The sequence below is a fragment of the Bordetella ansorpii genome (genome assembly GCF_900078315.1).
GTDB classification, from domain to species: Bacteria; Pseudomonadota; Gammaproteobacteria; order Burkholderiales; family Burkholderiaceae_B; genus Bordetella; species Bordetella ansorpii.
The window spans coordinates 459,506-903,190 of record NZ_FKBS01000025.1 but is presented as its reverse complement, the minus strand read 5'-3'; the positions used below and the strand labels follow the sequence as shown (position 1 = coordinate 903,190).

Here is a 443,685-nt window from a genome sequence, read left to right as displayed (position 1 = left end):
GGGGGGGGGGCGCGGTTACGGGGGCTGTTCATGCGGCGAAGCGAAGGCATCTTAGTGGCTTTTGCCGGGAGGGCCTGTGCCGTCATGCTCGTTCTGGTAACGAAGCTTGACGCGATGCAAAGGACGATGGGTGGCGGGTGCCCCCTGGGACGAGCATGAGAGTGGTTGACTGGGCGTGGCCGACAAAATAATATAACCCCCTAGACTATATTTGCATCAAGATCCCATGTCCCATACCACCCGCCAGAAAGACAAGCTGATCGCCCGCGTGCGCCGCATGCGGGGCCAACTCGAAGCCGTCGAGCGCGCGTTGGATACGGGAGAGTCCTGCATCGAGGTGCTGCGCCAGTTGGCATCGGTGCGCGGCGCCGTCACCGGACTGACGGCCGAGGTCATGGCGGACCACCTGCAGGAGCACGTGGTCGACGAAGACTCGCACAGCGCGCGGCACCAGGCGGGCGATGAACTGGTCGAGGTCATCCGCGCGTACCTGAAATAGGGCGCGCCACGTTGTCTTGCCGGACCTGTGAAGGCCCGGGTACCGCCGAAGGATCGGCAAGGAGTCTTCCCATGAGTACCGTGCAATCGCTCGGCCATGATCATTTTTTCCTCAGCAGCGACCACCAGCGCAACGAGCGCAAGGTGTGGCTGGTGATCGCCTTGACGGCCGCCATGATGGGGGCCGAGATCGTGTGTGGCACGATCTACGGCTCGATGGCGCTGGTGGCCGATGGCTGGCATATGTCCACGCACGCGGGCGCCATGCTGATGACGGCGCTGGCCTATCGGTATGCGCGTCGCCATGCGCGCGATCCACGTTTCACGTTCGGCACCGGCAAGCTGGGCGACCTGGCGGGCTTTGCCAGCGCCATCGTGCTGGTGTTGATCGCGTTGCTGATCGGGTGGGAAAGCCTGGTGCGGCTGGCCAACCCGGTGCCGATCAGCTTCGGGCAGGCCATCCTGGTGGCGGTGATCGGGCTGGGGGTGAACCTGGCGTGCGCGTGGCTGTTGAAGGATGACCATGGGCATCACCATCACGGGCATGCGCATGGGCACGATCATGGTCATGGTCATGGACATGCCGCGCACACGGCAGCGCATCCGCATGCTCACGGCCACGGCGCGCATGCGCATTCAACGCCGGCGGTTCCAGATAAGGTCCGCGACAACAACCTGCGCGCCGCCTACCTGCACGTGCTGGCCGACGCGCTGACCTCCGTGCTGGCCATTGTGGCACTGCTGGTGGGACGCAGCTATGGCTGGCTATGGGCCGATCCGCTGATGGGCGTGGTGGGGGCGCTGGTGATCGCGCGTTGGTCGTGGGGCTTGATCCGTGACACGGGCAACGTGCTGCTGGATGCCGTGCCGCAGGGCGACGCGGTGCGCCGCGACATCCGCCAGGCGGTCGAGCCCACGGGCGCGCAGGTGACGGACCTGCATGTGTGGCAGGTGGGGCCGTCGCGTTACGCGGCCATCGTGTCGCTGGCCGCGCAGGCCCCGCACGATCCAGCCTTCTACAAGGCCCGGCTGGCGCACATGGAGCAGCTGGCGCACCTGACGGTGGAAGTGCAGCCGCTGGCGGGCTGAACGGCATGCATCATGCAGGCATGGCGCGTTTCACCGCGCAGGCGAGGACGCGTCCACGGACCCGGTGCTCGCCTGTTGATTCTTCTGGCCGATTGCCCGACCCCTCCGTCCGGTCAAACGCCCAGATGCTTCGCCAGCGTGGCCGGGTCCGTATTGGTGCCGCACAGCAGCACGCCCACGCGCTTGCCGGCCAGTTCGGCCTTCAAGGGCCCCACCAGCCCCGCCGTCGCGGTGGCGCAGGCCGGTTCCACGGCCAGCTTCATTTGATCGAACAGCAGCCGCATCGAGGCGCGGATCTCATCGTCGCTGACCTTCACCAGGCGGTCGACGTTGCGGCGGCACAGGTTGTAGCCGTACTGCTCGGTGTGCGGCGCCATCAGGCTGTCGGCGATGCTCTGCATCGCGCCCATCTTGATCGGGCCGTCGGCCAGGAAGCTGCGGTGCATGGCGTCCGCGCCCTCGGGTTCCACGCCATACACCTGGCAGTGCGGCGCGATCAGCTTCACCGCGGTGGCGATGCCGGAGATCAAGCCGCCGCCGCCAATGGGCACGATGACCGCGTCCAGCTCGCCGGCCTGCTCCAGCCATTCCTGGCCCAGCGTGGCGGTGCCCAGCACGGTGCGGTAGCCGTTGAAGGGATGCACGAAGAAACGGCCTTCCCCGGCCTCGATCCGGCGCACCGTGTCGAACGCGGTCTGGCCGTTTTCGGCCAGCACGACCTCGGCGCCGTACTGATGGCACAGCGCCACGCGCGCCGGGCTGGCGGTCTTTATCATGACGACCTTGGCCGATACGCCCAGGCGCATCGCCGCATAGGCCACGGCCACGGCATGGTTGCCGGCCGATACGCACGTCACGCCCGCCGCGCGGCCGGCTTCGTCCAGCGCCAGGATGTTCGAGAACGCGCCGCGCGCCTTGAAGGTGCCGCTGGCCTGCAGCAGCTCGAACTTGAAGTTCAGCCGCGTGCCGGGCATGGGCTCGAAGTCGTCCCGCTCCTGCGCGGGCGTGGTCCGCACCCAGGGTTGCAGTTGCGCGCGGGTCGCCGTGATGGCCGCGAGGTCGGGTTGGGTGGTGGTGTCGTAAGGCGAGGTCATGGGTACAACAACTCCGATGGAGGTCAACGCAGGCCCAGCTTGCCGCGCACGCCGATCAGGGCGGCGATGCTGATCACGGCGGCGAAGATCAGGTAGAAGCTGGGCGCGTAGGGATTGCCGGTGGTGGAGATCAGCCAGGTGATGATGAAGGGCGCGAAGCCGCCGAAGATAGTGACGGCAATACTGTAAGCGAGCGACATGCCCGTGGTGCGGGTGCGCGTGGGGAACAGGTCGCTCAACAGCGCGGGCAGCGCGCCGAAGTAGCCCGACAGCAGCACGCCGATGACGATCTGCACCGCGATCATGGTGCCGAACGTGGGCGACTGCGCCAGCATGTGCAACAGCGGATAGATCACCACGCCGAACAGCACCGCCGACACCAGCATGATGCCGGTGCGCCCATGCTTGTCCGACCAGCGCCCCACCAGCGGCGCGCAGATGAACTGCACGATGCCGGTCACCAGCGTGGCCGCGAAGGCCGCCGATTGCGGGATCTTCAGCGTCTTCACCGCGTAGGTCGGCATGTACAGCACCAGGTATGTGGCCACCGTGCCCAGCACCACGGTGCCGATGGCCAGCAAGAGGCGCAGGCGGTTGTGGGAGAACGTGTCGGCCAGCGGCGTCTCGTTGGGGCCGGCCGCCAGGAAGTCGGGCGTCTCGTCGATGCGGGTGCGGATGTAATAGGCCACCGGCCCGATCAACAGGCCGAAGAAGAACGGGATGCGCCACCCCCAGCTTTGCAGTTGCTCGGGCGTCAGGTATTGCGTGAGGCCCGCGCCGAAGCCTGCGGCCAGCAGCGTGGTCAGGCCCTGGCTGGCCACCTGCCAGCTGGCGAAGAAGCCGCGGCGGTTGGGCGTGTGTTCGGCCAGGAAGGCGGTGGCGCTGCCGAACTCGCCGCCCGCCGAGAAGCCCTGGATCATGCGCGCGATGACGATGCCGATGGGCGCCCACAGGCCGATGGCGTCGTAGGTGGGCATGATGGCGATCAGCAGCGTGCCCAGCATCATCAGCATGATGGACAAGGTCAGCGTGGCGCGGCGGCCGACGCGGTCGGCGTACACGCCCAGCACCAGCGCGCCCAGCGGCCGCATGAAGAACGAGACGCCGAAGGTGCCCAGCGTCAGCAGCAGCGAGATGGTGTCGTCGCCCGTGGGAAAGAACAGCTTGGAGATGGTGACGGCGAAGAAGCCGTAGACCACCAGGTCGAACCATTCGAGCGCGTTGCCGATGGAGGCGGACGCGATGATGCGGGCGGAGGACGGCGGCTTTCTGCCGGAGGCCGTGAGGGTGGCGGTGTTCATGTGATTATGGTTTCCCCGAGGGAGCGCGTGCGGCTAGGGTTGCGCCAGGTTGTCGATGACTTTGTCCAGGAACGCCGCGCACCGCGTGATCTGGTCCAGCGCGACGAATTCGTTGGGCCGGTGCGCCTGCTGGATGTCGCCGGGGCCGCAGATCACCGACGGAATGCCGGCGCGCTGGAACTGGCCGGCCTCGGTGCCGTAGGCCACCTTGCGCGTGTCGCGGTCGGCGGTCAGCGCGCGCACCAACTGCGTGATGGCGGCCTGTTCGGCGGCGTCCAGCGAGGGCGCGCCGGCCAGCGCTTCCAGTTCGATGGCGGCGTTGCCGTGTTCGGCGCGCATGCGCGGCAGCAGTTCGTTGTTGGCGTAGTCCTGGATGCGGCTGAAGAAGCGCTGCGGATCGGCGCCCGGCAGATTGCGGTGCTCGAACTCGAACTGGCACAGTGCCGGGATGGTGTTGACGGCGATGCCGCCCTGGATGGTGCCGACCTGCGCGGTGCTGAAGGGCACGTCGAAGGCCTGGTCGAAGGGGCCGTCGCGCCGCATCTCGTCGGCCAGGTCGCGGATGAAGCAGATCAGCCGCGCGGCGTACTCGATGGCGTTCAGGCCGCGCGGCGTCAGCGATGAATGCGCCGCCTGGCCGCGCACGCAGCAGCGCCATACGTTGATGCCCTTGTGCGCCACGATCACGCGCATCGACGTGGGTTCGCCCACGATGCAGCCCTCGGGCTGCACGCCGCGCGCCTTCAGGTCGGCCAGCATCACGGGAGCGCCCAGGCAGCCCAGTTCTTCGTCGTACGACAGCGCGAAATGCACGGGTCTGGACAAGCGCGTGGCGGTCAGGCGCGGCACCAGTGACAAGGCGGTGCCGATGAATCCCTTCATGTCGCAGGTGCCGCGGCCGTACAGCTTGCCGTCGTGGATCCGGGGGGTGAACGGGTCGTGGTCCCATTGCTGGCCGTCCACCGGCACGGTGTCGGTGTGGCCGGACAGCACGATGCCGCCCTGGACGTTGCCGTCGTGCGCGGGCACGGTGGCGTACAGATTGGCTTTGGCGCCGCTGTCGTCGTGGCTCAGGTGGCAGCCGATGCCGGCGCGGCGCAGGTCGTCGCGCACCATCTCGATCAGGCCCAGGTTGGAGTTCCGGCTGGTGGTGTCGATGGACACCAGGCGCTGGATCCAGGCGACGGCGGCGTCGGTGGGGGTGTCCTGATGGGCGGCATTCATGAGGCGCTCCTGATCTGTGCGACGGCCTCGATCTCGACCAGCGCGCCGGGCAGCATCAGGTCGGCGCGCACGGTCGAGCGCGTGGGCAGCGTGGCGTTGCCGAAGAACTCGCCATAGGCCTGGTCGAACGCGCGGAAGTCTTCCACGCGGGTCAGCCACACGGTGGTCTTGACGATGTCGGCGCGCGACAGGCCCTCGCTGGCCAGATGCCGTTCCAGGTGTTCGAGGCAGGTGCGGGTCTGCGCGGCCACGCCCTCGCCGACGATGCGGAACCCTTCGCCGAAGGCCATCTGGCCCGAGACGAACACCAGGGCGCCCGTGCGGCGGGTCAATGAGAACTTCGGAAGCGGGATGTCTGTCATGGCGGGCTGCGGCGCTGAAGGGGATCGTCGGTCCAGCATAGTCACGTGCCGGCCCGCGCGCTTCTGAGCGAACGGCAGGTTTGTTTGCGCGGCGGGCAGGCGATGCTGCATGGCCGCATGATTGCGGGTTTACCCGCGAGTGATGGCGCGGCAGCCGTCGTGTGCTTGACGCTGGCGAAAGCGTGCCGCTAACGTCTTCGACATGACCCCAGACGCCTTCAGTGCCGTGCAGCATCCCGTGGTGGGCAGCGGGTTGCACGCCTACGTGCCGCACTCGTTCGAAGTGACCGATATCGCCGCCACCGGCTCGGCCTGCTTCATCGCGTCGCGGCCGGTGGGGGCGGGCATGCAGGGCTACCGCGACACGCTGGTGTTCGGCGCGGGCCTGTCGGCCAGTTGGGCCGAGGTGGCGCGGCCAAGGGATATCGAGGAACAGTACGACTGCAGCGGCGCGCTGAAGATCCATCTGCGCCTGGCGGGCGAGTCCGCCATCACCGATGGCCGCGAGCCGGTGCACGCCATCGGCGCGGGGTCGTGCAGCGCGTTGTTGCAACCCTGCGGCGCGCGCAAGATCGAGGTGTTCCGCGCCAGCGACCGCGAGCGCTCCGTCACCGTCTCGTGCACGCGCGACTACCTGCTGCATGAACTGGGCCTGGATGCCGAACGTTATGGCGGCGCGCTGGCGCGTTATCTGGCGGGCGGGCCCGATCCCTTCGCGTTGTTCCATGCCAGCCTGTCGCTGGGTCTGCGGCAGGCGGCACAGAGTTTTTTCGAGACGATGGATGACCGCGTGCAGCGGCGGCTGCGATTGCAGTCCAGCACGCAGGATGTGCTGCGGCATTTCTTCGCGCTGATGCGCGAGGCCGACGAGGCGGTGTGTCCGCCACGGCCGCGCGACCAAGCCATCGCCGAACGCGTGGCGCGGCGCCTGGCCGATGCGTTGCGCGAGCCGCCCAGCCTGCAGGAGCTGGCGGACCAATCCGGTGTCAGCGTGTCCAAGCTGGCGCGCACCTTCAAGGCCGTGCAGGGCGTGACCTTGTCGGAGTATCTGCTGGCCGCGCGCATGCGCCATGCGATGGCGCTGATACGCCAGGCCCGCCTGCCGGTGACGCAGGTGGCGCTGGAAGTGGGCTACGACCACGCGGGCAATTTCTCCACCGCGTTCCGCCGGCACTACGGCATGTCGCCGCGGGATGCGGCACGCGGCTGAGTGCTCTGTCCATCGAACGAAAAAAGCGTCTCGTGCCTGACCGGCACGAGACGCTTTTCGATGACGCGGGATGGATCAGCGCTGCGCGGCCTTGAACGCCAGGCGGTACTGATGCAGCAGCGGCTCGGTATAGCCGTTGGGTTGCGCCAGGCCTTCGAACACCAGCGCGCTGGCGGCGCGATAGGCGATGGAGGCGTCGAAGTCCGGCGCCATCGCGCGGTAGTGCGGGTCGTTGGCGTTCTGCTGGTCGACCACGGCGGCCATGCGCTGGAAGGTCTGCTCGACCTGCTCGCGGGTGGTGATGCCGTGGCGCAGCCAGTTGGCGATGTGCTGGCTGGAGATGCGCAGCGTGGCGCGGTCTTCCATCAGGCCCACGTTGTTGATGTCGGGCACCTTCGAGCAACCCACGCCCTGGTCGATCCAGCGCACCACGTAGCCCAGGATGCCCTGCGCGTTGTTGTCCAGCTCGCGCTGGATGTCTTCGGCGGACCAGTCGGACGGATTGCCCACGGGCACCGTCAGCAGGCCGGACAGCAGTTCGTCGCGCACGTCATCCAGCTTGGTCTTTTCCAGTTCCCGCTGGACGGCCTGCACGTCGACCTGGTGGTAGTGCAGCGCGTGCAGCGTGGCGGCGGTGGGCGAAGGCACCCAGGCCGTGTTGGCGCCTGCCTTGGGATGGCCGATCTTCTGTTCCAGCATCGCGGCCATCAGGTCGGGCATGGCCCACATGCCCTTGCCGATCTGGGCGCGGCCGCGCAGGCCGCAATCCAGGCCGACCAGCACGTTGCTGCGCTCGTAGGCGGTGATCCAGGCGCTGGACTTCATGTCGCCCTTGCGCATCATCGGGCCCGCTTCCATGGACGAGTGCATCTCGTCGCCGGTGCGGTCCAGGAAGCCGGTGTTGATGAAGGCCACGCGCTCGGCGGCGGCGGCGATGCAGGCCTTCAGGTTGACGCTGGTGCGGCGCTCTTCATCCATGATGCCCATCTTCAGCGTGTTGCGCGGCAGCTTCAGCAGGTCTTCGACGCGCGAGAACAGTTCGCTGGCGAAGGCCACTTCGGCCGGGCCGTGCATCTTGGGCTTGACGATGTACACCGAGCCGCTGCGCGAGTTGCGGCGCGCCTGCAGGTCGTGCAGCGCGGCCAGCGAGGTGACCACGGCGTCCAGGATGCCTTCGGGCAGTTCGCGGCCATCGCGGTCCAGCACGGCCGGGTTGGTCATCAGGTGGCCCACGTTGCGCACGAACATCAGCGAGCGGCCGTGCAGCGTCAGCGTGCCGCCGGCGGGCGCGTGGTATTCGCGGTCGGCGTTCAGGCGGCGCGTGAAGGTCTTGCCGCCCTTGCTGACCTCCTCGGCCAAGTCGCCCTTCATCAGGCCCAGCCAGTTGCGGTAGACCAGCACCTTGTCGTCGGCGTCGACGGCGGCGACCGAGTCTTCGCAGTCCATGATGGTGGTGAGCGCGGCTTCCAGCAGCACGTCCTTGACGCCGGCGGCGTCGGTGGCGCCGATGGCATGCTGGCGGTCGATCTGGATCTCGAAGTGCAGGCCGTTGTTCTTCAGCAGCAGGGCGTCGGGCGATTGCGCATCGCCCTGATAGCCGGCGAACTGCGGCGGGGTCTTCAGGTCCGTGGACTGGCCGTTCTTCAGGGCCACGGACAGCTTGCCGTCCTGCACGGTGTACGCGGTGGCGTCGGTGTGCGAACCCTGGGCCAGCGGGGCGGCGCCATCGAGGAAGGCGCGCGCGCGCGCGATGACGGCCTGGCCGCGCTGGGCGTTGTAGCCTTTGCCGGCCGCCAGGTCGCCTTCCTGCGAGATGGCGTCGGTGCCATACAGGGCGTCGTACAGGCTGCCCCAGCGGGCGTTGGCGGCGTTCAGCGCGTAGCGCGCGTTGGACACGGGCACCACCAGTTGCGGACCGGCCTGCTGCGCGATTTCGGTATCGACGTTCTGCGTGCCGGCCTGCACCGAGGCGGGCTGCGGCTGCACGTAGCCGATGGTTTCCAGGAACTTGCGGTAGGCGGCGGCATCGGCGATGCGGCCCGGACGGGCGCGGTGCCATTCGTCCAGCTTCTGCTGCAGCAGGTCGCGCTGGGCCAGCAGGTCGCGGTTGCGCGGGGCCAGGTCGTGCGCCAGCTGGGCGAATCCCTGCCAGAAGGCGGCGCTGTCCAGGCCGGTGCCGGGCAGGGCTTCGTCTTCGATGAAGCGGTACAGGACGGTCGCCACTTGCAGGCCGTGTTGCGGGGTGCGGTCGGTCATGGATGTCTCGAGGCTTGGGGGCAGGGGTCGGCCTGCCCCGTGAACGGGAATGTGCGTCGCAGTGGAGCCTGGCGCCGCGCGGGGATCGCGCGGTGCGCTCTCGTTATGGCAGCCATGATGGCCTTGGCCGGCCCTGGATGTCCATAGTTCCGGCCACTGGTCATACCAGTTTATGAGGCCGGTCAGTCGCGTGAATTCCGATTTCGTGCTTTGATTTCAATAAGTTGGCGTGCCGGGCCTGCTTGGGTGGCTCGATGGGTGAGCCGCGGTCATACCAGTGTGGTCTGCCGCGCGGAGCGGGGCCGGCGCGGGCAAGGAGAAGAACATGGATATGGAAGTGGCCGGCCGGCCCCGCCCCGTGGCGGACGAGGTGGCCGAACGCATCGAACGCCTGATCGTGGACGGCGTGCTCAAGGCCGGACAGGCGCTGCCGTCGGAGCGCCGCCTGACCGAGAAGCTGGCCGTGTCCCGCAGCGCGCTGCGCGAGGGGCTGCGGCTGCTGCGCGCGCGCGGCATCATCCATACCGCGCAGGGCAAGGGTTCGTACGTGGCGCAGATCTCGCAGGTGGACGCGGGGCCGCTGGTGCATCTGTTCAATTCGCAGCCGCGCACGCTGTACGACCTGCTGGAGGTCCGTTCGCTGCTGGAGGGAGAGTCGGCGCGCCTGGCCGCCCTACGCGGCACGGATGCCGACTTCATCATGATCCGGCGGCGCTACGAGGAAATGGTGGCCGCGCATGGGCAGGATACCGACATCGCCACACATGCCCACCTGGACCATGCCTTCCACCTGGCGATCTGCGAGGCCTCGCACAACGCGGTGCTGGTGCACACGCTGCAATCGCTGACCGATCTGCTGCTGGGATCGGTGTTCGCCTGTGTGAACAACCTGTACCACCGCGCGCCGCACAAGCGCCAGATCGACAGCCAGCATGCGCGCCTGTACAAGGCCGTGGTGGGCCGCCTGCCCGACCAGGCGCACAAGGCCGCCACCGAGCACGTGGACAGCGTCCGGCAGAGCCTGGCCGAGATCGAGCAGGAAGAGCAGCGCCTGGTGCGCGCGACGCTGCGGCTGGAGGGGTGGGCCTGAGTCTGGCCCCGCTGTGACGGCGGCTACGTCACTTTGTTCGACGTGTTCTCTCATGGCGTAGCGGTGCCGTGCATCCTCACGCGTATCGGGATCTATTGGTCATCCTCGATGGTGGTTTGGCGGGCCAGGAGCTGTAGTATTGCAATGCCTCGGGGCGCCTGCACATGCTAGGATCAAAAAGTAACCAAAGGAACCGTCATGCCTGCCAAGGCTCCAGCGAAATTTGCTAAAAAGACCGCGTCCAAGGCGACGCAGCAATCGTCGCAACGAGGCAGGATGGTGCGCATCCTGACTACACAGGAACGTGTTGCAGATATGCGTGCGTTTGGGCAGGAACAGGGCAGCTCCAAGGCTGCTGCGTTGTCCTTCCTGCAACGCGCTGGCATCGTTACTCCGACTGGAAAGCTGACCAAGCCCTTCCGCGCTGCGTAATGGCTGCCGCCTGGTCTGCATACGAGTATCAACCGAGTTTTGTCCTCGGCTTTCATGGCTGCGACAAAGGCGTGGGCGAAACACTCCTTCGCGGTCGGGAGCCTCATCTGAAACACTCGGAGCAGAAGTACGACTGGCTCGGACACGGCATCTACTTCTGGGAAGGCAACCCGGGCCGCGCGATGGATTGGGCGGTGCAACGCAAGAAAGAAGGCAAGATCAAGACGCCTTTCGTTCTTGGCGCAATCATTGATCTGCGCCATTGCCTTGACCTGTTCGACCATGATGGATTGGTGCAGGTCAAGGAAGCCCACCGGATCTACATTCGGCTCTCAGAGGCTGCCGGTACGGAAGTCGCGAAGAATGTCGGGAAATCTCCGGACAAGGCAGGCCGTGCCTTGGACTGCGCAGTGATGAACACCTTGCACGAGTATCGTGAATCAAGGCGAGAGCCAGCCTACGACTCGGTGCGCGGCCCCTTCCTCGAAGGGGATCCTATCTACCAGAATGCTGGTTTCTTGAGCAAGAATCACATCCAGCTCAGCGTGCGCAATACGGACTGCATCAAGGGCTATTTCCGTCCGGTTCATGGTAGGGCGGGTGCTCTCTAGCCATTTGCCGTTCGTTCGCCGGCAATCCTCTCCTGGTGTCGTGACTTGGTTTTTTGAGGACGTCCTTAGTCAGATCAACGTCCCCGCCAGCGCCGCCGCCACCAGGATCACGCCTACCCACAGGTTGGCGCGGAACAGCATGAAATTGCGGTCCGGGCGCTGCAGGTTGAAGATGGCCAGTTGCCATCCCAGGTGCGCCGCCAGCGCCAGCATGCCCACGTAGTAGCCCCAGCCCAGGCCCATGGCGTAGCCGCCCCAGGTCCACAGCGCCAGCGTGGCCACATAGAACCCGCCGATCCACAGCTTGCCCTGGTCGGCGAAGCGCATGGCGGTGGAGCGCAGCCCCAGGCTGCGGTCATCGCGCACGTCCACATAGGCGTAGATGCTGTCGTAGCCGATCTGCCATAGCACCGCGCCCAGCCACATCGCGATGGCGGCCAGCGGCACGATGTTCTGCGTGTCGGACCAGGCCATCAGCATGCCCCAGTTGAAGCAGATGCCCAGCACGGCCTGCGGCCAATAGGTGATGCGCTTGCAGAAGGGATAGATGAAGACGAAGGGCAGCACCGCCACGGCCAGCCAGCGGCTCATGCCGTTGATGAAGAACAGCAGCGACGCGCACACCAGCAGTTGCGCCACCAGGAACACGATGGCCTGTTTCATGGTGATCTGGCCGCTGGTCAGCGGGCGGAAGCGCGTGCGTTCGACGTGCTTGTCGATGTCGCGGTCCCACATGTCGTTGACGGTGCAGCCGATGCCGCGCATCAGCAGCGCGCCCAGCGAGAACACGATGAGCCGGCCCAGGTCGGGCAGGCCGCCCGCCGCCTGGATCAGCGCGGCGATGCAGGGCAAGAGCGTCAGCCAGGTGCCGATGGGCCGGTCCATGCGGCACAGGCGCATATAGGGACGCCATGAGCGGGGCAGCCAGCGTTCTACCCAGTCGTTGAGGACGATGTCGTTGAGGTCGGGGGTGGTGGACTGCTGCACGCTCGATCGGATTCGCAAAATGGAGGCGCGGCCGCGCGCGCCAGGGGGCGCGAGCGGCCGCCAGGGACGCCGCGGCGTCAGGCCTGCTGTTTGATCAGCTGGCCCAACACGGCGATGCCGGCCCGGATCTTGTCCTCGGGCACCGTGGCGAAGCTCAGGCGCAGTGTATTGCGGCTGGGCGTTCCGGCATAGAAGGGGGCGCCGGGCACGAAGGCCACGTTCCGCTCGATGGCCCGCACCAGCAACTGCTGGCTGTCGACGTGGGCGGGCAGCGTCACCCACAGGAACATGCCGCCCTCGGGGCGCGTCCAGCTGGCTTGCGCCGGGAATTCGCGCTGGACGGCGTCCAGCATGGCGCTGCCCTGGGCGCGATAGATTTCGCGCACGGTGGGCAGGTGCCGGGCCAGGAAGCCTTCCTTGACGATTTCATGGACGGCCATCTGCGTCAGCGTGGGCGTGTGCAGGTCGGTGGCCTGCTTGGCCTGTACCAGTTTGTCGATGATGGCGCGCGGGGCGGCGATGTAGCCCAGCCGCAGGCCGGGCGCCAGCACCTTGGAGAAGCTGCCCAGGCGGATGACGGTGGCGCCGCACTGGCCGCCCAGGGCCAGCAGGCCAGGCTGGGGCTCGCCGGCGTAGCGCAGTTCGCCGTAGGGATCGTCCTCGACCAGGGGCAGGCCCAGGCGCGCGGCCTGCTGCACCAGCGCCTGGCGGCGTGCCAGGCTCAGCGTGCGGCCGGTCGGGTTCTGGAAGTTGGGCAGGGCGTACAGGAAGCGGCCGCCCTCGGCCAGTTCGGGCGTCAGGGCCTCGGGGATCAGGCCGCCCTCGTCGGTGGCGACGGGGACGAAGCGCGGCTGGTACAGGCTGAACGACTGCAGCGCGCCCAGATAGGTGGGGTCCTCGACCAGCACCTTGCTGTCGCGGTCGATCAGCACCTTGCCCAGCAGGTCCAGCGCCTGCTGCGAGCCGGAGACGATCAGGATCTGGTCGGCCGTGACGCCGCTGGCGCCCTGGCGGTTCAGGTCCTGCGCCACCCATTCGCGCAGCGGGGCGTAGCCTTCGGTGGGGCCGTATTGCAGGGCGGCGCGGCCATTGGTGGACAGTACCTTGTCGAATGCCGCGCGTACCACCTCTACCGGAAAGCCTGCCGGCGAGGGCAGGCCCCCGGCGAACGAAATGACCTCGGGACGCTCGGTGACCTTGAGGATTTCGCGGATGGCGGAACTGGTGAGCTGATTGGCGCGTTCGGAGAACACGCACGCGGGTTCGAAAGGCTTGTCCATGGTTGTGCCTGGGGAGAAAAAAGATCGCGTTGTGCAGAAATTGCGCAACCATTCTCCCACAAGGCCCGGCGCCGTCCCGAGGCCGGAGCCGGTGCACCGCGTGCGGTTTTGGCCGGTACAGTTGCGCGGCGGCCACGTCGGGCCTGCGCAATTCCGCTAGAATCGCCCGATGTTCGCCGCCACCGCCATTTCCGCCGACTCCAAGCCGCAGCTCTATGCAGAGCTGGCGTCGCAGATGCGCGGACTGCTGGACGGCGAGCACGACCCGATCGCCAATGCGGCCAATTTCAGCGCGCTGGTGTGGCAGGCGGTGCCCGACATCAACTGGTCGGGCTTCTACCTGTTCGACGGCACCGAGCTGGTGCTGGGCCCCTTCCAGGGCAAGCCCGCCTGCGTGCGCATCGCGCTGTCGCGCGGCGTGTGCGGCGCCGCCGCCAGCACCCGCCAGACGCAGGTGGTGCCGGACGTGCATGAATTCCCCGGCCACATCGCCTGCGACGCCGCCTCGCGCGCCGAGATCGTCGTGCCGCTGGTGCACGGTGGCGAACTGATAGGCGTCTGGGACGTCGACAGCCCCATTCCGGGCCGTTTCGACGACGCCGACCGCCAGGGCATGGAAGCCCTGTGCGCGATTTTCATCGATAGCCTGGGCACGGCAGCCGCCGGCCTGAAAGCCAAAAAACAGCAGCTCATCTGACCGGAGCTCGCTGTTCCGTCGGATGGGCGACGGGACAGCGGCGAAGGCGCCGAGGGCTGGTTGGGCGCGCGACTCCACTTCATTCACGAGCACATCCGCACGGTACGACGACGGTCTGTATCGCAATGGAGTGTTCATGTCTACGCAATCGCAAATGTCTTTCCAGGGTGTCTGGATTCCGTTGGTCACGCCGTTCCGTGACGGCATGCCGGACGCCGCCGCGCTGCGCCGCCTGGTGCGGCATTACGGGGGGCAGGGGGTGTCTGGCTTCGTGGTGTGCGGCAGCACGGGCGAAGCCGCGGCGCTGGAAGAGGACGAACAGCTGTTCGTGCTGGACGCCACGCTGGAGGCCGCCGGCGACCTGCCGGTGATCATGGGCTTGAGCGGCGCCAGCCAGCCGCGCCTGCTGCGGCGGCTGGCGGCGCTGCGCGAGCGGCCCATCGCCGCGGTGCTGTCGGCCGCGCCCGCCTATGTGCGGCCCGGCCAGGCCGGCGCCATGGCGCATTTCCTGGCGCTGGCCGATACGGCGCACGTGCCGCTGGTGCTGTACGACATCCCGTACCGCACGGGCACCACGCTGGATACCGGCACGCTGCTGGCGCTGGCCGAGCACCCGAACATCGCGGCTATCAAGGACTGCGGCGGCTCGCTGGACAAGACCCTGGCGCTGATCGCGCATGGCGGCCTGCAGGTGCTGGCGGGCGAGGATCTGCAAGCCTTCGGCACGGTGGCGTTGGGTGGGGCGGGCCTGATCGCCGCGGCGGCGCACGTACGCGCCGATCTCCATGTGGCCATGTTCCAGGCCCTGCGGGCGCAACAGCTGGAGGTGGCGCGGCGCATCTGCCTGGCGCTGGCGCCGGTGATCCGCCTGCTGTATGCCGAGCCCAATCCCGCGCCGCTGAAGGCCTTGCTGTGTCGCCAGGGTTTCCTGCGCGACGAGCTGCGGGCGCCGATGATGCGGGCGGCCCCGGCGCTGGGGCTGCAGCTCGAGGCAGCGGTGGCCGAGCTGGACCGGCGGTATCCGCCCGCGGTGTGAGGGCGCGCGCCGGGAAGGCGGCATGCCGGAACGAGGCCACGCGGAGCGGAGGCGGCCGCCGGCATGGCGTGCCCAGATGGATGGCATGGCCGCCCATGACACGGAATCATTTGGTAATCATTGTCATGCACCACCGGGCCTGCAATTGCTTATCATCCGCCGTTTCCGATGGCGGCGGCATTACAGAACATGGCGCAAGCATTCGAAGCCCTGACGGCATGGCAGGTCATGCTCTACGGGCTGGTCTTCTTCGGCGGCATCTACCTGGTCTTCGGGCTGGCGACGGTGCTGCTGACGCAACGCGTGCTGCCCGCGCTGGGCATCGGCGCGCCGCTCGATACGCGGCCGTTGGCGCCTGGCCAGCTGCGCCGCGAACTGACCCAGTCGGGCGTGTCCATCCTGGTGTTCGGCCTGGGCATGGTGTTTCCGTGGGGCTTCCTGCAACTGGGCTGGGCGCGGCTCGAACCCCACGCCAGCGCCGGGCGCATCGCGCTGGAGATCCTGGCGCTGGTGGCCTGGAACGACGTGCACTTCTGGATCAACCACCGTTTGCTGCACACGCGCTGGCTGCGGCGTTTCCATACGCCGCATCACCGCTCCATCGTGACCACGCCGTTCTCGACCTACAGCTTCCATCCCGTCGAGGCGATCATGCTGGGCAACGTGATCCTGCTGCCGATGGCGGTGCACGACTTCAGCTTCTGGTCGCTGCTGTCGGTGCCGTTGTTCAGCCTGTTCTTCAACTGCGTCGGCCACGCCAACTACGACTTCTTTCCGCGGGTGTCGTACGCGCACTGGTTCGCGGCCAGCCGCCGGCATCATCTGCATCATGCCTGCTATCACGGCAACTACGGATTCCAGTTCACCTTCATGGATCGCCTGTTCGGCACGCGGCTGAAGGAAGATGCCGCGCAGGCCCGCATGGCGCAGGGAGCACGCGTTGCGCCGTCTGCCTAGCCTGCGCAACCGGCGCGATTGGCAGAGCGTGGCCTACCTGGCCGCGCAGCCGGCGCTGGCGGCCTGGCAATGGGTGCATGGGCTGAGCTGGCCGTTGTACGGGCTGATGCTGTTCCTGACGCTGGGCGTGGGCGTGATCCACCACAACCACGCGCACCGGCGCCTGTGGCGCGGACGCCGGGCCAACCGCGCCACCGACTTCTGGCTGACGCTGCTGCAGGGCCATCCCACGTTCGTGTTCCATGCGGCGCACAACGCCAATCATCATCGCTACGTGCACGGCCCGCGCGACGCGGCGCGCACGTACCGCTTCGGCGGCGACACCAACCATCTGCTGGGCTACCTGCTGCATCCGGTGCAGGCGGCGTGGGTGCTTTACCCGCTGTTCTTCGCCAGCCTGCGCCGCCTGCGTGTGCGCAGCCCCGGCGCATGGCGCTATTGCCTGGCGCAATACGGAGTGTGGCTGGGCTTGTGGGGCGGCCTGCTGGCGGCCAATCCATCCAAGGCCGTGGTGCTGGTGATCCTGCCGCAACTGCACGGCCTGCACTGGCTGCTGGCCACCAATTATCTGCAGCACGCGCACGCTGACGGCGGTCCGCAGCGGCGCTGCCGCATGAGCTACGCGCGCAATTTCGAGGGCCTGGTGAACCCCCTGCTGTTCAACATCGGCTTGCACACCGCGCATCACGAACACGGCCGCATGCATTGGTCGGAACTGCCGCGCGTGCATCGCCAGCAGTATCGTCACCGCATACCGGCCGAATTGATCGAGCCAGGACTGGTGCGGTACATGCTGCGTGTCTATCTTGTCGGACTGGTGGTGCCGCGCTGCCGCACCCGCGCGCAGATGCACCCCGGGTCCTTGCCCATTTCCATCGACTTGCAGGAGCGACCTTCCGGCCATGCCCATCGCCTTTGAACGCGTCTATCTGGAAAGCGCCGGCTATTTCATGCCGGGCGAACCCGTGTCCAACGAAGAGATGGACGATTACATCGCGCCCTTGAACCGCGCGTCGGGGCGCATCAAGGCGCGCATCCTGGCCGAGAACGGCATCCAGAAACGCTATTACGCCATCGATCCCGAGGGCGCCACGCGCCATTCCAATGCGCAGATGGCGGCGGGCGCGATCCGTGACTGCCTGGCGCGCACGGGCCGCGGGCTGGACGAGGTGTCGCTGCTGACCACCGGTTCGTCGGGCGGCGACCTGCTGATGCCCGGCCTGGCCGGCATGGTGCAGGGCGAACTGGCGGCCCCGCCGATGGAGACGCTGTCGGCGCACGGCATCTGCGCGGCCGGCGTGGCGGCCATCCAGGCGGCGGCGCAGGGCCTGGAGCTGGGCGGCCACGCGCGCGCGCTGGCTGTGGCCAGCGAGATGCCGTCGCGCCTGTTCAAGCGGTCGCGCTTCGCCGCGCAGGATTACAACGCGGATTTCGACGCGCACTTCCTGCGCTGGATGCTGTCGGACGGCGCCGGCGCCCTGTTGCTGGGTACGGCTGGCGGCGCGGTGCCGGGTGCTTCGCAGGGCGTGCGCCTGCGCCTGAAGTGGGTGCACCAGCGCTCGTTCTCGGGCGACTATCCGGTGTGCATGCAACTGGGGCAATCCCTGGACAAGCGCTCGCACCTGGACTATTCGTCGTGGAGCGAGGCCGAGGCGCAGGGCGCGCTGCTGCTGCGCCAGGACATCCGCCTGCTGCCGCACCTGTTCGACATCGGCATCCACGAGTACGCCAAGCTGGTGCACGAAGGCTGGGTCGAGCCCTCGCGCATCGACCATTTCCTGTGCCATTACTCGTCGGCCAAGTTCATTCCCGTGGTGGAAGACCTGCTGGACAAGGCCGGGCTGTCGATTCCGTCCGAGCGCTGGTTCAGCAACCTGACGTGGCGCGGCAACACGGGGGCGGCGTCGATCCTGATCATGCTGGCAGAGTTCCTGGAGACCCGCACGCTGCGGCCAGGCGAGCAGGTGCTGTGCTATATCCCCGAGTCGGGCCGTTTCACGGCGGCCTACATGCTGTTCGAGGCCGAGGATGCCGCCGCGGCATTGCCGAAGGTCCGGCCGGCCGACCTGGCGGCGGCTTCGGCCGAGGCGTCGGCCTTGATCGGCTCGGCGGCCGCGGCGGCGCTGGACACCGTGGTGGCGGCGCCCGTGCCGGACTCCGCGCCGGCCGTCGACCCCGACCCCGCTACCGAGCCGGTTCGAGAGACGGCTATCGCCGCGGGCGCTGCCGCCACCGTGGCACCGGTCGCCGCTGGCCCCGAAGCCGATGCGATCGCCCCGCCGCATGACCCCGAGACCGCGCCCGACGAACTGGCGCCGCTGCTGGCCGAGCTGGCTTCGATCTGGCACGACTACCGCTCGCGCGTGTGGCGCACGCCGATGGTGCGCAGCCTGCGCGAAGGCCGCTTCGGCACCGACGACTATCTGAACTGGATGGCGCAGTGGGTGCCGCAGGTGCGCGAAGGCAGCAAGTGGATGCGCGAAGGCGCGGCCTCGTTGTCCGAACGCTATGCCGCGCTGGCGGCGTTGATCGGCCTGCATGCCGGCGAAGAACAGAACGACTTCAAGATCCTGTTCCAGGACTACCGCAACGCGGGCGGCCAGATCGAGGATATCGACCAGTTGCGCCGCAATCCGGGCGGCGAGGCGCTGAACGCCTATCTGCACGGCCTGGCGGCGCGCAAGGACCCGATCGGATTGCTGGGGGCGATCTACATCATCGAAGGCACTGGCCAGCGCATCGTGCCGGCGCTGCTGCCGCTGCTGAAGGCCGCGCTGCCCCTGCCGGCCAACGCCTTCAAGTTCCTGGAGTACCACGGCCACAACGACGAGCATCACCTGGCGCGCTGGCTGGCCGCCGTCGAGATGGTGCTGCTGGTGGAAGAACAGGGCGCGGCCCGCCGCATCGTGGACACCGCGCGCCGCACGGCTTCGCTGTACCTGATGCAGTTCGAGCACATCACGGAGCAGTGAGGATGAGCCCCACCCCCGAATTCCTGAGCCGGCCACACGATCCGGCCGATCCCGATCCCTGGCTGGCGCTGTACCTGGACCGCAGCACGCCGTTGCCCGACGACGTGAAGCAGGCCTGGCTGGAGGATTCCAGCAGCGCGTCGCGCCAATACCTGCTGCCGTTCCTGAGGCCGCTGGCGCGCGCCTGCATTATTCTGCTGCAGGTGATCAAGACCTTCATGCCGCGGCGCTGGTCGAAGTCGAAGCTGCTGCATCGCATTCTGGCGTGGGGGCTGGAGCACTTCGTGTCGCCGCAGGCCAACTGGCTGATCCTGCGGCACTTTCACCTGGGCGCGCAGGTGCTGGCCTTCATCGCGCGCAATTCGCCAGTGCCCGTCACCACCACGCCGCTGGAACCGCGCGTCATCGCGGACCTGCGCGACGAGATGTTCGTCAAGCACGACCTGAACCTGTTCAACTTCGTGATCCGCCTGAACCAGGCGCTGCGTGACGCGGGCACCGACCTGCATGCGCCCGATCGGGTGGATTTCTCGATGCTGCGCGATCCCGGCCTGAAGCTGTCGGACATGCCGAACCGGCGCCGCAACTTCCTGGACCTGCAAAGCGCCATCGAGCTGTTCACGCCGATGTATCAGCTGCTGCTGACGGACAACGACTTCTGGCGGGCCGCCAATTCGTTGCAGCTGGACGAGACCATCGGCGTGTATGCCGCGCGGCTGATGAGGGCGCCGGAGCACCTGGTCCTGGTCAACAACAAGCATCCGCTGGTGCCGATGTCGACGCTGCGCGCCGGGCACCGCCTGGTGCTGCATGGCCTGTCGACCGAGATGCTGTATTGCCTGTTGCAGCGCGCGCAGGCGGAACAGGCCGAGCGGGATGCGCAGGGCGATAGCCGATCGCCGGACGAGGCGCCGCTGGGCGCGCCGATGACCGGAAGCGCGGTCTGATCGCAGCGCATGCCGGCGCCGCCCGGTCGCGGCGTTCGGTGCGGCGCCCGCACGGCACCACGCACGAAGCGCCGCGCCCCGATGGCACGCCGTGCAACACCGCGTTCACGCCGGCGCGTGGCCGCGCCGCATGAAGTAGAGGGCCGGCACGCCCAGCGCCAGCACCGCCAGGCCCAGCAGGGATCCCATGCCCGCATACACCGCGCTGGACCACACCAGGCCGGCGCAGGTCAGCGCCAGCAGGATGGGTGTGAGCGGATATAGCGGCACCTTGAAGGGGCGCGGCAGGTTGGGCTCGCGCTGGCGCAGCTTGATCAGCGCCAGCGCCACCAGCATCATGAACAGCCAGAACACCGGCGCGGTGTAGGCCACCAGCGCCTGCACCGAGTTTTCGGCGAAATGGCCGACGGCCACGAGCGCCAGCGTCATCACGCCCTGAACCAGCAGGCCGTTGGTGGGCGACTGGCCTCGTTCGCTCCAGCCCGATAGCTTGCGCAGGCCGGGCAGGTCGCGGCCCAGCGCATGATAGACGCGTCCGCCGGTCAGGATGGTGCCGTTGATGGTCGTCAACGCGCCCCAGCTGACGGTCAGCGCCAGCAGCACCGCGGCATACGGGCCGGCCACCAGTTGCATGACCTCGCTGCCGACGGCTTGCGTACGCTGCAGGCCGCCCAGGCCGAATATCTGCAACAACGCCAAGTTGACCAGCAGATAGGCGCCGACCACGATCGCCGTGCCGATCAGCATCACGCGCACCACGTCGCGCGCCGGATTGCGCAGCTCGCCGCACAGATAGGCCGCTTCGTTCCAGCCGCCGTAGGTCAGCAGCACGAAGACCATGCCCATGCCCAGCGCGCCGGCCAGGCTGGTCTCGATGGGCATGGGTGGCGGGGGAGGCGGCATCTCGGTGCCCAGCGACATCAGGCCCGCCACTACGATGGCGGCCAGCGACGCCACTTCCAGACCGGTCAGGAGCAATTGCAGCCGCTTCGATGGCGAGGTGCCGATCATGTTCAGCAGGGTCAGCACGATGATCGATATCATCGCGTGGAGGGTGACGCCATGCGTACCCAGCGGCAGCAGCTGCTGGGCGTACTCGCCGTAGATGAAAGCCACGGTGGCGATGGCGCCGGTCTGGATGACGGTGCCGCGCGCCCAGCCGAACAGCAGCGCGACACGCGGGCCCCAGGCCCGGGTGAGATAGTGGTATTCGCCGCCGGAATCGGGATAGGCCGAGCCCAGTTCGGCATAGCACAGGGCACCGATCAGCATCACGGCGCCGCCCGCCAGCCACATGGCGATGTACATCGGCACCGAACCGGCGTTCTGCGCCACCAGGGGCGGAAAGCCGAAGATGCCAATGCCCATCACCACGCCGACCAGCACGCCCACGCCATCGGTGACCGACAGGCCATGGGAGCGGTCCGCTGTTGTCGTCATGGCGGCCGTCATGCGGGAATCTCCGCGCGGTTTTTCAATGGGAGGGGGAAGGCAGGCACGGCAGTCGGCCAGGCCGACATGGGGCAAACAGACATCCGACTTTCTCCGGGAGGGCCCCGCGTCCTGATGTTGAACGGACCGGCAGGCGCGTTTCTGACAACAGACTGAAAAAATCACAGACCGAGCATACCGGGGAAAGGTTCAAAAAACAGTTTTCCAATTGCGCTGGCCCCGCCGGGCATCGAACTGCCGAGAGGGCCTGCCGGTCATGGCTTTTGCCCAATTCTCCGGAGATGGCCGCCGGCTTGCGGGGATGGAACAGGGGGCGCAAGATACGGCGGGACAAAACCACAGACCGCGCAGGCTATAGGCCAGACGCTTCGAGGAGACAATGCGCATGACCGCAGACAAGGCGGCGCCGTCCGCGCCCGCAGCCCGTTATGACTACGTGATCGTCGGCGCCGGCACCTCCGGCTGCCTGCTGGCCAACCGCCTGTCGGCCGATCCGGCCGTGCGGGTGCTGTTGCTGGAGGCCGGCGGCCCGGACAACTGGCACTGGATCCACATTCCGGTGGGCTACCTGTACTGCATCGGCAATCCGCGCACCGACTGGTGCTACCGCACCCAGGCCGATCCGGGCATCGCCGGACGCAGCCTGGGCTATCCGCGTGGCCGGGTGCTGGGCGGCAGTTCGTCGATCAACGGCATGATCTACATGCGTGGCCAGCGCGCCGACTACGACGGCTGGGCGGCGTTGGGCAATCCCGGCTGGAGCTGGGACGATGTGCTGCCGATGTTCAAGGCCAGCGAGGATCATCATGGCGGCGCCAGCGAGTTCCATGGCTCGGGCGGCCAATGGCGGGTCGAGCGCCAGCGCCTGACCTGGCCATTGCTGGACGCGTTCCGCGACGCGGCGGCCCAGGCGGGCGTGCCGTCCGTCAACGATTTCAATCGCGGCGACAACGAAGGCTGCGACTATTTCGAGGTGAACCAGAAGCGCGGCGTGCGCTGGAATGCGGCCAAGGCTTTCCTGCGGCCGATTGCCGGGCGGCCGAACCTGACGGTGACCACCGGCGCTCAGGTATCGCGCGTGCTGTTCGAGGGCCGCCGCGCCGTGGGCGTGCGCTACCGCCAGGGCGAGGGCCCCGAGCAGGACGTGCGGGTGTCGCGCGAGGTGGTGCTGGCCTCGGGCGCCATCGGCTCGGCGCAGCTGTTGCAGGTGTCGGGCGTGGGGCCGGGGGCGTTGCTGCAGGCGCATGGCATCCCGGTGGTGCACGACCTGCCGGGCGTGGGCGGCAACCTGCAGGACCATCTGCAATTGCGCCTGGTGTACCGCGTGCGCCGGGCGCGCACGCTGAACATGATGGCGGCCACGTGGTGGGGCAAGGCGGCCATGGGCCTGCACTATGCCTTTGCGCGCCGCGGCCCGCTCAGCATGGCGCCGTCGCAGTTGGGGGCTTTCGCGCGCACCGGTCCGGATCAATCACGCGCCAACGTGCAGTATCACGTGCAGCCCTTGTCGCTGGACAAGTTCGGCGATCCGCTGCACGCCTTCCCGGCCTTCACGGCCTCGGTGTGCAATCTGCGGCCCACCAGCCGCGGACACGTGCGCATCGCCTCGCCGGATCCGCGCGACCCGCCCGAGATCCTGTGCAATTACCTGTCGACCGAGGCCGACCGCAAGGTGGCCGCCGACAGCATCCGCCTGACGCGCCGCATCGTGGCCCAGCCGGCGCTGGCGCGGTTCGATCCCGAGGAATACCGGCCCGGCCCGCAATTGCAGACCGATGCCGACCTGGCCCAGGCCGCCAGCGAGATCGGCACGACGATCTTCCATCCCGTGGGCACCTGCAAGATGGGCAACGACGCGCAGGCAGTGGTGGACGCGCAGCTACGCGTGCATGGCGTGGAGGGCCTGCGGGTGATCGATGCGTCGATCATGCCGACGATCACGTCGGGGAATACGAATTCGCCGACGTTGATGATTGCGGAGAAGGGGGCGCGGTTGTTGCGGGAGGCGGTTTGACCATGACGCCATGCACTGCCGGCATCAGCCCGGCTGGTGGGTTCGGAGCCAGTCCTTGAGGGCATCGTTCATGCGGGTCTGCCAGCCTTTCCCTGTCGCCTTGAACGCCTGGATCACTTCCTCGTCGAATCGAATCGTCGTGGCGGTCTTGCGCACTTGACTGGTGCTGCCTACGGGACGGCCACGGCTGCGTTGCACGATCTGCTCAGGAGTATGGACGCGCGCGAATTGGCCAGACATCGCCTGATCCACGCTTTGCAGCAGCGCGGCCTCGAACTCAGCCAACTCGGGATCAATTTTCTTGGGCATCGAACTTCTCCTTCATCTGGGCCAAGGTGGCGGCGGAGATATTGTCCAGGCACCACCGCGCTTTCCGAGGCCGGCGCGCATCCACCGAACCTTCCGGCAGCCTCCGGAGCCTGGAATGACATCGCCAGCTTCGGGATGGACGGCGATCCAGTCGACGAACGCCTCGCGTTCGCTGTCCGTCCAGATCCTGTCGGCCCAAGTCAGGAATACACGGGTTTCAATCACAGTCATCATAGTTTATTTGTACTAACAAATAAATGTCCGGCCGATGTCGTGCATTCTTGCGGGCCGTCGAATTCGGGGCGACCGCATCGAAGCGCTCGAGCGCGCGTCGCGACCTGTCCGGCGGCCCAGGCTGCTATAGTCCGCCGCAAAGCCGCGCGCGGGCGCGGCCCTGCGCACAAATCAGACTCCCGGCATGCCCCAGACCATAGAAATCGTGGCGACAGCCCTGTTCGCCATTGCTGTTCTTCACACGTTCTCCGTGTCGTTCTTCGCGCGCCTGGCGCATCGCGACGGACCCCATGCGGGCATCTGGCACATGCTGTCCGAGGTCGAGGCGGTGTTCGGCGTGTGGGCCTTCGTGCTGCTGGTCTGCATGGCGTTGCTGGGCGGCACGCACAGCGCCATCGAGTACATGGACACGCGCAACTTCACCGAGCCGCTGTTCGTGTTCGCCATCATGGTGGTGGCCGCCAGCCGGCCGATCCTCGAACTGGTCAGCCTGCTGCTGCGCGCGGCGGCGCGGCTCCTGCCGGTGCGCCGGGAACTGGCGACGTTCTTCGTGGTGATGGCGCTGGTGCCGCTGGGCGGTTCGTTCATCACCGAACCGGCCGCGATGACGCTGGCCGCGCTGCTGCTGCGTGACGGCTATTTCCGCGTATCCGGCCGAGCCGGTTTCAAATACCTGACGCTGGGCGTGCTGTTCGTCAACGTGTCGATCGGCGGCGTGCTGACGGCCTACGCCGCGCCGCCCGTGCTGATGGTGGCCAGCACCTTCGGCTGGGATACGGCTTTCATGGCCCAGCACTTCGGCTGGCGCGCGGCCGTGGCCGTGGTGGCCAATGCGTTCGTCCTGACGCTGGTCTGCCGCGCGGCGCTGCTGGAGGGCTCGGTGGGCACGGGCAAGGGCGTCGATGCGGACGACGGCGACACGTCCCGTGCGCCCGTGCCGGCCTGGGTCATGCTGGTGCACCTGCTTTTTTTGGCCGGCGTCGTGCTGACGGCCCACCATCCCGCCGTCTTCCTGGGCCTGCTGATGATGTTCATCGGGTTTGCCGAGGGCTACAAGCGTCATCAGAACCGCCTGCTGATCAAGGAAGGCCTGATGGTCGGTTTCTTCCTGGCGGGCCTGGTGGTGCTGGGCGGCCTGCAGAAATGGTGGCTGCAGGACCTGCTGGGCGGCCTGTCGCCCCTGGTGCTGTTCGGCGGCGCCACGGCGCTGACGGCCATCACCGACAACGCCGCGCTGACCTATCTGGGGTCGCTGGTGGAAGGCACCAATGACGTCTGGCGCTACATGCTGGTGGCGGGCGCAGTCACGGGCGGCGGACTGACCGTGATCGCCAATGCGCCCAATCCGGCCGGGTTTTCCATTCTGAAGAACCACTTCCCGGATGGCAGCATCTCGCCCGGCAGGCTGTTCGTGTGCGCATTGGCCCCCACGGCGGTGGCTGCCGTGATGTTCCTGATTTAGCCCGGGCTTTGTAACCGGGCAGGACTTTGCCGCGACTGCCGGTAGCCGCGTAAAAGCCCTGTCCGAATCTTCGGGCTAAAATTCCAGACTTGCCGTGATTTTTCCGGCTGTTCGTCCGCGCGCCCGCGCATGCCCCGCCCATCGGCTGGCGGTTCCGGTCGCCAGGCTTTCTGCAAGTGTTCGCCCAATGCCCATCTACGCTTACAAATGCACCGCGTGCGGCCATGCCGAAGACGTGCTGCAGAAAATGTCCGATGCTCCGCTGACCGTCTGCCCGTCCTGCGGCCAGGCGGCCTACGCCAAGCAGGTCACCGCCGCCGGCTTCCAGTTGAAGGGCTCGGGGTGGTACGTGACCGACTTCCGAGGCAACGGCTCTCAGCCGGCTGCCGCCAAGCCGGCGTCCGATGGCGCCGCCGCCGCGCCCGCCACCTCACCGGCTGCCCCCGCCGCCGCACCCGTGGCGCCCGCCACGCCCGCTCCGTCGTCGTCCTCGACCTGATGGCCGGGCGCAGCGGCATGTTCAAGAAATACTTCATCACCGGCCTGCTGGTGTGGGTGCCCCTGGCCATCACCATCTGGGTGCTGAGCCTGCTGGTCACCACGCTGGAAGGCTTCGTGCCCGGCTTCCTGACCGCGCAGTCGCTGTTCGGCGTCGACATCCCCGGCTTCGGCTTCGTGCTGGTCATCCTGGTGGTGCTGGGCACGGGCGTGCTGGCCGCCAACCTGCTGGGCCGCAGCCTGCTCGAGCAATGGGAGCGCCTCTTGGGCCGCATCCCGCTGGTGCGGTCCATCTACAACTCGGTCAAGCAGGTCAGCGACACCGTGCTGGCCCCCAACGGCCGCGCGTTCCGCCAGGCCGTGCTCATCCAATACCCGCGTGCCGGCTCGTGGACCATCGCGTTCCTCACCGGCGCGCCCAGTGGCGAAGTGGCCTCGTACCTGCCAGGCGAACACCTGAGCGTGTACATCCCCACCACGCCGAACCCCACCTCGGGCTTCTTCCTGATGATGCCGCGCGACCAGGTGGTCGAGCTGCAGATGTCGGTCGACGCGGCCCTGAAGTACATCGTATCGATGGGCGTCGTGGCCCCGCCGCCGCAGTCCGGCGTGCCGCCCGAGTCCGTCCCGCCGGTTCCCGGAGCGCCCGCCGCGCCCCGCGCCGAACCCTGATCCCACTGCTACGCTGAACAAGTTCATACACGGAGTCATCCCGCAATGCGTACCTGCTACACCGGCCAGGTTTGTCGTGACCATCTCGGCCAGACCGTCACCCTGAACGGTTGGGTGAACCGCCGCCGCGACCACGGCGGGGTCATCTTCATCGACATGCGCGACCGCGCCGGCCTGGCCCAGATCGTGTTCGATCCGGACAATGCCGAAGCCTTCAGCACCGCCGAACGCCTGCGCAACGAGTTCTGCATCCGCATTACCGGCCTGGTGCGCGAGCGTCCCGCCGGTACGGCCAACGCCGAGCTGGCCTCGGGCGAAGTCGAAGTGCTGTGCCAGGAAGTCGAGATCCTGAACGCGTCGGTCACGCCGCCGTTCCAGCTGGACGACGACAACCTGTCCGAAACCACCCGCCTGACGCACCGCGTGCTCGACCTGCGCCGTCCGCAGATGCAACGCAACCTGATGCTGCGCTACCGCGTGTCGATCGAAGTGCGCAAGTTCCTGGACGAGCTGGGCTTCGTCGACATCGAAACGCCGATGCTCACCAAGAGCACGCCCGAAGGCGCGCGCGACTACCTGGTGCCCTCGCGCGTGAACGCCGGCCACTTCTTCGCGCTGCCGCAGTCGCCGCAGCTGTTCAAGCAGATGCTGATGGTCTCGGGCTTCGACCGCTACTACCAGATCACCAAGTGCTTCCGCGACGAAGACCTGCGCGCCGACCGCCAGCCTGAATTCACCCAGATCGACTGCGAGACCTCGTTCCTGAACGAATTCGAGATCCGCGAGATCTTCGAGGGCATGATCCGCCACGTCTTCAAGGTCGTGCAGAACGTCGACCTGCCGGCGCCGTTCCCGCAGATGACCTGGACCGAAGCCATGCAGCGCTACGGTTCGGACAAGCCCGACATGCGCGTCAACCTCGAATTCACCGACGTCACCGATGTGATGGGCGATGTGGAATTCAAGGTGTTCGCCTCGGCCGCGACCACCGCCGGCAGCCGCGTCGTCGCGCTGCGCGTGCCGGGCGGCGCCGCCATGCCCCGCAGCGAAATCGATGCCTACACGCAATTCGTGGGCATCTACGGCGCCAAGGGCCTGGCCTACATCAAGGTCAACGAAACGGCCAAGGGCCGTGACGGCCTGCAATCGCCCATCGTCAAGAACATCCATGACGCCGCGATCGCCGAGCTGCTCAAGCGCACCGGTGCGCAGGATGGCGACATCCTCTTCTTCGGCGCCGACCGCGAGAAGGTCGTCAACGACGCCATCGGCGCGCTGCGCGTGAAGATCGGCCACAGCGAATTCGGCAAGAAGACCGGTCTGTTCACGGCCGGCTGGAAGCCGCTGTGGGTCATCGACTTCCCGATGTTCGAATACGACGAGGAAGAAGGCCGCTACACCGCTGCCCACCACCCCTTCACCAGCCCCAAGGATGGCCACGAGGACTTCCTGCAGACCGATCCGGGCCAGGCGTACGCCAAGGCCTACGACATGGTGCTCAACGGCTGGGAAATCGGCGGCGGCTCGGTCCGTATCCACCGCGAGGAAGTCCAGAGCAAGGTGTTCCGCGCCCTGAAGATCGGCGCCGAGGAAGCCCAGGAGAAGTTCGGCTTCCTGCTGGACGCCCTGCAGTACGGCGCGCCGCCCCACGGCGGCATCGCCTTCGGCCTGGACCGCATCATCACCATGATGGCCGGCGCCGAGTCGATCCGTGACGTCATCGCCTTCCCCAAGACGCAACGCGCCCAGGACCTGCTGACCCAGGCCCCGTCCGCCGTCGACGAGAAGCAACTGCGCGAGCTGCACATCCGCCTGCGCAACGTCGAAGCGAAGTAAGCCGCGCGGCGGCCGCCCCGGGGGTGGCCGCCGTCCCGTGGTTCAGAAGGGCGCCGGTCTTCCATGTCTCTGTTGCGCGTCGTCAGCTATAACATCCACAAGGGCCGCTCGGCCCTGGGTGGCCGTGAGTCGCTGAACGAATTGCGGCTGGGACTGTACGGCCTGCGGCCCGACCTGGTCTTCCTGCAGGAAGTCCAGGGCCGCAACGAAACCGCCACCGTCATCGACCAGCAGCACCAGTCGCTGGCGGCCGCGCTGCACATGCAGGTGGCCTACGGCCGCAACGCCATTCGCAATCGCAGCGACCACGGCAACGCGTTGCTGTCGCGCTTTCCCATCCTCGATTTCGAAAACCAGGACATCTCCGACCACCGCATGGAGCAGCGCGGGCTGCTGCACGCGCGCATCGACGTGGGCGGCACCAAGGTGCACTGCTTCGTGGTGCACCTGGGCCTGTTCGCCGCCAGCCGCTCGCGCCAGATCCTGGCGCTGACCGAGCGCATCGCGGCGCAGGTGCAGTCGCACGAGCCCATCGTCATCGCGGGCGATTTCAACGACTGGGGCGACAAGCTGGCGCCGCTGTTCGTGCAGCAACTGGGCCTGTACGAAGTGTTCTCGAATGCGCCCCGCTCGCATGGCGGAGAGTTGCCCAAGCTGCGCGATTCGGTGCGGCGCCTGAGCCAGGTATTGCGCGGCACGGCGCAACACCCGGGGATGATGGAGCGCAACAACCAACTGGGCATGGGCGGCGCCTATTGTCCGGTGCCGCCGCCGCGCACCTTTCCCGCGGTGTTTCCGTGGTTTCGCCTCGACCGCATCTACCAGCGTGGCTTCGCCGTGCGCAGCGCGCGCGTGCTGCATGGCCGCCAATGGTCGCGCCTGTCCGATCATGCCCCCTTGCTGGCCGAGCTGGAACTGCCTTGAAGAACACCAACATCGGCCTGACCTGGGTCGACGGAAACAGCGTCAGGCTGTTGCAGAACGGCGCGGATTTCTTTCCCGCGCTGTGCGGCGCCATCGACCGCGCGCAGACCAGCGTGCACCTGGAAACCTACATCTTCATCCCTGACCGCACCGGACGCCGCGTGCTGGAAAGCCTGGAAGCGGCCGCGCATCGCGGCGTGAAGGTGCGCGTGGTGCTGGATGGCTTCGGCAGCAACGACACCGCGCAGGGCGTGCAGGCGCGCATCGTGACCGCGGGCGGGCAGTGCCGCATCTTCCGTCCCGAGCCGCGCTGGTTCGGCAAGCTGGCGTTCTCGCGGGCGCGGCTGCGGCGCCTGCACCGCAAGACGGCGGTGATCGACGGCGAATGCGCCTTCGTGGGCGGCATCAATATCGTCGACGATTTCGACGACGTGGAGCCCAGCGAGGATGCGGGCGCGCCGCGGTTCGACTTCGCCGTCGAGGTGTGCGGCCCGCTGGTGTCGGACATCGTCTACGCGCAGGAACTGATGTGGGTGAGGTTGAACTGGGCCCGGCTGCGCCGCCATCCGCGCGAGTGGCGCCACATGCGCCTGATCAAGCCCGTGCACGTCGACGCCCCGCCCGCTGGCACGCAACGCGCCGCGCTGGTGCTGCGCGACAACGTGCGCTTTCGCCAGACCTTCGAGCACGCGTACCTGTACGGCATCCGCCATGCGCGCGACCAGATTCTGATCGCCAACGCGTATTTTTTTCCGGGACGGCTGTTCCGTAAAGCCCTGCTGCAGGCCGCGGCGCGAGGCGTGCGTGTGCGCATGCTGCTGCAAGGCAAGCCCGAATACCGCATGCAGTACTACGCCACGCGTGCGCTGTACGACCAGTTGCTGGCGGGCGGCATCGAGATCTACGAGTACATGCCGGGCTACCTGCACGCCAAGGTGGCGGTGATCGATCAGATCGCCAGCGTGGGTTCGTCCAACCTGGATCCCTTCAGCCTGCTGCTGGCGCGCGAGGCCAACGTGGTGATGGACGATCCTCCGTTCGCGGCCGAGCTGCAGCAGCGGCTGGAATACGCCATCGAGACCGGCAGCCGCCTGGTGGTGCCGCAGGAGTACCTGAAGCGCGGCTGGATACGGCGCGCCGTCGATGCGATGAGCTACGCGATGTTGCGCCTGGGCGTGGCGCTGACCGGAAAGTCGGGGCAGTACTAGCGGGCCCGTACTGACGGCGGTCAGGCCGGCCGCCGGTCCGTGTCGCTGGCCAGTTGGGCGTGCCGCGACGAGATCGCCTCGGCCGCCACGCGCATGCGCTCGATCACATGATGCAGGCGTTCGGGCCCCAGCCGGTCCGCCATGGCGGTGACCGTGACGGTGCCCAACGCCGCGCCATCCTTGCCCGGTATCGAGATGGATACCGCGCTGGTCCCCGGCATGATGCCTGCCTGCTTGTAGGCCATGCCGCGCGAACGCGCCAACGCAACGCGCTCGCGCACGTGCCCGGTGCTTTCTCCCAATGCCGCCAGCCGTGCGGCATTCTGTTCTATCAGCGCCAGGCTTTGCGCCTCGGGCATGCTGGCCAACAGGATTTCGCCGGAGACGCCCGCGCCCAGCGGACGCCGCACGCCGACCTCGATGGACAGGACCTGGATGGGATGGCGTCCTGTGTGCCGGCCGATGCAGATCGAATCCGCACCGTGGCGGATACTGAGGAACACCGTATCCCCCACCTGGTCCGCCAGGTCGCCGAGATAGGGATCGGCCACCGCCAGCAATGGGAAGCGCCGCGGGCGCGCGAACCCGAGCAGGTTGATCTCCGGGCCGATCAGGTACCGGCGCGTGCCGGGGTCCTGTTCGACCGCGCCTTCCTGGACCAGGGTCTTGAGCAGGCGATGCACGGTGGGACGGTTCAGTCCGGAGAAACGCACCAGGTCGACCAGCCGGACACCATGCTCCTTGCCGCATGCCACCAGCCGCATGATGGCGAACGCACGCCGTACGGTTTGTGCGCCGGCCGGCGTGTCTTCGGCGGGCGGCGCGTTCATTCGCGATGTTCGGGCATCAGGGATTTCGGCGTCTGCCGGATGGCCTGTTTGGTGACGATGGCCCCCAGCGTCGCGTAGTTCGGTCCGCCGATACGGCAGACCGGACGCAGTTCGCGCGTGTCGATCTTGCCCGCGTGGATCAGTGCATCGCGGATATGGAACAGCAGCACTTCGGCCACGTAGAACTCTGCCCCCGTGTCGCCGAATGGCGTGACGCTGTGCAAGCGGCATTCTAGGCTGATGGGGGCGTCGGCCAGGCGCGGCGTCTCGATGGCCTCGCCCGGCAAGACGCCCAGGCCCAGCAGGTCCGCCTCGCTGACATGCGGTGGATGTTCTTCCGCGCTGGCATGCAGGGCGTCCAGCAGGGTCTCGTCGCCGATGTTCACCACGAAGTGCCGGCGTTCGAGGATGTTGTTCGCCGTGTCCTTGCGCTGGCCCGCCTTGCGGCCGATGTTCACGCCGATCATGGGCGGCGTGTTCGACACGAAGGTATAGCAACTGAAGGGGGCCAGGTTGACGACGCCCTCGGCGTTCAGGCTGCTGATCCAGGCGATCGGGCGCGGCACCACGATGCCGCTCATGAGCTTGTAGGTCTGCTCGGGGTCCAGGTTACTGGCGGAGATGCGCATGTTGTCTCCCATGCAAGTCCGTATGTTGGACTCTATGTTTTCGAGGCTTTTGCTGCCTTGAGTATTTTCCCGAAAAAACAGGTGCTTAAAGACAGCGCTTGATCCATTCAAGATGGGCAACATGGGAATAGGTTCAGTATCTGGACTTTTATTCGAATTTTGCGTTGTCGCTGCGGCGGCGGATTTCTAGAGTGGAGGCACAACAACAGTCCGACGAACAGGCATAGGAGACAGCCGATGACTCGCCGCATTTTCATGCAGGCCTGCGCCGCCATGGCGCTGGGCACTTTCACCCTGGTTGCGCAGGCCGCATGGCCCGACAAGCCCGTCCGCATCGTCGTGCCTTACCCGCCCGGCGGCAACGTGGACGTCGCGGCGCGATTGATCGCTCCGGGTCTGCAGGCCGCGCTGGGCCAACCCTTCATCGTCGAGAACAAGCCCGGCGCCGGCGGAATGATCGCGGGCGAGGCTGTCGCACGCGCCGACCCGGATGGCTACACCCTGTTCATGGCTGCCAACGGCCCCTTGCTGTATTCGCCGTTGATCTTCAAGCGCGATGCCTACCAATGGGATCGCGACTTCGCGCCCATCAGTTCGATCTCGTATACGCCGCTGGTGTTGCAGGTGCGCCCCGGGCTGCCCGCCAAGAGCGTCGCCGAACTGATCGCGCTGGCCAAGCAGGAGCCCGGCAAACTGAACATGGCGTCGCCTGGCGCGGGCACGACCAATCATCTCGTCAGCGAGATGCTGCAGGCGCAGACCGGCGCCCGTTGGACCACTGCGCAATACAAGGGCAATGCGCCGGCCACCACCGATCTGCTGGGCGGCCAGGTGGATTTCAATTTCGATCAGGTCTCGGTGGCGCTGCCCTTCGTCAAGGAAGGGCGCTTGCGTGCGTTGGCCGTGACCACGTCCCAGCGCGTGCCGCTGATGCCCGACGTGCCCACGTTTGCCGAGGCGGGGGTGCCGAACATGGAGGCCTCCACGTTCACCGGGTTGCTGGCGCCCAAGGACACGCCCGCCGACATCCTGGCGAAGCTGAGCAAGGCGCTGGGCCAGATCCTGGCGCAGCCCGACATCGTCAAGCGCTTCCAGGAACTCGGCGCCGAGGCGCGCGGCAGCTCGCCCGACGCATTCGCCCGCTATCTGGCGGCGGAAGACGCGCGCTGGACTCCCATCATCAAGCGTGCCGGCATCACGGCCAACTGAACACGCGCCATCTGGATCGACGACATGACACGACGCAGCATCTATGCCGAAGGCTTCAGCCACAAGAACCCCATTCCGGCGGCCTGCCGGGTAGGAGCGATGCTGTATTCCGGCAGTATCCAGGGTACGGATCCCGCCGACGGCGCCTACGGCGACACACTGGAGCGACAGTGCGAACTGATGTTCGACCACGTGCGGCGGATCGTCGAGGCCGGCGGTGGATCGCTGGACCGGATCGCCAAGATGACGGTCTGGATGCGCGACCGCGGTCAGCGCGCGGCGCTCAACGCCGTGTGGCTGCGCGTCTTTCCCGATCCGCAGAGCCGGCCCGCGCGCCACACCATGCGCGCGGACCTGGATGGCGACAAGCTGATCGAATGCGACTTCATTGCCGTGCTGGATTGAGGAGAAGGAACCATGCCGCAGTACCACGCTTTCCAACCCAATCCGACCACGCCTGCGACCCGGCTGCCCGCCCGCGCCTGCGACAGCCAGTTTCACGTATTCGGTCCCGCCGACCGCTACCCCGTGCGTGCCGGCGCCGCCTACGAGATGCCCAGCGCCACGATCGAGGTCGCGCTGCGCCTGCATCGTCTGCTGGGTATCGAGCGGGGCGTCATCGTGCAGGCGACGACGTATGGCGCGGACCATCAGGTCGTGCTGGATGGCCTGGCCGCCGCGGGGCCGGATTACCGTGGCTGCGCCAACGCCGTGGCGCTGACCGAATGCGACGATGCCTACATCGCCCGGCTGCATGATGCCGGCGTGCGAGGCGCGCGCTTCACGCGGCAGGGATTGGGCATCAGCATGCAGCAGGCCGACTTCGATCGTGCCATCGCGCGTATCCGCGAGCTGGGCTGGTACGCGAAGTTCCAGCCCGAGCCGGACGGCATGATGGCGCAGCTGCGCCAGTTCGAGCGCCTGGACATTCCCGTACTGATCGATCACATGGGACGTGCCGATCCCGCGGCGGGCGAGGCCGACCCCACACGTCAGGCGCTGCTGGCGCTGCTGGCGCGAGGTAATTTCTGGGTGATGCTGTCCCTGACGGAAAAACTGTCCAAGACGGGGCATCCCTGGGATGACGTCCTGCCGCTGGCGCAGGCGCTGATCGCCGCCAATCCCGACCGGGTCGTGTGGGGCAGCGACTGGCCGCATCCGGTGTCGGCCAAGCCCACTCCCGATGAGGGCCAACTGGTGGACCAACTGGCGCGCTATGCGGGCGACACCGCCACGCTTCAGAAAATCCTGGTCGACAATCCGGCCACCCTCTTTGGATTCGACGCATGAAACTGCTTTCGTTCGAACATGCCGGCCGCGTCGGCTTCGGCGCATTGATGGACCCTCGGACAGGCATCGTCGACCTGAGCCGCCAGGGCTATGCCGACTTGCGCGATGCCCTGTCGCGCACCACGACGGTTGAACTGGAGCGTCTGGCCGGCTCGCTGCCCGCCACGCTGGCGCTGGATGACGTCCGCCTTTTGCCGCCCATCCTGGCGCCCGAGAAGATCATCTGTGTCGGGGTGAACTACGGCAAGCGCAACGAGGAGTACCGGGACGGCAGTGCGCCGCCGGCCTATCCCAGCGTGTTCCCGCGGTTCCCCGGCTCGTTCGTCGGCCATGGGCAGCCCCTGCTGCGCCCACCCGAGTCCGATCAACTGGACTACGAAGGCGAGATCGCATTGATCATCGGCAAGCCTGGCCGCCGGATTGCCGCGGCCGATGCCTGGAGCCATGTGGCCGGCCTTACCTGCCTGAACGAGGGCACGATCCGCGACTGGCTGCGGCACGGCAAGTTCAATGTGACCCAGGGCAAGAACTTCGACGCCAGTGGCTCGATGGGCCCCTGGATGGTCACCGCGGACGAGTTCGATCCGGCTGCGCCTCTCACGGTCTCGACGCGTGTCAACGGTGAGCTGCGCCAGCAGGACAGCACCGACAACCTCATGTTTCCGTTCGCCGAGCTGATCCGCTACATCTCGATCTGGACCACGCTGCGGCCGGGTGACGTGATCTCGACCGGCACGCCAATCGGTGCGGGCGTGCGTTTCACGCCGCCCCGCTTTCTCGTGCCCGGCGACGTGGTCGAGGTCGAGGTCTCGGGCATTGGCGTGTTGACCAACTCAGTGGCCGACGAATCGGCCCAGCCCACTTGAGGAGCCGTCATGCTCAACGATGACGACCGCGCGCGCGCGGCGCAATTGCTGATCGAGGCCGAGCGCACCTGCCAGCCCACCACGCAACTGGACGAGGCCTTTCCCGGCATCGAGATCGCGGATGCCTATGACATCCAGAAGCGCATCATCGACCAGAAGTTGGCCGCAGGCGCGCGCCTGCGCGGGCACAAGATCGGACTGACCTCCAGGACCATGCAGCGCTCCGTCAACATCGACGAGCCCGACTACGGCCATCTGCTGGATACGATGTTCCACCAGGACGGCGACACGATTTCGACGCAGCGGATGATCGTTCCGCGCGTCGAAGTGGAGCTGGCCTTCGTGCTGGGCAAGCCCTTGCGCGGCCCGGACGTGACGTTGTTCGACGTGCTGGCCGCGACCGATTACGTGGTCCCCGCGCTGGAACTGCTCGACGGCCGCAGCAAGTATCCGCGGCGCATCGTGGACAACATCGCCGACAACGCCGCTTGCGCCGGCATCGTCCTGGGCGGCCGGCCCGTCAAGCCGATGGACATCGACCTGCGCTGGGTCGGGGCGTTGCTGCTGAAGAACGGCGTGATCGAGGAGTCGGGCGTGTCGGCCGCGGTATTGGGGCATCCCGCCCTGGGCGTGGCCTGGCTGGCGAACAAGCTGGCCGAACACGACACCGGCCTGCAGGCAGGCCATGTGGTGCTGGCGGGTTCCTTCACACGCATGGTGGCCGTTGAGGCGGGGGATACGCTGCATGCCGATTACGGCCCGCTGGGCAGCATTTCCGTGCATTTCTCCTGAGGCTGTCCATGAAACTTCCGCTCAACGCCTTCAAGCGGGCCCTGCACGCGCAGCGGCACCAGCTTGGCCTGTGGGTGACGCTGGGTCATCCGTCCAGCACCGAACTGGTCGCGGCCAGCGGTTTCGACTGGTTGTTGCTGGACACGGAGCACACGCCGGTCGTGCTGCCGACGGTCATGGCGCAATTGCAGGCTGCCGCCGCGTATGACGCGCATCCGGTGGTCCGGCCGTCGTGGAATGACAAGGTGCAGATCAAGCAGTATCTCGATATCGGCGCGCTGACGCTTCTGCTGCCTTATGTCCAGAACGCCGAAGAGGCCACGAATGCGGTGGCGGGCATTCGGTATGCGCCGCGCGGCATGCGCGGCGTGGGTGGAACCATGCGGGCCACCCGCTACGGCCGGGTGCCAGACTACATGCGGCGTTGCGAAGAAGAGCTCTGCCTGCTGGTGCAGGCGGAAACGGGCGAGGCGTTGGAGAGTCTGGAGGCCATCGCCGCTGTCGATGGCGTGGATGGCGTCTTCATCGGTCCCGCGGATCTGGCCGCCAGCCTGGGCCATCCGGGCGAGCCGGGGCACCCCAAGGTGATTGCCCGGGTCGAGGATGCGATCACCCGCATACGGGCGGCGGGCAAGGCGCCAGGCGTGCTGACGACCGACGAGGCCCTGGCGCGGCGCTATATGGCCGCGGGCAGCCTGTTTACCGCGGTCGGGGTGGACGCCGCCATCCTGGCGCGGCATTGCGACCAGCTGGCGCAACGTTTCGGCGTATCGCCGCCCGGCTGAATGCCGGGCGCCTGATGGATGGCACGGATTGGCTTTGGCGGTTGCCGGGGGCTGGCGCGATCAGCGGCCCGGCTTTTGTACCCACAGCCGGTCCGTCAGCCCCAGCGCCAGCGCCGTGCCCGCCAGGATGATGCCGGCGCCCGACAGGATGCGCGAGGTCAGCGCCTCGTCCAGGAACCACACCCCCCACAGCACGCCGAACACGGGCACCAGGAAGGTGACGCTGACCGCGGCCGTGGGGCCCACGTTGGCGATCAGGCGGAAGAACGTGATGTAGGCGATGCCCGTGCACACCACGGCCAGCAGGATGACCGCCTGCCAGGCGGCGAACGAGACAGGCTGCGGCGGCCAGTTCCAGATGGCCAGCGGCATCAGCACCAGCGCGGCGGCGGTCATGCTGCCGGTGGCGTTGGCCAGCGCGTCCACGCCGGCCAGATAGCGCTTGGTGGCATTGGCCGCCACGCCGTAGAACAGCGGCGCGCACACCGCGGCCAGCACGGCCGGGCCGGTGCCGCCGGCATGGAACTCCAGCTTGTCCCAGACCAGCACCACGATGCCGGCCATGGCGACGGCCAGGCCCAATTGCCGGCGCGCCGGCAGACCGTCCTTGAGCCACAGCCAGCCGATCACGGCGCCCCACACGGGCGTGCTGGCGTTGGCCACCGACAGGAAGCCCGCGCCCAGCGACTTGGCCGCATAGGCGTACAGCAGGAAGGGAATGGCCGCGTTGAAGATGCCCACGCCCAATACCGCGGGCCAGCGCGCGATGATGCTGGGCAGCTTGCCGCGCAAGGCAGCCAGCGGCAGCAGGAACAGCGCCGCCAGGCCCACCCGCAGTTCCATCAACGCGGCCGGCCCGAATTCCGGCACCGCGATGCGGATGAACAGGAAAGAGCCGCCCCAGACGGCGGCCAGGAAGAGAAGATCGAAACCGTCGCGTCGGGTCATGGTGAATGTGGGCGAGGCCTATCGGGTGATGACATTTTTCATCTTGATGCGGTGCGCCAGCGCGGCGCCGGCCAGCGACAGCACGATACACATCGCCAGGCCGGCGCGCACGCCGTCCAGCACCGAGGTGTGCGAGATGGCGATGCCGACCAGCGCCGTGCCCGCCGCGCTGCCCACGGCGCGCGTGGTCTGCACCAGCGCCGAGGCCACGCCGACGTCGCGCCGTTCGCTCAGCATCTGCATGAACAGCGTCAGGTTGGGCAGCAGGAAGCCCAGCGCGGTGCCGTTGACGAAGAAGGCCGCCAGGATCCACCAGGCCGGCGTGCCGGCGCCGATGACCAGCACCATGGCCGCGCCCGCGGCCAGCAGGCAGTTGCCGAACACCATCAGGCGTTGGGGCTCGGATTGCCGGGGAAACAACCGGCCGTTGATCAGGCTGCCCACCGAGATGGCGGCCACCAGCGGCGTCAGCAGCAGGCCCGCCTGGCTGGGCGTGTAGTTCAGCTCGTGCTGTAGCAGCAGCGGACTGAAGAAGATGAGCGTGAACATCACGGCGCCCACGGCCACCGAACAGAGATTCAGCAACTGCTGCTCGCGGCCGCTGAGCACGCGCAGCGGAAAGATGGGGGAAGGAAACCGCTTTTCGTAGGGCACCAGCACCACGGCGGCCGCGATGCCGGCCAGCGCCAGGCCCAGTCCCAGGCCGGGATTCGCCGTGTCGCCGGGGGCGAACGCGATTTCCATCGCGGCCAGCGGTGCGCCCACCGCCACGACCAGCAGCACGCTGCCCAGCCAGTCGATGCGCCGGGTTTCGCCGGCGGCCGCGCGGGGCCGGATCGTCGGGAAATAGCGCGCCAGCAGGAACAGCGCCACCGCCCCGGCGATCGGCGAGATGAAGAAGGCGGCGCGCCAGCCCAGCGCCTGGGTGGCGGCCCCGCCCAGCACCGGGCCGATGCCGCTGGCCATGGCGAAGGCGGCCGATACCAGCGCCATCCAGCGCACGCGTTGCTTGGCGTCGGGGAAAAGATCGGCCGGCGCGGCGAAGGCCGTGGCGATCATCATGCCGCCCGCGATGCCCTGCAGGGATCTGAAGGCGATCAATTGCGGCATGGTCTGCGCCAGCCCGCAGGCGATGGAGCCCAGCGACACCATGATGACCGACGCCAGCATCAGCGGCTTGCGGCCATACATGTCGCCCAGGCGGCCGAAGATGAGGATGGAGACCGCGGTGGCCAGCAGGTAGCCCGTGCCTACCCATGCGTACAGCGCCATGCCGTTGAGCGCGGCGGCCACGCGGGGCAGCGTGGTGCTGACGATGGTGGAGTCGAAGGCCACCAACACCACCGTGGCCGCCACGCCTGCCATGGCCATCAGCAGGTCACGGCGTGAGCGGGTGGGCTCGGTGGTGGAATCGGGGGGCGATGCGGGAGGCGGATGCGAACCTGCTGGCGGCGTGTTCATCCCGCCAAGAATATCACCGCCGACCCGCCGCCCGAAGCGCTATCGGAACAGAGAGTGATAGCCCACCAGGATCACGACCACGGCCAGCGCCATCGCCCAGGACCAGCGCGAATTCGACAGGCCGCGCGGTTCGGGTTCGGGGGGCGGAGGCGGCGGCGCCAGGCGGGGCTGCCGGGCCATGTACTCGATGAAGGCGCCGAAGAACTTGTCGACGATCTTGCCGCCGGCTTTCATGACGGTGGGCTCGCCCAGCTCGGCCAGCTTGCCGCCGGCCATCGCGGCCACGGTATAGCTCAGCCGCGTGCCTTCTTCCTTGGGTAGCAGCGTGACCTGGGCGGTGCCGATGGCCAGGCCGGCCGCCAGGCCCTTGCCTTCGAAAGCCAGCGTGCAGCCGTTCGGTGCGTCGACGTCGGACAGCAGGATTTCGCCTTCGTAGTCGGTTTCGAATCCGGCCACCTTGGTGCGTATCACCAGGCCGTATTCAGTGGGACTGCGTTGTTCCACCTTGATGCAGCCGGGCAGGCAGTGCTGCAGCACGACGGGATCGACGAGGGCATCCCAGGTCTGGTGGGGCGAGGCAGGAATCCATTGGGCATCTGCAATGCGCATGGTTGTCTCCTTTGTCAGGACGGCCTTCAGTGGGCCGTTGACAACCATTCTGGTCCTAAATTGCGCGTGTGGCTACTGCGGACGTGGCGAGATCGTATCGTCCGGTGTCGCCTGGGGCTGGGACAGCACGGTCAGGACGGCGAGCATGACGACGTAGTAACTGACCGACCGCATGCCGCGGAACATCAGCTCCGTCAGGCCGAATATCGCGAAGCCCAGGCACAGCGCCAGGCCCATCGCGGCGGCGGTGCGCGCCGCCTGGGGATGGTCGCGGCGCATGCGGCGCAGGAACAGACAGGCGGGCGCCAGGTACAGAGCCAGCATGCCCACGGCACCGGGCAGACCGTGCAGGGCCATCGCCATCAGCATGTCGTTGTGCGTTTCACCGAAACCTTCGGCTACATATGGGGATACCTCGCCTTTCGCGGCGCGTTCCTTCAATTCCTCGACGAACTTCACGCCGTTGCCCACCCCTGTCCAGGGGTGCGCCTGGAACATGGCCCATGCCGATCGCCATAGTTGCAGGCGGATACACATGGAGGTGTCGGCGGTCTGCTGGGTTTCGCATTGGCGCACTTCCTTGAAGCCCAGCGCTACGCGGTCGCGCAACCCGTTGTTGGCGGCGCCGACCGCGCCCAGCAATGCCAGGGCGGCAATCAGGATGCCCAGTGCGCGCAGGGGGTGACGCACACGGCGGCTGAGCGCCAGCGCAACGATTGCGAACAGGGGAAATGCCATCCAGCCGGTGCGGGTCTGGGTCAGGATGAATCCCAGCAAGGTCGCGCAGCCGACGGCGATCTTGAGCGATTTCTCCAGTCTGGGGCTGCGCGTCAGCGGCCATTCCAAACTGTAGAGCGCCATCACGCCGGTCAGCAGCATCAGATTGCCATAGCTGACGGCGTTGAATTGCGGAGTGACAGGGCGTGCGAAGTCGGGCCAGGACAGATACAGCACCACAGCGAATGATGCCGCGCCCGCCAACACCAGCCCCCACGCGAACTGCCGCAACACTCGGACGTCCAGCAATAGCAGCCCGGCGATCAGCAGCGGGAAGGCCAGGGATATGCGCAGCGCGCGTTCGATTTCGGTTGCACGCCACGTCTGCGTGGCGCCTTGGCTCCATAGCGTAGCGGCCAGCGGCAGGCAGAGAGCGAGGATGAGCCACCCATAGGGCCGCAACTGCTTCCAGGCCGCTTTGGGCCTGGCAGCCGCCAGGGCGATGCAAATCACCGCCATCGCATAAAAGAAAGCGCTGGACCCGCCGACCGTCAGCATGCCCAGCGGCATCAGCGCGGCGAGTAGTGCGGGCGGTACGGATGCCGAAGTGTAGTGATGATCTGGTAAACGGTGATAATCTGGCATCGGGCACGCGGAGACGAACAACAGGCAATGAGTCCGCATCATCTGTGGTGCGCGGAGTAGCAGAGTATAGCTGTGCTCTGTCGTGCACGATGCCTAAATGCAACACAGTCGGGAAAAGCGTGTCCTTTGGTTTGTAAATATCCAATTACAATGCGTGCGGCACCGCTTTTGTCAAGAGAAGTGGGCGCAAGCTGTCAGTTGGCTTGCCGTATTGCGAAGTTCTTGTAAAGAAGTTGGCTAATTGCGAATAGTTTGCAATGAGCTGTTCGCGGATGTTGGCTATGATCCTCGCTTTTTCGACTGCGGTTGCCAGCGGGGCGCTTGTGCCCTGGCAACGGCCCGTTCCGCGGACAAATCTCTCGTAGCTGCGTCACCGCCTATTCCGTCACTCAGGTTCCTCGTTCCACATTTCCATCACAAGAAGAAATTCCCAGGGTCAAATCCTTGGCACAGCGAGTCTGAGCCGCACCAGCATCCATTCCCGAGATGACGTATCTTCCCAATCGCCGATTCGGCAGAATTCATGAGCTTTTATTACTGTCGACGCCTTTTTCCCTGGGGTTGGGTTGGTTGGTCACCAATGCCGTGCCGTTCATTCTATTCTGGTCCGGTACAGCATTGCTCAGTCCCAATCAAGGCCAGAAAGCCGCGCTGATCACGACTACCATCGCTTATGTGCTCAGCCATTTTTCCATGAAATGGCTGCGGATAATTTATCCAGGCGGAAGGCTTTCTGCATTCATCGCGCCGCAAATCATATTCATCTATGGTTTGGCGATAGTTTCGGTTTTTTTGCTGCGCATCGAAGTTTCCCGATTTCTGCTGATTGCCAGTGGAGTTCTGGCATTGTTGTGGCTGCATATCGAATACGTATTCACCGAAAAATATACTCGCCTGAAACTGGCTGTCATTCCCGGCGGCAGTTATATCGATGAACTCATCGACCTTGAATGGGTGGACGCGCGGCGCCTGGAATCGCTGGACTTGCAGAACCGCCGTTATGACGGCGTCGTGGCTGACTTCGACAATCTGACAGCGGACATCGAGCGTTTTCTGACGCAGTGCGCGCTGAACCGCATTGCGGTCTACAACTCGCGGCAGATATATGAGTCCCTGACCGGCCGCAGCCGCATCGACCACATGTCGGAAAACAACATCGGATCCTTGCTGCCGTCGGTGCCCTACGAGATGGCGAAATGGGTCATGGACATGGCCATCGTCATTGTCCTGCTGCCGTTGGCGCTGGCCATCAGCCTCGTGGTGGCAGTGTTGATCCGCCTGGAAAGCCCTGGGCCGGTCATCTACACGCAGAAACGGATCGGCCTGGGGGGAAAACCGTTCACGATCTACAAGTTCCGCAGCATGCGCTTCGATCGCGCTGCGCCCGCGCAGTTTGCCGGGGAAGACGATCCGCGCATCACCCGGGTCGGCAGGATCATCCGGAAACTGCGTTTCGACGAATTGCCGCAGTTCCTCAATATCCTGAAAGGCGATATGAGCCTGATCGGACCTCGGCCCGAACAGCCGGCGTTCGTCGAGGAATACAACGAGAAGATTCCCTTCTACAACTACCGGCATGTCGTCAAACCCGGCATCACGGGCTGGGCGCAGGTGCGTCATGGATATACCGCAAGCGCGGATGAAACCCGGGTCAAGATCGAACACGACTTCTACTACATCAAGAACTGTTCGGTGGCGCTGGACGCGATCATCGTGATCCTGACCATCAAGATCATGATGACGGGATTCGGCGCACGGTGAGCCCCGTGGCCGCGGGCTTTCGGGCGGCTACAATGGCAGGCTAATTCGGGCAGGGACTGCGGCGCCGCGAATTTCCGGTCGCCCGCGTTCCAACTCCCTCCATGGCAACTCAAGCTCGCCGCGGCCGCCTGCCGCGGCGTTGGAGTCGGACATACATGACATCACCTCAGCCGCTGACCCAGCAGTCTGGGCACAGCCTCGATTTTTTCAACCTGGCCCGGCTGGTCTGGCGCAAGAAGTTGCTCATCCTGTTCTGTGCCATCTTCACGACGGCGGTAGGTGCGCTCTACGCTTTCGTGCTGAGCACGCCCGTCTACCAGACCCGCATCTACTTTCTGCCGCCCCAGACCGGCGATTATTCGCCGCTGAACGTCGGCCGCGGCAAGGAAGTCGGTCTGTTGCCGTACACCCAGGAAACCGTCTTCAAGTACGCCACGGATCGGCTTGGATCGTCCGGGCTGCTGCAGCAGTTCCTGCGCGACCGAGAGCCGGCACTGGCCAAATTGCCGACGATTCCGGCCAAGGAGTTACTGCGCAACGACTGGCGCATCACGGTCGAGGCGCCGAATCCGCGCGGCCGCAATCTCTATGCGCTGACCGTGTCGGGTCACAGCGTCGACGAGTCCTACGATGGGTTGCAGCACTATCTCAAGCTTTTGCAGGAAAGCACCAGCAAGGCCCTGATGGCGGACGCGGGCGATGACATCAACTTCCTGAAGGAGAATGCGCAACGCACGATCAACGAGATGCGCATGGTTGCCGAATCGCAGCGCAAGGATCGCATCGCGCAATTGCAGGAGGCTATTCGCGTGGCGTCCGCCGGAGATCTGCGTAATCCCGACATCAGCGTGCCGCAGCCCGGCTCGCGGACCGGCAACTCCCTCATCGATGCCAGCCAGGCCCGGCTGCGTCCGTACTATGCCGACAGCGGCGATCTGTACAACCGGGGCTTGCCGTTGCTGTCGGCGGAGCTCAAGGCCATACAGGCCCGTAACGAGGACGACCCGTTCATCCCTGGCCTGCGTATCAACGAAAGCGAATTGCGTCAGCTTTCGGAGATCAAATACGATCCCGCCGCCATTCGCGCATTCCGCCTCGATGGCGACATCGTTCGGCCGGATGCACCTGCCCGCCCCAACAAGCCCTTGATCCTGTTCCTGGCGCTGCTGGCCGGCCTGGGCATGGGCGTGGGGTATGTGCTGTTGCGAGCAGTGATCGAGAACGAATGAGGTCGCCGCGCATGTTCGCTGGTTGCTCCGGCGAAGACACCGACAGGTTGGGAGCGCAGGTATGAACGCCATCGACTTCAGCGTCGTCATGCCAGCCTACAACAGCGCGGCCACGTTGGCTGATTCCATTGACAGTGTTTTGGCGCAGACGCACGGCAATTTCGAGCTGATCGTCGTGGACGATTGCTCCCGCGACGAGACGCCGCGGATCCTTGCCGAGTACTGCCGGCGCGACGCCCGGATCGTCGCGATCCGGCAGCCGCAGAATGGTGGCGTGGCTTTGGCGCGCAATGCCGCCATCGAGGCGGCGCGCGGGCGCTACCTCGCCTTCCTGGATTCCGACGACCTCTGGCTGCCGCGCAAGCTGGAGGTGCAGGCGCGCTACTTCGCAGAAGGGCATGCCGTACTGCACGCCAGCTACATCCGCTTCGGCCACGGCCGCGAGCAGGTCGTGCAGGCGCGGTCGACGGCCACGTTCCGGGATCTGCTGCATGGCAATTTCATCGGCAATCTGACCGGCGCCTATGATGTGGAGAAAGTGGGCAAGATCTACCAGGACCGCATCGCGCACGAAGACTACAAGATGTGGTTGGATGTGCTGCGCGCGGCCGGCTCGATCACCGGCATTCCCGAGGTGCTGGGACGTTATCGCGTGGCGGCGCAGAGCCTGTCCGGCAACAAGTTGAAGTCGGCCATCTGGACCTGGCGCCTGTATCGTCGCCACTTGCACCTGGGGGTCTTCGAGGCCGCGACGTGCTTCGTCTCCTATGCGTGGCGGGCCACCCGAAAAAGAATGTAGGTGCACGCCCCATCATCCGGCGGCAGTTTCAACCGACAGCAAGGCTACGAATGGTCCGTGACAGCAATATCGTTCCCGTAATCCTGTGTGGGGGCTCCGGCACCAGGCTGTGGCCCATGAGCCGCAAAAGCCTGCCCAAGCAGTTTATTCCGCTGGCGGGAGACCGAAGCTTCCTGCATGCGACTTTGCTGCGCGCGCGCGCCCTGGCCGAACAGCCGGCGCTGTGCATCGCAGCGGAGGAGCACCGTTTCCTGGTGGACGCCAGCGTGCGGGAAGCGGGCGGCCAAGCACGTATCCTGCTGGAACCTGCCACACGCAACACGGCCGCGGCCATCTGCCTGGCATGCCTCGATACCGACGGCGATGACATCCTGGTCATCATGCCTGCGGACCACTACATTCCCGACGCAGAGGCGTTCGCTCGCACGATGCAGGCTGGCGTCGACGCGGCGAAACAGGACCGCCTCGTGGCCTTCGGCGTGTTCCCGGCCTTTCCCAGTACCAGCTACGGCTATCTGGTCACCGAGCCGCAAACCGATCCGGCCGCGGTACGCAGGGTGCTCCGGTTTGCCGAGAAGCCGTCTCGTGACGTCGCGCAGTCCATGATCCTGGAGGGAAACAGCTACTGGAACTCGGGCATCTACGTAGGCCGTGCGCGCGTACTGATCGAAGCTTTTGCACAACATGCGCCCGACGTCCTGCTGGCTTGCCAGGAAGCCATGCGCCAACCGCAACGCGATGGCGCCTTCGTGCGCCCGGATGCCGACCGCTTCAAGGCCTGCCGCAGCGACAGCATCGACTATGCTGTCATGGAACACACCGACAAGCTGCTGCTGGTGCCTTTCAATGGCGCCTGGAGCGATGTGGGCAGTTGGGACAGCGCCGCCGAGCTGATCGAACCCGATAGCCACGGCAACCGCGCCAGCGGCAATCATCGCGTGGTGGACGCCAGCAACACGACCGTCTGGGCCACCAGCCGGCTGGTGGTCGCATTGGGTACGCGGGACCTGTCCATCATCGAGACGCCCGACGCCGTGCTGGTGGCGGCCGCGGGCCATTCCGAGCAGGTCAAGGCGGTCGTGGCCGCGCTGGAGGCCGACAACGTGCCCGAGGTGGCCGCGCACCGCAAGATCTCGCGGCCCTGGGGCTGGTACGACACCATCGACGCGGGCGAGCAGTTCCTGGTCAAGCGCATCATGGTGCGCCCGGGCGCGTCACTCAGCCTGCAGAAGCACCATCACCGCGCCGAACACTGGGTCGTGGTCAAGGGCGTGGCCGAGGTCACGCGGGGCGAAGAATGCTTTCCGTTGCAGGCCAACGAGTCGACCTATATCCCGATCGGCGTGGTGCATCGCCTGCACAACCCGGGCGAGGGCGAGCTGGAGATGATCGAGATCCAGACCGGCGACCATCTCAGCGAGGACGACATCGTCCGCTTCGAGGACAACTACGGCCGCAAGTGATCACGTGCCCGTCAGGCGGTTCCTGACTTTGCGCGCCAAGCCGCTGAAACGGCTGCCCACGTAGGCGGCCAGCATGATCGGGGGGTGGCAGCGTGCATCGATGGCGCGCAGCGCCCTGTGATTCTTCTTCAGGAATCGAACGGTGTTGTAGAGTGAATACCACTCGTACCGCAGGCGGCTCCTGCCACGGGCACCGCCGGTGGCCACGCTGGGGGGCAGGTTGGTTTGTGTGGCCCGTGTCTCCAGCACGATGCGGGCACCCTTTGCCCGGCAAGCCACCAGGAAATCGGTTTCCTCGCGGAAGCAGTTTCCGATATAGCCCGTGTCAAAGCGCAAGGCACGCACCGTATCCAGCCGCGCCAGAAAAGCCGCTTGGCATATCGGTATTTCCAGGCCGGACGGCGCTCGTACACTGACGTCGAAACGCAGGCCCGGCAGATACGAGATCTCATCGGCCTGGTCGCTCCACCGGCGGCGCGCCTGCAGCTCGGCGTCGCTTTCGCCGTTCAGCAGATACAGGGCTGCCGCCCCGACCAGGTCGGCCTGCGTAGTGTGCAGCGTTTCCAGAAGGCAAGCCATGGCGCCTTCGCTGAGGAGGGAGTCGTCATCACCGAAATACACGAACTCGGTATCGGCGAGTTCCAGCCCGCGGTTCTTCGAGTGAGTCTGTTTGCGGTTTACGTCGTTGCGCAGATACTGGATGCGGCTGTCCTGCCGCATCAGGGCGGCAGCGACCTGTGCGGTGTCGTCGGGCGAGCAGTCATCGACCAGTATCAGTCTGTTGACTTCCGGTTGAAGGTACGAAGGGATCGTCCGTTCAAGCAGGTGTGCCCGGTGATACGTCGGCACGATCACCGTGACGTTTCGGGAGGCGGCGGTGGCGAAGTTTGTCATCGACTTTCTTGAGCAGCCAAAAGGCAGCGAGGAAGATCAGTGCCTTGATGGCAGGCACGATGAAATAGAGCTGTGTTTCTCTGGGGACCAGCAGCAGAAACGAAAACGTATAGGAGAAAAAGAACAGTCCGGGGGCACCCCGATGCGCGATGGCATATAGCCATCGCATGATGCAACCCGTGAAGACTCCTGCAATCCATGGCCCGACGTAGATCGAATAAAGCATGGCTTCACCCACCGCTGAGCCGCCGATACCCATGCCTGCGTCGTACATCTTCGGGTTGGTCAGGCTGGCGACACGGTGCGACAAGCTCAATGTCTCCACACCGAATATGCGCATCGAATCGGCATCGTGCCAGGGAAAGAGGGCCCGCGCCATGTCCATGAACAGCGCGAAAGTGCTGCCCAGCGCGTCGATCCATGAGAACTTGTCGAGATTCTCGGTCACGCCCACCATGAACAGCAGGGTCGTACCCTGGGAGTAAAGGAAATTCACCACGGAACGGCTGATCAGCAGAGGGTCGAAATCGGTTGCGAGGCCGACCCGCGAGCGGCCCAGGAAGTCGGCGAAAAGCACCAGCACGACCAGTGACGCGGCAAAGCCCCAGAAAGGCACGCGGATGCGCAGGGTCGTGACCGCCAGCCAGCACAACATGATGAGATAGGCCAGCGGAATGCCGCGCGCGCCTGTGATGCTTTCGAAGACACAGAAAGCCATGCCCAGCATAAAAAAAACGAGGATATAGATGAGTCGAGGCCGTGAGGCGAGGACGGCGAATACGGCGATGATGAACCAGCCTCCGAGGTTGTACAGCGGGCCTCCTGGCGAACTTCCCAGGTAGAGGTCGAGATAGCTGCCTGCCTGGTAGATGCGCAAATTCTCCAAGGCGCGATATAGGAAGAAGGGTAGCAGGACGATCGCCAAAGCCGTCGAGTAACGGCGGAACCCTTCGTTCCGGTCGACAGCCAGGGGTGAAAATCTCGGCAGGGGCAGCATCACGCCGCTGAGAAACAGCCCGATCGCACCCAGCGCGATGCTCAGCTCATCTGGTTCGATGAGACCGTAGATGAACCAGTCGGCGCGGTTGTAGTCGAGGTAGTCAACGATCTGCGCTCCCAGGAAGCGTCCTGCGAGAAACATCGTTGCTGTGAGGCTGAAAAGAAAAAAAGGATTGAGCCAGCGAGTGCCTACCTGGGAACAATGGAGAATGAACAGGCCAATCGTCGCCATCAGCACGATTTCCTGCAATGCAGGTAAGGGCCAGATGATCAGCGCCAGGTTTGCCAGGGCGAGGAGGATGGCTACCGCCCGGAGATATGCGGTCATTGTTGTTTCCACAAGAACAGCAGCCAAGCTGATCCCAGCAGCACGGCGTTGGCAACGAGATACCCCACGGCGGCACCGGCAACGTCATGGCGTGCCGCCAGCAGCCACGTCAACAGCACGAATGAAGACGAGAAAAGGAGTTCCAGCAGCCAGGAGACTCCCAGTCTGCGCGTGTAGATGAAATAAATCACCAGAGGCATGGCCGCGATTTTCAGGATATCGCCCAGAAACTGTATCCACAGCACGTCTGCAAGCGGTGTGAATTCGGGTGAGTACAGCAGTAACACCACCTGGTGCCCAAAATACTGGATGACCAGCAGGCCGGCCACCGCCGCACCGGATACCGCCAGAAGATAGCGTCTCATCTGCCCCAGCAGGGCGCTGCGGGGGGCATCGGTGCGGAATATGGCTGGCATCATGACGAAACCCACGCCCGCCTGAGCCACGGCCATCACTGCGTCGGAAATGCGGAATAGGCCCTGCCACAGACCGCTGGCGGAAGCCCCCGCATCCGACAGCATGATGTGGCGCACGAGGATGATACTGCTGGTTCCGATGACCGCCGGGGCAATGGCGATGCCGACGTAGGGAGCGAGACTGCGCACCGAGGCCTTCAGTCCGGGTTGTGCGCTCACGATGTAGCGTATGCCCCGCCAGCGGGCTCCGATGATCCAGCACAGGCACAGCAGCCCTGCAGATGCAACCAGGGCCATGACCACCGATGACAATGAGTCCTTCCGGATCAGCAGCGCCATCATGCCCAGCGAGATCAGCCCGCCGAGCATCAGGATCACCGCATTGAGGCGGGAATGGCCGGCGGCCAGGGCCGTCGACTGGATGTGCAGCGAAATGGCATATGCCAGCGCGAACAGGTAGACCGACACGCTTCCGAGATACGCGCTGCCCTCGACCAGCTCTGTACCATTGATGACGCCATGCGCCATGGCGATCAATACCGGGAAGACCACGACGTATACCAAGCCGGCTCGCAGCCAGGCCGCGCGCCGTGCATCGTCCTGGTTCGGATCGGCCAGTCGGGAGATTAGGCCTTGAGAGATGCCCCCGTTGGCGAACGCGCTATAGAGCATGGTCAGGCTGAGGATGTTGCCCCAATAGCCGAACCCCACCACGCCGATGTTCAGCGCGATGATCTTGTTCACGGCCAGGCCACTGATCAATTTCAGCATTACGCCGCTGGCGGACAGGAAGATGCTGAGCAGCATGGCGGAATCAGGCGCCCAGTTGCTTGAGGATGGCCTCTAGCCGCCTGGCTTGCGAAGCGGTGGAATAGAACTGGCTGTACGCCTGCCACGCGATAGCCCGGCTGTCGGACGGGGCATGTTGCAGGCAGGCCAGCGTGCGGGTGGGCAGGTCTGCCTCGTCGCCAACGACGTCCAGCGCGCGGCTCAGCGTGGCATCTTCCTGCAGCGCTTCGTAGCCCACGCCCGCATTGGGCAGGGCGACGACCGCCAGGCTGTACGACAGCGCTTCTGCCACCTTGGTCTTCATGCCGCTGCCCCATTTGACGGGGGCGAGGTAGGCCGTGGCCGAGCGGAACAGCAGATCCATCTGCGCCACGGAGGGCGAGTCATGGCAGGTCAGGCCCGGGGCATCATCCAACGCCAGCTTGCCGAGATTGGCGCCGGCCGCCACGAAGGCGATGCGCTCATGTTCGGCGCGCCCTTGGTTCACGGCCTGCGCGACGCGCACGAAGATGCGCAATGAGTCGACGTTCGGCGGGAAGCCGAAATGGCCGGTGAACAGGACGGTCGGCCGCGTGGGCGCGGCCGCCTGCACGCCGGCATCGGGGGCTTTCACCGTGATCGGCAGCACCGCCTGGCGGGTAACCGGGCCGAACATGCGAGCGTACAGCTCGGCATCCGTGCGCGTGATGAACGTCAGGGCATCGGCGCTGCGGCAGCAGGCTTCGGCGCCGCGCACCGCATGGGACTCGATGCCGGCCAGCAGGCGGCGCAGGCCCGACTTGCCGGCGCTGCGTTGGTCATGCAGGTCGGCTTCGACGTTGTCGCTGACCATCACGAATTTCTTGTCCGGATAGCGCGCGCGCAGCATGCGCATGATGCCGCCGCACCGGGTGTTGTGCAGGAACACGACGTCGGCGTCCGCGCAGTGCCGTGCGATGGCGCGATGGTAGAGGCCCAGGAAGGTCGGGCGAAGCAGGACGCGCGCCGCCACGTCCAGCAGACGGTTCTTGGCGAATTCGATCTGCTGGATCTGGGGGTGGCGATAGCCGGCCGATGCGCCCGTCATGCGCTTGCTCAGCACCCTGACAGCGCGCACGGGCGCGGCCTCGGCCAGGCCCTGCACCAGTGACCGCAGGTAAAGACCGCCGCCGGAAAGCTCCTGCAGCCCATTGGGGGAGATCACAGTGACTTGCATCATGCTTCCATCGCCGCGGCCGCCTTGATACGGGCACAGAATGCTTCTATCGGGAAATTCACTTTCACGTATGCCTTCATGGCGGCGCCGTCCGCATGCTGGCGGAAATGCGTGACAGTAGCACCCAGATCAGCCAGCAGGGTGCCCGCCTCGTCGGGCAGGCGTGCCACCCAGGGCACCTTGCGTTCCAGCAGCAATCCACAGGCGCCCAGCGGCCGGCCCATGACGGGCACGCCGGCGGCCAGGGCTTCCAGCGTCACCAGTTCAAAACCCTCGAACAGGGTGGGCAGGATGAATACGTCGATGCGGTCGTAGAACGCCTGCATGTCGTCCGCGCCCAGGCCCTGCAGCACGTCGACGTTGGGATTGTCGCGCAAGGCCTGTGGCACGTGGCCGATGGCGGCCAGCACCAGGCGCACGTCCTGCCGGCCGTTGATGCGCTGCGCCAGGTCGATCAGGAAGTCGACGCCCTTGCCGTACTCCAGCCTGCCGGCGAAGCCCAGCCGCACGGGGCCGGCGCCGAAGCGCGGCGCCGGGGGGGCTTCGGAAACCAGCACGCCGTTATAGGCCACGCTGCATTTGGCGGGGGCGATACCCTGTTCCGAGACGACGTAGCGTTGCAGGGCATCGGAGACGCACACCACATGCCTGCTGCGGCGCATGGCGCAGACCTCGAGCTTGCCCATCAGCCGCATGCCGAGCATCCGTCCTGTCCTGCCTCGCATGGCGGCGACGTAGCCCGATGCCGAACCATGCATGATCACCGCGTCAGCCGGGTAGAACGCGGCGTACGAGCCGTTGGAAATCACCTTGAACGCGCCATCGCGCCGTCTCAGCCGGGACAGGTGGACCGAGGCGAAAACCGGAAACACGAACTGGGCGATCCGGGGGTTGCGCAGGAGCGGGGGCAGCACACGCGCCTCGTCGATGATCTCGACGCGCTCACCGTCGGCGCGCAGGCTGCGTGCCAGCAGATCGGCTACACGTTCGACGCCGCCGCGGCTGGCGGTGCCGAAGCGGGAAACGATGTGGACGGTGCGGCTGCCGGGCTGGGATGCGGGTCGAGCGGAAGGGGACGGGCGTCCATTCATGCGATGTCGTTCGTCAGTAGGAGTGTCGTCGCGTTTTCTTGCGGTTTGCCCAAGGAGGGGCAGGCATTGCCATGTACAGGTTCGTGCCGGATAAAATCCGCCAAAAGGTGGTTTTGGCTGTCCGCAGCAGCACCGCAGGCCATTGGCGCCGGGAGCGCCGCTTTTTTCGGTCCCCAATTGTAAGGGAAGCCGAAGCGGGCTCGCGCGGGCTCAGCCTCGGTCCTGGCCGGGCGCCCGGCGCATCGCGTTCCCGCCAGCCCGGATATGATGGCGCGTTGCCGGGTTTACGGTGTGCCCGGTTGGCGCGGGCACCGGCGTCCGGCAGGCGGGATCTATACATCGATAACGGTTTGGATACATGGCATCTACTCTTCTCGTAACTGGTGGTGCGGGCTACATCGGCACTCACACCCTGGTGGCGCTGATCGGCCAGGGCTATCGCCCTGTCGTGCTGGACAATTTCTCCAACAGTTCGCCGGTCGCGCTACAGCGCGTGCAGGCGCTGACAGGGCACGCGGTCGATCTGGTGCAGGGGGACGTGCGAGATCGTGCGACGCTGGACGGCGTGCTGGCGCGGTGCCGCGATATGGGGCAGCCCGTGCAGGGCGTGCTGCACTTCGCGGCCAGCAAGGCCGTGGGCGAGTCCGTGCGCAATCCGCTGGCGTACTACGACAACAATGTCATGGGCACTGTTAGATTGCTGGAAGCCATGCTGGCTGGCGGCGTCAAGCGCTTCGTGTTCAGTTCCTCGGCCACCATCTACGGCCAGGCGGACCAACTGCCCTATACCGAGGCTCACCCCGTCGGTCCCTGCAATCCCTATGGCTGGTCCAAGGCCATGGTCGAACAGGTGATGCGTGACGTGTGCGCGGCGCATCCTGATTTTTCGGCCATTGCACTGCGGTATTTCAATCCGATCGGCGCGCACGAAAGCGGCACGCTCGGCGAGGATCCCGCCGACGAGCCCAACAACCTGTTTCCCTACATCACTCAGGTGGCGATCGGCGCGCGGCCACATCTGCGCGTGTTCGGCGATGATTACGCCACGCCCGACGGTACCGGCGTGCGTGACTATCTGCATGTCTGCGATCTGGCCGAGGGCCATGTCAAGGCGGTTCAATACCAGGAGCAGTCGGGCAGGCAGGGGTTTCAAGCGTTCAATCTGGGCACGGGCCGCGGTAGTAGCGTGCTGGATCTGGTGCGCGCGTTCGAGCGCGTCAATGGCGTGAGCGTGCCGTACGTCGTCACGGAGCGGCGCGCGGGCGACATCGCCGAGGCCTGGGCGGATGTGTCCGAAGCCGAACGCGAGCTGCGCTGGGTCGCCCGTTACGACCTCGACCGCATGTGCCGCGATGGATGGCGTTGGCAGAGCCAGAATCCGAACGGATACCGTGACGCAGGCGCGCAGCGCGCCGATGCACGGGTAGCCGGCTGACGCGATGCCTCTTCGCATTCTCATCGTCCGCACCTCCTCGCTCGGAGACCTGGTGCATATGCTGCCGGCCATCTCGGATATCGCGCGCCATGTGCCGGATGCCCGGATCGACTGGATCGTGGAGGAAGCATTCGCCGAAATCCCCAGCTGGCATCCCGCCGTGAACGAGGTCATCCGCGTGGCGCATCGCCGCTGGCGCAAGGCCTGGTGGTCGGAGCAGGTGCGCGCCGAGCGCCGCGCCCTGGCGCAGCGGCTGCGCGCCGAAACCTATGACGTCGTGCTGGACATGCAGGCGCTGATGAAGTCCGCCTGGCTGGTGCGCCAGACGCAGGGCGTGCGCCACGGCCTGGACTGGCGGTCGGCGCGCGAACCCCTGGCATCGCTGTTCTACAACGTTCGCCACCGCGTGGAGTTCTGGCAGCCTGCCGTGCTGCGCCAGCGCAAGCTGGCCGGGCTGGCCCTGGGCTACGAGCCCGTCGGCAAGCCCGATTTCGGCCTGGAGCAGTTCGCGCGCCAGGCCACGCAGGCCCAGCAGGATGCCGGCGCGCAGGCCGCGGGTGGCCGCGTTCATCTGGGTAGCCGCGATCCCGGCTATGCGGTCATCATGCCGTCGGCCAGCCGGGACGACAAGCTGTGGCCCGAGGAAGACTGGCGCGCGGTGTTCCGCCGCCTGCGCGATGCGGGCTGCACGCTGCGCCTGTTGGCCGGCAACGAGCAGGAAACGCACCGCGCCCGCCTGCTGGTGGCCGGCATGGACGGCGTCGAGGTAATGCCGCGCATGGACCTCACCTCGGTGGCGCGGCTGCTGGCCGGCTCGCGCATGATGGTCGGCCTGGACAGCGGCCTGACGCACCTGGCCGCGGCGCTGGGACGCCCGACCATCGGTATCTATCGGGCGTCCACGCCGGTGCGCACGCCGCTGGTGGGATCGAACTATACGGCCAGCCTGGGCGATCGCGGCGCTTCCCCCTCGCGCGAGGCGGTGATGGCCTCGGTGGAACAGGCCCTGGCGGCGGTTTGAGATGATGGCTCGCGCGCCTGCGGCCTCTGATGGCGTTCGTCCGGGGGCATGGCTGACATGAGCCGTGGCGTCTATACGCTGCTGCTGCGCTTGTTGGCGCCGCTGTTGTGGCTGCTGATGTGGCGCCGCGCGCGGCGGGCGGGCGGCCAGTGGGGCATTCTGTCGGCGGGCCGTTTCGGCGGCGCGGATGCCGTCGCGGCGCCGGTCGGCGCATCGTTTGACACACCCGTCTGGGTGCATGCCGTCAGCCTGGGCGAAACCCGGGCGGCCCAGCCGCTGGTGCAGGCGCTGCTGCAACGCGGTCTTCCGGTATTGCTGACCCATACCACCGCCACCGGCCGTGCCGAGGGCGCGCGCCTGTTCGCCGGCGCACTGGCGGTGGGCCAGTTGCGCCAAGCCTGGCTGCCCTACGACCTGCCCGGTTCCGTCGCTCGCTTCCTGGACCGCTACGCGCCGCGTTGCGGCCTGCTGATCGAACGCGAGGTGTGGCCGAATCTGCTGGCGGCGGCGCGGGCACGCAAGGTGCCCGTGGCCCTGGTCAGCGCGCGCTTCTCGGCGTCTTCGTTGCGGCAGGCCCGCTGGCTGGGCAGCGCGCTGCGCCAGGCCTTGGGGGGCCTGGATCGGGTGCTGGCCCAGACCGAGGACGACGCGCATCGCCTGCGCCAGGCCGGCGCGCTGGCCGCCACGGTGACCGGCAACCTGAAATTCGACCTGACCTTGCCCGCCGCGCAGGTGGCCGCCGGTCAGGCCTGGCGTCAGGCGCTGAACCGGCCCGTGATCGCCCTGGCCAGCACGCGCGAAGGCGAGGACGCGCTGTTCATCCAGGCTTTGCTGGCGCACCGGGACGCCGCCGGCCAGGCGCCGCTGTACCTGCTGATTCCGCGCCATCCGCAGCGCTTCGACGAGGCGTACGTGCAGTTGCGCGCGGCGGGCCTGGCCACGGTGCGCCGATCGGCGGGGGACTTGCCGCCAGATGCGCGCACCGCCGTGCTGCTGGGCGATTCGCTGGGCGAGATGGCGTTCTACTACGCAGCCGCGGACGTGGCCGTGGTGGCGGGCAGCTTCGCGCCGCTGGGCGGCCAGAACCTGATCGAAGCCTGCGCGGCCGGCACGCCGGTCATCGTCGGCCCGCATACGCGCAACTTCGCGCAGGCGGTCGAGGACGCACTGGCGGCCGGCGCGGCCCTGCGCGCCCGGGATGCGGGCGAGGCGGTCGACATGGCATTGGCCCTGCTGGCCGACACGCCGCGCCGGCAGGCGATGCGGGGCGCGGCGCAGGCGTGGACGCGTGCGCATGCCGGGGCCACGCAGCGCACGATGCAGGCGCTCGAAGGCTGGTTCGGGCCGCGCTAGGGCGGCGCTGCGGATCCTCTCGATGCTTGCGGATATCGCCGTGGCTCGACCCCAGCCGTGCCAGTGCCGGCGTATCCATCGAGACCGGCACGGGGCATCACACTGACACCTCGAGCAGCCGGGAAATCGGACGGCAGGCCGGTGCGCGGGCGCTGGCCAAGGCTGGGCTACTATCGAACGGGCCGCGAGGGGCTGGAGGGTATTCGTCGGGTCTCGACGAGACTGGCCCCATTTGCTTCCGATGATGCAGGTTGTCCAGGAGATGCGCGTGATTTCCAGAAAGATGTGGGTTCTGGCGTTTGCGGTATGGATGCCGGGCGTGGGGGCGGCTGCGCCCACAGCGTCTCCATCGGCCGATTGGCAACTGACCGGCGAACAACTCGTCATGGCGGGCATCGACGGCTCGCTGGCGCCGGAATTCCATGATGAGAAGCGGCCCGAGCTGCAGGTGATGGTGTCGTCCAGCCGCGCGGCGGCCTTCATGCTGGGCGTGGCCAGCTATACCTACGGCACCCGTTGGTGCAAGGCCGATGGCCTGGGGCAGGAAGACTTCGCCAAGGTGGTGGAAACGCTGGGCAGCCTGCCGGACGACCGCTTGAAGATGCCCGCGGCGCCGTTGGTCGCGCAAGCCCTGGCCAGGCATTTTCCCTGCAAGCGTTGACGTCCATATCCAGCCGCATGGGTTTTGCGGGCCCGGGGTTTTCCCAGGCCAGGCTGATGTACCAGACGGATTGACGCGCCTATCTGGCGGGCGGCAGCACCGTGACGCGATCCGCGTTCAATTCCTGGTTGAGGCGGCCGGACATGCGGCCGTCGTCGTTGGGCGGCTGGCCCAGCCAGCCCTGGCTCATGGCGTAGGCCCACAGATTGGCCAGCAGGATCAGCACGAACAGGATGCGCATGGCGGTTCTCTACGGGGCGTCGGGCGCCGCCGCCCAGGCGGCCAGGCCGTCCAGCACGGGGCTTTCCAGGTAGACGGGCGTGGGGGCGGGACCCAGCGCCGAGCAGGCCTGGGCCAGCAGGCGTTCGGTCTCGGCCTGCACCTCGGGCCAACCCCCGCCGGCCACGTAGATGTCGGGCATGCTGCCGTAGCGGTCGCAGCCGGCCAGCCACTGGCGCACCACGGCGCCGGCCTGCGCGGCGGCGATGCCGGTGGCGATGGCCTGGTGCGTGTCTATGGGATAGGCGCTGACCTGGCCGTCCGCCAGCGGCAGATTGGCCGTGCCCTTGTTCAGCGCGTTGCGCATCATGGCCGGACCGGGCAGGATCAGGCCGCCCGGAAAGACGCCGTCGTCGCCGACGGTATCGATGGTGGTGGCCGTGCCGAAGCAGGCCAGCACGAAGGGTTTGTGCGGCCGCGGCAGGCGCGTGTACGCGCCCAGCATGGCGGCCCAGCGGTCGGCGCCCAGCTGTTCGGGGCGTGCGTAGCCATTGACCAGGCCCAGGGCGCGCGGTTGCGCGCGCAGCCAGGTGACCGGGCAGTTGGCGGGCAGCGCCGCCGCGATGGCTGCGCCGCGCGCCTGGCCGGCCACGTTGACGCCGACCGCGCGTTGCGGCGATCGAGGCTGGACGGCCAGCCAGTCGCGCAGCGCGTCGGGATCGAGGTTGTCGAACGCGGTGACGATGGCGTGGCGCCGCGGGTCGGAGGGATCGAACCAACCCACCTTCAGGCGGCTGTTGCCGGAGTCGATGAGCAGGATCATGCTTGCGGCCGGATGGAGATTTCACCGACGGTAATCGGCAGGGTGCCCGTGGGCGTGGCGATCAGCAGGCGGCCCTGGGCATCGACGCCCTGCGCCACGCCGCCGTTGAGCACGGCGCCCTGGTCCAGCACGTTGACGGCTCGGCCGGCCAGCGCGTCGACCCGGGCGAAGCGGGCCGGGAAGGCGCCCGCCAGCAGGCTGGCGGCCTGCGAGAACGTGTCGTGCAGGGCGCAGGCGACGGCGCACACCACGTCGGCGGGGCCGACGCCCACGGTGCCCGAGGCCTCGGCGATCTGCGACCAGTCGGCCACCTGGCGCTGCAGCGCCTGCGACAGTTCGGCGGCATCGAGCAGGTTCACGCCCACTCCCGCGATGACGGTGTGGCCGGCCTCGGGGCCGCCGGCGTTGCGCGAGGATTCGATCAGCACGCCCACCAGCTTGCCATCCCGCCACAGCACGTCGTTCGGCCACTTGACGCAGACGTCCGGCGCGGCAGCGCCGGCCAGGCCGCGCAGGCCTTCGCAGATGGCCATGCCGGCCAGGGGCGACAGGGCGGGCAGGGCGGCGGGCGGCAGGTACACGTCGAAGGCGCACGAGAACACCAGCGTGGCGCCGGGCCGGCTTTTCCAGGGACGGCCGGCACGGCCTCGGCCGTTCTCCTGCACGTGTGCGCCCAGCAGCCAGGGCTTGTCGCCCGTGGGGGCGTTGCGTGTGCGGGCCAGCAGGTCGGTGTTGGTGCTGCCGGTGCGGTCCAGCCATTCGACGTGCCGGAAGGCGGGCAGGCGGTCGGACAGCGTGCGCGCGAACGCGTCGGGCGCGGGCAGGTCGGCGGTGAAAGCTTGGACTGACATGGCGGCGATTGTAGGGCACGGGCGGCAGGCGCGTGCCGATTCATACCGGAGGATAAGTGTCTCTTAATCCCGTGGCGATTATCATGGGGAATCGCCATCGTCCGGCCGCCCATGCCCCGTTCCGTCCCGACCGCCACGCACCCCCCGGCCCCCGTCCGCCAAGACGGGGGCGCCTGCTATCTGGCGGGCGACTGGAGCATGCAGGCCCTGGCCGAGCCCGGCGTGGCCGCCGCCCGCCGCCAGGCGCTGGAGCGCCTGGGCCCAGGCCTGCGCTGGGACCTGAGCGCCGTCGAGCGCCTGGACACCATCGGCGCACACCTGATCTGGCAGGCGTGGGATTACAAACTGCCCGACCGCCTGCGCGGCACCGACGGGCAACGCGCCGTGTTCGACGCCCTGAACGCCAACCGCGGCGAAATGCGCCCGCCCGAGCCGCCGCCGCACGACCGCCTGGAATGGATACGCGGCATCGGCGATGCCCTGGGCCACGGCCTGCGCAACGGCAGGTCGCTGCTGACGATGCTGGGCCAGCTGGTGCTGGACGTCGGCGGCCTGCTGCGCCATCCCCTGCGCGGCCCCTGGCGCGAGATCTCCGCGCAGGTCTATCGCATGGGGGCGCAGGCGCTGGGCATTACCGCGCTGGTCGGTTTCCTGATCGGGGTGGTGCTGTCGTATCTGTCGGCGCAGCAGTTGCGCACTTTCGGCGCCGACCGCTTCATCGTGCAACTGCTGGGCGTATCCATTGTGCGCGAACTGGGGCCGGTGCTGGCCGCCATCCTGGTGGCGGGACGGTCCGGTTCGGCCATCACCGCGCAGATCGGCGTGATGCGCGTCACGCAGGAGCTGGACGCCATGAGCGTCATGGGCATCGCGCATGGCCAGCGGCTGATCCTGCCGCGCGTGGTGGCGCTGGCCGTGGTCATGCCGCTGCTGGTGCTGTGGACCGATGCGCTGGCGCTCTTGGGCGGCATGCTGGCCGCCAAGGCGCAACTGGGTATTTCACTGGCATGGTTCGTCGACGGCCTGTCGCGCGCCATTTCACTGGCCAATTACGGCATCGGGCTGCTCAAGGGGGCCACCTTCGGCATCGTGATCGCGCTGGTTGCCTGCCATTTCGGCCTGCGCATCGAGCCCAACACCGAAAGCCTGGGCCGCGGCGTGACCACCTCGGTGGTCACGTCCATCACCGCCGTCATTCTGGTGGATGCCCTGTTCGCCATCGTCTTCAGCTCGGTGGGGATCTGATGGGCGCCCTGGCCAACGCCCCGCCGCACTCCGACGTCGCCATGACGCAGGCGCCAGTGATCGCCGTCAACGGCCTGCGCACCGCCTTCGGCGACCACGTCGTGCACGAGAACCTGAACCTGGCCGTGCTGCCGGGCGAGATCCTGTCGCTGGTGGGCGGTTCGGGTTCCGGCAAGACCACGCTGCTGCGCCAGATCATCGGCCTGGAGCGGCCCGCCGCGGGTAGCGTGCGGGTGCTGGGCCGCGAGCTGCACGAGTTGTCGCCCTCCGAGCTCCGCAGCCTGTCCCAGCATTGGGGCATGTTGTTCCAGGCCGGGGCATTGTTCTCGGCGCTGTCGGTGTTCGACAATGTGGCGTTGCCGCTGCGCGAGCTGCGCGCCTTGCCCGCCGACCTGATCTGCGACGTGGTGATGTGCCGGCTGGCCATGGTGGGCCTGACTGCCCAGGACGCCGACAAGCGCCCGTCCGACCTGTCTGGCGGCATGGTCAAGCGTGTGGCCCTGGCGCGCGCGCTGGCGCTGGATCCGGGGTTGCTTTTCCTGGACGAGCCCACGGCAGGGCTCGATCCGCTGCGCTCCGACGAATTCGTCGCCCTGGTCCGCTCGCTGCACGCGCAACTGGGTTTCACGGTGGTCATGGTGACGCACGATCTGGATACGCTGGTGGCGCTGTCCTCGCGCATCGCCGTGCTGGCCGAAAAACGGGTGATCGCCTGCGACACCATCGACAAGGTGGTGCAGGTCGATCATCCATTCATCCACGAGTTCTTCCTGGGCGAGCGGGGCCGCCGCGCGCTCGGAGACTTGGTACCGAAGGAAGCGGGTCATGGAAAACCGTAGTCATGCCTTGCTGGCGGGGTTGTTCACGCTGGTGCTGCTGGCCGCGGCGGCGTTGGTGGCGGTGTGGCTGAGCCGCGACCGCTCGCAGCAGGCCATTTACGAAATCATCTCGTCCACGGCCGTCACCGGCCTGACGGCGCAGTCCGGCGTGCGCTACCAAGGCGTGCCGGTGGGCAAGGTGCAGGCGCTGGCGCTCAATCCCGAGCGGCCCGGACAGGTGCGCATCCGCATCGGCGTCGCGCCGAACACCCCCATCACCGAGTCCACCTGGGCCGAGCTGGGCGTGCAGGGCATCACCGGCGGCGCCAACGTCGAGTTGCGCGATGACGGCGCGCATCCCACGCTGCTGACCACCTCGGCCCAACATCCCGCCGCGATTCCGCTGCGGCCGGGCTTCTTCGACCGCGTCCAGCAACGCGGCACGGCGGTGTTGGAAAACGTGGACCGCGCCACGCAACAGCTCAGCCAGTTGCTCAGCCAGCAGAACGTGCAGGCCATGACCGCGATGCTGCAGAACGCCGCCGACATGTCCTCGCAATTCAAGCAGGCCAGCCAGGACCTGGGCCCGCTGGTGCGGCGCCTGGATTCCGTCGCCGACGAAATGAGCGGCGCGGCCAGGCAGGCCAACGGCTTGATGATCGACGCCCGCCAGGCGCTGGCTCGCCTGGATGGACCCAACGGCCCGATGGCCGCGGCCACGCAGAGCATGCAGCAGATCGCCTGGGCCGCCGCCCGCCTGGACAACGAAACCCTGCCGGCGCTGTCGCGCATGGCCACCGGCGTGAACGGCGCCGCGCGCACGGCGCAGTCGGCGCTGCGCCGCGTGGGTGACACGCCGCAGTCGTTCCTGTTCGGCCCGCCGCCGGTGCAGGCCGGCCCTGGCGAACCGGGATTCGCCGGATTCGGTCAGGGGCCGCAATGACACCGCCGTTCCAACGCACGCTACCTATGCCGCCACTCATGCTGAAGATGAAACGATCCCTCGCCATCCTGGCCGTGACGCTGGTCCTGGGCGGTTGCAGCCTGGGCAAGACCGGCCCCACGCCGACCCTGTACGACCTGGGCGCCGACCAGCGCCCCGCGCCCATGCTGGCCGCGCGCGCGCCGCTGTCGTTGTCCTTCACCACCGTGCCCACGCTGGCCGACGTCGGCATGATCTGGCGTATCGGCGACAGCGCCAGCCCGCGCGCCTACGCACAGGCCCGCTGGGCGGCGGCGCCGTCCGAACTGGTGCGCCTGCGCCTGGCCGAGCGCCTGTCGCGGCAAGGCGCCGTGCTGCCCGAAGGGGCTTCCGGCGTGCCGCAACTGCAGATTTCGCTGACCCGCTTCGAGCAGGTCTTCCAGCCCGACGGCGGCGCCAGCACCGGCCAGTTGGCCATGCAGGCGGTACTGTTGTCCGATCGCCGGGTGGTGGCGCAGCGCCGCATCGAGCGCGCGGTGCCCGCATCTTCGCAGGATGCGGCGGGTGGCGCCTCCGCGCTGCGCCAGGCCACCGACGAGGCCGCCGACGAACTGGCGCAATGGTTGGCGCAGGCGATGCCGGCGGCCACCAGCACGGCGCCGGGCGCCGCACGCCCACGTTGATGCTTTCCTGGCCGCCTGTCGGCCGTTTCGTTTTTCAAGCCAAGCAATCGCACTCATGTCTGCTCGTACCGAAATCGAAGGTTTTACTGGCGCCGCCGGGCGCATCGACTGCGCGCTGGATTGGCCCGAAGGCCAGCCGCGCGGCTGGGCGCTGATCCTGCATCCGCATCCGCTGCAGGGCGGCGCGCGCGACAACAAGGTCGTCACCACGCTGGCGCGCGCCTGCGTGCAGCACGGCCTGCTGGCCTTGCGGCCCAACTTCCGCGGCGTGGGCGCGTCGGCCGGTGAATTCGACCGCGCCGTCGGCGAGACGCAGGACATGCTGGGCCTGGTGGCCCAGGTGCGCGAGCGCTTTCCGGAACTGGCCCAGGCGCCCTGGGCGCTGGGCGGCTTCTCGTTCGGCACGGCCGTGGCCGCGGGCGTGCAGGCGGGCCTGGCGCAGGCCGGCGATACGCACCTGCCCGCCGCGCTGATGCTGATGGGCGCCGCGGTGCAGCGCTTCCAGCCCGCCGACCTGACAGTGCCCGAAGAGACGCTGATGGTGCACGGCGAGCAGGATGAAGTCGTGCCGCTGGCCGAGACCATGGATTGGGCGCGGGCCCGCAATCTGGCCATCGTGGTGGTGCCGGACGCATCGCACTTCTTTCATGGCAAGCTGCTGGTGCTGCGCCGCCTGGTGGCCGAGCGCCTGCAGGTGGCGTTGCCCTGACGCCCATCGCGGTGCAGCATGCGCCGAGCCCGCATTTCAAGGGCTTTGGCGCGTGCGGGTTCCGTCTACATTGCGTTGTATTTTGCGGGGCTCGGGAACATTTGAGCCCCAGGCCGATCGCATAGGCTGCCATAATTGCAGCCACTTTGCCGCAAGGCTTGCTCTACCTCCGGATATCGTTGCCGATGAACAAATCGTCCCAGACCGCTGTTTTTTCCGTTGCATTCGCGCGCCGCGCACTGGCTGGCGCCCTCGCCTCGGCCATGCTCGCCACCGCGCTGCCGGTGGCCGCGCAGCAACAACAGTCCCCCGCGCCCGCCTCGACGCAGCCGGCCAATCCGACGCCCGCCACGTCCTCCAAGACGACATCACCCACTTCGCTGCCCTTCACCGATCCCTCGGCCCCGCAGGTCGGCGACCTGGCCACGGTGCCCGCGCCCACCATCGCGGCCAAGGCCTGGATCACCGTCGACGTCAACAGCGGCCAGACGCTGGCCTCGTCCAATCCGGACATGAAGATCGAGCCGGCTTCGCTGACCAAGATCATGACGGCCTACGTCGTGTTCAACGCGCTGGAAGAAAAGCGCCTGACGCTGCAGCAACAGGTGCCGGTGTCGGAACACGCCTGGCGCACCGGCGGGTCGCGCATGTTCATCGAGCCGCGCAAGCCCGTCACGGTCGACGAGCTCAACCAGGGCATGATCGTGCAGTCGGGCAACGACGCCTCGGTGGCGCTGGCCGAGGCCGTCGGCGGCAGCGAGACCGCCTTCGCCGCGCTGATGAACCAGGAAGCGCAACGCCTGGGCATGCGCAACACGCACTTCATGAACGCCACGGGCCTGCCCGATCCGCAGCACATCACCACCGCGCGCGACCTGGCGGTGCTGGCGTCGCATCTCATTTCCGATCACCCTGATTTCTTCCACTACTACAAGCAGAAGGAATACACCTACAACAAGATCACGCAGCCCAACCGCAACCGCCTGCTGTGGGCCGATCCTTCGGTGGACGGCATGAAGACGGGCCATACCGATTCGGCCGGTTACTGCCTGGTCACCACCGCCATGCGCGGCGACCGCCGCATCCTCACGGTGCTGGTCGGCGCCGACAGCGAAGCCACGCGCGCCGAGGAAAGCCTGAAGCTGCTGAACTGGAGCTTCCAGAACTTCGACACGATCAAGCTGTACGGCCAGAACCAGCCCGGCCTGGACGCGCGCGTCTGGGAAGGCAAGGCCGAGTCGGTCAAGCTGGGCCCGCCCAACGCGGTGTGGCTGGCCGTGCCGCGCGGCAAGGGCGGCGAGATCAAGCCCGTGGCGCAGCGCACCGATCCGCTGGTCGCGCCCATCACCAAGGGGCAGCAGGTCGGCACCGTGCAGCTCACGCTGGATGGCAAGACGCTGCGCACCGAACCGCTGGTGGCCCAGGAAGACGTCGAGCGCGCCGGCTTCTTCGGCCGCATGGGCGACATGGTCAAGCGCTGGTTCCAGTAAACGCGGCGGTACGGCGGCTGTTCCACAGGAGCGGTTCCATGATTGCAGGCATGCCGGGCGACAGCCAGGTGTATCTCAATGGTGAATTCATGCGTGTGGACGAGGCGAAGATCTCCGTCCTGGATCGCGGGTTCATCTTCGGCGACGGCATTTACGACGTCGTTCCCGTCTACCAGGGCAAGCCGTTCCGCATCGATGGCCACCTGGACCGCCTGCAACGCAGCCTGGCGGCGCTGCGCATCGCGCCGCCCCTGGACCGCGCGGGCTGGGCGGACCTGGTCCGGGAACTGGCGGCGCGCTGTCCCGATCCTTATTGCATCGTCTACCTGCAGGTCACGCGTGGCGTGGCCAAGCGTGACCACGGTTTTCCCACCGCCGCCATCGCGCCCACGGTGTTCGGCATGGCCACGCCGTTCACCCCGCCCACGGCCGAGGCGCTCGCCCGGGGCATGACCGCCATCAGCATCGCCGATGAGCGCTGGCTGCATTGCGAGATCAAGTCGATCTCGCTGTTGGGCAACGTGCTGGCCAAGCAGCAGGCACTCGAGGCCGGCGTGGACGAGGTCGTGCAGTTCCGCGACGGCTGGCTGACCGAGGGGTCGTCGTCCAATATCTGGGTGGTGTCCGGCGGCACGCTGCTGGCGCCGCCGCGCGACAACCTCATCCTGGAAGGCATTCGCTACGGCCTTCTGGCCGAACTGGCGCAGGAAGCCGGCGTGCCGTTCGAGGCGCGCCGACTCTCGCGCCAGGAAGTGCTGGCTGCCGACGAGTTGCTGGTGACCTCGGCGGCCCGTGAAGTGCAGCCGTTGCTGATGCTGGACGGCAAGCCCGTGGGCGATGGCAAGCCCGGCCCTGTTTTTGCCAGGTTGCGTGCGGGTTATGATGCCCGCATCGCCGCGCGCTAGGCCCTCGCGTGCGTTTCGCACCGGGCCGTCCCGCGCGGCCCGCGCCATCCTCCGCCGCCGGGGCTTTCCCCGGGCTGGCCAAGCGGCCCTGCCAGGCTCACGCAACGATGAATATCCCGCCCGAAGATTCCCTGATCGAATATCCGTCCGACTTCCCCATCAAGGTCATGGGCAAGCAGCATCCGGATTTCGCGCAACGGCTGACCGAGGTCGTGCTGCAGTTCGACCCCGGTTTCGACGCCTCCTCCGTCGAGATGCGTCCCAGCAAGGGCGGCAACTACCTGGGCCTGACCTTCACCGTGCGCGCCACCTCGCGCGAGCAGCTCGACGCGCTGTACCGCGCGCTGCATGGCCATCCGATGGTGTCCATCGTCCTGTAGGCGCATCGGGTCCGTGCAAGCCGTCACCAAGTGGCTGGACCGTCCGGCCGACTATCTGCCGGTGTGGCGCGCCATGCGCGACTACACCGAGGAACGCGCCTCCGATTCCGACGACCAGATCTGGCTGTGCGAGCACTCGCCGGTCTATACGCTGGGCCAGGCCGGGCTGGAAAGCCATCTGCTGAAGGCCAACGGCATTCCCGTGGTGCATTGCGACCGCGGCGGGCAGATCACGTATCACGGGCCTGGCCAACTGGTGGCCTACGTGCTGCTGGACCTGCGCCGCGCGCGCCTGTACGTGCGCGAATACGTGTCCCTGCTGGAAGAGGCCGTGATCGGCACGCTGCGCGAGTTCGGCGTGCAGGGCGCCTGTAGGAAGCCGGGTGCGCCCGGCGTCTACGTGCCCGATCCGCAAGGCGGCGACGAACTGGCCAAGATCGCCGCGCTGGGCATCAAGGTGCGCAACGGGCATGCGTACCACGGGCTGTCGATCAACGTGGACATGGACCTGGCGCCGTTCCTGGGCATCAACCCCTGTGGCTACGAGGGGTTGCGCACCGTGGACATGGCCTCGTGCGGCGTGCGCGCCGACCTGGCCGAGGTCGGCGCCAGCGTGGCCCGGCGCGTGACGCCGCAGATTTCCGGCGAAGGGTTGTGCGGGTAGCCTGTCAGGCCGTTTCCGACGACGCCTCGGGCGTCAGCCACCCCTTGTAGCGCACGATCCGGCCCGTCCACGGATGGGCGATTTCCACGTCGAAATGGAAGCGGCCGTCTTCCTCGTACTCGAACGCCTTGCCGCCCGGCGCCAGGAACAGCGGCATCGGCATGCCCAGGAAGGTCCAGCGGCGCACCACCAGCTTCAACTGGCCGTCCTCCACCAGCACCGCCAGCGACACCACGACGGGCCCGAAGCGCTCGGTGATGAGGTTTGCCGATGCGCCTTCGCCTGCCTCCTGTACGCTGCTGAACGATTTGCCGCCGAACGTGCGGCGCCACACCTCGGCCATGCCGCGCGTCTGCAGGGAGACCTGCACGGGGACGTCCGCGGACGCTTCCGGAAATCCATAGATGGAAGCCAGCATGCGCGCCAGCGGACGGTTGCCGCGTTCCACGCTGGCCCGGCCCGATGCCGTCAGGCCCGGGCCGATGTCGTGCATGGCGCGCAGCGTGGGCGGCAGGGCGTGCCACGCGTCGCCCATCACGCGGCGATACAGCGGCAGCGCGCGATCGCTGCCGCGACGCTCCCGCCGACCCGTGTGGATGGCGCGCGGGGCGAATTCGGTTTCGTAATCGGACAGCGACACCGCGCCCGTGGCAGGCCGCGCGCCGGCGGCCGGCACGATGCCGGCCAGTTGCTTGCGCACCAGGGCCGCCACCGCCATCGCCGGAATGAAGGGGCCATCGTTGCCTTCGGCCAGCAGATGCCACTCGCGCACGACGGCCAGGCCGTTGGCGTCCCGCCCGGCCACCTGCACGAACATGCCGCCGCGATGCTCGCCCCAGCGCAGGATGTTGACGGCCTGGTGGAACAGCCGTGACGCGGGTTCAAGCGTGCGGACCAGCTTCCAGCGTACCAGCCATGCCAGGCCGCTGAGCAGGCGATGCAGCAGTTCGGGCGCCGGGCCCGCGCTCATCCAGACGGTGCGCAAGCTGGGAAACCGCGCGGGCAGCACCTGCAGATCGGGGACATCCACCAGGGTGAAGCGCCGGCTGTGCAGCGGCAGCCGGCCCGGCGGCGCGATGGTGTAGCGCATGGCGTCGGTCAGGGCATGACCCACGGCAGACCGGCCATCGCGCTTCACTGACACTGGCTGTCCGGCATAGCCGGCGATGGCGCGGATCACGTTCAGTCCCACCCCCGCGTAGGGGGACGGGGCGATGCCCGCGTGCACCGACTCCAACTGCGCCATGCCCTCGGACAGCCGGTCCACGACCGCCGCCGTCAGCACGGGGCAACTGCTCAGGCCCGACAGCACGAAGACGCCCTGGTTGCGCGCCTGCGCGTCGAAAGCGCCGATGCCCTGCACGAATGCGCTGCCGTCGGCCAGGTCCAGATAGTTGATGCCCTGGTCGATGCAGGCGCGCACCACGCGGTAGGGATCGTCGCCGTAGTCCTGGAAGGGACCGGTGGCATCGACCACGATGCCGGCGCCCGCGCCGGCCAGTTGCCGCGGTACGTCGCCGTCGCGATCGAAGCGCATCGGCACCAGCTTCGCCCGCGCGGGCAGGGCAGTGCAGAATGCCGCCGCCTTGGGCAGCGAGCGGCCGGCAACCACGATCGTCAGCCGGGCATCGTCGGCCAGCAGTTGCGCCAGCCGGCCGCCAAACGTGCCATAGCCGCCGATGATGAGCAGGGTGGTGCGCGGATCGTTCATGGATCTTCCTTTTTCTTGTGCGGGAACGAATACCCGGCCGTCCGCGCCGGGCAGACGGGTCAGGGGGCGTCGCCGGCCGGTTTGCGGCGCGCGCGGCCCAGCGCGGCGCTTTCCTCGACCAGCGGGCGCCCCACCGGACAGAAGGTGGCGATGAAGCTGTGCAGTGTGGCGATCATGTTGTCGTCGGCCAGGCTGTAGTGGACGAACTGGCCTTTCTTCTCGCTGCGCACCAGCCCGGCGTTCTCCAGCACTTTCAGGTGCTTGGACAGCGCCGGCTTGCTCATGTCGAAGCGCTGCGCGATCTCGCCGGCGGTCAGCGTACTGTTCGACAGATAGGCCAGCACCTTGCGTCGCGGTGCGGACGCCAGGGCTTCGAAGACGGCATCGATCTGCATAGTTAATTAACTAATTAGCTAAATATTGACGTACTATAGCACCACGCGCGGCCGCTGGCCGCCTCCGGAGCCCCTCATGCAGACGCAACCGAACGACGGCGACATGAACAACGGCGACATCTGGCTGGTCTACGACGGCGAATGCCCGCTGTGCCGCACCTACTGCAAATACGTCCGCATCCGTGCGGCGGCGGGCCGCCTGCACCTGGTCGACGCCCGCCAGCCCGGTCCTTTGATGGACGAAATCACCGCCGCCGGCTTGGACATCGACCAGGGCATGGTGGTGAAACTGGGCGGCCGCCTCTACTACGGCCCCGACGCCATCCACGTCCTGACCTTGCTGAGCACCCCTTCGGGCCTCTTCAACCGCGCCACCTACCTCTTCTTCGGCTCAGAGCGCGCCGCCGGCATCTGGTACCCCATCAGCAAGGCCGTCCGCACCCTAGTGCTGAAGGTCATGGGCATCCGCTACATCGAGAACCTGAAACGCGCGCCGGAAACACACGGCTGACCCCGCAACGACGCGCAATCGCGAGTCCGACACACTATCTCGATCACTCCGCCCTCGACCCCACTCTGACCATTCATTACTTATCCTCAATGGCCCAACTCATCCCGGGCCAGGCTGGATAATTGCCAGACGAATTTGTTTTCTATCGGCGATTAGCGATTCTGCGAGCCGCAGCCTCACCGGAGAAGTCGCGCCCGCAGCGCGAGAGCGCGAGGACGTGACTACGCAGGTGTGGCTGCGGCGCTAAAGAACCCAAATCCCCAACAGCAACAAAACCCTCCCCAAGAACTCCACCCGTCCCCGCTTTGAAGAAAGGGGCCCCGGGGCTACCCCCGGGAAGACCCTGTACACTAGCTTTTTTGCACGCAGGCGCAGGCACCCCTGCTTCCGCCCCGAAGGTACCCAATGTCCACGACTGGCGAATCCCCCACTTCCGTAGACCCGCAGGCCGCCGCGCCCGCAGCCGCCTACGATGCGACCCAGAAGCAGAAGTCCCAGGCAAAGACCGCACGCATTCCCATCAAGATCGTGCCGGCCGAGCGCCTGAAGAAGCCCGAATGGATCCGCGTGCGCGCGGCCTCGCCGGGATCGCGGTTCTACGACATCAAGCGCATCCTGCGCGAGCACAACCTGCATACGGTCTGCGAGGAAGCCTCGTGTCCGAACATCGGCGAGTGCTTCGGCAAGGGCACCGCCACGTTCATGATCATGGGCGACAAGTGCACCCGCCGCTGCCCGTTCTGTGACGTGGGGCATGGCCGCCCCGATCCGCTGGACACCAACGAGCCCGCCAACCTGGCGCGCACCATCGCGGCATTGAAGCTGTCGTACGTGGTCATCACCTCGGTCGACCGCGACGACCTGCGCGACGGCGGCGCGGCGCACTTCGTCGACTGCATCACGCAGATCCGCGAACAGTCGCCCTCCACCCGCATCGAAGTGCTGGTGCCCGATTTCCGCGGCCGCCTCGACCGCGCGCTGGCCATCCTGAACAGCGGCCCGCCGGACGTGATGAACCACAACCTGGAAACCGTGCCGCGCCTGTACAAGCAGGCCCGTCCGGGTTCCGATTACATGCACTCGCTGAAGCTGCTGGCCGAGTTCAAGCAGTTGCATCCCGAGGTGCCGACCAAGTCGGGCCTGATGCTGGGCCTGGGCGAGACCGACGAGGAAATCCTGCAGGTGATGCGCGACATGCGTGCGCACAACGTCGACATGATTACCATCGGCCAGTACCTGCAGCCGTCCGAGCACCACCTGCCGGTGCTGCGCTACGTCCATCCCGACACCTTCGCGATGTTCGAGCGCGAGGCCTATGCCATGGGCTTCTCGCACGCCGCCGTGGGCGCCATGGTGCGCTCGTCGTACCACGCCGACGAACAGGCCCACGCCGCCGGCGTCAACTGATCCCCGCCTGATCCGTCCGACGAACGCCGCCACTTCTCGCGAATGGCGGCGTTTTCATTTTCTGTTTTCCCTTTCGCTGACGGGCAGCCTGTCCGTTGAACAGGCGTATGCTGCATGGCAGTGCTTCTTTGCCGCCGGGCCGCCCCAAGGCAAAAATGGCCCCCTCGGGGGGCAGCAAGCCGAAGGCGCGGCGTGGGGGTATTTTTTCGTTTCGCCGGGCCCGGACCGGTCATGCACAGAGGAAGATTCGCCATGAAATACCGCCGACTCGGCAGCAGCAATCTGCAGGTTTCCGCGCTTTGCCTGGGCACCATGATGTTCGGGGAACAGACGCCGTTCGAAGAGGCCCGCGCCATCGTGGCCTCGGCCCGCGAACACGGACTGAATTTCATCGATACCGCCGACGTCTACAACCAGGGACGGTCGGAAGAGGTGGTGGGCCAATTGCTGGCGGGCCAGCGGCACGAGTGGGTGCTGGCCAGCAAGATCGGCAACGTCTTCACCAAGGCGCCCAACCAGTCGCACTATTCGCGCCAGTGGCTGACGCAGGGCGTCGAGGGAAGCTTGAAGCGCATGGGCACCGACTACATGGACATCCTGTACCTGCACCGCGACTTCCATGAAGAAAATCTGGAAGAGGCGGTATGGGCGCTGGGCGACCTGATCCGCGCGGGCAAGCTGCGCAGCTTCGGCGTGTCCAACTTCCGCGGCTGGCGCATCGCCGAGATCGTGCGCCTGTGCGAACAACTGGGTGTGCCCAAGCCGGTGGTCTGCCAGCCCTACTACAACATGCTCAACCGCAATCCCGAGGTCGAGATCCTGCCGGCCTGCGCGCATTATGGGCTGGGCGTGGTGCCGTACAGCCCCATCGCGCGCGGCGTGCTGACGGGCAAGTACGCACCGGGCCAGGCGCCGGCCGCCGACACGCGCGCGGGCCGTGGCGACAAGCGCATCCTGGATACCGAATTCCGCGAAGAGTCGCTGCTGATCGCGCAGCAACTGGTCGACTACTGCCGCGACCGTGGCGTGCTGCCTGGCCATTTCGCCACGGCGTGGGTGCTGGCCAATCCGGTGATCTCGTCCGTCATCGCCGGGCCGCGCACGCTGGCGCAGATGGAGGACTACTACGGCGCGTTGGACGTCACGATCTCGCCGCAGGAAGAGGCCCTGGTCAATGGCTGGGTGGTGCCGGGCCATGCGTCCTCGCATGGATACAACGATCCCAGCTATCCGTTCTTCGGCCGTCCGGTGGCGGTGGACGAGTAAGCGCCGGGTTCGTGGCCTGGCCTGCGCCAGCGGCGTGGGCCAGACTTGCGTGGGGCGGACGGCATTGACCGTCTCTTGCCGGTTGCGGCTTCAATCCGCCTGGCGGGCGTTCGGGCTTGTCCACAGCACATCGGGCTGGCCGGCCACGCGGTTCAGATGGCGGGCCACCACGAACATCAGGTCCGACAGCCGGTTCAGGTATTGACGCGAGGCGGCCTGCACCGTTTCGGTGTGGGCCAGCGTGACCACCGAACGTTCGGCGCGGCGCGCCACGGTGCGCGAGATATGCGCCAGCGCGGCCGCCCGGCATCCCCCGGGCAGGATGAATTCGCGCAGCGGGGGCAGGGCGGCGTTGTAGTGCGCCAGCCGCGCGTCCAGACGCGCCACCTGGGCATCGGCCAGCGCCACATGGCCGGGAATGCTCAGTTCGGCGCCCAGATCGAACAGGTCGTTCTGGATGGCGCGCAGATCGGCCGCAACGTCGTCGGGCAACGTCTCGGCGCACAACACGCCCAGCGTGCTGTTCAGTTCGTCCACGTCGCCCAGCGCGGCGATGCGCGGGGCGTCCTTGCCGGTGCGCGTGCCGTCGCCCAGGCCGGTGGTGCCGTCGTCGCCGGTGCGGGTGGCGATCACGGAAAGACGGTTGGCCATGCGGGTCTCCTGGTGGGATGAAGGGGGCAATCCTAGCATCGCAGGGTGTCTTGTAATCCCCTGTAGCGCCAATATAAGACCCGATGCGGATCGCAACCTGCCTCGTGCGCTATGCTGGACGCTGACATGCAGGAGGGTTTGCGCATGAATTTTTCTTTTCGACAACACGCCGCCACCGCGGCGATCATCGTGGCCGCCGCCGTGGCGCCCGCGGCCCATGCCCAGCAGGCCAGCGCGAGCGGGGAAGTGCGTCGGGTGGACCAGGCAGGCGGCAAGGTCACGCTGAAGCACGATGCCATTTCCGACCTGGAGCTGCCGGCGATGACGCTGGTGTACCAGGCCGATCCGGCGCTGCTGGCCGGCATCAAGCCGGGCGACAAGGTCAGCTTCACCGCCGAACGCAAGGACGGCAAGTACGTGGTGACCAAGATTTCGAAATAACCCCGGCGTCTTCATCGGGCGTTGGAACGGTTGTGCGGCGGGCGATCCGCGCCAATGCCCGCCCGGGAAATGCAAAAGGCCTGGACCGAAAGATCCAGGCCTTTTGCATTGTTGCGCCGTCTGGCAGGGCGGCGGTGTGAGCGTGCGCGCTACAGCACGTAGCGCGCCAGGTCCTGGCTGCCGGCCGTCTCGGCCAGTTGCTCGTCCACGTAGGCCGCGTCGATCGTCACCGTGTGCGCGCCGCGCGTGCTGGCGTCGAAGGACAGGTCTTCCAGCAGCTTTTCCATCACCGTGTACAGACGGCGGGCGCCGATGTTCTCGGTGCGTTCATTCACCGAGAAGGCCAGCTCGGCCAGACGCGCGATGCCGTCGTCGGTGAATTCCAGCGTGACGTCCTCGGTGGCCAGCAGCGCCGTGTACTGCTTGATGAGCGACGCATCGGTGTCGGACAGGATGCTGATGAAATCCTTGGCGGTCAGCGAATCCAGTTCGACGCGGATGGGGAAGCGGCCCTGCAGCTCGGGGATCAGGTCGGACGGGCGCGCCAGGTGGAACGCGCCGGAGGCGATGAACAGGATGTGATCCGTGCGCACCATGCCGTAGCGCGTATTCACCGTGGTGCCCTCGACCAGCGGCAGCAGATCGCGCTGCACGCCCTGGCGCGACACGTCGGCGCCGCCGCTTTCCTGGCGCGCGGCGATCTTGTCGATCTCGTCCAGGAACACGATGCCGTTCTGCTCGACGTTGGCCACGGCCACCGCGCGCAGGTCTTCCTCGTTGACGCGCTTGGCGGCTTCTTCCTCGACGATCAGCTTGAAGGCTTCCTTCACCTTCATCTTCTTGGGCTTTTTCTTGTCCTTGGCCAGGCCCGCGAACATGCCGCGCAACTGTTCGGCCATTTCTTCCATGCCGGGGGGCGTCATCACGTCCATCTGCGGCATGGGCTGGGCGACTTCGATCTCGATCTCGAGATCGTCGATCTTGCCTTCGCGCAGGCGCTTGCGGAAGGTTTGGCGGGCCGTGCCGTCTTCACCGCGCTCGGGGTCGCCGGTGGCGGTGCGGGCCGGCGGCAGCAGCGCGTCGAGGATGCGGTCTTCGGCCGCGTCTTCCGCGTGGCTGCGTACGCGGCGCATCTCGATCTCGCGCGTCTGCTTGATGGAGTATTCGGTGAGGTCGCGGATGATGGTGTCCACGTCGCGGCCCACGTAACCCACCTCGGTGAACTTGGTGGCCTCGATCTTGATGAAGGGCGCGTTGGCCAGCTTGGCCAGGCGGCGCGCGATCTCGGTCTTGCCCACGCCGGTGGGACCGATCATCAGGATGTTCTTGGGATGGATCTCGTGGCGCAGGGGTTCGGCGACCTGCTGGCGGCGCCAGCGGTTGCGCAGCGCCACGGCCACCGCGCGCTTGGCGCGGTTCTGGCCGATGATGAACTTGTCGAGTTCGGAGACGATCTCTCCGGGAGTCATGGTCGATGCGGACATGTGGAATTCCAGAGTGGCGGGCAGGGCGCGGGCCGATGGCCGCGCGCCAGCGGGCGGCCGGGGCTTATTCGCCCAGCGTTTCGATCACGTGGTTCTGGTTGGTGTAGATGCACAGGTCGCCGGCGATTTCCAGCGACTGCTTGACGATGGCTTCAGGTGCGAGTTCGGTGTTGCGCAGCAGGGCCAGCGCGGCCGATTGCGCATAGGCGCCGCCAGAGCCAATGGCGGCCAGGCCGTGTTCGGGTTCCAGCACGTCGCCGTTGCCGGTGAGCACCAGGGTGTGCTCGGCATCGGCCACGATCAGCATGGCCTCGAGGCGCCGCAGCACGCGGTCGGTGCGCCAGTCGCGCGTCAGTTCGACGGCGGCGCGCATCAGGTGGCCCTGGTGCTTTTCGAGCTTGGCTTCGAAGCGTTCCTGCAGGGTGAACGCATCGGCGGTGGCGCCGGCGAAACCTGCCAGGATCTTGTCGTGGTACAGGCGGCGGATCTTGCGCGCCGTGCCCTTGATGACGATGTTGCCCAGCGTGACCTGTCCGTCACCGCCCAGCGCGACGCGGTTGCCGCGGCGGACACAGATGATGGTGGTAGCGTGAAATTGTTCCATGCGCTTTCCTTCCGTTGAGGGAAGTACGTGGGGATGGCGCGGGGGATTTCAAGCGGGGGTGGAACCCCAGGCATGCAATGCCCGGAGCGGAACTCCCGTGCCGGCACGCCATGTGGCGCGCGTCCGGCATCCTGGCGCCGCCTTCATCGTTCGATGCTACGAGGAAATGGCGGGTGGCGCCACCCGAGGGCGCAGCAAAAAGGCCATACCGATGTCGGCATGGCCTTTCCTGGGTGTTGCGGCAGCAGTGACGGGAAATTAGTCGCCGTACAGCTTCTGGCGCATTTCGCGGCGTTCCTGGGCTTCCAGCGACAGGGTGGCCGTGGGACGGGCCAGCAGGCGTGGGATGCCGATGGGCTCGCCGGTTTCTTCGCACCAGCCGTATTCGCCGCTGTCGATGCGGGCGATGGCCTGTTGCACTTTCTTCAGCAGCTTGCGTTCGCGGTCGCGCGTGCGCAGTTCCAGCGCATGCTCTTCCTCGATGGTGGCGCGGTCGGCGGGATCGGGCACGAACTGCGTTTCGCGCAGGTGCTCGGTGGTTTCGCCGGCGTTGGCCAGGATGTCCTGCTCGAGTTGCTTGAGCCGTTCCTTGAAGAACGCCAGTTGGCGGTCGTTCATGTAGTCGGCCTCGGTCATGGCCAGCAATTCTTGTTCGCTGGGCAGATCAATCGCCGTTTCGTTCGCCGACTTGCTTGATTTCTTGGTTGCTGCCTTGGTAGCCATGAAAACACTCCAAATGATCGGTCCGGACGCGGTGCGAGTCGCACCGGCTGGATCGTATAACCTGTTGTAGCGGCGCTAAGCGATCCTCGCACTACGTTCTTGTACTTTGCGTTGCGCTATTTCGCGCAGCGCCTGCCTGGACGGGATCAGCCGGCCAGGCACTGCTCCAGGCCACGGGTGAAGATTTCCTGGGGCAGCTTGCGGCCGATGAAGACCATCTTGGTGTTGGGCTTCTCGGACGACGTCCAGGGTTTGCCGGGTTCGGCGCCCATCATCATGTGCACGCCCTGGAACAACATGCGGCGGTTGATGCCCTTCATGTACAGGATGCCCTTGTAGCGCAGCAGGTCGGGACCGTAGACCTGCACCACGCCGCCCAGGAATTCTTCCAGGCGTGCCGGATCGAAAGGCTTGTTCGAGCGGAACACGAACGCGCCGATATCGTCGTTGTGATGATGGTGGTGATGGTGATGCGGGTGATCGCAGTGGTCGCCGCAATCGTCGCCATGATCGTGGTCGTGATCATGCGCCGCGTCGGGGTGGTCGTCGGCCAGGAAGTCGGGATCGATGTCCAGGATCGAGTTCAGGTTGAAGCCGCTGATGTCGATGATGGACTTGAGATCGGCCTCGCCGAAGTGCACCGGGGTGATCGGCGCGCGCGGGTTGATCTTCAACAGGCGGGCGCGCAGCGCTTCGTAGTCGACGTCGTTGACCAGGTCTTTCTTGGAGACCAGGATGCGGTCGGCGAAACCGACCTGCTTCTGGGCCTCGTCCTGGGCATCGAGCGTGGCCATGCCGTGCTTGGCGTCGACCACCGTGACCACCGCGTCCAGGCGGTAGTATTCGGCGATGTCGTCGTCCATGAAGAACGTCTGGCACACCGGGCCGGGGTTGGCCATGCCGGTGGTTTCGATGATGACGCGTTCGAACGTGAGTTCGCCGGCTTCGCGCTTGGCGCGCAGCTCGGACAGGGTGCGCATCAGGTCGCCGCGCACGGTGCAGCACACGCAACCGTTGGACAGCTCGATGATCTCTTCGTCGCGGTCTTGCACGAGAAGGTCGTTGTCGATGCTTTCCGGCCCGAATTCGTTTTCGATGACCGCGATGCGGCGACCGTGGTATTCGGTGAGGATGCGTTTGAGCAGGGTCGTCTTGCCGGCACCGAGAAAGCCGGTGAGGATGGTGACGGGAACCATTTTGTCCACACTGCGCGGGGTATTCATGGCGAAGCTTGCAAGCTAGTTTCGGGGGCTCGCGCAAGGCGCGCCGCCGAGTGGTGGGACCGACGAATCGCCGACCGGACGCAGGATTACAGCACAGTCGGGGGCACTGGGCAAACCCCTGGAAGACCCTGCAATGCCAATCGGCAATTTACGGCAATATCCGGCCATATTTCGCGCCGAATGCCGGGAGAACACGGCAAATGGGGGCGGAGTGCGAAAATTCAAGAGGGGGATTTTCCGCGCGTTTCGCCGCCCGTGGGACGCGAGGCCGTTCGGGCAGAAACAGCAAGCGGCGTGCCTGGCAGAAGAGGGCCGGGATCGCAGGCCTATCGACCCTACAGGGGCGCCCGCCGCCTCAGTGCGTGTGGGCGTGGCCGTGATGGTGGCCGTGTTCGGCCGGCGCGTCTTTCTGGCACTGCGGGCACAGGGCGCGGATTTCGGTTTCGTGCGTGGCCAGGGCGTAGCCCGTCTGCGCCACGCGCTCGGCCAGTTGGCGGCTCATGGCGGGGTCGCTCAGTTCGGCCACCGCCCCGCAGCGGGTGCAGACCACCAGCAGATCGTGCGGCGCGCCGGCCGCGTCATGACAGGCGCTCCAGGCGTTGACCGCATCCAGGCGGTGCACCAGGCCTTCTTCCATCAGGAAGTCCAGGGCGCGATAAACCGTGGGCGGCGCGGCGCCGGGATGCACTTCGCGCATGGCTTCGAGCAGCTCGTACGCCTTCAGGCTGCGGCCGTGGCGCAGCAGCAGTTCGAGGACCTTGCGGCGGATGGGCGTCAGACGGCGGCCCCGTTCGGCGCACAGGGTCTCGGCCAGGGCGAGTTGCTCGCTGACGGCATCGGGCCGGGTGGTATCGGACGGGGCAGGCATGGTGGCGTGAATGGCGTGTTGGCTGCGGCGCGGACGGGCGCCGCCAAAGCCGGACGGTAGCAGAAATAGCCGTGTCGCGGGAAGCGTGCCGGATCGCTAACTTGTTATGATATAACATAAAATTTCCCGCCTACGCCTTCCTTGCCGCCGCTTTCCATGCTTCTGCATTCTTCCGCTTCTTCCTTCGCGCGAGTGCGCGCGGCGCGTCCTGGATGGCGCCTGGCCCGGCTGGGCGTGGCGTTGCGGCGCCGCCTGGCGGTGCTGGCCGCCGGTCTGTGCGTGGCGGTGGCCGCGCCCGCCGCGCTGGCGCATCCGCACATGTGGATCGACGCGCGCGCCACGCTGGTGTTCGATGCGCAGGGCCGCATGGCGGCTGTCCAGCAGCACTGGCGTTTCGACGAGATGTTCGCCGCGTACGCCGCGCAGGGCCTGCCCACCGAGAAGGACGGCAGCCTGTCGGCCAAGACCATGCAGGCCATGGCCGATGACTGGATGCAGGCGCTGGGCGAGCCGATCTCGCATTTCTTCACCACCGTCGAGGTGGATGGCCGCAAGCAGGCCTTCGGCAAGCCGCGCGAGGCCCGCGTCACGCGCGATGCCAAGGGCCTCTTGGCGCTGTCGTTCGTGCTGCCGCTGGCCAAGCCCGCGGCGCCGGGCGCCAAGGGCGTGCAGGTCGACGTGTTCGATCCGACGTATTTCGTGGCGTATGCCTTCGACGAGCCCGATGCGGTCACGCTGCGGGCCGCGCCGGCGGGCTGCAAGGAGTCCTATCGTTCGCCCAAGCCGCTGGACTGGAAGACCATGCAGGAACTGGCCGCCATCCCGGCCGACGCCGATGGGCTGCCCGAGGAACTGCTGGCCATCACCAAGGGCCTGACGCATCGCATCGAGGTCGCATGTTCGTAAGGCGTGGACGGGCCGGCGCGTGGGCAGCCGGCATGATGGTGGCGCTGCTGGCCGTGGCGCCGGTGATGGCGCTGGCGGCGCATCCGTTCGGCGTGCCCGAGGCGGGCGGCGCGGGCGGTGGCGGATCCGGCTGGCTGTCGGGCGTGTTCGCCCAGGTGTCGGTGTGGCAATCGCATTTCTACCGCCAATTGACCGGCGCGATGCGTGCCTGGCAGGCCGAGGGCGGCGCCGGCTGGACGCTGATCGGGCTGTCGTTCGCGTATGGCATTTTCCACGCGCTGGGACCGGGTCATGGCAAGGCGGTGATCTCGGCCTATGTGCTGGCCAACCGGCAGACGGCGCGCAACGGCGCGGTGCTGGCGATGATTTCGGCGCTGGTTCAGGCGCTGGTGGCGATCGTGGCGGTGGCCGTGCTGGCCTGGCTGCTGAACGTCACCGCGGCCACCATGAACCGCGCCACGCAATGGCTGGAAACCGCGTCGTTCACGCTGATCGTGGCCTTGGGGCTATGGCTGGTGTGGCGCAAGGCGGTACGGCCGCTGGTGCGGAGCTGGCAGCGGCGGGGGCAGGCGGATCGGTCGATGCGGGAGCATCCGCATGCACCTATGCAAGATCGTGGCCATGTGCATGCTCATCCTGACGCGCACCCGGCCCATCTGCCCGCGCATGCCCACACCCCTGCGCACCACCCCACCCACGTCCATGACGACGACTGCGGCTGTGGCCACGCCCACGTGCCGGATCCGCGCGACGTCGAAGGCGCGCCGACCCTGCGCCGTTCGATCACGGCTCTGCTGGCGGTGGGGCTGCGGCCCTGCAGCGGGGCGCTGATCGTCCTGGTGTTCTCGCTGTCGCAGAACTTCTTCGGCGCCGGGATGGCGTCGGCCCTGGCGATGGGCCTGGGCACCGGCCTGACGGTGGCCGCGCTGGTGATGATGGCGGTGCTGGCGCGCGACACGGCCGGGCGCTTCAGCGCGGCCATGTCGACCGTATGGGCGGCGCGCCTGCGATATCTCATCGAGGCGGCCGCCGCGGTCGCCGTACTTGCCCTGGGGGCGCTTCTACTGGGCGGGCAACTGGTTACGGCTTAGTGCTTTCCCATCGATGCGCCGGCATGATGCATGCGTGCCGGCGGTATCCGTGGGTGTGCGCACCGGCGTCCTGCCCGATGCCTCGGGCCACTGGATGGACGCTCCTGACGCCGTACGAAGCCCCTTGCGGCGCTCCATGGCGGCGGTCCGGCTTTGACTGGACCCGGCGCCGGTCTCCACGCCGCTACGACTGGCGTGCCGACCGACGCTGACGCCGCTTCCCGCTGTTCCGATCCCTTATGTGCGAGCTTTATTTGGCCTGTTTCAGGTTTCGGCCGCTCGTTCAGGTAATAGTATGTTATATCATTGCTGAACTTGACCTGAAACAACATAACAGAAAGAGGAACCCCCATGCATCGCAGTCCCCATCGCCTCGGCCTGGCTCTGGCCGTGGCGTTCAGCGCGCCCCTGGCCGACGCGGGCGCGCAGACCGCCAACCGCGCCGAGACGGCCGAACAGACCGAGGCCGACGGCCGCCGCGCCACGACGCTGGCCCCTGTCACCGTGACGGCCAATCCGCTCGGGCAGGACGCGAACAGCATGGCGCAGCCGGCTCTGGTGCTGGATGCGGCGGAGCTGACGGTGCGCCGCCAGGGCACGTTGGGCGGCACGCTGGATGGATTGCCGGGCGTGCATGCCGACACTTTCGGTGCGGGCGCGGTGCGCCCGGTGGTCCGTGGCCAGACCGCACCGCGGGTGAAGGTGCTGTCCGACGGCAGCGAAGTGATGGACGCGTCGGGCGTCTCGCCCGACCACGCCGTCACCGTCGAACCGCTGCTGGCCGAGCGCATCGAGGTGCTGCGCGGCCCGTCGGCGTTGCTGTATGGCGGCGGCGCCATCGGCGGCGTGGTCAACGTGGTGGACCGCAAGATTCCCACCGAAGTGCCTGCCAAGGGCATCGAGGCGGAAGTCGAAGTCCGCGGCGCCACCGGCACCAAGGAGCGCGCCGGCGCGGCGGGCATCACCGCGGGCAGCGGCGATTTCGCGGTGCGGGTCGAGGGCCTGAAGCGCCGCACCAGCGACTACCGCGTGCCGGACTGGTCGGACAGCAAGGTGCTGGGCTCGTACAGCGAATCGTCGCAGGGTTCGGTGGGGATGTCGTGGATCCGTCCGCGCGGCTATGTCGGCGTGGCTTTCACCGCGCTGGAAAGCAAGTACGGTCTGCCCGGGCATAGCCACGAGTACGAAGGTTGCCACCCGCACGGCTCGCATCTGCACTGCGGGGGGCATGACGACCACGACCACGAGGAAGAGGGCGAGGAAGGCCACGAGGACCACGACCACGATCACGCGCACGGCGAGGAGCAGGCGCCCTATGCCAAGCTGCGCAGTCGCCGCTTCGATCTGCGCGGCGAGTATCTGGACCCGTTCGCCGGATTCGAGAAGGTGCGCTTCCGTGGCGGCCTGACCGAGTACCAGCATGACGAGATCGAGGGCGGCACGGTCGGCACGCGCTTCAAGAACCGTGGCTACGACGCGCGGCTGGAGTTGACGCACAAGCCGTGGATGGGCCTGCACGGCGTGGTCGGCCTGCAGTCGTCCTACAGCGATTTCCGCGCCGAGGGCGAAGAGGCTTTCCTGCCGCGCAGCAAGACGCGTGGCCTCGGGCTGTTCGTGCTGGAGGAATACCGCGTGGGCCAATGGCGCTTCGAGGGCGGCGCGCGCCAGGACTGGCAACGCGTCAAGCCCGAAGGCGACCTGTCCGACTCCGACAAGTCGGCCACTTCGCTGTCGGCGGCGGCCATCTGGGACTTCGCGCCCCAATACTCGCTGGCCCTGTCGGTGTCGCGTTCGCAGCGCCTGCCTTCGGCGCAGGAACTGTACGCGGATGGCGTGCACCTGGCCACCAACACGTACGAGCTGGGCAACGCCAGCCTGGACAAGGAGACCTCGCGCAACATCGACCTGACGTTGCGCAAGCACGCGGGCGACACGACGTTCACCGTCAGCGCCTTCCACAACCGCGTGCGCAACTACATCTACGCCAACACGCTGGACCGCTATGAAGACTTCCGCCTGATCGAGTACACGCAGCGCGACGCCGAGTTCGTGGGCGTCGAGGGCGAGGTGCGGCACCGCTTCACCAACGTGCTGTCGGCGGCGGTGTTCGGCGACTACGTGCGTGGCAAGCTGACCAGCGGCGGCGGCAATCTGCCGCGCATTCCGGCGGCGCGCCTGGGCGTGCGCGCGGATGCACGCTGGCAGCAGTGGTCGGGCGGCGTCGAGTACTACCACGTGTTCCGCCAGGACGACATCGCGTCGTACGAGTCGGATACGCCGGGCTACGACATGGTGAACGCCTCGCTGGCCTACCGCACCCGCGTGGGCGCGGTCGACTACGAGATCTACCTGCGCGGCAACAACCTGCTGGACAAGCTGGCGTACAACCACGCGTCGTTCATCTCGCGCGCGGCGCCGCTGGCCGGCCGCAGCGTGCTGCTGGGCGTGCGCGCGACGTACTGATCAGGACTTGCGGCCAGCGCGCGGATGCGCCTGGTCGTAGGCCTTGGATAGATGCTGGAAATCCAGCCGGGTGTAGATCTGGGTGGTGGAGATGTTGGCGTGGCCCAGCATCTCCTGCACGGCGCGCAGGTCTTGCGCCGATTGCAGGACGTGGCTGGCGAAGCTGTGGCGCAGCACGTGCGGATGCACGTGCGCGGGCAGGCCGGCCGCCTGCGCCAGCGCGGCCAGCCGGGCCTGCACCACGCGCGGCGAGATGCGCTTGCCGCGCGCACCCACGAACAACGCCGCGGCGTCGTCCGGCGTGCCGCCGGCCGCCAACTGGCCGCGCACTTCCAGCCATTTGCGCAATGCGTCCAGTGCGGCGCTGCCGACCGGCACCGAGCGGCGCTTGCCGCCCTTGCCCAGCACGATGACTTCGGCCGAGGCCAGGTCGAGCCAGCCGCTCGATTCATAGCCGGATTCGCGGGTGTATTGCCTATCCAACCCGGTCAGTTCGGACAGCCGCAAGCCGCTGGAATAGAACAGTTCGAAGATGGCCGTATCGCGCGCCGCCGCGGGATCGTTCGACGGATGTCCGGCGGCATGGTCGAGCAGGCCCTGGGCCTGTTCCACCGACAGAGCCTTGGGCAGGCCGCGCGGCGCCTTGGGCGCGCGCACGCCTGTTGCGGGGTTGCCCGGCAGGTCCGCCTGCGGCGCCCACCATTGATAGAAGCCACGCCACGCGGCCAGCAGGCGCGCCAGGCTGCGCGGGCCCAGGCCCTGGGCGTGCAGGCGCGCCACGAACTGGCGGATGTGGCCGTTGGACAGGCGTTCGAGGGGCAGATTGGCCTGCCGGGCCAACTCGGCCAGGCGGCGCAGGTCGCGCGCGTAGCCGTCCAGCGTGTGGTCGGCGTAGCGGCGGTGGGTTTGCAGGTGGCGCAGCCAGGCCTGCATGGGATCGGCCTGGGCGGCGGACGGTTCGGTCGTCATGGGCGGCCCTGGCGGTGATGGCATCAGCCGGCTGGCTCGGCCAGTCGGTTCAGGGCAGCCGAGGCCAGTTGCCCGATGGATTCGAGAAAGGCCGTGCCCATCTCGGGATCGAAGCGCGCCGGGTCGTCGGAACCCAGCACCAGCAGGCCCACGCTGGCGGTATCGTCGGCCGGGCGCAGCGCGACCAGGGCCAGCGAACGCGGCTTGGCGGCCAGCCATGCGGCCGCCTCGAACTCGGCGTCATTGCCGCAGTACGGTGTTTTCAGGCTGTCGGCGAAGGTGCGCACGTCCGCCGAGACGGCGCCGGCGTATCCGTTGTCCGCCGACAAACCGGGCAGGTTCCACAGGCGCAGCGCGATGTGGTCGATGTCGAATTGCTCGGCCAGGCCCATGGCGATGGCGCCGGGCAGCAACTGTGCATCGCGCTCGGCCAGCAGCCGCTGGCTCCATTGCGTGATGCGCGCGCCGATGGATTCGTTGGTGGCGGCGTTGCGCATCATCTCGTTGATGCGCCATTCCAGGTCGCGCACGCGCTCGCGCAGCGTGAGGATCTGCCGCTCGCCCAGCGAGATGGTCTGCGTGCCGTGCGGATGCGGCACGCGCATCGCGGCGAAGACCTCGGGGTGCAGGTCGGGGAATTCGGGGTTTGCGTGCAGGAAATCGGCGATGTCCTGCGGGGAGAAGGAAGAGGTGGTCATGGGTGCCGGGTCAGCGGTTCAGGGCCAGGGAGAAGACCAGCTTGTCGATGTCGATCTGGCCGGCGAAGACGGATTCGGCGGGGCCGGTCATGCGCAACTGGACGCCATCCCACGCGACCGTGAGCACGCCGCCGCGAGTCTGCACGCGCACCGGGCTGGCCAGCAGGCCGCGCCGGATGCCGGCGGCCACCGCCGCGCAGGCGCCCGTGCCGCAGGCCAGGGTTTCGCCGGCGCCGCGTTCGTACACGCGCAGCCGGATGTCGTGCGTATCGACCACCTGCATGAAACCCGCGTTGACGCGCTTGGCAAAGCGCGGATGCGATTCGACCAGCGGGCCGACGATGCCCACGAGGGCGGTGTCGACGTCGTCGACCACCTGCACCGCGTGTGGATTGGAGATGGCCACCAGCGACAGTTCCACCGTGCCGGATGCGCCCAGATCGAGCGGCCAGAGCGTGTCGTCGTGCTGCGGGCGCGAGGACAGGCCATCGGTGTCGAACGGCAGCGCGGGCGGGTCGAAGCGGGTGGCGCCCATCTCGACAGTGACCTGCGCGTCGTCGCCTTCGTCCAGCACGATGACGCCGGTGGCGATCTCGGCGCGCAGCGGGTTGCGGTCGGACAGGCCCTGCTCGTGCACGAAGCGCACGAAGCAGCGCGCGCCGTTGCCGCAGTGTTCGACCTCGCCGCCGTCGGCGTTGAAGATGCGGTAGCGGAAATCGGCGTCGGGACGGGTGGCGGGCTCGACCAGCAGGATCTGGTCGGCGCCCACGCCGAAATGGCGGTCGGCCAGGGCGCGGGCGCGCTCCGGTGTCATGTCGATGGTTTGACGCACGCCGTCGAGCACGACGAAGTCGTTGCCGGCGCCATGCATCTTGGTGAAGTTCCAGATCATCGGAAGATTATCGCTCAATCCGGGCAGGCGGCATGCCGCCCGGCCGCTGTTCAGTACAGCTTGGGTTCGCCTTCGGGGCGCGTCTTGAAGCGCCGGTGCACCCAATAATATTGGGACGGGCATTCGAGAACCCAGGACTCGATCTCGCGGTTCAGCCGCGCGGTGGCGTCTTCGAGCGAGTCCTCGCCGGGAAAGTCGGCCAGCGGCGGCAGCACGCGAACGCGGTACTTGCCGGTGGCAGGGTCCCAGAAATCGACGATGGGCAGCACGGCGGCGTTCCATTTGCGGGCCAGTTGCGCGGTGGCCAGCAGCGTGGCGGCGGGCACGCCGAAGAACGGCACGAATACCGAGCCGGTGCGGCCGAAATCCATGTCGGGCAGGTAATACACCGCGCGCAGTTCGCGCAGGTGGCGGATCAGGCCGCGTACGCCGTCCTTGCGGTTGACCAGCTGCACGTCGTTGAATCGGGCGCGGCCGGCCAGCACGATGGCGTCGATGGCCGGGTCGCGTTGCGGGGTGTACATGGTGGCGCTGCTGGGAATGATCATGCTCAGGCGCGTGGCCGCGGCATCCAGCGAGGTGAAATGGGGCGCCAGCAGGATGACGGGGCGGCCCTGTGCCCGCAGCTCGGGGATCTGTTCTTCACCTTGCAGCGATACGGTGTCGCGGATGACGGCCGGGTCGCCGTACCACAGCAGTCCACGGTCGACGATGGATTGGCACAGGGCGCGGAAGTGATCGCGCAGCCATTGCTCGCGCACGGTCTCGGGCTGGTCGGGAAAGCACAGTTGCAGATTGCGGCGCACGATGCCGGCGCGCCGGCCCGCCAGGCGCATCGCGACCCAGGTCAGCGCGCGGCCCGCGCGCTGGCGGCCAGCGGGGCTCATGCGGCCGAACCAGCGGAACAGGGCGGTCAAGGCCCGGATCTTGAAAGCGGTCATGGGATCAGGAGGCCTCGGACGGCGTGGCGGCCGGCGCTTGCGCGCCGGGGGCGGGCGGTGCGCCGCGCGGGGTCTTGTAGCGGTTGTAGCCCCACAGGTATTGATGCGGGAAACGTCGGATCAGCTGCTCCATCACGCTGTTGAACAGCGCGGCCTGTTCGGCGGCGTCCTTGGGCAGCGGGCCCGGCACGCGCATGTGGTGCACGCGCCAGCCGCGGCCGCCGGGCAGGCGCTCGCCGGCCGAGAGGATGACGGCCACGCCGGTCTGCGCGGCCAGCTTGCCGGGCAGGGTCATGGTGTACGCGGGCCGGCCGAAGAAGGGCACCCAGACGCCGTCGCCCACGCCCGGGGCCTGGTCGGGCAGCAGGCCGACGGCCTCGCCGCGCCGCAGGGTGCGCACGAAATCCCGAACGCCCTGCAGGGTGGCGGGCACGGCCTTGATGCTGGAGGTGTTGCGGGCGGTCTCAAGCACCGGCGCCAGGATGGACTTGCGCGGCGGGCGGAACATGACCGTCAGCGGAAGCAACTGGGCGGTGTAGCGCGCCGCGATGTCGAAGCTGCCCAGGTGCGGCGTGAGGAACAGGATGCCGCGGCCTTCGGCCAGCGCTTCCTGGACGATGGCGTCGTCATCGGACACGACCTGCCGCATGCAGGCGTCGTGCCGGAACCAGACGCGCGGCAGCTCCAGGATCATGGCGCCGATCTCGCCGGCCGCGCGGCGCGCGAAGGCGGCATCGGGATAGCCGGCCTGGGTGGCGTTGGCGCGCAGGCGCGTGCGGTATTTGCCGGGCCAGGCGTAGATCAGGCGGCCGACCAGGCGGCCCGCCGCGTGCAGGACGGGCAGGGGCAGGGCGGCGGCCAGGCGGACCAGGGAGAGCAGCATGCGGTGAAAGACGTTTTGTAACTGGGAGGTCAGGCAGGCGCACGCGCGCGGGTAAAAAAGGCGCGCGAGCATGAACCTGTCATTTTCGCCTAAAATGCCCAGCAGTCGCCGAGTTAACCGACAACTTGCGGAGCGACGGCAGGTTCCGTTTCGGCTGGGCCCGCCAAATCCGCTAAAGCGTCGCGCCCAGATCAATAGTCCTTTGCAGGTTGCGGTCCGGGGTGCAGCGCGCCCGTTCAACCTGTGTGAGCGCCGGTGCGGTACCGGCGCCATAAAGGATTACCTGTGGCCAACAACGATTTCCTCTTCACCTCCGAATCCGTTTCGGAAGGTCACCCGGACAAGGTCGCCGACCAGATCTCCGATTCCATCCTGGACGCCATTTTCGAGCAGGATCCCAACGCCCGCGTGGCAGCCGAAACGCTGTGCAACACGGGTCTGGTGGTGCTGGCTGGCGAGATCACCACGACCGCCAACGTCGACTACATCCAGGTCGCGCGCGACACGATCCGCCGCATCGGCTACGACAACACCGAATACGGCATCGACTACAAGGGTTGCGCCGTGCTGGTCGCCTACGACAAGCAGTCGCCCGACATCGCCCAGGGCGTCGATCGCACGTCCGAGGACTACCTGAACCAGGGCGCTGGCGACCAGGGCCTGATGTTCGGCTACGCCTGCGACGAAACGCCCGACCTGATGCCCGCTCCGATCTGGTACTCGCACCGCCTGGTGCAGCGCCAGAGCGAACTGCGCAAGGACGGCCGCCTGCCGTGGCTGCGTCCGGACGCCAAGTCGCAGGTCACGTTCCGCTACATCGACGGCCGTCCGGCCGAGGTCGACACGGTGGTGCTGTCCACGCAGCACGCGCCCGAGATCTCGCAGCCCGAGATCCACGAAGCCGTCATCGAGGAAATCATCAAGCCTTGCTTCCCCGAAGGCCTGATCACCCCCAAGACCAAGTTCCTGGTCAACCCGACCGGCCGTTTCGTCATCGGCGGCCCGCAGGGCGATTGCGGCCTGACCGGCCGCAAGATCATCGTCGACACGTACGGCGGCGCTTGCCCGCACGGCGGCGGCGCGTTCTCGGGCAAGGATCCCTCGAAGGTCGACCGCTCGGCCGCCTATGCCGCCCGCTACGTGGCCAAGAACGTCGTGGCCGCCGGCCTGGCGCGCCAGTGCCAGGTGCAGGTGAGCTACGCCATCGGCGTGGCCGAGCCCATCAACATCACGGTCTACACCGAAGGCACGGGCGTCATTCCCGACGACGAGATCGCCAAGCTGGTGCGCGAGCACTTCGACCTGCGTCCGAAGGGCATCGTCAACATGCTGGACCTGCTGCGCCCGATCTACGCCAAGACCGCGGCCTATGGCCACTTCGGCCGCAGCGAGCCCGAGTTCTCGTGGGAAGCCACGGACAAGGTGCAGGTGCTCAAGCGCGCCGCTTGATGTTGCAAGCATGAATGGCCTGCCGCGAAACGCGGCGGGCGATGGGGCGGACCTTCGGGTTCGCCCTTTTTGTTTCGTGGAGGTGGATTGCGTTGTCCAGCTGCCGGAATGGGTAGCTGTCGCGGCATGGCGAGTGTGAATATGCTTGAGTGATCTATATCACTAAGTGGCATAATCAACTGTTCATGCGATCCGACATGCGTGTCTACAAAACCAGGCCATTCGCCAAATGGGCCAGCCAGGAAGGACTGACGGATTCGGCCTTGCTGGCGGCGGCGGCGGACATACGGATGGGTCTGGCCGACGCTGAGTTGGGCGGGCATGTGATCAAGAAGCGCGTGGCTCTGCCTGGTCGAGGTAAGCGCGGTGGAGCACGGACATTATTGGCTTACCGCCGCGATGACCGTTTCTTCTTCATCTATGGTTTCGCCAAGAACGAGCGTGACAATATCGACGAACGGGAACTGCAGTCGTTGAAGCGGTTATCAGGAATCTTGTTGGGTGGCGGTCTTCCCAGTTGCTGATGGCCATCGCGGCGGGCAGATTGATCGAGGTAAGAAACAATGGCCAGCCGATTGTTGAAGACGTTGCAAGACACGGCGCAGGACTTCGCCGAGGTGGGCCTGATCGACGCGCAGACCATGCGCGAATTCGATCCGTCCATCCTGCCTCCCGTGCGCGATTACACGGCGTCCGAGATCAAGGCGCTGCGTTTGCGTCATCGTGCCAGTCAGGCGGTGTTCGCCGCTTATCTGAACACCAGCGCATCCACGGTCCAGAAATGGGAGCGAGGGGACAAGCACCCCAACGGCCCTTCGCTGAAATTGCTTGATCTGGTGGCCCGCAAAGGCCTGGAAGTCCTGCTCTGACCCGCTCGGTTCACCACGCCGCGTCGCCCGCTTCGCGGCGCAGGTGGCCGGCCAGCCGCTGCGACAGGAAGTCCACGAAGGCGATGGTCTTGGCGGGCAGATTCAGGCGTTCGGGGTACAGCGCGTAGATGTCGGCAGGCGGGGTGGCCCAGTCGGGCAGCACTTCCTGCAACTGGCCGCCGCGCAGATACGCGGCCGTCTCCCATTCCGAACGCATCACAATGCCGTGGCCGTCCAGCGCCCATTGCAGGGCACTCTGGCCGTCGTTGGCGCTGAGTGCCCCGCGCACCTTCACGGTTTCGCTGCGCTGGCCGCAGCGCAGGTGCCAGGTGCCGTAGGCCACATTGTCCTCGCGCAGGACGATGCAGCGATGGCGCGTCAGGTCGCCCGGCGCGCGGGGCTCGCCGTGCGCGCGCAGATAGGCCGGCGAGGCGCACAGCAGGCGGCGGTTCGAGGCCAGCTTGCGCGCGGTCAGGCGGGCATCGGGCATCTCGCCGAAGCGCACGCCGACGTCGTAGCGCTCGTCCAGCAGGTTGATGGGACGGTCCGTCAGTTGCATCTGCACCTCGACCTCGGGATATTGCCGCGCGAAGTCCGACACGGCCGGCACGATGTGCGCGCGGCCGAAGCCGAACGTGGCGTTCAGCCGCAGCAGGCCGCGCGGCTCGGCGCGCGTGCTGGACACGCTGCGTTCCAGCGCCTCCAGTTCGGCCAGGATGCGGCCGCCGCCCGCCAGGTAGATTTCGCCTTCGTGCGTGACGCTGACCCGCCGCGTGGTGCGGTTCAAGAGGCGCACGCCCAGGCGCCGTTCGAGATTGGCCAGCCGCGTGCTGACCGCGGGCGGCGTCACGCCCAGTTCGCGCGCGGTGGCGGACAGGTTGCCGTGGCGCACCAGCAGGGAAAAGAACGCGAGATCGGAAAGGCCGTCCATGCGAAGCATTCTGCGTGCAGATTATTCAATTCAATTGAATAAAGGTTTATCCAGGCATTAATTATAAGAATAGAACAGGGATATACACTGCCTTGGACCATTCAAAGCCGCCGAAGAACAGGCGGTTCCACAAGAGGAGACAAGCGCATGAATCACGATTTCCCGTCTTTACGTTCCATCGCGGCGCTGGCCGCCTGTGCCGTCGCCGCCGTGTCTGCACTGGCCGCCGCGCCCGCGCGGGCCGAGACCTTTCCGCAGCGTTCCATCACCCTGGTCGCGCCGTTCGCGCCCGGCGGCAGTGTCGACATCGCCGCCCGGCTGATCGCCGATGCCTGGGGCAAGTCGCTGGGGCAGACCGTGGTGGTGGAAAACCGCGCGGGCGCCTCGGGCAACATCGGCATGGCCGCCGTGGCGCGCGCGAAGCCGGACGGCTACACGCTGGCCATCAACACCATGTCGCTGGCGATCAATCCCTCGCTGTTCAAGGACATGCCGTTCGACACGCTGAAAGACCTGCGTTCGGTCGGCACGGTGGCCACTTCGCAGCACGTGCTGACGGTCACCAACGGCCTGCCGGTATCCAGCGTGGCCGAACTGCTGGCCTACGTGCGCGCGCGGCCCGCCAACGAATTGAGCTTCGGTTCGGCGGGCTCGGGCAGCACGTTCCACATGGCCGCCGAGCTGTTCAAGTCGGTGTCCAAGACACAGATCCTGCACGTGCCCTACAAGGGCGGCGGCCCCGCCATGGTGGACACCATCAGCGGGCAGGTGCAGATGAGTTTTCCGGTGCTGTCGGCGGCCAAGCCGCAGGTCGACGGCGGCAAGCTGCGCGCGCTGGGCGTGACGGGCAAGACGCGTTCGCCCCTGTTGCCCGACGTGCCCACCATCGCCGAGTCGGGCCTGCCGGGCTACGAGTTCAATACCTGGTTCGTCGTCAGCGCGCCCGCGGGCACGCCGCAGGCGGTGGTCGACACCTTGAACGCCAGGCTGGCACAGGCCCTGCGGACACCAGCGATGACGCAGCGGCTGGGCAAGGAAGGTTTCGAAGCCTGGATCTCGACGCCGTCGCAGACCGACCAGATGGTGGCCGGCGAGCTGACGCGCTGGGCAGGCGTCATCAAGGACGCGGGCATCACGCCCAATTGATGGACATCCGCCCGCCGCGCGGCGGGCTTGCACGAAGGAATCGACCATGCCCGGCATGACGCTCTACGACAAACTGGTGGCCAGCCATACCGTGGCCCGGCTGGATGCCGAACACGTGCTGCTGTACGTGGACCTGCACATCATGAACGAGTACACCAGCCCGCAGGCCTTCAGCGGCCTGGCGGCACGCGGACGCCACACGCTGCGGCCGGGGCAACAGATGGCGGTGGTCGATCACATCATCCCCACGCATCCCGTGCCGGCCGCGCTGCGCACCATCCAGGACGAGGCCTCGGCGCTGCAGGCGACCAACCTGAAGCGCAATTGCCGCGAACATGGCGTGGCCCTGTTCGACACCACCGATCCGCTACAGGGCATCGAGCACGTGATTGCGCCGGAACACGGCATGATCCGGCCGGGCATGGTGGTGCTGTGCGGCGACAGCCACACCACCACCTACGGCGCGCTGGGCGCGCTGGGCTTCGGCATCGGCACGTCAGAGGTCGAGCACATCCTGGCCACGCAGACCCTGGTGTACCGCGTGGCGCGCAATCTGCGCATCCGCGTCGATGGCCGGCTGGGCGCGGGCGTCACCGCGAAGGACCTGGTGATCCACGTGGTGCATCGCATCGGCGCGCAGGGCGCGCGCGGCCATGCGGTGGAGTATTGCGGCACGGCCATCGATGCCTTGTCGGCCGAGGCGCGCATGACCCTGTGCAACATGACGGTGGAAGCCGGCGCGCGCGCCGCGCTGATCGCGCCCGATGCGACCACCGTGGACTACGTCTGTGCGCACGCGCCGGATCTGCGCGGCGAGGCCGGCGAGCCGGCGCGCGCCTACTGGGCGACGCTGCATTCCGATACGGATGCGCGTTTCGACATCGAACATCGCATCGACGCCGCGTCGATCGCGCCGTACGTGACCTGGGGCACCAGCCCCGACCAGGCCATGCCGGTGGACGGCTGCGTGCCGGATCCTTCCGCAACGCATGACGCGCTGGCGCGCATTGCCTTGCAGAAGGCCGTGGACTACATCGGCCTGGCGCCCGGCACGCCGATTGCCGGGGTGCCGATCGACCGCGTTTTCATCGGCTCGTGCACCAATGGCCGTATCGAAGACCTGCGCGCCGTGGCCGAGGTGGTGCGTGGCCGCAAGGTGGCGCCAGACGTGCGCGCGATGGTGGTGCCGGGGTCGGGCGCCGTGCGCAGGCAGGCCGAGGAAGAGGGCATCGCCGCGCTGCTGGCCGAGGCGGGTTTCGAGTGGCGCCAGCCGGGCTGTTCGATGTGCCTGGCGATGAACGACGATGTGCTGCGGCCCGGCGAGCGGTGCGCGTCCACCACCAACCGCAATTTCGAGGGACGCCAGGGGCGCGGCGGCCGCACGCACCTGATGAGCCCGGCGATGGCGGCGGCCGCCGCGTTGACGGGACACATCGTCGACGTGCGGACGTTGCCGGGGCGAGCGTAGGCCGGGATGTCAGGACGCGTATTCCTGCCACGACGGCCGTTGCGGCAATCCGCGCGGGCGTCCCTGCTCTACATGCCTACATGCGCGCACCGCCCGTCGTACGGCGGGCCATGCCTGGCGCGCAACAGCGGCCCGCCATGCTCCCGCCAAGCGCCTTCAGGCCAGACCGAACACTATTTCGAGGATCTCTCATGACCGACTCCGCCCGCATCGAGGCCGTGGCCGCGCCGCTGCCCTACAGCAATCTGGACACCGACCAGATCATGCCCAAGCAGTTCCTGCGCATCATCGACAAGGCCGGCCTGGATCGTGGCTTGCTGTATGACCTGCGCTTCGACGAGACCGGCGCGCCGCGCGCCGATTTCGTGTTGAACCAGCCCGCGTGGCGCGACGCCGGCATCCTGGTGACCGGCCCCAACTTCGGTTGCGGCTCCAGCCGCGAGCACGCGGTGTGGGGCTTGCAGCAATCTGGCATCCGCGCCATCATCGCCGCGAGCTATGGCGAGATCTTCTACTTCAACGCCATGAACAACGGCCTGCTGTTGGTCACGCTGGCGCCCGCGGAAGTGGATGCCTTGCTGGGCCTGGTGGGCGATCCCGCGCGCAATCGCGTCGCCATCGACGTGGCGGCGGGACAGGTGCACGGCGCCGACGGGTGGCGCGCCTGTTTCACCCTGGCCGAACGGCATCGCCGCATGTTCGCCGAGGGCCAGGACATGGTGGGCGCGACGCTATCGCAGCTGGCCGACATCGAGGCCTTCGAGGCCGGCCATTGGCAACGCCATCCCTGGATGCAGGACGTGGCCGCGAAAATGCGCCGCCGGCTCGACCAGGCTCAGGAGACTTCCGCATGACCGCGCTTTTCGATCTGCCCCTGCAACGGATTCGCGCCAACGGCATCGAGCTGGCCGCGCGTATCGGCGGCGAAGGCCCGCCGATGCTGCTGCTGCACGGCCATCCGCAGACGCACGCGATCTGGCATCGCATGTGGCCGACGCTGACGCGCCATCGCACCTGCGTGGCCGTGGACCTGCGCGGCTATGGCGACAGCGCCAAGCCGCCGGCCTCGGCGGATCACGCGGCGCATTCCAAGCGCGAGATGGCGCGCGACATGGCCGAACTGATGCGCGGCCTGGGCCACGAGCATTACGACGTGCTGGCGCATGACCGCGGCGCGCGCGTGGCGCATCGCCTGGCGCTGGATCACGCCGGCAGCGTGAAGCGCATGATGCTGCTGGACATCGCGCCCACGCTGGACATGTACGAAGGCACCAACCGCGCCTTCGCGCAGGCGTATTTCCATTGGTTCTGGCTGATCCAGCCGGCGCCGCTGCCCGAGACCATGATCGAGCGCGACGGCGAGTTCTACATTCGTTCCATCATGGGCGGCCGGCCGGGCGGTCTGGCGCATTTCACCGACCAGGCATTGGCCGAGTACGCGCGTTGCGCGCGATTGCCGGGATGGGCGACCGGCATCTGCGAGGACTACCGCGCGTCGGCCACCATCGACCTCGAACATGACCGCGAGGGCAGACAGGCCGGCGAGCGGGTGAGGGCGCCGCTGTGCGTGCTGTGGGGCGAGCGCGGCGCGGTGGGCAGGAACTTCGACGTGCTCGGCCTGTGGTCGGCCGTGGCCGAGTCGGTGTCGGGCAAGGCGTTGCCGTCGGCGCATTACCTGCCCGAGGAAGTGCCCGATGCGGTGCTGGCCGAGGCGGCCGGATTTTTCGGTTGGCGGGGCTGAGCAGGTAGCGCATCCTGGCCCGCGAGCGGACGGCCTTCAAAGGGCGCTGGCATGGACGGGTGAAATGCCCGTGTTGAAAGCATTGCTTTCAAGTGATCGTACAACTTGTTGTGCAAAAGCCCCGTTCTATCCTAGGGATACGCGGCAGGCGTTGGATTTTTGATTTTTAGGTTGTATGATGACTGACAGATCGTTGCAGTGCGCTTCGGCAGCAGGCGGCGAGTCTCACCCGATTCCAGCGCCGTGCCCTTGCGCGGCACCCCTCCGAATCCCGATCCTTCCCTGGAGACTGAATTGACCACCCCGTTTGAACTGCGCGAAATCCTGTCCGATGGCCTGCTGTCCTTCCCCGTCACCGACTTCGACGCCGAAGGCCGCTTCAACGCGCGCACCTACGCCCAGCGCCTGGAATGGCTGGCTCCCTACGGCGCCAGCGCGCTGTTCGCCGCTGGCGGCACGGGCGAACTGTTCTCGCTGTCGGGCAGCGAATACGGCGACGTCATCCGCACCGCCGTGCAGGGCGCGCGCGGTCAGGTGCCGATCCTGGCGGGCGCGGGTGGCCCCACCAACACCGCCATTGCCATGGCCCAGGAAGCCGAAGCCGCTGGCGCCGCCGGCCTGCTGTTGCTGCCGCACTACCTGACCGAAGCCAGCGAAGAGGGCATCGCCGCCCACGTCTCGCAGGTCTGCCAGTCGACCAGGCTGGGCGTGGTGTTCTACGCCCGCGCCAACTCGCAGCTCAACGCCGAGACGCTGGCTCGCCTGGCCGACAAGCACCCCAACCTGATCGGCTTCAAGGACGGCCTGGGCGACATCGAGAAGATGGTCCGCATCCGCCGCAAGCTGGGCGATCGCTTCTCGTACCTGGGCGGCCTGCCCACCGCCGAGGTCTACGCCGAGGCCTACCGCGCGCTGGGCGTGCCGGTGTACTCGTCGGCCGTGTTCAACTTCATCCCCAAGACTGCCGTCGAGTTCTTCCGGGCCGTGTCGACGGGCGACACCGACACCACCGGCCGTCTGCTGGACTCGTTCTTCCTGCCCTACCTGGACATCCGCAACCGCCGCAAGGGTTACGCCGTCAGCATCGTCAAGGCCGGCGCCAAGCTGGTCGGCCACGATGCCGGCCCGGTCCGCGCGCCGCTGACCGACCTGACGGGCGAAGAGATGGAACAACTGAAGGCCCTGATCGACAAGCTGGGTCCGCAGTAAACCCGTCGAACTGCCGCGGCAGAGGCAAGCCCTATTCGCCGTAGACGCGCGGCGGGTAGGGCTTTGTAATAAGGGCCGCAACCCCGGTGGTAAGCTGCCAGGATGCCTGACGTTTTCTCTCCCGAGGACGCCGCCGACGCCTCGTCCCGCGCCCTCACGCCCACCGATTCTCCCTGCGTGGCGATCTGCTCGACGCTGTTCGACGAGGTCTGCCGCGGGTGCGGGCGCACGGCCATGGAAGTCGCCAACTGGGTCTTCCTGGACGACGAAGAGAAGCGTGTCATCTGGGCGCGCATCAAATCGCAGGGCTATCCAAGGCGCGGGTAAGGGCCTTGCCCGCGTGGTCCGAGTACGCGTAAACCTTGTCTTAGACATGTCATGTAACCCAGGCTAAATGCCGGGATTGTTCATTGCCGGGGCTCTGCCATGCAGATCGTTCTCGTCACGGACGCATGGCGTCCTCAGGTAAACGGGGTGGTCCGCACCTGGACCACGATGCTGCAATTGCTGCGCGAATGGGGTCACGAAGTCATCGTGGTCAGTCCCGAGGGCGGACGCACCGTTCCCGCGCCGTCCGAACCCGATCTGCGCCTGTGCCTGCAACCCGGCCGCCAGTTGCGCCGCCTGCTGGGCGACGTGGTGCCCGACGTGCTGCACATCGCCACCGAAGGCCCGCTGGGCCTGGCCGCGCGCCGCATGGCGCTGCGCCGCGGCTGGCGTTTCACCACGGGGTTCCACACCATGTTCCCCGACTATCTCGAAGCGCGCATGGGCATTCCGGCCTCGCTGCCGTGGCGTTTCATGCGCTGGTTCCATCGTCCGTCGCAGTGCGTGCTGGTGCCCACGCCCACCGTGCGCGACATCGTCGCCAGCCGTGGCCTGACCAATCTGCGCGTGTGGTCTCGCGGCGTGGACGGCAAGAAGTTCCAGCCGGGTCCGCGTGATTTCCTGGCCGACCTGCCGCGCCCGATCTTCCTGTGCGTGGGCCGCGTGGCCAAGGAAAAGAACCTGGATGCCTTCCTGGAGCTGGACCTGCCCGGCAGCAAGGTGGTGGTGGGGGCCGGTCCCGACGAGGCGCGCCTGCGCCGCAAGTTTCCGGACGCGCATTTCGCCGGCGCGCAGCCCGACGAGATGCTGCCGAAGTACTACTCGGCCGCCGATGTGTTCGTGTTCCCCAGCCTGACCGACACCTTCGGCCTGGTGATGCTGGAAGCCATGGCCTGCGGCACGCCGGTGGCGGCTTTCCGCAGTGAGGCGCCCATCGCCGTGGTGCAGCAGGGCCTGACCGGCTGCCTGGACGACGACCTGGCGCGCGCCTGCCGCAGCGCGCTGGAGCTGGACCGCGGCGCCGTGCGCGAGCACGCCGTCACGCGCACCTGGGACGCCATCGCCCACGACCTGCTGTCGGCCTTCGTGCCGCTGACGCCGGCCACGGTGTTTTCCGAACCCAAGCCGCAAAGCGCCGCCTGACGACCGGTGTTTCGCCGCCGCCCTTCGAGGGCGGCCAGGCTGACGGGCGCGGCGCGGCGACCTCTTTTGCCGAGGCTGCCGCGCCGCGTTTACAATACGTCCCGATTCCTGAGGAGCGCTGCGACGACTTCCTCCGCGGCCTCTGCGCCGCGCGGTTCGCCAGGCTCAGGAAACCTTGTTCAGGCGTTGCCCCCGTGCAGCGCCGCAGCAACGGCGCTCACCTCTGTCGCATCGGACGGCAAGGTGGGCACCTATCTATCCAGGGTGTTCCACTCGTTCGGCCGGTTGCGCGCCGTTCGAAATCTCTGGAGCCGATACACCATGAACGCAATCACTGAAAAGCCCGTCGACGCCATCGTCGCCGACATGTCGCTGGCTGGCTGGGGCCGCCGCGAGCTGGCCATCGCCGAAACCGAAATGCCCGGCCTGATGGCCATCCGCGAAGAGTTCGCCGCCAGCCAGCCCCTGAAGGGCGCGCGCATCGCCGGCAGCCTGCACATGACCATCCAGACCGGTGTGCTGATCGAGACGCTGGTGGCCCTGGGCGCCGATGTGCGCTGGGCATCGTGCAACATCTTCTCGACGCAGGACCACGCCGCCGCCGCCATCGCCGCGACCGGCACGCCCGTGTTCGCCGTCAAGGGCGAAACGCTGGAAGACTACTGGAAGTACACCCACGCCATCTTCGAGTGGCCGGGCGAGCAGGCCAACATGATCCTGGACGATGGCGGCGACGCGACCCTGCTGCTGCACCTGGGCACCAAGGCCGAGAGCGACATCTCGGTGCTGGCCAAGCCGGGCAGCGAAGAAGAGCGTGTGCTGTTCGCCTCCATCAAGGAAACGCTGCAACGCGATCCGAAGTGGTACTCGACCCGCCTGGCGCAGATCAAGGGCGTGACCGAAGAAACCACCACCGGCGTGCATCGCCTGTACCAGATGTCGCAGAAGGGTGAGCTGGCCTTCGCCGCCATCAACGTCAACGACTCGGTCACCAAGTCCAAGTTCGACAACCTCTACGGCTGCCGCGAATCGCTGGTCGACGGCATCAAGCGCGCCACCGACGTGATGGTCGCCGGCAAGATCGCCGTGGTCGCCGGCTACGGCGACGTGGGCAAGGGTTGCGCCCAGGCGCTGGTCGCCCTGCGCGCCCAGGTGTGGGTCACCGAAATCGACCCGATCTGCGCCCTGCAGGCCGCCATGGAAGGCTTCAAGGTCGTCACGATGGACGAGGCCGCCAAGCACGCCGACATCTTCGTCACCGCCACCGGCAACTACAACGTCATCACGCGCGCCCACATGGACGCGATGAAGGACCAGGCCATCGTCTGCAACATCGGCCACTTCGACAACGAAATCGACGTCGCCGGCATCGAAAACCTGCAGTGGGAAGAGATCAAGCCGCAGGTCGACCACGTGATTTTCCCGGACGGCAAGCGCATCATCCTGCTGGCCAAGGGCCGCCTGGTGAACCTGGGTTGCGCCACCGGCCACCCTTCGTTCGTGATGTCGTCGTCGTTCGCCAACCAGACCATCGCTCAGATCGAACTGTTCACGCGCAACGAGGCCTACACCAGCGGCCAGGTCTATGTGCTGCCCAAGCACCTGGACGAGAAGGTGGCGCGCCTGCACCTGAAGAAGCTGGGCGTGAACCTGACCACGCTGAGCAAGGAACAGGCCGACTACATCGGCGTGTCGGTAGAAGGTCCTTTCAAGTCGAACCACTACCGTTACTGATCGGCAGCCTTCCTGTAGCAAAATAGGGGAACGTACCCGCGCCATGTCCGGCGCGGGCGTTCTTCCGATGATTGGAGCCCGCTCATGATGACCTTGATACTCGTCTGGATCCTGAATGCCGTCGCGCTGTTGGCGGTGGCCTATCTGCTGCCGGGCGTCACGGTGGCGAGCTTCGGCTCGGCGCTGATCGCGGCCGTGGTGCTGGGCCTGCTCAACATGCTGGTCAAGCCGGTGCTGACGTTGCTGACGCTGCCCATCACCATCGTCACGCTGGGTCTGTTCCTGATCGTGCTCAATGCCCTGCTGTTCTGGTTCGCCGGCTCCATCCTGCGCGGCTTCCAGGTCAACGGTTTCTGGTGGGCGGTGGCGGGCGCAATCCTCTACAGCATCATCGCCGGCCTGCTCTCCAAGTTGATTCCTTCCTGATGAACGACCACACCACCCCTGCCTTCAGCCTGGAGTTCTTCCCGCCGCGAGACCTCGCGGCGCAGGAACGCCTGGTGCGCGCGGCCAAGCAGATGCTGGCCATCCAGCCGCGCTACGTCAGCGTCACCTTCGGCGCGGGCGGCTCCACCCGCGCCGGCACCGCCGACACCGTGCGCACGCTGCGCAACCTCGGCTGCGACGCGGCGCCCCACCTGTCGTGCGTGGGCGCCTCGCGCGATCAACTGCGCGAAATCCTGCAGGCCTACCGCGACGAGGGCGTGCGCCGCGTCGTGGCGCTGCGCGGCGACCTGCCGTCCGGCATGGGCGGCGACGCCGGCGAGCTGCGCTACGCGCGCGACCTGGTCGAATTCATCCGCGCCGAAACCGGCGACTGGTTCCACATCGAAGTGGCCGCCTACCCCGAGATGCACCCGCAGTCGGGCTCGGTGAAAGCCGACCTGCAGCACTTCGTGGACAAGGTGAATGCCGGCGCGGATGCAGCCATCACGCAGTACTTCTTCAACGCGGACTCGTACTTCGACTTCGTCGACCGCGCACAGGAGAAGGGCGTCACCCTCCCCATCGTGCCGGGCATCATGCCCATCACGAACCACAGCCAGTTGCTGCGCTTCTCTGAAATGTGCGGCGCCGAAGTGCCGCGCTGGATCCGCCTGCGCCTGGCCGAATACGGCGACGACAAGGCTTCCATCCGAGCCTTCGGCGTCGAAGTCGTCACCCGGCTGTGCGAAACGCTGCTGGAGGGCGGCGCCCCGGGCCTGCATTTCTACACCCTGAACTCGGCGGAAGCGCCGCTGGGTATCTGGAAGGCGCTGGGTCGTTGACAGGCCTACGAAGACGCCCGGTGTTCAGGGGGTCTTCACGTATTTCGGATCAGGAAAAGAACCTTCGCATCTGGACCAGTATGGTGTCGAGCGTTTGCGGGTCCAGCGTGTCGACCCGTGTGCCCAGCCGACTCTTGTCGATGGTTCGGATCTGCGCAATCTGCGCAAAGCCCGCTCGGCCGCCAGCCAGGGTGGGAGTCCGTAGGGCATTGGCCGTGCCCTTGGAGGTCAGGGGCACGACGGTGACGAGATTCCAATCCGGCTTGTGATTCAGGATGTCCGGCGATAGCACCAGCAGGGCCTGACTTTTCCTTGCTCACGTTGGCAAGGATTCAGAATTACCCCGACAAACTTCCGTGTTTAAAGCACTGCTAATGCTCCTTTGGCGGTCTTAGTAGACGAGGTGGTCTTCATCCAGTGTGTCGGTGATCAACGAGAGATCGGCGGCATTGGTCGCAATTATGTCGTCGGCTGTAGAAAACACAAAGCATCGTGGATCCACCGGCCTATTCTTTTTAAGACGATGGAGTCCACTTAGACGCCAGCCCCGGTTCGTCCGCAGTGCCGCGCTGGCCAATTGGAGAAGGGGCAGTCCCCGAAGGGGACCGAGGGCGCCAGGTGGCGCGCCCGAGCCCGACGACTTGGCCGGTGCGGCACTGCGGACGGACCGGGGCGACTCAAGAACTCAAATCCTCACCACTGAGAAGATCAGATCTCCTTGAGCAGCACATCCGTCGTCCGCAGCGTCACCGCCACGCCCGTCAGCGTCGGATTCACGCACCCCATCGCCGGCATCACGTTCGTGCCCACGATGAACAGGTTGTCGTGGTCATGCGCGCGGCCGTCCTTGTCCACCACCGAGGTCTTCGGATCCGCGCCCATGATCGTCGTGCCCATGATGTGCTGGCGATCCTGGTGGTTGGTGTCCATCTTGTCGATGCGGCCGTTGATGAGCGCCGCCATCTTTTGCAGATCCTTCACCGCGAAGTCGCGGCCCGCGTTCCAGTAGTCGTCCACGCTGTAGTAGATCTCGGGCAGCGGCAGGCCCAGCGCGTCACGCTTGGTCTTGCTGGGCGTCACGCGGTTCTGCGGCAGCGGGTTCGTCTCGAAGTCCACCGCGAAGTTCAGCGAGCGCGCCGAGATGGTGCGGATCTCTTCGTTCAGCTTCGAGCCGTAGACGCCCTTCTTCATCAGGCCGTCGGCGATCGACGACGTGGCCACCGTGTTGCGCAGCTTGGTCTTGTAGCTGGGGATGGTCTTGCGGAACTCGCCGTCGCGGTAGTTCATGTAGACCAGCAGTTCGGTGGGGCCCTGGCCGGGCCACAGGTCTTCGGACGCCATCACATTCATGGCGATGCCGGTGTGGCCCATCAGGTTGCGGCCGACCTGGTCCGACGAGTTGGCGATGCCGTTCGGGTACTTCTCCGAGGTCGACATCAGAAGCAGCTTGGGACTTTCGATGCCGTAGGCGGCCAGCACGAAATAGCGCGCCGTCATGCGGTGTTCCGAGCCGTCCGGCTTCTTGTAGCGCACGGCCACGATCTTGCCGCGGTCATCGGCTTCGATCTTGTAGACCACGCAGTTGTCCAGCACGCGCGCGCCGTGGCGCTCGGCCTCGTCGACGTGACGCGTGCCGTCGTACTTGGCGCCGCTGGGACAGACCGGGTTGCAGTTGTTGTTGCCCGAGCAGATCGGACGATCCTTGTAGGCGCGGGTGGCTCGGCCGTTCGGTTCGTAGATCGGGTGGTAGCCGCCGACTTTCAACTGCTCGGCCAGGCGCTGCTGGAAGTAGGGAATCGGCAGGCCTTCCATGGGGAAGGGCTTGGAGCGTGGTGGAAACTGCTCGCCGCGGCCCCAGCCGCCTTCGTCCTGGCCGTTCACGCCGGACACGCCCAGCTCTTCCTCGGCCTCGTTGTAGTAGGGCTCCAGCTCGTCGTACGTCATGGGCCAGTCGCGGCCCTGGCCGTACAGCGTCTGGATCTTGAAGTCGTTGGGGATCATGCGCCACAGCGCCGAGCCGAAGTGCCAGGTGGTGCCGCCGACCACGCGCAGGTATTTGGTCGGGTACTTCACCGGGCCGCTTTGCTGCAGGTAGTCGCCGTAGGTGGAGGGGATGTGCGGCGGATTCGGGAAGGGCGAGCCCGCGCCTTGCAGCTTGATGTTGGTCAGCGACAGCTTGATCGGGGCGTTGCGGAAACGCTCGACGATCTCGCTGCGCGTGACGCGCGGGCCGGCTTCGAGGATGGTGACGGATTTTCCGGCTTTCGCGACGCGCGCGGCGAGCACGGAGCCCATCACGCCGGAACCAATGACCAGCAGATCAGTATCGTAGTCCATTATTTTTCAACCTTGACAGTGACGGACACGGGCTTCGGACCCCAGCTGTTGGGGCCGCGCCCGTACGTCGGCACGACCAGGATGTCCCGGGTCGGGTCGTACATCAGCGCTTCTTCGTAGGCGAACAGTTCGGCCTTCTCGTCCTGGCCGACCACGCCCAGGTACAGGGCCTGGATGATGCCCTTGGCCTTGGTATCCAAGGCCTTGTCCACGTCCTGCAGCGCCAGGTAGTCGTCCACGTGGTGCAGCTGCCTGTCGGCCACCAGCTTGTTGACCGAGGCCGCGACCTGGTCCAGGTCGGGCATGCGCTTTTTCAGTGCGTCGTAGCAGCGTTGCGCCATCATCGGGCTGACTTCCTTCGCGGTGAGGAAGCGCGAGGCCTGCAGGAAGGCCGCGGCCTCGGCCGATGCGGCGCCGCCGGTTTCAGCGGGCGCTGCGGCGGCCATCAGCCGGCGCACCGGCACGCTGGCCAGGGCGCCGCCCAGCACGCTCCAGGCGATGGTGTACTTGACCAGCGCGCGGCGCTGGGTGTTGATCGGGGTGTCGCCCTCGGCGAACCCGTTCTGAGTGAAATCTTTCATGGTTCAGGCCTTCTTGTGCGAACGACGGCGGCGGGCAATCAGCAGGATCAGGATGAGCAGCACGGCCACGGCGGCCACCGGCACGCCGATGCGCGCGATGCCCAGCAGCGGCGAGGCGGGTCCGCCGGCGCGCGAGGTGGCGACGTCCTGCGCCGTGACGGGCTTCTGGCCCGGCTGGCCGAAGCTGGCCAGCACGTAGTTGCTGACGTCGGCGATCTGCTGGTCGGTCAGGCGCTCGGTGTAGGACGCCTGCGGACCGAAGCCGGGCATCTCGATGTCGCTCTGGCCTTCGATCTTGCGGTGCACGCCGTACAGGATCGTGGCGATCAGATTGTCGGGGCGCGCGGCGCCGACGGCGCTGTTGTGATACAGCGAGGGATAAGACGTGGTGCCTTCGCCGCGCGCGCCGTGGCAGGTCGCGCAGGTGGCCGTATAGACCTTCCAGCCCGGGTTCGCGTCCTGCACCATGTTGCCGCGCATCCGGGTCTCGGCGTCAGACGCCTTGCCGAAGCTGTCGCGCGACGGCTCGTTGGCCGTCTTGATGGGCGTCGTGTCCTTCAGGTAGGCCACGATGGCGTGCAGGTCGGCGTCGGTCAGGAACTGCAGGCTGTTCTCGACGGCCTCGGCCATGGGGCCGGCCGCCTGGCCGCGGCCTTCGGCGTGGCCTTCGCGCAGGTATTGGTACAGCTCCTGGTCGGTCCAGCCGCCGATGCCGGCGGTCTTGTCGGACGTGATGTTGGGCGCGTACCAAGCGCCCAGCGGGCCGCCGGCCAGGGGCAGCGAGGTGTCGGCGCCCATCAGCGCGGTGCGCGGCGTGTGGCACTCGGCGCAGTGCGCCAGCGCGTTGGCCAGGTAGTTGCCGCGGTTGATTTCCTGCGACTTCGACGCGTCGGGCGCGAAGGGCTTGCCCGTGTTGTAGATCAGGTTCCAGCCCGCCATCGAGGCGCGCACGTTGAACGGGAAAGGCAGGCGGGTCTCGGGCGCCGCCTTTTCCACGGCCTTCACGTCGTTCATGAAGTAGGCGTACAGCGCCGAGACGTCCTGGTCGGTCAGCTGCGCGTACGAGGTGTACGGCATGGCCGGGTACAGATGGTGGCCGTCGCGCGCGATGCCTTCGCGCAGGGCGCGGGCGAAGTCCTGCTCGGTGTAGTTGCCGATGCCGAACGGCTTGGAGGGCGTGATGTTGGTCGACCAGATCCGGCCCATGGGCGAGTCGATGGCGTAGCCGCCGGCAAAGGGTTCGCCGCCCTTTGCGGTGTGACAGGCGACGCAGTCAGCCGCGATGGAAAGATACTTGCTGTCCAGGATCTCCTGCTGGCTGGCCTGAGCGGGCGCGTCGGCCGCCGATGCCAGCGGACCGGCCGCCAGCAGGAGCAGAGCACAGGAATACTTGAGGATTTGCCGTTTGGACTTCCACATGGGATAGACAACCAATCTTGGTGGTTATGGCAACAGGGAAGCGTTACAGCAGGCAGGCGGAGGGGGCTTTCGCCGGTCGGTCGGGCGCTACACCGGTGCGCATGGGGACGGTGGAGTACGCGATATATGTTGCATGTAAATTATTAGCATGCAATATATTTTCTCGTGAGGGGAGTCTATCGATGGAAGCTGACAGTCTCCCTAAACGCTCTTTGTTTGTTCAAGTTGTCAATACGTGGAATCCATATATCGGTGGACTCTTTGCCTTGACGGGGTATTTGCGACAGGGGCGGTGTCCGTGGGGTGGGCGTTGGTTTGTTTGGGGGATTTGAGTTCTTGAGCGTCGGAGGCACGACTGCGAATTCTCGTCCTCGCGCTGCCGCGCTGCGGGCGCGAACTCTCCGTCATGCCTCCGACTCAAGGTGTCTCAATACCAGCGGCAGCAAAACCTCTGGTTCTTCCAGCGGGCAGCCTGGGGAGTGGTGGGTTTGAGTTCTTGAGTTTGGCCGGCCCAGGATTGCGCGATCGTTTCCACGATGGCCCAGGGTGTCGATCGCCGCATTGCGTTGCGGGTAGCCGCAGGCGTGCCGGAGAAGTCGCGCCCGCAGCGCGGTAGCGCGAGGACGAGACTTCGCAGGTACGGCTGTGGCGGTCAGAAGAACACAGAGCGATGCCGCAAGCACCAGATGGTCCACGCACAGCCAAGACGCACAAAGCCGACGCGGGCAATCACCCAACGTCGGCCTTGTACAAAACGCAACCTGCTTCCGAAGCGGCGCAAGACGCTGAACCGCGCCCGGTTCAGGACCTCAGTCCGCGTACACCCCCGCCTTGCGGATCAGCGGGCCCCATTTGTCGATTTCCGACTTCAGCCAGGTCTGCAAGCCTTGCGGAGTCTGCTTCTCGGCCGGGACGATCTCGGCGCCCAGGTCGGCCATGCGCGTGGCGAAGGGGGGATCCTTCAGGGCCGTGCGCAGGGCTTCGTTGAACTTGGCGATGACCGGCGCGGGCGTGCCCTTGGGGGCGTAGACGCCATGCCAGACCTTCATTTCGAAGCCCTTGATGCCTTGCTCGGTCAGCGTGGGGGCGTCGGGCAGGGCCTTGATGCGCTCCAGCGTGGTGACGCCGTAGAAGCGGACCTTGCCCGCCTGGATGTGTGGGATGGTCTGCGTGGTCTGGTCGCACAGCACGTCGACCTGGCCGCCCAGCAGGGCGGTCAGCGCCGGGGCCGTGCCGGAGTAGGGCACCGTGGTGAACTGCGTGCCCAGCGCTTCCTGCAGCAACATGCCGCACAGTTGCGACACCGCGCCCAGGCCCGCGTTGGCCAGGTTCAGCTTGTCGCCCTGCTTCTTGGCGTAGGCGATGAAGGCGGGCATATCGTTGGGCGGCAGGTCCTTGCGGCCCAGCAGCGTCATGGGCACGTCGGCCACCTGGCCCACGTAGTCGAAGTCGGTCAGCGGGTTGTACGCCAGCTTGCGGTACAGGGCGGGCGCGGTGGCCATGCCGTTGTGATGGATCAGGAAGGTGTAGCCGTCGGGCGCCGCCTTGGAGACGTAGCTGGCGGCCAGGGTGCCGCCCGCGCCGGTGCGGTTTTCCACCACGATGGGCTGGCCCAGCGTCTTGGACATGGAGGCGCCCAGCGTGCGCGCCACGACGTCGGTCGGGCCGCCCGCGGCGAAGGGCACCACGAGCGTGATGGGGTGATTGGGGTAGCTGGTTTGCGCGGATGCCTGGAAGAAGGCGGCGCAGCCGGCGGCCAGCAATGCGGCGCGCAAAGCTGCGCCGCGGAAGGGAAAGCCCATGTCTCGCTCCTGTTGTTGATCTTGGCCGGAAGCACGGCGCGCCGCGATCACGCGGCCGTGTGGCGCTGCGTCAAGTCTAGGGAAAGGCGTGGCCGCGCGGAATTCGAACCTGTCGAAGCCCGTCTTCGGTTCTGGATAATCGGGGAAAACGACTATGCAGATCAGGCCGCGTGGTGGACAGCGCGGGCAGGCCCGCATGGGGAGGCCTGCCGGAATACGCGAGCCGACGGTGCCCGCACGGAAGCGGGCCATCGTGAGATCGACAGGAGCGGGCTACTGCACCTGCGGGCTGCCCGCGTCGTCCTGCGCCAGCACCTGCGGCGCCTGGTACGCCGTATCGGATTGGGCGGCGGGCGCCACGCGCACCGGCTGGTGCACGCGGCCGGCCGGGGCCAGCGAATCGGGGCCGTTGGGGGCCGTCCAGGCGGGATCGGGAATCTCGGCGAACACCTGGCGCAGGCGGTCGCCCCAGGTCGAGCGGATCATGTCGAAGTATTCGTTGTCTTCGTCGATGTTGGCGAAGTGCGTGACGCGCAGCGCGTCCGTCTCGTACACCAGCAGGTCCAGCGGCAGGCCGACCGAGATGTTCGAGCGCAGCGTGGAGTCCATCGAGATCAGCACGCACTTGGCGGCCTCGTCCAGCGAGGTCTCGGGGTCGAGCACGCGGTCCATGATGGGCTTGCCGTACTTGGATTCGCCGATCTGGAAATACGGGCACTCGGGGCTGGCCTCGATGAAGTTGCCCGCCGCATAGACCTGGAACAGGCGGCAGGGCTCGTTGCCGATCTGTCCGCCGAAGATGAGGTGCACGTTGAACTCGACGCCCTGGTCGGACAGGGCCTCGGCGTCGCGCTTGTGGACCTCGCGCACGGCCAGGCCCACGCGGCGCGCGGCTTCGAACATCGTGGGCGCCTGCCATAGCGAATCGGGATGGCTGGCGTCGCACTGCGCCAGCGTGCTCAGCACCGCCTGGCTGATGGCCAGGTTGCCCGAGGTCATCAGCACCATGACGCGTTCGCCGGGTTGCTCGAAGACCTTCATCTTGCGATAGACGCTGATCTGGTCCACCCCGGCGTTGGTGCGGGAGTCGGACAGGAAGACCAGGCCGGAGTTCAGGCGGGCGGCGACGCAGTAAGTCATGGCGGCACGGAAGCGGGGCGGAAAAGTGCGGCCATTTTAGGCACAAGGGGCTGCTTTGGCGTGACGTTGTTGCGCGGGTGTCACTGTGCCGGGCGGGCCGGTCCGCCCTGCACAGGTCCCGAAGGTTTGCCCGCCGCGAAATCAGGTCACGCTGGGTGACTGGGAAAAATCGGTGGCGGGTTGGTCGGGCATGGCTTGATACGGCGCGGCCTGATGCTGCGCGGACGGATCCGGCATTGAAGGATCGGACACCGATGGTTCAGGCGCTGCGGGGATGGCCGCCACCGTGCTGGCGGCCGACGGCGCCGCCTTCACCACCCGATGCACGAACTGCAGCTTGCCCACCACCGCGGTGGGCAGCACGAAGGGGTAGAAGTCGCGTTGCCCCATGCTGCGCGCCAATTCGTTCATCACGCCGGTCAGTTCGACCCACGCGTTGACCAGGCCGAGGAACTGTTCGCCACCCGGGTCGGTGGGGTCGTACAGCGCATCCACCGTGAACGGATCGTAGGGCAGTTCCACGGTGTTGCGGCCCACCCCGAAGCTCAGCGCGGTGTCCAGCGTGTCCATCATGTGCAGGTAGTGGGCCCAGGTCTCGGCCCAGTCTTCCCAGGGATGCGACGAGGCATACGTGCTGATGAAGCGCGTGTCCCAGTCGGGCGGCGGACCCTGGTCGTAGTGCACCTTCAGGGCTTCGCCATAGTCGGCGCGTTCGTCGCCGAACACCTGGCGGAAGCTGTCCAGCCAGGTGGTGCCGGCCACCAGGCGGTCCCAGTAATAGTGGCCGATCTCATGGCGGAAGTGGCCGACCAGCGTGCGGTAGGGCTCGTGCATCTGCTCGCGCACGCGCACGCGGTAGGCGTCGTCGGCTTCCAGGATGTTCAGCGTGATCAGGCCGCTGGCGTGCCCCGTCATGGGCGGCTTGCCGTCGGCGTCTGGCGCCAGGAAATCGAACATCACGCCGCCGTCGCCCTGCTCCTCGGCGCGCTGCACGGGCAGGCTCAGCGTCAGCAACTGCGCGACCAGGCGGCGCTTGGCGGCTTCCACCTTGAACCAAAGGAGGCCATTGTCGCCTTCCGACAGATTGGGGATGGTGCGGTTCAGTGCACAAGCCACGCACAAGGTGTCGGGCGAGTCCGCCGGCACCAGCCAGTTGCACAGCGCCGGGCTGGCGTAGTTGGCGCAGCGTTTGTATGCCTTGCCGCGCTGGCGGTTGGCCGGGCGCCAGGTGTCGGGCTTGTTCCCCGGGGCCAGCGCCACCACGCGGCCGCGCTCGGGGTCGTAGCCCAGCTGGTTGTGGCAGTTCAGGCATTCGGTGTTGTCGAAGAACACCGGCTGCCCGCACGTGCATTGATACAGGCGCGTGCGCGTGGGGCGGCCCTGGCCGCGCCGGCCGCCCGCCAGTTGCTGGCTGATGGAATCGAAGAAGCTGATCATGATGTCGCTCGGGCCTCCGGTTCGCCACGGTCAGCAGGAAGCGTGCCGGGCAGAGGCACTGTATCGCAGCGCCGGGAAACTCAGGTGACCGCTGTGCTCAACTCGTTATCGTCGGTGACGGCGGCCGGCCACGCCGCGGGCAGGTCCAGGCCGTCGGGCAGGTCGTCCCAGGGCGCCACGGTGACGCGCACTGACAATTGATGGCCGCCGCCGCCGTGGATGACGCCACGCATTGGCGTGACGTCGCCATAGTCGCGGCCATGGGCCAGGATGACGTGGTCGAGCGCCGGCACCACATCGTTGGTGGGGTCCAGGTCGAGCCAGCCGCCGTTGATGGCCAGGCCGGGGCAATGCACCGAAACCCATGCGTGCGAGGCGTCTGCGCCGACCAGCCGCGGCTTGCCCGCAGGCGGCCTGGAGACCAGATAACCGCTGACGTAGCGCGCGGCCAGGCCGAGGGCGCGCAGGCAGCCGATCATGACGTGGGCGAAGTCCTGGCACACGCCGACGCGCTGCGTGTAGGCATCGAGTACCGGAGTGTTGATCTGCGTGCTGGCCGGCGCATAGGTGAAATCTTCGTGGATGCGGTGCATCAGCTCCAGCGCCGCTTCCGCCACCGGGCGGCCGGGCGGGAACGAAGGCAGGGCGTAATCGCGCAGCTCGTCGTGCAGGGGAACGAACGGGGACGGAAACGAGAACTCGGCCTCGGCCGCATAGGGCGCGCCCGCCAGGTAGCGCAGGCGCAGCGCCGCCTCTTCCCAGGGGGCGCACGCCTGGGCGTCCAGGCCCGCGTGGCGGTTGGCCACGGTGACGCGGCTGCTGGCGCGCACCAGCAGGGCTTCGTGGGGCACGTACAGGGCGAAGACGTTGCGCCAGTTGCCCAGCGCATCGGGGCCGGCCTGCGGGCGGCTGGGTTCGGGATCGACGTGCAGCAGATGGCCGTCCAGCGTCTGCCAGGCGTCGTGGCGGGGGCGCAGGTAGGCCAGGTGATGGGCCAGTTCGACCGGCGCCTCGTAGCGGTAGGCGGTTTCGTGCACCACGGCCAGGGTGCGAAAGGCGACGGGCGGGGAAAGCATGGGATCCGGTTCAGCGCGATAGGGAAAATGGGGCCTGCGCCGCGTCGATTTTCACATATTTCCCGGGCTGCCAGCTGTCACCATGCCAACAGCCGGGGGCCGAACACCGCTCCCAGGATGGCCGGTGCCGCCATGCCGGCCACGTACCAGACCGCCCAGAATGCCACGCTCATTTCCGGACAATGCAGGCAGTACGCGACGGTCGCGGTCGCGCCGGAAAGCAGGCCGGCCGCGGCGCCCGCCGCGCGCAGATGCGTGGGCGCCAGGCTTTTCATGGCTCGGCATGTGGCGATGAAAGCCGGCACGGACAGCAGCAGGATGTTGAACGGGCAATCGCGCCAGGACGTTCCCATCACCAGGGCCAGGCGTTCGGAGGCGGGCGCCTGCGCGACGCTCATGGCAGCGGCTATCCAGAGGATCAGGATGGGCACCGCAAGCATCAGCCACCACGCGCCGGCAGAGAGGCCCGGGCGCGACAGCCGGGCTGCGATGCACAACGCAAGGGCGGCGAGGACGGCAGGGAACGCGACCTTCGCCCAGAACAGCGGCGTGCCGGCGATCCCGGCAATATCGGGTCTGATGCCGAAGATCAGCGCGGCCATCAGGGCCGCGGCGACTCCGCCCAGGGCGGTTGCCAGGCCGAACCGGCCCTCTGCGCGGGGCCGGCGCGTGGGTCCGGCATTGGCCGCAAGAAATGAAATGACGTCGTCGGTCTTCATGATGCACCCCGCATTTTTGCGGCAAGGGATTTGAGTCCGCGGTGTATGCCCACCTTGACCGCGGATTCGGAAAACCCGGTAAGTTTCGCCGTTTCGGTCACGGAGAGTCCTTGCAATTTGACGTGGACGAGGGGCAGGCGGTGCCGGTCAGGCAACCCGGCCAGCAGCTTCTCGACATCGCGCCGCGCCATGGCGGCCTCTTCATCGGATTCCGAGAAAATGTCGGCATCGTCGTCCAGCGGGTCATGCAACGCTTCCCGCTGCGCGCGCCGCCTCAGGAAGTCGGTGACCTTGTAACGCGCAATGGCGTGGATCCAGGCGGTCAAGGGCTGGTCGGCAAGATAGGTGTGCCGGCCATTGTGGACCGCGATGAGGACCTCCTGCACGATATCCTCGATGTCGTCGGGCATGCGGAAAAGCCGCTTGCGCAGGTAGGCCCGCAGGTGCGCGCCCAATGCCTGCAGAAACGCATGATACGCGCGGGCGTCGCCGTCCAGCCCCGCGAGGAACAGCGCCTTCAAGCGCAGTTCGGCGGCTGCCGGCGGGGCTTGTCGTGAGTGCATCACCATCGCAGTATCCTCGGCGCCAGGATGGTCCCTATGGCCATTACGGCAGGTATTGCGCAGACATGCCATGCGTCCACCATGAACCAGGGAGAGGCCGGCCGGAACAGCGTATACACGAACACGCCCTGTGCGCCAGCCAGCAGGCCGATGCCCGCGCCGGTCAGCGCCAGGCGCGTGGGCGCCAGGCGTTTCATCGCGTGCATGGCGGCGGCCAAGGCGGGCAGCGACAGCAATACGATACCCGCCAAGCCTCCGATGCCGGTTTCTCCGAGCGGTAGCCTCAGGCGCAATTCCGCCGGCGTGGCCATTTTCAGCGCGACCGTGACCGCCAGCATGGCGGCGACCGGCGCAAGCGCTTTCAGCCAAGCCCTGCGCGACGGATATCCCGGGCGCGCCAGCCGGTCGGCCAAGGTCAGCGCGGCCGCGATCGTTCCCAGCGGGAACGCGAGCTTGATCCAGAAGCCCGCCGTCAGCATCTGCTCCGGCATGTCGCTGCCGATGCCGTAGACCCCCGCCAGCACCGCCGTGTTGCCCGCCAGTCCCAGCACCAATGCGCGATTGAGCGCCCTGGACACGGCGTTGGGGCTGACGGGCGCGAGGTCCGTCGCCAGCCGGGAGATGAGATCCTGGGTCTGCATGGCGGCCGTGCGTCAGTGGCGCGGCCGCAGGCTGCCCAGCCAGCCGTCGATGCTCGCCTTGCCGGGACCCCACGCGGCGATGCCGAGCGCCAGGGCCGCCCAGGTCAGGTGCACGGGCCAGCCATCGGGCACCGTCACCTGGATGATGCAAGTCATCAACAGCAACGCCAAGGCTGCGAGACGCGTACCGAAACCTATCACCAGCAGAACAGGCAGAGCGATCTCCGCGCATCCGGACAGGAAGGCGAACAGTTCCGGGTGGGGGTAGGGATAGGGCCCCCCTGGCAAGTGAAGCTGGAAGTCCTCGAACAACGCGGTCGCGGTGTCGTTCAGTTGCAGAAAGCCTTGCCATTTCAACATGCCCGATTTCCAGAACGGCACGGCCAGCGCCAGGCGCATCAGAAGCGGGGCGAGCCAAGGCGCGGCAAAGCGGTGCAGGAGCTGGCTGCCGGCCAGCAGGGGATTGCGTCGCAGGGCAAGCTCCTGCCCGCCGTTCGGGTTGGTATATTGCATCATCACTCCTTGTAAGCCAGGCAGGTAAACACGCCGCAGGCAAGCATGCCGCCCAGGTTGCCCTGCAGATCGAAGTCGGAAGCCTGCCCATAGGCGTCGGCTGCTGCCGCGGCCAAGGGCGCACCGCTCATCAGCGAAGAGAGAAAGGCCGCTCCGCCCGCGGGCAGACGAGACACCAGCACCTCGTATGCAGGCCGGGTCACCAGGGCGTCCTCGGCCTCGTCCGAGCAGATCGGCGTGACGTCGCCGTCGCGCTTGTTCATGGTGAAAATGGACAAGGCCGGGAAGCGTGACTGCACGATCCTGGCGGCGGGGTGGGGGCGAAACCGGATATCCGGCAAGTCGGCCGGCTCGATGGCCGCAATGGCCCCAGCGTCCAGGACGGGTGCGTCGGCCGCATGGTAGGCATCGAGCCAGGCACGCTCGATGCGTGCCGTGTCGGCCAGCCAGGGCATGTCGCGCGCGTATTCGTAGGACTCGACGAAGGCCGGAAAATCCCGTCCGTATTCGAACAGCAACGGGGAACGGGGCGGACAGGCCCGGACATGGAACCGCGCCATGGCGCGGAAGAAATCCACGCCGGTGATACGTTGCGTCGCCGGATAAATGGCTGCCAGGGCGTCGACCAGACTGGCCATCACGTTGTTCCGGTAGACGTTGTAGCGATCGGTCACGTCCCGGCCGGCATGCGCGACCACGTCGGCGGGCACCGGCTGGCGGGGGGCCATCAGGCCCCGGGCGAAGTCCGCGTGCGGGCAGGCGCTGTCGCGCGGGGGGACGTTATGCATACGCTGCCTGCGGCATCGTTCTTGGACTGGCCTGCATCATGATGCGGCGGGCCGCCAATGCCTGGTCCCGCAGCACGCTCCAGGCCGGCAGCGCGCTATCCCATTCCACCAGGGTCGGCCGGGGGCCGGCAAGGCCGATGGCATATCGGTACAACTGCCAGACCGGCTCGGCAACCGTGCAGTCGTGGCTGTCGATCAGCAGGGGTGCTGCGTCGTCATCGTGGGCGGCACGGTGGCCGGCCAGGTGCATCTCCTGCACGTGCGCCATGGGGAAGGCGTCCAGATAGGCGAAGGGCGAATAGCCGTGGTTGGCGGCCGATACGAAGACGTTGTTGACGTCCAGCAGCAGTCCGCAGCCCGTACGCCGGGCCACGGCGAGCAGGAATTCGGTTTCCTGCAGCGTCGATGACGCGAACTCGACGTATGTGGATGGGTTTTCCAGCAGGACCCGGCGTTGCAGTACGTCCTGTACCTGATCCAGGTGATCGCACACCCTGTGCAGCGTGGCTTCGGTGTACGGCACGGGCAGCAGGTCGTTGAAGAAGGTGCCGCCGTGCGAGGACCAGGCCAGGTGTTCCGAGACCAGCACGGGCTCGCAGCGGCGCACCAGATCACGCAGGCGCGCCAGGTGCGCCGCGTCCAGAGGATCCAGGCCGCCGATGGACATGCCCACCCCATGGACCGAAACCGGATAGGCCTGGCGCAGGGTCGCCAGCATCAGGTGGGCAGGTCCGCCCGCCCCCATGTAGTTCTCGGCGTGGATTTCGAAGAAGTCGACTTCCGGTCCGGCCGCGCGGATATCGGGCAGGTGCTGGTGCTTGAATCCCGCGCCGGCCAAGGCGCTCGGCTGCCCCTGCGCCAGTGACAGGCCGTCTTGGCTGGCCGGAGTGTACGCAGGGGCGGTCATGGGACGCCCCGGATCAGGACTTGATCGGGGTGAGCGAGCCGTGGCCGCCGCCGGGCACCTGGATGCTCGTGCACGTGCCGCCTTGCACGAATTTCCAGGCATTGCCTTGGTAATCCATGGTGGACGTCCCCTGGCAGGTCGTGCCGGGACCGGCGGCGCAGTCATTCTGGCCCTTCAGGGCGACGCCATAGCATTTTTCTTTCTTTGCGGCGATCGCGGCGTTGGCTTCTTCCTTGGTCAGGGGCGCGGCGTTGGCGAAGGAGGCGAAGACGCCAGCAAAGGCGCTGGCGAGGACGGCGGAGGTGACGACGGTTTTCGCGGACATGGAGTTCTCCGGTAGTGAAGGACGAGGTATCCATCGTGGATACCTAGACTAGTTCGACGCAACGGGAGAACGGGTTACAGCGATCTGGAAATTTTTTTGCGTGCCAGGCCGCGCCTACGCCGACAACGACTGCAACGCCTCGGCCGAATGGCTGAAATACCGCCGGCTGATCTCATCGGACAGCGCGCCGGATGCCGTCTCCAGCTGATGCGCCAGCGTCAGCACCGTGTCGTACCGGCCATCGTCGCCGCGCTGGCATAGCGCGGCCAGCGAACAGCCCGTATCCGGCGGCGGCAGCAACCCCAGCAGGTCTTCGGCAGGCCCTGCCGCGCTGGCCGGCAGGCGCGGCAGATGATCGCGCAGCCGGCCCAGCGTGCACGCCGCCGAGCGCGGATTGGCCGCGTCCAGCACCAGCAGGTTCAACAGCGCCGGTATCTCGTGGCGGCCCTGGTAATAGGCGCGATACGTGATGGCGCTGTCGTACAGGTTCAGCAGCAGGCTGAAGCCGCCTTCGCGCAGCACGGCGTTCTGCACGAACAGGGCTTTCAGCAGGCCGGCCATGGCGCCCAGGCGCTCGGTATGGCGGCCGATGGTCAGCAGGCGCCAGCCATCGTCGCGCGTCATGTGGTCGGTCTGCGCGCCCGTGATGGCCGACAACTGGCGGCTCAGGCGCCGCAGGCCACGCATCACGTCCGACGCCGAGCGCTGCGGCGGCACGGGCGCCTTGTCTTCGCCGGCCTCGGGCTCCACGCCGTCCGCCGGCGCGTCTTCCTCGGTCAGCCGGCTGCGGTAGCGTTCGCCGGCCTTCACGATCAGGTTCCAGTGTTCCGGCGACAGGCGGTCGCGGATCTGGCCGGCGGCATGGCTCATGGCCGCCAGGTTGCGGCCGAAGCCGCGTTGCGGATCTTCCGAGGCCAGTTCGGCCACCAGCGTGTGTTCGAACACGCGCAGCGAACGCGGCAGCGCTGCCGGCACCAGTCCACCGCGCACGCACAGGCCGGCCAGCGCGTCGAAGACGGGCTCGGGGTTGTCCAGGTCGCCGTTGATCCAGGTCAGCGTCTGCGCGGCCAGCCGCACGTCGCATTCGATGCGCTCGGCGTAGCGGCCCATCCAGAACAGATTCTCGGCCGCGCGGCTGGAGACCGGGCGGCGCGCGTGCACGATCTCTTCCGGATGCATGCGCGCGGGCAGCATCGAGAACAGGTCCACCGTGCCCGACGTGGTGACCCAGGTGTCCAGGCTGCTGCCGCCACGCTGCATCGACACCACCTGCTGCTGGCGGCTGGCGATGCGCGTCAGGCCGCCGGGCAGGATGCGCCAGCCGCCTTCGCCGTCGGCGATGGCGAACACGCGCACCATGGCCGCGCGCGGCACGATGTGGCCGGCCGTCCAGGTGGGCGCCTGCGACAGCGGCAGGTAGTCCTGCACGGTAAAGGCGTCGGGGTCGGCCTCGATGCGGGCGCGCAGCGCGGCAAGCTCCGCCGCGCCCGCATCGCTGCCGATCAGCGGCTCGAAGGCCGCGCGCTGGCGGCTGCCCGGATAGGTGGCCTTGATGACGCCGCGGCCCAAGAGCGGCAGGGCCTGTTCGCGCGCGGCGGTCTCGCCGCACCACCAGGAAGGCAGCGAGGGCAGCAGCGGCTCTTCGCCCAGCAGGCGGCGGCCGATGGCCGGCAGGAAGCCGTTGATGGCCGGCGATTCCAGGAAGCCGGTGCCCAGCGAGTTGGCCACCAGCACGTTGCCGGCGCGCATCACCTGCAGCAGTCCCGGCACGCCCAGCGCGGAGTCGCTGCGCAGCTCCAGCGGATCGCAGAAGTCGTCGTCCAGGCGGCGCACCACGGCATGCACGCGCTCCAGGCCGTGCAGCGTCTTCAGGAACAGCTGGTCGTCGCGCACCGTCAGGTCGTTGCCCTCGACCAGCGTCAGGCCCAGATAGCGCGCCAGGTAGGTCTGCTCGAAATAGGTTTCGTTGTAGGGGCCGGGCGTCAGCAGCACGATGCGCGGCGGGGTGCGGTCGGCGGGGCTGAGCCGGTGCAGCATGTCCACCAGGCCGCGGTAGCTGGCCGCCAGGTGCTGCACGCGCAGTTCCTTGAAGGCATCGGGAAACTGGCCCGAGATGCTCAGGCGGTTCTCCAGCAGGTATCCCAGGCCCGACGGCGCCTGCGTGCGCTGCGAGACCACCCACCAGCCGCCGTCGTGGGCGCGCGCCACGTCGAAGGCGGCGATGTGCAGGTAGATGCCGCCCGGCGGCAGATGGCCGCGCAAGGGCCGCAGATAGCCGGGGTGGCCATGCACCAGCGCGGGCGGCAGCAGGCCTTCTTCCAGCAGCGTCTGCGGGCCGTACACGTCGGCCAGCAGCCGGTTGAGCAAACGCGCGCGCTGCGACAGGCCCTGCTCGATGACGCGCCAGTCGGCGTCGTCGATGATGAAGGGCAGCAGGTTCAGCGACCAGGGACGAGAGCGTCCATTGGCGTCGGCATACACGTTGTAGGTGGTGCCGTTCTCGCGGATCTGGCGGGCGACGTGGTCGGCGCGGTGATCCAGTTCACCGAAGCCGTCGGTGCCCAGCAGTTCGAAGAAACGCGCCCAGGACGGGCGCAGCACGGTGCCGCCGCCGCTTTCGGCATCGGCGGGCACGCGCAGTTCGTCGTAGTGCCCGGGACGTTGCGGCAGGGCCGCGTGCGCCGCCAGGGAGGCGACGTCGCGTGAAGGATCGGTCTGGAAAAGCAACTGCGGCATGGCGGTACGTAAAGTCGGCAGGCCGGGCGTATCGGGCCCGGCCCCGGATCAGTCGTGCCGCAAGTCCAGTGTGAAGGGGAACTCGCGGCCCGGTACGGCCGGCTCGGGGTTCAGGCGTCCCGGCGTATGGCCCATTCTCTGGAACCGCGCCAGCCGCCGGCTTTCCGCCTCGTAGGCGTTGATCGGCAGCACGCCCGGGTTCAGCCCGCCCGGATGTTCGACATGATACTGGCAACCGCCCAGCGAGCGCTGCGACCAGGTGTCGACGATGTCGAAGGTCAGCGGCACGTGCACCGGGATGTTGGGATGCAGCGCCGAGGGCGGCGACCAGGCCTTGTAGCGCACCCCGGCCACGAATTCGCCCGCGCGGCCCGTGGGCTGCAGAGGCAGCGCCCGGCCGTTGGCGGTAATCACGTAGCGGCTGTCGTTCAGGCCCGACACGCGCACCTCCAGGCGTTCCAGCGAGGAATCGACGTAGCGCACGGTGCCGCCGATCATGCCTTCCTCGCCCATCACGTGCCAGGGCTCCAGCGCGCCGCGCAGTTCCAGTTGCATGCCGCGCGCGGCGATGTCGCCGTACAGCGGGAAGCGGAATTCGAAGTGCGGGGCGAACCAGGCCGCGTCGAAGGCGTAGCCGGCTTCGTTCAGGTCGGCGATGACGTCCTCGAAATCCATGCGTACGAAGGCCGGCAGCATGAAGCGGTCGTGCAGCGCGGTGTTCCAGCGCGACAGGCGGGCGGCATAGGGCGTCTTCCAGAAGTGCGCCAGCAGGCCGCGCAGCAGCAGTTGCTGGGCCAGGCTCATCTGGGCGTGCGGCGGCATTTCGAAGGCGCGCAGTTCCAGCAGGCCCAGTCGGCCCGTGGGGCCGTCCGGCGAATACAGCTTGTCGATGCAGAACTCGGCGCGGTGCGTGTTGCCCGTGACGTCGATCAGCACGTTGCGCAGCGCCCGGTCGATCATCCAGGGCGGCACCTGGCCACCGTTGCGGTCGAGCTGCTTGCGGATCTCCTGGATGGCGATTTCCAGTTCCAGGATCTGGTCGTTGCGGGCTTCGTCGATGCGCGGCGCCTGGCTGCTGGGGCCGATGAACAGGCCCGAGAACAGGTACGACAGCGACGGATGGTTGACCCAGTACGACAGCAGGCTGATCAGCACGTCGGGCCGGCGCAGGAAGGGACTGTCGGCGGGCGTCTTGCCGCCCAGAACGAAGTGGTTGCCGCCGCCGGTGCCGGTGTGCTTGCCGTCCACCATGAACTTCTCGGGGCACAGGCGCGTCTGGAAGGCGGCTTCGTACAGGAACTCGGTGTGGTCGACCAGCTCGTCCCAGTTGGACGCGGGATGGATGTTGACCTCGATGACGCCGGGATCGGGCGTGACCTGCAGCACCTTCAGGCGCGGATCGCGCGGGGGCTGATAACCTTCCAGCACGATGCGCAGGCCCAGGCGGGCGGTGGTGGTTTCGACCGCGGCCAGCAGTTCCAGGTAGTCTTCCAGGCGCTGCAAGGGCGGCATGAAGACGTACAGAACGCCGTTGCGCGCCTCGGCGCACATCGCGGTGCGGGTGATCCACGAGGCGGATTCGAAGCGGTCGGGACGGCGGTCCAGGGGGATGTCGTGCGCCGAACCCGGGCCTTGTCCGCCGGGAGTGCCCTGCCCGGCGCCCGTGCCCGCGCCGTTGCCGTTGCCGCCGCGATGGCCCGCCGCGTTCGCCGCGTCGCCCCGCACGGTGCTGCTGGCCGAGCCGGGGTGGCCGACGTTCGCCGCCAAGCCCCGCTGCTGCGGCCGCAGTTCGGCCAGTCCGGGCAACGGACGCCGCGCATCGAAGGGATCGCGGTCCAGCACCGTCGGCCGGTCGGTATCCGACACCCACGGCAGCGAATCCAGCGGCAGGCGGTAGCCCATCGGCGAATCGCCCGGGAACAGATACATGCGCTCTTCACGGAAGAACCACGGACCGGTGACCCACGACGGGCCGCCCAGCGCGGGGCCTTCGCCGCGTTTCAGCGGCAGGGCGTAGCCCACCACCTTGTCCAGTTTCTGCTCGAACACGCGGCGCAGGCGGTCGCGTTCCAGTTCGTCGTCCAGGCGGGCGTCGAAGGGATCCACGTTGACCGGCAGGCGCCGCTCGCGCCACAGGAAATAGAAGACGTCTTCATAGCCCGGCTGCACGTGGTCGGCCGGCAGGCCCAGCTGGGCGCACAGCTCCAGGATGAAGCGGCGCGCGTCGGCCTCGGTGTGGCGGCCCGGGCGGCGCTCGTCGGCGAACAGCGAGGGATCGGCCCAGCAGGGTTGGCCGTCTTCGCGCCAGTACACCGACAGCGCCCAGCGCGGCAGTTGCTCGCCCGGGTACCACTTGCCTTGGCCGAAATGCAGGAAGCCGCCGCTGCCGTAGCGTTCGCGCAGCCGCTGCACCAGTTCGATGGCGTAGCCGCGCTTGGTGGGGCCCAGCGCGGCGGTGTTCCACTCGGCCGCGTCGCGGTCGGTGGTGGCCACGAAGGTGGGCTCGCCCCCCTGGGTCAGCCGCACGTCCTGGCGGTCCAGCGCGTCGTCGATGTGATGGCCCAGGTCCTTGATGGCCTGCCATTGCTCGGCGCTGTAGGGCTTGGTGACGCGCGGCGACTCGAAGATGCGCGTCACTTCCATGGCGTGGTCGAACTCGACCTCGCATTCGTCGACCGCGCCGGTGACGGGCGCGGCGCTGCCCGGTTCGGGCGTGGCGGCCAGCGGAATGTGGCCTTCGCCCGCCAGCAGGCCCGAGGTCGGGTCCAGCCCGATCCAGCCGGCGCCCGGCAGGAACACCTCGCACCAGGCGTGCAGGTCGGTGAAGTCGGACTCGGCGCCGCTGGGGCCGTCCAGCGACTTCACGTCGGGGGTCAGCTGGATCAGGTAGCCGGACACGAAGCGCGCGGCCAGGCCCAGGTGGCGCAGCGCCTGCACCAGCAGCCAGCCCGAGTCGCGGCACGAGCCCGCGGCGCGCGACAGCGTTTCCTCCGGCGTCTGCACGCCGGGCTCCATGCGGATCAGGTAGCGGATTTCCTTGTGCACCTGCTGGTTCAATCCGACCAGGAAGTCGACGGTGCGCTGTTCGCTGGCATCCACCCGCGACAGGAAATCGGCCAGCAGCGGCGTGACGGGATCCGGCTTCAGATAAGGGGCCAGATCGCGTGCCAACTCGTCGCCGTACTGGAAGGGGTAGTTCTCGGCCGACGACTCGAGGAAGAAGTCGAACGGGTTGTACACCGCCATCTCGGCGACCAGGTCGACCGTGATCTTGAACTCCCGCGTCCTGCCCGGGAAATTCAGGCGCGCCAGGTAGTTGGAATAGGGATCCTGCTGCCAGTTCAGGAAGTATTCCGACGGCTCGATCGTCAGCGAATACGACAGGATGGGCGTGCGGCAATGCGGGGCGGGGCGCAGGCGCAGCACCTGGGCCGACAGGCTCACCAACCGATCGTACCGGTATTGCGTCACATGCTTCAGCGCTACGTGGATCGTCACAAGGCTCTCCGGGCGGGGGGCGGTGCGAGGGATTGGATACCAGTGTCTTGACGGCTTTATTGCTGCCGCACGTCGATCTGGACGGAAACGCTCATCGACTCTTCGCCGCCGCCGTTGCGCACGCCGCGCACCGGCGAGGCCGAGTCGTAGTCGCGCGCCACGGCCAGCCGGCAATGCCGGTCGGAGGCGAAGGCGCGGTTGGTGATGTCCAGGCTGGTCCAGCCGGCCTCGGGCAGCCACACGTCGGCCCAGGCGTGGCTGGCCGCCACGTCGCCCGCCGTGTAGTAGTAGCCACTGACGTAGCGGCCGGGCACGCCCAGCCCGCGCACGCAGGCCAGGAACAGGTGCACGTGGTCCTGGCACACGCCGTGGCCCAGCGCCAGCACCTCGCCCGCGGCGGTGGTGACGTCGGTGATGCCCGGCTCGTAGGCGACGCGGTCGCAGATGGCCTCGGCCAGCGCCATCACGTCGGCGGGTCGGGTCAGGCCGCCAGGCACGGCGTCGCGGCAGAATCGCGCGATGGTTTCGTCGCTTTGGGTCAGCCGGGTGGGCACGCAATAGGCGTGCAGCGGCAGGCGGCTTTCTTCCCCGCCGTGGATCTGGCCATTCTGCAGCGGATCGATCTCGATCTGGCCGGTCACGCGGATTTCGATCTCGCTGTGCGGCTTGTTCAGCACCAGCGTGTGCGTGACGTTGCCATAGGCGTCCACCTGTTCTTCCAGCGGGCCGGGCGCGGCGACGTGCCAGCGCAGCGCGCGCTGGTGGTCGTCGGGGCGCGGCGTCAGGCGCAGGGTCTGGATGGTGTAGCTGACCGGCGAGGTGTACTGGTAGCGGGTGGTGTGCTTGATCAGATGCTTCATGGGGCTCTCCGGTCAGGCCGACAGCGGCACCAGGAAATCCTGGCTGATGCGGTTGCCCAGGTCGTTGATGCGGGCCAGGAATTTTTCCAGGAAGCGGTGCAGGCCGCCGCGCAGGATGTCCTCGACCCGGCCGTATTCCAGCTCCGCGCGCATCATGCCGGCGCGGCGCTGCGTCTCGGCCGACCGGCCGTTGGACACCTGCGCCAGGTCGCCGGCCAGCGCGCTGACGGACGCCAGCAGCGAGCGCGGCATGTCGCCGCGCAGGATCAGCAGCTCGGCCACGCGGTCGGGCGTGATGACGTCCCGGTATACCTTGCGGTAGATCTCCAGGCCGGACACCGAGCTCAGCAGCGCCGACCAGCGGTAGAACTCGCTGTACAGGCCGCTGCCGGGGGGCGGGTCGGCGCGCGTGCCGCCGTCTTCGTCGCGTTCGTGGAATTTCACGTCCAGCATGCGCGCGGTGTTGTCGGCGCGCTCCAGGTTCATGCCGATGCGCAGGAAGTGCAGGGCCTCGTCATCGAGCATGGTGCCCAGCGTGACGCCACGCGCCAGGTGCGAACGGAATTTCACCCATTCGAAGAATTCACCGGGATTGCGCTCGGGCAGGCCGCGGTCCAGGTGCTTGAGCAGGTCGAGCCAGGTCGTGTTGTAGGTTTCCCAGACCTCGGTGGTCAGGCTGCCGCGCACCGCGCGGGCGTTCTCGCGCGCCGCCCGCAGGCAGGAATAGATGGAAGAGGGGTTCTGCGCCTCGCGCACCATGTAATGCAGCACGTCCTGCGGCGTGACGCCGGTGTAGCGCGCGTCGTAGCCGCCCTGCAGCTCGGAGATGCGCAGCACGGCGCGCCACGAGCCTTCCAGCGTTTGCGCGTCCTGCGGCAGCAGGGACATCTGCAGGTTCACGTCCAGCATGCGCGCGGTGTTCTCGGCGCGTTCGATGTGGCGGCACATCCAGAATAGATTGTCGGCGGTGCGGCTCAGCATGGGGACCTCCAGCCTGCGTGGATTTTGAATAAGGTCATCAGTCTTCCAGCACCCAGGTATCCTTGGTGCCGCCGCCCTGGCTGCTGTTGACCACCAGCGAGCCTTCGACCAGCGCCACGCGGCACAGGCCGCCGGGCACGGTGCGAATGTCCTTGCCGCACAGCACGTAGGGCCGCAGGTCGACGTGGCGCGGAGCCACGCCCGATTCCACGTAGGTAGGGATGGTCGACAGCGCCAGCGTGGGCTGCGCGATGTAGTTGGCGGGATTGGCGCGCACGCGTTCCTTGAAGGCTTCCACTTGCGCCTTGGTCGACGACGGCCCGACCAGCATGCCGTAGCCGCCCGCGCCGTGCACTTCCTTGACCACCAGCTCGTGCATGTTGGCCAGCACGTGCGACAGTTCGTTGGGCCGCGAGCACTGCCAGGTGGGCACGTTGGACAGGATCGGTTCTTCGTTCAGGTAGAAGCGGATCATGTCGGGCACGTACAGGTAGGTGGACTTGTCGTCGGCGATGCCGGTGCCGATGGCGTTGGCCAGCGTGACGCGGCCGGCGCGGTACACCGACAAGAGGCCCGGCACGCCCAGCACCGAGTCGGCGCGGAACGACAGCGGATCCATGAAGTCGTCGTCCAGCCGGCGGTAGATCACGTCCACCCGCCTGGGGCCGCGGGTGGTGCGCATGTAGACGGTGTTCTGTTCGACGAACAGGTCCTGCCCCTCGACCAGTTCCACGCCCATCTGCTGGGCCAGGAAGGCGTGCTCGAAGTAGGCCGAGTTGTACATGCCCGGCGTCAGCACCACCACGGTGGGGTCTTCGATGCTGCGCGCGGCCACTTCGCGCAGGTTGTCCAGCAGCAGGTCGGGATAGTGGGCGACGGGCTCGACCTTCACGCGCGAGAACACGTCGGGCATCAGCCGCATCGACATCTTGCGGTTTTCCAGCATGTACGACACGCCGGACGGCACGCGCAGGTTGTCTTCCAGCACGTAGAACTCGCCCTGGCCGGCGCGCACGATGTCCACCCCGGCCACGTGGCAGTAGATGTCCTCGGCCACGTCGATGTCCTGCATCTCGGGGCGGTACTGGGCGTTCAGGAACACCTGCTCGGCCGGCACCACGCCCGCGCGCACGATGTCGTGCCCGTGGTAGATGTCATGGATGAACATGTTCAGCGCGCGCACGCGCTGCTTCAGCCCCAGGTCGAGGCGCCGCCATTCGTCGGCGGGGATGATGCGGGGGATGAGATCGAACGGGATCAGGCGTTCGGTGCCTGCCGCGTCGCCGGCCACCGAGAAGGTGATGCCGACGCGCCGGAAACTGAGGTCGGCCTCGAGCTGCCTGGCCGCCATGACGTCGGCGGGCTGCTGCGCCAGCCATTCGGCATAGGCGCGGTACTGGGGGCGCACGTTTCCTTGGCCGTCGAGCATCTCGTCGTAGGCCGCCGGGGGGCGGGGTGCAGCGTCGTGCATGGCTCCTCCTTGATGCGCGCCAGACGACGCCTGGCCGCGCCCGCCCTTTGCCGGGGACGGTACATGATCACCCATTATGCCTAGCAACCCGCATGCCAGCCATGACTGGATGTTGGCGCGCATGACAGTGGTGCATGGGAGGCTTTGGGCGAGCCTTTTGCACCGTTTTGGGGAGGGGGTGTGGCCGGGATGGTGCGTTCCTGGAGGCGGTTGATCCGGGTTCTTGAGTCCGCCGTCATGCGGCAGCGGGGACCGCGACGACCAAGTCGGCGGGCTCGGGCGCGCCAGCAGGCGCCCTCGGTCTCGCTACGCGAGACTGCCCCTTCTCCAATTGGCCGTCACGGTCCCCGCTGCCGCATGACGGCTGCGTTCAGGACATGCCGCGGATGCTTTCGCATCGAGATCGGGGGAGGAGGGAGAATAGGGGCGTCGAATGACGTTGACGTGAGTGTTTGGCTGGGAGTGGCCGTGCCCGTGACGGCCAATTGGAGGTCGGGGAGCCCCGAAGGGGCCGAGGGCGCCTCGTGGCGCGCCCGAGCCGACCGACTTGGCCGGCGCGGGTGCGGCCGCTCCCAGCCAAACACGCCTTCGAGCGAAAGCCGTGCCTATATCTTGGAGACCCTGACTTTAATAGAGATCCTGACCGCGTTCACCGCAAAATGAACTGGCTTCCCGCGTTGATCCCCGCCGCCGGCGCGGCGCCCAGGGGGGCGCTGGGCAGCCAGCCGTCCGGGGTGAGGATGGCGTCCAGGGGGACGTCGTGGGGGGCGGCGCGGTAGTCGGGGGGCAGGCGGCCTTCGGTCCAGGCGATGCCGATGGTGACGTAGTCGTGGCCCGCGGAGGTCAGGGCGGCCAGGGTGCGATCGTAGTAGCCGCCGCCGTAGCCCAGGCGGTCGGCCGTGTCGGTGTAGCCCAGGGTGGGCACCAGGATGATGTCGGGTTTACAGAGATCCCCGTCGGATTCCGGGATGCCGAAATGGCCCTCTCGCAGGGGAGTGCCGGGCGTCCAGTTGCGGAATTCCAACGGCTTGCCCAGCGCCGCGATGCGCGGCAGGCTGACTTGCACGCCGGCCTCGACCCATTGTTCCAGCAGCGGACGCAGGTCGGGCTCGTCGGCCATGGGCCAGTAGGCGGCCACGGATTGCAGGCGGCGCCCCGAGGCGATGGCCGCATCGCGCGCGGCGTTGAACCAGCTGAACAGCCTGCCCCGCAGCAGCAATCCCCCTCGCGAGCGGGCGGCCTCGGGCATTTCCGCCCGGGCTTGCCGCAATCGCGTGCGCAATGGGACTGCTGTATTCTGTTCGGGGTTTTGAATCGGCATGCGGGGCGTGGTGGTTCGATGCGCAAACGCCTCGCGGGCGTTCGGCAAAAGATTTTCGGGATGGGCTATGCAGCGGGATCGTCAATCGGGACCTTATCAGAAATCCACCATGACGGTCCCACGGCCGCGCGGCGCATCATTCTTCCAACCCCACGCTTTCCGGCGTTGGCTGCCCGCGCTGGCGCTGGTGTCCACCGCCTGCTCGTCTGTCGACGCGCAGCAGCCCGCCCAGGCGCCCGCCGCCAAACCCGTGGCCACCGCCTCGCCCGCGGCGACGCCTGTCGCCAATGCCGGCGTGCTCGAGCAGCAGGCGCAGAGTCAGGCCCAACTCCAGCGTCCCATTTCCGTGCCGCGCGTCGAACTGGCCGGCCTGCCGCCGTCGCCCGACGACAGCGCGCGCCAGGCCGTGGTGTCTTCCCGCGAAGCCATGACGCGCAAGCAGTGGTCGGCCCTGGGCCTGTCCGCCAGCCAGGCCGGCAATGATCCGCTGTCCATCTACGCCCAGTACTGGCTGCTGCGCTATCAGCTCTGGAGTCCGCCGGGCGGCCAGCGGCCGGTGGCGGCGCTCAACCGCTTCCTGCAGGCCAACGCGGGCAGCTACCTGGAAGACAAGCTGCGCACCGACTGGATCATCGTCGCCGGGCGCAGCGGCGATTTCGAGACCGTGCAGGCCCTGGGCGAACCCAAGGTCTCCAACACCCAGGTCGGCTGCACCCGGGTCGAGGCCCTGCACATGACCGGCAAGCGCGCCACCGCCGCCCAGGCGCTGGCCGTGTTCCAGCCGGCCACGGCGTGCTGGGCCCTGTTCGACCAACTGGTGGCCGACCGCGTGCTGGGCTGGGACCAGATCCAGCCCCTGGTGCGCGACGCCGTCGAAGACAATGACCTGACCGACGCCAACAAGCTGGGCGCGTATATCTTCGAGTCCGGCGACCAGAAGGCATTGGCCACCCTGCTGAAAGATCCCATGAAATGGCTGGTGCGGCAGAGCAAGTCGCCCGTCGGCCGCAACGAGAAAGAACTGGTCACGCTGGCCCTGGCCCGCCTGGCGCGTTCGGACATCGGCGTGGCCGATTCATACCTGCGCCGCGAATGGGAAAGCCGCCTGCCCAAGGCCGACGTGGCGTGGGTGCGCACGCAGTACGCCCTGATCGCCGCGCTGAACCTCGACGAACGCGCCCACCGTTGGTACCGCGAGGCCGGCGAGTCGGTGCGCATGACACCCTATAACCATGCCTGGCGCGTGCGCGCCGCGCTGCGCGAGGCCAAGATCGACTGGAGATGGGTGTTGGCCTCCATCGGCCAGATGCCCGCCACGCAGCAGGCCGAGCCCGCCTGGGTCTACTGGAAGGCGCGCGGCCTGGCCGCGCAGGGCCACGGCGAACAGGCGCGCGTGCTGTATGCGTCCATCGCCGGCCAGTTCAATTTCTACGGCCAGCTGTCCGCCGAGGAACTGGGCCGCAAGATCGTGCTGCCGCCGCAGCCGCTGCCCGTCACCGACGCCGAGATGGCACAGGCGCGCGCCAACCCCGGCCTGGTGCGCGCCGTGCAACTGTTCCGCCTGGGCTGGCGCGCCGAGGCCGTGCCCGAATGGAACTTCACGCTGCGCGGCATGAACGACCGCCAGTTGATGGCCGCCGCCGAGCTGGCCCGTGCCGAAGGCATCTTCGACCGCGTGGTCAACACCTCCGACCGCACGTCCAACGAATTCGACTTCACGCAACGCTACATCGCACCCTTCGAGGGCCGCGTCAGCGCCAAGGCGCGCGCCATCGACCTGGACCCGGCCTGGGTCTACGGCCTGATCCGCCAGGAGTCGCGTTTCGTGATGGACGCGCGCTCGCACGTGGGCGCCTCGGGCCTGATGCAACTGATGCCCGCCACCGCCAAATGGGTGGCGCGCAAGATCGGCATGGAAGACTTCACGCCGGCCAAGGTGCACGATTTCGACGTCAACACCGAGCTGGGTACCAATTATCTGAACATGGTGCTGCGTGACCTGGACAACTCGCAACTGCTGGCCAGCGCCGGCTACAACGCCGGTCCGCGCCGGCCGCTGAACTGGCGCGCCACGTTCACGCAGCCGGTCGAGGGCGCCATCTTCGCCGAGACCATTCCGTTCACCGAAACCCGCAATTACGTGCAGCACGTCCTGTCCAACGCCACGTACTACGCGGCGCTGTTCACCGGCCAGCCGCAATCGCTGAAGGCGCGCCTGGGCAAGGTGTCGCCCACGGGGTCGATGGCGGCGGCGGAATTGCCTTGATGATGTTTGCTGTGATCGGCATGGCGCGCACGCTGCCCCTCGGGGGCATGGCAGTGGGCGCCCTGGCGCGTCAGCCCGAGGGCGATCAGGCATGACGGGCGCTTCAGATCCCGCCGTCGACGGCCTGCAAGCCTACGTCGTGGGCGGCGCCGTACGCGACCAGATGCTGGGCCTGCCCGCCGGCGACCGGGACTGGGTGGTGGTGGGCAGCACGCCCGAAGAGATGTCCCGTCGCGGCTTCGTACCCGTGGGCGGCGATTTTCCGGTGTTCCTGCATCCCCGCACCAAAGAGGAGTACGCACTGGCGCGCACCGAGCGCAAGTCGGGGCGCGGCTATCAGGGCTTCACGTTCTACACGGGCGCGGACGTCACGCTGGAACAGGATCTGCTGCGCCGCGACCTGACCGTCAACGCGATGGCGCTGACGCCGGACGGCGCGCTGGTCGATCCCCTGGATGGCGCGTCCGATCTGAAGGCGCGCGTGTTCCGCCACGTGGGCGAGGCATTTTCCGAAGACCCCGTCCGCATCCTGCGCCTGGCCCGCTTCGCGGCGCGCTTCGGCGATTTCACCGTGGCCGAAGACACCATGGCGCTGTGCCGCGTCATGGTCGAGGACGGCGAGGTGGATGCGCTGGTGCCCGAGCGTGTCTGGAAGGAAGTGGCGCGCGGGCTGATGTCCGAGACGCCTTCGCGCATGTTCGATGTGTTGGCGCAGTCCGGTGCGCTGCCGCGCGTGATGCCGCAGTTGGCCGGGCGCGAGCAGGTCTGTATGGACATCGATCACGCCGCGCGGGCCGCGCTGGAACTGCCTGGCCGGTATGCCCTGCTGTGCCGCCTGACGCCCGAGCGCGATGCGCTGGGCAAGCGCCTGCGGGTGCCGACGGAATGCGCCGATCAGGCGCGCCTGCTGCCTGAATTGCTGGATGGGCTGTCAGGCGGCGCGACGCCCGAGGGCAGGTTGGCCGTGCTGGAACGATGCGATGCGCTGCGCAAGCCCGAGCGTTTCATCGCGTTGTTGCGCGCGGCCGCCGTGGTCGCGCCGACGCTGGATACCGGCGCCTGGCGCGGATGGATGGAGGCGATGCGTGGCGTGGACGCCGGGGCCATCGCCAGATCCTGCGCCGGTGATCCGGCGAAGATCAAGCCGGCGCTGCGGCAGGCGCGGCTGAAGGCGCTGGACGCCTGAGCCGTTCGCCTTCCGCAAGTCATTCTTGCGAAAAGGGCGGGAGGTGTGCCCGGTCCGGCAGGATCTCGGCCGCGAGCCATCGCAGATACTCGCCGATCGCCGCGTCGTCACGCTTGCAATACGACCATTTCAGGTGCTTGCGCACCTGGATGAAGCCCGCCTGCTTCAGGATGTCGAGGTGCCGGCTGGCCGTGGGCTGTGCGACATCCAGCGCCTGCGCGATCAACGTCATGCAGACACCATATGCGGCAGGATCGGCCGACCACTGATGCGAGAAATGTGCGTCGGGTTGCGCCAGCAGCCGCAGGATCGCCAACCGCGATTCACTGGCCATGGCTTTGATTTGTATGAGTCTGTCCATGCCCGCTATCATATAGTCAATTAGCTATATGACTATATGAGGAAGCCGGACATGCTGCTCGAACTGCCGAACACCGTGAACATCGAGGGCAATGCCATCCGCTGGGGGACCATCGGATCGGGGCCGCCGCTGGTCGCCATTCATGGGACGCCGTTCTCGTCCCAGGTCTGGCGCCACATCGTCCCGCACTTCTCCGACCGCCGCACGGTCTATTACTTCGACCTGGCGGGATATGGGCAATCCGAGATGCGCCCGGGCCAGGATGTCTCCCTGGCCATGCAGAACCGTGTGCTGGCCGGATTGTTCGCCGAGTGGGGGCTCAGCCGTCCGGACGTCCTGGCCCATGATTTTGGCGCGGCGACGGCCCTGCGCGCCTATTACCTGAACGGCCTGCGCTACCGCTCGCTGACGCTTTTCGATGCCGTGGCGCTGGCGCCGTGGGGGTTCGCCCTGGTCCAGCACGTACGCCAGCACGAAGCGGCATTCTCGGGAATGCCCGATTACATGCATCGGGCGGTGTTGAAAGCCTATCTGCAGACGGCGGCGCACACTCCGCTTTCCGGGCAGGCGCTGGATATCTACAGTGCCCCCTGGCTAGGTTCGGTCGGACAGCCTGCGTTCTACCGGCAGATCGCCCAGATGGACCAGGCCTTCACGGACGAGATAGAGGGGCTGTACCGCAAGATGGACTGCCCCGTCACGGTCATGTGGGGGCAGAACGACGAGTGGATTCCTTACGAACAGGGCGTGGCCCTGGCCGCGCGGATCTCCGCGGAACCGTGCATGCCGATTCCCGGCGCGGGACATCTGGTGCAGGAAGACCATCCCGAAGCCATCGTGGCCGCTGTCCTGAAACGGCTTGGCGATTAGCGCCGCGTTTCCACCGGGCCCGTTGCCCAGCCTTACAGGCCGCCCAGCCGGTCCCCGCGCGCAAACCCCTGCAACGGCCCGGGCATGTTCTTGCCCACGGCCAGCACCTTGAACAGTTCTCCCATCTCGGCTTCGGACAACAGCCGCTGCACCGGCGACACCATCGCGGCATAGGCGCGCACATCGGCGGGATCCTGCTCGGCCATCAACGCCATCAGGCCGGCATTCATCAGGAAGCGCGCCTGCGAGGTGTAGCCCAGCACCTGTAGGCCGCCCGCCAACGCCGCGTCGGCCATGGCGGTGAAGTCCACGTGCGCGGTGATGTCCTGCAGGCCCGGCGCGGCGAAGGGGTCGGCGTGCGCGTGGTGGCGCAGGTGGCACATCAGCGTGCCGCCCGCGCGCTGCGGGTGGTAGTACTCGTGGCGCGGAAAGCCGTAGTCCAGCAGCAGCGCCGCGCCGCGCGTCAACCAGCCGCCCAGTTCGCGTATCCACGCCTCGGCCTGCAGGTTGATCTCGGAGACGTACCCGGGCAGCGGCGGCATGCGCGGCGTGACGGCCTGGGTGAGCGCCGCGCTGGCGGGCCGGTCTTCCCAGACGAATGCGCCGGCTTCGTCCAGCGCCACGCCACGCTCTTGCACGGCGGCCTGTTCGCTCCAGCGGAACAGCGTGACGGGCATGGCGTCCAGTACTTCGTTGGCCAGCACGCAACCTTCGAAAGCGCCAGGCAGCGCGTCGAGCCACTGCACGCGGTCGCCGTAGGCGGCCAGGCGTTGCTGCTGGCGTCCGCGCAGGTCGGCGGATACCTCGACGATGCGGTATTGCGCGGGCACGCCCAGGCGGTCGAGTTCGGTCAGCACGCCTTCGGCCAGCGCGCCGCTGCCGGCGCCGAACTCCAGCACGGTCGAGGTGCCCGAGTCTTCCAGCACCTGGCGCACCTGGCGCGCCACGGTGAACGCGAACAGGGGCGTCAGTTCGGGGGCGGTGACGAAGTCGCCAGAGGGCAGGCCGTCCGTCTTGTCCTGCGAGGCTTCGGCCAGTTTCACCGCGCCCGCGGTGTAGTAGCCCAGGCCGGGCGCGTACAGCGCCTGGCCCATGAAGGCGTCGAAGGGCAACCAGCCGCCTGCCGACTGAACCGAGGCGCGCAAGGCGTGCGCGACATGGTTGCTGTGGGCCTGGGCGTCGGGATCGAGAGGGGGAAGGGAGGAGGGAGCGGTGCGTGGCATGGCGGATATTTTCCCATGCCGAGGCAGAGGCGCCCAGGATGCTGGCGCCCGGCAAGGCCGCAATGCGCGCGATGCCGTCGCTGCCCCCAAAGAAAAAGCCCCCGCCATCTGCATGGCGGGGGCCGGTATGACCTACTGGCTGGGCTTAGTCGCGGCTGCCGGCGAAGCGCTTGCCGCCGGCGGCGGGACGCTTGTCGAAGCTCTTGGCCGGACGGCCTTCGAAGCCGCCTTCACGCTTGAAGCCGTCGCCACGCGGGGCGAAGCCACCTTCGCGGCGCTCGCCGAAAGACTTACGTTCGCCGCCGAAGCCGCCTTCACGCTTGAAGCCATCGCCGCGCGGGGCGAAGCCACCTTCGCGGCGGTCGCCGAACGATTTGCGCTCGCCGAAGCCGCCTTCACGCTTGAAGCCGTCGCCGCGCGGGGCGAAGCCACCTTCGCGGCGGTCGCCGAACGATTTGCGCTCGCCGAAGCCGCCTTCACGCTTGAAGCCGTCGCCGCGCGGGGCGAAGCCACCTTCGCGGCGGTCGCCGAACGACTTGCGCTCGCCACCGAAGCCGCCTTCACGCTTGAAGCCGTCGCCGCGCGGAGCGAAGCCACCTTCGCGGCGGTCGCCGAAAGACTTGCGCTCGCCACCGAAGCCGCCTTCACGCTTGAAGCCGTCGCCGCGCGGAGCGTAGCCACCTTCGCGGCGGTCGCCAAACGACTTGCGCTCGCCGCCGAAGCCGCCTTCACGCTTGAAGCCGTCGCCACGGGGAGCGTAGCCACCTTCGCGGCGCTCGCCGTCGAAGGAGCGCTGGGGACGATCGCCGTCGAACGAGCGCGGCGCGCCGTCGCGCGGGGCCCAGCCGCCTTCACGGCGCTGGCCGCCGAAGCCGCCGGGGCGCTTGCCGCCGTTCGGCTTGCCGTGGCGCGCGTAACCGCCACCGCCGCCCGAGGACGGACGCGGCGTGCGCTTGGGTTCCAGGCCTTCGATGGTTTCAGCCGTCAGCGATTGGCCGGTGTACGACTCGATGCGGCGGATCTTGTGGCGCTCGGAGTGCACGGCCAGCGTGTAGGCCAGGCCATCGCGGCCAGCGCGGCCGGTGCGGCCGATGCGGTGCACATAGTCTTCGGCCTGCATCGGCAGGTCGAAGTTGATGGCGTGGCTGATGCCTTGGACGTCGATGCCGCGGGCAGCCACGTCGGTGGCCACCAGCACGCGGACCTGGCCGCGTTGCAGCTGGGTCAGGGTGCGGGTGCGCTGGCGCTGGTTCATGTCGCCGTGCAGGGCAGCGGCGGCGAAACCTTGTTCGGACAGGCGGTCGGCCAGTTCGTCCGCGCCGCGCTTGGTCGACGTGAAGACGATGGCCTGGTCCAGGCGGACGTCGCGCAGCACGTGGTCCAGCAGCTGCATCTTGTGCGAGGAGTCGTCCGCGTACAGCAGGCTCTGCGTGATGTTGGCGTGCTTCTCCTTGGCGCCAGCCACTTCGATACGCTGGGGATCGCGCATCATGCGGGCGGCCAGCTTGGCCACCGTGCCGTCCAGCGTGGCCGAGAACAGCAGCGTCTGGCGGGTTTCCGGCAGGCGGCTGATGATGGTCTCGATGTCTTCGATGAAGCCCATGTCCAGCATGCGGTCGGCTTCGTCCAGCACCAGGGTGTGCACGGTGTTGAGCTTGACACGGCCGGCCTGCAGGTGATCCAGCAGGCGGCCCGGGGTGGCGACCAGCACGTCGACGCGGCGCGACAGCGCCTTCAACTGCGCGCCGTAGGGCATGCCGCCCACGACGGTGGCGGTGCGCAGGCCAGGCAGGTTGCGGCCGTAGTTCTCGGTGGCTTCGGTGACTTGCAGGGCCAGTTCACGGGTCGGAGCCAGCACCAGCACCTGCACGCCAACGCCGCCGTTGCCGGGCTGTTGGGCGATGCGATGCAGGGCGGGCAGCATGAAGGCGGCGGTCTTGCCGCTGCCGGTCTGCGAAGAGACCATCAGGTCGTGGCCAGCCAGGGCTTGCGGGATGGCTGAAGCCTGCACCGAGGTGGGGGTGGTGAAACCGGCGTCCGACAGGGCCGACAGCAGAGTGGGCGCCAGGCCCAGTTCTTCGAAAGACATAACTTTCCCTTGCCGCGAAAAGCAGCATATGCGCCGGGCCGGCCTATGAGGGTAGGTGGCCGGGATCCAGGCAGCGGTTGACGGAGCATCGTGCCGACCGAATCAACCGTGCGCGGATTGCGTTCCAGTGTGGCGAACGCGGGGCGAAAGGAAAGAGGTCAGGAATCGATGTTGTTCGGCATCGGGCCTGTTTTGGCAGTCGTGCCGGCCCATGGGGAGGGGCGCCGGTCTTGGGCCAATCTTGGCTGTCTGCTGGCAAGTTGCGTTTCGTTGCGCTAACTAAAAAAGATGCCGAATCATGTTTGTGCAGCGCGACAATCATAACCTGAATTTCCAACGCCTGTCATCTGTTCGCAGCAATTGCAACTGGAACATGCCCGAATTGTTGTTTTGGCGCCCGTTTGGTTGAAGGGGGGGCAACATCCCGCTGGCCAGGGGGCGCGCAAATATCACTCTCGGGTTTGCGGGCAATCTTCCCCGCAAGTATCGTCGCCGTGCGGGTCCCGAGCGGTCCTGCCTCTGTCTGGATTCCTCTGGTTTTCGCCTGTTTCTGGAGTTGCCATGTCTCTTCCGAATGCCCTGTTCCTGGCCCGCCGCGACGACGCGATCGACTATGTCGGGGGCGAGGGTGACGCCGTGCGCAATCTGTTCGAGTTCGGCGGCATCACGGATCTCGATCTCGGCAATCTCTACGCCATCGTCACGGCGCAGGAGTTCGATTTCGACCAGCACGAGTTGTCGCCCCTGCAGGCCGATGCGGATGGCGAACTGTTCGAACTGCCCGAGGACCTGGTGGCTGCCCTGGCGGACATGGACGAGGCCGATGTCCAGCGGATCGCGCTGGAATGGTCTCGCACCGAAGAACTGAACTGCGACGAGCAGGACCTGATCCCGCTGGTCCAGGCGCTGGCCTCGCTGGCCCGCGCGGCGGGCGGCGAGGACCGGGTCTATTTCATGCAGTGATCATCGCGGCGTGCGGCGGTCAGCCCGGCAGCAGGTTGCCCTGCGCCTCGCCCTGCACGCCGCCCCGGCCGGTCGACCAGTCGATGGGCGCCTGCCCCTGGTCACGCAGCCATGCATTGGCCTTGCCGAAGTGGCCGCAACCCACGAACGGCTCCGGCCCGCGCGTGGCCGACAGCGGCGAGGGGTGGTTGGACGTCAGCACCAGATGGCCCCCTTCGGGCGGCAGCAGGCCGCGCTTGGCCTGCGCGTGCGCGCCCCACAGCATGAACACCTTGGGAGCGGGGTCGGCGGCGACGGCGGCGATCAGCGCGTCGGTCACGCGCTCCCAGCCGCGCTTGGCATGCGCGCCGGCCTGGCCGTCTTCCACCGTCAATGAGGTGTTCAGCAGCAGCACGCCTTGCGCCAGCCAGCCCGACAGGTCGTTGCCCGACACGGCGCTGCCCGGCTCGTCGCGCGCGATTTCCTTGCGCATGTTGCGCAGGCTGGGCGGCGTCTTGCAATCGTCCGGCACCGAGAAGGCCAGGCCCTGTGCCTGGCCGGGGCCGTGATAGGGATCCTGCCCGAGAATGACCACCCTCACCTGATGCGGCGCCAGATCTTCCAGCGCGCGCAGCGGCCGCGCCGGATACACCGTGGCGCCATCGGCCAGGCGCTGTTCGACGTACGCGATGACGGCCTGCAGGGCCTGCGCCGGTTCGGGCGACGCGAGCGCGCGCTTCCAGGCGCCGGGAAGCTGCGCCGCGTGGTCGGCCAGGGTATGGGGGACGAGTCGGTTGTCGATGGGCATGGCGGGATTTTTGCACAGGCGGATTGCGGTCGACCTGTGGAGGTACCACCGGGCACCCGCATCGCGGGGGCGCTGCGGCCGTGCCGCCCTGCCCGGGGGAGCGCCGATGCTGTGCGAGCGAGTCTGGCGGACCGGCGCTCAGGCCGGCAGCGCCGCCAGGAATCTCCGCAATATCCCCGCCGAATAGACGCTGGCCACCTCGCGCAGAAAAGTGGCGAAATCCACCGGCGCGTCCTGATCGGCGCAATCGGAGATGGTGCGCAGCACGGCGCAGGGCACGCCGAATTCGTGGCAGACCTGCGCCACCGCCGCGCCTTCCATCTCGACGCACAGCGCATCGGGCAGGGCGCCGCGCAGTTCGCGCACCACGGCGGCATCGTTGACGAACCGGTCGCCGGTGGCGATCAGCCCACGGTGCAGGCCGGCCGTGCCGCCGCCCTGGGTCAGGAATTCGGCGGCGCAGCGGTGCAGCAGCGCGGCCAGGGCTTCGTCCGCCGTGAAGTGCGACGTTTGCAGCAACGGCACTTCGTAGCGCGGAAACAGGGGGCTGGCGTCCAGGTCGTGCTGCACCAGGGCATTGCCGACCACCACGTCGCCGACGCGCACGTCCGCGCCCACGCCGCCCGCCACGCCGGTGAACACCACGCGATCCACCGGGAACTCGCGCAGCAGCGTCGCGGTGGTGGCGGCCGCCGCCACCTTGCCGATGCGCGTCAGCGCCAGCACGCAAGGCTGGCCGTGCAGCATGCCGTGGTGATAGTCGCGCATGCCGACGCGGCGCGTGGAGACAGCCGGGCCCATGTCGTGCAACAGGTCGCGGATCTCATCGGGCAAAGCGGCCAGGATACCGAGCATGGCGGATTCCGGTGGAAGAAACGCCGCATTATCCCGCACGCGGCCGGCGTCAGCGCATCACCAGCCCGCCGTCCACGAACAGCACCTGCCCGGTCATGAAGCCGCTCCAGTCCGACGCCAGGAACAGCACTGGTCCGGCTACGTCCTGTGGCCTGGCGATGCGGCGCAGCGGCGTGGCGGCGATCAGCGCATCGCGGAACGACGCCTGCGTGCCGGCGCTGGCCGAGGTCGGGTAGACCAGGCCGGGCGCCACGCAGTTCACGCGGATGCCGAAGGGGCCGAGTTCCGCCGCCAGGTTGCGGCTGAACGCCACCAGCGCGGCCTTGGCTGTGGTGTAGTCGTGGTACGGCACCACGGGATGTTCGGTCAGGTTGGTGGCGATGTTGACGATGCAGCCCTGCGCGCGGCGCTTGAAGTGCGGCAGCGCCGCGCGGCACACGTGATGGGCCGCGCCGACCGCGCCGTCGAACTGCGCTTGATAGTCCCGCCAATCCAGGTCGTCGAACACCTTGCGCTGCCGCGGATCGAAGGCGTAGGCGCGGAAGGCATTGTTGACCACCACGTCCAGCCGGCCGGCCTCCTGCACGATGGATTCGATCATGGCGTGCACGGCCTCGGGCACGCTGACATCGGCCTGCAGGCCCCAGGCATCGCCGCCCAGGGACTGGCATTGCGCCACCACCGCATCGGCCGCGGCCGTGTTGCTCAGGTAGTTCACCACGACCGTGGCGCCCTCGCGCGCGAAGCTTCGCGCGATCTCGGCGCCGATGCCGCGGCTGGCGCCCGTCACCAGCACCACCTTGCCCGCGAACTTCATGGCGGCGTTCATCTCAGCGCTCCGGCAGCAGGCTGGCATCGACCACGCCGGCCACGTCGATCGGGTGCTGGATCAAACCCAGCGCGCGGTAGGCGTCGGCCGCCTTCTGCAGCGAGGGAACGTCGAATGTGCCCAAGGCGCGCCCCGCCGCCTGCGCCGAGGCATTGCGCGCGCGGATCACTTCCAGGTTCACTTCGCGGTCGGTGCCGTCGATGGCACGTTTGGCGGCGATGGCCGCCGCTTCTTCCGGCTGCGCGATCATCCACGCGGCGCTGTCGCGATAGGCCTTCAGGAACGCGCGCAGCAGGGGCTGGCGCTGTTGGTAGACCTGCTCGCGCACCACGAAGAGATCGCTGGACACGTTCAGCGAGTCGCGGACCTCCATCACGTCGACCTCGCCCAGCCCGCGGCGCCGGCCCACCAGCAGCCCGGTGTCGGTGGCGGCGGTGGCATCGACCTGGCCCTGCAGCAGCGGCGCGAAGTTCAGCACGCCGGTCACCACGATCTCCACGTCCCGCTCCGTCAGGCCGGCCTGGTGCAGCATCACCAGCAGGTTCTGGCGCGTGCCGCTGGACAGGCTGTAGACGCCGATGCGCTTGCCCTTCAGGTCCTCCGGCCGCGTGATGTTGGCGGACTTGCGCGACACGACGTTGAAGACGTTCTGCGGATAGATGTCGTAGATGGCGCGCAGCTTCTCGCCCTTGTCCAGCGCCGTGAACAGCGAGCCGGGGTCGGTGAAGGCCACGTCGGCCTGGCCGCTGAGAATGTTGCGGATCGCGTCGCCGCCGCCCGCGCCGGGCAGATAGGCCAGTTCCAGTCCCTGTGCCTTGAAGAAACCCTTGTCGGGTTCGGCCAGCAGATTGGTGATCTCGGAGATCGGCTTGCTCCAGCCGGCCAGCGTGACCTTGCCGAGTGCGGCCTGCGCGCATGCGGCGGCGGGCGCCAGCGATGCGGCGGCAAGGCCGGCCGCGCCGGCCAGCAACGCGCGGCGTTGGGGGGAAGAGAGCATAGCGGAAGTCCCGTGGATCATGGTTGTTGCTCGGCGTAAGGGCGCAGCAGGCGCCGTTCCAGCAGCAGCGTGGCCTGATAGCCCAGCAGGCCGATGGCGGCGATGGCCGCCAGAGCCGCGAACATCAGCGGCGTATCCATCATGCCCTGCGCGGCAATGATGACCGCGCCCAGCCCACGGCTGGCGCCGATGAATTCGCCGACGACGGCGCCGACCAGGGCCAGCACCAGCGCCACGCGCAGGCCCGCCAGAATGCCCGGCAGGCCGGCGGGCAGCTTCAGGCGCAGCAGCGTCTGCCCGCGCGAGGCGCCCAGCATGCGGAACAGCTGCACGCGGTCGGGGTCGACCTGGCGCAGGCTGGTCAGGGTGTTTTCCATCAAGGGAAAGAAGCAGATCAGCGCGGTCATCACCACGGTCGGCGCCAGGCCGAAGCCGAACCACAGCACGAACAGCGGCGCCAGCGCCAGCTTGGGCACCACCTGGCTGACGATGACATACGGCTTGAGCATGCGGTCCAGCATCGCCGATTCGGCCAGCGCGATCCCCATCCCCAGACCGGCCAGGCCGCCCAGCCCCAGGCCCAGCAGCATTTCCGCCACGGTGGCGCCGATGTGCGGCCAGAGGTAGCCGGTGGACAAGACGGTCCACAGCGTGCGCGCCACGGCGGAGGGCGCGGGCAGCACCAGCGCCGACAGGCCGGCCTGGCGCACGGCCAGTTCCCAGGCGGCCAGCAGCACGATCAGCAGCGCCACGGGCAGCAGGCGGGATTGCAGCACCGGCCTCATGGGCGGCCTCCGGTCATGGCGCCGTAGACCTGCGCGCAATAGTGGTTGAACGCGGGTTCGTGGCGCATCGCCTGCGCCCGTGGGGCGGGCAGCGCCACGGCGACGTCGGCCACCAGGCGGCCGTGCTGCATCACGGCCACGTGGTCGCCCAGGTAGACGGCCTCGGCGATGTCGTGGGTGACGAACAGCACGGTGGTGCCGCGTGCGCGGCACATGCGCAGCAGGTCGTCCTGCAGTTCGCCGCGCGTGATGGCGTCCAGCGCGGCGAAGGGTTCATCCAGCAGCAGCAGCGCGGGATCCAGGATCAGCGCGCGCGCCAGCGCCACGCGGCTCTGCTGGCCGCCGGACAACTGGCGGGGGTAGTGATGCGCATGGGCGGCCAGGCCCAGCAGGGCCAGCAGGCCGTGGGCGCGTTCGATGTCCGCGGGCACGGGCCTGTGTTGCAGCGATACCGGCAGCAGCACGTTGTCGATGACGTGCCGCCACGCCAGCAGCGTGGGGGCCTGGAACACGTAGCCCAGGTGCGGACCCGTGGCGGCCGGCGTGCCATCCGCGCGTTGGATCCGGCCCGATTGCGGTGCCATCAGGCCTGCGGCCAGTTTCAGCAGCGTGGTCTTGCCGCAGCCGCTGCGCCCGACCAGGCAATGGAAGGCGCCGGTATCCAGGCGCCAGTCGACGCCGTCCACGATGGGCGGGCGGCCGGGGTAGCCGTAGGCGACCTGCTGCAGGGAGAGGAACGGCGCCGTCATGGCAGGCTCATGGCTCGTACCGCGCATAGGGTTCCGCGGCGGATTCGGCGGATTGCTCGATCTCGGTCATGCGCACCAGGTCCCGCAGGTTGAAGCGGCCGTCGTGGTGCCAGCCGGCTTCGGGCATGCTCATCGATCCCAGCGCGCTGATGCGTGTGACACCCGCGGCGCCCAACTGGTCGGCCAACTGGTACAGCTCTTCCGGCGTCGCGGCCACGCCCGCGGTTTGCAGGTAGGGGGCCAAACCGGCCAGCGCGGGCACGACCTCGTCCAGCGCGTCGATGGCGGCCACGGCGACGCTGCGCTGCAAGGCCGTCGGCGCCAGAGCGCGCGCCGTCTCGGTGTACGACACGCTCCAGGCCGCGTCGGGTTCGCCCAGCAGGGCATCGCCGGGCGGCAGCGTCCATTCGATCGATTGCCGCCATTTGGCGACGCCGGCCGATTCTTCCAGGTCCAGCGCGCGGCGCGGAAAGCGCCGTTGCAGGTTGGCAAGCTCACCGGCCAGGTATCCCGCGAAGTCGCGCGGCGACACCGGGCCGCCGCGTTGCACGTAGAAGATGTGCGGTGAATAGCATCCTTGCTGGTCGTAGCGCATCACGTCCCATGCGGCGCGGCGGGCCAGCACGGGCGCGTTCACGGCGTCCAGCGCGCTGGCGCTGACCACGCCGAAGCCCAGCTTGTGGCCGTGCGCCAGAAACCGCGCCGTCACCGGCAACCGCCGCTGGATGGCCTGCAGCGCCTCGTTGCCGCCGTAGGCCACCACGGTATCGGCCTGCGCATACAGCGCATCGGCCTGTTCGCCGCCCGCGCCGCGCCACCACACCACGGCCAGGCAATCGGCCAGGGGCGGATGCACCTCGGCCAGCAGACGGGCGAACCAGCCGGCGAACAGCGGCTCGGCGCTGGGCAGCTTGCCGATGCTGCCCGCCTTGACCAGCAGGCCGCACACCAGGCTCCATAACGCCAGCGCGGGCACGTTGCCGGCCCAGCTGTGGGCCAGCAATCGCGGGCCATGGGCGCGCACCGCGCCCCCCTTGGGCGTGGGCTGGAAGCCGTCGAGCACCTTGGGGTTGGCGAAATCCTCGGCCACGAAACGATGTAGTTGCGGCGCGCGGAAGGTCCTGAGAAAGCCGGTCAATCCCAGGCGAACCATCTCGGCGTCGTAGCCGCTGACCAGCGGCAGCAGCGCATCCGCCTGCCGGCGGTAGGGATCGTTGCCGTCGAGCAGGCGCGCGATGGCGCGGTCGATGACGGTAATGATCTCCGACACCGTCATCGTCTTCAGGTGCCGGGCGCTGGCCTGCTTCACGCGCTCGGCCAGCGCCTGCATCTGCGGGGCGGACAGCACGGGCACCGCCACCTCCAGTCGTTGGCCGTCCCCCGAGAAAGGCAACATCTGCCATTGCACCTGATCGGCGCCCAGGCCCGGCAGGTAGCCGGCTTCGATTCTGCGTAGGCTCATGCCGCCGCCGAGCGCACGAATTCTTCCACTGCCAGCGAGCATCCCTTGGCCTGCGCGCCTTGCGCGCGGCCCAGCAGCAGGAATCCGCCTTCGGCCGGCTCGCCCACGTCCTCGGTCAGGATGGTGCTGACGGAATTGAAATTGCCCAGGTCGCAATGCGCCAGGATGCCGCGTTCGCCGGCGGGCACCGTGCGGCCGGTGGCGGGATCGACCAGCCGCCAACGGATCCAGTGTGGACCCGACTTCACCGACGGCACGGTGGCGTTGCCGTCGTCGTAGAACTGCGTGCTCAGCTCCGTCATGCCGTACATGTTGATGCACAGGGCGCGCGGCACGCCCAGCAGTTCGGACAGTTCGGTGTAGAAGGTGTCCAGCGGCAGGTCGCGCGACTGGCCCTTGTAGCCGCCGGTGTCCAGGATGCGGCTGCCCGGCGGCAGGCGGAAGCGGCGGCCCGCCGCGCGCAAGGCATCGATCACGTGCACGAAGCTGAAGCTGGCGCCCAGCAACGCATAGGGCTCGCCGCTTTGTTCGGCCTGCTCCAGGCGCTGCCACAGGGCGTCCAGGTCGATGCCCTGCGGCGACATGAAGTAGCGGCTGTCTGCCGTGCCGAAGGCCGTCCTGGCCAGCGCCAGGTAATGCGCCAGCGACGAGTTCGGCATGGCGGTCTCGTCCGGGAACAGGATGCCCATGGGCAGGCGCGCGACGCCCTGCATCACGCGCTGCGCGAAGTTGCGCGTCATCGACAGGTCGTACACGTCCAGGCGCGGATGGAAGTGCCGGCCGCGCAGGTCGGCGCGCGTGGTTCCGCTGGTCATGAAGACCCGCTCGTCCGGCATGGGCGGCTCGCAGCGCAGTTCCATCGCCTTGAAGGCGTCGATGGGCACGGCCGGGATGTCGCTCCAGGTCCTCACGGTACGAACCGTGGCGCCACGGCGCTGGCAGAAGCTGCGGTAGGGCGCGTTGGCGGCGTACTGGTAGGCGAACAGGCGCAGCGCGATGTCGTCGAACTGCGCGTCGGTGCAGCCGTCCTGGGCGATGAATTGGAGCAGGTCCGCAACCAGCGGTTGGGCGTGAGTCATGGGCGTTCGTGTTCCTGTACAGGGAAACTCCGAAGCCCGCCTGCGCCAGGGCGCGCGTGGGGCGCCATCCTGTTCAGGTCGATGCTCTCCTTACGCCGGTATGAGCCGGGTCAAGTTCGCGGGTCTGAATCTCAGCACTGGCGTGCACCCCGGAGCAGGTCCATCTTAACCCGCAATGCAGCGGAGCGCGGCCAGGCGATTGCGGCCTGCATCCGGCGGGCCGGTACGCACGACGCCTCGCGTGGCTGCGGTCAGGCGCCGCAGCGTTCCGTCGCAGGCTTGCGACGGGCACTCGTGCGGTACTCCGTCGGAGATATCGACAGATGCTGGCGAAACAGCTTGGCCAGGCGGTCGCCGCTGCCCAGGCCCGTCCGGCGCGCGACCTTGTCGGCCGGCAAGTCGGTCTGCAACAGCATGCCGCATGCATTCTCCAGCCTGACGCGCAGGATGAATTCGGTGGGGGTGACGCCAATCTCGTTCTTGAAGCGGCGCAGGAAATTCCGCTCGCTCATCGCGACGGCTTGTGCGACATCCGCGACCGAGATGCGGTTTGCGGAATTGGCCCGCAGGTGATGGACCGCGTTGCGGATGAGCTGGCTGGCGCGCATTTCGCGCGCCTCGAACTGTCCGCCCGTCATGCCACGGCATGCCGGCGATGTCAGGCAGGCGACGATCTTCCGGGCGATTTCGCACCCTACGTCCTGGATGACGATGGCCAGGGCCGCCTCCAGCACGCTTTCTTTTTCATTCCCGTGCATGCCGCAGGGGGCGCCAAGCCGTTGCCGGCCTTCGGATTCGGAGGCACACATTCGTGACGTCGCCGGTGCTTCCCGCCGATCTCGCGGGAGCGCCTGCCGCAGCCATACGTTCAAGGTCTCGTCCAATCGGGTTTCTTTCTGGTCACCCCCCAGGATGAATGTGGCATGTAACGCGGTGCCATCCAGGCGGGGTGTGTCGGTCCAGATCCGTACGCCGGAGGAAGAACGGATGGGGCCGCCGTTGGGTGAATACAGCCTCAGGTCATACCGGTCCACGACTGCGGAATCGGTGCGTCCCAATTGGTTGGCCAGTTCGAACACCGAGGCCAGCTTCCCCAATGGCATGATGGGAAAGCCTTCAAGCAACAATACGGCGACGCGGTCCTGCCGCCGGTCCTCATGTTTGCGTGGACCTCCACTCACATTTTCCTCAGACTAGAAATTCCACATACTTTCTGTATGTCGCGATGTTTGAAAATTTCTGGCTTTCGGGATCAGCATAGGAGTGGAATTTGCGCCGCAGCTTGGAAATGTCTGATTTCGACTTAGTATTGACGGATCCAGTCAAGGCGTCCGATCCTTCTGGAATACGGTTCTTTCGTATTCGGGGGAATATCTCCGGATCGGTTTTTCTGTATTTCTTTTAATGACAATCGGGAGCCCGTGTCCCGCTCGTGGCCGACGCCCGCCCATCAGGCGGATCGAGGAAATTCCGCCAGGTTTAATTCACAGATAAGCCTGCCGCAGCTCGCGAGTTCGTTCTTCTGATCGGCGGTCAGCGATGCGATACGGGCAGCCAGCGTTTCGGTGATCCCCAATTGGTGCATGGCCTGTTCCTGGTCACTGCGCAACATGTGTTGCGCGATTTCGATATAAGCGCGGTTGAAATCCCGGATTTCCCGCGCCCAGGTATCTTGATGCATCATTGCCTCCGATTGGAAAGATGTCCGGGCCGCGTGGGCGGGACCCGCTTCATGTCGGACTCTATCCAATGCGAACTGGCGGTATATGAAAAAACCTAGGTGGAATCCGTCAAACAGGCATTATCGGAATGGCTTCGCTTCGGTCCGGGCGCCACGCAGGGCCGATGCGCGGGCATTGCGGGTCGGATTGTCAGGGGCAGCCAAAGTGATTGTCGGGAACAAGGGCTCGCATGCCAGCCGTGGACGGCCTGCGCATGAGCAGCGGCCAGGCCTGCCTGCGGGAGGGATCGGCGATTACAGCCTGGCATTGAGGAGGATCGGCATGACCCTGGCATTTGGCGCGATGAACCAGGAATGGGGCCAGGCCGACGGCCTGTTCCGTTTCGAGAGAATGTGGCTGGAGCCGTTCGGCAGTCGCCGACGGCGGCAGCCCGATCGTGCATCTTTGTCTGGCCCGGCCACTTGCCATGATCGACGGGCGGGACGCGGAGACATCCCCGCAAAAGCCGTGCGGCTTCCCCCGATGCGTTTCTTCATGAATGTCTGCCGTTGCCCCGGGCAAACGTGGGTTTCCGGAGGGGGCGCCATGAGACGCGCCAGGCCCTGATGCGCGTCCGGGGCTGGGGCTAATCCCAGGACAACGCGTTCATCGCCTCGACCAAACGGTCGCGGTAATGGGGCAGCAGCTCGGGCATGCGGGCTTGCCGTTCGTGCCACTGCGCGGTTTCGGTACCCCTGGCCACCCTTGGAGCCGCCCATACCGCATCCGGAAAATGCCGGTCGCCACGCCAGCGCGGAATCACGTGCCAGTGCAGGTGCGGCACCATGTTCCCCAGCGCGGCGAGGTTGACCTTGTCGGGGTGCAGCACGTCGCGCTGCGCCTGTTCCACGGCATAGACCGCGCGCATCACGCGTTCGCGGTCGGGCACTGCCAGCGCCGTCATCTCGGGCACGTGGGCGTTCCACACCACGCGCGTGAAGCCGGGATAGTCGGCGTCATCCACCTCGATCACGCGCAGGTGATCGCCGCGCCACAACAGGGCGCCGCCGTCCTGTTGGCACAGCGGGCAATCGGCGTCTTGAGTACTCATGGAGAAATCCTGGGTCCGTGCGATGCGCTCAGGGCATCGCCTTGCGGTATTGAACGAAGCCGGAACGGTCGGCGATGCGATCGTACAGCTGCATGGCGGTCTCGTTGGTCTCGTGCGTCAGCCAGTACACGCGCGAAGCATCATGGCGCCGCGCGTCGGCGTAGACGTGTTCGATCAGCGCGCGGCCCGCGCCGGTGCCGCGCACGTCCGGCGCCACGAACAGATCCTGCAGATAGCAGTAGTCGCCTTGCGTCCACGTGGAGCGATGATAGATCCAGTGCACCATCCCGATGGCCTTGCCGTCCAGCACGGCCAGCGCGGCATTCACGGGTTCGGCGGGGTCGAGAAAGCGCTGCCAGGTGCCGCGCGTGACGTCGTCCGCGATGTCGACGCGATAGAACGATCGATAGCCTTTCCACAGCGGCAGCCAGGCATCGAAGTCGTCGGAGGAAACAGGACGGATCTGCAGGTCGGACATGGGTGTGTTGGCGGTCAGAGTTGCGATTCGAGGGCTTGCACCACGTGACGCAGGACTTGCAGGCGGGCGTGGCGCTTGTCGTTGGCCGAGATCAGGTGCCACGGTGCATGGCCGCTGTCGGTGCGGGCCATCATCTCATTGGCGGCATCGGCATACGGTTGCCACTTCTCGCGGTTGCGCCAGTCGTCGGGCGTGATCTTGAAATTCTTGAACGGCGAGGCCTCGCGTTCCTGGAAGCGTTCGAGCTGTACGTCGGGCGTCACCGCCAGCCAGAACTTCAGCACGATGGCGCCACTGTCGGCCAGTTGCCTCTCGAAATCGTTGATTTCGCCATAGGCACGCTGCCATGCCGTGGGCGGCGTGAACTTTTCCACCCGCTCGACCAGCACGCGGCCATACCAGGAGCGGTCGAAGATGGCGACACGGCCATGCGAAGGGATGCGGCGCCAGAAGCGCCACAGGTAGGGTCGGGCCAGTTCGTGCGGGGCGGGCGCCGATACCGGCGTGATGTCGAACTGACGGGCGTCCAGTGCCTGCGTGACGCGCCGGATGGCGCCGCCCTTGCCGGCGGCGTCCTGGCCTTCGAACACCAGCACCAGCGAATGCTTGTCGAACTTCGGCGATCGCACCGCGCGCGCCAGCCGGCCTTGCAGCAGGCCCAGTTCGGTGTCGTACTCGTCCTTGTCGGCGTGCACCGCATAGTCCAGCCTGGCCAGTCGGTCGGTGATGCGCGGGCGGGCCGGCGTGCTCGGTTGCGACACACGGGGCGCGCCGCGCCGGCGCAGCGCGCGCAGCACGGTCTCGGCGGTGCACACGGTACGCATGGATTCGTCGGCGCTGGGCACGATCACCCACGGGGCGTACGGCACGTCGGTATGCGTCAGCGCCACCTCGGCCGCCGAGCGCAGCCGCTTGAATTTCCTGGCGACCTTGCGATCGGCCGGCGTGACCTGCCACGAGGTCTCGGGGCTGGACAGCAGTCGCTCGGTACGTTCGGCCTGCGCCTTGGCCGATAGGTGATACCAGAGCTTGATCACCTGCACGCCATTGGCGGCCAGCTGCGCCTCGAAGGCCCGTACGTGCGTGGCGTGGCGCTCCAGCGTGTCGGCATCGGGATGCTTGCGCGCGGCTTCGCGCAGCAAGGGCTGATACCAGGAGCCGAACACGATGCCGATGCGGCCGTTTTCGGGCAGTTCGTTCCAGTAGCGCCACAGCGGCGGGCGCTGCGCTTCGGATTCGGCGGGCGGGCCGAATGCCATGGTGTGGATATGGCGCGGGTCCATCCATTCGTTCAGCAGATTGATCGTGGCGCCCTTGCCGGCGCCGTCGATGCCGGCCACCACGATGAGCAGCGAGCGGTCGGCTTTCTTCAGCAGGTCGTACTGCGCTTTCAGCAGCGCGGTGCGCAGGCGTGCTTCCTGGGTCTTGAACTTGTCCTTGGGCAGGACGGGATCGGTTTCCGCTTCGCTGAACATGAGGGCAGGGCACCTTGCTGGGGATGGGGATCCAGGGATGTTGCGGGATATCTTGCGTGGGCGCAAGGCCGCATGGGCCGCCAGCGAGGGGAGCCGGCACGCCAGGGGGGGCTGGCGGACAGCCGCGGGAAGGGAGGATGCGTATAAGCCGCAATGGATGAAAGCGTGCGTTGCACGACCTGGATGCCGGCATGGCGGATAGTGTGTCGAGTCCTCCTGGACTTCGCAGCAAGCCGCCATGACCCGGCACGACACTCTCTATAAACGCCTGTTTTCGCATCCGGCCATGGTGCGTGCCCTGTTGACGGGTTTTACGCCAGGTAAATGGACCGAGCCGCTGGATTGGTCGACCCTGGAGAAGATGCCGGCCGAATTCGTCGCCGAGAATCGCCGGACGCGGCGCGGCGACATGGTCTGGCGCGTGCGCACACATCAGGACGGCCAACCGGTCTATCTGTTGCTGGAGTTTCAGTCAACGGTGGACAGGCGCATGGCGTTGCGCATGCTGACCTACCTGGGGTTGTTGTGCGAAGAACTGTCGCGTCAGACAGGGAACCAGCCTTTGCCGCCGGTCCTGCCGATGGTGCTTTATAACGGCCAGACGCGTTGGCTGGCGCCGCTGGACAGCGGAACCTTGTTCGGCGCCTATCCGGATTCGCTGCAACCTTACCGTCCCCGCCTGCGCTACCTGCTGATCGACCAGCGGCGTGTCGCGCGGTCACGCCGTCTGCCAGGCGCCAACCTGGCGGCGGCGTTCTTCCAGATCGAGAGCGGCGCGTCGCTCGAAGTCTTCGCCGTCGCGGTGAATACGTTGCACCAAGGCACGAAAATACCGGGAATGACGGAATTGCGCCGTGATTTGGTCCTATGGTTGGCGGCACATCGTCCGTTGGCCGAGCAGGCCCTTATGCTCCTCGAATCCGATGACTCCAAGGAGAGCAAGACCATGCTGCTCAAACGTGCACAAGCCGACGCGATCAGGGCCATGATCGGCCAGATGGCCCATGACGCCCTCGAAGAAGGCGAGCGGGCCTATGTCGAGAAAGGTTTGCAACAGGGCTTGCAACAAGGTTTGCAACAAGCCCGCTTCGAACTGGTCGAACGGATGCTTGCGCACCGCTTCGGTCCGCTGTCCGACACCGTGCGCGACCGTCTGGCCGCCGCCTCCGCCGAACAGTTGCAGGACTGGGCCATCGCCCTGCTCGAGGCACCCGACATCGATACGGTCTTCGCGCATTCCGCGCATTGACCGGTCCGCCAGCGCGGGGTCGCCCGATAAGGCAACCCCGCGCTGCTTCAATCGTACGACCGCACGTCGTCGATCACCTTTCCATCATTCGGCAACGACTGCGGCGTGGCCCATTCCACTTCGGCACGCAGCTTGGTCACCTCCCGCACGGTCTGCGCAATGCTGGCGGCCAACTCCGGCGTGCCCGAGCCGTTTTCGATCTTCAGCGTCATCAGGTCGCTGCCCACCTTGCCGCTGATCACCAGCCGCGCGCGCCCGACGCCGGCATGGCGCGCCACTACCTCGGCCACCTGCGACGGATGCACGAACAGGCCACGCACCTTCGTCGTCTGATCCGCCCGCCCCATCCAGCCCTTGATGCGCGTGTTGGTGCGGCCGCAGGGCGACAATCCCGGCATCACTGCCGACAGATCCCCCGTCCCGAAGCGCACCAGCGGATAATCCGGATTGAAGGTCGTGATCACCACTTCGCCCACTTCGCCGGCCGGCACGGGCTCGCCCGTGCCCGGTCGCACGATCTCCAGGATCAACTCCTCGCCCAGCACCAACCCGTCGCGCGCCGGCGTCTCGAACGCGATCATCCCCAGGTCCGCGCTGCCGTACGCTTGGTATCCGGCCACGCCGCGCGCCAGCAGCCAGTCGCGCAGCGACGGCGGAAAGGCTTCTCCCGAGACCAGCGCATGGCGCAGCGACGGCAGGGCGATGCCCAGCTCATCCGCCTTTTCCAGGATGATCTTCAGGAAGCTCGGCGTGCCCACGTAGCCATGCGGCGCGAGGTCGGCAATGGCGCGCACCTGCTGCTCGGTCTGGCCGGTTCCGCCCGGAAACACCGTGCAGCCGATGGCGTGCGCCGCCGTCTCCATCATCGAACCCGCCGGCGTGAAGTGATACGAGAAGCAGTTGTAGGCCAGTTGCCCCGAGCGAAAGCCCGCTGCATACAAGGCCCGCGCGAAGCGCCAGTAATCCGGGCGCGCACTTTCGGGTTCATAGATGGGGCCGGGCGAGGCAAAGGCCCGCATCGCCTGCCCCCAGCCGATGGCCGAGAAGCCGCCGAAGGCCTTGCCAGGCCCGGGCTGCGCGTCGCTGCCACGGCTTTGCTGCTGCGTTTCCAGCAGTTCGTGCTTGCGCAGCACGGGCAACTGCGACAGGGCCTCGCGGCTGGTGACGCCGCGCAGGTCGATGCCCTGCAATTGCCGCCCGATGGCCGGGGCGCTGGCCGCCGCGCGTTGCAGGGCCTGCGGCAAGGCCGCCATCAGGCCGTGTTCGCGCGCGGCCGGGTCGCGGGTTTCCAGGGTATCGAAGAAGTCGGACATGTGAGCGCCTTTATGCGATGCGGATGCGCCGATGTGGAAAATGGGATTCAGGCCAGCCAGCGTTTGCGGCGGCGGTAGAACTTCTGGTCGCGGAAACTCTTGCGCTCGCCGCTGGCGATGCCCAGGTAGAACTCCTTGACGTCCTCGTTGCGCGCCAGGTCGCCGGCTGCGCCGTCCATCATCACGCGGCCGTTCTCCAGGATGTAGCCGTAGTCCGCGTAGCGCAGCGCGATGTTGGTGTTCTGCTCGGCCAGCAGGAAACTGACACGTTCTCGTTGATTCAGGTCACGCACGATCTCGAAGATCTCTTCCACGATCTGCGGCGCCAGGCCCATCGAGGGCTCGTCCAGCAGGATCATGTTGGGGCTGGCCATCAGCGCGCGGCCGATGGCCGTCATCTGCTGCTCGCCGCCCGACGTGTAGCCGGCCTGGCTGGCGCGGCGCTGCTTCAGCCGTGGAAAGTACTGGTACACCTTGTCCAGCGAGGCGGACACTGCGCCACGGCCCTGCCGCGTATAGGCGCCCGTCAACAGGTTTTCCTCGACGGTCAGGTGCGCGAAGCAGTGCCGGCCTTCCATCACCTGCACCACGCCACGCCGCACCAGTTCGGCTGGCGACAGCCGCTCGATGCGTTCGTCGCGATAGCGGATGTGGCCTTTGGTCACGTCGCCGCGCTCGGCCTTCAGCAGGTTCGACACCGCGCGCAGCGTCGTGGTCTTGCCTGCGCCGTTGGCGCCCAGCAGCGCGACGATGCGGCCTTCGGGCACCTGCAGCGATACGCCCTTGAGCACCAGGATGACGTGGTTGTAGATGACCTCGATGCCATTGACGTCCAGCAACACTTTGTCCGGCATGGCCGCGGGCGCCGGCGCGGCGCCGGAAGCGGGTAGGGATTCCATCGCGATTCCTGTAGGGTTTCGGCGCGCCGCCGGCCGAGGCCGGCGGCGGCCCGGAACATCAGCCTGCGCAGTTGCGCGGGCTGATGTTCTTCTCCTTGGCGTACTTGGCCGCCATTTCCTTCACCAGCGGGCCGACCACGTTCTTGTCCGCCTGATACCAGTCGGACTTCACTTCGAACTTGGCGCCGTCCCACTGCGCGATGCGCGCCCAGTCGCCGCCCGTGTGATCGGCGCAACTGGTCTTCACCGGCCGCATGATGTCGCCGAAGCCCAGCTCGTTGAGCCGCTCCTGCGTCAGGTTCAGGTTCTCGAAGCCCCAGCGCACCTGTTCCGGCGTCAGGGCTTTGCCCTTGCCGTATTTTTCCTGCGCCGTCCGGATGGCCTCGACCTGCAGCATCGAGATCATCATGCCGCGCGTATGCGCGATGGTGCCCAGCGTGTTCTTGGCGGTGCTGTCGCTGCCCTGGCCCTTGTCGTAGACGAACTTCTTCAGGTCGGCGTGCACCTTGCCGCTGGCCGCGGCGCTGTTGTGGATGGTGACGGTGTTGTAGCCCTTGGCCACCTGCCCCAGATCCTTCACGTCGCCTTCCGAACCCGCCCACCAGATGGCATACATCTTGTCGCGGGGATAGCCGCTGGCCTGCGCTTCACGAATCGCGGTCGGCGTCATGATGCCGGCGCTCCACAGCAGCACATACGCGGGCCGCTGCTGGCGCACCTGCAGCCACGTCGATTTCTGCTCGACGCCCGGCGCCGTCACGGGATACAGCAGCAGTTCGAACCCTTGCGCCGCGGCGCGCTTCTGCAGCAGCGGAATCGGCTCCTTGCCATACGGCGAGTCGTGATAGACCAGGGCAATCTTCTTGCCCTTCAACTTGTCCATCCCGCCTTCCTTCTTGGCAATATCCTGGATCATCACGTCGGCCGCGGTCCAGTAGGTGCCCAGCAGCGGGAAGTTCCACTCGAACACGCTGCCATCGGTGGACTGCGACAGCCCGTATCCGACGGTCTCGACCGGAATCTTGTCGACGATGGCCTTGTCGCTGACGGCGAACGTGATGCCGGTCGATTGCGAATCGAACCCGGCGGCCCCCGTGCCACGTCCCTTCAACCGCTCGTAGCACTCGACGCCGCGATCCGTGGCATAAGCCGTCTCGCACTCCTCATACGTCAGCTTCACGCCATTGACGCCGCCGTCTCGGGCGTTCACCAGCTTCAGGTAATCCAGCTTGCCATCCGCCCAGGGAATCCCCAGCGGGGCAAACGATCCGGTGCGATACACCAGCAGCGGAATGAACTGCTCATCGGCCACCGCCGGCGCAGCCGCCGCCAGCGAGCCCAGGACGGCCAACGCGGCCGCAGCGGATTTCAGATTCAGGCGCTTCATAGTCGTTGTCTCCGGGATGTCCGGTCTATCTGCCGGGTTTGTTTGGATACTTCGTTACTAGATTGAGCTGCTGTTTCGATGGAACGAGTTGTTTGTTGCTGCTGCGGGTATCTGAGTTCTTGGGACGCATCGCTGTGGCTGGAATGGGCCGCGCCGGCCAAGTCGTCGGGCTCGGGCGCGCCACCAGGCGCCCTCGGTCCCGCTACGCGGGACTGCCCCTCCTCCAATTGGCCGTCACGGCCCATTCCAGCCACAGCGATGCTCAAAACATCTCCACATAGCGGCCATCACACCCCCCTTGTTGCGAGGGGCTGTCAGCCTGGGTTGAGATAGGCGAAGTTCCTGCTCTTGCATCGTGAAACCCTTGCCACCACCCTCTCATTGCAAGCGGCCAACCAACGGAAGCCGCTCATGAAATTTCCTCCAACCTGCCACCACCGCCGCCAAGCACACCTCCCACTCCCCCAAGACAGTCTCCACAAAGGTGCAGGCCCTTTTGATTCATGAGTCAGTCGGCAACCCGAGGCCTCGACGGCCAATTGGAGGAGGGGAAGCCGCGTAGCGGCCGAGGGCGCCTGGTGGCGCGCCCGAGCCTGACGACTTGGCCGTCGAGGCCTCGGGTTGCCGGCTGACGCCTCAAGAACCCAAAACCGAAACCCCCAACAAGCAAACAACCCCTCCGCAAGAACCTCACCAGGCTTTCAATGAGGAAACGGCCACATCCTCAACTTCTCTTTCCCGATGCTCCACAGCCTTGCCAGCCCATGCGGCTCCGCGATCAGGAAGAACACGATCAACGCCCCGAACACCATGTGCTCGATGTGCGCCGCCGTGTCCACCGACAGTGGCAATCCCAGCATGTGTGGAATGTTCGTCAGCGCAACGGGAACCAGCACGATGAACGCCGCCCCGAAGAAGCTGCCCACGATCGACCCCAGCCCGCCGATGATCACCATGAACAGCAACTGGAACGAGCGCGTCAGGTCGAAGGCCAGCGGCTCCCACGAGCCGAGATGGATGTAGCCCCACAGCGCGCCCGCCACGCCCACGATGAACGAACTGACCGCGAAGGCCGACAGCTTCGCGTACATCGGCCGGATGCCGATCACCGCCGCCGCCACGTCCATGTCGCGGATCGCCATCCACTGGCGGCCGATCGCGCCGCGCACCAGGTTCTTGGCCAGCAGCGTGAAGACGGCGACGAAGGCCAGCACGAACAGGTAGCGCTGCGTCGCCGTCTGCACCGGCAGTCCGAAGGCCGTCATGGCGGGCACCGACACGCTGCCCGATGACGAATAGTTCGTGAAGAACGGGATGCGCAGGAAGGCCCAGTCCACGAAGAACTGCGCGGCCAGCGTGGCCACCGCCAGGTACAGGCCCCGGATGCGCAGGCTGGGAATGCCGAAGACCACGCCCACCAGCGTGGCGAAGCAGCCGCCCACCAGGATCTGCAGCACCAGCGGCGTGCCGGGCAGGCGCACGCCCAGGTTCCAGGCCGCGTAAGCGCCCACCGCCATGAAGGCGCCCGTGCCCAGCGAGATCTGGCCGCAGTAGCCCACCAGGATGTTCAGCCCCACCGCCGCCAGCGACAGGATCAGGAAGGGAATCAGGATGGCGCGCAGGAAATAGTCGCTGGCCAACAGCGGAATGCCCACAAACGCCACCGCCAGCAGCAGGAAGATGAAAATGCGGTCCTGGCGGATCGGGAAGATCTGCTGGTCGGCGCGGTAGCTGGTCTTGAACTGGCCGTTTTCGCGGTAGAACATGTTTTTATCCTCAGATGCGGTCGATGATCTTCTCGCCGAACAGCCCTTGCGGCCGGAACAGCAGGAACACCAGCGCCAGCACGTACGCGAACCAGATTTCGATGCCGCCGCCCACCAGCGAACCCAGGTAGACCTCGGACAGCTTTTCGCCCACGCCGATGATCAGCCCGCCGATGATGGCGCCCGGCACCGAGGTCAGCCCGCCCAGGATCACCACCGGCAACGCCCGCAGCGCCGCGGTCGACAGCGTGAACTGCACGCCGAACTTCGAGCCCCAGATGATGCCGGCCACCAGCGCCACCAGGCCGGCCACGCTCCACACGATCACCCAGATACGGTTCAGCGGGATGCCGATGGACTGCGCGGCCTGGTGGTCGTCGGCCACCGCGCGCAGCGCCCGGCCCGTGGACGTGTACTGGAAGAACAGCGCCAGCGCCGCCACCAGCAACGCCGCCACCAGGGCGGCCGTCAGGTCCTCCAGGTTGATCAACAGGCCGCCCTCGAACATGCTCTCCAGGATCACCGCCGGATCCTTCGGCATGCCCACGTCGATGGAGTACACCGAACTGCCGAACGCGATCTGTCCCAGTCCATCCAGGAAGTAGCTGATGCCCAGCGTGGCCATCAGCAGCGTGGTGGCCTCCTGGTTGACCAGATGGCGCAGCACGAAGCGCTCCACCGCCATCGCCAGCAGGAACATGATGGCCGCGCTGACGATGAAGGCCAGGATGTTGGCGACCAGCATGTTCTCGAAGCCGAGCCAGCGCGGAATCCATTCGGAGAACCGCGCCATCGACAATGCCGCCACCAGCACCATCGCGCCCTGTGCGAAGTTGAAGACACCGGAAGCCTTGAAAATCAGCACGAAGCCCAGGCCGATCAATGCGTACAGCATGCCGCTCATCAGGCCGCCGAACAGCGTTTCCAGGAAAAATCCCATCGTCGTTCCTCGTCCTCAGTGCGCCAGCGCGGCTTCGCCGCCCACGCCCAGGTAGGCGCGGATCACGTCCGGGTCGGCGCGCACCTCGTCGGGCGTGCCGTCGCCGATCTTCTTGCCGTAGTCCAGCACCACCACCCGGTCGGAGATGTCCATGACCACGCCCATGTCGTGCTCGATCAGCACGATGGTCGTGCCGAACTCGTCGTTCACGTCCAGGATGAAGCGGCTCATGTCCTGCTTCTCCTCGATGTTCATGCCGGCCATCGGCTCGTCCAGCAGCAGCAGTTTGGGCTCCATCGCCAGCGCGCGGCCCAGATCCACCCGCTTCTGCAGGCCATAGGGCAGGCGACCCACCGGCGTCTTGCGATAGGCCTGGATCTCGAGGAAGTCGATGATGTTCTCGACGAATTCGCGGTGCGCGATCTCTTCGCGCTCGGCGGGGCCCCAGCGCAAGGCCTGCGCCAGCAGTCCGCACTTCATGCGCAGGTTGCGCCCGGTCATGATGTTGTCCAGCACGCTCATGCCCTTGAACAGCGCCAGGTTCTGGAAGGTGCGCGCGATGCCCATCTCGGCGGCGCGGCGCGGATTCATGCGCGAGAAGCGCTCGCCGCGCAGCATGATGCCGCCTTTCTGCGGCGTGTACACGCCGTTGATGACGTTGAGCATCGAGCTCTTGCCCGCGCCGTTCGGACCGATGATGGCGCGGATCTCGTGCTCGCGCACGTTGAAGGAAATGTCGGTCAGCGCTTTGACGCCGCCGAAGGACAGCGAGATGCCCTGCATGTCCAGCATGACGTCGCCGATGCGTTGCGTGTGTTGTCTGTCAGTCATGTCAATGCCTCATGCAGCCAAGCAGCACCCGCTGTGCATTCAACGCAGTGGGCGTGATCGGGGACGCGGCGGATCCGGCTCCGCCGGTCCGCCTGCGTCGCCCCCTGGGGGCGCGCGTCAGCGCGTAGGAGGGGGTCATCACTTCATGCCGCCTTTGCCGTGATGGCGGGAAAGGTCTTCACGGGGCAGATCCGCAGGTCCGCCGAGATGCGGCCCGTGCGGCCGTCCTCGTACTTCACCTCGGTCTCGATGAACTGGTTCTGCCGTCCGCCGTACAACGCGTCCACCAGCACCGCGTACTTCTGCGCGATGAATGCGCGCCGCACCTTGCGGGTGCGCGTCAGTTCGTCGTCGTCCGGGTCCAGTTCCTTGTGCAGGATCAGGAAGCGCGCCACCTGAGAGGCCGCCAGCCGCGCGTCGCCGGCCAGGTCGGCGTTGACCTTCTCCACGCAATCGCGGATCAGCTCGTACACGGCTTCCTTGCCGGCCAGGTCGGTGTACCCCGCGTACGGCAGGCCGCGCCGCTCGGCCCAGTTGCCCACGGCCTCCAGGTCGATGTTGACGAAGGCGCATGCCTCGGACTTGCCCGCGCCGAAAGCCACCGCCTCCTTGATGTACGGAAAGAACTTCAGCTTGTTCTCGATGTACTTGGGCGCGAACAGGCTGCCGTCGGCCAGCTTGCCGACGTCCTTGGCGCGGTCGATGATCTTCAATTGCCCGTCGCTGTCCAGATAGCCCGCGTCGCCCGTATGGAACCAGCCCTCGGCATCGCGCGCCTCGCGCGTGGCGTCGGGGTTGCGGTAGTACTCCTTGAACAGGCCGGGGCTTTTCACCAGGATCTCGCCACTGTCGGACACGCGGATCTCCACGCCTTCCACGGGCGGTCCCACGGTGTCGTCACGCACCTGGCCGTCGGCCTGCACGCACACGAACACCGAGGTCTCGGTCGAGCCATACAGCTGCTTCAGGTTGATGCCGATGGAGCGGTAGAACACGAACAGGTCCGGCCCGATGGCCTCGCCCGCCGTGTACGCGACGCGCACGCGGCTCATGCCCAGCGCGTTGCGCAACGGGCCATACACGGTGATGTCGCCCAGCAGATAGCAAAGGCGATCCCACGGATTCACCGGCTGTCCATCCAGGATGCGCGTGCCCACGCGGCGCGCCAGTTCCATCGCCGCGTGATACAGCTTGCGCTTGAGGTAGCCCGCGTCTTCCATGCGGATGGTGACGTGCGTCAGCAGGCCTTCCAGCACGCGCGGCGGCGCGAAGTAGTAGGTGGGGCCGATGTCGCGCATGTCGATCGCCACCGTCTCGGGCGACTCGGGATGGTTCACCGTGAAGCCCGACACCAGCAACTGCGTGTACGAGAACATGTTCTGTCCGATCCAGGCCGGCGGCAGATAGGCCAGCACGTCTTCGCGATCGGTCAGGCGCTCCATGTCGGCCACCGCCCGGGCGCGGTCGATCAGCGCATGGTGCGTCAGCACCACGCCCTTGGGGCGGCCCGTGGTGCCCGAGGTATAGAACATCGCGGCCGGGTCGTGCGGTTGTACGGCGGCGGCGGCCTGGTCGTAATGACCGGGATGCTGGGCCGCGTATTGCGCGCCCAGTGCCTCCAACTGCTCGTACGCGCACAGCATGGGATCAGAATAGTGGCGCAGTCCGCGCGGATCGTCGTACACCACGTGCGCAAGCGCGGGGCACTGCTCGCGCACTTCCAGCATCTTGTCGACCTGTTCCTGGTCCTCGACCACCGCCACGCGGATCTCGGCGTCCTGCAGCACATACACCATTTCCTGCGCCACGGCGTCCTGGTACAGCGGCACGGGAATCGCGCCCAGCGCCTGCGCGGCCATCATCGCGATGTACAGGCGCGGCCGGTTCTCGCCGATCACGGCGACGTGCATGCCGGGACCGATGCCCAAATGGGCAAGGCCATTGGCCACCAGGCGGGCGTGATGCGCCACGTCCTGCCAACTGAGCGTCTGCCAGATCCCGAGATCCTTCTCGCGGATGGCCGGACGCGCGCCGCGGACGCGGGCGTGCTCCTGCAGCAGCGCGGGAAAAGTCTGCGCCGCCGCCGGCACCGACGCGGGTGCGGGCGTTGTATGTGCCACGTTGTCTCCTCCGGTGCATTGCGCCTGTCGTCCTCAAGCGGAGCGATACTCGGGCGCGCCCAGTTCGTTTTTAGATTTACGGCAGGACTTAAGGTATAAGGTTACGCAGCGCTCAACTGTCGTTATCGCGACATTCGACGACAATCAAGGGTATTCCCCATGCAAATCGCCGACTCCCTGCAATTGGCTGCCGCCTGGTTCCGTGTCCTCGACGCGAACCAGCAGGCGCGCGTCGAGCGCGACATCGCCGTGCAGCAGGTGCAGGTGGGCGCCATCATCGAACGCAAGGGCGATCCCGCGCTGGTATGGATCGGCGTACTGGCCGGCCTGGTGCGCGTGTCGGTGGGCAACTCCGACGGCAAGGTCGCATCGCTCACGGGCGTGCCCGCTGGCGGCTGGATCGGCGAAGGTTCACTGCTCAAGCGCGAGGTGCGCAAGTACGACGTGGTGGCGCTGCGCGATTCCGTCGTCGCGCGCCTGCCCGCCGCCACCTTCGACTGGTTGCTGGACAACAGCATTCCCTTCAACCGCTATCTGCTGCATCAACTGAACGAGCGCGTCGCGCAGTTCATCGGCAAGGCCGAGTACGACCGCCTGCTCGATCCCGATGCGCGCGTGGCGCGCTGCCTGGCCGAGCTGTTCAATCCCTTGCTTTATCCGGGCATGGGCATGCGCCTGGCCATCACGCAGGAAGAGGTCGGCTACCTGGCGCGCGTGTCGCGTCAGCGCGTGAACCAGGCGCTGCGCAAGCTCGAGGATGCAGGATTGCTGACCGTGGAATACGGCGCGGTGCGCGTGCGCGATCTGGACGGCTTGAAGCGCTATGGATCGGATGTGTTGCGGGATGCGGCGGTGGTGTGATGTTCAGGCGAAATCCACCGGCCGGATAGTGACTTGTACACGTGAGGGGCAAGCTCGATATCCGCTGCGTCGGGCACGAATACGGCATCATCGATCTTTCGAGCGATGTTCACCAGCAGCGCGATAGTCTTCGTCGCCCTGGACGAATGAAAGCTGGCGATGATGGCGAATGGACAGCAGATACACCACGGATTCGGCATCTATCGCCATGTAAAGCATCAGGTAGTCACGATGCACATATTCCCTCAGTGCCACTGATGCGCCAGCGGGCAGCGCGGAAAGCCGAGCCAATGCCTCGACCGATTGCGGCGGATTGTCCGGATATCGACGGCCAATCCGCGGAAAGCGTCTCAAGTTTGGAATGACCGTACCGCGTAGTTCCGCAAGCAGGTCATCGAAGGCAAATGCGGCGTCTGCTTCCGTCAGGAAGGTCTCGATGGCATCCAGGCGCTCAAGAAAACTTTCGGTCAGTTCGACATGGTGAAGCTTATCAGCCACGTTTGACCGACTTCGTTCTTGCCAAGGTTTCGTTGGCGGCTACCGCTCTGCGTTTCTGCAGGCCGGCAAGAGCATCGTCCGCCGCAACGGTGCGCCCGGCGGCGATGTCGGCCAGTCCCCGTCTGGCGTCCTCGATCAGCAGCAGATGGATGCGTTCCTGCTCCAGGCGGTGGTAATAGTCCAGGCGATCCGCGTCGATAAGTGCCACGTAGCTTTCACCGTTCTTGGTGATGATTTTTTCTGCGCCAGCCTTGGCCTGGTCAGCCAATTCGGAGAGGTTCGCGCGTGCCTGGGTGAATGGCACGATGTCTTTGGTAGAAAACCCCATGGCGGCTCCTGGCGATCAAAGATTACAGAATCCTGTGCATTTTAATCCTTTCGCAGGAGCTGCTCAATTAGGCAAAAAGGTCTCTGTGCCGGCGATATCCCGCCGTCGATGCCCCGCCTGGATACGCCGCCACTACCGCCGGACCGTGCTTCAGTTTTTGCCACGGGCCCATGCATCGATACACGACTGTTCTCCAGCACATATCCAGAATCCGTCGCATTCAGCCTGGATGGCTCTCCCTACGACGTCATCGCCAGGCGCACGGCCAGGGTGGCCATGACCAGCGCGATCAGGCCGTCCAGCACGCGCCAGGCGCGGGGGCTGGCCAATAGCGGCGCGCACAGCCGGGCGCCCAGGCCGAGCACGGCCAGCCACAGGGCGCTGGCGGTCAGCGCCCCACTGGCGAACGCCATGCGGGCATCGCCGAAGCTGTGCGCAAGCGTGCCCACCAGCACGATGTCCAGCCAGAAGTGCGGATTGACCAGCGTGAAGCCCAGCGCCCCGAGCAGCGCCGCGCGGCGCGTGGTGGCGCCCTTGCTGGCGGCTTGCAGGCCATTGCCTGCCCGCAGGGCCCGGCGCGCCGATTGCAGCGCATACCAGCCCAGGAAGGCCACGCCGCACACCAGCATGGCTTCGGTCAGCCACGGTGCGGCGTGGGTCAGCACCTGCAGACCCAGCACGCTGCTGAAGATGAACAGGGCGTCGAGCAGGGCGCACAGCGCCAGGATGCTGCCCAGGTGCGCGCGCATCAAGCCTTGCCGCAGGATGTAGGCGCTTTGCGCGCCGACCACGGCGAACAACCCCAGGCCCGTGGCGGTGCCACTGAGCCAGGCACTGAACAAGGGGGGAAGGGCGGCGGTGAACGGCATGGAGGACTCGGCTTCTTCTGGTGTGGCTTTGCGCGGTCGCCTCGACATGAAGCGCCCTGCATGATCGGCATTCTGACCGTCCGCCGTGGTGAAATACAGCTAATTTCCTTAATGCATATTAAGAATTGCTAATCTAATGCAGATCGATCACGGAAACCTGCGCGCGCTGGCGGCGGTGGTGCGCGAGGGCAGCTTCGAACGCGCCGCGGCGGCCCTGCACGTCACGCCCTCGGCGGTATCCCAGCGCATCAAGACGCTGGAAGACCGCATGGGCCGGTTGCTGGTGCAGCGCACCGTGCCCGCGCGGGCCACGCCGGACGGCGAGATCCTGGTGCACCTGGCCGAGCAGACTGCCTTGCTCGAACACGACGCGCTGGGCCGCATGGGCGTGGGCGACGAGGCCCCGCGCGCCAGCATCCCGGTGGCGGTCAATCACGACAGCCTGGAGACCTGGTTCGTCGACGCGGCCATCCGTTTTTCGGCGCGCGCCAATGCCACGCTCGACATGCTGTCCGAAGACCAGGACCACACGGCCGCGCTGCTGCGCAATGGCTCGGTGCTGGGCGCGGTCACCACGCTGTCCGAGCCCGTCCAGGGCTGCCGCATCCACGCGCTGGGCAGCATGCGCTACGTTGCCACCTGCACGCCGGAATTCCATGCGCGGCACTTCTCGCAGGGCGTCAGCGCGCGCACGCTGGCGCAGGCGCCGGTGCTGGTGTTCAACCGCAAGGACGCGCTGCAGGCGCGCTTCGCGCGCCGCATCATGCGGGGCGCCCCGTGGCAGCCGCCGGTGTGGTGGCTGCCGTCCACGCGGGCCTTCGTGCAGGCCACGCGCGGCGGCCTGGGCTGGACCATGAATCCGCTGATGCTGGTGCAGCCCGAGATCGAGGCCGGCACGCTGGTGCCGCTGCGCACGCGTGCCTGGGAAGACGTACCGCTTTACTGGCAGCATTGGCGGGTAAACTCGCAGGCGATGAACGCCCTGACCGACGCGGTCCTGGCGGCCGCCCGTGTGCTGGTCCGGCGGCGTTGAACCCGCCCGGCATGACGCCGGGCCTGACAAGACGGAGACCCTTCCTCATGACGATCCGCAATTTCGCCGTGGCCGCTGCCCTGAGCCTGTGCGCCGCCGCCACCGCCTGGGCCGGCAGCGACAAGGCCGGCCAGATCCAGGTCGACGACCCGTGGGTGCGCGCCACCGCGCCGGGTCAGCCCAACGGCGCCGGCTACCTGACTATCCGGAACGCGGGCCAGGCTGCCGACCGCCTGATGGCGGTGAAGTCCGACGCGGCCGGACGCATCGAAGTGCATACCATCGACAACGAGAACGGCGTGGCGCGCATGCGCGCGGTCGAGGGCGGCGTGGAAGTGCCCGCGGGCGGCGAAGTGAAGTTCGCGCCGGGCGGCTACCACGTCATGTTCATGAAGGTGAAGGGCGCCTTCAAGGAAGGCGCCGACGTGCCCGCCACGCTGACCTTCGAGAAGGCCGGCAACGTGGCGGTGAGGTTCAAGGTGCAGCCGCTGTCGTACCACCCCGCTGGCTCGGGCGGCCACGACATGGGCGGCCACGACATGGGCGGCATGAAGGGCATGAAGCACTGAGGCGGTCTGTGCGGCCCGGCGTCGTGCAAGGTCGGTAAGACGGGACGAGTCGCCTGGCCCGCCCCGCCGCCGCGGGTGGCCGCGCGTCATCAGGCCGGCGCGATACCGGCCACGCTGCGTATCACTCCAGCTTGATGCCGGCCTTCTTGATGACCTGCGCCCACGTGGCGCGTTCCTCGGCGGCATAGCGCGAGAAGTCCTTCGGCGCCATCGGCATCGGCTGCACGCCCATGTCGGCCAGCTTCTGCGCGATCTCGGGCGACTTCATCGTGGCCTCCAGTTGCGCGGACAGCTTCTGCACCACGTTGTCAGGCAGGCCCGCCGGACCCACCAGTCCTTGCCAGGCGTAAGCCGTGAAATCGGCCACGCCGGCCTCGGCCATGGTGGGCGCATCGGGCAGGGCCGACACGCGCTCGGGAGTGGCCGAGGCCAGCACGCGCAGCTTGCCCGCCTTTACGTTGGGCAGGCCGGCCGCCAGGTCGATGAACATCATGTCTACTTGTCCGCCCAGCAGGTCCTGGATGGCGGGCGCGGCGCCCTTGTAGGGCACGTGCAGCATGTCCACGTTGGCGCGCTGCTTGAACAGTTCCAGCGCCAGGTGGTGCGGCGAGCCCGCGCCGGCCGAGGCGGCCGTCAGTTTGCCCGGCGTCTTGCGCGCGGCCCGCACCACGTCGTCCACCGACTTGAAAGGCGAGTCGGCGCGCACCGCCAGCAGTAGCGGGAAGCGCGCAATGCCGCCGATGTAGGTGAACTTGGTGGGGTCGTAGGACAGCTTGGCGTACAGCGAGGGATTGAAGGCCAGCGTGCCCGTGTCGGCCGTGCCGATCATGTAGCCATTGGGTTCGGCGCCCGCGATGGCGGTGGCGCCCACGATGGTGGCCGCGCCCGGCCGGTTCTCGACGACGATGGTCTGGCCCAGCGGCTTTTCCATGCCGCTGGCGACGGTGCGCGCCACCACGTCGGCGCCGCCGCCGGCGGGGTAGGGCACGATCCAGCGGATCGGTTGGGTAGGCCATTGCTGCGCGCCGGCGGCAGTGGCGAACGACAGGGCGGCAAGCGCCAGCAGGCGCCTCGCAAAGGTGCGCATGGGGTGTCTCCTCGTGCGGGATTGGAATGATGAATCGTTATCGGCGGACGGCTTGGGCCGTCTCGCGCAGGCCGCCATTATGCGCCGCCGCGGGGCGCGCGGCGACTGGGCGCCACGCGATGCCTCGCGCCGTGGACAGCGCTGCCAAGGGGGAGGGGCTACGCCGCGCCGTAGTCCCGCGCGCCGAACAGCGCGCTGCCGATGCGGATCTCGGTCGAACCTTCCTCGATGGCCAGCTCGAAGTCGCCGCTCATGCCCATGGACAGGCGGTCCAGGGACACGCCCTCGATGCCGTCGCCGCGCAACTGGTCGCGCAGTTGGCGCAGCCGCGCGAAGCAGGCGCGCACGGCCCGCGGGTCGTCGGAATTCACTGCCAGCGTCATCAGCCCCTGCACGCGCAGCGCGGGACAGTCGCGCGCCACGGCGCGCAGCAGGGCGGGCAGTTCGTTGGGCTCCAGACCGAACTTGCTGGGCTCGGGCGAGGTCTTCACCTGCACCAGCACGTCCAGCGTACGGCCCTCGGGTTCCAGCCGGCGCTGCAAGGCCTCGGCCAGTTCCAGGCGGTCCAGCGATTGCACCTCGAAGGCATCGCGCGCCGCGTCCTTGGCCTTGTTGGTCTGCAGATGGCCGATCATCACCCAGTGCAGGCCCAGGTCGGCCAGCGGGCCGGCCTTCTGGCGGATCTCCTGCGTCTTGTTCTCGCCGAAGCGGTGCAGCCCCAGCGAGGCGGCCTCGCGCACCGCGTCGGCGTCGAAGGTCTTGCTGACGGGCAGCAGCGCCACGCTGTCGGCGGGACGCCCGGCCCGCTCGCAGGCGGCGGCCATGCGCGCGCGGATCGCGGCCAGACGGCCGGCCATGGAGGTCGCAAAAGAGGTGCTCATGGATGTGCTGCCACCAGAAACGAGGGTGCCCCGAGGGCTCGTTCCCCGATTATCCCACCAAGGCGCGCCCGCGTTGACCCTGCCTGGGCACAGGCATAGAATCGGCCGCAATTCATCTATATCTAAACTTCCTTCTTCCGGCCCGCGTGCCCGTTCCGCGCGCCCTACCTTTCTTCGCCGCCCACCATGTCCGCCGCAGCGCCGCAATATCCCTTCGCCGTCCCTTTCCAGCAGCAGTACATCCCCCCGATCCGTTCCCTGATGCCTTACGCGCTGCGCCCGGGCACGGTATCGCTGGCCGGCGGCTATCCCGCGCAAGAATTGTTCGACATCGAAGGGCTGAGCGAAGCCTCCACCCAGGTGCTGGCGCGCCTGGGCTCCTGCCTGCAGTATTCCAACATCGACGGCCAGGCCAGCCTGCGCCACCAGCTCGCACGCCTGTCCGGACAGCGTGGCGTGGCGTGCGATGCCGATACCGAACTGGCCGTCACCGGCGGATCGCAGCAGGCCATGGCCCTGGTGGCGCGCGTGATGCTGCAGCACGGCGATCACGCCATCGTCGAGAACCCGGCCTTCCCCAACACGGTGAACGCGCTGTCGTACACCGGCGCCACGGTGCATACCGTGCCGTCCGGTCCGCTGGGCATCGACGTGGATGCGCTGGACGAGCTGGCAGGCCGGGTCAAGCCCAAGATCGTCAGCGTGGTGGCCTCGTTCTCGAACCCGTGCGGCGCCACGCTGGCGCGCGCGCAGCGGCAGCGCCTGCTCGAGCTGGCGGCCAAGCACGAGTTCCTGATCGTCGAGGACGATCCCTATGGCGAACTGCGTTTCGCCGGAGAGATGATTCCGCCCATCATGGCGCTGGCCGAGGGTGAGCAGCGCAACCGCGCCGTGTACATCTCCAGCATGTCCAAGACCATGGCGCCCGGGCTGCGCACCGGCTGGCTGGTCGCGCCCGCCGAGGTGCGCCGCCGCTGCGTGGCCGCCAAGGCCGCCGACGACATGGCCTGCCCGGCCTGGATCCAGGAAATCGTCGCCCAGTACCTGGCCAACGACCGCTATGCCGTGCACGTGCCGCGCATCCGCGAGGCCTATGGCAAGCGCTGCGACGCCATGGCCCGGGCGCTGGAGCGCGAGATGGCCGGCCACATCGAATTCATCAAGCCCGAGGGCGGCATGTTCTTCTGGGCGCGCCTGACCGGCGAGATCGACGCCACGCGCCTGTTGCCCTACGCCATCGAGAAGGAAGTGGTCTACGTGCCGGGCAAGGCGTTCTACGCCGACGAGGCCGGCGCCGACCGCCACGCCATGCGCATGTCGTTCGCCACCATGAACGAGGAACAGATCGCCCTGGGCATCCAACGCCTGGGCCTGGCCATGCAGGCCTGCGAGGCCGGCGAACCGACCTCGATCGTGCTGCCCTGAGGCCCGCGGTGGGCCGCTGGCCCCGCTCCTGGATATAAGCAACCCTGCCAGGGAAATTTGGCGGCGCGGCCCACTGTCGCTAAGCTTCTTGCATCGCGGCGGCGCCATCCGGCCCGCCTACCGAAGGAGAAGCAACATGAATATCCTGAAAACGGCACAGGTCTTGCTGGGTACGGCCCTGGCAGTCGGCGCGTTCGGCACTCAGGCCGCCACGCTGGACGTGGTCAAGCAGCGCGGCGCCGTCACTTGCGGCACCACCACCGGCTTTGCCGGGTTCTCGGCGCCCGACGACAAGGGCACGTGGAAGGGCCTGGACGTCGACCTGTGCCGCGCGGTCGCCGCCGCCGTGTTCGGCGATGCTTCCAAGATCAAGATCGTGCCGCTGAATTCGCAGCAGCGCTTCACCGCCCTGCAATCGGGCGAGATCGACGTGCTGACGCGCAACACCACCGTCACGCAGCAACGTGACACCGCCCTGGGCATCATCCACGCGGGCGTCAATTTCTACGATGGCCAGGGTTTCCTGGTGCCCAAGTCGCTGGGCGTGAAGAGCGCCAAGGAACTGAACGGCGCGTCCATCTGCCTGCAGACCGGCACGTCCAACGAGAACACGCTGGCCGACTGGGCGCGCGCCAACAAGGTCACGTACAAGCCCGTGGTGATCGAGACTTTCGACGCCGTGGTCAGCGCCTTCGCCTCGGGCCGCTGCGATGTGTTCAGCACGGACGCATCCGGCCTGGCGTCCATCCGCATCTCGAAACTGCAGAAGCCCGATGACTACGTCGTGCTGCCCGAGATCATCTCCAAGGAGCCGCTGGGCCCCTTCGTGCGCCAGGGCGACGATGCCTGGCTGAACGTGGTGCGCTGGTCGCTGTCGGCCATGATCGAAGCCGAGGAATACGGCGTCACCTCGGCCAACGTCGACGAACAGCTCAAGAGCGAGAACCCGAATGTGCGCCGCATCCTGGGCGTCACCCCCGGCGCCGGCAGGAACCTGGGCCTGGACGAAAAGTGGGCGTTCAACATCATCAAGCAGGTGGGCAACTACGGCGAGAGCTTCGAGCGCAACGTGGGGCAGGGCAGTTCGTTGAAGATTCCGCGCGGTTTGAACAAGCAGTGGACCGACGGCGGCCTGATGTACGCGCTGCCGATCCGCTGATGAGTCTGCGGCAATAGCCGGCGACCGCGGTCAGTCCACGGCCAGGCCGGCATCGGTCGGGGCGTCGGACAGCCGTCGGGGCAACGTCAGCGTGACCCGTGTGCCGGTCGTCCGCGCCTCGATGCTCACGGCGCCGCCCAGGATGGCCGCGCGTCGGTCCATGTTGCGCACGCCCGCCCCGCCCTGGCCCGTGCCCGCGCTCGGGATGCCGTCGTTTTCGATGACGATGCGCGCGGCGCCCTGCTGGCCGGCGTCGCCACGCACCGAGATGCACGAGGCGGGGCCGTGGCGTACCGCGTTGGTGACGGCTTCCTGCACGATGCGCATCACGTGCAGCGCATGCGTAGGGGTGACGCCCGCAATGTCGGGCAGCCGCATCATCGACCATTCCAGCGCTACGCCCAGACGCTTGAGTTGGGGTTCGAGCCGTTCGCGCAGGCCCGACAGCGCCGCCACGAGTTCGCGGTCGCCGATGTCCATGGAGTGAATCACCAGGCGCAAGTCATCGAGCGCTTCGCGCGCGGTGCGCTCGATGTCGGCGGAGCGTCCTCGTTCGGCCTGCGCGATGATCGACGCCAGGTGGCCACTGAGCCCATCGTGCAGGTCCATTGTCAGCCGGTGGCGCTCTTTGCTTCGCACGCGGCAGACCGCTTCGTTGCGCTCTTGGTCGTGCAGGCGGCGCAGTTCGGCCTCGCGCTCGGCCAGCCGCCGTTTCAGCAGGGCGTTGGCGCCGTCCACGCGCATCAGGCTGCGGCCCAGGCGGCGCATCAGGATCACCGCGATCGCCACGATCAGCAGTTGCCGGTAGTACAGCGAAAGCAGGATCGGACCGTCCAGCGCGCCGGCGATGATCGCGCCATCGTGCAGCGTGGCCAGCGAGAAGAAGCAGAGAGGCAGCAGCAGCAGCCAGGCTTCACGCACTTTCTTCACCAGCGCACCCCAGGCCGAGATGGCTGCCGTGATCAGCGGCGAGGTCACCATGATGGCCGCCACGCCGACCGCCATGGCGCTGGCGGGCGCCGCGCCCGATGCCATGACGAGCAGACCGGCGCCGGGCACGGCCGCCACGCTGGCGCACAGCCATAACGGCGGCTTGGTGCCGTTGATCTTCAGCGCGATGACGTGAAGGATGAACATGCTCGACATGTTGACCATGAGAGCATAGGGTAGCCAGTCGAACACGTCCGGTATCACGTCGCGCAGGAGTCCCACGTACGAGACCGTGGAAACGCCATGCAGCAGGAACAGCCAGCCGTACAGGGACTCCTGGGGCCGGTACAGCCAGGCCATAAGTGTCGCGATGGCCAGCAGCAACTGGCAGGCCAGCACCATCATGCGCGTGTGCTCGAACAGAAAGATCCGCATGCGGTAATACGGCGCGACCTGCTGTGCGGTCCCCACATACAAGGCCGACAGATAGCCGGGCGTGATGCCGGGGGCTTCGAGCAGGATGTCGATTTCGTGGCGACCCGCAGCCAGGTGGCGGCCCGACAATGGCACCAGCGCTGAAACACCCAGCGTGATGCCCGGGATCAGCGAGTCCGTCCCGGTGTCCTGCACCGTATCGCCATCCAGTGCGATCACCGCACGGTAGCTGAGCATGGGAATGAACAGATAGAGCGGCTGGGCGGGCGCGTCGGCCAGTTCGAAGGCCATGCGGTAGCGGCCCTGGGCGCGCGGGCGATCCTGCGCGTGGGGCAGGCCGATTTGCCGGGGTGGCTCGTCCTCCTTGGAGAACGTGGCGTGGCCGATCCTCAGGGCAGCGGAGGGCTCGGGCAACGTCAGCCACAGCGGGGCGCTGGCGATCACCGCTGCCAGCACGGCCAGCAGGGCGCCGAACCATCGTTGGATCATAGCCATATCAAGCCCAGGCGCGAGGCCTCGAAGACGGCCTCGGACCGGTTGCCGACCTGCAGCTTGCGATAGATGTTCTTGATGTGTACGGGTACGGTCTGGCGCGACAGGCCGAGCTGTTCGGCCACTTCGGCGTAGGTCAGGCCCTTGGCGATACCGCGCAGGATGTCCATTTCGCGTGGCGTCAGCACGGCGGCCTGTTGGACGCGAGGTCCAGGCGGGACTGGCGCGGGCTGGCCGCGCTCGCCCAGGCGCCGCACGATGACGCGTGCGATCGACGAGGAAATCGGCGAACGGCCGGCGCGCAGTTCCTCGATGGCTTCGATCAGTTCGAGGGCGTCGATGTCCTTGAGCAGATAGCCTGTGGCGCCCGCCTCGATGGCCGCGATCACGATCTCGCTGTCGGCCAGCGCCGAGATCACCATGGCCTCGGCCTGGGGGCGCAGCGCTCGCAGCCGACGGATGGCCTGGATGCCGTGGCCGTCCGGCAGGCACAGGTCGGCGATCAGCAGGTCGATGGGCTCGCTGTCCAGGACGGCCATGGCCTCGCCGAGCGTGCCGCAGGCCGCCACCAGATGGCCGTCCGCCCATTCCGACAGGATCGCCGTGAAGCGCAGGCGCAGTGATTCGTCGTCTTCGAGTAACAGCGTGCGGCAGCGCGTGGCGGGGCTGCCGGGAGCGCTGTCGGTACGAGTGCGCACGGTGCCGCAGTCCATCGGGCCTACCCTTTTCATGGTATGGGCCGGCGTCGAACCGGCGTTTAACATTGTTACCTTTCAAGTTTGTCATGGGCAGGATGGCTTGTCATCCCGTCCGTCACGATGAAAAGGATTCCATGTCCGCGGCCGCAAGAAAGTCCCGGCTTTTCCTGATGGCATTCATGGCGCCGGCTTTCGCGCTGCTGATCGCGTGTTCCGATCGCAACTCGGCCAGCGACGGCGGTCCGCCCGAGCCCGCGGCATCGGCCAAGCCCAACATTCTTTTCATCGTGCTGGATGACCTGGGCGTGGACCAGATGGCATCCTACGGTTACGGCGGCGTTGCGCCCGCCCGCACGCCCAACCTGACCGCCATCGCTCGGGCGGGCGTGCAGTTCCGCAACGCTTGGGCCATGCCCGATTGCACCCCTACGCGGGCCACGTTCTTCACAGGGCGCTATCCCTCGCAGAACAATGTGCTGAACGCGCTGGTGGCCACCGATCTGGCCAATTCCGCGGTCTCGCCCTATGAGGCGACGTTGCCCAGGCTGTTGAAGACCCAGGGCTATGCCAGCGCCCTGATCGGCAAGATGCACCTGACGGGGTCGGACCTGAACGGCGCGGTCAGCCTGCCGTTCGGCTATGACAGCATGTGGAAGCTGGGCTGGGACTATTTCGACGGCTTCCTGGACGGCGCGCCCTACAACATCGACACCCGCGCGGGCCTGGCGAGCAAGGGCGCCGACGTCGATAGCGGTCCGTATACCTGCGGCTTCGTTCCGACCACCCGTATCGACGCCGCCAACGGTGCCGATTCCGGCGCGTGCTATTTCGCTGGCGGCACCTGCATGCAGATGTCGATCGGCGGGGACGTCACCACGCCGGGCCGCACCTGCATGGAGCGCGGCGGCATCCTGGATCCGAACCAATCCTGCCGGGCCACTGCGCCCAGCTACATCGACTTCTCGGCACAGAACGGCTACTACACGGGCCGCTGGGTCACGAGCACCGCCGACGGCAATGGCCGCGTCGCCCCGGCCTCCGAGGCGTCCTCGCGCGGCTACCGCAGCATCCTGGAGACCCAGCGTGCCATCGACTGGGCCGCGCGGCAGCCTTCCGGCCAGCCCTGGATGATGACGGTGGGCTATGCGGCCATCCACGCGCCCCTGCAGGTGCCGCCAGTGGCGCTGATCGCCGAAGGCACGCCGGGCCGCAACGACGACCTCGTCTGCTCGCCGCGGGCCGAGGCCGAAGGCTTGCCGAACCTGGCGCAGGCCGCCGCCGTCGTGGACGACCACCTCATCACCAACCTGATGATCGAGGCCGTGGACCGCAAGATCGGTGACCTGCTGGTCGGCTTGAAGCTGGCCACGTACCACGACGACGGTACGCTGAACTACCAGCCCGCGCGGACCAACACCCTCGTGGTCATCGTGGGCGACAACGGTACCTACGTGAACAGCGTCAAGTTCACCTCGCCCGGCAAGTTCGATCCGACGCGCGCCAAGGCTTCGCCCTACCAGACCGGCGTCTGGGTGCCGCTGCTGGTGGCCGGCCCGATGGTCGCCTCGCCGGGACGCGAAGTGCCGCACATGGTGGGTTCGGTCGACCTGTACCGCCTGTTCGCCGACGTCGCGGGCGCCGACGCGAACACGGGCGTCGTGGCGGGCCGCCCGCTGGACGCGCAACCCATGCTGGCGTACCTGACCAGCGCGCAACAAGCCGCGATCCGCAGTACCAACTTCACCGAGATGGGCACCAACCTGAAGGCGATCGGGTCGGAAGGCAACGAATCTCCCTGCGTGGTTCCTGCCGCCGGTAACGTCTGCACCACGCTTTTCCCGCAGAAGGGCGTGTGCCTGGCCCAGGGCGGCATCTGGTATGGAGACAACCTGTCCAGCGACACCAGCGGCCTGCCGGCCGAGGGATTCCGCAATTGCTGCCAGGTGCAGGCGTATCGGCTGGACCTGGGCGAGACGACCACCTTCCTGCCCACCGCCACCAAGGCCGTCACCGACGGCACCTACAAGCTGGTGCGCCAGACCCGCAACCAGTGCGAGCCTGCCATGGGCGCGGCCGCCGATCCCAAGGACTACCGCTACAGCGCCACGGGTTACGACGTCACCGACGAGCTCTACCAGACCGATACGGCCACGCCCGATCCCGTGCTGGACAAGGAGGGCAGCCAATTGGCGCTGGCGCCCGCGCCTCTCGATACCTCGACCCTGAGCGCCGCGCAGCGGCAGATCTATGCCGCGCTCGAGACCGAGATGGATCGGCACGACGCCGTGGCCCGCTACAACCGCGACTATGACAGCGTCAATTGCCCGGGCGACGGCAACCGCGACATGGTGGTGGACCGGAAAGACCTGGACAACTGGCTGGAACTGAGCAAGTTGAACAACGGCAATTCGAGCTGGTACGACCTGAACCACGACGGCAAGACCGACGAGGCCGACCGCCAGATCATCCAGAACAACCTGGGCAGAACCTGCCATAACAGCTAGGCGACACTGATGACCTGCTTCCTTTTTTCCAAGCCTGTCCGACGATCCTCCCGCGCCGTGCGCCTGGGCCTCGCTGTCCTTGCCGCCGCCTGCCTGGCTGCCTGCGGCGGCAAGGACAGCGGCGACTCGTCCGCCGACACCCCCACGACGCCGCCGGTGGCAAACGCGAAGCCCAACATTCTTTTCGTCATCATGGACGACGTGGGCATCGACCAGATGTCGAGCTTCGGCTATGGCGGCGCCACGCCGCCGCCCATGCCGAACATCGACGCCATCTCGCAGGCCGGGATCAAATTCCGCAACACCTGGTCGATGCCGGAATGCTCGCCGGGGCGGGCTGCCTTCTTCGTCGGCCGCTACCCGCTGCGCACCCATGTCTATCAGGCCATCGGCCCCAATGACCTGGCCAACTCGCAGATCAGCCCCTATGACCAGACCGCGCCCAAGCTGCTCAAGCAGGCGGGATACGTCAGCGGCATGTTCGGCAAGTTCCATCTGGCCGGGCCGGAGAACAACCAGGCCGGCAATTCGACGCCGGCCCAACTGGGTTGGGATTACTTCTACGGCTGGATCGGCGGCCTGCCCGGTTCGATCGACACCACCGCGGGCGGTGCCCATGCGCAGGGCAGCAAGGTCTGCGGCTTCGACCAGAGCCGTATCGGCGGCGCCTGCTATCACGCCGACGGCACCTGCCAGAGCGTGCCCGCCGCCACGCTGACCCGCGACGCGCCGGGCCTGCAGTGCCTGACCCAGGGCGGCGTGTTCGCCAGCGGGCAGGCATGCGGCGCCAGCGCGCCCGCCGGCCTGAACTTCAGCCAGGAGAACGCCTACTACGTGTCGCCTTTGGTGATCGTCTCCGACGGCAAGGTCGAGGAGGTGCCGCTGACCGATGCGCGGGCGCGAGGCTATCGCACCACGATCGAGACCGACGCCGCCATCCGGTGGATCAAGTCGCGTCCGGCGGACCAGCCGTGGATGGCTACCGTCAGCTACTCGGCGGCGCATACCCCCTGGCAGCAGGCGCCCGGGGCGCTGGCGCCGCGTACCGGCGCGGGTGCCGGGGGCGACGTGATCGACACGCTGGATTGCACCAGCAACGCCGCCGGACGCATCATCCAGAACCAGATGACCGAGGCCATGGACACCGAGTTCGGACGCCTGATGGTCGAGACCGGCCTGGCCACGCGCAATGACGATGGCTCGCTGGCCTACGATCCGAAGGCCAGCAATACGATGATCGTGATCGTGGGCGACAACGGCACGCTGGGCTACACGGTGAAGGCGCCGTTCAACCAGTCGCTGGCCAAGGGGACGTCGTACCAGACCGGCGTCTGGGTGCCGCTGATCGTGGCTGGCCCGAAAGTGGCGCAGCCGGGCCGCGAAGTGGCGCACATGACCAATACGGTCGACCTGTTCCAGCTGTTCGGCGAACTGGCGGGCCTGGACGTGCCCGGCAACGTGCCCCGCACCATCGATTCCGCGCCGATGCTGCCGTACCTGTCCAATCCCGGCCAGGCCAGCGTGCGCACCCTCAACTTCACGCAGGCCGACCTGAACCTGCAGGCCAACGGTGCGACGAACTCGCCCTGCGTGATCAACCGCGATGCCAGCAATGGCACGGGGGGCACCTGCACGCAGATTCCCGTCTCCAAGAGCGTCTGCGAGGACAATGGTGGCGTCTGGTGGGGGGCGGGCTACACCGACGCCAGCGTCGTGCCCAATGGCGGGGCGGGCTATACGCGATGCTGGGAGGCCAACCAGGCCATCTACAAGAACGATGCCGCCAGTCCGCTGATCACGGTGCTGACCCAAAGTTCGGTGGGCATCCGTGACGACGATTACAAGGTCGTGCGCACCACCCTGGTCGACTATGACTCGGTCAACGACACCAGCAAGACCGTGTCCACCAACGAGTTCTACGAGGTGGACGAGGCCCCTGGCGCCCCCAAGATCGAGGATCCCTCCTCCAACAACCTGCTGGCTGGCACGCTCAGCGCGTCGCAGCAGAGCGCCTACGATACGTTGACGGCCAGGATGGACGAGATATTGGCGTCCGAGCCCGAATGTCCGGGCGACGGCAACAAGGACGGCGTGGTCGATTCCACCGACGTCGACAACGCCGTGCGCCTCATCCAGGATTGGGGAAAGTCCAGTGTCTATGACTTCCCGGCGGGTGCCCTGTACGACGGCAAGACCGACGCTGACGACCTCTCCGTCGTGCAGCGGAACATGAACGTGACCTGCCCGAAAAGCCATGCGCGCTATTGACAAGAAGCGGCTGGCCGGCGCCGCCGCGCTGATCATTCTCGGGGCCGCGGGCTGGCTCACCGCCCGAGCCGTGTCCACGCCGGCCACGCCGCCCGCCATCGCGGTCCGCCCCATCCTGGGCAACGGCGTCGACACGCCCAGGGACATGGCCTGGGTGCCGGGCGGCGCCTTCCTGATGGGCAGCGACAGCAAGCTCGCCGTGGCCAACGAACGTCCCGCCCATTCTGTCCGGGTACGCGGTTTCTGGATGGACGTGGCCGACGTCACCAACGACCAGTTCGCCGAGTTCGTGCGGCAGACCGGCTATGTGACCACCGCCGAACGCAAGCCCGACTGGGATACCGTGCGTGTGCAATTGCCGCCTGGCACGCCCCGTCCGCCGGATAGCGCGTTGGTGCCCGGCGGCATGGTGTTCACCGGGGCCAGTGCGCCGGTGCGGCTGGACGAATACTGGAAATGGTGGAGTTTCGTGCCCGGTGCGAACTGGCGCCGTCCGCAAGGCCCCGCCAGCGACATCTCCGACAAGGGCAGTCACCCCGTGGTGCAGGTCAGCTACGAGGATGCCCAGGCGTATGCCAAGTGGGCGGGCAAGCGCCTGCCGACCGAGGCCGAATGGGAGTTCGCCGCGCGCGGCGGACTGGAGCAGGCCAACTATGTCTGGGGCGACGAGCTGGCGCCCGGCGGCAAGAAGATGGCCAACTACTGGGATGCGGGCCAAGGGGCCTTTCCCGTGATGCCTGCCGATGCCAAGGTCGGGGCGCCGGGCACGCAGCCCGTCAAGACGTTCCCTGAAAACGCCTATGGCCTGTACGACATGACCGGCAACGCCTGGCAGTGGGTGGCCGACTGGTATCGCGCCGATTACTTCGCACGGCAGGCCGGCAAGTTGGCAAAGGGCGGGGCGATCGACAATCCCGCCGGCCCCTCCGACAGCTACGACCCGACCGATCCCGGGGTGCCGGCCAACGCGCCGCGGCGCGTCATACGGGGCGGTTCGTTCCTGTGCAACGAGAATTTCTGCACGTCATACCGTCCCAGCGCACGGCGCGGCGCCGATCCTGACAGCCCGATGTCGCACCTGGGCTTCCGGCTGGTGCAGGACGCTGCGCCGCCCCCGTCTATACCGGGCGGTACAACGCCGAAATCTTGACGAACGCCGCCTGCAGCTCCCGCGTGCCGCCCTGGAACACCACGGGGCGGCCTCGGTGCGGGAACACCACCAGTCGTTTCGAGAACAGCAACGGAATGAACCGGGCGAAGTGGATGTCCTGCCAGGCAATGTCGCGTGGCCGGATCCAGCTTTGGTGCAGGCCGTTTTCGTCGATGGTGGTGACGGAGGTCTGCATGTACAGGGACACGAATCCCAGGGCCAGGAAGCACAGCGCCACGAAGCCCGCCATGAACCAGTTGGCATGCTCCTGGGGCATGCGGATGGCGGCGCTGATGGCTTGCACGCCAACGGTGGCCAGCACGATCCAGGCCAGGATGCGTACCCAATCGGGCCAAGCCTGGCCGGAAAGCGGGAGCGGGCCGATTTCGTTGAGCAGCGCTGCGTGTTCCAGGTTGCTGGGGGCGGATGACGCGTCGGTCATGATGCGGGCGGGTTCCTCGTCGCGTAAAACAGGCCGCAGGGCGGGGACGCCGCCCATTCTACGAAAAACCGCGCCGCCCGGCGTGATTTGTTTCTGTCAGGCGGCGCGTTTGGCCGCCACGGCGTTGCCAGCCCGGCTGCCGCCTGCGCGTTGCAGGTAGGCCGAGATCCATTGGCCCGTGTCCACCACCGCGTCGAAGTCCACGCCCGTCTCGATGTCCAGGCCGCGCAGCATGTACAGCACGTCCTCGGTCGCCACATTGCCGGTGGCGCCCTTGGCATAGGGACAGCCGCCCAGGCCCGAGGCCGAGGCGTGGAAGATGCCGATGCCGACTTCCAGCGACGCCAGGATGTTGGCCAGCGACTGGCCATAGGTGTCATGGAAATGACCCGACACGCGCGCGGGGTCGATCACCTGCGTCACGGCGCTCATCACCTCGCGGACGCGGCGCGGCGTACCCACCCCGATGGTGTCGGCCACGTCGACCTCGTCGCAGCCCAGCGCCATATAGCGGCGCACCACGTCCACCACGGCCTCGATGGGCACCTCGCCCTGGTAGGGGCAGCCCAGGGCGCAGCTGATGCTGCCGCGCAGGCGCACGCCTGCGGCCTTGGCCGCTTGCGCCACCGGTTCGAAGCGGGCGATGGATTCGGCGATGGAACAGTTGATGTTCTTCTGCGAGAAGGCCTCGCTGGCGGCGCCGAAGATCACCACTTCGTCGGCGCGGGCCGCCAGGGCGCCTTCCAGGCCCTTCATGTTGGGCGTGAGCACCGAATAGATCGTGCCTGGACGGCGCGCGATACCGGCCATGACCTCGGCCCCGTCGGCCATCTGCGGCACCCATTTGGGCGACACGAAGGACGCAGCCTCGACGTTGGCGAAGCCGGCGGCGGACAGCCGGTCGATCAGCTCGATCTTCACCTCGGTGGGCACGAAGGTCTTTTCGTTCTGCAGGCCGTCGCGGGGCGCGACTTCGACGATCTTGACGCGGGTGGGCAATGCCATGGGGAAATCCTGTCTCGGGGATGAAGGGCCGGGCGTGGGCACCCGTTTTCCTCAATAGTAGTCCCGCCGGGGCGGCTGCGTCGCGCCGCGAGGCCGGGCCCGGCTATTTCAGGCGCTGGAAGCGGCCGCCGTCGATGCGGGCCACGTAGCCCGTCAGTTCCAGTTCGAGCAATTGCGCCTGCAGGGTGGACGTGTCCAGGCCGGTGCGTGCCTGCAGCGTATCGGGGTGCAGGGGGTCGAAGCCCAGCGCGCGCAAAAGGGGATGTTCGGCGTGGTCGTCGGCGGGCTCATTGGAGGCCGGCTTCGCCGGGGGCGACATGGTGTCCGACCTTGGCTGCCGCCTGCTCTTGCGGCCGCGCGGCGGTTCCGCGGGGGCGACGCCTGTCGACCCCAGCTCATCGGTGATGTCCTGCGCCGTCTCGACCAGCTTGGCGCCCTGGCGGATCAGGGCATGGCAGCCGCGCGACAGCGGGGAATGGATCGAGCCGGGAATGGCGAAGACCTCGCGTCCACCTTCGGCAGCCAGCCGCGCGGTGATCAGCGAACCGCTCTGCTTTGCCGCCTCGACCACCAGCACGCCGCGCGCCAGGCCGGCCACCAACCGGTTGCGTTGCGGAAAATGGTGCTTCAGCGCAGGCGTGCCCAGCGGCAGTTCGCTGACCAGCGCGCCGTGGGCGGCGATACGGTGCGCCAGGTCGCGGTGGCTGGCCGGGTAGACCCGGTCGATGCCGGTGCCCATCACCGCCACCGTGCCCGCGCCGGCCTCGCCGGCCAGCAGGGCGCCCTCGTGCGCGGCGGCGTCGATGCCCTGCGCCAGGCCGCTGATCACGCACCAGCCGTGGCCGGCCAGGTGCCTGGCAAAGGCCCTTGCGTTGTCCTCGCCGCCGGGGGTGGCGCTGCGCGCGCCGACCACGGCCAGGCCGGGGGTCGTCAGCCGTGCCGGGTCGCCCGTCACGTACAGCAGCACGGGCGGATCGGCGATATTGAGCAATTGCTGCGGATAGGCGGGATCGGACAGCGTCAGGATGTGGCGGCCGGGCTCGGCCACCCATTGCAGGGTGCGTTCGATCTGCGCCAGGACCTCGTCGGAGGGCGGCCCGGCCAGCTGGATCGCCAGGTTCTGCGGCACGTGGCGCGCCAGCGTGGCGGCGCCGTGGTCGTAGATCTGCTCGGGCAGGCCCAGGGCCGCCAGCAGCGTATAGGCCGTGGCCGGTCCCACCCCGGGTTCCAGGGACAGGCGCAGCCAGGCGGAAAGTTCGGCGGGGGAGTGCGACAGGGGCATTGAAAAATCGGGCGGGACGGCACGAGCCGCAGGCCTCGGACCGGGGAAAGACGCACAGTGTCGCATGGGCCAACGCTGCGCCGACGGGGCGGCGTGCTGGAAACGCGCACCTCGCGCTATGCCGTTTTTAGCGGAAAACTATTAGAAATCAAGCCTCTGATCAACTATGATGTAACACCAAGGTTTCCGACATACGTCTTTTTTCCATGGCACTGCTTCCCATCCTCCGTTTCCCCGATCCCCGCCTGCACAAGAAGGCCAAGCCGGTCGCGGTGGTGGACGATCGTATCCGGAAGCTGGTCCGCGACATGGCCGACACCATGTACGAGGCGCCCGGCGTGGGGCTGGCGGCCACCCAGGTCGACGTACACGAACGCGTCATCGTCATCGACGTGTCCGAGGAAGGCAATCAGCTGCGCGCGCTGATCAATCCGGAAATCGTCTGGAAAAGTCCCGAACTGCAAACCTACGAAGAGGGTTGCCTGTCCGTTCCGGGGATCTACGACGAAGTCGAACGCGCCGCCCGCATTCGCTGCAAGGCATTGGACGAAAACGGCAATCCTTACGAATTCGAGGCCGAGGGCCTGCTTGCGGTTTGCGTGCAGCACGAAATCGATCATCTCGACGGCAAGGTTTTCGTCGAATATCTTTCGCCGCTCAAACAGAACCGCATCAAAACCAAAATGAAAAAGGCCGAGCGGGATACGCAGAAGGCCTGAATATCTTTTTCAGCGTCGCGGGAAGGAGCTGCCTCAGGGAAGGCGACAATCCTGCATCTCCCCCTGTTGCAAAAATCCGACTATCGACAGAAGGCGCCTGCAAACCAGGCGCCTTTTGTTTTGTTAGCTCGCACCCGTACTCCAGGCCATGCCAATCCTGGAACGGTTTTTCAAGGCCGGGATGAGATTCGGATCATGCCGTTCGTGATTTTCTATTTTCTTGATGTCCATTACCCATTTGAGGTATGGACGGTTTTTCTTGCGTCCCGATAGACTCGTTCGCCCTTAGCGATTGGCCGTCTGCCGGTTAATCAAGGCTGGTATGGGCATATACCTCACGAAGGCATTTACGGAGCAATTCATGGATTACAAGGTGGGCCGCCGGACGCTGCCGGCACTGTTGAGCATTGCCATTCTGAGCCTGGCCGCTTGCGGCGGCGGCGGTGGCGATGATGACGATCAGTCTTCTGCCAATCCTCCTTCCACATCGGTTCCGTCCACGCCTACGGCCGCTACGCGCCTGACTGGCACGGCCGCCACAGGGGCCGCGCTGGCCAATGTCTCCATCACGCTGACCGACGTCAATTTCAAGACGCTGACGGGCAGGACCAACGACGACGGCTCGTTCGTGTTCGACATCTCGGGCGTACAGGCTCCGTTCGTGCTGGTCGCAGCCGACCCCTCGGGCCGTTCAGTACCCATGGTGTCGCTGTTGACCGAAGTGCCTGCCGTGACGGGACCGAATCCCACTGCCGTAGTCAATCTGACGCCGCTGACCACTGCCGTGGCCGCACTGCTGGTCGAGTCGGGTGATCCCATTGCATTGACCCGGGATCCCGCGCTGCTCAACGTGTCGCCCGGCACGCTGCAGGGCGCCATCTCCGCCTTGAAGGCCGTGTTGGCCGACATCCTGTCCGCCAACGGTGTGCCTGCTGATTTCGATCCGTTCAACACCCCCTTCACCGCCGACCACAGCGGTGTGGATGCCGTCATCGACGCGCTGTCGTTGCAGAACACGCCCAACGGGCTGCGCATTGCTTCCATCGGCGACCCCTCCGCCGGCCGCGTGCTGAGCCAGAAGGCGCTGTCCGCCAACGGCTCGCTCGGCGAAAAGCTGCCCACGCCGTCCGTGGCCGCCAACTACCTGGCGGCCCTGCCAGTCGCGCTGCAAAGCTGCCTGGCCGACGGCAGTATCGGCGCCAATGAGGCCGCGTGCGGCACCGCCCTGTCGTCCAGCTACCGCTTCAACGGCCTGGCCAGTTTCCTCGATGCGCACATCGAGGCCGCCGCTGGCGTCACGGCCGTGGGCATGCCCAAGACGTTGACCTTGCTGAACGAAGGTAAGCGCGCCCTGGTCCAGATCCCTTACACGCTGGCCAACGGCACGACGGGCACGTGGACGGAATTCGTCGTCAATACGCCCAACGGCGGCTGGCAGATCCACGGCAATCAGCAGATCTATGAAGTGCGCCTGCGCAGCTTCCTGATGCGTAGCCAGACGCTGTCCGCGCCGGGCCAGTTCATCCTGGAGGCGGGAGTGCAGATCGGCATCCCCTACGGTGGCATGATCGATGGCCAGGAGGTGACGTTCGCGTCTGTGTCCGGTCCCGGTATTGCCGGCAAGGCCTGGCTGGCGCCCCGCACTGCGAACGGAGCGAGTTCGTTGGCACTCGTCATGGACTCAATCGATGAATTGCCCAACCCGATCCAGTTGCGTGTCTTCGACACCGCGCTGTATCGCTGGTCCTGGATGCCGTTCTTCGAGGACGGGGCCTACACCGCGCCGCGTTTGCCTGGCATCTACAACCGCGTCAGCCGCGTTTACGATGCGGCCACGATTCCCCCGTACTCGGCTTACACCGTGACTTTCTTCAATATAGAAGGGGTAAAGATCGGCGAGAACCAGGTGATCAATCCGGCGCTGCCCATGACCGCAGATGTCGGCCGCACGCTGAACGCCTGGCGTGAGTTGACCGACGAGACGGTGGCGTCCGTGCTGACGCCCTCGGGATCTCAGGCTGGCGATGTCCCGTCGGTGAAGCTGTCGTGGACGGAGACCTCCATCAACGGCGTCAACGTCACGCCGCCCCTGGCGACGACTCAGGTCAAGTCCACCGATCAGATGACGGGTGCCATGGTTCATGGCAACCGCCTCCGTGGCGACATGCCTACCGTGGCCAACGACGTCTACAGCCTGAGCGTCACGGCCGGCGTCCCGCAGAACGGCACCGTGTCCATCTGCGACCCCGCATGCAGCTTCCTGGCCCTGAACCCCGGTACGTCGCGTTCGGTTGAACTCAGCGGCCTGCTCAATGAAGCGTCGATCTACGACATCTTTTCGTTCTATACGCCCTTTCCTTCCGCACCTTGATTGAGATTGCCGGGACACCTCCGTGTTCCGGCGCAGTGAACCGACAAATGGCGCACGCAAACCGTGCGCCATTTTTCTTGATACCGGACGGTTACTCGCAGGTTCGCCACCCGCCAAGGCAGTTTGGCTGGGTTGGTTTGCGAATAATGTGGCGATGACGCCGCATTCGTGCGGGCCAGAATGTAACAATTCGGTTCGCATTTCGTATTGTGTTGTAACGTGTGCGAAATTATCAATAGGATGAGGCCGGTTTCATGGATGTCTCGCATGCACGCTACGACGCGCTTGTGCATGCGTTATACGAGGCCGCCTTGCATCCGTCGGCCTGGCGCGGCTTCTTTGCCGAACTGAACCGCGCCATCGAGGCATCCGCCGTTCTGCTGGCCCTGGACAAGCGCCAGGGTGTCCTGTCTTATCTCGACGGGCTTGATCTTCCTTCTTCCGGCCGGTCGCGCCGCCTGCAGCAGGGTGAACGCTTCGATCCGGCGTCGCCGATGCTGGCGCCATATGCCCTGGGCCAGTGGCTCCATGGCGAGACATTCGCCGCCAATGACCTTTTCCTCCAGGAACTGTCGGTGCCCGATGGCGCGCGCCATTCATCCGGCTGCAAGCTGCTGGACGACGATGCGGCCTGCGTGTTCTTCTGCGTGTTGCGCGACCCGGGTCGGCCACCACTGGGCGTGGAGGAAACGGGGTTTCTCGAACGCCTGACGCCGCATCTGCAACGGGCGGCACAGCTGCAGAGCCATCGTTTCGTGACGTCGACCAGGGCGCTGACCGGACATGCATTGCTCAACAAGCTGCGCCAGCCGCTGGCGCTGCTGGGGCCGGATGGCACGGTGGTGTCGATCAACGACGCGTGCAGGCGCCTGCTGGAGGCGACCGCCTTGCTCGCGTCGGCGGGCGGCATGCTCAAGTTGCCCGACCCGTTCCAGCGGCAATTCAACGAAGGGTGTGGCGCCTTGGTGGCCAGCCTGGGCGATGGGGCCGGCCTGTCCGCGGGCTATCGTTCCATGCAGGTCGCCTCGCCCGATTTTCCCGAGTCGGGCAGCGATGTGCTGTATGCGTTCTATACGCTGTTGATGCCGGAGCAACTGAACGATGTCTACGGCGTGCAGCCCCTGATCCTGGTGCTGTTCCACCATCCCGCCACGGCGGCGCCACTGGATGCGGAGTTGCTGGCCCAGACCTTCGACCTGACGCCGTCCGAGCTTCGTGTCAGCCGCATGCTGGCGGGCGGGTGCACCGTGAAGGAAATCGCCGCGCGAGCCGGCGTGCAGCACGACACGGTACGCAAGCAATTGCAGTCCATCTATCGCAAGACAACCACCAGCCGGCAGGCGGATCTGATCCGGCTGATGCTGCAACTGCCGTCCAACGCCTTCCTGGCGTGACGGGGACTTGCGCGCGTAGCAGAAGAATTTTGTAACAATGTTGCGCCGCTCCGACGTTTTAGTCGAATCGTCACGCAAAGCACAAAATCTTTCGCAATACTTGTCCGCAGATCCCGGAAGACCGCAGGCATGGGTCTTTTCCGAGTGCCCCCCGCGCCCCTGAATGCGCAATGAAGGCGATCGTCCGTACCGCCTCCACATCATGAGCCGCGATCGCGCTGGCCCCGCTGCCCGGGCCGTTCCTTGGTAGTGGTTCCCACACGCGGTTTCTCCTGATGATGCGATACGTTCCGTCCTGCACCTTGGCCGTGCGCGGTATTTCTGCGCGCCTGCTCCGCACCCATCCCAAGCGCGCCGCCGCGCGTTCCGCGGCCGTCTTCGCCGCCACGCTTGCCTGCCAAACGGCCGGCGCCCAGGAGGTATACGGCAATGCCGGCTTCCTGGGCGCCGGCATCGGTTATGCCCAGGGCATTTCGGAGTCGTTCACCGTGCGCGCCGATTTCAGCACCATGGGCACGATCAAGCACAGCGGCACCACCAACGATTATGACTACGACGGCAAATTCCGCAGCAACCAAGCCATGGTGTACGCGGATTGGTTTCCCTTCGACGCGGGATTTCGCCTGACGGCCGGCATCGGCTGGCGCGAGATGACGGGCTCGGCCGAGGCACGGCCCGACGAGAACGGCCGTATCCGTATCGGCGATACGCGCCTGCGCTACCGGGAGGGCGATCGGGCCCGCGCCAGGCTCGATTTCCCGAGGATCGCGCCTTACCTCGGTATCGGCTGGGGCCACAACGTCGTGCAGCGCGAGAAAGGATGGGGTTTCATCGCCGACATCGGCGTGCTGTTCGGCAAGCCCGACGTCAATATCGATGTGACCCCGGCGTTGTACACCCGCCTGGGCATCCGCTCGGGCGATGCCCAGCGCGAAATCGACAAGCAGCGCAACAAGATGCAGGACGACGCAAACTCGCTGCGCTTCTTCCCGCAGGCCTACGTGGGCGTGTCGTACACCTTCTGAGTCCGGTGCAAGGCGTGATCGCGGTATAAATCGGGCTGGATGCCATCGCGCCCCGTGCGCGGTGGCGCACTCTCGATTTTCATACCTGCCCATGCGCCTCGTTTTTGCCGGAACTCCCGAATTCGCCCGTATCGCCCTGGATGCCCTGCTGGCCGCCGGGCATGAGATCCCGCTGGTGTTGACCCAGCCCGACCGCCCCGCCGGCCGCGGACTGAAACTCACGCCCAGCCCGGTCAAGCAGGCGGCCCTGGCGGCTGGCATCGAGGTGGCCCAGCCGCGCAGCTTGCGCCTGGATGGCCGCTATCCGGACGAGGCGGCCGCCGCGCGCGACCTGCTGACCCGTGTCGCGCCCGAGATCATGGTGGTGGCCGCATACGGCCTGATCCTGCCGCAATGGACCCTGGAACTGCCTCCACGCGGCTGCCTCAACATCCACGCCAGCCTGCTGCCGCGCTGGCGCGGCGCCGCGCCCATCCAGCGCGCGATCGAGGCGGGCGATGCGCGGACCGGCGTGACCATCATGCAGATGGACGAGGGCCTGGACACGGGCGACATGTTGCTCGAACACGTCGTGCCGATCGGTCCGCAGCAGACCGCGGCCGAACTGCATGACGCCCTGGCCGAAGCGGGCGGGCAGGCCATCGTCGAGGCGCTGGCGGCCTTGCAGAACGGCGGGCTGACGGCGCACAAGCAGCCTGAAGCCGGCGTCACGTATGCCGCCAAGCTGGACAAAGCCGAGGCCGCGCTGGATTTCACCCAACCGGCCGAGACGCTGGCGCGCCGTATCCGGGCCTTCAACCCCGTGCCGGGCGCCACGCTGCGTCTGCCTGGGCTGGCCGATCCCGTGAAGGTGTGGCGTGCGCAGGCCCTGCCGGACAGTGCCGCTGGCGCCGAGCCGGGCAGCGTGCTGCGCGTGTCCGCCCAGGGCGTGGACGTGGCCACAGGGGCGGGCATGTTGCGCTTGCTCGAGCTGCAGAAGGCGGGCGGCAAGCGCCAGCCGGTGGAGGTGTTCGTGCAGGGCTGGCAACCGGCATAAGGCAGGCTGCCAGCGCGAGCCGCCGGGCTGGCACGGCCTGGCCGGGGCCGGCTGCCCTGGACGCTACGTCAGTTGCGCCGGGATATCGGCCACTTTCAGGAACAGCGCATCCGGAGATCCGGCACGTAGCGCATCGACGTGGTTGTAGCCCCAGGCCACGCAGCCCACCCGCACACCGGCCTGCCGCGCGGCGTCGATGTCGCGCAGTTCATCTCCGACCAGCACCAGTTGCCGCGGCGGCACGGCGTGGCGCGTCAGCAGGCGTTTCAGCTTGGCCGGCTTGCCGAACATGTCGGTGCCGCATTCGTAGTCGTCGAACAGCGGCTCGACCTCCGGACCCAGCACGCGCCGCACGTTGTCCAGCGAGTTCGAGCTGACCACGGCCAGCCGGACACCCGCGCGCTTCACCTGCGCCAGACTGTCGGCGATGCCGTCGAACAGCCGCACCTCGCCGGGGCCGGCTTCGGCCATGCGCTGGCGCACGTGGATCATGATGGCCGGCAGCTTCCAGAAGGGCACGCGCAGCATCTTCAGGATGTCCTGGGCGCTGCAATGGCGCATCTGCTGGCGCTCCTGCGCGCTGGGCTTGCGAAAGCCATAGCGGTCGGCCACGTCGTCCAGGATGCCGTCGAACCACGGCAGGGTGTCGGCCAGCGTGCCGTCGAAATCGAAGGCCGCGATCTCTGGCTTCAAGCGGTTTCCCGTGCGGGCTGCGGGCCGTTGCGGCGGATCCATTGCAGGATCGGCGCCAGTTCCTCGATGGCCGGGGCGGCGGCCACCACCCGGGCGGCATCGGTCCAGGGATAGGGCAGGCCGGTCAACCATTCGAGCACCGCTTCGCTGTCGCGCTCGGGCAGCGCCAGCATGGTCTCGATGGTGATGACCAGCTTGCTGGCCAGGTGCGGCTCGCGCTGGAAGGTCCAGTCGTAGCGGCCGCAGCCCACCCGCGCCTGGCCGGTGGCCTTCTCGGTCATCCCGACGATCCAGTCGCAGTCGTAGGTGTCCAGCACCGCGCCGTCTTCCGGCCGCGACAGATAGAACGTGTAGACGTTGTCGTAGGTCTGCCCGAAGCGGCGGACCAGCGTGTCGGTGATGGCGTCGCGGCCACGCGATTCGGGCGGGAATGCGATGGCCTCGGTGCGCAGCGCCATCTTCAGCAGCGCATCGGGCGCGAAGGCGCGCGTCATGTACCAGGGCCGGTTCTCGTCCTTGGCGTGAAAATAGTCGCGCAGCACGGCGGCGCTGTCACGCGCCTGGAGGGATGTTTTCAATGTTCGCCCTTTGCGATCCATTTGGACACCGTGGGAGCAGAGTAGGCGGCGAAGCGGTCGAGCAGCGCCGCGGGATCGGACTCGATCGTCAGCATGGCGCGGTGCTGCTCGCGCACGAAGGCTTCGTCGACGGTGTGGTCCAGGAAAGACGCCAACTGGTCGTAATAGCCGGCGATGTTGAGCAGGCCGCAGGGCTTGGCGTGCATGCCGAGCTGCGCCCAGGTCCAGGTCTCGAAGATCTCTTCCAGTGTGCCGGCGCCGCCGGGCAGCGCGACGAAGCCGTCGGACTCCTGCGCCATCAGTGTCTTGCGCTCGTGCATGGACTGCACCACGCGCAGTTCGGTCAGGCCGTGGTGCGCCAGTTCCTTGCGTACCAGCGATTCGGGGATGATGCCCAGTACGCGGCCGCCTTCGGCCAGCACGGCGTCGGCCACGGCGCCCATGATGCCGACGCTGGCGCCGCCGTACACCAGCCCCAGGCCGCGCCGCACGAGTTCGCGGCCGAAGGCCTGGGCCTGTTCGAGATAAACCGGTTGGCGGCCGCTGTTCGAGCCGCAGTACACGCAGATGTTCTTCAGAGGCATGGGAGGCGCCGGCGGGCTACGCCGGTTACAAAGTCGGAGAGAGACGCAAGAATGATTAACTAGTTTACGCAACTCGCCCGGCCTGCCGGCCGCGCTGCCCCACGGGCGGGGCGTTTCCGGCGCGCTTTCGGCCGCAAGAATTCGACACAGCACAAAAAAACGCCGTCGATACACTGGGTTGTTCCAGGCGTCCGGAGCGAGAAGGGACGCCTTCACCAGCCAGGAGTCAACGACATGAAACAGTCCACCCAGACCTCAGGTTCGTTCGATATGGACGTGCAGGCGATCCGCGCCAAGGCGCGCCAGGACATCGAGTCGGGCGCCGTCACCGACACCTATCGAGCCGACCGTGAAACGGTACTGAAGCTGCTGAACGAGGCGCTGGCCACCGAGGTGGTCTGTGTGCTGCGCTACAAGCGCCACTACTTCATGGCGCGCGGCCTGAACGCCGAGCCCGTGGCCGCCGAGTTCGCCGAGCATGCGGCCGAAGAGCAATCGCATGCCGACCGTCTGGCCGAGCGCATCGTGCAGCTGGGCGGCGAGCCCAACCTGTCGCCCGAGGGCCTGACCCAGCGCAGCCATTCCGAATACGTGGAAGGCACGACGTTGCAGGACATGATCAAGGAAAACCTGATCGCCGAGCGCATCGCCATCGACAGCTACCGCCGCATGGTCGACTACGTGGGCGACAAGGACTCGACCACGCGCCGCCTGCTGGAAGAGATCCTGGCGTCCGAGGAAGAGCACGCCGACGACCTGTCGGATTTCCTGGAAAAATGATGGCGCGAGCGAGGCCGGGACGCGTGTCCTGTAGGCGGCTGGCGGCGGACTACAGCAGGGCGTCGTAGGGCGCCTGCTTCAATGCCGCGGGGCACTGCTGCGGCGGCAGGTCCGCTGCCAGCGCAAAATCCGGGAATTCGAAACCCGGACCCACCGTGCAGCCGGCCAGCGCGTACTCGCCCGCCGGGCGCGCGGCCTGCCAGGCGCCCGCGGGCACGACCCGCACGGGCAAAGTATCGGCATCGACCGCGCCCAGCCGCCAGGTAACCACCTGCGTGGCCCCGGGCAGCAGCACCAGCAGGTCGACCGGTTCGCCTTCGTAGTGATGCCAGGCCTCGTCGGCCTCGACGCGGTGCCAGCGGCTGCACGCGCCGCGCGGCAGCAGGAAGAAGATGGACGTCAGCGCGCTGCGCGCCTGGCCGTCCGGCTGGCGCAGCACCGTCAGCCCCGAGCGGAAGATCTCGCGATACATGCCGCCTTCGGGATGCGGCTGCAGACGCAGCCGTTTCACCAGTTCCTGGGCGCGCTCGGGTGGCGTCACAGCGCCTCGCCCCACAGATCGTATTCGTCCGAATCCGTGATGCGCACGCGCACGATGTCGCCCGCGGCCAGCGGACGGTCGCTGTCGACGTAGACACAGCCGTCGATCTCCGGCGCGTCGGCGGCGGAGCGGCCGACGATGTCGCCGTCTTCGTCGGGGCCGTCGATCAGCACGTCGATCTCGCGGCCTACCTTTCTCTTCAGGCGCGCAGCCGAAATGGCCTGCTGGTGCTCCATGAAGCGTTCCCAGCGTTCCTGCTTGACCTCGTCCGGCACGGGGTCGGCCAGCGCGTTGGCAGGCGCGCCTTCCACCGGCGAGTACTGGAAACAGCCCACGCGATCGAGCTGGGCTTCGCTCATCCAGTCCAGCAGGTACTGGAAGTCTTCCTCGGTTTCGCCGGGGAAGCCGACGATGAAGGTCGAGCGTATCGTCAGGTCGGGGCAGATCTCGCGCCAGCGCTTGATGCGGGCCAGCGTCTTGTCCTCGAAGGCCGGGCGCTTCATCAGCTTGAGCACGCGCGGGCTGGCGTGCTGGAAGGGGATGTCCAGGTAGGGCAGGATCTTGCCTTCGGCCATCAGCGGAATCACCTCGTCCACGTGCGGGTACGGGTACACGTAGTGCAGGCGCGTCCACACGCCCATTTCGGACAGGGCCACGCACAGTTCCGTCATGCGCGTCTTGACCGGGCGGCCGTTCCAGAAGCCGCTGCGGAACTTCACGTCCACGCCGTAGGCGCTGGTGTCCTGCGAGATGACCAGCAGTTCCTTCACGCCGGCCTTGACCAGACGCTCGGCTTCGCTGAGCACGTCGCCCACCGGACGGCTGACCAGGTCGCCGCGCATCGACGGGATGATGCAGAAGCTGCAGCGGTGATTACAGCCTTCGGAGATCTTCAGGTAGGCGTAGTGGCGCGGCGTGAGCTTGATGCCCTGCGGCGGCACCAGATCCACATAGGGATTGTGGTTCTGCACGGGCGGCGCGGCCTGGTGCACGGCCTGCACCACTTGCTCGTACTGCTGCGGGCCGGTCACGGCCAGCACGCTGGGGTGCACCTGGCGGATGGCCGATTCTTCCACGCCCATGCAGCCCGTGACGATCACGCGGCCGTTGGCGGCGATGGCCTCGCCGATGGCTTCCAGCGACTCGGCCTTGGCGCTGTCGATGAAGCCACAGGTGTTGACCACGACCACGTCGGCGTTGTCGTAGCTGGGCGTGATCTGGTAGCCCTCGGTGCGCAGCTGGGTCAGGATGCGTTCCGAATCGACCAGGGCCTTCGGACAGCCCAGCGACACGAAGCCCACGCGCGGCACGTGGCCGTTGGCGGCGGCTGCGGCGATGGCGTCGCCCAGTTGCTTGCCGGTGTCATTGCCGGATGCCGTGTCGGCGGCGGGGCCGTTGCCGGCGCGGGATTTTTCCAGGATTTCCAATCTAGTTCACCGTAGTGTTCGTGTCGTCCGCATGCCAGGGCGGCAGGTCGCGCAGGGTCTCGGGGTGGAGGATGGCCACGCGCAACAGGGTCTTGGCCGCGCCCGACGGATTGCGGCGGCCTTGCTCCCAGTCCTGCAGGGTGCGCACGCTGACGCCGAGCAGTTCCGCGAAGTCTGCCTGGGGCAGGCCGACGCGGCTGCGGGCGTCGCTGATGTGCGACGGCTGCCACCGGTCGGCATGCGCCGGTGGGGCTGCTTTCTTCATGGTTCGTTCGTGGGTTGGGGGCGCGCTTGTCGGCGACTGTGCGCGGCCACCCGGGAGATTCGGGCCATCGTGCCGTAGGAGTGACCTTTGGGGCGACGAGGGGCAACGGAGGATTATACGGCATTGCCGTAGGCGAGAGCGATTCTCACCTGTGCGGGAGACCGAAGCTTCCTGGATCAGGTCTGTGGCGCCACGCAGGCTACGCGGACGGACGCGGGAAACGCCTTACCGCGAGCCGCTTCGGGCGCGCTTGCGCGCCACCGCCGGTGACGCCGTCAGTTCGTCGAACACTTGCTTCACGCACTCGGTGAAGCGCGTCGCCAGGAAACTGACGGGCAGGTGATCCGACGTGGCCGCATAGCTGTGGAACAGCACCTTCTCCGAGAACGGAATCTCGCACACGTCCGGCATGCGCAGCGCGCGCGCCACGATGGCGCTGACGATCGACACCCCCAGACCCTTGCCCACCATGGCGCATATCGTGGGCGCGTAGGGCGTCTCGATGGACATGATCCGCTTGTCGTCCGGAAAATGCCGGTCGATCTCAATGCGGTTGATGCTGCCGCCGGGTAGCGAGATGAAGTTCTCGTGCGCGAAATCGGCGGGGCGCAGGATAGCGTGGCTGGCCAGGCGGTGCGCGCGGCCCACCACGCCGACGCCGCGCGCGGAATTCAGCGTGTCGAAGCGCACGCCGGGCAGCTCGGTGCGCAGCGAGCAGAAGCCGATATCGCAATGACCCGTGACCACCCACTTGGCGACCACATCGGAACGGCCCTGGTTGATGACGACCGGGATGTCGCCGTGGTCCTGGCGGAACCGCAGCAGGGCGTCCGGCAGCACATATTGCGTGATCGATCCCACCGCGCCCACTCGCAGCACGCCGGTGCCGCGGCGCCGGATCGAGTCGGCGCTGTCGCCCAGCGATTCCAGGCCGATGAAGGCGCGTTCCACGTCGGCATGGAACGCCTCGGCCTCGGCGGTGGGGATGAGCTTGGTGCCGATGCGCTGGAACAGCGCGAATCCCACCGAGGCCTCCAGCAGCGCGATCCACCGGCTGACGTTGGGCTGCGAGGTATGCAGCAGACCCGCCGCCGTGGTCATCGAGCGCGTCATCATCACCGCGCGAAACGCTTCCACCTGTTTGAAATTCATCCGCTGATCCGTGTGCGCGGCAGGGACGGCCGCAACGTGGAAAAAGCATATCAAATTTGTATGAGAAGCTGTAAATCTATGATTTGACGCATAAATTGCCCGGTTCCACACTGATCCCATTCTCTACAGCCGAAGACAGACATGGAATCGAAAGTCAGCCGCCGCCTTACCCAGCCTCCTGCTCCCGAGGTCATCCAATACATCTTCCAGCCGCGCACCAGCCGCGAATTCTTCACCGCCAACTTCGGCATCCTGACGCGCATCAACCTCGCGCACCTGCTGATGCTCGACCGCCAGGGCATCCTCGAACATGGCGTGGCGCAACGCCTGGCCGAAGCGCTGCTGCAAATGCGCGAGGCCGGGCCGGACGCCGTGCCACTAGATCCCGCCCGCGAGGATGCCTATTTCAACTACGAAGCCCACCTGATCCAGCAGGTCGGCCAGGACGTGGGCGGCCGCCTGCATACCGCCCGCAGCCGCAACGACATGAGCGCCACGAACGACCGCATCCGCGCCCGCGACTACGCGTTGCGCATCGGCGGCCTGCTGGCGGACATCGTCACCGAGGCGCTGGACCAGGCCGAACGCTATGCCCACCATGTGATGCCGGGGTACACGCACATGCAGGCGGCGCAGCCGATCACCTATGGCTATTACCTGGCGGCGCTGGCCGATGCCTGGTCGCGCGACCTCGGCCGGCTGCTGCACGTGTTGCAATCGCTGGATGGCTGCCCCCTGGGCGCCTGCGCGCTGGCGGGCACGTCGTTCGGCATCGACCGTGCCTACACCAGCGAGATGCTGGGCTTCAGCCAGCCCCTGGCCAATGCGCTGGATGGGGTGGCCTCGCGCGATTTCGCGCTGGAACTGAGCGCGGCGCTGTCGGTGCTGGCGGTAACGTGCAGCCGCATGGTGCAGGACTTCTATATCTGGTCCACGCCGGAGTTCGGCTACCTGTCCTTTCCGGACAGCATCGCCAGCACGTCCAGCATCATGCCGCAGAAGAAGAACCCGGCCGTCCTGGAGTACCTGCGCGGCAAGACCGCGCACCTGATCGGGCTGACCTCGGCGGCGCTGACCGCCGTCAAGTCCACGCACTTCACGCATTCGGGCGACAGCAGCCGGGAAAGCACGCGCACCTGCTGGGAAAGCTGCGAGGAGACGCTGAAGTCGCTGGCCCTGGTGAAGCTGCTGGTGCAACGCGTCGAACCCGACCGCCAGCGGATGGCGGCGCGCGCGGCGGACGATTTCTCGACCGTCACGGACCTGGCGGACCTGTTGGTGCGCCGCGCGGACATGTCGTTCCGCGATGCGCACCACATCATCGGCGCCGTCGTGCGGCGGGCGCTGGATGCGGGCCAGGGCGCCAGCGCGATATCGGCGGACATGATCGACGACGCCGCGCTCGAGCAAGTGGGCCGCAAGGCCGGCCTGCCGTCGCCGGACATCGCGGCGTGCCTGGACCCGCAGCGCAACGTGTCCGCGCGGCAGTCGCTGGGCGGGCCGGCGCCGCACGCCGTGCTGGCGCATATCGCGCGGCGGCGGTCCGCCGTCGGCCAGGCACGCCAGGGCTTCACGGCAATCCAGCAACGCATCGACCAGGCCGACCAGGCGCTGGACCAACAGGCCAGGGCGCTGGCCGCCTGATCGCGGAGCCTGCCGCGAGAGGACTTTTCTAAGACACACAGACAAGGGGAAACATCATGTGGAAACGCCATTTGGCGCTCGCCGTACTATCGGGCGCCTGCCTCAACGTGCAGGCCCAGGCCGACTATCCGAACAAGGCCATCGAGCTGGTGGTGCCGTTCGCCCCGGGCGGCACCGTGAACCTGACCGCGCGCATGCTGGCCACGCGCATGTCCGAGGCGCTGAAGCAGCCCGTCATCGTGGAGAACAAGCCGGGCGCGGGCGGCAACATCGGCGCGGGCTATGCCGCCAAGGCGCGGGGCGACGGCTATACATTGCTGTACGCCACCATGGGCAACCAGGTCATCCAGCCGCTGGTCAGCAGGAACCTGCCGTATTCGCCGTCCAGGGATTTCGTGCCCATCGCCCTGTTCGCCACCGTGCCCAACGTGCTGGCCGTGTCCGCCGATATCCCCGCCAAGACCATCGGCGAGCTGGTGCAGTACGCCAGGCAGAATCCCGGCGAGCTGAACATGGGGTCGGCCGGCATCGGCTCGGTGAACCACATGGTGGGCGAGCTGTTCATGTACCGGGCGGGGGTGAAGTTCTCGCACGTGCCGTACAAGGGAGCGGGGCCGGCCGCCACGGACCTGCTGGCCGGGCAGATCCAGGTGCTGTTCGTCAATCTGCCCACCGTTCAGCCCTATCTGAAGTCCGGCAAGATCCGCATCCTGGGCGTGGCCAGCGATAAGCGCGCCACATCCATGCCCGACGTGCCGACTTTCGCCGAGGCCGGAGTGAAAGGCGCCGAGACCGAATCGTGGTCGGCGTTGATGGCGCCGGCGTCCACTCCGCCCACCGTTGTGCAGACGTTGCAGGAGACCGTCACGGCCATCACCCGCGATCCCGCCTTCGTCAAGATGCTGGAAGAGCAGGGCGCGCAACCCCTGGCGGGCGGCGGACAGGAGCTTCGGGCCCTGATCGAGGCGGATACCCGGCGGTGGCAGGAGGTCGTGCGGCACGCGGACATCCAGCTGGACTGAGCCAGGCGATGGGCCTGTCACCGGGTGGACGCACGGCCGTGTTTCAATAGTGCCTACGCCCCACGCCTGATCCGGCCCCGCGCGGCCGCCTGCCGACCCATGACTCCCGCTACCCTGCTTGCCGGCCGCAAGGCCATCGTCTTCGACCTGGACGGCACTTTGCTGGACACCCTGGCGGACATCCGAGAAGCCATGAGCGATGGCCTGATCGAATGCGGCCATCCCGCCCTGCCGGCCGACTACGTGCTGCCCAACCTGTACGGCGCGTTTCCGGCGGCGCTGACCTCGATGATGGCCGAGCGCGGCGTGCCCGAATCCGACTACGCGGCGGTCATCGCCGCCTATGGCCGCCACTACGAAGCCCGCGCGCATCGCAGTTCGGTGCCGTATCCCGGCCTGATCGAGTTCCTGGACGATTGCCGGCAGCGCGGCGTACGCCTGGGCGTATGCACCAACAAGAGGCATGCGCCGGCGCTGCAGGCCTTGCAGCAGACCGGCATCCTGCCGTACTTCGACCACGTATCCGGCTGCGATACGGTCGAGCGCCCCAAGCCCGATCCGCTGCCGCTGCTGCAGGCCCTGCAGGTTCTGGGCGCCGCGCCCGCCGAGGGGGCCTACCTGGGCGATACCCACGTCGACGCGCAGACGGCCAGCCGCGCCGGCGTGCCGTTCCTGTACTTCCGCTCGGGCTACGGCAGCCCGCTGGTGCACGATTACCCCATTGCCGCCAGCTTCGACGCCTACGCCGAGTTGATGGCCGGCGACGAAATGGTCGCCTGACGCAATTCCCGGCCCGTGCCCCTCGCGGGCGGCCCGTCGCGGTGGATTTCTGTCTGCCGCACGCCTCGCGTCGGCCAGTCCGCCCGTGCTCCAGCTACCATAGCGGTCTTGCATAAGCATTTCTCGCCATGTCGCTGCCATCTTCCGAAGCCCGTTCCTGGGCGCCGCCCCTGTCCCGTACCTTGTTGGCCGCCGCTTCCGCCGTGCAGGCCGTGGGCGAGGGCGACTCCCTGACAGAGGCGCTGGCGCGTATCGACCCGCCGCTGCGGCCCAGTGCACAGGCCCTGGCCTTCCACGCCATGCGCTACATGGGGTGGGCCGACGAGATCGCCGCCGAGATGGTGCGCAAATCCCCCGGCGCGCTGTTCGATGCGCTGCTGTGCACCGCCCTGACGCTGTTGCGTCCGGCGGGGCAGGAGCCCGTGCCCGGCATGCCGGTCTATGCGCCCCATACGGTGGTCGACCAGGCCGTCGAGGCCGTCGCCAACTCGCGCCAGCTGGTCACCTACAAGGGCCTGCTCAACGCCTGCCTGCGCCGGTTCCTGCGCGAGCACGAGGCGCTGGAACGTGCGGTGGCGCAGCAGCCGCGCGTGCGGTGGAACCACCCCAACTGGTGGATCGAGCAGGTGCGCCACGATTATCCCGACCAGTGGCAGCAACTGCTGCTGGCGGCCAATGTGCCGGCGCCGCTCACGCTGCGGGTCAACCGGCGGCGCGCCACGCGCCAGTCGGTGCTCGACGCCTTCCAGGCCCAGGGCATCGCGGCCACGCCCGTAGGGCAGGATGGCTTGGTCCTGGCCCAACCGCGGCCCGTTACCCAACTGCCGGGTTTCGCGGAAGGCTGGTGGTCGGTGCAGGACGCCGGCGCGCAATTGGCCGCGCCATTGCTGGAACCCCGTGACGGCATGCGGGTGTTGGACGCCTGCGCCGCGCCGGGCGGCAAGACCGCCCATCTGCTGGAACTGGCCGACGTGGAGTTGCTGGCGCTGGATACCGATGCGCAACGGCTGGAGCGCGTCGGCGAGAACCTGGCGCGCCTGGGATTGGCATCCGACCGCGCGAAACTGGCCGTGGCTGACGCATCCCACCTGTCGGCATGGTGGGACGGCAAGCCCTTCGACGCCGTGCTGGCCGACGTGCCCTGCACCGCCTCGGGCATCGTGCGCCGCCATCCCGACATCCGCTGGCTGCGCCGCGCCGACGACGTGGCCCGCACCGCCAGGCTGCAGGCCCGCATCGTCGATGCGTTATGGAAAACAGTGGCGCCCGGCGGACGCCTGCTCTACGTGACCTGCTCGATCTTCCCGGCCGAAGGAGAGGCGCAGGCCGAGGCCTTCGCGCGCCGGCATCCCGATGCACGGCGCCTGCCGGCGCCCGGCCAGTTGCTGCCGGTTGCCATCGGCGCAACACCCGAGCAGCAGCACGACGGATTTTTCTACGCGTCGTTTGCCAAGCAGTCCTGAATCCCCAAGAATAGGTGGCATGTCCGCGCGCATACGCTGCAAATTCATGATTTCACGCTTGTTTTCCGTGCTGTTGTTTGCAATCGTGCTCTTGCCGCTGGGTGTGGGCCAGGTCGCCCATGCCGCCGATCCCCATGTGATGCGCATCGATCCGGTCGTGCGCGAGGGCAAGCTCGAGATCGACGCCGACGTGCGGTTCGAACTCAACGACCAACTGCGCGACGCCGCCCAGCGCGGCGTGCCCCTGTATTTCACCGCCGACGTGGTCATCACCCGGTCCCGCTGGTGGTGGCTCGACCGTACCGAGGTCGAAACCAGCATGACCTGGCGCATCGTCTACAACGCGCTCACCCGGCAGTGGCGCGCGGGGGCGGACGAACTTTCCCTGCCCGTGGCGTCGCTGGACGAGGCCATGGAGATGGTGCGCAACATCCGCCACTGGCAGGTCATCGGCACCGACAAGCTCGAGCCGGACGTGCGCTATAGCGGCCAGTTGCGCGTGCGGCTGGATACCTCGATGCTGGCCCGGCCGTTCCAGGTCAATGCGCTGAACAGCAGTTCCTGGTCGCCGGCCACCCCCTGGACCGACTTCTCCTTTTCCCTGTCGCGATCGCCCCACGATCCCTCATGAGACGCTTCCTTCGCATCGCCCTCATCATTGGCGCGATCAGCGGTTTGTCCCTGATGGGCCTGCTGGCCTGGTCGACGGGCAACGCTTCGCGTTTCGCGCGCTACTACGACACGCTGCTGGTGCTCAACGGCGTGTTCGCCTTCGCCCTGTTCGTCTGGGTCGTGGCGCTGACGGTGAGGCTGGCGCGCCAGATCCGGCGTCGCCAGTTCGGGGCGCGGCTGACCGCACGGTTCGCGCTGGCCTTCGCGCTGATCGGCGTGGTGCCGGGTGCGCTGATCTACGTGCTGTCCGTGCAGTTCATGTCGCGCTCGATCGAGTCGTGGTTCAACGTGCGGGTCGACAGCGCGCTCGAGGCCGGCCTGAACCTGGGCCGCGCGGCGCTGGACTCGCAACTGGCCGACCTGGATGCCCGCGCGCGCGGCATGGCCGCCGAGCTGAGCAACCTGAACGACGCCGACATCCCATTGACCCTGACCCGCCTGCGCGAGAACAACGGCGTGCAGGAAGCCATGGTGTTCACGGGCAGCGGCCGGCCGCTGGCGTTTTCCACCAACCAGTACGGCCAGTTGCTGCCGCCCACGCCGCCGCCCGCCGTGCTGAACCAGTTGCGCATGGCGCGCAACTATTCGGCCGCCGAGGCCGATGATCCCGTCAAGTCCGACGCCGATGCGAGCCTGCACCTGCGTGTGGTGGTGCCGCTGGCCGTGCCCGCGCGCATCGACGGCATCCTGGGCGGCCCGGCCGAGCCGCGCTGGCTGCAACTGGTGCAGCCCGTGCCCGAGCAGATCGCCCACAACGCCAACCGCGTGCAGCAGGGTTTCCGCGACTACCAGGAGCTTGCCCTGTCCCGGTTGGGGCTGCGCAAGCTGTACGGCATCACCCTGACACTGGCCCTGTTGCTGTCCGTGTTCAGCGCCATCGCGGTCGCCCTGTCGCTGTCCAAGCGGCTGGTGCGGCCGCTCTTGCGGCTGGCCGCGGGTACGCAGGCGGTGGGGGTGGGCGATTACCGCCCGCTGCCCGAACCGCCCGAGCGCGACGAGGTCGGCCAACTGACGCGCTCGTTCAACGCCATGACCCGCCAGCTCGACGAAGCCCGCCAGATGGTCGAGAGCAACCGGCGCCAGCTGGAACGCTCCAACGTCTATCTCGAAAGCGTCATGGCCAACCTGTCGTCGGGCGTGCTGGTGTTCGACGAAGGGTTCCGCGTCACTACCGTGAACCAGGGCGCGCAGACCATTCTGCAGGCGGACCTGCGCTCGGTCATCGGCAGGCCGCTGGAAACGGTGGATGGCATGATCGAGTTTGCCCAGGTCATCCGGCAGGCCTTCGCCGGGCACGCGGCAGTGGGGTCCGAGCGCACCCACTGGCAGCAGCAGTTCGAGGTGCGGCCGGGCCAGGGCGAACCCGTGGCGCTGCTGGCGCGCGGCACGCATCTCAGCGTGGACGGCCGCGGCAACGGCTACATGGTGGTGTTCGACGACATCACCGAAGTCATCTCGGCCAATCGCACCGTGGCCTGGGGCGAAGTGGCGCGCCGCCTGGCGCACGAGATCAAGAATCCGCTGACGCCCATCCAGCTATCGGCCGAACGCCTGGCCATGAAGCTGGCGGACCGCCTCGAGCCCGCCGATGCCCAGATGCTGACGCGCGCCACCAATACCATCGTCAATCAGGTCGGCTCGCTCAAGCAGATGGTGGACGACTTCCGCGAGTACGCGCGTACGCCGCCCGCGGTGATGCAGCGGGTGGATTTCAACTCTCTGGTGGGCGATGTCCTGGCGCTGTATGGCTGGGGCGAAAGCGGCGAGGGGCCGCGTCCGCTGAACCTGGACGTGCAACTGGGCTCGGATCTGCCCGAGATCGAGGGCGATTCGACACAACTGCGCCAGGTCATCCACAATCTGCTGACCAACGCGCGCGACGCGGTGGCCGAGCAGGGCGAGGCGGGCCGCGTGCGCGTGTCCACGCAGTTGGTGCAGAGCGAACAACCCGACGGATCGAAGCAGTGCGCGGTCCGTTTCATCGTGGCCGATACCGGTCCCGGCTTCCCGCCGCAGGTCATGCAAAAGGCTTTCGAGCCCTACGTGACCACAAAGGCCCATGGAACTGGGTTAGGATTAGCCATCGTTCGCAAGATCGTTGACGAGCACGGAGGGCGCATCGATCTTGCCAATCGTAAAGAGGGCGGGGCTCGCATATCGATCCTGCTGACGCGCCTGGCGCCACCATCCGATACTATGGTGGACGCGGCACGTCGAGAAAAGGATAATGCGGCGACGCAATAGGTGAGAGGTATATGGCCAGAATCCTGGTAGTGGACGACGAAATCGGCATTCGTGAGCTCCTGTCCGAGATCCTGTACGACGAAGGACACACGGTAGAGCTTGCTGAAAACGCAGCGCAGGCGCGCTCTGCGCGGCAGCGCATGCGCCCGGACCTCGTGCTGCTGGATATCTGGATGCCGGATACCGATGGGGTCAGCCTGCTCAAAGAGTGGGCCTCGCAAGGGCTGCTGGACATGCCCGTGATCATGATGAGCGGCCACGCCACCATCGACACGGCAGTCGAGGCCACGCGCATCGGCGCCATGGATTTCCTGGAAAAGCCCATCACGCTGCAGCGCCTGCTCAAGACCATCGCCACGGGCCTGGCGCGTGGCCGTGCGCCGCACTCGGCCCCGGCCGTGCATGCCGCCCCGGCCACGGCGCTGCCGACGGACGACGAGCTCGACACGCCCGCGCCCACTGCCCAGGTCAACGATGCGCCGGCCGTATCCAACGGCCAACTGGGCAATATCTCGCTGGACCAGCCGCTGCGCGAGGCGCGCGACGCCTTCGAACGCATCTACTTCGAATACCACCTCGTCCGCGAGAACCACAGCATGACCCGGGTTTCCGAACGCACGGGCCTGGAGCGTACCCACCTGTATCGCAAGCTCAAGCAATTGGGCATCGAGTCCGCGCGCAAGCGTAGTACATGAAGATCCTCATCATGGGCGCCGGCCGCGTGGGTACCAGCGTGGCCGAGAACCTGGTGTCCGAGCAGAACGACATCACGGTCATCGATTCCGATCCCGCCCAGTTGCGTTACCTGCAGGAGCGCTACGACCTGCGCGGCTTGCAGGGCGACGGCACCCAGGTGTCGGTGCTCGAGGCCGCCGGCGCGGCCGATACCGATCTCTTCATCGCCTGTGCGGCGTCCGACTCGGCCAACATGGTGGCCTGCAAGATCGCGCGGCAGATGTTCAACATCCCGCGCCGTATCGCCCGCATCCGCATGCCCGAATTCGCCGACCATCCCGAGCTGATGGGCGACGAGGGCTTCTGCATCGACGCGCTGATCAGCCCCGAGCGCAGCGTCACCACCTATCTGCACAGCCTCATCGAATTCCCCGAAGCCCTGCAGGTGGTCGAATTCGCCGACGGCCGCGTCAGCGTGGTCACGGTGCGCGTGGGGCAGGGCAGCCCGATGGCGCACCTGCCCGTGGACAAGCTGCGCGAGGCATGGCCCGACGTGACCGCTCGCGTGGTGGACGTGCTGCGCGGCGGTCGTCCCCTGCACGCCGGCAGCGGCACCGTGGTGGCCCCGGGCGACGAGGTCGTCATCGTGGTCGACACCCGCCATGCGCGCCGCGCGGTGCGCCAGCTTCGCGAGGCCGAGAAAAGCGTGCGCCGCGTGATGATCGCCGGCGGCGGCAACATCGGCCTGCGCCTGGCGCGCCAACTGGCCGAAGAGAACTACAGCGTGCGCATCGTCGAGCGCGACGAGAAGCGCTGCCTGTACCTGGCCGCCGAGCTGCCCGACAACGTGCTGGTGCTGCATGGCAACGGCACCGACGAGGCGCTGCTCGAACGCGAGAACATCGACGACATGGACACCTACCTGGCGCTGACCAGCGACGACGAGGACAACATCATGTCTTCGCTGCTGGCCAAGCGGCTGGGCGCGCGCAAGGTCATCGCGCTGATCAACCGCCAGGCGTATGGCGAGCTGATGCAGGGCAGCCATATCGACATCGCCGTCTCTCCGTCGCAGGCCACCATGAGCGAGCTGCTGCGCCACGTGCGCCGTGGCGACGTGGTGGGCGTGCACCGCCTGCGGCAAGGCGTGGCCGAGGCGCTCGAGGCCGTGGCGCACGGCGACCGCTCCACCTCGCGCGTGGTAGGCCGCGCCGTCGGCGAACTGCGCCTGCCCAAGGGCGCCAGCATCGGCGCGCTGGTGCGCGGCGACGAGATCCTGCTGCCCGACGACGACACCGTCATCGAACAGGACGACCACGTGGTGGTGTTCGTGCCCTCGCGCCAGCAGATGCCGAAGGTCGAGAAGCTGTTCCAGGTTTCGGCCTCGTTCTTCTAAGGTCCCGGGCATGGCGCTACTCGTTGCGAAAATGGCCTGGGATTGCACGCTTGCCGGGGCATGCGGCGCCTTGCCCCTTGGCCAGGCGGAGCGCGCATGAAACGGCTGCTGGCGACTTTCCATGTGCTCAGCCTCACCATGCTGGTGTTCGCGCTGACCATGCTCATCCCGCTGGGCGTCGCTTTTTTTGGCGGCGATGCCGGCCTGAATGCCTTCTCGCGCGGCTTCCTGCTGGCGTTGGTCATCGGCGGCCTGCTGTGGGCGGGTACCCGGCATGCGCGCAGCGAGCTGCATGCGCGCGATGGTTTCCTGCTGGTCGTGATCGTGTGGGTCGGCCTGCCTCTGCTGGCCGCCATACCGTTCCTGCTGTACTTTCACAACGCGGGCATGCCGTTGTCGTTCACCGACGCGTACTTCGAGGCCATGTCCGGATTGACCTCGACCGGTGCCACGGTGTTGACGGGGCTGGAGCACCTGCCCGAGTCCATGAACCTGTGGCGCGCCACACTGGTGTGGATCGGCGGCATGGGCATCCTGGTGCTGGCCGTGGCCATTCTGCCGTTGCTCGGGGTGGGGGGCCACCAGGTCGTGCGCGCGGAAACCCCTGGTCCCATGAAGGACGAGCGCCTGACGCCGCGCATCGCCAGCACCGCCAAGGCGCTGTATGCCGTCTATTTCGGCATGTCCATCATCTGCCTGTTTGCCTACCGCGCGGTGGGCCTGCCGTGGTTCGAGGCGTGGTGCCATATGGCCACGACCATGGGCCTGGGCGGCTTCTCGACCTGGGACGAAGGCTTCGCGCATTTCGATTCCGTGGCGGTCGAACTGGTGGCGATGGTCTTCATGCTGCTGTCGGGCATCAACTTCGCCACCCACTTCAACGCGTTGCGGCAACGTAGCGGGCGCGCCTACTTCCTGTGTCCCCAGACGCTGCCCTACCTGGGACTGGTGCTCGGCACAGGCCTGCTGATATCGGCCTTCCTGTATGCCGAGGGCGTCTACAGGGATCCGCTGCTGGCGTTGCGCTATGGCATGTTCAACACGATATCGGTGGCGACGACCACCGGCTATGCCAACGTCGACTACACCGCCTGGCCATTGTTCGCGCCGCTGACCATGTTGCTGTTGTCGGCTTTTGCCACCTCGGCGGGGTCCACCGGCGGAGGTGTGAAGATCATCCGGGTGATCCTGCTGATCAAGCAGTCACGCAACGAACTGGTGACGATGCTGCATCCGCACGCGGTCAGTCCGGTGCGTATCCACGGCAGGGTCATCGATTCGCGGGTGATGTCTTCCGTACTGGCATTCATGCTGGTCTACGGCTTGTCGCTGGCGTTGCTGACCGCCATATTGATGCTCTCGGGCATGGACCCCGTGCTGGCTTTCTCGGCCGTCATGGCCATGATCAACAACACCGGCCCCGCTCTCGGGCCGTTGGGCCCCATGGGCAGTTTCGCCACGCTCAACGATTTCCAGACCTGGGTGTGCACCTTCGCCATGTTGATCGGCCGCCTGGAGTTCCTGACGGTGCTGGTGTTGTTCACGCCGATGTTCTGGCGCAAGTAGTCGGCACGGCCCTGCACGGGCGGGAGAGCGGACATGAGGGTGGACGATTGCGTGGGTATCCTGTTGGCGGGCGGATTCGGCCGCCGCTATGCGGCCCAGGCACCGGGTGTGGACAAGTTGCTGGCGCGGCTGCCCGACGGCCGGCCCGTGGCCGTGGCGGCCGCGCAGGCCCTGTTGGCGGTGCTGCCGTGTGTGTACGCCGTGGTGCGGCCCGAAAGCGCCGAGCTGGCCCGCCTGCTGGCCAGCGAGGGGTGCCGGGTACTGCCTGACGAAGCGGCGCGGCAGGGCATGGGCGCCAGCCTGGCCGCCGCGGCGTCGGCGCTGATGCGCGAGTATCCACTTGCTCCTTCCCCGCAGGCGGGCGCCGTTTCATCGGATCCGCCAGGGCCGGACCGCTGCCTGGTGGCGTTGGCAGACATGCCCTGGGTACGCCCCGGCACCCTTCTTCATCTGGCCCTGAACAGCCGGGGGCATCTCATCGCGGCGCCGGAATTCCAGGCCCGACGCGGCCATCCCGTCGTCTTTGCAGCGGCGCTGTGGCCCGAGCTGGCCCGGCTGTCGGGCGATACCGGGGCGCGGGAGTTGCTGGGCCTGCATGGCGTGGAACGGCTCGCGGTGGACGACCCAGGCATATTGGCCGACGTGGACCTGCCCACCGACCTGCGGCCAGGCATCTAGAGGCGTCCCGTAGCTGGGGGCCGGATTTCGCCCGGAAGCGAGACCAAGCGGTAGTGGAAAACCCTAGATATCGATTTCCCACCCGGAGCGGGCAACCTTGCCCAGACTCGCTCTGCACGAAGTGCACGGCCGAAACCCGCATATTTCAACGAGTGTAAGCGCTTGCTTTCATTGAAATAACGAAATATCGTCGTGTTCGCCGATGTTGCGGATATTTGTCACGATTGTTCGGCGTTTTGCCACATAACTGCGGCTATCATGCGTTCATTCCCCTAGACGCCCCCGGCACCCGGCCTGCTCCGGACTTTCGCCCGCGGCGCATCCGCAGCACAACCCTCTAGGAGCCGGTGATGGAACAGATCCCGTTCACCACGTCAGCCCCCAACACGTTGGGTATCGAACTCGAACTGCAATTGATTCATCCGGGCACTTTCGATCTTGCCGCCGCCTCGGACGAACTGCTGGCCCAACTGGCCAACCATCCCATCGCGGACCGCGTCAAACCCGAGATCACCCGCTCGATGATCGAGCTCAATTCCTCCGTGCACGAGCACCCCATGGGGCTGCAGGCCGAGATGCGCGAGATGCGCGACGTGCTGTGCGAGGCGGCCGACGCCGTCGGCGTGCTGGTGTCGGGGGGCGGCGCCCACCCGTTCATGCGCTGGCAGGATCGCGCCATCCATGACAGCCCCCGTTTCCAGTACCTGGCCGAGATGTACGGCTATCTGGCGCGCCAGTTCACGGTGTTCGGCCAGCACATCCACCTGGGCGTGAGGTCGGGAGACGAGGCCATCCGCATGGTGCACGGCCTGTCGCCTTACGTGCCGCATTTCATCGCGCTGTCGGCCTCGTCGCCGTATTGCGAGGGGGTCGACACCCTGTATTCCTGCTGCCGCCTGAACGCGGTCAACAGCTTCCCGCTGTCGGGCCACATGCCGCCCGACGTGGCCGACTGGTATCGCTTCGAGGCCCACATTTCGCAGTTGCGTTCGACCGGCCTGGCCGAAAGCATCAAGGATCTGTACTGGGACATCCGGCCCAAGCCCGAATTCGGCACGGTCGAGATCCGTGTGTGCGACACGCCGCTGACCGTCGAACGCGCCTGCCAGCTGGCGGCGTTCGCGCAGGCGCTGGCGGTGCTGGTGTCGCGCGATCCGGCGCCGGGCGACAAGGCTTGGCTGGCTTATCGCAGCAATCACTTCCAGGCGTGCCGTTTCGGCCTGCATGGCAGCTACGTCACGCCGAACGGAGAGCGCGTGCGCCTGCAGGATCATGCCCGAGCCCTGTTGGAACGCCTGATGCCCATCGCGGGCGAACTGGGCACCACCGACATGCTGGTGGCGCTGCGCGACGAGATCCAGCGCGGCGGCAACGATGCGCGCTGGATGCGTGGCCAGTTCAACCGGGCGCGTGAATTGCCGCTGCTGGTCGAGACTCTGACGCGCGCGTGGCGCAATGGCCGCGAGGGCGTGCAGGTGGTGGAGCCGGTGCCGGCGCGTCGGCGTATCCGCGCCACGTCGGAGCCACTGCCGCATAGTCCCTTGGTGAACGACGCCCTGGCGCACGATGTGCAGGCGTTGGCCACCCCGGAAGTGGCGGGTACGCGCAACTGGCAGAATCGGTTGCATTGAAGGAAAGGCAGGCCGGCGGGTTTGGACCGGGTCTGCGCAGTCCCGCCGCTCTTTCTTGGTGACGCCAGCCAATGGATACGTGCTTCGGCGGTGCCTGCCAGCCTCGGCCGCCTCGCCTGTCCGGGCGGCGTCCTCGGCAGAGGTGGGTTGTTATCCGCCGCGCCGCCCACCGATCGCACTGACCGACAGCCGCGTCTCGCCCGGCGTGGCGCGATGCATGGCGGCGCGCCAAGCATGGCCGTAAGCCACTTCGATGGATAGCGCGATGCGGCCATCCGGCCCGCGCTGCGCCGCCAAAGCCTCGCACAACCGATCACGCCAGGCGCGGCCAGCCAATCCCGCGCGTCGTCCCAGCGACGGATTGCCGCCCAGCGCGCGCACGTCTTCCAGCAGGCGCTGTGGCGTTTCGTAGGTCAGCGTCAGCACTTCCTGGTCCATGACGGGATCGGAAAATCCGTTCTCCACCAACAGGTCGCCGAAGTCGTGCATGTCCACGAAACCGGGCGTGGCGGTTTGCAGTCCCGCGTCGGCCAGCGCCTGGCGCAGTTCGCGCAGGGTGCCGGGGCCGAGACAGGAAAACATCGCCAATCCTCCCACGCGCAGGATGCGGCGCCATTCGGCCAGCACCGCGTGCGGCGCGGGATGCCAGTGCATCGCCAGGTTGGACCAGACCAGATCCAGGGACTCGGGCGCCAATCCGCTGGCGGCCAGGTCGGCCTGCACGAAGCGGGTGTCGGGCTTGCCGCCGCGCGTCAGTTTGCCCAACCAGGCGCTGACACCCGACGGCGCATGGCGGCTACGCGCGTGGGCCAGCAGTGGCGCACAGGCGTCCAGGCCGGTATAGGCGGCCTGCGGGTAGCGTTCGCGCAGCAGGGGCAGGTTGTCGCCCGCCCCACAGCCCGCGTCCAGCATCTGCGCGGGCTGCAGGCGGATGTACTGCAGGCGGCCGAGCATGCGCTGGGCGATCTCGCCATACAGGAACTGGGCGTCGGACAGGTCGCCGCGGCGGGCGAACTGGCGGATGACGTGTTCGGGCGACAGGGGAAGGGTGGGCAGGACGGAAGGCTGGGACATTTCTATCGCGCTGCCCATGACGGGGCGCGCGTCTGCGTGATCTGATGGGGGCCCGGCGCCTGCTTGCGCGATGACGACGACTCCCGATGCCACCCATTATTGCCCATCCGCTTGCCGATACGCTGCGTAATGCCTTACGGGCATGGGGTCTTGTCTGGCGGCGGCTGGCGGCGCGGACGGGGTCGGCCTGCCCCGCATGCGGAGGCACCGCGCGCGGCGGGCGCCTGTGCGAGGCCTGCGCGGAGGACGTGTTGAACGGCGTGCTGGACCCCGACGTCCTGCGATGCGCGCGGTGTGCCCTGCGCCTGTCCGCGGCGACCTTGCCGCGCGACCTGCCCGCCGGCGTGTGCCTGTGCGTGGATTGCCTGCTGCATCCGCCTGCGTTCGCGCAGGCCGTGGCCGCGTTCGACTACGAGCCGCCTTTCGACAGCCTGATCCAGCGCTACAAGGGCGAGCATCGCTACGTGATGGCCGGCGCGCTGGCACACCTGTTGTATTGCGCCTGGATGGCGGAGGACGGCGACGCGCCCGCGGTGCAGGCGCTGGTGCCGATTCCCGCCAGCCGGGCCTCGCTGCGGCGGCGCGGCTTCAATCCCGCGAGCGAGCTGGCGGCGGCCCTGGGCGCGCAGGCAAGGCTGCCCGTACTGCGCACCGCCTTGAGCCGGCGCCGCGAGGATGGCCGCCGCCAGGCGTCGTTGGGACGCCGTCAACGCGAGTCGGCGGTGCAGGGCCTGTACGCGTGCCGGCGTTCGCTGTCAGGCCTGCACGTGGGCTTGGTGGACGACGTGATGACCACCGGCAGCACCGTGGACGCCGCGGCGCGCGCGCTGTTGCAGGCGGGGGCTGTCCGGGTGACGGTGCTGGTGGCGGCGCGTACGCCGGCGGCGCCGTCCCGCGATTGAGGATGCGGCAAGATCCCGCCGGCTGGCAAAATAGGGCCTTTCGTTCCTTGGCGTGTCCCGCCGAGCCGCAAGCGCCATGTTCCACGTCGTTCTCGTCTGCCCCGAAATCCCGCCCAACACGGGCAATGTCATCCGGCTGTGCGCCAACACGGGTTCACAGTTGCACCTGGTGCGCCCGCTGGGGTTCGACCTCGACGATGCGCGCCTGCGCCGCGCGGGGCTGGACTATCACGAGTGGCAACCCATGCAGGTGCACGACACGCTGCAGCAGGCGCTGGCGGCCACGGGCGCGCCGGCCGGGCGCATCTACGCGCTGACCACCCGCACCGAGCACAGCGTGGCGACGACGGCGTTCCTGCCTGGGGATGTCTTCGTGTTCGGCCGCGAGACGGCAGGGCTGTCGGACGAGCACATGGCGTGCTTCGCGCCTTCGCAGTGCCTGCGCCTGCCGATGCGGCCGGGCCAGCGCAGCCTGAACCTGTCCAATGCCGTGGCGGTCACGGTATTCGAGGCATGGCGCCAGCAGGGCTACGAAGGCGCAGTGTGAGCGGCGCTGCCGGCCAGAGCGTCGTGAATCGACGCGCGCCTGTCCCAAGCCATCAGTTGATGCTGTAGCCACGCCCCAGCAGGCAGGCGCCGATCGAGCGCGTATACGAATCCGTCTGCGCGCCCGTGGTCCATTGCGTGGCCTGGTTGGGATCGAAGCCACTCTGGTTGGCGGCCCAGCGCTCGCACTCGCCACGGTCGCGGGCCTGCTGCGACGGGCTTTGGCCGCGTGCAGGGTAGGCGATCACGTCGGCCGAGGCCACGCGTTGCGGCGGGGGCGGCGGAGCCACGTACACCGGCTGCGGCGCCACATAGACGGGCGGGGGACCGTAGTACACCGGCGCCGGGGCATAGACATAGCTGGGACGCGAGCTCAGTGCGAGGTAGGTGCCGGCGGCCGCCAGGCCCAATGCACCGCCCACGACCCAACCGGCGCTGGGGCCGTGCCAGCCGCCACGGTAACCGTGGTGGTAATAGCCCCAGGCCGAAGCCGTGTTGCTGAACGAGGCAAGCGCCAGGGCGAGCGCCGCGCCTGCGATGCGCAGAGTATGAATCTTCATCTTGAAACTCCTGAGCCGGCGCCGGGGGCGTGATGCGCGTCCGCCGGTCGGCTGTGGATAATGTACCCAGGCACGGCTGTCGCGCACCTGTTTGGCACAGGAATGCGACAGCCCGGCGCATTTAGGGGTTTCAGTCGGTTTCAATGGGGTCGGATGCCTCGTTTCCTATCGCATTGCCCCATTGCGTGTCGCGGCGTCTCGCGTTATTCCAGCGACAGGTTCAGGCGGGTGATGACTTCATCCCAACGGGCCTTTTCATCGCGGATGCGGCGGGTCAGGTCTTCGGGCGTCGACCAGGCGGGCGTGAAGTATTGCAGCGCCAATTGCTTGCGCACCGCGTCGCTGTTGATGATGTTGGCCAGTTCGCGATTCATGCGTTCGATGACTGGCGTGGGCGTGTCGGCCGGCGCCAGGATGGCGTTCCAGGAAATGGCCTCGAATCCCGGATAGCCCTGTTGCGCCATGGTCGGAATGCCGGGCAGCGCATCGCTGGGCGCAAGGCTGGTGATGGCGAGCGCCTTCACCTTGCCGCTGCGCACCTGGGGCATGGCGATGGCGGGCACCATGAAGCCGGCCTGCACGTCGCCGCCGATGATGGCGGTGATGATCTGCGGGAAGCCCGGATACGGAATCTGCACGAGGTCGATGCCGGCCTCGTGCTTGAACATCTCCATGGCCAGGTGGGCCGAGCTGCCCGGCCCCACCGAGCCGTAGTTCAGTGCGCCGGCGCGGGTGCGCGCCAGCTTCACGAATTCCTGCACGTCGGCCGCCGGCAGGCTGTCCGGCACCGTCAGCACGTTGGGGCTGGTGGCCACCAGCGTGATCGGCGCCAGGTCGGTCAGCGGATCGTACCCCAGCGTCTTCTTGTACAGCGTGGGCGCCGTCACCAGCGGCCCGTTGATGGTGTAGAGCAGCGTGTAGCCGTCCGGCTTGGCCTGCGCCACGAAGCGCGTGCCGATGTTGCCGCCCGCGCCGGGTTTGTTGTCCACCACGATCGACTGGCCCAGCGCCTGCCCCAGCGGCTCGGCGATGGTGCGCGCCAGCAGGTCGGGCGACGAGCCCGGCGGGAAGGGCACCACCAGGTGCACGGGGCGGTCGGGCCATTCGGCGTGCGCTACGGCGGGCAGCACGGCGGCGGCGATCAGGCTCAGGCAGGCGCGGCGAAGCAGCCGGCCGGCGCGCGTGGCGAAGGACATCGGGGGGTCTCCTTGGGGCGGCGGTCGTGTCGTTCTTGGTGTGTGGGTTTTGCGGAACGCGGGTTCAGTCGGCCGGATGCTCGTGGCGCGCCTCGCGCGCCAACAGGGCCGATACGGCCGTCATGGGCGCCACGCCGTCGAACAGCACGGCGCAGACGGCCTCGGTGATCGGCAATTCGACGTCGAGGGAGCGGGCGCGTTGCATTACCGCGCGGGCGCAGCGTACGCCTTCGGCGGTGATGCCACTGGCCAGAATCTCGGCCAGCTTGCGGCCAGCGCCGATTTCCAGGCCCACGCGGCGGTTGCGCGACAATTCGCCGGTGGCCGTCAGCACCAGGTCGCCCAGGCCGGTCAGGCCGGAGAAGGTCTCGGGCTGCGCGCCCAGCGCGACGCCGAAGCGGCTGATCTCGGCCAGGCCACGCGTGATCAGGGCGGCGCGGGCATTGGTGCCCAGCGCCAGGCCGTCGGCGATGCCGCAGGCCACGGCGATGACGTTCTTCAGGGCGCCGCCCACTTCCACACCGACCACGTCGGCGCTGGCGTAGACGCGCATGGCGCCGCCGTGCAGGGCCGCGATGGTCAGGTTGCTGACGTCCGGCAGGGTGCTGGCGGCGGTGAGCGCCACTGGCAGGCCCTGTGCGACTTCGCGCGCGAAAGAGGGGCCGGACAGCACGCCGCCGCGCCAGCCAGGCAGGCCGGCCAGCGCGTGCTGGGCGATTTCATGGGGCAGCCGGCCGGTGTCTTCCTCGAACCCTTTGCAGGTCCAGACCAGCGGCGCGTCTTCCAGGCCATGGCGCGGCAGGCGCTGGGCCAGGTCGCGGCACAGGGCGTCCAGGCCCGCCACCGGCACGCCCAGGATGATCAGGCCGGGCTCGGGCCCGGCGTGAAGGAAAGCAAGGGCGTCGTCGATGTCCGCGCTGAAGCGCAGCGCGGGTGGCAGGGCGACGCCAGGGAGATAGCGCGCGTTTTCATGGTCGCGCGCCATGGTGCCGACGCGCGCGGCATCCCGGGCCCATAGCAGGGTGGGATGGCGGCGCGCGGCGGCCGCGGCCAGCGCCGTGCCCCAACTGCCCGCACCCAGTACCGCGACGCGAGGCGTGCGAGCAGACGGAGCAACCATGGCCGCCGTGCCGCTTACTGGCGCGTGGCGCCCGGGGGCAGGATGATGCCGGCGTCGGCGCCGTTGGTCTGCTGCTCTTGCTGCAGTTCGGCGATGCGCTGCTCGTACAGGGCCTGGAAGTTGACTTCGGCCAGGTGCAGGGCCGGCAGCGACGTGCGGGTGATCGCGTCGGCGACGTTGGCACGCAGGTATGGGTAGAGCATGGTCGGGCAGACGATGCCCAGCAGCGGATCCATCTGTTCGGCCGGGATGTTGGCCAGTTCGAAGATGCCGGCTTGCGTGCCTTCGACCAGGTACAGCACCTTGTCGTTGATGCGGGTGGTGACGGTGGCCGTGACGGTCGATTCGAACACGGTTTCGGCCAGGCGCTGGCCGCCGACGTTGATGCTGACTTCGACCTGCGGGGTTTCCTGTTCCAGGAAGACGTGCGGCGCGTTGGGCATCTCCAGCGAGAGATCCTTCAGGTAGACGCGTTGCAGATTGAACGAAGGCGCGTCTGCTTGCTGGGTGTTTTGGTCCTGGTCAGCCATGGTGATTCCGGTTGGTGGGGTCGATTGGAAGGGTCTTGCGCGTCAGCCGTTGAGCAGCGGCTGCAGGCCGCCGGCGCGGTCCAGCGCCTGCAGATCGTCGCAGCCGCCGACATGGGTGTCCCCGATGTAGATCTGCGGCACCGTGCGGCGGCCGGTGCGGGCGATCATTGCGTCGCGTTGGGCCGGGTCCTGGTCGATGCGGATGATCTCGAGGTCGGTCACACCCCGTTGCTCGAGCAGCGACTTGGCGCGCGCGCAATAGGGACAATAATCCTTGCTGTACATGACAACTTTGTTCATGGTTTCTCCGGCTTCGGGGGAAAGTGCCGTTTTCAGCCCTTCTGGGTGACCGGCAGGCTGGCCGCGAACCAGGCCTTCATGCCGCCTTCGAGGACGGCCACGTCGGTGTAGCCCTGCGCCTTCAGGCGCGAGACCATGCGGGGGGCGTCGCGGCCCTGTTCGCATACCAGGATCAGCGGCTTGTTCTTGGGCAGGTTACCCGCTTTCTGTTCGAGGTCGGCGGCCGGCAGGCTGCGCGCCTGCGCGATGTGGCCGGCCTGGAACTGTTCGGAGGGACGCACGTCGACCCACACGGCATGGCGCTGGTTGACCATCTGGATGGCTTCGGCGGTGCTGATGCCGCCGCCCGCGCGGCCGCGGCGCAGCGTCGGCACGGCCAGCATGACGCCCGACACCACGGCCACGGCAACGATGAAGATGTTGTTCTTTTCGAGCAAGAATTGCAGAAGATCCACGAGGTATCCTGAAGTGTGGCTTGAACCGGTGCGGCGTGAAGCGTGAAGGGCGCCCCGGGGGCGCCGAAGTCGGCTGGTACCCTGGTGCGAAATACAGCGCGCCGTGGGTAAAGCCGAGGCAAAATCGCTCAATTATAAAATGAGCGCATCACTGACCGATTTTTCACTTGTTCCCGCGCCCGACGCGGCTTCTTACCATGCACAAACTCGTACTGATGCGCCACGGCGAAAGCCAGTGGAACCTCGAGAACCGTTTCACCGGCTGGACCGACGTCGACCTGACCGACACCGGCCGCGAACAGGCCCGCCGCGCGGGTGAATTGCTCAAGGCCGAAGGCTACGCCTTCGACGTGGCGTTCACCTCCGTCCTGAAGCGCGCCATCCGCACCCTGTGGATCGCGCTGGACGCCATGGACGCCATGTACACGCCCGTGGGCAACTCCTGGCGCCTGAACGAGCGCCACTACGGTGCCCTGCAGGGCCTGAACAAGGCCGAGACCGCCGCCCAGTACGGCGACGAGCAGGTCCTGATCTGGCGCCGCGCCTACGCGATCGCTCCCGAGCCCCTGGGCCTGGACGACCCGCGCCACCCGCGTTTCGATGCGCGCTACGCCCGCGTGCCGGCCGACCAACTGCCCGCCACCGAGTGCCTGAAGGACACCGTCGACCGCGTGCTGCCGTTCTGGAACGACTCGATCGCGCCGGCCATCCGCGCGGGCCGCCGCGTGCTGGTCGCCGCGCACGGCAACAGCCTGCGCGCGCTGATCAAGTACCTGGACGACGTGTCGGACGAGGACATCGTCGGCCTGAATATCCCCACTGGCCAGCCCCTGGTGTACGAGCTCGATGACGACCTGAAGCCCATTCGCCACTACTACCTGGGCGATGCCGCCGAGATCGAGGCCGCGATGGCCGCGGTGGCCGCACAGGGCAAGGCCAAGAAGGACTGAGTGATGCGGCTTGCGCGGGGAGGGCCGCGGTTCGCGCGGCGCGCGGCGGCGCTGGCGCTCAGTCTGGCCACGGCCGGCGCGGGCGCCGCGTCGGCCGATCTGGCCGGGCGGCAGTCCGAGGCCGAGCGGCAGCAGTCCGCCCTGCGCGAGCGCATCGAATCGCTGCAGAAAGAGATCGATACGCGCGAGGCCGCCCGCAAAGAGGCGGCCGATGCGCTGCGTCAGTCCGAGTCGGCCATCTCGCGCATCAACCTGCGGCTGCGCGAACTCGACGAGGCGCTGCACCGCGCCGAAACCGAGTTGGCCAGCCTGGAAAAGCAGATCACGGCGCAGAACAAGGTGCTGGAGCAGCGTCGCAACGAGCTCTCCGACCAGTTGCGCGCGCAGTACGCCAGCGGCCTGTCGCCCTGGACCGCGCTGCTGTCCGGCGACGATCCCCAGCAACTGGGCCGCAACCTGGGTTACCTCGACTACGTGTCGCGGGCCCGCGCGCGCGCCGTGACGGCGGTGCGCGCCGAGATCGACCGGCTGGCGGCGTTGCAGTCCGCCGCCGATGCCCGGCGCACCGAGATCGCGGGCGTGACCGAGGAGACCGGCAAGCAGAAGGCCGAGCTGGTTGCGCAGCAGAAAGAACGCGCCACCCTGGTCGCCCGGCTGGAAGGGCAGATCGCCGCGCAGCGGGCCGAAGCGGGCAAGCTGGGCCGGGACGATCAACGCCTGTCCGGCCTGATCGACAACCTTGAGACCGCCATCGCGCGCCAGGCCGCCGAAGAGGCGCGGCGCCGCGCCGAGGCGGCCCGCCGTGCCGAGGAAGCCCGCAAGGAGGCCGCGCGCCGCGCCGAACTGGCGCGCAAGGCCGAAGAGGCTCGCCGCGCCGAACTTGCCAGAAAGGCCGAGGAAGCGCGCAAGGAAGCGGCCCGCCAGGCCGAAGCCGTGCGCCAGGCCAGGAATGACGCCGACCGCCGCGCCGCGGAGAAAGCCCGCGCCGAAGCCATGGCCGAGGCCAGCCGCGTGCGAGAGCAGGCCGAGGCGGCGGCGCGCAGCGCCCAGCAGAATCCGGCCCTGGTCGATCCGGACAGCGCCGGCCTGCGTCCGGTGGACGGACAGGGTCATACCCGGCTGGTGGAAACGCCCACGGAACCCGCTCAGCGTCCGGCGCCCACGCGCCAGGCCGAGGCGGAACCCGCGGCCACACCTGCGGCCGCCCCCGAACGTATCGAGCGCCCCGAGCGGGCCGAACGCCCCGAGCGCGAGGCTCCCGCCCGTCCGCCGGCCGGCGGCGGCAACGGGCTGCGCCATGGCCTGACGCCGCCGGTACGCGGCGCGGTGCAGGGCCGTTTCGGGGTGGGCCGTCCCGACGGCGGGGTCTGGCGCGGCATCGTGCTGCGCGCCGCGGAAGGCACCCCCGTCAAGGCGGTGGCGCCGGGCACCGTGGTGTACGCCGATTGGCTGCGCGGATTCGGCAACATCATCATCGTCGACCACGGCCAGCAATACCTGTCGGTCTACGCGTACAACCAGAGCCTGCTCAAGCGGGTGGGCGACGCCGTGGCGACCGGAGATACCCTCGCTACGGTGGGTGCGACCGGCGGCCAAGTGGAATCGGGCCTATACTTTGAAATTCGCCATCGTGGCGCGCCTGTGGATCCAGCCCAGTGGCTGGCCCTCTAGCGCTGCGCTGAAACACCGCTGTAGTATTTTGGCAGCATGGTAGCCCCCTTGAATTCCCAGGCTCGCGCCCTGGGGGCATCAATTTCAGGATGTGTGCATGAGCACTCGCAAGTATCGCGGTTTTGGTCTTGTTTCCATCGGTGCGGTGGCAGGCATACTGCTGAGCGCCGGCGTCACCGCTGTCGCGCAGCGTGGCAGCCCGTTGCCGCTGGACGAACTCCGCCAACTGACCAACGTCTTCGGGGCGATCAAGGACAACTACGTCGAACCCGTCGACGACAAGACCCTGATCCAGAACGCCATTTCGGGCATGGTGTCCAACCTTGACCCGCACTCGGCCTACCTGGATGCGGATGCGTTTCGCGACATGCAGACCGCCACGCAAGGCGAGTTCGGCGGTCTGGGCATCGAGGTCGGCGCCGAAGACGGTTTCGTCAAGGTCATCTCGCCCATCGAGGACACGCCGGCCGCGCGCGCGGGCATCCTGGCGGGCGACCTGATCATCAAGATCGACGATACGCCCACCAAGGGCATCCAGCTGAACGACGCCGTCAAGCTGATGCGCGGCGCGCCCAAGTCGCCGATCACGCTGACCATCATGCGCGCCGACCAGCCGCAGCCCCTCGTCGTCAAGATCGTGCGCGACATCATCAAGGTGCGCAGCGTGCGCAGCAAGATGCTGGACGACGGCACCGCCTACCTGCGCATCGCCCAGTTCCAGGAAAAGACCGGCCCCGACATGGCCCGCCAACTGCGCGAACTCGGCGCCAAGGGCACGCCCAAGTCGCTGGTGCTCGACTTGCGCAACGACCCGGGCGGCCTGTTGACCAGCGCCATCGGCGTGTCCGGCGCTTTCCTGCCGAACCCGCAGGACACCCTGGTGGTGTCCACCGAGGGCCGCACGCCCGACGCCCGCCACAAATACATGGGCAAGCCCAGCGAATACGCGCGTGGCGAAGGCGACTACCTGGCCGACCTGCCCGCCTGGGTGAAGACCGTGCCGATGGTGGTGCTGGTCAACGTCGGTTCGGCTTCGGCCTCCGAAATCGTGGCCGGCGCCCTGCAGGATCACAAGCGCGCCAAGCTGCTGGGCAACCGCACCTTCGGCAAGGGCTCGGTGCAGGTCATCCTGCCGCTGTCGCAAGACACGGCGGTCAAGCTGACCACGTCGCGCTACCTCACGCCGGCCGGCCGTTCCATCCAGGCCACCGGCATCGTGCCCGACTACATCGTGGCCGACACCGCCAAGGGCGACCTGTTCCGCCTGCCGCGCGAAGCCGACCTGCAGCGCCACCTGTCGAACCAGCAGGACAGCAACGAGATCAAGTCCAGCGCCTTCGACAACAGCGAGCCGCCCGTCGCCAAGATCTTCGAATTCGGCGGCAAGGACGACTTCCAGCTGCAGCAGGCCCAGAACCTGCTGGCCGGCCGTCCCATCGACAAGGGCGAGCAGCGCCAGGCCAAGGCCGACGTGAAGCCTGACGCCAAGAGCGCCGGCAAGCCCGACGCCCAGCGCATGAAGATCACGCCGTCCGGAGTCGAGCCCTCGAAGTCGAAATGAACGACCAGCAGTTGCTGCGCTATGCCCGCCACATCCTTCTGGATGAGGTGGGCATCGAAGGCCAGGAGGCTTTCCTGGCAGCGCGGGTACTGATCGTGGGAGCGGGCGGCCTGGGTTCTCCGGCCGCCCTTTATCTTGCCACCGCGGGTGTAGGCCACATCGTGCTGGCCGACGACGACCACGTCGAGCTCAGCAATCTGCAACGCCAGATCCTGCACACCACGGCCAGCCTGGGCCGTCCCAAGGCCGAGTCCGGCCGCGATACGCTGGCCACCTTCAATCCCGAGACCCATGTCGACGCGCGTGTCGCGCGCCTGGACGGCATCGCCCTGTCCGAGGCCGTGGCCGCGGCTGATGTGGTGCTGGATTGCACCGACAATTTCGCCACCCGCCACGCCATCAACCGCGCCTGCGTGCAGCATCGCAAGCCGCTGGTGTCGGGGGCGGCCATCCGCTTCGACGGACAGGTCAGCGTGTACGACCTGCGCGACCCGCACGCGCCCTGTTATCACTGCCTGTTTCCCGAGGCTGACGACGTCGACGAACTCAGTTGCGCGACCACCGGCGTCTTCGCGCCGCTGGTCGGCATCATCGGCAGCATGCAGGCGGCCGAGGCGCTGAAGCTGCTGGCGGGAATAGGGCGCAGCCTTTCCGGGCGCCTGCTGCAACTGGACCTGCGCGAGATGCAGTGGCATTCGGTGAACGTGCGGCGGGATCCGGAGTGCGAGGTGTGTGGCGCCCGGCCCGCCGCCGGCGCGGCTGCGCCAGGCCGTAGCTAGCGAAACGCTCCAGTCGCCTGGCGTGCCTACGCGCTGTGCGTGGAATGGCGCAGCTCGGGGGATTGTTGGCCCGAGGCGCGTTCGCGGCGCTTGGCGCCCAGGCGCTGCAACAGACGCGACAGGGACAAGGGCAGCAACGGAACGCTGCGGCGCATCTGCGCGCGCTGGTTCAGGTGCGGGGCCAGTTGCGCCGAGAGCGGCGTGTCACGGTACGTTTGGGTGGGTGAAGTGGCTTTCATGGTATTTCCCTATTGCGGTTTTCATATTCAATGAACAAAGTATACCGTTACAGGGTTAACCCTGTATATACCTGTCGTTAAACGACCACCGGAGCCCTCACCAGATTCGATACCAGACGGTGCCATCCTCTCGGCAGTACAAACCCTAGGCGCAGCCAACTTCCTAAACGGTATACAATATTCTGTATTGGTGAGCGGGAGAAGATGTCCTGCCCATCACCGTCATGCAGGCGCCTCGCGCATGCCGTCACCGTTTCCCGTGGAAGGCAAGGTCTTCGATTCATGCCCGTCGTCGTTTTTCACAAAGCCGGCCAGACGTATACCGGCGAGGTCAAGACCAACAGCAATCTGGTCGTGCTGGCTGGCACTCGCAAATATCCCTTTCCCCATCTGTCGTACCAGTGCGGCATGGGCAAGTGCGCCACCTGTGCATGCAAGGTGCTTGCCGGTGCGGAACATCTGCCGCCCGCGAACTGGAAGGAAAAGAAGCAGTTGGGCGAGCGGCTGGAGCAGGGATACCGCCTGGCATGCCAACTGTGGCTGTCGGAAGACATCACGCTGGAGCAGGACGAGCGTCCCGCGCCATAGACCCATCGAACGCGGCCATGAAGCCTGCCGGCACGCAGGCGCTGGCCGGACGGCGCACGGCCCATCCCGGCCATAGATTCGCGGAGACCCCAGCATGTACGTGATCCTGACCAGCAAACCCGGCCGTTTCCATACACAGCCAGGCTCGGGCATGACCGTCGTCCAGGCGTACGACTATGTGTTCTACGGCCAGACCCGAGCCGTGTTCGAGATCGCGGCGCTGGAGGCGCCATCGCGCGTGGCGATCATCGAAGACGAACCGCCCCATACGGTGAATCACGTCTCGACAAAATTCCTGGAGTCGTTCGCCACGCTGGATGCGGCGCTGGCGGAGCTCCATCACTTGATCCGCTTCGGCAGCATGGACGCACAACTGGTGCGCACCACGTCCGCCACCACCCGATCCGAATGAATCACATGGTCCAGATCACGTTTGTATCCAATGAGGGCATGGTCGTCGACGCGCCCGAGAACAGCAATCTGCTGCGTGTCTCGCTGAAGGAACGCGGTGGCATTCCCTTCAAGTGTGGCGGCGGCTTGTGCGGCACGTGCAAGTGCAGGATCGAGTCAGGCCTGCAGAACACCGACAAGATCAAGCCGAAAGAGCGCAAGCACCTGACGGAAGACGATATCGCCAATGGCTATCGCATGGCGTGCCAGACATTCGTCCTTGGCGACATCGCTGTGTCGTGGACCGCGAAGAAACCCTAGCCACCCTTGGCCCGAGGCCCCGCCATGTTGCATCTCGACGATACCCGGATAGACCAGTTGCTGGATGCGCGCGACGCCCAGGACGTGCTGGCGCACGCATTCCTCGCCCTGCACGCCGGCCGTGCGGCCATGCAGGCGCGTGTACGCACTGAAGCCGGCGGCGTGAAACTCTCGACCCTGGGCGCGGTGATTCCCGACCAGGATGTCGCAGGCGCCAAGGTGTACACCACGCTCGCGGGCCGGTTCTCGTTCGTGATCCTGTTGTTCCGCGCCAGTGATGGCCAGCCGTTGGCGACTTGCGACGCGGGGTCGTTGACGCGGTTGCGCACTGCCGCGTGTTCGGTGCTGGCCGCCCGCGCGCTGGCGCGTCCGCAATCGCGTGTGCTGGCCGTGCTGGGCGCCGGCACGCAGGGCCTGGAGCACACACGCCAGTTGTCGCAGGCGTTTCCGATCGAACGCATCATGCTGCATGATCCCTACGCGTCTGCTGACCTGGCGCAGCGCCTGGCCGCGCAGACCGGTCTGCGTGTGCAGATGGCGCAGGCCGAGATGGCCGTCGCGCAGGCCGATATCGTGGTTACGGCATCACGGTCGACGGTGCCCTTGTTCCCGGGGGAGGTGCTCAAGCCAGGAGCCTTCGTGACGGCGATCGGATCGAGCCTGCCTCACACCCGCGAACTGGATGACGCCGCCTTGCGGCGTGCCGCGGCGGTGGTGGTCGAGTGGCGGGAACAGTCGCTGCGCGAGGCGGGCGATCTGGTGCTGGCCGGCCCGGGCGTACTGCCGGAAGAAAAAATCGTGGAACTGGCCCCGCTGCTGGCAGGTCAGGCGAGGTCACGCGTGCGCGACGACGAGATCTTCATCTACAAATCGGTGGGCGTGGGGCTGGAAGACATCGCGTTGGCCGGCCCGGCGTACGCCAGGCATGCAATGCGGGCCGAGTCGCCGCCGCTGCCATAGCGGAGGTCTCGTGTGAACGGGGCATCCGTCGCGTTCACACGCGCCGGACGCCTTGCGCAGGTCGCCCTCAGCCTGCCTGCACGTTCCGTTTGGCTTCGGTATAGGCCTTGGCCGCGTTGTGCACGTGCTGCGTGGCCAGCAGGTTGGCCAGTTCACCGTTGCCGGCTATGACCGCATTCAGGATCTGCGAGTGCTCGTCCCAGTTCTGTTTCGCGCGCCGCATGTTGCTCGGCGCGAACAGCAGGGCCGTGCGATCACGCAACGATCGCATCAGGTCGGTCAGCACGACGTTGCCCGCAATGGTGGCCAGCATCTCGTGGAACTGCGAGTTCAGGGCCAGGAAGTTTTCCAGGGTGTCGCTGCGCACGGCTTCGGCGCCTTGCTCCAGGAAGGAGCGCAGGCGCTCCACGGTTTTCTCGTCGCGGCGCTGGGCGGCCAGCTTGGCGTTGAGGCCTTCCAGCGTGGCGCGGACTTCGACCATGTCGTAGGCCACGTCATCGGACAGGATGGCCACCGATGCGCCGCGCCGGGGCTCTATCGTGACCAGGCCTTCCGAGGCCAGCGCGCGCAGGGCTTCCCGGACCGGAATACGCGATACGCCCATTTCCTCGGAGAGCTTGCCTTCGACCAGGCGGTCGCCCGCCGTGAACTCACCGCTCAGGATGCGTTCGCGCAGCTTGTCGCGGATGATGGCGAACAACGGTGAATGCTGGTCGCCCAGCTTGGGCGTGGCGCCGGGCGTATGCGTGGTGGGCAGCTTCATCTGTCCTGGGAAAGTGGGGCGGAATAGTGTTTATTGTATATGTGAGGCCGCCCCTTCCATGCTGGCCGACCCTTCTTGCCCGGGCCGCGGCGTCCCTATACGTTGCGCACCAGCAGGGCCACCGCGCTCAGCGCGCACAAGGCCAGCAACATGCGCCGCACGGTGGCCGGGCTGACCCGGCCCCGTGCGCGGTTCGACGAGGCGAAGCCCAGCAGCAGGAAGGGCAGCAGGGCCAGGCTCAATCCCAGGTGCCGCGTCGTGTAATGACCCGTCCACGCCAATAGCGTCAACGACGCCAGCGAGCCGAAGAACAGCATCAGGCCCAGCGTGGCCCGCAAGGCGGGCGGCGGCTTGTGCTGCTGCACGATGGCCAGCGCAGGCGCGCCGATCGAGGTGAAGGTGCCCATGATCCCCGAGATCACGCCCGCCGCCGCCATGTTCCGGCCATTGTCTGCTATGCGCAGCCCCATCACGCTCAGGCCCACCGCGGCCAGGATCAGCATGGCGAAGATCAGCGCGATGGGGCGTGGCGACAGGGTGGCCATCGCCCATACCGCCAGGGCGCTGCCGACGATGCGGCCCGACAAGGCCTGGGCGACGGCCGGCCATTGCGCATGCTGGCGCTCGCGCAATGCCGTCATCAGCGCCACGAACCCGCCCAGGCTGAGCAGGGGGCCGGGGACGAGTTCGGGAAAGAAGACGGCGGCCACCGGCGACGCGAACATCGCGAATCCCACGCCGCCCACTCCCTGGAGGAACGCGGCCACGAAGATGATGGCCGCCATCGCCGCATACGCGCCTGGCTCTTGAACAATGGCCAACAGGTTCATGCCAAGCAGCCACATTTGTATACCGTATTCATTTTGAAGGTTGTTTGCAGGCCGTTTGAAAGTGCGGAGCCAGATCGTCCTTATAGAGAAATAAGGATTTCCCTAGTCACCTCAGATCGGCATCGCTGCGCTGCACGATTACATATAGTATACCGTTTGGGTAAAGCAGCGCTCAAAACATCAAGGGGAATTTCCTATGCAAGCAGACGTTGTGCTCCATGCGGCGCACTGGGTATACCTTGCCAGCGTGGCGGTCATCATCCTGACGATGATCCTGCGTGCCAACGTGGTGGTGCCCTCGGTCATCGGCACGTTCCTGGTGATCTTCGCCATCACGGGCAGTCCGATCAGCGGGTTGATCGGCATTTTCTCGGCGAGTTTCGTGGCAGCCAAGGAGCTGTTCAACATCTTCCTGGTCATCGCCTTCATGACCGCGTTGTTGAATGCGCTGAAGAGCATCGAAGCCGACGTCCGCATGGTGCAGCCGTTTCGCGCGGTGATGAAGGGCGGGCATGGATCGTTCTTCATCCTTGCGTTCTGTACCTATGTGATCTCGCTGTTCTTCTGGCCCACCCCGGCGGTGCCGCTGGTGTCGGCCATCCTGCTGCCGGCGGCGATCGCGGCCGGCCTGCCGGCGCTGGCGGGCGGCATGGCCATCGCCATCGCGGGGCAGGGCATGGCGCTGTCCTCCGACTACGTCATCGGCGTTGCGCCGGCCATCAGCGCCAAGGCCGCGGGCGCCGGCGTGCTCGCCAGCGGGGTGGCGGATCGCGCGCTGGTGCTGTCGCTGATCACCGGGGCCGTGGCGCTGCTGGTCACCTACCTGACGATCCGCCGCCACATCGTGCCGGCCAACCCGGCGCTGCTCGATGCCTGGCAGGCGCGCGCGCAGGATGCGACGCTGGAGCAGGTCGAACACGAGGGCACGTTCGACAAGGCCGAGCTGGCGCGTGGCACGAGCCGCGAACCCGCACGGGGCGATCCAGTGGCGCATCTGTCCGAGCAGGATCGCAAGCGCGTCAAATGGTCCAAGGTGTTCGCCGTGGTGACGCCGCTGGCCTTCCTGGGCGTGATCGGCGTCATGGTGCTGCCGCGCCTGTTCCCGGCCTTGCCGGCGCTGCGGGGCGGCGACGCGGCCGCGCTGGTGGGCGGCGTCGCGTTCGTGCTGATGATGCTGGTCACTATGTCCTGCGTGGGCGCGCGGCGCATGCTGGACGTCTGCCCCGAGCACATGACCGATGGCTTCGTGTTCGCCTTCAAGGCCATGGGGTCGGTGCTGCCGATCGCGGGTTTCTTCTTCGTGGGGGCGCACGAGACGGCCACGCAGATCCTCGGCGTGCCGTCAGACCAGGCGCCGGGCCTGTTGTTCGAGGTGATCTCGGCGGCGCAGCACCTGCTTCCGTCGAATCACTTCATGGTGGCTTTCGGCGTGCTGCTGGTGGGCATGATCACGGGCATCGATGGGTCCGGCTTCGCGGGATTGCCGTTGACGGGCACCTTGGCCGGCGCCCTGGCGCCCGTATCCGGGCTCGATCCCGCGACACTGGCCGCGGTGGGCCAGATGGGGGCGGTCTGGACGGGCGGCGGCACCCTGATCGCCTGGTCGTCCCTGATTGCCGTGGCGGGATTCGCGCGCGTGCACGTGCTTGAACTGGTGCGCGGGATGCTGTTCCCGGTCGTGCTGGCGCTGTGCGTCTCGACGACCTGCGCGGTGCTCATCTTCCCATAGAGGCGCTTCGGTGGAGTGCCTCGAAGGCGGCCCACCCCAGGCCACTTTCGCATTTTGACCGGGAATTCCCTAGCAGTCTATTTTGGTAGACGGTATACAATATACTTAAATCACAAACGGATCGGCGCTGGCATCCTGCCAGCCCATTTCTCCCCTGGAGCGAAACATGGAATTGATGAGCAAGGACGATTTCCGCACCGCGCTGGAAAACGCGATCAAAGGCAAAAGCGCCAACGCCTCGCCGTTCAGCATCGCCTGGGCGACCGGCAAACTCAGCCGCGAGCACCTGGCCCGCTGGGCGGAGAACCACTATCACTACGTGGGCCCGTTTGCCGACTACCTCGGCTATGTCTATGCCCGCACGCCCGCCGAATACGTCGAGGCCAAGGATTTCCTGCTGGCGAACATGTACGAGGAAGAAATCGGTGGGGACCGCCACACCGATCTGCTGATCCGCTTCGCCGAAGCCTGCGGCACCACGCGCGAGCGCGTCACCAGTCCCGACAACATGTCGCCCACGACGCGCGCGCTGCAGTCCTGGTGTTATGCGGTGGCCATGCGCGAAGACCCCGTCGTGGCCGTGGCCGGCCTGGTCGTGGGCCTGGAGTCGCAGGTGCCGTCCATCTACCGCAAGCAGACGCCCACGCTGCGCGAGAAATACGGCTTCACCGACGAAGAGGTCGAATTCTTCGATCTGCACATCGTGTCGGACGAGATCCATGGCGAGCGCGGTTACCAGATCGTCCTGGAACATGCGACGACCCCCGAGCTGCAGCAGCAGTGCCTGAAGATCTGCGAGATCGGCGCCCAGATGCGCCTGCTCTACACCACGGCGCTGTACACCGACTACGTGCAGCAGGACATCGCGCTGCCCGAGCTGAAGGCCGCCTGAGACGCGCGCCACGACTTCGTGCCACGCCGCCCCATGGCGGAGGCGCCGAGCCAGTCCGTACGACTCGAATGCATGGCGGATGCGCCGGGCGTCATGCCACGGCGTGGCGCCGGACTTTTTCCAGGAAGCAGCACGTGGAAGATCTACGTACACACGAGTTCCGCAACTACATAGATGGCGCATGGGTGGCATGCGCCAACGGTGCCACGACGCCGAACCTGAATCCCGCCGATACCCGCGACGTGGTCGGCCTGTTCCAGGCTTCTTCGGCCGAGGATGCCCAGGCGGCGGTCGCCGCCGCGCAAAAGGCCTTCGCCGCCTGGCGCGCCATGCCCATCTCCAAGCGCGCCCGCATCCTGAACGATGCCGCCGACTGGCTGTCGGCTCATGCCGACCGCATCGGTGCCGAGATCACGCGCGAGGAGGGCAAGTCCCTGGCGCTGGCGCGCGACGAGGTACTACGCTCGGCGCAGACGCTGCGTTTTTATGCGGCCGAGGGCCAGTCCTTCACGGGCGAGGTCTTTCCCAATGACGACCCCGACATGCTGGTCTATAGCCAGCGCGAGCCGCTGGGCGTGGTGACGGTGATCGCGCCGTGGAATTTCCCGGTCTCCATTCCCGCTCGCAAGATCGGGCCCGCGCTGATCACCGGCAACACGGTGGTGTTCAAGCCTTCCAGCGACGCGCCGCTCAGCGGTTACCGCCTGACCGAGGCGTTCGTGCAGGCGGGCATCCCGGCGGGCGTGCTGAACTTCATCACCGGCAGCGCCAGCGCCATCGGCGCGGCCATCACTGAAGCGCCCGCCGTGCGCGCGATCTCGTTCACCGGATCGACGGCCGCGGGCGAGCACATCCATCGCAGCGTGGGCATGACGACGCGTACGCAGATGGAACTGGGGGGAAAGAATCCGCTGATCGTGATGGCGGATGCCGACCTGGATCGCGCGGTGGACCTGGCCGTGAAGGGCGGATTCTCGTTGAGCGGCCAGGCGTGCACCGGCACCAGCCGCGTGCTGGTCGACAAGGCGGTCAAGACCGCATTCACCGAGAAACTGATCGCCAGGATCCGGGCCATGAAGATCGGCAGCGGCGCCGAGAAGGGCTGCGACATGGGGCCGCTGGCCACGCGCAAGCAACTGGACACCGTTCTGGAGTACATCGCCATCGGCAAGCGCGAGGCCACCCATGTGGTGGGCGGCGAGCAACTGCTGGATGGCGAGTTCGCGCACGGCTACTACGTCACGCCCGCGGTGTTCACCGACGTGACGCAGGACATGCGCATCGCGCGCGAGGAAATCTTCGGACCTGTCCTGGCGTTGATCGAGGTCGACGGCTACGAGGACGCGATCGCCAAGGCCAACGACACGGAATATGGCCTGTCGGCGGCGATCGCCACGCGCAGCGGCGATCTCGCGCACCGCTTCGCGAACGACATCCAGTCCGGCACTGTGAAGATAAACCGCACCACCACGGGGAATCTGATCAACGCGCCCTTTGGCGGCCTGAAGCGATCCAGCACCTCCACGTTCCGCGAATCGGGGCGGGTGGGGCTGGAGTTCTACACGCAGGTCAAGACCGTCTATCGCGCGGCGTGAGGCGCCAGGGCGCTGATGCCGACAGGTCCAGGTTTTCCGGCGGGCAGGCCGGGGCCTGGACCCCACAGAACACGACAAGGAATCCCTCATCATGAAGACAGTGGTACGACTCGAACTCGAAGAAGCCCGCGCGATGGTCGCGGCCGCCATTGCGCGGTCGCGCGAAATCGGCGTGCTGGAAACCGTATGCATCGTGGACGACGGCGGATTTCCGATCGCCATGGAACGCATGGACGGCGCACGCATCACCGGTCCGCAGATCGCCTGGAACAAGGCGTTCACGGCCAGCGGACACAAGCGGTCCACCCACTTGTTCACCACGCCGCCGAATGGTCCCGCCCTGCCGGGCAACGAAGCCTTCGGCATCCAACTGAGCTTCGAAGGCAAGTTCGCCGCATTCGTGGGCGGCTTTCCCATCGTGGTCGACGATGAGGTCATCGGCGGTGTCGGGTTGAGCGGCGGCAACGGCGAGCAGGACACGAAGGCGGGCATGGCGGCCTTGCAGGCGCTGGCCGACCTGCTGCGCGAGAAGGGCATGACGGTGCTGGTCCAGCCCGACATCAAGAAATAGTCGACCGCAAGGCAAGCCATGGAATACCGCGTACAAGTGATCGAGTCCGGTGCGGAATTCACCGTGAATCCCGACGAGACCGTGCTGGAGGCTGCACTGCGCTCGGGCGCCAAGATGCCGCACGAATGCACGTTCGGCGCGTGCGGCACCTGCCGCGTGCATGTGTTGCAAGGCCAGGTCCGATACGACGAGCCGCCCATGGGCCTCACCGACGAGGAAGGCAGCCAGGGCTATGCGCTGGCCTGCCAGGCGCGGCCATGCTCCGACCTGCAACTGAGTGCGCCGGGCAGCCGCATGGTATTCGCCGAACCGCGGCGCGTCGCCGCATCCGTGGCGGACGTGACCGCCTTGTGCGAGGGCGTGACGCGCTTGCGGCTGGCCCTGCCCGAGGACCTCGATCTGGACTATCGCGCGGGCCAGTATATGAACGTCTGGCTGGACGACGACGCGCCGCGCAGCTTCTCCATGGCCACGGCGCCGGCGGGCAATCTCGTGGAGTTCCACATCCGCGGCATCTCCGGTGGCCGTTTCACCGATGGCATGCTGCGGGCGCTGAAGCCTGGCGACCGCCTGGACGTCGAGATCCCGCTGGGCGTGTTCTGCCTTCATGAAGACGATTGGCGGCCCATGATCCTGGCGGCGACGGGCACCGGCATCGCGCCCCTGCGGGCCATCCTGGAATCCTTGCTGGACGACGAAGACTGCCCACCCGTGACCCTGTATTGGGGCATGCGCACGCAGGCCGATCTGTACTGCTTGCAGGAACTGGAGTCCTGGCGCGGCCGCATCCACGAACTCCAGGTCGTGCCGGTGCTGTCGCGGGCGGGCGAGCCGTGGACCGGCCGGCGCGGCTATGTGCAGGACGCGATCGCGCAAGACCATGCGGACCTGTCCGAACACGCCCTGTACCTGTGCGGTTCGCCCGCCATGATCCAGGACGTCACGGCGCTGGCCGCCCAGCGCGGCGCGGACCTGAATTACGTATACGCCGACAGCTTCACGTTCCAGCATCCCATGGCGCTGGCCTGATGGCGGCCGCCCGCCGCACCCGCCGCCGGCCTCGATGGACCGGGGAAAGCAGGCGATGTGCCGGTCAACCCGGCACGCCGCAAGGGTCGGGTAAAGTTTTCATATAACCTGAGAACATGCCTATAATCCCGGCATGTCCCTGCGCACCTCCACCCTGACCGATCAGGTCGCCAGCCAGCTTGCCGCCGAGATCGCACGGGGCACCTATGCCGTGGGCGCCAAGCTGCCGGCAGGCAAGGACCTAGCCAGCCTGTACGGCGTCAGCGCCGCCGTCATCCGCGAGGCCACCGAGCGCCTGCGCGCCCAGGGCCTGGTGCGCAGCCGGCAGGGATCGGGCTGCGTGGTGCTGGCCCGCACCGGCGCGGCCGGGTTCCAGGTGTCCGCCGAGGCCGACCGCGCGCAACTGGCGCACGTCTACGAACTGCGCATGGAGCTGGAGGGCGGCGCGGCGGCGTTGGCGGCAAGGCGGCGTACGCTGGCCGACCTGGCCGCCATGCAGTTGGCCCTGGAAGGGCTGCGCGGTTGCCTGGACGATCCCGATCCCGATGCGGGCGTCGAGTACGACGTGGCCTTTCACAGCGCCGTGGCCGTCGCCACCCACAATCCCAGTTATCAACGCCTGTTGCAGTACCTGAACCTGCAACTGCGCCAGGCCGTGCGCACGGCACGGCAGAACAGCCTGCGCCATGCCGGCCTGCCGTCGAGCGTGCAGCAAGAGCATCTGGCCATGTTCGACGCCATCTCGCGCGGCGACGCCGACGGCGCGCGCGCCGCGGCCGTGGCTCATCTGCGCGGCGCCGCCGGCCGGCTCGAACTCGGACTGCCTCCCATCGATTCCCCCTCTTCTTCCGCATACGGATACGCACCATGAGCACGCAAGCCTTCCCGCAACGCCTGGTCCAGGCCCTGGGCCCCGATGTCGTCGCCACCGCCGAGCAGGACATCGCGCCCTGGCTGGCCGATTGGCGCGGGCTGTACCGCGGCCAGGCGCAAGCCGTGGTTCGGCCGCGCACCACCGCCGAGGTCGCGCAAGCCCTGGCGCTGTGCCAGGAGGCCGGCGTGCCGGTGGTGCCGCGGGGCGGCAACACGGGCCTGTGCGGCGGCGCCACGCCGGATGGCGGCGCGTCGAATGTGGTGCTCAGCCTGGACCGCATGAATGCCGTGCGCGGCATCGATACCGTGGCCAACACGCTGGTGGCCGAGGCCGGCTGCATCCTGGGCAACCTGCGCCGTGCCGCGCACGAGGCGGGACGCCTGCTGCCGCTGAGCCTGGCCGCGGAGGATTCCAGCCAGATCGGCGGCAACGTGGCCACCAACGCGGGCGGCGTCAACGTCGTGCGCTACGGCATGGCGCGCGAGCTGGTGCTGGGCCTGGAGGCCGTGCTGCCCACCGGCGAGATATTCCATGGCCTGCGCACCCTGCGCAAGGACAACACCGGCTATGACCTGAAGCAGTTGCTGATCGGCTCGGAAGGCACGCTGGGCGTGATCACCGCCGTGGCCCTGCGCCTGTTCCCGCGCGTCGATACGCGCAGCGTGGTGCTGGCCGCGGTGCAGTCGCCGGCGCAGGCGCTGCAACTGTTCGAGCTGCTTTACGAACAGTGCGGCGCGCGCCTGCAGGCATTCGAGTTTTTCACGGGCGACTGCGTCGACTTGGTGCTGCGCCATGCGCAGGGCGTGCAGGAGCCTTTCGCGCAACGCTATCCGGGCTACGTGCTGGTCGAGCTGGCCGACAGTGTGGACGAGGCCGCCTTGAACGCGCTGGTCGAGCAGGTGATCGGCGCCGCGCTCGAGCGCGAGCTATGCCTGGATGCCGCCGTGTCGGCGTCGCTGGCGCAGGTGCAGGCGTTGTGGAAGTTGCGCGAGGAAATCTCCGAGGCGCAGCGCGCCGACGGCCCTCACCTGAAGCACGACGTGTCGCTGCCCATCGAGCGCATTCCCGAATTCATGGTGTCGGCCGAAGCCCGCGTGCGCGCCGTCAGCGCCGACGTGCGGCCCTTCATCTTCGGCCATTTCGGCGACGGCAACCTGCACTACAACCTGTCGCGTCCGGCGGGTGCGCCCACCGACTGGGCCGCCAAGGAGGGCGCGGCCATCACCGACGTGGTGCTGGACGAAGTGAACCGCTACGGCGGCAGCATCAGCGCCGAGCACGGCATCGGCCAGCTCAAGCGCGATCACTTCCTGCACAGCAAGGATCCGCTGGAACTGCGCGTGATGCGCGACATCAAGCGCGCGCTGGATCCCAAGGGGATCATGAATCCGGGCAAGCTGCTGTAAAGCCGCGGGGGCTCAGGGGGCTGCCGTCTGCAGGCGCAGGCAGCCCGTCAACGAAGGATGCGCATGGCCCGCCGGGCAGCGATACCAGGCATCGCGATAGACGTGTTGAACAGAGACGCCGAGCGCGGAGCGCCTGGCCAGGGTGTAGAACAGGTCACCCTTCTGTATGTGCGACACGATGGATGGATTGGCGCAAAGCTTGCGGGTATCGGCCAGCCTGAAATAGGTCGGACACCTGCGAAAGGCATCGTCCTTGTCCCGCTTGTACGAAACCGCCAGCAGCGTGCGTTCCGAGGGGCCCGCGAGCATGTCGTGGGCCAGGAAGAAGGCCAAGTGCATGCACAGATTGGCGGCCAGGCCACCGACAACGGCCAGGCCGGCCAGATACTGGATGCGCTGGAAAAGCGAGGCGGACCGCCACAGCTTTTCCCGCAAACGTGGCCTGAGCAGCAAGGACAGGCCCAGGCCGATGCCCCCCATCCAGCTTGCGGTAAAGGCGGTTTCTGCCAGGTCGGGGTGGATGGCGAAGCGCCGGTAGGTATGAACCACCAGCGTCACCACCGCGAAAATCGCCGCGACGGACAGCGTGCCGTAAAGCAGCCCCAGCCTGCGCGGCATCTTCGTCGCGGGCCGCGACATGGCAGGCTTTGGCGGCTTCCTTCGTGACACATCCGACCCCGGCTTACGTTGACAGCCCTGGGTTGTATCACGGCACATGGTCCGAGGCCTGTTTCCGTGGCCCGCGCCGCCTGCAAGAACGGCATGCGGCGCCCAGGCGCGCATGCCGTTCTTGCATCACGCCTGGTGATAGATCTCCGCCCCCTTCTTCACGAACTCCACCGCCTTCTCCTGCATGCCTTTCTGCAGTGCATCCTTGTCGCTGACGCCCTGCGAGGCCGCGTACTCGCGCACGTCCTGGGTGATCTTCATGCTGCAGAAGTGCGGGCCGCACATCGAGCAGAAGTGCGCCACCTTCATCGAGTCCTTGGGCAGGGTCTCGTCGTGGAATTCCTTCGCCGTGTCGGGATCCAGGCCCAGGTTGAACTGGTCGTCCCAGCGGAACTCGAAACGCGCCTTCGACAGGGCGTTGTCGCGGATCGACGCGCCCGGATGGCCCTTGGCCAGGTCGGCGGCGTGGGCGGCGATCTTGTAGGTGATGATGCCGTCCTTCACGTCCTTCTTGTTCGGCAGGCCCAGGTGTTCCTTGGGCGTCACATAGCACAGCATCGCCGTGCCGTACCAGCCGATCAGTGCGGCGCCGATGCCCGAGGTGATGTGATCGTAGCCCGGGGCGATGTCGGTGGTCAGCGGCCCCAGGGTGTAGAAGGGCGCCTCGTGACAGTGCTCCAGTTGCAGATCCATGTTCTCCTTGATCATCTGCATCGGCACGTGGCCGGGGCCTTCGATCATCACCTGCACGTCGTGCTTCCAGGCCACCTGCGTCAGTTCGCCCAGGGTCTTCAGTTCGGCGAACTGGGCTTCGTCGTTGGCATCGTAGGCCGAGCCCGGGCGCAGGCCGTCGCCCAGCGAGAAACTCACGTCGTACGCCTTCATGATCTCGCAGATCTCTTCGAAGCGTTCGTACAGGAAGCTTTCCTTGTGATGCGCCAGGCACCACTTGGCCATGATCGAGCCGCCGCGCGAGACGATGCCCGTCATGCGGTCGGCCGTCATCGGGATGAAGGGCAGGCGCACGCCGGCATGGATGGTGAAGTAGTCCACGCCCTGTTCGGCCTGCTCGATCAGCGTGTCGCGGAAGATCTCCCAGGTCAATTCTTCTGCCTTGCCGTCGACCTTCTCCAGCGCCTGGTAGATCGGCACCGTGCCGATGGGCACCGGCGAGTTGCGGATGATCCACTCGCGCGTTTCGTGGATATGCTTGCCGGTGGACAGGTCCATCACCGTGTCGCCGCCCCAGCGGATCGCCCAGGTCATCTTCTCGACTTCCTCGCCGATGCCGGAGCTGACGGCCGAGTTGCCGATGTTGGCGTTGATCTTCACCAGGAAATTGCGGCCGATGGCCATCGGCTCGATTTCGGGGTGGTTGATGTTGGCCGGGATGATGGCGCGGCCGCGCGCAATCTCTTCGCGCACGAATTCGGGCGTGATCAGCGACGGGATGGCCGCGCCGAACGACTGGCCCGGATGCTGGCGCAGCAGGCGGCGCGCCAGTTTCTCGCCATCGGGGCCGCTGGCGCGCAGCGATTCGATGTATTGCTCGCGGCGCAGGTTTTCGCGGATGGCCACGTACTCCATCTCGGGCGTGACGATGCCGCGGCGCGCGTAGTGCATCTGCGTGACGTTGGCGCCGTCGCGCGCGCGGCGCGGCGGACGCTGCAGGTCGAAGCGCATGGCGGTCAGCTTGGGGTCTTCCAGGCGTTCGCGGCCGTAATCGCTGGTCGGGCCGGACAGCACCTCGGTGTCGCCGCGCTCTTCGATCCAGGCGCGGCGCAGTTCAGGCAGGCCGCGGCGGATGTCGATGCGGGCTTCGGGGTCGGTATAGGGGCCGCTGGTGTCGTAGACGGTCAGCGCGGGATTCTTCTCGCCGCCGAACATGGTGGGGGTGTCCGCCTGCTCGATCTCGCGGAACGGCACACGGATGTCGGGGCGCGACCCGGTCTGGTAGATCTTGCGGGATTTGGGCAGCGGTGCGACGGCGGCCGCGTCGACTTCGGCCGTGGCGGCCAGAAACTTGGGATTGGCGTTCATGAAAGCTCCAATGAATCAAAAAGTTGGAGCCGAATCGGGATGGAATTCCGGCCGCGCGCGCACTGGCGCACTGAGGGCGCAAGAACGGGCGACAATGGAATACGCTCCCAGCATCGGCATTATCCGTACTGGTACGAAGGGACTCTCTCAACACGCGGCCCGTGGCCGCGAGTACCCCTGCATGGGCCGAAGTATAGGCGTTTTGGCGGCCGTTTCCGTATTGCTCCGTTGCATCTGGAATCAGACGTGACCTGCCGCCGCCTCATGACCCCTGTAAACTTTTTTGTAACGCGCACGAATCCGCAGTGGAATCCGTGATGACTGCGCACGGAAACCGCGAATCTCCAAGGGAACTCTCAATCATGCAATTGACTCTCCGCAAACTGGCTCCTGTCTTCGCCGTGGCCATGCTGGCCTTGGCCGGGTGCCAGACTGCGCCGACGACCTCCAGCAAGCAGGACGCCACCCCGGCCAGCCCCACGGCAGCCGCACAGCCGAACACCGCGTCGCCGGTCGAGTTCTATATCGCGTATTCCCAACCGGGCAGCGACCGTACCGAGGTTTCCATGCCCGACGGCAAGCTGTATCTGCAGTCCAAGCCCGTCCTGACGCGCCCGTACCTGACCGAGGCCGCCGCGGTGGTCGATCGCCAGGGGCAGCACTTCGTCGGCCTGCGCTTCAACGAAGCCGGCACGCGCATCCTGGCGGACGTCAGCAGCAAGAACCTGGGCAACATGCTGGCATTGGTCGTGAACCGTGAACTGGTGGCCGCGCCCAGCATCGCCGAGCCGCTGAATCGCGGCGCGCTGGCCTTCAGCGTGCCCACCGCCCAGGCCGCCATGGAGCTGGCCGCGCAGATCCGCGGCGATGCGCCGCCGGGCGGCGCAGCTGTCCCGGCGCCTGCCGTGCCGCGTAACGGCGCCACGCCGGTGCGTTGATCCCCGCGGGGCAGAGCGCCCTGCGGATCAGGATTGAAACCCTCCCGGGCCATGCGCCCGGGATTTTGTTTCTGGGATACGCGCGAGAGCTGTGCCTAGCCTTTTGCCGGTGCGCGGCCTGCGAGGGATCGCAGGCGCGACGGCATGGCCGAGCCTGGCACATGCCGTGTCGACGCATCCGTGAAGCGTCCCATCGTCCGGGCCGGGCCCGCTTGCGTTTCAGCCGTGCCCGTGCTGGCGTTGCGCCAGCCGGTCGTCCCAGCCGCTGCTCAGGCAGAGCGCGTCGAATTCATTGGCCAGATCCGACAGGGCGATCGTGGACAGCCGCTCCAGCAACAGGGACTCAGCCTGGCGCAGGGCGTCGTCCAATGCGGCATTGACCACGCGCTCGACGGCGCATTCGGGGTTTTCCGTTTCGTTGCCGATGGCGAAGATGCGCGGACCGCCAACCGCGCGGTGGATATCCAGCAACGTGATCTGCTTCAGGTCGCAGGCGATGCGCCAGCCGCCGCCGTGCCCTTTCTCCGAATGCACATAGCCCGCCTGGCGCAGGCCCGCCATGGTGCGGCGGACGACGACGGCGTTGGTGTCCAGCATCAGGGCGATCTGCTCGGAGGTCAGGGGTTCATCGCGCCGCGCCATGTGCAGCAGCACGTGCAGCATGCGGGACAGGCGGCTGTCTTTTCTCATGATCGATCCAGGCCTTGCAAGGCGCGGGCCGATGTCGTGGGCCCGTCATACGAAACATTATAAGTTGCGTGATGGATCGGAATCTGGCTATCATGTAACTTCAATAGTTTCATGAATGGCCGATGCTCATGCGGCAAGCCGCACCCTGCATACCGGCCGGATTTCCGTAAGGAGCATTCCATGCGATATGACGTCATCATCGTGGGCGGCAGCTATGCCGGCCTGTCGGCGGGGCTGCCGCTGGCGCGGGCGCGCCGCAACGTACTCGTCATCGATGGCGGCAAGCGCCGCAACCGCTACGCCGAGCACTCGCACGGCTTCCTCACCCAGGACGGCACGCCGGCCGCCGCCATCGCGGCGAAAGGCCGCGAGCAATTGCTGGCCTATTCCACGGTGCAATGGCTGGACGCCCAGGTGGCCGGCATCTCGCGCACCGACGACGGCTTCCGCGTCGAGATCGAAGGCCAGCCCGCGCGTCAGGCCCGCCGTATCGTGCTGGCCATGGGCGTGACCGACCAACTGCCCGACGTGCCGGGCCTGGCCGAGCGCTGGGGTAAATCGGTCTTCCATTGTCCGTATTGCCACGGCTACGAGCTGAATCAGGGCAAGATCGGGGTGCTGGCCAGTTCGCCGCTGTCCTTGCACGTGGCGATGCTGCTGCCCGACTGGGGCGCCACCACGCTATTCCTGAACCAGGCCCCCGAACCGGACGCCGCGCAATTGCAGGCACTGGCCCAGCGAGGTGTGCGCCTCGAGCGCAGCCGCGTGCAGCGCATCGAGAACCACCTCGATCTCATCCTGCAAGGGGGGCACGTCGTGAAGCTGGATGGCCTGTTCGCGACGTCGCGCGTCTCGCCCTCGAGCCCGCTCGCCGACATGCTGGGCTGCGAGCGGGAAGAGGGGCCGTGGGGGCACGTCGTCAAGGTCGACGCCATGAAGGCAACGTCCGTGCCGGGCGTCTATGCCTGCGGCGACATGGCCCGGCCCGGCGGATCGGTGCCGTTGGCGGTGGGGGATGGCGCCATTGCCGGCGCGGCGGCGCATCAATCGCTGGTCTTCAGCGCGCACTGAGCGCCCGGGTCAGACGCGCCGTTTGGCGCCCTTGGGCGGCTTGGCGCCGCGCTGGCAGGCGTCCAGGTAGGTCTCCAGCAACTGGTCCAGGAACTGCAACTGCTCGGGATGCAGGGCGCCGAAGCGACGCGGATCCACCGAGAACGGCCAGACCACCGGTTGCGGTTCGCGCAGGCTGTGCCGGTCGGCGCCACGGCCGCCCGGCTCATAGACCAGCACGGCGCGTTCCATGGGGCCGTTGCCGGTTTCGAGCCATTCGATCTCGACATCCAGCGCCTGCGCCAGGCTGCGTACCGAGCGGCTGCTGCCGCGATCGCCGCTTTCGTAGCTGGCGATGGCGCTTTGGGAAAGACCGCTGGCACGCGCAAGCGCCTGCTGCGTGTACCCACGTAGCAGGCGTGCCTCCTTCAATCGGTCTGAGAAATTGCTCTTCACGCAACAATTGGAGCGTGGAGGGAGAATACTTTGGTGGTTCATGAAACCACTGAGGTGGTATTTTCCTTGCCAACTGCACTTCACCTGCCATGCATGGCGCAATCGTCCCGGGTATTTCCCTTGGGTTCACGTCTGGGGGCGGGCTTTTTCAGGCCGGCTGCGCACGACCCATGTCTCGTTCTGTGACGCATGTGTCGATCTGGTCACGCCATGCCAGGCGATACCGGCTTCGCATCCGCGGATTCAACCCCGTCTTTTCGTCGACCGTACCGGGTTTGCGCCCCGTTGGCATGCATCCAGATAGGCTTCCAGCCATTGATCCAGAAAATGCAGCTGATCGGGATGCAGGGTCGAGAAACGGCGGGGATCGATCGAAAACGGCCATGCCACGGGTTGCGGCTCGCGCAGACTGGGCCTGGCCGTGTCGCGGCCCGTATGTTCGTATACCGATGGCAGGCGCTCCATCGGGCCTTTGCCCGTCTCCAGCCATTCGGCTTCGATTTTCAGCGCGGAGGCCAGGCTGCGCACCGATCGGCTGCTGTCCCGGTCGCCGCTTTCATAACTGGCAATCGCACTTTGAGACAGGCCGCTCGCACGGGCCAGCGCCTGCTGCGTCAATCCGCGCAATCGCCGTGCTTGTTTCAATCGGTCTGAAAAAGAGGTTTTCACGCTGCGATTGGAGCGTGTGACATGAATACTTTGGTGATTGGTAAAATTACATATGTAGTATTGAAGTCGTTCAAAACCGTTACCTGATCATCGATATGTTCGACAACCAACAACTCATATTCGTGAATGATGCGTTGCCCGCGGCGTCCTCCACCGCCCTGGTGCATGGACTGCAACAGGCGGGTTGGTCCGTGCAGTTCGCGGATGCCGGCACGCCGCTGCGTGCGCTGGTCGACATCCGCATGCCCGATGCCATCGTGGTGCGCACCTCGGCGGAAGCGATGTACGACCGTGTCATGCATGTGCGCACCTGCGCGCCGACGTCCGCCCTGGTGGTGATGGTGACGGGCGCCCCCGCCAACGTGCGCATCGCGGCCATGGATGCGGGTGCCGACGCCTGCTGCCATGTCGACACTCATTCCGCCGAGCTGGCCGCCATGCTGCGCGCCGCGCTGCGCTTCCGTGGTCTTGGCGGCCGCCGCTCGCTGTGGCGGCTGATGGCGCGCGACCGCGTGCTGGCCGGCCCCGCCGATCAGTGGGTGCCGCTTACCCTGGCGGAAAGCCGCCTGCTCAAGCGGCTGCTCGATGCACCGGGCTGGCTGCTGCCCCGCAACGACAAGACCTTCGGCGGCGGCCGCGCATTGGACGTGACCGTGTCGCGGTTGCGTGCCAAGGCGCAGGGCCTGGGCGTGCAACTGCCGTTGTTCACGGTGCGAGACTGGGGGTATATGTTCCTGGCCGACGGTGATGCCACGGGGTGGAACTGAGGCCGCCACGGCGTTTCTGGCGGCCCGAAGGCCGCCGCACCGGTCAGATGACGACGAGGTTGTCGCGGTGCATCAGCTCGGGATCCGTCATGCTGCCCAGGATGTCGGCGATGCGGGCCGAAGGCTGGCGCATGATGCGCCGGGTGTCGGCCGATGAGTAATTGATCAGCCCGCGTGCGCATTCCTGGCCATCGAGGCCCACGCAGGCCACGACGTCGCCGCGCTCGAATTCGCCTTCGACGGCGGTCACGCCGATGGGCAGCAGGCTCTTGCCTTCGTGCAGCAGGGCGCGCACGGCGCCTTCGTCCAGCACCACGCGACCACGCAGGCGCAGGTGATCGCCCAACCATTGCTTGCGCGCCGACCACACGGGCAGCAGCGCGCGCAGTTCGGTGCCGATGCATTCGCCTTCGGCCAGGCGCGTCAGCACGTTGCGTTCGCGGCCCGAGGCGATGACGGTGTGGGCGCCGCTGCGCGCGGCGCGCTTGGCGGCCAGGATCTTGGTCAGCATGCCGCCGGTGCCGATGCCGCTGCCGGCGCCGCCCGCCATGGCTTCCAGCGCGGCGTCGCCCGCCTGGGCGTGCGAGATGAACCGGGCGTCGGGGTTCTTGCGCGGATCGGCGCTGTACAGGCCGCGCTGGTCGGTCAGGATGACCAGCGAATCGGCTTCGATCAGGTTGGTGACCAGCGCGCCCAGCGTGTCGTTGTCGCCCAGGCGAATCTCGTCGGTGACCACCGTGTCGTTTTCATTCACGATGGGCACCACGCCCAGCCGCATCAGCGCGAACAGGGTAGAGCGGGCGTTCAGGTAGCGTTGGCGGTCGGCCAGGTCTTCGTGCGTCAGCAGCACCTGCGCGGTGCGCAGGCCGAATTCGGCGAAGGCGGCCTCGTAGGCCTGGCACAGGCCCATCTGGCCCACGGCGGCCGCGGCCTGCAGTTCGTGCATGGCCGACGGGCGCTTGGCCCAACCCAGGCGCGCCATGCCCTCGGCGATGGCGCCGCTGGACACCAGCACGACCTGGCGGCCCTGGGCGCGCAGCGCCGCGATCTGGGCCGCCCAGTGCGCCACGGCGACCCGGTCCAGGCCGCGTCCCTCGTTGGTGACCAGGGAAGATCCCACCTTGGCGACCAGGCGGCTGGCGGAGGCGATGACGGATACGGCGTGGGTTTGGGCAGTCATGGTGATGACCGGGCGTTGCGGGACACGGGACACGCCCGCCGGTGGACCGGCGGGTGACGGGATTGCGATTATGGCCTATTCGTTGCCGCTGTGCGGCGGAACAGGCATATCGGCGTCGGCGCGGGTGGTGTCGAAACGCGGATCTTCGTGCACGTAGGTGCCGTCGGCCTGGTCCTGGGCGACGTGGTCCTTGCGGCTCTCGGCGTCCAGGTAGTCCTGCAGCGCCCAGATCAGGTCCTGGGTGCCGTCGCCGTTCAGGCCCGAGATGATGTGCACCGGACCGTCCCAGCCGAACTCGGCGCAGAACTGTTCGCGCGCGGCCTGGGGGTCGGCGATCATGTCCAGCTTGTTCAGCACCAGCCAGCGCGGCTTGTCGGCCAGTTCGGGATCGTAGCGGCGCAGTTCCTCGACGATGGCGCGGGCATCGACGACCGCCTTGGCCACGGCGTCGGTGTCCGGATCGGGGCTGGAGATGTCCACCACGTGCAGCAGCACGCGGGTGCGCGCCAGGTGGCGCAGGAACAGGTGTCCCAGGCCGGCGCCTTCGGAGGCGCCTTCGATCAGGCCGGGAATGTCGGCCACGACGAAGCTGCGCGACGGCGACGTGCGCACCACGCCCAGATTGGGATGCAGCGTGGTGAAGGGGTAGTCGGCGATCTTGGGGCGCGCATTCGAGATGCGCGCGATCAGGGTGGACTTGCCCGCGTTGGGCAGGCCCAGCAGGCCCACGTCGGCCAGCACCTTCAGTTCGAAGCGCAGGCGGCGCTGTTCGCCTTCCTTGCCCGGCGTCCATTGCTTGGGGGCGCGGTTGACGCTGGACTTGAAGTGGATGTTGCCCATGCCGCCCTGGCCGCCCGCGGCCAGCGTGACTTGTTGGTCGTGGCGACTCAGGTCGAACAGCACTTCGCCGGTGTCGGCGTCGTGCACGATGGTGCCGACCGGCACGCGCAGCGTGATGTCGGGGGCGGCCGCGCCGTACTGGTCCGAGCCGCGGCCGTGCTCGCCGCCCTTGGCGCGGTGCAGGCGTGCGTAGCGGAAGTCGATCAGGGTATTGATGTTGCGGTCGGCGACGGCATAGATGCTGCCGCCGCGTCCGCCGTCACCGCCGTCCGGGCCGCCCTTGGGAATGAACTTCTCGCGGCGAAAGCTGCAAGCACCATTGCCGCCTTTGCCGGCGATGACCTCGATGGTGGCTTCGTCTACGAATTTCATGATGTGTGCGGTAAGAAAAAACGGCGGCGGTTACGACCCTCGCTGCTGCCGCCAGGCAGGCGAGGAATGCTGCGGGCCTGTCGGCCTGGGGAAGATCCCCACGTGTTGCCTCAGGGGGCGTTTGCCTTGAGGCGGACCGGCAGTTGCAAAACAAAAAGCCCTGCCGCAGACGGCAGGGCTTTTGCCGGTGCGGCGCGTACAGGGTACGCGACGCCGGGTATTACTCGCTGATGACCGAGACGATGGACTTGTTCAACGCGCCCTTGTGGCCGAATTGAACCTTGCCGTCCGTCAGGGCGAACAGGGTGTGGTCCTTGCCCACGCCGACATTGACGCCGGGATGAACGCGGGTACCGCGCTGGCGGACAATGATGCCGCCGGCCGAGATTTGCTGGCCGCCGTACACCTTGACGCCCAAGCGCTTCGATTCTGAGTCGCGGCCGTTCCGTGTGGAACCGCCGCCCTTTTTCTGTGCCATGTTTAGCTCCTGCTAAAAAAGGTACCGGGGCTGCTTCAAGCCGTGACGGCTTCGATGCGCAGTTCGGTGTAGTTCTGACGGTGGCCTTGACGCTTCTGGTAGTGCTTGCGACGGCGCATCTTGAAGATCTTGACCTTGTCATGCCGGCCATGCGCAAGAACCGTTGCCTTGACCACGGCGCCGGCGACGAGGGGCGTACCAACTTTCAGTTGGTCGCCTTCGCCCACGGACAGGACCTGGTCCAGCGTGATTTCTTGCCCGATGTCAGCAGGTATCTGTTCTACCTTGAGTTTTTCACCGACAGCAACACGATATTGCTTGCCGCCGGTTTTTACGACCGCGTACATGGGTTTTCCTTGAAGGGTTAAATCGGAGGGCAGGGCGGGCGGGACTTGGCTGCGGGTACGCTGCGAAGAGGAGTCGCCTGACTTGCCGTCCTGACACATTCGGTCGATTGGACGCGAAAGCCGAAGCTGGCAGATGGGATTTGCGATTCCGGCGCTTGCGATTTCCGCAAGGCTTTCCCGTTGCTTTCCCGCTTTCCCATCAATTGCGCTGCTGTCCGGCTGGTTCCGTGTCGCTGCGCGCGTAGGCACACCGACCGAATCGAGGATTCTAGCCCGGACTGGTGCGAAAGTCAAAAACGCCTTGTGGCGTAAGGGTTTATGGCCGGCGGCATGTGGTTTTTGGGGGACAGCGCGACTCTGGCCCAGGGGCGACGGTTGCCGGCGTGGCCGGGGGGATTGAGCGCGCGCCTGCCGCGGCGCAGGGCCGCCTGGATCCGGCGGGCTGGCCGGGTACCTGCCCGAGAGACGGTCGCACCGGCCCCGCAGGGCGCGGACTTGAGCCACCGGGCAGCGACGACCATGTCAGTATAATTCTGGCCGGCCCCCGAAACCCGCGCGCTTGCCGCGCGGCACGCTACCCGAGCCGCGGGGCCTGGCTCACCCTATTCCCGGATCCGGTTTTGACTCTCTCCGCGCTGATCGCTCCCATTGCCGAAGACATGAAGGCCGTCGATGCGGTCATCCGCGACCGGCTCAATTCCGAAGTCGTCCTGATCCGCACCATCGGCGACTACATCATCGGCGCCGGCGGCAAGCGCATGCGCCCGGCCATGCTGATGATGGTGGCGCGCGCGCTGGGTTATGCCGGCACCTATCACCAGTTGCTGGCCGCGGTGGTCGAGTTCATCCACACGGCCACCTTGCTGCACGACGACGTGGTCGATGAGTCCGACCTGCGCCGGGGCCGCAACACCGCCAACGCCGTGTTCGGCAACGCCGCCAGCGTGCTGGTGGGCGACTACCTGTATTCGCGCTCGTTCGAGATGATGGTCGAGGCGGACAACATGCGCATCATGCAGATCCTGTCCGAGGCCACCACGGTGATCGCCGAGGGCGAGGTGCTGCAATTGCTGAACGTGCACGATCCCGACGTTTCGCAAGAACGCTACCTGCAGGTGGTGCGCTACAAGACCGCCAAGCTGTTCGAGGCCGCCGCCCAGGTCGGCGCCGTGCTGGCGGGCGGTACGCCGGCCCAGCAGGAAGCCGCCGCCGCCTATGGCCGCCACGTGGGCACGGCGTTCCAGTTGGTCGACGACGTGCTGGACTACAGCGGCGATGCCCAGGCGCTGGGCAAGAACGTGGGCGACGACCTGCGCGAGGGCAAGCCCACGCTGCCGCTGATCCGCGTCATGGAAGTCGGCACGCCCGAGCAGCGCGAACTGATCCGCCGCGCCATCGAAACCGGCGACGCCGACTTCGAGGCCGTGGCCCAGGCCATCCAGGCCACCGACGCGCTGGAGCACGCCTTGCAGGCCGCCCAGGCCGAGGCGGAACTGGCCCGCGCAGCCCTGGCGGACTACCCCATTTCCATTTATCGAGAATCCCTGTTAGAATTCTGCGCTTTCGCGGTTAAACGCGATCGCTGATGCAAAAGCGCAGTTGGTGCGGCGTAGTTAGTGCGATGCATAAGCCCCAAGCATAAGTCCCGAGTGGCTTACGGCAAAGAGCAAAGCAACGCACAAGCAAACGCACAAGCAGTTGGGCCCGAACCCAGCCGTTTGTCTGCATCGGTGCAGTGGTAAAAATCGGGGCGTAGCTCAGCCTGGTAGAGTACTGCGTTCGGGACGCAGGAGTCGGAGGTTCGAATCCTCTCGCCCCGACCAATTCAGTTGGTCATGGCGGTTCCCGAAACCGTCGGCAGAAGCCGGTATTGCCTACATGCAATGCCGGCTTTTTTGCTTTTTGCCGCCGGGGCTCACCCCGGCGGCCATCCTGGCCTGGCACGAAGCGCCCAGGTATCCGTGGCCCAGGCACGCGAGTTGCGGAAGGCCTGCGCATGGAGACTCGCCAACCCGCCAACATTCGCGCACAGGCCATGCAGGCGGGCTCGCTCGTCGCCGCCCACCTGGATGCCGGGCAGGCGCATGGTGCGCGTTTCCGCCGGCGCGCCTGGCGGGCCGCGCCGAAGCTTTCCGTGATGCTGGACCGCCTCGACCGCCTGACCTGCCGGGATTGCGAGGTATCGGTCGAACGCATGCTCAACGCCATCGGGCGCACCAGCTTCGCCCCGCTGATCCTGATCGTCGGGTTGTTGATCATGTCGCCGCTGGGCCACGTGCCGGGCATGCCCACGACGGCGGCCGTGCTCGTGGGCCTGAGCGCCGCGCAGATCGTCATCGGCCGTTGCCACATCTGGTTGCCGCCCTGGCTGCTGCGGCGGCAGGTCAAGCGCAAACTGCTGCAGCGGGCGATCCGCTTTCTGCGGCCATTGGCGCGCGCCAGCGAATTCGTCTGCCGCTCGCGCCTGCGATGGATGACCGGGAATATCGGCGTGCGAAGCGTGGCGGGGCTATGCCTGTTCATTTGCATTGTGATGCCGCCCTTGGAAATGGTGCCGATGGCCAATTCCGCCTGTGGCGCGGTGCTGGCATTGTTCGGCCTGGCGTTGACCACGCGCGATGGTGTGCTGATGAGCCTGACGCTGCTCGGTGGCGTAGGGGCCTTGACGTGGCTGGCCGTGGGTTGACGCATCGGGATGGGAAGTGGCCACGGGTGTCTCGAGCGAGGCGCGGCGACAGGCCTGGCCGGATCGCGCGCCGCGCCGCAAACGCCTTGTTCCGCACGCCATTCGCGTGAGCCGACGCCATCGCAGGGGTCGGCACGACCCCTTATCCGACAGCCCGCTGGCAATATGCCTTGAAAAAGAGTGCCGTGCGGCGCGGGAGTAATATCGACGGCTTCGCGACCCACGCGTCTCGCGCGTGCGGCCATTCTCGTTCTTCATTTCTCCACGCCGTTCACCGTCATGCTGTTCAGCTTTGCGCGTACTCACCAATACCCGATAGGCGAAGGCGTTCCATACGCCGAACGGTGGAGGGCGGTGCTGGCGCTGTTGCTGGGCGTGGGCATGTCCAGCCTGGACACGGCCATCGCCAACACTGCGTTGCCCACCATGGCACGCGATCTGCAAACCACCGACGCGCTGTCGGTGTGGATCGTCAGTTCCTATCAATTGGCGATGATCGCGGCGTTGCTGCCGGCCGGCGCGCTGGGCGAGATCGTGGGCCACCGCCGGGTCAGCATGGTGGGCCTGATGCTGTTCACCCTATCGTCGCTGGCCTGCGGCCTGGCGCCCTCGCTGGAATGGCTGGTGGCGGCGCGCGTGGCGCAAGGGCTGGGCGCGGCCGGGCTGATGTCGGTCAACGCGGCCGTATTGCGTTTTGTCTATCCCTCGGGCCAGCTGGGCCGCGGCGTGGGCTTGAATTCACTGGTCGTGGCCGTGTCGTTCGCGGCAGGGCCCACGCTGGCGTCACTGATCCTGTCGGTGGCCAGCTGGCATTGGCTGTTCCTCATCAACGTGCCGCTGGGCATCCTGGCCGTTCATCTGGGCCTGAAGTCGTTGCCGGTCACGCCGTTGAACGGCCGCGCCTTCGACAAGGTGGCAGCGGTGTTCTGCGCGTGTTTCTTTGCGCTGCTGGTCTACACCTTGAACGAAGGCGCGCACGCGCGCACGTGGACGGACGTGCTGGTCTCGGCGGCGCTGACGCTGGTGTTCCTGCTTGCGCTGTTGCGGCGGCAGGCTGGCGACCCCGCACCGATGCTGGCGCTGGACCTGCTGCGCAGGCCGATGTTCGCCTTGTCCGCGGCCACGGGGGTGTGCTCGTTCGCCACGCAGGCGCTGGCCTTCGTGTCGCTGCCCTTCATGTTCCAGCAATTGGGGTATTCACAGGTGGCGACCGGGTTCCTGATCACGCCCTGGCCGGTGGCGGTTGCGTTGGTGGCCTCGGCGGCGGGACGCCTGTCGGACCGCTATCCCGTGGGCCTGCTGGCGGGCGCGGGCCTGGTGGCGCTGTGCGCGGGCATGGGGCTGCTGGCCAGCATGCCGGCCCATCCGTCCGCGTTCGACATCGGCTGGCGCATGGCCCTTTGCGGCGCGGGCTTCGGCTTTTTCCAGTCGCCCAACGTACACGCCATCATGACCTCGGCGCCGCACGCGCGCAGCGGCGGCGCCAGCAGCATGGTCGGCACGGTGCGGCTGCTGGGGCAATCCACCGGCGCGGCGCTGGTGGCGGCGTGTTTCAACATCTCGACCCAGCATGGCGCCGTGACGGCGCTGTGGCTGGGAACGGCGTTTGCCGGGCTGGCGGGCGTAGCCAGCGTGATGCGGCTGCGGTATTGAGGCGCGGCGGGCGGATGCCGTGCGCCGAGGGGGGGGCGGCGCGGCCTCGACCGGGCGGCGCCAGCGGCGCGGGCGTACCCCGCCGCCATTCGTTCTGATCCGGCGACAGGCCTTACACTGGCCCGGCGGCCGAAGCAGCCGCCGGAGCGGTCCCGCGTTGCCGGATGGCCGTCTCCGATACCGACAAGGAGACAGCCATGCCGCAGGCCTTGAAGGACGATCTGGCGCCCAACACCGCCAATCACGTCGCGCTGACGCCGCTGGGTTTCATCGAGCGTGCCGCGCGGGTCTATCCCGATCACCCCGCGCTGATCCACGGCGCGCTTGAACAGAGCTGGCGCCAGACCTACGAACGCTGCTGCCGCATGGCTGCTGCATTGGTGGCCGATGGCGTGCGAACGGGCGACACCGTGGCGGTGCTGGCGCCCAATACGCCCGCGCTGTACGAGGCGCATTTCGGCGTGCCCATGGCGGGCGGTGTGTTGAACGCGTTGAACACGCGCCTGGATGCCGCGACGCTGGCCTTCATCCTGGAACATGGCGAGGCGCGCGTGCTGCTGTACGACAGCGAATACGCGGGCGTGGTGGCCGACGTGCTGGGCCGCCTGCCGCAGCCCCCCCGGGTGGTGCGAATCGAGGACACGGGGTTTGCCGGTCCGCACGGCTTGTTGGGCGATGCGGAATACGAGGCCTGGCTGGCGGCTGTGGAACCCTGCTGGGATTGGACCTGGCCCGAGGACGAATGGCAGTCCATCTGCCTGAACTACACCTCGGGCACGACCGGCAATCCCAAGGGCGTGCTGTATCACCATCGGGGGGCGTACCTGAACGCCATGGGCAACGTGCTGTCGAGCAACGTGCCGGCGCACGTGCGCTATCTGTGGACCTTGCCGATGTTCCATTGCAACGGCTGGTGTTTTCCGTGGACGGTGGCGGCGGTGGCGGGCACCAATCTGTGCCTGCGCAAGGTCGAGGCGGCACAGGTGTTCGGCGCCATCCGCGAGCTGCGGGCCGAATTGTTCTGCGGGGCGCCGGTGGTCTTGAACATGCTGGTGAATGCGCCAGAGGGCGTGCGTCGACGGTCGGAACATCGCGTGCTGGTCGTGACGGGTGGCGCCGCGCCGCCCGCCGCGGTGATCGAGGCCATGGATGCACTGGGCATCGATGTCTCTCATCAGTACGGGCTGACCGAAACCTATGGTCCGTCGATGGGATGTGCCTGGCACGCCGAATGGGATGAGCGGCCACTCGAACAGCGTGCCGCCTTGAAGGCGCGGGTGGGCGTGCGCAAGATCAACGTCGAACGCACGCAGGTGGTCGATCCGGACATGAGGCCGGTGCCCGCCGATGGCCAGACCATGGGCGAGATCGTCGTGCAGGGCAACAGCGTGATGAAGGGCTATCTGAAGAATCCCCGCGCCACGGACGAGGCGTTCGCGGGCGGGTGGTTCCACACCGGGGACTTGGGCGTGGTCGATCCGGATGGCTACGTGGCCATCAAGGATCGGGCCAAGGACATCGTCATTTCAGGCGGCGAGAATATCTCGACGGTCGAGGTGGAGAGCGTGCTGTACCGCCATCCCGACGTACTGGAGGCGGCGGTGGTGGCGCGGCCAGACGCCACCTGGGGCGAAACGCCCTGCGCCTTCGTTACGCTGAAGGATGGGCACGATGCGCACGCGCAGGACATCATCGAATTCTGCCGCGCGCGGCTGGCGCGCTTCAAGGTGCCGCGCACGGTGGTGTTCGGGCCCTTGCCGAAAACGTCGACGGGAAAAATCCAGAAGTACGTGCTGCGCGAGCAGGCGGCGGACTTGTCCGAAGGCGACCCGGTTCCGTCTTGAGTGCACAAAGCCCGTCCGTACGCGGAGGCGCTTTTGCGTCGCGGACGAACCGGCGCGCCGGGGCCGCACCACCGGCCGCGCGGACCCGCTGGATTCACTGCGCCGTGATCTTGCGTTCGCGCACCACCTGGGCCCACTTGTCCGACTCTGAACGGATGAAATCCGCCAGGCCTTGCCGCGTGGTCGGTTGCGGCGTCAGGCCATGCTTGTCGAGCGCAGCCTTCACTTCGGGATCCTCCAACACCTTCACGATCTCGCGATTCCAGTTGTCCAGCAGGGGTGCGGGCGTCTTGCCGGGCGCGACGAAGGCATACCAGTTGAGGGCTTCGAAACCGGGATAGCCCGACTCGGCCACGGTCGGGATGTTGGGCAGGTAGCTCGGGCGCTTCAGGCCCGTGGTGGCCAGCGGGACGAGCCTGCCTGTTTCCACGTGCGGCATCGCGGTCGGCGGCGCCGAGAAGTATGAGGCGACCCGGCCGCCCAGCAGATCCTGCAAGGCGGGGGCGCCGCCCTTGTAGGGGATGTGGACCATCTCGATGCCCGCGCGTTGGTTGAACATTTCCCCCGCGAGGTGCGAGGCGGAGCCCGGACCGGTGGAGGCGAACTCGACGCGATGGCCCTTCTTGGCCAGGGCCACGAATTCGGCCAGATTGCTGACGCCGAGGTCTTTGTGGACCACGAGGACGTTCGGAAAGTTGACGCCGCCCGACACGGGCGCAAGATCCTTGAACGGGTCGTAGCCGACCTTCATGAGGTGCGGGGCGATCGCCAGCGGACCGATGGAGCCGAACAGCAGCATGCTGCCATCGGTGGGGCCATTGGAGACCTGCTGGTGCGCGATGTTGCCGCCCGCGCCGCCCTTGTTCTCGACCACGATGGATTGGCCGACGTTCTCGCTGAGTTTCTTGGCGATGAGCCGCGCGGCGGAGTCGGCGGCGCCGCCGGGGGCGAAGCCGACGATGAGCGTGACGGGTTTGTTCGGCGGGAAATCCTGGGCTGCCGCCGGCAATGCGATGGCGCAGGCGAGCGCGCTACAGGCCCGCAGGATGCGGCGTCGGATAGGGGTCATGGATTGTCTCCTGATTATTGTGGGAATGGGCCGGGCCTCGGACTGCAATGGCCCGTCGTCGTGCACCGCCATGCCCTGTTTTCATTGGATTGGGCGAATGGGCGGGTGCCGCCGGCGCCCGATACTCCAGGCGTGGATCGGGCTTTTTATCGGAGGCGATTTTAGGAGTGACACCCCTGGCCTGCCATGCTGGCAGCGTCAACAGGTGTTCAGTCTTCGTGAAGAGCGCGTGGGCGCCGCGCAGGCCTCGGCGCTTTTCGCCAGGTTGCTTCAAGCCTCTTTCGGCAGCCACCGCTGCAGGCAGGCAGCCAGCTCGGCTTGCGAGACGGGCTTGGTCAGCCATTCGTCGAAGCGGCGGTCCAGGGCGGCGATGGAAGCGGGATGGCCCGCGGAGAAGGCGATCACCGGCAGCGGTCCTCCGTGGAGGTTGCAGAACCCCGCGCGGCGGATGTGGCGGGCCAGTGCCGCGCCGCTCATGCCCGTCATGCGCACGTCCGTCAGCAGCAGGCCGTACTGTCTGGTGCGCAATCGGCCTAACGCTTCCAGCCCATCCGCCGCCGTGTCATGGGCGAGGCCGAGCTGTCTCAATTGCAAGCCGATCAGTTCGCGTGCGATGGGGTTGTCCTCGGCCAGCAGGATCCGCCTGCCGTGGTGCGGCCTGTGGCAATCGCCGGCGGGCGCACGTGTCTCGTCCGTGTGGCGGGACGCGGGCGCTTGCGCCGTCCGCGTGCTGGCTTCCTTGGGGCGCGCAGGCCAGACAGAGGCAGGAGGCGGCGGGCCATCGGCAACGGGCAGCGGCAGGTCCACCGTGACTCGGGTGCCCAGGCCGATGCGGCTGCGCAGCGCGATGCGGCCTCCCATGGCCTGCACCAGTTCCTGGCTGATCGCCAGTCCCAAGCCGGCGCCGCCGTAGCCCGACAGCCTGGCGGCGCGTGTGCGCCGAAAGGGCCGGAACAGACGCGCCTGCTCGTCCGCCGCGATCCCCACGCCGCTGTCCTCGACGGTAAAGCGTACCGTGGGCGAGGCGTGCGGCCGGCGCACGCGCAGCGCCACGCTGCCGCGGTGGGTGAACTTCAGGGCGTTGGCCAACAGGTTGAACAGGATCTGGCGCAGCCGCAAAGGATTACCCAGCACGTAAGCCGGTACGTTGCCATCCAGGCCCAGATCCAGGCGCAGGCCCTTGCGTTGCGCACTTTCGCGCCAGAAGTCGTGCGTGTCGCGGCACAGTGCGTGCAGGTCGAAGGCTTCCGGCGCCGATGATGCCGGCAGCGCGGAATCGATAATGCCGTCCAGCAGGCGCAGCAGGTGGTCTGCCGCCATCTGCCCCAGTTCGATCAGCCGGTGTTGCTGGGCGTCGGTGCTGGTGCGTTGCAGGGTGGCCAGCATGGCGATCAGGCCGCTGAGCGGCGTACGCAGTTCATGCGCGACGAGGGTCTGCGCGGCGGGTCGTGCCGCGCGCGTCTTGCCGGACCCGGCTGCCGCGCGGCGACCGGTCTTGCGGTCGGGGCGCCGCATCTTCGGTCGTGATGCGGCGGCGAAGGGGTTGGGCCTGCGCGGGCGTGCCCGCAGCCCGCGGACCTCGTTTGCCACGTATGCCGTGATCAACGGTAGGCGGGCAATCGCTCGAGGCGTGCGCGCGGCCTTGCTGCGCAGGCAGAGCGGAACAGGACCGCGCGGGGCGTATCAGGCCGGCAGGGCGGGACAGGGGTCGAATGGATACGGGGCATGGCGCGGCAACAAAAATGCGATAGGCATGATTTAGTATTTTTGGGACCGGTTCACGCGCAGAAGTAGAAAATATCGGACTGGTATACCTATTAATGCGGCATATGTTGCAGTTATAGTCGGGCGCCATTTTTGTCACTGGGACATATCGGCCGTTGCATCAGGCCGATCCCGATATTGAGCCGGCCATGTGAAGGAAGCGGAATTCCCGTCATGGAATTCCGCTTTCCGGGGCCTGGCCTGGCGTTACCGCCCAGAACGCCCGGCATTCTCAAGGGCTGCCGGCAGGGCGGCGGTCTTTCTGGTTCGGGTCAAGGCGCCGGCGGACGGGCGGGTTTCTGCGCCGCCTTGTCGCTGCCCAGCACGCCGTACCAATCCAGCTTGCGGGTGGCCAGCATCACGGCGGCCAGCACGGCGAACAGCAGCAACGAGCCCATCATCAATGCGGCCTGCTCGCTTTGCAGCACCACATACAGCGCGCCGTACAGACCGGCCACCCCCACGCCGAACCCCATGCCGGTGCGCTTGCCGCCCATGGCGTAGCTGACGTATACGGCCAGCAGCAGGCTGCACGCGAGGCTGGCGCAGGCATAGGCCCAACCGAACGGCATATGCTCGGACAGGCTGAGCAGCAGCAGGAAGAAGATGCTCAGCGCGCAGCCTACCAGCAGGTATTGCATGGGGTGCACACGCAGGCGGCGCAGCAGCTCCAGCATGCCCACCGCGATGAAGGTCAGGCCGACGAACAGCATGCCGTACTTCACGGCTCGCGAGCTGAGCGAATACGGATTGACGGGGTCGAAGAAGGCCACGCCGAAGCTTTCCACGCAGGTGCCCGGCTCGGGGCCGTATTCCTGGCGCATGTCGTTGGCGCACAGTTGCACGCCGCGGCCGTAGTCGGAGGGGGCGGTGGTGGCCAGCGAGAAGACGCGCCACGTGGCTTCGAAACCCTTGTCAGTGACCGTGCGCTCTGCCGGCAGGAAGCGGCCTCCGAACGAGGGGTGCGGCCAGTCGGCGTTCATCTTCACCTGCGTGGATTCCGCCACCGGCGCGAACGAGATCTGGCCCGTGCCCAGCAGCTCCAGGCTGACTTCGGCATTCAGTTCCCGGCCGGCGGCGGTTTCGTCCAACTGCATGTGGAAGCCGCGCGGGTAGCTCGGGTGCTGCGTGCCGGGTTGGATGGACACTTCGTTGCCGTTTACGGTGGCATGCGCCGAGCGGATGCCGCGGGCGTCCATCAGCGCGACCATCAGGGTGGGGGCCTCGCATTGCACGCGCCCGTCGGCGTGTTCGGAGCGCGGCGGCAGCATGGCGTCCGAGGCGGGCCATTGCGCCTTCAGGCGTGTCTTGGCCGCGTAGGTGTCGATGCGGAAGATGCCGCGATAGCGCGGGTCCTGGTCGACCTGGGCGTCGATCTGCAGCGCACCCGGGGGGGCGGTCAGCATGAAATTGCGCCGTTCGTTGCGCAGCTTGCGCGCCGTGCCTTCGCCTTCCCAGGTCTGCCATTCCTCGGTGCAGTAGCGCTGCAGGACCGGACCCATCAGCGTCTGCTTGCCGACCTGGTCCTGCTCGACGTTCATTTCGGCGGTGCGCTGGTTGCCGTGGCGCTCGTAGACGATGTCGCCGATGCTGAACAGGCCGTAGGCCAGGCAGGCCAGGACCAGCAACAGGGCCGCTCCCTTGACCAAAACAGGGTTCTTCATGGTCTTTCCTCTCCGTCAGGTGTCTGATGCAGCGCAGTCTGACGAGGGAGGGTGAGCAGGCGATGAAGTGTGTGAGGGGAATGTGAAGTTCTTGCCTGCGCTTGCCGGCCGGCGTGGCGTCAAGCGTGCGAAGCTTTCTTGATGACGCTTGCGATCCATTGGTTCAGGCTTTCGCCATGTGCGGCCGCTGCTGCGGCGGCGGCTTCGTGGACGGCAGGCGGCACCCTGAGTACAAATTTTCCGGAGAAATCCTTGCGCGGTTCGACGCCTCGCGCGCGGCACTCTTGCAGGAAAGTCTCCAGCGAGATCTTTCCTTCCTGGCGTAGCCCTTCGACATCCGTCGCGTAGAAGTCTGCCCCGCCATTCAAGCCAATGAATTCGCCTCTGAACATGTCTATTTCAGGGTCGAAAGCAATCGAGGCTTTATAGCCATCGATGATCATGAGATTCTTCATGGTTCGATTCCGTTTTCCTCGAGCCACTTGCGCAGGGCAGCTATCGCTCCTTTGTCCATGTTTGGCGATGGATGAGGACGATGCAAAACTCGAACCTGCCGGAACAAGAAAACTGCAACTCTTTGGCAGGCTTCTCAGCCGTGCCTTGATATCTTCATTCAATCTGCTTTACGTCCCTTCCAGGTCATTCAGCCCCAGCTTCAGGACGCTATTACCCTGCCGGAAACCGCAGCCGCGCCACCAATCCCGGTTCTGCCGGCGTCAGTTCCAGCGATCCGCCATGCAGCGCCATCACCTGTTCCACAATGGCCAGGCCCAGGCCGCTGCCCTTGTCGCCGCCATTGGGCCGGGCCGTGGAGTAGAAGCGTTTGCCCAGTTGCGGCAGGGCATAGTCGGGAACGCCTGGCCCGTGGTCGCGCAGCTCGAACAGCACCTGCGCGCCGTCGCGCCACACGGACAGATCTAGCCACGCGCCCTCGGGCGAAAAATCCAGCGCGTTGGCCAGCAGGTTGCCGATGGCCAGAGCGACCAGTTCGGCGTCGCCGCGGGTTTCGGCGGTTTCCTGCCGCAGCCAGCGGACCTGTAATCCGCGCTGGTCGATGCGTGCCTGCTGGGCCTGCAAAGCCTGGGCCGCGCAGCTGTCCAGCCGTAGGCGCGGGGCGTGGGCCAGGCTGCCGCGGCTTTCCAGCTTGGACAGATCCAGCATGCGGTCCACCAGCACACGCAGCCTTTCGGACTGCTCCAGCACCTGCGTGGCGAAGAGCTGGCGATCAGCCGCGGGCAGGGGATCCTGCAGCAGTTCGCCGGCGCCGCGTATCGCGGCCAGCGGGCTTTTCAGTTCGTGGGTGAAGGCGCGCACCACCTGCTCCATGTGCTCGCGGCCCTCGAGGCGCAGGCGCATGGCTTCCATCGCGCGCGCCAGGTCGCCCAGTTCGCCGGGCAGGCGCGGCACGGCCAGGGCCTGCCCGGCCTGCACGTGTTGCGCGTAATGCCGCAGCCGCCGCACCGACCACACGATCCACAGCGTGACCAGCACGCCCACCAGCAGCGACAGGCCGAACAGCCAGCCGCCGGCCACCAGCACCTTGCGCTCGGCGCGGTCGACGAACCGGGCCACCGTCGAGGCCGGCTTGGAGACCGTCAGCACGCCCAGCAACCGGCCGTCGCGCTGAACAGGGGCGGCCACGTACATGGTGCCGTCTTCGTTCTTCTGTGTGGATTCGTGCGTGGAGCGCGCGCCGTACTCGCCGCGCAGGGTGCGCATCACGTCGTTCCAGCGCGAGTAGTCCTGGCCCACTGCCGAAGGCGTGCGCGAGTCGAGCACCACGCGGCCGGTGGCGTCGGTGACGTAGACGCGGAAATCCAGCGAACGCTTGTCCAGGCCCCAGATGCGGGCGTTGACGGGCCGTGTGGCGTAGTCGCGGATGCTGCGGGCCAGTTCGCTGTCTTCCAGCGTGCCGCCGGGCGGCATGGCGGCCAGCGGAGCCGCCGCCTGCTCGGCCAGCAGGTTGGACGTGTCTACCAGGATGTCTTCCATCACCTCGCGCGCGCTGGGCTTGATCTCGACCACGAAGGCGCGCAGCACGAAGACGGCCGCCAGACCGGCGATGAGGAAGAAGCCCAGCAGCAGGCGCAGGCCGAGTTTCATGCCGCCGGCAGTTCCAGCGAATATCCCAGTCCCCGATGGGTGACGATGGGATCGAGGTCGGGGCGGATCTCGCGCAGCTTGGCGCGCAGCGTCTTGATGTGCGTATCGACGGTGCGGTCGCCGCTGTCGGCGCTGTGGCCCCAGACGGCATCCAGCAGCGCATCGCGGGTGTGGATGCGGCCGGGGGCGTGCAGCAGGCGCTGCAGGAGGCCCAACTCGCGGCGGGTCAGCGCCAGCCACTGGCCGCTGAAGCGGATGCGGCTGCCGGCCTCGTCGACGTTGAACAGCGGCTCGGCCAGCACCGGGGCGACGGCGGCGGTGGAGGGCATGCGGCTGCGGCGCAGCAGTGCGCGCACGCGCGCCACCAGTTCGCGCGGGCTGAAGGGTTTGGCGATGTAGTCGTCCGCGCCCAGCTCCAGGCCCAGCACGCGGTCGATCTCGTCGCTGCGCGCGGTCAGCAGGATCACGGGCAGGGTCGAGCCCGCCTGGCGCAGTTCCCGGCACAGGTCCAGTCCGCTGCCATCGGGCAGGCCGACGTCCAGCACGGCCAGGTCGGGGGGCGTGTCGCCGGACAGGATCAGCCGGGCCTGGGCGACCAGGGGCGTATGTTGGACCGCCAGGCCTTCGCGTTCGAACGTGTAGGCGACGGTGCGCGCGATGGCGGGGTCGTCTTCGAGCAGAAGCAGGCGGGGCGTGGGGGCAGTACCGGGGGTCAGAGAGACGGGATGCATGGCCTGTGCGGTCTGGACGGGAACGGCCGGCGTAGGTTAGCAGAGGCAGGCATGGCGGGCTCTTGCTTGGGGACGGAGCCAGGGCCCAATCTGCCCGTCCAGGGAGGGGAAAGCAAGAAGGATTAAACTGGCACGACACCCCGGCGCGCCGCCCTGCCGCGCGCCGGCACGCCGACCCCTTCTACGCCAGCGAAAATGAGCACCACCACGTCTCCCACCGCCACTTTCCCGATTCCTTTCAAGACGACGCGTTCGCAGGCGGCGCGGGTACTTGCCGAACGCGAGGCCATTCTGGCCAATCCGGGCTTCGGCAAGCACTTCACCGACCACATGATCTCGATCGACTGGACGGTGGAACAGGGTTGGCATGACGCGCAGGTACTGCCCTACGGCCCGCTGCAACTGGACCCGGCCGCCTCGGTGCTGCACTACGCGCAGGAAATCTTCGAGGGCCTGAAGGCCTACCGTCACGCCGACGGCTCGATCTGGACGTTCCGTCCCGAAGCCAACGGCGATCGCATGCAGCGTTCGGCCCGCCGCCTGGCGCTGCCCGAACTGCCCACCGACCTGTTCGTCGAGTCGTTGAAGCAACTGCTGGCCGTGGATGCCGACTGGGTGCCGTCGGCGCCCGAGACCAGCCTGTACATCCGCCCCTTCATGATCGCCAATGAAAGCTTCCTGGGCGTGCGTTCGGCGCACCGGGCCGCCTACTACGTGATCGCCAGCCCGGCGGGTCCGTACTTCGCCAACGGCGTGGCGCCGGTGTCGATCTGGCTGTCCACCGACTACGCGCGCGCCGCCAAGGGCGGTACGGGCGCGGCCAAATGCGGCGGCAACTACGCCGCGTCGCTGTTGCCGCAGCAGGAAGCCTATGAAAACGGCTGCGCCCAGGTGCTGTTCCTGGATCCGCTGGAAGGCAAGTACCTGGAAGAACTGGGCGGCATGAACGTGTTCCTGGTGATGAAGGACGGCACGCTGGTCACCCCCGAACTGTCGGGCAGCATCCTGGAAGGCGTGACGCGCGCCAGCATCATCCAGCTGGCCCGCGATCGCGGCCACGACGTGCAGGAGCGCAAGGTCTCCATCGACGAATGGCGTGACGGCGTGGCCTCGGGCCAGGTCATCGAGGCCTTCGCGTGCGGCACCGCGGCGGTGGTCACCCCGATCGCCGCGCTGAAGGGCAAGGGCTTCGTGGCGGGCGACGCGTCCGCCCCGGCCGGCAAGCTGACCATGGCGCTGCGCCAGGAACTGACCGACATCCAGTACGGCCGCGTGGCGGATCGCCACAACTGGCTGACCCGCCTGGCCTGATCGGAGCCGGCCGGCGGTCAGGCCGCCGGCCGCGCGACGTCCGGGTAGTACTGCGGCGCCTCGCGCCGGTCGTACATGCCGTAGTCGCGCACCACGCGCACCGTGCGCAGGCGCGCGCCCTCGGGTAGCGCCAGGGCGGCGCCGAAAGCCTGGGCCGATACCTCATCGCGCAGGCACAGGAACAGGATCACGTCGCCGGGCGTCAGCACGGCGTCCAGCACATCCCACGAAACCAACCCCGCGATGTCGCCGCGCAGGCCTAGCCCGCGCGCGACGTCGCTGGCCGAGTGTCGCTGCGTCCAGTCCGGCGGACAGCGCAGGTCGATCATCGCGATGACGGTGCCGGCACCCACCTCGGTGGCATCCAGGCGCTGTTGCCGCAGCACATGGCCCGGCGGTGGACAGGAGTCCGAAGTGATCTCGCCTACTCGCAGGTGATAGTCCAGCATGATCTGGCCGCGTCCCTGCTCCTGAACCAGATGGTGTTTCATCTGCGTGCGCCAGCGCACCACGGATTTCTCGTCGCGCCAGCTCGATAGCGACAGCAGCCAGCCTTCGCGCGTCAGGCTGCGGTACCGGATGTTATCGACGAAGCCGTCCACCTGCTCCAGTTCGGGCTTCAGCAGTTTGGCGTTGCCCAGGTACGCATCCCACTGTTCGGGGCGCGGGTGGACTTCGAACATCACGGCGAACATGGGGTCTCCTTCGTTGTCTTGTCTGCAGGTTCGGCGCCGGCTGGGGTCATCCGCGATCCGCGGGCCACACGCCCGAACTGCCGCGCCGGTGGCTGCCGACCAGATGCGTGTCGATCATGCCGGTGGCTTCCATCAGCGCGTGCATGGTGGTGGGGCCCACGAAGGCAAAGCCGCGTTGCCGCAATGCTTTACTCAAGGCGGTGGAGGCGTCCGACACCGTGGGGATCTGCGCCAGCGTGCGCGGCACGGGCGTGGCCGCCGGCTGGAACGACCAGATGAAGGCCGCCAGGCCGCCGTCCGCGCGCAACCGCCGGGTTGCCGCGGCGTTGACGATGGTGGCCAGGATCTTGGCGCGGTTGCGCACGATGCCGGCATCGGCCATCAGGCGCGCGACGTCGTCATCGCCAAAACTGGCTACGACGTCGGGGTCGAAGCCTCGGAACGCCGTGCGGAAGGCCTCGCGCTTGCGCAGGATCGTGGCCCACGACAGGCCCGACTGGAAGCCCTCCAGCGCCAGGCGTTCGAACAGGCCCTGTTCATCGCGCACCGGCATGCCCCATTCGGTGTCGTAGTAGGCGCGCAACAGGGGATCCACGGCGGCCCAGGGCGGCCGCGCCAGGCCGTCCTCGCCCACGATCAGGCCGCTTGCCGAGGGAATGGGAGCCGATGTGGGGGCTTGCGCGGCAGCGACGGTGCGGCGGGTGCTTGCCATGGCGCTTCGGTCAGGCCGCCAGCGGCCGCGCGGTGCGGGTGCGGTCCAGGGACAGGCCTTGCTGCGTGCTTTCGAGTTCCAGCAACCGGGCCTTTCTTTCCAGTCCGCCGGCAAAGCCCGTCAGCTTGCCCGACGAGCCGATCACGCGATGGCAGGGAGCGATGATGGAGATGGGATTGCGGCCATTGGCCGCGCCCACGGCACGCACGGCGTCGGGCTTGCCGATCTGCACGGCGATATCGCGATAGGTGCGCGTCTGGCCATACGGAATACTCAGAAGCGCCTGCCACACCTGCTGCTGGAACGCGGTGCCGGCGAAATCGAGGTCTAGTTCGAAATGGTCGCGTTCACCCGCGAAGTATTCGTCCAACTGACGCTGCACCGCCAGCAGGGCGGGGTGCCGCGGATCTTCGCGCATGTCGCCCAGCGGCACGCGGTTGGGGCGGTCGTTTTCCCACAGGATGGCCGCGAGCTTCTCGCCGCGGGCCACCAGCTTCAGTCGGCCCACTGGCGAGGCCATGTGCATGTAGACGCAGGTCATGTCGTCCTCCTGGTTGTTTGACGGCGGGATCGCGTGAGCGAACCCGATGGATGCCAGTGTATGAGCGCTGCGTGGGCACTGAAACCGGATTCTTGCGGTTGAATTCGGGCCTCACGGGGAAGGACGGCAGCCGGCCCGTGGGCGGCGCCGGCTATCGTCCCGCCAGCGCACGCCGGATCGCCTGCAGCACCGACGGATGCGTGAGCATCGTGCCATGCATCGCATCGATCTCGAAGGCCCATTCGTCCGCCTGCAGTTGCGATTTCAAGGCTTGCCGCGCCGAATGGCCGCTGCGGCCTGTCCACCAGCACAATGGCCGGATCCGCAATTCGGGCAAGGGGGATGCCTCGTCGGCCAGGCGCTTCAGGTGCCGGGCCACGAAAAATGCCTTGGCCACCTCGCGGCTGGCCGTGGCCGCGGCGGCGGCGTCCCGGGTCTCGTGTGGCGGCTGGCTCGAGCGCACCAGAATGGGCTGCAGCAATTCCGCGATGGCTTCGTGCGCCATCTGTTGCGCCGACGGTCCTCTCAGCACGCCGATGTCCTCTTCCGCGGCGCCCAGCATCGACACGAACGCGCGGAAATCCTGTTGCCAGTCGCGCGGCCGTCCCTGGGGGCCGGCGGGCACGAACGGATCGACCAGGCCCAGGAATCGGATGGCCTGGCCCGTCTGCTCCAGCCGCGCGCAGACCATGACCGCCAGCGCGCCGCCCAGCGCCCAGCCCAGCAGATGATAGGGACCTTGCGGCTGCACGCAACGGATGGCGGCGGTGTAGTCGTCCGCCATCTGCGCCAGCGAGACATCGGTATGCCGGGCATCCGCCAGCATCCGGCACGCCAGTCCGTATACCGTACGCTCGGCGCGCAACTGGTCGGCCAGGGCGTGATAGTCCAACACCGAGCCTGTGACCGGGTGCAGGCAGAACAGCGGCAGCGAGCCAGGCACCAACAGGCCGAGCAGCTCCAGGCCGGCAGGCAATGTGGGGGGAATGGAGGGGGGAGGCGATGAGGGTGAGGCGGCATCGGCTGCGCGCCCACCGCCATGCCTGAGGCAAGCCTGTTCCAGGTAGGTCAGCACCGTGGGCCTGTCGCCCGCGATGCCCTCGACCACGCGCCAGCCGGCGGGCGCGGGCGTGCGATGCGGCCAGATGGAATATTGCCCGTCGTCATTGACCAGGACGACGAAGATCCCGTCCTCGCGGTCGAAGCCATCGATCGACATGGGATCCCTCCTGGCGTGATCCGCGCCTGCTTGCTATCCGCGCCCAGTTTATGAAACCGGTTCCGCATGCACAACAAAATCATCGAAGAGACGGTCCGGATGCCGGCATGCCGTTTCCCGGGAAGGCGCTCGCTCCCACGGGTTCCGTGGTAGAAATCTGAATCGCGGGTCCGGCGCTTGCGGCAGGCGCCTCGAAGGACATATTTCGAGATGGGGGGCTGACGTTGCCATTCGATCCACAGGCTTTCGACTGGAGCCGGACGCCGCTCGGGCCCAAGGAGTCCTGGCCGGCCGCTCTGCGGACCACCTACGACATCGTCATGGCCAACGGGTCCGGCATGTGCGCGGTCTGGGGACCCGGCCTGACCATGCTGTACAACGAGGCCTTCGCGCCGTTTCTGGGCAAGCGTCACCCTGACGCGCTGGGACGGTCGTTCCAGGAGATCTGGCACGACGTGTGGCACGAAATCGGTCCGCTGGTGGAAAGAACGCTGGCGGGCGAGTCCATCCGCTTCGAGGACATGTACCTGCGCATGACCCGCAACGGACGGGAAGAGGATACGTACTGGACTTTTTCATATAGCCCGCTGCGTGATGGCGACCGGATCGTGGGCTTGCTGGACGTGGCGACCGAGACGACCTCGATGGTGATGACCCGTGAACGGGCCCGCGTCGATGCCGAGCGCGTGCAACTGGCGCTGGCGGCGGGCGCGATCATCGGCACCTGGGTCTGGCATCTGCCGACTGATCGTTTCACCGTGGACGAGGCCTTCGCGCGCAGCTTCGGGCTGGATCCGGCGCTTGGCCGCGAGGGGTTGAGCCTGGAGCAGGTGATCGCCACGGTGCATCCCGACGACCGGCAGGGCTTGATCGAGGCCATCGACGAAGTCCTTGGCCGCGGCGGCGCCTATGCGCATCAGTACCGCGTGCGTCGCCACGACGGCAAGTACTACTGGCTGGAGGCGAACGGCCGGGTCGACCTGGCGCCCGATGGCACGCCGCTGAGTTTCCCGGGCGTGCTGATCGACGTACAGGAACGCCGTGCCGTTGAAGCCGAACGCGACCATGCCATCGCGCGGCTGCGTACGCTGAACGCCGAACTGGAACAGAAGGTGCTGGCGCAGTCGATGGTGCGCGGCCGTACCTGGCAACTCAGTCCGGACATCCTGGGCGTGCTCAACGAGCAGGGGTATTTCGAGGCGTCCAACCCGGCCTGGCAGACGACGCTGGGCTGGTCCGAGGATGAAGTCGTCCGCACGCACTTCCTGGATTTCCTGCACCCCGATGACAGGATCAAGACGCAGGATGCGTGGGAAATGTTGAAGGGCAGCGGTGTGATCGCACCGCGTTTCGAGAACCGCTACCGGCACAAGCGAGGCGGATGGCGCTGGCTGGCTTGGGTCGGCGTGCCCGACGAAGGCAAGCTGTATTGCGTGGCGCGCGACGTGACCGCCGAGAAGGAGGCGCAGGCCGAACTGGTGAGGCGCACCGAAGAGCGCGACCGTCTGTGGGAAACCACCAACGACCTGATGGGCAGTGCGGGTCAGCACGGTTACCTGAAGGCCATCAACCCGGCGTGGAGCGCGCAACTGGGCTGGAGCCGCGACGAATTGCTCGGGCAGCCGTTCAACGCCTTGTTCAAGCCGGCCGACCGGTCCCGCATCGCCGAGAGCATGCGCCGCCTGGGCGATGGCGAGGAAATCGGCGGCTTTGGCGGCGGCGTGCTGTGCAAGGACGGCAGCGAGCGCGAGATCATCTGGACCGCCAGTTTCGATGCCGCGATGGGCGTGTTTCACATGGTCGGCCACGACGTGACCGAACTGCACGCGGCCGAGGCGTCGTTGCGCCAGGCGCAGAAGATGGAGGCCGTGGGCCAACTGACGGGCGGTCTGGCGCACGATTTCAATAATCTGCTGGCAGGCATTTCGGGCGCGTTGGAACTGATGCACCTGCGTGTCGGCCAGGGCCGCCTGCACGACGTCGAGAAGTACATGGCCGCGGCCCAGGGTGCGACCAGGCGGGCCGCCGCACTGACGCATCGCCTGCTGGCATTCTCGCGCCGCCAGACCCTGGCGCCCAAGCCCGCGAACATCGGCCACGTCATCCTTGGCATGATGGACATGATCCAGCGCAGCGTGGGTCCGGCGATCAATGTCGAGTACGTGCCCGCCGACGATCCCTGGGTCACGCTGGTCGACGTGTCGCAGATGGAAAACGCGCTGTTGAACCTGTGCCTGAACGCGCGCGACGCCATGCCGGACGGCGGCCGCATCGCCATCGCGTCGGCCAACCGCTGGCTCGATCGCGGTTCGGCCCGCCAGCTGGATCTGCCCGAAGGGCCGTACCTGGAACTGTGCGTGGTCGATATGGGCACCGGCATGCCGCCCGACGTGGTGGCCCGCGCCTTCGATCCTTTCTTCACCACCAAGCCGCTGGGCGAAGGTACGGGCCTGGGCCTGTCGATGATCTACGGCTTCGCCAAGCAGTCCGGCGGCCAGGCGCGCATTTATTCCGAGGTGGGGCGGGGCACGCGGGTCTGTCTCTATCTGCCGCGTTATTGCGGCGATATGGCCGAGGAGCCGCACCGGGGCGATGATCTGCGGCCGCAGGCCGCCCGCAGCAACGGCACGATTCTCGTCGTGGACGACGAACCCACGGTGCGCATGCTGGTCGTGGACGTGCTGGAGGACCTGGGCTACACGACCATCGAGGCGGGCGATGCCATGTCGGGCCTGAAGGTGCTCGAATCCGATGCGTACATCGATCTGCTGCTGACCGACGTGGGCCTGCCCAACGGGATGAATGGCCGGCAGATGGCCGACGCGGCCCGCCAGGTCCGGCCCGGCTTGAAGGTGCTGTTCATCACGGGCTATGCCGAGAATTCCCTGCTGACCAATGGCCGGCTCGATCCCGGCATGGCGATCCTGACCAAGCCGTTCGCGGTGGATGTGCTGACGGCGCGGGTGCGCGAGTTGATCGCGTCCTGAGCGGCTGCCAAGCCGGCGCACAGCGGGCGCGGGCATTGCCGGGCGCCCATGCAGGGTTATTGAAGTGCAAATGAGAATAGTTGCTATCATTCAGCTCGCCGTGCTGCCTCGATGCACGGTTTCCAACCAATAAGAGTTGGCTCGCCCTGATAGGAACCCACATGATCAAGAAGACTTTGATTGCCACGCTCGCGGCCTTCGGCTGCCTGGCGTCCGCCCACGCTCACCAGGTCTGGGTGGAGCAGCCGGACGGCCAGAATGCCGTGCTGCGCTTCGGCGAATTCGGCGACAACCTGCGTGAAGCCTCGCCCGGCCTGCTGGACAAGTTCGGCAAGCCCACCGCCACGCTGATCACCGCCAAGGGCACGCAACCCGCCGAAGGCAAGAAGACCGCCGATGGCTACACGCTGCCGTTCAAGGCCGCTTCGGGCGACGCCATCGTGGCCGAGGACGCGGCCTATCCGCTGAACACCTACAAGCGCGACGACAAGAGCATCACCGGCTGGTATCACCCCGCCGCGCGCTACATCACCGGCTTCACCGAGCAGGTGCCCAAGCTGACGCTGGACATCGTGCCGACCGGCAAGCCGGGCGAACTGAAGGTGACGTACAAGGGCCAACCGCTGCCCAAAGCCAAGGTGGCATGGGTGGTGCAGTCGGGTTGGGCCAAGGAAGGCTGGACCGACGACAAGGGCCTGGTGACGTTCGACACGCCGTGGCAGGGCGTGTACGTGGCCGAAGTGGGCCACGCAGACCGCACGGGCGGCGAGCGCGACGGCAAGAAGTATGACGTGGTCAACTACGTCACGTCGCTGACCTACGTGAAGCCCGACGGCGCCGCGGCCATTCCGGCGGGTCCCGCCGCCGCGCCGAACAAGTAAGGCGCAGCGGGACGGCACGCGGCACGGTGTCGCGTGCCTTCAAAGCGGCTTTCGGCGGGGCGGGCCTCACCCGGTAAACTGTGCGGTTTTCCCCTACCCGGGCCGTTCATTGTCCAACCCTGACCAGACCGTCTCGCTCGACTCGCCCCTGGCGGAAGACGCCGAGGCGGGCAATACCTTCGAGGGCTATTTCCGCGATCCGAGCCTGGCGGCCGAGTCGCCGGTGGCCTGGGCGCTGGGACAGCGCCTGGACGTGCTCGACGCCCTGCGCGGCCTGCTGTCGGGCGGCCATGCGGCCGCGCGCCTGCGGGTCTGGGCGTTCCTGGAAATCGCCGGCCAGCCCCAGGCCCGCCTGCAACGCGACGACCTGAACCTGCTGCTGCACGCGCTCAAGCCCGAGGCGCTGGACATGGCGCTCAAGCGCTTGCGCGAACTGGGCCTGCTGGTGTGGGATGCGACGGCCCAGGACTACCACCTGCCGCCCCTGGCGCAGCAGGTGCAGGCGATGCTGGCGCCCTTGTCGCGCGCCTCCAGCGAGGACGACGACATGGCCGCGCTGCTGGCCCAGGTCGCGGGCGCCCAGGCGCTGGGCCTGTCCGACGCCGGCCACATCAAGCATCTGCACGCCCAATTGGCACGCCTGCACGACGAATTCGCCGACGCCATCGCCAGCGGTTCCGAAGCCCGCCTGCGCGAGGCGCAGCCGCGCTTCGAGCGGGCACTGAGCCTGGTCGAGCGCGCGGGCGAGGCGTTGACGGCCCTGATCCGCAGCGAGCATGGCGACGCACGCCTCGAGCGCGAGGCACGCGCCCTGGGCCATGGCCAGGCCCGCCTGCTGTCCATGGCCAGCCAATTCACGCGGGCCATGCAGCAGGCCGACCGCCAGCGGGTCACGCTGGGCAGCACCGGCATCACCAGCTCCGACGTGCGGCATTGGCTGCAATCCCATCCCGCGCTGCATGAACTGGTAGGCGAATCCCTGTCCACGGGCGTGCGCCCGCTGTTCGCCAGCGCCGCCGACCTGCTGGACGTGGCCGAAGGCGAATTCGAGCGCGACCGGCCCGATCCCCACCGGTCCACGGGGTTGCCGCCGCCTGCCGAGGCGGCCAAGGGCGAGATCGAGGCGTTGCGCATGCCGGCCGAGCTGGGCGCGTTGATCGGCTTGCTGGCCGATTGGCAGGGCGCGGCCGCCGAGGGCGCGCCGCCTGAGCCGCAGCCCATCGGCCAGGCCGTGCTGGGCGGCCGTTTTGCCCAGGCGGCCTATCGCATGCAATTGCTGCCGCTGCTGGGGGATGCGCAGGCGCGCACGCTGCAGGGCCAGACCGGCGACCTGGCGCGCTCGCCGTGGCGCGCGGTGCTGACCGCCAAAGTGGTGAAGGTCGACGACGAGCACGTCGCCAGGCTCAGCGCGGGGAACCTGCATCCAGACATCCAGGAAAAAAAATGATTGATTCCCTCGACGAAGCCGCCGTGCTGGCGGCCGAACTGCTGGCGCGCCGCTGGCTGCCCCGCAAGCATCCCAAGGTGCGCCGCGCCCTGGTCGACGCCGATCTCTGGCAGGCCGTGCAAGACCGGCTGGCCCAGGTGGGCCTGCGCCTGGTGGACAACATTCATTCCGACTACGTGTCGGTGGCGCTGCTGCGCGGCGCCGAAACCGCCGTCTTCGGCGAAGCCGGCCTGAACGCCAGCAACAACGCGGACCTGCCGCGCGATGGCATCTCGCTGCTGGTGGTGCTGTGGGCCTTGATCATCCTGCCCAAGCGCGAACGCCAGGCGGCGCGTGCCAGCAGCGCCGAGGGCGACTCGCAGACCGAGATGTTCCAGACCGATCGGCCGATGCCCAGCGCGGCCGAGGTCAGCCCCACCGTGTCGTACCGGGCGCTGCTGGCCGATTTCGGTGGGCAGTTGGGCCGCAAGACGCGTCTGGACACCAACCTGCGCCGGCTGGAAACCCACGGCTTCATCGTGCGGCGCGGCGACGACATCGCCGAAGGCCCGCTGCTGGACCTGCTGCTGGACTACGACACCATGGCGTCACGCATCCTGGATGGTGCATTGGGCAGCGTGCTGGCGCGCACGCAGAAAATGGCCGAGCCGGACGAACTGGCCGAAGTCGAAGCCGGCGCCGACACCGATACCCATTCCGCGGAAGGACAGTCCTGATGTTTCACCTGCAAAGCCTGGAACTGCTGCAATGGGACTATTGCCAACGGCTTTCGCTGCCGCTTGACGGCGCCATCATCACGGTGGCCGGCCCCAACGGGTCGGGCAAGACCACGCTGCTGGACGCCATGCGCACCCTGCTGGGGCTGGAGTGCTCGGGCGGCCGCAACTACAAGACCTACGCCCGCCACGCCAACGCCGACATGACCTGGCTGCGCGCCGTGGTGGACAACAAGCCGCATGGCCGCCAGACCTCCAGCCGGCCATTCGCGCGCAACCTGCTGTATTCGGACCAGGTCACGCTGGCCTGCCGCATCGACCGCAACAGCGGCGACTGGCAACGGCGCTACATCATGGTCGAGGGCGACGTCTCCATCGAAGCCTTGATGGAGTTGCCGCAGAAGGATTGGCTGGGCATCGAGCACTGGCGCAAGCGCCTGGAGGGCGCGGGCCTGTCGCGCGCCATCGCCCGCGTGCTGGCGCTCGAGCAGGGCCAGACCGACCGCCTGTGCGAATACTCGCCCAAGGAACTGCTGCGCTTGGTCTTCGACGTGTTCGGCGACCAGGAGGTGCTGGACCGCTACGAAGAGGCGCGCCGCCACCAGCGCGAATTGCTGGAAGAGGTCGAGGCTGCGGAGCGCGAGCTGGCGCACAGCCAACTGCAGCTGTCGCACCTGGAATCGCGCGTCACGCGCTACCGCGACTATCAGGCGCGCCTGCGCGAGCGGGAACGCCTGGCCACCGAAGTGGTACCCGTGCTGGCCTGGCACGAAGAGCGCCAGGACCTGGCCGGCAAGCTGCGTGAGGTGCATCGCCAGCGTCTGCATCAGGCCGAGGAGGTGCGTCAGCGTGCCGGCTACCGGCAGTCGTTGCTGGATCTGTTGCAGGCCAAGACGGACGCCGTGCAGGCCGTGCAGCGCCTGGAAGCCGACCGCGCCACGGCGCGTGCCGCGCAGGAACAGGCGCGTGATGCCGAGCGTCCCGTCGAAGAGGTGCTCAAGCACGCCGCCGAGCTGCAGAAACTCGCCGAAGTCGAAGGCGATGCCGCCTTGCTGGCCGAGCGCGTGCAGACGCTGGAACAGGAAAAGGCCACGTTGGCCGCGCAATGGCATGCGTTGCAGGCGCAGCGCGACGTCGCGCAGTCGTCGCTGGATGGCCTGCAAGGCCAACGCCGTGCGCCGCCGCCGTCCGAAGTGTTGCGCTTCCAGCGCGTGCTGCGCCAGGCCGACATCGACCATCATGTGATGGCGGATGTGATCGAGATCGCCGACGAGCAATGGCGCGCCGCCGCCGAAGGCGTGTTGCGCGCGGCGCGCTGGGTGGTGGTGCTGGGCAATCCCGCCGACGAGGGCCGTGCCATGGCCCTGGCCGAGCGCGAACGTTACCGCCACTATCTGGTGTCCGAGTCGGCCGATGCGCCGGCCCGTCCGGATCCGGACAGCCTGTTGGCCGTGCTGCGTTTCTCCGCGTCCGCACCGGTCTGGCTGCTTCGGCAACTGGGCCAGATCCGCCGCGTGGCCGATACGCAGGCCGGCAGCCGCCAGGGGGGCGAATGGATCACGCCCGAGGCCTATTACCGCGATCCGCGCGGTGGCCGCAGCGTGTGGGTGGAGCCCGCCGAGCATCAGTTCGGCGCCGCCGCCGTGCTGGGCCGCCGCACCGCGCTCGAGCAGCGCCTGGCGCGCATCGATGACGAGATGACCGCGCTGGCGCAGAAGCAGCGCGAGATCCGCCGCCAGACCGAGGCCGCGCAAGCCGCCGCCAAGGGGCACCGGGCCGCCGAAGAGCTGGCCCGGCGTGCCGAGGAATTCGAGCAGGCTCGCCGCGAACTGCCGGCCTTGAAGCAGGCGCGCGCCCAGGCCGGCGAGCGCTGGCAGGCGCTGGAGGAAAAACATTCCAAGGCGCTGCTGACGCAGCATCGCACCAAGTCCGAATACGACCGCGTGCAACGCAGCCTGACCGACAGCGAGCGCAATGCCCAGCACGCCGAGCGTGAACTGCGTGAACGCCATGAGGCGCTGCGCGAGCGGGCGGCGGCTTCGCGCGAGACACGCAAGCGTTTTCCGGCGCGCTGGATCGCTGCCGATACCCTGGACGAACTGCGCGACCACTACACCAACGCCACCCAGGCCCGCCTGCGTGCCGAGACAGTGCAGCGCGAGCTGGACGAAGGCGAATGGGAGACCGACCCCACCGTCGAAGACAAACACGTTCTGATGCAGGCCACCGTGGCTGGACAGCAGGGCGAACTGAGTCAACGGCGCGCCAGCAACGACGCGGCGGCCGTGGCGGTCAACAATGCCCGCGAACGCTATATCGACGTGCTGCGCGCCACGGTGCGGCGCTATCGGCAGAACATTGTCGAGCTGGGCACGCTGGCCGGCGTCGAGGTGGGCGCCGACATGCCGCACCTGGACAACGACGACACCGTGCTGCGCCAGGCGGAACTGCGCGTGCGCTTCAACTTCGACGGCAAGGGCCAGATCGGCCTGAACGACGGCGAAGCCTCGGGTGGGCAACAGGTGATCAAGTCGCTGATCCTGCTGGTGGGCCTGTTGAAGGACGAGGAAACGCCCGGTGGCTTCGTCTTCATCGACGAGCCCTTCGCGCATCTGGACGTGCGCAACATCCAGCTGGTGGGCCACTTCCTGAAGTCCACGCGCGCGCAGTACGTGCTGACCACGCCGATCACGCACAACGTCGAGGTCTTCGAGCCTGCCGACATCACGCTGGTCACCGCGAAGAAGCCGCGCGACGCGCGCTGGGCGCCGCCCATCGGCGTGCTGCAGCGGCGCGCCGAGAAACATTGATCGGGGCGCCGCGCGCATGTCGAACCCTCATGAACAGGCCTGGGACGACGTGCCGCGCGGACGCAATGCCCGTGATCGCTGCGCGCGACGGGCCGTACCGGACGCCTTGCCCGAGGCCTTGAGCGCGGAGGACAAGACGCTGCTGCGCGGTTGGATACGTTCCGATGCCAGCCGCCGTAACCGTACCGTCCTGATGACCGAGGCCGGCCAGACCGGTATCGAGCGGGCCGAAACGCTTTGCGACTTGCTGCTGCGCCACGGATGGCTCGTTCGCCACGAGAAGCTGCGCGGCGGCGTCTGGTCATGGGACGCCGTCACGTGGCGAGACTTGCCCCGGCTGCAAACGCTGTTGGGGGTCACGGGCCCGCGTGAGCGGGGACAGCAACGCCAGGATCGCATCGCGCGGGCCCAGGCATGGCTGGAGGCGCGCGCGGCCGTGGCGGACACCCACGGGCTCGATCCCGATCTGCATGACGAGCTTGCCCACGCCCTGGACCGCTTGCGGGGCGACAAGGCGCTGCGGGTCGATGTGCTCGATACCCGTCTTGACCTGTTGCGGGCGTTGGCCGATTGGCATGACGCCGGCGCGCAGGGCATGCGGCGCGATTTTGCGCTGCGCGCGCAGGGGACGACCAAGTCGATCCGCCTGGCGGACTGGCGCTGGCTGGAGGCGGGCTTCGATCTGGAACGGCTGAATATTTCCAATTTCGCACCGCTGATCTGGCTGGCGGGAGACCTGTCGCTATCCCGGCAGGGCCGGCGCATCGATGTGGGCGCCGTGCGCTTTCAGGGCCTGCCGATCGAGGATGTTTGCTGCGCCGACTCGGCCAGGGGCCCGATGCGCTGGTGGCTGATCGAGAACCGGGCCAGCTTCGAGCGCCAGGCCGCGAAGCGGGCTCCCGAGATCGCGCTGGTCTGGTTGCCTGGCCGCCCAGGCCGCCAATGGCTGCTGGCGATGGCGCACCTGCTGTCGTTATTGCCCGTGCCCGCCTGGATCAGTGCGGATGCGGATCCGGCCGGCGTCGATATTGCCTGCACGGTGGGTTCGCTCTGGGAAGGCCTGGGGCTTCCTTGGGAGCCATACCTGATGGATGCCAGGCAGTTGGACGCGGCCCGGCAGAATTGGCCGTTGAATGTCCATGACCGCCGCTTGATCGAAGCGTTGCTGCAACGGCCCGCCTTGCCCGCCGTGCTTCGGGATCTGTGCGAAGCGATGGCCGCATCCTCCCGCAAAGCCGAGCAGGAAGGCTGGCTGTAGGCCCTGAAGACCGGACTGTATCGATTGCTCGTGCCATCAAGCACTGCCAGGGGCGACGTCGCGCCGCATCAGCAAGACGGGCCTTCTGCAAAGAAGGCCCGTCTTGCTTCAGGCGTCGATCCGAGGGATCAGAACTTGTGGCGGATACCCACGGCCACGGCCGTGTCCTTCACGTCTTCCTGGAAAGCGTAGTTGTTGCCGTAGGCCGCGTAGGCGTACAGGTTGGTGCGCTTGCTCAGGTTGTACGTGCTGCCCAGGGCGAAGACGTTGAACGTCTTGTCGTCGCCGGTCAGGCGGCTGTTCTTGGGATCGGCGCGCTGCCACGAACCGAACACCGAGGAATTGCCCAACGGCAGGGTGAAGCCCAGCATGGTCGAGTCCACGCGCGAGCCGTTGGCCAGCGCGTAGTTGCCGAACGGGGTGAAGCCGGTGGGATTCGTGCCCATGCCGGTGCCCACGAACCAGCCGTCGAAGGTCTGGCCCCAGGTCGCGTGCAGCTTCACGACTTCGAAGTCGTAGGTGCCGCCGACGACGTACGACTGGATCCTGGCATCGTCCTGGCCACCGGGCTGGGCGTTGGTCGGGTTCATGCGGTCATAGGCGGCGATCAGGTCCAACGGACCCTGCGTGTAGCGCGCGCCCAGCGTCAGGATGCGGTTGTTGTCGTTGGTGGCGAAGCCGGTGTTGCTGCTGGTGCTGTCGGCATTGAACGAGTAGCCCGCGCCGAAGCTGAAACCGCCGAAGTTGGGCGATTGATACAGCACCAGGTTGTCCAGGCGCATCGTGTTGCCGGCGCTGAACGTCGTGCCGAGATTGGCGGTCGAATAGCTCGTGCCGAACGGGTCCACGCTGCCGAAGTACTTCGACGCCATGTTGGTCTGGCGGCCGAACTCGATCTTGCCCCAGGAGGCATCGGCCAGGCCGACGGTGGACTGGCGGCCGAACAGGCGGCCACCCTGGGCGGAGGTGCCCGTCTGGCTGTTGTAGCCGGCTTCCAACGTGAAGATGGCCGACAGACCGCCGCCCAGATCCTCGTTGCCGCGCATGCCGAAGCGCGAACCACTGCTGACGCCGTTGACGGCGCCGAAGCGGCTTTGTTTGAAATTGGGCCCCTTGACTTGTTCATAGCCAATGCCCGAGTCGATCAGGCCATACAGGGTGACGCTGTCGGCGGCCTGGGCCGCGCCAACGTAACCCACTGCCAGGGCAGCGGCGAACAATGTTTTTTTCATGGTGTGCTTTCAGTTGATCAATGTGGTTGTTGGCGACGCAGTTCGTGGTATCGGGCGAGGCGTCGCTGGTACTCGGCCGAATTCGTGTCGGGGGTTTCCTCGCGGCGGGTCAGCTCGGCCATGCCCGACTTCACCCAGGCGTCGAGGTCCTGCTGGACGGCTTCGCGGGTCAGGGGGGCATTGGGGGAAGGCTGCGCCGGGGTGGGGGCGGTTTGCGCCGTGGCGGCGTGCGCGATGAGCAGCGCCGAGGCGGCCAGCAGCATTTGCCTGGTCAGCATGATGCGATCTCCTTTGGATGTTATGGAGGGAAGGGGCGTAGCTACGCCATTTCCGCACGAACGATTATGGAGAGCGCCGTGTCCGGCAGCCTGTGCGTTTTCTCACACTGTGCGCGCGATTCGGTCATGCCGAGGCGTGCTGCTCGAACTGCCGAGCCAGCGCCGCGACGTCGGTCACGCAAAGCACGTGGCCGCTTTTGTTCAACAGGCCCTTGCGCGTCAGGGCGCTCATCTCGCGCGTGACCTGCTCGCGGCTGGTGCCGATCATGCTGGCCAGCGCGCTGTGCGCGGGGGCGTGGGCGATGCAGGCCCGGTTGTCGTCGACGCCGGCGGAGTGCACGAGCCGCAGCAACTGCGCCAGCAGGCGGCTGCGCACGTCCAGGGTGCTGAGTTCGACCACACGCTGGTAGAGCGCGCGTGTCTTGTCTGTCAGGCCGCACAGCAGGCGATAGGACAGTTGGGGCTCATCGCGCAGCCATTGCAGGAAACCGCCGTGATCCAGGCGGGCCACCAGGCTGGGTTCGACGGCCACGCGCTCCTGCGCGGTCGCCGCGCCGCCGATGGCCGCCATCTCGCCGAAGTGGTCGCCCGGCGCCATGTCGGCGATGGTGACCGTCTTGCCGTTGGCCGCGTGGGTCATGATGCGGATGTGTCCCGACACCAGGAAGTACAGCGACTCCTGGTCCTGCCGGCTGTCGGGCAATGCCTGTTGCACGTCCAGGCGCAGCCACTGGCACTGCACGGCCAGGGCATCCAGCTGCGCCGTGGACAGCACGTCGAGCAGAGGGATCCGGCGCAGGGCCAGGGAACTGGGGGGGAGGGCGGACGGCATGGAGGAACGGGAATAGAAAGCGCGTGCCAGCGGGCGCGCGCGTACCCGATGATAGGCCCGTCCTGCTTGTACCGCCGTTGGAATCAGTTTTTCATTTCTGGCGAAATAGGCGGACGTCCGATTTGCCTGTCGTGTGGCTGACTGCTCGCCGGTAAGGGGCGGTAATATATGTGCTTATTTCTTCCGGCCATATGCTGCGCGGCCGACCTCTGCGGCCCGACTGTGCAAGGTCCTTGCCATGACCGTCTATCTACGCATTCATCCCCCGTCCTGAATCCGTGCGCCGCGCGCCTGCCTGGGCTGGCGCGCCGATCGGGCGGGGGCATGCCCCACGCCGGAATTTTTTTCATCCCGCCTGCGCCGGTCCGCGCGGCGGCACAACTCTGCGAGTCAGTCATGTCGACAACGACCCCCGGCGACGGGGCCGATTTCTGGGATGCGGGCGGGATGGGCTGCGGCGAGCTCATCCTGAAGCTGCGCAAGCATCTCAAGCGCATGCCCGGACAGGTGATGCGCGTGGTGGCGCATGACGCGGGCGCGATCCACGACATTCCAGCATTCTGCCGCATGACCCGCAACGAACTCGAACGCTACGAACCCGAGACCCACACCTTCTGGATACGGTCGCGGTTGGACTGGTAGGCCGGCGATCCCGTCATCGCCTTTTTCTTCTCACTTTTGATACGGAGATTCACCATGGCTGGAAAATTCGTCGTTTCCCTGACCTGCTCGAAGGACAACACCGACCGTGCCACGGTGGCCTTCGTCGTCGCCAACGCCGCTGTCGCGTCCGACAAGCAGACCCTGGTCTTCCTGTCGATCGAAGGCACCCGCCTGTCGCAAAAGGGCTATGCCGACGACATCCACGAAGAGGGCTTCGCGCCGCTGAAGGAACTGATGGACAACTTCGTGGCCGCGGGCGGCGAGATCTACGTCTGCTCGCCGTGCTTCAAGAAGCGCGCCCTGGACGAGAACAACCTGGTGGCCGGCGCGAAGATCGTCGGCGGCGCCAAGCTGGTCGAGTTCATGAGCGACAACGCTCCCAGCATCAGCTATTGATTTTCGAGGGCGCCGCGGCGCCCTCGTCTTCACCAGGAAGGTCTCCATGATTCCCCGTCGCTTGATGTCCATCGTCTTTCTTCTGGCCGTGCTGGGCTATGTGGCCATCAGCTATGCCGTGTTCGAGGTGCCCGCCACCGCCGCCGCCGCGGAAGAGTGCGGCTTCCTGCCCGGCGAACTGTCGGCCAGCGGCGCCGTGGCCTACGAGCGCTCGCAGGCCTGGGCCATCAGCTTCGTGCGCAAGGAGGAATACTTCGTTGCCGTCACCGTCGGCCTGGCGCTGGCCTTCATGGCCTTTGCCTGGACCATCGGCCGCCGGGGCGGCAAGGCCTCGGCCGGCGTGGCCGCGGGCAGCGGCGTGCTGGCGGTGTCCGCGCTGTGCGTCAGCTGCCTGGCGCCCGCGCTGTCGGTGGTCGGGCTGGGCATCGCGGGGGGCTTCCTGGCCGATGTGCCCAAATCGCTCATCGCCCTGAACACCCTGTTGCTGACGGGGTGGGGGGTGCTGTTCCTGTCGCGGCGCGCCAATGCCTGCGCACTGCCGCCGCGCCAGCCGGGTTCGCATCCCGCGGCGCAGGCTTGAGAATCACAAGAAAGGACTACGCATGAAAACCCGTTTCGCGGCCGTCGCAGCCGCACTGGCCTGTCTGCACGCGGCATCGGCTGTTGCCGCGACCGACTACGCCTCCGTCCTGACGCCGGCACGTCCCGGCATGCCGCTGGCGCATCCCATCGCGCCCGAGACGAAGGCTCCGCCGCCGTTTTCGCTGATCGCGGAGCGTCCGGTCAAGCCGGCCTACGTGCCGGGCCTGCCCGGCCTGCCGCAGTACCGCATGGTCACCGACGACTTCGGCCGCAAGATTCCCAAGTACGACGGCGTGTTCATCCGCCAGAGCCGGGTCGAGAACGGCGAAGTGGTGATTCCCGCGGGTGGCCTGTTCTACCTGGAAGACACCTGGGGCGGCGAAGTGGCCCTGCGTGGCGAGCAGGTGCCGGTGCTGGGCCGCATGACCACCTACATCGACTACGACATGTCGATCGAGGTGCAGGAGAACGTCACCATCCCGGCCGGCGGCAGCGTGGCCGTGGGCGGCCAGGTCTATCACTACTACGCGACGGTCGGCCACGAGACCACGACCAATCACGCGCTGCACGTGCGCAGCATCTCGGGCACCGACTGGGAGTGGGCGTTCGGCAATCCCATCCTGTCGGCCAGCCAGACCAACTGGTGGGGCACGCGCTTCAACCAGCTGTACAACCAGGGCCAGGCGCGTGAAGTCACGCCGAAGCAGATGGTGTTCGACTGGCTGAGCGGCGTGCGCACCGATCGCATGCTGTACGCGGAAGAAACCGTCCACAAGGGTTTGGCGGCGGCGGGCGAGCAGTGGCAGGTCGGCGCGCGCACCGTGCGCGTGGCCGCCGTGGACGCGGCAAAGGGCACGGTCAGCCTGGAAGTGCTGCAGGATGGCAAGGTGACGGCCTCGCGCACGCTGGGCCCCATCCAGCCGGAACGCCTGATCGAGGATACCGATGCCCGCAAGGCACTGGTGTTCGAGGACGGCGACATGGTGGCCTTCCTGTCGCCGTGGCCCACGGCGTTCGAAGGCGACAAGGCTAACCTGAAGGTCTATGGCAAGGCCTTCAGCGTGCGCTACGGCCAGGACTACGTGCACGACACCCGGTTCACGGGCTACCCGGTGGGCTGCCCCACGGGCCATGAGTTCGGTTTCATGCTGGTCAACAAGGAAGAGATCCGCCTGAAGCCGGGCGAGTCCTACTCCGGTCCCGAAGGCTATTTCAAGGTCGTGGTCGATTCCGTGGCCGACGGCAAGGTCACCGGCTGGCACGTGCAGGACCGTGACGGCGCGCGTTCGATCAACCTGGGCGGTCCCGACGTGACCAACGTCGACCTGGTGCTGGGCCAGGGCCGCGTGGCCGGCCAGGCCATCCTGTTCGACGTGGGCCGCGCCATGCTGGCCCGCACCTACGCCGCCGCGCAACGCGCCGACACCGGCGCGGCCGCCGTGCCCGCCACGCCGGCGCCGGCCGCAGCCCAGGCTCCTGCGCCCACCGCGCCGTCCAGCGGCGGCCTGTCGCCCTCGCTGATCATCGTCATCGCCATCCTCGCGCTGGCCTGCCTGGGCGTGGGCTTCGAGTGGGGCCGCCGCCGCCGTCCGTAGGCGCACAGGAGCATCGACATGGAACCCGTCACCACGCACACCCTCTCGCCCGACGTCAGCTTCGACGGCGGCGATCTCGATTGCGGCAACGGTCTGCTGCTGCTGATCCGCAAGCACATCGATCCGCTGCCGCGCGGCGGCTTGCTCGAAATCCAGTCGCGCGAGATCTCGGTCGATGAAGACCTGCCCGCCTGGTGCCGCCTGACCGGCAACGAGCTGATCTCGTGGACCAAGCACAACGGCCAGCGCAGCTTCCTGGTGTGCAAGGGCAAGCTGGCCGAACGCGATGCCGTGCCGGCCGCGCCCGCCGCGGTGTCCGTCCAGGCGTCCGCGCCGGCCGCGCCGCGCGAGCGCCGCCAGCCCGTCGCGGCCGCGCCCGTGCCGGCCCTGGCGGTGACCGGCATGGGCAGCTGGCCGCGTCCGCGCTGGATGATCGATGCCATGCACGCCCACGTCGAAGGCCGCCTGCCCGAGGCCTCGTTCCACGAGACCGCCGACGACGCCGTGCGCCTGGCCATCTCCGCGCAGGAGAAAGCGGGCGTGGACCTGGTCACCGACGGCGAGCAGCGGCGCGACAGCTACGCCAGCTTCGTGGCCTCGCGTCTGGACAATTGCCAGTTGATTCCGCTGACCGACCTGCTGCCGCTGGTCGACGATCCGGAAGAATTTGCCGCCGAGCTGCGCGCGCTGGACATTCCGGCCGGCGACGTGCGGCATCCGGCCGTCTTCGGCCACCTGTCGCGCTCGCGTCCGCTGGTGGCGCACGAGGTGGATTTCGCGCGCTCGGTCACCGGCAAGCCGGTGAAGGTCGCGCTGCCGGGCCCGTACCTGCTGACGCGCACGATGTGGATGGAGTGCATCTCCGACCGCGCCTACGACAGCCGCGAGGAACTGGCGGCCGACGTGGTGCGCGTGTTGCGCGAGGAACTGGCCGAACTGCTGGATGCCGGCGCTTCGCTGGTGCAGCTGGACGAGCCCGTGCTGTCCGAGGTGGTGTTCTCGGGCGCCAAGAACAAGCGCAGCTTCATGTGCGGCGCCTTGTCCGAATCGCTGGCGCCGGACCAGGAACTGGATTTCGCGCGCGACCTGCTGAACGCCGTACTGGACGGCATGCCGATGGACCGCACGGCCCTGCATGTGTGCCGAGGCAACTGGACCCCCGATGAAAGCGTGGCCTTGTCGGGCGACTACGCGCCGCTTCTGCCCATGCTGGCGCAGGTGAAGGTGGGCGCCTATCTGCTGGAGATGTGCACGCCGCGCGCGGGCGACGTGGCCATGCTGAAGGCGCTGCCCGACCATGCCCGCATCGGCATCGGCGTGGTCAACCAGAAGGACCAGGCCATCGAAACCGAGGATGCCGTCGCGGCCCGTATCGAGCGCGGCATTGCGTTGTTCGGCCGCGACAGGTTGCTGCTGCATCCCGATTGCGGCTTCGCCACCTTCGCGGACAACCCGATCTGTTCCACGCAGATCGCGCAGGACAAGCTGCAGGTGATCGCCCGGGCGGCGGCGCGTTTTCGGTAGCGAGGGGAGGGCCGCGTTCAGGCGCGGAATCGCGCCGGAAACGAGGCGGCGCAAGCCACTCTGTTTCGATTTGTCTGAAGTCTGTCATGTAGCCATGTGCCGTGGCCTAGCTAGAATGCGGGAATCTTTTTCTGGAGTCACGCATGGATCTGCTCAAATCGTTCACTGACATCGCGCAAAAGGCCGGCTTCGAGTTGCCGCCCGAACTGGCGGCCTGGTATGGCGAGGGCGTGGCCCACGCCGATGCCGACACGCCGGCGATGGCGGATGTCTACGACTTCGAGTGGATCTCGCCCGAGCAGTGCCAGCAGGTCATCGACGAGTGGCTGAACCCCGAGGCGCAGGATGGCATCCGTTTCTTTCCCTTCGCCGAAAGCGGCGCGGGCGATGCGTACTGTCTGGTGCGCCTGGCCGATGGCCGCCAGGGCGTGTCCATGGTCTGGCACGACGATGACGAGAACGACATCGAGTACGACAGCTTCGCCGATTTCGTGGCGGGCACGTACCTGGCCAGCTACGCCAACCTGTCGTACCTGGGCGACGACACACAGGAAATCGGCAAGGCGATGCGCGCCAGCCTGGAAGTGACCGCGCCCGCGCTGCCCGAGCATCACGCCAAGATCATCTCGGCGCCGGCCCGCTTGTCCGTGCAAAAGCGCACGTTCCGCACCGGCCCGAAGGCCAAGCCCGAGACCGTGCCGTCGCTGTTGCCTCAGGAAGACGCCGAAAACGGCGCCGAGCGCTTCAAGCGGTCGTCGCCGATCTGGTTCACGGTCGTGGCGCGCTGGGATATCGAATAACGCGCGCCGTCCTGCGCGGCAAGGCTCGGCGCGGTCGCCGGGCTTTCTTGCACCTTGCCGGCGGACATCAGTTCGCGGCGGGCAAGCGCGCGAACTGTTCCTCGCTGGGAAACCCGCGGGTGCGATAGCGCACGGGATAGCCGTCCGCCACGGGCTCCAGCAATCCGCTGCATTCCGCGAACATGGCGTCCCACGTCGTGAAGACATCGGCCTTCGGTTCGCCGTCTTCGCCGATCACCAGCAGCGCAATCAGGTCCGTGCGGGGCAGCAGCGTATCCACGTCCTTGGTCCAGACCGCGTAGGTGTTCAGCCGTCCCGTGTCCTGCTGCTGGATCAGCTTGCAGCTGGCCACGAAAAGGTCGATGCCTTGCGCCTCGTGCAGGCGTTCCAGCAGATCCTTCTGCACCTGATAGGCATCGGCCGAGCCGTGGCGTTGCAGGTCGGCCAGCCGTTGCGCGGTGTCCGCGTCCTGCGGCACGACGGCTTCCAGCCGGCCGTCGTGGATGCGGTACATATGGGATGACACGGCGCGCTGCTCGGCGGCCAGCGTTTCCTGGGCCACGGCCACCATGGCGCGTTGCGCGTTCACGTCGCGCGCCGAGGCCACCAGCAGGCAGCCGCGCGTGGGAATCATGATGACGCAATCGGTGCCGGCCGGCGTGCGGTGCATCATGTCCGGCAGCAGGCAGCGCGACGAGTCGTAGGCATCGTTCCACGTGCCGCGATATACGCCCGGGGCCACCTCGACGAACTGCTCCGCGCCCAGTCCGCGCAGATTGTCTATCGCATCGGCGAAGACGGCGTCGAACGTCATGCCCCATTCGCGGATCTGCTCGATGCCGACGCTGGACATCGTCTCGGGCGTATCGAAGGCGATCATCAGCACGGCGTCTTCGCTGAACACGCGGCTGGAATCCTCGTAGGGTTTGTCGTCGCCATTGGCGGCGTGCGTCAGCCGCATGGTCTCGGGGAACGTCTTGCTGCGGATGATGGGCCGCAGGTAGGGCCGGGCATCCGCGTAGGTGTTGGGCGTCTCGGGTTGCCGCAGCACCGCCAGGTACTTGTTCAGTACGTTGGCGCGCTCGGCCTTGGGCGCCGCGCAGTAGTCATGGTAGGCATTGTGCAGGTTGAACACCTGCTTCCGGCCCTCGCCGTGCAGCAGCGAGAAATCGCGCTCGGAATAGACCATATCCTGCGTCAGGCCAGACCGCGCGGCCTGCTGGCGGACCATCTGCGCGAACTTGTCGCGGGACGGGGTGGAAGAGAAGATATCGAACAAACCCAAGGCACGCTCCCGGTTGTTTTTCGTGGCGGAGCGGATCGCCAGTCTGGCCTATGTCGTTCGTGCCGCGCGGTGGAGTCCTGCGCGTAGGCGATGGCGAGCCGAAAACTGCGGGGCCAACATATCACGCGCCTGCGGGATTGCCAGCGGGATGGTCCGTGCGAAAGGCGTGCAGGTGTAACGCGCGTTTGCAAGGTCGTCGACATAAGCGACGCCATTCAGGCTGCGGTAGGACGTTCGCAACGATTGAATGTCTCAGAGCCGCCAAGGCGCAATAGTCTGCATATGTCGGCAAAACTCCCGATCTTTCTCCAACGTCGTTAAGTTGCCACCGGGCAAGCCGTTAATGATGTCATAACAGTCATATTTTTGTCTTTTTCATGAGTCCGCGGGGGAGCAGCGGGCTCATGCACGGCGAGTCTGGAATTCCATGTTTACCAATCTGAGCATTCGCGCCCTCCTGATGTGGGCGCTGGGCATCTGTTTTCTGCTGTTTCTGGCAACCGGCATCGCCGGCTATCGCATGCTGGAAACCAATCGGGTAGCGATCCAGGAACTGCTGGACAACAACGTCGTGCGTGGCGACCAGGCGCATCGCCTGGCCAGTGAACTGTTGCGCGCGCGGCTTGCCATCGTGAATGCCGTTGCGCGCATGAAGGACGGCGATATCGAAGACGCCAAGAAGATCGCGCAGCGCGCCATTCCCTACAACGAACGCGCCGATGGGTACGTCAAGACGCTGCGGGCGCATCCGGATACGTCCGCCGAAGGTGGTCCGCTGTATCGCGACATGATCAGCAGCTACGAGGCCTATCGCAAGGAAGCCTACGATCCCTTGGTCCAGGCTGCGTTGGCGGGCAATCTGCAGCAGACCCTGACGCTGAACGACCAGAAGGTCACGCCGATGGGGGCGGCGTTCACCAAGAGCCTGCTGGCCTACGTCGACTATGCCAGCAAGGTCGGCGCGCAGATTTCGGACGACGCCTCCGCCACCATCGCGCGTGCGGTGATTGCGCTGGCCGTGGGCGGCCTGGTGGTGCTGCTGCTGATGGCGGGCATGCTCTATCTGTTCAACAGCCGCGTCTTCAAGCCGCTGCGCGAAGCCGCGCAGATCTTCGAACGGATCGCTGCCGGCGACCTGACCGGCCGTATCGTGGCGGCCTCGAAGAACGAGATCGGCGTGCTGTTCGCCGCCGTCAAGAGCATGCAGGACGGCTTGATCCGCACCGTGTCCACCGTGCGAGACGGCGTGGAGCAGATCCATACCGGCTCGCGCGAGATCGCCGCGGGCAACTCAGATCTGTCTTCCCGAACGGAAGAACAGGCTGCGTCCCTGGAAGAGACCGCCGCCAGCATGGAAGAACTGGCGTCCACCGTGCACCAGAACGCCGAGAACTCGCGCGGCGCCAACCAGCTGGCGCAGGAAGCTTCCGACGTGGCGCAGCGGGGCGGCGACGTGGTCGACGAAGTCGTCACCACCATGCAGGCGATTTCCGACAGCTCGCGCCGCATTGCCGAGATCGTCGGCGTGATCGACAGCATCGCGTTCCAGACCAACATCCTGGCGCTGAACGCGGCCGTGGAAGCCGCGCGCGCCGGCGAGCAGGGCAAGGGCTTTGCCGTGGTGGCGTCGGAAGTGCGTGCGTTGGCGCAACGCAGCGCGCAGGCCGCCAAGGAGATCAAGTCGCTGATCGACGATTCCAACGGCAAGGTGCGGCAGGGCGCGGGCCAGGTGGAAAGCGCCGGCGCCACCATGCGCGAGATCGTGAGCGCCGTGCATCGCGTCAGCAGCATCATTGCCGAGATTTCCTCGGCCTCGGCGGAACAGTCGGCCGGGATCCAGCAGGTGAATCAGGCCGTGTCGCAGATGGATGCGGTGACGCAGCAGAACGCGGCGCTGGTGGAAGAGGCGTCGGCGGCGGCGTCGTCGCTGGAAATACAGGCGGAGAAGCTGCGTGGGGCCGTGGCGATCTTCAAGCTGGCGTCGGGGCAGGTGATCGAGGTGTCGGCGGGGCAGGTGGGGTATGGCGGCCGGGCGGGGGCGCTGGAGATGGCGCACTGATCGACGCAAGGAGGGCTGCGATGCTATCCCGCCCATTGTGTGCCCAAGCTTCAGGCTGACATCTGCCAGGCCCGGGCCATATCAGTACGCAGTGCCCGGGGGATGCGTTCATCGCCTTGCGCCTGGCGCATGGCGGCGGACATGCCTTCACCGATGCGGCGCAGCACTTCGCGAGGATTGCTGACCCCGCATACCTTGCTGCCGAACCGCAGCAACTCGTCTTCAGTGGGATAGGTCTTCGTCTGGTGCTTGCCGGCAAAAAGCTTCAGCGCCATCGTCCTGTCTTCCAGTTCTGGCCCCCCGTCGTAGCGGGCATACCGATAGACTGCGGTCGTTACGACGTCGAACATGGGAGCCAACCAGGCCTCGCTGGCCGAGCGGTACAGCACACCATAGTTCTTCAGATGGCCATCACCGTTGCGGACCATGATGCTGAAAGCGACTTGCTCGAAGAATCGCAGCAGGTTGTGCCTGGGTAACTGCAATTGGATGAGCAACTGGGCCACGCGCTCATAACTGCCTTGGTACTTGCGGTCGGCCAGCACATCGCGCACCCGCAGGCCCGCCAGCGCGGCAATATCCTCGAACCCCAGCCGTTCTAATGTTCCATCGGTTTTCGTGACCAGATCGAAGCGGTCCAGCACCAGCATCTGCCCATCGTCCGACAGCGCAAAATCGGGGGTGTCGATGCCTGCCAGCCGCGCCGCGCTCAGGCACAGGAATTCATTGGCTGCCAAGCCGGGGTAGGCGGGGCTGGCGGCTTTGACGATCAATGACGAGATAGGTACGGTCGGCCGGTCGGGCACCATGATCTTGGGTTGCATGCCTGCAATCCCGGCGCCTGTGCTCAGGTAGGCGCTTACCAGTTCGTCGAACACCTCGGGGGTGTAGCGCGTCGACAGCAACGTACGCTTGTCGAGCGTGGGGGGGGCAGGGACGCAAGGGCTATCCGGCAAGCGATAGCCGATCCGGCCAATGCTGTTCTGGCCGCTCAGGGCCAGCAGATGCATGGGTGTCAGCGGCTGCTTGGGAAACGCAGCGCGTAGCCGCATGTAGAGGTCGCCTTCCGGCAGATTCTGGTCCATCACGGGAAACAGATCGCCGTCCTGCCAGGTCAGGCGATCGGCGGCGGGCATCAGCAGGGCCAGCGAGGTCTGATCGGGATCGGGGCCCAGATAGCGGAATTCATACCTCGACTGCTTCAGCAACTGCCCGGCATCGGGCTCGTTTGCAATGGCGATCTGCAGCAGCGGAATTTTGTCCGGAAGCATGGCTGCGCTCAGTCCTCGTCGCGTGAGAAATGGTCTGCGACTTCCTGCATCGTCGGCATGCCTGCACGGGTGATCTGCAACGCCAGGCCCATGGCGCCAAGCACGGCCAGTAGTGAGGACACGGTGACGTCTTCGCCTGACTCGATACGATAGATCACCTCACGCACTTTTCCGGCGCGATGGGCGAGCTCCGTCTTCGAGAGCCCAGCGGTTTCGCGGTGGGCTTTCAAGATCGGGGCAAGCTGGTTTAGGAACAGGATTTTGTCAGTCATAACTGACGTTCTAAAAGGATTTATGTTGATTTGCTAGTTTTAACTAGCAAACAAGCGGCGGTCAACCTTGTTGGTGAGGCATGCCTAGCCGAATCGGGCCATGAGGTTGATCTTTGGGATCCACGTTGTGGCCCTTTTGGCGAATGGTCAAGGCGCTGCGTCTGGCCATGTCGATGGCCACTTCACGCACCCGGGGCATCAATGGCCGCCAGTCGTTTGGTGCCAACGTCCTTGCGACCTCCGACGGACAGACGGTCGCGCCCGGCTCGCGTTGGTTGAGCAGGCAGAGAATCGTGTCGTGGATGTGTTGGTCGGAGCAATGCATGCGCTGATCGTTGCATGGGTAGGCCGTAAGCGCGTGTGAGGCTTGCGAACCTGACGTAGCGCCATGCGTGCGTCGCTGCAGGGGTGTTTTTGACTGCTTTGACGGCACCAATGCAAAAGGGCTGCGCGTCAGCGCAGCCCTTTGGAAATCTTTTTGGTGGCCTGGGGCGGAATCGAACCACCGACACGCGGATTTTCAATCCGCTGCTCTACCAACTGAGCTACCAGGCCAACGAAGACCGCAACTATACATGAATTTTTCAACGCGTGCAGGAACTGGCACCAAATTTCTTCGCCGAGTTCCATCAACACTGACCTCACCCACAGGACGCCCCCAACCCCTCATTGATGCCATCCAACAACCTCAGGGGAAACCCTGGGCGTATAATCCTGGGTTGTTCTCTGTTACATCCGTGTGTACAAGCTACCCGTACACGCCGGCGCCCAGCGCCGACACCTTCCGGGTCGCGCACACCTGCCACGATGTCCGTCGCCGTTCTTGCCTTCGGTCTGAATCACACCTCCGCCCCGGTCTCGGTGCGCGAGCGCGTGTCCATGCCCGTCGATCTGGTGCGTCCGGCGCTGGAAGGGTTGCGGGCGGCATTCGGTGGATCGGTGCGCGAAGCCGCCATCCTGTCCACCTGTAATCGCACCGAGGTCTACTGTGCGGCCGAGCCGCAGGTGGCCGAGCAACTGCCGGCGTGGCTGGCCGAGCACAACCGCATCGAAGCCGTCTCGCTCGACCCCCATCTGTACCGCCATCGCCAGGATGAAGCCGTGCGTCACGCGTTCCGCGTGGCCAGCGGGCTCGACTCCATGGTGCTGGGCGAGCCGCAGATCCTGGGCCAGATGAAGGACGCCATCCGTGCCGCCGACGAGGCCGGTTCGCTGGGCACGCTGCTGCATCAACTGTTCCAGCGCACCTTCTCGGTGGCCAAGGAAGTCCGTTCGCAAACCGCCATCGGCGCGCAGTCGGTGTCCATGGCCGCCGCCGCGGTGCGCCTGGCCGAGCGCGTGTTCGGCAAGCTGGATCAGGCGCGCGTGCTGTTCATCGGCGCGGGCGAGATGATCGAACTCTGTGCCACGCACTTCGCCGCGCAGCGTCCGCACAGCATGGTGGTGGCCAATCGCACCACCGAGCGCGCCGAGACGCTGGCGGGCCGCTTCGCCGCCGGCACCATGAAGCTGGCCGAGCTGGGCGACCGCCTGTCCGAATTCGACGTGGTGGTGTCCTGTACGGCCAGTTCCCTGCCCATCATGGGCCTGGGCATGGTCGAGCGCGCCACCAAGCTGCGCCGCCACCGTCCCATGGTCATGATCGACCTGGCCGTGCCGCGCGATATCGAACCCGAAGTCGGCCGCCTGGACGATATCTACCTGTATTCCGTCGACGACCTGGGCCGCCTGGTGCAAACCGGCACCGACGCGCGCCGCGCGGCGGTGGTGCAGGCCGAGGCCATCATCGAAACCCGCGTCCAGGGCTTCATGCACTGGATGCAATCGCGCGAAGTGGTGCCGGTCATCCGCGACCTGCACCAGGCCGCCGCCGACGTGCAGGCCGCCGAACTCGAGCGCGCCCGCCGCATGCTGGCGCGTGGCGATTCCCCCGAAGCCGTGCTTGAACAACTGGCGCACGGCCTGACCCAGAAGTACCTGCACGGCCCGCTGGCGGCGCTCAACCGCAGCGAAGGCGACGAGCGCCGGCAATTGCTGGGCTGGATGCCGCGCCTGTTCCCCAGCCGCGACACGCGCCGTTAGCGTCCCGCAACGCGCCGCCTCTTTGGCGGCGGACGTTCGCCTCGCGGGCGCCCGCCGTGCCGATTTCCCCCTTTATTTGGTATTTCCGCTGATGAAAGCTTCCATGCGCAGCCGGCTGGAACAGCTGGCCCATCGCCTGATCGAGATCGATGCCTTGCTGGCCGATCCCGAGTCCGCGTCCGACATGGACCGCTTCCGCAAGCTGTCGCGCGAGCGTGCCGAGGTCGAGCCTGTCGCCATCGCCTTCAAGACCTTCGAGGCGACCGAGGGCGACATCGCCGCGGCGCAAGAGATGCTGTCCGACCCCGACATGCGCGAGATGGCGGAAGAAGAACTGAAGGCGGGCAAGACGCGCCTGGAAACGCTGGAAGGCGAACTGCAGTTGCTGCTGCTGCCGCGCGATCCCGACGATGGCCGCAGCCTGTTCCTGGAAATCCGCGCGGGCACGGGCGGCGACGAAAGCGCGCTGTTCTCGGGCGACCTGCTGCGCATGTACACGCGCTTCGCCGAAACGCGCGGCTGGCGTGTGGAACTGATGTCGGAAAGCCCCTCGGAACTGGGCGGCTACAAGGAAGTGATCGCGCGTATCGACGGCGACGGCGCCTATGGCCGCCTGAAGTTCGAGTCGGGCGCGCATCGCGTGCAGCGCGTCCCCGCCACCGAGGCGCAGGGCCGCATCCACACGTCGGCATGCACGGTGGCGGTGATGCCCGAGGCCGACGAGATGAGCGAGATCGTCATCAACCCCAGCGACCTGCGCATCGACACGTTCCGCGCCAGCGGCGCGGGCGGGCAGCACATCAACAAGACCGACTCGGCCGTGCGCATCACCCACTTGCCCACGGGCCTGGTGGTGGAGTGCCAGGACGACCGCTCGCAGCACCGCAACAAGGACAAGGCAATGCAGGTGCTGGCCGCGCGCCTGAAAGACCAGGAATTGCGTGCGCGACAGAGCAAGGAGGCCGCCGAGCGCAAGAGCCTGATCGGTTCGGGCGATCGTTCCGAACGCATCCGCACCTACAACTTCCCGCAGGGCCGCGTGACGGACCACCGCATCAACCTGACGCTGTACAAGCTGCAGCAGATCATGGAAGGCGACCTGGAAGAATTGACAGGCGCGCTGATCTCCGAACACCAGGCCGAGCAACTGGCGGCCCTGGGCGACGAGGTCTAACGCATTCTGGTTTCTAGGGGGAGATCGCGACATTCTTGCCGCGACGCATTCCGTGGAAACCATTGCGTGGCAAGCTCGCCGTCTCCATCCATCGCCGCCGACCATCCATGACGCGCATCATCGACCTGTTGCACGACTCGCGCCTGCCGCGCCTGGAAGTGCGCATGCTGCTGGAACACGCCCTGAACAAGCCGCGTGCCTGGCTGCTGGCCCACGATACCGATCCCGCGCCCGCCGTGGCCGCCGAGCTGTACCGTGCGCTGGCCGAGCGGCGCCTGGCCGGCGAGCCCATGGCTTATCTGCTGGGCGAGCGCGAATTCATGGGACACACGTTCCGGGTGACGCCCGACGTGCTGATTCCGCGTCCCGATACCGAACTGCTGGTGGAAACCGCCATCGAGGCGATTTCCCGCAAGCCCGGCGCCACGGTGCTGGACCTGGGCACGGGCAGCGGCGCCATCGCGATCTCGGTGGCGCTGGCGCGTTCACAGGCCGTCGTCACCGCCACCGACTGCAGCGCCGCGGCGCTGGCCGTGGCCACCGACAATGCCAGCCGGCTCGGCGCCCGGCTGCGCCTGTTGCACGGCGACTGGTTCGGTGCGCTGCCGGCGGGCGAGCGCTTCGACCTGATCGTGTCCAATCCCCCGTATATCCACAGCGCCGACCAGCACTTGGCGCAGGGCGACCTGCGCCACGAGCCCCGCGGCGCGCTGACGGATGGCGCCGACGGCCTGGGCGCGCTGGCGCGCATCGCCGCCGACGCGCCCGCCTGGCTGGCGCCGGGCGGCGCGCTGTGGATGGAACATGGCTGGGATCAGGCCGAGGCCGTGCGCGAGCAGTTGCGCGCCGCCGGTTTCGGCAACGTCGCCAGCCGCCGCGACCTGGCCGGGATCGAGCGGATTTCCGGCGGGTACCTATAATTGACGTATTGCCGGACCATCCCCATATAGGTTGATGGCCTGATTCCATCCGGAACCCCATTCCCTCTGCGAGACCACCATGAGCGACGTGCAAGAATTCATCCGTGAAACCGTGACCCAGCATCCCGTGGTGCTGTTCATGAAGGGCACGGCCCAGTTTCCGCAATGCGGCTTTTCCGGCAAGGCGATCCAGATCCTGAAGGGCTGTGGCGTGAAGAAGCTGGTCACCGTCAACGTGCTGGAAGACGGCGAAGTGCGCCAGGGCATCAAGGACTTCTCGAACTGGCCCACCATTCCGCAGTTGTACGTCAGCGGCGAATTCATCGGCGGTTCGGACATCATGAACGAGATGAACGAGAACGGCGAACTGAAGCAGTTGCTGGACGCGTCCGGCGCAACGGCCTGACGTCCGATGCGGCGGCTGGTTGTCGGCATCACGGGGGCCACCGGCTCTCTGTACGCGGTACGCATGCTGCAGGTCCTGCAGGATGTGCCCGACGTGGAATCGCACCTGGTCATCTCGGCCTCGGGCGTGCTGAATATCCAGCATGAGCTCGACATCGGCCGCAACGAGGTCCAGGCGCTGGCCGATCACGTGCACAACGTGCGCGCCGTGGGCGCCACGCTGGCCAGCGGCGCGTTCCAGACGGCCGGCATGGTCATCGTGCCGTGCTCGATGCGCACGCTGGCGGCCGTGGCGCATGGCCTGTCCGACAACCTCATCACCCGCGCCGCCGACGTCACGCTCAAAGAGCGGCGCCGGCTGGTGATGATGGTGCGCGAGACGCCGTTCAATCTGGCGCACCTGCGCAACATGACGGCCGTCACCGAGATGGGCGGCATCATCTTCCCGCCGCTGCCGGCGTTCTATCACCGCCCGACGTCGATCGAAGAGATGGTCGACCACACCGTGGCGCGGGTGCTGGATATGTTCGATATCCAGGTGCCGGGGCCGACGTGGGAAGGGACGTAGGACTGGTCTGGGTTTTCTGGTGCTTGCCAGCCTGGGCCCGCCTTTGTTTGTAGCATTTGAGGCCGAGCTGATTCTTGGCATTCATAGCTGGAGCGCCTGCCATGTTGCATGACCCCCCCGCATCCCGGCGAAGTGCTCCAGGAAGATGTTCTGGCTCCCCTAGGCCTGTCCGTAACCGAGGCGGCGCAACGGCTGGTCATCTCCCGCGTCGTGTTGTCGCGTGTCTTGAACGGCAAGGCGGGATCAGTCCCGATCTGGCAGTTCGTCTGGAACTGGCCGGAGCCAGTACCGCCCAGGCCTGGATCGCCATGCAAGCCAACTACGATCCATGGCAGGCGCTGCAGCACGAGCAGCCGCCCGTGACGCCGTTGGTATCGTCCATCGGCGTTCACTGACGCAAGCGCTGGCGGAGTTACCCCACCAGCCCCCGCAAACTGGCCGCCGCCGCCTGCACGGCCTTCAGGTTTTCCGCCTTGTAGCGATGCGCTGGCGCCGTCAGCGTGACGGCGGCGCAGATCGTGCCGTCGTCGCGCAGCACCGGCACGGTGATGCCCGCGACTTCGGCCAGGCGGTCGCCCACGGCGGCGAAATAGCCGTCCGCGCGGATGCGCGCATATAACTCACGATCCGGTCCCTCGGCCTGGCCCAGCACGGGGTCGTAGGCCGTCAGCACGCGCCCGCCGGTGCCCCGGTTCAATGGCAGCAGGTCGCCCGCCTTGATGAAGTCGCGGATGGGGCTGGGCGAGTCCACCCGGTACAGGCATAGCCGCGCGTCGCCCTGGCGCACGTGATAGGCGGCGCTTTCGCCGGTGGCGGCCACCAGGTCGCGCAGCACCGGCACCACGACGTGTTCCAGCGAGAACGCGGACGCGTACCGCGCGTGCATGCGCGCGATCTCCGGCCCCAATGCGTAGCGGCCATCGTCCAGCCGCTGTATCCAGCGCGCGTGTTCCAGCGAGGCCAGCAGGCGCAGCACGGTGCTTTTGTACAGGCGCGTGCGCTCGGCCAGGTCGGCCAAGCCCAATGCCGCATCGCCCGGCCGGAACGCGGCGACCAGGCTCAGCGCGCGATCGACCGCCGCCACGCCGCCAGGCGCGGCGGCCGCGTCGGCGACGGATTCGGTGGAGGCTTTCTTCGGCATGGCATTCCTTGGAAGAGGGCGGCGGCGGGGATCGGGCCAGGACTCAGCGGGCTTTGGATTTTATGCGTCGATGGGACGGGATGGCCTTGGAGCAGGCGTGAGGCCGCCTGCAGGCGCTGTCCGGGTGCGCCGTCACGTTGCCGTGGCCACGACGTGCCTTTTCGTTCACGCCAGCGCATGGCCGTGCGGACCGCGCGCCGTCTTCACCGGGCGCACTTGCCCGATTGCCCGGATTGACACCACCGACGCATCAGGCGCAGAATGTGTTTCATAAGAAAGAATATAATTCTGTCTAATAGAATTTACAAGAATGGAGCGAGACATTCCCTTGGACCACAACACCCCAGACGTCCTCATCAGCGAGGTCGGCCCGCGCGACGGCCTGCAGTCCGTGGGCGCCACCATGCCCACCGAGGCCAAGGCCCGCTGGATCGACGCCCTGGTCGCCGCCGGCGTGCGCGAGATCGAAGTGGCATCCTTCGTGCCGCCCAAGCTGCTGCCGCAGATGGCCGACGCCGCCGAAGTCGTGCAGCACGCGTTGCGCCATCCTGGCCTCACCGTGATGGCGCTGGTGCCCAATCGACGCGGCGCCGAGAACGCGTTGCGCGCGGGCGTGCACAAGCTGACCATGCCGGTATCGGCCAGCCACGCCCACAGCCTGGCCAACGTGCGCAAGACGCCCATGGAAATGGTCGACGAGGTGCGCGCCATTGCCCGCCTGCGCGACGAGATCGCGCCGGGCGTGAAGCTGGAAGCCGGCATCTCCACCGCCTTCGGCTGCACGCTGCAAGGCGAGGTGGACGAGGACGACGTCATCCGCCTGGCCGCTGCCTGCATCGCGGCGGGGGCGGACGAGTCCGGCCTGTCCGACACCGTGGGCTATGCGAATCCTGCTCAGGTGCGCCGCCTGTTCCGCCGCCTGCGGCAAGAGATCGGCACGCATGCCGGCGCCGCGCACATGCACAACACGCGCGGCCTGGGACTGGCCAACTGCCTGGCGGCGTGGGACGAGGGCGTGCGCACGTTCGACAGCTCGCTGGGCGGGCTGGGCGGCTGTCCCTATGCGCCGGGCGCCTCGGGCAACGTGGTCACGGAAGACCTGGTGTTCATGTTCGAGGCCATGGGTGTGCGCACCGGCATCGACCTGGACCGGATCGTGGCCGCGCGCGTGCCGCTGGCGGCCGGGCTGCCGGGCGAGCCGCTCTACGGCATGACGCCGGACGCCGGATTGCCCAAGGGCTTCGCGCAGTTGGTTTGAACAGGCCGCACTGCACGGGCGCCGTTGATGGCGTGTCTTCCGAACTCGCGCTGCCGCGCGGGTTCCCCCACCGCGTGCGCGCTCACCCCGCCGCGCGTTGTTCCACCATGTTTCCAAAGAAGCCCATGTCCGCTGCAAACCCCTTGCCCTACGAGGGCATCCGCGTCATCGAATTCACCCACATGGTCATGGGGCCGACCTGCGGCATGCTGCTGGGCGACCTGGGCGCCGAGGTCATCAAGATCGAGCCGGTGGGCGGCGACAGCACGCGCCGGCTGCTGGGCTCGGGCTCCGGCTTCTTCCCCATGTTCAACCGCAACAAGAAAAGCGTGGTGCTGGACCTGAAGCAGCCCGAAGGCGTGCAAGCCGCGCTGCGCCTGATCGACACGGCCGACATCGTCAGCGAGAACTTCAAGAGCGGCGTGATGGACAAGCTGGGCCTGGGCTACGAGACGCTTGCGGCCCGCAATCCACGGCTGATCTACGTCAGCCACAAGGGCTTCCTGGCCGGCCCCTACGACAACCGCACGGCACTGGACGAAGTCGTGCAGATGATGGGCGGGCTGGCGTACATGACGGGCCGGCCGGGTGATCCCGTGCGCGCGGGCACCAGCGTCAACGACATCATGGGCGGCATGTTCGGCGCCATCGGCGTGATGGCCGCTCTGGCGCAGCGTGAGAAGACGGGCCTGGGCACGCACGTCGAGGCCTCGCTGTTCGAGAACAACGTGTTCCTGATGGGCCAGCACATGCTGCAGTACGCCGCCACGGGCCGTGCGCCCGCGCCCATGCCCAGCCGCGTGGCCGCCTGGGCGGTGTACGACGTATTTACCGTGAAGGACGGGCAGCAGATCTTCCTGGCGGTGGTCAGCGACAAGCAGTGGAAGATATTCTGCCGCGCCTTCGGCATGGACGACCTGCTGGCCGACCCGCGCCTGGCCACCAACAACGACCGCGTGCAGGCGCGTGAATGGATGATGCCCGAACTGCGCAGCCGGCTGGCGCAGCGCAGCGCGGCCGAGCTGGCGCAGGTGTTCGAGGCCGAGGGCCTGCCCTTCGCGCCCATCACGCGTCCCGAACAGCTGTTCGACGATCCCCATCTGGCCGCCACCGGCGGCCTGGCGCCGATACGCATGAACGACGGCAGCACCTCGCGCGTGCCGTTGGCGCCTTTCACGCTGGGCGGCGCCCAGCCCCCCGTCCGCCTGCAGCCGCCGCGCATCGGCGAACACACCGAGGCGCTGTTGCGGCAGGCGGGCTATGCCGACGCGGACATCGAATCCATGAAGGCAAGACAAATCACACAAGGAGACAGCACATCATGATTTCCCTTACTCGCCGGCAATTGCTGGGCGCCGCGCTGGCGTCGGGCGCCTTGCCCGCCTGGACCCAGGCGTTCGCCCAGCAGTCCGAGTTTCCGGGCAAGCGCCCGATCCGGCTGGTCGTGCCCTACACGCCGGGCGGCGGCACCGATGCGATGGCGCGCATGACCGCCGAGAAGATCGCCGCCGAGGCGGGGTGGAGCGTGGTGGTCGAGAACCGTCCCGGCGCGGGCGGCAACATCGGGCTGGACCAGGTGGCGCGTTCGCAGCCCGATGGCTACATGCTGGGCATGGGCCAGACGGCCAACCTGGCGATCAACCCGGCGCTGTTGCCCAACATGCCGTTCGACGCGGCCAAGGATTTCACGCCGGTGGCGCTGGTGGCGTCGCTGCCCGTGATCCTGGTGGTGCGGGCGAATTCGCCCTGGCAGTCCGTGCAGGACGTGGTCAAGGCCGCGCAGGCCAGGCCGGGCGAGGTCAAGCAGGCGCTGGCGGGCACCGGCACCGTCGGCCACCTGGCCGGCGAGCTGCTGGCCTACGACGCGAAGTTCAAGGTGCTGAACGTGCCTTACAAGGGCGCGGCCCCGGCGCTGAACGATCTGCTGGGCAGCAACACCGACTATATGTTCTCGACGGCGCCCGCCGTCCAGGAGATGGTGCGCGGCAAGGTGCTGCGCGCGTTGGCGGTGACGTCGGGCGAGCGTCTGACGATCCTGCCCGACGTGCCGACCGTGGCCGAATCCGGTTTTCCCGGCTTCGAGGCGCTGGACTGGAAGGTGCTGGTGGCGCCGGCCAATACGCCCCAGGGCGTGGTCGAGAAGCTGAACGGCGTGATGGAAAAGGTGCTGGCCAATCCGGCTACCAGGAAGTATCTGGCCAGCGAAGGCAGCCAGCCGATGGGCGGCAGCGCCGAGCATGCGCGGCAGTACCTGGCGGCCGAGCAGAAGAAGTGGGCGGGGTTGATCGCGGACGCGAAGATCACACTGGGTTGAGCGCGGCGCTTGCCGCGCCACGGCGGCGGTTCAGGCGCGCACGCGCCGCGTGCCGCCGCTGCGCCGGCTTGCCTTCTCGGATACCAGGTTCTGCTGCGACATCGCCAGGCCGCGTTGCTCGACGCGCGCCAGCAACGTGCGCAGTTGCGCGACTTCGTCGGCCGTCAGGTCTTGCGTCAACAGATCGTTCAGGCGCTGTACTTCCGGCATCAGCGCGTCGTAGCAGTCGTGCCCGCCGTCCGTGGCCTCGACCTGCACCACGCGCCGGTCATCGCCCTCCTGCACGCGCCGCAGCCAGCCTTTCTCGCACAGCACGCCCAGCGTGCGCGAGGTGCGCGCCAGGTCCAGCTTGGCCGTGGCGGCCAGGTCGGCAGACGTCATCGGGCCGTGCTCGACCGCACAGGCCAGCACGCGCCATTCTCTGCGGGTGATGCCGAAGCGGCCTTCGCACAGCCGCACGAAGACCGGGCTGGACTGGAACCACGCCTGGTACAGGCGGTACATCAGCATGTCGTCCAGCGTGGCCTGGGCGGCGTTGGGATGGGACATGTTGCCTCCTTCCGGCCGTTTTATAGGGTTATGGGCTTATGCCGGATACTGGATTAGATCAATAAATCCCCGCGTTGCTAAATTCATTTCTCCTATTTCCTACAACGATAGACAAGGGAGACATGAGATGCGTACCTGGATGATGGCCGCGCTGGCGGTCTGGGCGCTGTTTGCCGCGGCGCCCGCCGCCGTGGGGCAGGAGGCGGGCAAGCCGCTGACCATCGTGGTCGGCTATCCGCCCGGCGGCAGTTCCGACCGTGTGGCGCGCCTGGTGGCGGACCGGCTCAAGGACAAGCTGCGCACCTCGGTGATCGTGGAGAACAAGACAGGGGCGGGCGGACGCATCGCCGCGCAGTACCTGCGCAATGCGCACGAGGACGTCGCACGCAGCACGCTGATGCTGGCCAACCCGGCGGTAATGGTGGTGGCGCCGCTGGTGTATGCCCAGCCGGGCTACGACGCGGCGCGCGATTTCCAGCCCGTGTCGCTGGTCAGCAGCTATCACTTCGCGCTGGCGGTATCGGCCAGTTCGCCCATCCATGACGTGGCGGCGCTGCGCAAGTGGGTGAAGGAGAACCCCAAGCAATTCACCGTGGGGGTGCCCGCCACCGGCAGCCTGCCGCACTTTTTCGCGCTGATGTTCGGCCAGCAGATCGGCCAGCAGCCCGAGGTGGTGGGTTATCGCGGTTCGGCGCCGCTGACGTCCGAACTGATCGGCGGCATCCTGCCGCAGGCCATCGACACGCTGGATACGCTGCTGCCGCAGCACCAGGGCGGCAAGATCCGCATTCTGGCGATCTCCGCCGACAGACGCGATCCGGCCCTGCCCGACGTGCCCACCTTCCGTGAAAGCGGCATCGACCTGTCCGCCGACGGCTGGAACGCATTCTTCGCCTCGTCGGCCATGCCGAAGGAGCAGGCGGCCAGACTGGGCAAGGAGATCGAGGCGGTGATGCGCGAGCCCGCCCTGCAGCAGGCCATCCGTGCCGTGAACCTGGCGCCCGTGGTGTCCGACGCGGCCGAGACCGCCCGCCGCCTGCAGGCCTACAGGCAGCAATGGGAGCCGCCCGTGCGCGCTTCCGGCTTCACCGCCACGCAGTAAGGAGGCCGGCGATGGGTAAGATACGCAACGTGCTTTTCATCATGGCGGACCAGCTGCGCGCCGATCATCTCGGCTGTTACGGCCATCCTTATCTGCGCACGCCGAACCTGGATGCGCTGGCCGCGCGCGGCGTGCGCTTCACGCGGGCCTTCGTCAATTCGGGCGTGTGCGGGCCGTCGCGCATGAGCTACTACACGGGCCGCTATCCCTCCAGCCACGGCACGACCTGGAACCGCGTTCCCTTGTCGGTGGGCGAGGTGACGCTGGGCGAATACCTGGCCAGCGGCGGCCACAAGCTGGCGCTGGCGGGCAAGACCCACGTCATCCCGGACAAGGCCGGCATGGCGCGGCTGGCGATCGACGGCGGCTCGGAACTGGGGGAACTGCTGGCGCGCGGCGGCTTCGTCGAACTGGACCGCTACGACGGCCATCACGAGCCGGGCGAGGAAAGCGGCTATCCCGCCTTCCTGCGGCGCCATGGCTACGATTCTGCGGATCCCTGGACCGATTACGTCATCGCCGGCATCGACGAGCAGGGCCAGGTGGTCAGCGGCTGGCACATGCGCAACACGCACCTGCCGTCGCGCGTGCAAGAGGCGCATTCCGAGACGGCCTACATGACCGACCAGGCGCTGGACTTCATGCGCCGGCGCGGCGACCAGCCCTGGGTGCTGCACCTGAGCTACGTGAAGCCGCATTGGCCGTACATGGCGCCCGCCCCCTATCACCGCATGTACACGCCCGAGCAATGCCTGCCGGTATCGCGCAACGTGCAGGAGTTGCAGCATGCGCATCCGGCCTTGCAGGCCTATCGGCAGCACGAGGAAAGCCAGAGCTTCGCGATGGACGAGTGCGTGCGCAGGGTGCGCCCCGCTTACCAGGGCCTGATCCATCAGTTGGACGACCATCTCGGGCGCCTGTTCGACGACATGGAAGGCGCGGGCCGCATGGACGACACGCTCATCGTGTTCACGGCCGATCACGGCGATTTCCTGGGCGATCACTGGCTGGGCGAGAAGGAGCTGTTCTACGACACCGTGCAGCGCGTGCCCTTCATCGTGATGGATCCCAGCCGCGAGGCCGACGCCACGCGCGGACGGGCGCTGCACGACATGGTGGAAAGCGTCGACGTGGTGCCCACGGTGTTGCAGGCGCTGGACCTGCCCGTGCCCGCGCATCGTATCGAAGGCCGTGCCTTGCAGACGCTGCTGCATGGCCGCGGCGAGGCGTCGTGGCGGGACTGCGTGTTCTCGGAGCTGGACTACAGCTTCCGGCAGGCGCGCCTGCTGCTGGGCAAGACGCCGCAGAATGCGCGGGCCTGGTCGGTGCGCACCGACCGGTGGCGCTACGTGTACTGGCTGGACGAGCCCGAACAGCTGTACGACCTGCAGGCCGATCCCGGCGAGTTTCAGGATCTTGGCCGCAGCGCCGCACACGAGGCCGTGCGCGTGCAACTGCGCAGGGGATTGCTGGACTGGGCCGCGCGCCGCAAGCGCCGCACCACCCTCGGCGACGAGGCCGTGGCGCAGGCCACCAACGCGCACAAGCGGGCGGGAGTGTTCTTCGGGCAGTGGTGATCGCCCGCCCGGCTCGCCCGTGTCCTAGGCGTACTTGCCGGTCAGGCCGCCGTCGACCACCAATTCCGTGCCGGTGATGTACGAGGCCGCGTCGGAAGCCAGGAAGGCCACGGCATTGGCCACTTCCCACGGTGTGCCCATGCGCTGCATCGGGACCTGCCGGTCCCGGGCCGCGCGCGCGGCGTCGAGATCGGCGGCGTCGAACATGCGCGCCACGTTTGCCGCCACGCGAGGCGTGTCGATCAGGCCGGGCACCACGGTGTTCACTCTGATGCCATCGGCAGCGTACTGTTGCGCCGCCATGCGCGCAAAATGGATGACGGCCGCCTTGGTCACGCTGTAGGCCAGGTGAGGATAGCCCACGTATCTGAGGCCCGCGATGGAAGAGACCGTCACGATCGCGCCGCCGCCCTGCCGGCGCATGATGGGGACGACCAGCCGCGTGGCAATCAGCAGGCTGGTGACGTTGACCTGCTGGATGCGTTCCCAATCGGACAGCTCGGTGTCCTCGATGCCGCCGACCTTGCCGATTCCGGCATTGGCCTGCAGGATGTCGATCCGCCCATAGTGCGCCAGGGCCGCGTTCACCGCGGCCTGCATCGCCTGCGGGTCGGCCACGTCCGCCTGGACGGCCAGGGCCTGGCCGCCGGCTTGCGATACGGCCTGGGCAGCGTCCCGCGCGGCCTGCAGGTCGTGATCCAGCGCCACCACGGCCGCGCCTTGGCGCGCCAGCGTCACGCAGCTCGCCTTGCCGATGCTCCAGCCGGGCGCCGAGCTGCCAGCGCCGGCCACCAGCGCCACCTTGCCGGACAGCGGTCCGCCGTTCATGGCAGGCCCCCGCACCGGCGTGCCGCGACAGTTCTTCGTGCGTGCGGCGTTGCGCTCATGTCGCGCTGCGGTCCTGCTGGTGCGAGACGCCGGCGCCGACGTAGGGGATCGCTTCGTCGATGGTCTCCCAAATGAACCGGCCCGAGGGACTTTGCTGTTCTTCCGCGACGTGCGACACGAGGCCGGCCGCGCGCGAGATCACCGCAAAGCCACGCATCAGGGCAGTCGGTACGCCGATCTCACCCAACAGGGCCGCGACGGCGCCCGTTGCGTTGATGGTGATGTGCTTGCCGTAGGCCTGGTCGATGGCGTCCGCCAGCAGGCGCAGGGCGCGCAGCCAGTCGCCGGGCAGGTCGGGTTCTGCTTCGGCCAGCGCAAGCAGTTTCACCGCGCGCGGATCGTCGGGTTTGTGCAGATGGTGGCCGAAGCCCGGCAGTGCGTGCCGTGATTGCCGGTGCTCCTGGGCGATGGCCCGGGCCTCGGCGGGCGCGTCGGCGGCCTGGCGGATGCGCGCCAGCAACCCGGAGCAGTTCTCCATGGTGCCCACGAACCGGCTGCCGACGGCCATCAGCCCCGACGCGACCGCGCCCTGCAGGTTTTCGGGGGCGCTCATGTAGACCACCCGGGTGGCGATGGCGCTGGGAGTCAGGCCGTGCTCCATCAACGTCACCAGCACGGCATCGACGATCCGCAGATCCACGGGCCGCGCCGCGCGTCCCAGGATCTGCATGACCATGACTTCGGTGAACGTCTTCTTTCCGATCAGGTCCTCGACCAGATCGGCGTCACGGTAGTACATGCCCGTCAGATGGTGGGCACAAAGCCGGGTTTCAGGCGAGGGGGTGCTCATGCGATCTCCTTCAGCGCGGTTTCCCGCACCGCGTTCTTCAACACCTTGCCCACCGACGATTTCGGCAGGCTCTGGTGAACATGGATGTGCTTGGGCGTCTGCACGGGACCGAGCAGGCCGCGCACGTGCTCCTGCAACGCCTGGGCGTCGGCGCTGCAGCCGGGATGGAACTGCACTGCCGCGTGCACGGCTTCGCCCCATTTCTCGTCGGGCAGTCCGAACACCGCGCATTCGTAGACGGCGGGGTGCGAGGACAGGGCATTCTCGACATCCACCGGATAGACGTTGAACCCGCCGGTGATGATCACGTCGCGCAGGCGGTCTTTCAGGAACAGGAATCCGCGTTCGTCCACCAGGCCCACGTCGCCCGTGTGCAGCCAGCCGTCCACCAGCGTTTCGGCCGTCTTGTCCGGCAGCCGCCAATAGCCCGTCATGACCAGGTCGCCGCGGACCACGACTTCCCCCATTTCGCCGGCGGGCAGCAGGTGGCCGTCGGGCGCCTTGATGGCCAGTTCGGAGTACCAGGTGCAGCGGCCCACCGACCCACGGTTGGCGGGATCTTCCAGTTCTCCGGGCGGCAGCACGGTGACGATCTGCGGGGCCTCGGTCTGGCCATAAGTGGTGCCCAGGACCGGCCCGAAGAACGCGCGGGCCCGGTCGATCAGCTCGGGCGGCATGGGCGCCCCGCCGTAGATCAGGTTGCGCAGCCGGGGAAAGTCGGCGCGCGAGACGCCTTCCTGCGCCATCAACATGTAGATCAGGGTCGGCGGCATGAAACTCATCGTGCCGCCGCGTTCGCGGAAGGCCTGGGTCACGGCGGCGGGGCCGCTGCCGTCCAGCAGGAGGTGCGTGCCCCCCTGCGCCAGCACGGGCAGCAGGTAGGTGCCCGTTCCATGGGTGATGGGCGCGCAGACCACGTAGCGGTCTTCGCACGTCAGTTTCCAGTGGGCGATCTGGTTGACGATGCCCGCGTTCCAGGCGCGGTAGGGCTGCATCACCCCCTTGGGCAATCCGGTGGTGCCACCGGTGAACTTGATGGCCTGCGTGGCGTCGCGCGACAGATCGTGCCGTGCCGGCTGCTGGCCCGCATGCCTGTGCAGCAGCGATGCCAGCGTGGGCGAGCCGGGGGCGTCGTGCAGGTGTACCCGTCCCGCGGCAGGGGGGCCCAGCAACGGCAGTCCGCTTTCATCGCCGATGATGATGCTGGGCTGTGTGGCGTCGAGGATGCGGCCGATCTCGCGTTCGGTGCTGCGGTAGTTCAGCGGCACCCAGATCTTGCCGCTGGCCAATACCGCCAGCAGGGCCAGGATGTGTTCGGCGGTGTTGCCTGCGCACAGGGCGATGCGGCTTTGCGGCTCGGGATCCAGCGCCTGCAGCGCGGCCGCCAGGGCGCGGACCTGGGCGGCCAGCTCGGCGTAGCGAAGACTGCCTTGCGGCCCCGACAGCGCGATGCGGCCGGGATGGCGCTGCGCGGCGCGGAAGAAAAAATCGATGGGATACACCTGGGACTCCTCGGGTCAATTGGCCTTGAGGTTCGCGGTTCGGACCACCTTGCCCCATTTGTCGATCTCGCTGGCGACCCATGCGGCATAGTCCGAACGTGCGTTGGGCGGTGGCGGGGCCCAGAAGCCCGATTTTTCGTAGGCCTGCTTGATCTTCGCGGTGGCGAGCGCCTTGTTGACAGCCTCGTTCAGCCGGTTTAGGACGGGTTGGGGCGTAGCGGCCGGGGCCATCAGCCCGAACCAGGACTGCACCTCGAAATCCTTCAGCCCGCTCTCGTTCAGCGTGGGCACGTCCGGCAAGGATGCCAGCCGGCTGCCCGAGGTCACGCCGATGGCGCGCAGTTTGCCTGCCTGCACGTGCGGCAGCGAGGAGGGCAGGTTGTCGAACATGGAGTCCACCTGGCCGCCCAGGAGGTCGGCCACGGCCGGGCCGCTGCCGCGGTAGGGCACGTGAAGAATGTCCACTGCGGTCTGCATCTTGAACAGTTCGCACGACAGATGGATCGACGAGCCGTTGCCGGACGAAGCGCAGGTCAGCTTGCCCGGGTGCTCCCTGGCGTAATGGATGTACTGCTGCACCGTCTTGACCGGCACCTTGGGATTGACCACCAGTACGTTCGGAATGGTCGCCAGCAGCGCGATGGGGGCGAAATCCTTCACGAAGTCGTAGTTCAGCTGCGAATAGAGCGTGCGGTTGATCGTGTTGGCAATCGAACCCACGTAGAGCGTGTAGCCATCGGGTTTGGCGCGCGCCACGATCTCGGCCCCGATGTTGCTGTTGGCTCCCGTCCTGTTCTCGACCACGACGGTCTGGCCCAGTACGTCGGACAGCGATTTGGCCATCAGCCGCGCGGCGATATCGGTGGCGCCGCCCGCGGCGTAGCCGACGACCAGTGTGATGGGACGTTGCGGATAGGTTTCGGCGGCCGTCGCGGCTTGGGCCGTGAACAAGATGCTGGCCGATACGAGCGCGGCGCGAATGCGCCTGGGAAGCGACACCATGGGTTGTCTCCTGATTTTGTCTAATATTTGGACAGATCTGTGCCTGTCGAGACCTATATTCAGGTGCAATGCCTGCATCGCCAACGGTACTTGTCCAAATAATGAACAACGAAATCTCTGTCGAGAGTGGCCCGCGCGTATTGCGGCGCGGCTTGCGCATCCTGCGCGTGCTCAGGGAGGCGGGGGCGGGTGGGCTGCACGTGGTCGAGATCGCGCGGCGCGCGGGGATGCAGCGATCCACGGTGTATCGCTACCTGGACGTGCTGGTGGAAGAGGGGTACGCGGTACGCGAACCGGACGCCGTGCGCTGGCGCACCGCCGAAACGGCCGCGCTGATGGCCGCGGACCCGCATGCCGAAGCCGTGCGGCGCCTGCGGCCCGCGATGCGGCGGATCAGCGATGCCAGCGGCGATTCGTCCTTTCTTATCGTGCGCGCGGGCGGGGACTCGCTGTGCCTGCATCGCGAGGTCGGCAATTACGCCGTGCAGGTCCTGGCCGTCACGGTGGGCCATCGCCAGCCGTTGGGGGTGGGGGCTGCCGGGCTGGCGTTGCTGTCGGCAATGCCGGACGCCGAGGCACAGGAGGTCATTGCGCAGAACGCCGGGGCGCTGCGCGCCTACGGCGGGATGACGGTCGAGCAGATGCGCCGGCTGGTGAGCAACACGCGCGATCGCGGCTGGGCGGTGGTGGGGAACTCGGCCGTTCCGGGGGTGCTGGGCGTGGGGGCGGCGCTTTGCGACGCGGGCGGCTATCCGCGCGTGGCGGTCAGCGTATCCAGCCTGATCGACCGGATGCCGGCCGGGCGCCAGCGCGCCATTGCGGAGCAGATCCGGGCTCAGTTGGCCCAGGCGCCCTTATGAAGGCCCGGGGGCGCCGCCTCCCGCCAGGCGGGATGACGGCGCCACCCCTGCCGGGCGGCCTCAGGCGGCCGGCACCAGATAGGTCTTCTGGTAGTGCACGCTGAAAGTCTTGAACGCGGCCAGCGCCTTGTGCGGATCGTGGCCCGGCTTGACCAGGAAGCTGTCGAAGCCGACGCGCGCCTGGTAGTGGATGGTGTCGATCATCACGTCGCCCACCGCGCGCAGTTCGCCGGTGTAGCCATAACGCGTGCGCAGCAGTTGCGCCAGCGAATAACCACGGCCGTCGGTGTAGGCCGGGAACTCGACGGCGATCAACGCGATGCCGGTGGTGTCCAGCGTATCGGCATCGCCACCCAGCAGGTCGGCCAGGTCGGTATCCGGCGGCAGTTGCACGCCCACCGGATGCCGGCGTGCGCGCAGCACGTCGCGGGCGGCCTTCCAGGTGGCCAGCGGCACGATCCAGCCGGGTTCGTCGGCGGGCACGGCAACGGCCGCCGCGGCGTCAGCCGCGGCACCTTCTTCCGGCACGTAGTTGCGCCACGTATTGGCTTGCAGCTCGCCGTGGTGGATCAGGTGGGCACTGCTCAGGTCCAGGGCTGCGTCAGGCATCCGCGGTCTCCTCGGGCTTGACGATCTCGGGATCGCTGTAGACGTCTTTCTTGAACGGATCGATGCCGAGGCGGTCGACCACGTCGATGAAGCGCTCGTCCTCGCTGTCGCGCAGGCCGAGGTAGGTGCGGATCAGGCGATCGACGACGACCGGCACGGTGTCGCGCGCGAACGAGGGGCCGATGATGCGGCCGATGGCCGCGCCGCCGCCACGCAGCGATTCCAGGTCGGGCAGCGGTTTGGCCGCGCCGTTCTGGCGGCCGCCGATGGTGACCTGATACCACTCTTCGCCGGCCTTATCCACGCCCAGGATGCCGATGTGGCCCACGTGATGGTGGCCGCAGGCGTTGATGCAGCCCGAGATGTTCAGGTCGAGTTCGCCGATCTCGAACAGGTAGTCCAGGTCGTCGAAGCGGCGCTGGATGGACTCGGCCACGGGAATGGAGACGGCATTGGCCAGCGAGCAGAAGTCTCCGCCCGGACAGGCGATGATGTTGGTCAACAGGCCGATGTTGGCGGTGGCCAGGCCCAGGGCGCGCAATTCCTGCCAGAGTTCGTGCAGCTGCGAGCGGCGCACGTCGGCCAGGATCAGGTTCTGCTCGTGCGAGACGCGCAGTTCGCCGAAGCCATAGCGTTCGGACAGGTCGGCCACGGCGTCCATCTGGTCGGCCGTGATGTCGCCCGGCGGCACGCCGGTGGGCTTGAGCGACACGGTGACGGCGGCATAGCCCGCCACCTTGTGATCCTTCACGTTGCGGCGCAGCCAGTGCGCGAAGGCAGGGTTCAGCGCGGCCTGCTCGGCCGTGGTGTCGGCATCGTTGGCGGCCTGCGCATCGTATTGCGGCCACGTGAAGCGGCTGGCGATCGTGTCGACGAACTGCTGCGTGATCGTGTCGGGGCCGTCCTTGATGCGCTGCCACTCTTCATCGACCTGCTGGGCATACAGGGCGGGCGTCAGGTCCTTCACCAGGATCTTGATGCGCGCCTTGTACTTGTTGTCGCGGCGGCCATGCAGGTTGTAGACGCGCAGCGCGGCTTGCAGGTAGGTCAGCAGGTGCTGCCATTCGACGAAAGGATTGATCAGGTGCCCGACCATGGGCGTGCGGCCCAGGCCGCCGCCGATCCACACGCGGAAACCCATCTTGCCGTCACGTTCGACCGCTTGCAGGCCGATGTCGTGCACGCCCACGGCGGCGCGATCCTCGACGGCGCCGCTGACGGCGATCTTGAACTTGCGCGGCAGGAAGGCGAATTCGGGGTGCAGCGTGGACCACTGGCGGATGATCTCGCACCACACCAGCGGGTTGATCAGCTCGTCGGGCGCGATGCCGGCGAAGTGGTCGGTGGTGGTGTTGCGGATACAGTTGCCGCTGGTCTGGATGGCGTGCATCTGCACCTTGGCCAGTTCGGCCAGGATGGCGGGCACGTCTTCCAGGCGCGGCCAGTTGAACTGGATGTTCTGGCGCGTGGAAAAGTGGCCGTAGCCGCGATCCCAGGTGCGGGCGATGTAGGCCAGCGTGCGCAACTGGCGCGCGGCCAGCATGCCGTAGGGGATGGCCACGCGCAGCATCGGCGCATGGCGTTGCACGTACAGGCCGTTCTGCAGGCGCAGGACGCGGAATTCGTCTTCGGTCAGTTGGCCGTCGAGGAACCGGCGCGTCTGGTCGGTGAACTGCGCCACGCGCTCGTCGACCAGTTGCTGGTCGACCGGATCGTAGACATACATGATGGTTGTCTGTTGCGTTGGAGTCTGTTGTCGGGCGAAGCAGGGCGGTTGTCCTGCCGCCGGGCCGCGGGCATCGCAGGAGGCATGCGGTGCGGTCTTCGGGTTCTCATAACCGTAACAGCAGACAATACGACGGGTCTAAGTCTTTCTGGTAATAAGGAAGGAGCGCCCGGTTGTGAAGGCGGCGTTACCTGCCTGTCGCAGGACAGGCCCGCCATCCGGCAGGCCAAAGGCCGGATGCTATAAAAGACCCGTAGTGTCTTTTGCTGGGGTTGTACAGATGTCGCTTCACATATTGGGACGATGCGGCGCCGCGCTGGTGCTGGCCGCAACCCTCGCCGGTTGCTCGTCGGGCAGGCCGGACGAGCCGAAACGCAGCAGCGATTGCAGTTGGTGGCGTAGTTGCATGTATGAAGGCCAGTACGAGCCTGGCGAGCGTGACTACGCCGAGGAAGAGGCCGCGCGCCTGAACCGGCAGCAGTCCAGGCGGATGGGCAACTAGGTTTTCCTGCTGGCTGTGATCAGCCGGCCGGATTTTCCACGCAGGGCGCGAACTGGCCGGTGGCCGGGTCGCGCACGAACAGCACGCCCGTGGCCACGCCGAAATAGGCGCCGTGCAGCACCAGCTCGCCGGCGTCCACGCGGCGGCGGATCGATGGGAAGGTCAGCAGGTTGGACAGGCTTTGCTCGATGACGGCCAGTTCCAGGCGCTTGAGGTCGGTGGCGCGGTCGCCGGTCGACTCGCCCAGGCGCTCGGCCACGGGGCTGATCTGCGACATCCACTTGCCGATGAAGTCCATCTTGGACAGCGGCTCGGCGTCGTCGTAGAAGGCGCGGATGCCGCCGCACGAGGCATGGCCCAGCACCACGATGTTCTTGACCTTCAGGCCGTTGACCGCGAACTCGATGGCCGCGCTGGTGCCGTGGTACGAGGATTCCGAATCGGTTTCCGCGGGCGGGACCAGGTTGGCCACGTTGCGGATGACGAACAGTTCGCCAGGACCGACGTCGAAGATGACCTCGGGCGACACGCGCGAGTCGCAACAGCCGATGATGAGCGTCTCGGGGCTTTGGCCGGTCTCGCCCAGGGCTTGGTAACGGCTGCTTTCGCCGGGGAAGCGGCCCTTCAGGAACGACTGGTAGCCATCGGTAAGTCTTTTGGGGAACATGTCCTTCTTCCTTGAGTTCTGGCGTCCGGCGCCGTCGCGTGGCCCTGGATCGGGGCGGTGCGGCGCGCGGGCACCCCGGATTTTCCCATATCGGCCCGACGGCCGCCTGCAAGATTTTTCAGTTTTCAGACAGCTCGACGCGCTTGCGCCCGCCCCAGCTTTTGCCGGATGATGGCTTGCCGGCCTTTCCGGGGCCGAGCATGCGCCGGCCCTGCTTGTCCGTGCATTCCGTCCGGACGGGGCGCGCCCAGGAGGAAACCATGGCTTTACTCACCCGTGAACTGACGGCAGCCGCCATGCTGGCGGTATTGTGCACCGCGCCCGCCTGGGCGCAGCAGACGACTCCCGCGCCCGCCAAGACGCCCACGCCGCAGCAGCAGCGCATGGCCGACTGCAACAAGACCGCCGCCGACAAGAAGGGCGACGAGCGCAAGGCTTACATGAGCAGTTGCCTCAAGGGCGAGGCGCCCGCCAAGGCCGCGACGCCGCAGCAGCAGCGCATGAAGGACTGCAACACGCAGGCGTCCTCGCAGTCGCTGATGGGCGACAAGCGCCGCGCCTTCATGAAGACCTGCCTGAGCAACAAGACCTGATGATCGCGTCGCCATGCCGGTGCAAGGCCGGCATGGCGCCCGCCGTCATTCGGCCTTGACGTCCACCGCCGTGAAGCGGCTGAAGGTCTGCGGGGTGGTCGCCAGCAGTTGCCACGACGCACCCGGCGGCAGCGGCGCCTCGGCGCGTTGCGAGACGCGGCCGATTTCGGCGCCATTGGCGTCGTACAACGCGAAGACAATGGAGGGCGACGGCAGCAGCTTGTCGCCGTTGTTGGTGACCGTGCCGGTGATGGTGGTCTGGCCCATCGTGGTGTCGCGGGTGGCTTGCAGATTGGATACCGAGACGCCGTAGGACAGGCTTTGGGCAGTGGCCGAGCCGGCGGCCAGGGCCAGCAGCAAGGCGGCGATTCGCATTTTCATGGGCGACTCCGAAAGCGGCGCGCGGCGCCGATGCCCATCACCATAAGCGGGCAGATGTGACAGCGCGGTGCGCAGTCGTGTCGGTTTGTTTATGGCGCGTCGGGCCCGGCCCGTGGCGCCGCGACGACGCCGGAAAGAGGGCTGTCTTGCCGGGCCGCCGCAACGACGCGCCGCCGGCCACTGTCAGACCGTCGCGATGGGCGTGGCCGGCGAGCCGATGGCGTGCGGCAGCCGCAGCGGGGGCGCGGTCAGCATGAAGCGATGGCGGCCGTTGGCGTGCAGCCACTCGGCCAGGTCCTTCATGTACCAGAGCTCGGCCAGCGGCAGGCCCAGCTTGAACAGGCAGTGGTGATGCAGCGGCAGCATCGGGCGCTGCCCGCTGGTGGCGCGCGAGGGATAGGCTTCCACCGCATAGTTGTCCGCGCACAGCGCCGCGATGCCGCTGTCGGTGATCCACTGCAGCAGCGCCGCATCGGTGCCGTCGAGGGCCGCGCCATAGCGATGCAGCACGTCGCCGTCGGGTTTGCCGTTCATTTCGACCACTTTCTCGGCGTAGCCGGTGCGCAGGCACAGCATGTCGCCGGATTCGACCTGGATGCCGTCCGCGTCCATCGCCTGCTGCAGCTCGCGCAGGCCGATCAGGGTGCGGCCGGTGCCGAAGTGGCGCGCCAGGTCGATCAGCACGCCGCGGCCCTGCATGCCTTTCTCGGCCAGGTTTTCCACGCCCAGGCGCAGTGCGGCGGATGGGCCGCCGCTGTTGCAGCCGCAGCCGGTATGGTCGCCGTCGGCGGGGCCGACCACGTCCACCCCCGCCCGAAAGCCGTTGTAATAGCAGAGTTCGGCCGTCCCGTCGCCATCGGCGTCGAACAGCGCGCCCACGTGCGCCAGCGAATCCCACTGCGTCGAATACTGCGTGGACAGCAGCACCTGGTCGTCGCTGAGCACGTCGACCGCATCGGGATTGATGTTGCGCAGCGGAAAGTTCAGGTAAGGCGTGTCTTGCAGGCGGGTGGGGCTCAGTTGCGGCGGATGGCGGCGCGGGTTCAGTACGTTGCCGCCCGGCAGGTTCAACGGCAGCGACAGGCAGAACGTCTTGCCCGCGCGGATCTCGCGCGCGCCGTTCAGCACTTGCGCTTCCTGGATCAGGTTCAGGCGGCCCAATTGGTCGTCCGGTCCGAAATCGCCCCAGTTCGAGCCTTCCGGCCGTTGCTTCCAGCGTTGCATGGCGGTCAGTCCTCCTGCAGGAAATCCAGCACGGCGCGCGTGAAGGCTTCGGGCTGTTCCCAGTTCGAGATGTGCGAGGTGTCCAGTTCCAGGTAACGCGCGCCGGTGATGGAGCCGGCCAGTTCGCGGCCCTGCTGCGGCGTGGCGGCCATGTCGTGCGTGCTGGCGATGACCAGGGTACGCGCGCGGATGGCCTGCGCCTGCTCGCGCAGGTCATTGTCGCGCAGCGCGGCGCAATTGGCGATGTAGCCGGCGTCCGGCGTGCGGCGCAGCATGTCGACCAGCACCTGCGTCAGGCCGGGCTGCGCGGCGCGGTAGGCGGGCGTCAGCCAGCGTTCGACCAGCGCGGGCGCCATGTTCGACACGCTGTCCTGCGCGACGGCGGTCATGCGCGTGCTCCAGCTTTCCACCGAGCCCAGGCGCGCGGCCGTGTTGCACAGCACCAGCCGGTCCACGCGCTGCGGGTGCTTCAGCGCCAGCGTCATGCCGGTCGGACCACCCATCGACAGGCCGCAGAAATGGGCGCGTTCGATGCCGACGTGGTCCATCAGCTCGCGCACGTCCTCGGCCAGTGCGTCGAACGTGTATTCGCCGTCGGGTACGGACGAGCGGCCGTGGCCGCGCGTGTCGTAGCGCAGCACGCGGAAATGCCTGGCCAGCTCGGGGATCTGCTGCGACCACATGTCGGCGCTGGATCCCAGGGAGTTGGACAGCACCAGCGCGGGGGCGTCGTCGGCGCCGTCGATCACGTAATACAGCGTGGCGTGGCTGAGTTTGGCGTAGGGCATGGTGAAAAAGCTCGCGTGAATCAGGGGCGGGGCGCGCAGCCCCGCACGGATGAAAAGAGGCGGCGTGCCGCGCCATTGGCCAGCACGTATCGCCGTGCCGGCGTGTCAGGGGTCAGTGCGCCGTCCTCGCTCTACAGATAGGACGTGCCGTCGACGTAGGCCTTGCGCCAGCGGGTCAGCGTGACCCGCTCGAACAGGCCGGCCTTGTGGAAGGGATCGGCGGCGATGAAGCGCTCGGCTTGCTCGCGCGTGTCCAGCGCCACCACGTACAGGCCGCCGCCGGCATCGCTGCCGTCGTCGTTCAGCTTGGCGCCGCAGGCCAGCAGCAGATGCTTGTTCTCGTCCAGGAACTTCAGGTGTTCCGGACGATGCTGCTGGCGCACGGCCTGGTGGTCTGGCTTGTCGAAGGTTTCGATGATGAAGGGCATGGCGGACCCCCGGGATCAGATGGCCGAGCCGTGACGCGCCAGGGCGGTCACCTGCACGTCCATGTACGGGAACAGCGGCAGCGAGAACAGCAGGGTGTTCAGTTCGTCGTGGTCGGCCACGTCGAACACGCTGACGTTGGCGTAGCGGCCCGCCACGCGCCACAGGTGTACCCACTTGCCTTCGCGTTGCAGCTTCTGCGCCAGGGCCTTCTCGTCGGCCTTCAGGCGGTCGGCTTTTTCAGTGGGCAGGTCGTGCGGCAGGTTGACCTGCATTTGCACCATATACAGCATGGGAAGTCTCCAGAAGAGGCGCGGCGCCCCGTGGGGCGCCGCTCGGATCAGTTCTTGAACGTCAGGGGCAGGCCCGTCAGCGCCAGCAAGCCTTCCGGCGTGGCGTCGCCGAACAGGTCGATCACCGTGATCTCGCCGCCGCGCAGGTCGAACACGGCCATATCGGTGTACACACGCGACACGCAGCGTACGCCCGTCAGCGGATAGCTGCATGCCTCGACCAGCTTGCTCTGGCCTTCGCGGGTGGTCAGCTCCATCATCACGTAGACGTCCTTGGCGCCGATGGCCAGGTCCATCGCGCCGCCCACGGCGGGAATCGCGTCGGGCGCGCCGGTATGCCAGTTGGCCAGGTCGCCGTGGCGCGACACCTGGAAGGCGCCCAGCACGCAGATGTCCAGGTGGCCGCCGCGCATCATGGCGAACGAGTCGGCGTGATGGAAGAACGCGCAGCCGGGCAGCTCGGTCACGGGCTGCTTGCCGGCATTGATCAGGTCGTAGTCTTCCTTGCCCTTTTCCGGTGCGGGGCCCATGCCCAGCATGCCGTTCTCGGTATGCAGCAGCACTTCGCGGTCGGCGGGCAGGTGGTTGGCCACCAGCGTGGGCAGGCCGATGCCCAGGTTGACGTAGGCGCCCTCGGGAATGTCGCGGGCCACGCGCGCGGCGATCTGGTCGCGGTTCAGACGGTTGCTCATGATTGCTCCTGGACGCCGCGCGGGGCGTCGATCTGCACGACACGCTGGACGAAGATGCCGGGGGTGACGATGGCCTCGGGATCGAGCTCGCCCAGTTCCACCGTCTGGCGCACCTGCGCCACGGCCACGCGGGCGGCGCTGGCCATGATGGGGCCGAAGTTGCGTGCGGTCTTGCGGTAGACCAGATTGCCCCAGCGGTCGCCCCGTTCGGCCTTGATCAGCGCGTAGTCTGCGTGCAGCGGATATTCCAGCACGTAGTGGCGGCCATTGATCTCGCGCGTTTCCTTGCCTTCGGCCAGGGGCGTGCCGTAGCCGGTGGGCGAGAAGAACGCGCCGATGCCGGCGCCGGCGGCGCGGATGCGCTCGGCCAGGTTGCCCTGCGGCACCAGTTCCAGCTCGATCTTGCCGCTGCGGTACAGGCCGTCGAAGATCTGCGAATCGGCCTGCCGGGGGAACGAGCAGATGATCTTGCGCACGCGGTTGGCGCCCAGCAGGGCGGCCAGGCCGGTGGTGCCGTTGCCGGCGTTGTTGTTGATGATGACCAGGTCTTTCGCGCCTTGCTCGAGCAGGGCGTCGATCAGTTCCATAGGCTGGCCCGCGGTGCCGAAGCCGCCGATCATGACGGTAGCGCCGTCCGGCACGTCCGCGAGCGCGTCGGCGGTGCTTGATACGAGTTTGGAGATCATGAGTGTCTCGGAGGGGTGGATGTTTTATTTGTTCTATAGTCGAACATTCGTTCTTTTATAGAACATCGTTTCATGGCGGGTAGGGGGTGTCAATACATGGACGAGCAAGCACACCAGCCGCCCAGTGACAGCTACGTGCAGTCCTTCGCACGCGGCCTGTCGGTGATCCGCGCCTTTGGGCCGCAACGGCCCCGGATGACGCTGTCGGAAGTGGCGGCCGCCACCGGCCTGACGCGAGCCGGCGCGCGCCGCATCCTGCTGACGCTGTTGCAACTGGGTTATGTCGAGGCCGACGAGCGCCGCTTCGCGCTGACGCCGCGCATTCTCGAACTCGGCTATGCCTACCTGTCGGCCACGCCGCTGTGGGACCTGGCCTTGCCGTACATGGAAGAAGTGGCCGAGACCACGCGCGAGTCGTGCTCGGTCTCGGTGTTGGACGGCACCGACATCGTCTACATCCTGCGCCTGTCCACGCACAAGGTGATGACCATCAACCTGGCCGTGGGCAGCCGCCTGCCCGCTTGGGCCACGTCGATGGGCCGCGTGCTGCTGGCCGGCCTGCCCGAGGCCGAGCAGGACCGCCTGCTGGATGCCAGCCAGATCCAGGCCTACACGCCGTCCACTCTCACCGACCGCGCGGCATTGAAGCGCGCGCTGGCCGAGGTGCGCGAGCAGGGGTACGCCTGCGTGGTGCAGGAGCTGGAGCCGGGCTTGCAGTCGGTCGCCGTGCCCATCGTGGACCGCAGCGGCCGCGTGACTGGCGCGATGAACGTCAGCGGGCATGCCAACCGCTACTCGCGCGAGCAGATGCTCGATGCCTTCCTGCCGCCGTTGCGGCGCGCGGCCGGGCACATCAACCAGGCCCTGCAGCGGCGCTGACGCCGCGCGCGCGCCGGCCCGCGCCGCGTGGGCGGCGTGGCGCATGGGGCGGGCGGTTGCGCGGGACATGGCGGCGTGCGGAATCAGAGGGGCGCCACGCCCAGCGTGGTGCCGCCGCAGACGTACAGCACCTGCCCGGTGACGAAACCGTTGTCCGGCGACAGGAAGAACATCGCGGCGCGCGCCACGTCCTCGGGCGTGCCCAGGCGCTTGACGACGATGCTGTCGATGATGCGCCTGGTCTGCGGCGCGCCTTCCGGATTGCTCTTCATGAACAGGTCGGTGGCGATGGGACCCGGGCCGATGGCATTGACGGTGATGCCGTCGCCGCCCAGCTCCATGGCCAGCGTGCGCGTCATGCCGATCAGGCCGGCCTTGGTGGCCGAATACACCACGCGTTCGGGCTTGCCCAGCGCGGCGCGCGAGGACATGTTCACGATGCGGCCGAAACCCGCCGCGCGCATGTCCGGCAGCGCGGCCTGGATCAGGATCATGGCCGTGCGCAGGTGCAGGTTCACGACGTAGTCGAGATCGGCCAGCGTGGCCGTGTCGGCGGTGCCGGGACGCGTGGCGCCGGCGTTGTTCACCAGGCCCACGATGGCGTACGACTGCACGGCCTGTTGCGCGGCGGCCTGCGCCTGCTGCGGATCGGTCAGGTCGGCCTGGATCGAGACCAGGCCTTCGGGCGGGTGCTCGGGCAGGCGGTAGTCGATGTTGACCACGCGCTGGCCCGCGTCCAGCAAGGCGCGCGCGATGGCGGCGCCGATGCCGGCGCTGGCGCCGGTGACCAGATAAGCGGTGGGTTTCATGTGTGGCGGTTCCTGTGGCGAGCGGTCAGGCCATGTGGCCCCAGATCAGGACGGCGGCGATGTGCAGGATGCCGACCCAGACCATCATGATGACGGTGTAGCCCATCACGTCGCGCAGCTTCAGCTTGGACAGCGCCAGCGCGGGCAGGATCCAGAAGGGCTGCACCAGGTCGTTCCAGGCGTTGCCCAGCATCACTGACATCGCGGTCTGGTTGATGGGGCTGCCGATCTCCTTGGCGGCCTCGATCATGAACGGACCCTGGATGACCCAGTGGCCGCCGCCCGAGGGCGCGAAGAAGTTGATGACGAACGAGCTGATGAGGCCCCAGAAAGGCAGCGTGGACGGCGTGGCGACGTCGACGAACACTTCCGAGATGGTGTTCACCAGGCCCGAGCCCGCCATGATGGCCATGATGCCGGCGTAGAACGGGTACTGCAGGATGATGCCCGAGATGGTCTTGATGCCTTCGGACAGCTTGGCCACGTAGGCGGCCGGCGTGCCCAGCAGCAGGATGCCCAGGAACAGGATCACGAAGTTGATGAGGTTCAGGTCCAGCGAACCACCGTCGGCGATGTGGAAGATCACGTAGGCCACGCCCAAGAGGCCGATCAGCAGGCTCAGGATGCGGCTGTTGTTCAGGCGCGAGGCCAGCGTGCGGCCATCCTCGTCATCGGCGACGGGAGCCTTCGTGGCCTGGTCGATGGCGGGATCGATCTCGGACACCTTCTGGCCGGCCTTGGGATGCAGCCAGGCGTTGAGCAGCGGCAGCGTCACCAGGATGACCAGGCTGAGGATCAGCATGGGCGGCGAGAAGATGGTTTCCGACAGCGGGATCACGCCCATCTGCTGCGCCATCGGGTGGCCCGGCGTGGCGATCAGCACCGGGATGCTGGCCGACAGGCCCAGGCCGTACATGGTGAAGCCGCTGTAGGCCGCGGCGATGATCAGCGGGTAGTGCACGCCCTTGACGCGCTTGGCCAGCTTCTTGGCGACGATGCCGCCGATCACCAGGCCGAAGCCCCAGTTCAGGTAGCTGCCGACCGAGCCCACCAGCGTGGCCACGATGATGGCGGTGTGCGGCTTGTGCACGGCGCCGACGATGCGGTCCAGCAGGCGTTCGGTCAGGGGCGCGGTGGCCAGCACGTAGCCCATGGCCAGGATCACGGCCATCTGCGTGGTGAAGGCCAGCAGGCTCCAGAAACCCTTGCCCCATTCGCGGGTGATGGCGCCGAATCCCTGGCCCTCCACCACCATGGCCAGCACCACGGACAGCAAGGTCAGGCCGAGGGCGAATACGAAGGGGTCGGGCAGATACTTGCGCATCAGCTCCGTGAAGAAATTGGCAAGGCGGTTCATGCGTGTCTCCAGCTTATCTCGATCAGGTGAGGCTTATTTATGCGTGGGAGCGGGGCGTATCCGGAGCTGCCGGCGCGCCGCGAGCCCTGCGCGAAAAGGGGTAATCAGGCGGGCGGACGCTCGTTGAGCCACTGCACCAGTTCGGCCAGCGCGGCGCTCTTGTCGCGCAGCACGCGTTCGCGGCGTTCGGGCGCCCAGGCGTAGAAACCCTGGCCGCTCTTGGCGCCCAATTCGCCATCGCGCACCTTGTTGCGAAGCAGGTCCGAGGGCTCGGTGCGGTTTTCCAGGTCGGCGTACAGGTACTCGGCGATGGCCAGGTGCACGTCCAGGCCGTTCATGTCGCGCTGCTCCAGCGGCCCGGACAGGGCCAGCCGGATGCCCAGGCTCCACTTCACGACTTCGTCGATGTCCTCGGCGCTGGCCACGCCGGATTCCAGCAGGGACATGGCTTCGCGGGCCAGGGCGTGCTGGATGCGGTTGGCGATGAAGCCGGGGATGTCGCGCTTGACCAGCACGGGGCGCTTGCCCACGTGGCGCAGCGTGTCCATCACCTGGGCGACGGTGCGGTCGGCGGTGCCGTCATTGCGCACGACCTCGACCAGGGGGATGACATCGGCCGGGGTGAAGAAGTGCGTGCCGACGAAGCGGTCGCGGCGCGTGACGGCCTGCGCGATGGCATTGATCGACAGACCCGAAGTGTTGGTGGCCAGGATGGTGTCCGGGCAGCACAGGCTGTCCAGGCGCGAGAAGATGTCGCGCTTGAGTTCCAGTTTCTCGGGCACCGCTTCGATCACCAGCGCCGCGTTGCAGGCGGCCTCCAGGCCGGCGTCATAGCGGATGCGTTGCATGGCGGGGGCGATGTCGCCGCCGCCCAGCAGCACGTGGAGCTGCCGTTCGATGTTGGCTTCGGCGCGCGGCAGCGCGCCTTCCATGGGATCGATCAGCACGACGTCGATGCCGCGTGCCGCGAAGAGGGCGGCGATGCCGCTGCCCATGGCGCCCGCGCCGATGACGGCGACGGGAGAGAGAAGAGAAGTCATGTCGGGACCCGCTGCTCGTGGCCGCGGCCGGCGTAGGCGTGCCCGTGGGGCGTCCGGAGTCCCGGGCGTCTCTTCCGTGGTGCCTTTCCGTGCCGTGGCCAGAAAAATCGTTGTTGTTCTATATGCGAACAAGTGTGCGCATATAGAATTTTCAGCACGGTACTCCCGAATTGCAGCCTATGGACATATTGGATTTCCTATATGTCCATCTGATGGACGATGCTGTTTGGCGCACCCGCTCCGTCAACGCCGACCGCTGCGCACTTTGAATTCCGCCATTTCGCGCTGCATGAACTCGCTGGCGTACTGGGAAAATACATCCACCAGGCGGGTGCGCTGCTGGTAGGGCGGGTAGAGCAGGGCGGCGACCACCGGCACGGCGGGGGCGAATGGCCGCAGTTCGATGCCCGTGTTGTTCTGTTCCTCGCGCGCGGCCAACGGGTTGATCAGGCTCACGCCCATGCCCATGCCGACCAGGGCGCAGATGGAGGCGCCCAGCCCGGCCTCGGCGACGATGTGGCGTTCGACGCCGGCCTGCGTGAAGATGCGGTCGATGCGTTCGCGGATGGCCGTGCCGGCGGGGAATGACACGAAGGGCTCGTCGGCGAAGTGGGCGGGCCGCAGGCGCGGCAGCGCGGCCAGGCGGTGGCCCTTGGGCAGCACGGCCATGCAGTGCATGGTCAGCACCGGTTCGATCTGCACGCCCGGCTCGTCGTCGTAGAGCAGGGCCATGCCGGCATCGCAGAAGCCCGAGGCCAGCCATTCGCGCACCGCGCCGCCGTTGCCCGAGTGGATGGACACCATGATGTCCGGATAGTCCTGCTTCAGGCGGGCGACGATGCGCGCCAGCAGTCCGCCCGCCAATCGCGGCATGGCCGCCACGCTCAGCCGGCCGGCGCTGAAGGCGCGGATGCCGGCCGCAGCGGTTTCCAGCCCGGCCAGGCCGCTGAAGGTCTTCTCCACCTCCTGGTAGAAGCGCAGGCCGTCCTGCGTGGGCGTCAGCCGGCTGCCGTTGCGCTCGAACAGCGGGAACTGCGTCAGCGTCTCGAGCTGCGCGATCAGCCGGCTGATCTGCGGCTGCGAGGTGTGCACGCGGCGCGCGGCCGCCGTCATCGATCCGGCCTGCATCACGGCCCGGAAGGCCTCGATGTGGCGCAGGTGCATGCGAGGATTTGCCATATCAGATCTGTATGGATGAATACTCAGTTGGAATTGGCAAAAAAAATAACGCTAATCCATACTTTCCGCCAGCCGTGCCAGATCGCGGCGTATCAATCGAAAACGCGTGCCGCCATTGGCGGGCGCCAAGGGGAAGTGAAATGAAAAAGACTGCCGCCCTGCTGGGCGTCACGTTGATGGTTGCCGCATGCGCCGCGCAGGCCGCGGGCGACAGCCGCCTGGACAAGATCCGCGAAACCGGGTCGATCACGCTGGGCCATCCGGAATCGTCGGTGCCCTTCGCCTACCTGGACGGCAACCAGAAGCCCATCGGCTATTCGGTGGAAATCTGCGAACACGTGGCCAAGGCCGTGCAGCAGGCGCTGAAGCTGCCCAAGCTGGACGTGCGCTACAACCCGACGACCTCGGCCACGCGCATTCCGCTGCTGGCCAACGGCACGATCGACCTGGAATGTGGCAACACGACCAACCTGCCGGACCGCCACAAGTTCGTCGCCTTCGCGCCTACGACATTCGTGGCGCAGGTGGTGCTGCTGGCGCGCAAGGATGGCGGCGTCGACGTGAACGACCTGGCGTCGTTCCGCGGCAAGTCCATCGCGGCGCAGGCCGGCGGGCAGACTTTCAAGCTGGTCACCCAGCTCAATGCCAGGAACGATTACGGCATCACCATGATGCCGGCCAAGGACACGGCCGAGACCTTCCTGATGGTGCAGAACGGCCGTGCCGCCGGATCGGCCAACGATGACGGCCTGGCCTACGGCGCGGTGGCGTCGTCCAAGAATCCCGACGACTTCGTCATCAGCAGCAAGGGCCTGGAAGTGGCGCCCTACGGCATCGTCGAGCCCAAGGACGATCCCGCGTTCAAGAAGGTCGTGGACGATGCCGTGATCGCGCTGATGAAGGACGGCACGGTGGCCAGGCTGTACGACAAGTACTTCAACTCGCCCATCCCGCCGCGCGGCATCAATCTGCGCTACCCGATGAGCGACGTGCTGAAGAAGGCCCTGGCGAACCCGACCGATTCGGGCGATCCGGACGTCTATCGCTGACACGCCGGACGGCAGCATGAAATACGACTGGAGTTGGGGCATCTTCCTGGAGATGTCCCCCGATGGGCTGCATACCTATCTGCAGACCCTGTTGATCGGCGCGGGCTGGACGCTGGCCCTGGCCTTGTCGGCCTGGGTCTACGCCCTGTTGCTGGGGTCGGTGGTGGGCGTGATGCGCACGGCGCAGTCGCGCTGGGCCAATTTCGCGGGCGCCAGCTACGTGGAACTGTTCCGCAACATCCCGCTGCTGGTGCAGATGTTCCTGTGGTACTTCGTGCTGCCCGAGGTCCTGCCGCATGCGTGGGGCGTAGCCATCAAGCAGATGCCGCAGCCCTGGGGCCAGTTCGTCCCGGCGCTGCTGTGCCTGGGCTTCTACGGCGCGGCGCGTGTCGCGGAGCAGCTGCGCGCCGGCATCCAGTCGTTGCCGCGTGGGCAGATGCAGGCGGCCATCGCCATCGGCTTGACCCCGGTGCAGGCGTATCGCTACGTCATCCTGCCCGAGGCCTATCGCATCGTGCTGCCGCCGCTGACGTCCGAGTTCATGGGCACGATCAAGTATTCGTCGGTGGCGCTGACCATCGGCCTGCTGGAACTCACCGGCCAGGCGCGGTCCATGCAGGAATTCAGTTTCCATATCTTCGAGGCCTTCAGTGCGGCCACGCTGATCTACCTGCTGATCAACGGCGTGGTGGTGCTGGGCATGCGGGCGCTGGAGCGCCGCGTGGCCGTCCCCGGCCTGATCGGCAGCGATCGCAAGGCTTGAGCGCGGAGGCGGAACAACGTGGGTAATTTCGATTTCGGGGCCATCGCGGACGCGGCGCCCTATCTGCTTCAGACCGGCATGTCCTTCACGCTGACGCTGACCGTGCTGGCTGCGGTCATGGGCCTGGCGCTGGGCACGCTGCTGGCGATGATGCGGCTGTCGCGCCACCGCTGGCTGTCGGTGCCGGCGGGCCTCTACGTGAACGCGATGCGTTCGGTGCCGTTGCTGTTGGTGATTTTCTGGTTCTACTTCCTGATGCCGTATATCGGCGCATGGCTGACGGGGGCGTCGCGGCCCATCCAGGTGGGGGCGTTCCGTTCGGCGGTCATCACCTTCACGATGTTCGAGGCCGCGTACTTCTGCGAAATCATGCGCGCCGGCATCCAGTCCATCTCGCGCGGACAGGTCTCGGCCAGTCTGGCCCTGGGCCTGACGCCGGGGCAGTCGATGCGCTACGTGGTGCTGCCGCAGGCGGTGCGCAACATGGTGCCCGCGCTGCTGACGCGCGTGATCATCCTGTTCCAGGACACCTCGCTGGTGTACGTGCTGTCGCTGACGGACTTCCTGGGCGCGGCCGCCAAGGTGGGCCAGCGCGACGGGCGGCTGGTCGAACTCTACCTGTTCGTGGCGGTGGTGTATTTCTTGATCTGTTTCTCCGCGTCGCGCGTGGTCAAGCGGCTGGAGCGGCGAGCGCGCGTCGTGCGCTAGGCCTTATTTACGAGAATATCGGCATGATTGAGATCAAACAGGTCAGCAAGTGGTACGGCGACTTCCAGGTGCTGGACAACTGCACCACGACGGTCGCCAAGGGCGAGGTCGTGGTGGTGTGCGGGCCGTCGGGCTCGGGCAAGTCCACCCTGATCAAGACCGTCAATGCGCTGGAGCCTTTCCAGGGCGGCGAGATCCACGTCAACGGCATTTCCGTGGGGGATCCGCGCACCGACCTGCCCAAGCTGCGCGCCGTGGCGGGCATGGTGTTCCAGCATTTCGAACTGTTCCCGCACCTGTCGGTCACCGACAACCTGTGCCTGGGCCAGATGAAAGTGCTGGGCCGCCCGCGCGACGAGGCGCGTGCGCGCGCCCATGCGCTGCTGGACCGCGTGGGCCTGCTGGCGCACAAGGACAAGCATCCCGGCGCGCTGTCGGGCGGCCAGCAGCAGCGCGTGGCCATCGCCCGCGCGCTGTCGATGGACCCCGTCGTCATGCTGTTCGACGAGCCGACCTCGGCGCTGGACCCCGAAATGGTCAACGAGGTGCTGGACGTGATGACGGACCTGGCGCGCGAGGGCATGACCATGATGGTGGTGACCCATGAAATGGGCTTCGCGCGTCGCGTGGCCGATCGCGTCATCTTCATGGACGGCGGCCACATCGTCGAGGACTGCGAGAAGCAGACCTTCTTCGGCGACCCCGAGGCGCGTACGCCGCGCGCCCGCCAGTTTCTCTCGAAAATTCTGCAGCACTGAGTACACCATGCCCGATATTCTGGAAAATTCCGTGGACCTGCGCAGCGACACGGTGACCCGGCCTACGCCCGAAATGTATGCGCGCATGCAGTCCGCCCCCATCGGCGACGATGGCCTGGACGGCGATCCCAGCGTGCGGCAACTCGAGGCCGGGACGGCCGCCATGCTGGGCAAGGAGGCAGGGCTGTTCGTGCCCAGCTGCACCATGGCCAATCTGTTGGCCGTGCTGGCGCAGGCCAGGCGCACCGAGCAGGTGGCGCTGGAAGGCGAGGCGCACATGTACACCTCGGAACGCGGCGCGGCCACGTTCACCGGCGTGTTCTACCTGGGCCTGCGCGGCACGGCCGGCGCCATGGACCTGAACCTGCTGCAGGACACGCTGAAGGCCACCGGCCACAAACTGCGCACCACACTGGTGGCGCTGGAGACCTCGCACAACAATGCGGGCGGGACGGTGCTGCCGCTGGACCACATGCGCGATGCCTACTCCCTGGCCGCCCAGGCCGGCGCCGCCGTGCACCTGGACGGCGCGCGGCTGTGCAATGCGGCCGTGGCATTGGGCGTGGCGCCTGCCGACGTCGCTTGCCATGCCGACACGGTGTCGCTGTGCCTGTCCAAGGGCCTGAGCGCGCCGGTGGGCGCGGTGCTGGCAGGCGATCAGGCCCTGATCGTGCGCGCGCGCGGCCTGCGCCGCATGCTGGGCGGCACGCAGCGGCAGGCCGGCATCATGGCCGCGGCCGGGCTGGAAGGGGTGCGGAACATGGTGGCGCGCCTGGGCGAAGACCACGCGCGCGCGCAGCGGCTCAGCCAGGGGCTGCGCCAGTTCACGCAACTGACGCCTTCCGACCCGCAGACCAACATCGTGCAGGTCGACGTGTCGGCCACCGGGCGCGGCAGCGAGTTCTGGGTGGGCGCGCTGGAACAGGCCGGCCTGCGCACGCGGCCGTGGGGCGCCACGCGCCTGCGTTGCGTCACCCACCGGCACATCGACGATGCGGCGATCGACCGCGCCGTGCAGGCCTTCGGCCAGGTGCTCCAGTCGCTGGCGGCCTGAGCCGCCCGGGCGTCAGCCCGAGTTGCGCAGCCCGGCCGCGATGCCGTTGATGGTCAGGTGGATGGCGCTCTGGATGCGGGGATCCGGCTCCTCGGCGCCTTTCTCCTGCAAGGCGCGGTGGCGCTTGATCAGTTCGACCTGCAGGTAGTTCAGCGGGTCGATGTAGGCGAAGCGTTCGCGCAGCGAGGCCCGCAGGGCCGGGTTGTCGGCCAGCAGGTCGCGCCGCGTCAGCTGTTTCAGCATGGCCACGGTGCGGCCATGCTCGTCCTGGATCTGGCCGAAGATGCGCTCGCGCACGCCGCGCTTGGGCACCAACTGCGCGTAGCGCGCGGCGATGGACAGGTCGGACTTGGCCAGCACCATTTCCATGTTGGACAGCAGCGTGCGCAGCGCGGGCCAGTGTTCGGCCATGTCGCGCAATTGATCCAGGCGCGCGCGGCGCGTGCGCGGGCCGCCCTGCACGCCGTTCTCCAGATAGGCTTCCATGGCCGATCCCACGCCGTACCAGCCCGTCAGCATCAGCCTGCATTGCGCCCACGAGAAACCCCACGGAATGGCGCGCAGGTCTTCGATGCGCTGGCCTTGCTTGCGCGAGGCCGGGCGTGAACCGATGTTCAGCCCCGCGATCTCGCTGACCGGCGTGGCCGCGAAGAAGTAGTCCGTGAATCCCGGGGTGTCGTACACCAGCTTGCGGTAGGTGCTTTGCGCATGTTCGGACAGGAAGTCCATGGCCGCGCCGTGCTCGGCCATGTGGGCGTCTTCCGCGCTGGCGGCCTCGGCGCGCGGCGCCAGCGAGGACTCCAGCGTGGCGGCCACCAGCAGCTCCAGGTGCCAGCGGCCCACTTCGGCGTCCTTGTACTTGCTCTGGATGACTTCGCCCTGCTCGGTCAGGCGCAACTGGCCGGCCACCGTACCCGGCGGTTGCGCCAGGATGGCGTCGAAGCTGGAACCGCCGCCACGGCCCACCGAGCCGCCGCGGCCGTGGAACAGGCGCAGCCGCACGCGGGCCTCGCTGAACACGTCCACCAGCGCGCGCTCGGCCCGGTACAACGACCAGTTCGACGTGAGGAAGCCGCCGTCCTTGTTGCTGTCCGAATAGCCCAGCATCACTTCCTGCACGTCGGCCTGCGCCAGCTTCACGCGCTGGCGCACTTCGGGGATGGCCAGCCATTCGGCCATGATGCCGGGGCCGCGCTGCAGGTCGGGGATGGTTTCGAACAGGGGCACCACCATCAGGCCGTCGTCTTCGGCCAGGGGGTCGCCGGCGGCGGCGATCAGGCCGGCCTCTTTCTGCAGCACCAGCACTTCCAGCAGGTCGCTCAGCGTCTCGGTATGCGACACGATGGTCTGGCGCACGGCCTGCTTGCCGTAGCGCGCGCGGGCCGAGGCGGCGGCGCGCAGGATGGCCAGTTCGCGCGCGGTCTCGTCGCTGTAGTGCAGCCAGGGCGACGACAGCGGGCGCGCATGGGCCAGTTCGGCGCGCAGCAGCGCCACGCGGTCGGTCTCGTCCAGCGCGGCGTAGTCCACCGGCACGCCGCGCCATTGCGCGCCCGCCCGGGTGAACAGCTCGGCCAGCGCGCGCTCGTGCACGTCCGAACTCTGGCGCAGGTCGACCGTGGCCAGATGGAAGCCGAACACTTCGATGGCCTGGCGCAGTGCGGTCAGGCGCAGCCGCGCGATGGGTGCGCCGTGGTGTTCGGACAACGACGTGGCGATCAGGGCCAGGTCGGCGGCGAACTCCTGCGGCGCGGCGTAGGGCTCGGCGGTGTAGGTGGAACGGCGCGCCAGGTCCTGTCCGGTCAGTTGCCGTGCCGTGGCGGCCAGGCGCGCATAGATGCCGACCAGCGCACGGCGGTAGGGCTCGTCGCGGCGGTGCGGCGAGTCGTCGCCGCCGGAGTCGGCCAGTTGGCGCAGCGCGGGTTCCACGCCGATCAGCAGCGTGGTGATCGACAGTTCGGCGCCCAGCGTGTGCACCTCGTGCAGATAGTGCTCGAACAACACCGTGGCCTGGCGCAGCAGGGCGCGCTCCAGCGTGCCGGCGTCGACGTTGGGATTGCCGTCGCGGTCGCCGCCGATCCAGCTGCCCATGCGCAGAAACGGCTGCAGCGGTTCGGCCGGCGCGGCGAAGGGGCGCTGCGTGCCGTCGGGATGCAGCAGCTTGCCCAGGTCGGTATACAGGCGCGGCACGACCGACAGGAAGGTGCTGCGGTAGTAGGACAGCGCATTCTCGATCTCGTCGGCCACCGTCAGGCGCGTATAGCGCAGCATGCGCGTCTGCCACAGCGTGGCCACGCGGCCCAGCAGGGCCAGGTCCAGTTCGGCGCGTTCCTCTTCCGTCTGCGGCTGTTCGCGTTGCGCCACCAGCGCGGCGATCTCGCGGTGCGCGTCCAGCGTGCTCTTGCGCTGCACTTCGGTCGGATGCGCCGTCAGCACGGGCATGACGCAGGCATCGGCCAGCAGGCGGCGCACGCGGGCCGGGCCCACGCCCTGCGCCTTCAGGCGCGCCAGGGCATCGCGCAGGCTGCCGCGCGGCGGCTCGGCGCTGGCCAGCAACTGCTCGCGCTGCGCGCGGTTCTGGTCGCGGTCTTCGGCGATGTTGGCCAGGTGCAGGAAATAGCTGAAGGCACGGGCCACCGCATTGGGATCGTTGCCGCGCAGGCGCTTGACGCGCTGCTCCAGCACCTTGCCGTCTTCCGCCCGGCCCTCGCGGCGAAAGCGCACCGCGGTGCGCCGCAGCGTCTCGATGGTGTCGAACACCCGTTCCCCTTCTGTGGCCTCGATCACCTCGCCCAGCATTCGCCCCAAGAGGCGTATGGTGTGGCGCGAGTTTTCTGCGGAATCGGACTGCGGGCGTACGACTTTCATGGGCTACGGATCCGTCTGGAGAAGGGAAGGGAGAAAGCGGTTCGGTGTGCTGCTCTGATGCGCGATTTGCGATGCGGGCATTGTACGCAGCCGGGCCGGCCGGCCTGGGTTAAAGTGCCGGCATGTCTACCCCCATGCTTGCCCCCACGCCGGATACGCGCCGCGCTCTGGTCCTGTTCTCCGGCGGCCAGGATTCCACCACCTGCCTGGCCTGGGCCCTGGACCGTTATGCCCACGTCGAGACCGTGGCGTTCGACTATGGCCAGCGCCATCGCATCGAGCTCGACGCGCGGCTGAACGTGCTGCGCGAGCTGCGTGCCGGGTATCCGCAATGGACGGCCAAGCTGGGCGAAGACCATCTGCTGGACCTGTCCGTGCTGGGCCAGGTGGGCGACACCGCGCTGACCTCCGATCGCCAGATCGAGATGCAGGAAAACGGCCTGCCCAATACCTTCGTGCCGGGCCGCAACCTGCTGTTCCTGACGCTGGCCGCCGCCTTGGGCTACCGCCGCCAGCTGGACGTGCTGGTGGGCGGCATGTGCGAGACCGATTTCTCGGGCTACCCCGATTGCCGCGACGACACCATCAAGGCGCAACAGGTGGCGCTCAGCCTGGGGCTGGGATCGCGCGTCACCATCGAGACCCCGCTGATGTGGCGCGACAAGGCGCAGACCTGGGAACTGGCGCGCGCCCTGGGCGGGCTGGCGCTGGTCGACCTGATCGTCGAGCACAGCCACACGTGCTACCTGGGCGAGCGCGGCGGGCGCCACGACTGGGGCTATGGCTGCGGCACGTGCCCCGCGTGCGAGCTGCGCGCGGCGGGATGGCTGCGCTGGAAGGCCGGGCAGCAAGCGGCGGTTTGAGCCGCCGTCTGCGTTTTTTTCCCGTCCGCAAGCACAGGCGTTGGCACAGGCCATGCCTGTTCACGGCGTGCCTTGCGCGGGCTTGCCCGCCCGGCCTTGCCTTGTTCCGAAACGCCAGGCCAATCCCAATGACGTGGCCAACAGCAAGCAGGCGCATGCCAGCGATAGCAGCATGGCGGACCGCGCGCCCCATCGCTCTATCACTTCGGCGTACACCAGCGGCCCCGCCGCCGTCATCAGCAGCGCCGGCACCAGCAGCCTTCCCACGATCGCGCCATAGGCTCGAGGATCGAACAGCACCAGCGGCAGCGTGCCGCGCGTGATCGTGAACAGGCCATTGCAGACGCCGTAGAAAAAAGCGAAGCAGGCCGCTGCCGCCAGGTATCCACCCGCCAGCCCGGCCACGAAGCACAGCGGTAGCAACAGCGCGGTCAGCGTATTCAGCGCCACGGGCGTCAAACGATTGCCGGACAGCAATTCGGCCAGCCGACCGGTAACCTGTCCCACGCCCCATAGCGCCGCCACGCTGACCGCCATCGGCGCGGCCAGGCCCAGTTCGCGCAGCATGGCGATCAGGTGCGTGGCGTTGCCCGCCGTGAGAAAACTGGCCATCATCACGATGACGGCATACAGGGTCTGCGTCAGACAGGGATGTTCCGGCGTGGCATGGGTGCGCGAACCGGATGATGCCGTGCCGTTGGCGACAGGCGCCCACCGGCCCTCGGGCAACGCCCGGAACAGCCCCATCATCACCAGCGCCAACAGCGCATAGACGCCCAAGGCGCCGCGCCAGCCCAGCGTGCCGGCCAAGGCCTGGCCCACGGGCCACATCACGGTCGAGGCCAATCCGCCGAACAGCGTGATCTGCGACATGGCGCGCCGCGCTTGCGGTCCGCCCGCGCGCGCCAGGGCGGCGAAGGCGGCGTCGTACAGCGTCAGGCGCATGCCGATGCCCATGACGGCCCACGCCACGCCATAAGACGCCAACGTGTGGGTACAGGCCAGCAGCACACAGCCCAGCGCCACCAGCAACGCGCCGGCTGGCATGACCCGGCGGCCGCCCCAGCGGTCGATGGCGCGGCCGGCCATGGGCGAGACCAGCGCCATGCAGGCGATACCGCCCGACATGCCGCCATAGACGGCCGCCGCGCTCCATCCCAGTTCGGCCTGCATGGCGGGGCCGAAGTTGCCGATCAGGTAGAACGACACGCCCCATGCCAGCAACTGCGACAGGCCGATGCAGACGATGGCGCGAGGGGAGAACATGGGTCGCCCGGCGTCATGCCCGTTCGGGCGGCGTGCGGTCGCCGCCGCCCAGCTCGCGCTGCATCAGCACCGTGTCGCGCCATTCGCCGTGCTTGAAGCCCACCGAGCGCAGCGTGCCCGCCGGATGGAAGCCCTGGCGCGCGTGCAGCGCCAGCGAGGCGCCGTTGCGGCTGTCGCCCACCACCGCCAGCATCTGGCGCCAGCCGGCAGCGGTGCAGTGTTCGACCAGCGCGGCCAGCAGCAGAGTGCCGATGCCCAGGCCACCCCAGCCGGCTTCCACGTACACCGAGTCTTCCACGGTGTGCCGGTAGGCCGGACGCGGCCGGTACGGTGTGACGTAGGCATAGCCGCGCACGGCGCCATCGACCTCCGCCACCAGATACGGCATGCCGCGCGCCAGCACGTCGGCGCGCCGGTCGCGCATCTGGTCCGGCGTGGGCGGTTCGAGTTCGAACGAGGCGGTGCCGTGCAGCACATGGTGGGCGTAGATCTGCTGGATGCGGGGGATGTCGCCATCGGCGGCGTCGCGGATCGATACGGGGCGGGCGGTGTCGGTCATGGGCGGAACGTGAGGGAGGATACGCAGGACGCCAGTGTGCGCCTGGCGGTCCAATAAAAGAAGCTTTGATGGCTTCTTCCTTGCATAAGCAAAACTTTGCCGTTGCGCGGCGCGTCGCCGTATCATCGGAAGCGTTTCTTCCTCTGTCCATGACGATCATGCGCGGGCTCAACCTCGACCATCTCCGCATCTTTCTCGACGTGATCGAGCTGGGCAGCTTCTCGGCCGCGGCCGAACGCCATCGCCTGACCCAGCCCGCCGTCAGCCAGCAGGTGCGCCAGCTAGAGCGGCGCTACGGCCTGCGGCTGGCCGAACGCGTCGGCCGGCGGGTGGCGCCCACCCATGCGGGGCACGAACTGGTCGAACACATCCGGCGCATCGACGCGGCCGTGGCCGAGGCGGACCAGGCCATGCAATCGCATGCGGCGGGCGTGGGCGGCCGCGTGCGCCTGGGCACGGGCGGCACGGCCTGCACCTATTTGCTGCCGGGCATGCTGGCCGCCCTGCGCCGCCGCTTCCCTGACCTGGACGTGGTGGCCAGCACCGGCAACACGGCCGATGTGTTGCGCGGCATCGAAGGCAATGCGCTGGATATCGGATTGGTCACGCTGCCCGCACCCGGCCGCATGTTCCAGGTAACGCCCGTGCTGGATGATGAATTCGTTGCCATTTTTCCGGCCGGCGAAGCCGCGTTGCCCGCGCGCGTCACGCCGGCTTCGCTGGCGCAGCGGCCCCTGGTGCTGTTCGAGCCGGGCGCGCGCACGCGACGGCTGGTGGATGACTGGTTCGAGGCGGCGGGCCTGGCCGCGCGCCCGGTGATGGAGCTGGGCAGCACCGAGGCCATGAAGGAAATCGTGGCCGCCGGCCTGGGCTGCGCGATATTGCCCAGGTTGGCGGTGCAGGGCAGCGGTGTGCGCGACACGCTGGCCGTGCGGCCCTTGCGGCCCCGCCTGCAACGCCAACTGGCGGTGGTGATGCGGCGCGACAAACCGGTCAGCCGCGGCCTGCGGCAGGTGGCCGACATGTTGCTGGCCCTGCGCGGCAAGCGCGGCTGACCGCGCCGCGCTATTGCCCCTGCACCTTGTCCTGCGACAGGTCCATGATGATGCGGCTGGCCAGGTACAGCCGAGGCACGATGGTCTTGATCTGGATGTACTCCGCATCGTTCGAATGCGCGCCGAAGCCGGACAGGCCCATGCCCTCGACCACCGGTCCGCGCGCCTTCAGCGCCGCGAACGCTGCGTCGGTGCCGCCGCCGGTGGCGCGGTCGAGCACCTTCATGTCCATGTCCAGTTCCCGGTAGATGGCCGCGCCGTGCTGCGCCAGCGCGCGCGAGGCGGGTGTGGCCGACAGCGGCGGACGGCGCACCTCGAATTTCAGGCCTATCTTGGATTCGGGCAGCAGCTTGTTCTGGATGCGCTGCTGCATGGCCTTTTCCAGCGCATCGAAGTCTTCCACCTTCAGCGCGCGCGCATCGGCCTGCGCCGTGGCCTGGCCCGGGATCACGTTGCGGTTGGTGCCCGCCTGCGCCACCGTCCAGTTCAGTTTGAGGCCGTCATCGGGCTTGGACAGGTCTTTCATCTGCAGCAACTGGTGCGCCAGTTCGTACAGTGCGTTCACGCCGCCTTCGGGCCGCGCGCCCGCGTGCGAGGTGCGTCCCTGCACCGTCAGGTAGGCCGAGCCGATGCCGCTGGTGGCCAGCCGCAGGTCGCCCGAGGTGCCGCCGCCCTCGAACGAGAACACGGCATCCTGGTCCGACGCCATGCGCGTGATGGTGCTGCGCGCGCCGGGCGAACTGATCTCCTCGTCGCCGTTGATCAGCACGGTCAGCGTGCCGTAGTCCTTGAAGCCCAGTTTCTGCAGCGTGGAAAGGGTGTGGATGATGAGCGCCACGCCCTGCTTGTCGTCGGCGATGCCCAGGCCATAGGCGCGCTCGCCGTCCACGCGGAACGGCTGGTCCTTCAGCATGCCGTTGCGGTACACGGTGTCCATGTGCGCGATCAGCATGATCTTCTTCCTGCCCGTGCCCTTGAACTCGGCGTGCACCATCGGGCCGGTCTTCTCGGGCGTGTCGTCCATGCGGTACACGTCGCTGGGCGGCAGGATTTCCACGGCGCCGCCCAGCGCCTTCAGCCGGTCGTGCACCAGTTTGGCGATCTGCTCGACGCCTTCGACGTCCTTGCTGCCGGACTCGATGCCGACCAGGTCGCGCATGGTGTCCAGCATGGGTTGCTCCTGCGCTCGGGCCGCCTCCAGCACGTTGGCCTGGGGCGCGGCCTGCGCGGCGCAGGCCAGCAGGGCGGCCGACAGCAGGGTCAGGGCGGGGACGAGCGGCAAACGGGAACGGCAGGGCATCGACGGTCTCCTCGTGGGGGAAGCCTATGGAGGGCGGATCATCCGCCCGCATCCACCCGCCGGCGGGGACAGCGCACCAGGCATGCCCCGGCCGCGGGCAGCCCGTCCAAGATAGGCTTCAATCCGCCTGGCCAGTAGGGGGATTTTCCGGGTTGCGGGCCTCGGGCTTCCGTGCATCCCCGTGGAACGGCGTATTATCTGGAGTTTTGCCGAATTTCCTCTTCGGAATCGACCCCGCCCGCCAGAGAGCCGCCGCCATGCCGCACTACCGTTCCCGCACCTCCACCCACGGCCGCAACATGGCCGGCGCACGCGCCCTGTGGCGCGCCACCGGCATGAAGGACGGCGACTTCGGCAAGCCGATCATCGCGGTCGTGAACTCGTTCACCCAGTTCGTGCCGGGCCACGTGCACCTGCGCGACCTGGGCGCGCTGGTCGCCAAGCAGATCGAGGGCGCCGGCGGCGTCGCCAAGGAATTCAACACCATCGCCGTGGACGACGGCATCGCCATGGGCCACGGCGGCATGCTGTACTCGCTGCCCTCGCGCGAACTGATCGCCGACTCGGTCGAGTACATGGTCAACGCGCACTGCGCCGACGCCATGGTCTGCATCTCGAACTGCGACAAGATCACCCCGGGAATGCTGATGGCCGCCATGCGCCTGAACATCCCCTGCGTGTTCGTGTCCGGCGGCCCGATGGAAGCCGGCAAGGTCCTGTCGCCCACCGACGGCAAGGTCATCGCCAAGATCGACCTGATCGACGCCATGATCAAGGCGGCCGATCCCAAGGTGTCCGACGCGGAAGCCGAAGAGGTCGAGCGCAGCGCCTGCCCCACGTGCGGTTCCTGTTCGGGCATGTTCACCGCCAACTCGATGAACTGCCTGACCGAAGCCATCGGCCTGGCCCTGCCGGGCAACGGCACCATCGTCGCCACGCACGCCTGGCGCCGCGGTCTGTTCGAGCAGGCCGGCCGCCTGGTCGTCGACCTGTGCCGCCGTTACTACGAGCAGGAAGACGCCTCGGTGCTGCCGCGCGCCATCGCCACCAAGAGCGCCTTCGAGAACGCCATGACGCTGGACGTGGCGATGGGCGGCTCGACCAACACCGTGCTGCACCTGCTGGCCGCCGCGCAAGAAGCCGGCGTCGACTTCACCATGGCCGACATCGACCGCATCTCGCGCCGCACGCCCTGCCTGTGCAAGGCCGCGCCGGCCACCGACAAGTACCACATCGAAGACGTGCACCGCGCCGGCGGCATCCTGGGCATCCTGGGTGAACTGGGCCGAGCCGACCTGCTGGACCTGTCCTGCGGCAACGTGCACAGCGGTACGCTGGGCAACGCCATCGCGCAATGGGACATCGCGGGCGGCGCCGGCGAAGCCGCACAGAAGTTCTACCGCGCGGCCCCCGGTGGCGTCCCCACCACCGTGGCGTTCAGCCAGGAAGCCACGTTCCTCACGCTGGATGCCGACCGCAAGACCGGCTGCATCCGCAGCAAGGAAAACGCCTACTCGAAGGATGGCGGCCTGGCCGTGCTGTACGGCAACCTGGCCGAGAAGGGCTGCATCGTCAAGACGGCCGGCGTGGATGAGTCGCAATGGGTCTTCACGGGCCGCGCCCGCGTGTTCGAAAGCCAGGAAGACGCCGTCGAAGGCATCCTGGGCGACAAGATCGTGGCGGGCGACGTCGTGGTCATCCGCTACGAAGGCCCCAAGGGCGGCCCCGGCATGCAGGAAATGCTGTACCCCACGTCCTACCTGAAGTCCAAGGGCCTGGGCAAGACCTGCGCGCTGTTCACCGATGGCCGCTTCTCGGGCGGTTCGTCGGGCCTGGTGATCGGCCATGCCTCGCCGGAAGCCGCCGAGGGCGGCACGGTCGGCCTGGTGGAAGACGGCGACATCATCGAGATCGACATCCCCAATCGCCGCATGCACCTGGCCGTGGACGACGCCGAACTGGCGCGCCGCCGCGCCGCCATGGAAGCGCGCGGCGACAAGGCCTGGCAGCCGGTCGACCGCGAACGCGTGGTCTCGCTGGCGCTGCAGGCGTATGCCGCGCTGGCCACCTCGGCCGACCGCGGCGCCGTGCGCGACCTGTCGCAGTTGAAGCGCTGATTGCGGTCATTCTCAGGCGCGAAAAACGCCTGAATGAATCACACCCCATGAACCGGATGCCGATCCGAGTCGTGGGGTGTCTTTCATGCGCGCGGGATATCCCGCAAGATCGCCACTATCGCCCGTCGGCGCGCACCAGATGCGTGGGCTTGATGTCTTCGGTCGATATCACCCCCAGCAGGCCCATGTCGCGCTTCACTTCCTCCACGATCAGCCGGATGGCGTGCGCCACGCCCGCCGGCCCGGCCACCGCCGCGGCATAGTTGAAGGGCCGTCCCACGAACACGCACCTCGCGCCCAGCGCCAGCGCCTTGAGCACGTCGGTGCCGCGCCGCACGCCGCTGTCCAGCATGATCTCCAGGCCCGGCGCGGCGTCCACGATGGCGGGCAGCATCTGCAGGGGCGTTACCGTGCCGTCCAGTTGCCGTCCGCCGTGGTTGGACACGATGACGCCGTCCATGCCTTTCTGGCGCGCCAGCGCCGCGTCGCGGGGATTGACGATGCCCTTGATAATCATGCGTCCCTGCCAGCGCCTGCGGATGGCTTCCACATGCGACCAGTTCAGGTGGCCGCGATCGGAGAAATCACGCTGCACATTGGGCGACACGATGGGCGCGCCGCGTGTGGCGTAGTTATTCTCGAAGTGCGGCATGCCGTGCTTGAACAGCGTGCGCAGGAAGGTGCCGAACAGCCATTGCGGATGCGTGATGCCCTGCCATGCCAGCGACAGGTTGGGGCGCAGCGGCGTGGAGAAGCCCGCGCGCAGGTTGTGCTCGCGGTTGGCCGCCACGGGCGTGTCCACCGTCAGCACCAGTGTCTGCACACCGGCATCGGCCACGCGGTCGATCAGCGCGCGGATCTGCGTCTCGTCGCCCGGCAGGTAGGCCTGGAACCACGTGCGCGGCGCGGCTTCCATGACGTCTTCCAGGCGGATCAGCGAGGAACCGCTCATGATGCAAGGGATGCCGGCCTGGTCCGCGGCGCGCGCCAGCACGATGTCGCCGCGATAGCTGGACAGGGCCGAGATGCCCATGGGGGCGATGCCGACCGGCGCGGCGTAGGCGTGGCCCATCACGGTGGCGGCGGTGCTGCGCCGGGACACGTCGACCAGCACATCCGGCACGAACGCGTATTGAGCGAAGGCGTCACGGTTGGCGCGGGCCGACAGCCCGTCCTCCACCGCGCCGGACACGTAGGCATAGATCGGCTTGGGCAGCACGCGTTCGGCCGCTGCCTCGAAATCCTGCAGGTTCAGAATGTGGCGCAAGGAAGAGGACATGGTCTCGTTGTTCTTTGAAGGGGGAATGCGCGGCGGTCCCGGCCGCATCGACAGATGATAGGAGTGCGGCACCTTTGGGATAAAGCGAGTTTATTGATATAAAACACTTCGCTTTTATTCACTTTATGCCGCGTCATGACCCTCAAGCAACTCGAAGCCTTCTACTGGGCCGCCACTTGCCGCAGCTTCGCCATCGCGGCCAGCCGGCTCAACATCTCGGTGTCGTCGCTGTCCAAGCGGCTGGCCGAACTGGAAAGCGTGATCGGCTCCGAGCTGTTCAGCCGCAGCGCGCGCAGCGCCGTCCTGACGCCGCTGGGTGAACAACTGTTGCCGCATGCGCGTGACCTGCTGCGTTCGGCCGATGACTTCCTGCAACGCGCGGCCGACAGCGTGCCGCTGGCGGGCCGTTGCCGCTTCGGCGTGGGCGAACTCAGTTCCATGACGTGGATGCCGCGGCTGATCGCCGAGATCCGGCGCGAGTATCCGAACCTCCTGGTCGAGCCGCGCGTCGGCGTGGGCGAAGAGGTCGAGCTGGGCCTGGAAGATGGCGACCTGGATTTCGGCATCATCGGCGGGCCGTCCACGCGGGCGTCGATCACCTCCGTGCTGATCGGGCAGGCCGAGTTCGAATGGGTCGCCAGTCCCGGGGCCGTGCGCGACGCGCGCTGGCTGCCGCCCGCGGCGCTACGCGACCATACGCTGGTGGCCTTGCCCAACAGTTCGGGCGTGATCCGCATCGTGGATGACTGGATGACCGCGCAAGGCGTGTCACCCGGCCGCAATCTGCGCTGCAACGGCTGGGGCGCGGTGGCGGGCATGCTGCGCGAGGGACTGGGCATCGGCATCCTGCCCACGGCCTGGGCACGCGTGCTGGTCGAGCGCGGCGAATTGGCGTTCCTGGAGCAGTTCCCGGCGCCGCAGCCGCTCAGCTACACCATCCAGTGGCGCCGCGACGACACCCGGCCATTGCTGGGCTGCATGCGCGACCTGGCGCAGCGCTGCATCGATTTCCATGCACCGTCCTGTCTGATGTGATTGCAGTGCAGCATTTTGGTATTTCCAAAAAGCGAAATTCAAAGTAGAAAATAATTCGCTTTATCTCACTTTTTGGCAGGGATAGAGTGTTTGCCTACAACAATCATTCCTGACCGGAGACACCCGCCCCGAGCGAAGCCGGCTGCCCGATGCGCTTTGCGGCGTGTTCTGGCCGGATCGCGGGCGTGCGGATCCGCAGCGTGAAGGAAACGCCATGACGTCCGCAAAACGCCTGGTCCGCCTCGATATGTGGCTGGATCCCATCTTCGACCAGTTGGTGGCCGAACAGCCGAATGTCGAACTCACGATCACTCCCACCCGCGAGGTCGATGCCACCTTGTCGGCGCTGCGCGGCGCGCATGGCTATCTGGTCAGCGTTGCCAAGGATGAGCTGCCGCCCAGGCTGTTCGTGACGGCGGACCTGATCGCGCAGTGTCCCGACCTGGTCTGCGTGTCCACCACCGGCGCCGGCTACGACACGGTGGACGTGGCCGCTTGCACCGCCGCTGGCGTCGCGGTGGTGAACCAGGCGGGCGGCAATGCCGACTCGGTGGCCGAACATACTTTCGCGCTGCTCCTGGCCGTGCGCCGCCGCATCGTCGAATCGCATCAGCGCCTGCGCCATGACAGCGGCTTCACGCGCGAGCACCTGATGGGCCACCAGATCCGCGGCAACACCATCGGCTTCATCGGGCTGGGCCAGATCGGCTCGCGGGCGGCGCGCATCGCGCAGGGCTTCGGCATGCGCGTGCTGGCCCATGACCCTTATCTGCCGCCGGAAAGCCTGCGCGCGCTGGGCGCCGAGCCGGTCTCGCTGGACGACCTGCTGGCGCAGTCGGACATCGTGTCGCTGCATTGCCCGCTGAGCGCCGAGACGCGCGGCATGATGAGCGCGGCCGCGTTCGCCCGCATGAAACCGGGCGCGGTCTTCATCACCACCGCGCGCGGCGGCGTGCACGACGAGGCCGCGCTGTACGACGCCCTGCAAAGCGGCCATCTGGCCGGCGCGGGCCTGGATGTCTGGAAGCAGGAGCCGCCCGGCAACGACGCGCCCCTGCTGCAGTTGCCCAATGTGGTGGGCACGTATCACACGGCGGGCGTCACGCACGAGGCCCGCCGCAACGTGGCGCGATCCGCGGCCGAGCAGTTGCTGGCCATGCTGGCCGGCCAGCGGCCGCCGCATCTCGTCAACCCGCAGGCCTGGCCAGCCGCGCTGGAGCGCATCGACCGGCTGGCATAACGATACGCGGCAGAGCGCCGCATCAGGAGACAACAAGCATGCAGCAATCCCACAAGCGCCGTACCTTGGGCCGGCTTGCCGGCGCCGCGCTGTTCTGCGCCGCCGCCGCGCTGCCCGCCGCCGGCATGGCCGCGGACTACCCGTCGCATCCCATCAACATGATCGTGTCGTACGGTCCCGGCGGCGGCACCGACCTGGTCGCACGCATGATGGCGCCGTTCCTGCAGAAGTACCTGGGCAACGACGCGCGCATCGTCGTGCTGAACCGGCCGGGCGCGGGCGGCGCCATCGGTTTCGGCGAGATCGCGCGCGCTACGCCCGACGGCTACACCATCGGTTTCATCAACACGCCCAACATGCTGACCATCCCCATCGAGCGCTCGGCCAACTTCACGTGGCGCAGCTTCGACCTGATCGGCAACCTGATCGACGATCCGGATTCGTTCACGGTGCGCGAGGACAGCCCCATCAGATCGCTGGCGGACCTGGCCGATTACGCGAAGAAGCATCCCGGCGCCGTCACCGTGGGCACCACGGGCACGGGATCGGACGATCACCTGGCGATGCTGCGCTTCCAGGCCGCGTCGGGCACCAAGCTGAACCATGTGCCGTACAAGGGCGCGGGCGAAGTGCGCAGCGCGATGGCCAGCGGCGAGATCATGATGGGCGCCATCAACATCGGCGAGGTGCTGCAGTACCAGAAGGGCGGCACGCCGCTGCGCATCCTGGGCCAGATGTCCAAGAAGCGCTCACCGGCGCTGCCCGACGTGCCGACGTTCAAGGAACAGGGCTACGACTTCGAGCTGGCCTCGCTGCGCGGACTGGCCGCGCCCAAGGGCCTGCCCGACGCGGTGCGCGCCAAGCTGGTGGATGCCGTGAAGAAGACCTACGACGATCCCGAATTCCAGGCCAAGGCCCGCGAATTGTTCGCGCCGCTGCGCTACCTAGCGCCGGCGGATTACGCCCGGGTGCTGGAACAGGGCGAGGCCGAGTTCCGCGCGCAGTGGAAGACGTCGCCCTGGATCGACAAGTGATCGGGACGAAGCCGTCATCTCGCTGAGAGACGGGTCGCGCGCGGCCGGATCCGGCCGCGCGCGACCACGCTGCATTCAGGGAGCCGCGCGCTAATCCACGCTGGCGCCCGATGCCCGAACCACCGCGCCCCACTTGGCCACGTCGTTCTTCAACACGCCGGCGAATTCCGCCGGCGTGGTGATGTAGGGCTGGGCGCCTTGCGCGGCGAAGCTCTCGGCCACCTCAGGTTGGCGCAGGATCTCGTTCACGTCACGATTGATGCGCGCCACCCGCGCGGCGGGCGTCTGCTTCGGCGCCATCAGCCCGAACCATGGATTCACGTCGAAGTCCTTGAACCCCGCTTCGGCGATGGTGGGAATGCCGGCGAACGACCTGGCGCGCTGGCCGCTGGTGACCGCGATGGGCCGCAGGCTGCCGCTCTTGATCTGCCCCGCCACCGAGGGCAGGCTGGTGAAGACCACGTCGATGCGGCCACCCAGCAGATCCTGCAGGGCCGGCGCCGCGCCGCGATACGGCACGTGCACCATCTTCACCCCGGCGGCGCGGTTGAACATTTCGCCCAGCAGATGGTTCACCGAGCCGTTGCCCGCCGATCCATACGTCACGCGTCCCGCCTTCGCGGCCTTCACCAGCCCGGGCACCGTATGAAACGGCGCGTCGGGCCGGCCCACGGCCACGAAGGGCAGCGTCGCCAGCGTGGCGACCGGCGCGAAGCCGGTGCCGGGATCGAAGGACAGGTTCTTGTACAGCGCGCCGTTGATGGCCTGCGTGCCGACGTAGCTCATCAACAGCGTATGGCCGTCGGGCTCGGCGGCGATCACCGCTTCCATGCCGACGTTGCCGCCCGCGCCCGCGCGGTTCTCCACCACCACGGGTTGGCCCCATTTCTTCGTGAGCTGCTGGCTGACGATGCGCGCCAGCACGTCGGAGGCGCCGCCCGGTGTCTGCGGCACGATCAGGCGCACGGGCTTGGTGGGAAAGGCGTCCTGCGCGGCGGCGGGCGCGGCCACCGCGGCAAGACAGGCAAGCAGGGCTGCCGCCCGGGTGAAGTGCTGCATCCTTTGTCTCCGTTTTGGCCTTCGGATCGGCCCGGGGCGGACAGCAAGCCGTGGGGGCGGAGCGAGGCCTTCATGCGCCCTCGCACGGTTGCGGGGCATCTGTTGCGCCGGGCTCGGGCCTGGCGGCCAGGACCCGGTGCTGGCTTGATTGTAGTGAGACGGAAAGTCTGGACGCCCGGGGCACGCGATGTTCACGTCATACGGTCCGCGCCGTGCTGCCTCGGGCCGGTGTCCTGCGCAGCATCGAAGGGGTTACATGGCCGCCATCGCCGGCACGGTCTTGCGGTCCTGGCGCCAGCTGTAGACGGCCACCAGCAAGCCGCTGGCCGTGACCGCCGCGGCCACCAGCGGGGTGCTGCCCAGTCCCAGGCCGTGATCGATGGTCAGGCCGCCGAGCCAGGCGCCGATGGCGTTGCCCAGGTTGAACGCGGCGATGTTGAAGGCCGAGGCCAGGTTGGGAGCGCCGCCGGCCTGCTCCAGCACGCGCATCTGCAGCGGGGGCACGGTGGCGAAGGCGGCCGCCCCCAGCACGCCGACGGTGATCACGGCCAATACCTTGTCGTGCACGGTGAAGGTGAACAGCACCAGCACCACGGCCAGGACGGCCAGGCTGCCGACCAGCGTGGGCATCAGCCGGCGGTCCGCCATGCGGCCGCCGAAGGTGTTGCCGGCCACCAGGCCCACGCCGAACAGCAGCAGGATGGGCGAGACCGCGCTTTCGGGAAAGCCCGTCAGTTGGGTCAGCAAGGGCGAGATGTAGGTGAAGGCCGTGAACACGCCGCCGAAGCCCAGCACGGTCATCAGGAAGCCCAGCATCACCTGCGGACGGGCCAGGGCGCGCAGTTCCCCCTGCAGATTGCTTTGATGGGTGCCACGGCTGGCGGGCACCAGGGCGGCGATGGCGATGAACGCCACCACGCCGATGGCCGTCACGGCCCAGAACGTCGAGCGCCAGCCCCAGGCCTGGCCCAGCCAGGTGCCGAAGGGTACGCCCAGCACGTTGGCCAGCGTCAGGCCGGTGAACATCAGGGCGATGGCCGAGGCCTGCTTGTCGGCGCGCACCAGGCTGGTGGCGACCACCGACCCCACGCCGAAGAAGGCGCCATGCGCCAGCGAGGTCAGCACGCGCGCGGCCATCAGCCAGCCGTAGTCGGGCGCCAGCGCACACGCCAGGTTGCCCGCGATGAAGATCACCATCAGCGCCAGCAGCAGCGTCTTGCGCGGCAGGCGCGTGGTCAGGATGGCCACGGGCGGCGCGCCCACGGTGACGCCCAGGGCGTAGCCGGTCACCAGCAAGCCGGCGCTGGACAGGGTGACGTCGAGGCTGGCCCCGACCTGAGGCAAAAGCCCCATGATGACGAATTCCGTGGTGCCGATGCCGAAGGCCCCCACGGCAAGCGCCCAAAGCGCGATAGGCATGATGAAAACTCCAGTTAAGGGATCGAATGCCCGGCATTGTGCGCCGCGGGATCTTTGAGAAAAAGCACTCTAAAATCACAGGACTTATGTTCTGGGGGCAAAGATGGCGCTCAATTCAGATGCCTTGCGGGTCTTTCTGGCGGTGGTGGACACCGGCAGCATGAGCGCGGCGGCCGAATCCCTGGGGCAGACGGCCTCGGGCGTCAGCCGGGCGCTGGCGCGGCTGGAAGAGCAACTGGGCGTGACGCTGCTGACGCGCACCACGCGCCGCATGGAGCTGACCGAGGAAGGCCTGCAGTTCCAGCAGAAGGCGCGCGGCATCGTGGGCGCGCTGGACGAGGCCGAGGAGTGCATGCGCATCCGCCACCAGCAGCCGGCGGGCAGGCTGCGCGTGGATGCCTCGGCGCCGGTGATCCTGCATTGCATCGTGCCGCACGTGGCCGCTTTCCATGAACGCTATCCCGCCATCCAACTGGAGCTGACCAGCAACGACCGCATCGTCGATCTGGTCGAGCATCGCACCGACCTGGCGATCCGCGCCGGTCCGCTGGTGGATTCATCGCTGCATGCGCGGCCGTTCCGTCCGTCGCGGCTGTACCTGGTGGCCAGCCCTGCCTATATCGAGAAGCATGGCCGTCCGCGCAACGTGGCCGCGCTGGCGCAGCACATGAAGATCGGCTTCACGCAGCCCGAGTCGCTGAACAACTGGCCGGTGCGGCACGAGGGCGGCAATACCTATCCCATCGTGCCGGACATGGCGGCATCCAGTGGCGAGACCATCCGTGGATTGGTGTTGGCGGGGCTGGGCATCGCCTGCCTGTCAGAGTTCATGACGCGCGCGGATCTGGAGGCAGGGCGCCTGGTGAGGGTGCTTGATTCGGCGGACAACGGGTATCGGCAGCCGCTGCATGCGGTGTATTACCGGAACACGCAGTTGGCGCGGCGCATTGCGTGCTTCCTGGATTTTCTGTCGGAACGGATGTAGCGGCCGGGACTCAGTGCTTGAACCCGTCTTGATGCGCGATCGAGGCCAGATCGCGCGCGCCGGATGAACTTGCTGGCGACCGATTCGCGTGCAATGTACGACCAGATCTCCAGTAGATCGCGGTCTGCACTGTCAGTTAGCTGGAGCGGGTGGCCAATAGCGATCTTCCTCGAGCAATGATGCTGTCTGCGTCAAAATCTTTAACGCGGCCCGCGGCGACATCCGCTAATCCTTGGTCGATATCTGCCTTGAGCGCGGTCAGCTCATTCAACATCAACTCGCGGCGAATTTTCCATTCGCGCACCGCTTCTCGGACAACTTCACTGGTCGAGGCATAGTCTCCTTCATCCACGGCCTGTTTGATGCTGGCGGCCATTTCAGGGGGCATGGTGATGGTCAGGCGTTCCAGAGTCGTGGACATGCGCCATCCTCTCGATAAGATGGTTCATACTTTATCATACTGATTTTTCACCCGCGACTGAAAGAGAGGCGCCCGATCTCCACCGGGCGTCTCCCTTGGCCGTTCACCCGAACGTCTGTTCCATCTCCCGCCTGAACCGCACCGCCATCGCGTTGTCGTCGAACTCGACGTCCTCCCAGCGCACGGCCTGGCCTTCCTTCACGGCGCGCTTCAACTGCACCTTGTGCGCCAGCCCCAGCGGCAGATAGCCATCCGCCACCGACACGCGCGCCGGCACCAACTGCCCGTACACCGTATAGCCGCCTTCGCCGTCCAGCATCTGTCCGGCTTGCAGGTTGCGCTTGGCGGTGGCCACGACATCGCCGTGCCAGCCGGCCGGCGAACCGGTGGGTTCGCGCCGCAACCCGACGCTGGCCACGCTGATGCCCAGTTCCAGTCCGATCAGGTGATAGGGCTTGTACATGGCCGTGTAGTTGCCGCTGGGGTCGGTGACCAGGCCGTACTCGTTGAAGCAGCGCCGCACGTAGTCGCTGTCCCCGGCCAGCGTGACGTACACGCCCCAGCGCAAATCGCGGAACACCGGACGACCATCGCGTTCCAGCGACGAGATCACCTCGACCTGCCCACGGTGATGCAGGATGCCGCCATCCTCGCGCGGCCGCAGCACGCGCGCCAGGTCGTCCACGCCGCAGGGCGGAAAATGCAGGCCGGTGGGCGAGGGCGCCAGGCCCGTGGCGTTGGACACCGCGGCCATCTCGATGGCGCTCTTGGTGCCGTCCAGGAAGCTGTTGAACATCTGCGCATTGAAGTCGCCCGCGGCCACCATTTCGTCGGTGAAGCCGTAGTACGGCCACACGGTGTCGGGCGTGGACGTATGGAACTCGGGCAGGTACTTGGTGCCCTTGCCGGCGGCCACGACCTCGAAGCCACTGGTGCGCGCCCAGTCGACCATCTCGCAGATCAGCGCGGGCTGGTCGCCGTATGCCAGCGAGTACACGATGCCCGCCTCGCGCGCACGCTTGGCCAGCAATGGCCCGGCCAGGGCATCGGCTTCCACGTTGACCATGATGATGTGCTTGCCATGCTCGCAGCAGGCCAGCACGTGGCGGATGCCGGCGGCCGGCTGGCCGGTGGCGTCGATGACGATCTCGACGTTCGGATCGGCAATGACGGACAGCGCATCGTCGCTGAAATACACCTTGCGCGATTTCACGGCCTCGTGGACGCTGCCCGCGTTCAGCGCGGCGGCGGGCCAGCCCACCTTGGTCAGCGCGGCGCGCGCGCGGTCGGGGGCCAGGTCGGCCACGGCCACCAGCCGGATGCCGGGCGTGCGCTGCGCCTGGCTGAGAAACATCGAGCCGAACTTGCCGGCGCCGATCAGCGCCACGCGCAGCGGCTTGTCGTCGGCTTCGCGCTGCTTGAGCATGCGGTGCAGATTCATTGGACGGCCTCCTCGAGGGGTTCCAGCGACGTGCGCGAGGCAGCAGGCGGCGTGCCATGCTGCCACGGCAATTCCACAGGATAGTCCTTTCGCAGGCAGTCGTCCGGCAGGCATTCGATGGGCGCGAAATCGCGGTGCGCGATCCATTCCACGCGCTTGTGGCGGCGGATGTGGTTCGAGACCGCGCACAGGCTCAGATAGACGCTGACGCGATTCCACGGGCTGAGGTTCGACGTGGACGCGTGCACCAGACACGAGTGGAACAGCAGCATCGACCCCGCCGGCCCCTTGGGCGCGACGATGCCGCCGTTGCGCCCGCCGGCCTTGTCGACCAGCGTGCGGATGTTGTCGTTGTTGATGGTCCACAGCGGATAGCTGGTGGTGGTCAGGTCGTGGCCGGCTTCCAGCACGCCCATGCGGTGGCTGCCGGGAATGAACATCAGCGGGCCGTTCACCTCGTTGACCTCGTCCAGGAAAATCGCCACGTTCATGGCGCGCGGCGTGGGCATCAGGTCGTCGTTCAGCCAGGTGCCGTAGTCCTGGTGCCACTGCCACACGTCGCCGTCGAAGGCGTTCTTGCCGTTGATCTTGAACTGGTGCATGTAAACCGGTTCGCCGAACAGCTGCTCGACCGGCCGCACCATGCGTGGATGGCGCGCCAGCCGCGCGAAAGGCCCGCTGTACAGATGCGCGGCGAAGTTGGTGCGCACCGCGCCGCTGTGTTTCTCGCGCACGTTCTCGGGGCGGTCCTGGGCGTACAGGCGGGGCACCTCGTCGGTCAGCTTGGCGATTTCCTCGGGGGAAAACAGGGCGGGAAAGAACAGGAATCCATCCCGGTCGAACTGTTCGAGTTGCGCTTGGCTCAGTTGCATCGTCGTCTCCGTATGACAGGCCGGCTGCGGCCGGCTTCTGAAAGCGCCGGCACAGGGGCCGGCAGATGGGATGCTGTCTGCTGCGGGGAACTGCAAAGCTGCGATGTTGCGGCGCTGCACGGCCGGATGCCGCGTGGAAGTCAGTGTTGCGTGTCCATCACGCCGCCGCGCGCTGCGCCAGTCTGGGCAGCAGGCCTTCCGCGGCACGGATGGCATGATGGCGGGCCAGCGTCGCCGCGAGATCGGCGTCGCCGGCATTGATGGCCGCCACAATGGCCGCATGTTCGTCCCATAGCCCGGCGCGTACCGCCGCGGGCTTCAGCACGGCCGACATCACGCGTTCCAGATGGCCCCATTGCGGCTCCATCAGCGCGGCCAGCAAGCGGTTGCCCGAGGCTTCGTAGATGGCGCGGTGCAGTTGGGTATCGGCCGCGATCAGCGCCGGCATGCGTGCGCGCCGCAACGCCGCCAGGCCCCGCTCGACCAGCGAATCCGGCAGCGGGCTGACCACGCCCGCGTGGATGCGTTCGGCGGCCAGCCGCGCGGCCAGCGCATCGATCTCGGCGCGCAGTTGGTAGAACTCCTGCACCAGCTGCGGATCGAGCGGCGCCACTTGCAGCGTGCCGCGTCCATCCGCACGCACGGCCAGGCCGTCGCGCTCCAGTTGCGCCAGGGCCTGCAGCACGGGTTGCCGCGAGATGCCGAAACGCGCCGCCAGATCCTCCTGGCCCAGGCGCGACCCAGGCGCCAGCGAACCGCCGATGACGGCTTCCCGCAGTTCGAGATAGACGGTCTGCACCAGATCGCCCGGTGCGGGCAGGGGCTTCAGCATGGCGGTCTTCCGGCTGTTTTCTGTATTCAGAATACAGAACGAAAATTGCCGCGTCACGCTGCGGCGCATCATGATCCGGCACGACGGCACTAGAATGGGGATTCAGCGCACGACGAGGCGCGACACAGAATCAGGGAGACAACGTTGGACATCAAGCGAATCGCGGGTGCCCTGGGCGCCGAGATCTCGGGTGTGGACCTGACCCGGCCGCTGCGCGGCGAACAGGCCGCCAAGGTCCGGCAGGCCCTGCTGGACCATCAGGTCATCTTCCTGCGCGGCCAGGACCTGACGCCCGCGCAGTTCCTGGATTTCGCGTCGGTGATGGGCGAGCCCATCGAATATCCCTTCGTGAAGGGCCTGGAGGGCCATCCACAGATCATCGAAGTGAAGAAGCTGGAGCACGAGCGCAGCAACTTCGGTGGCGTCTGGCACTCGGACACCACCTATCTGCAAGAGCCGCCGATGGGGTCGATGCTGCTGTCGCGCGAGATTCCGCCGTATGGCGGCGACACGCTGTTCGCCAACCAGTACCTGGCGTACGACACGCTGTCCGACACCATGAAGCGCTTGCTGGACGGCCTGGTCGGTATCAGCACGTCGGCCAAGGCCGATGTGTCGCGCACGCGAGAAGACCGCATCAAGAGCGACGGCAAGGAAGGCGCGCCGCAGCAGTACCGGGCCGAGCATCCGCTGGTGCGCACGCATCCCGAGACGGGCAGGAAGGCGCTCTACCTGAACACCGCGCACACGGCGGGCATCAAGGGACTGGCCGACGAGGAAAGCGCGCCGCTGTTGCAGTTCCTGTTCCAGCATCAGGTCAAGCCGGAGTTCACCTGTCGCTTCGCGTGGACGCCGAACGCCATCGCGTTCTGGGACAACCGGTGCGCCATGCACAATCCGGTGAACGACTATCACGGCTTCCGGCGGGTGATGCACCGGATCACCTTGCGGGGCGACCGGCCGGTATAGCGGCCGCCGTGCGAGCGATCAGCCGTCCGATGCGTACAGCTCGCCCGCCAGCACGTTGCGCCAGTTGCTCCATGTCAGGCGGGGGCGGCCGGTTTCGTGGCGGTTGTAGGGCGCGTCATAGATGATGTGGCGCCAGCGTGGCCGCGCGGCGCCTTCGATGCGCGGCTTGTCGTCGATCAGCAGGTCGCCTTGCACCAGCGTCTTGTCGCGCGTCAGGATCAGGCGCTCGGTGGCGGGGCGGCCCAGGTGGCGTTCGATCCACTGGTATTTCTCGGCCACGCAGTTTTCGTATTGCCGCAGCGGGGACGAGCAGATGCGCACGTCCATGCCCAGCGCCTGCAGCTCGCGGAACGCCTCGACGGCGCCGGGCACGGGCGGCAGGTTGCCGATGAAGCCGGGGGCCGTGTAGATGGCCTCGGCCTGCGCGCGCAGCTCGGGCGGATAGTCTTCCAGCAGGTGGAAGGACCTGCGGTTCTCGAAATCCACGGGCGCGATGCCGGGATAGCGCTGGCGCCACGCCGCGAGGAACGCATGTTCGAAGTCGGCCAGCACGCCGTCCTGGTCCAGCAATATCAGCATGATCGAAACCCTGGGAAGTCGTGGCGATTGTGCCACGCCGCCACGGCGGGCACGGGCGTGAAGGTCCATTGCTGATCCGGCCCTTTAAAAAGCGCAGCGTTTAAGAATGCTTATTGCTATCATTCGCCGTTTCGGCTCGTGCCTGGCCGTCACCGGGCCACTGGCCCAGTCCTGACCGCCCCGAGGACGCCGTGTCTTCCTTTTCCGCTCCCGCCACATCAGTGCAGGCCTTGTACGAAGGCAATCATGGTTGGCTGCACCAATGGCTGCGCCGCCGGCTGGCGTGCAACGACGACGCGGCCGACCTGGCGCAGGACACGTTCGTGCGCGTCCTGCAGAAGCCCGAGGAACTGCCCAGCCTGCGCGAGCCGCGCGCGTATCTGGTCACCATCGCGCGGGGCCTGGTCAACGACCTGTGGCGCCGCCGTTCGCTGGAAAGCGCCTGGCTGGACGCCCTGGCCGCGCTGCCCGGGCAGGCCGCGCCGTCCCCCGAAGAACAACTGGCCATGTGTCAGGCGCTGCAGGAACTCGACCGCATGCTGGCCGGCCTGGCGCCCAAGGCACGCGAGGTCTTCGTGCTGTCGCAACTGGAGGGTTTGAGCTACGCGCAGATCGCCGAACGCCTGGGCTTGAGCGAGCGCACCATCAAGCGCTACATGGCGCAGGCCTTCGAGCACTGCCTGGTGGTGATGGACTGAATGCGCACGATGCACCGTCAGAACGCGCCGGCCATAGACCCTGGCGTGATCCGCCAGGCGGCCCGCTGGCTGGCCCTGTTGCATTCGGGGCAGGCGGCGCAGGCGGATCACGATGCCTGCCGGCGCTGGCGGCAGGCCGATGCCGCCCATGAGCAGGCGTGGCAGAAGGCCGAGCGCCTGAGCCTGCAATTCGGCGCCGTGCCCGCGTCGGTGGGCGTGCCCGTGCTGGCGCGCCAGGCGCGCGTCAACCGCCGGGCGGCGTTGAAGACGCTGGCGCTGCTGGGCGGCACGGTGTCCGCTGGCGCGCTGGGATGGCGCCTGGCGTCCTGGGGACACCTGACGTCCGACTACCGTACCGCTACGGGCGAAAGCCGCGACCTGCTGCTGGACGACGGCAGCAAGCTGGCCCTGAACACCGGCACGGCGCTGGACGTGCGCTATTCCAACGAGGAAAGACTGATCCGGCTGCAGCAGGGCGAGATCTACGTGCAGACCGCGCCCGATGCCGCTGGGCGCGCGCGTCCCTTCCTGGTACAGACCCGGCATGGCCGCCTGCGTGCCCTCGGCACGCGTTTCGTCGTCCGGCAAGTGGGCGGCGAGCAGGACGCGACGTGTATCGAGGTGCTGGAGCATCGCGTGGAGATCTCGCCGCAGGGCGGGGCGGCGCCGGTGGTGCTGGAGGCCGGCCGACGCGCCTGTTTCACGTCGGCGTTCATCGAGGCGCCGCGCGCCGTGGCGCCTGCCCCGGCCGTGGGCGTCGAACCCAGCGCGGCGCCTGGCTGGACGCGCGGCGTGCTGTATGCCGATCGCACCCGCCTGGCGGACTTCCTGCAGGAACTGTCGCGCTATCGCCCGGGCATCGTGCGGTGCGATCCGGCGGTGGCGGGCCTGCGCCTGTCGGGCGTATTCCAGCTGGCCGATACCGACCGGGTGCTGGACATCGTGCAGCAGACGCTGCCGGTGCGGGTGGTGCGCCGCACGCCCTACTGGATCACCGTGGCGCCGGCCGCCGGCTGATTTTTACAATTTCCCCTGTCCCTTTCGATGCCGCTCGTTCGGCATGGCATCCGAACGAAGCAACCGCGCATGCAAAGGAAAGGGAAAGTGGCATTGCAATCCAAGCAGATCACCGGGCCGAGGGCGACGCGCCTGGCCGTGGCCGCCGCATTGGCGCTGTCAGCCGCCGGATACGCATCCGGCGCCGTGGCGCAGCAAGCATCGGCTGCGCAGCAGGCCCAGGCCCGCAGCTATGCCATTGCCGCGGGCCCCTTGTCCGACGCTTTGTCCGCCTTTGCCGGCCAGGCCGGCATCACGCTGTCGTTCCGTCCGGAGCAGACCGATGGCCGCGCCAGCCCGGGGCTGCGCGGCAGCTTCACCGTGGAAGAGGGCCTGGCGCAGTTGCTGCAAGGCAGCGGACTGCGCGCGGTGCCACACACCGACAACGGCTATGTCCTGCAAGGCAATGTGCCTGCCACGGCGCCGGCCGTGCCGGCTGGGGCAGGCAGCGGCCCCGCCACGCTGGAGGCCATCCAGGTCAGCGGCAGCTGGCTGGGCACTGGCCTGCAGAACAGCGTGCGCAGCTTCGGCGGCGCACGCACGCTGGTGCAGTTCAACGAGATCGAGCAAAGCGGCGCCACCAACGTGTCCGACGTGCTGCGGCGCGTGCCCGGCGTGCAGATCAACGGCAGCACCAGCGCCGCGGGCAGCTCGGTCGGCCTGCACGTGGGCGTGCGCGGCCTGTCGGGCCGCAATTCGTCGCGCTCGACAATGCTGATCGACGGCATTCCGCTGGCCATGGCGCCGTATGGCCAGCCGAATCTGGTGATGGCGCCGGTCAGCCTGGCCAACATCGAATCCATCGACGTGGTGCGCGGCGGCGGCGCGGTGCGCTACGGTCCGCAGAACGTGGGCGGCATCATCAACTTCAAGACGCGCGCCATTCCCACCGAACCGGGCCTGACGGGCGACGCGACGCTGCGCTACAACCTGTTCGGGGAAGGCGGCGGCAACGCGCAGTACAGCACCTTCATCGGCAGCCAGCTGGACAACGGTTTCGGCCTGGCGGTGCTGTATTCGGGCATGGATGGCAAGCAGTGGCGCGACGGCAGCGACGACACCTACAACGACCTGGCGCTGAAGTGGCGCTATGAAGTGACGCCGACGTCGGAGGTGTACGGCAAGTTCTCGTACTACGACGTGAAGTCGATGACGCCGGGTGGCCTGACGCAGGCGGAATACCGCGACGATCCGTTCCAGAACACGCGTCCCACCGATTACTGGAAGGGCGAGCGCAAGGGCCTGGACGTTGGCTACCTGAACACGATCTCGGACACGCAGGAGTTCGAGGTGCGGGCCTACCACTACAACAGTTCGCGCGAGAGTTCGCTGATCAACGTGGCGGCGGGCCGCAACGACTTCCAGCCGCGCAGCAACCAGGTGACGGGCATCGAGCCACGCTATACGCAGCGCTTCGAAGTGGGCCCGACCACGCACGACGTCACCGTGGGCTACCGGTTCATCCGTGAAACCGGCGAGGACAAGCGCTACAACACCTTGCTGTCCAATGGCCGCACCAGCGCCGCCACGGTGTTCGTCAACGGCACGCGCGCGCATTCGGTCTACATCGATGACCGTATCGCCTATGGCGATTGGCGCGTGACGCCGGGCGTGCGCTACGAGCGCATCGACAGCGACCGGCATCAGCAGGGCACTTCGGACGAACCGTTCGAGCAACGCAACCGCAAGGCGCTGCCGTCGCTGAACATTGCCTACCTGGTCAATCCCAACCTGACGCTGTACACCAACTACAACACCTCGTTCGGCGCGGTGCAGTACACGCAGCTCAATTCGATGTCGGCCACGAACCCGTTGCGTCCCGAGATCGCCAAGACGGTGGAGGCGGGTACGCGCTGGTCCGGCAAGCAGATGCGCGCCGAGTTCACGGTGTTCAATCTGCGCTTCGACAACCAGATCCTGTCCATTCCCGGCACCAATCCCGCCGTGTTCCGCAACCTGGGCGCCACGCAGCACAATGGGGTGGAGTTCGCCTGGGACTACGATTTCGACCGCGACGGACCGCTGGCCGGCTTAAATGTCTACGCCAACTACACGTACACGCGCGCCATCCAGAAGTCCGGCGAGGACCAGGGCAAGGAGGTGCCGTTCAACTCGCGCCAGACCGGCACGCTGGGGGCGCGGTACGCCGTGCGCGCCTGGACCTTCGACCTTTCCACCACGATGCAAAGCGGCAACTACACCGACGCCGCCAATACCGAACAGGAATCCGCGGACGCCAGCGAGGGCCGCGTCCCGGGCTTCTCCGTCTGGAACTTCCAGACCGGCTGGCAGATTCCGAACACGCGCGGCAGCAGCATCGTGTTCGGCGTGAACAACCTGTTCGACCGCCGTTACTACACGCGCAACGTCGACAGCAATCCCGGCCGCATGGTCGGCGCGCCGCGCATGTTCTACCTGCAGACGCGCCTGGCGTTCTGATCGGGCACGATGCAAGCACGCCTGCGCGCCCTGTGGCTGACCTGCCACCGCTGGACGGCGTTGACGCTGGGCTGGCTGCTGATCGTGGCCGGCCTGACGGGGGCGCTGCTGGTGGTGACGCGGCCATTGGATGAGTGGATTCACCCGGAGTATTTTGTGGCGCAGGGCATCCTGGCGCAGGGCATCCCGGCGCGGGGTAACCCGACGCAGGAAGACCCGGCAGGCAGTCGTGTCGTTCAAGGCGGTCTGACGTCCGGCATGGTGGCGCACGCCAACGCCCCGAGTGTCGGCGCCGGAGGACGCATCGTGTCCCTGGACACGGTGCGGCAGGCCATCCAGGCGGAGTTCGGCACGGCTACCGCAATGACCTTCCGCCCGCCCCGCGAGCCCCACGAAACCCTGCAGGTGCTGGTGCGCGGCACATGGCGAGGCACCCTCTATCTCGACCCCTCCACCGGTATCGAGCAAGGCCGCCGTGGCGAGGACGAAGGCTTCGTCAACACGCTGTTCCGCCTGCACAGCGCGCTGCTGATGGAAACCACGGGCAAGGCCATATTGGCTTGGGCCGCGTTGGCGTATCTGCTGCTGCTGATCACCGGCCTGGTGCTATGGTGGCCGAAGCACTGGCCGCCCAAGCTGCGCATCGAACTGCGCAAGGGTTTGCTGCGCGGGCTGTTCGACGTGCATCGCACGGGCGGCGCCGTGCTGGGCCTGGTACTGGCCGTCTCGGTGGCGACCGGAGCTTTCATGGCGTGGCGCCCGATCGGCGGATGGATCAATGCGCTGGTGGGTTCCACGCCGGTCGCCATGCCCACGCTGCGCGGCGATCCCGCGCCCTCTTTGCCCCTGGATACCTTGGTCGAGCGCGCTCAGGCTGTCTATCCCGACGGGTTGGTGGGCTATGTGATGCTGGCGGCCCAGCCGAACCGTCCCGTACGTATCCGCATGCGCTTGGCGGACGAACCGCATCCCAATGGCGTATCGACGATCTGGATGGATCCGCGGGATGGCACGATTCTGTCCGCGCAGCGCTGGAACGAACTGGACACGGCCGGACGCCTGAACGCCTTCATCTACCCGCTGCATACCGGTGAACTGGGCGGTGTGCCGCTGCAGATCGTGACTGCTCTCGCAGGATGGCTGCTGGGAATATTGGGGATCAGTGGCGCGTGGTTGTGGTGGCGACGCAGGCCGCTGCGCCGCAATGCGGCGATTTAGGAATCGAGTCTCGACAGGTTTTCACTTCCGGCCTGAATATTGAGTGGGTGTATGCGGTTGGGGCGTAGGGGTTTTGGTTCGCAAGTCCGGGCTTCGATGCATGGATAATGAGCATGGGACAAAAAACGTCATTGACTTGTCATCGTCTTGGGAGCAAGTCGACGTACAGTCTTTCATGCCAATGAACGTTGAAACCCCTTTTCTGGGAGTAGATCAGTTATGTCCACTTCGATCCTTCGTGCCCTGTTTTTGGTTTTCTCGGCCGGCTTGTTCCAACCCGTAATGGCGCAAAAGACGGCCGCTAATCCGGTGGCAGGCAATGAGTCGTCCCAATCGTGTGTCGACGTTCAAGCCAACGGCGTGCGGAGCATGGCGTACAACTGCTTTTCCAAGCAATTGGCGCCCACTCCGATGCACAGCGCACGGAATCATCCTGATTTCCCCAATCCGGCCCTGGCATCCGAGCGAGCCGTGCGCTTGTCGCCGAACCAGAATGGGCTCCAGACCAGTATCCATGCTGGAATTATTTCTGGCACGCGCAGAAAACGTTGATAGAATAAGTTTCATTTTTAGTTATCTTGAAGCGCATTGCTTGGGCGCTGCGTGCGTCATCAAAAAGCAGCCGCTTCGGCTTATTAGTTTTTGCACCATTTTCATCTGGAGATTTCGCCTGCATACCTCAGGATGGCCAGTCCTTTCTGTGATGGGTTAACCGGTTTTTGGTCCGGGAAAATCAGGCGTCTGGTTTTGAAAGTTACGTAAGTTCCGTAATTTTCGAGAAAAGTCAGAAACTTATGGTGGCCGTGGTCAACGCGGTGCGGATCCATAAGGGACTGAAGAATAGGCATGGCGTTGTCTTGTTCCTTTTCACGAGTTCTTTAATCGCCAGAGGAAAAATGAAACGCTCTCATGCAATCCTGACCATTGTTGCGGCAATGTCCACCTTGTTGAGCAGTAACGCGAACGCTGCTGTCGAAGATGAAGTGCAACTGCGCCAGATGTTCTGCGCATCCAAGGGCGGCATCGATATCACTTCGGAAGGTGCTCTGTTGCACGTCGGCAAGGACGTTACTGCCGTGGTGGTGTGCCAAATACCGGGAGAGTCGGCCAGCGCCGACGTCACGGCCGCCAAGACTGAGATCGCACCGATGGCTGCCTGCACGCCGTTTTCGACGGTTTGCGGCTCGCTGCTGCCGCCCAGCGGTAGTTACACAGTGTCTTCGTCCAATCCTGTTTTCACCACCTCATGCGCCGCGCAACTGACCGTGCGCAGTGCCGGTGGCCAACCCACAGCCAGCGGTACGTCCGATTTCAACTGCCGCGGCTACAACTACAACAACAGCGTGTTGGACTGCAGCATCCAGTGGTCGGGCCCGACCACGTTTCCCGTCGGCTCGGTGGGTACGGCGAGCGTGAATTTCAATTGCCGTGCCTATGGCTCTGGTACGTTCGGGACCGCCATGAACTACTCCTTCCAGAGTCCGAGGGCGAATTTCACCGACGGACCGACTGCCAGTTCCGTTTCGGTAACGGTGCAATGACACCCGAGCGCTCCAGTATTTGACCGAAGCCAGTGACGCGGCCCGAACTTTGTCGCGCTTGAGCCGGCATCGTTCGGGCCGTCTGTCAGCATCACGCGATTCGTTTCGCGTTCCTTACCCTGGCGGCAGCAGGTCGCTTGTCAACCGGCAGGGTACAAAAGCCACCAGGAGCGTCAATGCAGGCAAGAATTCCGCTTATGGGTGTAGCCGTCGCGATCACCGCGCTGTTTCTCGTCGGATGCGCGGTTTCGCCAGCCCGGGATGGCCCATCACCCACGTCGTTGGTCAAGGTTCAATGCACGACATCCAGCGCTACGGACCTCGGGCCGTGCCAAGGGCGCGCAGATCAGCTATGCGAGGGAGCCGCCCGCTTGCGCGGCATTGAATCGCGCACGGACGCGGGCAACGCGGGGGCGGCAGGCAAGTATCAGCTCTACCATATCAGCGCCAGCTATGAATGCGTGAAAGCGGGTGCGTGATCCGCAAGCCGGGATCGGGACGTCTTCACCAGGCGGCTGTGCCGGTGTCCAGAGCCACAGTCAGAACGGCTTGGCGGTGGCCAGGAATCCGATCACGATCAGCATCGCCACGGCCACGGGCGCCGTCATGTGCCAGGTGGCAATGAATTCTTCGCCCACGCTGGCGCGCCGCAGGCGTCCGGATTGCACGCCGTGCAAGCCGGACAGCGCAATCACCAGCACCGCCTTGACGGGCAGCCAGATGCTGCCCGACCAATACCCCGAACAGGCCATCCCGATACCCAACGCCCAGGCCAGCAGCATGGCGGGCGTGGTGACGGCGTGATCCCAGCGCCGCAACGCCGGGGCGAACGTACGCTCCGCCTCGGCATTGCCGCGCAGGACGCGCAAGAACACCGCCACCGTCAGCACACCGCCGGCAAAGATCAGCGCCGCGGCCACATGCAAGGCTTTCATCCAGGGATAGAGCAGGGCAAGGCTCATGTCGTGCACTCCCTGCGCAGTTGCGTGATCCGGCGCGCCAGGAAGCTGGCGTTCACGAATCCGCCGAACGGCACGATGGCCAGCGCCAGCATGCGCAGCACGTCCGACCGTCGCCACGAGGATCCGGATACCGTCTGCACCAGCGTCCACAGGTAGGCCACGAAGGCCAGTCCATGCACGGGGCCGAGTGCCTGCACGCCATACGGCCAGCCGCCCAGGTGCTTCAGCGGCACGGCCATGAACACCAGCAACAGCAGGGTGGTGCCCTCCAGCACCGAGACCAGTTCAAGCCGGCGCAACTGCGCCAGTTCGGATTCGCGAGATGACGTGATCAAGAGAGACTTCCTTCGAGTGATGGCGGGGCAGGTCCGGGATGTGGCTTTACAGATGCGGCGTTTGCCATAAACGACGTGCGGCAGGCGGATGGAGGGCAGGGATACGGGCATATGCAGTTTCTGGCTCGTGCCGACAGTTATAGCCGTGCGCGGGGGCAGACTGTGAGTGGCAGAAATGACTAAGTTCGATCATTTACTGCCAATAGGAGGTTGATAGAATTCCGCCCTGATCTTCCTTGTCGTGAGGTCCCGCATGCGTACCGTCGCCGTTCTCGTCCTGCCTGACTTCGTTCCCTACGACGTCGGCATCGCCTGCGATGTGTTCTCGCGTGTCCAGTTGCGGGATGCCCAGTGCGCCTATCGTGTGATGGTCTGCGCGCAGACCGCCAAGGTGCATGCCGGGCCTTTCGATCTCCACGCGCCCTGGCGGCTCGATCAGGTCGTGCAGGCGGACGTGGTGATCGTGCCCGGCATCGAGGACCCTTTCCGTTCCATTCCGCCATCCGTGGTGAAGGCGCTGCGTGCGGCACGGCAGCGCGGTGCGCTGATCGCCTCGATCTGCACGGGCGCTTTTGTCCTGGCCGCCGCGGGCCTGCTGGATGGGCGTCGCGCGACGACGCATTGGCTGGCGGCGGGCGAACTGGCCAGGCGCTACCCCGCCATCGACGTGGACCCTGGCGTGCTGTTCGTCGACCAGGGCGACATCGTCACCTCGGCCGGGGCTTCAGCGGGACTGGACATGTGCCTGCATCTGGTGCGCCGCCATCATGGCCAATCGGTGGCCTCGCATTCGGCGCGTCTGGCCGTGGCGCCGCTGCACCGCGACGGCGGACAGGCGCAGTTCATCCCGCAATCCACGCCCGCGTCCGCGGCAAGCCTGGCGCCGCTGTTCGACTGGATGCTGGCCAACCTGGACCAGCCGATCGACGTGGCCGCCTTGGCCGCGCGCGCCTGCATGACGCCGCGCACCTTCGCACGGCGGTTTCGAGAGCAGACGGGAACGACGCCGATCCAGTGGCTGTTGAAGTCCCGCGTGCGCCGTGCGCAGGAGCTGTTGGAAACCAGTGCGGCGACCATCGACCAGATCGCATACGCATCGGGCTTCGATTCCCCGGTCACCTTCCGGACGCGCTTCCAGAATCTCGTTGGGCTGACGCCCAGCGCCTATCGGCGCCGGTTCGGCGGGCCGGCGCAAGAGGCAACGACTGCGCAGGCTGCCGCGTTGGCTGTGTGACGCTACGCCTCGGCGCTGCGCGCCAGTATCCGGTAATGCGCGGCGCCCCTCTCCGGCTCGGACGACACCAGTACGTAATGGCGATAGGCCCACCGTACGGGATCGGCAGGCGCTTCGGGCAAGGTGCTGCAATCGGCCTTGCGCAGCAACGTGACATGCGGTCGGAAGGGCCTGGGCTCGCGTTGCCAGCCCAGGGTCTCCAGCGCCCTCCACAAGCGGTCATGCAGCGCATGCAGGGCGCGTGTCTCGGATTCGTCCTTGCCGGGCATACTCATGCCGGGCGCATCCACACCGGACGTCCCTGCATCGTGGGCATCCATGTCGGACCTATCCAGGCCGGGACACGCATGCACGATTCCCTGTTTCGGAAACGTGCCGTAGCGCGACAGCAGGATTTCCCCGGCCTCGATACGGTCTTCGCGTGTATGCGCGACCAGCGCCGCGACCTGCTCGTGCGTGGCCTGGCCCAGAAAGGCCAGCGTCACATGCAAGGTGTCGGGCCGCATCGGCCGCCCGCCGCAATGCGCGTGGGCGCGCGCCTGCCATGGCAACAGGGCGTCCAGGGCGGCGCCTTCCGGCCACAGGGCGAAGAAGACGCGCAATGAGTCGCGCGAGGCCGCGGAAGAGGGAAGGTCGGTCATGCCGCTCAGCTTAACCGCCCCGCAAGGAAGCGCCACAAATGAAAAGGCCGGCACGGTTGTCGCCCATGCCGGCCTTCCCGATGCCGCCGCATTGCGCGGCGGCTATTCCAAAGCGCTTTACTGCACTGCCACCTGTTGCGACGGCGCCTGTTCGGCGCGCGGCGCAAATTCCGGCAACGGCGTGTCCCAACCGCCACCCAGTGCGCGGATCAGGTTCACGGTGGAACGCGCGCGCTCACCGTTCAACTGCACCGACGCACGCTGCTGCAACAGCACGGAGCGGTCGGCTTCGATCACGTCCAGATAGCTGATCGAGCCTTCGCGGTACTGCGTCTGCGACAGCTTGGCGGCGCGGGTCGACGCCTGCAGCGCGGCTTCCTGCGCCTCGGTCTGGCCGCGCAGCAGGCGCAGGTTGGACAGGTTGTCCTCGACTTCGCGGAAGGCGGTCAGCACCGTCTGGCGGTAATTGGCCACGTCTTCCTCGTACACCGCGCGGGCGCGGTCCACGCCGGCCTGGCGGCGGCCGCCGTCGAAGATCGGGATCGACAGCGCCGTGCCCACCAGCGGGCCCAGCAGGAACGTGCGGCTGGACCACTGGAACAGGTTGCCCAGTTCAGAGGACTCGAAGCCGCCCGCCGCCGTGATGTCCAGGCGCGGGAAGAACGCGGCCTTCGCCACGCCGACGCGGGCGTTGGCGGCGGCCATGGCGCGCTCGGCCGCGGCGATGTCGGGACGGCGTTCCAGCAGCGTGGACGGCAGGCCCGCCGGCACGTCGATGGCTACGCGCGACAGCGGCTGCGACGGCATGTCGAACTCGGCCGGCGCCTTGCCCAGCAGCACCGCCAGGGCATGCTCGGCGGCGCTGCGCTGGCGTTGCACGCCCGCGGCGTCGGCACGGGCCGATTCCAGTTCGGCGCGCGAGCGGGCCAGGTCCAGTTCTCCGATGTCGCCGGCGTCGTAGCGTTGCTGGATCAGCTTGAGCGAGGCGCCGCGCAGGTCGACCGTCTGGCGGTAGATCTGTAGTTCGGCGTCCAACTGGCGCACCTGGAAGTAGCCCGTGGCCACGTCGGCCTGCAAGGCCAGCAGCACCGAGCGGTACAGCGCGGCGCTTTGCTGGGCGTCGGCGTTGGCGGCTTCCACGCCCGAGGAGACACGGCCGAACAGATCGACCTCGTACGACACCGACGCCTGGGCGCGCCACAGCGTGTTGGTGCTCGCCGGACCGTCGTCGCGCAGGCCTTGCGAGGCCGGCGAGACGCGCTGGCGCGAGGGGCCGATGCCGGCATCCAGGTTCGGGTACTGATCCGAACGGGCATCGCGCAGCAGGGCGCGGGCCTGCGACAGCCGCGCGGCGGCGGCCTGCAGCGTCTGGTTGGCCTGCAGGGCCTGTGCCTGCAGGGCGTCGAGCGTCGGGTCGTTGAAGACCTTCCACCAGTCGCCGCGCAGGGCATCCTCGGACGGCTTGGCGGCCTGCCAGTTGCCGGCCTCATGGCCGGCCAGCGTGGTGTCGGCCGGCGCGGCTTCCTTGAAGGCGGCCGGGGTCGAGACCTCGGGCCGGTGGTATTCGGGGCCCACCGCGCAACCCGCCAGCGTCAGCAAGAGGGCAAGCAGGGCGGAGCCGCGTGTGATGGTATGCGTCATGGCTGGCTCCTCAGTCGGCTTCGGCAGGGTGGTGATGGATCGTCGGCGCGGCGTGCGGGCTGGCGCTGTGCAGCGGGCGCTTGCCCAGCTTGCGCAGCAGCACGTAGAACACCGGCGTCAGGAACAGGCCGAACAGCGTCACGCCCAGCATGCCGAAGAACACGGCGATACCCATGGCCTGGCGCATTTCCGCACCGGCGCCGGACGACAGCACCAGCGGCACCACACCCATGATGAACGCGATGGACGTCATCAGGATCGGGCGCAGGCGCAGGCGGCTGGCTTCGATGGCGGCCTGCAGCGGCGTGCTGCCGCCCATTTCGAGTTCGCGGGCGAATTCCACGATAAGGATGGCGTTCTTCGCGGACAGCCCCACCAGCACCATCAAGCCGATCTGCGTGAAGATGTTGTTGTCGCCGCCGGTGAAGTAGACGCCGGTCAGGGCGGCCAGGATGCTCATAGGCACGATCAGGATCACCGCCAGCGGCAGCGTCAGGCTTTCGTACAGCGCGGCCAGCACCAGGAACACCAGCAGCACGCTGATCGGGAACACCCACAGGCCCGCGTTGCCGGCCAGCATCTGCTGGTAGGCCAGATCGGTCCACTCGATCTGGAAGCCGCGCGGCAGCGTTTCCGCGGCGATGCGCGCGGCCGCTTCCTGCGCCTGGTTGGTCGAGAAGCCGGGGCCGGGGCCGCCGTTGATGTCGGCGGCGGTGTAGCCGTTGTAGCGGACCACCATTTCAGGGCCGAAGCTCTGCTTGACCGTGACCAGCGACGACAGCGGCACCATCTCGCCCGAGGCGTTGCGGGTCTTCAGTTGCAGGATGTCCTCGGGATGGGCGCGGAACTGCGCGTCCGCCTGGGCCCGCACCTGGAACACGCGGCCGAAACGGTTGAAGTCGTTGACGTACACCGAGCCCAGGTAGACCTGCATGGTGTCGAACACTTCGGTCACCGGCACGCCCAGTTGGCGGGCCTTCACGCGGTCCAGGTCGACGTCCAGCTGCGGCACGGCGATCTGGTAGTTCGAGAACGTGGGGCCGAGTTCGGGCGTCTGCGCGGCCTTGGCCACGAAGGCCTGGGTGGCGCGGTCCAGCGCCTCATAGCCTTGCGCGCCACGGTCCTCGATCTGCAGCTTGAAGCCGCCCAGCGTGCCCAGGCCCAGGATGGGCGGGGGCGGGAACACCGCGACCGTCGAATCCTTGATCGAGGCGAACTGCTGGTTCAGGGCGCCGGCGATGGCGTTGCCCGACAGCTCGGGGGTGGTGCGCGTGTTGAAATCGTCCAGCGTGACGAACACGATGCCGGCGCTGGAACTGTTGGTGAAGCCGTTGATCGACAGGCCCGGGAAGGCGATGGCGCTCTTGACGCCAGGCTGCTTCAGGGCGATGTCGCTCATGCGGCGGATCACGTCTTCGGTACGGTCGAGCGAGGCGCCGTTGGGCAGCTGCGCGAAGCCGATCAGGTACTGCTTGTCCTGCGCCGGAATGAAGCCGCCGGGCAGGATGTTGCCGATCAGCACGGTCAGGCCCAGCAGCACGGCGTAGACCAGCATCGATCCGCCCTTGCGCTTGACCACGCCGCTGACGCCGGTGGCGTAACGGTCGGACGCGCGGTTGAACGAGCGGTTGAACCAGTTGAAGAACCGGCCGAACAGCTTGTTCATCACACGGGTCAGCGCGTCGGGCTTGTCGTGGTGGCCCTTGAGCAGCATGGCCGACAGGGCGGGCGACAGGGTCAGCGAGTTGAAGGCCGAGATCACCGTCGAGATGGCGATGGTCATGGCGAACTGCTTGTAGAACTGGCCGGTCAGGCCCGTCATGAAGGCCAGCGGCACGAACACGGCGCACAGCGTCAGCGCGATGGCGATGATGGGCCCGCTGACTTCCTGCATGGCCTTGTACGTCGCGTCTCTGGGCGACAGGCCCTCGCTGATGTTGCGCTCGACGTTCTCGACCACCACGATCGCGTCGTCCACCACGATACCGATGGCCAGCACCATGCCGAACAGCGACAGCGCATTGATGGAGTAGCCGAACATCAGCAGCAGCCCGAAGGTGCCGATGATGGACACCGGCACGGCCAGCAGCGGGATGACGGACGCGCGCCAGGTCTGCAGGAACACGATCACCACCAGCACCACCAGCGCGATGGCTTCGAGCAGCGTGTGCACCACGGCCTCGATACTGGAACGCACGAACTGGGTGGGGTCGTACTCGATGCGGTATTCGACCGACGGCGGGAAGTCCTTGGACATCTCGGCCATGGCGGCGCGCACCTGGCTGGACACGTCCAGCGCGTTCGAGCCCGGCGACTGCATGATGCCCATGCCCACCGCCGGCTTGTTGTCCAGCAGCGAGCGCAGCGCGTATTCCTGAGAGTCGAGCTCGACCCGGGCCACGTCGCGCAGGTAGGTGACGGCGCCGTCGGACGAGGTCTTCAGGATGATGCCGCTGAACTCTTCGGCGCTTTGCAGGCGGCCGCGGGCGTTGACCGAGAACTGCATCGGCACGTCGTTGGGCGAGGCGCCGATGGTGCCGGCCGCGACCTGCACGTTCTGTTCGCGGATCGCATTGACCACTTCCATGGCCGTCAGGCCGCGCTGCGCGACCTTCTGCGGGTCGAGCCAGACGCGCATCGAGTAGTCGCCCGCGCCCCACACCGTGACTTCGCCCACGCCGGAGATGCGCGACAGGCGGTCCTTAACGTTGATGACCGCGTAGTTGCGCAGATAGGTGGCGTCATAGCGGTCGTCGGGCGAGATCAGGTGCACCACCAGCGTCAGCGTGGGGGAACTCTTGACCGTGGTGACGCCCAGGCGCTGCACGTCCGGCGGCAGGCGCGGCAGGGCTTGCGCCACGCGGTTCTGCACCAGTTGCTGCGCCTTGTCGGGGTCCACGCCCAGCTTGAAGTACACCGTCAGCGTCAGGTTGCCGTCGCTGTTGGCCTGCGACTGCATGTACATCATGTCTTCGACGCCGTTGATCTGCTGTTCGAGCGGCGAGGCGACGGTTTCGGCGATGACCTTGGGGTTGGCGCCGGGATATTGCGCCCGTACGACGACGGACGGAGGGACCACTTCCGGGTATTCGGAAATGGGCAGCTGGAACATGGCCAGAAGGCCGCCCAGCAGCACCAGAACCGACAGCACGCCTGCGAAGATCGGCCGGTCGATGAAGAACTTGGAGATATTCATTTCTTTGTATTCCGAACAGTCGGCGCCTTACTTCAGGCTGGCCGATGCGGTCTTGACGGCGTCCGGCGCGGTGTCCATGGACACCATGTTGGGCGCGACCAGGTCGCCGGGGCGTACGCGTTGCAGGCCGTTGACGACGATGCGCTCGCCGGCCTTCAGGCCGGACTCGACCACGCGCAGCGGGCCCACGTTGGCGCCCAGCTTCACTTCGCGGTAGTTGGCGTGGTTGTCATCGCCCACCACCAGCACGAAGCGCTTGCTCTGGTCGGTGCCGATGGCGCGCTCGTCGATCAGCACGGCCTGGTAGGGGGCGCTGCCGCCCAGGCGGACGCGGGCATACAGGCCGGGCAGGAGGCTGCCGTCCTTGTTGTCGAACACGGCGCGCACGCGGATCGTGCCCGAGGTCGGATCCAGGCGGTTGTCCACCGATTGCACGGTGCCTTCGCGCGAATAGCCGTCTTCGTTGGCCAGGCCCAGCTGCACCGGCACGGCGCCGCCGGTGGCGCGGGCGGGGTTGACGTAGCGCAGGAAGGTCTGCTCGTCCACGTCGAACGAGGCGTACAACTGCGCCACCGACACCAGCGTGGTCAGCGGCACCGACTGCGCGCCGGCCGACACCACGTTGCCCACGGTGACCTCGGCGCGCGACAGGCGGCCGTCGACCGGTGCGACGATGCGGGTGTAGCCCAGGTTGATCTTGGCCGTGTCCAGCGCGGCCTGCGCGGCCTGCAGGTTGGCCGAGGCCTCGCGGGCGGCGTTTTCCTTCTCTTCGAAGTCGCGGCGGGCGATGGCGTTCTCGGCCATCAGGCGCTTGCCGCGCGCCAGGTCGGACGCCGTGTACGACACCCGGGCGCGGGCGGCGGACAACTGGGCGGCCGCGCGGTCGACCTCGGCCGCGTACGGACGCGGATCGATCGTGAACAGCACGTCGCCCTTCTTGACCAGGGCGCCGTCCTTGAAGTGCACCTGGGTCAAGGTGCCCGAGACCAGCGGCCGGATGTCGACGCGGTCGATGGCTTCCAGGCGGCCGGAGTAGCGCTGCCAGTCGACGATCGAGCGGGTGAAGGCGGGCGCGACGTCGACCGCCGCGCCGGCGGGCGGAGCGGACTGGGCCTGTGCGGTACCCGTCCCCGTGGAGGGGCCGAATACTGCGTAGCCGCCGCCGGCGGCGGCCAGTGCGGTCGCCAAAGCAACCGCGGCAAAACGGGGACGAATAGCCGTCATGGCATTTCCTTGAGATCGAGGGGGAGAAACCTGGCCCGGAGACTGGCGTGCTGCAGGGGATGACGCCGCTGCTGCAGTGCAACAGCCGGAGCGGTTTCTTCTGGACGGTGAGATTCTGGTAGCTTTGACGGTTTGGATAAACAGTGTTTTCATGGCAACACTAGTCGAGCTCGCCGAACAATCCACGCCAGTTCCGCGTTATGCTGTCGACACTCCGTCTTTCCGGGAACACCCATGGATCGCTTCCAAGCCATGCAGGTCTTCGTGCGCGTCGTCGAGGCAAACAGCTTCACGCGCGCGGCCGATGGGCTGGCGCTGCCACGCACCACGGTCACCACCATCATCCAGAACCTCGAACGCCACCTGGGCGTGCGCCTGCTGAACCGCACCACGCGCCGCATCAGCCTGACGCCCGATGGCGCCGCCTATTACAAGCACAGCACCCGCATCCTGGCCGAGGTCGAAGAGACCGAAGCCTGCCTGCAGGACGCCGCCTCGCGCCCGCAGGGCCGCCTGCGGATCGACGTGCCGCCCGCCATCGGCAACCAGATCCTGATTCCGTCGTTGTGTGAATTCCACAGCAAGTATCCCGACGTCGAGCTGGTCATCGGCCTGTCCGACCGCCGGGTCGACCTGGTGCAGGAAGCCGTCGACTGCGTGATCCGCGGCGGCCTGCTGGAGGATTCCAGTCTGGTGGCGCGCCGCATCGGCATCCTGCAGTCGGTCACCTGCGCGTCGCCCAGCTACCTGGCGCGCTACGGCATGCCGCACGACCTGGAAGACCTGCAACGCCATCAGGCGGTGCATTATTTCTGGGCCTCGGGCCGCAATTGCAACTGGGATTTCGTGGTCGACGGCAAGGAGCAGCAGGTCGACGTGCCGGGGGTGGTGTCCGTCAACGACTGGATGGCTCACCTGAAATGTGGCGTGGAAGGCTTCGGCATGATCCAGACCGCCCGTTTCATGGCCTTGCCGCATCTGCTGAGCGGCGAACTGGTCGAAGTGCTGCCGCAGTGGCGCCCCTCGGCCGTGCCCATTTCGCTGCTCTACCTGCAAAGCCGCCAACTGTCCCCCAAGGTTCGCGCCTTTTCCGACTGGGTGGCCGGATTGTTCGCGGGCTGCCCGTTGCTCAACGGCGGCGACGAGAACGATCTGGACGGCGAATACTGCCAGCGCCGCCCGCAAGCGCCCGAACTCACGCCCCAGGCCGTGCAGGCCGCGCGCCTGAACGCGCCGATGGATGCGCCCGAGTTCGTGATGTGAGCGTTATCCGGCCCGCCGCCTGGCAGGCCGGTTTCCTCTCGGGGGCGCCCGTCGGGCAGGCCCGGCGCGGCAGCCGCCATCCAGTGGGGCGCATTCAGCCTTTCGCGGGTATGCTGCGCGTCATGGAGAGCTCCGCGGTGGGGCAGGTTATCCAAACCCGGTATATTCCGAAGTCCGGGCCGAACCTCCTCGAAAGTGGTCTATGCAGACAGTCCTCCCCGCTTCGCTGATCGCCCGCTGGTTGTTGCTGCTGGTGGTATTGGCAGGCTTGTACTTCCTCAGCGGTTTCCTTGTCCCCGTGCTGGCCGCGCTGATCATCGGCCTGGCCACGTGGCCGCTCTACAAGCGCCTGTTGCGGCGTTGCGGCGGCAGTACGCCCGTCGCAGCCACCATCGCCTTGCTGGTCGTGCTGCTGGTGCTCGTCGCACCGATTTCCTTCGCGTTGACGTACGCGGTGAAGGAAGCCAGCCATCTCTTCGCCTGGGCGCTGGAGGTCAACCGGCACGGCATGGCCGCGCCCAACTGGATCCTGGCGCTGCCCGTCTTCGGCGAACAACTGGCGGCGTACTGGCAAAACTACCTGGGTGCGCCGCACGCGCTGGGTGAAATGGTCCAGGCCGTCAGCGGCGAGCACCTGGGCAACATCTACCGCATGGCGCTGTCGGCCACCGGCAACGTCTTCCAGTTGCTGCTGACCGTGCTGTTCATGCTGATCACGCTGTTTTTCGTCTACAAGGACGGCGGCCGCATCCTCGACCAGATGGACATCCTGGGCGAGCGCATCCTGCCGGCGCGCTGGCAGCGCTTCTCGCGCGTGGTGCCCGCCACCATCAGTTCCACCGTCACCGGCATGTGCCTGATCGCCCTGGGCGAGGGCGTGGTGCTGGGTATCGCCTACTGGATCGCCGGCGTGCCCTCGCCGGTGCTGCTGGGCGTGATCACCGGCTTCATGGCGCTGATCCCGGGCGGCGCGCCGCTGTGCTTCACCCTGGTGTCGCTGTACCTGGTGGGTTCCAACCACATGGTGGCGGGCGTCGCCCTGTTCGTCTGGGGCACGGTCGAACTGTTCATCGTGGACAAGACGTTGCGTCCGCGCCTGGTGGGCGGTCCGGTCAAACTGCCGTTCCTGCCGACCTTTTTCGGCCTGGTCGGCGGCGTCAAGACCATGGGCATCGTGGGGCTGTTCGTCGGGCCGGTGCTGATGGCGCTGCTGGTGGCGATCTGGCGCGAATGGGTGCGCAACGTCACCCAGGAGCGCGACGAGGAACGCCTGCGGATCGAACGAAACGCTTCATCCGACTGACCTCCTGTCACAGGAGTATGCTTGCAGGGGGATGCGAGGCGTCCCCGCCGGTTTCCAGGGGCCAGTTGCCTCTTCCGGCGTGCCAATGAGGAAATAGCAAGATGTCCGGGCCTACGGTTGCCGAACAGGTCGCCACCCTGCGCGAGCAGGGCTTTGTGGTGGTGCGCGGGTTCGCCGCCGCCAATGAATTGCAGGCACTGCGCGAACTGTCGCAGCGCCAACTGGAACAGGCCGCCGCGCCTGTCGAATACGAGGCCGACTTGCAGTACCCCGGCGCGCCGGCCTCGCGCCAGGCCGAGGGCGGCCACACCGTGCGCCGCCTGCTCGACGCCTATGGCCGCGATCCCCTGTACCGCAAGTGGGCCACGTCGCCCCGTATCGCCGAATGGCTGCGCGCCTGTTTCGGCCAGCGGCCCGTGCTGTCCACCACGCACCATAACTGCGTGATGACCAAGCATCCCCGCTTCGGCAGCCTGACGGGCTGGCACCAGGACATCCGCTACTGGTCGTTCAGCGCCGAGAACCTGGTGTCGACGTGGCTGGCGCTGGGCGATGAATACGCCGACAACGGCGGGCTGTTCTTCCTGCCGGGCTCGCATTCGGCGGCGTTCCAGCCCTCGCAGTTCGACGGCGCCAGGTTCTTCGTGAAAGACCTGCCCGAAAACCAGCCATGGATCGAGCGCGCGGTGTGTCCCGAGCTGGCGCCGGGCGACGTGGTGTTCTTCCATTGCCGCACGCTGCACGCCGCGCGGGGCAATGCCAGCGACCGCGTGAAGCTGTCGCTGGTGCATACGTATTACCCCAGCGATACGAAGCCGCTGCCGGGCACGCGCTCGGCTTCCAAGGTGGATATCCCGCTGGATTGAAATAGGGCGGGGTGGGGGGTCGGGGAGCCGATGCTTCGAGTCGCTGCCCCGGCGTCCAGCGCACCAAAACCGGCCCTGCGATGGGCGATCACGAGGCACGGCTGCGCCAAATCAGTGCCGCTCATTCAACGTCGGCGCCACACGTTTCTGCGCCTTCATCGCTGTAGATATCCGATCGATCTTCTTTTCTATTGCTTTCGCCAGGCACACGCCTAGTGCTGGCTGTTTGCGCTCGTCAATATGGCATGAAATTTGCTTGATCCTGATCGGTTGCCAAAAACGTATCCACGTATCAACTGATCCAGGCCATGCTGAACTTGCCCATGACGTCGCTGCAAGGTTCGACCGCGGAAGCGGACGCCTACCAGCACATACATACCGCGATCAGGCTGGGGGAGTATCCCGCGGGCATGCGCCTGAAGCCTGAAGACATCGCCACGCAGATCGGCACCAGTCGCATGCCGGTACGGGAAGCATTGCGCAGGCTGGAAACCGAAGGGTTGGTGACCATACGCCCCAATCGTGGCGTGGTCGTGGCCGGACTGGATATGGAGGCCATGCGTGAGGTCTTCGAGATGCGCGCGGTGCTCGAAGGGCTGGCCGTGCGCCTGGCGGTGCCGCACTTGACGCCCGCTGTCCTGCGCGATTTGGAAGAACAGCTCGCAAGGATGGACAACCTGGCCGAACGCACGCCCGATTGGACGGGCAGCCACCGCGCGTTTCATGAATATCTGTGCGGAATCGCTCGCCAGCCTCGGTTGCTGCGCCAGATCGCCAGCCTCAACTCGCTGGTGGAACCGTATATGCGCGATTGGATCAAGGCGTCCGGACGCCCGGGCGCCCGTGAACATCACCAGACCCTCATCGACGCCCTCAGAAGCGGCGACCCCGAGCATAGCGAGATCGTCATGCGGCGGCATGTGCTGGCCACTGTCGATGATCTCGCACGCTATTTCTCTGTCCCTACGCAAGGAGCTTCCGCATGACCACGCCCGACTACAAGTCGCAATTGGCCGCTGCCCTGGCCGTGAAATTTCAACGCCGCGATTTCCTCAAGGCAGCAGGCGCGGCGGTCGGCCTGGCCAGCGCTGGCGTCATGGGACTGGGCAGCGCAAGCGCCATCGCCCAGTCGGGGCCCCGCAAGGGCGGTACGCTTACCCTGGGCTGGCTCGATGCGATCGACACGCTGGATCCGCACTTCACGATGTCCGGCGGATCGATCAAGGTTCTGAACAACGTATTCAACGGCATTCTGAAAGTAGCCTACGATGGCAAGCAGGTGAGTTTCGCGCCGGATCTGGCCCAGAGCTGGGACATGGTCGACGAGAAAACCCACGTCTTCAAGCTGCGGCCCGACATCAAGTTCCACAACGGTGATCCCTGCAATGCCGAGGCGGTGAAATGGAGCCTCGCACGCGTGGCGGATCCCGCGGTCAAGTCGCCGCATGCCTGGAAGTTCGCCGACCTGGACGGCATCGACGTGGTCGATGAACTGACGTTGCGGCTGCGCTTCAAGCAACCGTTCGCCTTCCTGCCCGTGGCGCTGACCGGCAGCACGGGCCGCGCGGGCACCATCGTCAGCAAGCGCGCGGTCGAGCAGCACGGACAGGCGTTCGGTCGCAACCCCGTGGGTACCGGACCTTTCAAGTTCGTATCCTGGAAAGAGAACGACAGCATCGAGCTGGTGCGCAATCCCGACTATTTCGAAGCTGGCCAGCCGTATCTCGACAAGGTGGTGATCCGGCTGTTGAAAGAGCCCAGCGCGGGCGTGGCGGCGCTGATGTCTGGCCAGGTCGATGGCCTGTCCGTCTGCCCGTTCCAGTTCATTCCCCAACTGCGCCAGCGCGCCGATCTGCAGGTGTTCGGCCAGGTCGAAGGCAACTATTCCTTCCTGGGCATGAACAACAAACGCGCGCCGTTCGACGACCTGGCCCTGCGCCAGGCCGTGTCGTTCGCCATCGACCGCAACGTGATCGTGCAGCAGAGCTACTTCGGCGAGGCCATTCCCGCCTATACCTGCATATCGCCGCCGATGACGGACTTCTACGATCCGAACATCGCCAAGAGCGGCCGTGGCCAGTTCTTCGATCTGGAGAAAGCCAAGGCGCTGCGCGCCAAATCGCGCCACCAGGGCGAGCTGAACCCGGTCTACATCGTGACGGACGGCTTCACGGGATCGGGCGGCATGGGCACGCGCAACGCCCAGCTCATCGCGCCCATGCTGGCGCAGATCGGGATCAAGCCCAAGATCGAACTGGTCGACCGCGCGGTATGGGCCCAGCGCCGCAACGCGGGTGATTTCGATCTCTACGACGAGGCGTGGATCGCCGACCTGGACCCGGACGAAACCATCACGCCCGAATGGTCCACCGGCAAGCCGTGGAATTTCGTGGGCTACAGCAATCCGGCCTTCGACAAGGCTGCCGCCGCCGCCGGCCGGACCATGGATGTCGCACAGCGCCGCAAGCTCTACATCCAGGCCGAGGACGTGTTGATGGCCGATGCGCCGCTGGCCGTCCTGGCGCACATGAAGGTCTTCAAGATCCTGTCCAGCAAGGTCAACGGCTTCGAATACATTCCCGCGGACCTGCTCAACCTGCACACTGTCTGGCGGGCCTGACATGGCCCGTGCGCGCTGGCTGGGCCAGACCGCCGGGGCATTGGCGCAGACGGCGCTGGTGCTGCTGGTGGTCTCGGTCATCAGTTTTTCCTTTCTCAAGGCCACGCCAGGCGATCCGGTCACGGTGATGCTGGGTTCCGATTTTTCCCGGGACTCCTACGACAAGCTCTACCACGACCTGGGCCTGGACCAGCCGCTGCCCGTGCAGTATGGGCGCTGGCTGGAGGATTTCGTGCAAGGCGACTGGGGGCTGTCGTACGTGAGCCGCCAGGACATCTTCGAGTTGGCCATCCATCAGGCGCTGCCGGTCACGCTCACCCTGGCGGGCCTGTCGCTGCTGATCGCGCTGGCCGCTGGCGTGCCGCTGGGCGTGGCTGCCGCCTTGCGCCGCAACAGCTGGGTCGATCTGCTGGCCAGCGGCGCGGCCATCGGCGGCAATGCCTTTCCCAGTTTCTACCTGGGCGTCGTGTTGATCTGGCTGTTCAGTGTGTCGCTGGGCTGGTTTCCCTCCATGGGGTATGTGTCGCCCTGGGACGATCCGGCGACGGGGCTGTGGCACCTGGCCCTGCCGGCGGTCACCCTGGGCGCCTGGTACATGGGATTGATCGCGTCGGTGACGCGCACCAGCCTGCTCGACGTGCTGGACCAGCCCTACATGATGGCGGCGCGTGCGCGCGGGGAACCCATGTGGCGCGTGGTGTGGGTGCACGGTATGCGCAATGTGCTGATGCCGCTGGTCACGGTGATCGGCCTGCAGTTGGGCGGCATGCTGCGAGGCGCGGTGATGACCGAGGTCGTCTTCACGCTGCCCGGTCTGGGCATGATGATCACCACCGCCGTGCAGACCCGCGAGTACGGCGTGGTCCAGGCCGGCATCATGGTCACCGCCTTGCTTTCCATCGGCGTCAATTTCCTGGTGGATCGTACCTACGCATTGCTGGACCCGAGGTTGCGCAATCATGGCCGCTGATCCGTTCGTTCTCGGCGCGGCGCGCGCGCGCTTCCGGGGTGTCCGACGCGCGTGGCGCCTGCTGCGGCGCCAGCGCAAGGCGATGGCGGGCGGCGCCATTGTGCTGGCATTCGCCATGCTGGCCGTGTTCGCGCCCCTGATCTCCACCCATCCGCCGACCGCGCAGGATTTCATGGCCATGATGCAGGGGCCTTCTCCACAGCATTGGTTCGGCACGGATTCGTTCGGGCAGGACATCTTCTCGCGCCTGCTGTACGGCGCACGCTCGGCGTTGTGGGTCGGCGTCGCGTCTGTCGCATTGGGCATGCTGGTCGGCGTGCCTCTGGGCATCTTCGCCGGCCTGCGCGGGGGGCGTACCGAATGGACGTTGATGCGGCTGGTCGATGGCTTGCTGGCGTTTCCCGAACTCATCATGGCCATGGCTTTCATGGCCGTCTTCGGCCTGGGCATGGCCAACGTGATCTACGCGCTGGCACTGTCTTTCGTCGGGCCGTTCGCGCGAACGGTGCGAGCCGATGTGCTGCAGATCAAGTCGCGGCCTTATGTGGAGGCCGCGAGGCTGATGGGCGTGCCCGAGCGGGACGTCATCCTGCGGCACATCCTGCCCAATATCGTGTCGCCGATCCTGATACAGGCGGGCATGCGCATTTCCATCGCCATCCTGCTCGGCTCGGGGCTGTCGTTCCTGGGCCTGGGCGTGGCGCCGCCTACGCCCGATTGGGGCCTGATGATCGCCGAGGGACGGGGGTTCGTCATGATGGCTCCCTGGATGTCCGGCGTGCCCGGTCTGGCGCTCGCCATCCTGTTGGTCGGGCTGAATCTGTTGGCGGAAGGCCTGCGCGATGCGCTGGACCCCCGTACCCGGGAGCGATGAGATGCGCCGCGACATGATGCATGTGGACCGTTTTACGCTGCGCCGTGGCGGCATGGCCGTGCTCGACGACGTCAGCATCCGCCTGCCCGAGGGGGCCACGTTGGCCCTGATCGGTGAATCGGGCGCCGGAAAATCCACGCTGGCCTTCGCCGCGATGGGCCTGCTGCGTCCGCCCGAGGTCGAGATCGAAGGCCGGCTGGACATTGGCGGGGACGACATCGTGCAGGCGTCCGAGCGGCGGCTGCGCGGCTTGCGGGGCGCGCGCATGGGCCTGATATTCCAGGATGCGTCATCGGCGCTGAATCCTTGTTATACCGTGCTGGCGCACCTGTCCGAGCCCTTGCGCCGGCATCAGGGGCTGTCGCGCCAGGCGTGCCGCGCGCGCGCCGCCGAGTTGCTGGACAGCGTGGGTATCGCCGATCCCCAGGCGCGCCTGGCGGCGTATCCGCACGAACTGTCCGGCGGCATGCAGCAGCGCGTCATGATCGCCATCGCGCTGGCGTGCGAGCCGCGCCTGCTGATCGCTGACGAGCCTACCAGCGCGCTGGACGTGACCATCCAGGCGCAGATCATGGCGTTGATCCTGGCGCGCGTGCGTGCGCTGGGCGCCTCCGCCGTCTTCGTGCTGCATGACCTCGCGCTGGCCACGCAGGTCGCGGACCAGGTGGCCGTGATGTACGGCGGGCAGATCGTCGAGCAAGGACCCTGCGCGCAGGTGCTGGGCAATCCGCGCCATCCGTACACCATAGGCTTGCGCGCCAGCGCGATAGAGTTCGGCGCGCAGCGGTTGCAACCTATTCCGGGCGTCGTTCCCGCGCTTGCCGAGATGCCGGCCGGATGCCGTTTCGCGCCGCGTTGCCCGCAGGCCACCGCACGGTGCGCCGAGCGGCCGCCCGCCCGACAGGAAGGCCAGGTCACGCTGGCTTGCTGGCATGCGTGATGCCGGATTCGCCCATAAGGAACGCGACATGAATGCCCATCTGGACGATCCCGCCTTGCGGGCCTCCCCTCCGCACGGCATCCCGCCGCTGTTTTCGCTGCTCGACGTCGAGAAGCACTTCCCGATCGACGGCGGTCGCCGCAGCGTGCGTGCGCTGGACGGCGTCCGATTGACCTTGATGCCCGGTCAATCGCTGGCCCTGGTCGGCGAGAGCGGTTCCGGCAAGTCCACGCTGGTACGCGTCATGCTGGGTCTGGATGCGCCCAGCAATGGCCGCGTGCTGACCGAGGGGAGCGAAGTGGGCAGGCTCGATGCGGCGGCGCGCCGCCGCTTCGCGCGCGACGTCGCCTACATCTACCAGGATGCTCGCGGTTCGCTCAACCCGCGCATGACGGTCGCGGCGCTGCTGGCCGAGCCGATACGCCTGCACCGGCTGCGCCCGGCGCACGCCGTGGACGCGCGCGTGACTCAATTGCTTGGCCAGGTCGGCCTGCCTGCCGCCATGGCGCAGCGCTATCCATCGGAGTTGTCCGGCGGCCAGGTGCGGCGGGTGGCCGTGGCGCGGGCATTGGCCTGCGAGCCGCGCGTGATCGTGGCGGACGAGTCCGTCGCCGGGCTGGATGTGTCGGTACAGGCGCAACTGCTCAACCTGCTGCGCGACCTTCAACGCGAGCAGCGGATTGCACTGGTGTTCGTGACGCACGACCTGGGCGTGGCGGGGTACCTGTGCGAGCATGTGGCCGTGATGTACTTGGGCCGTATCGTCGAGATGGGGCCGGCCGAGGCTGTCCTGCAAGCGCCGCGCCACCCGTACACCCGCGCCCTGATGAATGCCTTTCCTCGCTTCGGCACGCCGCTGTCCGTCAGCCTGCAGGGCGAGATCCCCAGTCCCGCGAATCTTCCGTCGGGCTGCCGTTTCCGCACCCGCTGCGATCGAGCCAGCGGGCAATGCGCCGAGATCGATCCACCGCAACGCGTCGAGGGAGATCGTCAACTGGCCTGTCTGCATCCTCATGCGGCCGTATGGGCGTAACACGCAACGGCCGTGGCGCTTTCAGGCGCGGGCGAGGCAGGCCGCCAACCAGAATGCCTCCGCCGCCGCTGTCTCAGGGGCGGCTCGCCGGTACAGCCGTATTTCTAGCGGGATGTGCAATCCACAGGAGCCCGCCGGCACCAGGCGTGCCGTGTTGAGTTCATCCTCGATCAAGCTTCGGGGCAACCAGGCGATTCCACGCCCATCCAGCGCCATGCTTTTCAATACGGTCGCCAGATGCGCCGTAAACACCGGCTTGCCCCCGGACTGATCCATCTCCTCGGCGCATAACGTGCGTACCATTCGCCCCAACCCGGATTCCGCGCTGTACGCCAGGATCGGCAACGGCGCCACACGCTTGCTGGCGGCCAGGTTCCACTTCGGCTTCCCCCCGCGGCCCGGCACGCACACCGGCATCAGCACGTCGGCCCCTACCTGCACCGACGGATACTCCTGCGGCGACAGGCGCCCCGGCGCATCCGCGTGCGCGTGGCTCAGCAGGAACTGCACGCGCCCGTTCTGCATCCAGCTTTCGCATTGCTGCAGCACGTCCGACGCCAGTTGAATCGGCCCGACAGAGGTACGCGACTCCAGGCTGCGCAGCCATTGCGGCATGAAATGCAGCGACAGCGCATGCGTGGCGGCGAAGCGCAGCGTTGCCGACGTGGCCGCATCCACCGCCCGCGCCTCGTCCGGCACGCGTTCGACCCGGGTCAGGATCTCGCGCGCGACGTTGCGGAACCACGCGCCGGTCTCGGTCAGGGTGGCGGGATGCGTGCCACGGTCCACCAGCACCACGCCCAGCCATTCCTCCAGCGCGCGGATGCGCCGGCTGAAGGCGGGCTGGGTCATGTGGCGCGCCTCGGCGGCGCGGGAGAAACTGCCGGTGGCCGCCAGGGCCAGGAAGTCTTCCAGCCAGGAGAGATTCATGGTCTATGCGCGCAAAGCATGGAAGTAGAGAAAAGCGGCATTGGCCGTCCGCCTGCCGATCGGCCACTATACACACCAGCCTCACCGGCCGGCCCCGCCCGGTTTTTCCCGACACCAGGACACGCACACCATGAAGATCGTCGACATCGTCGAATCCACCCGCCCCATCAAGTCCAACATCCGCAACGCGTACATCGACTTCTCGAAGATGACGCTCAGCCTGGTCGCCGTGGTGACCGACGTGGTGCGCGACGGCAAGCCGGTGATCGGCTACGGTTTCAACTCCAACGGCCGCTACGGCCAGGGCGCGCTGATCCGCGAGCGCTTCCGTCCGCGCGTGCTGGAAGCCGCGCCGGAAAGCCTGCTGGACGGCAGCGGCAACAACCTGGATCCGCACAGGATCTGGGACACCATGATGATGAACGAGAAGCCCGGCGGCCACGGCGAGCGCTCGGTGGCGGTGGGCACCATCGACATGGCCGTGTGGGATGCCGTGGCCAAGATCGAGAACAAGCCGCTGTACCAGTTGCTGGCCGAGCGCTACGGCGACGGCAAGCCCAACCGCGACGTGTTCGTCTACGCCGCCGGCGGCTACTACTGGCCGGGGCAGGGCATCGAAGGCCTGCAGCGCGAAATGCAGAGCTACCTGGATCGCGGCTATTCGGTGGTGAAGAAGAAGATCGGCGGCGCCTCGCTGGCCGAAGACTGCAAACGCATCGAAGCCGTGCTGAAGCTGCTGGGGCCGGGCCAGCGCCTGTGCGTGGATGCCAACGGCCGCTTCGACCTGAAGACCGCCATCGCCTATGCCCGCGAACTGTCGCAGTACGACCTCTTCTGGTACGAGGAAGCCGGCGATCCGCTGGACTACGAACTGCAGGCCGAGCTGGCCAACCACTACGACAAGCCCATGGCCACGGGCGAGAACCTGTTCTCGATGCAGGACGCCCGCAACCTGATCCGCTACGGCGGCATGCGCGCCGACCGCGACTGGCTGCAGTTCGACTGCGCGCTCAGCTATGGCCTGGTGGAATACCTGCGCACGCTGGACATGCTGAAAGAAAACGGCTGGTCGCCGTCGCGTTGCGTGCCGCACGGCGGCCACCAGATGTCGCTGGCCATCGCGGCCGGCCTGGGGCTGGGCGGCAACGAGTCGTACCCCGATCTGTTCCAGCCCTACGGCGGTTTCCCGGACGGCGTGAAGGTGGAGAACAGCATCGTGCGCCTGCCCGAACTGCCCGGCATCGGCTTCGAGGGCAAGGCCGACCTGTACGCCGAGATGCGCGCGCTGACCGAGCGATAAGGCGCGAAGCGGGGCGGCTCCTCCTGATCGGGATGGAACTGCGTCCCGGCGGCGGCCGGGATTCGCCATACAATGGCCGGTCGAGCCCGATAAGCGTCCCGACCCCGTTCCCGTCCCCCCATGTCGTCCGGTAGTTCCGCCAATTCCTTCCTGCGCACGCTGTGCAGCCTGCGCTGGGTCGCCATCGCCGGGCAGGCCGCGACCGTGCTGGTGGCCAGCACGGTGCTCGACGTGTCGCTGCCGCTCGCGCCCCTGTGGGGCGGCGTGCTGTTCCTCGTCATCTTCAATCTGTACGCCACGCTGCTGCCGCCGCGCAGCGAAGAGCTGTCGCCGGGCGTGGCCTTCTTCCACCTGTTGATCGACATCGCGGTGCTGGCCTGGATGGTGGGCTGGAGCGGCGGCATCCACAATCCCTTCGGCCTGCTGTTCCTGGTGATGATCGCGCTGGCCGCGCTGGCATTGCCGCCACGCTGGGCCTTCGCCGCCGCGCTGGCCAGCCTGGCGGGCTACGGCGTGTCGGCGGTGTTCGGGCAGCCGCTGGACAGTCCCCACGACCAGCACCTGCTGCTGCTGTGGGGCATCGCCGCGAATTTCCTGATCTCGGCCGGCCTGGTGTTCTATTTCCTGACGCGGCTGGCCGGCGGCGTGCGCGCCCGCGAACGCGAACTGGCGGCGCTGCGCGAGCGCTTCACGCGCAACGAGGGCATCGTGGCGCTGGCCACGCACGCGGCGGCCATGGCGCATGACCTGAACACCCCGCTGGCCACCATGACGCTGCTGGCCGACGAAATCGCCGTGCAGGCGCAGGGCGACGAGATGCAGAGCGACGTGGCCACGCTGCGCCAGTTGCTGGCCCTGTGCCGCGAGCGCATCCGCAATCTGGCCGTGCCCACGCAGGTCGATCTGGTGCGGGTGGTCAGCCAGTGGAAGCTGGTGCGGCCCACCATCGAACTGAGCCGCACCGGCACGCTGCCCGCGTCGCTGCGGGTCGAACCGTCCATCGCCCATCTGCTGCAGGCGCTGCTGAACAATGCCGCCGACGCCGGCGAGGAAGTCGGCGATCCGCGTGTCGAATTACACTTGGAGTATCAGGGGGGCGCGTTGCGCGGCGAAGTTCGCGACCACGGATTGGGCATCGACCCCGACCGGCCCCTGTTGCCGGCCACCGGCCTGTTCCATAGCGGCAAGCCGCAAGGACTGGGCGTGGGCCTGGCGCTCTCTCACGCAACCGTGGAACAACTGGGCGGCGAGATGACCCTGACCGCGGCTGAAGGGGGAGGCACCCGTATCCGTTTCGATTTACCCCTGGAAAGTCCTGCATGAACCCGTCCGGCCCCGGCCTTCTCATCGACGACGACGAACTGTACCTGCGCACGTTGCAGCGCAGCCTGGCGCGCCACGGCCTGGAAACCCGCATCGCCTGCAGCGTGGGAGAAGCCCTGCGCGTGGCCGAAGAGATGCGTCCCGAATTTGCTCTGGTCGACCTGCGGCTGGGCGAGGATTCCGGCCTGACGCTGATCCGTCCGTTGCGCGCGCTGCGCGAGGACATGCGCATCCTGCTGGTCACCGGCTACGCCAGCGTGGCCACGGCGGTCGAGGCCATCAAGCGCGGCGCCGACGACTATCTGCCCAAGCCGGCCACCGCGCCGATGATCCTGCGCACCCTGGGGCTGCTGGAGCCGCAGAACGTTACGATTGAAAGCGCCATGACGCCGCTGCACCGCCTAGAATGGGAGCACATCCATCAGGCGTTGTCGGAAACCAATGGCAATGTCTCGGCAGCCGCCCGGCTGCTCGGCATGCACCGTCGTTCGCTGCAGCGCAAGCTGGCCAAGAAGCCCGGCCCCGAGCGCGACGCCGTACCCCACGACTGAGTCGTGGGTATATCCCCCGGATCATCGTCAGGCGCGGCCTTCCCCGGTTTGCCATTTCCCTGACCTGTGACAATTCAGCGGAAAAAAAGGTGCGACCTTTTGTCGCACCCCCTTGAAATGGCCGCTGCGGGGTTTCCCTAGGCTTATGTCCCTTTAATGCACCAAAGTGGTGCCGTTGTGATCGGGCAACTGCGACTTTCTGTCGCATGTGCGCAGCCGCCGAGCGGGCTACCATCCCGGCTTTGCTGCAAGGCAGCACCCTTATCGTCCTCAGGGCCGCCCGTGAAACTCCCCCTTTACGCCTCCACTGCCGCACGCGCGCTTGCCGTCGGCGCCGTCCTGCTGCTGGGCGGCTGTTCCATGGAAATTCTGAACCCGAAAGGGGACATCGGGATGCAGGAGAAAACCCTCCTGCTGACCGCCACGGGCCTGATGCTGCTGGTCGTCGTGCCGGTCATCATCATGACCCTCTGGTTCGCCTACAAGTACCGTTCCACCAACACCAAGGCGACCTACTCGCCGAAGTGGTCGCACTCCACCGGCATCGAGATCGTCGTCTGGACCGTGCCCTGCATCATCGTGGCCATCCTGGCCGTGCTGACCTGGCAGAGCTCGCACGCGCTGGACCCCTACCGTCCGCTGGAGTCCGACAAGAAGCCGGTCACCATCGAAGTGGTGTCCCTCGACTGGAAGTGGCTGTTCATCTACCCCGAGCAGAACATCGCCACCGTCAACGAAATCGCCTTCCCGGTCGATCGCCCCGTCGAGTTCCGCATCACGTCCGGCTCGGTGATGAACGCGTTCTTCATTCCGCAACTGGGCAGCATGATCTACTCGATGGCCGGCATGACCACCAAGCTGCACCTGATCGCCCGCGAGGAAGGCACGTACGCCGGCCTGTCGTCGAACTACAGCGGCGGCGGTTTCTCGGGCATGCGCTTCAAGGCCCACGCCACCTCCGAGCAAGGCTTCGAAGAGTGGGTTGCCAAGGCAAAATCCACCGGCACCGAACTGACCAACGAGAAGTACGCCGAGCTGTCCAAGCCCAGCGAGCACACGCCGGTCGCCTATTTCTCGAGCGCGCCGCCGGCGATGTTCGATTTCATCCTGAATACCACCATGGCCAAGATCGCCGGGGTCGACTCGCCGTTCTGCACGCCCACGTCCAAGAACCTGGTCGCAGCCGCCTCGGAGTAATTTCAAATCATGTTCGGCAAACTTACCCTCGAATCGGTTCCGTACCACGAACCGATCGTCATGGTCACCCTGGCGGCAGTCATGCTGGGCGGCCTCGCCATGTTTGGCGCCATCACGTATTTCCGCAAGTGGAACTACCTGTGGACCGAATGGTTCACCACGGTCGACCACAAGCGCATCGGCATCATGTACATCATCGTGGCGCTGGTCATGCTGCTGCGCGGCTTCGCCGACGCCATCATGATGCGCACGCAACTGGCCGTCGCCTCGGGCGACTCGCCGGGCTTCCTGCCGCCGCACCACTACGACCAGATCTTCACGGCCCACGGCGTCATCATGATCTTCTTCATGGCGATGCCCTTCATCACGGGCCTGATGAACGTCATCGTGCCGCTGCAGATCGGCGCCCGTGACGTGGCCTATCCCTTCCTGAACTCGCTGAGCTTCTGGCTGTTCGCCGCCGGCGTCGTGCTGATGATGCTGTCGCTGTTCGTGGGCGAGTTCTCGGCCACCGGCTGGCTGGCCTATCCGCCGCTGTCGGGCCTGGACTACAGCCCCAGCGTCGGGATGGACTACTACATCTGGGCGCTGCAGATATCAGGGTTGGGAACGACACTGTCCGGCATCAACTTCATCGTGACCATCCTGCGCATGCGCGCCCCTGGCATGTCGCTGATGAAGATGCCGGTGTTCACCTGGACCGCGCTGGTCACCAACATCCTGATCGTCGCCGCCTTCCCGGTGCTGGCCGCCACGCTGGCCCTGCTGACCGGCGACCGCTACCTGGGCACGCACTTCTTCACGAACGACGGTGGCGGCAACGCCATGATGTACGTGAACCTGATCTGGATCTGGGGCCACCCCGAGGTGTACATCCTGATCCTGCCGTGCTTTGGCGCGTTCTCGGAAATCATCGCCACGTTCTCGCGCAAGCCGCTGTTCGGCTACAAGTCGATGGTGTACGCCACGGCGTGTATCGGCGTGCTGTCGTTCCTGGTCTGGCTGCACCACTTCTTCACGATGGGCTCGGGCGCGAACGTCAACGCGTTCTTCGGCATCGCCACGATGATCATCTCGATCCCGACCGGCGCGAAGATCTTCAACTGGCTGTTCACCATGTACCGCGGCCGCGTGCAGATGACCACCCCCGTCATCTGGACCATCGGCTTCATGGTCACCTTCGTCATCGGCGGCATGACCGGCGTGATGATGGCCATCCCCGCCGTGTCGTTCGTGCTGCACAACAGCCTGTTCCTGATCGCCCACTTCCACAACGTCATCATCGGCGGCGTGGTGTTCGGTTGTATCGCCGCCATGACGTACTGGTTCCCCAAGGCCTTCGGCTTCAAGCTGAACGAGCGCCTGGGCAAGTACTCGTTCTGGTGCTGGCTGATCGGCTTCTACCTGGCCTTCATGCCCCTGTACATCCTGGGCTTCAAGGGCATGACCCGCCGCCTGAACCACTACGACAACCCCGAGTGGCAGCCCTACCTGATCGTGGCCTGGGTCGGCGCCGTGTTCGTCGCCGCCGGTATCGGTTTCCTGCTGCTGCAAATTGCCGTCAGCATCCGCGACCGCGAAAAGAACCGCGACCTGACGGGCGATCCCTGGGGCGGCCGTACGCTCGAGTGGTCGATCTCGTCGCCCGCGCCGTTCTACAACTTCGCCCACGAGCCGCAGGTCGAGCACCTGGACCAGTTCTGGGAAGACAAGGAAGCCGGCCGCACCGGCCGTCCGCAGCGTCCCTACACGGACATCCACATGCCGCGCAACACCGGCACGGGCGTCTACATGGGTGCCTTCGGCCTGGCGATGTGCTTCGGTTTGATCTGGCACATCTGGTGGATGGCCATTGTCGGCCTGGTCGGCATGATCGCCTCGTTCGTCGTGCGTGCCTATAGCCGCGACATCGATTACTACGTGCCGGCCAAGCAAGTCGAGGCCATCGAGAACGCGCATTACGAGCGCAAACAGCAACAGCAGGCTGCCTGAGCCATGACGCAAGCGACTACTCTCAATCACGACGTGGCCCACGGCCACGGCGACCACGCGCATCACGACGACGGATCCAAGACCACCTTCGGTTTCTGGATCTACCTGATGAGCGACTGCCTGATCTTCTCGGTGCTGTTCGCTACCTTCGCCGTGCTGTCCAAGGCCACCGCCGGCGGCCCTGATGGCAAGGAACTGTTCGACCTGTCCTTCGTGCTGGTCGAAACGATGCTGCTGCTGATCTCCAGCTTCACGTTCGGCGTGGCCATGCTGAACATGCAGGCGGGCAAGGTCGCCAAGGTGCAAGCCTGGCTGGCCATCACCTTCCTGTTCGGCGTGGGCTTCGTGGCGATGGAAGTCTGGGAATTCCATCACCTGATCACCGAGGGCTACGGCCCCGGCCGCAGCGCCTTCCTGTCGGCGTTCTTCGTCCTGATCGGCACGCACGGCCTGCACGTCACGTTCGGCCTGATCTGGATCCTCATCATGATGCACATGATCAGCCGCCAGGGCCTGGACCCGTTCAACACGCGCCGCCTGCAGTGCCTGAGCCTGTTCTGGCACTTCCTGGACATCATCTGGATCTGCGTGTTCACCTTCATCTACCTGTTTGGAGCCCTTTGATGTCGTCTCATACCGCAGCCGATCATCACGGCGCAGCCCACGCGCACGGCAGCATGAAGCAGTACGTCGTCGGCTTCATCCTGTCCATCCTGCTGACCTTCGGCTCGTTCGGCCTGGTCATGACGGGCAACTTCTCGCACTCGGTCATCGTTCCCGGCCTGATCGTCCTGGCCGTGGCGCAACTGCTGGTCCAACTGGTGTTTTTCATGCACATGGGCCGTTCCGAGCGTGACAACACGCTGACCTTCATCTTCACGGTCAAGATCATCGCCATCATCGTGATCGGCTCCCTCTGGGTGCTGCACAACATGAACGCGAACATGATGCCGGGCATGTAAGCCGCGCATCCCGATCGGAAGGTTCGATCACGAAAGCCCTGCACCAGCGATGGTGCGGGGCTTTTTGCTTAGGGCCTGTTGACACTGAAAGGCGCCTCGTACAGCCGGTGAACCCGCCCAGGCGTCAGTATTTACCCCTAGAAATTCGCATCGCCTCCCTATGAGGGTGCCTGCGGCATGGATCGACCTCGTCTCGACAGCGCCGAAAAGCTGTGCCTATACTGCCCCCACAAAATAGACATCATGTCTAAAAATGGAGGAGACGATGAAAACCATCCTGCGCCATGTCGCGTGTACGTTGGCCGCCCTGGCCATTCCCGCGGTCGTGTCGGCCGCGCCCGGCTCGGCCGACGGCGTCAAACTGCCCGAGCTGATCCGCATCGTGGTGCCGTTCTCGCCCGGCGCCAGCAACGATGTGTTCGGCCGTGCGCTGGGCGAACGCATGTCGCGCCTGTTGGGCGTCAATGTCGTGGTCGAGAACAAGCCTGGGGCGGGCGGCGTGATCGGTGCGTCCGAGGTGGCGCGCGCCAAGCCGGACGGCTCGACCCTGCTGTTCAGTTCGGTGTCTTTCGCCACCAAGGCGGCCACGGAGCCCAAGATGCCCTATGACGCCACCAAGGCGTTCGCGCCGGTGGCCCTGGTGGCGCGCGGCGCCATGGTGCTGGTGGTGGGCAAGTCCACGCCGTACACCAGCGCCAAGCAGGTGATCGACTATGCCAAGGCAAATCGCGGCAAGTTGAACTACGGCTCGGCCGGCATCGGCTCCATCGGCCAGATGAGCACGGAGCTGCTCAACGCCCAGACCGGCGCCGAGATGGTCCACGTGCCGTACAAGGGCATTACCAACGCCGTGACCGACATGATCGGCGGCCGCCTGGAAACCATGATCACCACGCCGGCATCGGTCAGCGGCCCGCTGGCGTCCAAGGACATCCGCGCGTTGGCCGTGACCTCGCCCGAGCGTTCGAAGTTTTTCCCCGACCTGCCCACCATCGCGGAATCGGTGCCGGGCTATTCGGTGGACGTGTGGTGGGGCATGTATGCGCCGGCCGGCACGCCGGCGCCGGTGGTGGCCAAGCTGAACGCCGCCATCCGCGAAGCCAGCCATACGCCCGAGATGCAGGCGCTGTTTGCCCGCGAGGCCACCGAGCCGACCGATATGGATCCGAAGGCTTTCACCGCCTATACCAACGAGCAGTTGGCCCAATGGCGCAAGCTGGCGGCCGATCGTCACATCGTGGCCAGCGAGTAGACGCGGCGGCCGGTCCACCCGGCAGGGCCATGCGCGGCCGGGTGAACCGGCCCCGGGGATCAGTCCGGCAGCACCAGGCCTTCCAGCCTGCGGTACGGCGCCTCGAACGACGAGACGTCGCCTCCCAGGTCCCGGGTCAGCTGCCGGCCCGCTTCCATGACCAGGGGCAGGGCTTGTTCGAACACCTTCTTGTCGAAACGGAACAGCGGCACTCCCAGCGAGATGGCGCACACCACCTGCTGGCGCACGCCGAACACGGGGCACGAGATGGCCGCGGTTTCGCTGCGGCGTTCGGACAGCGAGACCGCGTAGCCGGCCTCGCGGATGCGGTCGTAGACCTCGCCTTGTTCGCCGTTGAAGGCCAGCAGCACCTTGCCGGCCGCGCCTTTCTCCAGCTCGACCTGTTCGCCTTCGCGCACATGCATGATCACCGAGCGCGGTTGCGTCATGCGGTGCAGGCAGATGCGGCGGTCGCCTTCGCGCACATAGATGGCGGCGGTTTCCTTGGTCTGGCGCACCAGGTCGCGCAGCACGGGAGCGGCGTAGTCCCAGAGCCGGAACGACTCTTGATAGAACATGCCCAGGTAGAACGGGGCAGGTCCCAGCATGAAGCGGTTGTCGTCCAGCCGCTTGATGAAACCGAAATGCTCCAGCGATTCGCAGATGCGCAGGATGGTGCTGTGGTACAGCCCCGTCGCGTTCATCAGATCGGTCAGCGTCATGCCTTCGACGCTGTCCTGGAAGGCCATCAGGATCGACAACGCCCGGTTGACCGACGCGACGCCGGGGTCTTCTTTTGCAGCCATGTGTACTCCCGCGAATGCACCGGACAGGGCCGGCGCGGCGGCACATTGTAAGGTTCTTCAAAAATAGACATCATGTCTATTTTCAGGATAGACTGATTCCATGCAGACAAAAACGAATCGAGACACGGGCCTGCCGCGCAGGCAATTCGACGCCACCGCCCACGGTCCGCTGACCGGTTTGAAGGTGGTGGATCTTTCGCGCCTGGTGGCGGGCAACATGCTGACGATGCAACTGGCCGACTTCGGCGCGGACGTCGTCAAGGTCGAACCGCGTGCCGGCGACACGCTGCGCGCCTTTCAGACTGCGGGCGTGGAGGCCTTCTGGAAGGTCTATGCGCGCAACAAGAAAAGCATCTGCCTCGAGTTCCGCCAACCCGCCGCCATCGATCTCATCCGCCAGATGCTGCGCACCGCCGACGTGCTGGTCGAAAGCTTCCGGCCCGGCGTGCTGGAAGAGATGGGCATGGCGCCCGGCGTGCTGCACGAGACCAATCCCGGCCTGGTCATCGTGCGCATTTCGGGCTGGGGGCAGACCGGGCCGTACCGCCGCAAGCCGGGCTTCGGCACGCTGGTCGAGGGTTATTCGGGCTTTGCGGCAATGAACGGTTTCGGCGACCGCGAACCCGTGCTGCCGCCCATGTTCCTGGGCGACATGACCGCCGGCCTGTACGGCGCCAGCGCGGTGATGACCGCGTTGTGGGAAGTGCGCGTCAATGGCGGGCAAGGGCAGGTGATCGACCTGTCGCTGTTCGAGCCGACCATCTCGGTGCTGGGGCCGCAGGCGGCCAACTTCCGCATCACCGGCAAGGTGAAGGCGCGCACCGGCAGCCGCTCCAGCACCAGTTGTCCGCGCAACACCTATCGCACGTCGGACGGGCAGTGGCTGTGCGTGTCCACGTCCACGCAAAGCATGGCCGCGCGCCTGTTCGACACCATCGGCCGCGGCGACATGAATGGCGATCCGCGCTATTGCAGCAACTCGGCGCGGCTGCGGCATCTTGAGGAAGTCGACGGCATCGTCGCCAGCTTCATCGGGCAGCGCAGCCTGCAGGAGAATCTGGCGCTGTTCGAGGCAGCCGACGTCACCGTCGGGCCGGTCTACGACGCGGCTGCGCTGCTTGAAGACGAGTACGTCGCGCAGCGCGAAAGCCTGGTCGAACTGGACGACCACGAGCTGGGCAGCGTGCCCATGCACAACGTCACGCCGCGGCTGTCGGTCACGCCGGGTAATTTCTACCGTCCCGCGCCCCGCAAGGGCGAGCACAACGAAGCCTGCCTGCTGCCGCTGGTGGGCGAACAGCGTTACCGGCAATTGGTGGCCGAAGGCGTGGTCGTCGCGGCCGACGCCGCGCAGCCGGCCTGAGATCTGTCAGCCATTGGCGACACACAAGCATCGGAGGAGCAAACCATGAGCATGATCGGCAAACATATCGACAGTCCGGGCGCCTGGAAAGGCCCCGACATCGACTGGACCCGCGAGGGCCTGCACGTCCTGTCGGACGGCGAACTGCGCGAGATCGACCTGGCGTTGAAGCATCTGCTGAGCCTGGGCAACCTGGACTTCCCGCAGATCACGCGCGAGACCTTTCCGCTGGACAAGGTGGGCGCGCTGATGGAAAGCCTGCCGGTGCGGCTGCGCACCGGCCGCGGCTTCCTGATGCTGCGCGGCCTGCCGCGCCAGCAGTATTCCGATGACGACATGACGCGCATCTACTTCGGCCTGGGCGCCTACCTCGGCAAGCCGATGACGCAGTCGTACCTGGGCGACATCCTGGGCCACGTCATGGACGTCAGCGACTACGAGCCCAAGTCGCGCGGCTACCGCAAGGGCGGGGGCCAGTTGATGCACACGGACTCGTGCGACATCATCGGCCTGATGTGCCTGAAGTCCGCGATCTCGGGCGGGGAAAGCCGCATCTCCAGCGCACTGGCCGTGCACAACGTAATGGCCGAGCAGTATCCCGAACAGTTGAAGCTGCTGGCCGACGGCCTGTTCCTGAAGCGCACCGATGAGGACGGCCGCCGCGCCACGCGCACGTTCAGCCCGGATCGCGTGCCGTTCTTCCACGAGGAGAATGGCGAGGTTACCTGCTATCTGCCCACCGGATATGCGCGTCTGGCCGAGAAGAGCGGCCAGTGTCCCTTCACGCCGGAAGAGTCCGAGGCCCTGTACCGCGTGCGCAAGGTGGCGGCGTCGCCCGAGTTGTACCTGGACATGGGTTTCAAGGAAGGCGACATCCAGTTCCTGAACAACCGCATGATGGTGCACGGCCGCACCGACTACCAGGATGCGAAAGAGCTGGCGGATCGCCGCCATCTACTGCGCCTGTGGTTCGAGGTGCCCACGTGGCCCGCCATGCCGCAGAAGCAGATCTTCCATACGGCGGAGGACCGCCGGCTGTGGAGCCAGTATCGCCAGCCTTATGGCGAGATGCCATCCATCCATTATCAGAAGCTGCTGGACGGCGCGCATAACGAAATGGTGGAGTAAGCCCTCTGCCGGCGTCGCGGCAGACAGGGGGCGCGGAATCAGTTTGCCGCGTCGGTTGCCAGCGTCTGCTGGCGGCGCGTGCTGTCGCGGTCGACCGAGACCGACACGGCCCACAGCGCCAGGCCGCCCAGCGCCAGCGCGCAGCCCACCCAGCCGGTGGAGACCCAGCCGAAGCCGGCCGCGATGGCCAGACCGCCCAGGTACGGCCCGAGCGCATTGGCCGTGTTGAAGGCCGAGTGGTTCAGCGCCGCGGCCAGCCCTTGCGCGTCTTCCGCGACATCCATCAGGCGGGTCTGCAGCACCGTGCCCAGCGAGCCGCCACAGCCGATCAGGAAGATCGACAGCGACAGCGTCCAGATGTTGCCCGCCATGAAGGGGAACAGGGCCAGCGACACGGCGCTGAACACCAGCACGGCGCCGGCCGTGCGCATCAGCGCGCGGTCCGCGAACATCGGCACGACGATGCTGCCGAAGGTCATGCCCACGCCGAAGATGCTGAAGACGATGGGAATGGTGGACGGCGAAACCTGCGTGACTGCAGCCATCGTGTCCGCCAGGTACGTGTAGACCGAGAAGATGCCGCCGAAGCCGATGGCGCCGATGCCCAGCGTCAGCCAGACCTGGCCGCGCTTGAGCGCGCCCAATTCACGCAGCGGGCTGGCGTTGGCATCGGGCGGCGTGTTCGGCGCATACAGGCGCACCAGTGTCATCGTCGTCACGGCCAACACGGACACCAGCGCGAAGCTCCAGCGCCAGCCCACTGCCTGGCCCAGGAAGCTGGCCATCGGCACGCCGACGATGGTGGCCACCGTCAGGCCCAGGAATACCCGGCCCACGGCCAGCGTGCGCTTGTTCTCGGGCACCAGCGAACTGGCCACCAGCGCGGCAATACCGAAATAAGCGCCATGCGGCAGCCCGCTGATGAAGCGGAAGAACAGCATCCAGTGATAATCGGGGGCGAGGGCGCTCAGGCCGTTGCCGATGGCGAACATGCCCATCAGCAGCACCAGCAGCGTGCGGCGCGGCAGCTTGGCGCCCAGCACGGCCAGCAGCGGCGCGCCGACCACCACGCCCAGCGCGTAGGCGCTGATGACGTGCCCGGCGGTGGGGGCGTCGATGCCCAGGCTCTGCGCAAAATAAGGCAGCAGGCTCATCGAGGCGAATTCGGTCGTGCCGATGGCGAAGCCGCCGACGGCCAGCGCGAACAGCACCAGGCCCGGCTGCACGTGCCGGGAAGCGGGGGGAGTCATTCGGGGGATCCTTCGAGTTGATGCGCGACATGGGCCAACGAGGCCGCATGCCGTCATTATGCCGCCGCGAGGGGGCGTCTTTTTGCCTGATTCTGCTTTTTTTGCACTGCATCAAAACTTCGTCGGCAAAAGTCCGGTATAGAGATCGTTCCGCCTGCCAGGGCTTGGCGACTATGGCGGGGCGGTTACTGGTCATCTGGGGTACGGCCGGATAGTCCGAGCGCGCGTGCCTGGCAGGGACGCGCGTTCAGGCCCATGTCAGTCCACACCCGCACCATCGGCGCATGCATAGGAGATTCGAATCATGAACATCGGTTTTATCGGCACGGGTTCCATGGGCGCGGTGATGGTGCGGCGGCTGCTGGCCGCGGGCCACACGGTACGTGTCTGGAACCGCAACGCCGAGCGCGCGCGTCCGCTGACGCAGCAGGGGGCGGTTATCGTGGACAGCGTGCGGGAGGCTTTCAGCGGCGATGCCGTGCTCTCGGTGCTGGCCGACGACGTGGCTGCGCGCGCCGTGTTGCTCGACAGCGGTGTGCTGGATTCGGTGCCGGACGACGTGGTGCACGTGAACATGGCGACCATCTCGGTGGAACTGGCGGCCGAGCTGGCGCGTTGCCATACGGATCGCGGCGTGGCTTATGTGGCCGCGCCGGTGCTGGGCCGCCCCGACGTGGCCGAGGCCGGCAAACTGAACATCGTGGCGGCGGGCCCGGGGGCCGCGATCGACCGCGTGCAGCCGTTGCTGGACGTGCTGGGACAGAAAACCTGGCGCATCGGCGAGACCGCCGAGCATGCGAACGTCTACAAGCTGGCCGCGAATTTCATGTTGGCGTGTGCGATCGAAACCTTCGGCGAGGCTGCTGCGCTGGTGTCTGGGCATGGCTCGGATGCGGCGTTGTTTCACGAGCTGATCACCAGCAGCATCCTGCCCGGGCCTGTGTATCAGGGGTACGGGAAGATGATTACCGAAGGGCGCTATGAGCCCGCGCTGTTCAAGGCCCGGTTGGGGTTGAAGGACGTGCGGCTGGCGCTGGCGGCAGGGGAAGCGGTGAATACGCCGTTGCCGATGGGGAGTGTCGTGCGCGACAGCCTGATCGAGGCGGTTGCGCATGGGGATGGGGAGAAAGATCTGGCGGCGTTGGGGAAGGTGGCGCAGCGCAGGGCGGGGCGGGAGGTCTGAGGGTTTTTCTCTTTGTGAAGAGCTGCCTGATAGGCGGTTGATGCTGCCAAATTTTGGCAGGAAAAATCGGTAGATTTTTTGTGTCCGGAAATTCGCTTATTAAACAGTGGGTTATGCTAAGAGTGTTCCCCGCGTATGCGGGGATGAACCGGCCACATGGTTCTACATCGTCGGCGCCGAGCCGTGTTCCCCGCGTATGCGGGGATGAACCGCGCCGGAGCGCGTTCGAGCAAATGGATACCGGGTGTTCCCCGCGTATGCGGGGATGAACCGCCCGTTGAGATTGAACGGGCGGATAGCACCATGTGTTCCCCGCGTATGCGGGGATGAACCGGTGTGCCACCTCATGGCGGCGCTTGGTCTGCAGTGTTCCCCGCGTATGCGGGGATGAACCGGCGGGCCACGCCGACGCATTGGCGGCTGCGGCGTGTTCCCCGCGTATGCGGGGATGAACCGGTGGTGATCGGCGCGGTAGGCGCCAGGTCCTGGTGTTCCCCGCGTATGCGGGGATGAACCGATCCACAGCAGCAGGCCGGCAACCGCCAGCGCGTGTTCCCCGCGTATGCGGGGATGAACCGACGGTGCGCACCGTGCGCTCGGATGGGTATTCGTGTTCCCCGCGTATGCGGGGATGAACCGACGTGCGCCAGTACGTGCTGGCGCTTGCATCGGTGTTCCCCGCGTATGCGGGGATGAACCGCGAACCCCAAGATTGCCAAGAAAATGGCCAAGGTGTTCCCCGCGTATGCGGGGATGAACCGACGCAGGCGACACGAGAACAGGCCGAGGATGCGTGTTCCCCGCGTATGCGGGGATGAACCGGCGGCGCACAGAGAGAAATTCTGATGACGACGGTGTTCCCCGCGTATGCGGGGATGAACCGCATCGCCTGGCGCCACAGGTCGGCCTTCAGCTGTGTTCCCCGCGTATGCGGGGATGAACCGGCCGGGCCGAGCGACGAGGAGATCGAGGCCATGTGTTCCCCGCGTATGCGGGGATGAACCGCCGCGACCGATCCCGCCGACCCTGATGCGCTGGTGTTCCCCGCGTATGCGGGGATGAACCGCCTGGCCCGTCCACGCCGTGCCACACGTCGGCGTGTTCCCCGCGTATGCGGGGATGAACCGTCACGATGCTTCAGTACGATCCTGGGTCCCACGTGTTCCCCGCGTATGCGGGGATGAACCGTAGGGAAAGGCGTTGTTCTCCAGCGTGCGCCTGTGTTCCCCGCGTATGCGGGGATGAACCGTGGGAACCCTACGAAATCAGCCTGGTGTCCGTGTGTTCCCCGCGTATGCGGGGATGAACCGCCCAGGTACGGCGACAGGTGGCCCTGCTCGATGTGTTCCCCGCGTATGCGGGGATGAACCGCCCAACTCGTACATCTTCGGCAGGGCTATGCCGTGTTCCCCGCGTATGCGGGGATGAACCGATGGAGCCCCGGCCCTGACGATGGAAGCAGACGTGTTCCCCGCGTATGCGGGGATGAACCGGAGACGCGCCGTCACCGGGATTGCCAATGATCGTGTTCCCCGCGTATGCGGGGATGAACCGTCTCTTTTTCCGAACGGGATTTGCAGCCATGAGTGTTCCCCGCGTATGCGGGGATGAACCGAACGACGCCTTCGCGCCGGACGTTTGCAAGATGTGTTCCCCGCGTATGCGGGGATGAACCGGTCGACCCCGCAGGGCAGTAGGCATATACCGAGTGTTCCTCGCGTATGCGGGGATGAACCGTCGTTCGAGAGCGTGGACATCGTCTGGATCGAGTGCTCCCCGCGTATGCGAAGATGAAGTTACGCACTCAGAAAGAGGCTGAACGACTTCCTGTCAATCTACGAGGCAAATTACCGGTTTCCTTGATCTAGTCGGCCAAAGCGATAAAATGACCAAAATTTCGGTCATAAATTCTTCCTATGTACAACGACCTTGCTTCCGTAGGACAGGCGATTCGCCGCCGTCGCGAGGCTCTTGGCCTTTCACAGGCACGGTTGGCGCATCTAAGCGATTTGGCCCTGAGCACCGTCTCGGGACTGGAGAATGGCACGCTCGCAGACCTGGGCTACAACCGAGTTGCGCAAATTCTCAACGTCATTGGCTTGGTGCCCTCGACCCCGGTCCAACGAGTGCTCGGTCGACAGAACGGGTTGTTTATGGCCGCCAAGACCGCCAGTGTCAGCTACAAGGACGAATTGGACGTACCCACCCTCATAACTGCGCTTGCAACAGGTGAGGTACCGCGAAAGTTCATCGCTCACGTGGCGCACCTGCTTGATGAGGCTCCCCTCCCTCTGATTGTCACGGCAGTCGAGGAGGCAGCCGAGAAGAGTCACACACCGCCCAAGCGGGTGTGGAAGAACATTTCAATGCTGGCCAAGCAATTCGACTTGTCTCGGCGGAAGGCATTGGCATGAACGGCAAGTCCGACATACTTTCCGTTGACCTGCCGATAGGACCTTGGTGCGCGCTTTGGGCGCATGCGACGGTTCTGCTTGACGACTTGGCCGTTCACGGATTGCCAGACCCCTACTGGACGCTTGGCGGCGGGACTGTGTTGATGTTTCGGCACGACCATCGCGCTAGCAAAGATATCGATATCTTTGTCGCTGACCCGCAGTATCTGGGATATCTCACCCCCAGGCTGAGCGATAAAGCCGCAGAGCGTACTTCCGACTATCTTGAAGATCACGGCTCCTTGAAGCTGTACTTCGCCGAAGGCGAAGTTGATTTCGTGGCATCTCCCAATCTGCTTGAAGATGCATGGGAGTGGTGGGACATCGATGGCCGGCGCGTACGCGTTGAGCGATCGGCTGAAATCGTGGCGAAGAAGATGTACCACCGAGGTCATTCAGCAACGGCTCGCGATCTTTACGATCTGGCCTTGGTGATCGAACGAGAGCCCGACGAGTTACGTCTGGCCGGTTCATTCTTGACACGTCACCGCGACGTATTTCTCGAGAAGGTTCTACATCCATCCGATCGTCTTCGGGCCCAATTCGAGGCGATTGACACGAGGCAGTTTTCGCCTAGCCTCGAGTACTGCGCGAGGCTGGCCGAGTCGTTTCTTTCCTCGTTGCCCAGCGATATCGGCAAACGCTAGCCGGCAGCAAAAGAAAATCTCCCAAGCATCCTTCATGCAAATGAAACTTAATGTTTATAAATTGACAAAATATTCCATCCTGAATTAGAAAGAAGGCGGCGAAGCATCTGATTTTCGATTCCGCTCGCCAGTCAATTGTCTGGCAACCGCCCCGAATCGGATTTATGGTGCTCGTTCCATCGACTTTCCCTGTATATCTGTCTGCCTATTGGGGTAAAGCTCGTCCTGAAACCGGGGGCGATTCACCCTCATACCATCTGCTGGCTTATCACGCTCTCGACGTTGCCGCCGTCGCCGAAGCGTTAAGTCATTTACCCGCATTCGAGTTGAGTGGCTTGGCGCAAGAGTTGGATTGGGATCTATCCAGCGTCCGCCAACTGAACACCTTCTTCAGCGCATTGCACGACCTCGGCAAGTTTGCCCGCGCCTTTCAGGGCCTGGCCCCCCACCTGTCGCCCACGCTGGTGCCGCCCATCGCCTCGAAGCAGTATCGGTCGTGCCGGCATGACACGATGGGATGGTTGCTGTGGAAAGACCATCTTTCCCTGAATTTTCCCGAAGGTATTCTCGGCAATCCTGGTTCAGGATTCTGGGCTGCCTGGATAAAAGCCGTGGCGGGCCATCATGGCAGCCCGCCCATGGAAACCGCGCGCAACGGTTGGTCGGAGTTGTCGGCGGAAGATTATTTCCACGCGGATGACGTCGCAGCAGCGCATCAGTTCGTCGCTGCTGCCGCGCAGTTGATCCGTGTGCGGGATATGCCGGCGCCCACGCGCAACATGATCCCCATACTGAAACGCCATGCCTGGCGTCTGGCCGGCATGATCGTGCTGGCTGATTGGCTGGGTTCGGACCAGCGGTTCTTTCGTTATCACGATGAGCCCATGCCGCTGGACCGCTATTGGGCAGAGGTGGCGCAGCCCAACGCGCGCGAGGCGCTTGCTGCGGCGGGTCTTGGTCCCGCCCCGGTTCGGCAGTGGAATAGACCCGCCGACCTGTTCGGCTATCTGGATACTCCTACGCCATTGCAACGTCTGGCGGCCGAGCTGCCTTTGGGGCCGGGCCCGGAACTATTCCTGCTCGAGGACGTGACAGGGGCGGGCAAGACCGAGGCGGCGTTGATGCTGACTTATCGGTTGATGGTCACAGGCAAGGCGCAGGGCTTTTATTTTGGCCTGCCCACCATGGCGACCTCGAATCAGATGTACGCGCGGGTCGGAAGCGTGTACCGCTCGCTCTACGAGCCAGGCGCATCGCCCTCCCTGGTGTTGTCGCACGGCGCGCGCCAGATGATCGATGCCTTTCGAGAAAGTGTCCTGGTGCCCGGCCAGCCTCTGACGGACCTTGATTACAGCCCTGGCGAAGGCAGCGCCACCGCACAATGCAGCGCCTGGCTGGCGGATAACCGCAAGAAGGCGTTATTGGCGCACGTCGGCGTCGGGACGTTGGATCAGGCGCTGCTGGCGGTGTTGCCGGTGCGGCATCAATCGCTGCGTCTGGCAGGCTTGGCGGGCAAGGTGTTGGTGGCCGATGAGGTCCATGCCTACGATCCTTACATGCGCACGTTGTTGGCGCGGCTGTTGCAAGCGCACGCCAGCCAGGGCGGCAGCGCGGTGCTGCTGTCCGCGACCTTGCCTGCGGATATGCGGCGCGAGCTGGTGCAGGCATTCATGCGTGGTCGGGGTGCGGATGCGGGAGACGTCCCAGACGATGGGCGCTATCCGTTGGTCACCCATGCGCATGCTCATGTGTCGGCGTATCCCTGCGATACCCGTCCCGAGGTGAAGCGTACGGTGACGGTGCAGTGGTTGCACGACGAGGCGGAAGTGCAGCGGCTTGTTCTGGCCCAGGCCCAGGCGGGCCGCAGTGTCTGCTGGATACGCAATACCGTGGGTGACGCGCGCAGGGCATATGAGGGATTGCAAAAAGAGGGCGCATCGCACGTCGCTTTGTTCCATAGCCGATACGCGATGGGCGATCGGCTTGCGATCGAAGATAAGGTGCTGGCGACGTACGGGAAAAAGTCATCGGCTGAACAACGTGCGGGCCGGATACTGGTTTCGACTCAGGTGGTGGAACAATCGCTCGATCTGGATTTCGATGTCCTCATAAGCGATCTGGCGCCTATCGATCTGTTGATTCAACGTGCGGGCCGTCTTCACCGTCATCGCCGTGACGCGCAAGGGAATCCCGCTGGACATGAAGGGCGCGAGGCGCCAGTTCTGTACATCTTCGGGCCACGACCCGACATGGCCCCGCGCGCGGATTGGTACAAGGCCGTGCTGCCAGGCGCCAATGCGGTCTATCCGAATACCGGGCGTCTTTGGCTGACCCAGCAAGTGCTTTGCGCGGCAGGCGAGATCGTCAGTCCTGGCGAGCCGGGACAGCCGGGCGCGGTGCGTACGCTGGTCGAGGGGGTCTACGGCGCAGATGCACAGGAGATTCCTGACGCGCTGTTGCAGGCTTCATCGCGGCAAGAAGGCGAAGCCATGGCGCACATCAGCCAGGCGAACTTCAATGCGCTGGAGATCGAACGCGGGTACAGCAACGACAGCAATCGGCAGTGGCATGAGGACACCGTGGTGCCGACCCGGCTCAGCGATGAAGATTCGGTCGTGGTGTATTTGGCACGAGTGACTGACGCAGGGCTGGTGCCGTGGTTCTCGGGTGGAGCGTTGGCGTGGGAACTGTCTGCGCTACGAGTGCAGGCGAGTCGAGTGGAGGGTTTGTCCTCTCATTGGGGAGATCGGTTCGAGGATAGCGTGGCTTTGTTGCGACGTTCCTCCAGACTCTTGGATGAACCTGCGTTGGTTCTGCCTGTGCTTGTCGATCAATCTGGTGTGGGCTTTGCTGAAGTGGTGAGCAAGGGCGGGAGCGAGCTGCACTTCCGTTATGACGCTGTGATGGGGGGCGTACTGAATGATTTGCAGCGCGCCGGGGCCTGAGCCCCGACGCTAACCCCGCAAGAGCGGGGAACACAGCCGACCTATGTAGTTACGTCGGTTCATCCCCGCATGCGCGGGGAATCTACCGGAATCTTACTAGACAGGAATCGATCGATAGGGTGCCAAGATTTATATAAAGAACTTTGTAGGTACGTCTTTAGATATGTGTTAGGCTTCAGCCCATCACCTCAGTGGAGCGATCATCATGCGTTCAGAAGAGCTGCTGTTGGGTCTCATCATTTGCGGGTTGCTGGGTCTACGAAAGATCACTTTGAAAATCAAAATCCATTTTCGGAAGAGATGAATGAACTTGCTTAGTGCATTGCCCTTTCGCCTTGCCCAGCAAGACGGCTCGCATCATCAAGCTTCATTTGCGCAGTTGACTGACCCGAGATGGACCGACATCTGGTCCCCCCGTCCCGATTTTCGCGGCGCGGCATATCAATTCTTGATCGGTGTTCTGCAAACGGCGTTGGCGCCTGAAGACCAGGAACATTGGCAGGAGCTTTGGGATACCCCGCCCACCGAAGCCGAGCTGCAAGCCGCCCTGGCCCCCTACGCCTCCGCTTTCAACCTGGACGGCGACTCCTGGCGCTTCATGCAGGACAACGACCTGGGTGATGTGGAAAGCAAGAGCATCGCCAACCTGCTGATCGAGTCTCCGGGCGACAAGACCGTCCGCGACAACCTCGATCACTTCATCAAGCGCGGCAGGGTCGAGCAGATCTGTCCTGCTTGCGCCGCCATGGCGCTGTTCACATTGCAGATCAATGCGCCCAGCGGCGGCGCGGGGCATCGCGTGTCATTACGCGGCGGCGGTCCGCTGACGACCTTGCTCGTGCCGAACGCGCCGGATGCCACCTTGTGGCAAAAGCTCTGGCTGAACGTTCTGCCGGAAGATGCCCTGGGGTACGGCGCGTTGCCACGCCTGTCGGACGCGCTGCCGTGGATGGCCAGGACGCGCACCAGCGAAGCCAAGACCGGTACTGACACCACGCCCGAGCACGTACACCGTTTGCAGGCGTACTGGAGCACGCCACGCCGAATCAGCCTGGAGATCGAGGCCGCACCACATAGCCGTTGCGATCTGTGTGGCGCAGACACCGACACGGTCGTCCGCCATTACGGCACGAAGAACTACGGCATCAACTACACCGGCGCCTGGCAGCATCCGCTGACACCCTATAGCGTCGATCCCAAGACGGGGTTGTTGTCCATCAAGGGCCAGAAAGGCGGCATCGGCTATCGGCATTGGTTGGGCCTGGCGCTTGGCAGTGCTGCCGACCACCGAGAGGCTGCACGGATTGTCGGCCACTTCAACCAGCACTTGACCAAGCGCGTCCCCGCAAGGCTGTGGTGTTTCGGTTTCGACATGGACAACATGAAGGCGCGCTGCTGGTACGACGCCACGTTGCCTCTGCACGAGATCGAGCCGGCTCAGCAACGCGCGTTCATCAGCGCCGTGCGATCCGTCCTGGAATTGGCTACCGAGGCAGCGAAGCTGCTCAACAGCCACGTCAAGGCTGCGCGATTCAGCCGCCCCGGCGATGTGCCCAGCGATCCCGCCGTACCGCAAAGTTTCTGGCAAGCATCCGAACCCGGTTTCTATGCCTTGTTGAAGCAGCTTGCCGACATCCGCATGGATGACGATGCCGCTGTGGCCGGCATCTATCGCAGTTGGTTGACGGACGTCAGCCGCATCGCCTTGCGCCTGTTCGATCAATGGGTGGAAAGCGTTCCCATCGAGGACGGCAACATGGGGCGCATCGTTCGTCAACGCGAAGAGCTTCGCAAGTGGCTCAACGCCAACAAGATTGCCAAGGAGCTTTGGAAAATCGTGAAGGCCTATCAGAAGGAGGCGGCATGACGGTTCGATATCTCGACGATGCTCAACGCAAATGGGTACGCGACTGGTATCGCGCCATCCACCCCAGCGACATTCCCGCCAAGCTGCCGCCCGTGCTGACGGGATTGGGACGCCAGGCCAGGGCGCAATTGCGTCGGTGCTCCACGATTGAAGAGCTCATCACCGAATCGGCGGCCCTGAGGTTGGCTGGCCCGTTGCTGGAGCTGGAAGCCCAGAAAAAGTACGAGCAGTTCAAAAATGGCTACGCGGCTATCGGGATGGTGGCAGGTGTGCTGGCGCATGTCAGGGAAGACGCGCCGGACGGCAGGGGATTGGCGACTCGCCTCGGAGGAGAGCAGCCGAACATGAGCGAGCTGCGTTTCACCCGCTTGATGCGTGCGGAGGCCGACGAAGACTTCTACCGCATGATGTGCCGCGCCGTGCAACTGGCCGACGGCAAGGCCGACGTGGCCGAATTGGCCGACGACATCATCGCGTGGGCCGTCGAACGCAAGACATTCTATGTCGACCCAGCATCCAGAATGAAGAGCCGCTGGGCTCGCGACTATTACCTGCCGGCCCAGACCCGGGCGGCAAAGCAGGACAAACAGAACACCACCTCGGAGAATCCGGCATGACGCGCTTCATCCAATTGCACCTGCTGACGTCCTACCCTCCTTCCAACCTGAACCGCGATGATGCGGGCAACCCGAAGACGGCTCGGGTCGGGGGCGTGGAGCGCCTGCGAATATCCTCGCAAAGCCTGAAGCGGGCCTGGCGCACTTCCGAGGTCTTCCAGCAGCGTTTGGCGGGCAGTATCGGCACGCGCACCAAGCGGCTGGGCCACGATGCATTCAAGGCATTCGTTGCCGCCGGCATTGCGGAGAAGAAGGCCACCGAGTGGGCATCCCAGATCGCCAAGGTGTATGGCGCGGTGAAGAAAGACCAGCCGCTCGAAATCGAACAGTTGGTTCACATTGCTCCGGAAGAGCGTGAGACGCTGGACGCCCTGATCGCCAAGGTCGCTCAGGAAAAACGTGAGCCCACCGAAGAAGAACTGAAGGGCTTGCTGCACATGCAGCACGCCGTGGACATCGCCATGTTCGGTCGCATGCTGGCGGCCAAGACCGAGTTCAATGGCGAGGCTGCCGTGCAGGTGGCGCATGCTTTCGGTGTGCATGCCTCTGCCATCGAAGACGACTACTTCACCGCCGTCGATGACCTGAACCCGGATAGCGAGTCCGGCGCGGGCCACGTTGGCGAAGCCGGTTTCGCCGCGGCCGTTTTTTACCAGTACATCTGCATCGACCGGGATCGATTGAAGAAAAACCTGGGCGGTGACGATGCCTATACCCAGAAGGCGCTGGCGGCGTTGATTGAAGCCGTCTTGACCATCGGGCCCAGCGGCAAGCAGAACAGCTTTGCCAGCCGTGCCCGCGCGCACTATGCCCTGGCTGAAAAGGGTGCCCAGCAGCCGCGTTCGCTGTCGCTGGCCTTCGTCCAACCGGTGGCGGGCGCCAACTACGCCAGCGATGCCATCGCGGTGCTGCGCAAGCTGCAGAAGAACATGGATGCCGTCTATGGCGATTGCGCCGATGCACGTTATGAGATCGACGTGCTGGAAGGTCAGGGCACGATGAAGGACCTCGTGGCGTTCGTCGCGGCGGAATAAACCATGGCGGACTATCTGGTCTTTCGCCTGTATGGCCCGCTGGCCAGTTGGGGGGAAATCGCCGTCGGCGAGTCGCGCCATTCGGCGGTTCATCCTTCGCGATCCGCGCTGCTGGGCTTGTTGGGCGCAGCCTTGGGCATCGAGCGTACCGACGATGACGGCCAAGCAGCGCTGACCGCCGGTTATCAGTTCGGCGTGAAGCTTGTCAGTGTGGGTTCGCCTTTGCGCGACTATCACACCGTACAGGCACCGCCGCAGCAAGCCAAGATGCAATACCGCACACGGCGGCAAGAGTTGATTGACGATGGCCGTCTTGGCACGTTGCTGTCCTCTCGCGAATACCGCTGCGACAGCATTGCCGTGGTCGCGGTTCTTGCACGCGAGAATGCGCCACGACCACTGGATCAGTTGGCGGACGCTTTGCGTCGTCCGGTGTTTCCGCTGTATCTGGGACGCAAGTCATGCCCATTGGCTCTGCCGCTTGGCCCGCAACTTGTGCAGGCGGAAACGCTGCGCCTCGCACTGGATTCGGCTGTGCATTCTTCCTTGACGGATCTGCCGAAGAAGTCTGCCCCCGGAGCCTGGCCCAGCGCGTCGGATAAATGGGCGTTCCGCCCCGGCCAGGCGCGCTATTACTGGGAGACCGGCATGGAGGCGGGCATGCCCGTCAGTTTTCAAACCGAGCGGAACGACGAGCCCTTGTCCCGCCGCCGCTGGCAGTTCGTGCCGCGCCGCGAGTCCGTCCACTTGGCAGGGGAGGACGGGCAATGAGCCATTATTTTTCTCGCGTTCAACTGGTGGAGTGGCCAGACGACATGGCGCTGTTAGCCAGCCTGGCGAGGCATGGCGAGGCATACCGCGATCACGCCTTGATGTGGAAGCTGTTTGCCGGCGACGAACAGCCCAGGGATTTCGTATTTCGCAGAAACCAGGTGGCGGGCGGCAAGGATATCTATTACGTCGTCTCTGCCCGTCCTCCGCAGGACGTGCCCGGCCTGTTCCGGTTGCAGTCCAAACCGTACGCTCCCCTGGTGGAGCAGGGCGCTTGCCTACGTTTCGACCTGCGCGCCAATCCCGTCGTGACGCGTCGGGCACATGCCGATGCGCCGGGCAAGCGGCATGATGTGCTGATGAATGCCAAGCAGACGTATGACGGCGAGCCTGAGCACCGCGCTGATTTCATTCAACAGGCTGCGGTGGACTGGTTGTTGCGCAAGGCGGAAGGTTGGGGGCTTGCGGTTCAGCCCGAGACCGTGGCTGCCGAGGCTTATACGCAGCACAAGTTGCGGCACCGCCAGCGCAGTATCGAGTTCTCGTCTCTGGACTATCAAGGTGTGGCTTATGTCGAGGATGCCGAGTTGTTGGGCCGTGCCTTGCGCGAGGGAGTCGGCCATGCGCGGGCCTTTGGCTGCGGGCTCCTGCTGGTGAAGCGCGTCGACTAGCATGTTGCCACGCCTGAGGCCATTGCCCATGAAAGACCGTGTTTCGATGATCTTCGTCCAGTACGGGCAGATCGACGTATTGGATGGAGCGTTCGTCGTGGTCGACCAGACGGGTGTGCGTACGCACATTCCCGTCGGGTCCGTGGCGTGCATCATGCTGGAGCCCGGCACGCGTGTATCGCACGCTGCCGTGCATCTTGCATCCACTGTCGGCACCCTGCTGGTGTGGGTGGGCGAGGCGGGCGTGCGCTTGTATGCCAGCGGCCAACCTGGCGGTGCACGTGCCGACCGGCTGCTTTACCAGGCCAAGCTTGCGCTGGATGATGAGCTGCGGCTGAAGGTCGTGCGCAAGATGTACGAGTTGCGCTTCAAAGAGCCGGCGCCGGCTCGCCGCAACGTGGAGCAATTGCGTGGTATCGAGGGCGCTCGTGTGCGCGAGACCTATAAGCTGCTGGCTCGTCAGTACGGGGTCGATTGGCAGTCCCGCAATTATGATCAGAAGCAGTGGGACGCTGCCGATATCCCCAACCGCTGCCTTTCCGCCGCCACGAGTTGTTTGTATGGCATTTGCGAAGCGGCGGTATTGGCTGCAGGGTATGCCCCCGCTGTGGGATTCATCCATACCGGCAAGCCGCTGTCGTTCGTGTATGACGTCGCCGATTTGTTCAAGTTCGAGACGGTCGTGCCCGCGGCATTCAAGATTGCCGCCCATGCGGGCCCTGAGCCCGAGCGCCAGGTGCGATTGGCATGCCGGGACATCTTTCGCTCGAGCAAGCTGCTGGCTCGCATCATTCCTACGATCGAAGAGGTGTTGGCTGCGGGTGAGATTTCACCGCCAGCGGCGCCGCCGGAATCCGTCCCCCCAGCGATCCCGAACGCGGTTGGCCTGGGTGACGTCGGACATCGGGTGCAGTAGTGGCGTTCGTTGTCGTTGTTACCGAGAACGTTCCTCCAAGACTGCGGGGGCGCATGGCTATCTGGTTGCTGGAGGTGCGTGCGGGTGTCTACATCGGGGACGTGACTGCGCGCACACGCGAAGTGATCTGGGAACAGTTGAGCGAAGGCCATGAGGGCGGAAACGTGGTCATGGCGTGGGCCAGTTCCAGCGAATCCGGGTATGAATTCCAGACACTTGGGGAAAACAGGCGGATGCCTGTGGAGTTTGATGGGCTGCGGCTGGTGGCGTTTCAGCCGGTGGAAGCGTCGGGGTGAGTTTTTGAGAAATCTATCGGTAGAATTTTTGGCGTGAGATTTGATCTTTAAAAAGAAGAACTTACGTTAAAGGTTCCCCGCGCACGCGGGGATGAACCAGACCCACCCTATTGAGAGGCCGACGGGTAGTGCCTGCTGCTGGGACGGTGTTTACCCCTTCGCCGCACCATCAAATTTTCGAGCCTCTGCCTGACGAGCAATTTCCACTGCATCGCGGATATTCAGCTTGAGCGGCCCCACGTTACCTACAAATCCCGGTAATGCATCAAGTGCGCGTTTTTCGATGGCATCTGCTGTTGTCAGCCCATGCAATACAAGCGCGGAGATGTCTTCCTGATCGTTCTTTGCAAATCGAGAAATCTTGCTGACGGCCAGGTCGACAGGAGACAGTACGTGGATGTCGAAGTACTCCACTGCGAGGGGAACGCGCTCTGCGTCATCCAGATAGTCTTCGTGCATGAGCGCGAAGGTGGAGTTGTACTGGGTGTCGAAGTGCAGCCATAGGGGCCGGCCGTTCGGTCCCATGACCTCTATGCCCAAGTCTGCAGGCAAGTGCAGTCGGGCGCTGAATTCGGCATCCACATCCATGCTGACGCGGTATGCGGTGTAGAGGTGAATCGCGATACCGCCCGCGATGTAGACCTTGATCGGCGCCTGAAGTTGAAGGCGAAACTGCAATTCGTTGAATAGAGTCTTCAGGCCTTTGCCGAGTTCGGTATCAAGGTAGAAGTTACGTTCGTTCTTCAATGAGCCACCTGCCGACTGAGTTGCATCAACAACATGTCTCGCAGCCGTGAAACGGACAACACGTGGCCTGTGCGGATCAGATCAGCCAGCGGTGCCGGGGCGTCGCCCGGGTACTTGGAGAAGTACGCATCGCTGGCATGCCAAAGGGCTGTGGACCATGTCTTGTTCGCTGTATCCAGTGCCATGGCAGCAAAGCGAAACACGCTGGCTTCTGTTTGCGATTGAGCCGTATCGACGCGACCCAGCGCGCCGCTGATGCAGCGGTCGAGTACGGCTTGTTCCAGGTCGCGAGCGGTCATGATGAGGTAGGGAGGCGAGGGGGTCTCGAGAATTATGGCACTGGCCAACGTGTTGGGATAGGGAAGGGGGCGTTGGCCTCTCTAGTGGCAGGTGAACTGCCGATTCCTCGGATTTTTCACTGATTGGGTATTTTGAAAGATAGATAAGGGGGCAGATCGGTCCGATGGGTCATTGTCGACGTGGTTTTTGTATTGCAAATTTTTTGCTAAAGAATCGGTAGAATTTTTTAGGTCTAAATTTCTCTTTGGAAATAAGAGGTTATGCTAAGAGTGTTCCCCGCGCATGCGGGGATGAACCGAGCGAAACGCTGGACGAAGCGGTTACCCGGATGTGTTCCCCGCGCATGCGGGGATGAACCGGTCCCGGCCGAGTACTGCCCGGCCATTGAGCGGTGTTCCCCGCGCATGCGGGGATGAACCGACCTGGCCCGATGGGCTGTGGCGCAGCTGCGCGTGTTCCCCGCGCATGCGGGGATGAACCGCCACACCGGAGCGCGTAGCGGACGCTGTAGCCGTGTTCCCCGCGCATGCGGGGATGAACCGCGCGCGCTGCCCCTGGTCGCGCATGAGGTGGAGTGTTCCCCGCGCATGCGGGGATGAACCGTTCGTCACCATCGTGTTGTATGGACGCCAGTTGTGTTCCCCGCGCATGCGGGGATGAACCGGCAACGTGGAACTGCGGGACATGGCCAAGGCGGTGTTCCCCGCGCATGCGGGGATGAACCGTCCTCGACGTGCTGATACGTCACCGGGTGTTCGTGTTCCCCGCGCATGCGGGGATGAACCGTACGTGACGCGGTTCCGACAAAAAGGCGGAATGTGTTCCCCGCGCATGCGGGGATGAACCGCGGGCCCACGCGTCAACGTCGGTGAGGCCAAAGTGTTCCCCGCGCATGCGGGGATGAACCGCCGATCATCTGCTGTTCAATGCCCGTGCCCCAGTGTTCCCCGCGCATGCGGGGATGAACCGCCTCACGAACCCGTCCAACCATCACATCATCAGTGTTCCCCGCGCATGCGGGGATGAACCGGAATACCAGCGCGTGCTGGTGTCTGAATATGGGTGTTCCCCGCGCATGCGGGGATGAACCGAGGACGCGATAGGTTGACGGGGACCGTACTACGTGTTCCCCGCGCATGCGGGGATGAACCGCTGCGTTGTCGATTGCAGCGCCGCTATCTGGTGTGTTCCCCGCGCATGCGGGGATGAACCGTCTACCGGCCTGGACCCTGAAGACGTGATGAAGTGTTCCCCGCGCATGCGGGGATGAACCGCCGCGGAAAAGCTGCACCAGGCGGCCCGCGTGGTGTTCCCCGCGCATGCGGGGATGAACCGCGCTTCTCGACCTCGCGATTGACCACGGCGGCGTGTTCCCCGCGCATGCGGGGATGAACCGCGGCCGGGCGAACGGGTGTTGACCAGCGACCGGTGTTCCCCGCGCATGCGGGGATGAACCGAATCGCGCCGCATGGGTGACATTGCGGCAGGCGTGTTCCCCGCGCATGCGGGGATGAACCGCCGCTGCTGCTGGAACAATGGAACCGTCGTGAGTGTTCCCCGCGCATGCGGGGATGAACCGAGCATCCACCGCCAGGCGCGCCGCGTGAAGCTGTGTTCCCCGCGCATGCGGGGATGAACCGTTCGGATACGGGGCACCCGTATCCGTTTCGACGTGTTCCCCGCGCATGCGGGGATGAACCGGCCGAGCCGGAGAACAACGCGCCCGAGGGCATGTGTTCCCCGCGCATGCGGGGATGAACCGCCGCCCGGAGAATTGCGCCGTCCGTCCATCAGGTGTTCCCCGCGCATGCGGGGATGAACCGGTCATCTCGGATTGCGACAACTTGGCCTTCTCGTGTTCCCCGCGCATGCGGGGATGAACCGGCCGTGAGGTTTTCGAGATCGAGATCGACGAGGTGTTCCCCGCGCATGCGGGGATGAACCGGCGAAAAGGACCACGCCGGCATTACCGTCGATGTGTTCCCCGCGCATGCGGGGATGAACCGTCGCTGCCTAGCGCCTGCAGCGCTGCATTGATGTGTTCCCCGCGCATGCGGGGATGAACCGGTGGAAATAATGCGAATGCACATTTTAGATTTGTGTTCCCCGCGCATGCGGGGATGAACCGCCCCCTTTGGGGGTCGAGACTGGCGGGGTTGGGTGTTCCCCGCGCATGCGGGGATGAACCGACGGTGAGCATGCCCAGCGCCAAAATGTCGACGTGTTCCCCGCGCATGCGGGGATTAACCGGCGAATTACATCGCGCCGGCCACGCTGCAATCGTGTTCCCCGCGTATGCAGGGACGAACCGGTGACCGGCCACCCCAAGGACTTGAGTCAGCGCGTGTGTTCCTCATGCATGCGATGCCGACTTCGATCAGCTCGCCGTTCTGCGGACTCTCCGTACTCCCCGCACATGCTCTTGGCCGTTGACTGGAGTTCAGCCAACTGACTAAAAAAGACGACCGCCACTACCCCGTAACCCGTCGACGATCCAAATTTCAGCTCGGCGTCCGTTCCCTGGACGACCACCTATCGCCCCTTGGCGCGATTCCGCCTCCTTCCCTTGCAGGCATGCAGCTTGCTGCCACCTCCCGATCCATCCGGAGGTCCCCCCATGCCTGACTCTTCTCCCACCGCCACGGCCACGGGCGCTGTCGACGTCACCCTGCATGTCAACGGCACCCCGCATATCCTGCGGCTCGACCCACGCGCCACCCTGTTGGACACCTTGCGTGAAACCCTGCACCTGACCGGCAGCAAGAAGGGCTGCGACCATGGCCAATGCGGCGCCTGTACCGTGCATCTCGATGGCAGGCGCGTCAACGCCTGCCTGACACTGGCGCTGGTCGCCGACGATCGCCAGGTCACCACCATCGAAGGCCTGGGTTCGCCCGACGCGCTGCATCCGATGCAGGCCGCCTTTGTGACGCACGATGGCTACCAGTGCGGCTACTGTACGGCCGGACAGATCATGTCCGCCACCGCCCTGATGAACGAACCGTGCGGTCCGCACGACGACGAGGTGCGCGAACTGATGAGCGGCAACATCTGCCGCTGCGGCGCCTATTCCAACATCGTGGCGGCCATTCAGGACGTCCGCGGGAAAAGGTGAACGCCATGCAGAATTTTCACTATAGCCGCGCCACCGACGTGGCGCAGGCCGTCCGCCTGGCTGCTTCCGAGCCCGCCCGCGTGCGTTTCCTGGCCGGCGGGACCACGCTCGTCGATCTGATGAAGCTGGACGTCGAGACGCCCACGCACGTCGTCGACATCAATCGCCTGGGCCTGGATCAGGTCGAGGTGGCGGCCGATGGCGAGGTCCATATCGGCGCAATGGTGCGCAACGCCGACCTGGCGCATCATCCCCACATCCGCGAACACTATCCCGTGCTGTCGCAGGCCCTGCTGGCCGGCGCGTCGGCGCAGTTGCGCAACATGGCCACCACGGGCGGCAACCTGCTGCAACGCACGCGCTGCGTGTATTTCCGCGATCGCGCCGCGCCCTGCAACAAGCGTGAACCGGGCTCGGGCTGTTCGGCCATCGGAGGGTTCAATCGCAACCTGGCCGTGCTGGGGACCAGCGAGCATTGCATCGCCACCAATCCGTCGGACATGAACGTGGCCCTGATGGCGCTGGGCGCTCGCGTGCAGGTGCAGGGCGTGAGCGGCCTGCGCAGCATTGCATTGGACGAGTTCTATCTGCTGCCGGGCGATACGCCCGAGCGCGAAACCGTGCTGGCGCCCGGTGAGCTGATCGTCGGCGTGGTGCTGCCCGCGCTGCCGGCGGGCACGACTTCTGCCTACCTGAAGCTGCGGGACCGCGCCTCTTATGAATTTGCGCTGGCCTCCGCCGCCGTGGTGCTGAATGTCCGCGACGGCCGCATCGATCAGGCCGGTATCGCATTGGGCGGCGTCGGCACGCGGCCCTGGCGTTGTCCACAGGCCGAGCAGCGACTGGTGGGGCAGGCTCCCCATGAATCCACTTATGCACAGGCCGCCGAGGATGCCTTGCGCGATGCCGTGCCGCAAAGCGGCAACGGCTTCAAGATCGAACTGGCGCGCCGCTGCCTGGCGCATGCCCTGTCCACCGCGGTGCCGCCGCACAACGCCTAGGAGCCCGCGCATGGATACTCCCCGCCAACAGAACGCGCTTTCCCATCCCGAGGCCATCGGTAATCCCTGTCCGCGCGTCGATGGGCCGCAGAAGGTCAGTGGCATGGCGCGCTATGCCGCCGATTTCAACTTGCCCGGCATGCTGCACGGTGTGCTCGTGGGCGCCACCATCGCGCATGGCCGCATCGCCGAATTCGACGCCAGCCAGGCCGAGGCCCTGCCAGGCGTGCAGTTGGTGCTGCATCGGGCCAATTGCCCCCCGCTCAAGCGCGCGCAGGCGGGGTCCATCGACGAGAAACGCCCACCGCTGGAAGACGATGTCATCCGCTACTACGGCCAGTACGTGGCCCTGGTGGTGGCCGACACGCTGGAGACCGCCACCGCCGCCGCGCGTCTGGTGAAGGTGCGCTACGAGGCGCAGACGCCGGACGTGTCGGCGCCCGAGGACGTCGATCAGGCCACCGAGGTCGAGAGCGAGCGCGGCGACGCGGCGGGTGCCTACGCCAGCGCGCCCGTACGCATCGAAGCCACATACAGCACGCCGGTCGAAACCCACAATCCCATCGAACTGCACGCCTGCCTGGCCGACTACAACGGGCAGGGCTACACCCTTTACGAAACCAGTCAGGCGGTGGTGAACCATCGCGACGTCATGGCCCAGATGCTGGGCGTGAAACCCGACGCCGTGCGCGTGATCTCGCTGTTCCTGGGCTCTGGCTTCGGCGGCAAGCTGTGGCCGTGGCCGCATTCGCTGCTGGCGGCCGCCGCCTCGCTGCGGCTACGCAAGCCGGTAAAGGTGGTGTTGCAACGGGCGATGGCCTTCCAGAGCGTGGGACATCGGCCTTTCATCCGCCAGCGCTTCCGGCTGGGCGCCACGCAGGACGGCAAGCTGGTGTCGGTGCAGCAGCATTACATCAGCCAGGGTTCTCAGTTGGACGACTACCAGGAAAGCTGTGTGGAGGCCACGCCGCACATGTACAGCGTGCCCAATCTGAAGGTGTGCTCGGGTATCGCACGCCGCCACGTCGGTGCGCCCACGTCCATGCGAGGGCCCGGCGCCGTGCCGGGGTTGTTCGCGCTGGAGTCCGCCATGGACGAACTGGCCGTGGCGCTGGATAGGGATCCGGTGGCGCTGCGCCTGTTGAACGAACCCGAGAAGGACGAGGGCAGCGGCCTGCCGTTCTCGTCTCGCCATCTCACGGAGTGTCTGAGGACCGGCGCAGAGCGCTTCGGCTGGTCGCGCCGGACACCGCAAGTCGGGTCGATGAAGCAGGGCGATCTGGTGCTGGGGTGGGGCATGGCCTCGTGCTCGTGGTTGGCATTGCGGCTGCCCGCCGAAGCGACTGTCACGCTGCACGCCGATGGTTCGGCGCGCGTCGTCTGCGCGACGCAGGACCTGGGCACGGGAACCTACACGGTGCTGGCGCAACTGGTCAGCGCCGAGACGGGTATCCCGCTGGCGCGCATCGACGTTCGCCTGGGCGACACGGTGCTGCCGCCCGGCCCGTTCTCCGGCGGCTCGGGGGCGACCGCTTCGGTGATCCCGGCCGTGCTGCAGGCGACGCGAGAGGCCGTGCGCGCGGTGATCGGCGTCTCGACGCGCAAGGGCGGCGTCTGGGCGGATCGGGCCGATGGCCTGTCGTGCCGAGACGGCGCCATTGGCCCGTCCAAGGGCGCGGACGCATACGTGCCGCTGCAGGATGTGCTGCGGCGGGCCGGCGTCGAGTCCGTGTCGGGTCGGGGCAAGGCCGGGTCGGGGAACGACCTGAAGAAGCGCTATTCGATCAATTCCTATGGAGCGCACTTCGCCGAAGTGACCTGGCATCCCGCCACGGCGCGCTTGCGCGTATCGCGCGTGGTCACGGTAATCGACGGCGGACGCATCGTGAATCCGCGCACCGGCCGTAACCAGATCGAGGGCGCGGTCATCATGGGGGTAGGCATGGCGCTGTTCGAGCAGACCGAGTACGACGCGCGCAGCGGCGCGCCGGTGAACAGCAACCTGGCGGATTACGTGATGACCACGCATGCGGATGCTCCCGAACTGGACGTGACGTTCCTGGATTATCCGGACCTGATCTGGAATGAACTGGGATCGCGCGGCATCGGAGAGATAGGGCTGGCGGGAATCGCGGCGGCGATCACCAACGCGGTGCATCACGCCACTGGGGTACGGGTTCGGGATCTGCCTGTGAAGATCGAGGATCTGCTGGAAAAGAGATAGGCTGCCCTATCTCTACGTCTTCCGTCGCTCGTTCCCCTCGTTCCCCTCGCTTCCTGCGGCATCCGGGTCCGGGACGGATGCCGCGTCGCCCTCGCCACGCAGACCGCCGCCTCGAATGAGACAATGCGGCCGTGGCGCATGCAGATCTGTGCCGCCCCCCTACCTGACAGTGCAAGCTACCCTGAACGTCCATGCCCTGGTCCCTATTCACCCATTTCGGCAATGCCGTGTTCCTCGTTCCCTTGGGTGCACTGGTCTGTTTTCAGATTGTCCGGCAGTCGGGCGTGCGCGCCGGTGTGGTCTGGATGCTGGCGTTCGGTGCAGGCATGTTGGCCGTGGCTGTCAGCAAGATCCTGTTCTATGGCTGGGGCATAGGCGTGCCGTCACTGGACCTGACGTGTTTCAGCGGGCACACGTTCCTGGCGCTTACGGTCTGGCCATTCGTGTCGTGGCTGACATTGCGGGGCATCATGCCGCGGCTGGCCTGGATGCCCGGTGTGGCGCTCGGCTTGCTGGTCGCGTGCTCGCGCGTCGGCGTCGGTGCGCACTCGGTCGCCGAGGTGGTCGCGGGCGGGGGGCTCGCGCTGTCGGTACTGGCAGCCACGCAGATCGCCTGGCGGCCGCGGCCCGAAAGGGGCCCTGGCGTCCCGCACCTGCTGTTGTTATCGATGTGTGCATTGCCCGTGGTGGGCCTGGTCTTTGCATTGACCTCCGCGCAGAAACTGCCGACCGAGCGCTATTTCAGTCAGATCGGCATCCGCCTGTCCGGCGCAGACCAGCCCATGTCACGAGAGAAATGGCTGCGGCAGTGGGAAGACGGTCTGCGCCGTTGACGGGGATGCCTCCCGGATGTGGCGCGTTCACATGGCCCGGACTTCGATTCCCGCTTCCTGCAGCGCTTTCCTGATTCCCGCCGCAAACGCTTCCGCGCCCGGCTGGTCCCCGTGGATGCACAGCGTGTCCGGCCGCAGCGGCACGCGCGCGCCGTCGGTGGCCTGTACGACGCCATCACGCACCATGCCCAGCACTTGCTGAATCGACTGATCCAGATCCGTGATCATCGCATCGGCGCGGCTGCGCGGCGTCAGTGATCCATCGGCCTGGTACGTGCGGTCCGCGAACACTTCCTGTGCGACCCGCAGCCCCACCGACGCCGCCGCCTCGATCCAGCGGCTGCCCGCCAGGCCGTACAGCACCAGATCGCCATCCACATCCCGCACGGCCTGGCACAGCGCGCGCGCCAGTTCCAGATCCTTCGCGGCCATGTTGTACAGCGCGCCGTGCGCCTTCACGTGGTGCAGCCTCGCGCCCTGCGACGCCGCCACGCCGGCCAGCGCGCCGACCTGATACACCATGGCGTCGTACGCTTCCTGTGGCGATATCTGGATGGTGCGGCGGCCGAAGCCGGCCAGGTCCTGCAGGCTGGGGTGCGCGCCGATGGCCACGCCGTTGGCCAGCGCCGCCGCGACGGTCTTGCGCATGGTGCCGGGATCGCCGCCGTGGAATCCACAGGCGATGTTGGCCGAGCTGACGTGCTTCAGCACGGCTTCGTCGTTGCCCATGTGCCAGGCGCCATAGCTTTCGCCCATGTCGCAGTTCATGTCGAGGGTGATGGAGGTCATGGCGGTTCCGTCAGGTGGAGGTGTGCTGCGCCAGCATGTCGCGCAGCGCTTGCAGCGAGTGTTCCAGGTCGCGATAGGCGCGCTCGCGCGCGTTGTCCAGGCGCTGGGCTTCTTCCAGGCCGATCATCGCGAAGCGCAGCGCCTGGCCGGGCGCGTATTGCGCCAGCAGCGGCAGGTCGGCGCTGGCCACCTGGGCGATCTTGGGATAGCCGCCCGTGGTCTGGCGGTCGGCCATCAGGATGATGGGTTGGCCGCCCGCGGGGACCTGGATGGTGCCGAAGCTGGCGGCTTCGGACAGCATCTCGCGCGGCTTGCCCAGCGACAGGTGCGGGCCGGACAGGCGATAGCCCATGCGGTCGGATTGCGGACTGATCTGGAAGACCTCTTGCACCAGCCGCTGCCGCGAGGCCTCGTCGAAGGCCTCCCAGTGCGCGCCGGGCAGCACGCGCAAGGCCTCTCGCGGCATGTGCACCAGCGGGGCGGGCAGGTAGATGCGCAGGTCGTCCAGGGCGTCGGCCAGCTTGTCCAGCGCCGCGTCGCCGCCGCTCAGGGCGGTGCGCAGGCCGATGCGGTCTTCGCGGGCCAGCGCGCGGCCGTGCCAGCCGCCGAAGCCGCTGCGCAGGTAGGTGCTTTCGCTGCCCATGACGGGATCGATCGCATACCCCCCATGCACGGCCAGGTAGGCGCGCACGCCGCGTTCGTGGCGCGGGCGCGACGAGAACGCCAGCACGTCGTCAGCACGAGCCAGCACGGGCCGCAGCGGCGGCAGGCCGATGCCGTTCAAGGTGGCGCCCAGGTCGGCGCCGCCGATGGCCACGCAGGCGGGCGCATCGAAGCGCAGGGTCGGGCCGACCAGGGTGATTTCCAGCGAGGCGTGGCCGGCGGGATTGCCTACCAGAAGATTGGCCAGACGGTGGGCGCGTTCGTCCATGGCGCCCGCCACGGGAATGCCCAGATGTTGCCAGCCGGTGCGGCCATCGTCCTGGAAGGACGACTGCATGCCGGGCTTGAGGACGGTAAGGCTCATGGCGCCGCGTCAGGAAGCAGAGGAGGAAGAGATCTCGGCGCGCAGGCGCGCGTACTGATCGGCGCTGATGGGCACGAAGCGGATGCGGTCGCCGGGCCCCAGCAGGGCGGCGGGTTCGCGCGTGGGATCGAACAGCACCAGCGGCGTGGCGCCGATGACGCTCCAGCCGCCGGGCAGGTTGCCCGGGTAGATGACGGTCTGGCGATTGGCCACCGCCACCGCGCCCGCCGGAATCGACATGCGCGGGGTAGGGCGCCGGGGAATGGCCAGCCGTTCGTCGTGGATGCCGATGTAGGCATGGCCCGGCGCGAAGCCCAGCATAAACACCATGCTTTCGGGACCGCTGTGCAGGGCGATGACTTCGTCGGTGCTGACGCCGGCGCGCGCCGCCACGTCGGGCAGGTCGGGGCCGAACTCGCCGCCGTAGCAGACGGGGATCTCGATCTCGTGGCCCGCGCTGGCGTCAAGCGGGATGCCGGCCGCCAGCGCGCGCTCGATGCGCGCCGAGAGCTGGCTGAAGGTGGGCCCATCGCCCGAGGGCCGGTAATGCACGGCCACCGCAGTGAAGGACGGCACGATGTCGATGACGCCGGGCAGGCCGGCGTCGCGCAGCAGGTTGGCCGCTGCCAGGCAGATCTGGCCGGTGCGTACGTCCAGGGCCTCGCCGAAGCGCACCAGCACGCATCGATCTCCCTGTGCCTGGATGCGCCAGGTGGGCGTGCCGGACCCGGTGCCGGATGAAGGGGCTGCTGCGTGGCTCAATCGATGTTGCCCGCGGTTGGGGGTGCCAAGCAAAGCACCCGGATTAATGAATACCGGCGCCCTGAGGCGCCGGCGGTGTCGCGTCTGTACGCAGCTTACTCTTACTTGGCGAACAGCGATTCCATGTTCTTGAACGCCTTGAATTCCAGGGCGTTGCCCGACGGATCCAGGAAGAACATCGTCGCCTGCTCGCCCACTTCGCCCTTGAAGCGGATGTAGGGCTCGATGACGAAGTCGGTGCCGGCGTCGGTCAGCTTCTTCGACATGTTCTCCCATTCTTCCATCGACAGGACCACGCCGAAGTGGCGCACGGGCACGTTGTGCGAATCGACGGCGCTGGTGGCCTTGTGGCCGCACTCGTCGGGCGACCGGTGCGCGACGATCTGGTGGCCATAGAAGTTGAAGTCGATCCACTCGGGCGAGCTGCGGCCCTCGCTACAGCCCAGCAGGTCGCCGTAGAACGTGCGCGCTTCGGCCAGGTCGCGGACGGGGAAGGCCAGGTGGAAGGGGGGCATGGCGGCTTGGGCAGTCATGGAAAGCTCCGATCAGACAGGAATTGAATCAAAGAGGGTGACGCGTAGTGTATGGATTGTTTTTTTGATTGAAAAACGATATTTTTTTGGCCTGAGCATCAAGAAAATCGATTGTGATCCGAGAATTCAAGACTTTCATCGCGGTGGCGCGCGAGGGAACGTTCACCGGGGCGGGCCGCCAGTTGGGTCTTACCCAATCCGCCGTCAGCGCGCAGATCCGCCGCCTGGAAGAACACCTGGGCGTGGCGCTGTTCGACCGCACGGCCAAATCGGCCGAACTGAACGTGCATGGCCGCGAGATGCTGCCGCAGGCCGAGGCGCTGGTGGCCATGGCCGACCAGATGGTGAGCATGGCGGGGGCGGGGCGCGTCAGCGGCCTGCTGCGCGTGGGCGCCATTGCGTCGGTGCAACAGGATCTGCTGGTGCGCGCGCTGTCGGCGTTCCGCGCCAACTATCCCGACGTGCGGGTGCGCATCGTGCCCGGCGTCTCGCTGAACTTGCTGGGCCACGTGGATTCGGGCGAGGTGGACCTGGCGGTGATGCTGCGTCCGCCCTTTGCGCTGCCGCCGGAACTGGGCTGGCAGCCGCTGCTGCGCGAACCCATGGTGCTCGCCGCGCCGCGTGCGTCGCCGCCGGCCTCATGGCGCCAGTTGCTGGCCACGCAGCCGTTCATCCGCTACGACCGCTCGTCGTTCGGCGGCAGGCTGGTGGATGGGTTTCTGAAAAAGCAGCGCCTGAGCGTGCGCGAGGCGATGGAACTGGACGAGCTGGACGCCATCGCCAATCTGGTGCGCGAAGGACTGGGCGTGGCGCTGATGCCGCATACGCGGCAGTTGTCGACACGCGGCCTGCGGCTGCTGGATCTCGGCGAACCGTCGTTCTGCCGCGAGATCGGCGTGATCGCAAGGGTGCCGTTCGACAGCGCGCCGTTGACGGCGCAACTGGTGAACAGCCTGGCTGCCGCGGCGGCGTGAGCCCGCCGCCGCGTGCAAAGCCGCCCTACACCCGGTCGCAGCGCACGGTGACAGGCAGGCTGCGCAAGGCCGCCATCACCGCATCGTCGACCTTGCCGTCGACGTCGGTGATCACATAGCCCACCTGGCCGCGCGTCTGCAGGCTCTGGCTGACGATGTTCAAGCCGTGTTCGGCCATCAGGTTGTCCAGCGCGCCCAGCGCGCCCGGGGCGTTGCGGTGCACGTGCAGGATGCGCGCCGTGCCCATGGGTTCCAGGTAAGGCAGCTCGGGGAAATTCACCGCCGTCTTGGTCGTGCCTGCCTGGATGTAGCGCACCAGCTTCTCGGCCACTTCGCGGCCGATGGCTTCCTGCGATTCCTGCGTGCTGCCGCCGATGTGCGGCGTCAGGATCACGTTGTGCATGCCGACCAGCGGGCTGGACAGCGGCTCGTCGGCGCTCTTGGGTTCGACCGGGAACACGTCGAGCGCGGCGCCGGCCAGGTGGCCGGATTGCAGCGCGTCGCGCAGCGCTGGCAGATCGACGACCGTACCGCGCGAGGCGTTGATCAGGATGGCGCCGCGGCGCATGCGCGCCATCGTCTCGGCGTTCATGATGTTCTCGGTCGACTTGCCGCCCGGCACGTGCAGCGTGACCACGTCGGCCTGCTGCAGCAGTTCGTCCAGCGAGCCGGCGGCGCGCGCATTGCCCAGCGGCAGCTTGGCCTCGACGTCGAAGAACACCACGCGCATGCCGACCGCCTCGGCCAGCGTGCCGATCTGCGAACCGATGTTGCCGTAGCCGACCACGCCCAATGTCTTGCCGCGAGCCTCGAAGGCGCCGGCGGCGGTCTTGTCCCAATGGCCGGCGTGCACGCGCGCATTCTTCTCGGGGATGCGGCGCAGCAGCAGGATGGCCTCGCCCAGCACCAGTTCGGCCACCGAACGGGTATTGGAGAAGGGGGCGTTGAACACCGGCACGCCGCGCTGCATGGCGGCGTCCAGGTCGACCTGGTTGGTGCCGATGCAGAAGCAGCCCACCACGCGCAGGTCGGGCGAAGACAGCAGTTCGGCATCCAACTGGGTGCGCGAGCGGATGCCGACGACTTCGGCGCCGCGCATGGCCGCGGGCAACTCGGCGGGCGGCAGCGACGCGGCATGCGCGACGATGTCGGTGTAGCCGGCCGCCTGGAAGACGGCGCGTGCGCTGGGATGGATGTTCTCGAACAGGACGATCTTGGCCATGGCTGCCGGGCCCTCATGCGAATTGAGATTGATTTCACATTGTGGACTACTTGGCGTGCTGCGACGCAAAAGGCCCTGGCGGTGGTGGGGCGAATCAGGGTTTGCCCAGGGGTAAGCGACCGGAAGCGGGGCATTGAGGTGGCCTGGGCCCACGCATCTGGAACCAGGCCCAGCCCAGGCGCCCGCAAAAGAGAACGGCCTCGCGATGCGAGGCCGTCGGCGGCGGATGGGGTCAGCCCTCGTTGCGGGCCACGCGCTCCGCCGGGAAGCGCAGCGAGAAGATGCTGCCCTTGCCGGGTTCGCTTTCGATGTGCAACGCGGCGTCGTGGCGCATGGCGATGTGCTTGGTGATGGCCAGGCCCAGGCCGGTGCCGCCCACGGCGCGCGATCGGCCGCGGTCGACGCGGTAGAAGCGTTCGGTCAGGCGGGGGATGTGGCGCGCCGGGATGCCGATGCCGGTGTCCTGCACGCTGTAGCGGGCCGACCCTTCGTCATCCTGTTCCCAGCGCACGGTGATGCGGCCGCCATCGGGGGTGTAGCGCACGGCGTTGGTCAGCAGGTTGGCCACGGCCGAGGCCAGCTCGCTGCTGCTGCCCAGCAGGTGCAGGTTGCCGTCGATGTGCCAGTCGAAAGTGTGCCGCCCGCCCGATAGCGCTTCGATCTGTTCCCGAGCCTTTTGCAGCATTTCGGTCATGTCGACCGCCACGGGATCGGCGCTGGGCGAGGATTCGAGCGTGGACAGGGTCAGCAGGTCCTCGACGATGGCCTGCATGCGCTGGGCCTGCTCGTGCATCATGCCGACGTACTGGTCGCGCTGCGCGGCGGGCAGGGCGTCCGCGGGCATGTCGCGCAAGGTTTCCAGGAAGCCGGACAGCACGGTCAGCGGCGTGCGCAGTTCGTGCGACACGTTGGCCACGAAGTCGCGGCGGGTGGTCTCGAGCTTCTCGATCTGCGTGACGTCGCGGGAGATCAGCAGGCGCTGGTCGCTGGCGTAGGACGTCAGCTGGATCATCATGACCCGTTCCTGGCCGTTCTGCGTCAGGCGCAACAGGATGGGCTCGGGCCAGTCGTTGCTGTGCGCGTAGGCGACGAACTCGGGCGAACGCAGCAGGTTCAGCAGGTTGCTGCCGCGGTCGGCCGGCAGGCGCAGGCCGAGGTGGCGGCGCGCCATGCGGTTGCACCAGTCGATCTGGAAGTCTTCGTTGAGCGTGACCACGCCATCGGGCAGGGCCTGCGCCGCCGCCAGCATGCTTTGCATGGCGTCGCGCGTATCGGCCAGATCGCGCGCGCGCACGCGCAGGTGCCGGTAGAGCGGGGCGAGGATGTCATCCCAGGCGCCCACGCCGACGGGCGGCGAAGTCTCGGGATGGTGGGCCCAATGGGAGACCCGCTGCAGGCGCCAGCTGCGCCACAGCAGCACGGCGGACACCGCCACGCTGAACAGGATCCAACCTGCCGGATCGCCGAGCAGCCATTCGGCTAGCGCGGAAAGGGCTGCCCAGAAGGCGATCAGCAACAGCGTGCGCAACCAGACCATCTTGGGGGATCAGCGCGCCGGCAGTTGGGCGGTGAAGCGGTAGCCGCTGCCGCGCACGGTTTCGACGTGGACGTCGTGGCCGCTGGGTTCCAGCGCCTTGCGCAGGCGGCGGATGTGCACGTCGACGGTGCGTTCTTCCACGAAGACGTGGTCGCCCCACACCTGGTCGAGCAGTTGCGAACGCGAGAACACGCGCTCGGGGTGCGTCATGAAGAAGTGCAGCAGGCGGAATTCCGTGGGGCCGATCTGCAACTGCTGGGCATTGCCCGACAGGCGGTGCGTGACCGGATCCAGCTTCAGGCCGGCGACGTCGATGATGTCGTCGGTGAGCTGCGGCGCGCGGCGGCGCAGCACGGCCTTGATGCGGGCCATCAGCTCTTTGGGCGAGAACGGCTTGGTGATGTAGTCGTCGGCGCCGGCTTCGAGGCCGTCGACCTTGTCTTGTTCGGAACCCTTGGCCGTCAACATGATGACGGGAACGGTGCGGGTACGTTCGTCTTCGCGCAGTTTGCGGGCCAGCGACAGGCCCGACGTGCCGGGAAGCATCCAGTCGAGGAGGATGAGGTCGGGCAGTTCGGCGCGGATCAGCGTCTGGGCTTGTTCCGCGTCGAAGGCGCGTAGGACCTTGTGTCCGGCGAATGACAGGTTGACGGCGATCAGTTCCTGAATGGCGGGTTCGTCTTCGACAACAAGTATGGTGCTGGACATATGAGAGCAATACCGATGTGCGCCGGCGCGGCGCGAACGTTGCGATAGTATGGCCGGAATATTTCAGGTATGTGAATGACTGTCATATTCCAGGCGCTGCACCGTGGCGGATCGGCTACCATTGGACCATAACCGGGATCCCTACCATGCAGAACACCTCTTCTTCCGACGCGAAGGCGTCCGGCCAAGATACGACCCACTTCGGCTTTCAATCCGTCCCTGAAAACGAAAAGGCGCGCAAGGTCGCGGAAGTCTTCCATTCGGTGGCCTCCCGCTACGACGTCATGAACGACCTGATGTCGGGCGGCCTGCATCGCATCTGGAAGGCCTTCACCATCGGCCGCGCGGCCATCCGTCCCGGCATGCGGGTACTGGACATCGCTGGCGGCACGGGCGACCTGGCCCGCGCCTTCGCGCGCCGCGCCGGCCCCACGGGCGAGGTCTGGCTGACCGACATCAACAATTCCATGCTGCGGGTGGGCCGAGACCGCATGGCCGACAGTGGGCTGCTGCTGCCCGTGGCCGTCTGTGACGCCGAGCGCCTGCCGTTCCCCGACGGCTACTTCGACCGCGTCAGCGTGGCCTTCGGCCTGCGCAACATGACCCACAAGGATCGCGCGCTGGCCGAGATGACCCGCGTGCTCAAGCCGGGCGGCAAGCTGCTGGTGCTGGAGTTCTCGCGCGTGGCCAAGCCGCTGGCGCCGGCCTACGACTGGTACTCCTTCAATGTGCTGCCCTGGCTGGGCAAGAACGTGGCGAAGGACGAAGCCAGCTACAGGTATCTGGCGGAATCGATCCGCATGCACCCCGACCAGGAAACGCTGGCGGGCATGCTGCGCGAGGCCGGCCTGGAGCGTGTGCAGTATTTCAACCTGACCGCCGGCGTAGCGGCGTTGCACGAAGGCGTGCGACTGGGTTGATACAAACTGAAAGGAACTTGTAGCGGCCTTGATTGTCCGTTATTCTAGGTTCATTCAGTTTTTTGTAAGATTAGTGGCGCTGGCCGCCTCGCGGCCCGACAGGTCCTTCTGCGGGGAAGGGCGGCGCACATCGAGGAGCACATCAGAAATGTCCCGAATCCATCTTTCCCGGTTCATCGCCGCGGCGCTGATCGCCGTCTCGGGCGTCGCCATGCTGGCGACGACCTTCGACGCCGAAGCCCGCCGCGCGGGTGGCGGCGGCAGCGTCGGCCGCCAATCGTCCAACGTCACGCAGCAGCGCCAGGCCACCACGCCGCCATCGGCCGCGAACAATACCACCGCCGCTGGCAGCACCGCCGCCGCGGGTTCGGCTGCCGCGGGTTCGGCCGCCGCGGCCGGTGCGCGCAGCGGCGCTTCGCGCTGGCTGGGTCCCATCGCCGGCCTGGCCGTCGGCCTGGGCCTGGCGGGCCTGCTGTCGTCGCTGGGCCTGGGCGGTGCGTTCGCCGAGTTCATGGCCAGCATGCTGCTGATCGCGCTCGTGGTGTTCGCTGTCGTCTTCCTGGTGCGTCGCCTGCGCGGCGCCTCGTCGGGTCCGCGTCCGGCTTTCCAGGGCGCCGGCAACAACAACTACCGCGGCAACGCGCAAGCGCAGCCCATGCAGCGTGAAGCGCTCCGCGCCGCTCCGGCGGCCGCCCCTGCCGCTGCCGCTGCAGCCGCCACGCTGCCCAAGGCCGGCGAAGACGGCAACTGGTACATCCCGGGCGACTTCGACACCCAATCCTTCCTGCAGCAGGCCAAGCAGCAGTTCGTCAGCATCCAGGCGCTGTGGGACACGGGCAACGTGGCCAACCTGCGCGAATACCTGACCGACGACCTGATCGCCGAACTCAAGCCGCAGCTCGAAGCCCGCGCCGGCGCCGCCAACAAGACCGACGTGGTCCTGCTGAACGCCGAGATGCTGGGCATCGAAACCGTGTCCGATGGCCACCTGGCCAGCGTGCGTTTCTCGGGCATGCTGCGCGAAGATCCGAACGCCGAGGCGTTCCGCTTCGAAGAGGTGTGGAACCTGTTCAAGCCGGCGCAAGGCGGTTGGCTGCTGGCAGGTATCCAGCAGATCCCCGTCGAATACGCCAGTTGATCGCTGCCCCGCCGGCAGCCGGCGGCCCGCAGTGTCGAACCGGCCCTCGAGGCCGGTTTTTCATGGTGGGTGCCGGACGACCCGGCGGCGTTCGGGCGGTATGGGCGAACCCGGTAAACTGCCGGTTTGCTTCCGCCCGGCCGCACGCGGCCACTCGATCGATTCCATGTCGCCTTTTTCCGCCCTGCCCACTTTGCCGCGCCTGGCCGCGGGTGCGCTCAATGCCCTGACAGGCCGAGAGCCCTGGGCGCGTGAGCGCCTGTCCCGGCACGCCGGCAAGACCGCGCGTTTCGCCTTGGCGGGCCAGACGGTTTCGCTGACCATCTCCACCGATGGCACCGTGGTGTCGGCGGACGACGCCATCGTGCCCGACGTCACGCTGACCTTGCAGTCGGACAAGCTGCGGCCCGACCGCCTGCTGGGCGGCAAGCCGGATTTCGCCGAGGTCACGCACATCTCGGGCGATGCCGCGCTGGCGCAGGCGGTGGCAGACCTGGCCCGTGACCTGCGCTGGGACGCCGAGGGCGATCTGGCGCGCGTGGTGGGCGACATCCCCGCCACGCGGCTGGCGTCGGGCGTGCGCATGCTGACCTCCGGCCTGCGCAACGCGGGTCAACGGCTGGCGGCCAACATGTCCGAATATCTGACGGAAGAGCAGCCGGTGCTGGCGGGCAAATCGCTGCTGGACCAGTGGCGGCAGGACCAGTCTGCGCTGCAGACCGATACCGATGCGTTGCAGCGCCGTATCGCCGAGCTGGACGCGCGTCTGGCGCGCCTGGCCGCCAAGCGGGGAGCCTGACGCCATGTTGCCGATCCTGCCCCGCCTGATCCGTATTCTCTTCGTCGCCTTCCGCTACGGACTGGACGATCTGGTCCTGTCCAGCCTGAACCATCCCGTGGCCACGCTGGTGTTGCGCGTGATCCGCCTGGGCACCCGCCCGCGCGCGCCGCGCGGCCAGCGCCTGCGCCAGGCCCTGGAATCGCTGGGGCCCATCTTCGTCAAGTTCGGCCAGGTGCTGTCCACCCGGCGCGACCTGATCCCGATGGACATCGCCAACGAGCTTGCGCTGCTGCAGGACCGCGTGCCGCCGTTCCCGTCGGCGCAGGCCGCGGCCAGCATCGAGGCCGCGCTGGGCGCGCCGCCGCAGCAGCTGTTCGCGCAGTTCGACATCGATCCCGTGGCGTCCGCCTCGATCGCGCAGGTGCACTTCGCCGTGTTGCACGATGGCCGGGAAGTCGCCGTCAAGGTGCTGCGTCCGGGCATGCTCGACGTCATCGACAAGGACATGGCGCTAATGCGCATGGTGGCCGGCATCATCGAGCGCATCGGTCCAGACGGCCGCCGCCTGAAGCCCCGCGAGGTGGTGAGCGAGTTCGACCAGTACCTGCATGACGAGCTGGATCTGGTGCGAGAGGCCTCGAATTGCAGCCAGCTGCGCCGCAATTTCGGCCCCGAGACGGGCCGTGGCGACGTGCTGATCGTGCCCGAGGTGATCTGGGAGTACACCACCAGCACGGTGTTCACCATGCAGCGCATGTACGGCATCCCGGTCGGGCAGATCGACCGCATGCGTGCGGCCGGCATCGACATCCCGTCGCTGGCGCGCAGCGGCGTCGAGATCTTCTTCACCCAGGTGTTCACCGACGGCTTCTTCCACGCCGACATGCATCCGGGCAACATCTACGTGTCCGACGACCCGCGCACCTTGGGCCGCTACATCGCGCTGGACTTCGGCATCGTCGGATCGTTGTCGGAATTCGACAAAAACTATCTGGCGCAGAATTTTCTGGCCTTTTTCCACCGCGATTACCGGCGCGTGGCGCAATTGCACATAGAATCCGGCTGGGTGCCGCCCGATACCCGCGAGGAGCTGCTCGAAGGGGCCATTCGGGCGGTCTGCGAACCGTATTTCGACCGGCCGCTATCCGAGATCTCGCTGGGCCAGGTGCTGCTGCGCCTGTTCCAGACCTCGCGGCGCTTCAATGTCGAAATCCAGCCGCAACTGGTATTGTTGCAAAAGACCCTGCTCAACGTGGAAGGGCTGGGCCGCCAGCTGGATCCGGACCTGGATCTCTGGAAAACGGCCAAGCCCTACCTGGAACGCTGGATGCACCAGCGGGTGGGTCTCGATGGACTGCGCAAGAACCTGGCCAAAGAAGCCGGGCAATGGTCGCAGATGCTGCCGGCTTTGCCGCGTCTGATCCACGACAGGTTCAACCGGCCCGATGTCGGTCCCGAATTGTTGCGGGAAACGCAACGATTGAGGGTGGCCCAGGAGGCGGGCAATCGCCTGCTGACGGCCCTGACGGCGGTCCTGGCATTGGCAGTCGCCGTGGCGCTCTGGGCGCTGACACGGTAATTACACACTTGGGGACGTCTCGGTCATGTTTTTGTCATTAAACTGTCATTACAGTTTCTCGTAACCTGGCGTCAAATGAGCCTTATTAAGATCGCCTTGTGTACGGTGCGCCGTCCGCGCGTTCCTTTCCCCTGTACGCACTGAGCGGCGCGAGCCCATACCGAGCGGAAACCCATAAAGGGCCCATCAATCATGCTTTATCCTGAACTCTTCAAAACCATGGAAGCCGTCCGTTGGAACATGGCTTCCGACATCCCCTGGGATGACTTCGACCGCAGCAAGCTGACGGAAGATCAGGCCCAGACCATCAAGATGAACGCCATCACCGAGTGGGCGGCACTGCCGGCCACCGAGATGTTCCTGCGCGACAACCGCAGCGACAGCGACTTCTGCGCGTTCATGTCGGTCTGGTTCTTCGAAGAACAGAAACATTCGCTGGTGCTGATGGAGTACCTGCGCCGTTTCCGCCCCGACCTGGTGCCGACCGAAGAAGAACTGCACAAGGTGCGCTTCGAGTTCGACCCGGCCCCCGAGCTGGAAACGCTGATGCTGCACTTCTGCGGCGAGATCCGCCTGAACCACTGGTACCGCTGCGCCGCCGACTGGCACACCGAGCCGGTCATCAAGGCCATCTACCGCACCATCGCCACCGATGAAGCGCGCCACGCCGGCGCCTACCTGCAGTACATGCGCCGTGCCCTGCACGATCGCGGCGAGCCGGTCAGCGTCTCCGCGCGCCAGTCGTTCGCCAAGATCGGCGTGCTGATGGCTTCGGCCAGCCGCACCGCGCAGGCCATGCACCCGACCAACCTGCACGTGAACAAGGCCTTGTTCCCGAACGACACCGTGCAGTCGCGGCTGCCCGAGCCGGGTTGGCTCGAGCACTGGCTGGACACCCAGATCCGTTTCGACAACGGCTGGGAAAACCGCGTGGCCAGCCGCATCCTGCACATCCTGTCCAAGCTGCTGGACCGCAATTTCGAGACGGTGAAGGATCTGAACCGTTATCGGAAGGAAGTCATGGGCCGCATGCCCGGCGGCAAGGATGCCGGCGACAGCAGCGGCATCATCCTGGCCAACTGATCGCAGCGGGTTCGCCGCCGTCCCGAGGACGGCGGCAGCCGCGTAGAATGCCCGGCATGCCTGCCCGTTTCGATACCAAAGTCCTGTCCCGCGACGCCGTCATCGCGGCTGTCGCGCATCTGCCGCGTCCGCTGGTCTTCACCAACGGGGTGTTCGACATCCTGCATCGCGGCCATGCCACCTATCTCGACCAGGCCGCCCAACTGGGCGCCACGCTGATCGTGGCCGTGAACACCGATGATTCGGTGCGCCGCCTGGGCAAGGGCAGCGACCGGCCGCTCAATGCCGAGGCCGACCGCGCCGCGCTGCTGGCGGCCCTGGGCTGCGTCGATCTGGTGACCTCTTTCCACGAAGACACGCCCGAAGCGCTGATCGGCCAGTTGCGCCCCGACATCATCGTCAAGGGCGGCGACTATGACATGGCCAAGCTGCCCGAAACCCGCCTGGTGGAAAGCTGGGGCGGCAAGGCGGTGGCCATTGCGTTCGAGCACGAGCGCTCGACGACGGCGCTGTTGAAGAAGATCCGGCAGGCATAGGGCGCCAAGGTCGTTCAAAACGTCCTTGGCTATATGAGGTCTTCATGGGGGGTCATGCATCGCCAGGCATGATGCGCTTCATGAACTCATCGAATAGGGGGACAGTAAAAGCGGTGTCCCCATGAGTCGGACTCCAGATCATGCCCTTGGCGATCAGGGTGCTTCGGACGGGCCCAAAGGCCGCAACGGCTTTCCCTTGTTTTTGTGCGATGTCGCCAGACCTGTGAGGGCCAGGTCCCAGTTCCGCCATGGCGCGTAAATACTTCTTCTCTGCCGGCGTGAGACGATCAAAGCGAACGCGGAAGAAACTTTCATCCAATGCGGCGATGGCCTCACGAGACGCTATTTCGACATCCTCTGCAGAAATCGGACTTGCATCGGCGACCTCCCATGCACACTTTCCCCACTCCTGCAGGAAGTAGGGATAGCCTTGGGTTTCTCTAATGATTGCAGCCACTGCGGCTGGGTCAATGTCGACGCCTTCTTCCTTGGCTGGCAGAGTGATCGCCAACGCCGCATCGGCGTCGTTCAGCGCGCCAATCTCGGCAAAATCGAACAGTCTTTCAGCGTAGGACTTGGCCTCGCCCATGCGGCCGCGTAGCTGTGGTAAACCCGCTCCGACCAAGGTAACGGGCAATTTCTGTTGTGCGCATCGGTGGAGTGCCGAGATCAACGCTGCAAGCTGCTCTTCCGGGACGTATTGGAGTTCGTCAACGAACATCGCGACCACGGTATCCGCAGCCCTAGCCGCTCGGCCAACTTGCTCCAGCAGCGCAGCAAGGTCTCCTTCCAAGTCTCCGTTGTCGGCGAGGCCTGGTTCGGACTCGTAATCAAAGCCAACTTCGATGTCGGCAAATGACACCTTGAGCCGCTTTGCAAAACCTGTGAGCGCCCGCAGTCCTCTGATGGCGTAGTCTTTGGCGGCGTCTACTCTGCTCAAGCGCAGCAGCGCCAAGCGGAGTTGTGGCGCCAGAAGCGCCGGCAACGATTTGTTTTCTGGAGCTTCGATGCGAACTGTCTGCACTGCTCGGCCTTCCGCATCGGTGCGCATCTGATCCAGCAGGACGGTCTTTCCGACGCCTCGGAGGCCGAGCAGCAATACGCTTTTGGCTTGTCTGCCAAGCTTCAGTCGTTCCAAGCACACACGGACTTTTTCGCGAATGTCGTCCCGTCCCGCAAGTTCGGGCGGCGGGCTGCCGGCGCCGGGCGCATAGGGATTGATGATGGGGTCCATGTGTATGGAAATTAGGGAAGTTAGTGTTTTTTTATAATTTCACTAATTTTTCTACAATGCAAGATCAAAATAACGGAATGCCGGCGCTGTGACAGGTGTTTTGCCAGACCCCCGCCGGCACTGCCCTTGAACACGCCCTTACGGTTTCGGCAGCCGCAGCAACCGGTTCACCGCATCCAGGTCGCTTTCGGCCAGGATGCCGCTGACCGCTTTCAAGCGCAATCCATCCAGCAGGGCGCCATAGCGCGCCTGCGCCAGGTCGCGCTGGGTGGCGTAGAGCTGCTGCTGCGCGTCCAGCACGTCCTGGTTGATGCGTACGCCCACTTCGTAGCCGATGCGGTTGGCCTCGACCGCCTGCCGGCTGGAGCGTTCGCCTGCCTCCAGCGCACGGATGCGCGCCAGGCCCGAGGTGACGCCGCTGTAGTAGCGGCGGGCCGATTGCACCGCCTGGCGCCGCGAGGCCTGGTAGTCCTGGCGGGCCTTCTGCTCCAGTTGCACCTTCTCGGTGACCAGCGAGGACACGCCGCCGCCCGAATACAACGGAATGGACAGCACCACGCCGATGCTGTTGTCGATCGGCCGGCCGGGGGCTTCGCTGCCCTGGCGCATGCGTGCGTCCGTCGCGCTGCCGCTGCTGGCGCGCAGGTTCACGGTGGGATAGTGGCCGCTGCGTGCGATCTGGATGTCGTGGCCCGCGATGCGTGTCTGCAACTGAGCGCGCAGCACGCTGATTCCGGAGGATTCCGCCTGGCCCGACCATTCGTCGATGCGCGAGGGCTGCGGCGCGGGCAGGCTGACGCCGGACGGCAGTTCCGCCAGCGCGCCGGGCGGCGTGCCGATGATCTGGGCCAGTTCGTCGCGGCGCACGTCCAGCGCATTCTGCAGGTCGAGTTCCCGGGCGACGACCAGATCGTAGCGGGCCCGGGCCTCGTAGCTGTCGGCGATAGTGGCGTTGCCCAGCTCGAAATTGCGTTGGGCCGCGGCCAGTTGTTCGGAGACGGCGGCCTTTTCGGCCTCGGTGGCCGACAGGGTGTCCTGGGCGGCCAGCACGTTGAAATAGGCGTCGGCCACGCGCAGCAGCAGATCCTGGAAGGACTGCTGCAATTGCAGTTCGGTGTCGGCCACGCGTAGCTGGGATTGCTCGTAGCGCTGCCAGCGATTCCAGTCGAACAGCGGCTGCGTCAGCACCAGCGCCCAGTCGGCACGCGTGCCGTCGTAGGCCGTGAAGCCGCGGGTGGAGTGCGTGGATTGGTAGGCGCCGCCGACCTCGGCACTGACGGCCGGCAGCAGGCCGGCGCGCGCTTGCGGCAACTGTTCGAGCCCGGCGCGGTAGGCTGCGCGGGCAGAGGCGTAGACGGGATCGCTGCCCAGCGCCTGCCGCCAGACCTGCATGAGGTCTTGCGCACTCGCGCCTTCACTCGCGGCGCCGCAACAAAGCAGGAAAGCCGCAAGCGAGAAGGCGCGCATTCGTCAGAACTTGAACTGGGACACCGCGGTGCCGCGCAGCGGCTTGATCACGGTTTCGAACAGGTTGACGGTTTCGAAGCTGGCGGCGGTGGTGCGGGTGATGCGACAGGCGGTCATCACCGGCGCCTGGCCGACCACGACGACCATACGGCCGCCCACGCGCAACTGATACTTCAGCGCGTCGGGCACCGAGGGCACCGAGCCGGTGACCAGGATGGCGTCGAATTCGGTGGAGCCCCAGCCGTTGCGGCCGTCGCCGGTTTCGACCTTGACGTTGCCGACGTTGTTCATCTGCAGGTTCTGCTGGGCGAACGCGGCCAGGCGGCTGTCGATCTCGACCGAGGTGACCTGTTGGGCCAGGTGGCCGAGCAAGGCGGCCTGGTAGCCCGAGCCCGTGCCGATCTCCAGCACGCAGTCGCTGGGCTGCAGCAGCAGGTCCTGGGCCAGACGGGCCTCGACGCGGGGCGGCAGCATGGTTTCGCGCGTGTCGACCGCGTTGATCTGCAGCGGCAGCTCAGTGTCGGAGAAGGCCAGGGCGCGCAGCGCGGGCGGCACGAACAGTTCGCGGCGCACCGCGAACAGGGCATCCAGAACCTTGAGGTCGAGCACGTCCCAGGGGCGGATCTGCTGTTCCACCATGTTGAAACGGGCGTGTTCTACGTCGGGCAGAGTTGAGGCGTTCATGACTGTGAGGCGGGGGTGAATGTCGCGGGCCATTGTAGTACCGGCAGGGTTGCCGTTACCACCATGCGTGGAAATGATGCACCGGGCCGTGTCCGCCGCCGATATCCAGGCGGTCGGCGTGGCGGATGGCTTCGGTCAGGTAGGCCTTGGCGCGGCGGGCGGCTTCGGGCACGTCCTCGCATTGCGGCAGCAGGGCGGCCAGGGCGGCGGACAGGGTGCAGCCGGTGCCGTGGGTATTGCGCGTTTCGAGGCGCGGCGCCGCCAGTTCGATCATGCGGTCGCCGTCGTGCAGCAGGTCGATGGCGGCCTCGCCGGGCAGGTGGCCGCCCTTGAGCATGACCCAGCGATGCCCGGAATGCGCCATCTTGTTGCGCAGCCGTTCGGCCACCCGGCGCATTTCCTTGATGGTCTCGACGGGGCGCTCTTCGAGCAGCACGCCGGCTTCGGGCAGGTTGGGCGTCAGCAGGGTGGTCTGCGGCAGCAGGGCCTCGCGCATGGCGCCGACGGCTTCGCGTTCGAGCAGCAGGTCGCCGCTCTTGGCGACCATGACGGGATCGAGCACGACGTGCGTGGGCGTCCAGCGCGCCAGGCGCTCGGCCACGGTGACGATGACCGGCAACTGGCCCAGCATGCCGATCTTGACGGCGTCGATGCGCACGTCGGCGAACAGCGTGTCGATCTGCTGGGCCACGAAGGCGGGCGGCACCGGCGAGATGCCGGTGACGCCCTGGGTGTTCTGCGCGGTGAGGGCGGCGATGACGGCGCAGCCGTAGGCGCCCAGGGCGCTCATGGCCTTGACGTCGGCCAGCACGCCGGCGCCGCCCGAGGGATCGACCCCCGCGATGGAAAGCGCGTGCGGGACGCGGCGCCCGGAGGACGGGGAGTGGCTCATTGCTTGGTCGCGGTGATCAGGCCTTCGGTAGGCGAGCTGGGGATGGCGCTGTACAGCTTCCTGGGCATGCGGCCCGCCAGGAAGGCTTCGCGGCCGGATTCGACGGCCTTCTTCATGGCGCCGGCCATCCGTACGGGATTCTGCGCATGGGCGATGGCGCTGTTCATCAGCACGCCGTCGCAGCCCAGTTCCATGGAGATGGTGGCGTCCGACGCCGTGCCCACGCCGGCATCGACCAGCACCGGCACCTTGATGTGGTCGATGATGAGGCGCAGGTTCCAGGGGTTGAGGATGCCCATGCCCGAGCCGATCAGCGAGGCCATCGGCATGATGGCGACCGCGCCCAGGTCTTCCAGCATGCGGGCCTGGATGTGGTCGTCGGCGCAATAGACCATGACCTTGAAGCCTTCGTCGACCAGCGTCTTGGTGGCTTTCAGGGTTTCGGGCATGTTGGGGAACAGGGTGTGCGAATCGCCCAGCACTTCCAGTTTCACCAGGTCGTGGCCGTCCAGCAGCTCGCGCGCCAGGCGCAGGGTGCGCACGGCGTCGTCGGCGGTGAAGCAGCCGGCGGTATTGGGCAGCAGGGTGAATTTCGACATCGGGACGTAGTCCAGCAGATTCGGTTCACCGGGGTTCTGGCCCAGGTTGGTGCGGCGGATGGCCACGGTGACGATCTGCGCGCCGCTGGCGTCCAGGGCGGCGCGGGTCTGTTCGAAATCCTTGTACTTGCCGGTGCCCACGATGAGGCGCGAGTCGTACTCGCGGCCGGCGATGCTCAGAGTGTCTGCGGTGGTCATGACTGTGCGGATCAGGCGCCGCGGCCTGGCGTCAGGCGGCCGGCGCGGTTCAGGGTCGGTATTCCGCCATCATAGACCACCCGGCGGGGTGGGCTGGCGGACCCGGGCGGCGTCGATGCGGGCGCACAGGGTTTCGACGGCGTCGACCAGCCGGCCGGTGGGGCGGTACAGGGCATCGGCATCCAGGGTGTACAGATGGCCGTGGCGGGCGGCTGCGACGCCGGAGGACTGCCAGGTCTGGCGAAATGCCGCGGCCTCGGCGTCGCTGCTGGCGCCGGCGACGATGACCTCGGGCTGGCGGGCCAGCACGCTTTCCACAGAGACCTGCAGGGCGGCGCGGCCCGCGTCGGCGAAGACGTTGACGGCGCCGCAGCGGCGCAGTGCGTCACCGATGATGCCGGGGTCGCCCAGGGCATAGAGCGGGTTGGCGCCGGCCTGCATGAAGACGCGCACGGGCGGCTTGCCGGCATAGCGTTCGGTCAGGGTGTCCAGGCGCCTGCGCACCGCCTGCGCGCGGTCCCGCGCGATCTGCTGGGTGCCGAACAGGATGCCGAAGCGTTCCAGCGTCAGGGGGATGTCGTCCAGCGAACGCGGATCGCTGATGTAGACGGCCGGCTTCCGGGATTGCAGCACCGGCGCCAGCGTGCGCAGCGCGCTGGGCTGCCAGGCGATCAGCAGGTCGGGCCGCAGCGCCGCGACGCGTTCGGGGTCGGGCCGCAGGCCGTCGCCCACCTGGGGGAGGTTGCGCGCCTGCGGCGGATAGTCGCTGCCCATGACGGCGCCGGCCAGGTACTGGCCCGCGCCGGCCTCGTAGGCCAGTTCCACGGCGTGCGGCGTCAGCGCGATGGCGCGGCGCGCGGGGGCGGATAGTTCGACCGTGTTGCCGGCGTCGTCGCGGACCTGGATGAGGGCCGGCGGCTGAGGGGCGAGTGCTGCCGAGGGCAGCGGCCGTGAGGGCGTGGGCTGGGCGGCGGCGGCGTTGCAAGCTAACGCCATCGCTAGAGCGGCGGCCGGGATCGTGTTTCGATACGTCGCGACCAGGCCCTCTGTGAGGCGTGAGTTTGCCCAACGGTTGGCGATGAAACGCTCCTGCTGATCGGCGGGAGTTTTCAAGGGGTAGCGGCAGGTCGGCACAATCGGCTATCTGTCGTGAGTTGCCGAGCGTCAGCGCTTGGCCGCCGAGGCGTAGACGGCATTGCGTTCGCGTTTGCCGATGGCGACGACAACGACGACGATTTCTACATCGCGCACTTCATACACCAACCGATAGCCACTGGATTTCAGCTTGATCTTGTAGCGGTCCGGATGGCCAGACAGCTTGGCGGCGGGCACGCGCGGGTCTTGCAGACGTTCAGTGATTTTCTTCTTGAACTGTTCACGCAGCGTGCTGTCGAGTTTGTGCCACTCCTTCAATGCCTCGTCTTTGAATTTCAGTCTATAAGTCATCCAGCGAGACCTCGATTTCCGCTTGGCCTTGACGGGCATCGGCGACGGCATTCAATTCCAGGTCTTCCAGGCGATTCAGCAAGGCTTCATAAGCTTTTGCGGGGACGCAATAGAACGCGGGCTCGTTGCGATTGAGGATGGCTACGGGGAACCCTTCGCCCGCCGCTACGGTGCCCATGGGGTTGCGCTTGAGTTCAGAAACGCTGGCTGTCGTTTCAGCAAGAAGAGTGTGAGCCATGGCGAGACCCTTTAAGAAGCATCGATTAAGGTGCTGATATTAGCTCCTTTAATGGTGCTTTTCAATGCGCAGAACGTGTCGCGACCGCTGAGGAAACTCATGTGTCAGGACCCATTCACCCCCAGGACGGGTTCGTAAAAGCATGAAGCTGCCAAACGGCAGCTTCATGCTTGACTCCAGACCCGTCCGACCATCAATAACGCACGGTCAGCGAGGCCATCACGTTGCGTCCCATGCCCGGGTACAGGTTATAGCGTCCCGTGGGGCCCAGGGGCATGAACGAGGCGTCCGTACCGCGGATGCCGTAGGTGGCGTAGTCGCGGTCGAACAGGTTGTTCACGGCCAGCGTGCCCTCGACGTTGCGCGTGAAGCGGTAGCCGGCGCGGGCGTTGAACAGGACGTAGTCGCCGATCTTGGTCTTGAACTGGTTGGCCTGGTCGTTGTCCATGCGCGAGCTGCCCACGTATTGCGCGGAGGCGCCCAGGAACAGCGCGTCGGTCGCACGCCACGTCACGCCGGCGTTGGCCAGCCATTCGGGTACCAGCGGTACGCGGTTGCCGGCCAGGTCCACGCCGGCATAAGTGCCGGAACGGAACTTGGCTTCGGTCCAGGTCACGTTGCCGTCCAGCGTGATGCTGGGGGTGACGGCGTAGCGGCCTTCCAGTTCGACGCCCTGGCGACGCGTGGGATCCAGGTTGACGTTGGCGAACGTCAGCGGGTTGTAGTGGATCTCGTTCTTCAAGTCGGACTGGAACCAGGCCAGGCGTGCGCTGGAGGCGCCCTGCGACCACAGCACGCCCAGTTCCTTGTCGGTGGACGTCTGCGGCTTCAGGGGATCCTGCAGCATGAACAGCTCGTCGGCGTTGGCCAGGCGGAAGCTGCGGCCGATCTTGCCGTAGGCGCTGAAACCTGCGCCGACTTCCTGGCGCAGGGCCAGTTGCCAGGCGCTGAGGTGGCGGCTTTCGTCCGACGGCGTCTTGAACCCGGATTCGACGCGCAGGTCGTCCGAGGCGTACTGGCGGCGGCCGCCCAGCGTGACGGTGGTGGTGGAGGTGGCCTGCACCGTGCCTTCGGCGAAGACCGAGTGCTGGCGCTGGCGTGCCGAGGTCTGGTCGGGCGCGAAGCTGTAGTAGGCCTCTTGCGTGGCATTGGTGCGGTTGTACAGGCCGTCGGCGCCGACGACCAGGCTGTGGCCGCCCTGGAACGGCAACTGGTAGCGCACGCTGCCCGTGGTCTCTTCCAGTTCCTGCTGGCGGATGGTGTCGCCGAAGCCGTCGTTGGTGAAGCCGTACAGGCGCTTGTTGCGCTGGCTCAGGTCGGCGAACAGCGTGCCGCGCCAGATCTGCTGGCGAACCTGCAAGCCGAAGGCATCCGTGGTGCTCTTGATGTAGTCGTCCGGGTAGGTCGCGCCGCGCGGATCGTCTTCGTACTGGTTCAGGCCCGTGGCCGGGTCCACCGCGCGCGGGCCGGGCAGGCCCAGCTTCTGGGTGGTCGTGCGGGCGTACAGGCGGATCGAGCCCGTATCGTGCTGAAAGGTCAGCGCGCCGCCGCCGCCGGCGCGGCGTTCGCGGTTGTTGTCGCGGTAATTGTCGGTCTGCAGCGTCTGGCCCCAGGCTTGCACGCCGACCTTGCCGTTGTTGGCCTGCACGTGCAGGTCGGTCTGGCGCAGGCCGTAGTTGCCGATGGAGAACTTGGCGCTGGCGTCCACCGGGCGCTCGAAGCCGCGGCGCGTGATGATGTTGATCACGCCGCCGGTGGCGCCGCCGCCGTATTGCACGGCGCCGCTGCCGCGCACGATTTCGATGCGCTCGATCTGGTCCAGCGGGATGGTGCCCAGCGTGGGGGCGGACAGGTCGTTGTCGTTCTGCTTGATGCCGTCGACCAGGATCAGCGTGTTGCTGAGGCCGGTCAGGCCGAAGCCGCGCAGGTCCACGACGCCGTTGTCGCTGGAGCCGGTGTTGTTGATGACGTGCACGCTGGATTGCGTGGACAGCACGTCCTGCAGCGTGCGCGCGCCGCTGGTTTGGATGTCTTCGGCGCTGATCACCGAGACCGGCACGGCCTGCGTGCGGGCGTCGGTCGGCACGCGCGAGGCGGTGACGGTGATGGTGTCGAGTTGCGTGGTGGCGGGTTCGGCGGCTGTCTGGGCCAGGGCGGTCAGCGGCGCGGTGCAGGCCAGGACGCCTGCATAGCGCAGGATGGAGCGGGAAGTCATGGAGAGAGCCTCGAGGTGACGCGCGACCCCGCACGTCAGACACAGGAATGAGGCCGGCCGCCAGGCCCGGCAGGTGGCCGGGGTGCAGCGAAACGTCCTCGCGATCGAACCGGCCGGTATCGGGCTGCCATGGTGAAACCCATGGGGACCGTTGCGGGGGCAGCACAGGCTGGGCGGGCCGGACGCACGCGGCGCGTCTCGTGTCGAACCTTCCTGTTTCCCGTTTATCTTTCGCGCACCATCATGCCGAAAGCACCGATTCGGGGCGCAAATGTATCACCTTGCGATGCATTTGGTCGTTGTTGTTTTATTTTCGCCACATATTGGGCGCATCGCAGCGATTGCTAGCGAGGCCCCATGCGGGGCCGGCGTCAGTGGCGGGATGGGTCAGTCGTCCTCGATCAGATCCCGCTCGATCAGCAGGCGCAGCATCGCGGGGCCTTCTTCTTCGTCGCCTTCGAAGATCTCGTTGCCGTCCAGCATGTAGGCGCGCAGCAGCTCGTCGATGGCGCGTTCTTCGTCGCCGCCGCGTTTCCACAGGGATTTGCCCAGCATGTAGTGGATGAACGGATTTGCCTGAGCCTCGGGGCCATTCAGGGCATCGAACAGGACCTGCACTGCGCCGCCGTAGTTCTCCTGGAAGTAGCACGCTTCGCCGATGGAGGCATTGAGCCAGGTGTATGCCTCCCAGATGTCCCGGGGCTCGGGCAGCAGATCGAGCGCCTGGCGCCAGACGGCTTCGGCCCCCGCGGCCTCGCCATCGTCGATCAGGTCGTTGCCTTCCTCGGACAGGGCTTCGACCTGTTCGTAGATGTCGTCGGGCAGTTCGTCGGGCATGTCTTCGTCGTCGGCGCGGCCCAGGCCGGCCAGGGGGCCTGCGGGAACGGGTGTGGGGTCAATCGGCGTGCGGCCTTCCTGAATGGCGGCCGCGCGGTCCAGGTAGAACGACAGATAGGCCGGATCTTCGCCCTTGAACGGGCGGCGGTCGAATTGCTCGTACACCTCGTCGAACAGGGCGTAGGCCTCATCGAACTCGCTGGCGGCGTAATGCACGGTGGCGGCCAGGAATTCGGTGTGCACCTCGGGGCCGGGGCCGTAGGCCTCGCGCGCCAGCGCCAGCCAGGGCCGGGCTTTGTCGACCTGGCCGATGTCGCGGTAGAACTCGGTCATGGCGACGACGATAGAGGCGGCGTGGTCGTACTCCAGCTTGGGATCCGGAATGGTGTTCCAGGCTTCCAGGTAGCAGCGTTCGGCCGTCTCGACATCGCTGGCCTCGCGTGCCTTGCGGCCCTGGATCGCCAGGGCGACGAAATCGGCTTCCACGTCGGCGGGCAGGGGGCGGGGATGGGGCATCTGCTTGGTGTTCCAGTGATGGGTTGAGGGCACGCGGACCGGCAAGGAAGTGCTGCACGCAGTGTACCGTCCGCGGTCTTCGAGGCGCCGCTGGCCAGGGCCGTTAAAATACGGACACAAGTCCGTCATCTCGCGCGCCGCCGCATTTCCCGCAGGATCCGCCGTGTCATACCCTCGCATGCCCTATCCCTTGTCCGCCTACACGCATGGCGCCGAGTTCGTTCGCCAGCTGGACAAGCGCATCCTGATCCTGGATGGCGCAATGGGCACGATGATCCAGCGCTACAAGCTGACCGAATCCGATTTCCGCGGCACGCGCTTCGCCGAGCACCACAAGGATCTGAAGGGCGACAACGAACTGCTGTCGCTGGTGCGGCCCGACGTCATCGCCGAGATCCACCGCCAGTACCTGGAAGCGGGCGCGGACGTCATCGAGACCAACACCTTCGGCGCCACGTCCATCGCGCAGGGCGACTACGACCTGCCGGAACTGGCCTACGAACTGAACAAGGTATCGGCGCAATTGGCTCGCGAGGCCTGTGACCGCTACAGCACGCCCGAGCATCCGCGTTTCGTGGCCGGCGCCCTGGGGCCGCAGCCCAAGACCGCGTCCATCTCGCCCGACGTGAACGATCCGGGCGCGCGCAACGTCACGTTCGACGAACTGCGCGTGGCCTACATCGAGCAGCTCAACGGCCTGCTCGACGGCGGCATCGACATCGTGCTGATCGAAACCATCTTCGACACGCTCAACGCCAAGGCGGCCATCTTCGCCACCGAGGAAGTGTTCGAGGCGCGCGGCGTGCGCCTGCCTGTGATGATTTCCGGCACCGTGACCGACGCCTCGGGCCGCATCCTGTCGGGCCAGACCGTCGAGGCCTTCTGGAATTCGGTGCGCCATGCGCGCCCCGTCACCATCGGCCTGAACTGCGCGCTGGGCGCGGCGCTGATGCGCCCCTACGTGGCCGAGCTGTCCAAGATCTGCGACACCTACGTCTGCGTGTATCCCAACGCCGGCCTGCCCAATCCCATGGCCGAGACGGGTTTCGACGAGACCCCGGCCGATACCTCGGCGCTGCTGGAAGAGTTCGCGCGTGCGGGCCTGGTCAACATGGCCGGCGGCTGCTGCGGCACCACGCCCGACCACATCCGCGAAATCGCCAATAAGGTGCAGGCGCTGACGCCGCGCGCCGTGCCCGAGGTGGCCGTGAAGACGCGCCTGTCGGGCCTGGAGCCGCTGAACATCGACGAAGAGACCCTGTTCGTCAACGTGGGCGAGCGCACCAACGTGACGGGCAGCAAGATGTTCGCGCGCCTGATCCGCGAAGAGAAATACGACGAGGCGCTGGCCGTGGCCCGCCAGCAGGTCGAGAACGGAGCGCAGATCATCGACATCAACATGGACGAGGCCATGCTGGATTCGGTGGCCTGCATGCACCGCTTCCTGAACCTGATCGCGTCCGAGCCCGATATCGCGCGCGTGCCGGTGATGATCGACAGTTCCAAGTGGGAAGTGATCGAGACCGGGCTGAAGTGCGTGCAGGGCAAGCCGGTGGTCAACTCCATCTCGATGAAAGAGGGCGAGGAGCCCTTCCGCCATCATGCCCGCCTGTGCCGCCGCTACGGCGCGGCCATGGTGGTGATGGCCTTCGACGAACTGGGGCAGGCCGACACGCTCGCGCGCCGCAAGGAGATCTGCGGCCGCGCCTACCGCATCCTGGTCGAGGAAGAAGGCTTCGCCCCTGAGGACATCATCTTCGATCCCAACGTGTTCGCGGTCGCCACCGGCATCGACGAGCACAATCACTACGCGATGGACTTCATCGACGGCGTGACGTGGATCCGCAAGAACCTGCCGCACGCGCGCATCTCGGGCGGCATCTCGAACGTCAGCTTCTCGTTCCGCGGCAACGAGCCGATGCGCGAGGCCATCCACACGGTGTTCCTGTACTACGCGATCACCGAAGGCCTGACGATGGGTATCGTCAACGCCGGCCAACTGGGCGTGTATGCCGACCTGTCGCCGCAGCTGCGCGATCTGGTGGAAGACGTGGTGCTGGACCGCGCCGAGCCCGTGGGCCGCACCGATGCCGCGGATGAGCGCACGCCGACCGAGCGCCTGGTGCAGTTCGCCGACACCATCAAGGGCTCGGGCGCCAAGAAGGAAGAGGACCTGGCCTGGCGCAACGCCGAGGTCGAGCAGCGCCTGTCGCACGCGCTGGTGCACGGCATCACCGCGTTCATCGTCGAGGACACCGAAGAGGTGCGCCAGAAGATCGAGGCGCGCGGCGGCCGGCCCATCGAGGTGATCGAAGGCCCGCTGATGGACGGCATGAACGTGGTCGGCGACCTGTTCGGCGCGGGCAAGATGTTTCTGCCGCAGGTGGTGAAGTCGGCGCGCGTGATGAAGCAGGCCGTGGCCCACCTGATTCCGTTCATCGAGGAAGAGAAGCGCCAGATCGCCGCGGCGGGCGGCGACGTGCGCGCCAAGGGCAAGATCGTCATCGCCACGGTCAAGGGCGACGTGCACGACATCGGCAAGAACATCGTGTCCGTGGTGCTCCAGTGCAACAACTTCGAGGTCGTGAACATGGGCGTGATGGTGCCCTGCGCGCAGATCCTCGACAAAGCGAAAGAAGAGCAGGCCGACATCATCGGCCTGTCCGGCCTGATTACCCCCAGCCTCGAAGAGATGGCGTACGTGGCGGCCGAGATGCAGCGCGACGATTATTTCCGCGAACGCCGCATGCCGCTCTTGATCGGCGGCGCCACCACCAGCCGCGTGCATACTGCCGTGAAGATCGCGCCGCATTACGAAGGCCCGGTGGTGTACGTGCCGGACGCGAGCCGTTCGGTGGGCGTGGCCACCAACCTGATGTCCGAGCAGTCGGCCAGCTACCTGTCCGAGCTGGCGCAGGAATACGAGGACGTGCGCCGCCGCCACGCCAACCGCAAGACCTCGCCGCTGATGTCGCTGGTCGATGCGCGCGCGCAGCGTCCGCAGATCGACTGGGCCCACTACACGCCGCCGCGGCCCAAGTACATCGGCCGCCGCACGTTCAAGAGCTACGACCTGGCCGAGATCGCGCGCTACATCGACTGGGGGCCGTTCTTCCAGACCTGGAGCCTGTTCGGGCCTTACCCCGCCATCCTGCAGGACAAGGTGGTGGGCGAGCAGGCGCGCAAGGTGCTGGCCGACGGCCAGGCCATGTTGAAGCGCATCATCGAGGGCCGCTGGCTGACCGCCAGCGGCGTGGCCGGCTTCTATCCGGCCAACACCGTCAACGACGACGACATCGAGGTCTACAAGGACGAGTCGCGCAGCGAGGTGCTGTTCACGTGGCGCAACCTGCGCCAGCAGGGCGCCAAGCGCGAGGGCGTATCCAACAAGTGCCTGGCCGATTTCATCGCGCCCAAGGACAGCGGCGTGGCCGACTACATCGGCCTGTTCGCCGTCACGGCGGGCCTGGGTATCGAGAAGAAGGAAGGCGAGTTCGAACGCGACATGGACGACTACTCGGGCATCATGCTGAAGTCGCTGGCCGACCGCCTGGCCGAGGCCTTCGCAGAATGCCTGCATGCCCGCGTGCGCCAGGACCTGTGGGGCTACGCGCCCGACGAGGTGCTGTCCAACGAGGACATGATCGCCGAGAAGTACGTGGGCATCCGTCCCGCGCCGGGCTATCCGGCCTGCCCCGAGCACGTCGTCAAGACCGACCTGTTCCAGGTGCTGGACGCGCAGGAAGTGGGCATGAGCCTGACGGACAGCTACGCCATGTGGCCGGCCTCCAGCGTGTCGGGCTTCTATTTCAGCCACCCGCAGTCGCAGTACTTCAACGTGGGCGTCATCGGCGACGACCAGGTGGAAGACTACGTGCGCCGCAGTGGCCGCGGCGAGGACGACGTGCGGCGCACGCTGTCGCCCAATCTGGGCTGAGGCATGCGGCGGGCGGCGCGATCCGCCAGGCTCGCGGCGCGCTCGGTCCCGACGGCGCGCATATGGCCCGCAAGCGGGCGCATATGCGCGCCGCTTACGTTTTCTTTACGTCTGCGTACGCCTTGTTTGCAGGTTTTTTGCCCGGCGTGGCCTACAGTGCTCGAACTGGCCGTGGGGCCATCGATCACAACAGGGCAAGGCGCCGCGATGCACGACGGCCACCGCCCGCCAGGCAAGGAAGACCATGGGCAAGATCGCCGATCTGCTGAAGGACCAGGACGTACTCATCGACCTGGATGTGCCGGACAAGGATGCGCTGTTCGACGTGGCCAGCCAGGGCCTGGCCAAGGGATGCCAGGTCCCGGCCGGGACCATCCTGGCGGCGCTGATGCGCCGCGAGCGGCTGGGGCCGACCGCGCTGGGGCAGGAAGTCGCCGTGCCGCACGCCTCCGTCGAAGGACTGGATGGCATTCACGTGCTGTATGCGCGATTGAAGCAGCCGTGCTTCTTCGACGGCGCGACAGGCATGCCGGTGGTGCATGCCCTGTTTCTCATCGTGCCGATGCCCGCCAACCAGACACACCTGGACATGCTGGCCGAGGTGGCCCGCTTGTTCTCCCAGCCCGATTTCCAGAAGGCCCTGCGCCGCGCCGAGTCGCCCTCCGGGATTCGCCAGGCGTTCCAGGAGTATTGCGAGCGCAGCCCGGCGAGGATCGACTAGGCCACCGTCCCGGCCCGCTGGCCTGGCGGGCCGATGCCGCGGCGGCAAGTCCGTGGCAGGGGCACCCTACACCGCGCAGCCGGGCTCGGGCAGCGACGCAAAACAGGGCTTGGCCGCCACGATCGTCAGCGTGTCGCTGGTGAACGAGCCGTCTTCCTGCACCTGGAAATAACGCCGCACCGGCTCGGGCGCGATGGCGGACATGTGCCGCAACGCCGCAACCAGCGTGTCGGGCGTGCGCATGCGCGCCACCCACGACGAAAACTCAAGCGGCAGCCGCCGTGGCGTCCAACTGCGTGGCACGAAGCCGGCCTCGCTCAGCATGCGCGTCCATTCCGACACCGAGTAGTCGCGCACGTGCGAGGTGTCGCGCAGCACTTCGATGGTCTGCAGCCAGGTGTCGAGCAGCGCCTGGCCGGGCGAGACCACGTCCGCGAAGACCGCCGTGCCGCGCGGCTTGAGCACCCGCAGCGCCTCGCGCATGGCCAGTCCGGGGTCGGACCAGTGGTGGGTCGAGTAGCGGCACAGCACCAGGTCGAACTCCTCATCCGCGAAGGGCAGGCGTTCGGCCTTGCCGCGGCAGGTCGACAGGTTGGACAGCCCGCGCCGCGCCGCCTCGCCCGCCACCACGTCCAGCATCTGCTGCGACAGGTCATAGGCGGTGACGTGAGCCACCAGCGGCGCCACCGTGAAGCTGACGTGGCCGCCGCCGCAACCCAGGTCCAGCACGCGCGCCCGAGGATGCTCGCGGGCGATGTCGGCCAGTTGCTGCAGGTCGGCGCCTTGCGCATGGACGGTGCTGGTCAGATAGGCGGCTGCCTGCGAGCCGAACTGGCGGTCCACCGCGGCGTCATGGGTATTCGTGGTCATGTCGATTCCTGCGTTGTCGGTCAGGGGCCGGAGCGGCCCCCGCAGGGCGTAAGATAGGCAGGCTCGCATACGCGTACAAGCCTATTACTTATCCTGGTATGACTACTGCTCCCTCCGCTTCTGCCGGCCATGACGGCTCTTCCGTGCGCCGCCACGCGCTGGGCGAATTCGTACGCAGCGCCCGTGCGCGCATCACCCCCCAGATGGCGGGTCTGCCGGACGGCCTGCGGCGCCGCACGCCCGGCCTGCGCCGTGAAGAGGTGGCGCAGTTGTCGGGCATCAGCGTTACCTGGTACACGTGGATCGAGCAGGGGCGGGAGGTCTCGGTGTCGCCCTCGGTGTGGGGGCGCATCGCGGGGGTGCTGCAACTGGCGCGCGCCGAGCGCGCCTATCTGTTCGAACTGGCCGAATGCGCGGACCCGCAGCATCCGCGCGATGATGCCAGCGGCACGCCAGCCCCGTTACGCGAATGCGTGGCGGCCATCCATGCGCCGGCCTACGTGCTGGATCGCACGTGGAACGTGCTGGCCTACAACGAGCCCATGCGCGACCTGTTCGACGACTGGCCGGCGCGCGATGCCAAGCCCAATCTGCTGCGCTACATTTTCCAGGATCCGGCCGCGCGCGAACTGGTGGTGGATTGGGACCAGCGCGCCCGCCGCGTGGTGGCCGAGTTCCGCGCCGATGCGGGCGCCCACCTGGACGAGCCGGACGTGGCGCAACGGGTGGAAGACCTGAAGCGCGACAGCGGCGTGTTCGCGCATTGGTGGACGCGCCATGCCGTAGTCGAGCGCGAAGGCGGCCTGCGCGATTTCCAGCATCCGCGGCGCGGCCGCGTGACGTTCCAGCAGGTCACGTTCCGCCTGGCCACGCATCCCGAGCTGAAGCTGGTGATGCTGCTGGCGGGCGAGGCCGCGCCCACCGAGTAGCCGGCTCAGGCGAAAAGGTCGCGATCCGCCGCGGGCATGCCGGGCAACCCCGCCCGGAACAACCCTTCGAGCAGCTTCTTCACCGGCGCGGGCAGGGCGGTGGCGGCCAGTTCCGCCGCCGGCACCCAGCGCATGACCGGGCCTGCGGCCGCGCCATCGCGCAGCACCGTGGGCGCCTGTACGTGCACATACCAGGGGCTGACGTTCAGGCGGTAGTGCGTGAAGACGTGCGAGAAATCGGCCAGCCGGTAGTGCGCGGCCGGTTCCAGCCCCAGCAGCCTCGAAGCGTCCAGGGGATCGGCGTCCGCCGCGAATTCCGGCAGGCTCCACAACCCTCCCCAGATGCCGGTTTGCGGCCGTTGCAGCAGCAGCACGGCGCCATCGCGTTGCAGCACCAGCATGCCCGTGTCGCGTTGCGGCACGGCCTTGCGCGCCTTCGGGGTGGGCAGTTCCTGCTGGCGGCCCTCGCGCCGCGCGACACAGGTATCCATGACCGGGCAGCGGTCGCAGGCGGGCTTGCCGCGCGTACAGAGCGTGGCGCCCAGGTCCATCAGGCCCTGCGTGTAGGCGCGCATGTCCAGCTCGGGCGCCGCGGCCACCTGGGCGTCGGCCAGCGCCCACAGGCGTTGCTCGACTTCACGTTTGGCGGGATCGCCCTCCACCCCGAAATGGCGCGTGAACACGCGCTTGACGTTGCCATCGAGGATGGGCGAGCGCTCGCCGTACGAGAACGCCGCGATGGCCGCCGCCGTGGAGCGGCCGATGCCGGGCAGCGTGGCGATCTGTTCGGCGGTGGGCGGAAAGCGGCCGCCCCAGTCGGCCACGACCTGCTGCGCGCAGCGGTGCAGGTTGCGCGCGCGGGCGTAGTAGCCCAGGCCGGCCCAATAGGGCATGACCTCGTCCTGGGTGGCGGCGGCCAGCGCCGCCACGTCGGGAAAGCGCGCCAGAAAACGTTCGTAATAGGGGATGACCGTGGCGACCTGAGTCTGCTGCAGCATGATCTCGGACAGCCAGGTGCGGTATGCGTCAGGGGCGCCTTGCCAGGGCAGGCCGTGACGGCCGTGCCGGGTCTGCCAGGCGGCGATGCGGGGGGCGAAATCCATGCCGGATTATCGCATCGCCCTATTGCGGGGACGCATACGGACGAGTACAAAGAACGAAACAGGATGCACAACCTAGTGCCCCGGGCCGGTCGCCGGCCGCTCCACAAGAGCTCTTTTCCAGCGGCCATCCCGGTATTCCAAGACCAACGGAGTAGACATGAACGCCCCTCTTTCGCCCGCGCAACACGCGGCGCTTGCCTCTGTCCAACTGGACGATCGATACACCCTTGAAACCGGCCGGGCCTGGATGAGCGGCATCCATGCCCTGGTGCGCCTGCCCATCATGCAGCGGCTGCGCGATACGCAGGCCGGCCTGAACACCGCCGGCTTCGTGTCGGGCTACCGCGGTTCGCCGCTGGGCGGCGTCGACCAGAACATGTGGAAGGCGGCCAAATACCTGAAGCAGCACCACGTCGAGTTCCAGCCGGGTGTCAACGAAGACCTGGCCGCCACCGCCGTGTGGGGCTCGCAGCAGGTGAACCTGTTCCCGGGCGCGAAGTACGACGGCGTGTTCGGCATGTGGTACGGCAAGGGCCCCGGCGTGGACCGCTGCGGCGACGTGTTCAAGCACGCCAACGCGGCCGGCACGTCGCGCCACGGCGGCGTGCTGGTGGTGGCGGGCGACGATCACCCGGCCAAATCGTCGACGCTGCCGCACCAGAGCGACCATATCCTCAAGGCCTGCATGATTCCGGTGCTGTTTCCGTCCAGCGTGCAGGAAGTGCTGGATTTCGGGCTGCACGGCTGGGCCATGAGCCGCTATGCGGGCGTATGGGTGGGCCTGAAGACGATCACCGACATCGTCGAGGTCTCGGCCTCGGTGGAAGTCGACGTCGATCGCGTGAAGATCCTGCTGCCCGAGGATTTCCAGTTGCCGGGCGATGGCCTGAACATCCGCCTGCCCGACACGCCGCTGGCGCAGGAGGCGCGCCTGCTGGACTACAAGCTGTACGCCGCGCTGGCGTATGCGCGCGCCAACAAGCTGAACCGCGAGCCGTGGCACGTGCCGCAGCAGGATGCGCGCTTCGGCATCATGACCTCGGGCAAGGCCTATCTGGACACACGCCAGGCGCTGTCCGACCTGGGGCTGTCGGAAGACGTGTGCCGCCGCATCGGCGTGCGCCTGTTCAAGGTGGGCATGGTGTGGCCGCTGGAGGCCAGCGGCACGCAGCAGTTCGCCGAGGGCCTGGACGAGATCCTGGTGGTGGAAGAAAAGCGCCAGGTGCTCGAATACCAGTTGAAGGAAGAGCTGTTCAGCTGGATCGGCTCGGGCAAGAAGATTCCGCGCGTGGTCGGCAAGTTCGACGACAAGGACGGCGGCGAATGGTCGGTGCCGCAAGGCAACTGGCTGCTGCCGGCGCACTACGAGTTCTCGCCCGCCATGGTGGCCAAGGTCATCGGCCAGCGCCTGCTGCGCTTCGACTTGCCCGAGGACGTGCGCGCCGGCATCGAGGCACGGCTGGCCTTCATCGACGCCCGCGAGACCGCGCTGTCCAAGCCGCGCGTCACGGCCGAGCGCAAGCCCTGGTTCTGCTCGGGCTGTCCGCACAACACCTCTACGCGCCTGCCCGACGGCTCGCGCGGCATGGCGGGCATCGGCTGCCACTACATGGTGACGTGGATGGGCCGCAATACGCAGGTGTTCACCCAGATGGGCGGCGAGGGCGTGCCGTGGATCGGCCAGGCGCCGTTCACCGAGGAAAAGCACGTCTTCGCCAACCTGGGCGACGGCACGTACTTCCATTCCGGGTTGCTGGCGATCCGCGCGGCGGTGGCGGCCAAGGCGCCCATCACCTACAAGATCCTGTTCAACGATGCCGTGGCCATGACGGGCGGGCAACCGATCGATGGTCCCATCAGCGTGCCGATGATCACGAACCAGGTGGCGGCCGAAGGCATCGAGAAGATCATCATCGTGACCGACGAGCCCGAGAAGTACCACGGCGTGTCCGGCCTGGCGCCCAACGTGCCCGTCAAGCATCGCGACGAACTGGACGCGGTGATGCGCGAACTGCGCGACTATCCCGGCGTGTCGGTGCTGATCTATGACCAGACCTGCGCCACCGAGAAGCGCCGCCGCCGCAAGCGCAATGCGTACCCCGATCCCGCGCGCCGTGTCGTCATCAACGAGCGCGTATGCGAGGGGTGCGGCGATTGTTCCGAGAAGTCGCATTGCCTGTCTGTCGAACCCCTGGAAACCGAATTCGGCCGCAAGCGCACCATCAACCAGTCCAGCTGCAACAAGGATTATTCCTGCCTGAAGGGCTTCTGCCCCAGCCTGGTCACCATCGAGGGCGGCAAGCTGCGCAAGCCCACCGCCTTGCAGCAGCAGGGCGACATCTCTGCGGGCCTGCCCGAGCCGCTCGCGGCGGATCTGCGCGCGGGCCACTATGGCGTGTTCATCGCCGGGGTAGGCGGCACGGGCGTGGTCACCATCGGCCAGTTGCTGGGCATGGCCGCGCACCTGGAAGGCAAGGGCTGTTCGGTGCTGGACATGGCGGGCCTGGCGCAGAAGGGCGGCGCGGTGTATTCGCACGTGGTGCTGGCGCCCACCCCGGGCGAGCTGATGAACACGCGCGTGGCCATGGGCGAAGCCGATCTGGTGCTGATCGGCGACATGGTGGTGGGCACGGGCCCCGAGGCCATGGCGCGCATGCGCCCGGGCCGTACGCACGCCTTGTTGAACAGCGACGTGGCGCCCACCGCGGCCTTCGTCAACAACCCCGACTGGACGCTGCCGGGCTCGAACCTGCAGGCGGACCTGCAGGCGGCCTGCGGTCCCGGCAACGTCGACACCATCGATGCGGCCGAGCTGGCGGTGGGCCTGCTGGGCGACGCCATCTACGCCAACCCGCTGATGATGGGCTACGCCTATCAGAAGGGCTGGCTGCCGCTGGGCGAGGCGGCGCTGCTGCGCGCCATCGAACTCAACGGCCAGCAGGTGCCGAACAACGTGACGGCGTTCGCCTGGGGCCGCCGCGCCGCGCACGACCTGGCCGCGGTGCAGGGCCTGATCGGTGCGCCGGCCACGCACACGCCGTCCGTTGCCGACGAGGGCATCGTGGAAGTGCGCCGGGGACAGGGCGCCGTGGTCGACTTCAAGCGTCCCGCCGGCGAGCTGGATGCGCTGGTGGCGCGCCGTGTCGACTTCCTGACGCAGTATCAGAACGCCGCCTACGCCCGGCGCTATCAGGAACTGGTCGACCATGTGGCGCAGGCCGAGCGCGCCGCCACCGGCACCACGCGCCTGGCCACGGCCGTGGCGCACTACTACTTCAAGTTGATGGCCTACAAGGACGAGTACGAGGTGGCGCGCCTGTACACCGATGGCGAGTTCCTCAAGCGCATCGAGGCGCAGTTCGAAGGCGACTGGAGCGTCAACTTCCACCTGGCGCCGCCGCTGTTCGCAAAACGCGACGCGCAGGGGCACCTGATCAAGCGCCGCTATGGTCCAGGCATGCTGCGCGCCTTCAGGCTGATGGCCCGGCTGAAAGGGCTGCGCGGCACGCCGCTGGACGTGTTCGGCTACACGGCCGAGCGGCGCGCCGAACGGGAACTGATCCGCCAGTACCGCGAGGACATCATGGCGATCCTGCCCAAGGTGTCGCGCGCCAACCTCGAGCGCGCCGTGGCGCTGGCCAGTCTGCCGGAACACATCCGCGGCTATGGCCACATCAAGGAGGCCGCGATGGAAAAGGCCGCCGCGCGCCGGCAGGAAATGCTGAAGGACTTCAGCGCGCAGGTGGTGTCCCTCGACGGCGCACGGGCGGCCTAGGCGCCGGCTTTTCGCCCCGGGGTGATTGACATGGGGTGTTCCGTAGATATATCGTACGACATATCTTACGATCTACGGAGCATTCCTATGCACTTTCCCTGGCATGGTTTTTCTCGGGGCCATTCGCCCCGGCATTGGTTCGGCATGGGCGGCCCGCGCGGTCGTCATGGGCGCGGCGGCGGCTGGATGGGCGGCGGCTGGGGCGGCATGGGCGACGATGGTTTCACCCGTGGCCGCAAGTTCGGCGCCGACGAGCTGCAACTGATGTTGCTGGCGATGCTGCAGGAGCAGCCCCGTCACGGCTACGAACTGATCAAGGCGCTGGAGACGCGTTCCAACGGCTTCTACACCCCGAGCCCCGGGGTGGTCTATCCCGCGCTGACGTATCTGGAAGAGCTGGACTACGCCACGGTCGAAGTCCACGGCAACCGCAAGCGCTATCACCTGGCCGAGGCCGGCCAGACCCATCTGGAAGAGAATCGCGAGCGCGTCGACCTGATCTTCGCGGGATTGGCCCATGCCGCGCGCAAGATGGCGTGGATGAAGCAGTGGGGTGGCCAGGACGGCGCGCAGGAAATGCCGGCTGAGGGCGCTTGGGTCAAGGAGTTGGACGAGGCGCGCCACGCGTTGAAGATGGCGTTGTTCCGCCGCAGCGAAGCCGATCCCGACGAACAGCGCCGCCTGGCCGCCATCCTGCGCCGCGCGACCACCGAGATCGAGCAGGGTGGGGCCTGTCAGCCGCCGAAGGCTTGAATCCCCCATCAGATCCCGAAGAGAGAATTCCATGACATCCGATACCCTGGACGCCGCGCGTCCGCAGGTCCGCAAGGTTCAACATGAACTGAAGGCCCGTCTGCTGCGCGTGCGCCGCACCACGGCGCTCAGCCCGCAGATGGTCCGCATCACGCTGGAAGGCGACGACCTTGACGGCTTCGTCTCCGCATCGTTCGACGATCACGTCAAACTGTTCTTCCCGTCCGAACCGGACGCCGCGCCGGTAATGCCCGTCTTCGGTCCGAACGGCCCACAATGGCCCGAGGGCGCGCCCAAACCGGTCACGCGGGACTACACGCCGCGCCGTCATGACGCGCAGGCCGGTGAACTGGACATCGACTTCGTGCTGCACGGCGAAGGTCCGGCCACGACCTGGGCCGCGCAGGCGCGGCCTGGCCAGCAACTGGGCGTGGGCGGACCGCGCGGTTCGTTCGTCGTGCCGTTGGAATTCGACTGGCACCTGCTGATCGGCGACGAGACGGCCTTGCCGGCCATTGCCCGCCGGCTGGCCGAGATGCCGGCTTCCGCGCGCGTGATCGCGGTGGTCGAGACGCGCCAGGCGTCGGCGCAGTTGCCGCTGGAATGCGCGGCTGACCTGACCTTGCAGTGGGTGCATTGCGCGGTGGATACGTCCGATGGCCGCACGGCGCTGGAGCGCGCGGTGCGCCGCCTGCAACTGCCGGAAGGCCAGGGCTATACGTGGGCGGCGGGTGAATACTCGGCCATCCGCGCGATCCGGCAGCATCTGGTGCAGGAACGCGGCATGGATTCGGCGTCGATTCGCGCCGCGAGCTATTGGCGGCAGGGGCCCGGCGCCGGGCACGAGGTGTTCTGACGCGCGTGAAAGCCGGCTCCGGTCCGGGGCTTACCGGCAGGGCCGATCAGGATTTGGCCTTGTCGAAACGCTCGACGCGCATCGGGCTGGCCGTGGCGGGCTTGTCGAAGCGTTCGACCTTCATGCCGCTGGCCGGCTTGTCGAAGCGTTCGACCTTCATGCCGCCAGCCGGTTTGTCGAAACGTTCGACCTTCATGCCGCTGGCCGGTTTGTCGAAACGTTCGACTTTCATGCCGCCGGCAGGCTTGTCGAAGCGCTCGACCTTCATGCCGCCGGGTTTGGCGAAGCGCTCGACATATTGCGGGGCGCGCGTTTCCGACTGCACGAACTCGGCGGCCGCTTCTTCGCGCTTGGCGATCAGCACCTCGCCCTTCTGGTGATGCGGCGCCATGCGGCGCACCATCACGCGGCCTTCCTGCGGAAAGAAGTTGATGCGCCGTGCATGGATGTCGCCCAGGTCCTGGGCCAGCACGGGGATGCCTTCCATTTTCAGGTAGCTGAGCACGAACTGGCCGTTGCGCTCGCCGATGTTCAACTGCTGCATGGCGCTGAGCACCGCGCCGCCGCCGAAGACCTTGGCTTCGAGGCGCTCGCGCGCCGCGCCGGCCTTGATCAGTTCGTTGATCAGCACTTCCATGGCGAACGAGCCGTAGCGCATGGTGGCCGAGGCCGGCGACGAGGCATCGCCCTCGGGCAGCATGAAGTGATTCATGCCGCCGACGCCCGTGACCGGGTCGCGCAGACAGGCCGCCACGCACGAGCCCAGCACCGTCGACAGCATCAGGTTCTCGTCGGAGGTGGTGACGTAGTACTCGTTCGGCAGGATCTTGACTGCGTCGCTCTTGAAGGCGCTGTCGTAGTAGTGGCGCGTGGCGCGGGCTTTTGAGGCGGATGGCATGGGAGCAGGGCGCGGGCCGGAAATTAAACGACAGTAACGGGCATGAATCGTTACATTTATAACAGTTTACAGCTCAAATGTTGCAATACGCCCATCCGATGGATTCAATGTACCTTGCCGCGTGCCTGGTCCGATCTTCCGAACAACACGCTTAAAAGCGCGTACTACGTGTGACTGACCAGCGGGCCGACAGGGCACCCAATACGCCAGCGGCCACCACCGCCAACAGCAGCATCGGTGCACCAGGAAGGTGCAAGGCAAACTCGGCGCCATAACTATTGGCCAGGCCCAGCAAGGCGTTGTTCAGCGGCGCCAGGGCGAGGGCGGCCGTGCCGACCGCCAGCAGGGCGGCCAGCGCACCCGTCAGGGCGCCCAGGTACAGAAAGGGCCGGCGCACGAAGGATTCGGTGGCGCCCACCAGGCGCGCCACGGCGATTTCCTCGCGTTGCGTCATGGCCTGCAGCCGCACGGTGTTGAACACCGTGGCCAGCACCACCACCGCCACGCAGATTGCCAGGAAGACCAGGCCGATGCGGGCAAAGCGCAAGATGGCCTCCAGCCGCTGTACCCACGCGCTGTCCAGTTGCACCTGGTCGACGTGTTCCCAGGTACGCCATTGCGTGGCGAGCGTGTCGGCGCGTTGCGCCAGGTCGTTGCCGTCGGCCAGGGTGGCGACCACGGCGTCGGGCAGGGGATTGCCCTGCAGCACGGCCAGGGCCTCTTGCCAGGCCGGATTGCTGCGCAACTGGTCCAGCGCCTGGCCGCGCGGCACGACACGCACCGCCGCGACCTGGTTGCCGAATTCGCCGCCGATGCGCTTGGCCACGGCGGATGCCGCGGTGGCGGGTGCGCCGGGTTGCAGGAAGACGGTGAGTTCAGGCGCCACCGACACCTGGCGCGCCACGGGCTGCACCGACACCAGAATGGCCGCGCCCAGCAGGGGCAGGGCCAGCGCCAGCGCCATCACCAGCAGATTGGCCAGTGAAGAGAACGGCTGTTTCGCCAGGCGGCGCAGCGTGATGGTCAGGGCGTAGCGGTGTTGCCTGAGCAATGCGTTCATGCTCGCGCTCCGTGCGAATCCTGGAACTTGCCCGGCTCGACCAGCAGCATGCGCGTGGCGTACTCGGCCATCAGGGCCTGGTCGTGCGAGGCGATCAGGGTGGTGACCCCGACGCGGTTGAAGTCGCGGAACACGTTCATGATGCGCTGCGCGTTGCCGTGATCGAGGTTGGCGGTGGGTTCGTCGGCGATCAGGATGGCGGGGCGGTTGACGATGGCCCGCGCGATGGCCAGACGCTGCTGTTCACCGCCCGACAGTTCGATCGGGTTGAGGTCTTCCTTGCCCGCCAGGCCGACCTTGTCCAGGGCGGCGCGGGCACGGGCGCTGGCCGACTCGCGCGGATGGCCCAGCACCGCCAGCGGCAACATGACATTCTGCAGCGCGCTGCGGTCGAACAGCAGGTGAGTGTCCTGCAGGATGACGCCGACGGCGCGCCGTAGATAGGGCCGTTCGCGGGCCGACAGTTTGTCCAGCTTCTGGCCATTGACCTGGATGGAGCCGCGCGATGGCGGCTCCAGCCCGCCGATCAGTTTCAGCAGGGTGGACTTGCCGGCGCCCGAAGGCCCCGATACGAAGACGAATTCACCGGCCGAGACCCGGAAATTGATGTCGGCCAGAATGTTGCGGCCGCGTCCGTACGATTTGAAGACGTGCTGGAATTCGATCATGGCGGGGCAGAAGTGAAGCGGTAATAGTAACTCCCCGGCGGTTTGTTCATCCGTTCATCGGTGAACGTCCGTGCGCATCCTGCGGATTCGGGTTCCGGGCTGGCCGGCGACCGCATCATGCCTCGATTTGGTGCGTCGAGGCATGCGCAACTCAAGTGCGTCGATATGACGTGAAACATGTGCCGAACGTCATATATATGTCCCCGATTCGTGCCCTTTGTGCAAAGGGATTTCCCCCATGTCCCCAAATTTGAGCAAACGCTACCATCGCCGCAAGCGTGAGGCCTACCAGGCCTGCGCAGCAGTCGCACCTTACACGGGAGATCGAACATGAAAGTATTGAAACTGGCCGCTGCCGGCGCCGCCCTCTTCGCCGCCGCTTCGGCCGCGCACGCGGGCGCGACCTTCGACAACGTCAAGAAAAAAGGCTTCGTCCAGTGCGGAGTTTCCACCGGCATTTCCGGCTTCTCCATGGCCGACAGCAAGGGCACGTGGCAGGGCATCGACGTGGACATGTGCCGCGCCATCGCCGCCACGATGTTCAATGACGCCAGCAAGTTCAAGGTCACCCCGCTGAACACGCAGCAGCGCTTCACCGCCCTGCAGTCCGGCGAAATCGACGTGCTGACCCGCAACACCACGCAGACGCTGACCCGCGACACCACGCTGGGCCTGATCGGCGCCGGCGTGAACTACTACGACAGCCAGGGCGTCATGGTCTCGAAGGACCTGGGCGTCAAGAGCGCGAAGGAACTGAACGGCGCCACCATCTGCGTGCAGCCGGGCACCACCACCGAGCTGAACCTGGCCGACTGGTTCCGTGGCCAGAAGATCGAATTCAAGCCGGTCGTGATCGACAAGTTCGACGAAATCGTGCGCGCCTTCTCGGCGGGCCGTTGCGATGCCTTCACCACCGACAAGTCGCAACTGGCCTCGGTCCGCACCACGCTGACCGATCCCGACAAGTACGTCATCCTGCCGGAAGACTTCTCGAAGGAACCGCTGGGCCCCATGGTCCGCCAGGGCGACGAGCAATGGTTCAACGTGGTCCGCTGGGCCCTGAACGTGCAGCTGGAAGCCGAGGAATACGGCATCACGTCGAAGAACGTCGACGACATGGCCAAGAGCCCCAACCCCAACATCCAGCGCATCCTGGGCACGACGCCGGGCATGGGCAAGAACCTGGGCGTGGATGACAAGTGGGCCTACAACGTCATCAAGCAAGTGGGCAACTACGGCGAAGTCTTCGAACGCACGCTGGGCAAGGGCGGTGCGATGAAGCTCGAACGCGGCCTGAACGCTTCGTACAAGCAGGGTGGCATCATGTACGGCTGGCCGGTGCGTTAAGCCGAGGCCGCCTGCCGCGCCCATTCCCCTGGGGGCGAGCGCGGCCCCGCCTCCCGGCGGGAAGGCAGGCAAGGGCGAAGGCGGCGCACGACGCCGCCTTCGCCGTGTTGTCCGATCTTTATAGAAGCACATCATGGCAACTTCCCCTAAAAGCCCCCCTGTAGCGGCGCCATCGCGACGCCTGAGCTGGAACGATCCCGGCACACGCGCAGTGATCTATCAGGTCGTCGCCCTGAGCCTCGTCGCTCTGGGCGTCTGGTTCCTGGTGTCGAATACGCTGTACAACCTGGCTCAACGCAACATCGCCACCGGCTTCGAATTCCTGAGCCGTGAGGCGGGTTTCGCCATCGGCGAAACTGCCGTGGCGTATTCGCCCGCGGATTCCTATGGCCGCGCCATCTGGGTCGGTTTGCTGAACACGCTGCGCGTGGCGGTGCTGGGCATCATCCTGGCCACTATCCTCGGCACGCTGATCGGCATCGCGCGGCTGTCCAAGAACTGGCTCATCTCCAAGCTCTCCTCGATGTACGTCGAGGTGATGCGAAACATTCCGCTGCTGCTGCAACTGTTCTTCTGGTACTCGATCATCACGGAAAGCATGCCGGGACCGCGCCAGGCGCATAACCCGTTGCCCGGGGTGTTCATCTCCAACCGCGGCCTGAAAGTGCCTGGCCTGGCCGGCGATTCGCTCGACTGGATCCTGGTCGGCGTGGTGGTGGCCATCGTCGCCATCGTGCTCGCGCAACGCTGGGGAACCAGGCGCCAGCAGGCCACGGGACGTCCGTTCCCCCTGGGCCGCTGGGCCATCGCCTTCCTCATCGCCTTTCCGGTGCTGGGCTGGTTGGTCAGCGGTGCGTCGCTGACGCTGGACGTGCCGGAACTGCGCGGCTTCAACTTCGCGGGGGGCTGGACGCTGTCGCCCGAGTTCTCCGCGCTGCTGGCCGGCCTGGTGATCTACACCTCGGCCTTCGTGGCCGAAGTCGTGCGCTCCGGTGTGCAGGCCGTCAACAGCGGCCAATGGGAGGCGGCGGGCTCGCTGGGCCTGCGCCGCGGCCTGGTGCTGCGCCTGGTGGTGCTGCCGCAGGCGCTGCGCGTGATCATCCCGCCGATGACCAGCCAATACCTCAACCTGACCAAGAACAGCTCGCTGGCCGTGGCCATCGGCTATCCGGACATCGTCTCGGTGGTCAACACCACGCTGAACCAGACGGGCCAGGCCATCGAGGGCATTCTCATCATCATGGCGGCGTATCTCACCGTCAGCCTGTCCATCTCGATTTTCATGAACTGGTACAACAAGCGCATCGCGCTGGTGGAGCGTTGACATGAGCAGCACTACGCATACTCCCACCGAAGCGTTGCCCCCGCCTTCCAATCAGGTCGGCGCGTGGGCCTGGATGAAGGCGAGCCTTTTCTCGTCGCCCCTGAATATCCTGCTGACGGTCCTGTCGGTCTGGCTGATCCTGATGGCCGTGCCGGCGCTGGTCGAATGGGCGTTGATCAAGGCCAACTTCAACGCCACGACGGCGGCCGAGTGCCGCGCCACCACGGGCGCGTGCTGGGCCTTCATCGCCGAGAAACACCGCCTGATCCTGTTCGGCACCTATCCGTACGACGAGCAATGGCGTCCGCTGTTGGCCACCATCGTCCTGATTGCGGTCATCGTCTGCAGCGGCATACGCCGGTTCTGGAACATCGCCCTGCCCATCATCTGGACGGTCGGCCTCACGCTGGTCGGCATCCTGATGTGGGGCGGCGTCCTCGGTCTGGAATACGTCGAGAACGCGCGCTGGGGCGGCCTGCCCCTGACGCTGATCCTGTCGACCTTCGGCATCGCCTTCGCCTTCCCGTTCGGCGTGCTGCTGGCACTGGGGCGCCGTTCGCGCATGCCGGCGATCAAGGCGCTGTGCGTCGTGTACATCGAGCTGATCCGCGGCGTGCCGCTGATCAGCCTGTTGTTCATGTCGTCGGTGATGCTGCCGCTGTTCCTGCCCGAGGGCTATTCGATCGACAAGCTGCTGCGTGCGCAGATCGCCATCATCATGTTCGCGGCGGCCTACATCGCCGAGACGGTGCGCGGCGGCCTGCAGGCCATCCCGAAGGGACAGTACGAGGGCGCGGATTCGCTGGGCCTGTCGTACTGGCAGCAGATGCGCAAGATCATCCTGCCGCAGGCCCTGAAGATCGTCATTCCTCCGCTGGTCAGCATCTTCATCGCGCTGTTCAAGGACACGTCGCTGGTGGTCATCATCGGCATCTTCGACCTGACCCTGGCGGCCAAGGCGGCGTTGTCCGACGCGGCCTGGCGCGGCTTCAGCACCGAGGCCTACGTGTTCATCTCGCTGATCTACTTCGTCTTCTGCTTCTCGATGTCGAAGTACAGCCAGAAACTCGAAAAGCGGCTGCAAACCGGCCACGCCAGATAAAACAATCAAACCGCGCTGCCCGCGGGGCGGCGCGGCCTCAGTCATCACGGGAGTACAGGCATGCCTGACGCCATCATCCGTCTGCAGGACGTGAACAAGTGGTACGGCCAGTTCCACGTTCTGCGCAACATCAACCTCGACGTCGCGCCGGGCGAACGTATCGTGGTCTGCGGCCCGTCGGGTTCGGGCAAGTCCACGATGATCCGCTGCATCAACCGCCTAGAAGAACACCAGGCGGGAAAAATCATCGTCGACGGCACCGAACTGACGAACGACCTGAAGCAGATCGAGACCATCCGCCGCGACGTCGGCATGGTGTTCCAGCACTTCAACCTGTTCCCGCACCTGACGGTGCTGGAAAACCTGACGCTGGGCCCCACGTGGGTGCTGAAGCAGCCGCGCGCCGAAGCCGAAGCCACGGCAATGAAGTACCTGGAGCGCGTGCGCATTCCCGACCAGGCCAAGAAGTTTCCGGGCCAGTTGTCGGGCGGCCAGCAGCAGCGCGTGGCGATCGCGCGTTCGTTGTGCATGGCCCCGAAGATCATGCTGTTCGATGAGCCGACGTCCGCTCTCGACCCCGAAATGGTCAAGGAAGTGCTGGACGTGATGGTCACGCTGGCCGAGGAAAGCGGCATGACCATGCTGTGCGTGACCCACGAAATGGGTTTCGCCCGCAAGGTGGCCGACCGCGTGATCTTCATGGACCGCGGCGAGATCATCGAGCAGAACAGCCCGGACGCGTTCTTCGACAATCCGCAGAACGAGCGTACGAAGCTGTTCCTGAGCCAGATCCTGCATTGATCTGAGTCAATGCTGCTTTCGTCGAAGGCCGTCAATTTTCATGACGGCCTTTTTTCTTCGTGGGGCGAATTGGGTTCTTCAGACGCATCGTTGCGGCGGG

414 protein-coding genes, 2 tRNA genes, 1 pseudogene, 2 CRISPR repeat arrays and 3 riboswitches are annotated in these 443,685 nt (G+C 66.8%); of the genes and pseudogenes, 216 read left to right on the top strand and 201 right to left on the bottom strand.

The features are described 5' to 3' along the window. Window positions 1-226: 226 nt before the first annotated feature. A complete protein-coding gene (locus A7W11_RS21775; RefSeq protein ID WP_066419085.1) occupies window positions 227-499 on the top strand; it encodes a metal/formaldehyde-sensitive transcriptional repressor in 273 nt (90 codons plus the stop codon). A 71-nt stretch (window positions 500-570) separates the two neighbouring features. Then, the gene (dmeF, locus tag A7W11_RS21770; protein WP_066419082.1) at window positions 571-1,587 is read left to right on the top strand and encodes a CDF family Co(II)/Ni(II) efflux transporter DmeF; all 1,017 of its coding nucleotides are present in this window, start codon (window positions 571-573) and stop codon (window positions 1,585-1,587) included. 113 nt (window positions 1,588-1,700) lie between these two features. On the opposite strand, the gene A7W11_RS21765 is transcribed toward dmeF, so the two are convergent. The 4 genes from A7W11_RS21765 to A7W11_RS21750 are packed head-to-tail and all read right to left on the bottom strand — an operon-like array spanning window position 1,701 to window position 5,568. Continuing rightward, on the bottom strand, window positions 1,701-2,681 hold the full coding sequence (locus A7W11_RS21765) for a threonine/serine dehydratase (protein WP_066419080.1): 981 nt from the start codon (window positions 2,679-2,681) through the stop codon (window positions 1,701-1,703). 23 nt (window positions 2,682-2,704) lie between these two features. Then, window positions 2,705-3,982, bottom strand: a complete 1,278-nt coding sequence (locus tag A7W11_RS21760) for an MFS transporter (RefSeq protein ID WP_066419078.1) — start codon at window positions 3,980-3,982, stop codon at window positions 2,705-2,707. A gap of 33 nt (window positions 3,983-4,015) precedes the next feature. After that, window positions 4,016-5,206, bottom strand: coding sequence for an acetylornithine deacetylase (gene argE, locus A7W11_RS21755; RefSeq protein ID WP_066419076.1), 1,191 nt, complete (start codon window positions 5,204-5,206; stop codon window positions 4,016-4,018). Further along, complete coding sequence (locus A7W11_RS21750) at window positions 5,203-5,568, bottom strand: RidA family protein (protein WP_066419075.1); 366 nt, start codon at window positions 5,566-5,568, stop codon at window positions 5,203-5,205. Before A7W11_RS21750 ends, argE begins: the two co-directional genes overlap by 4 nt. Window positions 5,569-5,770: 202 nt before the next feature. On the opposite strand from A7W11_RS21750, the gene A7W11_RS21745 reads away from it, so the two are divergent. Further along, window positions 5,771-6,778, top strand: a complete 1,008-nt coding sequence (locus A7W11_RS21745) for a helix-turn-helix transcriptional regulator (protein ID WP_066419073.1) — start codon at window positions 5,771-5,773, stop codon at window positions 6,776-6,778. Between the two features lie 75 nt (window positions 6,779-6,853). Here the strand turns inward: A7W11_RS21745 and A7W11_RS21740 are convergent, their stop codons facing one another. Then, window positions 6,854-9,034 (bottom strand): malate synthase G, encoded by a 2,181-nt coding sequence (locus A7W11_RS21740; protein ID WP_066419071.1) that lies wholly within the window; start codon window positions 9,032-9,034, stop codon window positions 6,854-6,856. Window positions 9,035-9,359: 325 nt separating this feature from the next. Here A7W11_RS21740 and glcC point away from each other — a divergent pair, with 325 nt between their 5' ends. The 3 genes from glcC (at window position 9,360) to A7W11_RS21730 (ending at window position 11,167) form a co-directional block, all read left to right on the top strand. Beyond that, complete coding sequence (glcC, locus tag A7W11_RS21735) at window positions 9,360-10,124, top strand: transcriptional regulator GlcC (RefSeq protein WP_066419068.1); 765 nt, start codon at window positions 9,360-9,362, stop codon at window positions 10,122-10,124. Window positions 10,125-10,322: 198 nt separating this feature from the next. After that, the gene (locus tag A7W11_RS28115; protein WP_156523181.1) at window positions 10,323-10,556 is read left to right on the top strand and encodes a hypothetical protein; all 234 of its coding nucleotides are present in this window, start codon (window positions 10,323-10,325) and stop codon (window positions 10,554-10,556) included. Next, entirely contained in the window at window positions 10,556-11,167 is a 612-nt protein-coding gene (locus tag A7W11_RS21730) for a hypothetical protein (protein ID WP_066419065.1), read from the top strand. Before A7W11_RS28115 ends, A7W11_RS21730 begins: the two co-directional genes overlap by 1 nt. 69 nt (window positions 11,168-11,236) lie before the next feature. Here A7W11_RS21730 and ubiA read toward each other — a convergent pair whose 3' ends face one another. After that, the gene (ubiA, locus tag A7W11_RS21725) at window positions 11,237-12,154 is read right to left on the bottom strand and encodes a 4-hydroxybenzoate octaprenyltransferase (protein WP_066419062.1); all 918 of its coding nucleotides are present in this window, start codon (window positions 12,152-12,154) and stop codon (window positions 11,237-11,239) included. A gap of 77 nt (window positions 12,155-12,231) precedes the next feature. Then, the gene (locus A7W11_RS21720) at window positions 12,232-13,434 is read right to left on the bottom strand and encodes an aminotransferase-like domain-containing protein (RefSeq protein ID WP_066419059.1); all 1,203 of its coding nucleotides are present in this window, start codon (window positions 13,432-13,434) and stop codon (window positions 12,232-12,234) included. Between the two features lie 169 nt (window positions 13,435-13,603). Between A7W11_RS21720 and A7W11_RS21715 the strand changes: the two genes are divergently transcribed. From A7W11_RS21715 to A7W11_RS21685, 6 genes are all read left to right on the top strand, one after another. After that, window positions 13,604-14,131 (top strand): GAF domain-containing protein, encoded by a 528-nt coding sequence (locus A7W11_RS21715; protein ID WP_066419055.1) that lies wholly within the window; start codon window positions 13,604-13,606, stop codon window positions 14,129-14,131. A gap of 136 nt (window positions 14,132-14,267) precedes the next feature. After that, window positions 14,268-15,167 (top strand): 4-hydroxy-tetrahydrodipicolinate synthase, encoded by a 900-nt coding sequence (dapA, locus tag A7W11_RS21710; RefSeq protein WP_066419049.1) that lies wholly within the window; start codon window positions 14,268-14,270, stop codon window positions 15,165-15,167. A gap of 189 nt (window positions 15,168-15,356) precedes the next feature. Continuing rightward, on the top strand, window positions 15,357-16,124 hold the full coding sequence (locus A7W11_RS21705; RefSeq protein WP_066419046.1) for a sterol desaturase family protein: 768 nt from the start codon (window positions 15,357-15,359) through the stop codon (window positions 16,122-16,124). After that, window positions 16,072-17,043 carry a fatty acid desaturase family protein gene (locus A7W11_RS21700; RefSeq protein WP_066419043.1) on the top strand — a complete coding sequence of 324 codons (972 nt, stop codon included), beginning with the start codon at window positions 16,072-16,074 and terminating at the stop codon, window positions 17,041-17,043. Before A7W11_RS21705 ends, A7W11_RS21700 begins: the two co-directional genes overlap by 53 nt. Then, window positions 17,027-19,096, top strand: a complete 2,070-nt coding sequence (locus A7W11_RS27635) for a beta-ketoacyl-ACP synthase III (protein WP_082887413.1) — start codon at window positions 17,027-17,029, stop codon at window positions 19,094-19,096. Before A7W11_RS21700 ends, A7W11_RS27635 begins: the two co-directional genes overlap by 17 nt. A 2-nt stretch (window positions 19,097-19,098) precedes the next feature. Further along, window positions 19,099-20,043 (top strand): DUF6999 family protein, encoded by a 945-nt coding sequence (locus A7W11_RS21685; RefSeq protein WP_066419038.1) that lies wholly within the window; start codon window positions 19,099-19,101, stop codon window positions 20,041-20,043. Between the two features lie 105 nt (window positions 20,044-20,148). Here A7W11_RS21685 and A7W11_RS21680 read toward each other — a convergent pair whose 3' ends face one another. Next, window positions 20,149-21,495 carry an APC family permease gene (locus A7W11_RS21680; RefSeq protein ID WP_082887412.1) on the bottom strand — a complete coding sequence of 449 codons (1,347 nt, stop codon included), beginning with the start codon at window positions 21,493-21,495 and terminating at the stop codon, window positions 20,149-20,151. 385 nt (window positions 21,496-21,880) lie between these two features. On the opposite strand from A7W11_RS21680, the gene A7W11_RS21675 reads away from it, so the two are divergent. Beyond that, the gene (locus tag A7W11_RS21675) at window positions 21,881-23,509 is read left to right on the top strand and encodes a GMC family oxidoreductase (RefSeq protein WP_066419360.1); all 1,629 of its coding nucleotides are present in this window, start codon (window positions 21,881-21,883) and stop codon (window positions 23,507-23,509) included. Window positions 23,510-23,533: 24 nt separating this feature from the next. Here the strand turns inward: A7W11_RS21675 and A7W11_RS21670 are convergent, their stop codons facing one another. Beyond that, window positions 23,534-23,749, bottom strand: a complete 216-nt coding sequence (locus A7W11_RS21670; protein ID WP_235816946.1) for a BrnA antitoxin family protein — start codon at window positions 23,747-23,749, stop codon at window positions 23,534-23,536. A gap of 487 nt (window positions 23,750-24,236) precedes the next feature. On the opposite strand from A7W11_RS21670, the gene A7W11_RS21665 reads away from it, so the two are divergent. From A7W11_RS21665 to clsB, 6 genes are all read left to right on the top strand, one after another. After that, a complete protein-coding gene (locus A7W11_RS21665) occupies window positions 24,237-25,514 on the top strand; it encodes a putative Na+/H+ antiporter (RefSeq protein WP_066419023.1) in 1,278 nt (425 codons plus the stop codon). A 187-nt stretch (window positions 25,515-25,701) separates the two neighbouring features. Then, on the top strand, window positions 25,702-26,013 hold the full coding sequence (locus A7W11_RS21660; RefSeq protein ID WP_066419020.1) for an FmdB family zinc ribbon protein: 312 nt from the start codon (window positions 25,702-25,704) through the stop codon (window positions 26,011-26,013). Window positions 26,014-26,030: 17 nt separating this feature from the next. Further along, complete coding sequence (locus A7W11_RS21655) at window positions 26,031-26,684, top strand: DUF502 domain-containing protein (RefSeq protein ID WP_066125812.1); 654 nt, start codon at window positions 26,031-26,033, stop codon at window positions 26,682-26,684. A 45-nt stretch (window positions 26,685-26,729) separates the two neighbouring features. Next, entirely contained in the window at window positions 26,730-28,520 is a 1,791-nt protein-coding gene (gene aspS / locus A7W11_RS21650) for an aspartate--tRNA ligase (protein WP_066419017.1), read from the top strand. A 63-nt stretch (window positions 28,521-28,583) separates the two neighbouring features. After that, window positions 28,584-29,444, top strand: coding sequence for an endonuclease/exonuclease/phosphatase family protein (locus tag A7W11_RS21645; protein WP_066419014.1), 861 nt, complete (start codon window positions 28,584-28,586; stop codon window positions 29,442-29,444). After that, entirely contained in the window at window positions 29,441-30,652 is a 1,212-nt protein-coding gene (gene clsB, locus A7W11_RS21640; RefSeq protein ID WP_066419012.1) for a cardiolipin synthase ClsB, read from the top strand. Before A7W11_RS21645 ends, clsB begins: the two co-directional genes overlap by 4 nt. Before the next feature lie 20 nt (window positions 30,653-30,672). Here clsB and A7W11_RS21635 read toward each other — a convergent pair whose 3' ends face one another. Then, the gene (locus A7W11_RS21635; RefSeq protein WP_066419010.1) at window positions 30,673-31,482 is read right to left on the bottom strand and encodes an IclR family transcriptional regulator; all 810 of its coding nucleotides are present in this window, start codon (window positions 31,480-31,482) and stop codon (window positions 30,673-30,675) included. Continuing rightward, window positions 31,479-32,111 (bottom strand): flavin reductase family protein, encoded by a 633-nt coding sequence (locus A7W11_RS21630; protein ID WP_066419358.1) that lies wholly within the window; start codon window positions 32,109-32,111, stop codon window positions 31,479-31,481. The genes A7W11_RS21635 and A7W11_RS21630 overlap by 4 nt, the downstream gene beginning before the upstream one ends. A gap of 237 nt (window positions 32,112-32,348) precedes the next feature. Here A7W11_RS21630 and A7W11_RS21625 point away from each other — a divergent pair, with 237 nt between their 5' ends. From A7W11_RS21625 to A7W11_RS21600, 6 genes are read left to right on the top strand one after another with little or no spacing between them, the layout of a single operon-like run. Next, window positions 32,349-33,320, top strand: coding sequence for a Bug family tripartite tricarboxylate transporter substrate binding protein (locus A7W11_RS21625; protein WP_066419008.1), 972 nt, complete (start codon window positions 32,349-32,351; stop codon window positions 33,318-33,320). 24 nt (window positions 33,321-33,344) lie between these two features. Continuing rightward, on the top strand, window positions 33,345-33,725 hold the full coding sequence (locus tag A7W11_RS21620) for a RidA family protein (protein ID WP_066419006.1): 381 nt from the start codon (window positions 33,345-33,347) through the stop codon (window positions 33,723-33,725). A 12-nt stretch (window positions 33,726-33,737) separates the two neighbouring features. Further along, entirely contained in the window at window positions 33,738-34,610 is an 873-nt protein-coding gene (locus A7W11_RS21615; RefSeq protein ID WP_066419000.1) for an amidohydrolase family protein, read from the top strand. Continuing rightward, window positions 34,607-35,476, top strand: a complete 870-nt coding sequence (locus tag A7W11_RS21610; RefSeq protein ID WP_066418997.1) for a fumarylacetoacetate hydrolase family protein — start codon at window positions 34,607-34,609, stop codon at window positions 35,474-35,476. Before A7W11_RS21615 ends, A7W11_RS21610 begins: the two co-directional genes overlap by 4 nt. 9 nt (window positions 35,477-35,485) lie before the next feature. Continuing rightward, a complete protein-coding gene (gene hpaH, locus A7W11_RS21605; RefSeq protein WP_066418994.1) occupies window positions 35,486-36,268 on the top strand; it encodes a 2-oxo-hept-4-ene-1,7-dioate hydratase in 783 nt (260 codons plus the stop codon). A gap of 8 nt (window positions 36,269-36,276) precedes the next feature. Then, on the top strand, window positions 36,277-37,053 hold the full coding sequence (locus A7W11_RS21600; protein WP_066418991.1) for an aldolase/citrate lyase family protein: 777 nt from the start codon (window positions 36,277-36,279) through the stop codon (window positions 37,051-37,053). 60 nt (window positions 37,054-37,113) lie between these two features. Here the strand turns inward: A7W11_RS21600 and A7W11_RS21595 are convergent, their stop codons facing one another. The 4 genes from A7W11_RS21595 to A7W11_RS21580 form a co-directional block, all read right to left on the bottom strand. Then, complete coding sequence (locus A7W11_RS21595) at window positions 37,114-38,001, bottom strand: DMT family transporter (RefSeq protein ID WP_066418990.1); 888 nt, start codon at window positions 37,999-38,001, stop codon at window positions 37,114-37,116. Window positions 38,002-38,019: 18 nt separating this feature from the next. Further along, the gene (locus tag A7W11_RS21590; protein WP_066418988.1) at window positions 38,020-39,372 is read right to left on the bottom strand and encodes an MFS transporter; all 1,353 of its coding nucleotides are present in this window, start codon (window positions 39,370-39,372) and stop codon (window positions 38,020-38,022) included. Between the two features lie 129 nt (window positions 39,373-39,501). Beyond that, window positions 39,502-40,071 (bottom strand): SRPBCC family protein, encoded by a 570-nt coding sequence (locus tag A7W11_RS21585; RefSeq protein WP_066418985.1) that lies wholly within the window; start codon window positions 40,069-40,071, stop codon window positions 39,502-39,504. Between the two features lie 72 nt (window positions 40,072-40,143). After that, window positions 40,144-41,454, bottom strand: coding sequence for an O-antigen ligase family protein (locus A7W11_RS21580; RefSeq protein WP_162270294.1), 1,311 nt, complete (start codon window positions 41,452-41,454; stop codon window positions 40,144-40,146). A gap of 465 nt (window positions 41,455-41,919) precedes the next feature. Here A7W11_RS21580 and A7W11_RS21575 point away from each other — a divergent pair, with 465 nt between their 5' ends. From A7W11_RS21575 to A7W11_RS21560, 4 genes are all read left to right on the top strand, one after another. After that, window positions 41,920-43,194 carry an exopolysaccharide biosynthesis polyprenyl glycosylphosphotransferase gene (locus A7W11_RS21575; protein ID WP_066418972.1) on the top strand — a complete coding sequence of 425 codons (1,275 nt, stop codon included), beginning with the start codon at window positions 41,920-41,922 and terminating at the stop codon, window positions 43,192-43,194. A 155-nt stretch (window positions 43,195-43,349) separates the two neighbouring features. Then, entirely contained in the window at window positions 43,350-44,423 is a 1,074-nt protein-coding gene (locus A7W11_RS21570; RefSeq protein WP_066418969.1) for a Wzz/FepE/Etk N-terminal domain-containing protein, read from the top strand. 61 nt (window positions 44,424-44,484) lie between these two features. Continuing rightward, the gene (locus tag A7W11_RS21565; RefSeq protein ID WP_066418966.1) at window positions 44,485-45,222 is read left to right on the top strand and encodes a glycosyltransferase family 2 protein; all 738 of its coding nucleotides are present in this window, start codon (window positions 44,485-44,487) and stop codon (window positions 45,220-45,222) included. Between the two features lie 50 nt (window positions 45,223-45,272). Next, entirely contained in the window at window positions 45,273-46,685 is a 1,413-nt protein-coding gene (locus A7W11_RS21560; RefSeq protein ID WP_066418959.1) for a mannose-1-phosphate guanylyltransferase/mannose-6-phosphate isomerase, read from the top strand. On the opposite strand, the gene A7W11_RS21555 is transcribed toward A7W11_RS21560, so the two are convergent. Genes A7W11_RS21555 through A7W11_RS21535 form a run of 5 tightly spaced genes read right to left on the bottom strand, consistent with a single transcriptional unit; the run spans window position 46,686 to window position 52,397 of the window. Beyond that, on the bottom strand, window positions 46,686-47,579 hold the full coding sequence (locus tag A7W11_RS21555) for a glycosyltransferase family 2 protein (RefSeq protein ID WP_082887409.1): 894 nt from the start codon (window positions 47,577-47,579) through the stop codon (window positions 46,686-46,688). Further along, complete coding sequence (wzy, locus tag A7W11_RS21550; protein ID WP_066418951.1) at window positions 47,503-48,906, bottom strand: O-antigen polysaccharide polymerase Wzy; 1,404 nt, start codon at window positions 48,904-48,906, stop codon at window positions 47,503-47,505. The genes A7W11_RS21555 and wzy overlap by 77 nt, the downstream gene beginning before the upstream one ends. Beyond that, entirely contained in the window at window positions 48,903-50,129 is a 1,227-nt protein-coding gene (locus tag A7W11_RS21545) for an MATE family efflux transporter (protein WP_066418943.1), read from the bottom strand. The genes wzy and A7W11_RS21545 overlap by 4 nt, the downstream gene beginning before the upstream one ends. Before the next feature lie 7 nt (window positions 50,130-50,136). Next, entirely contained in the window at window positions 50,137-51,309 is a 1,173-nt protein-coding gene (locus A7W11_RS21540; protein ID WP_066418941.1) for a glycosyltransferase, read from the bottom strand. Next, the gene (locus tag A7W11_RS21535; protein WP_066418934.1) at window positions 51,306-52,397 is read right to left on the bottom strand and encodes a glycosyltransferase family 4 protein; all 1,092 of its coding nucleotides are present in this window, start codon (window positions 52,395-52,397) and stop codon (window positions 51,306-51,308) included. Before A7W11_RS21535 ends, A7W11_RS21540 begins: the two co-directional genes overlap by 4 nt. A gap of 358 nt (window positions 52,398-52,755) precedes the next feature. Here A7W11_RS21535 and galE point away from each other — a divergent pair, with 358 nt between their 5' ends. From galE to A7W11_RS21515, 4 genes are all read left to right on the top strand, one after another. After that, window positions 52,756-53,832: a UDP-glucose 4-epimerase GalE gene (galE, locus tag A7W11_RS21530; protein ID WP_066418928.1), complete on the top strand. Its 1,077-nt coding sequence runs from the start codon at window positions 52,756-52,758 to the stop codon at window positions 53,830-53,832. Window positions 53,833-53,836: 4 nt separating this feature from the next. Beyond that, window positions 53,837-54,853, top strand: coding sequence for a lipopolysaccharide heptosyltransferase I (gene waaC / locus A7W11_RS21525; RefSeq protein ID WP_066418924.1), 1,017 nt, complete (start codon window positions 53,837-53,839; stop codon window positions 54,851-54,853). Between the two features lie 57 nt (window positions 54,854-54,910). Beyond that, window positions 54,911-56,206: a 3-deoxy-D-manno-octulosonic acid transferase gene (locus A7W11_RS21520; RefSeq protein WP_066418921.1), complete on the top strand. Its 1,296-nt coding sequence runs from the start codon at window positions 54,911-54,913 to the stop codon at window positions 56,204-56,206. A gap of 268 nt (window positions 56,207-56,474) precedes the next feature. After that, a complete protein-coding gene (locus A7W11_RS21515) occupies window positions 56,475-56,867 on the top strand; it encodes a Rap1a/Tai family immunity protein (RefSeq protein WP_156523180.1) in 393 nt (130 codons plus the stop codon). Between the two features lie 79 nt (window positions 56,868-56,946). Here A7W11_RS21515 and A7W11_RS28365 read toward each other — a convergent pair whose 3' ends face one another. Genes A7W11_RS28365 through A7W11_RS21505 form a run of 3 tightly spaced genes read right to left on the bottom strand, consistent with a single transcriptional unit; the run spans window position 56,947 to window position 58,760 of the window. Continuing rightward, complete coding sequence (locus tag A7W11_RS28365; protein ID WP_173678832.1) at window positions 56,947-57,108, bottom strand: hypothetical protein; 162 nt, start codon at window positions 57,106-57,108, stop codon at window positions 56,947-56,949. A gap of 9 nt (window positions 57,109-57,117) precedes the next feature. Then, on the bottom strand, window positions 57,118-57,909 hold the full coding sequence (locus A7W11_RS21510) for a type III pantothenate kinase (RefSeq protein ID WP_066418917.1): 792 nt from the start codon (window positions 57,907-57,909) through the stop codon (window positions 57,118-57,120). After that, window positions 57,906-58,760 (bottom strand): biotin--[acetyl-CoA-carboxylase] ligase, encoded by an 855-nt coding sequence (locus A7W11_RS21505; RefSeq protein ID WP_066418913.1) that lies wholly within the window; start codon window positions 58,758-58,760, stop codon window positions 57,906-57,908. Before A7W11_RS21505 ends, A7W11_RS21510 begins: the two co-directional genes overlap by 4 nt. Window positions 58,761-58,871: 111 nt before the next feature. Between A7W11_RS21505 and A7W11_RS21500 the strand changes: the two genes are divergently transcribed. The 9 genes from A7W11_RS21500 (at window position 58,872) to lipB (ending at window position 66,576) form a co-directional block, all read left to right on the top strand. Then, on the top strand, window positions 58,872-60,005 hold the full coding sequence (locus tag A7W11_RS21500; protein ID WP_066418910.1) for an MlaE family ABC transporter permease: 1,134 nt from the start codon (window positions 58,872-58,874) through the stop codon (window positions 60,003-60,005). Continuing rightward, a complete protein-coding gene (locus tag A7W11_RS21495; RefSeq protein ID WP_066418908.1) occupies window positions 60,005-60,844 on the top strand; it encodes an ABC transporter ATP-binding protein in 840 nt (279 codons plus the stop codon). The genes A7W11_RS21500 and A7W11_RS21495 overlap by 1 nt, the downstream gene beginning before the upstream one ends. Continuing rightward, entirely contained in the window at window positions 60,831-61,766 is a 936-nt protein-coding gene (locus tag A7W11_RS21490) for an MlaD family protein (protein WP_066418904.1), read from the top strand. The genes A7W11_RS21495 and A7W11_RS21490 overlap by 14 nt, the downstream gene beginning before the upstream one ends. A gap of 41 nt (window positions 61,767-61,807) precedes the next feature. Further along, window positions 61,808-62,428: an ABC-type transport auxiliary lipoprotein family protein gene (locus A7W11_RS21485; RefSeq protein ID WP_066419353.1), complete on the top strand. Its 621-nt coding sequence runs from the start codon at window positions 61,808-61,810 to the stop codon at window positions 62,426-62,428. Window positions 62,429-62,483: 55 nt separating this feature from the next. Beyond that, window positions 62,484-63,137 (top strand): alpha/beta hydrolase, encoded by a 654-nt coding sequence (locus A7W11_RS21480; RefSeq protein WP_066418895.1) that lies wholly within the window; start codon window positions 62,484-62,486, stop codon window positions 63,135-63,137. A gap of 185 nt (window positions 63,138-63,322) precedes the next feature. Further along, entirely contained in the window at window positions 63,323-64,627 is a 1,305-nt protein-coding gene (locus A7W11_RS21475) for a D-alanyl-D-alanine carboxypeptidase family protein (RefSeq protein WP_082887407.1), read from the top strand. A 38-nt stretch (window positions 64,628-64,665) separates the two neighbouring features. Further along, a complete protein-coding gene (locus A7W11_RS21470; protein ID WP_066418892.1) occupies window positions 64,666-65,532 on the top strand; it encodes a D-amino acid aminotransferase in 867 nt (288 codons plus the stop codon). Between the two features lie 107 nt (window positions 65,533-65,639). Then, window positions 65,640-65,912 carry a YbeD family protein gene (locus A7W11_RS21465; protein ID WP_066418885.1) on the top strand — a complete coding sequence of 91 codons (273 nt, stop codon included), beginning with the start codon at window positions 65,640-65,642 and terminating at the stop codon, window positions 65,910-65,912. Further along, the gene (gene lipB, locus A7W11_RS21460; protein WP_066418882.1) at window positions 65,881-66,576 is read left to right on the top strand and encodes a lipoyl(octanoyl) transferase LipB; all 696 of its coding nucleotides are present in this window, start codon (window positions 65,881-65,883) and stop codon (window positions 66,574-66,576) included. Before A7W11_RS21465 ends, lipB begins: the two co-directional genes overlap by 32 nt. A gap of 4 nt (window positions 66,577-66,580) precedes the next feature. Here the strand turns inward: lipB and A7W11_RS21455 are convergent, their stop codons facing one another. Both A7W11_RS21455 and A7W11_RS21450 read right to left on the bottom strand, forming a co-directional pair. After that, window positions 66,581-68,287: a DUF4166 domain-containing protein gene (locus A7W11_RS21455; RefSeq protein ID WP_066418879.1), complete on the bottom strand. Its 1,707-nt coding sequence runs from the start codon at window positions 68,285-68,287 to the stop codon at window positions 66,581-66,583. Between the two features lie 59 nt (window positions 68,288-68,346). Continuing rightward, entirely contained in the window at window positions 68,347-68,682 is a 336-nt protein-coding gene (locus A7W11_RS21450) for a metalloregulator ArsR/SmtB family transcription factor (RefSeq protein WP_066418876.1), read from the bottom strand. A gap of 76 nt (window positions 68,683-68,758) precedes the next feature. Here A7W11_RS21450 and A7W11_RS21445 point away from each other — a divergent pair, with 76 nt between their 5' ends. The 3 genes from A7W11_RS21445 (at window position 68,759) to A7W11_RS21435 (ending at window position 71,866) form a co-directional block, all read left to right on the top strand. Further along, the gene (locus tag A7W11_RS21445) at window positions 68,759-69,193 is read left to right on the top strand and encodes a DCC1-like thiol-disulfide oxidoreductase family protein (protein ID WP_218188622.1); all 435 of its coding nucleotides are present in this window, start codon (window positions 68,759-68,761) and stop codon (window positions 69,191-69,193) included. A gap of 405 nt (window positions 69,194-69,598) precedes the next feature. Next, on the top strand, window positions 69,599-70,600 hold the full coding sequence (gene lipA / locus A7W11_RS21440; RefSeq protein WP_066418873.1) for a lipoyl synthase: 1,002 nt from the start codon (window positions 69,599-69,601) through the stop codon (window positions 70,598-70,600). A 252-nt stretch (window positions 70,601-70,852) separates the two neighbouring features. Beyond that, window positions 70,853-71,866, top strand: coding sequence for an aldo/keto reductase (locus A7W11_RS21435; RefSeq protein ID WP_066418866.1), 1,014 nt, complete (start codon window positions 70,853-70,855; stop codon window positions 71,864-71,866). A 90-nt stretch (window positions 71,867-71,956) separates the two neighbouring features. Here A7W11_RS21435 and A7W11_RS21430 read toward each other — a convergent pair whose 3' ends face one another. Further along, a complete protein-coding gene (locus A7W11_RS21430) occupies window positions 71,957-72,517 on the bottom strand; it encodes a cob(I)yrinic acid a,c-diamide adenosyltransferase (protein ID WP_066418863.1) in 561 nt (186 codons plus the stop codon). Between the two features lie 144 nt (window positions 72,518-72,661). On the opposite strand from A7W11_RS21430, the gene A7W11_RS21425 reads away from it, so the two are divergent. Further along, window positions 72,662-72,958 (top strand): copper-binding protein, encoded by a 297-nt coding sequence (locus A7W11_RS21425; protein ID WP_066419346.1) that lies wholly within the window; start codon window positions 72,662-72,664, stop codon window positions 72,956-72,958. A gap of 149 nt (window positions 72,959-73,107) precedes the next feature. Here the strand turns inward: A7W11_RS21425 and hslU are convergent, their stop codons facing one another. The 5 genes from hslU to A7W11_RS21400 all read right to left on the bottom strand — a co-directional run bounded on the left by hslU (window position 73,108) and on the right by A7W11_RS21400 (window position 77,860). Further along, window positions 73,108-74,442: an ATP-dependent protease ATPase subunit HslU gene (hslU, locus tag A7W11_RS21420; RefSeq protein WP_066418859.1), complete on the bottom strand. Its 1,335-nt coding sequence runs from the start codon at window positions 74,440-74,442 to the stop codon at window positions 73,108-73,110. A 64-nt stretch (window positions 74,443-74,506) separates the two neighbouring features. Next, a complete protein-coding gene (gene hslV / locus A7W11_RS21415) occupies window positions 74,507-75,046 on the bottom strand; it encodes an ATP-dependent protease subunit HslV (protein ID WP_066418850.1) in 540 nt (179 codons plus the stop codon). Window positions 75,047-75,304: 258 nt separating this feature from the next. Further along, entirely contained in the window at window positions 75,305-75,769 is a 465-nt protein-coding gene (dksA, locus tag A7W11_RS21410; protein ID WP_066124986.1) for an RNA polymerase-binding protein DksA, read from the bottom strand. Window positions 75,770-75,915: 146 nt separating this feature from the next. Then, a complete protein-coding gene (locus tag A7W11_RS21405) occupies window positions 75,916-76,992 on the bottom strand; it encodes a CobW family GTP-binding protein (RefSeq protein WP_066418849.1) in 1,077 nt (358 codons plus the stop codon). A 355-nt stretch (window positions 76,993-77,347) separates the two neighbouring features. Continuing rightward, window positions 77,348-77,860 (bottom strand): Fur family transcriptional regulator, encoded by a 513-nt coding sequence (locus A7W11_RS21400; protein WP_066418845.1) that lies wholly within the window; start codon window positions 77,858-77,860, stop codon window positions 77,348-77,350. A gap of 318 nt (window positions 77,861-78,178) precedes the next feature. On the opposite strand from A7W11_RS21400, the gene A7W11_RS21395 reads away from it, so the two are divergent. From A7W11_RS21395 to A7W11_RS21385, 3 genes are all read left to right on the top strand, one after another. Continuing rightward, a complete protein-coding gene (locus tag A7W11_RS21395; RefSeq protein ID WP_066419344.1) occupies window positions 78,179-78,766 on the top strand; it encodes a DUF1007 family protein in 588 nt (195 codons plus the stop codon). After that, on the top strand, window positions 78,757-79,857 hold the full coding sequence (locus A7W11_RS21390; RefSeq protein ID WP_066418841.1) for a nickel/cobalt transporter: 1,101 nt from the start codon (window positions 78,757-78,759) through the stop codon (window positions 79,855-79,857). Before A7W11_RS21395 ends, A7W11_RS21390 begins: the two co-directional genes overlap by 10 nt. Before the next feature lie 351 nt (window positions 79,858-80,208). Next, a complete protein-coding gene (locus A7W11_RS21385) occupies window positions 80,209-82,320 on the top strand; it encodes a TonB-dependent receptor domain-containing protein (RefSeq protein ID WP_066418836.1) in 2,112 nt (703 codons plus the stop codon). Here the strand turns inward: A7W11_RS21385 and xerC are convergent, their stop codons facing one another. From xerC to A7W11_RS21360, 5 genes are read right to left on the bottom strand one after another with little or no spacing between them, the layout of a single operon-like run. Continuing rightward, complete coding sequence (gene xerC / locus A7W11_RS21380) at window positions 82,321-83,289, bottom strand: tyrosine recombinase XerC (RefSeq protein WP_066418832.1); 969 nt, start codon at window positions 83,287-83,289, stop codon at window positions 82,321-82,323. Between the two features lie 23 nt (window positions 83,290-83,312). Further along, window positions 83,313-83,987 carry a DUF484 family protein gene (locus A7W11_RS21375; RefSeq protein WP_066418828.1) on the bottom strand — a complete coding sequence of 225 codons (675 nt, stop codon included), beginning with the start codon at window positions 83,985-83,987 and terminating at the stop codon, window positions 83,313-83,315. A 10-nt stretch (window positions 83,988-83,997) separates the two neighbouring features. Continuing rightward, window positions 83,998-84,897, bottom strand: a complete 900-nt coding sequence (gene dapF / locus A7W11_RS21370; protein WP_066418826.1) for a diaminopimelate epimerase — start codon at window positions 84,895-84,897, stop codon at window positions 83,998-84,000. 32 nt (window positions 84,898-84,929) lie between these two features. Continuing rightward, window positions 84,930-85,820 (bottom strand): lysophospholipid acyltransferase family protein, encoded by an 891-nt coding sequence (locus tag A7W11_RS21365; protein ID WP_066418823.1) that lies wholly within the window; start codon window positions 85,818-85,820, stop codon window positions 84,930-84,932. A gap of 4 nt (window positions 85,821-85,824) precedes the next feature. Then, entirely contained in the window at window positions 85,825-86,703 is an 879-nt protein-coding gene (locus tag A7W11_RS21360; RefSeq protein WP_066418818.1) for a lysophospholipid acyltransferase family protein, read from the bottom strand. A 285-nt stretch (window positions 86,704-86,988) separates the two neighbouring features. Here A7W11_RS21360 and metK point away from each other — a divergent pair, with 285 nt between their 5' ends. The 3 genes from metK to A7W11_RS21345 all read left to right on the top strand — a co-directional run bounded on the left by metK (window position 86,989) and on the right by A7W11_RS21345 (window position 89,021). Beyond that, a complete protein-coding gene (gene metK, locus A7W11_RS21355; protein ID WP_066418814.1) occupies window positions 86,989-88,152 on the top strand; it encodes a methionine adenosyltransferase in 1,164 nt (387 codons plus the stop codon). Window positions 88,153-88,301: 149 nt separating this feature from the next. Further along, window positions 88,302-88,676, top strand: coding sequence for a type II toxin-antitoxin system RelE/ParE family toxin (locus A7W11_RS21350; protein ID WP_235816936.1), 375 nt, complete (start codon window positions 88,302-88,304; stop codon window positions 88,674-88,676). A gap of 39 nt (window positions 88,677-88,715) precedes the next feature. Then, window positions 88,716-89,021, top strand: coding sequence for a helix-turn-helix domain-containing protein (locus A7W11_RS21345; RefSeq protein WP_066418804.1), 306 nt, complete (start codon window positions 88,716-88,718; stop codon window positions 89,019-89,021). Between the two features lie 10 nt (window positions 89,022-89,031). Here the strand turns inward: A7W11_RS21345 and A7W11_RS21340 are convergent, their stop codons facing one another. Then, the gene (locus A7W11_RS21340; RefSeq protein WP_066418799.1) at window positions 89,032-89,952 is read right to left on the bottom strand and encodes a LysR family transcriptional regulator; all 921 of its coding nucleotides are present in this window, start codon (window positions 89,950-89,952) and stop codon (window positions 89,032-89,034) included. 147 nt (window positions 89,953-90,099) lie between these two features. Here A7W11_RS21340 and A7W11_RS21335 point away from each other — a divergent pair, with 147 nt between their 5' ends. The 10 genes from A7W11_RS21335 (at window position 90,100) to metF (ending at window position 99,988) form a co-directional block, all read left to right on the top strand. After that, window positions 90,100-91,098, top strand: coding sequence for a tripartite tricarboxylate transporter substrate binding protein (locus tag A7W11_RS21335; RefSeq protein WP_066418792.1), 999 nt, complete (start codon window positions 90,100-90,102; stop codon window positions 91,096-91,098). 46 nt (window positions 91,099-91,144) lie between these two features. Next, window positions 91,145-92,566 carry a 3-isopropylmalate dehydratase large subunit gene (gene leuC / locus A7W11_RS21330; RefSeq protein ID WP_066418787.1) on the top strand — a complete coding sequence of 474 codons (1,422 nt, stop codon included), beginning with the start codon at window positions 91,145-91,147 and terminating at the stop codon, window positions 92,564-92,566. 191 nt (window positions 92,567-92,757) lie between these two features. After that, on the top strand, window positions 92,758-93,420 hold the full coding sequence (gene leuD, locus A7W11_RS21325; RefSeq protein ID WP_066418784.1) for a 3-isopropylmalate dehydratase small subunit: 663 nt from the start codon (window positions 92,758-92,760) through the stop codon (window positions 93,418-93,420). Continuing rightward, window positions 93,417-94,307, top strand: coding sequence for an alpha/beta hydrolase (locus tag A7W11_RS21320; RefSeq protein ID WP_066418779.1), 891 nt, complete (start codon window positions 93,417-93,419; stop codon window positions 94,305-94,307). Before leuD ends, A7W11_RS21320 begins: the two co-directional genes overlap by 4 nt. A gap of 294 nt (window positions 94,308-94,601) precedes the next feature. Beyond that, on the top strand, window positions 94,602-95,516 hold the full coding sequence (kdgD, locus tag A7W11_RS21315; protein ID WP_066418776.1) for a 5-dehydro-4-deoxyglucarate dehydratase: 915 nt from the start codon (window positions 94,602-94,604) through the stop codon (window positions 95,514-95,516). A 102-nt stretch (window positions 95,517-95,618) separates the two neighbouring features. Then, window positions 95,619-95,843, top strand: coding sequence for a DUF1289 domain-containing protein (locus A7W11_RS21310; RefSeq protein WP_066418773.1), 225 nt, complete (start codon window positions 95,619-95,621; stop codon window positions 95,841-95,843). Between the two features lie 99 nt (window positions 95,844-95,942). Continuing rightward, on the top strand, window positions 95,943-96,986 hold the full coding sequence (locus tag A7W11_RS21305; RefSeq protein WP_066418770.1) for a glycosyltransferase family 4 protein: 1,044 nt from the start codon (window positions 95,943-95,945) through the stop codon (window positions 96,984-96,986). 104 nt (window positions 96,987-97,090) lie between these two features. Next, window positions 97,091-97,212: riboswitch (S-adenosyl-L-homocysteine riboswitch) on the top strand. A gap of 95 nt (window positions 97,213-97,307) precedes the next feature. Further along, window positions 97,308-98,720, top strand: a complete 1,413-nt coding sequence (gene ahcY, locus A7W11_RS21300; protein ID WP_066418767.1) for an adenosylhomocysteinase — start codon at window positions 97,308-97,310, stop codon at window positions 98,718-98,720. 87 nt (window positions 98,721-98,807) lie between these two features. Beyond that, on the top strand, window positions 98,808-99,146 hold the full coding sequence (locus A7W11_RS21295) for a phage holin family protein (protein WP_066419338.1): 339 nt from the start codon (window positions 98,808-98,810) through the stop codon (window positions 99,144-99,146). Further along, entirely contained in the window at window positions 99,146-99,988 is an 843-nt protein-coding gene (gene metF, locus A7W11_RS21290; protein ID WP_066418759.1) for a methylenetetrahydrofolate reductase [NAD(P)H], read from the top strand. Before A7W11_RS21295 ends, metF begins: the two co-directional genes overlap by 1 nt. Before the next feature lie 49 nt (window positions 99,989-100,037). Here metF and A7W11_RS21285 read toward each other — a convergent pair whose 3' ends face one another. The 21 genes from A7W11_RS21285 to A7W11_RS21185 form a co-directional block, all read right to left on the bottom strand. Further along, on the bottom strand, window positions 100,038-100,286 hold the full coding sequence (locus A7W11_RS21285; RefSeq protein WP_082887405.1) for a type II toxin-antitoxin system PemK/MazF family toxin: 249 nt from the start codon (window positions 100,284-100,286) through the stop codon (window positions 100,038-100,040). 410 nt (window positions 100,287-100,696) lie between these two features. After that, the gene (locus tag A7W11_RS21280) at window positions 100,697-102,325 is read right to left on the bottom strand and encodes a GMC family oxidoreductase (protein WP_066418755.1); all 1,629 of its coding nucleotides are present in this window, start codon (window positions 102,323-102,325) and stop codon (window positions 100,697-100,699) included. After that, window positions 102,325-102,906 carry a sugar dehydrogenase complex small subunit gene (locus tag A7W11_RS21275; RefSeq protein ID WP_082887404.1) on the bottom strand — a complete coding sequence of 194 codons (582 nt, stop codon included), beginning with the start codon at window positions 102,904-102,906 and terminating at the stop codon, window positions 102,325-102,327. The genes A7W11_RS21280 and A7W11_RS21275 overlap by 1 nt, the downstream gene beginning before the upstream one ends. A 3-nt stretch (window positions 102,907-102,909) precedes the next feature. After that, the gene (locus A7W11_RS21270; protein WP_066418752.1) at window positions 102,910-104,325 is read right to left on the bottom strand and encodes a cytochrome c; all 1,416 of its coding nucleotides are present in this window, start codon (window positions 104,323-104,325) and stop codon (window positions 102,910-102,912) included. 809 nt (window positions 104,326-105,134) lie between these two features. Then, window positions 105,135-106,127: a tripartite tricarboxylate transporter substrate binding protein BugD gene (locus tag A7W11_RS21265; RefSeq protein WP_066418748.1), complete on the bottom strand. Its 993-nt coding sequence runs from the start codon at window positions 106,125-106,127 to the stop codon at window positions 105,135-105,137. 273 nt (window positions 106,128-106,400) lie between these two features. Further along, entirely contained in the window at window positions 106,401-107,267 is an 867-nt protein-coding gene (locus tag A7W11_RS21260; protein ID WP_066418745.1) for a proteasome-type protease, read from the bottom strand. A gap of 141 nt (window positions 107,268-107,408) precedes the next feature. Further along, complete coding sequence (locus tag A7W11_RS21255) at window positions 107,409-108,704, bottom strand: putative zinc-binding peptidase (RefSeq protein ID WP_066418743.1); 1,296 nt, start codon at window positions 108,702-108,704, stop codon at window positions 107,409-107,411. Between the two features lie 80 nt (window positions 108,705-108,784). Then, window positions 108,785-109,780, bottom strand: a complete 996-nt coding sequence (locus tag A7W11_RS21250) for a transglutaminase family protein (protein ID WP_066418740.1) — start codon at window positions 109,778-109,780, stop codon at window positions 108,785-108,787. A gap of 77 nt (window positions 109,781-109,857) precedes the next feature. Next, window positions 109,858-110,499 carry a DUF1109 domain-containing protein gene (locus A7W11_RS21245; RefSeq protein WP_066418737.1) on the bottom strand — a complete coding sequence of 214 codons (642 nt, stop codon included), beginning with the start codon at window positions 110,497-110,499 and terminating at the stop codon, window positions 109,858-109,860. Then, complete coding sequence (locus A7W11_RS21240) at window positions 110,496-111,068, bottom strand: sigma-70 family RNA polymerase sigma factor (RefSeq protein WP_066418734.1); 573 nt, start codon at window positions 111,066-111,068, stop codon at window positions 110,496-110,498. Before A7W11_RS21240 ends, A7W11_RS21245 begins: the two co-directional genes overlap by 4 nt. Then, window positions 111,062-111,703, bottom strand: a complete 642-nt coding sequence (locus A7W11_RS21235) for a DUF1109 domain-containing protein (RefSeq protein ID WP_066418732.1) — start codon at window positions 111,701-111,703, stop codon at window positions 111,062-111,064. Before A7W11_RS21235 ends, A7W11_RS21240 begins: the two co-directional genes overlap by 7 nt. Before the next feature lie 12 nt (window positions 111,704-111,715). After that, window positions 111,716-112,216, bottom strand: coding sequence for a DoxX family protein (locus A7W11_RS21230; protein ID WP_066418730.1), 501 nt, complete (start codon window positions 112,214-112,216; stop codon window positions 111,716-111,718). A gap of 2 nt (window positions 112,217-112,218) precedes the next feature. Then, window positions 112,219-113,004: an HvfC/BufC N-terminal domain-containing protein gene (locus A7W11_RS21225; RefSeq protein ID WP_066418727.1), complete on the bottom strand. Its 786-nt coding sequence runs from the start codon at window positions 113,002-113,004 to the stop codon at window positions 112,219-112,221. Continuing rightward, complete coding sequence (bufB, locus tag A7W11_RS21220) at window positions 112,997-113,911, bottom strand: MNIO family bufferin maturase (protein WP_066418722.1); 915 nt, start codon at window positions 113,909-113,911, stop codon at window positions 112,997-112,999. The genes A7W11_RS21225 and bufB overlap by 8 nt, the downstream gene beginning before the upstream one ends. A gap of 13 nt (window positions 113,912-113,924) precedes the next feature. After that, window positions 113,925-114,236, bottom strand: coding sequence for a BufA1 family periplasmic bufferin-type metallophore (locus A7W11_RS21215; RefSeq protein WP_066125054.1), 312 nt, complete (start codon window positions 114,234-114,236; stop codon window positions 113,925-113,927). A gap of 114 nt (window positions 114,237-114,350) precedes the next feature. After that, on the bottom strand, window positions 114,351-116,972 hold the full coding sequence (locus A7W11_RS21210) for a circularly permuted type 2 ATP-grasp protein (RefSeq protein WP_066418718.1): 2,622 nt from the start codon (window positions 116,970-116,972) through the stop codon (window positions 114,351-114,353). A 48-nt stretch (window positions 116,973-117,020) separates the two neighbouring features. After that, window positions 117,021-120,470: a transglutaminase family protein gene (locus tag A7W11_RS21205; RefSeq protein WP_066418714.1), complete on the bottom strand. Its 3,450-nt coding sequence runs from the start codon at window positions 120,468-120,470 to the stop codon at window positions 117,021-117,023. A 56-nt stretch (window positions 120,471-120,526) separates the two neighbouring features. Continuing rightward, window positions 120,527-121,330: a transglutaminase family protein gene (locus A7W11_RS21200; protein ID WP_066418709.1), complete on the bottom strand. Its 804-nt coding sequence runs from the start codon at window positions 121,328-121,330 to the stop codon at window positions 120,527-120,529. A gap of 12 nt (window positions 121,331-121,342) precedes the next feature. Further along, window positions 121,343-122,311 (bottom strand): alpha-E domain-containing protein, encoded by a 969-nt coding sequence (locus A7W11_RS21195; protein WP_066418708.1) that lies wholly within the window; start codon window positions 122,309-122,311, stop codon window positions 121,343-121,345. Between the two features lie 37 nt (window positions 122,312-122,348). Beyond that, window positions 122,349-123,782: a circularly permuted type 2 ATP-grasp protein gene (locus A7W11_RS21190; RefSeq protein ID WP_066418705.1), complete on the bottom strand. Its 1,434-nt coding sequence runs from the start codon at window positions 123,780-123,782 to the stop codon at window positions 122,349-122,351. Window positions 123,783-124,431: 649 nt separating this feature from the next. Then, the gene (locus A7W11_RS21185; RefSeq protein WP_066418698.1) at window positions 124,432-125,103 is read right to left on the bottom strand and encodes a 5-formyltetrahydrofolate cyclo-ligase; all 672 of its coding nucleotides are present in this window, start codon (window positions 125,101-125,103) and stop codon (window positions 124,432-124,434) included. Between the two features lie 109 nt (window positions 125,104-125,212). Here A7W11_RS21185 and A7W11_RS21180 point away from each other — a divergent pair, with 109 nt between their 5' ends. Together A7W11_RS21180 and A7W11_RS21175 are read left to right on the top strand one after the other, a co-directional pair. Further along, entirely contained in the window at window positions 125,213-127,369 is a 2,157-nt protein-coding gene (locus A7W11_RS21180; RefSeq protein ID WP_066418694.1) for a lytic transglycosylase domain-containing protein, read from the top strand. Window positions 127,370-127,460: 91 nt separating this feature from the next. Next, the gene (locus A7W11_RS21175; RefSeq protein ID WP_066418693.1) at window positions 127,461-128,555 is read left to right on the top strand and encodes a tRNA CCA-pyrophosphorylase; all 1,095 of its coding nucleotides are present in this window, start codon (window positions 127,461-127,463) and stop codon (window positions 128,553-128,555) included. Window positions 128,556-128,574: 19 nt separating this feature from the next. On the opposite strand, the gene A7W11_RS21170 is transcribed toward A7W11_RS21175, so the two are convergent. After that, the gene (locus tag A7W11_RS21170) at window positions 128,575-128,928 is read right to left on the bottom strand and encodes an ArsR/SmtB family transcription factor (protein ID WP_218188621.1); all 354 of its coding nucleotides are present in this window, start codon (window positions 128,926-128,928) and stop codon (window positions 128,575-128,577) included. 39 nt (window positions 128,929-128,967) lie between these two features. On the opposite strand from A7W11_RS21170, the gene A7W11_RS21165 reads away from it, so the two are divergent. Then, window positions 128,968-129,786 (top strand): alpha/beta fold hydrolase, encoded by an 819-nt coding sequence (locus A7W11_RS21165; protein ID WP_218188620.1) that lies wholly within the window; start codon window positions 128,968-128,970, stop codon window positions 129,784-129,786. 32 nt (window positions 129,787-129,818) lie between these two features. Here the strand turns inward: A7W11_RS21165 and A7W11_RS21160 are convergent, their stop codons facing one another. Further along, window positions 129,819-131,009, bottom strand: coding sequence for a class I SAM-dependent methyltransferase (locus tag A7W11_RS21160; RefSeq protein ID WP_066418689.1), 1,191 nt, complete (start codon window positions 131,007-131,009; stop codon window positions 129,819-129,821). Between the two features lie 145 nt (window positions 131,010-131,154). Next, window positions 131,155-133,098, bottom strand: coding sequence for a DEAD/DEAH box helicase (locus A7W11_RS21155; protein WP_066418688.1), 1,944 nt, complete (start codon window positions 133,096-133,098; stop codon window positions 131,155-131,157). A gap of 561 nt (window positions 133,099-133,659) precedes the next feature. On the opposite strand from A7W11_RS21155, the gene A7W11_RS21150 reads away from it, so the two are divergent. Next, window positions 133,660-134,061 carry a hypothetical protein gene (locus tag A7W11_RS21150; protein WP_066418683.1) on the top strand — a complete coding sequence of 134 codons (402 nt, stop codon included), beginning with the start codon at window positions 133,660-133,662 and terminating at the stop codon, window positions 134,059-134,061. A gap of 19 nt (window positions 134,062-134,080) precedes the next feature. On the opposite strand, the gene A7W11_RS21145 is transcribed toward A7W11_RS21150, so the two are convergent. The 13 genes from A7W11_RS21145 to pap form a co-directional block, all read right to left on the bottom strand. After that, on the bottom strand, window positions 134,081-134,848 hold the full coding sequence (locus A7W11_RS21145) for a uracil-DNA glycosylase (RefSeq protein ID WP_066418682.1): 768 nt from the start codon (window positions 134,846-134,848) through the stop codon (window positions 134,081-134,083). Between the two features lie 138 nt (window positions 134,849-134,986). Further along, window positions 134,987-135,703 (bottom strand): 5'-methylthioadenosine/adenosylhomocysteine nucleosidase, encoded by a 717-nt coding sequence (locus tag A7W11_RS21140; protein ID WP_066418681.1) that lies wholly within the window; start codon window positions 135,701-135,703, stop codon window positions 134,987-134,989. 49 nt (window positions 135,704-135,752) lie between these two features. Continuing rightward, window positions 135,753-136,532 carry an SDR family oxidoreductase gene (locus tag A7W11_RS21135; protein ID WP_066418680.1) on the bottom strand — a complete coding sequence of 260 codons (780 nt, stop codon included), beginning with the start codon at window positions 136,530-136,532 and terminating at the stop codon, window positions 135,753-135,755. Window position 136,533: 1 nt separating this feature from the next. Then, a complete protein-coding gene (locus tag A7W11_RS21130) occupies window positions 136,534-137,529 on the bottom strand; it encodes an ABC transporter substrate-binding protein (protein ID WP_066418678.1) in 996 nt (331 codons plus the stop codon). A 17-nt stretch (window positions 137,530-137,546) separates the two neighbouring features. Beyond that, window positions 137,547-138,314, bottom strand: a complete 768-nt coding sequence (locus tag A7W11_RS21125) for an ABC transporter permease (protein ID WP_066418677.1) — start codon at window positions 138,312-138,314, stop codon at window positions 137,547-137,549. Continuing rightward, window positions 138,311-139,063: an ABC transporter ATP-binding protein gene (locus A7W11_RS21120; RefSeq protein WP_235816935.1), complete on the bottom strand. Its 753-nt coding sequence runs from the start codon at window positions 139,061-139,063 to the stop codon at window positions 138,311-138,313. Before A7W11_RS21120 ends, A7W11_RS21125 begins: the two co-directional genes overlap by 4 nt. A gap of 7 nt (window positions 139,064-139,070) precedes the next feature. Then, window positions 139,071-140,525 carry an acyl-CoA reductase gene (locus A7W11_RS21115; RefSeq protein ID WP_066418674.1) on the bottom strand — a complete coding sequence of 485 codons (1,455 nt, stop codon included), beginning with the start codon at window positions 140,523-140,525 and terminating at the stop codon, window positions 139,071-139,073. Then, window positions 140,522-141,604 carry a LuxE/PaaK family acyltransferase gene (locus A7W11_RS21110; RefSeq protein ID WP_066418673.1) on the bottom strand — a complete coding sequence of 361 codons (1,083 nt, stop codon included), beginning with the start codon at window positions 141,602-141,604 and terminating at the stop codon, window positions 140,522-140,524. Before A7W11_RS21110 ends, A7W11_RS21115 begins: the two co-directional genes overlap by 4 nt. Window positions 141,605-141,674: 70 nt before the next feature. Further along, a riboswitch (TPP riboswitch) is annotated at window positions 141,675-141,766 on the bottom strand. 89 nt (window positions 141,767-141,855) lie between these two features. Continuing rightward, window positions 141,856-142,707: a helix-turn-helix domain-containing protein gene (locus A7W11_RS21105; protein ID WP_082887425.1), complete on the bottom strand. Its 852-nt coding sequence runs from the start codon at window positions 142,705-142,707 to the stop codon at window positions 141,856-141,858. Window positions 142,708-143,054: 347 nt separating this feature from the next. Then, window positions 143,055-143,285 carry a flagellar transcriptional regulator FlhD gene (locus tag A7W11_RS21100; protein WP_235816934.1) on the bottom strand — a complete coding sequence of 77 codons (231 nt, stop codon included), beginning with the start codon at window positions 143,283-143,285 and terminating at the stop codon, window positions 143,055-143,057. A 626-nt stretch (window positions 143,286-143,911) separates the two neighbouring features. Then, window positions 143,912-144,376, bottom strand: coding sequence for an HIT family protein (locus A7W11_RS21095; protein WP_066418670.1), 465 nt, complete (start codon window positions 144,374-144,376; stop codon window positions 143,912-143,914). A 28-nt stretch (window positions 144,377-144,404) separates the two neighbouring features. Continuing rightward, the gene (locus A7W11_RS21090; protein WP_066418667.1) at window positions 144,405-144,854 is read right to left on the bottom strand and encodes a GNAT family N-acetyltransferase; all 450 of its coding nucleotides are present in this window, start codon (window positions 144,852-144,854) and stop codon (window positions 144,405-144,407) included. A gap of 14 nt (window positions 144,855-144,868) precedes the next feature. Continuing rightward, window positions 144,869-146,329 (bottom strand): polyphosphate:AMP phosphotransferase, encoded by a 1,461-nt coding sequence (pap, locus tag A7W11_RS21085; RefSeq protein ID WP_066418664.1) that lies wholly within the window; start codon window positions 146,327-146,329, stop codon window positions 144,869-144,871. A gap of 238 nt (window positions 146,330-146,567) precedes the next feature. Between pap and A7W11_RS21080 the strand changes: the two genes are divergently transcribed. Beyond that, on the top strand, window positions 146,568-147,578 hold the full coding sequence (locus A7W11_RS21080) for an Rpn family recombination-promoting nuclease/putative transposase (RefSeq protein WP_066418662.1): 1,011 nt from the start codon (window positions 146,568-146,570) through the stop codon (window positions 147,576-147,578). A gap of 47 nt (window positions 147,579-147,625) precedes the next feature. On the opposite strand, the gene A7W11_RS21075 is transcribed toward A7W11_RS21080, so the two are convergent. The 7 genes from A7W11_RS21075 to A7W11_RS21045 form a co-directional block, all read right to left on the bottom strand. Then, on the bottom strand, window positions 147,626-148,891 hold the full coding sequence (locus A7W11_RS21075; protein ID WP_066418660.1) for a phenylacetate--CoA ligase family protein: 1,266 nt from the start codon (window positions 148,889-148,891) through the stop codon (window positions 147,626-147,628). Between the two features lie 47 nt (window positions 148,892-148,938). Continuing rightward, window positions 148,939-149,790: an ABC transporter ATP-binding protein gene (locus tag A7W11_RS21070; RefSeq protein ID WP_066418654.1), complete on the bottom strand. Its 852-nt coding sequence runs from the start codon at window positions 149,788-149,790 to the stop codon at window positions 148,939-148,941. A 58-nt stretch (window positions 149,791-149,848) separates the two neighbouring features. Continuing rightward, window positions 149,849-151,177: an ABC transporter substrate-binding protein gene (locus tag A7W11_RS21065; protein WP_066418649.1), complete on the bottom strand. Its 1,329-nt coding sequence runs from the start codon at window positions 151,175-151,177 to the stop codon at window positions 149,849-149,851. Between the two features lie 701 nt (window positions 151,178-151,878). Beyond that, window positions 151,879-152,943 carry a branched-chain amino acid ABC transporter permease gene (locus tag A7W11_RS21060; protein ID WP_066418641.1) on the bottom strand — a complete coding sequence of 355 codons (1,065 nt, stop codon included), beginning with the start codon at window positions 152,941-152,943 and terminating at the stop codon, window positions 151,879-151,881. Window positions 152,944-152,953: 10 nt separating this feature from the next. Beyond that, window positions 152,954-153,883: a branched-chain amino acid ABC transporter permease gene (locus A7W11_RS21055; RefSeq protein WP_066418640.1), complete on the bottom strand. Its 930-nt coding sequence runs from the start codon at window positions 153,881-153,883 to the stop codon at window positions 152,954-152,956. Between the two features lie 15 nt (window positions 153,884-153,898). Beyond that, window positions 153,899-154,714 carry an ABC transporter ATP-binding protein gene (locus A7W11_RS21050; RefSeq protein WP_066418639.1) on the bottom strand — a complete coding sequence of 272 codons (816 nt, stop codon included), beginning with the start codon at window positions 154,712-154,714 and terminating at the stop codon, window positions 153,899-153,901. Window positions 154,715-154,857: 143 nt separating this feature from the next. Beyond that, a complete protein-coding gene (locus tag A7W11_RS21045; RefSeq protein ID WP_066418638.1) occupies window positions 154,858-156,834 on the bottom strand; it encodes an AMP-dependent synthetase/ligase in 1,977 nt (658 codons plus the stop codon). 159 nt (window positions 156,835-156,993) lie between these two features. Here A7W11_RS21045 and A7W11_RS21040 point away from each other — a divergent pair, with 159 nt between their 5' ends. Further along, the gene (locus A7W11_RS21040; protein WP_066418636.1) at window positions 156,994-157,695 is read left to right on the top strand and encodes a Crp/Fnr family transcriptional regulator; all 702 of its coding nucleotides are present in this window, start codon (window positions 156,994-156,996) and stop codon (window positions 157,693-157,695) included. 87 nt (window positions 157,696-157,782) lie between these two features. On the opposite strand, the gene A7W11_RS27625 is transcribed toward A7W11_RS21040, so the two are convergent. The 3 genes from A7W11_RS27625 to A7W11_RS21030 form a co-directional block, all read right to left on the bottom strand. Continuing rightward, complete coding sequence (locus tag A7W11_RS27625; RefSeq protein ID WP_082887402.1) at window positions 157,783-158,193, bottom strand: type II toxin-antitoxin system RelE/ParE family toxin; 411 nt, start codon at window positions 158,191-158,193, stop codon at window positions 157,783-157,785. Beyond that, window positions 158,186-158,521, bottom strand: a complete 336-nt coding sequence (locus A7W11_RS21035) for a type II toxin-antitoxin system Phd/YefM family antitoxin (protein WP_066418634.1) — start codon at window positions 158,519-158,521, stop codon at window positions 158,186-158,188. The genes A7W11_RS27625 and A7W11_RS21035 overlap by 8 nt, the downstream gene beginning before the upstream one ends. Before the next feature lie 239 nt (window positions 158,522-158,760). After that, on the bottom strand, window positions 158,761-159,390 hold the full coding sequence (locus A7W11_RS21030; RefSeq protein ID WP_066418632.1) for a LysE/ArgO family amino acid transporter: 630 nt from the start codon (window positions 159,388-159,390) through the stop codon (window positions 158,761-158,763). A gap of 136 nt (window positions 159,391-159,526) precedes the next feature. On the opposite strand from A7W11_RS21030, the gene A7W11_RS21025 reads away from it, so the two are divergent. Both A7W11_RS21025 and A7W11_RS21020 read left to right on the top strand, forming a co-directional pair. Further along, window positions 159,527-160,423, top strand: a complete 897-nt coding sequence (locus A7W11_RS21025) for a LysR family transcriptional regulator ArgP (protein ID WP_066418629.1) — start codon at window positions 159,527-159,529, stop codon at window positions 160,421-160,423. 47 nt (window positions 160,424-160,470) lie between these two features. Further along, the gene (locus A7W11_RS21020; RefSeq protein ID WP_066418620.1) at window positions 160,471-160,992 is read left to right on the top strand and encodes a copper chaperone PCu(A)C; all 522 of its coding nucleotides are present in this window, start codon (window positions 160,471-160,473) and stop codon (window positions 160,990-160,992) included. A gap of 121 nt (window positions 160,993-161,113) precedes the next feature. Here the strand turns inward: A7W11_RS21020 and A7W11_RS21015 are convergent, their stop codons facing one another. Together A7W11_RS21015 and A7W11_RS21010 are read right to left on the bottom strand one after the other, a co-directional pair. Further along, complete coding sequence (locus tag A7W11_RS21015) at window positions 161,114-162,079, bottom strand: Bug family tripartite tricarboxylate transporter substrate binding protein (RefSeq protein WP_066418614.1); 966 nt, start codon at window positions 162,077-162,079, stop codon at window positions 161,114-161,116. A gap of 158 nt (window positions 162,080-162,237) precedes the next feature. Beyond that, complete coding sequence (locus A7W11_RS21010) at window positions 162,238-162,960, bottom strand: YggS family pyridoxal phosphate-dependent enzyme (protein ID WP_066418611.1); 723 nt, start codon at window positions 162,958-162,960, stop codon at window positions 162,238-162,240. 186 nt (window positions 162,961-163,146) lie between these two features. On the opposite strand from A7W11_RS21010, the gene A7W11_RS21005 reads away from it, so the two are divergent. Beyond that, window positions 163,147-164,385 (top strand): aminotransferase-like domain-containing protein, encoded by a 1,239-nt coding sequence (locus tag A7W11_RS21005; RefSeq protein ID WP_066418600.1) that lies wholly within the window; start codon window positions 163,147-163,149, stop codon window positions 164,383-164,385. A 136-nt stretch (window positions 164,386-164,521) separates the two neighbouring features. After that, window positions 164,522-165,544: an amino acid ABC transporter substrate-binding protein gene (locus A7W11_RS21000; protein ID WP_066418597.1), complete on the top strand. Its 1,023-nt coding sequence runs from the start codon at window positions 164,522-164,524 to the stop codon at window positions 165,542-165,544. A gap of 30 nt (window positions 165,545-165,574) precedes the next feature. Here the strand turns inward: A7W11_RS21000 and A7W11_RS20995 are convergent, their stop codons facing one another. Further along, a complete protein-coding gene (locus tag A7W11_RS20995; protein ID WP_066418590.1) occupies window positions 165,575-167,398 on the bottom strand; it encodes a sensor histidine kinase in 1,824 nt (607 codons plus the stop codon). Further along, window positions 167,395-168,099 (bottom strand): response regulator, encoded by a 705-nt coding sequence (locus A7W11_RS20990; protein ID WP_235816933.1) that lies wholly within the window; start codon window positions 168,097-168,099, stop codon window positions 167,395-167,397. The genes A7W11_RS20995 and A7W11_RS20990 overlap by 4 nt, the downstream gene beginning before the upstream one ends. Window positions 168,100-168,233: 134 nt before the next feature. On the opposite strand from A7W11_RS20990, the gene A7W11_RS20985 reads away from it, so the two are divergent. Genes A7W11_RS20985 through A7W11_RS20975 form a run of 3 tightly spaced genes read left to right on the top strand, consistent with a single transcriptional unit; the run spans window position 168,234 to window position 174,021 of the window. Then, window positions 168,234-170,603: a sulfatase-like hydrolase/transferase gene (locus A7W11_RS20985; protein WP_066418587.1), complete on the top strand. Its 2,370-nt coding sequence runs from the start codon at window positions 168,234-168,236 to the stop codon at window positions 170,601-170,603. A gap of 9 nt (window positions 170,604-170,612) precedes the next feature. Then, window positions 170,613-172,871, top strand: coding sequence for a sulfatase-like hydrolase/transferase (locus A7W11_RS20980; RefSeq protein ID WP_066418585.1), 2,259 nt, complete (start codon window positions 170,613-170,615; stop codon window positions 172,869-172,871). Next, a complete protein-coding gene (locus tag A7W11_RS20975) occupies window positions 172,858-174,021 on the top strand; it encodes a formylglycine-generating enzyme family protein (protein WP_082887400.1) in 1,164 nt (387 codons plus the stop codon). Before A7W11_RS20980 ends, A7W11_RS20975 begins: the two co-directional genes overlap by 14 nt. Here the strand turns inward: A7W11_RS20975 and A7W11_RS20970 are convergent. From A7W11_RS20970 to dprA, 3 genes are all read right to left on the bottom strand, one after another. Then, window positions 173,990-174,463 (bottom strand): hypothetical protein, encoded by a 474-nt coding sequence (locus tag A7W11_RS20970; protein WP_066418582.1) that lies wholly within the window; start codon window positions 174,461-174,463, stop codon window positions 173,990-173,992. The genes A7W11_RS20975 and A7W11_RS20970 overlap by 32 nt on opposite strands. A gap of 96 nt (window positions 174,464-174,559) precedes the next feature. Next, window positions 174,560-175,468, bottom strand: coding sequence for a hydroxymethylglutaryl-CoA lyase (locus A7W11_RS20965; RefSeq protein WP_066418579.1), 909 nt, complete (start codon window positions 175,466-175,468; stop codon window positions 174,560-174,562). 103 nt (window positions 175,469-175,571) lie between these two features. Continuing rightward, a complete protein-coding gene (gene dprA, locus A7W11_RS20960) occupies window positions 175,572-176,750 on the bottom strand; it encodes a DNA-processing protein DprA (RefSeq protein WP_066418576.1) in 1,179 nt (392 codons plus the stop codon). A 206-nt stretch (window positions 176,751-176,956) separates the two neighbouring features. Here dprA and def point away from each other — a divergent pair, with 206 nt between their 5' ends. The 5 genes from def to fmt all read left to right on the top strand — a co-directional run bounded on the left by def (window position 176,957) and on the right by fmt (window position 183,295). After that, window positions 176,957-177,469, top strand: a complete 513-nt coding sequence (def, locus tag A7W11_RS20955; RefSeq protein ID WP_066418575.1) for a peptide deformylase — start codon at window positions 176,957-176,959, stop codon at window positions 177,467-177,469. Between the two features lie 361 nt (window positions 177,470-177,830). After that, window positions 177,831-179,840, top strand: a complete 2,010-nt coding sequence (locus A7W11_RS20950) for a hypothetical protein (protein ID WP_066418567.1) — start codon at window positions 177,831-177,833, stop codon at window positions 179,838-179,840. A gap of 254 nt (window positions 179,841-180,094) precedes the next feature. Beyond that, window positions 180,095-181,234 (top strand): helix-turn-helix transcriptional regulator, encoded by a 1,140-nt coding sequence (locus A7W11_RS20945; RefSeq protein WP_066418565.1) that lies wholly within the window; start codon window positions 180,095-180,097, stop codon window positions 181,232-181,234. 275 nt (window positions 181,235-181,509) lie between these two features. After that, window positions 181,510-182,259: a hypothetical protein gene (locus A7W11_RS20940; protein WP_156523179.1), complete on the top strand. Its 750-nt coding sequence runs from the start codon at window positions 181,510-181,512 to the stop codon at window positions 182,257-182,259. A 91-nt stretch (window positions 182,260-182,350) separates the two neighbouring features. Continuing rightward, the gene (gene fmt, locus A7W11_RS20935; protein ID WP_066418560.1) at window positions 182,351-183,295 is read left to right on the top strand and encodes a methionyl-tRNA formyltransferase; all 945 of its coding nucleotides are present in this window, start codon (window positions 182,351-182,353) and stop codon (window positions 183,293-183,295) included. A 63-nt stretch (window positions 183,296-183,358) separates the two neighbouring features. Here fmt and A7W11_RS20930 read toward each other — a convergent pair whose 3' ends face one another. From A7W11_RS20930 to A7W11_RS20920, 3 genes are read right to left on the bottom strand one after another with little or no spacing between them, the layout of a single operon-like run. Continuing rightward, window positions 183,359-183,988: an HAD-IA family hydrolase gene (locus A7W11_RS20930; RefSeq protein WP_066419327.1), complete on the bottom strand. Its 630-nt coding sequence runs from the start codon at window positions 183,986-183,988 to the stop codon at window positions 183,359-183,361. Next, window positions 183,985-184,566: a hypothetical protein gene (locus A7W11_RS20925; protein WP_235816932.1), complete on the bottom strand. Its 582-nt coding sequence runs from the start codon at window positions 184,564-184,566 to the stop codon at window positions 183,985-183,987. Before A7W11_RS20925 ends, A7W11_RS20930 begins: the two co-directional genes overlap by 4 nt. Then, the gene (locus A7W11_RS20920) at window positions 184,563-185,150 is read right to left on the bottom strand and encodes an LOG family protein (protein ID WP_066418553.1); all 588 of its coding nucleotides are present in this window, start codon (window positions 185,148-185,150) and stop codon (window positions 184,563-184,565) included. The genes A7W11_RS20925 and A7W11_RS20920 overlap by 4 nt, the downstream gene beginning before the upstream one ends. A 234-nt stretch (window positions 185,151-185,384) precedes the next feature. Here A7W11_RS20920 and A7W11_RS20915 point away from each other — a divergent pair, with 234 nt between their 5' ends. Continuing rightward, window positions 185,385-185,930 carry a ferritin-like domain-containing protein gene (locus A7W11_RS20915; protein WP_066418551.1) on the top strand — a complete coding sequence of 182 codons (546 nt, stop codon included), beginning with the start codon at window positions 185,385-185,387 and terminating at the stop codon, window positions 185,928-185,930. A 49-nt stretch (window positions 185,931-185,979) separates the two neighbouring features. On the opposite strand, the gene A7W11_RS20910 is transcribed toward A7W11_RS20915, so the two are convergent. From A7W11_RS20910 to A7W11_RS20895, 4 genes are all read right to left on the bottom strand, one after another. Further along, window positions 185,980-186,471, bottom strand: a complete 492-nt coding sequence (locus tag A7W11_RS20910) for a cupin domain-containing protein (protein WP_066418545.1) — start codon at window positions 186,469-186,471, stop codon at window positions 185,980-185,982. Then, window positions 186,468-187,781 carry a 30S ribosomal protein S12 methylthiotransferase RimO gene (gene rimO, locus A7W11_RS20905; RefSeq protein ID WP_066419325.1) on the bottom strand — a complete coding sequence of 438 codons (1,314 nt, stop codon included), beginning with the start codon at window positions 187,779-187,781 and terminating at the stop codon, window positions 186,468-186,470. Before rimO ends, A7W11_RS20910 begins: the two co-directional genes overlap by 4 nt. Before the next feature lie 118 nt (window positions 187,782-187,899). Further along, on the bottom strand, window positions 187,900-188,163 hold the full coding sequence (locus A7W11_RS20900; RefSeq protein WP_066418539.1) for a helix-turn-helix domain-containing protein: 264 nt from the start codon (window positions 188,161-188,163) through the stop codon (window positions 187,900-187,902). 225 nt (window positions 188,164-188,388) lie between these two features. Next, complete coding sequence (locus tag A7W11_RS20895; RefSeq protein WP_066418537.1) at window positions 188,389-189,315, bottom strand: LysR substrate-binding domain-containing protein; 927 nt, start codon at window positions 189,313-189,315, stop codon at window positions 188,389-188,391. Window positions 189,316-189,456: 141 nt separating this feature from the next. Here A7W11_RS20895 and argH point away from each other — a divergent pair, with 141 nt between their 5' ends. The 11 genes from argH to A7W11_RS20840 all read left to right on the top strand — a co-directional run bounded on the left by argH (window position 189,457) and on the right by A7W11_RS20840 (window position 203,086). Next, window positions 189,457-190,959: an argininosuccinate lyase gene (gene argH, locus A7W11_RS20890; protein WP_066418532.1), complete on the top strand. Its 1,503-nt coding sequence runs from the start codon at window positions 189,457-189,459 to the stop codon at window positions 190,957-190,959. Between the two features lie 56 nt (window positions 190,960-191,015). Then, entirely contained in the window at window positions 191,016-191,981 is a 966-nt protein-coding gene (locus tag A7W11_RS20885; RefSeq protein ID WP_066418526.1) for a Bug family tripartite tricarboxylate transporter substrate binding protein, read from the top strand. A gap of 99 nt (window positions 191,982-192,080) precedes the next feature. Next, the gene (locus tag A7W11_RS20880; protein ID WP_066418524.1) at window positions 192,081-192,761 is read left to right on the top strand and encodes an HAD family hydrolase; all 681 of its coding nucleotides are present in this window, start codon (window positions 192,081-192,083) and stop codon (window positions 192,759-192,761) included. 128 nt (window positions 192,762-192,889) lie between these two features. After that, window positions 192,890-194,224, top strand: coding sequence for a 16S rRNA (cytosine(967)-C(5))-methyltransferase RsmB (rsmB, locus tag A7W11_RS20875; protein WP_066418510.1), 1,335 nt, complete (start codon window positions 192,890-192,892; stop codon window positions 194,222-194,224). A gap of 19 nt (window positions 194,225-194,243) precedes the next feature. Beyond that, the gene (locus A7W11_RS20870; protein ID WP_156523178.1) at window positions 194,244-194,855 is read left to right on the top strand and encodes a DUF4390 domain-containing protein; all 612 of its coding nucleotides are present in this window, start codon (window positions 194,244-194,246) and stop codon (window positions 194,853-194,855) included. Next, window positions 194,852-197,140, top strand: a complete 2,289-nt coding sequence (locus A7W11_RS20865) for a sensor histidine kinase (RefSeq protein WP_066418508.1) — start codon at window positions 194,852-194,854, stop codon at window positions 197,138-197,140. Before A7W11_RS20870 ends, A7W11_RS20865 begins: the two co-directional genes overlap by 4 nt. 11 nt (window positions 197,141-197,151) lie before the next feature. After that, on the top strand, window positions 197,152-197,835 hold the full coding sequence (locus tag A7W11_RS20860) for a response regulator (protein WP_066418507.1): 684 nt from the start codon (window positions 197,152-197,154) through the stop codon (window positions 197,833-197,835). Then, window positions 197,832-199,211 carry a Trk system potassium transporter TrkA gene (trkA, locus tag A7W11_RS20855; protein WP_066418504.1) on the top strand — a complete coding sequence of 460 codons (1,380 nt, stop codon included), beginning with the start codon at window positions 197,832-197,834 and terminating at the stop codon, window positions 199,209-199,211. Before A7W11_RS20860 ends, trkA begins: the two co-directional genes overlap by 4 nt. A 96-nt stretch (window positions 199,212-199,307) precedes the next feature. Further along, window positions 199,308-200,777 carry a TrkH family potassium uptake protein gene (locus A7W11_RS20850; protein WP_066418501.1) on the top strand — a complete coding sequence of 490 codons (1,470 nt, stop codon included), beginning with the start codon at window positions 199,308-199,310 and terminating at the stop codon, window positions 200,775-200,777. Between the two features lie 33 nt (window positions 200,778-200,810). Further along, complete coding sequence (locus tag A7W11_RS20845) at window positions 200,811-201,455, top strand: nucleotidyltransferase family protein (protein ID WP_066418498.1); 645 nt, start codon at window positions 200,811-200,813, stop codon at window positions 201,453-201,455. A gap of 350 nt (window positions 201,456-201,805) precedes the next feature. Then, a complete protein-coding gene (locus A7W11_RS20840; RefSeq protein ID WP_066418492.1) occupies window positions 201,806-203,086 on the top strand; it encodes a YbdK family carboxylate-amine ligase in 1,281 nt (426 codons plus the stop codon). A 150-nt stretch (window positions 203,087-203,236) separates the two neighbouring features. Here A7W11_RS20840 and A7W11_RS20835 read toward each other — a convergent pair whose 3' ends face one another. Beyond that, on the bottom strand, window positions 203,237-204,160 hold the full coding sequence (locus A7W11_RS20835; RefSeq protein WP_066418481.1) for a methyltransferase domain-containing protein: 924 nt from the start codon (window positions 204,158-204,160) through the stop codon (window positions 203,237-203,239). 248 nt (window positions 204,161-204,408) lie between these two features. Between A7W11_RS20835 and A7W11_RS20830 the strand changes: the two genes are divergently transcribed. Beyond that, complete coding sequence (locus tag A7W11_RS20830) at window positions 204,409-205,062, top strand: ComF family protein (RefSeq protein WP_328587223.1); 654 nt, start codon at window positions 204,409-204,411, stop codon at window positions 205,060-205,062. 76 nt (window positions 205,063-205,138) lie between these two features. Continuing rightward, on the top strand, window positions 205,139-205,609 hold the full coding sequence (locus A7W11_RS20825; protein WP_066418469.1) for a tRNA (cytidine(34)-2'-O)-methyltransferase: 471 nt from the start codon (window positions 205,139-205,141) through the stop codon (window positions 205,607-205,609). 52 nt (window positions 205,610-205,661) lie between these two features. On the opposite strand, the gene A7W11_RS20820 is transcribed toward A7W11_RS20825, so the two are convergent. From A7W11_RS20820 to A7W11_RS20795, 6 genes are all read right to left on the bottom strand, one after another. Continuing rightward, on the bottom strand, window positions 205,662-206,168 hold the full coding sequence (locus A7W11_RS20820; RefSeq protein ID WP_066418460.1) for a hypothetical protein: 507 nt from the start codon (window positions 206,166-206,168) through the stop codon (window positions 205,662-205,664). A gap of 203 nt (window positions 206,169-206,371) precedes the next feature. Then, window positions 206,372-207,364 (bottom strand): Bug family tripartite tricarboxylate transporter substrate binding protein, encoded by a 993-nt coding sequence (locus A7W11_RS20815; RefSeq protein ID WP_066418450.1) that lies wholly within the window; start codon window positions 207,362-207,364, stop codon window positions 206,372-206,374. Between the two features lie 64 nt (window positions 207,365-207,428). After that, the gene (locus tag A7W11_RS20810; protein ID WP_066418444.1) at window positions 207,429-208,484 is read right to left on the bottom strand and encodes an NAD(P)H-dependent glycerol-3-phosphate dehydrogenase; all 1,056 of its coding nucleotides are present in this window, start codon (window positions 208,482-208,484) and stop codon (window positions 207,429-207,431) included. Between the two features lie 14 nt (window positions 208,485-208,498). Further along, the gene (gene secB, locus A7W11_RS20805; RefSeq protein ID WP_066418437.1) at window positions 208,499-209,014 is read right to left on the bottom strand and encodes a protein-export chaperone SecB; all 516 of its coding nucleotides are present in this window, start codon (window positions 209,012-209,014) and stop codon (window positions 208,499-208,501) included. A gap of 42 nt (window positions 209,015-209,056) precedes the next feature. Next, window positions 209,057-209,314: a glutaredoxin 3 gene (gene grxC / locus A7W11_RS20800; RefSeq protein WP_066418432.1), complete on the bottom strand. Its 258-nt coding sequence runs from the start codon at window positions 209,312-209,314 to the stop codon at window positions 209,057-209,059. Window positions 209,315-209,346: 32 nt separating this feature from the next. Continuing rightward, window positions 209,347-209,769, bottom strand: coding sequence for a rhodanese-like domain-containing protein (locus A7W11_RS20795; protein WP_066418424.1), 423 nt, complete (start codon window positions 209,767-209,769; stop codon window positions 209,347-209,349). A gap of 197 nt (window positions 209,770-209,966) precedes the next feature. Between A7W11_RS20795 and gpmA the strand changes: the two genes are divergently transcribed. The 4 genes from gpmA to A7W11_RS20775 all read left to right on the top strand — a co-directional run bounded on the left by gpmA (window position 209,967) and on the right by A7W11_RS20775 (window position 214,730). Next, entirely contained in the window at window positions 209,967-210,719 is a 753-nt protein-coding gene (gpmA, locus tag A7W11_RS20790) for a 2,3-diphosphoglycerate-dependent phosphoglycerate mutase (protein ID WP_066125192.1), read from the top strand. 3 nt (window positions 210,720-210,722) lie between these two features. Next, window positions 210,723-212,390, top strand: coding sequence for a murein hydrolase activator EnvC family protein (locus A7W11_RS20785; RefSeq protein ID WP_082887396.1), 1,668 nt, complete (start codon window positions 210,723-210,725; stop codon window positions 212,388-212,390). Window positions 212,391-212,487: 97 nt separating this feature from the next. Next, complete coding sequence (locus A7W11_RS20780; RefSeq protein ID WP_066418421.1) at window positions 212,488-213,951, top strand: S41 family peptidase; 1,464 nt, start codon at window positions 212,488-212,490, stop codon at window positions 213,949-213,951. Next, window positions 213,948-214,730, top strand: coding sequence for a HesA/MoeB/ThiF family protein (locus tag A7W11_RS20775; protein WP_066418418.1), 783 nt, complete (start codon window positions 213,948-213,950; stop codon window positions 214,728-214,730). Before A7W11_RS20780 ends, A7W11_RS20775 begins: the two co-directional genes overlap by 4 nt. 26 nt (window positions 214,731-214,756) lie before the next feature. Here the strand turns inward: A7W11_RS20775 and A7W11_RS20770 are convergent, their stop codons facing one another. Then, window positions 214,757-214,969 (bottom strand): hypothetical protein, encoded by a 213-nt coding sequence (locus tag A7W11_RS20770; RefSeq protein WP_066418415.1) that lies wholly within the window; start codon window positions 214,967-214,969, stop codon window positions 214,757-214,759. 282 nt (window positions 214,970-215,251) lie between these two features. On the opposite strand from A7W11_RS20770, the gene A7W11_RS20765 reads away from it, so the two are divergent. From A7W11_RS20765 to A7W11_RS20750, 4 genes are all read left to right on the top strand, one after another. After that, entirely contained in the window at window positions 215,252-215,557 is a 306-nt protein-coding gene (locus tag A7W11_RS20765) for a 2Fe-2S iron-sulfur cluster-binding protein (RefSeq protein WP_066418412.1), read from the top strand. 94 nt (window positions 215,558-215,651) lie between these two features. Next, window positions 215,652-215,969: a ferredoxin gene (locus A7W11_RS20760; RefSeq protein WP_066418404.1), complete on the top strand. Its 318-nt coding sequence runs from the start codon at window positions 215,652-215,654 to the stop codon at window positions 215,967-215,969. Then, window positions 215,966-216,268, top strand: coding sequence for a 2Fe-2S iron-sulfur cluster-binding protein (locus tag A7W11_RS20755; RefSeq protein ID WP_066418402.1), 303 nt, complete (start codon window positions 215,966-215,968; stop codon window positions 216,266-216,268). Before A7W11_RS20760 ends, A7W11_RS20755 begins: the two co-directional genes overlap by 4 nt. Before the next feature lie 24 nt (window positions 216,269-216,292). Then, window positions 216,293-217,228: an ornithine cyclodeaminase family protein gene (locus A7W11_RS20750; RefSeq protein WP_066418400.1), complete on the top strand. Its 936-nt coding sequence runs from the start codon at window positions 216,293-216,295 to the stop codon at window positions 217,226-217,228. 67 nt (window positions 217,229-217,295) lie between these two features. On the opposite strand, the gene A7W11_RS20745 is transcribed toward A7W11_RS20750, so the two are convergent. Next, on the bottom strand, window positions 217,296-217,991 hold the full coding sequence (locus A7W11_RS20745) for a GntR family transcriptional regulator (protein WP_066418397.1): 696 nt from the start codon (window positions 217,989-217,991) through the stop codon (window positions 217,296-217,298). A 95-nt stretch (window positions 217,992-218,086) separates the two neighbouring features. Continuing rightward, window positions 218,087-218,821 (bottom strand): sulfite exporter TauE/SafE family protein, encoded by a 735-nt coding sequence (locus tag A7W11_RS20740; protein WP_066419321.1) that lies wholly within the window; start codon window positions 218,819-218,821, stop codon window positions 218,087-218,089. Between the two features lie 196 nt (window positions 218,822-219,017). Between A7W11_RS20740 and A7W11_RS20735 the strand changes: the two genes are divergently transcribed. From A7W11_RS20735 to A7W11_RS20705, 7 genes are all read left to right on the top strand, one after another. Next, window positions 219,018-220,550, top strand: a complete 1,533-nt coding sequence (locus A7W11_RS20735; protein WP_066418395.1) for a hypothetical protein — start codon at window positions 219,018-219,020, stop codon at window positions 220,548-220,550. 166 nt (window positions 220,551-220,716) lie between these two features. Then, window positions 220,717-221,442, top strand: a complete 726-nt coding sequence (locus A7W11_RS20730; protein ID WP_066418392.1) for a TenA family transcriptional regulator — start codon at window positions 220,717-220,719, stop codon at window positions 221,440-221,442. A 134-nt stretch (window positions 221,443-221,576) separates the two neighbouring features. Beyond that, window positions 221,577-223,037, top strand: a complete 1,461-nt coding sequence (locus A7W11_RS20725; RefSeq protein WP_066418389.1) for an aldehyde dehydrogenase family protein — start codon at window positions 221,577-221,579, stop codon at window positions 223,035-223,037. Window positions 223,038-223,128: 91 nt separating this feature from the next. Then, window positions 223,129-223,608, top strand: coding sequence for a GlcG/HbpS family heme-binding protein (locus tag A7W11_RS20720; protein WP_066418385.1), 480 nt, complete (start codon window positions 223,129-223,131; stop codon window positions 223,606-223,608). Between the two features lie 18 nt (window positions 223,609-223,626). Further along, complete coding sequence (locus A7W11_RS20715) at window positions 223,627-224,637, top strand: 2Fe-2S iron-sulfur cluster-binding protein (RefSeq protein WP_066418378.1); 1,011 nt, start codon at window positions 223,627-223,629, stop codon at window positions 224,635-224,637. A gap of 133 nt (window positions 224,638-224,770) precedes the next feature. Continuing rightward, window positions 224,771-225,508 (top strand): FadR/GntR family transcriptional regulator, encoded by a 738-nt coding sequence (locus A7W11_RS20710; RefSeq protein ID WP_066418376.1) that lies wholly within the window; start codon window positions 224,771-224,773, stop codon window positions 225,506-225,508. Continuing rightward, window positions 225,505-226,917: an FAD-binding oxidoreductase gene (locus A7W11_RS20705; protein WP_066418373.1), complete on the top strand. Its 1,413-nt coding sequence runs from the start codon at window positions 225,505-225,507 to the stop codon at window positions 226,915-226,917. The genes A7W11_RS20710 and A7W11_RS20705 overlap by 4 nt, the downstream gene beginning before the upstream one ends. 12 nt (window positions 226,918-226,929) lie before the next feature. On the opposite strand, the gene A7W11_RS20700 is transcribed toward A7W11_RS20705, so the two are convergent. Beyond that, window positions 226,930-227,535 carry a hypothetical protein gene (locus tag A7W11_RS20700; protein WP_156523177.1) on the bottom strand — a complete coding sequence of 202 codons (606 nt, stop codon included), beginning with the start codon at window positions 227,533-227,535 and terminating at the stop codon, window positions 226,930-226,932. A 177-nt stretch (window positions 227,536-227,712) separates the two neighbouring features. Then, window positions 227,713-229,626 (bottom strand): phosphomethylpyrimidine synthase ThiC, encoded by a 1,914-nt coding sequence (gene thiC / locus A7W11_RS20695; RefSeq protein WP_066418364.1) that lies wholly within the window; start codon window positions 229,624-229,626, stop codon window positions 227,713-227,715. Window positions 229,627-229,988: 362 nt separating this feature from the next. Here thiC and A7W11_RS20690 point away from each other — a divergent pair, with 362 nt between their 5' ends. Then, entirely contained in the window at window positions 229,989-230,564 is a 576-nt protein-coding gene (locus tag A7W11_RS20690; protein ID WP_066418363.1) for a SecDF P1 head subdomain-containing protein, read from the top strand. A gap of 219 nt (window positions 230,565-230,783) precedes the next feature. Here the strand turns inward: A7W11_RS20690 and A7W11_RS20685 are convergent, their stop codons facing one another. Further along, window positions 230,784-231,254, bottom strand: coding sequence for an Rrf2 family transcriptional regulator (locus tag A7W11_RS20685; protein WP_066418362.1), 471 nt, complete (start codon window positions 231,252-231,254; stop codon window positions 230,784-230,786). 180 nt (window positions 231,255-231,434) lie between these two features. Here A7W11_RS20685 and A7W11_RS20680 point away from each other — a divergent pair, with 180 nt between their 5' ends. Continuing rightward, window positions 231,435-232,325, top strand: coding sequence for an NAD(P)/FAD-dependent oxidoreductase (locus A7W11_RS20680; protein WP_066418360.1), 891 nt, complete (start codon window positions 231,435-231,437; stop codon window positions 232,323-232,325). A 9-nt stretch (window positions 232,326-232,334) separates the two neighbouring features. On the opposite strand, the gene A7W11_RS20675 is transcribed toward A7W11_RS20680, so the two are convergent. Continuing rightward, on the bottom strand, window positions 232,335-232,736 hold the full coding sequence (locus tag A7W11_RS20675; protein ID WP_066418358.1) for a helix-turn-helix domain-containing protein: 402 nt from the start codon (window positions 232,734-232,736) through the stop codon (window positions 232,335-232,337). A gap of 267 nt (window positions 232,737-233,003) precedes the next feature. Then, window positions 233,004-233,429, bottom strand: coding sequence for a helix-turn-helix transcriptional regulator (locus A7W11_RS20670; protein WP_082887393.1), 426 nt, complete (start codon window positions 233,427-233,429; stop codon window positions 233,004-233,006). A 95-nt stretch (window positions 233,430-233,524) separates the two neighbouring features. Between A7W11_RS20670 and A7W11_RS20665 the strand changes: the two genes are divergently transcribed. Further along, window positions 233,525-234,196, top strand: a complete 672-nt coding sequence (locus A7W11_RS20665; RefSeq protein ID WP_066418356.1) for a response regulator transcription factor — start codon at window positions 233,525-233,527, stop codon at window positions 234,194-234,196. A 43-nt stretch (window positions 234,197-234,239) separates the two neighbouring features. Here A7W11_RS20665 and proB read toward each other — a convergent pair whose 3' ends face one another. From proB to rplU, 4 genes are all read right to left on the bottom strand, one after another. Next, complete coding sequence (gene proB, locus A7W11_RS20660) at window positions 234,240-235,376, bottom strand: glutamate 5-kinase (protein WP_066418352.1); 1,137 nt, start codon at window positions 235,374-235,376, stop codon at window positions 234,240-234,242. Between the two features lie 75 nt (window positions 235,377-235,451). Beyond that, window positions 235,452-236,588 (bottom strand): GTPase ObgE, encoded by a 1,137-nt coding sequence (gene obgE / locus A7W11_RS20655; RefSeq protein ID WP_066418349.1) that lies wholly within the window; start codon window positions 236,586-236,588, stop codon window positions 235,452-235,454. 220 nt (window positions 236,589-236,808) lie between these two features. Then, window positions 236,809-237,066, bottom strand: a complete 258-nt coding sequence (gene rpmA, locus A7W11_RS20650; RefSeq protein WP_066125219.1) for a 50S ribosomal protein L27 — start codon at window positions 237,064-237,066, stop codon at window positions 236,809-236,811. A gap of 35 nt (window positions 237,067-237,101) precedes the next feature. Further along, on the bottom strand, window positions 237,102-237,413 hold the full coding sequence (gene rplU / locus A7W11_RS20645; protein ID WP_066418338.1) for a 50S ribosomal protein L21: 312 nt from the start codon (window positions 237,411-237,413) through the stop codon (window positions 237,102-237,104). A gap of 620 nt (window positions 237,414-238,033) precedes the next feature. On the opposite strand from rplU, the gene A7W11_RS20640 reads away from it, so the two are divergent. From A7W11_RS20640 to A7W11_RS20620, 5 genes are all read left to right on the top strand, one after another. Continuing rightward, window positions 238,034-238,999: a polyprenyl synthetase family protein gene (locus A7W11_RS20640; RefSeq protein WP_066418335.1), complete on the top strand. Its 966-nt coding sequence runs from the start codon at window positions 238,034-238,036 to the stop codon at window positions 238,997-238,999. Window positions 239,000-239,159: 160 nt separating this feature from the next. Further along, window positions 239,160-239,236 (top strand) — tRNA-Pro (locus A7W11_RS20635). Between the two features lie 173 nt (window positions 239,237-239,409). Continuing rightward, a complete protein-coding gene (locus A7W11_RS20630; RefSeq protein ID WP_082887392.1) occupies window positions 239,410-240,099 on the top strand; it encodes an exopolysaccharide biosynthesis protein in 690 nt (229 codons plus the stop codon). A 279-nt stretch (window positions 240,100-240,378) separates the two neighbouring features. Continuing rightward, complete coding sequence (locus A7W11_RS20625) at window positions 240,379-241,752, top strand: MFS transporter (protein ID WP_066418331.1); 1,374 nt, start codon at window positions 240,379-240,381, stop codon at window positions 241,750-241,752. Window positions 241,753-241,949: 197 nt separating this feature from the next. Continuing rightward, window positions 241,950-243,596 (top strand): acyl-CoA synthetase, encoded by a 1,647-nt coding sequence (locus tag A7W11_RS20620; RefSeq protein WP_066419315.1) that lies wholly within the window; start codon window positions 241,950-241,952, stop codon window positions 243,594-243,596. Window positions 243,597-243,690: 94 nt separating this feature from the next. Here the strand turns inward: A7W11_RS20620 and A7W11_RS20615 are convergent, their stop codons facing one another. From A7W11_RS20615 to creB, 6 genes are all read right to left on the bottom strand, one after another. Beyond that, window positions 243,691-244,665 carry a Bug family tripartite tricarboxylate transporter substrate binding protein gene (locus tag A7W11_RS20615; RefSeq protein ID WP_066418329.1) on the bottom strand — a complete coding sequence of 325 codons (975 nt, stop codon included), beginning with the start codon at window positions 244,663-244,665 and terminating at the stop codon, window positions 243,691-243,693. Between the two features lie 270 nt (window positions 244,666-244,935). After that, complete coding sequence (locus A7W11_RS20610) at window positions 244,936-246,180, bottom strand: ATP-binding response regulator (protein ID WP_066418326.1); 1,245 nt, start codon at window positions 246,178-246,180, stop codon at window positions 244,936-244,938. Window positions 246,181-246,701: 521 nt separating this feature from the next. Beyond that, window positions 246,702-248,093 carry a cell envelope integrity protein CreD gene (gene creD / locus A7W11_RS20605; protein WP_066418318.1) on the bottom strand — a complete coding sequence of 464 codons (1,392 nt, stop codon included), beginning with the start codon at window positions 248,091-248,093 and terminating at the stop codon, window positions 246,702-246,704. 119 nt (window positions 248,094-248,212) lie between these two features. Then, complete coding sequence (locus A7W11_RS20600; protein ID WP_066418317.1) at window positions 248,213-248,548, bottom strand: type II toxin-antitoxin system HicB family antitoxin; 336 nt, start codon at window positions 248,546-248,548, stop codon at window positions 248,213-248,215. A gap of 211 nt (window positions 248,549-248,759) precedes the next feature. Further along, window positions 248,760-250,196: a two-component system sensor histidine kinase CreC gene (gene creC / locus A7W11_RS20595; protein ID WP_066418316.1), complete on the bottom strand. Its 1,437-nt coding sequence runs from the start codon at window positions 250,194-250,196 to the stop codon at window positions 248,760-248,762. After that, window positions 250,193-250,927 (bottom strand): two-component system response regulator CreB, encoded by a 735-nt coding sequence (creB, locus tag A7W11_RS20590; RefSeq protein ID WP_066418315.1) that lies wholly within the window; start codon window positions 250,925-250,927, stop codon window positions 250,193-250,195. The genes creC and creB overlap by 4 nt, the downstream gene beginning before the upstream one ends. Window positions 250,928-251,122: 195 nt before the next feature. Between creB and A7W11_RS20585 the strand changes: the two genes are divergently transcribed. Next, entirely contained in the window at window positions 251,123-252,238 is a 1,116-nt protein-coding gene (locus A7W11_RS20585; RefSeq protein ID WP_066418304.1) for a branched-chain amino acid aminotransferase, read from the top strand. A gap of 17 nt (window positions 252,239-252,255) precedes the next feature. Here A7W11_RS20585 and A7W11_RS20580 read toward each other — a convergent pair whose 3' ends face one another. The 4 genes from A7W11_RS20580 to A7W11_RS28300 form a co-directional block, all read right to left on the bottom strand. After that, window positions 252,256-252,933 (bottom strand): antibiotic biosynthesis monooxygenase family protein, encoded by a 678-nt coding sequence (locus tag A7W11_RS20580; RefSeq protein WP_066418301.1) that lies wholly within the window; start codon window positions 252,931-252,933, stop codon window positions 252,256-252,258. Window positions 252,934-252,979: 46 nt separating this feature from the next. After that, on the bottom strand, window positions 252,980-253,645 hold the full coding sequence (locus A7W11_RS20575; RefSeq protein ID WP_066418295.1) for a DNA-3-methyladenine glycosylase I: 666 nt from the start codon (window positions 253,643-253,645) through the stop codon (window positions 252,980-252,982). Between the two features lie 10 nt (window positions 253,646-253,655). Continuing rightward, window positions 253,656-254,186 (bottom strand): methylated-DNA--[protein]-cysteine S-methyltransferase, encoded by a 531-nt coding sequence (locus tag A7W11_RS20570; RefSeq protein WP_066418291.1) that lies wholly within the window; start codon window positions 254,184-254,186, stop codon window positions 253,656-253,658. A 151-nt stretch (window positions 254,187-254,337) separates the two neighbouring features. Next, window positions 254,338-255,405 (bottom strand): MbtH family protein, encoded by a 1,068-nt coding sequence (locus A7W11_RS28300; RefSeq protein WP_066418288.1) that lies wholly within the window; start codon window positions 255,403-255,405, stop codon window positions 254,338-254,340. 320 nt (window positions 255,406-255,725) lie between these two features. On the opposite strand from A7W11_RS28300, the gene A7W11_RS20560 reads away from it, so the two are divergent. The 6 genes from A7W11_RS20560 (at window position 255,726) to A7W11_RS20535 (ending at window position 265,504) form a co-directional block, all read left to right on the top strand. Then, a complete protein-coding gene (locus A7W11_RS20560; protein ID WP_156523176.1) occupies window positions 255,726-258,392 on the top strand; it encodes a PAS domain S-box protein in 2,667 nt (888 codons plus the stop codon). Window positions 258,393-258,556: 164 nt separating this feature from the next. After that, complete coding sequence (locus A7W11_RS20555) at window positions 258,557-259,273, top strand: cobalt ABC transporter substrate-binding protein (protein WP_412778745.1); 717 nt, start codon at window positions 258,557-258,559, stop codon at window positions 259,271-259,273. A gap of 109 nt (window positions 259,274-259,382) precedes the next feature. Then, window positions 259,383-260,720: a hypothetical protein gene (locus A7W11_RS20550; protein WP_066418279.1), complete on the top strand. Its 1,338-nt coding sequence runs from the start codon at window positions 259,383-259,385 to the stop codon at window positions 260,718-260,720. Beyond that, the gene (locus tag A7W11_RS20545) at window positions 260,717-261,436 is read left to right on the top strand and encodes a DUF4194 domain-containing protein (protein WP_066418276.1); all 720 of its coding nucleotides are present in this window, start codon (window positions 260,717-260,719) and stop codon (window positions 261,434-261,436) included. Before A7W11_RS20550 ends, A7W11_RS20545 begins: the two co-directional genes overlap by 4 nt. Then, a complete protein-coding gene (locus tag A7W11_RS20540) occupies window positions 261,436-264,246 on the top strand; it encodes an ATP-binding protein (RefSeq protein WP_066418265.1) in 2,811 nt (936 codons plus the stop codon). The genes A7W11_RS20545 and A7W11_RS20540 overlap by 1 nt, the downstream gene beginning before the upstream one ends. A 193-nt stretch (window positions 264,247-264,439) precedes the next feature. Beyond that, the gene (locus A7W11_RS20535; protein ID WP_066419313.1) at window positions 264,440-265,504 is read left to right on the top strand and encodes a toprim domain-containing protein; all 1,065 of its coding nucleotides are present in this window, start codon (window positions 264,440-264,442) and stop codon (window positions 265,502-265,504) included. Window positions 265,505-265,632: 128 nt separating this feature from the next. Here the strand turns inward: A7W11_RS20535 and A7W11_RS20530 are convergent, their stop codons facing one another. The 3 genes from A7W11_RS20530 to A7W11_RS20520 all read right to left on the bottom strand — a co-directional run bounded on the left by A7W11_RS20530 (window position 265,633) and on the right by A7W11_RS20520 (window position 267,846). Further along, on the bottom strand, window positions 265,633-266,736 hold the full coding sequence (locus A7W11_RS20530; protein WP_066418262.1) for a porin: 1,104 nt from the start codon (window positions 266,734-266,736) through the stop codon (window positions 265,633-265,635). 17 nt (window positions 266,737-266,753) lie between these two features. Further along, entirely contained in the window at window positions 266,754-267,014 is a 261-nt protein-coding gene (locus A7W11_RS20525) for a DUF4148 domain-containing protein (protein ID WP_066418259.1), read from the bottom strand. A 124-nt stretch (window positions 267,015-267,138) separates the two neighbouring features. Next, window positions 267,139-267,846 (bottom strand): Crp/Fnr family transcriptional regulator, encoded by a 708-nt coding sequence (locus tag A7W11_RS20520; RefSeq protein ID WP_066418257.1) that lies wholly within the window; start codon window positions 267,844-267,846, stop codon window positions 267,139-267,141. 396 nt (window positions 267,847-268,242) lie between these two features. Between A7W11_RS20520 and A7W11_RS20515 the strand changes: the two genes are divergently transcribed. From A7W11_RS20515 to A7W11_RS20495, 6 genes are all read left to right on the top strand, one after another. Further along, entirely contained in the window at window positions 268,243-268,488 is a 246-nt protein-coding gene (locus tag A7W11_RS20515) for a sulfurtransferase TusA family protein (RefSeq protein WP_066418254.1), read from the top strand. 54 nt (window positions 268,489-268,542) lie between these two features. Further along, the gene (locus A7W11_RS20510) at window positions 268,543-268,905 is read left to right on the top strand and encodes a DsrE family protein (RefSeq protein ID WP_066125275.1); all 363 of its coding nucleotides are present in this window, start codon (window positions 268,543-268,545) and stop codon (window positions 268,903-268,905) included. 46 nt (window positions 268,906-268,951) lie between these two features. Then, entirely contained in the window at window positions 268,952-269,485 is a 534-nt protein-coding gene (locus A7W11_RS28535; RefSeq protein ID WP_218188619.1) for a hypothetical protein, read from the top strand. A gap of 22 nt (window positions 269,486-269,507) precedes the next feature. After that, window positions 269,508-271,082: a hypothetical protein gene (locus A7W11_RS20505; protein WP_218188618.1), complete on the top strand. Its 1,575-nt coding sequence runs from the start codon at window positions 269,508-269,510 to the stop codon at window positions 271,080-271,082. An 18-nt stretch (window positions 271,083-271,100) separates the two neighbouring features. Then, window positions 271,101-272,606 carry a 5-methyltetrahydropteroyltriglutamate--homocysteine methyltransferase gene (locus A7W11_RS20500; protein ID WP_066418247.1) on the top strand — a complete coding sequence of 502 codons (1,506 nt, stop codon included), beginning with the start codon at window positions 271,101-271,103 and terminating at the stop codon, window positions 272,604-272,606. Window positions 272,607-272,749: 143 nt separating this feature from the next. Then, a complete protein-coding gene (locus A7W11_RS20495; protein ID WP_066418244.1) occupies window positions 272,750-273,406 on the top strand; it encodes an SMI1/KNR4 family protein in 657 nt (218 codons plus the stop codon). Window positions 273,407-273,473: 67 nt separating this feature from the next. Here the strand turns inward: A7W11_RS20495 and A7W11_RS20490 are convergent, their stop codons facing one another. Beyond that, window positions 273,474-274,691: a DUF1444 domain-containing protein gene (locus A7W11_RS20490; RefSeq protein ID WP_066418233.1), complete on the bottom strand. Its 1,218-nt coding sequence runs from the start codon at window positions 274,689-274,691 to the stop codon at window positions 273,474-273,476. 427 nt (window positions 274,692-275,118) lie between these two features. On the opposite strand from A7W11_RS20490, the gene A7W11_RS29010 reads away from it, so the two are divergent. Continuing rightward, window positions 275,119-276,750, top strand: a complete 1,632-nt coding sequence (locus A7W11_RS29010) for a methyl-accepting chemotaxis protein (protein WP_066418228.1) — start codon at window positions 275,119-275,121, stop codon at window positions 276,748-276,750. Between the two features lie 50 nt (window positions 276,751-276,800). On the opposite strand, the gene A7W11_RS20480 is transcribed toward A7W11_RS29010, so the two are convergent. The 4 genes from A7W11_RS20480 to A7W11_RS20465 form a co-directional block, all read right to left on the bottom strand. Next, entirely contained in the window at window positions 276,801-278,021 is a 1,221-nt protein-coding gene (locus tag A7W11_RS20480) for a type II toxin-antitoxin system HipA family toxin (RefSeq protein WP_066418218.1), read from the bottom strand. Window positions 278,022-278,029: 8 nt separating this feature from the next. Next, window positions 278,030-278,293: a helix-turn-helix domain-containing protein gene (locus A7W11_RS20475; protein WP_066418212.1), complete on the bottom strand. Its 264-nt coding sequence runs from the start codon at window positions 278,291-278,293 to the stop codon at window positions 278,030-278,032. 61 nt (window positions 278,294-278,354) lie between these two features. After that, the gene (locus A7W11_RS29175) at window positions 278,355-278,618 is read right to left on the bottom strand and encodes a DUF3253 domain-containing protein (protein ID WP_082887388.1); all 264 of its coding nucleotides are present in this window, start codon (window positions 278,616-278,618) and stop codon (window positions 278,355-278,357) included. 154 nt (window positions 278,619-278,772) lie between these two features. Further along, window positions 278,773-278,848 (bottom strand) — tRNA-Phe (locus tag A7W11_RS20465). A 252-nt stretch (window positions 278,849-279,100) separates the two neighbouring features. Here A7W11_RS20465 and hemA point away from each other — a divergent pair. From hemA to A7W11_RS28850, 6 genes and pseudogenes are all read left to right on the top strand, one after another. Beyond that, window positions 279,101-280,375, top strand: coding sequence for a glutamyl-tRNA reductase (hemA, locus tag A7W11_RS20460; protein WP_066418208.1), 1,275 nt, complete (start codon window positions 279,101-279,103; stop codon window positions 280,373-280,375). Window positions 280,376-280,466: 91 nt separating this feature from the next. Next, window positions 280,467-281,549 (top strand): peptide chain release factor 1, encoded by a 1,083-nt coding sequence (gene prfA / locus A7W11_RS20455; RefSeq protein WP_066419311.1) that lies wholly within the window; start codon window positions 280,467-280,469, stop codon window positions 281,547-281,549. A gap of 107 nt (window positions 281,550-281,656) precedes the next feature. Continuing rightward, entirely contained in the window at window positions 281,657-282,469 is an 813-nt protein-coding gene (gene prmC / locus A7W11_RS20450) for a peptide chain release factor N(5)-glutamine methyltransferase (protein WP_066418206.1), read from the top strand. A 79-nt stretch (window positions 282,470-282,548) separates the two neighbouring features. Then, window positions 282,549-282,875: a Grx4 family monothiol glutaredoxin gene (gene grxD, locus A7W11_RS20445; protein ID WP_066125408.1), complete on the top strand. Its 327-nt coding sequence runs from the start codon at window positions 282,549-282,551 to the stop codon at window positions 282,873-282,875. 6 nt (window positions 282,876-282,881) lie between these two features. Further along, a complete protein-coding gene (locus A7W11_RS20440) occupies window positions 282,882-283,442 on the top strand; it encodes a UbiX family flavin prenyltransferase (RefSeq protein ID WP_066418204.1) in 561 nt (186 codons plus the stop codon). Window positions 283,443-283,550: 108 nt separating this feature from the next. Beyond that, window positions 283,551-283,837 (top strand): annotated as a pseudogene (locus tag A7W11_RS28850) (HigA family addiction module antitoxin). Window positions 283,838-283,854: 17 nt separating this feature from the next. Here the strand turns inward: A7W11_RS28850 and A7W11_RS20430 are convergent. After that, entirely contained in the window at window positions 283,855-284,583 is a 729-nt protein-coding gene (locus tag A7W11_RS20430; protein WP_066418200.1) for an IclR family transcriptional regulator, read from the bottom strand. Window positions 284,584-284,911: 328 nt separating this feature from the next. Here A7W11_RS20430 and A7W11_RS20425 point away from each other — a divergent pair, with 328 nt between their 5' ends. The 3 genes from A7W11_RS20425 (at window position 284,912) to A7W11_RS20415 (ending at window position 288,155) form a co-directional block, all read left to right on the top strand. Continuing rightward, window positions 284,912-285,841, top strand: coding sequence for a hydroxymethylglutaryl-CoA lyase (locus A7W11_RS20425; RefSeq protein ID WP_235816928.1), 930 nt, complete (start codon window positions 284,912-284,914; stop codon window positions 285,839-285,841). Window positions 285,842-285,966: 125 nt separating this feature from the next. Continuing rightward, the gene (locus A7W11_RS20420) at window positions 285,967-287,166 is read left to right on the top strand and encodes a CaiB/BaiF CoA transferase family protein (RefSeq protein ID WP_066418187.1); all 1,200 of its coding nucleotides are present in this window, start codon (window positions 285,967-285,969) and stop codon (window positions 287,164-287,166) included. Further along, window positions 287,163-288,155, top strand: a complete 993-nt coding sequence (locus tag A7W11_RS20415) for a Bug family tripartite tricarboxylate transporter substrate binding protein (protein ID WP_066418183.1) — start codon at window positions 287,163-287,165, stop codon at window positions 288,153-288,155. Before A7W11_RS20420 ends, A7W11_RS20415 begins: the two co-directional genes overlap by 4 nt. Window positions 288,156-288,185: 30 nt before the next feature. Here A7W11_RS20415 and A7W11_RS20410 read toward each other — a convergent pair whose 3' ends face one another. Continuing rightward, window positions 288,186-288,704: a MarR family winged helix-turn-helix transcriptional regulator gene (locus A7W11_RS20410; RefSeq protein ID WP_066418179.1), complete on the bottom strand. Its 519-nt coding sequence runs from the start codon at window positions 288,702-288,704 to the stop codon at window positions 288,186-288,188. A 127-nt stretch (window positions 288,705-288,831) separates the two neighbouring features. Between A7W11_RS20410 and A7W11_RS20405 the strand changes: the two genes are divergently transcribed. Continuing rightward, the gene (locus A7W11_RS20405) at window positions 288,832-289,806 is read left to right on the top strand and encodes a Bug family tripartite tricarboxylate transporter substrate binding protein (protein ID WP_066418170.1); all 975 of its coding nucleotides are present in this window, start codon (window positions 288,832-288,834) and stop codon (window positions 289,804-289,806) included. Window positions 289,807-289,817: 11 nt separating this feature from the next. Then, on the top strand, window positions 289,818-291,383 hold the full coding sequence (locus tag A7W11_RS20400) for a sulfatase-like hydrolase/transferase (RefSeq protein WP_066418169.1): 1,566 nt from the start codon (window positions 289,818-289,820) through the stop codon (window positions 291,381-291,383). A 24-nt stretch (window positions 291,384-291,407) separates the two neighbouring features. On the opposite strand, the gene A7W11_RS20395 is transcribed toward A7W11_RS20400, so the two are convergent. From A7W11_RS20395 to A7W11_RS20380, 4 genes are read right to left on the bottom strand one after another with little or no spacing between them, the layout of a single operon-like run. Continuing rightward, the gene (locus tag A7W11_RS20395; RefSeq protein WP_066418167.1) at window positions 291,408-292,211 is read right to left on the bottom strand and encodes an SDR family NAD(P)-dependent oxidoreductase; all 804 of its coding nucleotides are present in this window, start codon (window positions 292,209-292,211) and stop codon (window positions 291,408-291,410) included. Window positions 292,212-292,266: 55 nt separating this feature from the next. Beyond that, entirely contained in the window at window positions 292,267-293,061 is a 795-nt protein-coding gene (locus tag A7W11_RS20390) for a citryl-CoA lyase (protein ID WP_066418164.1), read from the bottom strand. Then, on the bottom strand, window positions 293,058-294,563 hold the full coding sequence (locus A7W11_RS20385) for a class I adenylate-forming enzyme family protein (protein WP_066418161.1): 1,506 nt from the start codon (window positions 294,561-294,563) through the stop codon (window positions 293,058-293,060). Before A7W11_RS20385 ends, A7W11_RS20390 begins: the two co-directional genes overlap by 4 nt. Window positions 294,564-294,578: 15 nt before the next feature. Further along, window positions 294,579-295,565, bottom strand: coding sequence for a Bug family tripartite tricarboxylate transporter substrate binding protein (locus tag A7W11_RS20380; RefSeq protein ID WP_066418150.1), 987 nt, complete (start codon window positions 295,563-295,565; stop codon window positions 294,579-294,581). Window positions 295,566-295,666: 101 nt separating this feature from the next. Between A7W11_RS20380 and A7W11_RS20375 the strand changes: the two genes are divergently transcribed. Beyond that, window positions 295,667-296,425: an IclR family transcriptional regulator gene (locus tag A7W11_RS20375; protein ID WP_066418146.1), complete on the top strand. Its 759-nt coding sequence runs from the start codon at window positions 295,667-295,669 to the stop codon at window positions 296,423-296,425. Between the two features lie 60 nt (window positions 296,426-296,485). On the opposite strand, the gene A7W11_RS20370 is transcribed toward A7W11_RS20375, so the two are convergent. From A7W11_RS20370 to A7W11_RS28105, 4 genes are all read right to left on the bottom strand, one after another. Further along, complete coding sequence (locus tag A7W11_RS20370) at window positions 296,486-297,034, bottom strand: DUF934 domain-containing protein (RefSeq protein ID WP_066418142.1); 549 nt, start codon at window positions 297,032-297,034, stop codon at window positions 296,486-296,488. Continuing rightward, a complete protein-coding gene (locus tag A7W11_RS20365) occupies window positions 297,027-298,760 on the bottom strand; it encodes a nitrite/sulfite reductase (RefSeq protein WP_066418132.1) in 1,734 nt (577 codons plus the stop codon). The genes A7W11_RS20370 and A7W11_RS20365 overlap by 8 nt, the downstream gene beginning before the upstream one ends. 521 nt (window positions 298,761-299,281) lie before the next feature. After that, window positions 299,282-299,929, bottom strand: coding sequence for a carbonic anhydrase (locus A7W11_RS20355; protein ID WP_066418128.1), 648 nt, complete (start codon window positions 299,927-299,929; stop codon window positions 299,282-299,284). Between the two features lie 118 nt (window positions 299,930-300,047). Beyond that, window positions 300,048-300,191 carry a hypothetical protein gene (locus tag A7W11_RS28105; protein WP_156523175.1) on the bottom strand — a complete coding sequence of 48 codons (144 nt, stop codon included), beginning with the start codon at window positions 300,189-300,191 and terminating at the stop codon, window positions 300,048-300,050. Here A7W11_RS28105 and A7W11_RS20350 point away from each other — a divergent pair. Continuing rightward, a complete protein-coding gene (locus A7W11_RS20350; protein WP_066418116.1) occupies window positions 300,190-300,522 on the top strand; it encodes a PsiF family protein in 333 nt (110 codons plus the stop codon). The two genes, A7W11_RS28105 and A7W11_RS20350, sit on opposite strands and share 2 nt — an antisense overlap. Window positions 300,523-300,567: 45 nt before the next feature. Here the strand turns inward: A7W11_RS20350 and A7W11_RS20345 are convergent, their stop codons facing one another. From A7W11_RS20345 to A7W11_RS20315, 7 genes are all read right to left on the bottom strand, one after another. Next, complete coding sequence (locus A7W11_RS20345) at window positions 300,568-300,903, bottom strand: FxLYD domain-containing protein (RefSeq protein WP_066418114.1); 336 nt, start codon at window positions 300,901-300,903, stop codon at window positions 300,568-300,570. Window positions 300,904-301,086: 183 nt separating this feature from the next. Further along, window positions 301,087-302,127: a cyclase family protein gene (locus A7W11_RS20340; protein WP_066418111.1), complete on the bottom strand. Its 1,041-nt coding sequence runs from the start codon at window positions 302,125-302,127 to the stop codon at window positions 301,087-301,089. A 5-nt stretch (window positions 302,128-302,132) separates the two neighbouring features. Further along, a complete protein-coding gene (gene pcaD, locus A7W11_RS20335) occupies window positions 302,133-302,915 on the bottom strand; it encodes a 3-oxoadipate enol-lactonase (protein WP_066418110.1) in 783 nt (260 codons plus the stop codon). Window positions 302,916-303,046: 131 nt separating this feature from the next. Then, window positions 303,047-303,343: a YciI family protein gene (locus tag A7W11_RS20330; protein ID WP_066418104.1), complete on the bottom strand. Its 297-nt coding sequence runs from the start codon at window positions 303,341-303,343 to the stop codon at window positions 303,047-303,049. A 15-nt stretch (window positions 303,344-303,358) separates the two neighbouring features. Beyond that, a complete protein-coding gene (catC, locus tag A7W11_RS20325; RefSeq protein WP_066418102.1) occupies window positions 303,359-303,634 on the bottom strand; it encodes a muconolactone Delta-isomerase in 276 nt (91 codons plus the stop codon). A 47-nt stretch (window positions 303,635-303,681) separates the two neighbouring features. After that, window positions 303,682-304,326, bottom strand: a complete 645-nt coding sequence (locus tag A7W11_RS20320) for a 3-oxoacid CoA-transferase subunit B (RefSeq protein ID WP_066418100.1) — start codon at window positions 304,324-304,326, stop codon at window positions 303,682-303,684. Continuing rightward, window positions 304,323-305,012, bottom strand: coding sequence for a 3-oxoacid CoA-transferase subunit A (locus A7W11_RS20315; protein ID WP_066418098.1), 690 nt, complete (start codon window positions 305,010-305,012; stop codon window positions 304,323-304,325). Before A7W11_RS20315 ends, A7W11_RS20320 begins: the two co-directional genes overlap by 4 nt. Window positions 305,013-305,108: 96 nt before the next feature. Here A7W11_RS20315 and A7W11_RS20310 point away from each other — a divergent pair, with 96 nt between their 5' ends. Continuing rightward, a complete protein-coding gene (locus A7W11_RS20310; protein WP_066418096.1) occupies window positions 305,109-305,891 on the top strand; it encodes an IclR family transcriptional regulator in 783 nt (260 codons plus the stop codon). 83 nt (window positions 305,892-305,974) lie between these two features. Here A7W11_RS20310 and A7W11_RS20305 read toward each other — a convergent pair whose 3' ends face one another. The 4 genes from A7W11_RS20305 to A7W11_RS20290 form a co-directional block, all read right to left on the bottom strand. Further along, a complete protein-coding gene (locus A7W11_RS20305) occupies window positions 305,975-306,700 on the bottom strand; it encodes an SDR family NAD(P)-dependent oxidoreductase (RefSeq protein WP_066418095.1) in 726 nt (241 codons plus the stop codon). Between the two features lie 25 nt (window positions 306,701-306,725). Beyond that, a complete protein-coding gene (locus A7W11_RS20300; RefSeq protein WP_066418093.1) occupies window positions 306,726-308,057 on the bottom strand; it encodes a short-chain fatty acid transporter in 1,332 nt (443 codons plus the stop codon). A 104-nt stretch (window positions 308,058-308,161) separates the two neighbouring features. Further along, on the bottom strand, window positions 308,162-309,097 hold the full coding sequence (locus A7W11_RS20295; RefSeq protein WP_066418091.1) for a 3-hydroxyacyl-CoA dehydrogenase family protein: 936 nt from the start codon (window positions 309,095-309,097) through the stop codon (window positions 308,162-308,164). A 243-nt stretch (window positions 309,098-309,340) separates the two neighbouring features. Further along, window positions 309,341-310,276 carry a LysR substrate-binding domain-containing protein gene (locus tag A7W11_RS20290; protein WP_156523173.1) on the bottom strand — a complete coding sequence of 312 codons (936 nt, stop codon included), beginning with the start codon at window positions 310,274-310,276 and terminating at the stop codon, window positions 309,341-309,343. A gap of 140 nt (window positions 310,277-310,416) precedes the next feature. Here A7W11_RS20290 and A7W11_RS20285 point away from each other — a divergent pair, with 140 nt between their 5' ends. The 5 genes from A7W11_RS20285 to A7W11_RS20265 are packed head-to-tail and all read left to right on the top strand — an operon-like array spanning window position 310,417 to window position 314,608. Further along, window positions 310,417-311,325: an amino acid ABC transporter substrate-binding protein gene (locus A7W11_RS20285; protein WP_066418086.1), complete on the top strand. Its 909-nt coding sequence runs from the start codon at window positions 310,417-310,419 to the stop codon at window positions 311,323-311,325. Between the two features lie 16 nt (window positions 311,326-311,341). Beyond that, on the top strand, window positions 311,342-312,088 hold the full coding sequence (locus A7W11_RS20280) for an amino acid ABC transporter permease (protein ID WP_066418082.1): 747 nt from the start codon (window positions 311,342-311,344) through the stop codon (window positions 312,086-312,088). Between the two features lie 18 nt (window positions 312,089-312,106). After that, a complete protein-coding gene (locus A7W11_RS20275; RefSeq protein WP_066418076.1) occupies window positions 312,107-312,796 on the top strand; it encodes an amino acid ABC transporter permease in 690 nt (229 codons plus the stop codon). A 23-nt stretch (window positions 312,797-312,819) separates the two neighbouring features. Next, window positions 312,820-313,554 carry an amino acid ABC transporter ATP-binding protein gene (locus tag A7W11_RS20270; protein WP_066418075.1) on the top strand — a complete coding sequence of 245 codons (735 nt, stop codon included), beginning with the start codon at window positions 312,820-312,822 and terminating at the stop codon, window positions 313,552-313,554. A 7-nt stretch (window positions 313,555-313,561) separates the two neighbouring features. Then, on the top strand, window positions 313,562-314,608 hold the full coding sequence (locus A7W11_RS20265; RefSeq protein WP_066418073.1) for a threonine aldolase family protein: 1,047 nt from the start codon (window positions 313,562-313,564) through the stop codon (window positions 314,606-314,608). Window positions 314,609-314,620: 12 nt separating this feature from the next. Here the strand turns inward: A7W11_RS20265 and ppc are convergent, their stop codons facing one another. Next, window positions 314,621-317,473 (bottom strand): phosphoenolpyruvate carboxylase, encoded by a 2,853-nt coding sequence (gene ppc, locus A7W11_RS20260; protein ID WP_066418069.1) that lies wholly within the window; start codon window positions 317,471-317,473, stop codon window positions 314,621-314,623. Window positions 317,474-317,595: 122 nt separating this feature from the next. Between ppc and queC the strand changes: the two genes are divergently transcribed. Beyond that, complete coding sequence (gene queC / locus A7W11_RS20255; RefSeq protein WP_235816927.1) at window positions 317,596-318,336, top strand: 7-cyano-7-deazaguanine synthase QueC; 741 nt, start codon at window positions 317,596-317,598, stop codon at window positions 318,334-318,336. Window positions 318,337-318,396: 60 nt separating this feature from the next. Here queC and A7W11_RS20250 read toward each other — a convergent pair whose 3' ends face one another. Both A7W11_RS20250 and A7W11_RS20245 read right to left on the bottom strand, forming a co-directional pair. Then, entirely contained in the window at window positions 318,397-319,602 is a 1,206-nt protein-coding gene (locus A7W11_RS20250) for an MFS transporter (protein ID WP_066418057.1), read from the bottom strand. Between the two features lie 13 nt (window positions 319,603-319,615). Next, on the bottom strand, window positions 319,616-320,161 hold the full coding sequence (locus A7W11_RS20245) for a GNAT family N-acetyltransferase (protein ID WP_066418054.1): 546 nt from the start codon (window positions 320,159-320,161) through the stop codon (window positions 319,616-319,618). A 158-nt stretch (window positions 320,162-320,319) separates the two neighbouring features. Here A7W11_RS20245 and A7W11_RS20240 point away from each other — a divergent pair, with 158 nt between their 5' ends. Next, window positions 320,320-321,216 (top strand): LysR family transcriptional regulator, encoded by an 897-nt coding sequence (locus tag A7W11_RS20240; RefSeq protein WP_066419308.1) that lies wholly within the window; start codon window positions 320,320-320,322, stop codon window positions 321,214-321,216. 10 nt (window positions 321,217-321,226) lie between these two features. Here the strand turns inward: A7W11_RS20240 and A7W11_RS20235 are convergent, their stop codons facing one another. Beyond that, window positions 321,227-322,516, bottom strand: a complete 1,290-nt coding sequence (locus A7W11_RS20235; RefSeq protein ID WP_066418047.1) for a M20/M25/M40 family metallo-hydrolase — start codon at window positions 322,514-322,516, stop codon at window positions 321,227-321,229. A gap of 257 nt (window positions 322,517-322,773) precedes the next feature. Here A7W11_RS20235 and ilvD point away from each other — a divergent pair, with 257 nt between their 5' ends. Next, entirely contained in the window at window positions 322,774-324,633 is a 1,860-nt protein-coding gene (ilvD, locus tag A7W11_RS20230) for a dihydroxy-acid dehydratase (protein ID WP_066418044.1), read from the top strand. Window positions 324,634-324,748: 115 nt separating this feature from the next. On the opposite strand, the gene A7W11_RS20225 is transcribed toward ilvD, so the two are convergent. After that, window positions 324,749-325,912 (bottom strand): alpha-hydroxy acid oxidase, encoded by a 1,164-nt coding sequence (locus A7W11_RS20225; RefSeq protein ID WP_082887387.1) that lies wholly within the window; start codon window positions 325,910-325,912, stop codon window positions 324,749-324,751. Window positions 325,913-326,047: 135 nt separating this feature from the next. Here A7W11_RS20225 and A7W11_RS20220 point away from each other — a divergent pair, with 135 nt between their 5' ends. The 3 genes from A7W11_RS20220 (at window position 326,048) to A7W11_RS20210 (ending at window position 329,221) form a co-directional block, all read left to right on the top strand. Next, window positions 326,048-326,947 carry a LysR family transcriptional regulator gene (locus tag A7W11_RS20220; protein ID WP_066418028.1) on the top strand — a complete coding sequence of 300 codons (900 nt, stop codon included), beginning with the start codon at window positions 326,048-326,050 and terminating at the stop codon, window positions 326,945-326,947. Window positions 326,948-327,161: 214 nt separating this feature from the next. Then, window positions 327,162-328,187, top strand: coding sequence for a hydroxyacid dehydrogenase (locus tag A7W11_RS20215; RefSeq protein ID WP_066418025.1), 1,026 nt, complete (start codon window positions 327,162-327,164; stop codon window positions 328,185-328,187). A 38-nt stretch (window positions 328,188-328,225) separates the two neighbouring features. Continuing rightward, window positions 328,226-329,221, top strand: coding sequence for a tripartite tricarboxylate transporter substrate binding protein (locus tag A7W11_RS20210; RefSeq protein ID WP_066418023.1), 996 nt, complete (start codon window positions 328,226-328,228; stop codon window positions 329,219-329,221). Between the two features lie 90 nt (window positions 329,222-329,311). On the opposite strand, the gene A7W11_RS20205 is transcribed toward A7W11_RS20210, so the two are convergent. After that, on the bottom strand, window positions 329,312-330,280 hold the full coding sequence (locus tag A7W11_RS20205; RefSeq protein ID WP_066418021.1) for a Bug family tripartite tricarboxylate transporter substrate binding protein: 969 nt from the start codon (window positions 330,278-330,280) through the stop codon (window positions 329,312-329,314). Window positions 330,281-330,532: 252 nt separating this feature from the next. Continuing rightward, on the bottom strand, window positions 330,533-331,699 hold the full coding sequence (locus tag A7W11_RS20200) for an MFS transporter (RefSeq protein WP_066418017.1): 1,167 nt from the start codon (window positions 331,697-331,699) through the stop codon (window positions 330,533-330,535). A 103-nt stretch (window positions 331,700-331,802) separates the two neighbouring features. Between A7W11_RS20200 and A7W11_RS20195 the strand changes: the two genes are divergently transcribed. Continuing rightward, window positions 331,803-332,684: a LysR family transcriptional regulator gene (locus tag A7W11_RS20195; protein WP_066418003.1), complete on the top strand. Its 882-nt coding sequence runs from the start codon at window positions 331,803-331,805 to the stop codon at window positions 332,682-332,684. A 136-nt stretch (window positions 332,685-332,820) separates the two neighbouring features. Here A7W11_RS20195 and A7W11_RS20190 read toward each other — a convergent pair whose 3' ends face one another. The 4 genes from A7W11_RS20190 to A7W11_RS20175 all read right to left on the bottom strand — a co-directional run bounded on the left by A7W11_RS20190 (window position 332,821) and on the right by A7W11_RS20175 (window position 336,250). After that, on the bottom strand, window positions 332,821-333,105 hold the full coding sequence (locus A7W11_RS20190; protein WP_066417992.1) for a ribbon-helix-helix domain-containing protein: 285 nt from the start codon (window positions 333,103-333,105) through the stop codon (window positions 332,821-332,823). Between the two features lie 103 nt (window positions 333,106-333,208). After that, window positions 333,209-334,546: an NAD(P)H-dependent oxidoreductase gene (locus A7W11_RS20185; RefSeq protein ID WP_066417981.1), complete on the bottom strand. Its 1,338-nt coding sequence runs from the start codon at window positions 334,544-334,546 to the stop codon at window positions 333,209-333,211. After that, a complete protein-coding gene (locus A7W11_RS20180) occupies window positions 334,543-335,418 on the bottom strand; it encodes a phytanoyl-CoA dioxygenase family protein (RefSeq protein ID WP_066417972.1) in 876 nt (291 codons plus the stop codon). The genes A7W11_RS20185 and A7W11_RS20180 overlap by 4 nt, the downstream gene beginning before the upstream one ends. A 157-nt stretch (window positions 335,419-335,575) precedes the next feature. After that, entirely contained in the window at window positions 335,576-336,250 is a 675-nt protein-coding gene (locus A7W11_RS20175) for a GntR family transcriptional regulator (protein WP_066419304.1), read from the bottom strand. A 144-nt stretch (window positions 336,251-336,394) separates the two neighbouring features. Here A7W11_RS20175 and A7W11_RS20170 point away from each other — a divergent pair, with 144 nt between their 5' ends. Further along, window positions 336,395-337,219 carry a TauD/TfdA dioxygenase family protein gene (locus A7W11_RS20170; protein ID WP_082887386.1) on the top strand — a complete coding sequence of 275 codons (825 nt, stop codon included), beginning with the start codon at window positions 336,395-336,397 and terminating at the stop codon, window positions 337,217-337,219. A gap of 18 nt (window positions 337,220-337,237) precedes the next feature. Here A7W11_RS20170 and A7W11_RS20165 read toward each other — a convergent pair whose 3' ends face one another. Next, window positions 337,238-337,798, bottom strand: coding sequence for a 5'-3'-deoxyribonucleotidase (locus A7W11_RS20165; protein WP_066417959.1), 561 nt, complete (start codon window positions 337,796-337,798; stop codon window positions 337,238-337,240). 191 nt (window positions 337,799-337,989) lie between these two features. Here A7W11_RS20165 and A7W11_RS20160 point away from each other — a divergent pair, with 191 nt between their 5' ends. The 6 genes from A7W11_RS20160 (at window position 337,990) to A7W11_RS20140 (ending at window position 344,750) form a co-directional block, all read left to right on the top strand. Then, window positions 337,990-338,496 (top strand): sigma-70 family RNA polymerase sigma factor, encoded by a 507-nt coding sequence (locus tag A7W11_RS20160; protein WP_082887385.1) that lies wholly within the window; start codon window positions 337,990-337,992, stop codon window positions 338,494-338,496. 9 nt (window positions 338,497-338,505) lie between these two features. Further along, a complete protein-coding gene (locus A7W11_RS20155; protein ID WP_066419302.1) occupies window positions 338,506-339,513 on the top strand; it encodes a FecR domain-containing protein in 1,008 nt (335 codons plus the stop codon). 87 nt (window positions 339,514-339,600) lie between these two features. Further along, window positions 339,601-341,991, top strand: a complete 2,391-nt coding sequence (locus A7W11_RS20150) for a TonB-dependent siderophore receptor (protein WP_235816926.1) — start codon at window positions 339,601-339,603, stop codon at window positions 341,989-341,991. 9 nt (window positions 341,992-342,000) lie between these two features. Next, window positions 342,001-343,209, top strand: a complete 1,209-nt coding sequence (locus A7W11_RS20145) for a PepSY-associated TM helix domain-containing protein (protein ID WP_066417932.1) — start codon at window positions 342,001-342,003, stop codon at window positions 343,207-343,209. Window positions 343,210-343,428: 219 nt separating this feature from the next. Then, complete coding sequence (locus A7W11_RS28100; RefSeq protein WP_156523172.1) at window positions 343,429-343,761, top strand: hypothetical protein; 333 nt, start codon at window positions 343,429-343,431, stop codon at window positions 343,759-343,761. Between the two features lie 344 nt (window positions 343,762-344,105). Continuing rightward, on the top strand, window positions 344,106-344,750 hold the full coding sequence (locus tag A7W11_RS20140) for a hypothetical protein (protein WP_156523171.1): 645 nt from the start codon (window positions 344,106-344,108) through the stop codon (window positions 344,748-344,750). Window positions 344,751-345,289: 539 nt separating this feature from the next. Here A7W11_RS20140 and A7W11_RS20135 read toward each other — a convergent pair. Both A7W11_RS20135 and A7W11_RS28845 read right to left on the bottom strand, forming a co-directional pair. Continuing rightward, a complete protein-coding gene (locus A7W11_RS20135; protein WP_082887384.1) occupies window positions 345,290-345,712 on the bottom strand; it encodes a CopD family protein in 423 nt (140 codons plus the stop codon). Then, window positions 345,709-346,047 (bottom strand): DUF3817 domain-containing protein, encoded by a 339-nt coding sequence (locus tag A7W11_RS28845; protein ID WP_066417928.1) that lies wholly within the window; start codon window positions 346,045-346,047, stop codon window positions 345,709-345,711. The genes A7W11_RS20135 and A7W11_RS28845 overlap by 4 nt, the downstream gene beginning before the upstream one ends. Before the next feature lie 253 nt (window positions 346,048-346,300). On the opposite strand from A7W11_RS28845, the gene A7W11_RS20125 reads away from it, so the two are divergent. Next, window positions 346,301-347,281, top strand: coding sequence for a GlxA family transcriptional regulator (locus A7W11_RS20125; RefSeq protein WP_066417917.1), 981 nt, complete (start codon window positions 346,301-346,303; stop codon window positions 347,279-347,281). A 2-nt stretch (window positions 347,282-347,283) separates the two neighbouring features. On the opposite strand, the gene A7W11_RS20120 is transcribed toward A7W11_RS20125, so the two are convergent. The 4 genes from A7W11_RS20120 to A7W11_RS20105 all read right to left on the bottom strand — a co-directional run bounded on the left by A7W11_RS20120 (window position 347,284) and on the right by A7W11_RS20105 (window position 353,983). Continuing rightward, a complete protein-coding gene (locus A7W11_RS20120; RefSeq protein ID WP_066417914.1) occupies window positions 347,284-347,922 on the bottom strand; it encodes a 2'-5' RNA ligase family protein in 639 nt (212 codons plus the stop codon). Window positions 347,923-348,039: 117 nt separating this feature from the next. Beyond that, the gene (locus tag A7W11_RS20115; RefSeq protein WP_066417911.1) at window positions 348,040-349,563 is read right to left on the bottom strand and encodes an efflux transporter outer membrane subunit; all 1,524 of its coding nucleotides are present in this window, start codon (window positions 349,561-349,563) and stop codon (window positions 348,040-348,042) included. Between the two features lie 10 nt (window positions 349,564-349,573). After that, a complete protein-coding gene (locus A7W11_RS20110; protein WP_066417908.1) occupies window positions 349,574-352,759 on the bottom strand; it encodes an efflux RND transporter permease subunit in 3,186 nt (1,061 codons plus the stop codon). Between the two features lie 27 nt (window positions 352,760-352,786). After that, on the bottom strand, window positions 352,787-353,983 hold the full coding sequence (locus A7W11_RS20105; protein WP_066417905.1) for an efflux RND transporter periplasmic adaptor subunit: 1,197 nt from the start codon (window positions 353,981-353,983) through the stop codon (window positions 352,787-352,789). A gap of 234 nt (window positions 353,984-354,217) precedes the next feature. Here A7W11_RS20105 and A7W11_RS20100 point away from each other — a divergent pair, with 234 nt between their 5' ends. The 9 genes from A7W11_RS20100 to A7W11_RS20060 all read left to right on the top strand — a co-directional run bounded on the left by A7W11_RS20100 (window position 354,218) and on the right by A7W11_RS20060 (window position 363,852). Continuing rightward, window positions 354,218-355,246 carry a LysR family transcriptional regulator gene (locus A7W11_RS20100; protein ID WP_066417895.1) on the top strand — a complete coding sequence of 343 codons (1,029 nt, stop codon included), beginning with the start codon at window positions 354,218-354,220 and terminating at the stop codon, window positions 355,244-355,246. A 202-nt stretch (window positions 355,247-355,448) separates the two neighbouring features. After that, a complete protein-coding gene (locus A7W11_RS20095) occupies window positions 355,449-356,549 on the top strand; it encodes an AI-2E family transporter (RefSeq protein ID WP_066417893.1) in 1,101 nt (366 codons plus the stop codon). Between the two features lie 101 nt (window positions 356,550-356,650). Further along, window positions 356,651-357,415 (top strand): phytanoyl-CoA dioxygenase family protein, encoded by a 765-nt coding sequence (locus A7W11_RS20090; protein WP_066417891.1) that lies wholly within the window; start codon window positions 356,651-356,653, stop codon window positions 357,413-357,415. A 323-nt stretch (window positions 357,416-357,738) separates the two neighbouring features. Beyond that, entirely contained in the window at window positions 357,739-358,401 is a 663-nt protein-coding gene (locus tag A7W11_RS20085) for a GntR family transcriptional regulator (RefSeq protein ID WP_412778742.1), read from the top strand. Continuing rightward, on the top strand, window positions 358,398-360,035 hold the full coding sequence (locus tag A7W11_RS20080) for an ABC transporter substrate-binding protein (RefSeq protein ID WP_066417886.1): 1,638 nt from the start codon (window positions 358,398-358,400) through the stop codon (window positions 360,033-360,035). Before A7W11_RS20085 ends, A7W11_RS20080 begins: the two co-directional genes overlap by 4 nt. 1 nt (window position 360,036) lies before the next feature. Beyond that, a complete protein-coding gene (locus A7W11_RS20075; protein WP_066417884.1) occupies window positions 360,037-361,005 on the top strand; it encodes an ABC transporter permease in 969 nt (322 codons plus the stop codon). Next, window positions 360,995-361,879: an ABC transporter permease gene (locus tag A7W11_RS20070; protein ID WP_066417883.1), complete on the top strand. Its 885-nt coding sequence runs from the start codon at window positions 360,995-360,997 to the stop codon at window positions 361,877-361,879. The genes A7W11_RS20075 and A7W11_RS20070 overlap by 11 nt, the downstream gene beginning before the upstream one ends. Window position 361,880: 1 nt before the next feature. Beyond that, window positions 361,881-362,819: an ABC transporter ATP-binding protein gene (locus A7W11_RS20065; RefSeq protein ID WP_066417880.1), complete on the top strand. Its 939-nt coding sequence runs from the start codon at window positions 361,881-361,883 to the stop codon at window positions 362,817-362,819. Between the two features lie 28 nt (window positions 362,820-362,847). After that, entirely contained in the window at window positions 362,848-363,852 is a 1,005-nt protein-coding gene (locus A7W11_RS20060; protein ID WP_066419297.1) for an oligopeptide/dipeptide ABC transporter ATP-binding protein, read from the top strand. A 21-nt stretch (window positions 363,853-363,873) separates the two neighbouring features. On the opposite strand, the gene A7W11_RS20055 is transcribed toward A7W11_RS20060, so the two are convergent. Next, entirely contained in the window at window positions 363,874-364,782 is a 909-nt protein-coding gene (locus A7W11_RS20055; protein ID WP_066417872.1) for a LysR family transcriptional regulator, read from the bottom strand. A gap of 130 nt (window positions 364,783-364,912) precedes the next feature. Here A7W11_RS20055 and A7W11_RS20050 point away from each other — a divergent pair, with 130 nt between their 5' ends. The 8 genes from A7W11_RS20050 to A7W11_RS20015 all read left to right on the top strand — a co-directional run bounded on the left by A7W11_RS20050 (window position 364,913) and on the right by A7W11_RS20015 (window position 373,359). Beyond that, entirely contained in the window at window positions 364,913-366,082 is a 1,170-nt protein-coding gene (locus A7W11_RS20050; protein WP_066417870.1) for a mandelate racemase/muconate lactonizing enzyme family protein, read from the top strand. Between the two features lie 120 nt (window positions 366,083-366,202). Continuing rightward, window positions 366,203-367,405, top strand: coding sequence for a sensor histidine kinase (locus tag A7W11_RS20045; RefSeq protein WP_066417867.1), 1,203 nt, complete (start codon window positions 366,203-366,205; stop codon window positions 367,403-367,405). Next, the gene (locus A7W11_RS20040; protein WP_066417864.1) at window positions 367,402-367,956 is read left to right on the top strand and encodes a response regulator transcription factor; all 555 of its coding nucleotides are present in this window, start codon (window positions 367,402-367,404) and stop codon (window positions 367,954-367,956) included. The genes A7W11_RS20045 and A7W11_RS20040 overlap by 4 nt, the downstream gene beginning before the upstream one ends. A gap of 282 nt (window positions 367,957-368,238) precedes the next feature. Next, entirely contained in the window at window positions 368,239-369,153 is a 915-nt protein-coding gene (cyoA, locus tag A7W11_RS20035; protein WP_066417853.1) for a ubiquinol oxidase subunit II, read from the top strand. Between the two features lie 9 nt (window positions 369,154-369,162). Further along, window positions 369,163-371,145, top strand: coding sequence for a cytochrome o ubiquinol oxidase subunit I (cyoB, locus tag A7W11_RS20030; protein WP_066417847.1), 1,983 nt, complete (start codon window positions 369,163-369,165; stop codon window positions 371,143-371,145). Between the two features lie 3 nt (window positions 371,146-371,148). Beyond that, window positions 371,149-371,769 (top strand): cytochrome o ubiquinol oxidase subunit III, encoded by a 621-nt coding sequence (gene cyoC, locus A7W11_RS20025; RefSeq protein ID WP_066417844.1) that lies wholly within the window; start codon window positions 371,149-371,151, stop codon window positions 371,767-371,769. Beyond that, a complete protein-coding gene (gene cyoD / locus A7W11_RS20020) occupies window positions 371,769-372,107 on the top strand; it encodes a cytochrome o ubiquinol oxidase subunit IV (protein ID WP_066417842.1) in 339 nt (112 codons plus the stop codon). Before cyoC ends, cyoD begins: the two co-directional genes overlap by 1 nt. A gap of 265 nt (window positions 372,108-372,372) precedes the next feature. Then, the gene (locus A7W11_RS20015) at window positions 372,373-373,359 is read left to right on the top strand and encodes a Bug family tripartite tricarboxylate transporter substrate binding protein (RefSeq protein ID WP_162270293.1); all 987 of its coding nucleotides are present in this window, start codon (window positions 372,373-372,375) and stop codon (window positions 373,357-373,359) included. A 59-nt stretch (window positions 373,360-373,418) separates the two neighbouring features. Here the strand turns inward: A7W11_RS20015 and A7W11_RS20010 are convergent, their stop codons facing one another. Continuing rightward, window positions 373,419-374,165, bottom strand: a complete 747-nt coding sequence (locus A7W11_RS20010) for an IclR family transcriptional regulator (RefSeq protein WP_066417840.1) — start codon at window positions 374,163-374,165, stop codon at window positions 373,419-373,421. Between the two features lie 100 nt (window positions 374,166-374,265). On the opposite strand from A7W11_RS20010, the gene A7W11_RS20005 reads away from it, so the two are divergent. Together A7W11_RS20005 and A7W11_RS20000 are read left to right on the top strand one after the other, a co-directional pair. Beyond that, window positions 374,266-375,528 carry a CaiB/BaiF CoA transferase family protein gene (locus A7W11_RS20005; protein ID WP_066417839.1) on the top strand — a complete coding sequence of 421 codons (1,263 nt, stop codon included), beginning with the start codon at window positions 374,266-374,268 and terminating at the stop codon, window positions 375,526-375,528. 45 nt (window positions 375,529-375,573) lie between these two features. Further along, complete coding sequence (locus A7W11_RS20000) at window positions 375,574-376,656, top strand: TauD/TfdA family dioxygenase (RefSeq protein ID WP_066417834.1); 1,083 nt, start codon at window positions 375,574-375,576, stop codon at window positions 376,654-376,656. A gap of 38 nt (window positions 376,657-376,694) precedes the next feature. Here A7W11_RS20000 and A7W11_RS19995 read toward each other — a convergent pair whose 3' ends face one another. Next, entirely contained in the window at window positions 376,695-377,906 is a 1,212-nt protein-coding gene (locus A7W11_RS19995; protein ID WP_066417831.1) for an MFS transporter, read from the bottom strand. A 304-nt stretch (window positions 377,907-378,210) separates the two neighbouring features. On the opposite strand from A7W11_RS19995, the gene A7W11_RS19990 reads away from it, so the two are divergent. The 11 genes from A7W11_RS19990 to cas2e all read left to right on the top strand — a co-directional run bounded on the left by A7W11_RS19990 (window position 378,211) and on the right by cas2e (window position 391,306). Continuing rightward, the gene (locus A7W11_RS19990; RefSeq protein ID WP_066417828.1) at window positions 378,211-379,089 is read left to right on the top strand and encodes an NAD(P)-dependent oxidoreductase; all 879 of its coding nucleotides are present in this window, start codon (window positions 378,211-378,213) and stop codon (window positions 379,087-379,089) included. Between the two features lie 122 nt (window positions 379,090-379,211). Continuing rightward, window positions 379,212-380,826: direct repeats of the CRISPR family, unit length 29 nt; unit sequence GTGTTCCCCGCGTATGCGGGGATGAACCG. Window positions 380,827-381,005: 179 nt separating this feature from the next. Next, window positions 381,006-381,503 carry a helix-turn-helix domain-containing protein gene (locus A7W11_RS19985; RefSeq protein WP_066417824.1) on the top strand — a complete coding sequence of 166 codons (498 nt, stop codon included), beginning with the start codon at window positions 381,006-381,008 and terminating at the stop codon, window positions 381,501-381,503. Next, a complete protein-coding gene (locus A7W11_RS19980) occupies window positions 381,500-382,189 on the top strand; it encodes a nucleotidyl transferase AbiEii/AbiGii toxin family protein (protein ID WP_066417821.1) in 690 nt (229 codons plus the stop codon). Before A7W11_RS19985 ends, A7W11_RS19980 begins: the two co-directional genes overlap by 4 nt. A gap of 164 nt (window positions 382,190-382,353) precedes the next feature. After that, complete coding sequence (locus tag A7W11_RS19975; RefSeq protein ID WP_066417813.1) at window positions 382,354-385,134, top strand: CRISPR-associated helicase/endonuclease Cas3; 2,781 nt, start codon at window positions 382,354-382,356, stop codon at window positions 385,132-385,134. A 304-nt stretch (window positions 385,135-385,438) separates the two neighbouring features. Then, entirely contained in the window at window positions 385,439-387,001 is a 1,563-nt protein-coding gene (gene casA, locus A7W11_RS19970; RefSeq protein WP_066417806.1) for a type I-E CRISPR-associated protein Cse1/CasA, read from the top strand. After that, window positions 386,998-387,618 carry a type I-E CRISPR-associated protein Cse2/CasB gene (casB, locus tag A7W11_RS19965; RefSeq protein ID WP_066417800.1) on the top strand — a complete coding sequence of 207 codons (621 nt, stop codon included), beginning with the start codon at window positions 386,998-387,000 and terminating at the stop codon, window positions 387,616-387,618. Before casA ends, casB begins: the two co-directional genes overlap by 4 nt. Continuing rightward, window positions 387,615-388,652, top strand: coding sequence for a type I-E CRISPR-associated protein Cas7/Cse4/CasC (cas7e, locus tag A7W11_RS19960; protein ID WP_066417791.1), 1,038 nt, complete (start codon window positions 387,615-387,617; stop codon window positions 388,650-388,652). The genes casB and cas7e overlap by 4 nt, the downstream gene beginning before the upstream one ends. 3 nt (window positions 388,653-388,655) lie before the next feature. Then, window positions 388,656-389,423, top strand: coding sequence for a type I-E CRISPR-associated protein Cas5/CasD (cas5e, locus tag A7W11_RS19955; protein WP_066417789.1), 768 nt, complete (start codon window positions 388,656-388,658; stop codon window positions 389,421-389,423). After that, the gene (gene cas6e / locus A7W11_RS19950; RefSeq protein ID WP_066417787.1) at window positions 389,420-390,094 is read left to right on the top strand and encodes a type I-E CRISPR-associated protein Cas6/Cse3/CasE; all 675 of its coding nucleotides are present in this window, start codon (window positions 389,420-389,422) and stop codon (window positions 390,092-390,094) included. The genes cas5e and cas6e overlap by 4 nt, the downstream gene beginning before the upstream one ends. A gap of 28 nt (window positions 390,095-390,122) precedes the next feature. Then, window positions 390,123-391,010: a type I-E CRISPR-associated endonuclease Cas1e gene (cas1e, locus tag A7W11_RS19945; RefSeq protein WP_066417783.1), complete on the top strand. Its 888-nt coding sequence runs from the start codon at window positions 390,123-390,125 to the stop codon at window positions 391,008-391,010. Then, window positions 391,010-391,306, top strand: a complete 297-nt coding sequence (cas2e, locus tag A7W11_RS19940) for a type I-E CRISPR-associated endoribonuclease Cas2e (protein ID WP_066417780.1) — start codon at window positions 391,010-391,012, stop codon at window positions 391,304-391,306. The genes cas1e and cas2e overlap by 1 nt, the downstream gene beginning before the upstream one ends. Window positions 391,307-391,456: 150 nt before the next feature. Here the strand turns inward: cas2e and A7W11_RS19935 are convergent, their stop codons facing one another. After that, window positions 391,457-392,053 carry a DUF6036 family nucleotidyltransferase gene (locus A7W11_RS19935; protein WP_066417776.1) on the bottom strand — a complete coding sequence of 199 codons (597 nt, stop codon included), beginning with the start codon at window positions 392,051-392,053 and terminating at the stop codon, window positions 391,457-391,459. Further along, on the bottom strand, window positions 392,050-392,352 hold the full coding sequence (locus A7W11_RS19930) for a hypothetical protein (RefSeq protein ID WP_066419292.1): 303 nt from the start codon (window positions 392,350-392,352) through the stop codon (window positions 392,050-392,052). Before A7W11_RS19930 ends, A7W11_RS19935 begins: the two co-directional genes overlap by 4 nt. 270 nt (window positions 392,353-392,622) lie before the next feature. Continuing rightward, a CRISPR array of direct repeats spans window positions 392,623-394,664; the repeat unit is 29 nt; unit sequence GTGTTCCCCGCGCATGCGGGGATGAACCG. A 306-nt stretch (window positions 394,665-394,970) separates the two neighbouring features. On the opposite strand from A7W11_RS19930, the gene A7W11_RS19925 reads away from it, so the two are divergent. The 4 genes from A7W11_RS19925 to A7W11_RS19910 all read left to right on the top strand — a co-directional run bounded on the left by A7W11_RS19925 (window position 394,971) and on the right by A7W11_RS19910 (window position 399,526). Further along, window positions 394,971-395,468 (top strand): (2Fe-2S)-binding protein, encoded by a 498-nt coding sequence (locus A7W11_RS19925; protein ID WP_066417773.1) that lies wholly within the window; start codon window positions 394,971-394,973, stop codon window positions 395,466-395,468. 5 nt (window positions 395,469-395,473) lie between these two features. Further along, window positions 395,474-396,469, top strand: a complete 996-nt coding sequence (locus tag A7W11_RS19920) for an FAD binding domain-containing protein (protein WP_066419291.1) — start codon at window positions 395,474-395,476, stop codon at window positions 396,467-396,469. A 10-nt stretch (window positions 396,470-396,479) separates the two neighbouring features. Continuing rightward, on the top strand, window positions 396,480-398,693 hold the full coding sequence (locus tag A7W11_RS19915) for a xanthine dehydrogenase family protein molybdopterin-binding subunit (RefSeq protein ID WP_066417771.1): 2,214 nt from the start codon (window positions 396,480-396,482) through the stop codon (window positions 398,691-398,693). A 191-nt stretch (window positions 398,694-398,884) separates the two neighbouring features. Continuing rightward, window positions 398,885-399,526: a phosphatase PAP2 family protein gene (locus A7W11_RS19910; protein WP_066417768.1), complete on the top strand. Its 642-nt coding sequence runs from the start codon at window positions 398,885-398,887 to the stop codon at window positions 399,524-399,526. A 27-nt stretch (window positions 399,527-399,553) separates the two neighbouring features. On the opposite strand, the gene A7W11_RS19905 is transcribed toward A7W11_RS19910, so the two are convergent. From A7W11_RS19905 to A7W11_RS19890, 4 genes are all read right to left on the bottom strand, one after another. Continuing rightward, window positions 399,554-400,315, bottom strand: a complete 762-nt coding sequence (locus A7W11_RS19905; RefSeq protein WP_066417759.1) for a LamB/YcsF family protein — start codon at window positions 400,313-400,315, stop codon at window positions 399,554-399,556. A 10-nt stretch (window positions 400,316-400,325) separates the two neighbouring features. Then, window positions 400,326-401,342, bottom strand: coding sequence for a 5-oxoprolinase subunit C family protein (locus A7W11_RS19900; RefSeq protein WP_066417750.1), 1,017 nt, complete (start codon window positions 401,340-401,342; stop codon window positions 400,326-400,328). Window positions 401,343-401,351: 9 nt separating this feature from the next. Beyond that, window positions 401,352-402,104, bottom strand: coding sequence for a 5-oxoprolinase subunit PxpB (gene pxpB / locus A7W11_RS19895; RefSeq protein WP_066417744.1), 753 nt, complete (start codon window positions 402,102-402,104; stop codon window positions 401,352-401,354). A gap of 101 nt (window positions 402,105-402,205) precedes the next feature. Then, window positions 402,206-402,637 carry a VOC family protein gene (locus A7W11_RS19890; RefSeq protein WP_066417741.1) on the bottom strand — a complete coding sequence of 144 codons (432 nt, stop codon included), beginning with the start codon at window positions 402,635-402,637 and terminating at the stop codon, window positions 402,206-402,208. A gap of 113 nt (window positions 402,638-402,750) precedes the next feature. On the opposite strand from A7W11_RS19890, the gene A7W11_RS19885 reads away from it, so the two are divergent. Next, a complete protein-coding gene (locus A7W11_RS19885; RefSeq protein ID WP_066417739.1) occupies window positions 402,751-403,611 on the top strand; it encodes a LysR family transcriptional regulator in 861 nt (286 codons plus the stop codon). 25 nt (window positions 403,612-403,636) lie between these two features. On the opposite strand, the gene serA is transcribed toward A7W11_RS19885, so the two are convergent. From serA to phoB, 3 genes are all read right to left on the bottom strand, one after another. Further along, window positions 403,637-404,833, bottom strand: coding sequence for a phosphoglycerate dehydrogenase (serA, locus tag A7W11_RS19880; protein ID WP_066417737.1), 1,197 nt, complete (start codon window positions 404,831-404,833; stop codon window positions 403,637-403,639). 232 nt (window positions 404,834-405,065) lie between these two features. Further along, window positions 405,066-406,370: a phosphate regulon sensor histidine kinase PhoR gene (phoR, locus tag A7W11_RS19875; RefSeq protein WP_066417734.1), complete on the bottom strand. Its 1,305-nt coding sequence runs from the start codon at window positions 406,368-406,370 to the stop codon at window positions 405,066-405,068. A gap of 9 nt (window positions 406,371-406,379) precedes the next feature. After that, complete coding sequence (gene phoB, locus A7W11_RS19870) at window positions 406,380-407,078, bottom strand: phosphate regulon transcriptional regulator PhoB (RefSeq protein WP_066417728.1); 699 nt, start codon at window positions 407,076-407,078, stop codon at window positions 406,380-406,382. Between the two features lie 146 nt (window positions 407,079-407,224). On the opposite strand from phoB, the gene ubiE reads away from it, so the two are divergent. From ubiE to rfaE2, 6 genes are all read left to right on the top strand, one after another. Next, a complete protein-coding gene (gene ubiE / locus A7W11_RS19865; RefSeq protein WP_066417726.1) occupies window positions 407,225-407,998 on the top strand; it encodes a bifunctional demethylmenaquinone methyltransferase/2-methoxy-6-polyprenyl-1,4-benzoquinol methylase UbiE in 774 nt (257 codons plus the stop codon). 148 nt (window positions 407,999-408,146) lie between these two features. Next, complete coding sequence (locus A7W11_RS19860; protein ID WP_066417722.1) at window positions 408,147-409,136, top strand: Tim44 domain-containing protein; 990 nt, start codon at window positions 408,147-408,149, stop codon at window positions 409,134-409,136. A 166-nt stretch (window positions 409,137-409,302) separates the two neighbouring features. After that, on the top strand, window positions 409,303-409,935 hold the full coding sequence (locus A7W11_RS19855; protein WP_066419290.1) for a ubiquinone biosynthesis accessory factor UbiJ: 633 nt from the start codon (window positions 409,303-409,305) through the stop codon (window positions 409,933-409,935). Between the two features lie 4 nt (window positions 409,936-409,939). Then, window positions 409,940-411,496, top strand: a complete 1,557-nt coding sequence (gene ubiB, locus A7W11_RS19850; RefSeq protein ID WP_066417719.1) for a ubiquinone biosynthesis regulatory protein kinase UbiB — start codon at window positions 409,940-409,942, stop codon at window positions 411,494-411,496. 192 nt (window positions 411,497-411,688) lie between these two features. Then, a complete protein-coding gene (locus tag A7W11_RS19845) occupies window positions 411,689-412,579 on the top strand; it encodes a ferritin family protein (RefSeq protein ID WP_066417713.1) in 891 nt (296 codons plus the stop codon). A gap of 56 nt (window positions 412,580-412,635) precedes the next feature. Next, on the top strand, window positions 412,636-413,115 hold the full coding sequence (rfaE2, locus tag A7W11_RS19840) for a D-glycero-beta-D-manno-heptose 1-phosphate adenylyltransferase (protein WP_066125895.1): 480 nt from the start codon (window positions 412,636-412,638) through the stop codon (window positions 413,113-413,115). Window positions 413,116-413,167: 52 nt separating this feature from the next. Here the strand turns inward: rfaE2 and A7W11_RS19835 are convergent, their stop codons facing one another. The 10 genes from A7W11_RS19835 to A7W11_RS28840 all read right to left on the bottom strand — a co-directional run bounded on the left by A7W11_RS19835 (window position 413,168) and on the right by A7W11_RS28840 (window position 423,441). Beyond that, a complete protein-coding gene (locus A7W11_RS19835) occupies window positions 413,168-414,349 on the bottom strand; it encodes an ATP-binding protein (protein WP_066125627.1) in 1,182 nt (393 codons plus the stop codon). A gap of 138 nt (window positions 414,350-414,487) precedes the next feature. Further along, complete coding sequence (locus tag A7W11_RS19830; RefSeq protein ID WP_066417704.1) at window positions 414,488-415,816, bottom strand: TolC family outer membrane protein; 1,329 nt, start codon at window positions 415,814-415,816, stop codon at window positions 414,488-414,490. A 3-nt stretch (window positions 415,817-415,819) separates the two neighbouring features. Then, entirely contained in the window at window positions 415,820-416,500 is a 681-nt protein-coding gene (locus tag A7W11_RS19825) for a protein-L-isoaspartate O-methyltransferase family protein (RefSeq protein ID WP_066417701.1), read from the bottom strand. A 55-nt stretch (window positions 416,501-416,555) separates the two neighbouring features. Beyond that, window positions 416,556-417,392 (bottom strand): bifunctional hydroxymethylpyrimidine kinase/phosphomethylpyrimidine kinase, encoded by an 837-nt coding sequence (gene thiD, locus A7W11_RS19820; protein ID WP_066417698.1) that lies wholly within the window; start codon window positions 417,390-417,392, stop codon window positions 416,556-416,558. Then, window positions 417,389-418,189, bottom strand: coding sequence for a thiazole synthase (locus A7W11_RS19815; RefSeq protein ID WP_066417695.1), 801 nt, complete (start codon window positions 418,187-418,189; stop codon window positions 417,389-417,391). Before A7W11_RS19815 ends, thiD begins: the two co-directional genes overlap by 4 nt. Before the next feature lie 69 nt (window positions 418,190-418,258). Further along, window positions 418,259-419,185, bottom strand: a complete 927-nt coding sequence (locus tag A7W11_RS19810; protein WP_066417693.1) for a cobalamin-binding protein — start codon at window positions 419,183-419,185, stop codon at window positions 418,259-418,261. Between the two features lie 168 nt (window positions 419,186-419,353). After that, on the bottom strand, window positions 419,354-419,635 hold the full coding sequence (locus tag A7W11_RS19805; RefSeq protein ID WP_066417690.1) for a type II toxin-antitoxin system RelE family toxin: 282 nt from the start codon (window positions 419,633-419,635) through the stop codon (window positions 419,354-419,356). Continuing rightward, window positions 419,625-419,873: a type II toxin-antitoxin system Phd/YefM family antitoxin gene (locus A7W11_RS27610; RefSeq protein WP_082887380.1), complete on the bottom strand. Its 249-nt coding sequence runs from the start codon at window positions 419,871-419,873 to the stop codon at window positions 419,625-419,627. Before A7W11_RS27610 ends, A7W11_RS19805 begins: the two co-directional genes overlap by 11 nt. Window positions 419,874-420,066: 193 nt before the next feature. Next, window positions 420,067-422,088, bottom strand: coding sequence for a TonB-dependent receptor (locus tag A7W11_RS19795; RefSeq protein ID WP_066417672.1), 2,022 nt, complete (start codon window positions 422,086-422,088; stop codon window positions 420,067-420,069). Window positions 422,089-422,182: 94 nt separating this feature from the next. Beyond that, window positions 422,183-422,363: riboswitch (cobalamin riboswitch) on the bottom strand. A 112-nt stretch (window positions 422,364-422,475) separates the two neighbouring features. Continuing rightward, on the bottom strand, window positions 422,476-423,441 hold the full coding sequence (locus A7W11_RS28840) for a tetratricopeptide repeat protein (protein WP_235816925.1): 966 nt from the start codon (window positions 423,439-423,441) through the stop codon (window positions 422,476-422,478). A 163-nt stretch (window positions 423,442-423,604) separates the two neighbouring features. Here A7W11_RS28840 and metH point away from each other — a divergent pair, with 163 nt between their 5' ends. Both metH and A7W11_RS19780 read left to right on the top strand, forming a co-directional pair. Next, window positions 423,605-427,378, top strand: coding sequence for a methionine synthase (gene metH / locus A7W11_RS19785; protein WP_066417663.1), 3,774 nt, complete (start codon window positions 423,605-423,607; stop codon window positions 427,376-427,378). A 244-nt stretch (window positions 427,379-427,622) separates the two neighbouring features. After that, on the top strand, window positions 427,623-428,099 hold the full coding sequence (locus tag A7W11_RS19780; RefSeq protein WP_066417658.1) for a PTS sugar transporter subunit IIA: 477 nt from the start codon (window positions 427,623-427,625) through the stop codon (window positions 428,097-428,099). A 66-nt stretch (window positions 428,100-428,165) separates the two neighbouring features. Here A7W11_RS19780 and A7W11_RS19775 read toward each other — a convergent pair whose 3' ends face one another. Next, on the bottom strand, window positions 428,166-428,969 hold the full coding sequence (locus tag A7W11_RS19775) for a class I SAM-dependent methyltransferase (protein WP_066417656.1): 804 nt from the start codon (window positions 428,967-428,969) through the stop codon (window positions 428,166-428,168). Window positions 428,970-429,067: 98 nt separating this feature from the next. Here A7W11_RS19775 and A7W11_RS19770 point away from each other — a divergent pair, with 98 nt between their 5' ends. Next, a complete protein-coding gene (locus A7W11_RS19770) occupies window positions 429,068-429,898 on the top strand; it encodes a helix-turn-helix transcriptional regulator (protein WP_066417653.1) in 831 nt (276 codons plus the stop codon). Between the two features lie 5 nt (window positions 429,899-429,903). Here the strand turns inward: A7W11_RS19770 and mutY are convergent, their stop codons facing one another. Beyond that, entirely contained in the window at window positions 429,904-431,001 is a 1,098-nt protein-coding gene (mutY, locus tag A7W11_RS19765; RefSeq protein ID WP_066417649.1) for an A/G-specific adenine glycosylase, read from the bottom strand. A gap of 157 nt (window positions 431,002-431,158) precedes the next feature. On the opposite strand from mutY, the gene A7W11_RS19760 reads away from it, so the two are divergent. From A7W11_RS19760 to A7W11_RS19750, 3 genes are all read left to right on the top strand, one after another. Next, window positions 431,159-434,776, top strand: a complete 3,618-nt coding sequence (locus tag A7W11_RS19760) for an indolepyruvate ferredoxin oxidoreductase family protein (protein WP_066417647.1) — start codon at window positions 431,159-431,161, stop codon at window positions 434,774-434,776. An 87-nt stretch (window positions 434,777-434,863) separates the two neighbouring features. Next, window positions 434,864-435,529 carry a PadR family transcriptional regulator gene (locus A7W11_RS19755; protein ID WP_066417643.1) on the top strand — a complete coding sequence of 222 codons (666 nt, stop codon included), beginning with the start codon at window positions 434,864-434,866 and terminating at the stop codon, window positions 435,527-435,529. Window positions 435,530-435,560: 31 nt separating this feature from the next. Next, window positions 435,561-436,385 (top strand): siderophore-interacting protein, encoded by an 825-nt coding sequence (locus A7W11_RS19750; RefSeq protein WP_066417638.1) that lies wholly within the window; start codon window positions 435,561-435,563, stop codon window positions 436,383-436,385. 46 nt (window positions 436,386-436,431) lie between these two features. Here A7W11_RS19750 and cheD read toward each other — a convergent pair whose 3' ends face one another. The 3 genes from cheD to A7W11_RS19735 form a co-directional block, all read right to left on the bottom strand. Continuing rightward, window positions 436,432-437,283 carry a chemoreceptor glutamine deamidase CheD gene (gene cheD / locus A7W11_RS19745; RefSeq protein ID WP_082887379.1) on the bottom strand — a complete coding sequence of 284 codons (852 nt, stop codon included), beginning with the start codon at window positions 437,281-437,283 and terminating at the stop codon, window positions 436,432-436,434. A 151-nt stretch (window positions 437,284-437,434) separates the two neighbouring features. Beyond that, window positions 437,435-438,343: a cell division protein FtsX gene (locus A7W11_RS19740; protein WP_066417629.1), complete on the bottom strand. Its 909-nt coding sequence runs from the start codon at window positions 438,341-438,343 to the stop codon at window positions 437,435-437,437. Further along, a complete protein-coding gene (locus A7W11_RS19735) occupies window positions 438,340-439,011 on the bottom strand; it encodes a cell division ATP-binding protein FtsE (protein ID WP_066417620.1) in 672 nt (223 codons plus the stop codon). Before A7W11_RS19735 ends, A7W11_RS19740 begins: the two co-directional genes overlap by 4 nt. A gap of 330 nt (window positions 439,012-439,341) precedes the next feature. On the opposite strand from A7W11_RS19735, the gene A7W11_RS19730 reads away from it, so the two are divergent. The 4 genes from A7W11_RS19730 (at window position 439,342) to A7W11_RS19715 (ending at window position 443,585) form a co-directional block, all read left to right on the top strand. Next, the gene (locus A7W11_RS19730; RefSeq protein WP_066417616.1) at window positions 439,342-440,358 is read left to right on the top strand and encodes an amino acid ABC transporter substrate-binding protein; all 1,017 of its coding nucleotides are present in this window, start codon (window positions 439,342-439,344) and stop codon (window positions 440,356-440,358) included. A gap of 133 nt (window positions 440,359-440,491) precedes the next feature. Continuing rightward, window positions 440,492-441,682, top strand: coding sequence for an amino acid ABC transporter permease (locus A7W11_RS19725; protein WP_066417613.1), 1,191 nt, complete (start codon window positions 440,492-440,494; stop codon window positions 441,680-441,682). A gap of 1 nt (window position 441,683) precedes the next feature. Next, window positions 441,684-442,784 (top strand): amino acid ABC transporter permease, encoded by a 1,101-nt coding sequence (locus tag A7W11_RS19720; protein WP_066417609.1) that lies wholly within the window; start codon window positions 441,684-441,686, stop codon window positions 442,782-442,784. 60 nt (window positions 442,785-442,844) lie between these two features. Next, window positions 442,845-443,585, top strand: coding sequence for an amino acid ABC transporter ATP-binding protein (locus tag A7W11_RS19715; protein ID WP_066417606.1), 741 nt, complete (start codon window positions 442,845-442,847; stop codon window positions 443,583-443,585). The last annotated feature ends 100 nt before the right edge of the window (window positions 443,586-443,685 follow it).

Excerpts from the sequence above, each read along its gene's own strand:
- A7W11_RS21775 (WP_066419085.1), top strand. The coding sequence starts at position 227 with ATGTCCCATACCACCCGCCAGAAAGACAAGCTGATCGCCCGCGTGCGC.
- dmeF (WP_066419082.1), top strand. The coding sequence starts at position 571 with ATGAGTACCGTGCAATCGCTCGGCCATGATCATTTTTTCCTCAGCAGC.
- A7W11_RS21765 (WP_066419080.1), bottom strand. The coding sequence starts at position 2,681 with ATGACCTCGCCTTACGACACCACCACCCAACCCGACCTCGCGGCCATC.
- A7W11_RS21760 (WP_066419078.1), bottom strand. The coding sequence starts at position 3,982 with ATGAACACCGCCACCCTCACGGCCTCCGGCAGAAAGCCGCCGTCCTCC.
- argE (WP_066419076.1), bottom strand. The coding sequence starts at position 5,206 with ATGAATGCCGCCCATCAGGACACCCCCACCGACGCCGCCGTCGCCTGG.
- A7W11_RS21750 (WP_066419075.1), bottom strand. The coding sequence starts at position 5,568 with ATGACAGACATCCCGCTTCCGAAGTTCTCATTGACCCGCCGCACGGGC.
- A7W11_RS21745 (WP_066419073.1), top strand. The coding sequence starts at position 5,771 with ATGACCCCAGACGCCTTCAGTGCCGTGCAGCATCCCGTGGTGGGCAGC.
- A7W11_RS21740 (WP_066419071.1), bottom strand. The coding sequence starts at position 9,034 with ATGACCGACCGCACCCCGCAACACGGCCTGCAAGTGGCGACCGTCCTG.
- glcC (WP_066419068.1), top strand. The coding sequence starts at position 9,360 with ATGGATATGGAAGTGGCCGGCCGGCCCCGCCCCGTGGCGGACGAGGTG.
- A7W11_RS28115 (WP_156523181.1), top strand. The coding sequence starts at position 10,323 with ATGCCTGCCAAGGCTCCAGCGAAATTTGCTAAAAAGACCGCGTCCAAG.
- A7W11_RS21730 (WP_066419065.1), top strand. The coding sequence starts at position 10,556 with ATGGCTGCCGCCTGGTCTGCATACGAGTATCAACCGAGTTTTGTCCTC.
- A7W11_RS21720 (WP_066419059.1), bottom strand. The coding sequence starts at position 13,434 with ATGGACAAGCCTTTCGAACCCGCGTGCGTGTTCTCCGAACGCGCCAAT.
- A7W11_RS21715 (WP_066419055.1), top strand. The coding sequence starts at position 13,604 with ATGTTCGCCGCCACCGCCATTTCCGCCGACTCCAAGCCGCAGCTCTAT.
- dapA (WP_066419049.1), top strand. The coding sequence starts at position 14,268 with ATGTCTACGCAATCGCAAATGTCTTTCCAGGGTGTCTGGATTCCGTTG.
- A7W11_RS21705 (WP_066419046.1), top strand. The coding sequence starts at position 15,357 with ATGGCGCAAGCATTCGAAGCCCTGACGGCATGGCAGGTCATGCTCTAC.
- A7W11_RS21700 (WP_066419043.1), top strand. The coding sequence starts at position 16,072 with ATGCCGCGCAGGCCCGCATGGCGCAGGGAGCACGCGTTGCGCCGTCTG.
- A7W11_RS27635 (WP_082887413.1), top strand. The coding sequence starts at position 17,027 with ATGCCCATCGCCTTTGAACGCGTCTATCTGGAAAGCGCCGGCTATTTC.
- A7W11_RS21685 (WP_066419038.1), top strand. The coding sequence starts at position 19,099 with ATGAGCCCCACCCCCGAATTCCTGAGCCGGCCACACGATCCGGCCGAT.
- A7W11_RS21680 (WP_082887412.1), bottom strand. The coding sequence starts at position 21,495 with ATGACGGCCGCCATGACGACAACAGCGGACCGCTCCCATGGCCTGTCG.
- A7W11_RS21675 (WP_066419360.1), top strand. The coding sequence starts at position 21,881 with ATGACCGCAGACAAGGCGGCGCCGTCCGCGCCCGCAGCCCGTTATGAC.
- A7W11_RS21670 (WP_235816946.1), bottom strand. The coding sequence starts at position 23,749 with ATGTCTGGCCAATTCGCGCGCGTCCATACTCCTGAGCAGATCGTGCAA.
- A7W11_RS21665 (WP_066419023.1), top strand. The coding sequence starts at position 24,237 with ATGCCCCAGACCATAGAAATCGTGGCGACAGCCCTGTTCGCCATTGCT.
- A7W11_RS21660 (WP_066419020.1), top strand. The coding sequence starts at position 25,702 with ATGCCCATCTACGCTTACAAATGCACCGCGTGCGGCCATGCCGAAGAC.
- A7W11_RS21655 (WP_066125812.1), top strand. The coding sequence starts at position 26,031 with ATGTTCAAGAAATACTTCATCACCGGCCTGCTGGTGTGGGTGCCCCTG.
- aspS (WP_066419017.1), top strand. The coding sequence starts at position 26,730 with ATGCGTACCTGCTACACCGGCCAGGTTTGTCGTGACCATCTCGGCCAG.
- A7W11_RS21645 (WP_066419014.1), top strand. The coding sequence starts at position 28,584 with ATGTCTCTGTTGCGCGTCGTCAGCTATAACATCCACAAGGGCCGCTCG.
- A7W11_RS21635 (WP_066419010.1), bottom strand. The coding sequence starts at position 31,482 with ATGAACGCGCCGCCCGCCGAAGACACGCCGGCCGGCGCACAAACCGTA.
- A7W11_RS21630 (WP_066419358.1), bottom strand. The coding sequence starts at position 32,111 with ATGCGCATCTCCGCCAGTAACCTGGACCCCGAGCAGACCTACAAGCTC.
- A7W11_RS21625 (WP_066419008.1), top strand. The coding sequence starts at position 32,349 with ATGACTCGCCGCATTTTCATGCAGGCCTGCGCCGCCATGGCGCTGGGC.
- A7W11_RS21620 (WP_066419006.1), top strand. The coding sequence starts at position 33,345 with ATGACACGACGCAGCATCTATGCCGAAGGCTTCAGCCACAAGAACCCC.
- A7W11_RS21615 (WP_066419000.1), top strand. The coding sequence starts at position 33,738 with ATGCCGCAGTACCACGCTTTCCAACCCAATCCGACCACGCCTGCGACC.
- A7W11_RS21610 (WP_066418997.1), top strand. The coding sequence starts at position 34,607 with ATGAAACTGCTTTCGTTCGAACATGCCGGCCGCGTCGGCTTCGGCGCA.
- hpaH (WP_066418994.1), top strand. The coding sequence starts at position 35,486 with ATGCTCAACGATGACGACCGCGCGCGCGCGGCGCAATTGCTGATCGAG.
- A7W11_RS21600 (WP_066418991.1), top strand. The coding sequence starts at position 36,277 with ATGAAACTTCCGCTCAACGCCTTCAAGCGGGCCCTGCACGCGCAGCGG.
- A7W11_RS21595 (WP_066418990.1), bottom strand. The coding sequence starts at position 38,001 with ATGACCCGACGCGACGGTTTCGATCTTCTCTTCCTGGCCGCCGTCTGG.
- A7W11_RS21590 (WP_066418988.1), bottom strand. The coding sequence starts at position 39,372 with ATGGCCATGGCAGGCGTGGCGGCCACGGTGGTGTTGGTGGCCTTCGAC.
- A7W11_RS21585 (WP_066418985.1), bottom strand. The coding sequence starts at position 40,071 with ATGCGCATTGCAGATGCCCAATGGATTCCTGCCTCGCCCCACCAGACC.
- A7W11_RS21575 (WP_066418972.1), top strand. The coding sequence starts at position 41,920 with ATGACGTATCTTCCCAATCGCCGATTCGGCAGAATTCATGAGCTTTTA.
- A7W11_RS21570 (WP_066418969.1), top strand. The coding sequence starts at position 43,350 with ATGACATCACCTCAGCCGCTGACCCAGCAGTCTGGGCACAGCCTCGAT.
- A7W11_RS21565 (WP_066418966.1), top strand. The coding sequence starts at position 44,485 with ATGAACGCCATCGACTTCAGCGTCGTCATGCCAGCCTACAACAGCGCG.
- A7W11_RS21560 (WP_066418959.1), top strand. The coding sequence starts at position 45,273 with ATGGTCCGTGACAGCAATATCGTTCCCGTAATCCTGTGTGGGGGCTCC.
- A7W11_RS21555 (WP_082887409.1), bottom strand. The coding sequence starts at position 47,579 with ATGACAAACTTCGCCACCGCCGCCTCCCGAAACGTCACGGTGATCGTG.
- wzy (WP_066418951.1), bottom strand. The coding sequence starts at position 48,906 with ATGACCGCATATCTCCGGGCGGTAGCCATCCTCCTCGCCCTGGCAAAC.
- A7W11_RS21545 (WP_066418943.1), bottom strand. The coding sequence starts at position 50,129 with ATGCTGCTCAGCATCTTCCTGTCCGCCAGCGGCGTAATGCTGAAATTG.
- A7W11_RS21540 (WP_066418941.1), bottom strand. The coding sequence starts at position 51,309 with ATGATGCAAGTCACTGTGATCTCCCCCAATGGGCTGCAGGAGCTTTCC.
- A7W11_RS21535 (WP_066418934.1), bottom strand. The coding sequence starts at position 52,397 with ATGAATGGACGCCCGTCCCCTTCCGCTCGACCCGCATCCCAGCCCGGC.
- galE (WP_066418928.1), top strand. The coding sequence starts at position 52,756 with ATGGCATCTACTCTTCTCGTAACTGGTGGTGCGGGCTACATCGGCACT.
- waaC (WP_066418924.1), top strand. The coding sequence starts at position 53,837 with ATGCCTCTTCGCATTCTCATCGTCCGCACCTCCTCGCTCGGAGACCTG.
- A7W11_RS21520 (WP_066418921.1), top strand. The coding sequence starts at position 54,911 with ATGAGCCGTGGCGTCTATACGCTGCTGCTGCGCTTGTTGGCGCCGCTG.
- A7W11_RS28365 (WP_173678832.1), bottom strand. The coding sequence starts at position 57,108 with ATGCGCATCCTGTTCGTGCTGATCCTGCTGGCCAATCTGTGGGCCTAC.
- A7W11_RS21510 (WP_066418917.1), bottom strand. The coding sequence starts at position 57,909 with ATGATCCTGCTCATCGACTCCGGCAACAGCCGCCTGAAGGTGGGTTGG.
- A7W11_RS21505 (WP_066418913.1), bottom strand. The coding sequence starts at position 58,760 with ATGTCAGTCCAAGCTTTCACCGCCGACCTGCCCGCGCCCGACGCGTTC.
- A7W11_RS21500 (WP_066418910.1), top strand. The coding sequence starts at position 58,872 with ATGCCCCGTTCCGTCCCGACCGCCACGCACCCCCCGGCCCCCGTCCGC.
- A7W11_RS21495 (WP_066418908.1), top strand. The coding sequence starts at position 60,005 with ATGGGCGCCCTGGCCAACGCCCCGCCGCACTCCGACGTCGCCATGACG.
- A7W11_RS21490 (WP_066418904.1), top strand. The coding sequence starts at position 60,831 with ATGGAAAACCGTAGTCATGCCTTGCTGGCGGGGTTGTTCACGCTGGTG.
- A7W11_RS21480 (WP_066418895.1), top strand. The coding sequence starts at position 62,484 with ATGTCTGCTCGTACCGAAATCGAAGGTTTTACTGGCGCCGCCGGGCGC.
- A7W11_RS21475 (WP_082887407.1), top strand. The coding sequence starts at position 63,323 with ATGAACAAATCGTCCCAGACCGCTGTTTTTTCCGTTGCATTCGCGCGC.
- A7W11_RS21470 (WP_066418892.1), top strand. The coding sequence starts at position 64,666 with ATGATTGCAGGCATGCCGGGCGACAGCCAGGTGTATCTCAATGGTGAA.
- A7W11_RS21465 (WP_066418885.1), top strand. The coding sequence starts at position 65,640 with ATGAATATCCCGCCCGAAGATTCCCTGATCGAATATCCGTCCGACTTC.
- lipB (WP_066418882.1), top strand. The coding sequence starts at position 65,881 with ATGGCCATCCGATGGTGTCCATCGTCCTGTAGGCGCATCGGGTCCGTG.
- A7W11_RS21455 (WP_066418879.1), bottom strand. The coding sequence starts at position 68,287 with ATGAACGATCCGCGCACCACCCTGCTCATCATCGGCGGCTATGGCACG.
- A7W11_RS21450 (WP_066418876.1), bottom strand. The coding sequence starts at position 68,682 with ATGCAGATCGATGCCGTCTTCGAAGCCCTGGCGTCCGCACCGCGACGC.
- A7W11_RS21445 (WP_218188622.1), top strand. The coding sequence starts at position 68,759 with ATGCAGACGCAACCGAACGACGGCGACATGAACAACGGCGACATCTGG.
- lipA (WP_066418873.1), top strand. The coding sequence starts at position 69,599 with ATGTCCACGACTGGCGAATCCCCCACTTCCGTAGACCCGCAGGCCGCC.
- A7W11_RS21435 (WP_066418866.1), top strand. The coding sequence starts at position 70,853 with ATGAAATACCGCCGACTCGGCAGCAGCAATCTGCAGGTTTCCGCGCTT.
- A7W11_RS21430 (WP_066418863.1), bottom strand. The coding sequence starts at position 72,517 with ATGGCCAACCGTCTTTCCGTGATCGCCACCCGCACCGGCGACGACGGC.
- A7W11_RS21425 (WP_066419346.1), top strand. The coding sequence starts at position 72,662 with ATGAATTTTTCTTTTCGACAACACGCCGCCACCGCGGCGATCATCGTG.
- hslU (WP_066418859.1), bottom strand. The coding sequence starts at position 74,442 with ATGTCCGCATCGACCATGACTCCCGGAGAGATCGTCTCCGAACTCGAC.
- hslV (WP_066418850.1), bottom strand. The coding sequence starts at position 75,046 with ATGGAACAATTTCACGCTACCACCATCATCTGTGTCCGCCGCGGCAAC.
- dksA (WP_066124986.1), bottom strand. The coding sequence starts at position 75,769 with ATGGCTACCAAGGCAGCAACCAAGAAATCAAGCAAGTCGGCGAACGAA.
- A7W11_RS21405 (WP_066418849.1), bottom strand. The coding sequence starts at position 76,992 with ATGAATACCCCGCGCAGTGTGGACAAAATGGTTCCCGTCACCATCCTC.
- A7W11_RS21400 (WP_066418845.1), bottom strand. The coding sequence starts at position 77,860 with ATGCCTGCCCCGTCCGATACCACCCGGCCCGATGCCGTCAGCGAGCAA.
- A7W11_RS21395 (WP_066419344.1), top strand. The coding sequence starts at position 78,179 with ATGTGGATCGACGCGCGCGCCACGCTGGTGTTCGATGCGCAGGGCCGC.
- A7W11_RS21390 (WP_066418841.1), top strand. The coding sequence starts at position 78,757 with ATGTTCGTAAGGCGTGGACGGGCCGGCGCGTGGGCAGCCGGCATGATG.
- A7W11_RS21385 (WP_066418836.1), top strand. The coding sequence starts at position 80,209 with ATGCATCGCAGTCCCCATCGCCTCGGCCTGGCTCTGGCCGTGGCGTTC.
- xerC (WP_066418832.1), bottom strand. The coding sequence starts at position 83,289 with ATGACGACCGAACCGTCCGCCGCCCAGGCCGATCCCATGCAGGCCTGG.
- A7W11_RS21375 (WP_066418828.1), bottom strand. The coding sequence starts at position 83,987 with ATGACCACCTCTTCCTTCTCCCCGCAGGACATCGCCGATTTCCTGCAC.
- A7W11_RS21365 (WP_066418823.1), bottom strand. The coding sequence starts at position 85,820 with ATGACCGCTTTCAAGATCCGGGCCTTGACCGCCCTGTTCCGCTGGTTC.
- A7W11_RS21360 (WP_066418818.1), bottom strand. The coding sequence starts at position 86,703 with ATGCTGCTCTCCCTGGTCCGCCTGGCCGCCGCCCTGCCCCTGCCCGTC.
- A7W11_RS21345 (WP_066418804.1), top strand. The coding sequence starts at position 88,716 with ATGGCCAGCCGATTGTTGAAGACGTTGCAAGACACGGCGCAGGACTTC.
- A7W11_RS21340 (WP_066418799.1), bottom strand. The coding sequence starts at position 89,952 with ATGGACGGCCTTTCCGATCTCGCGTTCTTTTCCCTGCTGGTGCGCCAC.
- A7W11_RS21335 (WP_066418792.1), top strand. The coding sequence starts at position 90,100 with ATGAATCACGATTTCCCGTCTTTACGTTCCATCGCGGCGCTGGCCGCC.
- leuC (WP_066418787.1), top strand. The coding sequence starts at position 91,145 with ATGCCCGGCATGACGCTCTACGACAAACTGGTGGCCAGCCATACCGTG.
- leuD (WP_066418784.1), top strand. The coding sequence starts at position 92,758 with ATGACCGACTCCGCCCGCATCGAGGCCGTGGCCGCGCCGCTGCCCTAC.
- A7W11_RS21320 (WP_066418779.1), top strand. The coding sequence starts at position 93,417 with ATGACCGCGCTTTTCGATCTGCCCCTGCAACGGATTCGCGCCAACGGC.
- A7W11_RS21310 (WP_066418773.1), top strand. The coding sequence starts at position 95,619 with ATGCCTGACGTTTTCTCTCCCGAGGACGCCGCCGACGCCTCGTCCCGC.
- A7W11_RS21305 (WP_066418770.1), top strand. The coding sequence starts at position 95,943 with ATGCAGATCGTTCTCGTCACGGACGCATGGCGTCCTCAGGTAAACGGG.
- ahcY (WP_066418767.1), top strand. The coding sequence starts at position 97,308 with ATGAACGCAATCACTGAAAAGCCCGTCGACGCCATCGTCGCCGACATG.
- A7W11_RS21295 (WP_066419338.1), top strand. The coding sequence starts at position 98,808 with ATGACCTTGATACTCGTCTGGATCCTGAATGCCGTCGCGCTGTTGGCG.
- metF (WP_066418759.1), top strand. The coding sequence starts at position 99,146 with ATGAACGACCACACCACCCCTGCCTTCAGCCTGGAGTTCTTCCCGCCG.
- A7W11_RS21280 (WP_066418755.1), bottom strand. The coding sequence starts at position 102,325 with ATGGACTACGATACTGATCTGCTGGTCATTGGTTCCGGCGTGATGGGC.
- A7W11_RS21275 (WP_082887404.1), bottom strand. The coding sequence starts at position 102,906 with ATGAAAGATTTCACTCAGAACGGGTTCGCCGAGGGCGACACCCCGATC.
- A7W11_RS21270 (WP_066418752.1), bottom strand. The coding sequence starts at position 104,325 with ATGTGGAAGTCCAAACGGCAAATCCTCAAGTATTCCTGTGCTCTGCTC.
- A7W11_RS21265 (WP_066418748.1), bottom strand. The coding sequence starts at position 106,127 with ATGGGCTTTCCCTTCCGCGGCGCAGCTTTGCGCGCCGCATTGCTGGCC.
- A7W11_RS21260 (WP_066418745.1), bottom strand. The coding sequence starts at position 107,267 with ATGACTTACTGCGTCGCCGCCCGCCTGAACTCCGGCCTGGTCTTCCTG.
- A7W11_RS21255 (WP_066418743.1), bottom strand. The coding sequence starts at position 108,704 with ATGATCAGCTTCTTCGATTCCATCAGCCAGCAACTGGCGGGCGGCCGG.
- A7W11_RS21250 (WP_066418740.1), bottom strand. The coding sequence starts at position 109,780 with ATGCTTTCCCCGCCCGTCGCCTTTCGCACCCTGGCCGTGGTGCACGAA.
- A7W11_RS21245 (WP_066418737.1), bottom strand. The coding sequence starts at position 110,499 with ATGAAGACCGACGACGTCATTTCATTTCTTGCGGCCAATGCCGGACCC.
- A7W11_RS21240 (WP_066418734.1), bottom strand. The coding sequence starts at position 111,068 with ATGGTGATGCACTCACGACAAGCCCCGCCGGCAGCCGCCGAACTGCGC.
- A7W11_RS21235 (WP_066418732.1), bottom strand. The coding sequence starts at position 111,703 with ATGCAGACCCAGGATCTCATCTCCCGGCTGGCGACGGACCTCGCGCCC.
- A7W11_RS21230 (WP_066418730.1), bottom strand. The coding sequence starts at position 112,216 with ATGCAATATACCAACCCGAACGGCGGGCAGGAGCTTGCCCTGCGACGC.
- A7W11_RS21225 (WP_066418727.1), bottom strand. The coding sequence starts at position 113,004 with ATGCATAACGTCCCCCCGCGCGACAGCGCCTGCCCGCACGCGGACTTC.
- bufB (WP_066418722.1), bottom strand. The coding sequence starts at position 113,911 with ATGACCGCCCCTGCGTACACTCCGGCCAGCCAAGACGGCCTGTCACTG.
- A7W11_RS21215 (WP_066125054.1), bottom strand. The coding sequence starts at position 114,236 with ATGTCCGCGAAAACCGTCGTCACCTCCGCCGTCCTCGCCAGCGCCTTT.
- A7W11_RS21210 (WP_066418718.1), bottom strand. The coding sequence starts at position 116,972 with ATGCCGCAGTTGCTTTTCCAGACCGATCCTTCACGCGACGTCGCCTCC.
- A7W11_RS21200 (WP_066418709.1), bottom strand. The coding sequence starts at position 121,330 with ATGAAGCATCTGATCAAGCACACCACCCGCTACCAGTACACCTCGCCG.
- A7W11_RS21195 (WP_066418708.1), bottom strand. The coding sequence starts at position 122,311 with ATGCTGAGCCGCACCGCCGACAATCTATTCTGGATGTGCCGCCACATC.
- A7W11_RS21190 (WP_066418705.1), bottom strand. The coding sequence starts at position 123,782 with ATGCACGACGCTGCACCCCGCCCCCCGGCGGCCTACGACGAGATGCTC.
- A7W11_RS21185 (WP_066418698.1), bottom strand. The coding sequence starts at position 125,103 with ATGCCGATTCAAAACCCCGAACAGAATACAGCAGTCCCATTGCGCACG.
- A7W11_RS21180 (WP_066418694.1), top strand. The coding sequence starts at position 125,213 with ATGACGGTCCCACGGCCGCGCGGCGCATCATTCTTCCAACCCCACGCT.
- A7W11_RS21175 (WP_066418693.1), top strand. The coding sequence starts at position 127,461 with ATGACGGGCGCTTCAGATCCCGCCGTCGACGGCCTGCAAGCCTACGTC.
- A7W11_RS21170 (WP_218188621.1), bottom strand. The coding sequence starts at position 128,928 with ATGATAGCGGGCATGGACAGACTCATACAAATCAAAGCCATGGCCAGT.
- A7W11_RS21165 (WP_218188620.1), top strand. The coding sequence starts at position 128,968 with ATGCTGCTCGAACTGCCGAACACCGTGAACATCGAGGGCAATGCCATC.
- A7W11_RS21160 (WP_066418689.1), bottom strand. The coding sequence starts at position 131,009 with ATGCCACGCACCGCTCCCTCCTCCCTTCCCCCTCTCGATCCCGACGCC.
- A7W11_RS21155 (WP_066418688.1), bottom strand. The coding sequence starts at position 133,098 with ATGTCTTTCGAAGAACTGGGCCTGGCGCCCACTCTGCTGTCGGCCCTG.
- A7W11_RS21150 (WP_066418683.1), top strand. The coding sequence starts at position 133,660 with ATGTCTCTTCCGAATGCCCTGTTCCTGGCCCGCCGCGACGACGCGATC.
- A7W11_RS21145 (WP_066418682.1), bottom strand. The coding sequence starts at position 134,848 with ATGCCCATCGACAACCGACTCGTCCCCCATACCCTGGCCGACCACGCG.
- A7W11_RS21140 (WP_066418681.1), bottom strand. The coding sequence starts at position 135,703 with ATGCTCGGTATCCTGGCCGCTTTGCCCGATGAGATCCGCGACCTGTTG.
- A7W11_RS21135 (WP_066418680.1), bottom strand. The coding sequence starts at position 136,532 with ATGAACGCCGCCATGAAGTTCGCGGGCAAGGTGGTGCTGGTGACGGGC.
- A7W11_RS21130 (WP_066418678.1), bottom strand. The coding sequence starts at position 137,529 with ATGCTCTCTTCCCCCCAACGCCGCGCGTTGCTGGCCGGCGCGGCCGGC.
- A7W11_RS21125 (WP_066418677.1), bottom strand. The coding sequence starts at position 138,314 with ATGAGGCCGGTGCTGCAATCCCGCCTGCTGCCCGTGGCGCTGCTGATC.
- A7W11_RS21120 (WP_235816935.1), bottom strand. The coding sequence starts at position 139,063 with ATGACGGCGCCGTTCCTCTCCCTGCAGCAGGTCGCCTACGGCTACCCC.
- A7W11_RS21115 (WP_066418674.1), bottom strand. The coding sequence starts at position 140,525 with ATGAGCCTACGCAGAATCGAAGCCGGCTACCTGCCGGGCCTGGGCGCC.
- A7W11_RS21110 (WP_066418673.1), bottom strand. The coding sequence starts at position 141,604 with ATGACTCACGCCCAACCGCTGGTTGCGGACCTGCTCCAATTCATCGCC.
- A7W11_RS21105 (WP_082887425.1), bottom strand. The coding sequence starts at position 142,707 with ATGCCATTGGGGAAGCTGGCCTCGGTGTTCGAACTGGCCAACCAATTG.
- A7W11_RS21100 (WP_235816934.1), bottom strand. The coding sequence starts at position 143,285 with ATGCATCAAGATACCTGGGCGCGGGAAATCCGGGATTTCAACCGCGCT.
- A7W11_RS21095 (WP_066418670.1), bottom strand. The coding sequence starts at position 144,376 with ATGAGTACTCAAGACGCCGATTGCCCGCTGTGCCAACAGGACGGCGGC.
- A7W11_RS21090 (WP_066418667.1), bottom strand. The coding sequence starts at position 144,854 with ATGTCCGACCTGCAGATCCGTCCTGTTTCCTCCGACGACTTCGATGCC.
- pap (WP_066418664.1), bottom strand. The coding sequence starts at position 146,329 with ATGTTCAGCGAAGCGGAAACCGATCCCGTCCTGCCCAAGGACAAGTTC.
- A7W11_RS21080 (WP_066418662.1), top strand. The coding sequence starts at position 146,568 with ATGACCCGGCACGACACTCTCTATAAACGCCTGTTTTCGCATCCGGCC.
- A7W11_RS21075 (WP_066418660.1), bottom strand. The coding sequence starts at position 148,891 with ATGTCCGACTTCTTCGATACCCTGGAAACCCGCGACCCGGCCGCGCGC.
- A7W11_RS21070 (WP_066418654.1), bottom strand. The coding sequence starts at position 149,790 with ATGGAATCCCTACCCGCTTCCGGCGCCGCGCCGGCGCCCGCGGCCATG.
- A7W11_RS21065 (WP_066418649.1), bottom strand. The coding sequence starts at position 151,177 with ATGAAGCGCCTGAATCTGAAATCCGCTGCGGCCGCGTTGGCCGTCCTG.
- A7W11_RS21060 (WP_066418641.1), bottom strand. The coding sequence starts at position 152,943 with ATGTTCTACCGCGAAAACGGCCAGTTCAAGACCAGCTACCGCGCCGAC.
- A7W11_RS21055 (WP_066418640.1), bottom strand. The coding sequence starts at position 153,883 with ATGGGATTTTTCCTGGAAACGCTGTTCGGCGGCCTGATGAGCGGCATG.
- A7W11_RS21050 (WP_066418639.1), bottom strand. The coding sequence starts at position 154,714 with ATGACTGACAGACAACACACGCAACGCATCGGCGACGTCATGCTGGAC.
- A7W11_RS21040 (WP_066418636.1), top strand. The coding sequence starts at position 156,994 with ATGCAAATCGCCGACTCCCTGCAATTGGCTGCCGCCTGGTTCCGTGTC.
- A7W11_RS21035 (WP_066418634.1), bottom strand. The coding sequence starts at position 158,521 with ATGGGGTTTTCTACCAAAGACATCGTGCCATTCACCCAGGCACGCGCG.
- A7W11_RS21030 (WP_066418632.1), bottom strand. The coding sequence starts at position 159,390 with ATGCCGTTCACCGCCGCCCTTCCCCCCTTGTTCAGTGCCTGGCTCAGT.
- A7W11_RS21025 (WP_066418629.1), top strand. The coding sequence starts at position 159,527 with ATGCAGATCGATCACGGAAACCTGCGCGCGCTGGCGGCGGTGGTGCGC.
- A7W11_RS21020 (WP_066418620.1), top strand. The coding sequence starts at position 160,471 with ATGACGATCCGCAATTTCGCCGTGGCCGCTGCCCTGAGCCTGTGCGCC.
- A7W11_RS21015 (WP_066418614.1), bottom strand. The coding sequence starts at position 162,079 with ATGCGCACCTTTGCGAGGCGCCTGCTGGCGCTTGCCGCCCTGTCGTTC.
- A7W11_RS21010 (WP_066418611.1), bottom strand. The coding sequence starts at position 162,960 with ATGAGCACCTCTTTTGCGACCTCCATGGCCGGCCGTCTGGCCGCGATC.
- A7W11_RS21005 (WP_066418600.1), top strand. The coding sequence starts at position 163,147 with ATGTCCGCCGCAGCGCCGCAATATCCCTTCGCCGTCCCTTTCCAGCAG.
- A7W11_RS21000 (WP_066418597.1), top strand. The coding sequence starts at position 164,522 with ATGAATATCCTGAAAACGGCACAGGTCTTGCTGGGTACGGCCCTGGCA.
- A7W11_RS20995 (WP_066418590.1), bottom strand. The coding sequence starts at position 167,398 with ATGATCCAACGATGGTTCGGCGCCCTGCTGGCCGTGCTGGCAGCGGTG.
- A7W11_RS20985 (WP_066418587.1), top strand. The coding sequence starts at position 168,234 with ATGTCCGCGGCCGCAAGAAAGTCCCGGCTTTTCCTGATGGCATTCATG.
- A7W11_RS20980 (WP_066418585.1), top strand. The coding sequence starts at position 170,613 with ATGACCTGCTTCCTTTTTTCCAAGCCTGTCCGACGATCCTCCCGCGCC.
- A7W11_RS20975 (WP_082887400.1), top strand. The coding sequence starts at position 172,858 with ATGCGCGCTATTGACAAGAAGCGGCTGGCCGGCGCCGCCGCGCTGATC.
- A7W11_RS20970 (WP_066418582.1), bottom strand. The coding sequence starts at position 174,463 with ATGACCGACGCGTCATCCGCCCCCAGCAACCTGGAACACGCAGCGCTG.
- A7W11_RS20965 (WP_066418579.1), bottom strand. The coding sequence starts at position 175,468 with ATGGCATTGCCCACCCGCGTCAAGATCGTCGAAGTCGCGCCCCGCGAC.
- dprA (WP_066418576.1), bottom strand. The coding sequence starts at position 176,750 with ATGCCCCTGTCGCACTCCCCCGCCGAACTTTCCGCCTGGCTGCGCCTG.
- def (WP_066418575.1), top strand. The coding sequence starts at position 176,957 with ATGGCACTGCTTCCCATCCTCCGTTTCCCCGATCCCCGCCTGCACAAG.
- A7W11_RS20950 (WP_066418567.1), top strand. The coding sequence starts at position 177,831 with ATGGATTACAAGGTGGGCCGCCGGACGCTGCCGGCACTGTTGAGCATT.
- A7W11_RS20945 (WP_066418565.1), top strand. The coding sequence starts at position 180,095 with ATGGATGTCTCGCATGCACGCTACGACGCGCTTGTGCATGCGTTATAC.
- A7W11_RS20940 (WP_156523179.1), top strand. The coding sequence starts at position 181,510 with ATGATGCGATACGTTCCGTCCTGCACCTTGGCCGTGCGCGGTATTTCT.
- fmt (WP_066418560.1), top strand. The coding sequence starts at position 182,351 with ATGCGCCTCGTTTTTGCCGGAACTCCCGAATTCGCCCGTATCGCCCTG.
- A7W11_RS20920 (WP_066418553.1), bottom strand. The coding sequence starts at position 185,150 with ATGCCTCTGAAGAACATCTGCGTGTACTGCGGCTCGAACAGCGGCCGC.
- A7W11_RS20915 (WP_066418551.1), top strand. The coding sequence starts at position 185,385 with ATGAAACAGTCCACCCAGACCTCAGGTTCGTTCGATATGGACGTGCAG.
- A7W11_RS20900 (WP_066418539.1), bottom strand. The coding sequence starts at position 188,163 with ATGAAGAAAGCAGCCCCACCGGCGCATGCCGACCGGTGGCAGCCGTCG.
- A7W11_RS20895 (WP_066418537.1), bottom strand. The coding sequence starts at position 189,315 with ATGAATTTCAAACAGGTGGAAGCGTTTCGCGCGGTGATGATGACGCGC.
- argH (WP_066418532.1), top strand. The coding sequence starts at position 189,457 with ATGGAATCGAAAGTCAGCCGCCGCCTTACCCAGCCTCCTGCTCCCGAG.
- A7W11_RS20885 (WP_066418526.1), top strand. The coding sequence starts at position 191,016 with ATGTGGAAACGCCATTTGGCGCTCGCCGTACTATCGGGCGCCTGCCTC.
- A7W11_RS20880 (WP_066418524.1), top strand. The coding sequence starts at position 192,081 with ATGACTCCCGCTACCCTGCTTGCCGGCCGCAAGGCCATCGTCTTCGAC.
- rsmB (WP_066418510.1), top strand. The coding sequence starts at position 192,890 with ATGTCGCTGCCATCTTCCGAAGCCCGTTCCTGGGCGCCGCCCCTGTCC.
- A7W11_RS20870 (WP_156523178.1), top strand. The coding sequence starts at position 194,244 with ATGTCCGCGCGCATACGCTGCAAATTCATGATTTCACGCTTGTTTTCC.
- A7W11_RS20865 (WP_066418508.1), top strand. The coding sequence starts at position 194,852 with ATGAGACGCTTCCTTCGCATCGCCCTCATCATTGGCGCGATCAGCGGT.
- A7W11_RS20860 (WP_066418507.1), top strand. The coding sequence starts at position 197,152 with ATGGCCAGAATCCTGGTAGTGGACGACGAAATCGGCATTCGTGAGCTC.
- trkA (WP_066418504.1), top strand. The coding sequence starts at position 197,832 with ATGAAGATCCTCATCATGGGCGCCGGCCGCGTGGGTACCAGCGTGGCC.
- A7W11_RS20850 (WP_066418501.1), top strand. The coding sequence starts at position 199,308 with ATGAAACGGCTGCTGGCGACTTTCCATGTGCTCAGCCTCACCATGCTG.
- A7W11_RS20845 (WP_066418498.1), top strand. The coding sequence starts at position 200,811 with ATGAGGGTGGACGATTGCGTGGGTATCCTGTTGGCGGGCGGATTCGGC.
- A7W11_RS20840 (WP_066418492.1), top strand. The coding sequence starts at position 201,806 with ATGGAACAGATCCCGTTCACCACGTCAGCCCCCAACACGTTGGGTATC.
- A7W11_RS20835 (WP_066418481.1), bottom strand. The coding sequence starts at position 204,160 with ATGTCCCAGCCTTCCGTCCTGCCCACCCTTCCCCTGTCGCCCGAACAC.
- A7W11_RS20825 (WP_066418469.1), top strand. The coding sequence starts at position 205,139 with ATGTTCCACGTCGTTCTCGTCTGCCCCGAAATCCCGCCCAACACGGGC.
- A7W11_RS20820 (WP_066418460.1), bottom strand. The coding sequence starts at position 206,168 with ATGAAGATTCATACTCTGCGCATCGCAGGCGCGGCGCTCGCCCTGGCG.
- A7W11_RS20815 (WP_066418450.1), bottom strand. The coding sequence starts at position 207,364 with ATGTCCTTCGCCACGCGCGCCGGCCGGCTGCTTCGCCGCGCCTGCCTG.
- A7W11_RS20810 (WP_066418444.1), bottom strand. The coding sequence starts at position 208,484 with ATGGTTGCTCCGTCTGCTCGCACGCCTCGCGTCGCGGTACTGGGTGCG.
- secB (WP_066418437.1), bottom strand. The coding sequence starts at position 209,014 with ATGGCTGACCAGGACCAAAACACCCAGCAAGCAGACGCGCCTTCGTTC.
- grxC (WP_066418432.1), bottom strand. The coding sequence starts at position 209,314 with ATGAACAAAGTTGTCATGTACAGCAAGGATTATTGTCCCTATTGCGCG.
- gpmA (WP_066125192.1), top strand. The coding sequence starts at position 209,967 with ATGCACAAACTCGTACTGATGCGCCACGGCGAAAGCCAGTGGAACCTC.
- A7W11_RS20785 (WP_082887396.1), top strand. The coding sequence starts at position 210,723 with ATGCGGCTTGCGCGGGGAGGGCCGCGGTTCGCGCGGCGCGCGGCGGCG.
- A7W11_RS20780 (WP_066418421.1), top strand. The coding sequence starts at position 212,488 with ATGAGCACTCGCAAGTATCGCGGTTTTGGTCTTGTTTCCATCGGTGCG.
- A7W11_RS20775 (WP_066418418.1), top strand. The coding sequence starts at position 213,948 with ATGAACGACCAGCAGTTGCTGCGCTATGCCCGCCACATCCTTCTGGAT.
- A7W11_RS20770 (WP_066418415.1), bottom strand. The coding sequence starts at position 214,969 with ATGAAAGCCACTTCACCCACCCAAACGTACCGTGACACGCCGCTCTCG.
- A7W11_RS20765 (WP_066418412.1), top strand. The coding sequence starts at position 215,252 with ATGCCCGTCGTCGTTTTTCACAAAGCCGGCCAGACGTATACCGGCGAG.
- A7W11_RS20760 (WP_066418404.1), top strand. The coding sequence starts at position 215,652 with ATGTACGTGATCCTGACCAGCAAACCCGGCCGTTTCCATACACAGCCA.
- A7W11_RS20755 (WP_066418402.1), top strand. The coding sequence starts at position 215,966 with ATGAATCACATGGTCCAGATCACGTTTGTATCCAATGAGGGCATGGTC.
- A7W11_RS20750 (WP_066418400.1), top strand. The coding sequence starts at position 216,293 with ATGTTGCATCTCGACGATACCCGGATAGACCAGTTGCTGGATGCGCGC.
- A7W11_RS20745 (WP_066418397.1), bottom strand. The coding sequence starts at position 217,991 with ATGAAGCTGCCCACCACGCATACGCCCGGCGCCACGCCCAAGCTGGGC.
- A7W11_RS20740 (WP_066419321.1), bottom strand. The coding sequence starts at position 218,821 with ATGAACCTGTTGGCCATTGTTCAAGAGCCAGGCGCGTATGCGGCGATG.
- A7W11_RS20735 (WP_066418395.1), top strand. The coding sequence starts at position 219,018 with ATGCAAGCAGACGTTGTGCTCCATGCGGCGCACTGGGTATACCTTGCC.
- A7W11_RS20730 (WP_066418392.1), top strand. The coding sequence starts at position 220,717 with ATGGAATTGATGAGCAAGGACGATTTCCGCACCGCGCTGGAAAACGCG.
- A7W11_RS20720 (WP_066418385.1), top strand. The coding sequence starts at position 223,129 with ATGAAGACAGTGGTACGACTCGAACTCGAAGAAGCCCGCGCGATGGTC.
- A7W11_RS20715 (WP_066418378.1), top strand. The coding sequence starts at position 223,627 with ATGGAATACCGCGTACAAGTGATCGAGTCCGGTGCGGAATTCACCGTG.
- A7W11_RS20710 (WP_066418376.1), top strand. The coding sequence starts at position 224,771 with ATGTCCCTGCGCACCTCCACCCTGACCGATCAGGTCGCCAGCCAGCTT.
- A7W11_RS20705 (WP_066418373.1), top strand. The coding sequence starts at position 225,505 with ATGAGCACGCAAGCCTTCCCGCAACGCCTGGTCCAGGCCCTGGGCCCC.
- A7W11_RS20700 (WP_156523177.1), bottom strand. The coding sequence starts at position 227,535 with ATGCCGCGCAGGCTGGGGCTGCTTTACGGCACGCTGTCCGTCGCGGCG.
- thiC (WP_066418364.1), bottom strand. The coding sequence starts at position 229,626 with ATGAACGCCAATCCCAAGTTTCTGGCCGCCACGGCCGAAGTCGACGCG.
- A7W11_RS20690 (WP_066418363.1), top strand. The coding sequence starts at position 229,989 with ATGCAATTGACTCTCCGCAAACTGGCTCCTGTCTTCGCCGTGGCCATG.
- A7W11_RS20685 (WP_066418362.1), bottom strand. The coding sequence starts at position 231,254 with ATGAGAAAAGACAGCCGCCTGTCCCGCATGCTGCACGTGCTGCTGCAC.
- A7W11_RS20680 (WP_066418360.1), top strand. The coding sequence starts at position 231,435 with ATGCGATATGACGTCATCATCGTGGGCGGCAGCTATGCCGGCCTGTCG.
- A7W11_RS20665 (WP_066418356.1), top strand. The coding sequence starts at position 233,525 with ATGTTCGACAACCAACAACTCATATTCGTGAATGATGCGTTGCCCGCG.
- proB (WP_066418352.1), bottom strand. The coding sequence starts at position 235,376 with ATGACTGCCCAAACCCACGCCGTATCCGTCATCGCCTCCGCCAGCCGC.
- obgE (WP_066418349.1), bottom strand. The coding sequence starts at position 236,588 with ATGAAATTCGTAGACGAAGCCACCATCGAGGTCATCGCCGGCAAAGGC.
- rpmA (WP_066125219.1), bottom strand. The coding sequence starts at position 237,066 with ATGGCACAGAAAAAGGGCGGCGGTTCCACACGGAACGGCCGCGACTCA.
- rplU (WP_066418338.1), bottom strand. The coding sequence starts at position 237,413 with ATGTACGCGGTCGTAAAAACCGGCGGCAAGCAATATCGTGTTGCTGTC.
- A7W11_RS20630 (WP_082887392.1), top strand. The coding sequence starts at position 239,410 with ATGGAGACTCGCCAACCCGCCAACATTCGCGCACAGGCCATGCAGGCG.
- A7W11_RS20625 (WP_066418331.1), top strand. The coding sequence starts at position 240,379 with ATGCTGTTCAGCTTTGCGCGTACTCACCAATACCCGATAGGCGAAGGC.
- A7W11_RS20620 (WP_066419315.1), top strand. The coding sequence starts at position 241,950 with ATGCCGCAGGCCTTGAAGGACGATCTGGCGCCCAACACCGCCAATCAC.
- A7W11_RS20615 (WP_066418329.1), bottom strand. The coding sequence starts at position 244,665 with ATGACCCCTATCCGACGCCGCATCCTGCGGGCCTGTAGCGCGCTCGCC.
- A7W11_RS20610 (WP_066418326.1), bottom strand. The coding sequence starts at position 246,180 with ATGCGGCGCCCCGACCGCAAGACCGGTCGCCGCGCGGCAGCCGGGTCC.
- creD (WP_066418318.1), bottom strand. The coding sequence starts at position 248,093 with ATGAAGAACCCTGTTTTGGTCAAGGGAGCGGCCCTGTTGCTGGTCCTG.
- A7W11_RS20600 (WP_066418317.1), bottom strand. The coding sequence starts at position 248,548 with ATGAAGAATCTCATGATCATCGATGGCTATAAAGCCTCGATTGCTTTC.
- creC (WP_066418316.1), bottom strand. The coding sequence starts at position 250,196 with ATGAAACTCGGCCTGCGCCTGCTGCTGGGCTTCTTCCTCATCGCCGGT.
- creB (WP_066418315.1), bottom strand. The coding sequence starts at position 250,927 with ATGCATCCCGTCTCTCTGACCCCCGGTACTGCCCCCACGCCCCGCCTG.
- A7W11_RS20585 (WP_066418304.1), top strand. The coding sequence starts at position 251,123 with ATGAGCACCACCACGTCTCCCACCGCCACTTTCCCGATTCCTTTCAAG.
- A7W11_RS20580 (WP_066418301.1), bottom strand. The coding sequence starts at position 252,933 with ATGTTCGCCGTGATGTTCGAAGTCCACCCGCGCCCCGAACAGTGGGAT.
- A7W11_RS20575 (WP_066418295.1), bottom strand. The coding sequence starts at position 253,645 with ATGGCAAGCACCCGCCGCACCGTCGCTGCCGCGCAAGCCCCCACATCG.
- A7W11_RS20570 (WP_066418291.1), bottom strand. The coding sequence starts at position 254,186 with ATGACCTGCGTCTACATGCACATGGCCTCGCCAGTGGGCCGACTGAAG.
- A7W11_RS28300 (WP_066418288.1), bottom strand. The coding sequence starts at position 255,405 with ATGTCGATCGATGGCTTCGACCGCGAGGACGGGATCTTCGTCGTCCTG.
- A7W11_RS20560 (WP_156523176.1), top strand. The coding sequence starts at position 255,726 with ATGGCCAACGGGTCCGGCATGTGCGCGGTCTGGGGACCCGGCCTGACC.
- A7W11_RS20545 (WP_066418276.1), top strand. The coding sequence starts at position 260,717 with ATGATTGATTCCCTCGACGAAGCCGCCGTGCTGGCGGCCGAACTGCTG.
- A7W11_RS20540 (WP_066418265.1), top strand. The coding sequence starts at position 261,436 with ATGTTTCACCTGCAAAGCCTGGAACTGCTGCAATGGGACTATTGCCAA.
- A7W11_RS20535 (WP_066419313.1), top strand. The coding sequence starts at position 264,440 with ATGACCGAGGCCGGCCAGACCGGTATCGAGCGGGCCGAAACGCTTTGC.
- A7W11_RS20530 (WP_066418262.1), bottom strand. The coding sequence starts at position 266,736 with ATGAAAAAAACATTGTTCGCCGCTGCCCTGGCAGTGGGTTACGTTGGC.
- A7W11_RS20525 (WP_066418259.1), bottom strand. The coding sequence starts at position 267,014 with ATGCTGACCAGGCAAATGCTGCTGGCCGCCTCGGCGCTGCTCATCGCG.
- A7W11_RS20520 (WP_066418257.1), bottom strand. The coding sequence starts at position 267,846 with ATGCCGTCCGCCCTCCCCCCCAGTTCCCTGGCCCTGCGCCGGATCCCT.
- A7W11_RS20515 (WP_066418254.1), top strand. The coding sequence starts at position 268,243 with ATGTCGACAACGACCCCCGGCGACGGGGCCGATTTCTGGGATGCGGGC.
- A7W11_RS20510 (WP_066125275.1), top strand. The coding sequence starts at position 268,543 with ATGGCTGGAAAATTCGTCGTTTCCCTGACCTGCTCGAAGGACAACACC.
- A7W11_RS28535 (WP_218188619.1), top strand. The coding sequence starts at position 268,952 with ATGATTCCCCGTCGCTTGATGTCCATCGTCTTTCTTCTGGCCGTGCTG.
- A7W11_RS20505 (WP_218188618.1), top strand. The coding sequence starts at position 269,508 with ATGAAAACCCGTTTCGCGGCCGTCGCAGCCGCACTGGCCTGTCTGCAC.
- A7W11_RS20500 (WP_066418247.1), top strand. The coding sequence starts at position 271,101 with ATGGAACCCGTCACCACGCACACCCTCTCGCCCGACGTCAGCTTCGAC.
- A7W11_RS20495 (WP_066418244.1), top strand. The coding sequence starts at position 272,750 with ATGGATCTGCTCAAATCGTTCACTGACATCGCGCAAAAGGCCGGCTTC.
- A7W11_RS29010 (WP_066418228.1), top strand. The coding sequence starts at position 275,119 with ATGTTTACCAATCTGAGCATTCGCGCCCTCCTGATGTGGGCGCTGGGC.
- A7W11_RS20480 (WP_066418218.1), bottom strand. The coding sequence starts at position 278,021 with ATGCTTCCGGACAAAATTCCGCTGCTGCAGATCGCCATTGCAAACGAG.
- A7W11_RS20475 (WP_066418212.1), bottom strand. The coding sequence starts at position 278,293 with ATGACTGACAAAATCCTGTTCCTAAACCAGCTTGCCCCGATCTTGAAA.
- A7W11_RS29175 (WP_082887388.1), bottom strand. The coding sequence starts at position 278,618 with ATGCATTGCTCCGACCAACACATCCACGACACGATTCTCTGCCTGCTC.
- hemA (WP_066418208.1), top strand. The coding sequence starts at position 279,101 with ATGTCCGTCGCCGTTCTTGCCTTCGGTCTGAATCACACCTCCGCCCCG.
- prfA (WP_066419311.1), top strand. The coding sequence starts at position 280,467 with ATGAAAGCTTCCATGCGCAGCCGGCTGGAACAGCTGGCCCATCGCCTG.
- prmC (WP_066418206.1), top strand. The coding sequence starts at position 281,657 with ATGACGCGCATCATCGACCTGTTGCACGACTCGCGCCTGCCGCGCCTG.
- grxD (WP_066125408.1), top strand. The coding sequence starts at position 282,549 with ATGAGCGACGTGCAAGAATTCATCCGTGAAACCGTGACCCAGCATCCC.
- A7W11_RS20440 (WP_066418204.1), top strand. The coding sequence starts at position 282,882 with ATGCGGCGGCTGGTTGTCGGCATCACGGGGGCCACCGGCTCTCTGTAC.
- A7W11_RS20430 (WP_066418200.1), bottom strand. The coding sequence starts at position 284,583 with ATGCCGAAGAAAGCCTCCACCGAATCCGTCGCCGACGCGGCCGCCGCG.
- A7W11_RS20420 (WP_066418187.1), top strand. The coding sequence starts at position 285,967 with ATGTCCGCTGCAAACCCCTTGCCCTACGAGGGCATCCGCGTCATCGAA.
- A7W11_RS20415 (WP_066418183.1), top strand. The coding sequence starts at position 287,163 with ATGATTTCCCTTACTCGCCGGCAATTGCTGGGCGCCGCGCTGGCGTCG.
- A7W11_RS20410 (WP_066418179.1), bottom strand. The coding sequence starts at position 288,704 with ATGTCCCATCCCAACGCCGCCCAGGCCACGCTGGACGACATGCTGATG.
- A7W11_RS20405 (WP_066418170.1), top strand. The coding sequence starts at position 288,832 with ATGCGTACCTGGATGATGGCCGCGCTGGCGGTCTGGGCGCTGTTTGCC.
- A7W11_RS20400 (WP_066418169.1), top strand. The coding sequence starts at position 289,818 with ATGGGTAAGATACGCAACGTGCTTTTCATCATGGCGGACCAGCTGCGC.
- A7W11_RS20395 (WP_066418167.1), bottom strand. The coding sequence starts at position 292,211 with ATGAACGGCGGACCGCTGTCCGGCAAGGTGGCGCTGGTGGCCGGCGCT.
- A7W11_RS20390 (WP_066418164.1), bottom strand. The coding sequence starts at position 293,061 with ATGAGCACCCCCTCGCCTGAAACCCGGCTTTGTGCCCACCATCTGACG.
- A7W11_RS20380 (WP_066418150.1), bottom strand. The coding sequence starts at position 295,565 with ATGGTGTCGCTTCCCAGGCGCATTCGCGCCGCGCTCGTATCGGCCAGC.
- A7W11_RS20375 (WP_066418146.1), top strand. The coding sequence starts at position 295,667 with ATGAACAACGAAATCTCTGTCGAGAGTGGCCCGCGCGTATTGCGGCGC.
- A7W11_RS20370 (WP_066418142.1), bottom strand. The coding sequence starts at position 297,034 with ATGCCTGACGCAGCCCTGGACCTGAGCAGTGCCCACCTGATCCACCAC.
- A7W11_RS20365 (WP_066418132.1), bottom strand. The coding sequence starts at position 298,760 with ATGTATGTCTACGATCCGGTCGACCAGCAACTGGTCGACGAGCGCGTG.
- A7W11_RS20355 (WP_066418128.1), bottom strand. The coding sequence starts at position 299,929 with ATGTTCCCCAAAAGACTTACCGATGGCTACCAGTCGTTCCTGAAGGGC.
- A7W11_RS20350 (WP_066418116.1), top strand. The coding sequence starts at position 300,190 with ATGGCTTTACTCACCCGTGAACTGACGGCAGCCGCCATGCTGGCGGTA.
- A7W11_RS28105 (WP_156523175.1), bottom strand. The coding sequence starts at position 300,191 with ATGGTTTCCTCCTGGGCGCGCCCCGTCCGGACGGAATGCACGGACAAG.
- A7W11_RS20345 (WP_066418114.1), bottom strand. The coding sequence starts at position 300,903 with ATGAAAATGCGAATCGCCGCCTTGCTGCTGGCCCTGGCCGCCGGCTCG.
- A7W11_RS20340 (WP_066418111.1), bottom strand. The coding sequence starts at position 302,127 with ATGCAACGCTGGAAGCAACGGCCGGAAGGCTCGAACTGGGGCGATTTC.
- pcaD (WP_066418110.1), bottom strand. The coding sequence starts at position 302,915 with ATGCCCTACGCCAAACTCAGCCACGCCACGCTGTATTACGTGATCGAC.
- A7W11_RS20330 (WP_066418104.1), bottom strand. The coding sequence starts at position 303,343 with ATGCCCTTCATCATCGAAACCTTCGACAAGCCAGACCACCAGGCCGTG.
- catC (WP_066418102.1), bottom strand. The coding sequence starts at position 303,634 with ATGCTGTATATGGTGCAAATGCAGGTCAACCTGCCGCACGACCTGCCC.
- A7W11_RS20320 (WP_066418100.1), bottom strand. The coding sequence starts at position 304,326 with ATGAGCAACCGTCTGAACCGCGACCAGATCGCCGCGCGCGTGGCCCGC.
- A7W11_RS20315 (WP_066418098.1), bottom strand. The coding sequence starts at position 305,012 with ATGATCTCCAAACTCGTATCAAGCACCGCCGACGCGCTCGCGGACGTG.
- A7W11_RS20310 (WP_066418096.1), top strand. The coding sequence starts at position 305,109 with ATGGACGAGCAAGCACACCAGCCGCCCAGTGACAGCTACGTGCAGTCC.
- A7W11_RS20305 (WP_066418095.1), bottom strand. The coding sequence starts at position 306,700 with ATGAAACCCACCGCTTATCTGGTCACCGGCGCCAGCGCCGGCATCGGC.
- A7W11_RS20300 (WP_066418093.1), bottom strand. The coding sequence starts at position 308,057 with ATGAACCGCCTTGCCAATTTCTTCACGGAGCTGATGCGCAAGTATCTG.
- A7W11_RS20295 (WP_066418091.1), bottom strand. The coding sequence starts at position 309,097 with ATGACTTCTCTTCTCTCTCCCGTCGCCGTCATCGGCGCGGGCGCCATG.
- A7W11_RS20290 (WP_156523173.1), bottom strand. The coding sequence starts at position 310,276 with ATGGCAAATCCTCGCATGCACCTGCGCCACATCGAGGCCTTCCGGGCC.
- A7W11_RS20285 (WP_066418086.1), top strand. The coding sequence starts at position 310,417 with ATGAAAAAGACTGCCGCCCTGCTGGGCGTCACGTTGATGGTTGCCGCA.
- A7W11_RS20280 (WP_066418082.1), top strand. The coding sequence starts at position 311,342 with ATGAAATACGACTGGAGTTGGGGCATCTTCCTGGAGATGTCCCCCGAT.
- A7W11_RS20270 (WP_066418075.1), top strand. The coding sequence starts at position 312,820 with ATGATTGAGATCAAACAGGTCAGCAAGTGGTACGGCGACTTCCAGGTG.
- A7W11_RS20265 (WP_066418073.1), top strand. The coding sequence starts at position 313,562 with ATGCCCGATATTCTGGAAAATTCCGTGGACCTGCGCAGCGACACGGTG.
- ppc (WP_066418069.1), bottom strand. The coding sequence starts at position 317,473 with ATGAAAGTCGTACGCCCGCAGTCCGATTCCGCAGAAAACTCGCGCCAC.
- queC (WP_235816927.1), top strand. The coding sequence starts at position 317,596 with ATGTCTACCCCCATGCTTGCCCCCACGCCGGATACGCGCCGCGCTCTG.
- A7W11_RS20250 (WP_066418057.1), bottom strand. The coding sequence starts at position 319,602 with ATGTTCTCCCCTCGCGCCATCGTCTGCATCGGCCTGTCGCAGTTGCTG.
- A7W11_RS20245 (WP_066418054.1), bottom strand. The coding sequence starts at position 320,161 with ATGACCGACACCGCCCGCCCCGTATCGATCCGCGACGCCGCCGATGGC.
- A7W11_RS20240 (WP_066419308.1), top strand. The coding sequence starts at position 320,320 with ATGCGCGGGCTCAACCTCGACCATCTCCGCATCTTTCTCGACGTGATC.
- A7W11_RS20235 (WP_066418047.1), bottom strand. The coding sequence starts at position 322,516 with ATGCCCTGCCGTTCCCGTTTGCCGCTCGTCCCCGCCCTGACCCTGCTG.
- ilvD (WP_066418044.1), top strand. The coding sequence starts at position 322,774 with ATGCCGCACTACCGTTCCCGCACCTCCACCCACGGCCGCAACATGGCC.
- A7W11_RS20225 (WP_082887387.1), bottom strand. The coding sequence starts at position 325,912 with ATGTCCTCTTCCTTGCGCCACATTCTGAACCTGCAGGATTTCGAGGCA.
- A7W11_RS20220 (WP_066418028.1), top strand. The coding sequence starts at position 326,048 with ATGACCCTCAAGCAACTCGAAGCCTTCTACTGGGCCGCCACTTGCCGC.
- A7W11_RS20215 (WP_066418025.1), top strand. The coding sequence starts at position 327,162 with ATGACGTCCGCAAAACGCCTGGTCCGCCTCGATATGTGGCTGGATCCC.
- A7W11_RS20210 (WP_066418023.1), top strand. The coding sequence starts at position 328,226 with ATGCAGCAATCCCACAAGCGCCGTACCTTGGGCCGGCTTGCCGGCGCC.
- A7W11_RS20205 (WP_066418021.1), bottom strand. The coding sequence starts at position 330,280 with ATGCAGCACTTCACCCGGGCGGCAGCCCTGCTTGCCTGTCTTGCCGCG.
- A7W11_RS20200 (WP_066418017.1), bottom strand. The coding sequence starts at position 331,699 with ATGCCTATCGCGCTTTGGGCGCTTGCCGTGGGGGCCTTCGGCATCGGC.
- A7W11_RS20195 (WP_066418003.1), top strand. The coding sequence starts at position 331,803 with ATGGCGCTCAATTCAGATGCCTTGCGGGTCTTTCTGGCGGTGGTGGAC.
- A7W11_RS20190 (WP_066417992.1), bottom strand. The coding sequence starts at position 333,105 with ATGTCCACGACTCTGGAACGCCTGACCATCACCATGCCCCCTGAAATG.
- A7W11_RS20185 (WP_066417981.1), bottom strand. The coding sequence starts at position 334,546 with ATGAATCTGCACCGCATGCTCAAGCAGCGCGAAGCCGACGACAAGCCG.
- A7W11_RS20180 (WP_066417972.1), bottom strand. The coding sequence starts at position 335,418 with ATGCAACTGAGCCAAGCGCAACTCGAACAGTTCGACCGGGATGGATTC.
- A7W11_RS20175 (WP_066419304.1), bottom strand. The coding sequence starts at position 336,250 with ATGCTGAAGCCCCTGCCCGCACCGGGCGATCTGGTGCAGACCGTCTAT.
- A7W11_RS20165 (WP_066417959.1), bottom strand. The coding sequence starts at position 337,798 with ATGCTGATATTGCTGGACCAGGACGGCGTGCTGGCCGACTTCGAACAT.
- A7W11_RS20155 (WP_066419302.1), top strand. The coding sequence starts at position 338,506 with ATGCACCGTCAGAACGCGCCGGCCATAGACCCTGGCGTGATCCGCCAG.
- A7W11_RS20145 (WP_066417932.1), top strand. The coding sequence starts at position 342,001 with ATGCAAGCACGCCTGCGCGCCCTGTGGCTGACCTGCCACCGCTGGACG.
- A7W11_RS28100 (WP_156523172.1), top strand. The coding sequence starts at position 343,429 with ATGTCCACTTCGATCCTTCGTGCCCTGTTTTTGGTTTTCTCGGCCGGC.
- A7W11_RS20140 (WP_156523171.1), top strand. The coding sequence starts at position 344,106 with ATGAAACGCTCTCATGCAATCCTGACCATTGTTGCGGCAATGTCCACC.
- A7W11_RS20135 (WP_082887384.1), bottom strand. The coding sequence starts at position 345,712 with ATGAGCCTTGCCCTGCTCTATCCCTGGATGAAAGCCTTGCATGTGGCC.
- A7W11_RS20125 (WP_066417917.1), top strand. The coding sequence starts at position 346,301 with ATGCGTACCGTCGCCGTTCTCGTCCTGCCTGACTTCGTTCCCTACGAC.
- A7W11_RS20120 (WP_066417914.1), bottom strand. The coding sequence starts at position 347,922 with ATGACCGACCTTCCCTCTTCCGCGGCCTCGCGCGACTCATTGCGCGTC.
- A7W11_RS20115 (WP_066417911.1), bottom strand. The coding sequence starts at position 349,563 with ATGACGCATACCATCACACGCGGCTCCGCCCTGCTTGCCCTCTTGCTG.
- A7W11_RS20110 (WP_066417908.1), bottom strand. The coding sequence starts at position 352,759 with ATGAATATCTCCAAGTTCTTCATCGACCGGCCGATCTTCGCAGGCGTG.
- A7W11_RS20105 (WP_066417905.1), bottom strand. The coding sequence starts at position 353,983 with ATGACGGCTATTCGTCCCCGTTTTGCCGCGGTTGCTTTGGCGACCGCA.
- A7W11_RS20100 (WP_066417895.1), top strand. The coding sequence starts at position 354,218 with ATGGATCGCTTCCAAGCCATGCAGGTCTTCGTGCGCGTCGTCGAGGCA.
- A7W11_RS20095 (WP_066417893.1), top strand. The coding sequence starts at position 355,449 with ATGCAGACAGTCCTCCCCGCTTCGCTGATCGCCCGCTGGTTGTTGCTG.
- A7W11_RS20090 (WP_066417891.1), top strand. The coding sequence starts at position 356,651 with ATGTCCGGGCCTACGGTTGCCGAACAGGTCGCCACCCTGCGCGAGCAG.
- A7W11_RS20085 (WP_412778742.1), top strand. The coding sequence starts at position 357,739 with ATGACGTCGCTGCAAGGTTCGACCGCGGAAGCGGACGCCTACCAGCAC.
- A7W11_RS20080 (WP_066417886.1), top strand. The coding sequence starts at position 358,398 with ATGACCACGCCCGACTACAAGTCGCAATTGGCCGCTGCCCTGGCCGTG.
- A7W11_RS20075 (WP_066417884.1), top strand. The coding sequence starts at position 360,037 with ATGGCCCGTGCGCGCTGGCTGGGCCAGACCGCCGGGGCATTGGCGCAG.
- A7W11_RS20070 (WP_066417883.1), top strand. The coding sequence starts at position 360,995 with ATGGCCGCTGATCCGTTCGTTCTCGGCGCGGCGCGCGCGCGCTTCCGG.
- A7W11_RS20065 (WP_066417880.1), top strand. The coding sequence starts at position 361,881 with ATGCGCCGCGACATGATGCATGTGGACCGTTTTACGCTGCGCCGTGGC.
- A7W11_RS20060 (WP_066419297.1), top strand. The coding sequence starts at position 362,848 with ATGAATGCCCATCTGGACGATCCCGCCTTGCGGGCCTCCCCTCCGCAC.
- A7W11_RS20055 (WP_066417872.1), bottom strand. The coding sequence starts at position 364,782 with ATGAATCTCTCCTGGCTGGAAGACTTCCTGGCCCTGGCGGCCACCGGC.
- A7W11_RS20050 (WP_066417870.1), top strand. The coding sequence starts at position 364,913 with ATGAAGATCGTCGACATCGTCGAATCCACCCGCCCCATCAAGTCCAAC.
- A7W11_RS20045 (WP_066417867.1), top strand. The coding sequence starts at position 366,203 with ATGTCGTCCGGTAGTTCCGCCAATTCCTTCCTGCGCACGCTGTGCAGC.
- A7W11_RS20040 (WP_066417864.1), top strand. The coding sequence starts at position 367,402 with ATGAACCCGTCCGGCCCCGGCCTTCTCATCGACGACGACGAACTGTAC.
- cyoB (WP_066417847.1), top strand. The coding sequence starts at position 369,163 with ATGTTCGGCAAACTTACCCTCGAATCGGTTCCGTACCACGAACCGATC.
- cyoC (WP_066417844.1), top strand. The coding sequence starts at position 371,149 with ATGACGCAAGCGACTACTCTCAATCACGACGTGGCCCACGGCCACGGC.
- cyoD (WP_066417842.1), top strand. The coding sequence starts at position 371,769 with ATGTCGTCTCATACCGCAGCCGATCATCACGGCGCAGCCCACGCGCAC.
- A7W11_RS20015 (WP_162270293.1), top strand. The coding sequence starts at position 372,373 with ATGAAAACCATCCTGCGCCATGTCGCGTGTACGTTGGCCGCCCTGGCC.
- A7W11_RS20010 (WP_066417840.1), bottom strand. The coding sequence starts at position 374,165 with ATGGCTGCAAAAGAAGACCCCGGCGTCGCGTCGGTCAACCGGGCGTTG.
- A7W11_RS20005 (WP_066417839.1), top strand. The coding sequence starts at position 374,266 with ATGCAGACAAAAACGAATCGAGACACGGGCCTGCCGCGCAGGCAATTC.
- A7W11_RS20000 (WP_066417834.1), top strand. The coding sequence starts at position 375,574 with ATGAGCATGATCGGCAAACATATCGACAGTCCGGGCGCCTGGAAAGGC.
- A7W11_RS19995 (WP_066417831.1), bottom strand. The coding sequence starts at position 377,906 with ATGACTCCCCCCGCTTCCCGGCACGTGCAGCCGGGCCTGGTGCTGTTC.
- A7W11_RS19990 (WP_066417828.1), top strand. The coding sequence starts at position 378,211 with ATGAACATCGGTTTTATCGGCACGGGTTCCATGGGCGCGGTGATGGTG.
- A7W11_RS19985 (WP_066417824.1), top strand. The coding sequence starts at position 381,006 with ATGTACAACGACCTTGCTTCCGTAGGACAGGCGATTCGCCGCCGTCGC.
- A7W11_RS19980 (WP_066417821.1), top strand. The coding sequence starts at position 381,500 with ATGAACGGCAAGTCCGACATACTTTCCGTTGACCTGCCGATAGGACCT.
- A7W11_RS19975 (WP_066417813.1), top strand. The coding sequence starts at position 382,354 with ATGGTGCTCGTTCCATCGACTTTCCCTGTATATCTGTCTGCCTATTGG.
- casA (WP_066417806.1), top strand. The coding sequence starts at position 385,439 with ATGAACTTGCTTAGTGCATTGCCCTTTCGCCTTGCCCAGCAAGACGGC.
- casB (WP_066417800.1), top strand. The coding sequence starts at position 386,998 with ATGACGGTTCGATATCTCGACGATGCTCAACGCAAATGGGTACGCGAC.
- cas7e (WP_066417791.1), top strand. The coding sequence starts at position 387,615 with ATGACGCGCTTCATCCAATTGCACCTGCTGACGTCCTACCCTCCTTCC.
- cas5e (WP_066417789.1), top strand. The coding sequence starts at position 388,656 with ATGGCGGACTATCTGGTCTTTCGCCTGTATGGCCCGCTGGCCAGTTGG.
- cas6e (WP_066417787.1), top strand. The coding sequence starts at position 389,420 with ATGAGCCATTATTTTTCTCGCGTTCAACTGGTGGAGTGGCCAGACGAC.
- cas1e (WP_066417783.1), top strand. The coding sequence starts at position 390,123 with ATGAAAGACCGTGTTTCGATGATCTTCGTCCAGTACGGGCAGATCGAC.
- A7W11_RS19930 (WP_066419292.1), bottom strand. The coding sequence starts at position 392,352 with ATGACCGCTCGCGACCTGGAACAAGCCGTACTCGACCGCTGCATCAGC.
- A7W11_RS19925 (WP_066417773.1), top strand. The coding sequence starts at position 394,971 with ATGCCTGACTCTTCTCCCACCGCCACGGCCACGGGCGCTGTCGACGTC.
- A7W11_RS19920 (WP_066419291.1), top strand. The coding sequence starts at position 395,474 with ATGCAGAATTTTCACTATAGCCGCGCCACCGACGTGGCGCAGGCCGTC.
- A7W11_RS19915 (WP_066417771.1), top strand. The coding sequence starts at position 396,480 with ATGGATACTCCCCGCCAACAGAACGCGCTTTCCCATCCCGAGGCCATC.
- A7W11_RS19910 (WP_066417768.1), top strand. The coding sequence starts at position 398,885 with ATGCCCTGGTCCCTATTCACCCATTTCGGCAATGCCGTGTTCCTCGTT.
- A7W11_RS19905 (WP_066417759.1), bottom strand. The coding sequence starts at position 400,315 with ATGACCTCCATCACCCTCGACATGAACTGCGACATGGGCGAAAGCTAT.
- A7W11_RS19900 (WP_066417750.1), bottom strand. The coding sequence starts at position 401,342 with ATGAGCCTTACCGTCCTCAAGCCCGGCATGCAGTCGTCCTTCCAGGAC.
- A7W11_RS19890 (WP_066417741.1), bottom strand. The coding sequence starts at position 402,637 with ATGACTGCCCAAGCCGCCATGCCCCCCTTCCACCTGGCCTTCCCCGTC.
- serA (WP_066417737.1), bottom strand. The coding sequence starts at position 404,833 with ATGGCCAAGATCGTCCTGTTCGAGAACATCCATCCCAGCGCACGCGCC.
- phoR (WP_066417734.1), bottom strand. The coding sequence starts at position 406,370 with ATGGTCTGGTTGCGCACGCTGTTGCTGATCGCCTTCTGGGCAGCCCTT.
- phoB (WP_066417728.1), bottom strand. The coding sequence starts at position 407,078 with ATGTCCAGCACCATACTTGTTGTCGAAGACGAACCCGCCATTCAGGAA.
- ubiE (WP_066417726.1), top strand. The coding sequence starts at position 407,225 with ATGCAGAACACCTCTTCTTCCGACGCGAAGGCGTCCGGCCAAGATACG.
- A7W11_RS19860 (WP_066417722.1), top strand. The coding sequence starts at position 408,147 with ATGTCCCGAATCCATCTTTCCCGGTTCATCGCCGCGGCGCTGATCGCC.
- A7W11_RS19855 (WP_066419290.1), top strand. The coding sequence starts at position 409,303 with ATGTCGCCTTTTTCCGCCCTGCCCACTTTGCCGCGCCTGGCCGCGGGT.
- ubiB (WP_066417719.1), top strand. The coding sequence starts at position 409,940 with ATGTTGCCGATCCTGCCCCGCCTGATCCGTATTCTCTTCGTCGCCTTC.
- A7W11_RS19845 (WP_066417713.1), top strand. The coding sequence starts at position 411,689 with ATGCTTTATCCTGAACTCTTCAAAACCATGGAAGCCGTCCGTTGGAAC.
- rfaE2 (WP_066125895.1), top strand. The coding sequence starts at position 412,636 with ATGCCTGCCCGTTTCGATACCAAAGTCCTGTCCCGCGACGCCGTCATC.
- A7W11_RS19835 (WP_066125627.1), bottom strand. The coding sequence starts at position 414,349 with ATGGACCCCATCATCAATCCCTATGCGCCCGGCGCCGGCAGCCCGCCG.
- A7W11_RS19830 (WP_066417704.1), bottom strand. The coding sequence starts at position 415,816 with ATGCGCGCCTTCTCGCTTGCGGCTTTCCTGCTTTGTTGCGGCGCCGCG.
- A7W11_RS19825 (WP_066417701.1), bottom strand. The coding sequence starts at position 416,500 with ATGAACGCCTCAACTCTGCCCGACGTAGAACACGCCCGTTTCAACATG.
- thiD (WP_066417698.1), bottom strand. The coding sequence starts at position 417,392 with ATGAGCCACTCCCCGTCCTCCGGGCGCCGCGTCCCGCACGCGCTTTCC.
- A7W11_RS19815 (WP_066417695.1), bottom strand. The coding sequence starts at position 418,189 with ATGACCACCGCAGACACTCTGAGCATCGCCGGCCGCGAGTACGACTCG.
- A7W11_RS19810 (WP_066417693.1), bottom strand. The coding sequence starts at position 419,185 with ATGGCGTTAGCTTGCAACGCCGCCGCCGCCCAGCCCACGCCCTCACGG.
- A7W11_RS19805 (WP_066417690.1), bottom strand. The coding sequence starts at position 419,635 with ATGACTTATAGACTGAAATTCAAAGACGAGGCATTGAAGGAGTGGCAC.
- A7W11_RS27610 (WP_082887380.1), bottom strand. The coding sequence starts at position 419,873 with ATGGCTCACACTCTTCTTGCTGAAACGACAGCCAGCGTTTCTGAACTC.
- A7W11_RS19795 (WP_066417672.1), bottom strand. The coding sequence starts at position 422,088 with ATGACTTCCCGCTCCATCCTGCGCTATGCAGGCGTCCTGGCCTGCACC.
- A7W11_RS28840 (WP_235816925.1), bottom strand. The coding sequence starts at position 423,441 with ATGCCCCATCCCCGCCCCCTGCCCGCCGACGTGGAAGCCGATTTCGTC.
- A7W11_RS19780 (WP_066417658.1), top strand. The coding sequence starts at position 427,623 with ATGGGCAAGATCGCCGATCTGCTGAAGGACCAGGACGTACTCATCGAC.
- A7W11_RS19775 (WP_066417656.1), bottom strand. The coding sequence starts at position 428,969 with ATGACCACGAATACCCATGACGCCGCGGTGGACCGCCAGTTCGGCTCG.
- A7W11_RS19770 (WP_066417653.1), top strand. The coding sequence starts at position 429,068 with ATGACTACTGCTCCCTCCGCTTCTGCCGGCCATGACGGCTCTTCCGTG.
- mutY (WP_066417649.1), bottom strand. The coding sequence starts at position 431,001 with ATGGATTTCGCCCCCCGCATCGCCGCCTGGCAGACCCGGCACGGCCGT.
- A7W11_RS19760 (WP_066417647.1), top strand. The coding sequence starts at position 431,159 with ATGAACGCCCCTCTTTCGCCCGCGCAACACGCGGCGCTTGCCTCTGTC.
- A7W11_RS19755 (WP_066417643.1), top strand. The coding sequence starts at position 434,864 with ATGCACTTTCCCTGGCATGGTTTTTCTCGGGGCCATTCGCCCCGGCAT.
- A7W11_RS19750 (WP_066417638.1), top strand. The coding sequence starts at position 435,561 with ATGACATCCGATACCCTGGACGCCGCGCGTCCGCAGGTCCGCAAGGTT.
- cheD (WP_082887379.1), bottom strand. The coding sequence starts at position 437,283 with ATGCCATCCGCCTCAAAAGCCCGCGCCACGCGCCACTACTACGACAGC.
- A7W11_RS19740 (WP_066417629.1), bottom strand. The coding sequence starts at position 438,343 with ATGAACGCATTGCTCAGGCAACACCGCTACGCCCTGACCATCACGCTG.
- A7W11_RS19735 (WP_066417620.1), bottom strand. The coding sequence starts at position 439,011 with ATGATCGAATTCCAGCACGTCTTCAAATCGTACGGACGCGGCCGCAAC.
- A7W11_RS19730 (WP_066417616.1), top strand. The coding sequence starts at position 439,342 with ATGAAAGTATTGAAACTGGCCGCTGCCGGCGCCGCCCTCTTCGCCGCC.
- A7W11_RS19725 (WP_066417613.1), top strand. The coding sequence starts at position 440,492 with ATGGCAACTTCCCCTAAAAGCCCCCCTGTAGCGGCGCCATCGCGACGC.
- A7W11_RS19720 (WP_066417609.1), top strand. The coding sequence starts at position 441,684 with ATGAGCAGCACTACGCATACTCCCACCGAAGCGTTGCCCCCGCCTTCC.
- A7W11_RS19715 (WP_066417606.1), top strand. The coding sequence starts at position 442,845 with ATGCCTGACGCCATCATCCGTCTGCAGGACGTGAACAAGTGGTACGGC.